The sequence below is a fragment of the Leptospira barantonii genome (assembly GCF_002811925.1).
Classification (GTDB): domain Bacteria; phylum Spirochaetota; class Leptospiria; order Leptospirales; family Leptospiraceae; genus Leptospira; species Leptospira barantonii.
Genome location: NZ_NPDS01000002.1, coordinates 230,687 through 692,059 on the forward strand (window position 1 = coordinate 230,687; position 461,373 = coordinate 692,059).

At 43.5% G+C, this 461,373-nt stretch carries 417 protein-coding genes and 5 pseudogenes (2 of these 422 only partly in view); 287 read left to right on the plus strand and 135 right to left on the minus strand.

Translation table 11 applies throughout. The features are described 5' to 3' along the window. The 5 genes from CH367_RS05800 to CH367_RS05820 form a co-directional block, all read left to right on the plus strand. Positions 1 to 585: the 3' portion of an ATP-dependent helicase gene (locus CH367_RS05800; protein ID WP_100761552.1), read on the plus strand. Its footprint begins 1,440 nt before the window's first position; 585 of the gene's 2,025 nt are visible here — the last part of the coding sequence; its start codon lies off the left edge, out of view; the stop codon is at positions 583 to 585. A 2-nt stretch (positions 586 to 587) separates the two neighbouring features. Next, a complete protein-coding gene (locus tag CH367_RS05805) occupies positions 588 to 1,235 on the plus strand; it encodes a tetratricopeptide repeat protein (protein WP_100761553.1) in 648 nt (215 codons plus the stop codon). Further along, positions 1,139 to 3,463 (plus strand): LIC_12586 family protein, encoded by a 2,325-nt coding sequence (locus CH367_RS05810; RefSeq protein ID WP_244284489.1) that lies wholly within the window; start codon positions 1,139 to 1,141, stop codon positions 3,461 to 3,463. The genes CH367_RS05805 and CH367_RS05810 overlap by 97 nt, the downstream gene beginning before the upstream one ends. Continuing rightward, entirely contained in the window at positions 3,433 to 3,846 is a 414-nt protein-coding gene (locus CH367_RS05815; protein ID WP_100761554.1) for a hypothetical protein, read from the plus strand. The genes CH367_RS05810 and CH367_RS05815 overlap by 31 nt, the downstream gene beginning before the upstream one ends. 119 nt (positions 3,847 to 3,965) lie before the next feature. Continuing rightward, the gene (locus CH367_RS05820) at positions 3,966 to 4,592 is read left to right on the plus strand and encodes a hypothetical protein (RefSeq protein ID WP_100761555.1); all 627 of its coding nucleotides are present in this window, start codon (positions 3,966 to 3,968) and stop codon (positions 4,590 to 4,592) included. Positions 4,593 to 4,650: 58 nt separating this feature from the next. Here CH367_RS05820 and lpxB read toward each other — a convergent pair whose 3' ends face one another. From lpxB to CH367_RS05865, 9 genes are all read right to left on the minus strand, one after another. Continuing rightward, a complete protein-coding gene (gene lpxB, locus CH367_RS05825) occupies positions 4,651 to 5,958 on the minus strand; it encodes a lipid-A-disaccharide synthase (protein ID WP_100761556.1) in 1,308 nt (435 codons plus the stop codon). Next, the gene (locus tag CH367_RS05830) at positions 5,912 to 6,760 is read right to left on the minus strand and encodes an LpxI family protein (protein WP_100761557.1); all 849 of its coding nucleotides are present in this window, start codon (positions 6,758 to 6,760) and stop codon (positions 5,912 to 5,914) included. Before CH367_RS05830 ends, lpxB begins: the two co-directional genes overlap by 47 nt. Before the next feature lie 12 nt (positions 6,761 to 6,772). Then, entirely contained in the window at positions 6,773 to 7,009 is a 237-nt protein-coding gene (locus tag CH367_RS05835; RefSeq protein WP_100761558.1) for an FmdB family zinc ribbon protein, read from the minus strand. A 41-nt stretch (positions 7,010 to 7,050) separates the two neighbouring features. Further along, positions 7,051 to 8,484 (minus strand): SH3 domain-containing protein, encoded by a 1,434-nt coding sequence (locus CH367_RS05840; protein ID WP_100761559.1) that lies wholly within the window; start codon positions 8,482 to 8,484, stop codon positions 7,051 to 7,053. Positions 8,485 to 8,505: 21 nt separating this feature from the next. Next, a complete protein-coding gene (locus CH367_RS05845; RefSeq protein ID WP_100761560.1) occupies positions 8,506 to 10,098 on the minus strand; it encodes a TolC family protein in 1,593 nt (530 codons plus the stop codon). A 44-nt stretch (positions 10,099 to 10,142) separates the two neighbouring features. After that, positions 10,143 to 11,018 carry a succinate--CoA ligase subunit alpha gene (gene sucD, locus CH367_RS05850; protein WP_100761561.1) on the minus strand — a complete coding sequence of 292 codons (876 nt, stop codon included), beginning with the start codon at positions 11,016 to 11,018 and terminating at the stop codon, positions 10,143 to 10,145. Positions 11,019 to 11,030: 12 nt separating this feature from the next. Continuing rightward, positions 11,031 to 12,203, minus strand: a complete 1,173-nt coding sequence (gene sucC, locus CH367_RS05855; protein ID WP_100761562.1) for an ADP-forming succinate--CoA ligase subunit beta — start codon at positions 12,201 to 12,203, stop codon at positions 11,031 to 11,033. 254 nt (positions 12,204 to 12,457) lie between these two features. Then, complete coding sequence (gene ruvA / locus CH367_RS05860; RefSeq protein WP_100761563.1) at positions 12,458 to 13,096, minus strand: Holliday junction branch migration protein RuvA; 639 nt, start codon at positions 13,094 to 13,096, stop codon at positions 12,458 to 12,460. 85 nt (positions 13,097 to 13,181) lie between these two features. After that, entirely contained in the window at positions 13,182 to 14,225 is a 1,044-nt protein-coding gene (locus CH367_RS05865) for an MBL fold metallo-hydrolase (RefSeq protein ID WP_100761564.1), read from the minus strand. Between the two features lie 336 nt (positions 14,226 to 14,561). Between CH367_RS05865 and CH367_RS05875 the strand changes: the two genes are divergently transcribed. The 7 genes from CH367_RS05875 to CH367_RS05905 all read left to right on the plus strand — a co-directional run bounded on the left by CH367_RS05875 (position 14,562) and on the right by CH367_RS05905 (position 19,957). After that, a complete protein-coding gene (locus CH367_RS05875) occupies positions 14,562 to 14,825 on the plus strand; it encodes a hypothetical protein (protein WP_100762064.1) in 264 nt (87 codons plus the stop codon). A 288-nt stretch (positions 14,826 to 15,113) separates the two neighbouring features. Beyond that, positions 15,114 to 16,061, plus strand: a complete 948-nt coding sequence (locus CH367_RS05880) for a fatty acid desaturase family protein (RefSeq protein ID WP_100761566.1) — start codon at positions 15,114 to 15,116, stop codon at positions 16,059 to 16,061. Positions 16,062 to 16,107: 46 nt separating this feature from the next. Beyond that, a complete protein-coding gene (pyrB, locus tag CH367_RS05885; RefSeq protein ID WP_100761567.1) occupies positions 16,108 to 17,034 on the plus strand; it encodes an aspartate carbamoyltransferase in 927 nt (308 codons plus the stop codon). 5 nt (positions 17,035 to 17,039) lie between these two features. Further along, complete coding sequence (locus CH367_RS05890) at positions 17,040 to 17,405, plus strand: DUF2203 domain-containing protein (RefSeq protein ID WP_100761568.1); 366 nt, start codon at positions 17,040 to 17,042, stop codon at positions 17,403 to 17,405. Further along, the gene (locus CH367_RS05895) at positions 17,389 to 18,615 is read left to right on the plus strand and encodes an LL-diaminopimelate aminotransferase (protein ID WP_100761569.1); all 1,227 of its coding nucleotides are present in this window, start codon (positions 17,389 to 17,391) and stop codon (positions 18,613 to 18,615) included. Before CH367_RS05890 ends, CH367_RS05895 begins: the two co-directional genes overlap by 17 nt. A gap of 181 nt (positions 18,616 to 18,796) precedes the next feature. Further along, positions 18,797 to 19,573, plus strand: coding sequence for a helix-turn-helix domain-containing protein (locus tag CH367_RS05900; RefSeq protein ID WP_100761570.1), 777 nt, complete (start codon positions 18,797 to 18,799; stop codon positions 19,571 to 19,573). A gap of 66 nt (positions 19,574 to 19,639) precedes the next feature. Continuing rightward, the gene (locus tag CH367_RS05905) at positions 19,640 to 19,957 is read left to right on the plus strand and encodes an antibiotic biosynthesis monooxygenase family protein (protein ID WP_100761571.1); all 318 of its coding nucleotides are present in this window, start codon (positions 19,640 to 19,642) and stop codon (positions 19,955 to 19,957) included. Positions 19,958 to 19,966: 9 nt separating this feature from the next. Here CH367_RS05905 and CH367_RS05910 read toward each other — a convergent pair whose 3' ends face one another. The 3 genes from CH367_RS05910 to CH367_RS05920 form a co-directional block, all read right to left on the minus strand. After that, positions 19,967 to 22,288, minus strand: coding sequence for a hypothetical protein (locus tag CH367_RS05910; RefSeq protein WP_125226097.1), 2,322 nt, complete (start codon positions 22,286 to 22,288; stop codon positions 19,967 to 19,969). Positions 22,289 to 22,583: 295 nt separating this feature from the next. Beyond that, positions 22,584 to 23,687, minus strand: a complete 1,104-nt coding sequence (locus tag CH367_RS05915) for an LVIVD repeat-containing protein (protein ID WP_100761573.1) — start codon at positions 23,685 to 23,687, stop codon at positions 22,584 to 22,586. A gap of 7 nt (positions 23,688 to 23,694) precedes the next feature. Continuing rightward, positions 23,695 to 27,186, minus strand: coding sequence for a TPR end-of-group domain-containing protein (locus tag CH367_RS05920; protein WP_100761574.1), 3,492 nt, complete (start codon positions 27,184 to 27,186; stop codon positions 23,695 to 23,697). 361 nt (positions 27,187 to 27,547) lie between these two features. On the opposite strand from CH367_RS05920, the gene CH367_RS05930 reads away from it, so the two are divergent. The 5 genes from CH367_RS05930 to CH367_RS05950 all read left to right on the plus strand — a co-directional run bounded on the left by CH367_RS05930 (position 27,548) and on the right by CH367_RS05950 (position 31,594). Beyond that, positions 27,548 to 28,732: a CBS domain-containing protein gene (locus tag CH367_RS05930; RefSeq protein WP_100761576.1), complete on the plus strand. Its 1,185-nt coding sequence runs from the start codon at positions 27,548 to 27,550 to the stop codon at positions 28,730 to 28,732. Between the two features lie 149 nt (positions 28,733 to 28,881). Further along, the gene (gene rho, locus CH367_RS05935) at positions 28,882 to 30,336 is read left to right on the plus strand and encodes a transcription termination factor Rho (protein ID WP_100761577.1); all 1,455 of its coding nucleotides are present in this window, start codon (positions 28,882 to 28,884) and stop codon (positions 30,334 to 30,336) included. 19 nt (positions 30,337 to 30,355) lie between these two features. Continuing rightward, entirely contained in the window at positions 30,356 to 30,559 is a 204-nt protein-coding gene (rpmE, locus tag CH367_RS05940; protein WP_010575426.1) for a 50S ribosomal protein L31, read from the plus strand. Between the two features lie 58 nt (positions 30,560 to 30,617). Further along, on the plus strand, positions 30,618 to 31,409 hold the full coding sequence (locus tag CH367_RS05945) for a pentapeptide repeat-containing protein (RefSeq protein ID WP_100761578.1): 792 nt from the start codon (positions 30,618 to 30,620) through the stop codon (positions 31,407 to 31,409). Beyond that, on the plus strand, positions 31,406 to 31,594 hold the full coding sequence (locus tag CH367_RS05950) for a hypothetical protein (protein WP_100761579.1): 189 nt from the start codon (positions 31,406 to 31,408) through the stop codon (positions 31,592 to 31,594). The genes CH367_RS05945 and CH367_RS05950 overlap by 4 nt, the downstream gene beginning before the upstream one ends. A gap of 8 nt (positions 31,595 to 31,602) precedes the next feature. Here CH367_RS05950 and CH367_RS05955 read toward each other — a convergent pair whose 3' ends face one another. The 3 genes from CH367_RS05955 to ispG all read right to left on the minus strand — a co-directional run bounded on the left by CH367_RS05955 (position 31,603) and on the right by ispG (position 36,931). Then, on the minus strand, positions 31,603 to 32,853 hold the full coding sequence (locus CH367_RS05955; protein WP_100761580.1) for a FecR family protein: 1,251 nt from the start codon (positions 32,851 to 32,853) through the stop codon (positions 31,603 to 31,605). 5 nt (positions 32,854 to 32,858) lie between these two features. After that, on the minus strand, positions 32,859 to 34,658 hold the full coding sequence (locus CH367_RS05960) for an adenylate/guanylate cyclase domain-containing protein (protein WP_100762065.1): 1,800 nt from the start codon (positions 34,656 to 34,658) through the stop codon (positions 32,859 to 32,861). Positions 34,659 to 34,942: 284 nt separating this feature from the next. Further along, the gene (gene ispG / locus CH367_RS05965) at positions 34,943 to 36,931 is read right to left on the minus strand and encodes a (E)-4-hydroxy-3-methylbut-2-enyl-diphosphate synthase (RefSeq protein ID WP_100761581.1); all 1,989 of its coding nucleotides are present in this window, start codon (positions 36,929 to 36,931) and stop codon (positions 34,943 to 34,945) included. Between the two features lie 257 nt (positions 36,932 to 37,188). Here ispG and CH367_RS05975 point away from each other — a divergent pair, with 257 nt between their 5' ends. The 6 genes from CH367_RS05975 (at position 37,189) to mdoH (ending at position 48,129) form a co-directional block, all read left to right on the plus strand. Then, on the plus strand, positions 37,189 to 37,422 hold the full coding sequence (locus tag CH367_RS05975; RefSeq protein ID WP_040913407.1) for a hypothetical protein: 234 nt from the start codon (positions 37,189 to 37,191) through the stop codon (positions 37,420 to 37,422). Positions 37,423 to 37,553: 131 nt separating this feature from the next. Continuing rightward, the gene (locus tag CH367_RS05980) at positions 37,554 to 38,861 is read left to right on the plus strand and encodes a hypothetical protein (RefSeq protein WP_100761583.1); all 1,308 of its coding nucleotides are present in this window, start codon (positions 37,554 to 37,556) and stop codon (positions 38,859 to 38,861) included. A 355-nt stretch (positions 38,862 to 39,216) separates the two neighbouring features. After that, positions 39,217 to 43,716 carry a glutamate synthase large subunit gene (gene gltB / locus CH367_RS05990; protein ID WP_100761584.1) on the plus strand — a complete coding sequence of 1,500 codons (4,500 nt, stop codon included), beginning with the start codon at positions 39,217 to 39,219 and terminating at the stop codon, positions 43,714 to 43,716. Positions 43,717 to 43,941: 225 nt separating this feature from the next. Beyond that, the gene (locus CH367_RS05995) at positions 43,942 to 45,546 is read left to right on the plus strand and encodes an OpgD/OpgG family glucan biosynthesis protein (protein ID WP_100761585.1); all 1,605 of its coding nucleotides are present in this window, start codon (positions 43,942 to 43,944) and stop codon (positions 45,544 to 45,546) included. 1 nt (position 45,547) lies between these two features. Continuing rightward, positions 45,548 to 45,967, plus strand: a complete 420-nt coding sequence (locus CH367_RS06000; protein ID WP_100761586.1) for a hypothetical protein — start codon at positions 45,548 to 45,550, stop codon at positions 45,965 to 45,967. After that, complete coding sequence (gene mdoH, locus CH367_RS06005) at positions 45,964 to 48,129, plus strand: glucans biosynthesis glucosyltransferase MdoH (RefSeq protein WP_100761587.1); 2,166 nt, start codon at positions 45,964 to 45,966, stop codon at positions 48,127 to 48,129. The genes CH367_RS06000 and mdoH overlap by 4 nt, the downstream gene beginning before the upstream one ends. On the opposite strand, the gene CH367_RS06010 is transcribed toward mdoH, so the two are convergent. The 8 genes and pseudogenes from CH367_RS06010 to CH367_RS06040 all read right to left on the minus strand — a co-directional run bounded on the left by CH367_RS06010 (position 48,126) and on the right by CH367_RS06040 (position 56,651). After that, positions 48,126 to 48,686 (minus strand): DUF1564 domain-containing protein, encoded by a 561-nt coding sequence (locus tag CH367_RS06010; protein WP_100761588.1) that lies wholly within the window; start codon positions 48,684 to 48,686, stop codon positions 48,126 to 48,128. The two genes, mdoH and CH367_RS06010, sit on opposite strands and share 4 nt — an antisense overlap. A 127-nt stretch (positions 48,687 to 48,813) precedes the next feature. After that, a complete protein-coding gene (locus CH367_RS06015) occupies positions 48,814 to 49,938 on the minus strand; it encodes a sugar kinase (RefSeq protein ID WP_100761589.1) in 1,125 nt (374 codons plus the stop codon). Next, the gene (locus CH367_RS06020; RefSeq protein WP_100762066.1) at positions 49,935 to 50,807 is read right to left on the minus strand and encodes a TrmH family RNA methyltransferase; all 873 of its coding nucleotides are present in this window, start codon (positions 50,805 to 50,807) and stop codon (positions 49,935 to 49,937) included. The genes CH367_RS06015 and CH367_RS06020 overlap by 4 nt, the downstream gene beginning before the upstream one ends. Beyond that, positions 50,774 to 51,658, minus strand: a complete 885-nt coding sequence (locus CH367_RS06025; RefSeq protein ID WP_100761590.1) for a class I SAM-dependent methyltransferase — start codon at positions 51,656 to 51,658, stop codon at positions 50,774 to 50,776. The genes CH367_RS06020 and CH367_RS06025 overlap by 34 nt, the downstream gene beginning before the upstream one ends. Continuing rightward, positions 51,636 to 52,307, minus strand: a pseudogene (locus CH367_RS21140) (class I SAM-dependent methyltransferase); the annotation flags it as partial. The pseudogene CH367_RS21140 and the gene CH367_RS06025, both read right to left, overlap by 23 nt. A gap of 86 nt (positions 52,308 to 52,393) precedes the next feature. Further along, a pseudogene (locus CH367_RS21145) lies at positions 52,394 to 52,937 on the minus strand (SAM-dependent methyltransferase); the annotation flags it as partial. A 38-nt stretch (positions 52,938 to 52,975) separates the two neighbouring features. Further along, entirely contained in the window at positions 52,976 to 54,265 is a 1,290-nt protein-coding gene (locus CH367_RS06035; protein ID WP_100761591.1) for a citrate synthase, read from the minus strand. 136 nt (positions 54,266 to 54,401) lie between these two features. Further along, positions 54,402 to 56,651, minus strand: coding sequence for a lytic transglycosylase domain-containing protein (locus tag CH367_RS06040; RefSeq protein ID WP_100761592.1), 2,250 nt, complete (start codon positions 56,649 to 56,651; stop codon positions 54,402 to 54,404). 57 nt (positions 56,652 to 56,708) lie between these two features. On the opposite strand from CH367_RS06040, the gene CH367_RS06045 reads away from it, so the two are divergent. The 6 genes from CH367_RS06045 (at position 56,709) to CH367_RS06070 (ending at position 61,513) form a co-directional block, all read left to right on the plus strand. After that, positions 56,709 to 58,040: a tetratricopeptide repeat protein gene (locus CH367_RS06045; RefSeq protein ID WP_100761593.1), complete on the plus strand. Its 1,332-nt coding sequence runs from the start codon at positions 56,709 to 56,711 to the stop codon at positions 58,038 to 58,040. A gap of 114 nt (positions 58,041 to 58,154) precedes the next feature. Next, positions 58,155 to 58,922, plus strand: a complete 768-nt coding sequence (locus CH367_RS06050) for a hypothetical protein (RefSeq protein WP_100761594.1) — start codon at positions 58,155 to 58,157, stop codon at positions 58,920 to 58,922. 131 nt (positions 58,923 to 59,053) lie between these two features. After that, positions 59,054 to 59,497, plus strand: coding sequence for a bactofilin family protein (locus tag CH367_RS06055; protein ID WP_100761595.1), 444 nt, complete (start codon positions 59,054 to 59,056; stop codon positions 59,495 to 59,497). A gap of 70 nt (positions 59,498 to 59,567) precedes the next feature. Next, on the plus strand, positions 59,568 to 60,548 hold the full coding sequence (locus CH367_RS06060; RefSeq protein ID WP_100761596.1) for a PdxA family dehydrogenase: 981 nt from the start codon (positions 59,568 to 59,570) through the stop codon (positions 60,546 to 60,548). Position 60,549: 1 nt separating this feature from the next. Beyond that, complete coding sequence (locus tag CH367_RS06065; RefSeq protein ID WP_100761597.1) at positions 60,550 to 60,993, plus strand: hypothetical protein; 444 nt, start codon at positions 60,550 to 60,552, stop codon at positions 60,991 to 60,993. Between the two features lie 19 nt (positions 60,994 to 61,012). Then, positions 61,013 to 61,513 (plus strand): tetratricopeptide repeat protein, encoded by a 501-nt coding sequence (locus tag CH367_RS06070; RefSeq protein WP_100761598.1) that lies wholly within the window; start codon positions 61,013 to 61,015, stop codon positions 61,511 to 61,513. 25 nt (positions 61,514 to 61,538) lie between these two features. On the opposite strand, the gene CH367_RS06075 is transcribed toward CH367_RS06070, so the two are convergent. Both CH367_RS06075 and CH367_RS06080 read right to left on the minus strand, forming a co-directional pair. After that, positions 61,539 to 61,847, minus strand: a complete 309-nt coding sequence (locus tag CH367_RS06075; RefSeq protein WP_100761599.1) for a helix-turn-helix transcriptional regulator — start codon at positions 61,845 to 61,847, stop codon at positions 61,539 to 61,541. A 224-nt stretch (positions 61,848 to 62,071) separates the two neighbouring features. Beyond that, a complete protein-coding gene (locus CH367_RS06080; RefSeq protein ID WP_100761600.1) occupies positions 62,072 to 63,097 on the minus strand; it encodes an MraY family glycosyltransferase in 1,026 nt (341 codons plus the stop codon). A gap of 94 nt (positions 63,098 to 63,191) precedes the next feature. Here CH367_RS06080 and dapA point away from each other — a divergent pair, with 94 nt between their 5' ends. From dapA to CH367_RS06190, 22 genes are all read left to right on the plus strand, one after another. Further along, positions 63,192 to 64,076 carry a 4-hydroxy-tetrahydrodipicolinate synthase gene (gene dapA / locus CH367_RS06085; protein ID WP_100761601.1) on the plus strand — a complete coding sequence of 295 codons (885 nt, stop codon included), beginning with the start codon at positions 63,192 to 63,194 and terminating at the stop codon, positions 64,074 to 64,076. A gap of 3 nt (positions 64,077 to 64,079) precedes the next feature. Further along, positions 64,080 to 64,889 (plus strand): 4-hydroxy-tetrahydrodipicolinate reductase, encoded by an 810-nt coding sequence (gene dapB / locus CH367_RS06090; RefSeq protein ID WP_100761602.1) that lies wholly within the window; start codon positions 64,080 to 64,082, stop codon positions 64,887 to 64,889. A gap of 16 nt (positions 64,890 to 64,905) precedes the next feature. After that, positions 64,906 to 65,730, plus strand: coding sequence for a diadenylate cyclase CdaA (gene cdaA / locus CH367_RS06095; RefSeq protein WP_100761603.1), 825 nt, complete (start codon positions 64,906 to 64,908; stop codon positions 65,728 to 65,730). Between the two features lie 2 nt (positions 65,731 to 65,732). After that, positions 65,733 to 66,788, plus strand: a complete 1,056-nt coding sequence (locus CH367_RS06100; protein ID WP_100762068.1) for a CdaR family protein — start codon at positions 65,733 to 65,735, stop codon at positions 66,786 to 66,788. After that, positions 66,785 to 67,165 (plus strand): holo-ACP synthase, encoded by a 381-nt coding sequence (acpS, locus tag CH367_RS06105; RefSeq protein WP_100761604.1) that lies wholly within the window; start codon positions 66,785 to 66,787, stop codon positions 67,163 to 67,165. Before CH367_RS06100 ends, acpS begins: the two co-directional genes overlap by 4 nt. A 3-nt stretch (positions 67,166 to 67,168) precedes the next feature. After that, complete coding sequence (locus tag CH367_RS06110; protein WP_100761605.1) at positions 67,169 to 67,390, plus strand: tetratricopeptide repeat protein; 222 nt, start codon at positions 67,169 to 67,171, stop codon at positions 67,388 to 67,390. A gap of 8 nt (positions 67,391 to 67,398) precedes the next feature. After that, entirely contained in the window at positions 67,399 to 67,776 is a 378-nt protein-coding gene (locus CH367_RS06115; RefSeq protein ID WP_100761606.1) for a bactofilin family protein, read from the plus strand. 22 nt (positions 67,777 to 67,798) lie between these two features. Next, the gene (locus CH367_RS06120; protein WP_100761607.1) at positions 67,799 to 68,059 is read left to right on the plus strand and encodes a hypothetical protein; all 261 of its coding nucleotides are present in this window, start codon (positions 67,799 to 67,801) and stop codon (positions 68,057 to 68,059) included. A 4-nt stretch (positions 68,060 to 68,063) separates the two neighbouring features. Next, the gene (gene rpsB / locus CH367_RS06125) at positions 68,064 to 68,954 is read left to right on the plus strand and encodes a 30S ribosomal protein S2 (protein ID WP_100761608.1); all 891 of its coding nucleotides are present in this window, start codon (positions 68,064 to 68,066) and stop codon (positions 68,952 to 68,954) included. A gap of 13 nt (positions 68,955 to 68,967) precedes the next feature. After that, positions 68,968 to 69,564, plus strand: a complete 597-nt coding sequence (gene tsf, locus CH367_RS06130) for a translation elongation factor Ts (protein WP_100761609.1) — start codon at positions 68,968 to 68,970, stop codon at positions 69,562 to 69,564. A 3-nt stretch (positions 69,565 to 69,567) separates the two neighbouring features. Further along, positions 69,568 to 70,314 carry a UMP kinase gene (pyrH, locus tag CH367_RS06135; protein ID WP_100761610.1) on the plus strand — a complete coding sequence of 249 codons (747 nt, stop codon included), beginning with the start codon at positions 69,568 to 69,570 and terminating at the stop codon, positions 70,312 to 70,314. Next, the gene (frr, locus tag CH367_RS06140) at positions 70,304 to 70,858 is read left to right on the plus strand and encodes a ribosome recycling factor (RefSeq protein WP_100761611.1); all 555 of its coding nucleotides are present in this window, start codon (positions 70,304 to 70,306) and stop codon (positions 70,856 to 70,858) included. Before pyrH ends, frr begins: the two co-directional genes overlap by 11 nt. 46 nt (positions 70,859 to 70,904) lie before the next feature. After that, positions 70,905 to 71,585 (plus strand): isoprenyl transferase, encoded by a 681-nt coding sequence (locus tag CH367_RS06145; RefSeq protein ID WP_244284511.1) that lies wholly within the window; start codon positions 70,905 to 70,907, stop codon positions 71,583 to 71,585. Then, positions 71,578 to 72,492: a phosphatidate cytidylyltransferase gene (locus tag CH367_RS06150; RefSeq protein WP_100761613.1), complete on the plus strand. Its 915-nt coding sequence runs from the start codon at positions 71,578 to 71,580 to the stop codon at positions 72,490 to 72,492. The genes CH367_RS06145 and CH367_RS06150 overlap by 8 nt, the downstream gene beginning before the upstream one ends. A 5-nt stretch (positions 72,493 to 72,497) precedes the next feature. Next, positions 72,498 to 73,667, plus strand: coding sequence for a 1-deoxy-D-xylulose-5-phosphate reductoisomerase (gene dxr / locus CH367_RS06155; protein WP_100761614.1), 1,170 nt, complete (start codon positions 72,498 to 72,500; stop codon positions 73,665 to 73,667). After that, positions 73,661 to 75,388 (plus strand): site-2 protease family protein, encoded by a 1,728-nt coding sequence (locus CH367_RS06160; protein WP_100761615.1) that lies wholly within the window; start codon positions 73,661 to 73,663, stop codon positions 75,386 to 75,388. The genes dxr and CH367_RS06160 overlap by 7 nt, the downstream gene beginning before the upstream one ends. A gap of 5 nt (positions 75,389 to 75,393) precedes the next feature. Next, positions 75,394 to 77,127: a proline--tRNA ligase gene (locus tag CH367_RS06165; RefSeq protein WP_100761616.1), complete on the plus strand. Its 1,734-nt coding sequence runs from the start codon at positions 75,394 to 75,396 to the stop codon at positions 77,125 to 77,127. Between the two features lie 2 nt (positions 77,128 to 77,129). Then, positions 77,130 to 78,332 carry a tryptophan synthase subunit beta gene (gene trpB, locus CH367_RS06170; RefSeq protein WP_100761617.1) on the plus strand — a complete coding sequence of 401 codons (1,203 nt, stop codon included), beginning with the start codon at positions 77,130 to 77,132 and terminating at the stop codon, positions 78,330 to 78,332. Continuing rightward, positions 78,329 to 79,123 (plus strand): tryptophan synthase subunit alpha, encoded by a 795-nt coding sequence (gene trpA / locus CH367_RS06175; RefSeq protein WP_100761618.1) that lies wholly within the window; start codon positions 78,329 to 78,331, stop codon positions 79,121 to 79,123. The genes trpB and trpA overlap by 4 nt, the downstream gene beginning before the upstream one ends. 78 nt (positions 79,124 to 79,201) lie before the next feature. Next, positions 79,202 to 81,514, plus strand: a complete 2,313-nt coding sequence (locus CH367_RS06180) for an adenylate/guanylate cyclase domain-containing protein (protein WP_100761619.1) — start codon at positions 79,202 to 79,204, stop codon at positions 81,512 to 81,514. Between the two features lie 30 nt (positions 81,515 to 81,544). Further along, positions 81,545 to 83,449, plus strand: coding sequence for a 1-deoxy-D-xylulose-5-phosphate synthase (gene dxs, locus CH367_RS06185; protein WP_100761620.1), 1,905 nt, complete (start codon positions 81,545 to 81,547; stop codon positions 83,447 to 83,449). A 35-nt stretch (positions 83,450 to 83,484) separates the two neighbouring features. Further along, the gene (locus CH367_RS06190; RefSeq protein WP_010575381.1) at positions 83,485 to 83,961 is read left to right on the plus strand and encodes a tetratricopeptide repeat protein; all 477 of its coding nucleotides are present in this window, start codon (positions 83,485 to 83,487) and stop codon (positions 83,959 to 83,961) included. A 182-nt stretch (positions 83,962 to 84,143) separates the two neighbouring features. Here CH367_RS06190 and CH367_RS06195 read toward each other — a convergent pair whose 3' ends face one another. Then, positions 84,144 to 84,692, minus strand: a complete 549-nt coding sequence (locus tag CH367_RS06195; RefSeq protein WP_100761621.1) for a hypothetical protein — start codon at positions 84,690 to 84,692, stop codon at positions 84,144 to 84,146. Then, entirely contained in the window at positions 84,689 to 85,156 is a 468-nt protein-coding gene (locus CH367_RS06200) for a hypothetical protein (protein WP_100761622.1), read from the minus strand. Before CH367_RS06200 ends, CH367_RS06195 begins: the two co-directional genes overlap by 4 nt. Positions 85,157 to 85,321: 165 nt before the next feature. On the opposite strand from CH367_RS06200, the gene CH367_RS06205 reads away from it, so the two are divergent. Further along, entirely contained in the window at positions 85,322 to 86,008 is a 687-nt protein-coding gene (locus CH367_RS06205; RefSeq protein WP_100761623.1) for a hypothetical protein, read from the plus strand. Positions 86,009 to 86,055: 47 nt separating this feature from the next. Here the strand turns inward: CH367_RS06205 and CH367_RS06210 are convergent, their stop codons facing one another. After that, positions 86,056 to 88,581 carry a cyclic nucleotide-binding domain-containing protein gene (locus CH367_RS06210; protein ID WP_100761624.1) on the minus strand — a complete coding sequence of 842 codons (2,526 nt, stop codon included), beginning with the start codon at positions 88,579 to 88,581 and terminating at the stop codon, positions 86,056 to 86,058. A gap of 179 nt (positions 88,582 to 88,760) precedes the next feature. On the opposite strand from CH367_RS06210, the gene CH367_RS06215 reads away from it, so the two are divergent. Further along, entirely contained in the window at positions 88,761 to 89,930 is a 1,170-nt protein-coding gene (locus tag CH367_RS06215; RefSeq protein WP_100761625.1) for a DUF1343 domain-containing protein, read from the plus strand. A 216-nt stretch (positions 89,931 to 90,146) separates the two neighbouring features. Further along, positions 90,147 to 91,622, plus strand: a complete 1,476-nt coding sequence (locus CH367_RS06220) for a CARDB domain-containing protein (protein WP_100761626.1) — start codon at positions 90,147 to 90,149, stop codon at positions 91,620 to 91,622. Between the two features lie 66 nt (positions 91,623 to 91,688). On the opposite strand, the gene CH367_RS06225 is transcribed toward CH367_RS06220, so the two are convergent. The 4 genes from CH367_RS06225 to CH367_RS06240 all read right to left on the minus strand — a co-directional run bounded on the left by CH367_RS06225 (position 91,689) and on the right by CH367_RS06240 (position 96,051). Then, positions 91,689 to 92,645, minus strand: coding sequence for a hypothetical protein (locus CH367_RS06225; RefSeq protein ID WP_100761627.1), 957 nt, complete (start codon positions 92,643 to 92,645; stop codon positions 91,689 to 91,691). A gap of 169 nt (positions 92,646 to 92,814) precedes the next feature. Then, the gene (locus CH367_RS06230; protein ID WP_100761628.1) at positions 92,815 to 93,423 is read right to left on the minus strand and encodes a hypothetical protein; all 609 of its coding nucleotides are present in this window, start codon (positions 93,421 to 93,423) and stop codon (positions 92,815 to 92,817) included. Between the two features lies 1 nt (position 93,424). Beyond that, positions 93,425 to 94,891 carry a bifunctional ADP-dependent NAD(P)H-hydrate dehydratase/NAD(P)H-hydrate epimerase gene (locus CH367_RS06235; protein WP_100761629.1) on the minus strand — a complete coding sequence of 489 codons (1,467 nt, stop codon included), beginning with the start codon at positions 94,889 to 94,891 and terminating at the stop codon, positions 93,425 to 93,427. After that, complete coding sequence (locus tag CH367_RS06240; protein WP_100762069.1) at positions 94,882 to 96,051, minus strand: LIC_12708 family protein; 1,170 nt, start codon at positions 96,049 to 96,051, stop codon at positions 94,882 to 94,884. Before CH367_RS06240 ends, CH367_RS06235 begins: the two co-directional genes overlap by 10 nt. A 196-nt stretch (positions 96,052 to 96,247) precedes the next feature. On the opposite strand from CH367_RS06240, the gene rimP reads away from it, so the two are divergent. The 8 genes from rimP (at position 96,248) to CH367_RS06280 (ending at position 105,849) form a co-directional block, all read left to right on the plus strand. Next, positions 96,248 to 96,736, plus strand: a complete 489-nt coding sequence (rimP, locus tag CH367_RS06245) for a ribosome maturation factor RimP (protein ID WP_100761630.1) — start codon at positions 96,248 to 96,250, stop codon at positions 96,734 to 96,736. 1 nt (position 96,737) lies between these two features. Continuing rightward, a complete protein-coding gene (gene nusA, locus CH367_RS06250; RefSeq protein WP_100761631.1) occupies positions 96,738 to 98,135 on the plus strand; it encodes a transcription termination factor NusA in 1,398 nt (465 codons plus the stop codon). A 66-nt stretch (positions 98,136 to 98,201) separates the two neighbouring features. After that, a complete protein-coding gene (gene infB / locus CH367_RS06255) occupies positions 98,202 to 100,862 on the plus strand; it encodes a translation initiation factor IF-2 (protein ID WP_100761632.1) in 2,661 nt (886 codons plus the stop codon). A gap of 12 nt (positions 100,863 to 100,874) precedes the next feature. Beyond that, positions 100,875 to 101,228: a 30S ribosome-binding factor RbfA gene (gene rbfA / locus CH367_RS06260; protein ID WP_100761633.1), complete on the plus strand. Its 354-nt coding sequence runs from the start codon at positions 100,875 to 100,877 to the stop codon at positions 101,226 to 101,228. Further along, positions 101,185 to 102,114 carry a tRNA pseudouridine(55) synthase TruB gene (gene truB / locus CH367_RS06265; RefSeq protein WP_100761634.1) on the plus strand — a complete coding sequence of 310 codons (930 nt, stop codon included), beginning with the start codon at positions 101,185 to 101,187 and terminating at the stop codon, positions 102,112 to 102,114. The genes rbfA and truB overlap by 44 nt, the downstream gene beginning before the upstream one ends. A gap of 52 nt (positions 102,115 to 102,166) precedes the next feature. Continuing rightward, entirely contained in the window at positions 102,167 to 102,433 is a 267-nt protein-coding gene (gene rpsO / locus CH367_RS06270; RefSeq protein WP_010575366.1) for a 30S ribosomal protein S15, read from the plus strand. Between the two features lie 11 nt (positions 102,434 to 102,444). Further along, positions 102,445 to 104,544, plus strand: a complete 2,100-nt coding sequence (pnp, locus tag CH367_RS06275; RefSeq protein WP_100761635.1) for a polyribonucleotide nucleotidyltransferase — start codon at positions 102,445 to 102,447, stop codon at positions 104,542 to 104,544. Positions 104,545 to 104,562: 18 nt separating this feature from the next. Beyond that, positions 104,563 to 105,849 carry a M16 family metallopeptidase gene (locus CH367_RS06280; protein ID WP_100761636.1) on the plus strand — a complete coding sequence of 429 codons (1,287 nt, stop codon included), beginning with the start codon at positions 104,563 to 104,565 and terminating at the stop codon, positions 105,847 to 105,849. Positions 105,850 to 105,911: 62 nt separating this feature from the next. Here CH367_RS06280 and CH367_RS06285 read toward each other — a convergent pair whose 3' ends face one another. The 6 genes from CH367_RS06285 to CH367_RS06310 form a co-directional block, all read right to left on the minus strand. Continuing rightward, on the minus strand, positions 105,912 to 106,187 hold the full coding sequence (locus CH367_RS06285; RefSeq protein WP_100761637.1) for a type II toxin-antitoxin system RelE family toxin: 276 nt from the start codon (positions 106,185 to 106,187) through the stop codon (positions 105,912 to 105,914). Beyond that, positions 106,177 to 106,419, minus strand: a complete 243-nt coding sequence (locus CH367_RS06290) for a CopG family transcriptional regulator (RefSeq protein ID WP_100761638.1) — start codon at positions 106,417 to 106,419, stop codon at positions 106,177 to 106,179. Before CH367_RS06290 ends, CH367_RS06285 begins: the two co-directional genes overlap by 11 nt. Positions 106,420 to 106,638: 219 nt before the next feature. Then, positions 106,639 to 107,085 carry an SRPBCC family protein gene (locus tag CH367_RS06295; protein ID WP_100761639.1) on the minus strand — a complete coding sequence of 149 codons (447 nt, stop codon included), beginning with the start codon at positions 107,083 to 107,085 and terminating at the stop codon, positions 106,639 to 106,641. A 266-nt stretch (positions 107,086 to 107,351) separates the two neighbouring features. Continuing rightward, the gene (locus CH367_RS06300; protein WP_100761640.1) at positions 107,352 to 108,584 is read right to left on the minus strand and encodes a nucleotidyl transferase AbiEii/AbiGii toxin family protein; all 1,233 of its coding nucleotides are present in this window, start codon (positions 108,582 to 108,584) and stop codon (positions 107,352 to 107,354) included. Between the two features lie 51 nt (positions 108,585 to 108,635). Next, positions 108,636 to 109,262, minus strand: coding sequence for a hypothetical protein (locus tag CH367_RS06305; protein ID WP_100761641.1), 627 nt, complete (start codon positions 109,260 to 109,262; stop codon positions 108,636 to 108,638). 135 nt (positions 109,263 to 109,397) lie between these two features. Beyond that, complete coding sequence (locus CH367_RS06310; RefSeq protein ID WP_100761642.1) at positions 109,398 to 109,775, minus strand: VOC family protein; 378 nt, start codon at positions 109,773 to 109,775, stop codon at positions 109,398 to 109,400. A gap of 398 nt (positions 109,776 to 110,173) precedes the next feature. On the opposite strand from CH367_RS06310, the gene dut reads away from it, so the two are divergent. The 17 genes from dut (at position 110,174) to CH367_RS06395 (ending at position 128,517) form a co-directional block, all read left to right on the plus strand. Beyond that, positions 110,174 to 110,611: a dUTP diphosphatase gene (gene dut / locus CH367_RS06315; RefSeq protein ID WP_100761643.1), complete on the plus strand. Its 438-nt coding sequence runs from the start codon at positions 110,174 to 110,176 to the stop codon at positions 110,609 to 110,611. Between the two features lie 146 nt (positions 110,612 to 110,757). Then, on the plus strand, positions 110,758 to 111,477 hold the full coding sequence (locus CH367_RS06320; RefSeq protein WP_125226098.1) for a hypothetical protein: 720 nt from the start codon (positions 110,758 to 110,760) through the stop codon (positions 111,475 to 111,477). A gap of 137 nt (positions 111,478 to 111,614) precedes the next feature. Next, positions 111,615 to 112,409, plus strand: coding sequence for an SDR family NAD(P)-dependent oxidoreductase (locus CH367_RS06325; RefSeq protein WP_100762070.1), 795 nt, complete (start codon positions 111,615 to 111,617; stop codon positions 112,407 to 112,409). Position 112,410: 1 nt separating this feature from the next. Further along, positions 112,411 to 113,421, plus strand: a complete 1,011-nt coding sequence (locus CH367_RS06330) for an LLM class flavin-dependent oxidoreductase (protein WP_100761645.1) — start codon at positions 112,411 to 112,413, stop codon at positions 113,419 to 113,421. A 95-nt stretch (positions 113,422 to 113,516) separates the two neighbouring features. After that, complete coding sequence (locus CH367_RS06335; protein WP_100761646.1) at positions 113,517 to 116,282, plus strand: DNA translocase FtsK; 2,766 nt, start codon at positions 113,517 to 113,519, stop codon at positions 116,280 to 116,282. Between the two features lie 122 nt (positions 116,283 to 116,404). Continuing rightward, positions 116,405 to 117,115 (plus strand): LolA family protein, encoded by a 711-nt coding sequence (locus tag CH367_RS06340; RefSeq protein ID WP_244284491.1) that lies wholly within the window; start codon positions 116,405 to 116,407, stop codon positions 117,113 to 117,115. Positions 117,116 to 117,141: 26 nt separating this feature from the next. Further along, a complete protein-coding gene (locus tag CH367_RS06345; RefSeq protein WP_100762072.1) occupies positions 117,142 to 118,257 on the plus strand; it encodes a helix-turn-helix domain-containing protein in 1,116 nt (371 codons plus the stop codon). Between the two features lie 6 nt (positions 118,258 to 118,263). After that, positions 118,264 to 119,583 carry a 30S ribosomal protein S12 methylthiotransferase RimO gene (gene rimO / locus CH367_RS06350; protein WP_100761647.1) on the plus strand — a complete coding sequence of 440 codons (1,320 nt, stop codon included), beginning with the start codon at positions 118,264 to 118,266 and terminating at the stop codon, positions 119,581 to 119,583. Beyond that, complete coding sequence (gene pgsA, locus CH367_RS06355; RefSeq protein WP_100761648.1) at positions 119,580 to 120,311, plus strand: CDP-diacylglycerol--glycerol-3-phosphate 3-phosphatidyltransferase; 732 nt, start codon at positions 119,580 to 119,582, stop codon at positions 120,309 to 120,311. Before rimO ends, pgsA begins: the two co-directional genes overlap by 4 nt. Next, positions 120,301 to 121,311, plus strand: a complete 1,011-nt coding sequence (trpD, locus tag CH367_RS06360; protein ID WP_100761649.1) for an anthranilate phosphoribosyltransferase — start codon at positions 120,301 to 120,303, stop codon at positions 121,309 to 121,311. The genes pgsA and trpD overlap by 11 nt, the downstream gene beginning before the upstream one ends. Before the next feature lie 59 nt (positions 121,312 to 121,370). Further along, the gene (yajC, locus tag CH367_RS06365; protein ID WP_205872857.1) at positions 121,371 to 121,694 is read left to right on the plus strand and encodes a preprotein translocase subunit YajC; all 324 of its coding nucleotides are present in this window, start codon (positions 121,371 to 121,373) and stop codon (positions 121,692 to 121,694) included. Then, entirely contained in the window at positions 121,691 to 122,476 is a 786-nt protein-coding gene (locus CH367_RS06370; RefSeq protein ID WP_100761650.1) for an SRP-less Sec system protein, read from the plus strand. Before yajC ends, CH367_RS06370 begins: the two co-directional genes overlap by 4 nt. A gap of 10 nt (positions 122,477 to 122,486) precedes the next feature. After that, positions 122,487 to 124,415 carry a protein translocase subunit SecD gene (gene secD / locus CH367_RS06375; protein WP_100761651.1) on the plus strand — a complete coding sequence of 643 codons (1,929 nt, stop codon included), beginning with the start codon at positions 122,487 to 122,489 and terminating at the stop codon, positions 124,413 to 124,415. A 5-nt stretch (positions 124,416 to 124,420) separates the two neighbouring features. After that, a complete protein-coding gene (secF, locus tag CH367_RS06380; RefSeq protein WP_100761652.1) occupies positions 124,421 to 125,359 on the plus strand; it encodes a protein translocase subunit SecF in 939 nt (312 codons plus the stop codon). Continuing rightward, positions 125,359 to 126,612, plus strand: coding sequence for a bifunctional diaminohydroxyphosphoribosylaminopyrimidine deaminase/5-amino-6-(5-phosphoribosylamino)uracil reductase RibD (locus tag CH367_RS06385; protein ID WP_100761653.1), 1,254 nt, complete (start codon positions 125,359 to 125,361; stop codon positions 126,610 to 126,612). The genes secF and CH367_RS06385 overlap by 1 nt, the downstream gene beginning before the upstream one ends. Then, positions 126,597 to 127,202 (plus strand): riboflavin synthase, encoded by a 606-nt coding sequence (locus tag CH367_RS06390; protein ID WP_100761654.1) that lies wholly within the window; start codon positions 126,597 to 126,599, stop codon positions 127,200 to 127,202. Before CH367_RS06385 ends, CH367_RS06390 begins: the two co-directional genes overlap by 16 nt. A gap of 109 nt (positions 127,203 to 127,311) precedes the next feature. Next, positions 127,312 to 128,517 carry a bifunctional 3,4-dihydroxy-2-butanone-4-phosphate synthase/GTP cyclohydrolase II gene (locus tag CH367_RS06395; RefSeq protein WP_100761655.1) on the plus strand — a complete coding sequence of 402 codons (1,206 nt, stop codon included), beginning with the start codon at positions 127,312 to 127,314 and terminating at the stop codon, positions 128,515 to 128,517. Between the two features lie 94 nt (positions 128,518 to 128,611). Here CH367_RS06395 and CH367_RS06400 read toward each other — a convergent pair whose 3' ends face one another. Next, positions 128,612 to 129,532 carry a DUF4349 domain-containing protein gene (locus CH367_RS06400; RefSeq protein WP_100761656.1) on the minus strand — a complete coding sequence of 307 codons (921 nt, stop codon included), beginning with the start codon at positions 129,530 to 129,532 and terminating at the stop codon, positions 128,612 to 128,614. Between the two features lie 284 nt (positions 129,533 to 129,816). After that, positions 129,817 to 130,461 carry a pyridoxamine 5'-phosphate oxidase gene (gene pdxH / locus CH367_RS06405; RefSeq protein WP_100761657.1) on the minus strand — a complete coding sequence of 215 codons (645 nt, stop codon included), beginning with the start codon at positions 130,459 to 130,461 and terminating at the stop codon, positions 129,817 to 129,819. A 177-nt stretch (positions 130,462 to 130,638) separates the two neighbouring features. Here pdxH and modB point away from each other — a divergent pair, with 177 nt between their 5' ends. Genes modB through CH367_RS06420 form a run of 3 tightly spaced genes read left to right on the plus strand, consistent with a single transcriptional unit; the run spans position 130,639 to position 132,818 of the window. After that, positions 130,639 to 131,319: a molybdate ABC transporter permease subunit gene (modB, locus tag CH367_RS06410; protein ID WP_100761658.1), complete on the plus strand. Its 681-nt coding sequence runs from the start codon at positions 130,639 to 130,641 to the stop codon at positions 131,317 to 131,319. 27 nt (positions 131,320 to 131,346) lie between these two features. After that, complete coding sequence (gene modA, locus CH367_RS06415; RefSeq protein ID WP_100761659.1) at positions 131,347 to 132,099, plus strand: molybdate ABC transporter substrate-binding protein; 753 nt, start codon at positions 131,347 to 131,349, stop codon at positions 132,097 to 132,099. Continuing rightward, a complete protein-coding gene (locus CH367_RS06420; protein ID WP_100761660.1) occupies positions 132,099 to 132,818 on the plus strand; it encodes an ATP-binding cassette domain-containing protein in 720 nt (239 codons plus the stop codon). The genes modA and CH367_RS06420 overlap by 1 nt, the downstream gene beginning before the upstream one ends. Positions 132,819 to 132,892: 74 nt before the next feature. Here CH367_RS06420 and CH367_RS06425 read toward each other — a convergent pair whose 3' ends face one another. The 6 genes from CH367_RS06425 to CH367_RS06450 all read right to left on the minus strand — a co-directional run bounded on the left by CH367_RS06425 (position 132,893) and on the right by CH367_RS06450 (position 139,768). Continuing rightward, positions 132,893 to 133,963 (minus strand): sulfate/molybdate ABC transporter ATP-binding protein, encoded by a 1,071-nt coding sequence (locus CH367_RS06425; protein WP_100761661.1) that lies wholly within the window; start codon positions 133,961 to 133,963, stop codon positions 132,893 to 132,895. Between the two features lie 2 nt (positions 133,964 to 133,965). Further along, positions 133,966 to 134,805: a sulfate ABC transporter permease subunit CysW gene (gene cysW / locus CH367_RS06430; protein ID WP_100761662.1), complete on the minus strand. Its 840-nt coding sequence runs from the start codon at positions 134,803 to 134,805 to the stop codon at positions 133,966 to 133,968. Then, a complete protein-coding gene (gene cysT / locus CH367_RS06435) occupies positions 134,802 to 135,638 on the minus strand; it encodes a sulfate ABC transporter permease subunit CysT (protein ID WP_100761663.1) in 837 nt (278 codons plus the stop codon). The genes cysW and cysT overlap by 4 nt, the downstream gene beginning before the upstream one ends. 26 nt (positions 135,639 to 135,664) lie before the next feature. Continuing rightward, complete coding sequence (locus CH367_RS06440; protein WP_100761664.1) at positions 135,665 to 136,675, minus strand: sulfate ABC transporter substrate-binding protein; 1,011 nt, start codon at positions 136,673 to 136,675, stop codon at positions 135,665 to 135,667. A 245-nt stretch (positions 136,676 to 136,920) separates the two neighbouring features. Then, positions 136,921 to 137,925 carry a sulfate ABC transporter substrate-binding protein gene (locus CH367_RS06445; RefSeq protein WP_100761665.1) on the minus strand — a complete coding sequence of 335 codons (1,005 nt, stop codon included), beginning with the start codon at positions 137,923 to 137,925 and terminating at the stop codon, positions 136,921 to 136,923. Positions 137,926 to 137,956: 31 nt separating this feature from the next. Next, the gene (locus tag CH367_RS06450) at positions 137,957 to 139,768 is read right to left on the minus strand and encodes an alginate export family protein (protein ID WP_165783249.1); all 1,812 of its coding nucleotides are present in this window, start codon (positions 139,766 to 139,768) and stop codon (positions 137,957 to 137,959) included. 488 nt (positions 139,769 to 140,256) lie between these two features. On the opposite strand from CH367_RS06450, the gene CH367_RS06455 reads away from it, so the two are divergent. The 9 genes from CH367_RS06455 to CH367_RS06495 all read left to right on the plus strand — a co-directional run bounded on the left by CH367_RS06455 (position 140,257) and on the right by CH367_RS06495 (position 149,545). Further along, positions 140,257 to 142,233 (plus strand): PP2C family protein-serine/threonine phosphatase, encoded by a 1,977-nt coding sequence (locus CH367_RS06455; protein WP_165783229.1) that lies wholly within the window; start codon positions 140,257 to 140,259, stop codon positions 142,231 to 142,233. 123 nt (positions 142,234 to 142,356) lie between these two features. Further along, a complete protein-coding gene (locus tag CH367_RS21055; RefSeq protein WP_100761668.1) occupies positions 142,357 to 142,491 on the plus strand; it encodes a hypothetical protein in 135 nt (44 codons plus the stop codon). Positions 142,492 to 142,584: 93 nt separating this feature from the next. Then, a complete protein-coding gene (locus CH367_RS06465) occupies positions 142,585 to 144,933 on the plus strand; it encodes a hypothetical protein (RefSeq protein WP_100761669.1) in 2,349 nt (782 codons plus the stop codon). Then, the gene (locus tag CH367_RS06470; RefSeq protein ID WP_425268801.1) at positions 144,933 to 146,075 is read left to right on the plus strand and encodes a DUF445 family protein; all 1,143 of its coding nucleotides are present in this window, start codon (positions 144,933 to 144,935) and stop codon (positions 146,073 to 146,075) included. Before CH367_RS06465 ends, CH367_RS06470 begins: the two co-directional genes overlap by 1 nt. A 118-nt stretch (positions 146,076 to 146,193) precedes the next feature. Next, positions 146,194 to 146,625 carry an iron chaperone gene (locus CH367_RS06475; protein WP_100761671.1) on the plus strand — a complete coding sequence of 144 codons (432 nt, stop codon included), beginning with the start codon at positions 146,194 to 146,196 and terminating at the stop codon, positions 146,623 to 146,625. After that, complete coding sequence (locus tag CH367_RS06480; protein WP_100761672.1) at positions 146,622 to 147,359, plus strand: DNA alkylation repair protein; 738 nt, start codon at positions 146,622 to 146,624, stop codon at positions 147,357 to 147,359. Before CH367_RS06475 ends, CH367_RS06480 begins: the two co-directional genes overlap by 4 nt. A gap of 55 nt (positions 147,360 to 147,414) precedes the next feature. After that, the gene (locus CH367_RS06485) at positions 147,415 to 148,122 is read left to right on the plus strand and encodes a pirin family protein (protein WP_100761673.1); all 708 of its coding nucleotides are present in this window, start codon (positions 147,415 to 147,417) and stop codon (positions 148,120 to 148,122) included. A 7-nt stretch (positions 148,123 to 148,129) separates the two neighbouring features. Then, complete coding sequence (locus tag CH367_RS06490) at positions 148,130 to 148,459, plus strand: DUF1330 domain-containing protein (RefSeq protein WP_100761674.1); 330 nt, start codon at positions 148,130 to 148,132, stop codon at positions 148,457 to 148,459. 42 nt (positions 148,460 to 148,501) lie between these two features. Further along, positions 148,502 to 149,545, plus strand: a complete 1,044-nt coding sequence (locus tag CH367_RS06495; protein WP_100761675.1) for a sulfite exporter TauE/SafE family protein — start codon at positions 148,502 to 148,504, stop codon at positions 149,543 to 149,545. Between the two features lie 127 nt (positions 149,546 to 149,672). Here CH367_RS06495 and CH367_RS06500 read toward each other — a convergent pair whose 3' ends face one another. Next, positions 149,673 to 150,083, minus strand: a complete 411-nt coding sequence (locus CH367_RS06500) for a hypothetical protein (RefSeq protein ID WP_100761676.1) — start codon at positions 150,081 to 150,083, stop codon at positions 149,673 to 149,675. Between the two features lie 214 nt (positions 150,084 to 150,297). On the opposite strand from CH367_RS06500, the gene CH367_RS06505 reads away from it, so the two are divergent. Continuing rightward, positions 150,298 to 150,696 (plus strand): DUF1761 family protein, encoded by a 399-nt coding sequence (locus tag CH367_RS06505; protein WP_100761677.1) that lies wholly within the window; start codon positions 150,298 to 150,300, stop codon positions 150,694 to 150,696. A gap of 21 nt (positions 150,697 to 150,717) precedes the next feature. Here CH367_RS06505 and CH367_RS06510 read toward each other — a convergent pair whose 3' ends face one another. Further along, the gene (locus CH367_RS06510) at positions 150,718 to 152,280 is read right to left on the minus strand and encodes an FAD-dependent monooxygenase (protein ID WP_100761678.1); all 1,563 of its coding nucleotides are present in this window, start codon (positions 152,278 to 152,280) and stop codon (positions 150,718 to 150,720) included. Positions 152,281 to 152,344: 64 nt separating this feature from the next. Next, positions 152,345 to 153,481 (minus strand): FAD-dependent oxidoreductase, encoded by a 1,137-nt coding sequence (locus tag CH367_RS06515; protein ID WP_100761679.1) that lies wholly within the window; start codon positions 153,479 to 153,481, stop codon positions 152,345 to 152,347. Positions 153,482 to 153,608: 127 nt separating this feature from the next. On the opposite strand from CH367_RS06515, the gene CH367_RS06520 reads away from it, so the two are divergent. Beyond that, positions 153,609 to 154,169 (plus strand): TetR/AcrR family transcriptional regulator, encoded by a 561-nt coding sequence (locus CH367_RS06520; protein ID WP_165783230.1) that lies wholly within the window; start codon positions 153,609 to 153,611, stop codon positions 154,167 to 154,169. A gap of 50 nt (positions 154,170 to 154,219) precedes the next feature. Here the strand turns inward: CH367_RS06520 and CH367_RS06525 are convergent, their stop codons facing one another. Together CH367_RS06525 and CH367_RS06530 are read right to left on the minus strand one after the other, a co-directional pair. Continuing rightward, positions 154,220 to 155,209: a S1C family serine protease gene (locus CH367_RS06525; RefSeq protein WP_100761680.1), complete on the minus strand. Its 990-nt coding sequence runs from the start codon at positions 155,207 to 155,209 to the stop codon at positions 154,220 to 154,222. A gap of 118 nt (positions 155,210 to 155,327) precedes the next feature. Then, complete coding sequence (locus tag CH367_RS06530) at positions 155,328 to 155,747, minus strand: Rrf2 family transcriptional regulator (protein ID WP_100761681.1); 420 nt, start codon at positions 155,745 to 155,747, stop codon at positions 155,328 to 155,330. Between the two features lie 110 nt (positions 155,748 to 155,857). Here CH367_RS06530 and CH367_RS06535 point away from each other — a divergent pair. Continuing rightward, positions 155,858 to 157,184, plus strand: a pseudogene (locus CH367_RS06535) (adenylate/guanylate cyclase domain-containing protein). On the opposite strand, the gene CH367_RS06540 reads toward CH367_RS06535, so the two are convergent. Further along, on the minus strand, positions 157,126 to 157,431 hold the full coding sequence (locus tag CH367_RS06540; protein ID WP_010575318.1) for a putative quinol monooxygenase: 306 nt from the start codon (positions 157,429 to 157,431) through the stop codon (positions 157,126 to 157,128). The pseudogene CH367_RS06535 and the gene CH367_RS06540 overlap by 59 nt on opposite strands. 82 nt (positions 157,432 to 157,513) lie before the next feature. Here CH367_RS06540 and CH367_RS06545 point away from each other — a divergent pair, with 82 nt between their 5' ends. Continuing rightward, positions 157,514 to 158,425, plus strand: a complete 912-nt coding sequence (locus CH367_RS06545; RefSeq protein ID WP_100761682.1) for an NAD(P)H-dependent flavin oxidoreductase — start codon at positions 157,514 to 157,516, stop codon at positions 158,423 to 158,425. Between the two features lie 63 nt (positions 158,426 to 158,488). Next, complete coding sequence (locus CH367_RS06550; RefSeq protein ID WP_100761683.1) at positions 158,489 to 160,351, plus strand: hypothetical protein; 1,863 nt, start codon at positions 158,489 to 158,491, stop codon at positions 160,349 to 160,351. A 145-nt stretch (positions 160,352 to 160,496) separates the two neighbouring features. Here CH367_RS06550 and CH367_RS06555 read toward each other — a convergent pair whose 3' ends face one another. Next, positions 160,497 to 160,766, minus strand: a complete 270-nt coding sequence (locus CH367_RS06555; RefSeq protein WP_100761684.1) for a DUF1145 domain-containing protein — start codon at positions 160,764 to 160,766, stop codon at positions 160,497 to 160,499. A gap of 111 nt (positions 160,767 to 160,877) precedes the next feature. On the opposite strand from CH367_RS06555, the gene CH367_RS06560 reads away from it, so the two are divergent. Both CH367_RS06560 and CH367_RS06565 read left to right on the plus strand, forming a co-directional pair. Continuing rightward, positions 160,878 to 161,834 carry an amidohydrolase family protein gene (locus CH367_RS06560; RefSeq protein ID WP_100761685.1) on the plus strand — a complete coding sequence of 319 codons (957 nt, stop codon included), beginning with the start codon at positions 160,878 to 160,880 and terminating at the stop codon, positions 161,832 to 161,834. Positions 161,835 to 161,941: 107 nt separating this feature from the next. Continuing rightward, the gene (locus CH367_RS06565; RefSeq protein WP_100761686.1) at positions 161,942 to 162,373 is read left to right on the plus strand and encodes an LA_2478/LA_2722/LA_4182 family protein; all 432 of its coding nucleotides are present in this window, start codon (positions 161,942 to 161,944) and stop codon (positions 162,371 to 162,373) included. Between the two features lie 65 nt (positions 162,374 to 162,438). Here the strand turns inward: CH367_RS06565 and CH367_RS06570 are convergent, their stop codons facing one another. The 5 genes from CH367_RS06570 to CH367_RS06590 all read right to left on the minus strand — a co-directional run bounded on the left by CH367_RS06570 (position 162,439) and on the right by CH367_RS06590 (position 168,374). After that, entirely contained in the window at positions 162,439 to 163,017 is a 579-nt protein-coding gene (locus tag CH367_RS06570; protein ID WP_100761687.1) for an MXAN_6521/LA_1396 family lipoprotein, read from the minus strand. Positions 163,018 to 163,023: 6 nt separating this feature from the next. Then, entirely contained in the window at positions 163,024 to 165,963 is a 2,940-nt protein-coding gene (locus CH367_RS06575) for an efflux RND transporter permease subunit (RefSeq protein ID WP_100761688.1), read from the minus strand. Between the two features lie 6 nt (positions 165,964 to 165,969). After that, positions 165,970 to 166,632, minus strand: coding sequence for an ABC transporter substrate-binding protein (locus tag CH367_RS06580; protein ID WP_100761689.1), 663 nt, complete (start codon positions 166,630 to 166,632; stop codon positions 165,970 to 165,972). Between the two features lie 120 nt (positions 166,633 to 166,752). Beyond that, positions 166,753 to 167,715: a hypothetical protein gene (locus CH367_RS06585; RefSeq protein ID WP_100761690.1), complete on the minus strand. Its 963-nt coding sequence runs from the start codon at positions 167,713 to 167,715 to the stop codon at positions 166,753 to 166,755. Positions 167,716 to 167,762: 47 nt separating this feature from the next. Continuing rightward, complete coding sequence (locus tag CH367_RS06590) at positions 167,763 to 168,374, minus strand: TIGR04282 family arsenosugar biosynthesis glycosyltransferase (protein ID WP_100761691.1); 612 nt, start codon at positions 168,372 to 168,374, stop codon at positions 167,763 to 167,765. A gap of 263 nt (positions 168,375 to 168,637) precedes the next feature. Here CH367_RS06590 and CH367_RS06595 point away from each other — a divergent pair, with 263 nt between their 5' ends. From CH367_RS06595 to CH367_RS06610, 3 genes are all read left to right on the plus strand, one after another. Beyond that, positions 168,638 to 168,838 carry an LIC12338 family lipoprotein gene (locus tag CH367_RS06595; protein ID WP_100762074.1) on the plus strand — a complete coding sequence of 67 codons (201 nt, stop codon included), beginning with the start codon at positions 168,638 to 168,640 and terminating at the stop codon, positions 168,836 to 168,838. Positions 168,839 to 168,849: 11 nt separating this feature from the next. Beyond that, the gene (locus CH367_RS06600) at positions 168,850 to 170,028 is read left to right on the plus strand and encodes an LIC_12337 family protein (protein ID WP_100761692.1); all 1,179 of its coding nucleotides are present in this window, start codon (positions 168,850 to 168,852) and stop codon (positions 170,026 to 170,028) included. Between the two features lie 92 nt (positions 170,029 to 170,120). Then, positions 170,121 to 170,861, plus strand: coding sequence for a GNAT family N-acetyltransferase (locus CH367_RS06610; protein ID WP_165783232.1), 741 nt, complete (start codon positions 170,121 to 170,123; stop codon positions 170,859 to 170,861). On the opposite strand, the gene CH367_RS06615 is transcribed toward CH367_RS06610, so the two are convergent. Then, a complete protein-coding gene (locus CH367_RS06615) occupies positions 170,858 to 172,186 on the minus strand; it encodes a sterol desaturase family protein (protein ID WP_100762075.1) in 1,329 nt (442 codons plus the stop codon). The genes CH367_RS06610 and CH367_RS06615 overlap by 4 nt on opposite strands. 251 nt (positions 172,187 to 172,437) lie before the next feature. Continuing rightward, positions 172,438 to 172,944 carry a GNAT family N-acetyltransferase gene (locus CH367_RS06620; protein WP_125226099.1) on the minus strand — a complete coding sequence of 169 codons (507 nt, stop codon included), beginning with the start codon at positions 172,942 to 172,944 and terminating at the stop codon, positions 172,438 to 172,440. A gap of 151 nt (positions 172,945 to 173,095) precedes the next feature. Here CH367_RS06620 and CH367_RS06625 point away from each other — a divergent pair, with 151 nt between their 5' ends. From CH367_RS06625 to CH367_RS06640, 4 genes are all read left to right on the plus strand, one after another. Beyond that, positions 173,096 to 174,157, plus strand: a complete 1,062-nt coding sequence (locus CH367_RS06625; RefSeq protein ID WP_100761695.1) for a saccharopine dehydrogenase family protein — start codon at positions 173,096 to 173,098, stop codon at positions 174,155 to 174,157. A 143-nt stretch (positions 174,158 to 174,300) separates the two neighbouring features. Next, entirely contained in the window at positions 174,301 to 174,900 is a 600-nt protein-coding gene (locus tag CH367_RS06630; protein ID WP_100761696.1) for a class I SAM-dependent DNA methyltransferase, read from the plus strand. A gap of 93 nt (positions 174,901 to 174,993) precedes the next feature. Then, positions 174,994 to 175,371 (plus strand): DUF4345 domain-containing protein, encoded by a 378-nt coding sequence (locus tag CH367_RS06635; protein ID WP_100761697.1) that lies wholly within the window; start codon positions 174,994 to 174,996, stop codon positions 175,369 to 175,371. A gap of 86 nt (positions 175,372 to 175,457) precedes the next feature. Beyond that, the gene (locus tag CH367_RS06640; protein WP_100761698.1) at positions 175,458 to 175,865 is read left to right on the plus strand and encodes an MmcQ/YjbR family DNA-binding protein; all 408 of its coding nucleotides are present in this window, start codon (positions 175,458 to 175,460) and stop codon (positions 175,863 to 175,865) included. Positions 175,866 to 175,894: 29 nt separating this feature from the next. Here the strand turns inward: CH367_RS06640 and CH367_RS06645 are convergent, their stop codons facing one another. From CH367_RS06645 to CH367_RS06660, 4 genes are all read right to left on the minus strand, one after another. Then, complete coding sequence (locus CH367_RS06645) at positions 175,895 to 176,566, minus strand: DUF4349 domain-containing protein (RefSeq protein ID WP_100761699.1); 672 nt, start codon at positions 176,564 to 176,566, stop codon at positions 175,895 to 175,897. 99 nt (positions 176,567 to 176,665) lie between these two features. Then, complete coding sequence (locus CH367_RS06650; RefSeq protein WP_100761700.1) at positions 176,666 to 177,163, minus strand: hypothetical protein; 498 nt, start codon at positions 177,161 to 177,163, stop codon at positions 176,666 to 176,668. A gap of 147 nt (positions 177,164 to 177,310) precedes the next feature. Next, the gene (locus CH367_RS06655) at positions 177,311 to 177,901 is read right to left on the minus strand and encodes a DUF4274 domain-containing protein (RefSeq protein WP_100761701.1); all 591 of its coding nucleotides are present in this window, start codon (positions 177,899 to 177,901) and stop codon (positions 177,311 to 177,313) included. A gap of 287 nt (positions 177,902 to 178,188) precedes the next feature. Continuing rightward, positions 178,189 to 182,451 carry an Ig-like domain-containing protein gene (locus CH367_RS06660; RefSeq protein ID WP_165783233.1) on the minus strand — a complete coding sequence of 1,421 codons (4,263 nt, stop codon included), beginning with the start codon at positions 182,449 to 182,451 and terminating at the stop codon, positions 178,189 to 178,191. A gap of 510 nt (positions 182,452 to 182,961) precedes the next feature. On the opposite strand from CH367_RS06660, the gene omp85 (CH367_RS06665) reads away from it, so the two are divergent. Beyond that, positions 182,962 to 184,413 (plus strand): Omp85 family outer membrane protein, encoded by a 1,452-nt coding sequence (gene omp85 / locus CH367_RS06665; protein ID WP_100761703.1) that lies wholly within the window; start codon positions 182,962 to 182,964, stop codon positions 184,411 to 184,413. 54 nt (positions 184,414 to 184,467) lie between these two features. On the opposite strand, the gene CH367_RS06670 is transcribed toward omp85 (CH367_RS06665), so the two are convergent. Then, a complete protein-coding gene (locus tag CH367_RS06670) occupies positions 184,468 to 185,085 on the minus strand; it encodes a hypothetical protein (RefSeq protein WP_100761704.1) in 618 nt (205 codons plus the stop codon). Positions 185,086 to 185,683: 598 nt separating this feature from the next. Here CH367_RS06670 and CH367_RS06675 point away from each other — a divergent pair. From CH367_RS06675 to CH367_RS06700, 6 genes are all read left to right on the plus strand, one after another. Next, positions 185,684 to 187,114, plus strand: a complete 1,431-nt coding sequence (locus tag CH367_RS06675) for a circularly permuted type 2 ATP-grasp protein (protein WP_100761705.1) — start codon at positions 185,684 to 185,686, stop codon at positions 187,112 to 187,114. A gap of 35 nt (positions 187,115 to 187,149) precedes the next feature. Beyond that, a complete protein-coding gene (locus CH367_RS06680; protein ID WP_100761706.1) occupies positions 187,150 to 188,091 on the plus strand; it encodes an alpha-E domain-containing protein in 942 nt (313 codons plus the stop codon). 44 nt (positions 188,092 to 188,135) lie between these two features. After that, on the plus strand, positions 188,136 to 191,453 hold the full coding sequence (locus tag CH367_RS06685; RefSeq protein WP_100761707.1) for a transglutaminase family protein: 3,318 nt from the start codon (positions 188,136 to 188,138) through the stop codon (positions 191,451 to 191,453). A 30-nt stretch (positions 191,454 to 191,483) separates the two neighbouring features. Continuing rightward, a complete protein-coding gene (locus CH367_RS06690) occupies positions 191,484 to 194,018 on the plus strand; it encodes a circularly permuted type 2 ATP-grasp protein (protein WP_244284492.1) in 2,535 nt (844 codons plus the stop codon). Continuing rightward, complete coding sequence (locus CH367_RS06695) at positions 194,011 to 194,886, plus strand: transglutaminase family protein (protein WP_100761708.1); 876 nt, start codon at positions 194,011 to 194,013, stop codon at positions 194,884 to 194,886. Before CH367_RS06690 ends, CH367_RS06695 begins: the two co-directional genes overlap by 8 nt. Before the next feature lie 248 nt (positions 194,887 to 195,134). Beyond that, positions 195,135 to 195,578, plus strand: coding sequence for a hypothetical protein (locus tag CH367_RS06700; protein ID WP_244284493.1), 444 nt, complete (start codon positions 195,135 to 195,137; stop codon positions 195,576 to 195,578). A gap of 33 nt (positions 195,579 to 195,611) precedes the next feature. Here CH367_RS06700 and CH367_RS06705 read toward each other — a convergent pair whose 3' ends face one another. The 5 genes from CH367_RS06705 to CH367_RS06725 form a co-directional block, all read right to left on the minus strand. Continuing rightward, positions 195,612 to 196,109 carry a GNAT family N-acetyltransferase gene (locus tag CH367_RS06705; protein WP_100762077.1) on the minus strand — a complete coding sequence of 166 codons (498 nt, stop codon included), beginning with the start codon at positions 196,107 to 196,109 and terminating at the stop codon, positions 195,612 to 195,614. 260 nt (positions 196,110 to 196,369) lie between these two features. After that, a complete protein-coding gene (locus CH367_RS06710; protein WP_100761709.1) occupies positions 196,370 to 196,903 on the minus strand; it encodes a DUF2141 domain-containing protein in 534 nt (177 codons plus the stop codon). 249 nt (positions 196,904 to 197,152) lie between these two features. Next, positions 197,153 to 197,551, minus strand: a complete 399-nt coding sequence (locus CH367_RS06715) for a hypothetical protein (RefSeq protein ID WP_100761710.1) — start codon at positions 197,549 to 197,551, stop codon at positions 197,153 to 197,155. An 88-nt stretch (positions 197,552 to 197,639) separates the two neighbouring features. Then, positions 197,640 to 198,257, minus strand: a complete 618-nt coding sequence (locus CH367_RS06720) for an HD domain-containing protein (RefSeq protein WP_100761711.1) — start codon at positions 198,255 to 198,257, stop codon at positions 197,640 to 197,642. A gap of 225 nt (positions 198,258 to 198,482) precedes the next feature. Beyond that, positions 198,483 to 199,877: a glycine--tRNA ligase gene (locus tag CH367_RS06725; protein WP_100761712.1), complete on the minus strand. Its 1,395-nt coding sequence runs from the start codon at positions 199,875 to 199,877 to the stop codon at positions 198,483 to 198,485. 174 nt (positions 199,878 to 200,051) lie between these two features. Here CH367_RS06725 and CH367_RS06730 point away from each other — a divergent pair, with 174 nt between their 5' ends. From CH367_RS06730 to CH367_RS06745, 4 genes are read left to right on the plus strand one after another with little or no spacing between them, the layout of a single operon-like run. Continuing rightward, entirely contained in the window at positions 200,052 to 201,680 is a 1,629-nt protein-coding gene (locus CH367_RS06730; RefSeq protein WP_100761713.1) for an energy transducer TonB family protein, read from the plus strand. Further along, positions 201,677 to 202,447: a PrsW family glutamic-type intramembrane protease gene (locus CH367_RS06735; protein WP_100761714.1), complete on the plus strand. Its 771-nt coding sequence runs from the start codon at positions 201,677 to 201,679 to the stop codon at positions 202,445 to 202,447. Before CH367_RS06730 ends, CH367_RS06735 begins: the two co-directional genes overlap by 4 nt. Continuing rightward, positions 202,444 to 203,346: a 50S ribosomal protein L11 methyltransferase gene (locus CH367_RS06740; RefSeq protein ID WP_100761715.1), complete on the plus strand. Its 903-nt coding sequence runs from the start codon at positions 202,444 to 202,446 to the stop codon at positions 203,344 to 203,346. The genes CH367_RS06735 and CH367_RS06740 overlap by 4 nt, the downstream gene beginning before the upstream one ends. Before the next feature lie 4 nt (positions 203,347 to 203,350). Further along, on the plus strand, positions 203,351 to 204,337 hold the full coding sequence (locus CH367_RS06745; protein WP_100761716.1) for an adenosine kinase: 987 nt from the start codon (positions 203,351 to 203,353) through the stop codon (positions 204,335 to 204,337). A 214-nt stretch (positions 204,338 to 204,551) separates the two neighbouring features. Here CH367_RS06745 and CH367_RS06750 read toward each other — a convergent pair whose 3' ends face one another. From CH367_RS06750 to CH367_RS06765, 4 genes are read right to left on the minus strand one after another with little or no spacing between them, the layout of a single operon-like run. After that, positions 204,552 to 205,841 carry an LIC11270 family surface protein gene (locus CH367_RS06750; protein WP_100761717.1) on the minus strand — a complete coding sequence of 430 codons (1,290 nt, stop codon included), beginning with the start codon at positions 205,839 to 205,841 and terminating at the stop codon, positions 204,552 to 204,554. Next, the gene (locus CH367_RS06755) at positions 205,838 to 206,662 is read right to left on the minus strand and encodes a hypothetical protein (RefSeq protein WP_100761718.1); all 825 of its coding nucleotides are present in this window, start codon (positions 206,660 to 206,662) and stop codon (positions 205,838 to 205,840) included. Before CH367_RS06755 ends, CH367_RS06750 begins: the two co-directional genes overlap by 4 nt. A gap of 1 nt (position 206,663) precedes the next feature. Next, positions 206,664 to 207,551 carry a tRNA pseudouridine(38-40) synthase TruA gene (truA, locus tag CH367_RS06760; RefSeq protein WP_341865103.1) on the minus strand — a complete coding sequence of 296 codons (888 nt, stop codon included), beginning with the start codon at positions 207,549 to 207,551 and terminating at the stop codon, positions 206,664 to 206,666. Continuing rightward, the gene (locus CH367_RS06765) at positions 207,458 to 208,339 is read right to left on the minus strand and encodes a DUF2225 domain-containing protein (protein ID WP_100761720.1); all 882 of its coding nucleotides are present in this window, start codon (positions 208,337 to 208,339) and stop codon (positions 207,458 to 207,460) included. Before CH367_RS06765 ends, truA begins: the two co-directional genes overlap by 94 nt. Before the next feature lie 143 nt (positions 208,340 to 208,482). Between CH367_RS06765 and CH367_RS06770 the strand changes: the two genes are divergently transcribed. From CH367_RS06770 to omp85 (CH367_RS06805), 8 genes and pseudogenes are all read left to right on the plus strand, one after another. Then, positions 208,483 to 209,598, plus strand: a complete 1,116-nt coding sequence (locus CH367_RS06770; RefSeq protein WP_100761721.1) for an LIC11274 family protein — start codon at positions 208,483 to 208,485, stop codon at positions 209,596 to 209,598. Positions 209,599 to 209,710: 112 nt separating this feature from the next. Beyond that, positions 209,711 to 210,508, plus strand: coding sequence for a lysophospholipid acyltransferase family protein (locus CH367_RS06775; protein ID WP_100761722.1), 798 nt, complete (start codon positions 209,711 to 209,713; stop codon positions 210,506 to 210,508). After that, a complete protein-coding gene (locus CH367_RS06780) occupies positions 210,505 to 211,968 on the plus strand; it encodes an acetyl-CoA carboxylase biotin carboxylase subunit (protein WP_100761723.1) in 1,464 nt (487 codons plus the stop codon). The genes CH367_RS06775 and CH367_RS06780 overlap by 4 nt, the downstream gene beginning before the upstream one ends. After that, positions 211,965 to 212,468, plus strand: coding sequence for an acyl-CoA carboxylase biotin carboxyl carrier protein subunit (locus tag CH367_RS06785; RefSeq protein ID WP_100761724.1), 504 nt, complete (start codon positions 211,965 to 211,967; stop codon positions 212,466 to 212,468). Before CH367_RS06780 ends, CH367_RS06785 begins: the two co-directional genes overlap by 4 nt. A 174-nt stretch (positions 212,469 to 212,642) precedes the next feature. Beyond that, positions 212,643 to 213,182 (plus strand): annotated as a pseudogene (locus CH367_RS06790) (M23 family metallopeptidase); the annotation flags it as partial. Between the two features lie 286 nt (positions 213,183 to 213,468). After that, the gene (omp85, locus tag CH367_RS06795) at positions 213,469 to 215,016 is read left to right on the plus strand and encodes an Omp85 family outer membrane protein (RefSeq protein ID WP_100761725.1); all 1,548 of its coding nucleotides are present in this window, start codon (positions 213,469 to 213,471) and stop codon (positions 215,014 to 215,016) included. Positions 215,017 to 215,029: 13 nt separating this feature from the next. Beyond that, positions 215,030 to 215,713, plus strand: a complete 684-nt coding sequence (gene lsa25 / locus CH367_RS06800; protein ID WP_100761726.1) for a surface adhesin Lsa25 — start codon at positions 215,030 to 215,032, stop codon at positions 215,711 to 215,713. 227 nt (positions 215,714 to 215,940) lie between these two features. Next, positions 215,941 to 217,500: an Omp85 family outer membrane protein gene (omp85, locus tag CH367_RS06805; RefSeq protein WP_100761727.1), complete on the plus strand. Its 1,560-nt coding sequence runs from the start codon at positions 215,941 to 215,943 to the stop codon at positions 217,498 to 217,500. A gap of 58 nt (positions 217,501 to 217,558) precedes the next feature. Here omp85 (CH367_RS06805) and nadB read toward each other — a convergent pair whose 3' ends face one another. Together nadB and CH367_RS06815 are read right to left on the minus strand one after the other, a co-directional pair. Beyond that, positions 217,559 to 219,157 (minus strand): L-aspartate oxidase, encoded by a 1,599-nt coding sequence (gene nadB, locus CH367_RS06810; RefSeq protein ID WP_100761728.1) that lies wholly within the window; start codon positions 219,155 to 219,157, stop codon positions 217,559 to 217,561. A 1-nt stretch (position 219,158) separates the two neighbouring features. Beyond that, positions 219,159 to 220,985: a S41 family peptidase gene (locus tag CH367_RS06815; protein ID WP_165783235.1), complete on the minus strand. Its 1,827-nt coding sequence runs from the start codon at positions 220,983 to 220,985 to the stop codon at positions 219,159 to 219,161. Here CH367_RS06815 and CH367_RS06820 point away from each other — a divergent pair. Continuing rightward, a complete protein-coding gene (locus tag CH367_RS06820; RefSeq protein WP_100761730.1) occupies positions 220,927 to 221,958 on the plus strand; it encodes a tetratricopeptide repeat protein in 1,032 nt (343 codons plus the stop codon). The two genes, CH367_RS06815 and CH367_RS06820, sit on opposite strands and share 59 nt — an antisense overlap. Here CH367_RS06820 and CH367_RS06825 read toward each other — a convergent pair. Beyond that, positions 221,930 to 222,682 (minus strand): pyridoxine 5'-phosphate synthase, encoded by a 753-nt coding sequence (locus tag CH367_RS06825; RefSeq protein ID WP_100761731.1) that lies wholly within the window; start codon positions 222,680 to 222,682, stop codon positions 221,930 to 221,932. The two genes, CH367_RS06820 and CH367_RS06825, sit on opposite strands and share 29 nt — an antisense overlap. Before the next feature lie 202 nt (positions 222,683 to 222,884). Between CH367_RS06825 and CH367_RS06830 the strand changes: the two genes are divergently transcribed. The 8 genes from CH367_RS06830 to CH367_RS06865 all read left to right on the plus strand — a co-directional run bounded on the left by CH367_RS06830 (position 222,885) and on the right by CH367_RS06865 (position 229,883). Continuing rightward, positions 222,885 to 223,355 carry a TIGR02300 family protein gene (locus tag CH367_RS06830; RefSeq protein ID WP_100762079.1) on the plus strand — a complete coding sequence of 157 codons (471 nt, stop codon included), beginning with the start codon at positions 222,885 to 222,887 and terminating at the stop codon, positions 223,353 to 223,355. Between the two features lie 8 nt (positions 223,356 to 223,363). Beyond that, positions 223,364 to 224,257 (plus strand): tRNA (adenosine(37)-N6)-dimethylallyltransferase MiaA, encoded by an 894-nt coding sequence (gene miaA, locus CH367_RS06835; protein ID WP_100761732.1) that lies wholly within the window; start codon positions 223,364 to 223,366, stop codon positions 224,255 to 224,257. Positions 224,258 to 224,272: 15 nt separating this feature from the next. Beyond that, positions 224,273 to 224,521 carry an RNA chaperone Hfq gene (hfq, locus tag CH367_RS06840; RefSeq protein ID WP_003009702.1) on the plus strand — a complete coding sequence of 83 codons (249 nt, stop codon included), beginning with the start codon at positions 224,273 to 224,275 and terminating at the stop codon, positions 224,519 to 224,521. Next, complete coding sequence (locus tag CH367_RS06845; RefSeq protein WP_100761733.1) at positions 224,521 to 225,402, plus strand: hypothetical protein; 882 nt, start codon at positions 224,521 to 224,523, stop codon at positions 225,400 to 225,402. Before hfq ends, CH367_RS06845 begins: the two co-directional genes overlap by 1 nt. After that, positions 225,399 to 226,460 (plus strand): mannose-1-phosphate guanylyltransferase, encoded by a 1,062-nt coding sequence (locus tag CH367_RS06850; protein WP_100761734.1) that lies wholly within the window; start codon positions 225,399 to 225,401, stop codon positions 226,458 to 226,460. The genes CH367_RS06845 and CH367_RS06850 overlap by 4 nt, the downstream gene beginning before the upstream one ends. A 228-nt stretch (positions 226,461 to 226,688) precedes the next feature. Further along, on the plus strand, positions 226,689 to 227,426 hold the full coding sequence (locus CH367_RS06855; RefSeq protein ID WP_100761735.1) for a hypothetical protein: 738 nt from the start codon (positions 226,689 to 226,691) through the stop codon (positions 227,424 to 227,426). Between the two features lie 8 nt (positions 227,427 to 227,434). Beyond that, positions 227,435 to 227,899 carry a chemotaxis protein CheW gene (locus tag CH367_RS06860; protein ID WP_100761736.1) on the plus strand — a complete coding sequence of 155 codons (465 nt, stop codon included), beginning with the start codon at positions 227,435 to 227,437 and terminating at the stop codon, positions 227,897 to 227,899. After that, on the plus strand, positions 227,889 to 229,883 hold the full coding sequence (locus CH367_RS06865; RefSeq protein ID WP_100761737.1) for a hypothetical protein: 1,995 nt from the start codon (positions 227,889 to 227,891) through the stop codon (positions 229,881 to 229,883). Before CH367_RS06860 ends, CH367_RS06865 begins: the two co-directional genes overlap by 11 nt. A gap of 62 nt (positions 229,884 to 229,945) precedes the next feature. Here CH367_RS06865 and CH367_RS06870 read toward each other — a convergent pair whose 3' ends face one another. From CH367_RS06870 to CH367_RS06880, 3 genes are all read right to left on the minus strand, one after another. Next, positions 229,946 to 230,461 carry an LIC_12238 family plasminogen-binding lipoprotein gene (locus CH367_RS06870; RefSeq protein ID WP_100761738.1) on the minus strand — a complete coding sequence of 172 codons (516 nt, stop codon included), beginning with the start codon at positions 230,459 to 230,461 and terminating at the stop codon, positions 229,946 to 229,948. Beyond that, positions 230,458 to 230,661 carry a hypothetical protein gene (locus tag CH367_RS06875; RefSeq protein WP_100761739.1) on the minus strand — a complete coding sequence of 68 codons (204 nt, stop codon included), beginning with the start codon at positions 230,659 to 230,661 and terminating at the stop codon, positions 230,458 to 230,460. The genes CH367_RS06870 and CH367_RS06875 overlap by 4 nt, the downstream gene beginning before the upstream one ends. A gap of 62 nt (positions 230,662 to 230,723) precedes the next feature. Continuing rightward, a complete protein-coding gene (locus CH367_RS06880) occupies positions 230,724 to 231,164 on the minus strand; it encodes a CBS domain-containing protein (protein WP_100761740.1) in 441 nt (146 codons plus the stop codon). A gap of 376 nt (positions 231,165 to 231,540) precedes the next feature. Here CH367_RS06880 and CH367_RS06885 point away from each other — a divergent pair, with 376 nt between their 5' ends. The 3 genes from CH367_RS06885 (at position 231,541) to CH367_RS06895 (ending at position 235,397) form a co-directional block, all read left to right on the plus strand. Next, the gene (locus tag CH367_RS06885; protein WP_100761741.1) at positions 231,541 to 233,013 is read left to right on the plus strand and encodes an ATP-binding response regulator; all 1,473 of its coding nucleotides are present in this window, start codon (positions 231,541 to 231,543) and stop codon (positions 233,011 to 233,013) included. Between the two features lie 155 nt (positions 233,014 to 233,168). Continuing rightward, on the plus strand, positions 233,169 to 234,224 hold the full coding sequence (locus CH367_RS06890) for a class I fructose-bisphosphate aldolase (RefSeq protein ID WP_100761742.1): 1,056 nt from the start codon (positions 233,169 to 233,171) through the stop codon (positions 234,222 to 234,224). Between the two features lie 195 nt (positions 234,225 to 234,419). After that, positions 234,420 to 235,397 (plus strand): cysteine synthase A, encoded by a 978-nt coding sequence (locus CH367_RS06895; RefSeq protein ID WP_100762080.1) that lies wholly within the window; start codon positions 234,420 to 234,422, stop codon positions 235,395 to 235,397. Positions 235,398 to 235,501: 104 nt separating this feature from the next. Here CH367_RS06895 and CH367_RS06900 read toward each other — a convergent pair whose 3' ends face one another. Then, a complete protein-coding gene (locus tag CH367_RS06900) occupies positions 235,502 to 236,509 on the minus strand; it encodes an LA_0442/LA_0875 N-terminal domain-containing protein (RefSeq protein WP_100761743.1) in 1,008 nt (335 codons plus the stop codon). Between the two features lie 160 nt (positions 236,510 to 236,669). On the opposite strand from CH367_RS06900, the gene CH367_RS06905 reads away from it, so the two are divergent. Further along, positions 236,670 to 236,942 carry an LIC_11321 family protein gene (locus CH367_RS06905; RefSeq protein ID WP_100762081.1) on the plus strand — a complete coding sequence of 91 codons (273 nt, stop codon included), beginning with the start codon at positions 236,670 to 236,672 and terminating at the stop codon, positions 236,940 to 236,942. Between the two features lie 64 nt (positions 236,943 to 237,006). On the opposite strand, the gene CH367_RS06910 is transcribed toward CH367_RS06905, so the two are convergent. Beyond that, complete coding sequence (locus CH367_RS06910) at positions 237,007 to 238,290, minus strand: sensor histidine kinase (RefSeq protein WP_425268805.1); 1,284 nt, start codon at positions 238,288 to 238,290, stop codon at positions 237,007 to 237,009. 295 nt (positions 238,291 to 238,585) lie between these two features. Between CH367_RS06910 and CH367_RS06915 the strand changes: the two genes are divergently transcribed. From CH367_RS06915 to CH367_RS06930, 4 genes are read left to right on the plus strand one after another with little or no spacing between them, the layout of a single operon-like run. Beyond that, positions 238,586 to 240,607, plus strand: a complete 2,022-nt coding sequence (locus tag CH367_RS06915; RefSeq protein WP_100761744.1) for a right-handed parallel beta-helix repeat-containing protein — start codon at positions 238,586 to 238,588, stop codon at positions 240,605 to 240,607. A gap of 40 nt (positions 240,608 to 240,647) precedes the next feature. Then, positions 240,648 to 240,962 (plus strand): PLDc N-terminal domain-containing protein, encoded by a 315-nt coding sequence (locus tag CH367_RS06920; RefSeq protein WP_100761745.1) that lies wholly within the window; start codon positions 240,648 to 240,650, stop codon positions 240,960 to 240,962. Between the two features lie 6 nt (positions 240,963 to 240,968). Continuing rightward, on the plus strand, positions 240,969 to 241,985 hold the full coding sequence (locus CH367_RS06925; RefSeq protein WP_100761746.1) for a multicopper oxidase domain-containing protein: 1,017 nt from the start codon (positions 240,969 to 240,971) through the stop codon (positions 241,983 to 241,985). 52 nt (positions 241,986 to 242,037) lie between these two features. Further along, complete coding sequence (locus CH367_RS06930; RefSeq protein WP_100761747.1) at positions 242,038 to 242,631, plus strand: SCO family protein; 594 nt, start codon at positions 242,038 to 242,040, stop codon at positions 242,629 to 242,631. Between the two features lie 7 nt (positions 242,632 to 242,638). Here the strand turns inward: CH367_RS06930 and CH367_RS06935 are convergent, their stop codons facing one another. The 3 genes from CH367_RS06935 to CH367_RS06945 all read right to left on the minus strand — a co-directional run bounded on the left by CH367_RS06935 (position 242,639) and on the right by CH367_RS06945 (position 243,977). After that, complete coding sequence (locus tag CH367_RS06935; RefSeq protein ID WP_100761748.1) at positions 242,639 to 243,007, minus strand: DMT family protein; 369 nt, start codon at positions 243,005 to 243,007, stop codon at positions 242,639 to 242,641. A gap of 128 nt (positions 243,008 to 243,135) precedes the next feature. Then, positions 243,136 to 243,540, minus strand: a complete 405-nt coding sequence (locus CH367_RS06940; protein WP_100761749.1) for an Hsp20/alpha crystallin family protein — start codon at positions 243,538 to 243,540, stop codon at positions 243,136 to 243,138. A gap of 20 nt (positions 243,541 to 243,560) precedes the next feature. Then, entirely contained in the window at positions 243,561 to 243,977 is a 417-nt protein-coding gene (locus tag CH367_RS06945; RefSeq protein ID WP_100761750.1) for an Hsp20/alpha crystallin family protein, read from the minus strand. 415 nt (positions 243,978 to 244,392) lie between these two features. Between CH367_RS06945 and CH367_RS06950 the strand changes: the two genes are divergently transcribed. Together CH367_RS06950 and CH367_RS06955 are read left to right on the plus strand one after the other, a co-directional pair. Then, positions 244,393 to 244,980, plus strand: coding sequence for a YdeI/OmpD-associated family protein (locus tag CH367_RS06950; RefSeq protein ID WP_100761751.1), 588 nt, complete (start codon positions 244,393 to 244,395; stop codon positions 244,978 to 244,980). A gap of 142 nt (positions 244,981 to 245,122) precedes the next feature. Next, positions 245,123 to 245,884 carry a hypothetical protein gene (locus CH367_RS06955; protein WP_100761752.1) on the plus strand — a complete coding sequence of 254 codons (762 nt, stop codon included), beginning with the start codon at positions 245,123 to 245,125 and terminating at the stop codon, positions 245,882 to 245,884. 188 nt (positions 245,885 to 246,072) lie between these two features. Here CH367_RS06955 and CH367_RS20795 read toward each other — a convergent pair whose 3' ends face one another. Further along, positions 246,073 to 246,714 carry a hypothetical protein gene (locus CH367_RS20795; protein ID WP_165783236.1) on the minus strand — a complete coding sequence of 214 codons (642 nt, stop codon included), beginning with the start codon at positions 246,712 to 246,714 and terminating at the stop codon, positions 246,073 to 246,075. 792 nt (positions 246,715 to 247,506) lie between these two features. Here CH367_RS20795 and CH367_RS06975 point away from each other — a divergent pair. The 86 genes from CH367_RS06975 (at position 247,507) to CH367_RS07405 (ending at position 336,930) form a co-directional block, all read left to right on the plus strand. Continuing rightward, the gene (locus tag CH367_RS06975) at positions 247,507 to 247,827 is read left to right on the plus strand and encodes a MarR family EPS-associated transcriptional regulator (protein ID WP_100762083.1); all 321 of its coding nucleotides are present in this window, start codon (positions 247,507 to 247,509) and stop codon (positions 247,825 to 247,827) included. 2 nt (positions 247,828 to 247,829) lie between these two features. Beyond that, positions 247,830 to 248,777, plus strand: coding sequence for a GDP-L-fucose synthase (gene fcl, locus CH367_RS06980; protein WP_100761755.1), 948 nt, complete (start codon positions 247,830 to 247,832; stop codon positions 248,775 to 248,777). A 12-nt stretch (positions 248,778 to 248,789) separates the two neighbouring features. Next, a complete protein-coding gene (locus CH367_RS06985; RefSeq protein WP_100761756.1) occupies positions 248,790 to 250,544 on the plus strand; it encodes an ABC transporter ATP-binding protein in 1,755 nt (584 codons plus the stop codon). A 23-nt stretch (positions 250,545 to 250,567) separates the two neighbouring features. Then, positions 250,568 to 251,593, plus strand: coding sequence for a glycosyltransferase family protein (locus tag CH367_RS06990; protein ID WP_100761757.1), 1,026 nt, complete (start codon positions 250,568 to 250,570; stop codon positions 251,591 to 251,593). Further along, on the plus strand, positions 251,594 to 253,333 hold the full coding sequence (locus CH367_RS06995; RefSeq protein ID WP_100761758.1) for a nucleotide sugar dehydrogenase: 1,740 nt from the start codon (positions 251,594 to 251,596) through the stop codon (positions 253,331 to 253,333). It abuts the gene before it with no gap. 24 nt (positions 253,334 to 253,357) lie between these two features. Then, a complete protein-coding gene (locus CH367_RS07000; protein WP_100761759.1) occupies positions 253,358 to 254,326 on the plus strand; it encodes an NAD(P)-dependent oxidoreductase in 969 nt (322 codons plus the stop codon). A gap of 57 nt (positions 254,327 to 254,383) precedes the next feature. Then, positions 254,384 to 255,340, plus strand: a complete 957-nt coding sequence (locus tag CH367_RS07005) for an N-acetylneuraminate synthase family protein (RefSeq protein ID WP_100761760.1) — start codon at positions 254,384 to 254,386, stop codon at positions 255,338 to 255,340. Between the two features lie 26 nt (positions 255,341 to 255,366). Further along, positions 255,367 to 256,062 carry an acylneuraminate cytidylyltransferase family protein gene (locus tag CH367_RS07010; protein WP_165783237.1) on the plus strand — a complete coding sequence of 232 codons (696 nt, stop codon included), beginning with the start codon at positions 255,367 to 255,369 and terminating at the stop codon, positions 256,060 to 256,062. Beyond that, positions 256,059 to 256,832 (plus strand): SDR family oxidoreductase, encoded by a 774-nt coding sequence (locus tag CH367_RS07015; protein ID WP_165783238.1) that lies wholly within the window; start codon positions 256,059 to 256,061, stop codon positions 256,830 to 256,832. The genes CH367_RS07010 and CH367_RS07015 overlap by 4 nt, the downstream gene beginning before the upstream one ends. Positions 256,833 to 256,841: 9 nt before the next feature. Continuing rightward, positions 256,842 to 257,867 (plus strand): aminoglycoside phosphotransferase family protein, encoded by a 1,026-nt coding sequence (locus CH367_RS07020; protein WP_100761763.1) that lies wholly within the window; start codon positions 256,842 to 256,844, stop codon positions 257,865 to 257,867. A 1-nt stretch (position 257,868) separates the two neighbouring features. Continuing rightward, positions 257,869 to 258,624: a fumarylacetoacetate hydrolase family protein gene (locus CH367_RS07025; RefSeq protein WP_100761764.1), complete on the plus strand. Its 756-nt coding sequence runs from the start codon at positions 257,869 to 257,871 to the stop codon at positions 258,622 to 258,624. 12 nt (positions 258,625 to 258,636) lie between these two features. After that, a complete protein-coding gene (locus CH367_RS07030) occupies positions 258,637 to 260,250 on the plus strand; it encodes a phytanoyl-CoA dioxygenase family protein (RefSeq protein ID WP_100761765.1) in 1,614 nt (537 codons plus the stop codon). 8 nt (positions 260,251 to 260,258) lie between these two features. Beyond that, on the plus strand, positions 260,259 to 262,142 hold the full coding sequence (locus tag CH367_RS20965) for a transferase (RefSeq protein WP_244284494.1): 1,884 nt from the start codon (positions 260,259 to 260,261) through the stop codon (positions 262,140 to 262,142). A 138-nt stretch (positions 262,143 to 262,280) separates the two neighbouring features. After that, entirely contained in the window at positions 262,281 to 263,177 is an 897-nt protein-coding gene (locus CH367_RS07040) for a putative 2OG-Fe(II) oxygenase (RefSeq protein ID WP_100761766.1), read from the plus strand. Positions 263,178 to 263,188: 11 nt separating this feature from the next. Then, positions 263,189 to 264,187: an NAD-dependent 4,6-dehydratase LegB gene (locus CH367_RS07045; protein ID WP_100761767.1), complete on the plus strand. Its 999-nt coding sequence runs from the start codon at positions 263,189 to 263,191 to the stop codon at positions 264,185 to 264,187. Continuing rightward, a complete protein-coding gene (locus tag CH367_RS07050) occupies positions 264,187 to 265,368 on the plus strand; it encodes a LegC family aminotransferase (RefSeq protein ID WP_100761768.1) in 1,182 nt (393 codons plus the stop codon). The genes CH367_RS07045 and CH367_RS07050 overlap by 1 nt, the downstream gene beginning before the upstream one ends. Then, the gene (locus tag CH367_RS07055; RefSeq protein WP_100761769.1) at positions 265,369 to 265,989 is read left to right on the plus strand and encodes an acetyltransferase; all 621 of its coding nucleotides are present in this window, start codon (positions 265,369 to 265,371) and stop codon (positions 265,987 to 265,989) included. It begins immediately after the preceding gene. A gap of 3 nt (positions 265,990 to 265,992) precedes the next feature. Further along, positions 265,993 to 266,994: an N-acetylneuraminate synthase gene (gene neuB / locus CH367_RS07060; RefSeq protein ID WP_100761770.1), complete on the plus strand. Its 1,002-nt coding sequence runs from the start codon at positions 265,993 to 265,995 to the stop codon at positions 266,992 to 266,994. After that, a complete protein-coding gene (neuC, locus tag CH367_RS07065; RefSeq protein ID WP_100761771.1) occupies positions 266,991 to 268,151 on the plus strand; it encodes a UDP-N-acetylglucosamine 2-epimerase in 1,161 nt (386 codons plus the stop codon). Before neuB ends, neuC begins: the two co-directional genes overlap by 4 nt. 9 nt (positions 268,152 to 268,160) lie before the next feature. After that, positions 268,161 to 269,207 carry a nucleotidyltransferase family protein gene (locus CH367_RS07070; protein ID WP_100761772.1) on the plus strand — a complete coding sequence of 349 codons (1,047 nt, stop codon included), beginning with the start codon at positions 268,161 to 268,163 and terminating at the stop codon, positions 269,205 to 269,207. A gap of 15 nt (positions 269,208 to 269,222) precedes the next feature. After that, a complete protein-coding gene (locus CH367_RS07075) occupies positions 269,223 to 270,380 on the plus strand; it encodes an N-acetyl sugar amidotransferase (protein WP_100761773.1) in 1,158 nt (385 codons plus the stop codon). Positions 270,381 to 270,392: 12 nt separating this feature from the next. After that, positions 270,393 to 271,163 (plus strand): imidazole glycerol phosphate synthase subunit HisF, encoded by a 771-nt coding sequence (gene hisF, locus CH367_RS07080; RefSeq protein ID WP_100761774.1) that lies wholly within the window; start codon positions 270,393 to 270,395, stop codon positions 271,161 to 271,163. Continuing rightward, positions 271,150 to 271,797, plus strand: a complete 648-nt coding sequence (gene hisH / locus CH367_RS07085; protein WP_100761775.1) for an imidazole glycerol phosphate synthase subunit HisH — start codon at positions 271,150 to 271,152, stop codon at positions 271,795 to 271,797. Before hisF ends, hisH begins: the two co-directional genes overlap by 14 nt. Further along, positions 271,794 to 272,489 (plus strand): acylneuraminate cytidylyltransferase family protein, encoded by a 696-nt coding sequence (locus CH367_RS07090; RefSeq protein ID WP_100761776.1) that lies wholly within the window; start codon positions 271,794 to 271,796, stop codon positions 272,487 to 272,489. Before hisH ends, CH367_RS07090 begins: the two co-directional genes overlap by 4 nt. Positions 272,490 to 272,501: 12 nt before the next feature. Then, positions 272,502 to 273,695 carry an LA_1612 family putative O-antigen biosynthesis protein gene (locus CH367_RS07095; protein WP_100761777.1) on the plus strand — a complete coding sequence of 398 codons (1,194 nt, stop codon included), beginning with the start codon at positions 272,502 to 272,504 and terminating at the stop codon, positions 273,693 to 273,695. Positions 273,696 to 273,746: 51 nt separating this feature from the next. Continuing rightward, positions 273,747 to 274,748 carry a UDP-N-acetylglucosamine 4,6-dehydratase (inverting) gene (pseB, locus tag CH367_RS07100; protein ID WP_010575208.1) on the plus strand — a complete coding sequence of 334 codons (1,002 nt, stop codon included), beginning with the start codon at positions 273,747 to 273,749 and terminating at the stop codon, positions 274,746 to 274,748. A 21-nt stretch (positions 274,749 to 274,769) separates the two neighbouring features. Beyond that, positions 274,770 to 275,480 (plus strand): pseudaminic acid cytidylyltransferase, encoded by a 711-nt coding sequence (gene pseF, locus CH367_RS07105; RefSeq protein ID WP_100761778.1) that lies wholly within the window; start codon positions 274,770 to 274,772, stop codon positions 275,478 to 275,480. Between the two features lie 44 nt (positions 275,481 to 275,524). Next, a complete protein-coding gene (locus CH367_RS07110; protein WP_100761779.1) occupies positions 275,525 to 276,391 on the plus strand; it encodes an SDR family oxidoreductase in 867 nt (288 codons plus the stop codon). A gap of 11 nt (positions 276,392 to 276,402) precedes the next feature. After that, the gene (locus CH367_RS07115; protein ID WP_100761780.1) at positions 276,403 to 277,095 is read left to right on the plus strand and encodes a PIG-L deacetylase family protein; all 693 of its coding nucleotides are present in this window, start codon (positions 276,403 to 276,405) and stop codon (positions 277,093 to 277,095) included. Positions 277,096 to 277,146: 51 nt separating this feature from the next. After that, positions 277,147 to 278,181 (plus strand): N-acetylneuraminate synthase family protein, encoded by a 1,035-nt coding sequence (locus CH367_RS07120; protein WP_100761781.1) that lies wholly within the window; start codon positions 277,147 to 277,149, stop codon positions 278,179 to 278,181. Between the two features lie 17 nt (positions 278,182 to 278,198). Continuing rightward, positions 278,199 to 279,389, plus strand: coding sequence for an ATP-grasp domain-containing protein (locus CH367_RS07125; protein WP_100761782.1), 1,191 nt, complete (start codon positions 278,199 to 278,201; stop codon positions 279,387 to 279,389). A 25-nt stretch (positions 279,390 to 279,414) separates the two neighbouring features. Then, on the plus strand, positions 279,415 to 280,074 hold the full coding sequence (locus CH367_RS07130; RefSeq protein ID WP_100761783.1) for a class I SAM-dependent methyltransferase: 660 nt from the start codon (positions 279,415 to 279,417) through the stop codon (positions 280,072 to 280,074). Continuing rightward, a complete protein-coding gene (locus tag CH367_RS07135) occupies positions 280,071 to 280,868 on the plus strand; it encodes an amidohydrolase family protein (RefSeq protein ID WP_100761784.1) in 798 nt (265 codons plus the stop codon). Before CH367_RS07130 ends, CH367_RS07135 begins: the two co-directional genes overlap by 4 nt. Next, complete coding sequence (locus CH367_RS07140; protein ID WP_100761785.1) at positions 280,865 to 281,899, plus strand: 4-hydroxy-2-oxovalerate aldolase; 1,035 nt, start codon at positions 280,865 to 280,867, stop codon at positions 281,897 to 281,899. The genes CH367_RS07135 and CH367_RS07140 overlap by 4 nt, the downstream gene beginning before the upstream one ends. Before the next feature lie 22 nt (positions 281,900 to 281,921). Next, a complete protein-coding gene (locus CH367_RS07145; protein WP_100761786.1) occupies positions 281,922 to 282,932 on the plus strand; it encodes a glycosyltransferase in 1,011 nt (336 codons plus the stop codon). Positions 282,933 to 282,980: 48 nt separating this feature from the next. Beyond that, the gene (locus CH367_RS07150; protein ID WP_100761787.1) at positions 282,981 to 284,729 is read left to right on the plus strand and encodes an LIC12162 family transferase; all 1,749 of its coding nucleotides are present in this window, start codon (positions 282,981 to 282,983) and stop codon (positions 284,727 to 284,729) included. Between the two features lie 94 nt (positions 284,730 to 284,823). Further along, positions 284,824 to 285,999, plus strand: coding sequence for a glycosyltransferase (locus tag CH367_RS07155; RefSeq protein WP_244284515.1), 1,176 nt, complete (start codon positions 284,824 to 284,826; stop codon positions 285,997 to 285,999). 9 nt (positions 286,000 to 286,008) lie between these two features. Beyond that, a complete protein-coding gene (rfbF, locus tag CH367_RS07160; protein WP_100761789.1) occupies positions 286,009 to 286,776 on the plus strand; it encodes a glucose-1-phosphate cytidylyltransferase in 768 nt (255 codons plus the stop codon). Beyond that, entirely contained in the window at positions 286,776 to 287,867 is a 1,092-nt protein-coding gene (gene rfbG / locus CH367_RS07165) for a CDP-glucose 4,6-dehydratase (protein ID WP_100761790.1), read from the plus strand. The genes rfbF and rfbG overlap by 1 nt, the downstream gene beginning before the upstream one ends. 4 nt (positions 287,868 to 287,871) lie before the next feature. Then, the gene (locus tag CH367_RS07170) at positions 287,872 to 288,324 is read left to right on the plus strand and encodes a dTDP-4-dehydrorhamnose 3,5-epimerase family protein (RefSeq protein WP_100761791.1); all 453 of its coding nucleotides are present in this window, start codon (positions 287,872 to 287,874) and stop codon (positions 288,322 to 288,324) included. Beyond that, on the plus strand, positions 288,321 to 289,268 hold the full coding sequence (locus CH367_RS07175) for an NAD-dependent epimerase/dehydratase family protein (RefSeq protein WP_100761792.1): 948 nt from the start codon (positions 288,321 to 288,323) through the stop codon (positions 289,266 to 289,268). The genes CH367_RS07170 and CH367_RS07175 overlap by 4 nt, the downstream gene beginning before the upstream one ends. A gap of 19 nt (positions 289,269 to 289,287) precedes the next feature. After that, on the plus strand, positions 289,288 to 290,184 hold the full coding sequence (locus CH367_RS07180; protein ID WP_100761793.1) for a glycosyltransferase: 897 nt from the start codon (positions 289,288 to 289,290) through the stop codon (positions 290,182 to 290,184). 28 nt (positions 290,185 to 290,212) lie between these two features. Then, a complete protein-coding gene (locus CH367_RS07185) occupies positions 290,213 to 291,046 on the plus strand; it encodes a class I SAM-dependent methyltransferase (RefSeq protein WP_100761794.1) in 834 nt (277 codons plus the stop codon). An 11-nt stretch (positions 291,047 to 291,057) separates the two neighbouring features. After that, positions 291,058 to 291,918 (plus strand): polysaccharide deacetylase family protein, encoded by an 861-nt coding sequence (locus CH367_RS07190; protein WP_100761795.1) that lies wholly within the window; start codon positions 291,058 to 291,060, stop codon positions 291,916 to 291,918. Beyond that, positions 291,918 to 294,011, plus strand: a complete 2,094-nt coding sequence (locus CH367_RS07195) for a lipid II:glycine glycyltransferase FemX (RefSeq protein WP_100761796.1) — start codon at positions 291,918 to 291,920, stop codon at positions 294,009 to 294,011. The genes CH367_RS07190 and CH367_RS07195 overlap by 1 nt, the downstream gene beginning before the upstream one ends. Positions 294,012 to 294,017: 6 nt before the next feature. Further along, on the plus strand, positions 294,018 to 295,166 hold the full coding sequence (locus CH367_RS07200) for a glycosyltransferase family 4 protein (RefSeq protein WP_100761797.1): 1,149 nt from the start codon (positions 294,018 to 294,020) through the stop codon (positions 295,164 to 295,166). Next, positions 295,163 to 295,996, plus strand: coding sequence for a 2OG-Fe(II) oxygenase (locus CH367_RS07205; RefSeq protein ID WP_100761798.1), 834 nt, complete (start codon positions 295,163 to 295,165; stop codon positions 295,994 to 295,996). Before CH367_RS07200 ends, CH367_RS07205 begins: the two co-directional genes overlap by 4 nt. A gap of 11 nt (positions 295,997 to 296,007) precedes the next feature. Continuing rightward, positions 296,008 to 296,907 (plus strand): dTDP-4-dehydrorhamnose reductase family protein, encoded by a 900-nt coding sequence (locus tag CH367_RS07210; protein ID WP_100761799.1) that lies wholly within the window; start codon positions 296,008 to 296,010, stop codon positions 296,905 to 296,907. Beyond that, positions 296,897 to 297,907: a polysaccharide biosynthesis protein gene (locus CH367_RS07215; protein WP_100761800.1), complete on the plus strand. Its 1,011-nt coding sequence runs from the start codon at positions 296,897 to 296,899 to the stop codon at positions 297,905 to 297,907. The genes CH367_RS07210 and CH367_RS07215 overlap by 11 nt, the downstream gene beginning before the upstream one ends. Further along, complete coding sequence (gene wecB / locus CH367_RS07220) at positions 297,900 to 299,027, plus strand: non-hydrolyzing UDP-N-acetylglucosamine 2-epimerase (protein ID WP_100761801.1); 1,128 nt, start codon at positions 297,900 to 297,902, stop codon at positions 299,025 to 299,027. The genes CH367_RS07215 and wecB overlap by 8 nt, the downstream gene beginning before the upstream one ends. 9 nt (positions 299,028 to 299,036) lie before the next feature. After that, positions 299,037 to 300,224 (plus strand): glycosyltransferase family 4 protein, encoded by a 1,188-nt coding sequence (locus CH367_RS07225; protein WP_100761802.1) that lies wholly within the window; start codon positions 299,037 to 299,039, stop codon positions 300,222 to 300,224. Between the two features lie 45 nt (positions 300,225 to 300,269). After that, the gene (locus CH367_RS07230) at positions 300,270 to 301,547 is read left to right on the plus strand and encodes a sugar transferase (RefSeq protein ID WP_100761803.1); all 1,278 of its coding nucleotides are present in this window, start codon (positions 300,270 to 300,272) and stop codon (positions 301,545 to 301,547) included. A 39-nt stretch (positions 301,548 to 301,586) separates the two neighbouring features. After that, positions 301,587 to 302,885, plus strand: coding sequence for an O-antigen polymerase (locus CH367_RS07235; protein WP_100761804.1), 1,299 nt, complete (start codon positions 301,587 to 301,589; stop codon positions 302,883 to 302,885). A 40-nt stretch (positions 302,886 to 302,925) separates the two neighbouring features. Continuing rightward, the gene (locus tag CH367_RS07240) at positions 302,926 to 304,257 is read left to right on the plus strand and encodes a flippase (protein ID WP_100761805.1); all 1,332 of its coding nucleotides are present in this window, start codon (positions 302,926 to 302,928) and stop codon (positions 304,255 to 304,257) included. A 10-nt stretch (positions 304,258 to 304,267) separates the two neighbouring features. Next, positions 304,268 to 305,440, plus strand: coding sequence for a glycosyltransferase family 4 protein (locus CH367_RS07245; RefSeq protein ID WP_100761806.1), 1,173 nt, complete (start codon positions 304,268 to 304,270; stop codon positions 305,438 to 305,440). Positions 305,441 to 305,450: 10 nt separating this feature from the next. Then, positions 305,451 to 306,392 carry a glycosyl transferase gene (locus CH367_RS07255; protein ID WP_165783239.1) on the plus strand — a complete coding sequence of 314 codons (942 nt, stop codon included), beginning with the start codon at positions 305,451 to 305,453 and terminating at the stop codon, positions 306,390 to 306,392. Positions 306,393 to 306,603: 211 nt separating this feature from the next. Then, positions 306,604 to 307,257 carry a class I SAM-dependent methyltransferase gene (locus CH367_RS07260; RefSeq protein ID WP_244284495.1) on the plus strand — a complete coding sequence of 218 codons (654 nt, stop codon included), beginning with the start codon at positions 306,604 to 306,606 and terminating at the stop codon, positions 307,255 to 307,257. Between the two features lie 46 nt (positions 307,258 to 307,303). Continuing rightward, positions 307,304 to 308,236 (plus strand): glycosyltransferase family 2 protein, encoded by a 933-nt coding sequence (locus CH367_RS07265; RefSeq protein WP_100761810.1) that lies wholly within the window; start codon positions 307,304 to 307,306, stop codon positions 308,234 to 308,236. Positions 308,237 to 308,280: 44 nt separating this feature from the next. Continuing rightward, positions 308,281 to 309,924 (plus strand): hypothetical protein, encoded by a 1,644-nt coding sequence (locus CH367_RS07270; RefSeq protein WP_100761811.1) that lies wholly within the window; start codon positions 308,281 to 308,283, stop codon positions 309,922 to 309,924. 65 nt (positions 309,925 to 309,989) lie between these two features. After that, positions 309,990 to 310,835 carry a glycosyltransferase family 2 protein gene (locus CH367_RS07275; RefSeq protein WP_100761812.1) on the plus strand — a complete coding sequence of 282 codons (846 nt, stop codon included), beginning with the start codon at positions 309,990 to 309,992 and terminating at the stop codon, positions 310,833 to 310,835. A gap of 4 nt (positions 310,836 to 310,839) precedes the next feature. Further along, positions 310,840 to 311,667 carry a hypothetical protein gene (locus CH367_RS07280; RefSeq protein WP_100761813.1) on the plus strand — a complete coding sequence of 276 codons (828 nt, stop codon included), beginning with the start codon at positions 310,840 to 310,842 and terminating at the stop codon, positions 311,665 to 311,667. Between the two features lie 37 nt (positions 311,668 to 311,704). Further along, complete coding sequence (locus tag CH367_RS07285; protein ID WP_100761814.1) at positions 311,705 to 313,486, plus strand: glycosyltransferase; 1,782 nt, start codon at positions 311,705 to 311,707, stop codon at positions 313,484 to 313,486. A 147-nt stretch (positions 313,487 to 313,633) separates the two neighbouring features. Further along, positions 313,634 to 314,194 carry a dTDP-4-dehydrorhamnose 3,5-epimerase gene (rfbC, locus tag CH367_RS07290; protein WP_100761815.1) on the plus strand — a complete coding sequence of 187 codons (561 nt, stop codon included), beginning with the start codon at positions 313,634 to 313,636 and terminating at the stop codon, positions 314,192 to 314,194. Positions 314,195 to 314,205: 11 nt separating this feature from the next. Beyond that, a complete protein-coding gene (gene rfbD, locus CH367_RS07295) occupies positions 314,206 to 315,126 on the plus strand; it encodes a dTDP-4-dehydrorhamnose reductase (protein WP_100761816.1) in 921 nt (306 codons plus the stop codon). Then, entirely contained in the window at positions 315,123 to 316,172 is a 1,050-nt protein-coding gene (rfbB, locus tag CH367_RS07300; protein ID WP_100761817.1) for a dTDP-glucose 4,6-dehydratase, read from the plus strand. Before rfbD ends, rfbB begins: the two co-directional genes overlap by 4 nt. After that, complete coding sequence (gene rfbA, locus CH367_RS07305) at positions 316,173 to 317,057, plus strand: glucose-1-phosphate thymidylyltransferase RfbA (protein ID WP_100761818.1); 885 nt, start codon at positions 316,173 to 316,175, stop codon at positions 317,055 to 317,057. Positions 317,058 to 317,082: 25 nt separating this feature from the next. Then, positions 317,083 to 318,051 carry a glycosyltransferase family 2 protein gene (locus CH367_RS07310; RefSeq protein WP_100761819.1) on the plus strand — a complete coding sequence of 323 codons (969 nt, stop codon included), beginning with the start codon at positions 317,083 to 317,085 and terminating at the stop codon, positions 318,049 to 318,051. A gap of 5 nt (positions 318,052 to 318,056) precedes the next feature. Further along, positions 318,057 to 318,971, plus strand: a complete 915-nt coding sequence (locus CH367_RS07315; protein ID WP_100761820.1) for a glycosyltransferase family 2 protein — start codon at positions 318,057 to 318,059, stop codon at positions 318,969 to 318,971. 43 nt (positions 318,972 to 319,014) lie between these two features. Next, positions 319,015 to 319,863 carry a glycosyltransferase gene (locus tag CH367_RS07320; protein WP_100761821.1) on the plus strand — a complete coding sequence of 283 codons (849 nt, stop codon included), beginning with the start codon at positions 319,015 to 319,017 and terminating at the stop codon, positions 319,861 to 319,863. A 59-nt stretch (positions 319,864 to 319,922) separates the two neighbouring features. Further along, positions 319,923 to 321,314 (plus strand): DASS family sodium-coupled anion symporter, encoded by a 1,392-nt coding sequence (locus CH367_RS07325; protein ID WP_100761822.1) that lies wholly within the window; start codon positions 319,923 to 319,925, stop codon positions 321,312 to 321,314. A 38-nt stretch (positions 321,315 to 321,352) separates the two neighbouring features. Continuing rightward, a complete protein-coding gene (locus tag CH367_RS07330) occupies positions 321,353 to 321,934 on the plus strand; it encodes a YdeI/OmpD-associated family protein (protein ID WP_100761823.1) in 582 nt (193 codons plus the stop codon). Between the two features lie 47 nt (positions 321,935 to 321,981). Next, positions 321,982 to 323,205, plus strand: a complete 1,224-nt coding sequence (locus CH367_RS07335) for a CapA family protein (RefSeq protein WP_244284496.1) — start codon at positions 321,982 to 321,984, stop codon at positions 323,203 to 323,205. 64 nt (positions 323,206 to 323,269) lie between these two features. Beyond that, complete coding sequence (rpsF, locus tag CH367_RS07340) at positions 323,270 to 323,545, plus strand: 30S ribosomal protein S6 (protein ID WP_100761825.1); 276 nt, start codon at positions 323,270 to 323,272, stop codon at positions 323,543 to 323,545. Further along, a complete protein-coding gene (locus CH367_RS07345; protein ID WP_100761826.1) occupies positions 323,538 to 323,978 on the plus strand; it encodes a single-stranded DNA-binding protein in 441 nt (146 codons plus the stop codon). The genes rpsF and CH367_RS07345 overlap by 8 nt, the downstream gene beginning before the upstream one ends. 12 nt (positions 323,979 to 323,990) lie before the next feature. Beyond that, positions 323,991 to 324,302: a 30S ribosomal protein S18 gene (rpsR, locus tag CH367_RS07350; RefSeq protein ID WP_100761827.1), complete on the plus strand. Its 312-nt coding sequence runs from the start codon at positions 323,991 to 323,993 to the stop codon at positions 324,300 to 324,302. 9 nt (positions 324,303 to 324,311) lie between these two features. Continuing rightward, entirely contained in the window at positions 324,312 to 324,761 is a 450-nt protein-coding gene (gene rplI / locus CH367_RS07355; RefSeq protein WP_100761828.1) for a 50S ribosomal protein L9, read from the plus strand. A 17-nt stretch (positions 324,762 to 324,778) separates the two neighbouring features. Next, positions 324,779 to 326,107, plus strand: coding sequence for a replicative DNA helicase (dnaB, locus tag CH367_RS07360; protein ID WP_100761829.1), 1,329 nt, complete (start codon positions 324,779 to 324,781; stop codon positions 326,105 to 326,107). Between the two features lie 41 nt (positions 326,108 to 326,148). Further along, positions 326,149 to 327,954, plus strand: a complete 1,806-nt coding sequence (gene aspS, locus CH367_RS07365; protein ID WP_100761830.1) for an aspartate--tRNA ligase — start codon at positions 326,149 to 326,151, stop codon at positions 327,952 to 327,954. A gap of 109 nt (positions 327,955 to 328,063) precedes the next feature. Next, positions 328,064 to 328,945, plus strand: a complete 882-nt coding sequence (locus CH367_RS07370) for a PhoH family protein (RefSeq protein ID WP_040913369.1) — start codon at positions 328,064 to 328,066, stop codon at positions 328,943 to 328,945. 4 nt (positions 328,946 to 328,949) lie between these two features. Then, positions 328,950 to 331,370 carry an HD family phosphohydrolase gene (locus tag CH367_RS07375; protein ID WP_100761831.1) on the plus strand — a complete coding sequence of 807 codons (2,421 nt, stop codon included), beginning with the start codon at positions 328,950 to 328,952 and terminating at the stop codon, positions 331,368 to 331,370. Between the two features lie 80 nt (positions 331,371 to 331,450). Further along, complete coding sequence (gene ybeY, locus CH367_RS07380; RefSeq protein ID WP_100761832.1) at positions 331,451 to 331,864, plus strand: rRNA maturation RNase YbeY; 414 nt, start codon at positions 331,451 to 331,453, stop codon at positions 331,862 to 331,864. After that, positions 331,837 to 332,619: a DNA repair protein RecO gene (gene recO, locus CH367_RS07385; RefSeq protein ID WP_100761833.1), complete on the plus strand. Its 783-nt coding sequence runs from the start codon at positions 331,837 to 331,839 to the stop codon at positions 332,617 to 332,619. Before ybeY ends, recO begins: the two co-directional genes overlap by 28 nt. Further along, positions 332,603 to 332,848, plus strand: coding sequence for a hypothetical protein (locus CH367_RS07390; RefSeq protein WP_100761834.1), 246 nt, complete (start codon positions 332,603 to 332,605; stop codon positions 332,846 to 332,848). Before recO ends, CH367_RS07390 begins: the two co-directional genes overlap by 17 nt. Further along, entirely contained in the window at positions 332,835 to 334,595 is a 1,761-nt protein-coding gene (gene argS / locus CH367_RS07395; RefSeq protein WP_100761835.1) for an arginine--tRNA ligase, read from the plus strand. Before CH367_RS07390 ends, argS begins: the two co-directional genes overlap by 14 nt. Further along, positions 334,595 to 335,854 carry a nicotinamide-nucleotide amidohydrolase family protein gene (locus CH367_RS07400; RefSeq protein WP_100761836.1) on the plus strand — a complete coding sequence of 420 codons (1,260 nt, stop codon included), beginning with the start codon at positions 334,595 to 334,597 and terminating at the stop codon, positions 335,852 to 335,854. The genes argS and CH367_RS07400 overlap by 1 nt, the downstream gene beginning before the upstream one ends. Beyond that, the gene (locus tag CH367_RS07405; RefSeq protein ID WP_100761837.1) at positions 335,851 to 336,930 is read left to right on the plus strand and encodes a WD40 repeat domain-containing protein; all 1,080 of its coding nucleotides are present in this window, start codon (positions 335,851 to 335,853) and stop codon (positions 336,928 to 336,930) included. Before CH367_RS07400 ends, CH367_RS07405 begins: the two co-directional genes overlap by 4 nt. Before the next feature lie 4 nt (positions 336,931 to 336,934). On the opposite strand, the gene CH367_RS07410 is transcribed toward CH367_RS07405, so the two are convergent. The 11 genes from CH367_RS07410 to lepB all read right to left on the minus strand — a co-directional run bounded on the left by CH367_RS07410 (position 336,935) and on the right by lepB (position 347,606). Beyond that, on the minus strand, positions 336,935 to 337,927 hold the full coding sequence (locus CH367_RS07410) for a response regulator transcription factor (protein WP_100761838.1): 993 nt from the start codon (positions 337,925 to 337,927) through the stop codon (positions 336,935 to 336,937). Further along, positions 337,927 to 339,060: an LIC_12097 family sensor histidine kinase gene (locus CH367_RS07415; RefSeq protein WP_100761839.1), complete on the minus strand. Its 1,134-nt coding sequence runs from the start codon at positions 339,058 to 339,060 to the stop codon at positions 337,927 to 337,929. The genes CH367_RS07410 and CH367_RS07415 overlap by 1 nt, the downstream gene beginning before the upstream one ends. A gap of 6 nt (positions 339,061 to 339,066) precedes the next feature. Beyond that, a complete protein-coding gene (gene lenA / locus CH367_RS07420) occupies positions 339,067 to 339,771 on the minus strand; it encodes an endostatin-like outer membrane lipoprotein LenA (protein ID WP_100761840.1) in 705 nt (234 codons plus the stop codon). 64 nt (positions 339,772 to 339,835) lie between these two features. After that, positions 339,836 to 340,183 carry a preprotein translocase subunit SecG gene (gene secG, locus CH367_RS07425; RefSeq protein ID WP_100761841.1) on the minus strand — a complete coding sequence of 116 codons (348 nt, stop codon included), beginning with the start codon at positions 340,181 to 340,183 and terminating at the stop codon, positions 339,836 to 339,838. 108 nt (positions 340,184 to 340,291) lie between these two features. Next, on the minus strand, positions 340,292 to 341,044 hold the full coding sequence (tpiA, locus tag CH367_RS07430) for a triose-phosphate isomerase (protein ID WP_100761842.1): 753 nt from the start codon (positions 341,042 to 341,044) through the stop codon (positions 340,292 to 340,294). Between the two features lie 163 nt (positions 341,045 to 341,207). Then, entirely contained in the window at positions 341,208 to 342,185 is a 978-nt protein-coding gene (locus CH367_RS07435) for a hypothetical protein (RefSeq protein ID WP_125226100.1), read from the minus strand. A gap of 433 nt (positions 342,186 to 342,618) precedes the next feature. Next, complete coding sequence (locus CH367_RS07440) at positions 342,619 to 343,809, minus strand: phosphoglycerate kinase (RefSeq protein ID WP_100761844.1); 1,191 nt, start codon at positions 343,807 to 343,809, stop codon at positions 342,619 to 342,621. A gap of 3 nt (positions 343,810 to 343,812) precedes the next feature. Beyond that, positions 343,813 to 344,820, minus strand: a complete 1,008-nt coding sequence (gene gap, locus CH367_RS07445; protein WP_100762085.1) for a type I glyceraldehyde-3-phosphate dehydrogenase — start codon at positions 344,818 to 344,820, stop codon at positions 343,813 to 343,815. Positions 344,821 to 344,962: 142 nt separating this feature from the next. Then, positions 344,963 to 345,373: a response regulator gene (locus CH367_RS07450; protein ID WP_100761845.1), complete on the minus strand. Its 411-nt coding sequence runs from the start codon at positions 345,371 to 345,373 to the stop codon at positions 344,963 to 344,965. Further along, complete coding sequence (locus CH367_RS07455; RefSeq protein ID WP_244284517.1) at positions 345,370 to 346,794, minus strand: sensor histidine kinase; 1,425 nt, start codon at positions 346,792 to 346,794, stop codon at positions 345,370 to 345,372. Before CH367_RS07455 ends, CH367_RS07450 begins: the two co-directional genes overlap by 4 nt. 251 nt (positions 346,795 to 347,045) lie before the next feature. Beyond that, positions 347,046 to 347,606 carry a signal peptidase I gene (lepB, locus tag CH367_RS07460; RefSeq protein WP_100761847.1) on the minus strand — a complete coding sequence of 187 codons (561 nt, stop codon included), beginning with the start codon at positions 347,604 to 347,606 and terminating at the stop codon, positions 347,046 to 347,048. Positions 347,607 to 347,718: 112 nt separating this feature from the next. Between lepB and CH367_RS07465 the strand changes: the two genes are divergently transcribed. The 3 genes from CH367_RS07465 to cysK all read left to right on the plus strand — a co-directional run bounded on the left by CH367_RS07465 (position 347,719) and on the right by cysK (position 350,502). After that, positions 347,719 to 348,261, plus strand: coding sequence for a gamma carbonic anhydrase family protein (locus CH367_RS07465; protein WP_100761848.1), 543 nt, complete (start codon positions 347,719 to 347,721; stop codon positions 348,259 to 348,261). 74 nt (positions 348,262 to 348,335) lie between these two features. Then, positions 348,336 to 349,409, plus strand: coding sequence for a hypothetical protein (locus CH367_RS07470; RefSeq protein WP_100761849.1), 1,074 nt, complete (start codon positions 348,336 to 348,338; stop codon positions 349,407 to 349,409). A gap of 163 nt (positions 349,410 to 349,572) precedes the next feature. Then, positions 349,573 to 350,502, plus strand: coding sequence for a cysteine synthase A (gene cysK, locus CH367_RS07475; RefSeq protein ID WP_100761850.1), 930 nt, complete (start codon positions 349,573 to 349,575; stop codon positions 350,500 to 350,502). A gap of 237 nt (positions 350,503 to 350,739) precedes the next feature. Here cysK and CH367_RS07480 read toward each other — a convergent pair whose 3' ends face one another. Continuing rightward, positions 350,740 to 351,282: a DUF1564 domain-containing protein gene (locus CH367_RS07480; RefSeq protein ID WP_100761851.1), complete on the minus strand. Its 543-nt coding sequence runs from the start codon at positions 351,280 to 351,282 to the stop codon at positions 350,740 to 350,742. Positions 351,283 to 351,647: 365 nt separating this feature from the next. Here CH367_RS07480 and CH367_RS07485 point away from each other — a divergent pair, with 365 nt between their 5' ends. Together CH367_RS07485 and topA are read left to right on the plus strand one after the other, a co-directional pair. Further along, a complete protein-coding gene (locus tag CH367_RS07485) occupies positions 351,648 to 352,496 on the plus strand; it encodes an oxygenase MpaB family protein (RefSeq protein WP_100761852.1) in 849 nt (282 codons plus the stop codon). A 13-nt stretch (positions 352,497 to 352,509) separates the two neighbouring features. Next, entirely contained in the window at positions 352,510 to 354,369 is a 1,860-nt protein-coding gene (topA, locus tag CH367_RS07490) for a type I DNA topoisomerase (RefSeq protein WP_100761853.1), read from the plus strand. Between the two features lie 8 nt (positions 354,370 to 354,377). On the opposite strand, the gene CH367_RS21060 is transcribed toward topA, so the two are convergent. Continuing rightward, positions 354,378 to 354,500, minus strand: coding sequence for a hypothetical protein (locus tag CH367_RS21060; protein ID WP_279627428.1), 123 nt, complete (start codon positions 354,498 to 354,500; stop codon positions 354,378 to 354,380). Positions 354,501 to 354,915: 415 nt separating this feature from the next. Here CH367_RS21060 and CH367_RS07500 point away from each other — a divergent pair, with 415 nt between their 5' ends. Beyond that, positions 354,916 to 355,251: an LIC10421/LIC12816 family protein gene (locus CH367_RS07500; RefSeq protein ID WP_100761855.1), complete on the plus strand. Its 336-nt coding sequence runs from the start codon at positions 354,916 to 354,918 to the stop codon at positions 355,249 to 355,251. 123 nt (positions 355,252 to 355,374) lie between these two features. Here the strand turns inward: CH367_RS07500 and CH367_RS07505 are convergent, their stop codons facing one another. Genes CH367_RS07505 through CH367_RS07515 form a run of 3 tightly spaced genes read right to left on the minus strand, consistent with a single transcriptional unit; the run spans position 355,375 to position 358,093 of the window. Next, the gene (locus CH367_RS07505) at positions 355,375 to 355,797 is read right to left on the minus strand and encodes an SRPBCC family protein (RefSeq protein ID WP_100761856.1); all 423 of its coding nucleotides are present in this window, start codon (positions 355,795 to 355,797) and stop codon (positions 355,375 to 355,377) included. A gap of 10 nt (positions 355,798 to 355,807) precedes the next feature. Then, positions 355,808 to 356,605 carry an ABC transporter ATP-binding protein gene (locus CH367_RS07510; protein ID WP_100761857.1) on the minus strand — a complete coding sequence of 266 codons (798 nt, stop codon included), beginning with the start codon at positions 356,603 to 356,605 and terminating at the stop codon, positions 355,808 to 355,810. A 6-nt stretch (positions 356,606 to 356,611) separates the two neighbouring features. Further along, positions 356,612 to 358,093 carry an HDOD domain-containing protein gene (locus CH367_RS07515; protein ID WP_100761858.1) on the minus strand — a complete coding sequence of 494 codons (1,482 nt, stop codon included), beginning with the start codon at positions 358,091 to 358,093 and terminating at the stop codon, positions 356,612 to 356,614. Positions 358,094 to 358,226: 133 nt separating this feature from the next. On the opposite strand from CH367_RS07515, the pseudogene CH367_RS07520 reads away from it, so the two are divergent. Together CH367_RS07520 and CH367_RS07525 are read left to right on the plus strand one after the other, a co-directional pair. After that, a pseudogene (locus CH367_RS07520) lies at positions 358,227 to 358,508 on the plus strand (LIC12077 family protein). Further along, positions 358,492 to 358,773, plus strand: coding sequence for a hypothetical protein (locus tag CH367_RS07525; RefSeq protein ID WP_205872859.1), 282 nt, complete (start codon positions 358,492 to 358,494; stop codon positions 358,771 to 358,773). The pseudogene CH367_RS07520 and the gene CH367_RS07525 overlap by 17 nt, the downstream one beginning before the upstream one ends. A gap of 255 nt (positions 358,774 to 359,028) precedes the next feature. Here the strand turns inward: CH367_RS07525 and CH367_RS07530 are convergent, their stop codons facing one another. The 3 genes from CH367_RS07530 to CH367_RS07540 form a co-directional block, all read right to left on the minus strand. Beyond that, entirely contained in the window at positions 359,029 to 359,877 is an 849-nt protein-coding gene (locus CH367_RS07530) for a hypothetical protein (RefSeq protein ID WP_100761860.1), read from the minus strand. Positions 359,878 to 359,966: 89 nt separating this feature from the next. Then, positions 359,967 to 360,302 (minus strand): aspartate 1-decarboxylase, encoded by a 336-nt coding sequence (gene panD, locus CH367_RS07535; protein WP_100762086.1) that lies wholly within the window; start codon positions 360,300 to 360,302, stop codon positions 359,967 to 359,969. Positions 360,303 to 360,330: 28 nt separating this feature from the next. Beyond that, positions 360,331 to 360,864: a type II toxin-antitoxin system antitoxin SocA domain-containing protein gene (locus CH367_RS07540; RefSeq protein WP_100761861.1), complete on the minus strand. Its 534-nt coding sequence runs from the start codon at positions 360,862 to 360,864 to the stop codon at positions 360,331 to 360,333. Positions 360,865 to 360,881: 17 nt separating this feature from the next. On the opposite strand from CH367_RS07540, the gene lipB reads away from it, so the two are divergent. The 6 genes from lipB to CH367_RS07570 all read left to right on the plus strand — a co-directional run bounded on the left by lipB (position 360,882) and on the right by CH367_RS07570 (position 371,325). Continuing rightward, positions 360,882 to 361,541: a lipoyl(octanoyl) transferase LipB gene (lipB, locus tag CH367_RS07545; RefSeq protein WP_100761862.1), complete on the plus strand. Its 660-nt coding sequence runs from the start codon at positions 360,882 to 360,884 to the stop codon at positions 361,539 to 361,541. A 63-nt stretch (positions 361,542 to 361,604) separates the two neighbouring features. Next, a complete protein-coding gene (locus CH367_RS07550; RefSeq protein WP_100761863.1) occupies positions 361,605 to 362,726 on the plus strand; it encodes an LIC_12071 family protein in 1,122 nt (373 codons plus the stop codon). 9 nt (positions 362,727 to 362,735) lie between these two features. After that, on the plus strand, positions 362,736 to 363,656 hold the full coding sequence (locus CH367_RS07555; protein ID WP_100761864.1) for an STAS domain-containing protein: 921 nt from the start codon (positions 362,736 to 362,738) through the stop codon (positions 363,654 to 363,656). Between the two features lie 3 nt (positions 363,657 to 363,659). Then, positions 363,660 to 365,255: a murein biosynthesis integral membrane protein MurJ gene (gene murJ / locus CH367_RS07560; RefSeq protein WP_100761865.1), complete on the plus strand. Its 1,596-nt coding sequence runs from the start codon at positions 363,660 to 363,662 to the stop codon at positions 365,253 to 365,255. A 10-nt stretch (positions 365,256 to 365,265) separates the two neighbouring features. Continuing rightward, entirely contained in the window at positions 365,266 to 365,487 is a 222-nt protein-coding gene (locus CH367_RS07565; RefSeq protein ID WP_100761866.1) for a DUF167 domain-containing protein, read from the plus strand. 18 nt (positions 365,488 to 365,505) lie between these two features. After that, a complete protein-coding gene (locus CH367_RS07570) occupies positions 365,506 to 371,325 on the plus strand; it encodes an LA_1737 family protein (RefSeq protein ID WP_100761867.1) in 5,820 nt (1,939 codons plus the stop codon). 15 nt (positions 371,326 to 371,340) lie between these two features. Here CH367_RS07570 and amt read toward each other — a convergent pair whose 3' ends face one another. The 4 genes from amt to CH367_RS07590 form a co-directional block, all read right to left on the minus strand. Beyond that, positions 371,341 to 373,473, minus strand: coding sequence for an ammonium transporter (gene amt / locus CH367_RS07575; protein WP_100761868.1), 2,133 nt, complete (start codon positions 373,471 to 373,473; stop codon positions 371,341 to 371,343). 181 nt (positions 373,474 to 373,654) lie between these two features. Continuing rightward, positions 373,655 to 374,320 (minus strand): response regulator, encoded by a 666-nt coding sequence (locus CH367_RS07580; protein ID WP_100761869.1) that lies wholly within the window; start codon positions 374,318 to 374,320, stop codon positions 373,655 to 373,657. 18 nt (positions 374,321 to 374,338) lie between these two features. Beyond that, positions 374,339 to 377,512, minus strand: coding sequence for an ATP-binding protein (locus CH367_RS07585; protein WP_100762087.1), 3,174 nt, complete (start codon positions 377,510 to 377,512; stop codon positions 374,339 to 374,341). Between the two features lie 175 nt (positions 377,513 to 377,687). Further along, a complete protein-coding gene (locus CH367_RS07590) occupies positions 377,688 to 378,134 on the minus strand; it encodes a MarR family winged helix-turn-helix transcriptional regulator (protein WP_100761870.1) in 447 nt (148 codons plus the stop codon). Between the two features lie 120 nt (positions 378,135 to 378,254). Between CH367_RS07590 and CH367_RS07595 the strand changes: the two genes are divergently transcribed. The 3 genes from CH367_RS07595 to CH367_RS07605 all read left to right on the plus strand — a co-directional run bounded on the left by CH367_RS07595 (position 378,255) and on the right by CH367_RS07605 (position 380,120). Then, entirely contained in the window at positions 378,255 to 378,623 is a 369-nt protein-coding gene (locus tag CH367_RS07595; RefSeq protein WP_100761871.1) for a nuclear transport factor 2-like protein, read from the plus strand. Positions 378,624 to 378,726: 103 nt separating this feature from the next. Continuing rightward, positions 378,727 to 379,611, plus strand: coding sequence for a helix-turn-helix domain-containing protein (locus tag CH367_RS07600; protein ID WP_100761872.1), 885 nt, complete (start codon positions 378,727 to 378,729; stop codon positions 379,609 to 379,611). 65 nt (positions 379,612 to 379,676) lie between these two features. Continuing rightward, positions 379,677 to 380,120 (plus strand): DoxX family protein, encoded by a 444-nt coding sequence (locus CH367_RS07605; RefSeq protein ID WP_100761873.1) that lies wholly within the window; start codon positions 379,677 to 379,679, stop codon positions 380,118 to 380,120. Positions 380,121 to 380,168: 48 nt separating this feature from the next. Here CH367_RS07605 and CH367_RS07610 read toward each other — a convergent pair whose 3' ends face one another. Continuing rightward, positions 380,169 to 381,254 carry a helix-turn-helix domain-containing protein gene (locus tag CH367_RS07610; RefSeq protein WP_100761874.1) on the minus strand — a complete coding sequence of 362 codons (1,086 nt, stop codon included), beginning with the start codon at positions 381,252 to 381,254 and terminating at the stop codon, positions 380,169 to 380,171. A 269-nt stretch (positions 381,255 to 381,523) separates the two neighbouring features. Between CH367_RS07610 and CH367_RS07615 the strand changes: the two genes are divergently transcribed. Then, positions 381,524 to 383,836 carry a hypothetical protein gene (locus CH367_RS07615; RefSeq protein WP_425268807.1) on the plus strand — a complete coding sequence of 771 codons (2,313 nt, stop codon included), beginning with the start codon at positions 381,524 to 381,526 and terminating at the stop codon, positions 383,834 to 383,836. A 71-nt stretch (positions 383,837 to 383,907) separates the two neighbouring features. On the opposite strand, the gene CH367_RS07620 is transcribed toward CH367_RS07615, so the two are convergent. From CH367_RS07620 to CH367_RS07630, 3 genes are all read right to left on the minus strand, one after another. Continuing rightward, the gene (locus tag CH367_RS07620) at positions 383,908 to 385,080 is read right to left on the minus strand and encodes an MBL fold metallo-hydrolase (protein ID WP_244284497.1); all 1,173 of its coding nucleotides are present in this window, start codon (positions 385,078 to 385,080) and stop codon (positions 383,908 to 383,910) included. A 93-nt stretch (positions 385,081 to 385,173) separates the two neighbouring features. Continuing rightward, positions 385,174 to 386,190, minus strand: a complete 1,017-nt coding sequence (locus CH367_RS07625) for a patatin-like phospholipase family protein (RefSeq protein WP_100761875.1) — start codon at positions 386,188 to 386,190, stop codon at positions 385,174 to 385,176. After that, complete coding sequence (locus tag CH367_RS07630) at positions 386,187 to 386,957, minus strand: lysophospholipid acyltransferase family protein (RefSeq protein ID WP_100761876.1); 771 nt, start codon at positions 386,955 to 386,957, stop codon at positions 386,187 to 386,189. Before CH367_RS07630 ends, CH367_RS07625 begins: the two co-directional genes overlap by 4 nt. Before the next feature lie 173 nt (positions 386,958 to 387,130). Here CH367_RS07630 and CH367_RS07635 point away from each other — a divergent pair, with 173 nt between their 5' ends. Together CH367_RS07635 and CH367_RS07640 are read left to right on the plus strand one after the other, a co-directional pair. Further along, the gene (locus CH367_RS07635) at positions 387,131 to 389,140 is read left to right on the plus strand and encodes a methyl-accepting chemotaxis protein (RefSeq protein WP_100761877.1); all 2,010 of its coding nucleotides are present in this window, start codon (positions 387,131 to 387,133) and stop codon (positions 389,138 to 389,140) included. 114 nt (positions 389,141 to 389,254) lie between these two features. Beyond that, the gene (locus tag CH367_RS07640) at positions 389,255 to 389,854 is read left to right on the plus strand and encodes a Crp/Fnr family transcriptional regulator (protein WP_100761878.1); all 600 of its coding nucleotides are present in this window, start codon (positions 389,255 to 389,257) and stop codon (positions 389,852 to 389,854) included. Here CH367_RS07640 and CH367_RS07645 read toward each other — a convergent pair. Then, positions 389,851 to 391,458 carry a hybrid sensor histidine kinase/response regulator gene (locus CH367_RS07645; RefSeq protein WP_100761879.1) on the minus strand — a complete coding sequence of 536 codons (1,608 nt, stop codon included), beginning with the start codon at positions 391,456 to 391,458 and terminating at the stop codon, positions 389,851 to 389,853. The genes CH367_RS07640 and CH367_RS07645 overlap by 4 nt on opposite strands. A 180-nt stretch (positions 391,459 to 391,638) precedes the next feature. Here CH367_RS07645 and CH367_RS07650 point away from each other — a divergent pair, with 180 nt between their 5' ends. Beyond that, entirely contained in the window at positions 391,639 to 393,468 is a 1,830-nt protein-coding gene (locus CH367_RS07650) for an RICIN domain-containing protein (protein WP_100761880.1), read from the plus strand. Between the two features lie 167 nt (positions 393,469 to 393,635). Here the strand turns inward: CH367_RS07650 and CH367_RS07655 are convergent, their stop codons facing one another. Then, positions 393,636 to 394,910: an MFS transporter gene (locus CH367_RS07655; protein ID WP_100761881.1), complete on the minus strand. Its 1,275-nt coding sequence runs from the start codon at positions 394,908 to 394,910 to the stop codon at positions 393,636 to 393,638. A 330-nt stretch (positions 394,911 to 395,240) separates the two neighbouring features. On the opposite strand from CH367_RS07655, the gene soxR reads away from it, so the two are divergent. Together soxR and CH367_RS07665 are read left to right on the plus strand one after the other, a co-directional pair. Then, on the plus strand, positions 395,241 to 395,696 hold the full coding sequence (gene soxR / locus CH367_RS07660) for a redox-sensitive transcriptional activator SoxR (protein WP_100761882.1): 456 nt from the start codon (positions 395,241 to 395,243) through the stop codon (positions 395,694 to 395,696). Positions 395,697 to 395,907: 211 nt separating this feature from the next. Further along, positions 395,908 to 397,617: an FG-GAP-like repeat-containing protein gene (locus CH367_RS07665; RefSeq protein ID WP_125226101.1), complete on the plus strand. Its 1,710-nt coding sequence runs from the start codon at positions 395,908 to 395,910 to the stop codon at positions 397,615 to 397,617. 67 nt (positions 397,618 to 397,684) lie between these two features. Here CH367_RS07665 and CH367_RS07670 read toward each other — a convergent pair whose 3' ends face one another. Beyond that, on the minus strand, positions 397,685 to 398,806 hold the full coding sequence (locus CH367_RS07670; protein WP_100761884.1) for an Acg family FMN-binding oxidoreductase: 1,122 nt from the start codon (positions 398,804 to 398,806) through the stop codon (positions 397,685 to 397,687). A gap of 451 nt (positions 398,807 to 399,257) precedes the next feature. On the opposite strand from CH367_RS07670, the gene CH367_RS07675 reads away from it, so the two are divergent. The 3 genes from CH367_RS07675 to CH367_RS07685 all read left to right on the plus strand — a co-directional run bounded on the left by CH367_RS07675 (position 399,258) and on the right by CH367_RS07685 (position 402,022). Beyond that, a complete protein-coding gene (locus CH367_RS07675) occupies positions 399,258 to 400,262 on the plus strand; it encodes a hypothetical protein (RefSeq protein ID WP_100761885.1) in 1,005 nt (334 codons plus the stop codon). A gap of 94 nt (positions 400,263 to 400,356) precedes the next feature. Further along, positions 400,357 to 401,466, plus strand: coding sequence for an SH3 domain-containing protein (locus CH367_RS07680; protein ID WP_244284498.1), 1,110 nt, complete (start codon positions 400,357 to 400,359; stop codon positions 401,464 to 401,466). Positions 401,467 to 401,578: 112 nt separating this feature from the next. Beyond that, entirely contained in the window at positions 401,579 to 402,022 is a 444-nt protein-coding gene (locus CH367_RS07685; RefSeq protein WP_100761886.1) for a hypothetical protein, read from the plus strand. Positions 402,023 to 402,097: 75 nt separating this feature from the next. Here CH367_RS07685 and CH367_RS07690 read toward each other — a convergent pair whose 3' ends face one another. Beyond that, a complete protein-coding gene (locus CH367_RS07690; RefSeq protein WP_165783241.1) occupies positions 402,098 to 403,084 on the minus strand; it encodes a GlxA family transcriptional regulator in 987 nt (328 codons plus the stop codon). 159 nt (positions 403,085 to 403,243) lie between these two features. Between CH367_RS07690 and CH367_RS07695 the strand changes: the two genes are divergently transcribed. Then, positions 403,244 to 403,621: a DUF1304 domain-containing protein gene (locus tag CH367_RS07695; RefSeq protein ID WP_100761888.1), complete on the plus strand. Its 378-nt coding sequence runs from the start codon at positions 403,244 to 403,246 to the stop codon at positions 403,619 to 403,621. A 138-nt stretch (positions 403,622 to 403,759) separates the two neighbouring features. On the opposite strand, the gene CH367_RS07700 is transcribed toward CH367_RS07695, so the two are convergent. The 3 genes from CH367_RS07700 to CH367_RS07710 all read right to left on the minus strand — a co-directional run bounded on the left by CH367_RS07700 (position 403,760) and on the right by CH367_RS07710 (position 405,891). Beyond that, a complete protein-coding gene (locus CH367_RS07700) occupies positions 403,760 to 404,398 on the minus strand; it encodes a hypothetical protein (RefSeq protein WP_100761889.1) in 639 nt (212 codons plus the stop codon). 157 nt (positions 404,399 to 404,555) lie between these two features. Beyond that, positions 404,556 to 405,347, minus strand: a complete 792-nt coding sequence (locus CH367_RS07705; protein ID WP_100761890.1) for a helix-turn-helix domain-containing protein — start codon at positions 405,345 to 405,347, stop codon at positions 404,556 to 404,558. A gap of 73 nt (positions 405,348 to 405,420) precedes the next feature. Then, positions 405,421 to 405,891: a PaaI family thioesterase gene (locus CH367_RS07710; RefSeq protein WP_100761891.1), complete on the minus strand. Its 471-nt coding sequence runs from the start codon at positions 405,889 to 405,891 to the stop codon at positions 405,421 to 405,423. A gap of 189 nt (positions 405,892 to 406,080) precedes the next feature. Between CH367_RS07710 and CH367_RS07715 the strand changes: the two genes are divergently transcribed. Together CH367_RS07715 and CH367_RS07725 are read left to right on the plus strand one after the other, a co-directional pair. After that, positions 406,081 to 406,656: a TetR/AcrR family transcriptional regulator gene (locus CH367_RS07715; RefSeq protein ID WP_100761892.1), complete on the plus strand. Its 576-nt coding sequence runs from the start codon at positions 406,081 to 406,083 to the stop codon at positions 406,654 to 406,656. Between the two features lie 267 nt (positions 406,657 to 406,923). After that, positions 406,924 to 407,772, plus strand: a complete 849-nt coding sequence (locus CH367_RS07725; protein ID WP_100761894.1) for a class I SAM-dependent methyltransferase — start codon at positions 406,924 to 406,926, stop codon at positions 407,770 to 407,772. Positions 407,773 to 407,956: 184 nt separating this feature from the next. On the opposite strand, the gene CH367_RS07730 is transcribed toward CH367_RS07725, so the two are convergent. Then, positions 407,957 to 409,150 (minus strand): YncE family protein, encoded by a 1,194-nt coding sequence (locus tag CH367_RS07730; RefSeq protein WP_244284499.1) that lies wholly within the window; start codon positions 409,148 to 409,150, stop codon positions 407,957 to 407,959. A gap of 220 nt (positions 409,151 to 409,370) precedes the next feature. On the opposite strand from CH367_RS07730, the gene CH367_RS07735 reads away from it, so the two are divergent. Beyond that, a complete protein-coding gene (locus tag CH367_RS07735) occupies positions 409,371 to 410,753 on the plus strand; it encodes a sterol desaturase family protein (protein WP_100761895.1) in 1,383 nt (460 codons plus the stop codon). Positions 410,754 to 410,762: 9 nt separating this feature from the next. Here the strand turns inward: CH367_RS07735 and CH367_RS07740 are convergent, their stop codons facing one another. The 3 genes from CH367_RS07740 to CH367_RS07750 all read right to left on the minus strand — a co-directional run bounded on the left by CH367_RS07740 (position 410,763) and on the right by CH367_RS07750 (position 415,335). Next, entirely contained in the window at positions 410,763 to 413,198 is a 2,436-nt protein-coding gene (locus CH367_RS07740) for a TonB-dependent receptor plug domain-containing protein (RefSeq protein ID WP_425268815.1), read from the minus strand. A 379-nt stretch (positions 413,199 to 413,577) separates the two neighbouring features. Continuing rightward, complete coding sequence (locus CH367_RS07745; RefSeq protein WP_100761897.1) at positions 413,578 to 414,534, minus strand: alpha/beta fold hydrolase; 957 nt, start codon at positions 414,532 to 414,534, stop codon at positions 413,578 to 413,580. A 42-nt stretch (positions 414,535 to 414,576) separates the two neighbouring features. Further along, a complete protein-coding gene (locus tag CH367_RS07750) occupies positions 414,577 to 415,335 on the minus strand; it encodes a DUF1554 domain-containing protein (RefSeq protein ID WP_100761898.1) in 759 nt (252 codons plus the stop codon). 365 nt (positions 415,336 to 415,700) lie between these two features. Here CH367_RS07750 and CH367_RS07755 point away from each other — a divergent pair, with 365 nt between their 5' ends. The 4 genes from CH367_RS07755 to CH367_RS07770 are packed head-to-tail and all read left to right on the plus strand — an operon-like array spanning position 415,701 to position 420,388. After that, the gene (locus CH367_RS07755; RefSeq protein WP_100761899.1) at positions 415,701 to 416,387 is read left to right on the plus strand and encodes a c-type cytochrome; all 687 of its coding nucleotides are present in this window, start codon (positions 415,701 to 415,703) and stop codon (positions 416,385 to 416,387) included. Positions 416,388 to 416,417: 30 nt separating this feature from the next. Next, positions 416,418 to 417,785 (plus strand): cbb3-type cytochrome c oxidase subunit I, encoded by a 1,368-nt coding sequence (locus CH367_RS07760; RefSeq protein WP_100761900.1) that lies wholly within the window; start codon positions 416,418 to 416,420, stop codon positions 417,783 to 417,785. After that, complete coding sequence (locus CH367_RS07765) at positions 417,782 to 418,606, plus strand: CbbQ/NirQ/NorQ/GpvN family protein (protein ID WP_100761901.1); 825 nt, start codon at positions 417,782 to 417,784, stop codon at positions 418,604 to 418,606. The genes CH367_RS07760 and CH367_RS07765 overlap by 4 nt, the downstream gene beginning before the upstream one ends. Before the next feature lie 6 nt (positions 418,607 to 418,612). Then, positions 418,613 to 420,388: a nitric oxide reductase activation protein NorD gene (locus tag CH367_RS07770; protein ID WP_100761902.1), complete on the plus strand. Its 1,776-nt coding sequence runs from the start codon at positions 418,613 to 418,615 to the stop codon at positions 420,386 to 420,388. A 4-nt stretch (positions 420,389 to 420,392) separates the two neighbouring features. On the opposite strand, the gene CH367_RS07775 is transcribed toward CH367_RS07770, so the two are convergent. Together CH367_RS07775 and CH367_RS07780 are read right to left on the minus strand one after the other, a co-directional pair. Continuing rightward, positions 420,393 to 421,574 carry an NnrS family protein gene (locus CH367_RS07775; RefSeq protein WP_100761903.1) on the minus strand — a complete coding sequence of 394 codons (1,182 nt, stop codon included), beginning with the start codon at positions 421,572 to 421,574 and terminating at the stop codon, positions 420,393 to 420,395. Between the two features lie 55 nt (positions 421,575 to 421,629). Further along, positions 421,630 to 422,250: a Crp/Fnr family transcriptional regulator gene (locus tag CH367_RS07780; protein ID WP_100761904.1), complete on the minus strand. Its 621-nt coding sequence runs from the start codon at positions 422,248 to 422,250 to the stop codon at positions 421,630 to 421,632. Positions 422,251 to 422,724: 474 nt separating this feature from the next. Here CH367_RS07780 and CH367_RS07790 point away from each other — a divergent pair, with 474 nt between their 5' ends. The 8 genes from CH367_RS07790 to CH367_RS07820 all read left to right on the plus strand — a co-directional run bounded on the left by CH367_RS07790 (position 422,725) and on the right by CH367_RS07820 (position 429,873). After that, positions 422,725 to 423,840, plus strand: a complete 1,116-nt coding sequence (locus CH367_RS07790) for a transposase (protein WP_244284500.1) — start codon at positions 422,725 to 422,727, stop codon at positions 423,838 to 423,840. Positions 423,841 to 424,171: 331 nt separating this feature from the next. Continuing rightward, complete coding sequence (locus tag CH367_RS20975) at positions 424,172 to 425,587, plus strand: transposase (RefSeq protein WP_244284501.1); 1,416 nt, start codon at positions 424,172 to 424,174, stop codon at positions 425,585 to 425,587. 10 nt (positions 425,588 to 425,597) lie between these two features. Beyond that, positions 425,598 to 425,933, plus strand: a complete 336-nt coding sequence (locus CH367_RS07800) for an HNH endonuclease (protein WP_100761906.1) — start codon at positions 425,598 to 425,600, stop codon at positions 425,931 to 425,933. After that, positions 425,893 to 426,543 (plus strand): hypothetical protein, encoded by a 651-nt coding sequence (locus CH367_RS07805; RefSeq protein WP_100761907.1) that lies wholly within the window; start codon positions 425,893 to 425,895, stop codon positions 426,541 to 426,543. Before CH367_RS07800 ends, CH367_RS07805 begins: the two co-directional genes overlap by 41 nt. Then, entirely contained in the window at positions 426,533 to 427,210 is a 678-nt protein-coding gene (locus CH367_RS07810; RefSeq protein ID WP_100761908.1) for a hypothetical protein, read from the plus strand. The genes CH367_RS07805 and CH367_RS07810 overlap by 11 nt, the downstream gene beginning before the upstream one ends. Next, positions 427,155 to 427,307, plus strand: coding sequence for a GIY-YIG nuclease family protein (locus CH367_RS21150; RefSeq protein WP_125226102.1), 153 nt, complete (start codon positions 427,155 to 427,157; stop codon positions 427,305 to 427,307). Before CH367_RS07810 ends, CH367_RS21150 begins: the two co-directional genes overlap by 56 nt. Before the next feature lie 150 nt (positions 427,308 to 427,457). Then, positions 427,458 to 428,606 carry a phosphoribosyltransferase-like protein gene (locus tag CH367_RS07815; protein ID WP_100762091.1) on the plus strand — a complete coding sequence of 383 codons (1,149 nt, stop codon included), beginning with the start codon at positions 427,458 to 427,460 and terminating at the stop codon, positions 428,604 to 428,606. Between the two features lie 154 nt (positions 428,607 to 428,760). Then, positions 428,761 to 429,873 carry a reverse transcriptase family protein gene (locus CH367_RS07820; protein WP_244284502.1) on the plus strand — a complete coding sequence of 371 codons (1,113 nt, stop codon included), beginning with the start codon at positions 428,761 to 428,763 and terminating at the stop codon, positions 429,871 to 429,873. A 77-nt stretch (positions 429,874 to 429,950) separates the two neighbouring features. Here CH367_RS07820 and CH367_RS07825 read toward each other — a convergent pair whose 3' ends face one another. Beyond that, positions 429,951 to 430,241: a helix-turn-helix transcriptional regulator gene (locus CH367_RS07825; RefSeq protein WP_100761909.1), complete on the minus strand. Its 291-nt coding sequence runs from the start codon at positions 430,239 to 430,241 to the stop codon at positions 429,951 to 429,953. 470 nt (positions 430,242 to 430,711) lie between these two features. On the opposite strand from CH367_RS07825, the gene CH367_RS07835 reads away from it, so the two are divergent. Next, on the plus strand, positions 430,712 to 431,731 hold the full coding sequence (locus CH367_RS07835) for a hypothetical protein (RefSeq protein ID WP_125226103.1): 1,020 nt from the start codon (positions 430,712 to 430,714) through the stop codon (positions 431,729 to 431,731). Positions 431,732 to 431,760: 29 nt separating this feature from the next. Then, a complete protein-coding gene (locus CH367_RS07840) occupies positions 431,761 to 432,732 on the plus strand; it encodes a hypothetical protein (protein ID WP_100761912.1) in 972 nt (323 codons plus the stop codon). A gap of 7 nt (positions 432,733 to 432,739) precedes the next feature. Here the strand turns inward: CH367_RS07840 and CH367_RS07845 are convergent, their stop codons facing one another. Beyond that, positions 432,740 to 433,870: a hypothetical protein gene (locus CH367_RS07845; protein ID WP_100761913.1), complete on the minus strand. Its 1,131-nt coding sequence runs from the start codon at positions 433,868 to 433,870 to the stop codon at positions 432,740 to 432,742. Positions 433,871 to 435,014: 1,144 nt separating this feature from the next. Beyond that, entirely contained in the window at positions 435,015 to 435,365 is a 351-nt protein-coding gene (locus tag CH367_RS07850) for a hypothetical protein (protein ID WP_100761914.1), read from the minus strand. 270 nt (positions 435,366 to 435,635) lie between these two features. Here CH367_RS07850 and CH367_RS07855 point away from each other — a divergent pair, with 270 nt between their 5' ends. After that, a complete protein-coding gene (locus tag CH367_RS07855) occupies positions 435,636 to 437,951 on the plus strand; it encodes a plasmid replication protein, CyRepA1 family (RefSeq protein WP_100761915.1) in 2,316 nt (771 codons plus the stop codon). Positions 437,952 to 438,240: 289 nt separating this feature from the next. Beyond that, positions 438,241 to 440,004, plus strand: a complete 1,764-nt coding sequence (locus tag CH367_RS07865) for a DUF4209 domain-containing protein (RefSeq protein ID WP_100761917.1) — start codon at positions 438,241 to 438,243, stop codon at positions 440,002 to 440,004. A gap of 101 nt (positions 440,005 to 440,105) precedes the next feature. On the opposite strand, the gene CH367_RS07870 is transcribed toward CH367_RS07865, so the two are convergent. Together CH367_RS07870 and CH367_RS07875 are read right to left on the minus strand one after the other, a co-directional pair. Further along, complete coding sequence (locus CH367_RS07870) at positions 440,106 to 440,405, minus strand: hypothetical protein (RefSeq protein ID WP_244284503.1); 300 nt, start codon at positions 440,403 to 440,405, stop codon at positions 440,106 to 440,108. A gap of 136 nt (positions 440,406 to 440,541) precedes the next feature. Continuing rightward, positions 440,542 to 441,204 (minus strand): tyrosine-type recombinase/integrase, encoded by a 663-nt coding sequence (locus tag CH367_RS07875; RefSeq protein ID WP_100761919.1) that lies wholly within the window; start codon positions 441,202 to 441,204, stop codon positions 440,542 to 440,544. Between the two features lie 210 nt (positions 441,205 to 441,414). Between CH367_RS07875 and CH367_RS07880 the strand changes: the two genes are divergently transcribed. From CH367_RS07880 to CH367_RS07900, 5 genes are all read left to right on the plus strand, one after another. Further along, a complete protein-coding gene (locus CH367_RS07880; RefSeq protein WP_100761920.1) occupies positions 441,415 to 443,163 on the plus strand; it encodes a hypothetical protein in 1,749 nt (582 codons plus the stop codon). Positions 443,164 to 443,535: 372 nt separating this feature from the next. Further along, positions 443,536 to 445,851 carry a hypothetical protein gene (locus tag CH367_RS07885; RefSeq protein WP_244284504.1) on the plus strand — a complete coding sequence of 772 codons (2,316 nt, stop codon included), beginning with the start codon at positions 443,536 to 443,538 and terminating at the stop codon, positions 445,849 to 445,851. Between the two features lie 203 nt (positions 445,852 to 446,054). Beyond that, positions 446,055 to 446,543, plus strand: coding sequence for a hypothetical protein (locus CH367_RS07890; RefSeq protein WP_100761921.1), 489 nt, complete (start codon positions 446,055 to 446,057; stop codon positions 446,541 to 446,543). A gap of 175 nt (positions 446,544 to 446,718) precedes the next feature. Next, positions 446,719 to 447,789 (plus strand): hypothetical protein, encoded by a 1,071-nt coding sequence (locus CH367_RS07895; protein WP_100762094.1) that lies wholly within the window; start codon positions 446,719 to 446,721, stop codon positions 447,787 to 447,789. A 41-nt stretch (positions 447,790 to 447,830) separates the two neighbouring features. Continuing rightward, entirely contained in the window at positions 447,831 to 448,316 is a 486-nt protein-coding gene (locus CH367_RS07900) for a hypothetical protein (RefSeq protein WP_100761922.1), read from the plus strand. 162 nt (positions 448,317 to 448,478) lie between these two features. Here the strand turns inward: CH367_RS07900 and CH367_RS07905 are convergent, their stop codons facing one another. Genes CH367_RS07905 through CH367_RS07920 form a run of 4 tightly spaced genes read right to left on the minus strand, consistent with a single transcriptional unit; the run spans position 448,479 to position 452,230 of the window. Next, positions 448,479 to 449,168, minus strand: a complete 690-nt coding sequence (locus CH367_RS07905; RefSeq protein WP_100761923.1) for an SOS response-associated peptidase — start codon at positions 449,166 to 449,168, stop codon at positions 448,479 to 448,481. A gap of 9 nt (positions 449,169 to 449,177) precedes the next feature. Then, complete coding sequence (locus CH367_RS07910; RefSeq protein WP_100761924.1) at positions 449,178 to 451,457, minus strand: DNA polymerase domain-containing protein; 2,280 nt, start codon at positions 451,455 to 451,457, stop codon at positions 449,178 to 449,180. Beyond that, positions 451,438 to 451,701: a DUF8156 family protein gene (locus CH367_RS07915; protein WP_100761925.1), complete on the minus strand. Its 264-nt coding sequence runs from the start codon at positions 451,699 to 451,701 to the stop codon at positions 451,438 to 451,440. Before CH367_RS07915 ends, CH367_RS07910 begins: the two co-directional genes overlap by 20 nt. Continuing rightward, positions 451,664 to 452,230, minus strand: coding sequence for a hypothetical protein (locus CH367_RS07920; protein ID WP_100761926.1), 567 nt, complete (start codon positions 452,228 to 452,230; stop codon positions 451,664 to 451,666). The genes CH367_RS07915 and CH367_RS07920 overlap by 38 nt, the downstream gene beginning before the upstream one ends. 563 nt (positions 452,231 to 452,793) lie before the next feature. On the opposite strand from CH367_RS07920, the gene CH367_RS07930 reads away from it, so the two are divergent. From CH367_RS07930 to CH367_RS07965, 7 genes are all read left to right on the plus strand, one after another. Then, positions 452,794 to 453,015 (plus strand): hypothetical protein, encoded by a 222-nt coding sequence (locus CH367_RS07930; protein ID WP_100761928.1) that lies wholly within the window; start codon positions 452,794 to 452,796, stop codon positions 453,013 to 453,015. Between the two features lie 347 nt (positions 453,016 to 453,362). Then, complete coding sequence (locus tag CH367_RS07935; protein ID WP_100761929.1) at positions 453,363 to 454,238, plus strand: hypothetical protein; 876 nt, start codon at positions 453,363 to 453,365, stop codon at positions 454,236 to 454,238. Continuing rightward, positions 454,235 to 455,548 (plus strand): Kelch repeat-containing protein, encoded by a 1,314-nt coding sequence (locus CH367_RS07940; protein WP_100761930.1) that lies wholly within the window; start codon positions 454,235 to 454,237, stop codon positions 455,546 to 455,548. Before CH367_RS07935 ends, CH367_RS07940 begins: the two co-directional genes overlap by 4 nt. Beyond that, the gene (locus CH367_RS07945) at positions 455,529 to 455,981 is read left to right on the plus strand and encodes a hypothetical protein (protein ID WP_165783242.1); all 453 of its coding nucleotides are present in this window, start codon (positions 455,529 to 455,531) and stop codon (positions 455,979 to 455,981) included. The genes CH367_RS07940 and CH367_RS07945 overlap by 20 nt, the downstream gene beginning before the upstream one ends. 2 nt (positions 455,982 to 455,983) lie before the next feature. After that, positions 455,984 to 458,629 (plus strand): hypothetical protein, encoded by a 2,646-nt coding sequence (locus CH367_RS07950; protein WP_100761932.1) that lies wholly within the window; start codon positions 455,984 to 455,986, stop codon positions 458,627 to 458,629. 15 nt (positions 458,630 to 458,644) lie between these two features. After that, positions 458,645 to 460,141, plus strand: a complete 1,497-nt coding sequence (locus CH367_RS20980; protein ID WP_244284505.1) for a hypothetical protein — start codon at positions 458,645 to 458,647, stop codon at positions 460,139 to 460,141. 963 nt (positions 460,142 to 461,104) lie between these two features. Beyond that, on the plus strand, positions 461,105 to 461,373 hold the beginning of the coding sequence (locus CH367_RS07965) for an SH3 domain-containing protein (RefSeq protein WP_100761934.1). 1,015 nt of this gene lie beyond the right edge of the window; only the first 269 of its 1,284 coding nucleotides appear in the window; the start codon lies at positions 461,105 to 461,107; its stop codon lies beyond the right edge, outside the window.

Here is a 461,373-nt window from a genome sequence, read left to right on the forward strand (position 1 = left end):
GCGTTTCGTGAATTCATCCAAGAGGTCGGAATCGAAAAGGAAATTCTTCTCGAGGAAAAAGAAGAGAAGGTAGCCAAGGCTCGTTCGTTCAATCTTTCCGAGCTCGTAAACATGATGTCTTACTTTGAGGAGAATTACGATTCTCCCGAAAAACCGACGTTATTCGATTTTATCAACCGTCTGAATTTGCTCATGGAGGACGAAACTCCTTCCGAAGATGATAAGGAAGACAATCGGGTCCAGCTCCTCACGATTCATCAATCGAAGGGATTGGAATTCGATTCGGTTTATGTCGCGGGAATGGAAGAGGGGATTCTCCCCAATTCCAGGGTGCTTACGGAAGAATCTTCCGTGGATGAGGAAAGGCGTTTGTTGTATGTGGCTATGACCCGTGCTAGGAAGCATTTATGCTTGACAGGGGCCGCAAATCGACGCAAATTTGGGGAGCAAATGGCTACCCAGGCCTCCCGGTTCCTTACGGAAATCGATTCGGAGACTATGGACTGGGTTTCCAATGATGAGGTTCGACAACAGGAGACAGATGACTTCTTCGCCGAGCTTGAAAAATTGAAAACAGGATCGTAGACATGACTTTTTACAAAAATATATTTACTCTGGTGATAATATTCCTTCTTTCCGCGTGTGCAAGCGGTCAGAAATCCGTTGACTCGGGTCTTTCTCAGGAATCCGCAGTCCGTTCCAAAATTCAAGGAATCGATTCCCAACTTTCCGTTTCCAATTTAGACGAAAAAAAGCGTTCGTCCTTACTCATGGAAAAAGCAAAACTTCTGCTTCAAATCGAATCTTATAAAGAAGCTTCCATCGTTTTAAAAGAAATCCAAAGTTCTAAAGAAGGAAAAGGTCTCGAACACTTAGACCACTACCTCGGAACCGCTTACTTGGGCATCAACGACACCGAAAACGCAATCGTTCATTTTAGAAAATCGGAATCCGTGGATAAAAATTACGAGTCCACAACTCGTAAAAAGATGTATGCAAAAGCCCTCTACCAAGAGGAAAAATACGGACTCGCTCTCGGAATTTTAGGACGCGCATCCAGAGAGAAAGAATTTGAAAAAGACATTCTCTTTTACGAAACCGTAGCCAATAGTTTTATGCGGATCAAGGAATTCAAAAGATGTCAGATGGTTCTGGAAGAGGGACTTCAGAAGTTTCCGGAGAGTCCGGTTCTGAAAGAAATCCAGGAACAACTTTCTCAGGTTCTTCCAAGATAACTCGCCCCATTCTCAAATTCAGTCTATTTCAAAAGGTTCGGCAGAGGTTTCAAACCTTTGCCCCTGTTGATATTCTCCGCTTCCTCGGATCTTTCTTTCTTTTCTTAAAGGAAAACAGAAGAACGAAAATCATTCTCATTTCGTTTGTGATCGTGGTTTCGGTTCACGCGATCGTAGTCGAGTCGGTCGGCTACTACGTTCGAAACTATCTTTTGGATCTGCGCGGCTTAAAGGAACTTTCCAGAAACTTCATCAACAAGGAACTCGGACGCGCGGTGACGCTCGGAGTTGTGGAATACGATTTTCCGAACGCGGTCGTATTCGAAGACTTTCGGATTTCCTCAGAAGAGGATTTCGCTCTCAATCATATTCTTTTCAGAACCAACAAGATCCAGTTTAAACTCGGAGGTTTGTGGAAAGGACAACCTTATATACGCGGGATCGTGGTGAAAGATTCCTCGATCAACATAGATCTTCAGGATCAGATTTCGGGAGAATTGATCGACTACGTCCAAAAGATCAACATTCCGGAAATCCGATTGATGAATACGACGATCACGATTTCCAGAGGCGGCGAAGAAGTATTGAACGCCCTCAAAGGAATCGACATCGTCATCACCAAACGCCCCGAAGGTGTCACCGTCGCCGTGAGCGATTCTCTTTTTCCTTTGCCGTATTCCAGATTTATCCAAGGAACTTTCGAAACCAAGTTCGGCTCGGAAGAATCCAAAAGTATATTCCGTTTTCAGAATGTAAAAGCCGAGAAAATCCGAGGAATTTATTCGCTATTCGGAAAGATGGCCTTGAGCTCCGGAAAAATTTCGGGAGAATATGAGATTCTTCTTAACGGAAAAAACGTTTCCGTAAAAGGAAAGAACGAGTTTACGAACGTTTCCGGAAAAATTCTTCAGGATCTTCCCTTAGGTTTAAAAGTTCCGGATTTGAAGGACGCCGATCTTGTTCACGAGATGGATCTAAAACTCGACGAAACGGGCGAAAAACAGATTCACACTTTTACAAAAGAGGAGAATCTATTTCGTCTAACGTATTCCGCGAATCCGAAAAAACTCGCGAGCTGGGAAGTTTTCGCGGACTGGAAGAATATTCAGGAGTTAAAATCCGTTTTCCAACTTCCCGGGGATCTCGAAATTCTCGAAGGGCAATTAAACCTGAAAGGGAAATGGGACGAATCGGGCAACTACGGCGATTGGATCAAAGGCGGAGTTTCTCTGAGTCTTTTGGGTTTTCATTGGAAGGATCCGTTCTTCGACGTTCAGTTGGATCAGGCGAATCTAAACGTTCTTCCCGGAAATTTGATGGAGTTTACCGCGAAAGGAAATCTTTTTCAAGAACCGATTTCAACGAAGATTACCGGCAAAACCGGCTGGAAAAAATCGGTTCGAGGCAACGGGACTTTTTATTATCCTTTATACAACGATTGGAAATGGGATCTTGAACTCGATCGTATTTCGGTGAAGGACTTTCTTCCGGTTTATCATTCTTGGAAGAATTGGATTCGCACCGATATCAAAACCCGTCAGGAAAAACTGGTTCCGGAAATCCGTTGGACCAGAACTCCATTTTACAAATATCTAATAGAGTATCTTACGTTCACCGTTCACTGGAAGTTGAAATCGTTTCGATTCAAGGATAAGGATCTCGGAAGGGTCACCTTGGACGGAAAAGTGATTCCGTTCTTTTCAAGATTGGATCTAAAAGGGTTTCAAGGGGAGAATCAATTCGTAGAAGCGTTCGCGAATTTTACCTTCGGTCAGGACAATCCGTATATGGATCTGAGACTGAAGGTTACGGAGATGCCTTGGGAAGAAACGGTGAACGGTTTCTGCGGCGCGTTGCTCGTGCCGGAAACGGTGACTTCCGATATTTCGATTCGTTTGTTCGGGGACGACTTTTTAGCGCTCCACAATTCCTTAAACGTTTTGAACAACGTGAGTTTCAATCGTTCCCGTTTTCAGGACAAAAGATCTCTTCCTTTGAATCTCAGAGAACCTTTCGACTTCGGATACGAACAGAATATTCTTCCCACATTATCGTATTACAGAAATATCTTTTGGAAAAACGAAACCGCAGATCTTACCGGTTACGGCGCCGTGGAACCAAATCGGATTCGGATCAGCGCAAACGGAAAGTTGAACGATACCTTTATCGGCAGAAAATTCAGGGAGGAATCCGGAGAATGCAAACTGGAATCAACAGGAGACAGATAGTTTTAGTCGTCGCCGGAGTTCTTCTGACGATTCTGCTCGTTTTCGGAATTTATCTTTATATATTCAAAAAAACTGATATTCCTTTGGGGAAAGACTCACAATCGAGAATCGATTTGATCGGAACCTGGAGGGTTTCTCCTATCGTTCCTTCGATGCAGATTCGGTTTATCAGCGAAAAAGAGGCCATTCTTCTCGAGGAAGACAACGAGACTAAGTTGTATTTGATCGAGGACGGGGACGGTCTTCAACTCAGAAGAAGAGGGGAAGAAACTCCGAGCGGTTATTTTTTATTTCGCGAACTCAAGTCGAATACTTGGCAGGGACTTTGGGGAGACGACCTGGTCGTATTAAAAAGACTTTCTTCGGATAACGGTTCCCGTTAAACGTTATACGCGCTTTCCCGATAATTGGTTTTCACAAAGCCGATCTCAAAAATATTGGCTTCATGAAGTTCGTTCGGCCTTTGATTCTTTTTTTGATTTCTATGTTTGTCCGATGTAATATGGGCGCTTCCCCGGAGGGCGTCGTATTTCACGAGGTATGCGTAAACGAATGTAAGAAATCCGCAAAGAGTTGTTATTCTTCGATTCCGATTTTATATTTAAATAATGCGACATCCGGTTCTTTCTTCGGGGTTAACGCGGACAACGAAACGATCGGTTCCAATGATACGTTTTCAAACGCACAGTTAAAACCTCTTCCCACGATTCAATCGACTTCTTTGACCGCGAATATCAATCCGGCGGGCGAATACGACTTCTTCGTTTATTCTTCGAGTTTAAGTTCTTCGTATAAGATTTCCCTTATTTCCGGCAACGTATCCTGTGATCTGTTTGTAGGTCCGTATCAAGGTTCGAATATGACTGTCAATCCGAGCGGAGGGTTGATATCGAAAGGTTTTTTGAGCGCTTCCGGAATTACGACGAACGTAACCAATACGGAATATCTTTACATACGTTGTACGTCCGCTTCCGCCGGAGAATATAAGATCGGTTTTGAAGATATGACGAACGGGCCCAATTCGAGTTCTACCGCGAAGACATTTACTACGGTGATGCTCGCATCGACCGTAATGTTTTGCAACGATACGAAAAAAAGCTGTCTACAAGGTTGCGAACTCTTTCAGTAAAAAGATAAAAACTTTCGGATTATGATCTGAAAATTCTTCTAAGAAAAGTCCGAGTTTTTTAAGTCGGTTCTCCGATTTTTTCGACGCTCGCGACGCCGGTTCTTTTGTAAATTCCCTTGATCAATTTCGTGATTTCTCTCGAAGCGTGTCTGGAAGAATTCTCGTTGCCTAAGGCTTCCTTGACCTTGCGGATCTCTTCGATCGTTTTCGTTCTATACTTTTTGTTTTCCAAAAGTGCGATCGATTCTTCCACGATATGAGCCGGTGTACATTCCGCTTGAACGATTTCTCTGCAAATTTCCTTACCCGAAAGGATGTTCACAAGACCGATATGAGGGGTTTTGATGAACAAGGAACCGATCACATAGGTCAACATGCTGACTTTGTAAAGTATGATCATCGGTTTTTCGAAGTAGGCGACTTCGAGGGTTGCGGTTCCGGAAGTCACTAAGACAAGATCCGAGGCTTCGATCGCGCGAAGAGAACGGTCGAACAGATATTCGATTTTCAGGTTTACGTATTTCGTTTTAGCAAGTTCGATCTGCTCGAGAATATAAACCTCTTCCTTCTGGTTGATATTCGGCAAAAGAAAACGAACCTTCTTTTTTTCGTTCTCGTAGTGATCGGAAAGTTGTCCTGCTGTCTCCAAAAGATCGTTCAGAATTCTTCGGATTTCACCGCTTCTAGAACCGGGCATCAAAGTGATGACCGAATGAAAATGAGTTTTGTCTTCGGGCTCGGCAATAACCGCTTCCTTACGGATTTTTTCCCGAAGTCGAACCGCAAGAGGATGCCCCACGAATTCGCAGGGGACTCCGTAACGATCGTAAATATCTTTCTCAAACGGAAATAGAACGAGCATCAGATCTATATTGTCTCGGATCGTATAGATTCGATTGAACTTCCAAGCCCAGAGTTGCGGAGAAACATAAAAGATGACGGTGATCCCGAGTTTCTTCAATTCTTTGGCCAGACGAAGATTAAAACCGGGATAGTCGATGAGAATCGCGTGTGTGCAATTCTTTTCGATGGCGACGTCGAGAAGTCTTCCGATCAAAGCCTTTAAGAATCTGTATTTAAAAAGAATCGCTGAAAATCCTATGATGGAAAGTTCTTCCATGGATTCAATCGAAGTAAAACCTTCTTCGATCATTCTTTCCCCGCCGACGCCGAACGTTTCGAGATCGGGAAAGTTTTTCTTGAGTTCTCGTATGAGTTCTCCACCCAAAAGATCGCCCGAATGTTCTCCCGCTAACATGAGAATTTTCGGATCTTCCTTCTTGATCGAAGCGGTAATCGAACGTTTGGATGCGGGTTGATTACCGGATTTTTTGGGTTGTAGAGTTGATTTTCGTAAGGTTGCCACTGCCGATACTCAAGATGTGGATTTTTAATTTTTCTGCAAGGTTAATAAATTCTTTTGGATGTACGATGATCGTTTCACCCGTGCGAAGCGCCAAGATTCCGCAGTTGTTTTCATACATAGTCTTCAAGGTTTCCTCGCCGACGGTGGGAAGATCAAAACGATGATCCTGACCCGGTTTGGAACTTTTACACACGACCGCCTTTCCTTTTTTCGCGTAAGAACCGCCTCGTTTGATCGCGAGATCGGTTCCTTCCACCGCTTCCACGGCAAGAACCGATTTGTCGAGAACCACGACGGTTTGGCCGATATCGAGCGCGGCCATCTTCTCCGCATATTCCATTCCGAACGCGACGTCTTCGAGTTCCTTTTTGGAAAGGGATTTTTTCGTGTATCGTCCTTCGGGAAGAAAGAGGGATTTTAAATACGTCTTTTGGGAAATGATCGTGATCTTTTCCTTTGCGAACTCGTCCGAAACCGTTTTGAAAATCGAGTAATCGTGTTTGTTGATCATTCTCGCCAAAAGACTGATCGCTTTCAGATCGAATTTAAGGTTTTTGAATATGATTTCCTTTTTGACCTTTCCGAGTAGAAGAAGACGATCGATTCCCTGTTGTTTGCACAACTTCATAAGGGCTCCGATCTTGACGATGTGAATCGGAAGATTTCGATTTCCGTAATTTCCGGGTTGGAAATCGGATTCGATGATGGAAAGAAAGATCGGATCTTCGCCAGCCGCGAGAGCCTCTTTCATTCCGATATGAGGTAGTTCTCCCGCTCCGGCGAGAATTCCGAGTCGTCCCAAGTTAAAACCGAATCAGTCCGAAGACGCCGAGGATTTTGCGGATTCGCCCGAACCCGAACCGCTCTTTTTGTAATCGGTCACGTAAAAACCGGTTCCTTTGAAGATGATCCCGGATCCGTTGGAAATCATTCTTTCCACGTCCCCTTGTTTTCCACAAAGATGACAATCTTTGACGGGATCGTCTTTCATCGCGTGAAATATCTCGAACGTTTGTCCGCAGGCTTTACATTTGTAGTCGTATGTCGGCATGGAAATCTCTCTATTAGAATATTCTAATTTACTATCGCTTATTACGGGACGAACTTGAATTGAAAAACGCTCAAACTCGAATCTCCATTCTCTCTCGCCATGGGAAGACAAAGTCTCCAACGAATTCCGGAACTTGAGTCTATCGATTCCAGTGAATCGATTCCCGAAAGAACCCTTTTTTCCGAAACGATCAAACCGCCCTGAAAACCGGAACCGCCGCTTTGTATATTTAGACGAAATCTCTTCTTCGAAAAGTTGTCTCCGGTGATGTATCGATTGCGGTTGATGGAAATACTTTCCTTATCCATTTCGATTTCAAAGGCCTTGCGTAAGTCGCCCGGCGAACCGGCGAATAACGTAAAAACCGGAAGGCTTTCGTCTCCGCCTAAAAATGCGAGATAGAATTCAAGATCGCGAAACGGTTCTTCGACGGAACGGCAAACCAGATCGTATTTATTTTTGGAAGAATGGAGAACGATGCCCGTGTCGCCGTCGAGAGCGATCTTTTCCGTGGGATGGTATTCACCTTGGAACCCGTTCGGAGGCGAAGATTCTTTCCAAGATTCGAAATCCCAAACGGGAGAACGATCCAATGCGCGGAAGGATTCTTCCATGTTTTGGGAGATCGAAAGATCCGAGGAAATATTTTTCAGAAAGCCCGAAAAGATCCAGCCGACGCTTCCGTTTCTCAGATCCAAAACCTGATTCCAGTTTCCGCGTTTGCCCGCGATCGTTTCCGTGCGGGAATCGCGATCGAGAATGAATACGGTTTCTCCGCCCTTAAATTGAAACGCGATCGGATTTTCGGTTCCCGGTCCCGTTCTAACGTTTAGATTCTTTCCTTCGATTTTCGCCTTACCGCCGCTAAACGGAGAATCCTCTCTTCCCGAAAAATATTCGAGCAGTCGAGCCAGTTTTGTTCTTCCGGTTTCGTCCAGTTCTTTCGCGCTTCCCGCGGACAAAGATTTGAGAAGGGCTTGGTTGTATTCGTTGTAAAGCGGAAGAGGGTTGGAAGAAATTAATTTCGTAAGATAACGGGAAAGAATATCCTGAGTTTCGTATTCGGCGCCTAAGGTGAGTTTTTTACAAAGGGCTCTTGTTTTTAAAAAAGAACCGTCCGGTAAAAACGAAAAGAATCTGTCCTCGAACGTGAAGATCGTTCTTCCGCCCACTTCTCGTTTTGAAAATTTAAGCCCGGATTTGTCCGCGAACTTCTGTGCGACTCTTTCTTTCTTTTCGGCGGAGACGGTAAGAAGTTGCGAGTTGTATTCCGCAAGAGACATGGACGCGTAAGAATAATCTTCCAAGTCCGGATCCTTTTTGGAAAGAACCTCTAAAACTACGTCGTCCCAGTTTCCTTTGGAAAAATTCTTATAAACGGAATCGGTTTTGCGCGTTGCAATTTTCCAAACGAGAAAACCGAGAAGAATGGAGGCAAAGAATAGGCCGAGGGCTACAAAAAAACTCTTTCTCAATCGTACCTCGGCCTCTTTCTATCAATCTAAGTTCGGGAGTAGTTTGTCTCGTTCCACTTGAAAGCGTTCGAGCAAGGAATTCTTCGCGAGATAATAACGCAGAAGATCGATGTTGAAGTTCACTTTCGCCTGAGTCAGTCTGAGCTCGTCTTGAACGTGTGTGTCTAACGCGTTCTTTACGGAAACCGCGTCGGCTCTACCTTGACGGAAACTACGAAGAACTCCGTTGTAGTAGCTGTTACTTTCCCTTTCGGTGATGATGTTGTTTTTAAAAATTCTATGGCTTGCTTCAAGAGCTTCGATCCGAGTTTTTACGTCGTCTCTCACTTCGTTTTTCAATTCTTCTTCTCTCAGTGTAGCCTGACGCATTCCGATGTTTGCGTCGCGAACTCCCGCGAAAATTCCTTTGTCCATGATCGGATAGACGAAGTTCATTTGTCCGGTCCATTCTTTATACTTCGCGGTTGTGATTCCGTGGGTTGAATCTACGTAATTCTCCTGAGGAGAAACGATGTTCTGAGCCTGGCTCGCTCCGGTTCCGGAAAGAGTCAGAGTAGGAAGACGATCGTTGTTCGCGTTTTTTAACGCCGCTTCCGCGATGTCTTTTTGTTTCAGAGCGTTTAAAAAGTCGGCTCTGTGTTTATAAGCATATTCTAAATCTTTTGTATATTCCGGTTTTTCAGACAGATCTTCGAGAAGATTGGTTTCTTCGGAAAGAGTGGTTCCGTCCGGAATTTTTAAGGAACGAACGAGTTTACGTTTTGCTTCTTCTTTTTGAACCTGAGCGGTTTCCAATTGGTTTTCCGCTTGGGCAAGAAGTGCGTTCCACTGATTGACTTCGAAACTCTCCGAAAGTCCGAGGCCTTGTTTACGAACGGTAAGATTGCGGATGTTTTTGGTATTCTCTACGAGTTGTTTGTATGTCTTAACGGCTTGGGTTTTAATGGAATAGTCCCAAAAGTCGACAAGAGAATCCACGATTACACCGGAGATTTGTTGAGATACTTGGTTCTTTGCGATCTCTGCTTGGGACTCGAGAATTTTTACTTCGTTTCTTCCCTTATAACCGAAAGAGTTTTTGAGTAAGTCCTGACTGATCGTCGCTCTTACAAATCCCGTATAAAGAGGAGGAATTCCCAATGCCGCAAATCCCGCGGGAGTTGTGGCCGCGTTTTCAAACGCGTTCGAGTCGAATCTTCTCGTTCCGGCTTCCACTTTGAAGTAGGTTCCGGTCGTTTGAAGAGTTTTTTCGATCCCACCCTTGATGGTATCGTCGGAGATCTTCGTTCCTGAGAGGAGGTTCGCTTGGTTAAAAGGAAGAATGGACTGACTCGCTCTTCCGTCCGCTACCAATCTCCAGGAATACTTGGAATCGTTTTTTAGAAAGTTCGTATCGGATTTCGCCAATTCATAACGAAGGTTCTGTAAGCTATAATTACTTTCGAGGGCGCGTTTTACGGTTTCTTCCGTGGAAAGTTTGAGCGTCGTGTTTGTTGTCGCACCTTCCGAGAAAAGTGTCGTAGACAGAAGAAGAACGAAACTTCCTAAAAGTATCCGGGAAATTTCCCGAACTTTCGGAATCCTTGTTTGAGAATTTTTGACTTTATTTTCCATTCCGTGCTCCTTCCGTTTTGGACCCTTGTAAGAATAGACCCTGGTTAACCCAGAGCCTTCTTCATTTTTTCTCCAACTTCGGCGATAGATTGGCAAACTTGAATGCCCGCTTCCTGCATCGCTTTCATTTTGGAGGCCGCAGTTCCTAAACCGCCGCTGATGATCGCACCCGCGTGCCCCATTCTTTTGCCTGGAGGAGCGGTTTGACCAGCGATAAAACCTACCACAGGCTTTTTTACGTAATTCTTGATGTATTCTGCGGCTTCTTCTTCGGAAGTTCCGCCGATTTCACCGATCATTACGATTCCCTTGGTTTCAGGGTCTTCGTTCAACAATTTGATCGCTTCGGTGTGGTTCATTCCTGGAACAGGGTCCCCGCCGATTCCGATACAAGTGGATTGTCCCAGACCTTGTTTCGTGATCTGAGCAACAGACTCGTAAGTTAAGGTTCCGGAACGGGAAACAATTCCAACCGAACCTGGGCTGTGGATAAAACCGGGCATAATTCCGAGTTTTTGTTTTGCGCGAGGAGTGATTACTCCGGGGCAGTTTGGTCCCACAAGTCTGGTTTTGGAGTTTCTAAGGACGCTGTAAACCTTCAACATATCGTGTGTAGGAATTCCTTCCGTGATACAAATCACGAGCGGAAGTTCCGCGAGAATTCCTTCAATGATCGCGTCCGCGGCGAATGCCGGGGGAACGAAAATAACAGCGGCGTTTACGCCTTCGTTCTTTACGGAATCTTGGATCGTGTTGAATACGGGAACCTTATCTTCCCATTTGCTTCCGCCTTTTCCGGGAGTAACTCCGGCTACGACTTTCGTGCCGTAAGCGAGCATTTGTGTCGCGTGAAAAGAACCTTCCTTACCGGTGATTCCTTGAACTACGACTTTTGTATTTTCATCTACTAATACTGCCATGTGTGTTCTCTCTTATTGAATGAGTTTGGCAATGGTGCTTGCCGCTTCACGGAGATCGTCGACTCCGGTAATTTTCAGTCCGCTTTTGTTGAGGACTTCTCTTCCGAGTTCCGAGTTGGTTCCTTGGAGACGAACCACGAGAGGAACCTTAAGATCCACAGCCTTAGCCGCTTCGATGATTCCTTCGGCAACCATATCGCAACGAACGATTCCGCCGAAGATATTTACGAAGATTCCTTTTACGTTCGGATCACCGAGGATGATTTTGAATCCGTTGGTTACGGTGGTCTTGTTCGCTCCACCTCCTACGTCGAGGAAGTTTGCGGGTTCCGCACCGGCGAGTTTTACGATGTCCATAGTCGCCATTGCGAGTCCGGCGCCGTTGACCATACAACCGATGTTTCCGTCTAACTTGACGTAGTTGAGGTTGAACTCGGAAGCTTGAACTTCGAGAGGATCCTCTTCGGTGATGTCTCTGAAAGCCGCGTTGTCCGCGTGACGGTAGAGAGCGTTTTCGTCGAGGTCGATTTTACAGTCGCCCGCGATGATTTCGTTTTGTTTGGTAAGAATCAGAGGGTTGATTTCCAAAAGAGAAGCGTCTTCTTTGATATACGCTTCGTAAATCGCCATCACCAAACTTTGGAAAGATTTGTGGGATTCGGAAGGAAGTCCAAGATCGAAAGCAAGTTGTCTTGCTTGATTTACTTGGAGACCGATTCCGGGATCGATTGCGATTTTCAGGATTTTTTCAGGATGAGTTTCCGCTACTTCTTCGATTTCCATTCCACCTTCTGTGGAAGCCATGATGATGGTTTTGCGAATGGAACGATCGAGTAGAATACTTAGATAATATTCCTTTGCGATATCGATTCCCTGTTCCAGATACACTTTCAGGACTTTCTTTCCTTCAGGTCCGGTTTGGGGAGTGATGAGTTGCATGCCGAGAATTTTGTCTATTGCGGCGGTTGCATCTTCTTTCGTTTTGGTTACTTTTACGCCGCCACCCTTTCCGCGTCCACCTGCGTGGATTTGCGCTTTTACAACTACGACAGAACCACCGGTTTTGGAGGTAACTTCGTCATGGGCTTTGGATCCGTTTTCTTTCTTATCGATTACGACACCAAATGGGACGTTGGCTTTGTGCCTTCTCAGGATTTCTTTTGCCTGATACTCGTGAATTTTCATGAATTAACCTTCATTGAACTTAGTTCAGTGCTTTTAGTAGGAGGTAAAGTTTACTCTAAATTTATAATGTTTTCGGCGGGAACTCTGGTGTCAGTAAAAAATTCAGAGGATTGGCGATTCGGTGCGGAAGTTTTGGGCCCGAATGATTTCAAGGGATTGGGATCGGGGAAACTTGTGGGAACTCCGCGTAAGCAAGTCAGTTCAGTTTAGCCTTTCGAAAAGTAGCCAGGTTTGAAGTAATTTTGTGGGAACTCTTACAAACTCTTTAGAATTTCCCGGATGATCTCGCCCGGATCGGTTTCCGGAGAATTTTTCAAAACCTTATCCACTTCCTTGCTCGCCGTTTTTTCCTCAAAACCCAATTGAACCAAACCGAGAATCGCGATTTCTCGTTTTCTCGAGAAGGCCGCTTCTTCGGGGGTTTGGGAAGAGGTCGGTAGAACGACCGAAAGTTCTTTCGAGGAACCCGATAAGAAGAGTTCCAACTTTTTCAGATTCTGCTTTACCTCGAAGAAAATCTTTTCCGATGTTTTGCCTTTTACTTTGGGAATCTTTTCGAGTTCCTTGGCCTCGCCGGATTGAGCGATTCTATATAAGTCTTCCGCGGAAAAAAAGGAAAGAATTTTGAGCGCCGTCAATTCTCCGATTCCTTGAAGGCCTTTGATGACCTTGAAAAATTCTTTGTCCTGTTCGGTTAAGAATCCGAAAAGCCTCTGACCTCTTTCGCTCATTGCGTGAAAGATATGAAGTTGAACGTCCTTTGCGGAGGGAATACTTTTGAGTTCCAGGTAGGTTTTAAAGGAAATCGTAACCTCGTACGTTACTCCGCCGGTTTCGATATGCGCAAAACCGACTTCCAATTTTTTGAGAATTCCTTTGAGCCCTGAGATCATGGTTCCACACGAGGCTTTCGAAACTTAGAGTAAAGTGAATTTTGTAGGATCTCCCACAGATTTCTAATCGAAGTTCTTCTTTACATCAAAGATCGATGATTTCGCCCATCGTCCAAACTTTAAGAGGAGGTGCGGCTCCGTTTTTTTCGGAATGCAACTTCTTGAGATAAAGAGGAGCCTCCGAAGGAAGATCGTCTCCCAGCGCGAACGTTCCCCAGTGAACCGGCAAAAGAAGAGAAGAACGAAGAATGCCGCTTGCTTCCAAGGCTTCTTTAGGTCCGATATGCGCGGCTTCCATGAACCATCTCGGTTTGAACGCGCCGATCGGAAGAAGGGTCGCCGAAAATCCTTGAGGAAAACGTTTTCCGATTTCGGAGAAATGTTTCGAAAAGCCGGTATCACCACCGAAGTATATTCTAATATTCTCAAATTCGAATGCGTAACTTCCCCAGTGATACTGATTCGTGTCGGTCAGTCCCATTCTACTCCAGTGTTTTGCGGGAAGAAAGTGGATCTTGGTTCCGGCGTATTCGGTAACGTTCCACCATTCTTGGATGACCGAGTTTTCAAAACCTTCGTCCTTTGCGAATTCTCCCATACCGGATGGAAGATGCAGAGTCACTTCCGGAAATAATTTCTGAATTCTTTTGATGGAATCTATATCCAAATGATCCCTGTGGGCGTGGCTGATAACTACGACATCCACACCGGGAAGGTCCTCGGGTTGGATCGGAAGTTCGGTAAGTCGCTTAACAAAAGGTGGAACTCCGGTAAAGATCGGATCGGTAAGAATGTGCATTCTTTTGCCGTGAAAGTTCGCGGCGATCCACACGGTTGCATGTCCGAGCCAGATAATTCTCACCTTACCTTCGGGCGCGAGAAAATCCTCTTTCTTTCTTGGAATCACATCCGGAATTTTTTCCAGGTTTCCTTCTACGGCTGGAGGGTCGCTCGGACCGAAGAGTTTCCAGCGAATGACCGCGAGGAAACCTTTATTCAGTTTATCGTCATCTTCGATATTGTGATATTTGCCGTCCTGAAAGTGAGAAGACCGAACTCTTTCCGGGTCCACTGGAAAACAGGTTTGAAGTAAGATAAGAATGGTGAGGAGTAGAAGAATTTTTTTCATAAGGCAGATTGAAACGTTCGATCCCGAATTTTTCACCAGGTTCCTGAATCCTGGAAAGTTCTGCGAATCTTCTTTTCAAAATCGAAGGGGAGAATCCGGTTTTTTCGTTCTTGCAAGAATTTATTTTTATTTGGTCCGACAAAGTGTCCGAAAGAAAAATACTTGAAATGTAAAATCGGCCCTTCCCCGAACAAGAGCAAGTCTTTGTTCCATAAAACAATGAGTATGTTCCCCGAGCGGACCCGCTTTTTATTTTTCTATTTCTTTTGCGATCGTGAATGTTATCCTCGAATTGATTCGAAAGAAAACATTTCGATTTTGAAAAGGAGAAATTCAGTGAAGCTTTTAACTCTTTGGGGAATTTCAGTTTTAACATTCTTGAGTTTGTTGTCCTGTTCCAACTACGGACTCAACCAAGATCAGGCCAAAAAAGACGACGATAAGAAAAAATGTCAGACCGCGACCGCGGCTTATTTAGCTTGTTCGGCTTCCAATCCCACGATGGGCGCTTGTGATTCGTTGTATCTGGGCGTTCTTGCGGTTTGTAGCAGTGGGGGCTCCAGCGGCGGTGGTGGAGGCGGAGGAGGGGGCGGATATTGATCCTCTCCGTTCTTGATTCCGAAAGGAGAATATTCTAAAAACTGAATGTTGTTATGATAACGCGAACAAACGAAGGTTCTGTTCGCATTCAAGCCCGGGTTTTTGTGGATCGTTTTCATTCTTTCTATTGAAACCCGGGTTGGAATTTTTTGAAATTTCAAACACGGTCGATCCATACTTCGAAACATCGACCCGATCCACGATTCGATCCGTAATTTTCGACCATTTTCAATTGCATGAAATCGCGATCCTTTTCAAAAAGGAAAAAGTCCCTTTTTTAGATTGCAGATGTCTCAGGCTCCTCGTAGAAATCTTCCCGAAAAAACAAACCGAACGATCGCGTTTTTGTTAAGCGTATTCTTTCTTTGTATTTATTTTTGGAAGCCTTTCAATTCTGCGATCTTCGGCTTGTCGTCCGCAATGTTTTGGATCGATTTCATTCTCATCTTAGCTTCCACGATCTTCTCCTATACTCTTTGGGCCTTGATCCACGAATGTGTTCATGGAAACTTTTCCAACTCCCGCGATGAAAGTCATCTTTCGGGAAGAATTCTTTGTATTCTTTTCGGAACTCCGTATCAGGTCGTAAAAACGGCTCATCTCATGCATCATAAATTCAACCGTGCGGAAGGGGAACGAATCGAATACGTCGAAGCCGACGCGGGGCCGATTCTTGTTCAAAAAGTTTTTTACTACGTTCGTCTGTTTTTAGGAACTTACTTTTTGGAAGTTGCGGGCGGTTTTCTTTTGAGTCTTCCGCTTTCTTTTACGACGCGGATCGCCGATCGATACGTTTCCAAGTTTCCGGTTCATAAGGCTTTCTTTAAACAGATTCAAAAAACGGAAATCGTTCGAGAACTCAGGATCGATTCTTTATGGATTCTTCTTTTGTTCGGAACCGCGTTTCATCTTGGCGGTTCTTCCTTTTCGTTTTTGTTATGCGTATTGTTTCTGAGAGGGTTTATCGTTTCTTTCTTGGACCATTCTTATCACTACGGAAAGGAATTGGATAACGTTTATTCTTCCTTCAACCTATCTCTTCCGAAATCTTTTTCCTCGTTGTTCCTCCATTTCAATTATCATCGAGTACATCATCATTTTCCGGGTTGTCCTTGGAATCGTCTTCCGATTCAATTCGAGAATTCCCGGGATTCGATGGATCTTTCTCTTGTGAAACAAGCGTTTCGACAACTGAAAGGCCTTTTGATTCTTCCCGAAAAATCTCGAAACTCCTAACTCAATTTGATTGTCAAACGGGGGTTTTTCTACATTCTGTCGCTTAATGTCCTATAATCATAAGAACGTCCTCGATACGGAACAATTCTCAAAGGCGGATCTCGATTTTCTCATCGGTAAAACGAGAGATATGGAGCGTTTGGTCGAACAGAACAAAGCCTTCGGCATCTTAACGGGAAAACTTTTGGCTTCGTTGTTCTTCGAAGCCTCCACAAGAACGAGACTTTCGTTCGAAGCCGCGATGGAACGTCTCGGCGGACGTGTGATCTCCACCGTGGGTTTTCAATTCTCCTCCATCTCGAAAGGGGAAACGTTGTATGACACCATGAAGATGATCGAAGCCTACGCGGACATCGCGGTGATCCGTCATCCGGTCGAAGGTTCTTCCAGAATCGCCGCGGGTGCGGTTAAAATTCCGGTCATCAACGCGGGAGACGGAGCGGGTCAACATCCGACTCAAGCTATTCTCGATCTTTATACGATCATCTCCGAAAAAGGAACGTTAGACGGCTTGACGGTCGCGTTTATCGGCGATCTCAAATACGGAAGAACGATTCATTCGCTTATCAATTTGCTCAGACACTATAAGGTTAAACTTTATCTGATTTCTCCTCCGGAGTTGTCGTTGCCAGATTCTTATAAGAAGGGTTTGGAAGGTCATTCTCTTACTCTGGAAGAAACCACGGACATCAAGGCCGTTTGGGATTGTGACGTCGCATACGTTACGAGAATCCAAGAGGAAAGATTTCCGGATCATAAAGAATACGAACGACTCAAGGATCTTTTTAAGATCAACAAGGAGTTGATTCTCGCTTCCAAAAAGGAAACCACGATTCTACATCCTCTTCCGCGTGTGAACGAACTTTCCACGGATGTGGACGACCTGCCGAACGCGGCTTACTTCAGACAAGCGAGATACGGGGTCGTGAGTAGAATGGCCTTGCTTTGTCTTTCTTTGGGACAGGATTTCTAATCTTCTTGGAGCGGAAACTCTGGACATACGAAGAGGCTCGTAAAATTCTACCCGTAGTCAGGGAGATTACGGAAGGATATTATTCTTACGTATCGGAGATGACCGTTCAACTTCGGGAAAAAATTTTTCCCGAGAATGAAATGGAAAACAAGGAGGAAGAGGTTCGAAGATCCATCTTCGAATGGTCCTCCAAAATTCAGGAATATGGAATCGAAGTCAAAGGTCTTTGGCTTATAGATTTCGACAACGGTAACGGATATTATTGCTGGCACCTCGGAGAAGAGGATCTTCTTTTCGAACACGGTTACGAAGAAGGTTTTGCCGGAAGAAAATTAATCGATAGGGAAAACGAAGATGGCGAACATCAATGAGAATTATTTAAAATTAAAAGCGGGATATTTGTTCCCCGAAATTTCAAAACGAGTCAAGGCTTACTCCGAAAAAAATCCTTCCGCAAAAATCATTCGTTTGGGAATCGGAGACGTAACTCTTCCGATCGTTCCTTCCGTCGTAAACGCGATGGTCGAAGCTTCCAAAGAAATGGGAACCTCCGGAGGTTTTCACGGTTACGGACCGGAGCAAGGATATTCATTTTTACTAAAGTCGATCGCGGACAACGATTACGGTTCTCTCGGAATCAAAATCGACGAAAGTGAAATTTTCGTTTCCGACGGATCTAAATGCGATTGTGGTAATATTCAAGAAATCTTTTCCACCGATGCGAAGATCGCGGTCGCGGATCCGGTTTATCCGGTTTACGTCGACACGAACGTGATGGCCGGAAGAACCGGTGAAATCGGAGCGGATGGAAGATATTCCAATCTGATTTATATGCCCGCGACAAAGGAGAACGGATTTCAACCCGAGATTCCGAAAGAAAAAGCGGACATCGTTTATCTTTGTTATCCGAACAACCCGACCGGAACCGTAACTACGAAAGAATCCTTAAAGGCTTGGGTGGAATACGCGAAGAAAAACAATTCCATCATTCTTTACGATTCCGCATACGAAGCGTTTATCAGCGAACCCGGCGTTCCTCGTTCCATCTATGAGGTAGAAGGCGCGAAAGAAGTCGCGATCGAATTCCGTTCCTTCTCCAAAACCGCGGGTTTTACAGGATTACGTTGTGCTTATATAGTAATTCCGAAAGAACTCAAAGGCCGCACGCGCGGCGGAGAAGAGGTCAGCATCAATTCTCTTTGGAGCAGAAGACATACTACCAAGTTCAACGGAGTTTCCTACGTGACTCAGAAAGGCGCGGAAGCTTGTTATTCTCCTCAAGGTAAAAAGGAAATTCAAGAATCCATCGCATACTATATGTCGAATGCCGCTAAGATACGCGAGGGTTTGAAAAAAGCCGGTTACGAAGTTTTCGGCGGAGTCAACGCTCCTTATATCTGGTTGAAAACTTCCGACAATCTTTCTTCTTGGGATTTCTTCGACCGATTGTTGGACAAGGCTCAGGTGGTCGGAACTCCGGGCTCCGGGTTCGGACCTGCGGGAGAAGGTTACTTCCGTCTCAGCGCCTTCGGCAAAAAAGAAGATGTGGAAGAAGCGATCGCGAGAATCTCCGCGCTCTAAGTTTAAAACTTAGGGTCGGTAGACCGTCCACATTGTTTGTTGTTGAAAAAGGGGCCTTGCCAGTTGCAAGTCCCCTTTTTTTATGAGAAAGTATGAGTTCCTACATTCTTTGATTTGCAATTCAAAGTAGGAACTCTTACATTTTGTAACTAAGATCGCGACGCGAGCGATCCGTCTAACGATGAACCTTCAAAAATTCCTACCTAAAAATCCTTTCTTACGACAATTCGTAGAATCTTTCATACTATTGGAAACCGAAGAAGGAATGGAGAATCGAATGATTCCCGGGTTTTCATTCATATTATATTTTCGTTATAGAGGAAGAATGGATCGAGTCGATTCGACCGAAAAAAAACCGCTTCCTACGGCCGGAATCACGGGACTTCAAAATTCGCATCGATTGATTTCGTATTCCGCAAAAACTTCCAATCTTCTCGTAACGTTTAAAGAAGCCGGAGCTACCGCATTTCTGAGAGAATCTCTTCACGAATTTTACGGAAAGACGATCGCCTTACGGGATGTTCTTACTCCTTCAAAGATCGAACAAGTCCAAGAACAACTTTACGAATCCAAGAACGACGAGGAACGAATCGAAACGATCGAGAAATTTTTAATCGCCGAATTGGACGAAATCGAAATGGACGCGTCCATTCTGGATTCGATTCGTAAAATTAAAGCGACATCGGGAGAACTCAGAATCAGGGATTTGATCGCCGGGTTGCCGATGAGCACGGATCTTTTTGAGAAAAAATTTCGGCGCATCGTGGGCGCTTCCCCGAAACGTTTTTCGACGATCGTGAGAATGAAACGTTTCATTCAGGACTATTCTCCCGCGAAAAGTTTTACGGAACAAGCGCAGACGTTCGGATATTTCGATCAGTCACATTTTACAAAAGACTTCAAAACGTTTACCGGACTAAATCCAAAGGAATATTTTAAAACTCCCAGACAATGGTAAGAAAATGAATTTTTACAATTTTTTCAAGAACGCTCGGGTTACACTTCTTGAAAATTGGAGATTCAAATGCACACAATTCTCATCGATCAATTTACCGTTCCACAAGAAGCCAGGGAAGAATTCTTAGAAAGGCTGAATATCAACCGAAACTTCATTCATACTCTTTCGGGATTCGTTAAAGATTCCGTATATGAAGCTAAGACCGAAGAAGGAAGATTCAAAGTTGTGACCGTGGCCGTTTGGGAAACCGAAGAAAAATTTCAGAACGCGAAAAGCGCAGTCGCTCTTGAATATAAACAACAAGGTTTCGATATCAATGCGATGATTCAGCGACTCGGGATGACGATCGAACGGGGAATCTACAACGAGATGCAGATTTCCTAAAGTATACGTTTACGGCGCACAGTTTCCGTTGAATTCGATCGCACCGATCGAATAACCGAAGGACCCAAGTGGCACCGGACTTGTAGGCGTCGTATTGTTCGTTCTCGCGTTTCCGAAAAGATCCATCTGATAGAGTTGTCGGATCGGAGGCGCGTAGCCCGGATCGATTCCGCCGTAAACGGAATTACAACGAGAAGACGCGCTCGGTTTAAAAACATCGGTCGCACTCGTCGAGTTGTCAAAGATCGGATTGTGCGAGAAATTCTTTTGAGTCGCGTTCGTCAAAGGAGTGATGCAGTTAAAGGAATTGAGCAATGCGTTCGGCTCCGCGCCACAAAGTTTAAACGGAGTTCCGTTCGCATCTACCTGAGTTCCGCAACCGATCAGATTATTTCCCGCAATGTTCGACGCGGCGCTTATGGAGTTCACGTCGTAATTCATACATTTACTCGTGGTCGCACCGGGATTCGTGATGACCTGATTGTTGATTACGTTTAAATTGAGAGGACTCGAAGTGGATTGATGATGGATTCCATAAGACCGATTCGTTCCGCTTCCCCCGTAAATCGTATTGTTGATAAAGATGAAGTTGGGAGAATTGATCGACAATGCCTGAACCGCAGACGACGAAGCCGCAGTGACCGGAGTTGTCGAAGTAATATGATAAGAATTGAATATATTATTCACCAAACGCAGTGATTGGGTCGTGTTCTCTATGCTGTTGTTGATCATGATCCCGAGAGAAAAATCCAAACCGTCGTTGACGTTCAGGTGAGAACCGCCGCTGATATAGTTGTTCGAGATCACACCTTGGGTTCCTTCTAAGATTCTCATACCGGCTGATAAGGAACTTCCGCTTCCCCCGAGAATGTAGTTCCCCGTTACTACGAAGTTCGGACCTACGTTGGATGCGTAGATCGCCGAACGAACGATGAAAAGACTATAAGCGGAAGTCGTGTCCGTGGAACCTAACAACGTATTGTCGCTCAGAATCAGAGAGAACGCTCCCGTGTTCAAGTTGCTCAACCAAAGCCCAGTCGACCAAGGATTGTTCGAATTCGTTATGACCGTAAAACCTTGGATTAGAATATTTGAATTCATCGTGAACGTGCCGCCTGCGATCGGCGTGCAGGTGCCGAAATCGGACGAGCCGCAACCGCCAAATCCCACGTCGTCGCGGATGATCGACGGAAATGCCGCGATATCTCTCGCTAGGAAGTCGTTTCTAAAACCTCCCAAGAGTTGGAGTTTATCTTTCAAAAGAATTCTCTGACTCATAGAGATCATGGAATACGTCCCTTGTGAAACGAGAACAAAACAAGGAGTCGCAGTCGTACATTGACCGATCGCGTATTGAATTTCACCACAAGCGGTGGCGATCGTACTACAACTTCCCGCGCCCGCGCCTCCTGGCCGAACGTATTTGATCTGGTTCGTGGCCGCAATTCCAAAACGAGCCGGAGACGTTATCTGAAACGGACGATTGGTTCCCGACTCGGTACATCCCGAAAGTTGAACACACTGATCGAGTCCTCCGGGCCAAGTAGTGTTCGGATAAATCGTGACCGTATTGCCCGAATAATTCGGCGCGTTGAGTGCAAGAGCGGATAACGCTAGATTGGAAGAACACGGTCCCGAAGAAGGGGTCGGAGTAGGTGCGGTAAAATTGCAACTCGAAGGAGTAACCGGTTTTGAAAACGTAAACTGAATGGAAGCCCCGTCGTTCACAACGGTTTGGTTGATAGGATTCGAGCTCATCAGACTCAAACAGTTTACGTTCAACGTGACCGGCGCGTTATTGATCGTTCCCGTCGCGGGAGGAGCGGTTTCGATCACGCAGTTGTGTTGAGTCGGGCTCGAAAGAATCGAAACCGCATACGTTCCCGTATCGGGTACTTTACCCGCAAAAGAATAATTTCCGTCCACGGTGATATTCAATGTGTCTACGTTTCCACTCCGAAGCGAAAGGTTTCCGGTCGCGGAGGCCGCGATTCCGAACACATTGAGACTAACGTTGAAAAAACTGGTTCCACAATTGATTTCCACGAGATTCGAACCGAGTCCGACCGTTCCCGTAGGATTCGTAATGACGCAGGTTTGATTCGGAGTGGAGACCGGTTGTAAAACGATCGAAACCGTATAACCGGAAAACTTAGATTTCTTTTTTGGAAATTCAAAATCCCCGTTCCCATCGATCGTAAGATTTTCGGAATCCTGATTGGAAATCGTAAAAGAAGCTCCGCTTGCAAGTCCCTGAACCCGAAGTTTTAAAACCGATGAAGAATTGGCAAAAAAGTAATTTGAAAAAAGTGCGGTGTCTATGATCGACATGCCGTTTGGTTTGGGCACGCAGGCGATCAAGAAGAGCAGACAAGAACTGAAAAGGATTCGGAGAGTTGCGAATTTATAAAAACTGATCATCTATTTATAAAAATAATTATTCTGAAGGTGCAACAAATTGACTGTGAGTTTTTACTCGCTTTTTTCTAAAAAGGATTCAGAAAATAGGTTAAAATGACCACTTTGGAAAAGTGGGAAAGAATAGCGGATTGGCGAAGGGAAGCGGTTCTCGATTTAAGATTTCCCGGATCTCAGTGGAAAAAATCTCCGGGAAATCGATCGATTTTCAGAGAATGTTTTGAAACGGAGAATTCTCCGAAATCCGAAAGGAGACAAAACTTTCTCCATGAGTGGCAAATAAATAATTTCCGCTCTTGTAAGCGCATTGTAAGGAATCCATACAATAAGAATGGTCCATTCTCGGGTCGCGTTCTACAATCTCGGAATCTTCGTCTTCATCCTCGTCATCACTTTCATCCTCGTATCGATCGTGATCGTATTCAGGATCGACTTGTTTCGGATTGCTCGCAACTTCGAAGTATTCTTTTTTGTCGCCAGTTTCGAACTGTTGAAATAAGGGTGTAATCTTATGTTCGGAGCGATCAAAAATCGCATAAGAATAATCGAAACCGAAAAGAACGTTTCCGTTTGAAAGAGAAAAACAAACGTTAGGACTTCTTTCCATTCGAATCGGATCTCCGATCTGTTTTAGATTCTCATCCAAGATTAGAATCGAAGAATATTCTTTTTTGCCCTTTTTGATTTCCCCGTAAACAACCGCTCCCGAGGAAATCGAAAAAACTTTTTTGGAAGGACTGAAGTTGGGGAATTCGATTTTGGAAATAATTTGAACCTTGTCATTGATTAGAGAAATCTCATATAAAAACTTATCGGCGCTGAGCCCGTTGGTAAGAATGAAATGATCCTTAAACGATACTAAACGCTCCACGAAACCCTTTTCTATTTTTTGTTTTTCGCGAGGTTGGATTTCGTTCGGATGATTCAGATCCACGATTCCGACTCCGTCCCAGTTCATAGCGAGAATCGCTTTCCCGTTTACGATCGTCGCATCGTACATATCGTAACCTAATAGAATGTAGGAATCTATCGGTTTCGGATCGGAGACGTTCTCGAGATCGAATGTGTGAAGCGCTCTTTGGCTTTCGGTTGCATACAACGTGTTATTTTGAATCGCAAGACTTCCGATCGCGTTTTGAAACGGAATGGAACGGACTAATTCGGGTTTTTCCGGATTCCTCAGATCGATCACGTGAAGTTCTTTTGCGCTCCCGTAGAGTTGGCAGACAAATGCGTGATCTTTATGGACTATGAATCGATTGGCGCTCGGGAGTTTGAGTCGGCTTAAGAGTGTTAGATGATTGTTTTTCATGAAAATCTCAGTTTAAAGAGTTTATAAAATTCTGATAGACTTCGTTGTTTTTTAACGGGTCAAAATCGGCTTCGGCGGCGATTTTTGCTTTGTTGTAATGACTCGGTTCCAAACTTACGGCGTCCTTGAGATGAAGAACGCTTTGTTCCGGATCTTCGAGTTTTGAATACAAACACGCGGCGTTGAACTTTGCGAGCGCGTAGTATTTTTTGAAGATCGTAGCATACTGTTCATCCAAGGAGCCGCCTAAAATCTTATCCGCAAAATCATCCGCGTGATCTTTTTGATAATCGAAACGACTCCAATCCATAGAAAATAATTTTTCGAAGAGTTCCTTTCCGCGATTTAGATTTCCGTTTTGAATGTGTATCACGCCCAGGTTCGTTGCGATCAAAACGTATTCGGGTTTTCGAACGTCCGCCTTTTTCAGGATTCCATCCAGAATGGACTCGAGTTCGGGAAGACGATTCTCCTTTTGAAACGCCCAATGAATCGAAAAGAAACAATGAAGAACCGCATCGGGTTCGAGTGCTTTTGCGGTTTTTAAAATCACGGAAGAATTTTGTAGATCTTTGAACTTCGCAAAAAGAGTTTTTGCCAGGTCCTTCGATGAGATGTCCCTATAATGTTTGATGAAATAACCGAGATGATCCTGAAACGTGCGGTTCCCGAAAAGTTTTTCCTTAAAAGCGGGGTCTTGAAAAAACAGTTTAGAAAAAGCGAATACGTTTTCCTTTTCCGATTCCCAGTCCAACGATTGAAGAAGTTCCTCGGAAAAATTCGCCGAATTTTTGAGTAATTTGCCTGCGATCGAAAGATTGAGGGAAAAGTTTCCGGGTTTTAAAACGGCGACTAATTCATTTTCGGAAAGAGAATCGATTTTTGCGATCGCTTCGTATTCTTCGATTTGGGATCGTATCCAGAGCTTCTGGGACTCTATTTCAATTTTTGAATATTCATCTTCTAATACGGACGAGAACGGATCCGATTCGAATGAGTTCAGTCTTCCGTCGAATTTTCCGTCCGTGTAAAATTTATGTTCGAAAACTTTTTTGACCTTCTTGTAAAAGCCGTAAAATTTTCCGTTCTCGATCGATTCCCAATTCTGAAAATCGGAGAGAAGATACAAGAAGAACGCTTTTTTTAATACGAAATCGTCCTTCCAAAGAGAGCGGAGAACCGATTTTAACTCTTGAATCGCCGCCTGTAGTCCCTTGGTTTTTTCGATCCAAGAAACTTTCAAAAAGAATAATAGAGGGTTTCCCGAAAGTGTCGTGATGGTTCTATCCAGCAATTCGAGAGTGTTTTGATCGTCCCTTAAATAGGTTTCGATCGGTTTTGCCGCGATCCCGCATCGCAGTGTGAATTTTTGCTCCTCGTTCAATTCTCCCGTTTCGCTTAACAAATTTAAAAGTTCGGTGATTTCCGAAACGGTTTGAAAGAACGTTGCCCGATTTTTTCCGGCGGAGTTCTTTAGTTTTTCATAATAGAAGAATGCGAATTTTCTAAGAGTTTCTCCGGGTTCGTTTTTGAGGGCCTTGAGTAAAAGATAGAAGATACGTTTTCGATCGGATTCTTTTTCGATGTTTTCGTAATATAAGGAAAAGCCGGGATCGCTCGGATATAAAAGATTCTCCCATGTTTGAGCGGAGCCGAGAGAATCCGGAGAGGTTCGTATCGTTTCCTCGAAACGTTTCCATCGATCGGCCGGCGCTTGTTTGGCCCATTTATGATAGAAGTCCTCCATATAAAATTCGTTTCTTTCGTGGAGTTTATGGATCAAAGGATGGATGTCCTCGCATCCGATTTCGTAAAAAATGGGAGCGAGGTTTCGCGTAACGTCTTCGTTAAAATGATCTTTGTTGTATCGTTCCAAAACTTCCGTCAAAGCCGGAGCCGTGACGATCGCCTGATGTCCGAGTTCCATCAATCGATTTTCGAATATAAAATCCCAGGGATCGCCGAACCAAGGAAATTCCTCCGGAAGACAACGAATCAATTCGATCATCTGTTGTAGATATTCTTTCGTGGCGTTTTTTAGAATTGGGTTGATTTTAGAATCCCAATCTCCGGATTCCAAACGGGTTCGAATTTCCATCGCCCTTAATTTGAATCCGGGATGCGAAAGTTCCTGCAGACGATTTAAGGCTTCTTCGAAGGAACCTCTCAGTTCGTCTTTTCGATTTTCGGGAATTCCCAAATACGAATCGGAAAGTGTATATGAAAATTCTTGAATATAGGGGAGGGCCTCCTTATACGAATCTTCGAGAGGTTGGGGAGAATTGAAAAAAATCTCCTTTTGAAAATCGATCGCGGTTTGTAGATGCGGATCCGAGTTCAAAGACGCAAGATCCCAGAAAAATCCGGAAAAATATGAGGACGGAAAAAGCTGAATCTTTTTCCAAAACGCGCCTAAGTCCAGATCGCCCAGTGCCAGATCCGAAACATCGGTAGAAGCCATATCGGAGGCGGTGATTTCTTCCCTTGCATATCCTCTTTGCCAATCGGCCTTTCCGATGACCGTGTCCGTTCTTTGAAGGGATCGTTTTCCACCTTGCAAAAGCAAGGCTTTCCACTCCGGATGAGAATCCACGAGTCTTAAAAGAGTTTGGTATTCTTTTTGATCCGGTTTTTCCAAAAAGGAAAGGCTGAAAAGAAATTCTTCGCTTTGCGGAACCGACTCGCTTGTTTGGGAAGAAGATTCAAAAATTGTAAAGTACGGATTTTCTTTTAAGGAATCCAATTCCAACCTGGGAATCACTTCCAATAAAAAAGGTTTTTTGTAATCGTAACATTCGCTCGAATCGATCAAGATGTAAAACGGAAACGCCTTCGGGATTTTTGCGAAACGTTCGTTTGACAAAAGGGTTTCGAAGATCTTTCGAATCGTCTTTTCGAATAAAAGAAGTTTAATATGAACGTGAAGATCCTTTCCTTTGAGTTTTTCTCCGAGGTAACTAACGTTGTATTTTCTATCGCCGAGATCGTATATAAAATCGTAGGACTCGGAACTTTCTCCTTTCGGATAAGAATCCGCATCCCAGATGAGTTCGTGATTGAGCCCGAAAATTCCGGAGATTTCGCGAGTTTCCAAATCGAAATGAACCGAATCCATAACCGCGGTACAGAATTCGTAGTCGCTCATCTTAAAATGAAATCCGTTGAACGGTCTGAACTTGTGAGAGCGCAGGCTTTCTTCGTTGATGCTGTCTTCCAGATTTTCAAGAATTCGTTCTATACGACTTTCCAAAGGCTCCGAGAAATGAAACGAGTTTATCATTTCTTGAAAATGAGAATATAGGGTTTGTTGTTTTTCGCCGTCTTCGTCGTGAAGAAAATCCGTAGGACTTCCTTTTTTATACTGATTGGGTTCGTTTTTAAAAATGAAGTCGAGAAGGTGCATGGCTCCTTCGAAATCAAAGTTTTGTAATTTTTCGAAATAATGAGAGTAGTATTTCGATGTAGTTTCTTGATTGAAGTCCGTCGGTTTAAAAATCATAAGAGACCGTCTTTGTCGGAAGTGTTCGGTAGGATAACAAAGAACGATTCAAAAGTCTTTTCACTTTTTCATTTTTATTTCTATTGAATTTGAATTCAATAGAAAGTGACCGCTTTGCTATAATAGATTCGTAATCGTTTTACAATTCGATAATTTACTTGGAAACGATTCTCGGGTCGTTTCGGGTCTTTGTCCACTTTGGGTTCCGTTTGAGTCGTAAGGTGTGGGAACTACCACATTCTCCGGAAATCTTTTTCGTGGAACCGGGTTTCCCGCTTCAAAAAAGAGAGGAATTTTCTGACAGACCGGAAAATAAGAGTATTCTGACGCAAATTCGGCAGTTGGAAAAAAACTTTTCTACATGAAAATAGAAGCAATCTACAGATACTTTCTCATCACCCCCGCCACACATTTGCCGGTTGTGAACGAGTCGGGAGATCTTGTAGGTTTATTATCCCGTAAGCAGATTCAGATGGAAATGGCCGATCTAAGTTCATCGGAACGAGAATATTCCGAACTTCCCGAATCTTTTTTAGAAACGGAAATCCCCGAATCATTTTTCCAATACTTTCAACGACAAAAGTCGATTCCCGTTCTTTCCAAAACCGGCGAAAAAAAGGAAGAATGGGATAAGGTCCAAGTAATGGCCGGGCTTGGCAAACTTGTATCCGCGAACCGCCCGACCGAATCGCCCGTCACCGAGGAAAAAAAACAAGAACAGGAGCAGAGTTCCCGCTTTTGGTTCATGGAACTCATCTTACAAAACTTTCCCGACGGACTTCTCGCTACCGACTTGGAAGGAAGTTCGATCTTTTACAACGAAACCTTCGAGCAGGAGATTCTTCCCAAAAAGTATTTTAGGGATTCGATTCTACAAGCGGAACGATTGCTCAAGGAAATGAGTAAGAATCTTCTGGCCGATTATCTAAAATCGAACGAACTTCGGTTGGACGGAAATTCTCCCTTTTCCTTGCAGACATACGTAACCGATCTCGAATGCAACGTAAGAATCATCGTTCTCAAACAAGGTCCGAAGATCGTCGGTTATCTTTATCATTTCGTTTCTCCTCGTTCCGTTTTGGGCCGTCAGGATGAAAGCGGTTTGGAATTTCCGTCGGTGAGCGATGCGTTCTTTCAAAAACTTCCTCTGGAAACCATGCTCAAAGAAGTGGAAAGTTCGTTTATCTTTCATTCGTTAAAGCGAAATCAGGACAATATATCGCATACCGCACTCGAGTTAGGCGTTCCTCGAACCACTCTTCAAAATAGAATCAAGTTTCTGGAACTACAAAGTCGTTATTCTCTTTCCAGGGAGAATCCGATTCCCCGTAAAAAGGCGGGTTCTTTCGTTTCTTCCGACGAGAAGAATGAACCACCGACAAAGTCCGCTTCGGAAACATCCAAGACCTCTAACGTTTCGAAACCTTCTTCCTCGTCCAAAAAACAAGGGAAGAATCCGTCAAAATCCAATTCTTCTCAAAAGAAGAATGTTTCCTCAAAATCGAACGTTTCAAAGGCTTCCGCAAAAAAAAGAAAACCTCGCTGAATAATTTCGTTGACAGCCTTCCTTTAAATCAGTTATCTCATGAGTAGAGCCGATCTTTAACAAGATCTCTTCTCCAACCTGTATTTTCTAAAATAAAATCTCAAAAAGGCGAATCCTTCCCCTTTTTTAAAACTCAAGTAGCTCCTAATATGGCAACAGCAAGACGAGACAATAAGAACAGACACCACCACCAAAATAATAACCACAACCAAAACGATTCCGAAACGACCGATTCTTCCATCGAAGAAGAAGGTTCCGGTCAGGAATCACAGGACTTTGATTCCTCCGAAGGCGGAGATCAAAGAGCCCGCAAACGCAAGAGGGGCGGTTACGATGGTCCCACTCCGGCTCCCATCGATCTCGTAGAACTTAAGAAAAAAGCGATCGCCGATCTGATCGAAGTCGCAAAAGGTCTCGGTGTTGAAAACACCGGCGGTTTAAAAAAACAAAACTTAATCTTCGCCATTCTTCAGGCCCAAGCCGAAAGAGACGGTCAGGTTCACGCGGCCGGCGTCATGGAAAAACTTCCGGATGGTTACGGCTTTTTAAGATCTCCGGACTATAACTACGTTCCGGGTCCGGATGATATTTACGTTTCTCCTTCTCAAATCAAACTCTTCGGTTTAAGAACCGGGGATACGGTGGAAGGTCAAATCCGTCCTCCGAAAGAATCCGAAAGATTCTTTGCGATGCTTCGTGTGGAAACCGTAAACGGTTATACTCCGGATGTTGCGGGCAAACGCGCTCTTTTCGATAACTTAACTCCTCTTTATCCGAATGAAAGACTCAAGATGGAATACGATCCATCCATGCTCGACACGAGAATTTTGGATCTTATGTGTCCGATCGGAAAAGGACAAAGAGCGCTCATCGTTGCTCCTCCGAGAACCGGTAAAACGATTCTCATGCAGAACATCGCAAACGCGATCACTTCCAATCATCCCGAATGTACTTTGATCGTCCTTCTGATCGACGAACGTCCGGAAGAAGTTACCGATATGGCACGCCACGTTCGCGGTGAAGTGGTTTCTTCTACGTTCGATGAACCGGCTCAAAGACACGTTCAAGTCGCAGAGATGGTGATCGAAAAAGCGAAACGTCTCGTGGAACACGGAAAAGACGTCGTTATTCTTTTGGATTCGATCACTCGTTTGGCTCGTGCTTATAACCAGGTGATTCCTACTTCCGGTAAAATTCTTTCCGGTGGGGTGGATTCGAACGCGCTTCACAAACCGAAACGTTTCTTTGGAGCGGCCAGAAATATCGAAGAGGGTGGTTCTTTGACCATCATCGCAACCGCTTTGATCGACACCGGTTCCAAAATGGACGAGGTGATTTTCGAGGAATTCAAAGGAACCGGTAACATGGAAATCCACCTGGATCGGAAACTTTCCGACAAACGGATTTTCCCGGCCATCGACATCAATAAGTCCGGAACTCGTAAGGAAGAACTTTTAATCACTCGAGACGTTCTTCAGAAAGTGTTTGTCCTTCGAAAAGTACTTTCTCCTATGAGCATCACGGAAAGCATGGAATTATTACTGGAAAAAATGCGTCTTTCCAAGACAAACGACGCCTTTTTGGCCAGTATGAATACCCAATAAGCGCTTACAAAGGGAATTTATGAAAACCGGAATTCATCCAAACTATAGAGTAGCAAAAATCAGCTGTGCATCCTGTGGAACCGTATACGATACGAGAACTTCTATCGGAGACATCAACATAGAAATTTGCGCGGCTTGCCACCCATTCTTTACCGGAAAATCCAAACTTGTGGATACGACCGGTCGAGTTGACAAGTTCAAGAAAAAATACAAGATGCAGTGAGAGTTTTCTCTCTCCAATTCTTCTTTATGCCGTCTAAAAACCGGGCAGGGAAAATTTCATGAGTGTAATGGACTTCGCACGGTATAAGCAGATCAACGACGATCGAATCAACTATCGAGAGATGGAGGATGCGACCGTCGTTTCTAATTATAGAAACGTAGGTTGTGGAGACGGCTACCGCATTTATCTCAAAATCGATTCCAGCGATCACGTCACGGACGCAAGTTACACAACAACCGGTTGTGGATTCGGAATCGTCGCACTCGCGATGGCTACCGAATTTGCAAAAGGCAAAACCATCGACGAACTCAAAGTAGTAACTCCCGCCGATCTCGAAAAGATGTTCGAGTTTCCCGAAAGACGTAAGAATTATCCCGAGTCGGCAGTGGCCGCGCTTTTACAAGCAGTCCGCGATTACGAAAGCGGAGAAGGGGTTCCCAAAGAAAAAAGAATCACCGCGGGCAAGGCACTGGAGATTCTCAAAGAAAAAGGTTCCCTCAAAGACGAGGACCTTTCCAGCATCATATTAGAAAAACAGAATTTTGACGGGGTTGATTTCTCCGGGGCCAATCTCGGGCACGCGTTCCTCCAGAATTCTTCCTTTGTGGGCGCGAACTTTTCGGGCGCTAAACTCAGAGGTTCCTTCTTAAACAACGCGGATCTGAGAAACTCCAATTTTAGAGGAGCCGATCTTCGTTGGGCAAAACTTGCCGGCGCTAATATCGAAGGCGCGGATTTTACGGACGCGATCTACGATATCGGAACAAGGCTGGATCAAAAACAAATCCATCTGTTTAGCGTGATGAAAAAAGAAGGAAAAGATCTTTATCTTAACAAAGAGGCCGAATGAAAGCGGGAGATAAGTTAAAGATCATTAAAAGAACGTTTCTTCACAACGGAATTTTTGTTCACACCAATACGATCGTCGAAGTGATTTCTTTCGAGGACGAAAAGTTGGTCGTTCTCTTTCACGACAAAGAAGGTTTCACTCATAACATCGAATCGCTCACGCCGGCCGATGTAGTTCCGGCTTAAGTCGCTTCTTACATTCTTAAGAAGTCTCGTTGTTCCTTATCTTCTCTTTCTCTTCTGCGTTTTTCCTTTTCTTGTCTGATCAATTCTTCAGGCGTCCAGGATCTGGCAGGTTTGTCCTTTTTTAAGTCTTGAGAAGAAGTGTTGCCCGTTTTGGTTTCTTTTTTTTCGGATTCGTTCGGTTTGAATTCGGTTCTATTTTGATTCGAAGTGGAATCGGATTTTTCCTGAATTTTACCCTGTTCGTATTTCTGTTTTTTCAGGTAATCGCCGGGATCATAACCGGTTTTGGAAGTTCCCGAAGTCTTTGAATCTTTTCCGGACTGAGCGTCCACACGATCCAGTTTTAAACCGGACTTGGTATTGAGTCCCGTATTTCCGTTTTTCTCGTTTGGAGTAGTGCCCGAGTTCGAACTCGTGGTGTTGTTTGTATTGGAACCGGTCGTAGATCTGTAATTCGGATTTCCGTTGTCGTACTTTCCATAGTTCGAATCGTTTGCGGAAGAATTCGGATCGGAACCCGCAGTCGAAGATGTGTTGGAAGAACTTGTATTGTTCGAATTCGAACCGGAGGTTGTAGAACTATCCGTAGTAGAACCGTTGTTAGTGGATCCGGTGGAATTATTAGCCGCCGCTTGCAACGATTCTGTAGTTTGAATGCTCGCCGCAACCGGAAATAATTTTTCAAAACCGTCCAAAGATTTGCGAGGCAACATAGGAAACGGATTGCTCGGATCCGCTTTGATCGTTCCGGAAAGAACCGCGTATTCCAGAGTTTTTTGATTCTTCTTTTTTTCTACGTTTACGATTCCTTCCACAAGTTTTAAAACCCCGTCGCCGGAACGGATTCCGAGCGAGGAAGGATTCTCCTTGTCAGTCGGCCTTCTCGTTACCTGCAAGCCGCCTACAGAAATTTCAAGATTGGCGCGGTTGTCCAAGTAATCGATAAAGACCATGGAGTTCTCGGCGATCATGATCTCGGTTCCGTCCAAAAGTCTGAGTTTTACTTGAGAACCTTCGGCGGTTAAAATCGTGTCCCGGTTTTGAATCGAGTTTCCGACCTCGACTTCTTTCCAGACGACTTCCGAATCGTATTTTCTTTGGATCGTATTGGATTTATGAAGAATGGTTCCGATTACTTTTTGCGAACCCTGATATCCGTACTGAGTATAATCGTATATGAATACCGCCGTAAACAACACCACGTTGAATACGAGTATAAACAGGATAGGTCGGTCGCCTGAAAGAAATCGATCTTTCATATCCGTTATTTAGACCCGCCCGGTTTGAATTCCATTCCGATTTGTTTTCGAAGTTCCTTCAGATTTTTTGGACAATTCTTATCCTTTGTATGGCCTAAAACCGCGTAGATGGTTTGCAGGGATTGTTTTCCCTTTACCTTGATGGGTTTTAGTTTTTCCAAATTGAAGATACCTTTTACTTTTTCGTAAGAGTTTCCGGTAATGAGAATATCCGCTCCGAATACTTTTGTCAAAGATTCCACTCTGGAAGCGAGGTTCACGGTATCTCCGATGACCGTGTATTCCAATCTGTCTTCGGAACCGATTTGGCCCGCGATGACTTGTCCGGTATTGATCCCGATTCCGATAAAAATTTTCGGTTTTTTATCGGTTCCTCTTCCTTTGTTGAATTGAAGAAGGCTCTTTCGCATATCGAGCGCGGCGTTGATCGCTTTTTCGGTGTCGAAATCGGTATGTCCCAATTCTCCCCAAACCGCCATGATCGCGTCTCCGATGTATTTGTTGACGCTTCCGCCGTTTGCGTTGATACACTTGACCATCGCGGTAAAGTATTGATTTAAGAATTCTACAACTAGTTCCGGTTCGATCTTTTCGGAGATGGAGGTGAAGTTACGGATGTCCGAAAAGAGAATCACACATTCTCTTTTGTCTCCTCCGAGTTTGACCTCTCCCTTGAGAACCATTTCGGCGATGTCCTTGTTTACGAACTTTCCGAATGCGTCCTTCATCTTGTCTCGATCCGAAAGTCCTTTACCCATTTCCACGAAAGACGCGGTGAGTTTTCCGATTTCGTCTCCGGACTCGGGTTCGAGGGTGAGTTGAAAATTTCCCTGTTCGATTTCTTTCGATGCGTCCACGAGTTTGAGAATCGGTCTGGTCAATCTTCTCGAATAAAAGAATACGAATAGAATGGAAACGTTCACCACGACGAACATCAGATAGATGTTTCTTTTTTGAATGTTATAAACTTCTTCGAAGGCTTTCTTTTCGGACGTGCTCGAGATCACTCCGAGTCCGGCGTATCCGATTCTTCTAAAAGAACCGAGATAGAATTGATTGTCCTTTCCCTTGTAACGGGTTTGTCCGTTGCTGATGGAACTTTCCAATAAATTTTTAACGATCGGATCGTCCGATAGGTTTGTCGGCTGGAGAATCAATTTCGGATCCGAATGTGCGATCAGTTTTCCGTCCTGGCCCACGAGAAAAAATTGAGTGATCCCGGACGTTTTAAAAGAATCTAATATAGAATCCATTCTCACGAGAGAAACCACAACCGCGGAGTTCACCCCGTCTCCGATCACGACGGAAAGATAAAGAACCGGTCTTTGAAAATCGGGTGAAACGTTGAAGACCAATGGTTTTCCGATCTGAGCTTTTTTTTGTCCGTTTAAATATTTACGAACGATTTTGTCCGCGTCTTCCGCGTTGGTTTTGAAATCTTTGAGAGTGGAGTCGCTCGCGATCCGTTTTACTCCGACGTAGTCGGGTCCTTCTTTTCTGAAAATCTTCAGATAAAAAATATCCTCTTCGTTTTGGAGGATATCGTTCGATTCTTCCGTGCCGGCTACGGATCTTGCGAGAAGCAAAGAACGTTTTGTTAAGGATGCGATATCCGAACGCACTTTCTGACTGATCACGTCGGTCAGTTTCAAGTTGTTTTCCTTGATTCTTACCTCGTTGTCCGATTTGAAAAAGTACGTGGCGAGAGCGATGATCACTCCCAGAGAAACGAGAATGATGAACGAAATGATCACCATCAGTTTTTGGCGGATATTCCAGTTGTACAAATTGAGAAATGAATTCATAACGTTTCCGTTCGGCTTGTATCCGATAAAAGAGTCTATGTCATTCTGAATAATCCACAAAACAACACTATTTTGCGGATTCTCTTAAAATGATCGGATTCCGGGGTTCCAGAATCCAGTAAAATAACTATTTATACTTAGGTCTCTACTCTATAAAAATATCGGAAGTGGATTAAAGAACGGAATGGGCCTCGGTGGATTTGATAGGTTGGACTATGAGACGGGAGAAAAGCGAAATTTATTCCCGGGAATGAAATACAATTCCTCGGGAACGTCATTCGTGCTTAAGCGTTCGATTCTTGCCAGAGTCCGTTCTCTTTGATGAGTTCCACGAGTTTTTCGTCCGCGATTTCGCTCGGTACGTTTTTCATCACGATTTCCTTTCCTCGGTAGAGATGCACCTTTCCAGGACCCGCGCCGACGTAACCGAAATCCGCGTCCGCCATTTCCCCCGGTCCGTTTACGATACAACCCATCACGGCGATCTTAACCCCTTTGAGATGTCCCGTTCTGGATTTGATTCTCGCTGTGGTTTCCTGAAGATCGAAAAGGGTTCGTCCGCAGGAAGGACAGGAAATATATTCCGTCTTCGTTAAACGAAGTCTTGTGCCTTGCAAAAGATCGTAAGAAAGTTGAAACGTTTCCTCGATATCTTCGAGCGACGGAGTTTGAATTCGGATCAAGTCCCCGATCCCGTCGATCAGAAGTCCGCCGATTCCGATCGCAGAATCATACAAGGCCTCTTCCTGATTTTGAAAAGATCCGTGAAGAAGAATCGGGAATTCGTAACGGCTCAGAATGGTTGCGAGTTTTCTATAATCGTAAAGTATTTCCCTCGTATCGATGGAGAATAGAACGTTTTTGATTCCACTTTCGGCTAACGTTTCCGGCAGACCCTTAAGGGATTCTATCTTGTCTCCGCTCGTATGAATTTCGCTGTACAACCCCGCGTTTTGTCTTTCCTTCAGATAGGCCAACATCTTTTCGCCGTCTTGGAATTGTAAAAACGGATCGAATACAACTTTCGGAAATCGTTTCAATTCTTTCTGAAGTTTTTCGTTGAGAGAAATGTTCTTCGCGAGAAAAAGTCCGACCGGAATGGACAACGCGTTCGCGGCTTCGGAAATTTCCTCGAGTTGATCTGGTTGGGGAGAATCGACCAGAATACTTTCCGGTTCGATCGACAGGGCTTTTCCGTATTGATAGAGTTTTGCTACGTTCGCAAGAAACGAGTTTGTGTTTTCAAACGGAAGAATCGTTTCGACTCGAACCGGATGACTGTCTCCCGCTTCGAAGTTTCCAATTTTGATTTCGCTACTGTAAAATCTTTCATACGAAAACGGGTTTCTAAATTCGGAATATCCTTTCGCTTTTTCTAAGTCCGGTCTTCTCGAGTTGAACTTGTCCGCGAGAAGTTTCGCAACGGGAACTTCCAACACGGGATCTTCGGTGAGAGAAACTCGGATCGTATTACCGAGTCCGTCCTCCAACAAGGAACCGATTCCGATCGCGGATTTGATTCTTCCGTCTTTTCCGTCTCCCGCTTCGGTAACTCCCAAGTGAAGCGGATAATCCATCTTGAGTTCTCCGAATCTCGCGGCGAGCATCCGATACGCCTGAACCATAACCTGAGGATTCGAGGCTTTCATGCTTACAATAATATCATAATATCCTAAACTTTCCGCGATGGCGATAAACTCGATTGCGGATTCCACCATTCCCTGAGGTGTGTCTCCGTAACGGTTCATGATTCTGTCGGAAAGGGAACCGTGATTGGTTCCGATTCTCATCGCAACTCCAAGTTCCTTACAGCGCAGAACGAGAGGGGAGAATACTTCCGAAATTCTTCCCAGTTCGTCGTCGTATTCCGAGTCCGTATAATCGCGCACCGCGAATTTTTTCTTATCCGCAAAGTTGCCCGGATTGATTCTTACCTTTTCCACATACTCGACCGCTTTCATCGCGACGCTCGGAGTAAAATGAATGTCCGCGACAAGCGGAACCTTACTTCCCGCTTTTTTGAGTTCTTGTCGAATCGAAGGAAGATTGTCCGCGTCCGCTTGAGAGGGAACGGTAAGTCTTACGATTTCACAACCGGCGCGTTCCAGTTCGAGAATTTGTTTTACCGATCCTTGTGTGTCGGTCGTATCGCTGTTGATCATGGACTGGATGACGATCGGATTGTCGCCTCCCACTTTTACGTCCCCGACTTTGACTTCTCTGGTTTTTCTTCTTTTATAACCGAACGGCGTGTGATTGTATCTAAAATTCATTTCGTTCCAGAATTCCGGTCAAAAACCGGGTTCCCTCATTTCTTAAGACAGTTTTGCGGGGATTTATCGCCCCGTCATTCTCGTTTTTCCCGCGATTCCGCGCGTATTTTTCGTCTCGGAGGATTTGATTCCGGGTCCCTCGGCTCCGATAGTACAAACACATCTTTGGAAATAAATTGATTATGGATTTTCCTTCTTTAAAACCCGCCGAGACCTACAAGATTCGGGTTACGGTCGCCATTTACAGGGGCAATATTCTGTCTTATAAGAACGACGTCATCATTCCTTCCGAATACTTTCGCAGGACAGAGGCGAGGGCGCATATTCAGAAAGAAGTTTCGGAACGGCTTTTGCATTCTAACTTTTTTCGTTCTCCAAGACCCGACTACGATCTGGTTCGTTATACGGAAGAGGCGACCTGCAATACCTTTTTGCGTTATCGGATTCTTTCTTTGAAATCGGGCGAGAGTCTGATTAAGGAAAGAATCTAAGTCTTTATCCGGTCCTTTGATTGTTCGAAAATTCTTGAATTCCTGAAAACGAGGCGAAAACTGACCAATCAAACGAACCGGATCGCAAAATTCGTGTTCGTTTCCGCGGACCTAAAGCCGCGATCGATCGTATGTCCGGAAACGATAAGAAAATCATAGAACAGAATTCCCACGGCGAGTTCGAACTCACCGCTTACGGAGAATTTCTCAGTTATTTTCATACCCATATTCAATTGTTCAACGGCTTGATCAGCGGTAAAAAAATTTCTCCCACCGATCAGGAAGCTCTCAAACAGAAATTACGTTCTTATATCGTAAACAATATCCAAAAGACCGAACAATTCTTCGATCATCTTCCTAAGTTTGCTGAATATCTGGGAATGTCCCAGTCCGATCTTTCCTCGTTCATGACGAAGAACTTCATGAACACACACGCGGGGATTAAAAACAAACTCATCGAGCAGGAAAAAACGAACGCCGGAAAACCGAGAAAGAAAAAGTATTCCCGCATTTCGGAAGAGATCGTGGATACGATCGGTACTATAGTCGCTCCGGGAAAACGATTCATCGGTATGGAAGGTTACGTGGTCTTAAGGGACGACGCGACCGGAAAAGATTTGGAACCGTCCCTCTCTTCATTCGGAGAACCTCCTAAGCCTGGAGAAGAAAGCGCGGTTCGCAAACCCGCTCCGCCTCCGGTTCCGTTGAAGAAGGCTCCCGAAAAATTGATTCTTACGGAACTCGTGGAAAAATTCGGTTCCGAGTTTTCGGGTTCTGCACTCGTTCTTCAAAAAGAGGAACTTGAAGAGGACGACGTCGCGAGCAACGTTTCCGTCGGCGGCAACGAAGAATTGTTAACCGAAGTGGAGGATCTTCAGTTCGGTGGATTCGACGAACCTTCTTTTTCGGATGAGGAAGAAGAACCGATCGTTCCTTCCGAACCTCCCGTGATCATTCCGTTTTCCAAATATATGGAAAGTGTAAACCGAGTCAGACAGTTTCAAAAAGACGGACAACCGGACGCATATAAAAAATGGGTGATGACACTTCCACCGGAACTCAGTGCGTTGATGCAACTTCATTCTTACGTGTTGAAGGAAATGAAAAACGAACCCGTGGATTGGAACTCGATCGTGTCTTCGATTTCTTCGAGAATCGGTTTGAAGGATACGAGACTTTGGAAGGTTTTGGATCTGACTCGAACCTTCGCAGAACTCAGGGCCGGATTGGAAAGAGCCTTTGTCGCATCCAAGACCGCGGGACCCGGAATGGAAGAGCTCGTAAAAAAAGCGTGGCCTCATATCTTGAAAATTTTCGAAGAGTATCCGGACACTTCTTTGTTGCGTCAAAAATTGGATCAACTTTTCACTCGCATTCCGGATGCGACTCAGAGGAAAAAACTTTCCGATCTTTTTCTTCCCGTTCTTCAGAAGTTATAAATCAAGTTAGAATTGCTTAAAGATAAGGCAGTTTGTACCCATCTTCGGGAAACTCTCGCTTCTTTTGAAATGATTTCAGTCTAATTAAAGTGATCTAAAATTTTTAGATCTGGAGATGGATTTGAAACTGTGTTATATTCGGAAACGAGAGGGAAGAATGGTCTGAGATTTTTATCATCCGCTTTGTATCGTGGAACGATTCGTATTTCAATCCTATCTTTTAAAAGAATGTTTTCAATTTACGCAACTGTCAATTTACTGGCCGTAGCTGGGGAATTTTGCTGAAATTTCAGCCATAGGCGCGCCCGACGCCCGTTGTTAACCAGGGAATTTGTATCATGAGGGATCTCGGCAAATGAATGATGTAAAAGAACAATTGCAACTTCAAAATTATCTAGAGGAAAACGGTCTTTATGAAAAGTCGTTCGAACATGATAACTGTGGAGTAGGATTTGTTGCTTCCTTTCAGGGAGAGAACAGTCACAGAATCGTATCTATGGGACTCAAGGCAGTCGCTTGCCTTACGCATAGAGGAGCCGTGGACGCAGATATGGTGACCGGAGACGGCGCCGGTATCATGATTCAGATTCCTAAGAAGTTGTTCGCAACTTACATCGAAGAGATGGGTCATAGAAGACCGAACGAAGATTCGATCGGCGTCGGAATGATTTTTCTTCCGAGAGAAGATATCGATAAACAGGACATGTGTCGCAGTCTCGTTGAGTCCGCGCTCATGGAATTCAACTTTAAACTTTATGCATGGAGATACGTTCCCGTAAATCCGGAAGTTCTCGGACCGAAGGCGAATCAATCCAGACCTCAGATCGAACAGGTTCTCATCGGCAAACCGGAAGGAATGTCCAACGAGGACTTCGAAACGAAGTTATTCTTAATACAGAAAAAATTGATGAGAGACGCGGATCGTCTTTCATTGGCGGGAGATCTTTATATCTGTTCTCTTTCTTCGGAAAGAATCGTGTTCAAAGGTCTCTTCAACGGAAATCAAGTTTCCCAGTTTTACGAAGACTTAAACTCGGAAAATATGGTTTCTCCGTATTGTATCTTTCACCAAAGATATTCCACGAACACTTTCCCTTCTTGGGCTTTGGCGCAACCGTTTAGAATTCTCGCGCACAACGGAGAAATCAATACGATCGTCGGAAACAGGATTTGGATGCTTGCGCGCGAGGAAGAACTCGAGTGCAAAAAATGGGGAGAATATCAAAAAGAAATTCATCCGATCATCCGTCCTCACATGAGCGACTCTGCAAGTTTGGATAACGCGATGGAAGCGATCGTTCGTTCCGGAAAGGACGTTCTTCAGGCAAAGGCGATGCTCGTTCCGAACGCTTGGTCCAAAAACCTCACGATGTCGGAAGAGTTGAAAAGCTTTTACGAATATAATAATACTCTTATAGAGCCTTGGGACGGACCTGCCGCTCTCGCGTTTGCGGAAGGCGACTGGATCGGAGGGGCTCTTGATAGAAACGGACTTCGTCCGGCGCGTTATGCGGTCACCGAAGACGGTCTTTTGATCATGGGTTCCGAAGCGGGACTCGTTCAGGTAGACGAGGAAGTCGTAACCAAAAAAGGACGCCTCGGACCCGGCGAAATGATCGGGATCAACTTAAAAGAGAAAAAACTATATCACAACGAAGATATCAATTCTCTTTTCGAAAAGAAATACGATTACAGAGAATGGTCCAAAGAGAACGTTTCGTATCTCAATCAGGATCTGGATTCTTCTATGAACGAGACGATCACCTACAAAGGCGACGATCTCAGAAGAAGACAGGTGTTGTTCGCGTATTCTCCGTTTAAACAAAAATCGGTGATCAAACCGCAGGCGGGTCAGGGTAAGGAAGCGATCAGTTCCATGGGAGACGATACTCCTCTGTCGATTCTGATGCTTTCTCGAATCGGTCTTTACACGTATTTCCGTCAGAGATTCGCGCAGGTAACCAATCCCCCGATCGACTATATCCGTGAAAAAGGTGTGACCTCTCTTTACACTCGTCTTGTCAAAAAGATGAACCTGTTCGGGGACGAAAAACCTCAGAACTGTTTGGTTCTTTCTCATCCATATCTCACCAATCTGGATCTGAAAAGAATCCGCGAGATGGACGGGAAACCTTATAAAATTCTTACGTTAGATGCAACCTTCGAGGCGCATATCGAGGCTGAGGAGAATGTAAACCGCAACTATCTCGAAAAATCTCTCGACGCGCTTCTCGAACAGGCTCTACAAGCGGCTAAGAGCGGAACCAACATTCTCGTTCTTTCCGATAAGAAACTTTCGAAAGAAAGAGCTCCGATCCCGATGGAACTTGCGGTCGCGGCGGTTCACAATCATTTGATCCGCAACAAAACCCGTTCCGCGGTATCTATCCTTGTGGAAACCGGTTCTGCATTCGAAATTCATAATGTGGCTGTGTTGCTCGGTTACGGAGCTTCCGGCGTAAACAGTTATCTGATCTGGGACACGTTATTCGATCTTTGGGAAAAGGGAGAATTCGACGCGGAAGAAAGCGCGGCTCGCCCCGAATTCCACAAGATTTGTGAGAACTACCGTTACGGCGTGGACGACGGACTTTTGAAAATCATGTCCAAGATGGGAATTTCCATTCTTTCCTCGTATGTGGGCGGACAGGTTTTCGAAGCGATCGGTCTTTCCAGAACTCTTGTTTCCAAGTATTTCCCGGGAACGTATTCCAGAATTTCCGGAATCGGAATCGGTGGAATCGAGCAGAACATTCTTAGAAACCACGAACAAGCATTTTACAAAGAACTCAATCCGGACGATTTCGTTTCCGAGAAGGACGATCAACCGCACCGTTGGTCTCCGAGAGTCGTTAAATTCTTACGTAAGGCCGCGGTCGACAACGACTACGAAGCTTTTAAAGAAGCGACAAAAATTCTCAAAGAAAGCGATCCGATCAACATCCGCGACTTGTTCGACTTCGTAGCAAGAAAACCGATCCCGGTCGAAGAGGTGGAAACCGTTACCGAAATTCAAAAACGTTTCCTCACCCCGGGTATGTCTCACGGTGCGCTTTCCATCGAAGCGCATACGGATCTTGCGATCGCCATGAACCGGTTAGGCGCTAAGTCTTCTTCCGGCGAGGGTGGAGAGAATCCTTCCCGTTACGTCGTGAACGAAAAAGGGGATCTCGCGAATTCTTCCATCAAGCAGATCGCTTCGGGAAGATTCGGAGTTACTTCCGAGTATTTGAACTCGGCGACCGAAATCGAAATCAAAATCGCACAAGGCGCAAAACCCGGAGAAGGCGGTCAGCTTCCCGGTAAGAAGAACAACGAGGAGATTGCGACGAATCGTCACACTCCACAGGGAATCGATTTGATTTCTCCTCCGCCTCACCACGATATTTATTCGATCGAGGATTTATCACAGCTCATCTACGACTTGAAGATGGCCAATCACAAGGCGCAAGTTTCGGTGAAGCTTGTTTCCGAAGCCGGAGTGGGAACGATCGCGGCCGGTGTTGCAAAAGCGAACGCGGATGTGATTCTCATTTCCGGTCACGTGGGTGGAACCGGAGCGGCTCCGATCACATCGATCAAGTATGCGGGTTCTCCTTGGGAACTCGGTCTTTCCGAAACACATCAAGTTTTAGTAATGAACGGACTCCGTGATCGTGTGGTTTTAAGAACGGACGGCGGTATCGTATCCGGAAGAGACGTGATCATTGCGGCTTGTCTCGGCGCCGAAGAATACGGCGTGGGAACCGCTTCGCTTGTCGCACTCGGTTGTATCATGGCGAGAAAATGCCACTTGAACAACTGTCCGACGGGAATCGCGACTCAGGATATCAAGTTCCGCGCAAAATACAAAGGATCCCCAGATCAACTCGTGAATCTATTCACTTGCCTCGCATTGGAAGTGAGAGAATATCTCGCGGAACTTGGATTCCGCTCCATCGATGAAATCATCGGAAGAACCGATCTATTGAAACAGATCACACGTTACGAGAAAGATCGTTTGGATTCGCTCGATCTCAATCCGATTCTGGTTCGTCTGCCTTTGTTCTACGATCCTACGAAACAGAAAAAAGACAGATCGATCCGTAAGGAACCGATCGGAGAAGTATTGGACGATCGTATCATCAAGGACGCGGAAAAAGCTCTCGAAGGAAAATCTTCTATGGCTCTTTCTTATCTTGTCCGCAATACGAACCGAACCGTGGGTGCGAAGATCTCCGGTTTGATCGCAAGAAAATACGGATCCAAAGGTCTGCCGGGAAAACTCGAAATCATTCTGGAAGGAACCGCAGGACAATCCTTAGGAGCATGGCTCGTGAAAGGAGTTCAAGTGACTCTGCACGGTGATGCGAACGACTACGTCGGAAAGGGTCTTTGCGGCGGTGTGATCGTGATCAAAAAACATCGTAAGTCCAAACTCAAGGCTTATGAAAACACGATCATCGGAAACACTTGTCTCTACGGCGCGACATCCGGAAAACTTTTCTGTTCCGGAAGAGCGGGAGAACGTTTCGGAGTTCGTAACTCGGGAGCGGAAGCCGTTGTCGGCGGAGCGGGAGATCACTTCCTTGAATACATGACCAGCGGAACCATCGTTTGTCTCGGAAGCGTGGGTAAAAATATGGGCGCGGGAATGACCGGCGGTAGCGCGTATTTCTTCCAAAAGGGATGGGACATTCAACCTCTTCTCAACAAGGAATACGTAAAAACCGTGGACTTGGAAAACGGAGACTACGAGGTCATCAAAAATCTGATCTCCGAACACTCTAAGTTGACCGGTTCCGATTTATCCGAAGGAATCTTAAAGGATTTCGACGGAAACAAGAATTATTTCGTGAAGGTGGTTCCGAAATAATCTCTTCGAAGGAATGAACGAATTCTTTTCTTGGAGGGTCTTACAAGGGTTAGGCGATCCAAGGGAAGAATTTTCGCCCTTTTGATTTTTGAGAAAGAGTCTTCTCATTGAAGAATTTTCTAGGAGACGTCCGGCGCCGCGCGTTTTAACGTTCGATGTCGGCTAACGTAGGGATTGTGGCCGAGTTGCGATGCGCGGCGTCGGCCTTCGATCCGGAAAAATACAATGTTAAGAATACACATAGCCCTCGCTTTTTTTGCCACGATCCTCCTCTTTGCGGTCGCAAACCGACAGCAGAAAAAAGAAACAGAAATCGATTTTAAATTTCCCGATACGGAAGAATCCGTGGTTCTCGATCCAGTATCCGGCGTTCAGATTCCGGTTACGAGATTCTCCTTCGACGATCTAAAAAAAAGGGCCAGAAGTATGGCTCATGGACGTTATGTGAAACCGCAGTTCGTATCGACTCGGTTTTTGCAGGGTTTGAGCTGGGATCAATATAAGAACATCCGCTTTCGCCCCGAGTCTTCGCTTTGGAAAAAAGAAGGAAACCCGTTTCAGATACAGTTCTTTCATCCCGGACATTTGTACAATACGAACGTGACGTTAAACGAAGTCCGCTCCGACTTTTCGAGATCGATTCCTTACGACGAATCCTATTTCGATCTGACGAACTTGAAAGTGCAGGGAGAAATTCCCGCAGATCTGGGCTACTCAGGATTTAAGATTCACTATCCATTGAACACGCCGGAACATACGGACGAGTTCACCGTGTTTCAAGGCGCGAGTTATTATAGAATGGTTTCCAAAAAACAAGTCTACGGTTTGTCCGCGCGCGGGATCGCGATCAATACGGGAATGCCTTATCCCGAGGACTTTCCGGGATTCACACATTTTTGGATCGTTCATCCGGATAAAACGGATTCGACCATTTTCGTCTATGCGCTGTTAGACGGAAAGACCGCGACGGGTGCGTATGAATTTCAAATCTCACCGGGAAAGGTATCTTCCGTGCATGTGAACGCAGAAGTGACTTTGCGAACTAAGGTGGATCGTTTCGGAATCGCTCCATTGACTTCGATGTATTGGTACTCGGAAACGAAAGGAATTCCAGAAGGACAGATATATCCCGAGTCACACGATTCAGACGGGTTGATGATCGAAACTGGAAAAGGGGATTGGGTCTGGAGACCCTTGGACAATCCGAAACGAGTTACGATCCATTCTTTTCAAGACGAGAATCCAAGGGCTTTCGGGTTGATACAAAGAGATCGAAACTTTGCGAGTTATCAGGACAATTCGATGAAGTATCATCTTCGTCCTTCCGCTTGGGTGGAACCGGAAGGAAACTGGGGAAAGGGAAGCGTACAACTTTTACAGATTCCCACGGTCCGCGATTCGGACGATAATATCGGAGCGTTTTGGGTTCCGGCTTCGTTTCCGGCTCCTCTTCAACCGTATGAATTCGCTTACACCATCCGCTGGTTAAACGAAGATCCTTTGCCGGATGAACTCGCAAAAACCGTTTCGACGAGAATCGCGCCCGTGCCCGGAGAATCCGATATGCGAGTTTTTTACGTCGATTTTTCCGGCGAAAAGTTGAAGGCCCTCGACGCGTTTACTTATCTGCAGGCGTCGATCGATACGGGGGAGAATTCAGAATTAACGGATTATAATATTCAAAAAATTGAAGAGACCGGGGTATGGAGACTTACATTCCGAGTCGTTCAAAAGAATAAAAACAAACCGACGGAACTCAAAGCCGTTTTGAAAAAAAATCAGGAAGACCTGAGCGAGATCTGGACGTTCACTCTTGAATCCACGATTTGAATTGAATTCCCGATTTCGGGAACATCGGGAAGAACTTTCCCGGGTTTATACGAAGATAAAATTGTATTGTATCGCGTCCGGGATTTCCGATCCGATCGAATTGCATTCGAGACTCGATGAATTTTTAATTTCCATTGAAAGGGAAATTCTCCCCGTTGTTAAAAAGGAAAAACGTAACTTGGAAAAGGAAGCGATGCGTTTGTTCTTGAGTTCAGGAATTTTGAATTCCGATCCGAAAGATTCTAATACGTCTGCGCTTCCCGCGATAGAGCCATCGAGTATGATTCCGAACCCGGTCGACTTCGGGCCCTTGGGAGAATTAGCGGAGCCCAAGGAAAAACTGGAACCCGTAGCGGTCGTCTTGTCCGTTCTTTTTTGGGGAAGCGTGTATTCATTCTTATTGTACGGGCTGTTGCGGTGAACGTTTTCGAAAAAACGGGGCATTCGATCGATTCGAAAACCGTAAGCTATCGAAGATTGACATTCGGCGGATTGGTTTTCTTTTTCGTAATCATCGGAGTTTTTTTAGAGGTTCAATTCTTATCCTTTCAATCGATCAGTCCTTTTGAATGGGCGACTTTGATTTTGTTCTGTATTTTGTTTCCGATCATCTCGTTCGGAGCGGCCACGGCGCTGATTGGATTTTTCCAAAAGCTCAGGGGAGGCGATCCTCTTCGTATTTCTAGAATATTAGAAAAACAGGATATTCTTGAGAATGAATTCCCGCCCGTGGCCGTGGTCATGCCGATTCATTGCGAGGACGTCGCGAGGATTTTCGCCGGGGTCGAGTTGATGATGGATCAAATCTCCCAAAGCGGTCTCGCGCAAAACACCGATTTTTTTATACTGTCCGATACCTCCGATCCGAATCTTTGGGCCTTGGAGGAAAAGGCGTTCTCGATTCTAAGCCGAAAACCTTCCAACAAGGGTAGAATCTACTACCGCAAACGAAGAGTAAATTTGAATAAGAAGTCCGGTAATATCGCGGACTTCTGCAGAAGATGGGGCAAACGATACAAATACATGATCATCCTGGATGCAGACAGCATCGTCACGGGAGAATGTATGAAAAATTTAATATTTCTAATGGAGAAAGCCCCGAACGCGGGGATCATTCAAACCGTTCCCGAGGTGATCGAGGCTAAGTCGGTCTTTCAAAAACTTTCCGCGTTCGGGGCGTGGGTCGGAAATTCCGTGTTCGGAGCGGGTTCCTATTTTTGGCAATTGCGTTCGGGACCGTTTTGGGGGCACAACGCGATCATTCGATTACAGCCGTTTATGAAATATTGCGGACTCCCGGGATTACCCGGAGAAAGCGCAATCGGCGGAAAGATCTTGAGTCACGATACGATCGAAGCCGCCTTGTTCAGAAAGGCAGGATACGGGGTTTGGTTTGCGACGGATTTAAAGGGATCGTATGAAGAAGCTCCGCCTAACATTCTTGAGGCGCTCAAACGGGACAACCGTTGGTGTCAGGGAAATCTACAGCACTTCTGGTTTTTGTTCGGGGGCAAGTTGCGATTTTCGAGCAGGCTTCAGATTCTTCTCGGAATTTTTTCGTATTTTAGTTCTCCGCTTTGGGCCTTACTTTTGATTTCCTCCTCTCTGACTACGATCGAGGACGTGGACTTTTTTAGATTGGCGCTTTTACCCGAGGATTGGATCGCATTCCGCGACGATCTTTATCTTCCGGTTGCATATACATTACAAGGTTATACTTTACTCATATTGTTTTTACCGAGAATCCTTTCCTTTTTGGAAGTTTCCTTTTTTCGCAGGAAAGAATGGGGATCTTCTTTCCTTTCCTGGATCGTTTCGTTCTTTTTGGAATTTCTACATTCCGTTTTGATTGCGCCGGTATATATGGTTCAATATACGAGATTCATTCTTCTTACATTCTTGAATCGTAAAATAGAATGGGGTCCTCAAAATAGGAATGCGTCTTCCGGGCCGGATTCGAGAGCGTTGGCGCTCACGATTTTGCCTGCTTCGTTTTACGGTTTAGGAATCGGCACTTGGATGTTTGCAACGTATCCGATTCTATTCTTTTGGTTTTTACCTTTGTTGGTCGGTTGGATTTTTGGGTATCCGATCGCATTATTAACTTCTTATTTTCCTAAAAGTAAAAAAGGTTCTTTCGGAGTTCTGTCCAATCCGCCCGAGTTAAGGGAGAATCGTCTCTTGGAAACTTTACGTTCTTTTGAAGTCGAGTATTCTCGGCTCATAGGAAATTCAGAAAATCGAAGGGGGATTTTTCTTTGTATCGTCGATCCTTCCTTGAATGAATTTCATCTTTCCAGGCTGAGAAAGCGAAGATCGGAATCTCCGGTTCGAAAAAATTATCTGAAGAATCTAACCGTCAAACTTAAAAGCGAAGGTCCCTCTTCGTTTAAGAATCAGGAATTGCTGAGAATTCTATGGGATTATGATTGTATGGCCGATTTGCATTCTTGGTTTTGGACCGAGGACGTGAGAGAGCTTTCTTCCTGGTGGAAAAATTCTTTCGCGGATTATAAACGCGGTGTTTTGTTAAGCGAAGCGGATTCGGTTGTTGCTGAGGCTTCAGTTTTCGTCGAAATTTAGGAATCGTACCAATCTCGATAATCCAACATATAGAATGTGTCGTGCGGTTTGCATTGTAATCTCCTTACGATGCTGTTATTTAGAAGATCGAGTTCCAGGATGTATTTGTAGTTCTCGTGAAATGTAGGACCTCCTTCATTCATAACGCGATCGATAGAATTCCCGACTCCCGATGCTTCCAACAACAAAAGATAATTAAAAAGAAAACAACGAGAAACCCCATGCACGTGCGCGAGCGTGCCGAACAAAGCCCAGCTTCCTGTGCTCAGCCGAACGCTAATCTTTTTCATTTTTTCTTTTCCCGGACTTGGCTGATATAAAGTCTTACCGGCCTTAGTTCCCAATCGTTTTGTCGTCGAAAGAAATTTGGAATATCTCCTCAACAACGAAGGAATCTTTTTTGCAAGTCTCCGCCTTTCCAGATCGGAATATCCAAGCAAAGTTTGCTCGGGAACGAGAAGTGTAACAACGTGGCTCTTCCTTTCCTGAAGAAAAGATCGAATCTCATGATTCGAATGTAATAAATAATAAAACGCCCATACAAGGAACGGTTTCAAAGAACGACTGCGCCGAGCGCCGCCGAGGCAGTTTCATAATCTTTTTTCAAAAAAAGAGCGGTTCTAAAATTAAAAAATTCTAAGAAGAGGAAATGCGAAAATATAAAAGCGAGCGAACCGCGGCGGTCTAAACCAACTTCAAAAAAACGGCCACGGCGTGTTTAACGTCTTCTCGGCCATCTTTTTCAAACAAGGGAGAAGGATTTCCTTTCCAAGAATTCGCCGTCCGAATCGAAGAATCAAAACGAAACGAAAACAAATCCTCGTTGGAAATATGAGCGGATGGAATTTCTTCCCTTAAACTGTTATGAAGATACGGAACTTCCGGAAAGTCGCCCCGATCCGTGTAAAGGACGAGAGTTTTCGAATAAACGGCTTCACTCAAAATACCGTAACCCGGTTTTGTAATCACAAAATCGCAGGCGGTCAAAAGATCGGGATAGTGAACATTAGAAAGTTTTAAAATACCGTTTCTTTGTTTTTTGGGAATCTGCATCAGATCGAAATCAGTTCCCGAAAGAACGATCGTATAACGATCCGAATCGAATTCTTCCCAATGAAAGTGAGAGGTTTCCACCCCGTAAGCGCCGAAAGAAAATAGAAGATGAACCTTTTCATCCGAAAAGCCGAAGTGATCTTTCGCGGCCTTTTTACTCAGATGAGGTCTTCGACCGACCAGGCCGATTTGTTTTTGTTCCGCGAGAGAATGCGCGGGACAAGCAAAAGGAAGAATCAACCCGAACGTCGCGTGATAGTATTCTTCGAACAAAGTCCTTGAAGCCTGTTCGAACACGGAAGATTCCTTAATATAACCGGAATAAATGAAATCCCAGGTGAAATTGCCCACAAAAAGGGAAGGGACCTTGATCTTATCCGCGACCATAAACGGAAGAGAGGCCGAATCGGAAATGATCAGATCGGTTTCAAAATCTAGGCAGGATTCAATTTCTGAAATTTGAATATACGATTTTTCTAAATTAAATTTTTCCAGGTTTTCTTCGGTGGCGCGAATATCGATCGACAACGAATCCCTTTGGACCATACCCACGTCCACGACCTTTTTGCGTATGTGGAGACGTTTTACGTTCTTGGAATCGTCTTCACCGAGGGATAGAGTGGATAAGAATTCTTCCCGAACCGTGACAAGATCGACTTCCAAATCGGGAAAACTACGTAGCAGATAAAGAATGATCTCCATCGATCGACTGATATGACCGAATCCGTGACCGCTGACGTAATACGTGATTTTCATTTCTGAATCGAGCCGTGCCCTTGACGAATCACTTCATACATGACGATTCCCGCCGACATAGCGAGATTCAAAGAATCGGCTTCTCCAAACATCGGAAGGGATAGGTATTCGTCGGAATGACTTCTCGCGTAGGGTGAAAGGCCGTATTGTTCCGAGCCAAACACCAACGCGATTTTACCTTTTAGGTCGCCGTCGAAATAAAGTTTTTTAGCCTCCGGTGTTACGGCTAACGTTCTATAATTGTTTTTCTTGAGAATGTCGTAGATAGCGGCGGTTTCCCCGAGATACACGTCGAGAGTGAACAACGCACCGGTGGACGCTCTGATCACGTTCGGATTGAATAGATCCAAACGCGGATCGGCAACGAGAACGGTGTGAAAACCGGCGCCTTCGGAGGTTCGAAGAATCGTTCCCAGGTTTCCCGGTTTTTCCACACCCTCGATCATAAGAATCGGTTTAGAATTTTTGAATGTAGTGGATTCTTTTTGAAAAGTGTCCAAGTCGGTCGCAAAAAATTGTGCGGTCGCTATCAAACCGTCCGGTCGATCCCGATAAGAAATCTTTTCGAAAACTTTTTTCGGAACGCGAATGTTCTTCGCCCCGATGGAACGAATGAGAGAAAATTCGTTCTCTCCCAAAAAACATTCGGGAGAATAAAGCAGATTCTGAAACCGAACCTTGCCGGACTTTTGCGCCCTTAGAATTTCACGATAACCCTCTATAAAAAAAAGTCCCGAGGATTCCCTGTGTTTTTTTTCCTTAAGGTTGGAAATGTTCTTCAACTTCTCGTTCGAGAAGCTGGTGATTTCCAAAAACGCAATGTCCTTTTCCTCGTTCAAAGCGAAAGTCTCTCCGATACATAGATACAGTTCGATCCTGCGGGGTAAAGTCTTCCGCTTTCTTCGGGAATGGAAAGTTCTCCCAAATGAAAACGTCCTTTGTTGCGGATTCTTCCTTCCAAAATTCTTTGCAGAGCCAAAGGGCTGAATCCGGTGGAATGACAGGTCAAAACGATAAAGTCGGGTTTGTTGTCGCAGAGTTGCATCAATAGATCCATCAGTTCCGGAAGATCCTTTTCTATCTTGAAAACTTCTCCGCTGGCTCCTCTTCCGAATGTTGGCGGATCGAGAATAAAACCTCGATAGTCTTTTCCTCGTTTGATTTCGCGTTTTAAAAATTTCAAAACGTCCTCGACCATCCATCGAACTTTCTTGTCCGCGAGTCCCGATGCGGTTGCGTTGTCCCGGGCCCAGTCTACCATTCCTTTGGAGGAATCCAAATGACAAGCGGAGGCTCCGCCGTCCAAAACGGCGAGTGTGGAAATTCCGGAATAGGCGAAAAGATTCAAAACCTCTTCCTCTTTTTTGAGCCCGGAGGAAAGTTTCTGGATTTTTTTCCAATTCTCAAGTTGTTCCGCGAAAATCCCGAGATGGCCGAACGGAGTAAACTTGATTTTAATAGAATATTCTAATATTTGAATATAAAATTCTTCGTCCACTTTTTTGTTCCAAGTCCAGGCGCCTCCACCTTTGTCGGAGCGGACGTATTCTCCATGGACGTTTTTCCAGAGATTCGGTTTTGTGGCGGGCCAAGCGGAAACGGGGGATGGACGTATGATTGTATAAGGTCCGATTTGTTCGAGTTTTCGAAAGTCCCCGGAGTCGATCAATACGTAAGATCCGTCGAGACTCGGGGCTTCAGTTTTTTTTACAGTTTTCATAGATATGTACCTTAAAATAATTTCCTTCGGGAAAATTCTTTCTCACGGGATGATCGGCTTCCGGTTTCAAACTCGTAAAATATTCGAAGGTGATTCCCTTCGTTTTTAGAATATTCTTTGCAAGCGTTTCCAATTCTTCGGAAGCGATTCTTCCCGAACAAGAACAAAGAATGATCGTTCCCGATTCTTTCAACGATTCGAGTGCGTTTGCGAACAGATATGAATAGGATTTGAGTGCGTTCTTTTTGGATTTCGCATCCGGAGTAAGATTCGGCGGATCGATTACGATCAGTCCGAACGTTTTGTCTTTAAGGACCTCTTCCAATTCTTGAAAGAGATTCTTTTGAACGAATCTATGTTTGCATTTTGTTTCGTCTTTTCGAATGCTCAGTACTCTTTGAAAAGAATCGAGAACTTCCTTCGATCCGTCGACGGATAAAACCGAATTTGCGCCGGCCTCATCCATACAAATCGAGGTCAGCCCCGTATGTGAAAATAAATGAAGACAATCTCGGCCGGCGCTCAGCTCCTTTTTTTCCAATAGAAATCTACGAAGATTCCTCAGGTCCAAAAAGATTCCTCCCTTTTGTCCGGGGAGTTCCACGGGAAATCGGATCTTTCCGAGTCGGATCGTCTCTCTGATTTTTACCGCCGAACGGTTCGGTGTGTTCGAAGGGGGCTCCGTCTGCGTTGTATGTTCCGTCCGCTCGCTTCGCTCGCGGCCGCCAGACTGAATTTCCCCTCTCCAAAGCCGCACGCCGCGTAGGCCGTTCGTATCGTTTTCCGCGACCTTATCTTCTCCGGTTTTTTCGGGAGGATCGAACAAAATTCGTTTCGGTTGCGGTTCTTCTAATTTAGAATTTTTGCATATATCATAGAGATTCCATACGAGCCATCTTCCGTATGCGAGCAAGGACGAAGAATAAATTCGGACAACCCAGGTTTGTGAGATTCGATCGACGGTGATACCCGGAAAAAAATCGTTTTCTCCGTGTAGAATTCGATACGCGTTCGTTTCTGCGCGCAAAGCGGCCCTTCGTTTGAGAGCGGAGACCAAATTCTCCCTTATTTTTTCTTTGGAAAAGAAAGGCGCAAGCTGAATCACTCGGATTCGAACAAGGCCCGTGCTCGAATAAATTCCCGTGGCTACGGGTTCGTTTTCTGTCGAGACAAGATTCAACCACTGACCGTTTGAGAACGTCGAAGTTGCGGTGGAAAGATTTCCGCTAAAGATCCAGGGATGTTTACGTTGGATGGAAAGTTCGCTCTTCCGGTTCAGTTGATATCTACGGAACCGGAAGTTTTTTGAGGGAGAGTTCAGGCTTTTTTCTTGGCCTCTTTGTAAGATGTTTCCATCGCGCCTGTGTAGATCTGTCTCGGACGACCGATTTTCATATCGGTGGATTCGATCATTTCTTTCCACTGAGCGATCCAACCCGGAAGACGTCCCATCGCGAACATTACGGTAAACATATTCACCGGAATTCCGAGCGCGCGGTAGATGATACCGGAGTAGAAGTCCACGTTCGGATAAAGTTTTCTTTCCACGAAATAAGGATCGTGAAGAGCCGCTTCTTCGAGTTCTTTAGCGATATCTAATAAAGGATCTTGAACGCCGAGTCTTTTCAACACGCTGTCGCAAGCCTTTTTGATGATCTTCGCGCGAGGATCGAAATTCTTATAAACCCTGTGACCGAATCCGGAAAGACGGAAAGAATCGTTTTTGTCCTTCGCTTTTTCCACGATCTTCTTAACGGGAAGTCCGCTTGCTTGGATTTCTTGGAGCATCTCCAATACTTCTTGGTTCGCTCCACCGTGTCTTGGTCCCCAAAGCGCGCAGATTCCGGCCGAGATCGCGCCGTAAAGGTTCGCCAAAGAAGAACCCACCAAACGCACCGTAGACGTGGAACAGTTTTGTTCGTGATCCGCGTGCAGAATGAGAAGAAGGTTCAGAGCTTTTACGATTTCAGGATCGATCTTATATTCTTCGCTCGGAACGGAGAACATCATATTCATGAAGTTCGAACAATAGTCGAGGCTGTTCAAAGGATGAATCGTAGGTTGTCCGAGTGATTTTTTATACGCGAACGCCGCGATCGTAGGAAACTTCGCGAGAAGACGGATCATGGAGATATGTCTGTGTTCCGCGTTTTCAGGATCGTAAGAATCCTGATAGTAAGTGGAAAGAGAGCCGATCATCGAAGACATGATCGCCATCGGGTGACCGTCTTTCGGAAATCCGTTGTAAAGACGTTTGAGATCCTCGTGGATCAAAGTGTGCATGGTAAGTTCTTCGTTCCAGCGTTTGAGTTCCGCGTCGGAAGGAAGTTTTCCGTAGATCAATAGATAAGCGACTTCGGTGAACGTGGAATTTTCCGCGAGTTGTTCGATCGGAATTCCTCTGTATCTTAATATGCCGAGTTCTCCGTCGAGAAAGGTTACCGAGCTCGTGCAAGCTCCGGTGTTTAAGTATCCGTTGTCCAGGGTTACGTATCCCGTCTGCTGACGGAGTTTTGAAATATCGACTGCTTTTTCGTTTTCGGTGCCTACGATGATCGGGAGTTCGTATTCCTTCCCGTCGATCTTCAGAATTGCTACCTCGGCCATGTTTCTCTCCTAGAGTAGTGTTCGTTGTTTTCGCCGAATTTTAGGATAATCCGACGGCTAAAAAAATTGCGCTTAAAATCGTTTCAGATTCCTATCCTATTCTTTCCGTCAGATAGACAATCCAAAAAATCAAAATTTAAAGATTCTTATACTTCCGCAAGTTCTGATAGTTGTAATAGTTCGAACTTACGATTCTACAATAATCCCTAGGTTCCTTTATGGGGAGTTCTTCCAAGAAATGATTGAAGTCCCCGTGGTAATGATTTCGTTTCCATTTGCGAAGATTTCCCGGTCCACCGTTGTAGGCGATCGAAGCCCACTGAAGATTTCCGTTGGATGCGACTAGATAGCGCAAAAACCGCGCGCCCATTTCGATCGAAACCTCTGGATCAAAAAGAGAATAAGAATCCAGGTTCATTCTTTTGGCGAGTTCTCGTCCGGTGGGACCCATGATCTGCATCAAACCTCTCGCGTTCGAAACCGAGATCGCGTTTTCCTTAAAGAAGGATTCCTGACGCATGATCGCGTAGACGATGTCCTCTTCGATTCCCACGTTTTGAGAAATGGAAGCGACAAGTCCTCTGTGTGGTCTCGGATAAATTCTCCCCGCGAGTTTGGAGGGAAGAAGAATGACGTCGTCGCTGAGTTTTTCTTTTTTCATCAGCGCTCTTGTGTGAAAGACCGTGAGATAGGGAGTTCCGGTTTGTTCACCGAGCGCCGCGAGAATTTCTTCCTTTTCGGTTTCTCCGATTCCTTGTTGAACCTTATATCTCTGCACCAAAGAAAGAGCGTAGGCCATCTCGCCGACTTCCAGATATTCCTTTGCCGATTGCAGATAACGGTTCCCTCGAATTTTAGAATGGGCGCCGTCGATTCTAACGCCCAGTTGAAACGCCGCGGCCTGAGTCGCAAAGTCCAAATCTTTTCCGAGAATCTTTCCCGAAAGTTCGGGAATTCCCGCGGTCAAGGAAAGATATTCGAAAAGGCTGTCCTTGTTCCAAGTCGGATTGGAAGGAAGAGGAAACGCGGAGATCTCGTCTTGAAATTCTTCGCGGATTACGCGCGTATAATAAGAACCCGGAATATGTTTGTAATACGATTTGAGCCAGGTGTTGAGTTCTTCGGTTCTTCCGTTCTTCTTCAAAAAACGAAGATACCAATACACAAGTCTTCCTTTGACCGGAAGATCCGGAATTTTTCGAAGAGCGTCTTTCCAATAAGCGTCTCCTAAAAAGTTTTCGTGGTTTCCGGTGAGAAGATCGATCAGTTCGTCTTGTCGTATTAAATTCGTGGGACTTTTTTCCAAAGAGTCTATTAGATTTCTGAAATATAGATCTTTGTTCCCCTGTTTCTTATAAGCCCTTGCGTAACTGTAAAGAATCTCGTCGTTTTTTTCCGCGTTCGCGTCGTTTAACAAATCGAGGGCCTTTCCGGAAAAACTCTGATTCGTAAGTTCCCTCGACATGGCCGCGGTAAAATCGGGATTGGACTTTGCAAGCCCCGAATTTCTTCTAAAAAAGTTCGGAAGCGCCTCGGGTTCGTACGCGGCTAAAACGCGAGCCGTATTTCGAAAGGCTTCTCCCTTGGAAAAGGAAACCCGTTCCAAATCTCTGGAAGAGATCAGATGTTTTTTTTCGGAAACGTCCAAGTGAGGAAGAAAAAGCGCGGCGCGTTCCGGCGTCAGGGAAGAATAAAACGTATGACCTTTCCAAACCTGAAGGTCTTCGAGAATGAATTTTTTGACCGAGGAAAGAACGGAAGGATCTTCGAGGATCGAATAAAAGATCGATTCCGCTTTTTCGGTGTTCCCCGATTTATAAAGAGATTTCGCATAACGATACAAAATCATCGGGGAGAATATTTCGGCTTGTTCCCGATCCGAAAAACTTTTGGCGAAATCCAGACATTCCTGGATCATTCCCGCTTCGTAATAAATTTTAAAAATTTCGGAGATCGCGTTTTGACTGAGCGGATCGTTTTCCCTCGGAAATTTCTTGAGCAGGCCGATCAATTCTTCCTTGCCGAGAATTTTTCTATGAACCGTTTCCTCATAGAGTTTCCAGAGTGAAAGTCTTGTGATGACCGAGTTTCCGGGCAGGGGAGAATTCAGGATTTCCAAAAGATCCTGACGTCCCGGAGACGAAACCATTCTCCCTTTGAGAAGAGAAACCAGATACGAAAACTTTTTGTCCCGGCTTCCGTCCGGATGTTCCTCGTGATACCGAACCAGGGCGTAGACCTCGGATTCGGTTCCGGGATTGCGATCCCGAAAAATACGATGGATTTTTTGAAGACTGTAGGATTTGATCAGGTATTTGAGATCATCGTTTGCGTAAAGGTTGCCGAAAATGAAGAGGAGTAGGCTGGTTAGGGCGAATTTTTTCATTCGTATTCTTTACTTACCTTTTCGGCCTAAGGACTCAATCGCAAAAAGGAAATTCCAATGCAAATCCTGGAAAAAGAAAAAACGAACGATGTCTGGACCGAGTTTACTCTTTCTTCGCACGCGGAAAAAACTTCCGTGGAAGAGAGGATTCTTCCCGTTCTTTCCAAGAAAAAAAAATCGGAAGGACCCGCTCCCCGCAATCCTGAAATCATCCGTCTTAAATCCAAAATCCTGGAATATTTTTCGGGAGCGTTGAACCAGTTTCATTCTCCCTTTTCCAACATAAGAATCGATCTTCTCGGAGAATTCCGTTTTCATTCCGACGCGACTTCTCCTTTCGAAGAGGAAGGACTTTCCGAACGGGAAAAAAATCTTTTGAAGATTTTTTTCGAGGAACTTTTGGACAAGGCCTTGGAAGAACACCAAGCCGACCCCGAGGTTTTTCAGGTTTTGGAATCCTTTCTTCTGCACGAACAGGAACTCGACGAATATCAGGATCTGACCGGAGTATACGATCAGGATCTTCCGTTTATCGTGGAAGCGAAACAACTCCTCGCGCTTATGGGAAAAATTGAATATTCGGAATTTCTAAAGGACAAGGGAGAATCCCGTTTTCAAAAATACGGAGCGCTTTGGAAGTTCGGCGGCCTAAGCGTCGAAGACCGAGAAACGATTTATGATCTCGTCGTGACCGGACAAGAACCGGGTTTGCTCGGACTCGCTTGGCTTCTTTTTAAACACGAGACAACCGGTTTTAGAACCGTGTTTCCGATCGAAAGAAGAATTCTTACGATGATCGAAAGTCTGAACTCCGACGAAAAAGAATCCTTCTTTAAGGCGTATTCTTCCCGTCACGGTTATCTGGAGAACTACTTCGTATTAAAAAGAATCCGTCCACAGGAATACAGAAAGGCTTGGCTCGAAGGAGAAAAACAAAAGAACGGAAGATCGGTTCTTCTCGGTTCTCTTCAGGAAAATATTCTCGCGGGTCAGGACGAATCCTTAGAGAAACGTTATGCGATCTTGAAACAGAATCATCTTGTTTATACTTTAAGTCCTTTCGAACTTTTGATCCTTTTGAATTCCACCGAATCCTCGAACGTTCAAAAGGAAATCGGAGGAGTGGAAGAACGACTTCCCGATTCTTATCTGACAAGACGAGCACGCGCCGTGCTTCATTTTTTCAAAAAGGATTTCGAGAAATACCTGGAAGCCGCGGAACACTGCGGTCGTTTTCGATATTCTCCGGAGATGCTTTATCTGCAAGGTTTGTCCTTTGTGGAAATGGGCCGGACCGACGAAGGCCTCGGACTTTTGGAAAGTCTTCTGCTGAAGTTTCCTGATTCGGATTATCTCCGTTTGGTTTTGGAACGATATAAGAAGAATTGAAACCGTTGAAACACGAAGGAAACCCGGGAACTTCCCTTGACAGATCTTCGTCGAAAACGGAGAATTGAAGTCGATCGAAGTTTCCTAAAAAATTTAGGATCGTAAGAACAATCCATGGCAATCAGTCACGAACAAATTCTCGAGTTGCAGAAATACCAGAAGATGATCCATCAACTGGAAAAGATCGCAAAGGGATCGAAGAACGACGAACAACGTTATCGAGTTTCTCGGGATTTGGAAAAATACAAAACGAAGATGAAGGACATTTCTCCCGAAGGAATTCCGGACAACCTCGACGTGGCCGCCGAACAGATCAAACGATACAAAGACAATCCGAACGAATCCGGTCGTGTTCTCGCCAAATATCCGGTGATGAAAATTTCGCCGAACTCCAACGATCCCGAGGTCAATCAGATCGGAACCTGGATCAACGTGATGGACCGGGAATATCTTCCCGTATTAAACGAGACCCACGTACGTTTCGACTTCTCCCATACGAACGAAAAAGACGGCGTCGTGAAGTATATGGAGAATATCCGAAGAAACATCAAGGTTCTTACGGAAACCATCGAAGAATTTCACGCCGCCGAAAAACAGGAATTCAGGGAACAGCTCAGCAGAATGAAGAACAAACAAACCCGGATCTTCATCGCAGAAGCCTTCGAGATGTTCCAAAAATTCAACGAATTCTTAAATAAGGTCATCAAAGAGGCGAAGGAAGTCGGAGGTGTGATCATGAACTTGGAAGATTCGATCCGATTCAATCCGAGATTCGAAAGAGCCACCGAACTGGAAGGAAAGAGCATCATGGACGCTCTCAAGGAATTCCAGGAATTCACCGCCGAGGCTCTTGAACGAATCAACGTTCCGAATATTCGCTGATTTCCGAAGCTCTTGTCCTACTTGCGCCAATTTTCAAGACGAGGTCTTGAAAAATCCTTTTCCGTTTGGCGGGATCTGCATATTTAGTGATTTTAACTCCCTCCGAAAGGACATACAGGAAAGACAGGCGCATGGCACTCGTTAAAAATTCATCCGAAGTTACGAACTCCACCATCGGAGAAAATTCCTACTTCAGCGGAAAATTCTTTATCAACGGATCTCTTAAGATCGACGGAAAATTCGAAGGTAAGTCCTTACAAGCGGAACAGCTTTATATCGGCGTTACCGGTAAGGTAAAAACCAACATCACCGCCGCCAGCGTTATCATCGAAGGAATCGTAATCGGAAACATCACAGCAAGAAACAGAGTGATGCTTCTTCCTACTTCTAAAATTCTCGGGGACATCCGCACTCCGGAGTTGATCATCCAGAACGGAGTGATCCTCGAAGGACGTTGTATGATCTCCAACGACCTCAAACATTCCGCAAAAGATCTGATCGATCTCGAGTATTCCAAGGATTCTCTCAGCGTGGAAAAAATCTTCGGTAAACAATCCGGAACCACAAAAGAATAATCGAACTTTTTCTTTTCGGGGAAGAATTCACAAAGATCTTCTCCGAATCGAAAATCAAACTTCCGAAACAGTGAACCGGATCCTGATTACAGAAGGCGACCCTTGTGGAATCGGACCGGAGATCTTCCTCCATTCACTTTCTCTTTTAAAAAAAATCTCCAAAACAAGACCGATCGTTTACTTTCATTCGGGTAAGTTTCCGCTTCCGAAAGAATTCGTTTCGATCCAAACGGCGGGTGCGGTGGATACTGCGGATGCCGCCGAAACATCGTCTCAAATTTTGAAAAAGGGTTTGTTTGCGGTTTCGCATAACGCGCTTACCAAAAAAGAAACCGCTTCTCTGAAGTTCGGCAAACCGTCCGTATTATCCGGCAAGTCCGCCTTGGCTTCTCTTGCGCTCGCGGTGCAGTTTCAAAAAGAAGGGGGAGGGGATCTCATCACTCTTCCGCTCAGTAAGGAATGGGTGATCGCATCGGGGGCTTCTACCTTTCGCGGTCATACCGAATTCTTAGCCGAAGAATACAAAACGAAAACCTTCATGCTCATGTCCGGAAAGGATCTTCAGGTTCTTCCGTTGACGACTCACGTTCCTTTGGTGCGCGTTCCCGAGTTCTTGAAAGAAATCGATCTTGTTTCGCTTGCGGATTCCATTCTTTCCTGTGAGAAGATCGATCGTAAAAAACCGGTCGCATTTTTGGGTCTCAATCCTCACGCGGGAGAAGGGGGCAAGGTCGGAAAGGAAGAAGCCGAAATTCTCGAGCCTATGATCTCGTTTTTAAAAAAGAAGGGTTTGAAAGTGGAAGGTCCCTTGTCCGCCGATTCCATGTTTGGCGATTCCGCGAGAAAAAAATTCGGTCTTCATCTTGCTTGTTATCACGATCAAGGTTTGATTCCTTTTAAAATGTGGGAAGGAAAGAATGGGGTCAATCTGACTCTGGGTCTTCCGTTTATCCGGGTTTCTCCCGATCACGGAACCGCGTTTGATATCGCCGGGAAAGGGCTTGCAGATCCGGCCAGCTTTGTAGAATGTCTGCACCGAGTTGTGAGGTAGTATGCCTGGTCTTTTAGAACAAATCGTATTTCCGATTTTCCTTTTCTGGTTTTGCGGTCTGACCTTGGTTTTGTTCCGTTCGGACTTCGAGTTCGTCTGGAAAATCATTTTTGTTTTCGTTTTTATCTTTTACTTCTTTCAGTATTTTCCGGAGTTAAAGGCCAGTTACGAACGTTTGACTGCGAGTTATCCCGTGGAAATTCTTTCCTGGGTTTACGGAGTCGGTAAGGGTTTTTATTTTTTTCTATGGTTCTTATGGCCCGTGGCCTTGTTTCGGATTTTTTATTCCGCTTCTCCCCAGGTCAGCAAATCTCTTGCGAAGGCGCTTGTGAGTATGACTTTGATCTATTGGGGCGGTTTTATCCTCTACAATAACTTTTCTCCAGAAGTGGACGGTTTTTTAAATACAACCTTTTTGAAATTCTTGAAGTTTTCCACCAAGTAACTCCTGTCTAAAGTGTAGAATGAATCCACTCTATTTACAATCGTTCGGAGAATCGGAAGAAGCTAAGAAACATTTTTTAACCGCCTATGAATATCAAACCAAAGGCAATCTCAAGCTCGCTTCCAAACACTATAGAAAGTCCATCGCGGTTAAACCCACCGCCGAAGCGTGGACGTTCTTGGGTTGGTCCTATTCCCTTGCGGGAAAATTGGATCGTGCTATCGAATTCTGTAAAACCGCGATCGAGACGGATCCTACATTAGGAAATCCTTATAATGACATCGGGGTTTATCTGCTTCAGCAAAAACGATATCAGGACGCTCTTCCTTGGTTCGAGAAGGCGAAATCGGCTCCTCGTTACGAGGTTCCGGTTTATCCTTATTTCAATGCGGCTTCTTGTCTCGAGATTTTAGGTCATATCGAGCTGGCGCGTTTGGAATACGAAAAGGCCATTCAGATCCAGCCGAATTATCCGCCTGCCAATCTCGCCTTGAAGCGGATTTATATTCGTTACAACTGAGAATGTAGGATCTACTACATTCTCCTCAAAGACGATTCTGTTTTTTCTTTCGTTTGCCGCTCGCGGCCTTGAGAGTTTTTGATTTTCGATCCGTGGAATCGGCCTTTTCATCAAACTGAAAATAAAATTCGAAAGGTTTTCCGAAGATTTTAAAAAATCTCCAGAACTCGATTACGTCCAGACGGCGTTCGCCGGATTCGATTTTGGAAATGTAAGATTGCGGTTGGCCTAAAAGTTTCGCGACTTGGATCTGAGTCAGATCGGCGTCCTTTCTTGCCGCGATTAAATTTTTACAGAAAATTTTCGCTTCGGTTGAATAGAGGGATTTATACAAAACGAGATCATTCTACATTCTGAAATAGAATATACCAAAATCGGATATTTTACCGACCAAACAATCTGTATGCTAAGAATTTGAATACTCAATTCTCCGGAAAACAAGGAAGTTTATAGACTGAGGTTGAAATTGAAATCGGAACTTTATAGAATGAAACTCAACGTTCCGGAATGAGTTGCGAGTTGTAATTTGATTTCAGCAAGTCACAAAAATGATCCGATCTAAGAACGAATTTTGACTCGTTTCCAAATCACGAAATACGCCACGACGTAAACTCCCAAACAAATCCAGAACACAACACTTCCCGGAATTCCCGCGGCCCTGTGAAGACCGAAAAAAATCATCGCCGGAAGATTGCCTAACGTGAACGCGATTGAAACCAATCCTTTGCGCGGCGTCTTCACCGCGACGAGCTGATACAAATGTCTTCTGTGCGCTTTCAAAATATTCTCCCGATCCTTTAAACGCAGAAGAATCGTAATCACACCGTCGACAAAAAACACGGGAAGCAAAAAGAAAGCGGAGCTGATTTCGAACTGAACCCAATTCTTTTCATCGACATACAAAAGCGGAAGCACCGCGATCGCATAACCCAAGGGCAAGGATCCGGAATCTCCCATAAACAGATGGGCCTTGGGAAGATTGAAAATCAAAAATCCGAAAAGTCCGGCGCAGATCCAGATGTAAAACGTCGGAAGGTAAGAATGAAACAAAAACGAAAACGCAAATACGCCGAGTAAAAAATGAGAAACGAGATACGTATCGAGTCCGTCCATAAAATTGCAGACGTTTACGACAAACAAAACGTAGACGATCAGAACCGCCGTGGAAAGACCCGGAATTGCGTCGAGTTTGAACCCGAGCAAAGTGAAATTCACCGGAACATACAAAAAGAAAAAAATCAAAAAGACGATTTCTAAAAGCAAACGGATTCCCGCCCCGAGAGAAAGAAGATCGTCCGCGAGACCGATTACGAAAAAGAAAAGAAGACCCGCAAAAAAGAAGATCGTTTTTTCTTCCGCATTCTCGAAACCGCCAAACCAAACAAGGGCGATCGAAAAAACTCCGAGAAAGATCCAGATCCCTCCGGACTTTTTCGTAGTTCCGACGTGCATACTTCGTTCGTTCGAGACGTCGCTGATGCCGAACGTTTCCGACCTGAGATAAATCCAGGACAAAATCGCCGTGATGAAGAACAAAAGAACGGAAAGAATTCCCGGATTCCAGAAATGAGAGATTGGTTCCACTGGCATTCCAGGCTAGACGGAAGTTATCTCCCTGCAATCAGAAATCGAAATGATTTTGATTGCCAAATCCGGCTAAACTCGGGAACCTAACCTTATGTTCCAGGGCGTTTACACAGCAATCATCACACCTTTCAAAAACGGAAAAATCGACTACGACAGTTATTTCAAGCTTCTGGAAAAACAAATCAAGGCCGAGGTCAACGGAGTTGTTCCTTGTGGGACAACGGGAGAATCTCCGACGCTTTCCCATTCCGAACACGCGGAACTGATCCGCGAAACCGTGAAGGCCGTCAAAGGTCGGATTCAAGTTGTGGCGGGAACGGGTTCTAATTCGACAAGAGAAGCGATCGAACTCACGGAAGCCGCGTGTAAGGACGGGGTGGACGGAATTCTTTCCGTGAATCCGTACTACAACAAACCGACTCAAGAAGGACTTTTTCAACATTTCAAAGAAATCGCGGAACATTCTTCCGTGCCCGTGATGCTTTATAACATTCCGGGAAGAACCGGCGTGAATGTTCTTCCCGAAACCGTACTTAGACTCAGCGAAGTAAAACACATTCGTTCGATGAAGGAAGCGACCGGGGATTTGGGTCAGATGTCCAAACTCATTTCACTCGTGGGTCACAAGATGACCGTTCTTTCCGGGGACGACAATTTAACCCTTCCTCTTATGGCCGTCGGTGGAGTGGGGGTTGTGTCGGTGGTTTCCAATTTATTTCCGAAGGCGCTTGTACAACTTGTCAACGCGTTTCATGCAGGTAATCTCGCGGAAGCCAAAAGAATTCATTACGATTTTATCGACATATTTTCGCTCGCGTTTATGGAAACCAATCCGATTCCGATCAAGGCCGCGATGAGTTGGTTCGGACATTGTTCTCCCGAAATTCGTCTTCCGATGACTCCACTTTCGCAGAATGAAACGAGCGCGAAATTTAAAAAGATCCTCGAAGGTCTGATCTCAAAAGGATACGAATAAGAAATGTCGGAACAAAAGTTTCAGATCGCTCTCATCGGAGGATCGGGAAGAATGGGTCGCGCCATCATCACCGTTCTTTCTTCGTCGAATAAATCCTCTCTTTCCTCCGCGGTCGTAAGCGGAGGTTCCGTGTTTCACGGAATGGATTCCGGTTTGCATTCCGGAATCAAACAAAACGGAGTGAACTTTACTTCCGACATAGAATCCGCGATCAAAGGTGCGGATTGTGTCATCGACTTCAGCACACATCAGAACTTGGATTTGACCCTCAAAGCCTGCGTTTCTTTGAAAAAACCGGTGGTCGTAGGAACGACCGGGCTTACCGAACTGCAAAAGGATTCCTTGAAAGTCGCGTCGAAGGAAATCGCGATCGTATATTCTCCAAACATGTCGATCGGCGTGAACTTGTTGTTCAAGTTAACCGAAATCGCGGCCAAGGTTATGGGAGAAATCTCGGACATAGAAATCCAAGACATCCATCATCGTCATAAAAAAGATTCTCCGTCGGGAACCGCCGAGAAGTTAAAGAACATCCTTCTGGAAACGTTAGGCAGAACCGAGAAGAACGTGGTTCACGGACGACACGGAATTCTAAAAGAAAGGGACCCGAAAGAAATCGGAATTCATACTCTGCGTGCGGGAGAAGTGATCGGAGATCATACCGTTTATTTTTTCACTCCCGAAGAAAGAATCGAAATCACACACAAGGCTCAGGACCGCAAAACATTCGCGGTCGGATCGGTGCACGCGGCCGAATTTTTAGTGGGACGTAAACCCGGACTTTACGATATGTTTGCCGTATTAGGATTGTAAGAAAGGGAGAATCGATTTGTTTTTTTTCAAGAACATATCTCTCTTTCCCCTCGGTAAAAACCCTTTTATTATCATCGTAGACGTAATCATCGTCAGCGTTTTAATCTATCAATTTTATACCACGATTCGAAGAACCAGAGGGATTCAACTTTTACTCGGGGTCGCTCTCATCTGGCTTCTCGGGATTTTTGCGAGTTACTTCGAACTCGAACTTCTGGATTGGATCATAGAAAACATCCGCCCGGCGCTCGTGTTCGCGATTATCGTTCTTCTTCAACCGGAACTTAGAAAGATCACGGCGGATCTTTCTCGGATGAAAATCTTTCAGCCCTTTCTTTTGAAACAGATGACCGACTTGGAAGAAATTTCCGAGGCCGTAAAGATCTTGGCGAAAAACAAAACCGGATCGCTCATCGCGATCGTCCGAGAAAACAGCCTGAAAGAAATCATCGATCAATCCGTACAGCTCGACGCGATCATTTCCACGAGTTTGCTTTTGACGATCTTCAAAAAAAATTCGGCGCTCCACGACGGAGCGGTCATCATAGAACAAAACAGAATCGCGTGCGCCGGTGCATTCTTACCCATGACTCAAAACTTGGACGACGCGAGAATGGGCGCAAGACACAGAGCGGCCATAGGAATTTCGGAAGAATCGGATTCGATCGTAATCGTAACCTCCGAGGAAACCGGAGAAATTTCGGTATGTTATGACGGTGAGATCACACATCCCGTAAAACCGATCGAGTTGAAAAACCTCGTAACTACGATCCTTCAGAAAAAAGATACCGGCTCCGAAAAACACAATTCTTCTTCGGAAGAAAAAACGGGTGAACGATGATGTTGAAACGAATTTTCAACAACTGGCAGGCCAAACTCGGATCTTTGATCCTTGCGATCGTATTCTATGTTAATTTACAAAATTCTAAAATACTCGTAAAAGAAATTCACGTTCCCGTGGAATATCCGAAACTCAGCGGTTCTTTGAACGTGTCCAGACTTTCGGACAAAACCGTTCCGGTAAAAGTGGAAGGTGTGCGCGAATACGTGAATTATTATTCTCAGTTTATGAAGGCGCACGTCAACGCGAGCGAACTCAAAGCGGGGGAGAATCTTGTTTCCGTTTATAGAATTTCCGGGGCTCCCGCCGGTTTGCGAATCACCAAACTCAAGGACAAGGTGAAGATCATCGTGGAATCGACTTCGGGAAGAACGCTTCCGATCGACGTTCGATTCACGGGGGATCTTCCGCCTAACTACGTCAAGACGAGCCATTTCGTTTCTCCTTCGGTGCTTCACGTGAGCGGACCTCCTGGAATTTTGGACGATCTCGGAAAAATCAACATTCCTCCGATTTCTCTCAAGGACAAAACGGAATCCTTTACGATCAAACACAAACTGCCCGAATTTCCGGCAACGGTTCGAGTTCGAGACAACGTAAAAGAAGTTACGGTTCGGGTGAACGTATTCGCAAGCGCGTCTAACGCGGGCGAAACTCTTTTACTCGGAATTCCGATCAAATGTCAAAGTTTGGATAAGAATCTCGAAGCGGAATTTTCCGAGCCCGAGGTTTCGGTCAAACTTCAATCCAAAACCCCTCTGAAAAGTATCCAAGTCATCAAAGGACTTTCGGCGAGCGTGGTCTGTTCTCATAAATACGATCCTAAGACAAAAAAGATTCTTCCCGATAACAAACCCGCGTTTGCGAAGATTCGTCTAAACAAGGCGCCTTCTTTGAAAGCGGTGGACATTCTCGGAGTTTTTCCGGATCGGATTTCCATTCTTTATAAGATCAAACCCGATCAGAATAAATCCGGAAGCGGGGAAGAATCGGATACGGGAGACGAGGAGAATACGATCGAACCGGATTCCAATCCGGAACTGATCGAGGAAGAATGAAGATTTCCGTAGGCAACGATATCGTAGAAAATTCAAGAATCCGGGACCTTTTGGAAAAACACGGAGAACGTTTTTTAAAACGGGTTTTTTCCGAATCCGAACGGGAATACTGTTCCAATCGAAAAGATCCGATTCCTCATCTAAGCGGAAGGTTCTGCGTCAAGGAAGCGTTCATCAAGGCGATCGAACCGGGAGACAAGGTCATTCTCGACATGAGGGAAATCGAACTTTTCGGAAAGGAATTCGGAAAAAAAGAATTGGTACTCCATGGAAAATCCAAAGAATTGTTTCTTACCAAAGGTTACAGCGGTTGTTCGGTTTCGATCAGCCACGCTGAGAACTATTCGACCGCAGTCGTGGTGCTTTATAAGGAGTGAACGATGATCTCGGAAACAATGAAACAGACCATTCAGTTTTACAACGAGGGTTTGAGTTTATACAAAGTCAGAAAGTTTACGGAAGCCTTAGAAAAATTTAAAAAGGCCAGCGAGTTGACTCCGGACGACGGGCCGTCCAAAAAATACATCGGCCGATGCCAGGCATTTATCGCAACTCCTCCTCCCGAAGACTGGGACGGAGTTTTTGAAATGAAAACGAAATAAGAGAATCCATGTCCAAAAAACCCGCAACCAGAACCGCTCGTCCCATCACGGAATACGGAGCAATTTCCACCGTTCTCGGAAGAGAAACTTCCTTTTCCGGAATTTTAAACTTCCAAAAGCCCCTTGAAATCTCCGGAGAGTTTCAAGGCGAGATCGAATCCGAAGGATTCCTCCTTGTAAGCGAGGGCGCTAAGGTCCGCGCGAACATCAAAGCCGGCACCGTGATCGTAGGCGGAGAAATTACCGGAAACGTAATCGCGACCCAAAAGCTCGAAATGCTCGCGACCGGAAAGGTAAACGGAAATATCAAAACTTCCAAACTACAAATTGCAGACGGAGTGATCTTTGACGGGAACTGTGAAATGATCCAGCCCAATAAAGATTGACCCACGCTTAAACCAGTAAAAAGTGGTATCTGCTAACCCGAAAAAGCCTACGGACAGGGCTGAGATAGGCAAAATAGCCCTCATTCTGCTCCTTGGTTTTTTCGCAGGAGCCGTGACGGGAGTCATTCTCGATCGCCTAACCGGCGTTTCTTTTTTCTCTTCCTATCTGCTCCAAGAAGCAATCAAATTAGAACTCTACGTAATCAAGGTCGAGATACAATTTACCCCTGCTAGTCTTATGGGACTCGTAGCGACGTTGTATTTCGTACTAAAAAAGGGGTAAAACAATGTCAGTGATTTCAATGAAAAACCTTCTGGAAACCGGAGTACACTTCGGACACCAGACTCGCAAATGGAATCCCAAAATGGCGCCGTATGTTTTTACGGCAAGAAACGGGATTCACATCATCGATCTTCAAAAGACCGTTCAAAAAGCGAAAGAAGCTTACGACGCTCTGAAGAAGCAAACTTCCGACGGAAAGAAAGTTCTCTTTGTCGGAACAAAGAAACAAGCGAGAGGCGCGATCGAAAGAGAAGCGATCCGCTCCAATATGTTCTTTATCAATAACCGTTGGCCGGGTGGTCTTCTTACAAACTGGAACACAGTTAAGAAGAGTATCGCACGTCTGAAAAAACTCGAAGGTATGGAAGCCGATAACAGCTTCGAGAAAGAAGTAAAAACTAAAAAAGAAGTTCTTACCCTGAGAAGAGAGTTGGAAAAACTCCGCAAAACTCTCGGCGGGATCAAGGACATGGCTACCATCCCTGAAATTATGTTTGTGATCGATCCTAAAAAGGAAGAGATCGCAGTGAAAGAAGCCCGCAAACTCGGTCTTACCATCTTCGCAGTGGTTGATACCAACTGTGACCCTGAGCTGATCGATTATCCGATTCCGGGTAACGACGACGCGATCCGCGCGATTTCCCTATTCCTCGAAACCATGTCTAACGCGGTGATCGAAGGAACCGGCGGAGTCGTGGAACAACCAAGATTCAGCGAAGACTTAGATTCCGAAGCTCTGGCTCTGGAATACCAAGGTGAGTATGATGAAAGCGGTAAGTTCATTATGGACGAAGACGCGGACGCTAAAAAAGCCAAAGCCGCGGCAGAAGAAGCCGCTAAAGCGGCGGCAGAGGCTGGCGCCAGCACCACTGTAGAAGTGGATAAAAAAGATTAAGGGATTTTTTGCAATGGCAGTAACCACAGATTTAATCAGAGAACTCAGAGAGAGAACCAGCGCAGGGATGATGGACTGCAAAAAGGCTCTCGAAGAAAACAACGCGGATATCGAAAAGGCGATCACTTGGCTTCGTGAAAAAGGGATCGCTAAAGCCGCTAAAAAAGCGGGAAGAGAAACCAAAGAAGGTAGAGTAGTTTCCTACATTCACGGTAACGGAAAAATCGGAGTTCTTGTCGAACTGAACTCCGAAACCGACTTCGTTTCTAAAAACGAAGACTTCGAAGCTCTTGGAAAAGAAATCTGCATGCAGATCGCGGCGATGAATCCTCTTTATCTCAACGAAGAATCCATTCCTGCGGAAGATCTGGAAAAGGAAAAAGGAATCATGAGAGCTCAGCTGGAAGCGGAAGGCAAGAAAGCGGAGCAAATCGAAAAGATTCTTCCCGGAAAGATCAAGAAATACATTTCCGAGGCTTGTCTCGTAAATCAGTCCTTCTTCAAAGACGATTCCAAAACCATCGACGACCTAGTAAAGGAAGCGATTGCGAAATTCGGTGAGAATATCATTCTCGCTCGTTTCGTCCGCTTTCAGGTGGGTGGACTCTAAGTTTTGGGAACGGAAGCGAAGTATAAGAGAATTCTAATCAAGCTCTCCGGAGAGGCTCTCGCCGGAGAGGGAGAATTCGGGATCGATACCAACAAGGCCCATTCTCTCGCGGAAGAAATTAAAGAAGTTCACGACCTCGGAGTGGAAATCGCTCTTGTGGTCGGGGGCGGAAACATCATTCGCGGAACGAATCTCGCAAAAGCGGGAATCGATCGCGCGACCGCCGACTACATGGGAATGTTGGCGACCATTCAGAACGCTCTCGCTCTTCAAGACGCCTGCGAAAAAAAAGGACTTTATACAAGAGTTCAATCGGCGATCGAAATCAATTCCATCGCGGAAAGTTACATTCGCAGACGCGCCGTTCGTCACCTTGAAAAAAGAAGAATCGTGATCTTTGCCGGAGGAACCGGTAACCCTTATTTCACAACGGATACGACCGCAAGTCTTAGAGCAGTCGAAGTAGGTTGTGACGTGATTCTCAAAGCGACGAAAGTCGACGGGGTTTACACCGCGGATCCTAAAAAAGATACTACGGCTCAACGTTATTCTCAGATTTCATTTATGGAATCCATCAATCGCAGATTGAAGGTTATGGATTCCACCGCTCTCAGTTTGTGTATGGAAAACAACATGTCCATCATCGTTTTCGATATTTTTAAACGCGGGAACCTCAAATACCTGATTACCGGAAACAACATCGGAACCCTGATCTCTAACTCGGAGGACATTCAAATCGATGGCAAGTGAAGAAATCATTTCTGGAATGAAGACCAAGATGGATAAAACCATCGACCTCGTGAAAAAAGATTTCGGGACCATTCGTACCGGAAGAGCGAATCCTTCTCTCGTGGAAGACATTCGAGTCGACTACTACGGAACCTTAACTCCGATCAATCAGCTTGGAAACATCTCCGTTCCCGAGCCGAGAATTCTCGTGATTTCCCCGTACGATAAGGGAGTCATGAAGGATATCGAAAAAGCGATCCAGACTTCCGGTCTCGGCTTACAACCGTCTAACGACGGTGTGGTGATTCGTATCATCATTCCCGAGTTAACCGGTGAACGACGCAAAGAACTTGCAAAAGTCGTAAAGTCCAAGTCCGAAGAGAAAAAAGTCGCGATTCGTAACATCCGCAGAGACGCGATGGAAGATCTTAAAAAACATACCGAAGGTATGTCTAAAGACGAGATTCAAACCGTTCAGGATCAGATTCAAAAAATCACGGATTCTTATGTGGATAAAATTTCCGCTCTGACTGCAGAGAAGGAAAAGGAAATCACTACGATCTAACGTGGGCTTGTTCGAGTCCAATCTCCCCAAACATATCGCCGTCATCATGGACGGCAACGGCAGATGGGCCACCGCCCGAGGAAAATCCAGATCGGAAGGTCATCGGGAAGGTGCCAACGCGATCGATCGTCTGATGGACGCGAGTTTAGAGCTGGGCCTAAAGAATATTTCCTTATACGCGTTCTCGACCGAGAACTGGAAACGACCGATCACCGAAATCCGTTCCATCTTCGGTCTTCTCATCGAATTTATAGAAACCCGTTTGGACACGATTCACGAACGTGGAATCAGAATTCATCATTCCGGTAGCCGAAAAAAATTAACCCGAGGCGTTTTGGACAAGATCGACTTCGCGATCGACAAAACCAAAAAGAACAAAAACCTCACGGTCAACTTTTGTTTGAACTACGGTTCACGGGACGAACTTCTACGGGCGGCTCAGGAGCTGTTTTTGGAAAGAAAACGGTCCAAAGTTTCCTTTGAAAAGCCCGTGAAAGAAAAGGAACTCGAAAAATTTTTATATACGTCCACCCTTCCTCCCGTAGATTTACTGATCAGAACGGCGGGGGAGCAAAGGCTCTCGAACTTTTTATTATGGCAGTCCGCATATGCGGAACTGTATTTTACCGATACTCTCTGGCCGGATTTTGACAAAACATCTCTGGTGGATTCCTTAAAATGGTACGAAACCAGAACCCGAAAATTCGGAGGACTTACGAATGGGTGAAACGTCCAAAAGACTCGCTTCTGCGGCTGTGCTCGTAGTACTTTATCTTTTTATGATATTCTATGCGGGTTATTATTACCTGCAGACTTATTTGATTCTTCTTGTAGGCGGCTACGTCGGAATCAAGGAATTTTACAATCTTGCGGATCGCGGGGACGACGGTAAACCGTTTCGGGGAACGGGAACGTTCTTTATGTTTCTCATTCTCACGTTTTATTATTTCCGTTTTATGGGCGCTCAGAACAAGTTCGAGCCGCCGCTTTTCTTTTTGATGCATATCAAGTATTTCATTCCGCCGTTCGACGCGGTTCCTGCGGCTCTGCTTTTGCTGTTTATCATAACGTTTACTCTGCAGATCACCAGACGCCCGTTAGACGGAGCGATCTTTTCGGTTTCTTCCACGTTTCTCGGAGTGTTTTACACCGCGGTTCCTCTCGGACATCTGATGCTTTTACTCGGAATGGGGCAGGGGATCTACTACATCATTCTCGTTTCCGTGATCACATTCTTAACCGATGCGGGCGCGTATTTCGGAGGAAGATGGTTCGGAAGACATCCGGCCGGTCTTGCGATTTCCCCTAAAAAAACCTGGGAAGGTTACGCGACCGGGATCGTCACCGCGATCGGTTCGGTTTTTATCTTCAACGCGATCTGGGAAAATTTCACACACACGGCTTCGGCGATTTCCGGAGTGGAAGTATTTTTGATTTCGGTTATCATTTCTCTCGTGAGTGTGATCGGCGACTTATTGGAATCCGCTATGAAACGAGACGCAAAGATTAAGGATTCGGGTTCTTTGATTCCGGGTCACGGAGGAATGCTCGATCTCGCGGACGCTCTTTTGATCACCATTCCCGTGTTGTATTATTATCTCCAAATCAAGGGGAATCTTGGATTCCAAGTCTAATCGGTATGACAACCTCCGTCTGTCTTCTGGGTGCGTCGGGTTCCGTAGGAGAATCCACTCTAAAGGTACTGCGCGTCTACCCGGAAGAATTCAGACTTCATTCTTTCAGCGTTCATTCCAATCTTGAAAAAGCGAAAGAGATTCAGAAAGAATTCTCCCCCGACTTTATCTGCGTTAGCGACAACCGCGCGGACAAATCCGTTCTCGGAAACAAAATCGGTAAAACACAAATCCTTTACGGAGAATCTTCCCTATCCGATCTCGTAAAAGAACCCGACGTGCAGATCGTGATCACCGCGATCGTGGGTTCGGTGGGTTTGCGCCCGACCATCGCCGCGATCACCGCCGGAAAAAGATTAGGAATCGCTAATAAAGAAACGTTAGTCACGTCTGGACCTCTCATCAATTCCTTGATTGCAAAACACAACACGAAGGTCGTTCCGGTCGACTCGGAACACAACGCACTCTTTCAACTTCTCGAATCGGTAAACAAAAACGCTCTGGAAAGAATCATTCTCACCGCGTCGGGCGGGTCATTTCGGGACTTACCGATCGAACAGATCGCGTACGTCACAAAGGAACAAGCTCTTCATCATCCTACTTGGAACATGGGTCCGAAGATCACGGTCGATTCCAACGGAATGATCAACAAAGGTTTGGAAGTCATCGAAGCGCATTTTTTGTTCGGTGTTCCGTATGAAAAGATCGGAGTTGTGGTTCATCCGCAAAGTGTGGCGCACGGAATCATAGAACTCAAGGACGGAGCTTCCTTTGTTTACGCTTCTTATCCGGATATGATCTTTCCGATCGCACATTCTCTCTTTCATCCGGAACCTGTCCCGAAATTACTTCGGTCTCATCCTGCAACGGATTGGGGCAAACTCGAATTCAGAGAACCCGATCCTAAACGGTATCCGGGGCTGGGGCTCGCATTCGAAGCGGGAAAAGCGGGCGGAACGGCTCCCTGTATTTTTAACGCGGCCAACGAAGCGGCCGTGGAATTGTTCTTAAAGGACGGAATTCGTTTTGCGGAAATTCCCGATTACATTCGGGCCGCGTTAGACGAAATTCCGATCGAGTTTCCGGATTCTCTCGAGGAATACGAGGAAGTCGATCGAATCGCCCGAGAAACCGTCAGAAAACTGAAAGCAAGGAAGGCAGTATCCGCATGTTAATCATGGTATTAGGCGCCGTATTTATGTTGGCGATTTCTATTTTTATCCACGAGTTGGGTCATCTTCTTTGCGGAATGCTCGTTGGCGTTAAGGCGAGAATTTTTTCGATCGGATACGGAAGAGGGATTTGGAAAAAGAAGGTCGGTGAAACGACCTATCAGATCACGGCGATCCCGGTCGGAGGTTACGTTCTTTTTAAGGGAGACGATTACGGCGGAGAAGTAAAGGGAGAACCGGGCGAACTTCTTTCCACACCACCTCTCAAAAGAATGATCCCCGTTCTCGGCGGACCTCTGTTCAACCTATTTCTAGGTTTTGGAATATTATTAGTTTTGAATTTTCTCGGACACAATCCTCCGGGAAACAGAATCTTCATCGATCCCGCCGATCAGGAATTCTCCGCCGCGTATCAATCGGGGCTTAGAACCGGGGATAGAATTTTAAACATCGACGGAAACAAAACCGAAAAGTTCGAAGACATCGTGACTAACGTAGGTTTGTCCTCCGGAAACGCACTCAAGATCCAAGGCGAACGCGACGGCAAGGCGCTGGAATGGAGCGTAACTCCTCGCATCGTATACAATCCGAAACGTTCTTCCGGAATTCCCACGATCGGCGTGGAACCGTTCGGAGACAGAAGAGTGGTCGCGACGTTCAGTTATACGGAACAGTTTCAACACTGGCTTTCTTCCAAACTCGATAAAACGCATGAAGCGGAGAATTACTACCAAGAACGTCTGAAAAAAGCCGTAGAAGGCAGAGACATTCCCGCGGAAGTTCTTTTGGAAAAAGAAAAGGAAGAAAAGGAAAATCTTCTTCGTTCCCGAGCGCTCAGTTACTTAAACGACGGGGACGTGATTCAAAGCATCAACGGAAAAACGATTTCGACGGTTGGCGAACTTCAGAAAATTCTCGGGGAACACCAAAACCAAAAAGTCAGCATCGTCATCGATCGTAAAACCTATCCTTTGGTCAATCCTTGGTCCACCGAAAACGTGACCGTGGAAGTTCCGGTACTCGGAGCGAATATATTAGAATTTAAGAATTTAAGAGATCAAAAATATCCCGAGCTGAAACTCGAATCGTATCAGTTCGCAAGTTACGATCCCGAACTCGGTCAAAAACTTTTGAACTTGGCCGTGGACGGAAAAACGTTCCCGAGTTTCGAAGAACTTCTCGCTTATATCAAAAACAAAAACGGCGAAACGATCACCGTGGATATGGGAAATCTCAGATTGGAAGCCGAACCGAAAATTCGTCCGATCGGACTTCTCGGATTCAGACCGAACATGAAGTTCAATCCGGAGCCGATGGCGCGCGATCTCGGATTTTTCGAGTCGTTCACCGTTGCGGGAAAGGACGTTTATGAAAACGTGGAAACCACTCTCAAGGGAATCGGTATGTTGTTCTCCGGAATTCTTTCCGTAAAGGACAGCCTTTCCGGACCGGTGGGAATCGTTTCCTACGCGGGAATCAGTTTGGAGATCGGATGGGAAACCTATCTCGAGTTTGTCGCAAGGATCTCGATTGCTCTGATGATAATGAATTTACTTCCCATTCCGATGGCGGACGGTGGACATATCGTATTGTATGCGTATGAAGCGATCACCGGAAGACCACTTCCGGGAAAAGTGATCGAGTCGATCTTTCGAATCGGATTTTTATTCTTACTCGGGCTCGGACTCTACGTCACCTTCAACGATGTAATGCGAATTTTCTAAAACGCATGAAAGCATCGAAATATATTCTTCCCACAGAAAAAGAAAATCCTGCGGACGCGGTAGTCGCGTCCCATCGTCTTATGATCCGCGCGGGACTTGCACGCAAGTCTTCGGCGGGTTTGTATTTTTATCTTCCTCTCGGACTTAAGATTCTTCAAAAGATCAAACAGATCGTTCGCGAAGAAATGAACAACACAGGCGCGCTGGAATTCGATCTTCCGATTTTAACTCCTTCCGAACTTTGGGAACAAAGCGGAAGATGGAACGCGATGGGAAAGGAAATGTTCCGCATCAAGGACAGACACGATCTTTCTTATGCGCTCGGACCCACACACGAAGAATCCTTTAGCTCTCTCGTAAAACCTTTGTTGAAATCATACAAGGATCTTCCGATCAACGTATATCAGATCCAAACCAAATTCCGCGACGAGATTCGTCCTCGTTTCGGTGTGATTCGTTCTAGAGAATTCGTGATGAAGGACGCGTATTCCTTTCATATCGACGAGGCTTCTCTCGACGAAACGTATCAAGCGATGCGAGTCGCTTACAGAAAAATTTTCGATCGTTGCGGATTGAAAACGATTCCGGTCCAAGCGGATTCTGGAAGTATGGGCGGCTCCGCGTCGGAAGAATTTATGGTAGTTTCTCCCATCGGAGAAGAAACATTACTTTTATGTAATTCTTGCGGATACAGCTCGAACAGCGAAAAAACTCCGTTCATATTCAAAAAAGAGAATATAGCTCCGGCCAAACTCGCCGAAAAAAAAGAGATCGCAACTCCCGGTAAGAAGACGATCGCGGAAGTCAGCGCGCTTTTGGGAATCACGGAAGCCGAAACGATCAAAGCGGTCGCGCTGAAATCGGATAAGAAAAAGATTCTCGTCTATTTGCGCGGGGATCTTGAACTCAATCTTCATAAACTACATTCTCTGCTCAGAATCGTGGACTCGGAACCGATGACCGACGCGGAAATCCGCGAACTCGAACTCGTCCCCGGTTTTATCGCACCGATTGCACCGAACGACAAGGTAAAAGTTTTATACGACCGTTCTTTGCAAAAAGATTATCCGTATGTGGTCGGCTCGAACAAAGAAGACTTTCATACACAGGGTTTCGTTCTCGAAAAAGAAATTTCCGGACTTCCCGAATTCGCCGATGTCGCATTAGCAAGAGAAGGGGATCTTTGTCCGAACTGTGGAACTCCTCTCAAAGCCGAAAAAGGAATCGAAGTAGGACATATCTTCAAACTCGGCGAAAAATACACGAAGGCTTTCGGGATTCAGGTTCTGGATCAAAACGGAAAAGCCAGAACTCTTACGATGGGTTGTTACGGAATTGGGGTCAACCGCACGATGGCTACCGTCATCGAACAGTGCAACGAAGATAAAGGAATTTTCTGGCCGATCAGCATCGCACCTTTCGAAGTCACACTCGTGAGCATCACAAAAGGCGAGGAACAGTATTCCAAAGCGGAAGAATTTTATAATGTTCTAAAGAACGAAGGAATCGAAATTTTCTGGGACGACCGCGACGTGGGACCCGGATTCAAACTCAAGGATTCCGAACTGATCGGATTTCCGATCCGAGTTACGATCGGAAAAAAATTCTTCGAAAACGGAGAGATCTCGATCTACAACCGCAAGACCGATAAAGAAGAATCTTTTGCGTTCACCGGATTCGAGGATCTTGTCGCAAGAGTGGAAGCGCTTCGTCAGGAGCTCTTCGGCGAATTGGAGTAGTTATGGGAAAAGAACATCATTTCGGAAAAGAGGGTTACTTCGGAGAATTCGGCGGACGTTATTCTCCCGAAATTCTTCACGACGCGCTCGTGGAACTCGAAGCCACGTATAAAAAACTGAAGAAGAGCAAACACTTCAAAAAAGAACTCGAGTATTATCGCAAAAATTATATCGGAAGGCCTTCTCCGCTTACTCATGCCGAACGTCTTTCCAAGGCTTGGGGCGGCGCGAGAATCTGGCTGAAACGCGAAGACCTCAATCATACCGGAGCGCATAAGATCAATAACACGATCGGTCAGGTGTTGATCGCAAAGGCGATGGGTAAAACAAGAATTATCGCCGAAACCGGAGCGGGACAACACGGGGTTGCAACCGCGACCGTGGGCGCGATGTTCAAAATGGAAACCGTAGTTTATATGGGCGACGAGGATCTTCGTCGTCAGGAACTCAACGCGATCCGCATGAGAATGATGGGCGCGAAAGTAGTCGGAGTTTCCAGCGGAACCGCGACTCTCAAGGACGCGACGAGCGAAGCGATGCGCGACTGGGCATTAAACGTTTCTAATACACATTATATCGTGGGTTCTTCGATCGGACCACATCCGTTTCCAACGATCGTTCGCGATTTTCAATCCGTGATCGGAATTGAATCCAGAAAACAATTCAAAAAAGTAAACGGAAAACTTCCGAACGCGGTCATCGCATGTGTGGGCGGAGGATCGAACGCGATCGGAATGTTTTACGGATTCCTCAAAGATAAAAAAGTAAAACTCTACGGAGTGGAAGCGGGCGGTTATTCTACAAAACCCGGAGAACATTCGGCGACGATCCAATTCGGAAAAACTGGATTCCTACACGGAACCAAAACTCTCGTGATCCAAGACGAGGCCGGTCAGATCGTTCCCGCTCATTCCGTTTCCGCCGGACTTGATTATCCGGGAGTCGGACCGGAACATGCGCACTTTCATAAAAGCGGAAGAGTGACATACGCGAACGTTGACGACGAAGGTGCGTTAGACGCCTTTCTTGAAGTTTGCCGTATAGAAGGAATTATTCCCGCGTTGGAAACATCGCATGCGTTCCGTTATGCGAAGGATCTCGCGAAGACGATGGGAAAAAAAGAAGATATCTTAATCTGTCTTTCCGGAAGAGGGGACAAGGACGTCGCCGAGGTTGCAAGACTTCGCAAAGGAGAATTTGTTTGAGCGCGATCGCTTCCGTATTCTCACAAGAGAAAAGTGCATTCATTCCTTACATCTCTCTCGGTGATCCCGATTATGAATCCTGCGTAGCTTGGGCGGACGCGCTCATTCGAGGCGGCGCCGGAATTTTAGAACTTGGAATTCCGTTCACCGATCCGACCGCGGACGGACCCGTAATTCAAAAGGCGTTCAAACGCGCGCTTGCACATCCGTTTTCCATGAAAAAAATTCTCGAGATCACCGCGGAGATTCACAAGTTGCATCCGCAAACTCCGCTTGTGTATCTGACTTACTTCAATCCCCTCTATTCTATGGGACTTGAAACCTTCGCGGAGATCGCGAAAAATTCCGGCATTCAAGGATTGATCATTCCCGATCTTCCGTATGATACCCCGGAAGCGGAAGAATTCTTCACTCAACTCGAAAAAAGAAAGATCGATTTCATCCATCTTGTAACACCCGCAACGACCGAGGAAAGAATCAAATCTATGAAGTCTCTCGCGTCCGGTTTTATCTACTACGTGACTTCGTACGGAGTTACGGGAGAAAGAACCGCGATCGCAAACGGACTTCAGGAAAGAATCAAACTCGTAAAAAAATTGGTCTCCCTTCCGGTCTGCGCCGGTTTCGGAATTTCTACAGCCGATCAGGCGAAAGAAATTTCCGCATACGCCGACGGTGTGATCATCGGTTCCGCGGTTCAGAGAATCATCGAGGAACACGGCTCCGATCGGGAAACCTGTGTTCAGAAATTATTTTCCTACGCTACGTCCGTGCGTTCTTCCATGAGATAATTTCCGGGCGAACCCGTAAAATATTGACGAAACTCCGACGGATTGGATACTGTTCCCCGATCTAATCCGGAGGAGCGCATGAGCGAAACCAAACTGAAAATCACTCCAATCCATATCGTCTCTTTAATTTTGGGACTATTGGGTATCGTTCTCATTTCCTTTACCGCCTTTTTTCCCAACTTCTCGCTCAACACGGAATTCTTACTGAGCGGATTCGGTTTGCTCGTAGTCAGTTCTTATCCGATCTACAAGTTCATCGAAGCGAACACCGCCGATAAACAGAAGTCGGGAAGCGTCTGGCTCGCGGTCGTAGTTTCGCTTACGATGTTTTTTCTGTATCAGATCTTCACTCCACTTTCCGAGTTGGAAGAATCTTCGGTTTCTTGGAGATTCACACTCTTAAGAGCGGGAGTCAACAAGAGCGAAAAGGAATCCGACGAAGGAACGATCGAATACACTCGTTACAATCCTCCTCCCGGTGCGAGACAGGACATTCAGATCATCGGGATCACCACCACTTCTTTGGAAAAACTTCAGGGAAGATGGCCTCTTCCTTGGAAATATTACGCAAACATCATAGACATTTTCAAAAACACTTCCAACCAGTTGATGTTCGATATTTTCTTCGTGGATTACAAACCCGGACAAACGGAAGAAATGTCCGAGGCTCTTGCAAAAAATCCGCAGGTCATGTTTGACTACCCGATGGAAACGAGTTTGGAATCGAAAAGTTCGATTCTCAATTTGGAAAAAAGAATCGAAGTTCTTAGAAAATTCAAACTGGAAAACGTGGAAGATCCGGGCGACACCGGAAGATCCTGGTTGAAATTTCCTCAGCCTCCGATCGAGCCGGTCGCCGACAAGGCATCCGGATTAGGATTTGCGAATATTAAAAAAGATGAAAGCGGTTTGAACCGACGTATGCCTCTCGTCGCAAAACTTCTGAACGCCGGACCTCTGCGAGAAACGGAATATTATCCTTCCATCGACTTGATCATCGCTTGTAACTATCTCGGAGTGGACGTAAAAAGAGACGTTCACGTTGTGATGGGGAAACACGTTAAGATCAAGAATATCCCGCAAAAAACCCTGACCAACTTCAACCGCAAAACCTTGAAGATGGAAACCAAGGATATCATGAATCGTCCGAACGATACGCGCGAGATCACGATTCCGATCGACGACGACGGACAGATGCAGATCAACTTTCCGGGCGGACTCTATTCTTTCCGCGCTCATGAAATTTTCGAAGCGGCCACCGAATGGAACGAAGAAACCGCGTCCCAGTTCCAGAACACGATCTTTCTAGTGGCGATGTATTACGCGACCGGAGCCGGAGCCGCAAAAGATACGCACTTATCTCCTTTCGGAGACATGTCGGGGATCGAACACCACGCCGCGGCGATCAATACCATTCTCAACCAGGACTTTCTTTTCGAACTTCCGCTTTGGGGAGAATTTTTGATTCTGATCATCGTGGGTATTTTGGCGGGAATCATTCAACCCCGACTCAAAACTTGGCTTGCGTTTATTTTCTTCTTAGCGACCGCGTTTTTGTATTCCGTGATTACGCTCGTAAACTTTTCTGAACTCAACTTGGTGCATTTGTACCCGACCGTGATTCTCGAGCAGTTGTTTATCTTCATCGGACTCATCGGGTTTAGAATCTTAACCGAGGAAGAAAACGTAAAATACATACGAAGCACGTTCTCGAAATTCGTTTCCAAAGACGTCGTGGACGAACTTTTGAAAAATCCGGACAACTTAAACCTCGGCGGTTCCAAACGGGACATCACCATCTTCTTCTCGGATATCCGCGGATTTACTACGATGTCCGAAAAAATGGGACCGGAAGAACTGGTTCAATTCTTGAACCAATACCTTTCCGAGATGACCGAGATCATCATTGAATTTAAGGGAACGATTGATAAATACATGGGCGATGCGATCATGGCATTTTGGGGGGCACCCGTGCCTCTGGAAGATCACGCTTATTATGGATGTGCGGCCGGACTCGCTCAAATGAGAAGACTCGCCACCCTTAAGGAAGAATGGAAGAGCTTGGATCTCCCCCAAATGGATATCGGAATCGGACTCAACTCCGGTCCTGCCGTCGTCGGAAACATGGGGAGTTCCCACAGGATGGATTACACCTGTATGGGAGACACCATCAACCTTGGATCCAGATTGGAAGGAACGAATAAAGAATACGGAACCCATATCATTATCTCCGAGTACACCTACGAAAAGGTAAGGGACAGGGTCGTCGCAAGAGAACTGGACTTGATTAAAGTGAAGGGAAAAACTCAACCCGTTCGCATTTACGAATTATTGGATTTAGTGAACGAGGATGACCTCAAACTTTTAAGAAAACCTTTGCAGGCGAACTAAAGACTTATAAAATTAGAATAGAAAGTTTTCATGCAACAGGAACCAACTCTGCTGGATAACATCCATTATCCGGCCGATCTCAGGAACATACCTTTGGAAAAACTTCCGAAGGTATGCGAAGAGGTTCGAAATTACATCATCGACACTCTTTCGGGAGTGGGCGGACATTTTGCGAGCAATCTGGGAGTGGTAGAACTCACGGTCGCACTTCACTACGTTTTCGATACGCCGAAAGACCGGCTCGTTTGGGACGTGGGTCATCAAACGTATCCTCATAAAATTCTCACCGGAAGAAAGGACAAACTCAAGACCGTCCGAAAGTTCAACGGACTTTCCGGGTTTCCCAAAAGGGAAGAATCTCCGTACGATCTTTACAACACCGGTCACGCGGGAACCTCGATTTCTCAAGCGCTCGGAGAAGCCGCGGCTCGTGATCTCGTAAAAGACGATTACAACGTGGTCGCGATCATCGGGGACGCGTCGATCGCAACAGGTATGGCTCTCGAAGCGATGAACCACGCTGGACATTTGAAGAAGGATATGATCGTTATTTTGAACGATAACTTCATGTCCATTTCCAAGAACGTGGGTTCGATCTCGAATTATCTAAACAACATCATCACATCCCATTTCTACAATCACTGGAAACGTATATTTTATACTTTTCTAAAGTGGTTGCCGATCATCGGACCCGCGACCGAAAGATTTTTCAAACGTGTGGAGAAAGGGTTTAAGGATGTATTGACTCCCGGCGGACTTTTCGAGGATCTCGGATTCGGATATATCGGACCCGAGGATGGACACGACGTGATCCGTCTCGTAAAGATGCTCGAAAAAGTGAAGAAGATGAAAGGACCGATTCTTTTACATCTCATCACTCAAAAGGGAAAAGGATACGATCCTGCGGAAAGAGATCCGATCAAATATCACGGTGTTACTCCGTTTCGAAAAGAAGACGGCGCTATGGACAGCGGAGATTCTTCCAAGATCGCTTACAGTAAGATCGTAGGAAAGATGTTGTCCATTCTCACCGAAAAAAATCCTAAGATCGCGGCGATCACACCCGCGATGATCGAAGGAAGCGGGCTGAAAGAATACGCCGAAAAATTTCCGGAACATCTTTTCGACGTGGGAATCGCGGAACAACATTCGGTTGCGTTTGCGGGCGCGATGACCAACGGTAATATCGTTCCTTATATGTGTATTTATTCCACATTCTTAACTCGAGGAATGGATCAACTCGTGGAAGACGTTTCTTTGATGAATCTTCCCGTAAGATTCGTGATTGATCGCGCGGGTTGTGTGGGACCGGACGGGGAAACTCATCAAGGTTTGTTCGATCTTTCTTATCTTTTAGGACTTCCGAATATGGACGTCTTTGTTCCGTCGAACGGACAGGATATGATCGATTCTTTGCGATGGATGGAAACGTACGATAAGGCTCCGATCGCGATTCGATTTCCGAAGGCGAGCGTGGATATAAAAACCCTGGACTTTTACAAAGAATCTCCGATCAAACCCGGAACGTTTCGTGTTCTCAAAAAAGGAACGGACGTCGCACTTTTGTCGATCGGTTCCATGCTCGACGAAGCGAAGAAGGCTTCCGAAATTCTCGAGGCGAGCGGATTCGGAGTCACACTCATCGATCTAGTTTGGTTGAGACCTCTCGGAGCGGAAGCGCTCAACGAAGAATTGTCTCATGTCAGACATTTTGTAATCCTCGACGAAAGTTATGTCGACGCGGGGGCTTCCGGTTATCTTCTGAATCGGATTTCACCGGAGAATTTGTCGAAATACGTCAAAACGTTCGGGTTTCCTCCCGAGCCGATTCACCACGGAGAAAGAAAGGAAATTTTCCAAGCTTACAAACTGGACGCGCCTTCGATCGCCGAACAGGTAGCGGAAGCTTTGAAAAAAAACTTAATCAAGCCTTGAAGGTTCCAAACCGAAAATCAAAGTAAAAACGGGTTATGGAATTGGAAAACTTTACTCCTTCGGATTTTCTAGAAGCGGCGAAATATTTTTACAAAACGGGCGATTCGGACAGAGCCGAATATCTGTTTAAACTTTCTCTGGAAAACGAAGAAAGCCACGAAGCCTATTTCTTTTTGGGTTTAATGGAAAATCAAAAAGGAAACCCCGAAAAGGGTCTGATGCAATTCTACAAATCCGTGGAAGTCAATCCGAACTACGGAAATCCTTGCAACGAAATCGGAATCATTCTTTTGAGAGCCGGTAAGGAAACCGAAGCCGTTTATTGGCTGAAAAAATCACTTCGTTGCGAACTCAACGACGCGCCTCATATTTCCCTCTACAACCTTGCGACTCTTTATAAAATCTGGAATCGTCCCGAAAGATCGCTTCAATATCTGCATCGTGCGATTTTGATCAAACCGGATTTCGAGGAAGCCAGAAAACTCAAGGAAGAATTGGGATCTGCGATTTGATCGTTGTCGGGATTTTGTAGAAGTTCCGACAAATTTTCCGTAATACAAAACAGCCCCCACCCGAGTTAGGGTGGTGGAGGTGGGCCTTGTGGGAAACGTTCCGGAAATTTCCCTATATCAGAAAAATAACTGAATCACAAGAACAAATTTGGTTCTACGGTTTGTCGGAGCTCCGACAAACATCATTCTTCCTGAACGACCGAGCTAAACTCCGACGGTAGCGGAACTCTCGGGGATTCTCCCGATTCCGGAATCTCGATTTTTTCACCGCGAAAACGAATTTCAGTTCCGTTTTTCGTTTCTTCCAAGTAAGGACTCAGGTCGGAAAGACAATTTCGATCCGGTCTAAACTTTAGTTTTTTATAATGTGTCGTTCTTGCAAAAAGACAACCGTCCTTGTCCAACGCGAAAATCAATTCATGCAAAGAATAAGAGATTTCGGACTCCGAAAGAAAGACTAACGTGTCTTCCGTTTCGTTGCACGAGACGAGATGAATCGGATAACCGTCCAGTTCGAGATATCCGTTCTCTATAAATTCTCCGAAACGATTGTCTATGTAGATTCCGATCTCATCCTCTTTTAGATTTTGGCGAAAGTAGGAGAGAACTTCCTTTTGATCGATTCGATTTCCTCTGAAAATCCAGCGATCCTCGCTATCCACGAATATTTCACTGTTGAATTTGCGGGGAGAATTGGAACCTTGAGCGTCCGCTGAATCGGAATTCTTCATCGCTGATTGTCCTTATAACGATAAGCCACACCTTCGATCACACCCATTTCGTTGTTCACGAATCCGATGGCGACGGTGTTCCCGTCTCCGTTTCCGGATTGAACGAGAGTGGGAGGTACGTTTACGATTCCTCTTCCCGTAAATATAACTCCGTCCATGTGGTTGGAATACAGCTCTTTCTTGAGATCAACAATCAGATATTCGGGGATTCTTCCGTCCGCAAAAGAACGAATTATAATTTTACCATAAGTGCGATAGGGCTTCGGAGGAGAAGAATTTCGGATTTCGATTTCGTTCCAGGAGCTTTTATGAGAAAAACCGAATTCTTCTCTCAAAACGGTTTCCGGAATAAATTCTACGGACTCGCAAGAAAAAAGAGTGGAAAGTAGAATCGGTACCGAAAGAATCTTCGCAATCCGTAAAAAGAAGCGAAATCGGGAAAAAGTTTCCGTTTCCGGATGCATGATTCCATTCAGAAAAATTGGAAATAAGGCGCAAGTGTTTTAATCTTGTTTCTCGTTTATCGAGAAGCGAGTTGTTCAAAATAAAATAGATGTTATGATAAAACGGGATAAGGGAAACCAGTTCGGATTTCGATCATTCGAGTCGTACCGTCCTTAAAACTTCAAATGGAAGACACAGAGTTAGAAAAAAGATCGAGAGAAAACGTATTAAAGATCGGTTATTGTTCTTTGGACGAAATCGAAGAAAAGGTCAAAGCGTTCCGAGTGATGAACCAGAACGCGGCTAAAAAAAGATACATCATTACAAGAGAACCGATATTGGATTCCGTCGGTAAACCGATTCTCGCTAAGGCCGCGGAAATCGACATCTCAGCGGCGAAACTTCTTCGCAGACAGTTTAAAGGCGCTCAGATGTTTAAGACGTTTCAACCCGACGAGGGGATCGTCATCATCTCCGATATGACTTCCGCAGAAGGGGTTTCCTTTACGATGGATATCGTAACTCAGATCATGAACCTCGGAGGCGGGGCTTACGAAGGTTTTATCGATCGTGTGGACAGCTTCGGCGAGTTCATCAATCTTTTGAAAAAGTCATTATTCCCAAAACTGATCATCATCGGTTATATTCCTCAGAGTCAAGTTCAGTCGGAACTGTTGAATTTCGTTCGAGTAAAACGTGTGGATAATTATCTGCGTGCGATCGAACTTTCACACAGTCTTTTTAAGCCGACTCCGTATTTTCCGAAAATCAAACAGGTGGAAATCTCACAACACGATCCGAAGAGTTGGGGACGTTTTGTGGTCGAGATCATCCGAGAATATACCCGACCTTATCTTTTGGAAGAAGTTTAAAGTCTAAGCCGTTTTCGGTTCTGAACCACAACGGCGAAGTTATCCGTTTAAACCTTATAGAATTCTAAGTTGTCACGCAACGGATCGGGAAGACTTCCCAACGCGTTGATGTACTTCTTATAACGGTTTTCCAATTCAGTATATTTACGATTTCTAATATTGATGAATCGGTTGTGAATCTCGGAGAAAGCCGGGGTTTTCGAAACCTTATCTCGGACTTGTTTGCTGAAAGTAATATGTCTGTAGAAAATTCCACGAACGACCTTGTTGAGACGTTGAACCCCGTCCGATTCGTACTTCATCCAAAGCTGATAGTCGTTCGCGAAGATATCCCTGTCGTTCCGAAATCGTTTGAAGTCGCCCGCTAACTTCTCCTTGATTTCGATCGAAAGATCCTTGTTCTTTTTAAAGAACTGAATGTAGTCCGTATAATCCGCAGTAATCGAAGGGTTTCCTACGTTGTTCCATTCCGCACCGAGAATGGACTTGGTAAGTTCCCAACGGAAAGCCGCGAGCGCGTCCGCTACCATCGTTTTGAGATCGCCTTGTGCGAAAATCGGAAGAACGATTCTTCCCGGACTTTCTTTGGAACCGGCGCCCCGATGAACGGAAAGATCTTGCCACATCATCACCTTGGTTCCGATGGAAGGCACAAGAATAAAATCCGGGATCACAGCTTTCTGAATAAATTCTTTTGTAATACCAAGATCGTTGTTATTGTAGATCACTTCTCGATGGAAGATGGAATAGTCGACCGCCAATAGATCGTGCACCACATCCTCGAGAATCTTTTTTGTCACGTAGGACTTATCGATCGCCATCTGGCTATGAAACTTGGTAAGAATCGGAAAGTGAGTCGCTGGACTTCCTGAAGTGAGTCTAACGTTGGCCTCGTAAAGAGAAGCGAATTCGAACTTGAGTCTTGTTTCCGGATTGTCCAGTTCTGGCGGAATGTCGGATTCCTTTTTGATGTTGATGGTTCTATTCTCCATCTTCACCTTTTCGAAAAAGTTCTGTCCCATCTCGTCGAGGGAGGTCGGTATTTCCCTTTTATAAATTCTCTCCAACCACTCCGTTCCGAGCGAAATCGGAATGTCCGAACTGAAAGTCGCCGGATCTTTTTGAGTGTACATAAACGCGATCTGCGAATCGTCGAGCATCGTCTCGTCGAAGAAACCGTATTTCAACATAAGATCCACGGCTTTCGGAACGTTGCGGTTGGACTTCATGTATTTCGAAAAACATTCCTGATACATATCCCAGTAATGTCTGCTCAGAGTTCTACGAACTTTTCTGTTGTCCCCTTCCGGATCGAGAGGGTTTTTCAAACTCTTAACCTTTACCATCAAGGCTGAGAATTCTTTTACCTTCTCGGCTTCCAAACCGGAGAATTGAATGATAACGGAAGCGGAGTTGTCGAGTTCCTTTCGAATCGCGGCCACGTCCACGCCCGCGGCGATCGTGGACGCGGAAGGAGCTTGAACCTTCGGAGCGGTTTCTTCCATCTTTTTCGCAAGAGCGCCCGCTTTCGATTGAAACGCCTGTGCGTTCGGAGAAAGACCGGAAACCGGAACTCCGAAAAGAGTCTGATGCCCGTTTTTATACTTTTCGATCTTAGTCGCAACGGCGCCTAACACGGGCACTACGTATTCCGCGGGAGCGGTTCCGTATCCCGAGGACGTGATATCGAGTATTAGATAGAATTTTTCTACGAGGCTATTCTCTCCCACGAAGAAGATACGAAACGCATCGTCCAAATCGGTAAGACACGTTTTGAGAATACCTGAGATTTGATCCAAGACGTTTGAAAGTTTGGAACAAACGTAAGTAAGCATGGAAGGATCCGCGGTGAATAACGCGTTGAGAATCTTAGGATCCTGCATCACAAGTTTTCGGATAAAGTTGAATTCTCCGTCCTGAAAATCGATTTCTTCCGGATACAATCGAGTGAGTTGGGATTCGTGCTCTTCTTCCAAAAATTGAGGACTTGGTCGGTCGGGAAGAAGACCTCCGTTGTCAAAAAATAATTTCAGATTTTCTCTGCACAAACGCATGACCGGATCGACCACTTCGGCGGAAACTTCCGGGATCGGAGCGCCGGGTTTGATGTCCGGAAACACGTTCGGATTAAATTGATAGTAAAGAATGGAAAGGTTGTCGTTTACCTTTTCGATGTCCGACGCGATTTTACGAATCTGATTGGATTTTTTAAAAAGTTCGGTGATTTCCCGAAGCAAAGTTCTCGCGACCATCAGCCCGAGTGAAACTCGAGACCCCACACTTTTACCGATCGTTTCGCGGTTCATCGCGTATGTGGAAATCACGCAGGCTTCTTCCGCTTGAAGATGGAACGGATATCTTCCGCTCGTAAAAAGCGCAACGGAACCCGGAGTCAAATTGGCTCCGTTCAATTTAAAAAGTTCGAGCTTTCTTCCGCCTGGGGCATCGGTCAAATAACGAACCGTTCCACTGTGAAGCACGTTTAGAGTATTTGCGGGAGAACCTTCCGGAAACAATAAAGTTCCTGCGGGAGCTTGGGCTTGTTGTTGTGGAACTGAGGGATCAAATGCCATAATTAGATTATCGAGGGTTAAATGAAAAAGAAACTATTTCTTATTCATAGAGAAAAGACTTTTTTTAGAGAGGGAATTAAAAAACCGACCTTTGAGGATCACGCGGTTCGAATAAATGCGGAAAAAATAGAATCCCTTCTTTGAGAATTCCGATCGATTCCCGTTAAACTTGACTCCTTATGCCTCTTGAAAACCATACGGGAAGAATGAATAAAATCGAAAAGTTACTCCGCGTTTCCAGGATCGGAATGATCACCAATCAAAGCGCTTTTGGGCCGAACGGAGAATATCATTTTCAAGCCGTTCATAAACGTTATGATCTGAAAAAAATCTTTCTTCCGGAGCACGGACTTTTCGCAGAACTACAGGATCAGGTTTCGGGTTCGAATCTGAAATACAATCTGGATAACGTCGAATTCGTCAATCTCTACGGGGATCACGAATCGAGTTTGGTTCCCGATTCGGTTTCATTGGACGGATTGGACGTAGTCGTCATAGACATAAGGGATGTCGGCGCGCGTTATTATACGTTTCTGACGACCGCTTATTATTTTTTGGAGGAGATCAGTAAGTGGAATTCTTCCGGTAAAAAAGAAATTTCCGTGGTCGTTTTCGATTCTCCAAATCCCGCAGGAAAAAAGATAGAGGGTTCTCCGCTCGGAAAAGAATTCGAATCCTTCGTCGGCGTACGAACGGTTTTACACCGTCACGGATTGACTCCGGGAGAATTACTTTCGTATTATCAAAAAGAATTTTCCTTAAACGTTAAGATCAGAATCGAACGTAAGAATTGGTATAAAAAAAGGGATTCCGAATTTCTTTGGATTCCTCCTTCTCCGAACATTCCGTTTCGTTCGACTTGTTTCGTATATTCGGGTCAATGTCTTTTGGAAGGAACCAATCTTTCGGAAGGAAGAGGAACCACAAGACCTTTTGAAACTTTCGGCGCGCCCTATATCGACGAACAAAACGATAGAATTCGCAAGGCTTTGGAAGAATCTCAAAAGGGAAGTGCGGTTCTGCGGCCTTTGAAGTTCATTCCCACATTTCACAAACACAAGGATACGATCTGCGGCGGTTATCAGATTCTTTTAAAAAAACCGGAGAAGTTTCACAGCCTTTTCTTTTCTCTCAAATTGATTCGTATGTTACGGGAAGAATATCAAAACGGTTTCGAATACAGAGCCGGTGCGTATGAATTCCGATCCGATCGTCCCGCCATAGAATTGCTCGTAGGAGATCGTTTCTTACTGGATTATCTGGACGGAAAACACGAAGATTCCATCGTATTCGATTATTTGAATGAACAAGAACGGGTTTGGAAGAAAAAATGTAAGTCGATCTTGTAAGTTTGAATTACAAATCGATTATGATCGAAACGTTTCTTACATTCTTTTTGCAAAAAAAATCGATTCTAAATCGAACATTGAACCTTTCATCGTGAGTTTTACTTACGTTTAGTAGCTATGTTATAATCTGAATTCTATCCTTTGTCTTCGAAATACAAAATCAGTCGTTTCTTATGTGTTAGAAAAGAAGCCTGAGCATTTTTTTAGGAGACTGTAATGAAAGAATTCTTACATAGGAAGGCAATCAAGACAATCGTTTTGTTTGCATTGTTCCTGTCGTTGTATTGTGAAGGAAAAAAGGGAAGCGACAACTCGGCATTGTTGTTGCTTTTGAATTCAGGGTCGTCGTCCGAAACAACCGGATTGACCAGCGCGGATACTTCCGTAGTCGTACAGGAAACGGAAATTCAATCGTTGGAATCTCCGCAAAATTCCGAAAAAAAAGAAGGAAAAGCGGAATTGATCATTCTCAATCCGTATTTCTCGGTGTGGAAAGACAACCAAGATAAAAACAAATGTATTTCATACTTCTCTTTTACGGTTAAGAATATCGGTAAAGGAATCTTGAATGCGAATTCCACGTTTGAGGCGAACGTGATTTCGCATTATAACGTTAAAGGGACATCGACGAGCGGAGGAGGATCCCGCGGTTTAAATCAGTTAAAACCGGGAGAAACTCAGGACGTGGTTTTCTTTGCAGGTTATCCGATCGGGGACATCGACGATCCACGACACGTTTTGAAAGTATCCACGGAATTTCACGGCGTTCAGGACGGTGCGATCGCAGAGAGTAAGATTTCTCTTTCGTCCTCGAATTGCGCTTTGGAAACGAACGAATCCGGTTCTCCGGACTTGGCGGTTGTTCTGAGCGGAGTCGACGATGTGCTTCCGGGTGAGGACATTTCCTCTAAATTAAAAGTGAAGGTTCTCAACAACGGAAATTCTTCAGCGGAAGGAAGCAATCCGCATAACAAAGGTTATATGGTAGATTTGATTCTTTCCAAGGATTCGATCGTTCCGGAAGGTTATGCGTCTTATTCGAGTAATTTTAAAGAGGACGTTCTGCTTGGCGGCGGAAGAATCAGCAACACTCCGGATCTCGCGGGAGGAACATACGCATTCGTCAGCGAAGGAGCGAATCTGATTCCGAAGGACGTTCCTTTCGGTAATTATTTTCTTTGTGCGAGAATCGATCCCGGTTCGAAAGTCGCAGAGTCGAACGAAACCAACAACACCGTTTGTGTTCCGATTCAAGTGCAGAGTACGGACCAACCAGATCTTATCGTTCCTCGCGCTTCCATTTATCCGAGTGGAATGAAATGTAGGACCGGAAAACCGATGATGTTCATCACCGCTGAAGTAAAGAATATCGGCAAGGTTGCAAGTCCCGAAAAACTAAACGTGGGTCTTTTGAACGCTTTGGATTCTCATGGAGAAATATGGGGTCAGGGCAACGGAGTTTGGGGAAATGGAATCGGTCTTCAATCGATTGAACCCGGGCAAACCATAGAGGTTACGTTTCCGATTTATTATCTCGTCGTCGATCCGATTCACATGGAAGGTAAACACGTTTTTGATTTAAAGGTCAACCGCGGGAATTGGATCCACGAATCGGATCTGAAGAACAACACGTATAAAAAATCCCTTGAGATTACGATTCCGGAAGGTTATTGCAAAGATCATCCGGGTTGATTTCGTTTTTTAGTTTTGAGTTTGAATTTCTCTCCAAGCCGGGTCCGTCAAAACCCGGCTCTTTTTTTATTGAAGTTTTTGAAACGAATTCATTCGATCGCCGATCACTTTTTCGTCCGGGGCAAGCGCAAAATCGCGCGCGCAAATCAATATAAGTTTTTTATCATGATCGATCGTGTAGATACTCGCATAAACATACAATGTGTTTTTTAAGACGTATTCTTCCTTTAGATGTTTGTCAAACCCGCTTTGCCAATAGATCACCGGCGTGTATCCGGAGATTTTTAATTCGTCCAGTTTGTTTTCGAATACGAATAGATTTTCTTTTCCGTAAAATTGTTTTTCAGTAAACGTTAAGGACATGGTTTCGGTTAACGTTTTTGGATATTGATTCAGTTTTAAAGCGAACCGGATTCTATCCAAATCGGGATGATGGTGGATGGTGAATCCCTTCTTTTCTTCTTTTTCAACTTCCCAACGATGATAAAAATCCTTTAGGGCTTCTTCGAAAGATTTAACCGGTCTAAACGATAAAAAGTCGGTTTTATGCGGAAACATCCAATCGGGGGAAAAATACCAAAAGTCATTTTGTTTCACCGGTTGTCTTTCCGAAAGACGAACCATAAACGGCAATAGTGTTTTACTTCTCGCGGTTACATACGAGTCGGTTGTTCCGATTCCGATTTGTGTCCCTCTTTGGACTTCCTGTTCCAATGTTAATCCCGATTCGATCGTTGAAAGATTTCCATAGACCATTTCATACGAGTCCGTCTCGATCCGATCGTTTAAGTAGGATTGTCTCGAAGTTTGTACGGATACGTCGTATTGTCCGTTTTCGTTTTTTTGAATCGATTTGATTCTACCGCTCAGATCGGATACGACGGAAACATTTCTCTCCGTATTCAATCTGAAACCCGGATAGACGATCGTCTCCTTGTTCGTTGTTTGCCTTTGCGCGCTTTGGCAACCGGTAAAAAACAAAACGAAAACGATTAGGCAAATCGACAAATTCTTGAGTCGCATTCAATTTCTCCTGAGAAGAATCGGGGTTAGGTGGATTCTTTCGAATTTGTCTATGGCTTCAATCAGATTTTCCCGTGTTTCTTGGAATATTCCGAGAACTGAATGTTTGGAAACGATTCAGGATTTTAAAAAATCATAGATGAAAATTAAAATTATGAATATTGATTTTTCATAAATTCTCGATCGCCAAAACCTTGCGATCTTCTTTGTGTGAAATTCCAACTTCCAATTTTAAACCGCTTTGAGAAGCGGTTCTTCTAAACATTCTATCCACGAAACCGTCCGGGGACTTCACTCTACAATCCGGAGGAAGGGCGTTGGCCGCCTCGTCGTTCAGTTTGAATCTTGCGAACTCGATCTTGCCGGGATGAAGGGTTCTTTCGGGAACTTCCCATGCGGAATCCAAACAGTTGAGACCTTCTTTAGTATTCAATGAAATTCTAAAGTTCCAATCCGAGTTCGGAAAACGAATCTCTTGCGCGGTCTCTTCGTTTTTTATAAACAGGAACAGGGTCGGAAAACCTTCCTTTCCCTCTCGGCTCGACTTAACGTAAAGAGTCACCGAATCCATTCGCACCTTGGAGGAAGAGGATTGAACGGTGAACGCGCCCGGGTTCATGGTTTTTGCAACCATTCCGATCACGAGCACGACCAATACCAGGTTTAGAATAAAGACCAAACGAACCCTTGAAAATTTACCGCCGCCGGATTGTTTTCTACTTTCCGCTAAAAATTTTTTGAATTCTTCCGGAGAACGGGAATGATAACCGCCGCCCATATCAATCACCACCTTTTGTCAATAGTTTGCGGATTCCCGAGGCCGTTGGAAATCCTTTTGATTTTTTTGCCGCCTGTGTAAGTAAGGAAAGAGAACGTTGAACCGCTTCCGGGATCGTAAAACGTCTGGAAAGAAAGAAGGAAACGATTCCGGCTAAAAGATCCCCGGTCCCCATCACCGCGAGTTTCGGCTCGGGTTGATCCCAGAGAAAAATTTTGCCGTTCGGATCTATTAAAAAAGAGGAATGTCTTTTCCAGAGAATGTACAATTTAAAGTTTTTTGAATATTCTTTTGCGAGTGAAAGTCCGTGATCCACGGATTTTATCTTTGTGTCTAAAAGATTTTCGAGTTCTCCCGTGTGCGGAGTCATCAAAACATTTTCGTGCAGAACTCGATTTTTATAAACGGAAATGGCTCCCGCGTCGATCACACAAAATTTATCCTCGGGTGAGGGAAAAATCGGACATTCTTCCGTTTTTAAACCGGGGCCTAAAAGAAACCCGGACGTCTTTTGTACAAAAGGATTCGAAAGAATTTCGGAGGATTCCGGAATTGCGTTCACCATCAAGGACGGATCTTTTTTTAAAACGTTTCGAACCGTTTTTTCGGACGGGGTCAAAAGAAGGGAAATTCCACCGCCTAACTCGTGAAAGGCGAGCAAAGAAGAAAGCGCCGCGCCAGCCATTCCCTGGGAGCCGCCCACGATTACAAGAGAACCGTTTTTGTATTTGTGAGAATCTTCTTTTCTGATAAGCGTCTTCGAAAGAATCGATTGTGGAATTTTTTTCCAAAGAACCTTGTCCGTGGATTCGATCGGAAATCCGATTCTGTGAAAACTGATTTTGACCTTGCCGGGAAGGAAACGGTTTTTCCATTTTCTCATTCCGATTTCGGCTAACGCGTCCGCTTCGAAAGGCGGTTTTGAATCTTCTTGAAAACCGGATACGACGTCCAGGCTGAGAACGAAAAGTTTCTTAGGATTTTTTTCCTGGCGCAGTTTGATTTCGGAAAGGATTGCATCCAAAGGACTTCGAAGCGGAAAACGAAAGCCAGTTCCGAGCAAAGCGTCGACCAAAAAGATTCTTTCGCTTTCACGATTCCAGTCCGAGTTTAAAAAATTCTCCAACGGAAGAATTTCTCCTCCGACATTCAGAAACGCTTTTTTGTAGGTTGTCGATTCTTCCGACAACGCTCCTTCTTTGAGATAAACAAAAGGACGAATTCCTTCCTGGATCAAAAAGAAGGCGAGGGCAAGTCCGTCCCCTCCGTTGTTGCCGTTGCCGCATAGGATACAAACGCGGTCGTATTTAAGGATTATTTTTCTGTATTTTTGGTAGATTGCATGGGCGGCAAAACCCATGAAGTGGGAACCGGAGATTCCCGAGTTTGAAATCGTTTTTCGATCCAGATCCCCGCTTTCCTGATCGTCAAACAGGGGTTCTGAATATTCGAAAAACGTTATTTCCATTTATGGATTTCCAGATAGCCCGATTTGATTCTCGCGGAATAAATTTCGTCGTTTAGATCCATCCAGGTTTCTCTCCAGAGTCCTCTCGGAGGAAGATAATTTAGACGGATATTGTTTACGTGATTTCCCTCGTCGTCGTGAACCTGAAGACGGATCGAACTTTCCTCTTCGGTTTCCGTTTCCCATATAAAGAAATTATTATCTTTTAATATCCAATACAAGGATTCGGAAGGGTCTTGAATCTCCTTCAGAAGGGTCGCCGACTTGGTTTCGAAATCGTATTTGAAAATCTTACGGGACTTGAATCTCGAATTCTTCTTATCAAAAACGCTGAACGAGGCCACCGCGTATTTTCCTTCCAGATGCGGAAGAATGGTTTCCAATCTCGCTTGGGAAGTTTCTGTATCGGAGATCACTTCCGAAAAGGTGGATGCGCCGATGGATCTTTGTAAAACTCCGTTGTCATAAACGGAAAGTTTCATGTCCCCGTTTTGTTTGTGGAACACGAACAGAAGATCGTCTTCTCCGGTTTCCATTCTTTCTATATAACCGAAAGGAGTGTTTCCGGAAATTCCTTCCACATAGATCGTATTCAAAAGTTTGCCCGCGTCCGAAAAATGGAGAATGGTGGACGGGATCGCTTCTCTGTATTCGGTGTCGAAAGTTCCGCTTTTCTTTAAAAAAATATCTTCCGTCGTCGGATCGACTTTCGGTTGTTCTTCTTTGCCCGCTCTGGATTGAAGATAAATTTCTTCGTCGCCGTTGACCGCAACAAGTCCGATCTTTCCGATCTTTGCCGTGATCAATTTGTATTTATCCCCGACTTTTTCTTTGATACTTCCTAAGATGAATTTCAATTCTCCATCCGTTGAAAAAACTTTTAGAAGGGATTGTTCGAAATCGGGAACATAGATCTTGCTTGAAACGACCGGCAATGTTTGTGGAAGGTTGGTCGGAACTCCGTTCAAGATTTTAGCCTGAACGTCCGCGAGAGTATTGCCTAACTTGATTCTCCCATACAGATAAGAATTGTAGTTATCCACCTTAAAGCGCGTACAACTTAGAATCGAAATGCTGAATAAAACGATTCCAAAGAAAAGAATTCGAGACCGGATCTTTTTACCGGTGTTACTGCTTGAATTTTGATGAAGATTTCTCATGAAAGCCTGATTGGATCTAAGAATGTAACGATACCATTCCAACACATAGATTGGAAAACAAGCAATAATCCGGGGATTTCCAAAGGCGTGGGAATACGGGGGTTTTTTTACTTTACACCGTAGCTAAATTTGAATAGTTTGATTAGGATATCAGGAAAAATTCATTTTTTTTGAGTTTTCTCTCTAAGGCCGGGGTTTGACAGTAAGCAGGGAAGAAATCAGTGTTATTCTGGAAGGCGTCCTGCAATTGCCTGTTAAGCTGTACTCATTAAAGGTCAACCAAAGGCCTAACCACTCGCTGATCGAGATCGTCTTGGACAATCTTGAACATGCGTATGGTTCAGTCAGCCTTCTGGAATGTGAGCATGTTTCCAGAAAACTGAAAGAAGAGTTAGAACGGATCTCACCGGATCTGGATTACACTCTTAAAGTTTCCTCCGCAGGTGCGGAAAGGAAGCTTGACCTTCCGGGAGACCTGGATCGTTTCCGGGGAATACCGGTTCGTCTGATTTTTCTATCCGAAGGATCAGAGAATCCCCAGGAAGGAATTTTTCGGATAGTGGGACGGGAAGGGGATCAGGTGATTCTGGAAAAATTCCAGAAGGGTAAGAAATCTGCCGGAAAAAAGCAGACGACCCTGAACCTCAAGGATATACTGAAAGGGAATCTCTACGTAAGTATTTGATATGGCAGTTAAGAAGACACAATCGGAAGGAAATCTGTTGGAAGCGATCCAACAATTTTGTGCGGACAAATCCCTAGATAGGGAAGCCGTTATGGGAGTCATTCGTGATTCTCTCATAACCGCGTACAAGAAAAAGTCCGGACTGGAAGGTTTGGAAGAATCCGAAGAATCGGAAACATCTTCTTCTCCGGTTACCGTAGAGTTTGCATCCGGTAAAGACAGCGTAGTTATAGCAATAGCAAAAACGGTAGTGGATGGAACCCCATCCTCTGCTCTTGAAATCGGTTTAGAAGATGCTCAAGCGATTGATGCATCCGCTCAGATCGGTTCGGTGGTTTCCTTCCGTGAAAAACCGGTGGAACTTTCAAGAATCATCTCCAGCCAAGCCAAGCAGATGGTCTTTCAAAGACTGAAAGATATGGAGAAGGAACTTCTCTATAACGAGTATAAGGCGAAAGAAGGCGAACTCACACACGGCTATTTCCAAAGATGGAAAAAAGACGCGATGAGCATCGATCTTGGAAAAGTGGAAGGCATCATGCCTCGCCGCGAACAGAATCCCGGTGAAAAATATCACAGCGGGGACAGACTCAAAGCAATCATTCAAAGAGTGGAACTTCGTCCGAGAGAACCGATCCCGGTGATCACCCTCTCCAGAGCTTCCGCAGACTTCGTTCGTAAACTTTTCGAAATGGAAATTCCGGAAATCTACGACGGTCTTGTTGAAATCATAAATGTAGCCAGACAACCTTCCATCAGAACAAAAGTTGTGGTGCGCGCAACCCGCGGAGACATCGATCCTGTGGGCGCTTGCGTAGGTATGAAAGGCGTTCGGATTCAATCCATCGTGAGAGAACTCGGTAACGAGAGAATCGACATCGTGGAAGCTTCCGACGATGCGGCCGAATTTATCGCAAACGCGATTTCACCTGCGAAACCCGTAGAGGTTAAAGTGGATGGATCGGGTAGGGAAGCGATGGTTGTCGTTCCTGACGATCAACTTTCTCTTGCGATCGGAATCAACGGCTCCAACGTAAAACTTGCTTCACAGTTAGCGGGTTACAAAATCGATATTAAAACCGTAGCACAGTACAACGCTGAACTTGCATCTCCGGAAGCGAGGGAAAGACTCGAAAGACTTTTTTACACTCCGACAGAGGAAGCAAAGGTTCAGGTTGAACAAGAAGAAGAGGACGAAGGATTGACTCCTTTGGAAGATCTTCCCGGTCTCTCAGCCCGTATCGTGGGAATTCTGAAGAGCGAAGGAATCAAAGATCTGGAAACCCTGATCGAATACAGCCAAGACGATCTGGCTAAACTGCAAGGAATCGGACATACGACCGCCGGACAGATTCTCAAACTACTCAGAGAATCCATAGAATGGGTGGAGGATAACTGAGAAAACCCGAACGGGTTTTTTCAGAGCCGGGGTTTTTAGTAACTTCGGAAAGTCAGGGTATCAATTATGGAAGATAAAAATAAGACGATCAAGGAAACGCTCCAGGGCGCGGCGGATGCGGGAAAACGCAAGAAGCTGATCATAAAGAAGAAAGGGGACGAAGCTCCGTCTCCTTCTCCCTCTGCATCTCCTAAAAAAGAAGCGGTTGCCGATTCTGCTCCTGCAAAACCGGTTACCCCGTTGCCTCCAAGAGGCGATTCCGGTCAGTCGCCGATCGTCCGTCCAGCTCCTTCCGCACAAAGGGAAGTGAAAAGGGATGAACCACAAAGAAGACCGGATTCCGGTCCAGGTGGTTCTACGAATAGACCTCCGAGAGACAGAGACTCGCAAGGACAAGGTGGAGATTCTTCCTATCCAACCTCTCGTTCTCCTTTTCAAAAAGAAGATTCTAACATTATCGTATCCAGACCGACTCAAAGACCTCAGGGTCAGGGCGGCGGTGGTTACCAAGGAAACCGTGGTCCCGGACAAGGTGGTGGCGGTTACCAAGGAAACCGTGGACCCGGACAAGGCGGCGGTGGTTATCAAGGAAACCGTGGACCTGGACAAGGCGGCGGTGGTTATCAAGGCAATCGCGGACCTGGTCAAGGCGGCGGTGGCTATCAAGGAAATCGTGGACCCGGACAGGGCGGTGGCGGTTACCAAGGAAACCGTGGACCCGGACAGGGTGGTCCCGGTGGAAATCGTTTCGGCGGTGGTCCGGGCGGACGTCCGATGCCGATTACTTCTGCGGAAGTCGAACTTTCTCAAGCGAGAGGTGCGTCCGGTGCGAACAAAAAGAAAGACCACGGAAAGGAAAAAACCACCCCTGATAGAAGGGATTTTTCCGGCGCGGAAAACACGAAATTCTTCAAACAGAGATTTAAAAAGACGAAGGTTGCCGGTGTTTCCGGGATCTCCGTTCCTAAAGAAATTACAATATTAGAAAATGTGCAAGTAGGCGAACTCGCCAAAAAGATGAACCTCAAACCGGGGGACGTCATCGGAAAACTCATGAAGATGGGAATGATGGTGACGATCAACAATATCATCGACGCGGAAACCGCGGGTCTTCTTGCGGACGAATACGGTTGTAAGGTAAAAGTCGTTTCCCTCTATGAAGAAACCATCATCGAAGAGGAAAAGGACAAAGAAGAAGATTATATCACTCGTCCTCCGGTCGTTACCATCATGGGTCACGTCGACCATGGTAAGACGAAACTTCTCGATACGATTCGCAGAAGTTCCGTGATCGACACGGAATCGGGCGGAATCACACAACATATCGGTGCGTATCAGGTAAGAACCGCTCGCGGTTTGGTTACCTTCTTGGATACCCCGGGTCACGAAGCGTTTACTTCGATGAGAGCGCGCGGAGCGAAGGTTACGGATATCGTAATTCTCGTCGTTGCCGCCGATGACGGAGTAATGCCTCAAACGTTAGAAGCGATCAGTCACGCAAAAGCCGCGGAAGTTCCGATCATCGTTGCAATCAACAAGATCGATCTTCCAACCGCGAATCCGGACAAGATCATGCAGGAACTCGCAAACCACGGTCTTCAATCGGAAGAATGGGGCGGGCAGACCATGTATGTGAAGATCTCTGCGCGTGAAAACATTGGAATTGATAAACTTTTAGAAATGATTCTCCTCCAAGCGGAAGTAATGGATCTCAAAGCCAATCCGCAAAGAAGAGCAAAAGGAACGATCATCGAAGCGAAACTCGATCCGGGTCGCGGTTCGGTGGCTACCGTTCTGATTCAAAACGGAACCCTTCGTGTGGGAGATCCTTTCGTTGCGGGAGTTTTCTCCGGTCGTGTAAGAGCGATGTACAACGATCTCGGACAACTGATCGAGGAAGCAGGGCCTGCGTTCCCGGCTCAGGTGACCGGTATCGACGGCGTTCCCGATGCGGGCGCTCCGTTCGACGCGATGGCGGATGAAAAAGAAGCCAGAAATATTTCTCAACACAGAATCGAATTCGAAAGAATCGGTAACGCCGGAGCGGCGGCCGGAACTTCTTCCAAAGTAACCCTTGAGAACATGAATGAGTTCATCAAACAAGGCGCTTTGAAGGAACTCAAGGTCATCATCAAGGCGGACGTTCGCGGTTCTGCGGAAGCGATCAAAGAATCTCTCGAGAAACTTTCCACACCGGAAGTGAAGCTGAACGTGATCCAGTCCGGCGCGGGTGCGATCGTGGACATGGACGTTATGCTCGCTTCTGCTTCGAACGCGCTCATCATCGGTTTCCACGTTCGTGCGAATCCGAAGACGATCTCTCTTGCGGAAAAAGAACAGGTTCAGATCAAGTATTACAATATCATCTATCAAGTCGTGGACGAGATCAAACTCGCGATGGAAGGACTTCTCGAGCCTGAAAAGATCGAAGAGGTTATCGGCGCCGCCGAAATCCGCGAAATCTTCAAAGTATCCAAGGTCGGAAACATCGCCGGTTGTATGGTTACTTCGGGAAGAATTCAGAAATCCGCGAATGTCCGCGTAATCAGCGACGGAGTCACCAAGTTTGACGGGAAACTTAAATCCCTCAAGCGGGTCAAAGACGACGTCAACGATGTGGTCTCCGGTTTCGAATGCGGTATTCAAGTGGACGGATTCAACGATTTCAAAGTCGGCGATATCATCGAAGCTTATAACGTAACCGTAATTAAGCGGAAACTTGAGTAGGAAAACCCGGACGTGAATCCGATCCGAAGAAGAAAAATCGAAGCGGAAGCCGTTCGCACCGTTGCGATGATGATCCTATCGGGAAAGGTTAAGGATCCGAGAGTTCATATGGTCTCCGTACATCGTGCGGAGATATCGGACGACGGAAAGAATATGAGAGTATTCGTAACCGCGATCTGCACGGACAAAAAAAAGTTAAAAGTATTGGCCGGACTCAACAGCGCATCCGGTTTGTTTCAGACCACGTTGTCCGGAAAGTTAGGACTTAGAATCACACCTAGAATGCAATTCCTCTGGGACGAGGAATATATTCAGAGTTTGGATGAATCACTCAGGCTTACACGAAAACCCACAAATCCGGACTGAGTCCGGATTCTTACTGATCCACAAACCGGAAGGAATGACCTCTTCGGACCTTGTGGTAACCGCTCGTAAAAAACTCAGATTCAAAAAGATCGGACATACCGGGACCTTGGATCGGGCCGCAAGCGGACTTATGATTCTTCCCGTGGGAAGTTGCACCAGCTTTTCCAGCGTATTTTTGGAAAAGGAAAAATCCTACGAGGCTTGGGTCAGACCGGGAGAATCCACCGATTCAGGCGATAAAGAAGGGGAGACCTTAGAATCTCTTTCAAAAGAACAAACGGAAACCTGGTTCGCACAACATCAAGAAAAACTAAAGAACTTGTTTCAAGAGGTTCCGACTTGGGATTCTCAGGAAGCTCCGGAGATTTCCGCGCTTAAGGTAAACGGAAGAAGAAGATCGGATCTTTTTCGTGAAGGTGTGGCGCTCGTTCCGGCGGTTCGAAAAATCAAAGTATATCAATATGAATTGGGAGAATTCTCCCCCGAATCCATCTTCTTTAAGATCCGAGTTTCCGCGGGAACGTATATCCGAAAGATCGTGATGGATATTTCCGATCGTGTAGGGTTTCCTCTTCGTCTGGAACGATTGGTTCGTACGAGCATCGGGAAGTTGAATCTCAGTCAGGCGAATTCTTACGAAGATCTTTTGCAGGGAAAGGTTACGATTCATCCTCCCGAGTCGATTTTGGAATTCCCGACCTTGGAAATTCCGGGAACGGAGGTTCGTGCGGTTCTCAATGGCAGAAAGACAAAACTGGAATGGATCCCCGGAACCGAATTTCTTTTGGTTTCACCGGAAGGAGAGATTCTCGCTTGGTGTAAGAAGGAAGAACACGGGATTCACGAGTTAGATTATAAATATTTAAGAGTCTTTCCTAAAAATTAGCTTTAAAGCGGTGTATATCACCTGAAAAATGGTAAAAAGGTATATTCACGATATGATAGCTACTGAACAGAAAAAACAAATTATCAGTAATTTTGCCCGCAAAGCGGGAGACACCGGTTCTACCGAAGTGCAAGTCGCTCTGATTGATGCGAGAATCAAAGAACTCAATGAACATTTCAAGTCCCACAAGAAGGATTTTCATTCTAAGACCGGTCTTTTAAGACTCGTAAGCAAAAGAAAGAAACTTCTGGATTATCTCAAAAGAACCGAACTAGACCGTTATAAAAAGCTGATCGAAACTCTCGGACTTCGTAAGTAAGCGAGTCCGTCATGACACATACAATCTCCGGCCAGTTCGGCCGCGATAATATCGTTTTAGAAACCGGAAACTGGGCGAAACAAGCGCACGGTTCCGTCGTTTATAAATCCGGAAATTTAGTTCTACTTGCTACGGTTTGTGCGGCTGACGACGCGAAAGAGGGACAGGATTTTTTCCCTCTTACTTGCGAATATACCGAGAAACTTTATTCAGTCGGTCGTTTTCCAGGCGGTTACTTCAAAAGAGAAGCGAAACCCCCCGAGCACGAAATTCTAACATCCAGAATCATTGACAGACCGATTCGTCCTTTGTTTCCGGAAGGATACTTCTGCGAAGTTCAACTTCAAGTGCAGGTTCTTTCCGCGGACGGAGACGTTTCCGTTGCGGGTCACGCGTTGAATGCGGCGAGCGCCGCATTAGCAGTTTCTGATATTCCTTTCAACGGTCCGATCGCGGGCGCAAGAATCGGAAGAATCAACGGAGAATTGATCCTCAACCCGACCACAAAAGAAATCGTAAATTCCGATTTGGATCTTGTGGTTGCCGGAACAAAAACTCATATCGTAATGATCGAAGGAGAAGCGAAGGAACTCAGCAATGAGGAAATGCTCGCGGCTCTTCGTTTCGCTCAAAAATACATCGCGGAGTTCGTTACACTTCAGGAAGAATACGCTAAAAAAATCGGCGTGGTCAAAAGAGAAGTAAAACTGAGAGCGCGCGACACGGATCTTCTTGCAAAGGTAAAAGATTACGCGTTCGCAAAATTGACCGCGGCGAATCAAACTCCGGACAAAACTTCCCGCAATAAAGAAATCTCCAACGTAAACAAAGAAGTCGTAGAATACTTCAAACAGACCGTTGAAGAATCCGACAAGATCAAGGATATCAAAGCGTATCTTCACGAATTGGAATATGAAATCGTTCGTGAACAGGTTTTGACTCAGGGAACTCGTTTCGACGGAAGAAAGTTAGACGAAATCCGTCAGATCTCCGTGGAAGTGAATCCTCTTCCGGGTCCTCACGGTTCTTCCGTTTTTACAAGAGGTCAAACCCAGTCATTGGGCGTTGTAACTCTTGGAACGGGTTCGGACAATCAAAGATACGAAACCCTCGAAGGACAAAAAGAAAAGTCCTTTATGCTTCATTATAACTTCCCTGCGTTTTCCGTGGGCGAGGTTCGCAGATCTTCCGGTCCTGGAAGAAGAGAAATCGGTCACGGTAATCTCGCGGAACGTGCGTTAAAACTCGTTCTTCCGAGCGCCGACGAATTTCCTTACGTGATCCGAGTCGTTTCCGAAATTTTAGAATCGAACGGTTCCAGCTCCATGGCTTCCGTTTGTTCCGGTTCTCTCGCGCTGATGGCGGCGGGTGTTCCGATTAAGGGAAGCGTTTCCGGAATCGCGATGGGACTTTTCTCCGATTCATCCGGTAAGTTTGCGGTTCTTTCCGATATCGCGGGTCTCGAAGACCACTTCGGAGATATGGATTGCAAGATCGCCGGAACCAGAAAAGGAATCACCGCTTTCCAAATGGACTTGAAAGTGACCGGAGTGAGTTTCGACGTTCTGGAAAGCGTATTCACTCAGGCTCAAAAAGGAAGATTCCATATTCTTGATATTATGGAGAAACATATCTCCAAGGCGTCCGAGACGTTAGCCGGAACTGCACCGAGAATCATCGTTAGAAATATTCCTAAGGATAGAATCGGCGAGTTGATCGGGCCGGGCGGTAAAAACGTTCGCGGTATCAGCGAACTTACCGGCGCGGAACTTTATATCGAAGACGACGGTAGAGTGACGATTTCCGGTTCGAACCAAGAGTCCGCAGAAAAAGCGGCTAAGATGGTCGACGGATTCTTTACCGAAGTGGAAGTCGGAAAAATCTACGAAGGAAAAGTAAAACGAATCGCCGACTTCGGCGCGTTTGTCGAAATTCTTCCCGGAAAAGAAGGTCTTTGTCACATCTCCAAGATAGACTTCAAACGAGTGAACTCGGTGAAGGACATCGTAAAAGAAGGCGACATCATCCGCGTGAAAGTTTTGAACGTGGATAAGACCGGAAAAATCGACCTTTCCAGAAAAGACGCCCTCGAAGAAGAACAACAGGCATAAGAATTCTCTAATATTCTCTTGGCGCAGGACATTTCACAGTTAGTTCATAGAAAAGTTCTGCCCGGGGGAATCACCGTTCTCTTTCAACAAGCCCCTCACACAGTCAGCGTATCCGCCGGAGTTTTTGTTCGCGTGGGCTCCAGGCATGAAACCGCAAAAAACGCCGGTTACTGCCATTTCCTCGAACACATGCTCTTTAAGGATACAGCCAAACGTTCCGCGAAGGAACAAGCGGAAGATATTGAAAGGGTCGGCGGTTTTACCAACGCCGCTACTTCCAGAGAATACACATACTTTCACGTTACCGTCGCGGGTAAACATATCGGTCTCGGCTTAGAGCTGTTAGCCGAAATGATCTACGAACCTCTGCTCAAACAATCCGATATCGAAAACGAGGCAGGGGTGATTTTGGAAGAATTGCAGGGTTACGAAGATTCTCCAGAGGATTATATCCACGATTTTTATTATCAGAATTTTTTTCCGAAGAATTCTCTCGGACGGGACATCATCGGAACCAGAGAATCCGTCTCCGGTGTAGATCATAAGAAACTATTAGAGTTTTATGATACGTATTATCATACGGAGAATATGTTTCTTTCGATTTCGGGTAACTTCGAACCCGATGAGATTTTTTCGATCGTCGGAAAATACTTCGGCAAACCCAGAAAGAAAAAGAAGGAAGGGAATTCTCTTTCCTTACCCAAAAAGAAATGGGGTTACTTTCCTAAAAAGAAAAAACTCGAACAGGTTTATTTCATCCTAGGCGGGGAAGGGTTTGCGAGAGGCTTTCACAACGCGTCCAAAGCGAGTTTGTTCACTCATATTCTCGGAGGCGGAACTTCTTCGCGTTTGTTCCAGAAGGTTCGGGAAGAGAAAGGGCTTTGTTATCAAATCACGGCTTATCCTTCTTCGTACGCGGACGTCGGAATCAACAGCATCGTTTGTTCGACTTCGAAGGATAAGTTCATTACTTGTATGGAGACTATTTCCGACGAGATCAAATCGATTTTGGATCACGGTATTTCCGAAAAGGAACTTCGGGACGCCCAGTCCAATCACGAAGGAACTCTTTCCATCAGCTACGAACAAACCGAGTCTCGGATGAATACGATCGCGTTGATGGAACTTTACTATGGTAGAAATTATTCTTACGAAGAAAGGGTGAAGGAGATTTATTCGATCGGCTTGGAAGATCTGAATGATTTCGCTCGATCCGTTTTCGGAATTCCTAAGTTTCACCTTTCCGCGTTAGGCAACCTCGGTCCGAAAGAGGAAAAAGCGGTTCAGAGAATTTTCTCTTTGTGACGTGCGTGCAGGTTGCGAGGATGTTTAGATGGGGAGACGAAGTTAGGTGTCCTTACCACATTTTACTTGTAACTATCCTTTCTTTGGTCAAGATCAACAAAAATAACTAATAGCTCATTATCCTTTATTAGATAAAATAATCGATATTTTCCGATTCGATATCGATAAAGTCCATCAAAATCACCTTTAAGTTTCTTAATATTGGGTCCAAAGAATGGATTTTTTTTTAGAATTGGATACACGTAATCTGAGAGTTTCTTTTGAAGCTGAGAAAATTGACGATCTCTTAGTTTACTTTGAAATAACTCCGTTTCCGCTATTTTATATTCAACGGACAACTTTGTATTTTCCCTGACTTGCTTCCTTTATACCTTTCTTTAAGGATGATACTAATTGTTTGTTAGAAAGGATCTCATCCATTTCTTCATCCGAAGCATAAAACTCGTTCGTTAAATATTGAATAGTCGCGTTTTCGACGAAATTCGAAATTGTTCGTCTCTCTCCTTCAGCAGCTTTTTTGAAAATATCGTAAATTGGATCATCAATTCTCAAAGTGATGGTTTTTGACATTGCTTATTTACCTTCATTTTTATTCAAAATACAGCATTATAATTCATTTGTCAAACCGCTTTTGAAACCGAAAACAATCATTCATTTCTATCGTTTTTATTTCGAAAGCATATCTCTTACAAAGTCGAAGTTATGCGCCGTTACCGCCACTGACAGACTCACACGTAGCATGTTACTTAAATCCTTATTCTTGAAATAGATCAGCTCCACCAATATCGGTTAGGAGTGTTCAGCAACTGATTTGATGTCATTGAGGTCCTGCATGATTGCTTTTTTGATCGCGCTCTTGAAGAAGATCAATGGAAGAGCCTTCAATCGCGCAACGAATGTTTGCGGTATGGTCTCATGAATACTGGTCAGTATAACACCGTCTCTGCCGATTGAGATCCGATTTGTAGCCAAAAAGACAAAACCACTATCCTCTGCTCGGGTCGTGTAGGCCTCATTTTCCTTCGCCTCCGTAATCCACTTCGCTACCGTCGCCAGTTCCCCGAAGAGCATGCGTGACTCTCGCCACTTGAGTCCTATCAGTCCGTATGTTGGCCGCTCGACTATTTCGATTCTCTGGATCCCACTAACGATCTCAGCCATATTCTCAATGTTGGTCATTACGGCCCAAACTGCGTTAATAGGGGCGTTAACGGTCACCTGTGCTTTCACGATCATAGTGTTGCTCCTAAGTATTTAAGGGAATATATAAATATAGAACTTAGACTCTCGTTTGAACGTAAGCTACCCGAGATAGGCCAGACCGGTTCAGTTCCGAAGAAAAAATACATAAGGTTCTTACCAACCCGGGACAAATTTACTAGTAACAATATATTTACTAGTAATCACAAATTTTTGGCGGTTTGAATCTAACTACCGAGGGTTGCGTAGCAATTCCGAAACGAAGCGTCAGAGCTGATAGTTAGCTGAAGTAAAATGTATTTCTACTTTCGTCTTCGAGGGCGACGTTTCTTACTAAAAGTAAATCTTCTGCGAGTTCTAGGAAAATATGGTCTTTTTCCAAATTCTCCCGCCTTCGAAAGTTCTATTTCAAATCTTGGAGTGAACGATTTATCAGAGATTTCTATTGAATGAATTTTACTATGAAGAAATATCTTTATCGAAACAGATTTAGATTTTCCTCCGGTTAAATCATACCCATAAAAATATTCCTGTCCAATCCCATCTTGCCTAATTTTATATGTTAAGGAGTATGGCTCAACCTCTCTAACATACCCTTCATAATTAATTATTAAAAGTTTTTGATCGTATCCTGCATCAATAATTTTGTTTCGTTTATCGGGAGGAAAGAAGGCCAAATCACCACGTGAAGAAAAAGTTTCGGGAAATAATTCACGTACAAGTGATTCAAAATTGTGGATAGCAGCATTGAAATCAAATTTCGATATTATCGGGGCGATTACGTAATTATTCCATGCTTCATTTAGCTTTTTTAAGGGTAAAGACAATAAAATATCTCTAACCACTTTAGGATTTCTCGCAAAGATAGTCTTCTGAAGAAAAACCCCAAATATTTCTGCTTTATCTAGAGGTATCGTTGAATTAAAGAAAATTGAGTAAATTAAATCAAATAGATCTGCGATGTGCCGTCTTTGTAAAAGACATTTTATTTTATCAGCCAAACTCTCTTCAAGCTTTAGGCACTTTACCTCTGCAGAACAGGAAGATGAATCTGAATATGGATGAATAAGTGGCCTACTTTGAATCGGAAGAAAAATCCTTTGCATCTCTGCAATATCTAATTTAGCAGAAATGGTTATTCGTCCAGGTTTCCCAAAAAAATCTCTAAAATATAATCTTGCTTCGTAGGCCTCCGAGTTATTAAAAGTTTGTTTATACTCTACTTTATTTCTATTAAGATCAAAATCGATACCCGACTTTTCAGCTATATTTTCGCATATTTGATTCAATTCCTCAATTATAAACTCCGAATTCAAGGGCGTTTGAAATCCAAAGTCCAAATCTTTAGAAAACCGTGCATTGGACAAATACGCTTTTCTATATAAATTTCCTCCCTTTAGAATTAAATAATCTTTTAGACGACTTTCCGAATATATACCATTGAGAATCCAGCCAAATACATAATCTCGTTCCACGTCTGCCGGATTAATATTATATTCTTTAGATTTATCTTTGATTTCGTCTTTTGTAATCATGATATTAAAAGAGTCGCATTTTATTACGCTTAACGAAGCGAGGGGAAGAAGTTAGACGCCGTCAAGCCACTTATCAAATTCTTGTGAAATATTTTCTATTATCGTACTTGCAGATCTTACTTCTGGAAAATCCTTTAATGAAAGGGATTCGGAGATAACAGGAAATTCATCTATAAATTGTAAATCATCATGAACTTCTAATGAAAAGTAATGAAGTAATTCTCTAACACGAGATTCTTCAGTTGTCCAAATCTTTATATATTTAAAAGATTCTACAAGGACTTCGTTTAAGCTATATTCATCATTATGAGCGATGCCAAATGCCAAAAAACCATCATTTAATAATTCAAATCTATATTGTAAAAAAAGGTTTAATAAATGCTTTTTACTAGTATACGGACTTAAATTATATTCTTCATCCTTAAAGCCAATAATCCCATAGCTATCGTCGGGAATTATGATTTCAACAAGGCCAAGAAATACAGACCAAAGTTCATCCGCGTTTACATTTACTTCAATATAAGCTGAGAATTTTTCTTGTTCCGTAGGATTACAAATTTTGTATCCCGGTACAATTTTTGCCCTCTCACGATTCGTATTGATCAATTCGATATCATAACCTTTCGGATATTCCGTTGGATGTGGGGGACGAATTCCAATGGGAAGTATTAATTTCATAATTTCTTTTTGATGCCACCTAACCGCAATTCATGCAACGTTCGTATAAACGCGCATTACATCCACACCGCTGGTTGCGTTGGATGAAAACTCGAACATACGAACAATTTGCACAAACCGCTAATCTGCGTCTAATTAATCTTCTATGATTGCGAAGTAGTTTCCTTCGAAATCGGGAAAGTTAAAAACTTTTTTACCGTCCGGAAAATTCACCATATCTCCCACCGCGATTTTTTCCTCTTTGAGTCTTTTGTAAAGAGCGTCTATGTTTTCGTCCGTGGATAACAGGATGGACGGAGTTCCCAGATTCATGTCCGGATTTGCGATTGCTACGGCGGCCTTGTTTTGCAGAACCAATTTGGTGGAGTTGGGTCTTCCATCGGACAAGATGATCGCGAACGTTTCGCCGTATTCTTCTCTCCCTTCCACCTTATAACCGAAATGGTTTACCCAAAAGTCCGCGATTCTTTTCTGATCGTTTACATAGAGCATCACTTGATTGAATTTGATCATAATGTTTTCACCTTTTTGAATTTGTCTTTATAGCCGCGACTTAGAAAGGTCGCAACGAAAAAATGTTTCGTAAAATTTCAATTTCATTTTTATCCGTTGGTGGCGTTTTGGAGAAGTTCGCCTAAACGCAAAGCAAGCTCAGTGGATGCGTTTTCTCCGTTTATCTGCGAAGTTCGTATAAACGCGGAACGCGCGGACGACTGCTTTCGCACATCCCGCATTTTGTAAACGTGGACTGCTTTGTGAAATTTCCACCACCTGATCTCGCACCACAGGAACCATCTTCTCCGAATTCCAAAGCCTTAAAAAGATTGTTCAAGAAATTCGAACAAAAATGATGGACTCACTTCTTCCTCCGGACCAAAACGAACCGTTTCAAAAAGGAAATCATAACACCCATGAAAATCGCAGTTAAAAAATTAAAACCGAACGCGGAACTTCCTGTTCTCCAAACCAAACATGCCGCAGGATACGACGTTCACGCTTGTTTGGATGAGAATCTTACCTTGGAACCGGGCAAGGTTACGCTTGTTCCCACCGGACTTTCCTTTGCGTTGCCCGAAAAATATCATTTCGAAATCAGACCACGGTCCGGATTTTCGACGAAGAATAAAATTCTCATACCGAATTCTCCGGGAACGATCGATAGCGACTACCGCGGCGAATTGATGATTCCACTTTTAAATTTGGGAGATTCTCCCTTTGTTGTAGAACACGGGATGAGAATCGCACAACTTCTGATACGCGAAACTTGGTACACAGATTGGGAATTGGTTTCCGAATTTACGGATCAAACGGAAAGAGGGGCGGGCGGTTTCGGTTCCACCGGACATTGAGGATCGTTTTAAAAAGAACGAAATTTTTTCCACGTTACGTGTTGTTTTGTTAAACGAATTCGATTCTTCTTTTGCGGAGAATTTTGTATCTCCGAACGAGCGGAATCGGATCTGCAATCGGATTCGAAATGGAGCGGAAAACGTCATTGAAAAAATCGGAAACGTCCGACGATGAATTCGGAATTCGCGAATGGATCAAAACTCTTCAATATCTTTTCGCTTCCGGTTTTTTTTCGGGAATCGTTTGGACGGATCTCGATCTTAAAACGGTCTTTCATCCAAGCTTTTATTATGCGGCGTTTCTATTTCCCGGAATCGCTTTTTGTTTTGTATTTTATCTCATTCTCAAGTGGTTGCCGAAACGAAATTTTCCGTTCGTTCTATTTTGTGTTCTTACCAATCTTTTATTCTTAGTTTCCGTTTCTCTCTATGCGCTTTCAAACTCTTTCGTCGAACATCATTTATACGAAAAAATCGATTCGAGTTTCATAGCGCAAAACATCGTCTTTTTAAAATTTTTTCGATTCTTTCTGATTCTTGCCGCTTCTTCCTTTTTGGAAATCAAAATCATAGAACATACGACCGGGTTCAAATTAGAAATCCGTTATGTATTCTTCATCGCTTTGGTCTCCGGGTTTTTGGCGGTTGCTGTTTTTTTTGAGAATGCGGATTGGGTTCGAAACTTTTTGGATTTTTTCCGCTTAAAGAGCGAGGAGAATTCGGAATTTTACGATTCGAGCGTCATTACAATCCGGTTTGCGTGTTTTGTTTGGACCATCATCCACGGATGTCTCGCGGTCGTTTTGATTTGGGTCGGGGATGAGGAACCCGAGTCGGATTTTTTGCCGGTAAATCCGGATTCTTAAAGAGAATTTACCATTCTTGAATGCGGATTTTTTAAGACCTAGAGCGGACTCTAAGCCGAGAAGATCGATCGTTTTTGATCGTAAGACGTTATTGTTTGAGTCTAACTGAAAAAGATATCGGAGTCATTCAAGAATTCATGGATACACATTTAAAAGGAAAGGTGGCGCTCGTAACCGGTTCGACGGTCGGAATCGGTTTTGAAATCGCAAGACAACTTCTTCAGGAAGGTGCGACGGTTTGGATCAACGGAAGAACGCCGGAAAGGGTGGCGAGTTCCGTAAAACTTCTTCTCAAAGCGGTGCCTAACGCGAAAGTCCACGGGGTCGTCGCGGACTTTGGAAACAAGGAAGAGGTCGACGAGATTCGTTCCAAAATTCCGAACGTGGACATTCTCATCAACAACGTGGGAATTTTCGAACCGAAGGATTTCACCGAAATCCCCGACGAGGATTGGTTTCGATTCTTCGAAGTGAATCTGTTAAGCGGAGTTCGTTTATCCAGATTTTATCTGCCTCAAATGCTCAAACAAAATTGGGGAAGAATTCTTTTTATCTCCAGCGAATCCGGAATTCAAATCCCGGAAGAAATGATCCACTACGGAGTGACGAAGAGCGCGCAGATTTCCTTGGCGAGAGGGCTCGCGGAACTTACAAAGGGGACTAACGTGACCGTGAATTCGGTTCTTCCCGGACCAACTCGTTCGGACGGAGTGGGCGGCTTTCTCGAGAATCTCGCTTCGAACAAAAAAGTTTCCGTGGACGTAATCGAAAAAGAATTTTTCAAAACGGCCCGTCCTACTTCTCTTCTTCAAAGATTTGCGAGCGTCGAAGAAGTTGCAAATCTTGTAACGTATCTTTCCAGTCCTTTGTCTTCGGGAACCAACGGCGCGGCCCTACGAGTGGACGGCGGCGTGGTTAAGTCCGCATTCTAAGATGAAGTTAAGCGTTCTCGATCAATCTCCGATTCGAAAGGGTGGAAGCGCGAGACAGGCGATCTTGGAAACGATCGAACTCGCAAAACTTACGGATCGACTCGGTTATACCCGTTATTGGGTATCAGAACATCATAATATTCAAGGACTTGCAGGTTCCACTCCTGAGGTTTTGATTTCTCATCTCGCCGGCGAAACTCAAACGATCCGAGTTGGAGCCGGAGGAGTGATGCTTCCAAATCACAGTTCTCTCAAAGTGGCCGAGAATTTTAGAATGTTGGAAACTTTGTTTCCGGGGAGAATCGATCTGGGTTTAGGTCGCGCTTCCGGAAGCGATCGGCTCACCGCTTCGATTTTAAATCCGGGCGCTCAGTTTGTTCGAAACGACTTCGGTCAACAACTTCTGGACTTACAGTGTTTTCTAACCGACACGGCCGAGGAAGATTCCATCCAAACAAAGGTCAAAGCGATTCCGAAAGCGGATACGGTTCCCGAACTTTGGATTTTGACGTCGAGCGGGGAAAGCGGTTTGCTTGCGGCTCACTTCGGTCTTGCGCTTTCTTTCGCGCATTTCATCAATCCGTTCGGGGGACCGAACGCGGTGAAGGCTTACAAGGAAAAGTTTCGTCCGTCGGATACTTTGGGTTTTCCTCAGGCGAGCGTCGGAATTTTCGTTCTTTGCGCCGAGTCCGAAAGTAAGGCCGCCGAACTTCAGGTCGTGATGGACCGACAACTTTTGAACATCGGAAAGGGGATCAGCGAGGGAATTCTCCCGTATGAAGAGGTGGCTCGGCATTCTTATTCCGAGTTTGAAAAGGCGGTAATCGCTCAAAATCGGGGGAGAATGGTGGCCGGAACTCCGGACAAGGTTAAGGAAGACATTTTGGCCCTCGGAAACGAGTACGACGTCGACGAGGTGGTCGTAACTACGATCTGCCACGATTTCGAGGATCGACTTTCTTCTTACCAACTTTTGGCCGAAGCGTTCGAACTAAAACCGGTCGGCGTTTAAGAAAATTTGGGTCGGAACCCCGGCCCATTCTTCCCTTCCAAAAAACGGAAATTAAGTCTCTTTTCTTTTCCCGGGCTCATTCCGATACAAATAGCATGGAATCCAAAGACTTAAAACCAGCCTGGAATTTGCAAAACGGGAAGATGATTCTTCCTTATGTCTTACTCTTTGCCGGAATCATTTTGACCCTTTCTTTGGGTTCCTTCGACGCGGGGGAACAGGGAATCCAGCACAACTTTTTCGGAAGGCTCGGATTCTATCTTTCTTACGGAATGTTTTTTATGTTCGGAGCGGCTTCGTTTTTGCCCGGACTTTTTGCGATCGGACTTGGATCTCTCAGGCTCGTGAAGGACGGATTTGAACTTACCAATCGTCTTTTCTCTCTTCCGGTATTCTTATTTTGTTTTACCGTAACGCTTCAAATTACCGGACATGTGTCCACGATTCCTTTCGCCTCTCAAGGCGGATTTATCGGACAACTTCTTTCGAGCGGACTCGAGTTCATCTTCGGTTCCACCGGAAAAACTCTGATTCATCTCGTGTTCTACTTCTACGGGTTAATACTTTTGTTAAACGAATCGCCCCTTCACTTTTTGGGAAGAATTCTCGGAACCGCCGGAGCCAAATACAAGGAAGGTTTTCAATCCGGGTTTGGTAAGAATGGAGAAACCTTAAGTTCTCTCTTTCAATCGGCGGTGGATCGATTTCAAAAAAAGGACGAGGCTCCTCCTTGGTTTTCTTCACTGAGTAGCGGGGATCATTCTCCGGAAGAACTCTATCAACAGATGAGAATTCATAAACGAAATCAAAAGTCGAACCAACCTTCCGCGTTGCAGAACGCGTTGCATTCCACTTTCGGAAAAGAAGGAAGACTTTCCGATCTTCTTTCCAAAGTCGATACGAGTTCGATGGTAAGCCAAGAAAGTTCAAGAATTCGTTTTCAAAATCACGGAGCATTTACCGGAAACTTCGAAGAACAAGGCGCGGTGTTCCGTTTTCAATCGGTTTCTTCCTCTCTTTCCGAAAAGATCCGAGACGAAAAAACGTTTCAGGAAAGTTCGTCGAACTGGGAAATCGTAGACTTTAGAACATCACAATCTTCGAATATTCTTTTCCGCCGCGAAGCCGCGTCGAAGACGGAACCCACGGTTGAAACGGCGACCACGTTAGTCGTTCCTTCTCTTGAGGAAGAATACGACCAAGAAAAATTCGAGGAATCTGCGGATTCGTACGATTCTTCCCCGGAAGAAGAGGACGAAGAAGAAACAAACGCGATCGAAGATGAAGATTCTTCCGTAAACGAAGAGATCATCGACGTTGTTCCTTCCATCGTGAAAACTCAGGATTCTTTACAAACTCATACTACTTCGTTTGTTTCCGAAAAGAAAGAAGCGAAATCGGAACAAACGCTTCCGTTTCCCCCGGTTACGTTGATTCCGGAAGTGAAATCCAAACGTTCCATCTATCACGTTCCTTTGAAGAGTTTAAAAACGACCACGACGAAGATTCAAGATCCGTTGTTTAAGATCGAATCCGATAAGGTCGCTCGTAAGATCGAAGAAATCATTCGTCAATACGGATACGAATCTCAGGTCGTTTCCATGGAAAGAGGACCGATCATCACTCGTTACGAATTGACTCCTCCACCCGGAGTGAAACTCGGAAGAATCACGTCACTCGCGGACGAACTTCGTCTTTATCTAGCGGTAAAAAACATTCGTATCGTCGCACCGATTCCGGGTAAGTCCACGATCGGGATCGAGGTTCCGAACAGTCTTCGTGAAGACGTTTTCTTAGGAGATATTCTTCATCAGAATTTAAGTCTGCGTCCTAAGAAGGATCTTTCGATTCTCATCGGGAAAGATATTTCCGGTAAGTTGGTCAGCATCGATCTCAACAAACTTCCTCATTTGCTCGTTGCGGGAACCACCGGTTCCGGTAAATCGGTTTGTTTGAATTCCATGATTTCCTCTCTTGTGGTTCATCTTTCTCCCGAAGAAGTTCGGTTTATCATGATCGATCCGAAGATGGTGGAACTCACTCTTTACGAAGACATTCCTCATCTTTTGATGCCGGTCATCACGGATCCGAAAAAAGCGACCCGCGCGCTTTCTTGGGCGATTCAAGAGATGGAAGCCCGTTATCATTCCGTTTCCAAACTCAAGTGCCGCGACTTTAAAGCGTATAACGAAAAGGTGGAACAAGGCGCGCACAGAGACGGATATAAAAAGATGCCTTATATCGTTATCTTCATAGACGAGTTGGCGGATCTGATGATGGTTTCGGGAAAGGACTTGGAAGACGGAATCACTCGGATCACTCAAAAATCCAGAGCGGTCGGAATTCATTTGATCATGGCGACTCAACGTCCTTCCGTAGACGTCATCACCGGTTTGATTAAGGCGAACTGCCCTGCGAGAATGGCGTTTCACGTCGCACAGAAAACGGATTCAAAAATCATTCTGGATCAGAACGGAGCGGAATCTCTTTTGGGCAAAGGGGATTTTCTCTACAAATCTCCGACCGCCGCGGACCTGGTACGAATTCAATCTCCCTATGTTTCCGAAGAGGAAATCGAAAAGATCGTAGAAGAGGCCCGCAAATACGGTAAACCTTCCTACGTGGAATTCGATCTGGACGAGGAACCGGATTCTTCCCAAGTGGACGAGGAAGACGAGGAACTTTTCGAACAGGCTTGGGAAATCGTTCGGACCGATCGCAAGGCTTCCGCGAGTTATCTTCAAAGAAGAATGCGGATCGGCTACAACAAGGCCGCGCGTCTTATGGAACTCATGGAAGAGCGGGGCTACGTCAGCGCTCAGATCGGTTCCAAAGGAAGGGAGATTTTAAGAGCCGGCTGAGGTCGGTTTGTCTGAGTTCCGACCGAGCTAGTCAAAACCCGGCTTCCAAAATTTTAGAAAGTGACAAGGTTCCCGAGGCGTCCGATGGTAGTAAAAAAATCCCGGGAGATCCGGTTTTTCTCATGAAAAAAACAATCATTCTCTCTTTTTGTATCTTATTCCTAGCCTTAGAATCTTCTCTCCTGGCTCAACCTTCGCACAACTGGAATTCTCCGTCCGAAGTCGTAAAACAGGTGAAGAAGAAATTCAGCGAACTGAACGCTTACAAGGCCGATTTTCAGGTCCAAACCGTTTCCAATAAGAAGAGCAAGAACATGAGAGGAGTCTGTCTTTACAAAAAAGGCGGAAGAATCCGTTATCAGTTCAGCGATCCTTCCGGAGACGAAATCGTATCCGACGGTAAAACGCTCTATATCTACATCGCCCGTTTGAACGCGGTCGGCAAACAGGATCTTACATTAAATAAATCGAATAAATCCGGTCCGATCTTCTCCAGTTTTACGGACGAGGGTCTTTCGAGAATATTCAGAAAGTATCACTATAAATTCGATTCCATCGAACAACCTCAGGTTTCTCCGAAAGACGGACGCAAGTATTTCGTATTAAATTTGGAACAAAGGGAGAAGGTCGGCGGTTTTGAAACCATGCTTCTCTATGTGGACGCACAATCCTACTTCATCCAAAAAGCGGTCGCGAGCGACGGAAGAGGTAAGGAAACTACAATCGAATTTTTGAATATAGAAACGAATCCCGATTTGGAAGACGGACAATTCAACTTTCACATCAGCGGAAACGCAAAAATCGTAAATAACCCGCTTGTGTCGGAACAATAACTTTGAGTCCCGGAAGGAGCGAAACTTTGAATCAGAAAAGAGTAGGGCAGATTCTCCGCGAGGCGAGAGAAGAAAAAAAACTCAGCGTTAAGGATGTTGCGAAAGAAACCAACATCTCCGTGAAATACATTCTCGCTTTGGAGACGGAAGACTATTCCCAGTTTCCGGGTGAAACCTTCACCATGGGTTTTTTAAAGAATTACGGAAGTTATCTTAAACTGGATACGGGACAACTGATCAATCTTTACAGAGGAGAAAAGATCGAAGAATCCCAAGCGCCTCTCGAAGAACTGACTCGTCCGACCACTTCGTATTATACGAAGATCAACGTGGATAAGAACAAGATATTCACCATCGTTTCGGTTCTTGTCATTCTCATTTCGGCTTATCTTCTCGTGGATCTTTTTATGGGTTCCTCTTCCGGCGATGATAGCGTGGAAGAATCCGGTAAAAAATTGGATATCCCCGAAAACATAGACTTCTTATCCAGATCGATTCCGGACAACAGAAGCGAATCCTTCATTCTCACTCCGGACAAGGGTGTTAGTTTTTCAGTAAGCAATCAACAGTGTAAATTGTTCATCGACTCCGTTGAAAAAGGCGGCGCGTTAAACACGGCGGTTCTTGCGTTCAACGTTTATCCGGAACTTACGGTTTATAAGTTCCGTCTGAGCGAAGGTCAGGAGAAAGTATTGAGTTATACGATCCCCGAAATCTCAAGCCTTAGACGTAACGTAAGAATCATCGCACAAGCCGTAACCGAAAACTCCGCGAAGGTTCTCGTAACGTTGAGCGAAGAGGAACAAAAACAGGAAAACAACAGCGCGACCGATAACACCAAGACGTTAGGCGATGTTCCGATTCAAGTTACGTTGTTCTTCAACAAAGCGAGTTACGCCGAGTTCATCATAGACGGTCAGATGGGATTCAGAGGTCTTGTCCAAGCCGGTGAAACGAGAAGTTTGGAAGCGAAGGATCGTCTTGAGTTGAAAGTGGGAGACGGTTCCGCGGTCGAGATGATCCAAAACGGAAAACCAAAGATCACTCTGGGACGTCCCGGCAAATTGGTTAAGAAGATTTTCGTAAAAACGCAGAACCCTTATGATAGCACACAGTCCATCATCAAGGAGTTGGGAGAATAGAATTTTTTGGAGAAGAAGTTCTACATCACTACACTCGGTTGTCCGAAGAACACGGCGGACTCCATGAGTATGCACCATTCTCTTCTGGAAGAGGGTTTTACACCGGCTTCTCTTCCGGAGGAATCCGACTTTCATTTTATCAATACCTGCACGTTCATCCAATCCGCCACTGAAGAAACGATCCAAACGATTCTCTCCGCGGCTCAGGTCAAAAAACAAAATCATCAAAAGTTAGTCGTCGTTGGATGTTTTGCGGAACGTTATCCGGACAATATCAGCGCCGAAATCCCCGAAGTGGATTTGTTTTTCGGAACGGGAAGATACGCTCAGGCGGGAAAAATCCTCAGGGAAAAATTCCCGGACATCGCTCCTCCCAAACTCGAGTTCAACGATGATATATTAGAAAGATTGAAACTATCTTCCGGAATCGAAAACTATTCCAAACCCTATGCGTATGTGAAGGTTTCGGACGGTTGCAACCGAGGTTGTTCCTTTTGTATCATTCCGTCCTTTCGCGGAAAGTTCAGGGAATCTCCGGTTGAGGATATTATCCGAGACGCGGATCGTGCGATCCGAGCGGGCGCGAAGGAAATCTGTCTTGTTTCTCAGGACACGGTTTACTACGGAAAGGATTCGGAGGTTCTGCTCGATATGGTTCGCAGGGTTTCCGAGATCGATTCTCTGGAAATATTAAGACTTCTTTATCTATATCCGGATAAAAAAACGGAAAAGTTGATTCGACTCATGGGTCAAACGCCGAAGATCGCTCCGTATTTAGAGTCTCCATTGCAACACGTTTCCTCCAAAATTCTAAAGAGTATGAACCGCGCCGGAGAAAGTTCCGCGTTTAAGGATCTATTCTCCCTTGCAAGAGAAGTAAAACCGGGTCTTGAAATCCGCACTTCGTTTATCATCGGTTATCCGGGCGAAGACGCGGACGACGTGGATCAGATTTTGAGATTCATCGAAGAGACAAGACCGGAAAAGGTGAATCTGTTTTCTTATTCTCCGCAGGAAGGAACCAAAGGTGCGGAGTTTAAACAAACGGTTTCCGAAAAGGAAAAATCAAAACGAATCAATCTGATTCGAGACGCACATCTTGCGATCCTCGAAGAAATTCACGAATCTCGGATCGGCAAAACGTATGACGCGATCGTGGATGCGATCGAAGACGGTCAGGCCGTAGTCCGCAGATTGCAAGACGCGCCCGAAATGGACGAGGTCGTTTATGTGGACGATTCTTCCCTGATTCCGGGAACGATCGGAAAGGTGAAGATCGATTCTTTTTACGAATATGATATGAACGGAACCTGGGTTTCCCGATGAACAAATCTATTTTCAATATTCCTAATATTCTTACAATGCTCCGCGTCGCCGCGGTTCCGTTTTTTGTATTCTTTCTTTTTCAGAAAGAACTCGAATTTCATATCGCCGCCTTGGTTCTTTTTATCGCGGCGTCGCTCACCGATCTGATTGACGGTTATCTCGCGAGAAAATGGAATCAGGAAACGGAATTCGGAAAGTTTCTCGATCCTCTGGCGGATAAGATCATCGTTACGGGTTGTTTTATCACGTTTATCTTTTTACAGGAACAGATCGAGTTCTGGATGGTTTGTCTCATCATCGGAAGGGACATGCTCATCACGAGTCTTCGTTATCTTGCGATCCGTCAGGGACAATCGATCCGAACTTCCATGCTCGGAAAGGTGAAGACCGTGTTTCAGATGGGAGCCATCGTTCTCATTCTCGTTTTTTTCGTACTCGTATCCAGCAAGAAAAGAATTCTGATCAACGAAGCCTATGCTTCCGGAAAAGAATCGGGTCTTACGGTGTTCGAGATTGCGACCGGGAACGCGATTTACTTTTTTCAAAACCCGGACAAATACAACGGTATCGGGGATATCATCTTCGGTTTAGGAGCGTTCGTTCCGTACTGGGGAATGTTGATCACCACTGCGATCACCGTAATTTCCGGAATTCGATATTTCGTAACGAACAGCAAGGTTTTAGCGCCTTCTAATATCAAAAGGATGTTTCAGAAACGTGGAGCCTAGAACAGCCATTCTCAAACTGATCGATCGTAAACATCTGAGCACAGAGGAAGCGGAAGCTTTTATGGGCCAGGTGATGCGCGGCGAAGTTTCCGAAATTCTTCTTTCCGCATTCTTAACCGCGATGCGCGCCAACGGAGAATCCGTCGAAGAGGTGTTAGGTTGTACTCTTGCGCTTCGTAAAAACGCCCTCAGACCCAAGACCGTGTTCCCGTTCGATTTGTTGGACACCTGCGGAACCGGAGGAGACGGACAGGGAACGATCAATATCAGTACTCTTTCCGCGATCACTCTCGCGTCTTTGGGGATCAAGGTCGCCAAACACGGAAACAGATCGGTTTCTTCGCATACCGGATCGAGTGATATTCTTACGAGACTCGGTTATAAAACCGAAAAGACCCAGGAAGAAGTGGAATCTCATCTTGTCTCCCAAGGGTTTACGTTTTTATTCGCGCCGATGTGGCATCCATCCATGAAATACGCGGGTCCGGTTCGAAAGGAACTCGGATTGAGAACCGTATTTAACATGATCGGTCCTTTGTCGAATCCGTTCTCCCCTCAGTTTCAAATCATCGGTGTTTACGAACCGGAACTGATGGAGCTGTTCATCAAGGTTCTGCAAGCCTTGGGCCTCAAAAAGGCGATGGTTTGCCATTCTCGGGACGGGCTGGACGAGTTCTCGATCTTTGCGATCACGGATTATTCTTTATTGGAGAATGGGGTCATCAGTCGTCATTCTTTTGATCCTTCTTCGCTAAACCTGCCGACATTAAAGAAGGAAGAGGTTTACGCTTCTTCTTCCGATCACGCCGAGGCATTGGCTCGCAGAGTGTTGAAGGGAGAAGAGATCGCAGGTTCATACGCGGTCGCTTTGAATGCGGGCGCAGGACTTTTCGTCATGGGAAAGGCTTCGAGCATCGAAGAGGGAAGTAAAATCGCCTTGGACGCCATACTTTCGGGAAAAACAAAGAAGTATTTCGAAGATTTAATTTCCAAAGAGTAAACTGGAAAAATACTGGTTAGAATCCTCGATTCAATCTATACAGGGAATAAGAAATGACTTTGAATTCAATCATACTATTACAACTGGCTCAGGCCGCTGGAGAAGGCGATAAGTCTCCTTTTTCAACTCTGCTTCTGATCCCGATCATGCTCGTTATCATGTATTTTCTCGTGATTCGTCCTCAAAGAAGCGAAGAGAAAAAACGCAAAGAGATGATCGACAACCTCAAGAAGGGCGATGAGGTCGTAACGTCTTCCGGAATTCACGGTAAAGTCGTGGAGATCAAGGACAACAACGAAGTTGTGGTTCTGAACATCGCGAAGGATACGAACGTTTCCTTTACCGCAAGCACCGTTGTAAAAAAGAAACAAGCAGACAAATGAAAAAAGCGGCGGTCTCCATTCTAATCTTTTTATTTCTTGGGAATTCGATTCTATTTTCCCAGGACGGGGAAGAAATCGACTTCCTCGAAAAGGTCGCGGAACCGAAAAAGACCGCTAGCAAAAAATCCTCCGGATCCTCTTCGTCTTCTTCCACGAAATCCTCCAAGAAGAAGGAAAAGAAAAAATCCAAAAAGAAAAAGAAGAAGTCTTCCTCCACTTCTCCCTCCAATCCGGAAGGAACCAAAAAGAACGTGGAACCGAACGGCGGAGAAGAATCTTCCAATTCCTCATCGAACAATAATACCCAAAACAATTCGAACAACACGACCGGTTCGAACACTTCCAATTCTTCGAACAACGGAAAACAATCCGCTTCGAAAAACCCGGAAGAACAACAGCTTGCAAGCGCGTCTAACGTGGACACGGGCAATCTTCAGAAACCGTATTGGGTGAACGAAGAAATGAGAATTCGCCCGAACAGCCTTCCGGGTTATACCGCTTCCGCGGAACCCGCGAAAAGCGAGCAGGGACCTTCCTTTCAAAACCGTCTTGCCGACATACTCAAGTTAGGCGAAGACAAGAAGAAAGAAGAGGAAAAAAAGAAGGTTCAAGAAGGACAAAAGTCCGGTTCCTTTTTCGGTTTTCTTTCGGAATATAAAAAACCGATCATCATCGTCGTCTTTATACTATTATTCGCTTTGTACAGACTGAAAGCCGGTAAATCTCGCGGAAGTTCCAGCCGAAGATCCCCGGTGACCATCAATAAAATGAGAAGAGACTAGGAGTTTCACCTTGAAATCTGCGACATGGATTTTCCTGCCGCTCGTTATTATTTTAGCGGCAACGGTTATACTTTACCCCAACTTCGCAACGAGAGAGTTGGAAATTGCGGTAAGAAAAGAATTCGTTCAACTTCCCGAAGAACAGAAAAAAGCGATTCTTACAAAATTCGAAGAACGTTGGAATCACGAATACAAACAATCCGATTGGGCGATTTCTCCGGCGCCGACCTCGCTTAAGGACGAACCTTTCCTTTTAGTAAAAGGTAGATTCATCACTTCCGCGAAGATCAATCAGATCTCCCAGGAAAATCCAGAACTGATTCTCGAGGCGAAGAACAAACTTCGTCCTACGATCGTGGAAGAATGGATCACAAAAGGACGTCCTCTTACGATCAAACTCGGTCTCGACTTACAAGGTGGGATGAGAGTCGCGATGAAAGGGGATTTCGAAGACTACGCTTCCAAACTCCGTGAAAGTTATATTAAAGAAATTGATAATTTAAACAAGACGGTTGCGGATCCTTCCTCGGACGCGAAGGAAAAAAAGAAGGCGAAGGATCGTCTCGAAGAGATCGAAAGTTATTTCGAACTTTCTCCGAGCCGTAAGTTGCTTGAACTCGAGAAGGCGAAACTCATCATCGATAACCGTCTTACGAGCCAAAACCTAACCGAACCTCAGGTGAGAATTCAAAAAGATCAGGATTCGATCGAAGTATCGCTTCCGGGTGTGACCAATTCTTCCCAAATTTTGGAAATCATTCAGAATACCGAAACCGTGGAATACCGTTTGGAAGAATCGGAAAACTCCGCCGGTCAGGGTTTGACGTACGCGGCGATTATCCAACAGGAAGAAAACAAGGTCCTGGAAACCGGCAAACGCGAAGAAACCGATATCGTTAAATATCAGAATATTATAAAACAGAAATTGGGAAAGGCGGAACAGGATCGTTTCCTCCAAACTCTGGAAGATAAATATAAAATTCCAAAAGACAAGTTTAGAGTTTTTGCATATTGGGCGAGAGGGAACAATCAGAATTCCCCGTTGCTTCCGAGAAGATTTATCGTTCTCGAAAAAGCGATCGCTCTCGACGGAAGGGACATGCGCGACGCAAGACCTTCTTTTGAAAACAATTCCTTCGGTTATATCGTATCGTTTACGTTGACGAGTTCCGGCGCCGAAAAATTCTTCGAAATCACTTCTCAAAATAAGGGAAGAAACCTAGCCATCGTTTGGGGTGATAAGGTTGTTTCCGCACCGACCATTCGAGGCGCGATCGCGGGCGGTGTGGCTCAGATCGACGGGTCTTTTGCAAAAGAAGAGGCTGTGGATCTTGCAAACGTAATCAGCGAAGGAGCTCTTCCGATTCCGTTGCGAGTTCTTGAGATGAGATTTATCGGACCAACTCTCGGGATAGAATCCATCGAAGTCGGTATGAAAGCCGTAATGATCGGATTCATTCTCGTGATGTTGTATATGTTGTTCATCTACAGACTTTCCGGAATGGTGGCTAACATAGCCTTATTTGCGAACATCATCATCTTAAGCGCGCTTCTTTCCCTCATGGGATTCACTCTGACCCTTCCCGGATTTGCGGGGATCATCCTGACAGTCGGTATGGCGGTCGATGCGAACGTAATCATCTACGAAAGAATCAAGGAAGAATTGCAAGCCGGCAAATCCGCATCCATTGCGGTGGCGCAGGGTTTTGACAACGCGTTCTGGACGATCATAGACAGTAACGTGACCACGTTGATTTCCGGAATTCTGATGATCCGTCTCGGAAACGGACCGATCAAAGGATTTGCGATCACACTTTGTTGGGGTATCGTCACTTCTCTTTTTACGTCCTTGTTCCTCAGCCGAATGGTGATGGATCTTTTGGTCAATAAGCTGGGAGTTCAAAAACTCCAGATCGGCTTTAAAAAATTGGAGTCTTAATCAAAATGTTTGATTTTATAAAATATAAATACGTTTCCATCGGCGTTTCACTCGCCCTAATTGTATTCGGATTTACTTATACGTTTGTGGTTCACGGAGGATTCGCCAATTCTCTGGACTTCAACGGAGGTCTTAGAACCGTAATCGAATTCGACAAATCCGTGGATCGTAAGAAACTCGAAACCTATTTCACCGAAAACAATATCGAAGCGGTTCTTCTTTTATTGGATAAGGATAAGAATCACTACCAGATCGATATCGGTCTCGGTTCCGTGGACGCGATTCTCGGAAAATACAAACAGAAGAATTCCTTAAAGCCGGAAGACAAGGTCGACGTATCCGGAATCGACGCATTGATTTCCATTTTGATCGCGGACTTCGGAATCGATAAAAGTAAGGTCTTAAGCGCGAACCAAGTGGGTGCGGTTGTGGGAGGAGAACTTTCTTCTACGGGAACCACACTTCTCGGTTTGACGATGGTCATCATTCTCGCTTATATCAGCTTCCGATTTCAATTCAAGTTCGCGTTGGGTGCGATCCTCGCGTTGACTCACGACTTGATTTTGACCGTGGCTTTCATCGGATTTTTTCAGATCAAACCGAGCGTTCCGATCATCGCGGCTTTGTTGACTCTTCTCGGATATTCGATCAACGATACGATCGTCGTTTTCGATAGAATCCGCGAGAACGCGGCCGGAAATCTGAACGAAACGTTCGGACAGACGATCAACTCCGCGATCAATCAAACTCTCGGAAGAACGTTTAACACCTCTTTTGCGACTTTGATTTCGATCATCGCGATCATCATCGGGGGCGCGACGGAACTATTCGATTTCGCTTACGTGCTTACATTCGGGATTATCATAGGAACTTATTCTTCGATCTTTATCGCCGCCCCACTTGTGGACATTTACGATCACGTAATACGGCGGGTTCGAGGCTGATGACTTTCCTCCCGGAAACGTTTCGGGAGGAAATGCGTAAACTTTCCTTCTTATCGACGGGCGAAACTTCCCCCAATCCGCCCGTTTCCTGTCTGATCACGGACATACACAATCGACAAATTTTAGCGTATGGAAAAACCTCTCCGACCGGAGGACCGCACGCAGAGAGAAATGCGTATGATCAATTCGTCAAAAACGGATTGGCTGGAACGGCGCATAACGTGTGGGTTACGTTGGAACCTTGCACACATCACGGAAAAACGCCGCCTTGTATGGACTTGATTCTCGAGCACAAACCGAAAACCTTATACTACGGTTGGAAGGATCCGAATCCGTTGGTGAACGTAAGACAGGGTCTCGAAGAGGCGAAACAAAATGGAATTGCCGTCGTGCAGGATTCCACACTCGCACAAATCGCGTCCGAAAGTTTGTTCGGTTTTGCCTCTCGAATCGAAACCAAAAGACCCGCGATGATTTTGAAAACCGCGGTTTCCCGAGAAGGTTTTTTTGCGGCGGAGGACAAAACACAGATTCAATTGTCCGGATCCTTGTCTTCTCGACTAACATCGATTTTGCGAACAAAATGCGACGCCGTTCTTGTCGGACCGGGAACGTTGTATCACGATCGTCCCGGACTGGATTTTAGACCGGAACCGACTGGAAATTCGGAAGTCACAACATTCTCCGTCGAGGAAGAATCTCCGATCGAAGACGCCGGTTTTTCGGCCCTACTGAAGAATATTCTGAAATACGCAAACGATTCGGAGATCCGGAAAATCCATACGGAAAGGGAAGCCGCTTATCAACCGTATCGTATTTTTATTATATTCGAAGAACGAAATATAACGGAAGAATGGATTTCCAAACAAAAACGGATCAACGAAAAATACGGTTCTAAAAAATGTATTTTTTTGATCGCAAAAGACGCGGTTCTCGATCACGGAACGAAAGAAATTCTTTTGTCCCTGACCGAAAAGGAAATCCGCGCGTTCGAACCGTCCAGACTCGCGGAAGAATGTTTTGAATTCTTTTCCGAACTCGGAATCAATTTGCTTCTTGTCGAGGGGGGAAATCTGCTTTATAAAACATTCTCCCCAAAAATGAAGAAGAACGATCTCATTCTAAAAATTTTATCCACTCGTTCCATAGTCAAAGGTATAGAACCCGCACTCGAAACGAACGCGAAAACATTACAATGGAAAACGAAAGTGGGAGAAGACATTTGGGAGGCGCACGGATGTTTACAGGTTTAGTGGAAACGACCGGAAAAATTCTCGAGATACAGGAAACAAACGAGGGAAGAGGATTTCTCGTCGAAACGAAATGGAATCAACCCGATCTAAAACTGGGCGATTCGATTTCGGTTAACGGATGCTGTCAAACGGTCACCGAATTTACGAACGAAGGAAGCCGCTTTCGGTTTTACGCGAGTTTCAAAACTCTCGAACTTACGAACTTCAATTTTCTCAAAGTGGGCGAGGAAGTGAACTTGGAAAGAAGCGCACTTCCGACAACACGACTTGGGGGACATCTGGTCAGCGGTCACGTGGACGGGACGGGAAAAATTCTCAGCAAGGAAGAAAGGGAGGGAGGAACCGTAATCTGTTATACGGTCCAAAACGATTCTTCCCTTTCCCGATACATCGCCCCGAGAGGGAGTATCACCGTAGACGGGATTTCTCTAACCGTGGTGGATTCGAGACCGAAAGAATTCGACCTGGTTTTGATTCCGGAAACTCTTAAAAAGACCAACGCAAAGTCCTGGAATTCCGACACCATTCTAAACTTAGAAATCGATTTGGTGGCGCGTTATTTGGAACAACTTCTGAAGTCGAAGGAATAGTTAAGATTTCGAACTAATTTTCAGGAAACATGGATTTGATTCTAAAGATTTAAGTTTCTGTAGCCAAATATCAGTCCAATAGAAGAGATGGTAACAATAGAGCAGAGCTATGATCCAACCCATTGAGAATGCAATCGAAGAAATCAAATCCGGAAGAATGATCATTCTTGTGGATTCGGAAGATCGTGAAAACGAGGGAGACCTCGTAGTTGCGGCGGAGTTTGCGGATAAGGAAAAAATCAACTTTATGGCCACTTTCGGCCGAGGTTTGATTTGTATGCCGATGGAAGCCGAGCGTCTCAAAAAGCTCGGCCTCAATCGAATGGTGGACGATTATTCGCTGGGCGACAAACACGGAACCGCGTTCACCGTTTCGGTCGACGCGAAACACGGAACTTCCACCGGGATTTCCGCTCAGGATCGAGCGATCACGGTTCAAGCCCTTTTAGACGAAAAAACGGTGTCGGGAGATTTGATGCGTCCCGGACATTTATTTCCGCTCCAAGCGGTTCCGGGCGGGGTTCTTCGCCGGGCCGGTCATACGGAAGCGGCTGTGGATTTATCCAAACTTTCTAATTTATATCCTGCCGGTGTCATTTGCGAAATCATGAATGACGACGGAACCATGGCCCGTCTTCCCGATTTGGAAAAATTCGCGGAGAAACACGGACTGAATATCTATACGATCGAAGATTTGATTCGTTATAGAAGAGCGAAGGAGAATCTCATTCGTCTCGAAGTGGAATCCAAACTTCCGACCGAATACGGAGACTTTACGATCCGCGCGTATTCCACGATGATCGACGATAAGATTCACGTCGCGTTGATCAAAGGTGAAATCAAAAAAGAGGATACGGTGATGGTTCGCGTTCACAGCGAATGTCTTACCGGAGATATTTTTTCGAGCAATCGATGCGACTGCGGTCCTCAGCTTCATTCCGCTTTGGATATGATTTCCAAGGAAGGAAAGGGAGTTCTTCTTTATATGAGACAGGAAGGAAGAGGAATCGGTCTGATCAATAAATTAAAGGCTTATAATATTCAAGATAAAGGATATGATACCGTGGAAGCCAACGAAAAACTCGGCTTTGCTCCCGATCTTCGGGACTACGGTATCGGAGCTCAGATCTTAAGAGAGATCGGAGTCGGTAAAATGAAAATTCTGACTAACAATCCTCGTAAGATCGTCGGTTTGGACGGTTACGGTTTGGAAGTTGTGGAAAGAATTCCGATCGAAATTCAACCGGGTTCGGATAACCACGGCTATCTCATGACAAAAAAACTCAAACTGGGTCACATACTCGGTTTGGGTTGAGATAATTTTTTTTGTAGTCCGCCGCGTTCATTGATCGAGGCGGAGAATCTTTCAAAAACCTTTGTCGGAGTCGCCGACAAAGGTTTTTTTATTTCTACTTCTTAAACGAAACTTTCAGTTTTTGGAATATTTTGTTTCCATAATACAGAGCGATTCCACCCAAGATCAGGAAAGGCAACCACCAAAGCAGATAGTAGGTGAGCTGAAGGAACGCGTTGAGGATTCCTACTAAGGCGTTTTTATACTGAGGAACCTGGATTCTGTCCGGAGGAGTCGGCAGACTGAAACCTACGGAAATCGTAGCCCAAGCAACCCGGTCCTTGATCTTCCAAGTTTCCTGTTCCGCGAGATCGAGTTCGTCTTCACTGGTGGAAATCGATTCTTCGATCGCCTCCCAGTTTTTCGCACCGGCGCCGATCTGATTGTTTGCGTTGTTTCTTCTTGTGAGTCTGATTTTTTCACGGGTCAGTTTTCTTTTCTGCCAAACCATACCTTCGGTATGATCGATCGTGGAAATGTCTTCGGAAAGAAGAATTCCCAGTTTATCAAGTTCTAATAAAGCCTCATAGAGTTTCGCGGAACGAACGTGGACCTTCGCGCTCATATACGGGGATGCGGAATTGGAAGCGGAACTATTCTCCAGATAACCGTATTTGGAAATAAAATCCAAAAGTTCTTTTCTCGTTTTGATCAGATCGGCGCATTCGTAGGAAAGTTGAATGTTGTATTCAAGAAGTCTTTCGTTGTTTGTCGCAATCGGAGTAAAAACCTTACCGAGTTGATTCTCCGCCTGATCTTGGGACGGCGCCTCTTTAAAATTGTCTTTGTCCGCCGCCGATTTCTTTTCGGCCTCCGGCATAGGCGCACTTTTTGCCAATTGATCGGTCATGCCGGATACGGATCTGGATGCAACCTCACCGGATGCGTCCGATTCCTTAGGCGCTTCGACTTTTTTACCGCAGTTCCAAGCGAATAACAACGAAAAGGCGAGAATGAATGGAATTATCTTTTTCAAAACGAAATCTCCGACGGATTAGTCTTCGTGAAATTCTAACATTTGAATGGACCTGTTTTATCCCGAAAAACGTTCCTTTTGGGCGCAAAGAACGGGGATCCAGCAATGAACGCCCAAAAAAGCGAGAATTTTATCGAAATTGGTCCGACAAACGATCGATCAAAAAGTTATTGCATCCTTGAAACTGATTCTTTCTTCGAACTGAAGATTTTCCAAACTTCGTTTGGAACCATTGGCTGAACGCTTCGCTACCAATGGCTAATTCGCTCTCTATGGATCGCGAATTAGGGAGCAACCCTAAATTTTTCCCAAGAAGAATCGGCTTTCTTTTCGAACACGATTCGATCGTGTAAACGACTCGAACGTCCTTGCCAAAACTCGATACGAACCGGATGAACCGCGTAGCCGCCCCAATGAGTCGGTAACTCCACGTCCTTTCCTTCGAATTCTTTCGAAAGTTTTGCGAAACGTTCCTCTAAAAATTTACGATCGGGAATCTTTTGACTCTGAGGAGAAGCGACCGCGCCGATCTGTGATTCTCTCGGTCTGGAATGAAAATACTCGTCCGATTCTTCCTTGGAAACCTTGGTTACGTTTCCTTCGATTCGAATCTGCCTTTCAAGTTCGGACCAAAAGAAGACAAGACAAGCTTTTGGATTCTCCTCCAATTCCTTGCCCTTTCTGCTTTCGTAATTCGTATAAAAAAGAAAAGAATCGTTCGTGATGCCTTTGAGAAGAACGGTTCTCGCATCCGGGATTCCGTTCTTAGTCGCGGTTGCAAGAGTCATCGCGTTGACTTCGAAAACTTCCGATAAGACCGCTTCTTGAAACCATTTTTGAAAGAATGCGATCGGATCGTTTCCGGCGTCTTCGATGTCCAAAGAGGATAAGGTATAACTGGTTCGAATGTCCGCGATTTTTGAATTCATATTGTTTGATTTCAAAAAACACGGCGCCCTTGAAAGTAAAAGAAGAATTTTAGTTCGCGGTTTTCTTTTTAAAATCCTTTTGTGAATCGAGGAATAGGGGTTTCTTTCATCGAATTAACGTCCGGAGATTTCCTTCTCTTCTTGACCTCGGAATGATTTTTAGATTAATATCCGAGCATGACCGAACTCGATTGGGAGACGATGCGCCATCCGATCCTGCTCACTTTGATCGTGAGCGCGTTTTCCACTTTGATCGCGACCTTGTTCGGAGTGACTGCGGCGTATTTTATTTCCCGTTGGAGATTTTTCGGAAAAGGAATTCTCGATTCCATCCTTACCTTGCCGCTTGTGTTGCCTCCTACGGTTCTTGGATATTATCTTTTGGTGTTATTGGGACGACGCGGAATTTTCGGTTCCTTTCTTTTGGATACGTTTCATTTCAGTTTTTTATTTCATTGGTCCGGCGCGGTGATCGCTTCGGTGATCGTTTCCTTCCCGCTCGTCTACAGATCCTCTCTTACTTCCTTCGAGGATTTGGATTCGGATTACGAGGACACCGCGAGAACATTAGGAAAAGGGAATGTAGAAATTTTTTGGAGGGTGTTATTGCCCTTGTCTTGGAGGGGGATTCTCGCGGGCGCGATGCTTGCGTTCGCAAGAGGGATGGGAGAATTCGGCGCTACGCTGATGATCGCGGGAAATATTCCGAAAAGGACACAAACTCTTTCGCTCGCGATATACGATAGTGTACAATCCGGAAACGATTCGATTGCGTTTTATTTGGTCGTTTTAACATCCGTATTGTCCGTGCTGGTTTTGACGGTTTCGAACGGTATGCTTAAAAAATCGCATTGGTAATTTTAAATATAAGTAAAAGGGAATATTATGAAACGATTTCAAATTACGGTGATTCTGGCTTTGACGTTTTGTCTTTCTCCGATTTTCGGAGAAGAAAAACAACTTTTGGTTTCCGCGGCTTCTAGTTTAACACAGGCCTTCGGCGAGATCGGGAAAGAATTCGAGAAAAAACATTCCATAAAGGTCGTTTTTAACTTTGCGGCGTCCGGAATTCTTCTTCAACAGATTGCAAACGGAGCGCCTGCGGACGTGTTCGCTTCCGCCGATCAAGAAAGTGTGGATAAGGGTTTGGAAAAAAATCTATTCGACGTTTCCACGAGAAAGAATTTCGTGAGAAACGTTTTGGTTTTGGTCGTTCCAGTTGATTCTAAATTGAATCTGAAAAAGATCTCCGATCTGAAAAAGGAAACGGTTCAGAAAATTTCTTTTGGAAATCCGGTTACGGTTCCCGCCGGAAAGTACGCTAAAGAAGTATTGGATAAGGAAGGTTGGGACGAGGCCTTGGAAAAAAAATGGATTCCCGGTGAAAATGTAAGACAGGTTTTGGATTACGTTTCCCGAGGAGAAGTGGACGCGGGCTTCGTCTATAAAACGGATGCGATTCTTTTTAAGGACAAGGTGAAAATCGCGATCTCCGATCTAAAAACAAAGCCGATTCTGTATCCCGCGATCGCAGTCGCGCAGAGCGCGAATTCTTCCGAGGCGAAGTTGTTTTTGGAATTTTTGTCCTCTCCTACTGCGAAGAAAATTTTCGAACAGTATCATTTCGGAAAACCTTAGTGTCCCTTACCGTAAATATTCAAAAAACATTGATCGATCGAAAAAGAAGATTTTTTCTGGATCTCGATTTTAGATCGATCCGCGATTTTTTGTTTATCTACGGTCCTTCCGGTGCGGGAAAAACCTTAACTCTGAAGACGATTTCCGGATTGATCCAACCGGATCACGGAAGAATCGTACTCAGCGACGAAGTTTTTTTCGATTCAGAATATCGAATCGATCTTCCCGCCCAAAAAAGAAAAGTCGGATATCTTCCTCAAAACTATTCGCTCTTTCCTCACCTGACGGTTCGTAAAAATTTGGAATTTCCTCTCAAAGGAACATTTTCATTTCGATTGTCCGAATCCGATCGGGTCCTCGTTGAGGATATATTAGAAATCTTTGAAATAGAAAGCGTCTCGGAAGCGTATCCTAAAAATCTTTCGGGCGGGCAAAAACAGAGAGTCGCTCTGGCGAGAGCCTTGATCCGAAAACCGGAACTTCTACTTCTTGACGAACCCTTTGCGGCTCTGAACTCCGAGTTGAAGGATAAGATGAAGTCGGAATTGAAAAAGATACAAAGACTCTTTCAGGTTCCGGTCGTCGTTGTCTCTCACGATCAAGCGGATCATTCTTACTTTGGAGCGGATTGTCTTTTGATCGAGAACGGTGTTACACAGTCGATTCGAAGAGAAAAAGAAAAAGCGAACAAAACAAAAGATTCTTCCGTAAGAAAATAGCCCGTCTTGTCATTTCTAAAATCGGATCGATGTTTGTTCCGACAAACAAAAATCGAATCGAAATTCTTCTTGAATTAGATCGTATAGTCTTCCACGTAAACTTTCACTTTTCTAAAACGAATGTGAACCGTTTCGCCGGGAAGCAGATTCAGGGATTGAAATTCGGAAGAATTCAATTGTGATTCCAGAATCGCGCCCGTATCCAAACGTTTGAGATCGATCTTCACCGTTCTTCCTGTGGAATGAATATACTGAATTTCGGCGGGAATCGTTTGCGCTTCGATCGGAGTTCTTAGAATTTCAACGTCGTAAGGACGAACATAGCCGACAGCGTTTGCATTTTCAACTTCGGCGTGTTCCGGCGCGTCCACTTTGATTTCACCGAGTTGTGTTTGTCCGCCCTGAACCCTTCCGTGAAAAAGATTCACGTCTCCGAGAAAGTGAAACACGAAAGAATTTTTCGGATGATTGTAAACCTCGTCCGGAGTTCCGACCTGTTCGATCTTTCCGGATTTAAGAATGACTACCTTGTCCGAAACTTCGAGGGCTTCTTCCTGATCGTGAGTTACGAACACGCTCGTGATATGAATTTCGTCGTGAAGTCTTCTGAGCCAATTTCTAAGTTCCTTTCTTACCTTTGCGTCCAAGGCGCCGAAAGGTTCGTCTAACAGCAAAAAACGAGGTTCGATCGCTAGGGCTCTTGCGAGCGCGATCCTTTGTCTCTGTCCGCCGGAAAGTTCGGAAGGATATCGGTTGTGAAAATTCTCGAGTTGAACGAGTTTTAAAAGACTCATCACCTTGTCTCGAATCGCTTCCTTGTTCGGTCTTTCGGATCTTTTTCTCACTTCGAGACCGAACGCGATATTTTCAAAAATCGTCATATGTCTGAAAAGTGCGTAGTGTTGAAAAACGAATCCGACTCCGCGATCCTTTGCGTTTTTCTTTCCGACTTCCTGACCTTCGAAGATCACTTGGCCTTCGTCCGCGTCTTCGAGTCCGGCGATGATTCTTAACAAAGTCGTTTTACCGGAACCGGAAGGACCCAAAAGTGCGACCAATTCTCCCGCGGGAACTTCCAAAGAAAGATTGTCGATGGCGGTGAAACTACCAAAGCGTTTTATAATATTCTTAACTTCTATTGCCATGACTACGCCTCCTCTTGGAGCAATTCTTCTTTTTTGGTGATTTTGATTTTTCTATCCAGGATCTGTTTCGCGATCAGAGTGATTAAGGATAAGAATACGAGTAGGGAAGCCGCGGAAAATGCGGCTACGGAATTATACTCGTTGTATAGAACTTCGATCTGTAACGGAAGAGTGTTCGTTTGTCCGCGGATATGTCCGGATAAAACGGAGACCGCGCCGAATTCTCCCATCGCTCTTGCGTTACAAAGAATGATTCCGTATAACAATCCGTATTTGATTCCTGGCGCCACGATCTTAAAAAATACTTTCAGCGGTGAAGCGCCGAGTAATAGACCCGCTTCTTCCTCTTCGATTCCGGTCGATTCGAGGAGAGGAATCAATTCTCTCGCAACGAAAGGAAGTGTGATGAATACCGTCGCGATGACAAGACCCGGTGTGTTGAATACGATTTTGATATCGGCTTCTTCCAACCAAGGACCGAACCAACCCTGTCTTCCGAAAAGAAGAATGAAGATCAAACCGGAGATCACCGGTGAAACCGAAAACGGAGAATCGATGATCGTTAAAAGCCAGCTCTTACCGGGAAATTCGAAACGTGTGATCGAAAACGCGGATACGATTCCGAAGATCGTATTCAATGGAACCGCGATCGAAACCACAAGAAGAGTCAACTTCAACGCGGATATCGTATCGGGTTCTTGGATTCCTTCCAAATACGCATTCCAACCCTTGGAAAGGGCTTCGTGAAAAACCGTATAAATAGGAAGAAGAAGAATCAGAGCCGTCAGAAAAAAAACGGTTCCGATCAGAATTGATCGTACGAGTAAGGATTCCTGTCTCATCCCTTTCTCCTTGCGGAAACCGTCTGAAGAATATTAATACCTAATAATATACTAAAGGAGATCACGAGCATGATGAACGCGATTCCGGTCGCTTCCTCGTATTGATACTGTTCGAGTTTTGTTACGATCAACAAGGGAAGAATTTCAGTTTTACCCGGAAGGTTTCCCGAAATGAATACGACCGATCCGTATTCTCCGATTCCCCTCGCAAAGGCCATTGCCGCGCCGGTGATCAAAGGGGGTAGGAGTTCCGGAAAAATGATCCTTCTAAAAATCTGCCATCTGTTTGCGCCAAGACAATACGCCGACTCTTCAAGTTCTTTCGGGAATTCTTCCAAAACGGGTTGAACCGTTCTTACCACAAAAGGGAAACCGATAAAAACAAGAGCGATTACGATTCCGATCGGAGTGTATGCGATCTTGATGTCGTAGGGCGCGAATAATTTTCCTATGATTCCGTTTTGAGTGTAGATCGTGGTGAGCGCGATTCCCGCAACCGCAGTGGGAAGTGTGAAAGGAAGATCCACAAGAGAATCGAGCAGAGACTTACCGGGAAAATCGTAACGAACCAGAACCCAAGCGAATAAAAATCCGATCACCAGATTGATGAGCGCGGCGACGGCTCCCGCTCCGAAACTTAAGTAAAGCGCCGCGACGATACGATCGTTGGTAAGAAGTTTCCAAAAACCCTCCCAACCGATTCCCGAACTTTTCAAAAAAAGAGCGCCTAACGGAATGAGTACGATCAAACTTAAGTAAGTCACCGTGACGCCGAGCGTAATTCCGAAGGCGGTTTTTCCGTAGGGTTTGGTTCTAAAATTCAAAGTGGACAAGGTTTTCTCTTTTGATAAACGAATTCTTATTTAGCGGAGATCTGATCGAAGATCGCTCCGTCCGCGAAATGTTTTTCCTGCGCGTTTTTCCAGTTACCCGCTACGTCTCGGATCGTGAATAGTTTCAAATTCTTGAATAAACTTTTATACTTCATTGCGACTTTTATGTCGGTGGGACGATAGAAATTCTTTGCGATCACTTCCTGTCCTTCGGGTGTGTATAAGAACTTAAGATAACTTTCGGATAATTTCAGAGTTTTGTGTTTTTCGGCGTTTTTCGTTACCACCGCTACGGAAGGTTCCGCCAGAATGCTCACCGAAGGAAAAACGATTTCAACCGAAGAATTCGAATCCTTGGAAGTTTCACGAAGCGCCAGGTGAGCCTCGTTCTCCCAGGAGATCAACACGTCTCCGATTCCCCTTTGAACGAATGTCGTCAACGAACCTCTCGCTCCGGAATCCAATACGAGAACATTCGAATATAATTTTTTTATAAAGTCTTTGGCCTTTTCTTCGGATCCGTACTTCGCCTTCGCATAACCCCAAGCCGCGAGATAATTCCAACGCGCGCCTCCGCCGGTTTTCGGATTCGGTGTTACGATTCCGACTCCCGGTTTTACGAGATCGTCCCAGTCTTTGATTCCTTTCGGATTTCCTTTTCGAACCAACAATACGATCGTAGACTTGTAAGGAGAACTTTGATGCGGAAGAAGATTCTCCCAATCGGAGGAAAGAAGTTTCGATTTTTCCGCGATCGCTTCGATATCTTGCGCGAGCGCCAATGTTACGACGTCCGCTTCGAGTCCGTCGATTACCGCTCTTGCTTGTTTGCCGGAACCGCCGTGGGATTGATTGATTACTAAGTCTTCGCCGGTTTGTTTTTTCCAATGTGCGATGAAGAGTTGGTTGATTTGGGTATACAGTTCTCTTGTCGGATCATAAGAAACGTTTAAGAGTTTGGTTTGCGAAAACAGAGAAGCGGAGACCAAGAATAAGGCGATTGCGATGGTATGAATTCGAGTGGATTTGGATTTCATTCGGTTTCTTCCTTTGGATTTTTTACAACAAAGTGAACAGAAATCTAATTTATTAGATAATTTGATCCAATATTTTGAGACTTCGTCTATAAGTAAAGAATTTTGTATGATATTTTGGCTTGGAACCTCGAATTCTTAGCAGGTGTGGGAACTCATACAAGGAAATGTTCCGAGTTTAAAATGAGGAAAAATCGAAAGAAAATTCCGCGTTGGAAGCGGAATTTTCTCCATTCTTTTCCGACGTTTTACTTCACGTAGAGTTGGTCGAAGGATGCACCGTCGGCAAAATGATCTTTTTGCGCCTTATGCCATCCGCCGAAATGTCCGTCCACAGTGATTAGATCCAACTTAGGGAACTTGCTTTCGTGTTTCTTGAGAATCGCAGGATTTCTAGGACGATAACCGTGTTTCGCGATGATCTCTTGAGCCGCGTCGGAGTAGAGCGACTTGAGATACGCCTTTGCGGTTTCAATCGTTCCGTGTTTTTCCGCGTTCTTTTCCACGATCGCAACCGGAGGTTCCGCAAGAATGCTCAAGGAAGGAATTACGACTTCGTATTTGTCCTTACCGAACTCTTCGAGAATGAGAAAGGATTCGTTTTCCCAAGCGATCAGCACGTCTCCGATTCCGTTTTGTGCGAACGTATTGCTCGAACCTCTCGCTCCCGAATCGAGAACAGGAACGTTCTTATATAACGTTTTTATAAAGTCTTGAACCTTGCCCGGATCGTTGTTGAATTTCTTTTGTGCGAAAGCCCAAGCCGCGAGATAATTCCAACGTGCGCCTCCGCTCGTTTTAGGATTCGGAGTGATCACGCTGACTTTGTTTCTTACGAGATCGTCCCAATCCTTGATGTTCTTCGGATTTCCTTTTCTCACAACGAATACAATCGTAGAAGTGTAGGGTGTGCTGTTGTTCGGAAGACTTTTCAACCAATCTCTCGCTATCAATCCTTTGGAAGCGATGATGTCGATATCGTATGCAAGAGCGAGAGTTACGATATCCGCTTCGAGCCCGTCGATTACGGATCTTGCTTGTTTACCGCTACCGCCGTGCGATTGGTTGACTCTTACTTCGTCTCCGGTTTTGGATTTCCAATAACTTGCGAATAGTTTGTTGTATTCCGCGTATAATTCCCGAGTCGGATCGTAGGATACGTTCAGAAGAGTCACGTCTTTTGCGAAAAGCCCTAAGTTGGCGATCGTCAAAAGAAAGACAATCGCAGTGGTTTTAAAAATTTTTGTTTTCATGTTGGTTTCCTAACTTCTAATTTTTTTTGAATTACATCGCGAACTGAACGAAAAGAAAGAAGCTGTAGGACTTATTGTCCAACGTGTATCTGTCGTTTACGTTCGGAGCCCAAGGATTGACTCTTGCGTTTCTAACCGAATCTCCTGCGAGAAGATAAGAACCGCCCGTCCAAATCGAAACGTAGTCCTTGAGGTAGAATTGATAGATCAAGTCGAATTCGTAGAAAAGACGTTTTCCGCCTCTTTCACCAAGTTTGTAACCGCCGAAGGCCGAGCCGGTATTGTTCTCAGTCGTCAAACCGGTGTTAGCCGTTCCTCCCGAAGAATACCAAGCGTCGTTTTCGGAAGCTTTTTGAATATCGTAAGCGACAAAGATGAATCTTCCGTAGTTCGCGGAATTATACATCAAGTGTACGGACTTGGTTCTTGTGTTCGACCAGAATGTCGCATTCACGATACCGTTTCCGGAATCGAAGTAAGGAAATCCTCCCGATCTTGTCGCAAAAGAAGCGTCGTATGTCGCAACCTTGTTGTCCGTTCGATTCGGATCTCCGGAACCGATCGAGTATTGTATACCCACACGAAAACGATCGAAGAAAGTGTAACCCGTCTGGGCGATGAAATACTTCGCGTCGTATTCCACGTTTTCCGTATAAATTCTTTGAGAAGTCGACTTACCGTCCACGGTTTGTTTGAGAGTATCCCAACCTGCGTTCACTCTTTGACCGTTGAAGCCGTATTGCCAAGAACCTTCGAGAGTCCAATCCCAAGATTTCGTTTTCGGCAAACGATTGTTATCCGTTCTGTTTGTTAAACGAAATCCTACCGTGTTTAAATCGTCCCTTTGTCTGGTTCTATCCAAACTAGAAGTGGGGGTCGGGCCTTGTTCCCATTTTTTATCGATATTGAAGTAGTAAAGATCCACAAGGAAGTCTTCGAATTTCAGAGTGTTGTATAAACCGGAAAGATACGTATCGTTTACGGTTCCGCGTTTGACTCCGTTCGCGGTGTTGTTACCGCTACCCGCGTTTGTGTCTTCCGCGATGATGGACGTAAACGCTTCCGAGTTGAAATGTTTGGAATTGTATTTCACTCTCGCGCCGTCGAACGAGTTACCGGTCTGGCCGTCGTTTCTTCCTCCGATGTATCGGTTATCACCGAAACCGAAGATCTGTCTTCCGAGATACACTTCGAAACCTTCCGCAAAATTCTTGAGTTGGATAAAACCTTCCCGAAGATCCGTATTGTTTTTGATACTTACTGAGTTGGTTGCGGTCGGCGCCGAGCTGAGTTCCACACCGGCCGAGTTGGAAAGACCCAAGTAACCGAGTTGTCCGTCCTTTCTGGATTGTTCACCTCCGAAAACACGAACGTCTTGGATCGTAACCTTCGCCGCTACGTAAGGATTCGGATCGATGATAAACGACACTTGCGAATTCTGAGTCGCGAAGTTCTTATCGTCCTGAGTTCGTTTATCGAAATCCGCGTTGTGGCTGTAATCGAAACGGGGACGAACCTGAAAACCCACGCGGAAAATATCGCCGAGCCAAAGACGATCCACTTTACGAACCGCGTCTTGGTGATCCGGAGCGAGAAGCATGGACTTCATAAATTCGCCGGGAAGTTTTCCTTTGTAAGGACTTTTATACGGCTCTTCCTTTGCGAGTTCTTGTTGAATTTCGGGAATCCCTTTTCCGTCGTTTTCTTGTTCTTGGTATTTCACATCGGAAGGGGGATCTAGGTTGAGAATAGGGGCAGACTCAGTCTTTGATTTTTCCTTCTTCACGTCCTGAGGAAATAAGCCGATTGTAAAAGTACAGAGTAAAAGGACTCCTGTTGTTATCTGAGTAATAAAGCTTTTCACCCAAAGCCTCCTTTTAGAAATTTTTTACCAAAAAGGACGTTTTTCTCGTTATAGTCAACTAAAAATTCGTTATATTGGATATAATTCCGGGATTTAGGAGAATATTCTATCTTTTTTATCCAATATTCTGAGAAACAAGAAGCGAATTTTGTCTCTTTGAGGACTTTTTGGGTCCTGCGTAAGGTCGGAACGATTCCACTCGAGAATTGATTTCTTTTTATAAATAGCGAAAGGTCGGAGGACCTCCAGCAAAGGCTCGAGAAATGAAATCAATTCTTTCCTAAAAGATAAAAAGAATTTGAATCGTATTCGATTTCAGAAATGATTCTCTCCCTATGTGTTCTCGGAAAGATCCGATTTCGTTTTTGAAAGTGAGAATTTTCACGCACGTTTTCCGTCGTTTCCTACGTTCTTCTCAAAATCTCTTTTTGATTCTATGCGTTTGTTTCTATCTATCCGCTTGCCAAGTGCAAGAACCGCCGATCGCAAAGGCGGGAATTTTAGAGGCTTCTTCATGGGATTTTTCCAAGAAGGGGAAGTTGACTCTTCGGGGAGAATGGATGTTTCACTGGGGAGCTTGGAAATATCTTTCCTCGGAGAAAGAAGGAGAAAATCTAAAAACCTCCTCCGAGATCGTCTATGTTCCTTCCGCTTGGAACGGAGAAAACAGAAACGGAAAAGGATTCGGAAGTTACACTCTCGACGTCAAACTTCCCGAGAATGTTTCCAAGTTGGGAATGATTCTTCCCGATCAGAGTTCCTCTTACGAACTCTTTTTAAACGGACGTCAGGTTTTGAACTCCGGAAAAATCCAAAGAAAGAAGGACGGAAGCCTCGACGCGGTCGAAGAGGGAGCCAAGCCGTTATTTTTGGAATTCGAACCTTCCGGTTCCGATCTGCAAATCGTATTACAAATCGCGAATGAAGATCTGAGACTCGGAGGTTTTTGGTCTCCGATCGTGATCGGGGAAGTCGAAGCACTTCGTTCCGAATGGAATCGTTCCCTTCGATTGGACGCGTTTTTGGTGGGAGGACTTTTGATCATGTCCTTTCTGCATCTTTCGTTTTACTTCGTAAGAAGAAAGGAAACCCCTTCGCTTTATTTCGGTTTGTTCTGTCTTCTGATGGGTTCGAGAAGTTTGTTTCCCGGAAACCGTTTGATTCTAGAATATACGGACGCAATCAATTATGAGAATATAATCAGAATTGAATATTTGACTTTCTATTTATCGGTTCCCGTCTTTTTGAACTACATTCTTTCCTTATATCCACGCGATCTAAAAAGGGTTTTTGTGGATATTCTCTGGTGGATATCGATCGTCGCTTCCGCGATGGTTATCTTTTTTCCGATGAGAATTTTTACGCATACGATTCCTATCTATTATCTAAACGCGTTTATGGCGGGTAGCCTCGGTCTTTATACGCTCATCCGCGCGGTCCGCAAAAAAAGGGAAGGTTCTCTGATTCTTTTATCTGGATTCGTTTTTATCTATCTCGCGATGATCAACGATCTTTTGTATGTGAGTTACTATTTGGAGACCGGTTATTATTCTTCCCTGGGGACCTTTATCTTTTTGGCGGCTCAGTCGGTTTCGCTTTCGGTGAGAAATTCCAAGAACATGCAAAGACTTTTCGATCTATCCAGAAACTTGGAAAAAAAAGTGGAGGAAAGAACACATCGACTTCGTTTCGCTCTGAGAACGATCGAAGAGGATTTGGACATGGCGGTCAAAATTCAGACGGACTTCTTGGAGGTTCCGGACGATGTCGTATTAAAAAAAGCGGGAATCAGACTCTATTCTTTCTATCAACCGATCTCCAAAGTGGGCGGCGACTTCTATATCGTTCGTCCGGTGGGAGAGAAAAAGCTCAGAATCTTTTTGGCGGACGCAATCGGTCACGGAGTTCAAGCCTCTCTCATGACGATGGTGATTCAAAGCGAATACAATTCGATCTTCGATTCTAAACTTTCACCGGGACAACTGTTGACAAAACTTTCGGGACGTTTCAGCGCTCGAATCGGAGACGTAAGTCCGTTTTTTTCGGGATTGGTTCTCGATTTAGATTTAGAAAATAATAAAATTCTAATATCAAGCGCGGGAAATCCGCCTTGTGTTCTCGATTCGAAAGAGGAAACGGTTTCTTTGGATCTGATCGGACCTTATGCGGGGATGATTCCCGGTTATACATACGAAGAATTGTCCAAGGATTTACCGAATGAATTCAGATTGTTTCTGTTTACGGACGGACTTCCGGATCGATTTATTTTTTCGGAAGAGGAACTCGAGAATTTCTCAATGGAACAATGGCTCAAACAAAGAAGAAGCGGATCGATCGGAAGCGTTTGCAAAGAATTGTTGGATTCGGCCAACGGTCTGAATTTGCCCGATTTTAAAAAAGACGATATTACCTTGCTCGGAATCGAAAGATCGATTTTGGATTAGGGTCGGTTTTTGGATTTATAGAAAAGGCCTATTGAAAAAGATGGCATAGGACGTAAATGCGATTCTATCGATTCGAAACGGATCGATTTGTTTCCATACTTTATAAGTCCGAAGGAGTCCGATATGGCATTCAAAATGGACGGAGCAAAATTCCCAACCTTAGAAGAATTGATCGCGGCCCTCTATCCACTTTACGCGGATAAAATGTCCGAAGCGGATTTTAAAAAATACGTCCAGGAAAACGCGAAAGAAGAATAAACCTCTCGCTTAAATCCCTTGGATCGGAATTGAAAGACGATTCGTATCGTCCGTTTTGCTTGTCAGGAAATCGGCTTTCGTAAGAATCATCCCATGCAAATCATCCAGGGGAAATGGAAAATTCCTCACGCGGCGCGAAAGCCTCTCGTATTTTTCATAGTCTTCTTATTTTTATCGATACAGTTTCGTTTTTTATTTTCGGATCGGGTTCCCGATTCCGTATCCCTTCAGAATCAATTTCTAATCGCGCAGGACTATCAGGTTCTATTTAAGAATTTTCTTTCCTCGGGATACGATCGTTCTTTGCAAGGCGGAAGTCCGACGTTTTACTTTCAGTCTCCGTTTTTCTTTTTTCTAGTTTCCTTTCTTCACACTTTCTTTTTGTTTTTTTTACCGTTTAGCGTTTCATTCAATCTCGGAATTCTGATCGCGCTTTTTTTATTCTCGTACGCGTTTTTGAAATTGGGATTTTTGTTACTCACGGAAACCAATCTCAGTCCGGGCAACGCTCTCTTGACGATGACCGGGCTTATGTTTTATCTTTTGTATCCCGGCGATCGAGTTGTGGGCGCGGGTATTGTCGGAGTTTTTCAAAATTCCATATCGTCCGTACTCGGATTGGGTTTTGCGTTACTCGCGATTTATTATCTGGAAAAGTTTCGTTATACCGGAAAGGTTTCCTCGTTTTTTAAGAATCTGATCACCGGAACTCTCGTGTTTTATACACACTACGAGATGTCTTTGTTTTATGTGATCGCTCTCGGAATTTATTTTCTTTTTTACAAGGACGAGTTCGCGATTCTTGAAATCCTTTTGATCTTTCTTCTGCCGTTTTTATGCGCTTCGCCCGTGTTGTGGAATTACTTTGCGTATGTTTCCTTTCAGCAGAATCCTCCGGTTTCGTTTCCGATCAACGGGCTTTTGTCTCTTTTAGGGGAAGAATTTTCCGGATCCGTCTCGAGACCCGAAAAGGTTTTGGACGTATTTAAACAAATTCTAATAGACCAATATTGGATTCATCTTTTGTTTCCGATTTTGTTTGTGATCGGAATCCGTTTGCTTTTCATCAGAAAATTATTGCCGCCGATTTCAAGATTTCTAATATTCGGAACCTTGTTGTTTTATTGGATGGCGACGGATTCTTCCCTGTCCTTAATTTTGCCTTGGCTTCACGTTAAGTGGTATACAGCTCTCAACGTTTCTCTCGTGTTTTTGACTTTCGCCGCGCTTGTCACCGCGAGATTCTTTTTGAAAAATCTTCCTCCCGGGAAATGGAAACTCTGGACGGGGCTTCTTCTTTTTATCCTGGGAATGTATCGTTTTATCATAACCGTCCCGGGACCTTCCACCGGAATCGAAAGTCTTTCCGCAAATCCTTCGTCCGTATGGAAACAAAAGGAAGAATGGATTCGTACGTTCGAAAAAACCTCTTACGGCGCGCTCATCGCAACGGAAGAACTTGGAGGCGGGGGAGAATCCCAGGATTCTCGTTGGGCTTCCGTTCTCGTTCGACAAGCCGTTAGACGAAACATCGCTCTTCAGAATCGTTTTAAAAATTCCTTTCCTTCTTCCGCCGAGGAAATCATTCAATTGTTTCCGGTGCAGGGTCCGATCTCCGCGCTCAATACAAAGGAAAAAAACTCGGAACAACGACCCGTTCAGGAAAAGGAAAAATTATCGGCGTTGTTTTTTGAACTTTTAGCGGAAAGAGGAGTTTCCTACGTTTTACTCAGATCCGAGACGTTGAACAGACTTGCCGCCTCTTCCCCGGAAACGTTTTTACAGATCGAAAAAAGAGGAGAATGGACATTCTGGAAATTGAATGTTTCCAATCCGTTTTTGGAAGCGCTTTCTCAAAAGCCGATCGCACTTCTTTTGGAAAAAAATTCTCCGCAAAGAAAGTCCGGTTTTCGGATGGAAGAATTATCCGAGTCGATTTTGGATTCTAAATTTCGGTGGAGACATTCTTTGATTCCTTTGTCGAAGGAAGAATATCAATCGGATGAAAAATCTTTTTCAGGCGCTTATGAGGCTACCGAACTCGCTTCCTATTTTCAAAAAAAGGAAAAAGAGGAATTCGAAAAGGAATCCAAGAAAAAACCTTCTTTCAAAAAGGAGAAAGAATCGATTTCGTTCTCATCCGAAATTCATCCTTTGTCTTGGAACGATTCCGAAATCGTCTGGGAACTTTCAAATTCGATCGAACCGAATGAGTGTTCGCCGATTCTCGTTCGTTCCGGTTTTTTTCCTCTTTGGAAATCCGAGTCAGGTGAAAAGATCTACCGAACTTTAGAAGGACAGTTTTATTTTTGTTCCCGGAACGCGAAGAGTAAATTCGTATTTTATGATATTCGATCCTATGTGATCACTCTGATTCAACTTTTGCTTCCTCTTTTATTTTTCGGAGCCACTTTCTTAACCAGAAGGAAATCATCGAATTGATGTTTTTCGCATCCGAGTCGAAACATACCCCATTTCGGAAAAAACAACTTTTTTCGAATTCACTTTTGATCGGGTTTTCGACTGCGATCCTTTCGATTCTATTCTTCGGAAACTCCGAGGACGCGGTCACAAAGATCGTTCTTTCCGCTTTGGAAGGGGGTTTGATCGGAGGGCTTTGCGATTGGTTCGCCGTTTGGAAAACGTATAAGGCGATCGAAGAGGACAGTTCCACTCTTGCTTCCGAAATCGGAAACTGGGTTGCGGGGGATCTTCTCCATCACGAGGTCATTCGTTCCAGAATCAGAACCGTTTTGGAAGATCCGTCCACAAGAGACGACGTTCACGAACTTTTGCTCGAAACATTCGGAAACGAGGACAAAACAAACGAGGTTTTAAATCAACTTTTCTCGAAGGTGGAAGAAGATATCGTTCAATACGTGGTCCACTATCAGTTTAGCGGAACCGATGTCGCATTATTAAAAGAGTTAAACCGACAAAAAGACATTATGGACACGATCAAACTTCTGATCGGCGAATCCATGATCAAGGTTGCTGACACGGAGGAGTTCAAATCTCTTCTTCAGGAAATATTAGGAAAAATGAATTTAGTGGCTCAGGTGGTTCTGAGTTTGGTCGTTGATTTTCCGAAAAAGCTGAAGGAATACGGAAATCACGTCAAAGAAGGTCTTGTGATCGAGTCAAAGGACGAAAAGACCATTGAAAAATTGGTCAACCTTATGGCCGCCTCGACAGAAACGTATATTTCCTCATGGAACGAACTGCATTTGGATCAAAGAGAAAAAGCGGTACGATCCTTGATGGGATTTTTGAAAGTCCAAGCGAGCAGACTTTTGGGAACTCTCATTCAAACTCATCTCAAGGAAATCGGAGAGATTAAAACCTTACAGGAATACGCGCCGCTTCGTTCCGTTTTGGAATTCGTCGAAAAACGAATCGACGAAGGTGTTTCCGGTTATATCGGAAGACAGATCACCACAAGACTTCAAAGTCTCGATCCGAAGGATCTCAGAAAAAACTTAGAATGGAAAACGAGAAACGTTTTGGAAACGATTCGTATCAACGGAAGTATTTTGGGATTTTTTCTGGGAACCGTAACCGGTCTTATCCGGTTCTTTTTTTAATACGAAATAGACTATTTTTCTTGTTCCGATAAACGATCCGCCTTAAACATAGCCTGAATCGAATATTCAAGAATTCTCACCCAAGCAAAGGCTGAGAAGATACCATTCGGAACGTTTTATGGAAAACAAAAAATTAAGTTTTACGAATATAGACGAATACATCCGTTGTTTCCCCGAAGATATACAAACGGTTTTGGAAGAATTGCGTTCCGCGATTCAAAAGGCCGCTCCGAAATCGATAGAAAAAATCAGTTATCAAATGCCCGCGTTTGCGTTGGGTGGAAACCTGGTTTATTTTGCGGCTTATAAAAATCATATCGGATTCTATCCGACATCAAGCGGGATCAGAGCCTTTCTTCCGGAACTGACTTCTTACAAAACCTCGAAAGGAGCGATTCAATTTCCGATCGAAGAACCTCTTCCTCTGAAACTGATTGCAAAAATCGTAAAGTTCCGAGTAAAAGAAAATACGGAAGCTATGGTCGCAAAAAAGAAGAAGACCGTAAAAAAACCTAAAAAAGCCGTAAAAAGAAGGACCACATCCAAATGAAAACCTCTTCGGCAAACGAATTCATCCGCGAACTGAGCGCATTCAAAACAAAAGCCGATCTGGAAAAGAATCTAAAGTTTTTACACAACCCAGGAAAGGACAATCTTTGTCTCGGAGTGCGGATGGGAAAAATTTTCGAAACCGCAAAAACATACAAGGATCTACAATCTTCCGAAATCGTAAAACTGTTACAAAGTGAATATTATGAAATTCGAATGGGCGCCGTGAGTATTCTCGATTTTATCGCTCGGGATAAAAAGACCGATGAAACAAAACGTAAGGAAATTTTCGATCTCTATCTAAAAAATCACGATCGAATCAACAACTGGGATCTAGTGGATCGATCCGCGCCTCATGTAGTCGGGCAATATCTTTTCGATAAATCCAGAAAACCTTTGTATCAATTAGCCAAATCCAAAAAACCGATGGAAAGAAGAACCGCCATCGTAAGCACGCAATACTTTATCAAATACGGGGATTTGGAGGACACTTTCGGAATTGCGGAAATTCTTATCAAAGACCCGGAAGAAACCGTACAAAAGGCGATCGGAAGTTGGATTCGAGAAGCGGGAAAAAAGGACGAAGACAAGTTGTTCGTTTTTTTGGATCAACATTCTCAAAAACTTTCCAGAATCGCTCTCCGAGCCGCGGTCGAAAAGTTGGATCGCAAACATAAAGACTTCTACGTAACAAACTCGAAATCCGAAACAAAACATTCAAAAGATATGAAATAAAATTTAGAACGTCGACCTTGTGTCTTGTTTGCGAGTCTAATGCTTAAGGAGTTTTATGGAAGCTATCTATCACGCACAAGAAACCAGAGGAAAGGCCGATTTCGGTTGGCTTAAGAGCAGACATACCTTTAGTTTCAGTTCTTACTTCGATCCAAGCAGGGTTCAGTTCGGAAAATTAAGGGTGTTAAACGACGATATCGTGATCGGAGGAAAAGGTTTTCCGCCGCATCCTCACGAGAATATGGAAATCGTTTCGATTCCGCTTTCCGGAAGTTTGGAACATCAAGATAGCGAAGGAAATCAATCCGTAATTCAATCGGGAGAAGTGCAGATCATGTCCGCAGGAACCGGGATCGTTCATTCCGAGTTCAACGCTTCACCCACGGATCCGGTCAACTTTTTGCAGATTTGGATTTTACCGGATAAGATCGGTATCAAACCGAGATACGAACAGAAGAAATTCGACGTAGAGGATCGAAAGGGAAAATTTCAAACCGTGGTCTCTCCCGATCAGGGCAACGGCGCGGTTTGGATCAATCAAAACGTGACCTTTTCACTCGCACATGGAACAAAAGATTTAAAAATCGATTATATTCCAAAAAATGAAAGTGGAGGCGTTTATTTTTTCCTAATCTCCGGTTCTGCGGAGATCGCAGGCAAAAAACTTTCGGCGAGGGACGGTTTCGGTGTTCCCGTAAACGGAGACCTTGAAGTGAAATTTTTGGAAGAATGCGAACTTTTGGCGATCGATACTCCTTTGTGATTTGTATATGACAAACAATGTAGATCCCTCACCAAAAGCGTTTGAAATGGTCGTCGGTCTGGAAGTGATCGACGACTTAGTTTACACAAAGTATAGAGCCGCTATGACGCCCTTGCTTACGACGTATGGCGGCGGCTTTCGTTACGACTTTAAGATTCTTGAAGTTTTAAAAAACGAAGACGGCAATCCGATCAATCGGGTTTTTACGATCTACTTTAAGGACAAAAAGAGTAGAGACGCCTTTTTTGCAGATCCGGAATATCTAAAGATTCGAACGGAGTTTTTTCAAACTTCCGTGAAATCCGCTACTTACATCAGCGAATACGAACGATTCTAAAAATTATAATATTCCAATTTTAGAATATAGAATTGATTTTTTATGTTTTTTAGCGAAATTGCGCTCTTCTTTACGGCTTATGCTTCCTTTCTCCTGAGCGCCATTTGCGGAGGCGGGGCCGGTCTGATCTTAATTCCTGTCTTGGGCGCCTTTCTTCCGATTCAATTCGTCCCCGCCGCATTGTCGATCGGCACGTTTACGAGTTCCGCTTCCCGATTGTTCGTTTTCTTTCGAAGAATTCGTTTTGATATCGTTCGATGGTTTTTACCTCCCGCCGTCGGCGCCGTATGGCTCGGTGCGTGGCTGATTCAATACGTCAATCCGTTGTTTATGGAAGCGTTCATCGGAATTTTTTTAATCAGCAATCTTCCGATTCTTTTTAAAAAGGAGAATCCTTCAGAATCGTATGACAAACCGAAGGTGGTTCATCTGGCGATCATCGGATTTTTAGCGGGATTTGTTTCCGGAATCACCGGCGCGGTCGGCTTGTTGTTCAACAAATTCTACTTACGAAGCGGAATGTCGAAAGAGGAGATAGTAGCCACAAGAGCGGCGAATGAAATTTTTCTACATCTGATCAAACTGGTTTTATACGCGTTATTCGGTCTGATCAACGCTAAAGCCATTCTCATCGGGTCTATCGTTGCCTTTGCCGCCTTGGTTTCGACGTTGAGCATGAAAAAAGTTTTAGACTGGATCAACGAAATTCTATTTAGAAAGATCGGCTACTTTGCCATGACGATTTCCGGAGTTCTGCTCTTAACTCAATCGGCGATCGGCTTTGCTTCCTCAAATCGGGCCAACGTTTCCCTTGTGCCCATTCAAAAAGGAACGGAAGCCAAACTCAGTTGGCAACAGGCAAGTTTTAGTTTAGAATTCACATGGGACGAAGGACTGGAAGTCGAACAAGTCATTCCGGTCACAGATCTTTCCCCGGAACGGCAATCAAAACTTCTGAATACCAAGGAGGAATTGAATGCGGAAATCGTCATCATAGAGGCGGTCTACGCGCTCGGTCGAAATTCATACGAAGCCTATTTCTACGGAGGCGGGAAGTTAATTCAAAAAATTGAATTTAAAGAATGATGAATGTTTTAAAATTTTTTCATTTGGAAAAGAATGAATCACATTCTATATTCCTTAAGTATCCGAGATTGACATTCTCATTTTACCCGGATACTTAAGTTTATAAATTTATTTCGAACGGAAACGATCAGCCCCCGCAATAAGCCGGAGGATTGTTTGCGGGATTTCGAACTCTGGAATAACAGTTAGGCCCAGTCCCCCCAGGGCTATTTACGCCTAAAAGATTCCACTGTGTTACGGGGTAGTTTGCCGTTGAAGGCGGACCTGCCGGCCAATCGAATCTGTAATTCCCTTCGCTCATTTTAACGATCAATCCTTTTACTGCGCCTTGAGTGGTTTGCATGCAAGAGATTACGGTGTTGTTGTTGATGATCAGCCAGGCAACGGGATTCGGAGTCGGATCTTGTTGACAGCCGTAGTCTATTACCCAGTTTCCGTTTAAAAGAGTTTGGTTATCTTCCGATGCGATTTTCTCTCCCTTACAGCCGAATACAAAAACCGCAGTAAGCAGGAGTAACAGTAACGTAACTTTTCTCATGAATTATCCTTTAAGAAATAAGTAATTTCCATTTTTTGATGGAAAAAGAATGAATAGTATATTAAAATATAGTCAAATTCTTTTTTATAAAATTATGAAATTCTTTTATTTAAGTTCGAAAATGCGACTTCTAAGGAATTAACCTTGACCCAAACAAGGATTCGATTCAGATACGTTCGTTTCGAGAGCTTCCCATTTTCAAAGGAGAGTTTGTATGAACGAAAGTATTTTAGCTCCCATTGTTTCCGGGATCGCAGGATTTATCTGCGCGTTTGTTTTTAGCGGACCGATCTACTTCGTTCTTTCCAAATACTTGAATTTTCCCAAACAAGAAGCGGTAAAGAATGTAGGATTCAAAGTATTTTTAAATTTTTCGGTCTTTATTTTGACGGCGTTTTCTTTGTGGATCGTACTCGGGAACATAACGATTCTAAACATCCTTCAAGGACAATGGATCGCGTTTGTGATTTGGCTGGGATTTATTTTTACTTCGAGTTCGATCGATGTGATCTGGAAGGATAAATCGATCAAACTTTGGATTTTTGAATCCGTATCTTCTTGTATCACGATTCAAGTTCTTTGTTTTGTCCTACTGTTGCTCTCCGACCGATGAACAGTCAAGAATTTGAATTCTTTACTTTATAATATTCGAATTTCGAACAAACCAATGTGCGATAACTTTTTGAAGTTCGTCGAGATCTGCGTCGTTGTCGCAGGCCCATACGACAATTCCATCGGGACGTATCAGTAGAGAACTCAACGAGAATTTTTCCTTCGCATTGTATGAGATATATTGAATGGAATCATCATACTCGCTCGTCAAAGTTTTCAAGGTCTCATTCCGATCAAAGTCAAGCAGAACACCTTTGCCGTTACGCATAAGCTCACTCATTCTTACGTCGTCTTCAAACTCAAAGTTGGGAACGCTACATCCTAGAAGAGGGTGATCGCCTTCAACGCTATAACGGGTAAAAATTCCCCAGACCCTTCCTGCAAAGTATGTGGCGCCGTCTCGGGTATTCATAAGATCACGAACGATTGTGTTCAACGCACGTGTTTGCGGATCCGGTTTCATAATTTCAACCTGGGCTCGCGACCAATCCAAAACATGCAAGCCGATCGGATGTCGTTCCGTTTGATAAGTATCCAGCAAACCGTTCGGCGCTTTCTTTTGAATCGTTGCCGCGAGTTTCCAACCGAGATTCATCGCATCGCCCAATCCGAGATTCAATCCTTGTCCGCCTAACGGAGAATGGATATGTGCGGCGTCGCCCGCCAAGAAAATTCTTCCTCTGCGATACGTTGTGGCTTGCCTTGCACGATCGGTCCAAGTTGTCGCGGTATGCAAAGCGGTAATCGTAACATCGGTGTCAGAAATACGACGTAGAACTTCTTGCACTTTTTCTAATGTGATTGGTTTCTCCGAACTATGAAATTCTCCCCCGTCGAAATCTTGAATCACTACGTAACCCGGTTGAGATTGAAGATACATTCCTTTGGACGTTATGTTTCGACCGGGTTTTAACTTTTCCGGATCGACAATGTCAACGTGAGTGGAGTAGCCCGTGAACTCGGGCTCCGTGCCGGCGAATTCGAAACCTCCGTTCTTACGAACCGCACTTCGACTTCCGTCACAACCCACGAGCCATCTTCCTCTAAAGGAATGGTTCTCCGATTGAACGAGAACTTCTTCTTCGGTTTGATGAAAGGAAGTCAACGCAAACCCGCGTTTGATTTCCACGCCTAAGACTTCGGCGCTACGCGCGAGAATGGATTCAAGTTCGCTCATTTCGGAAATCAAGCTAGTCGGGGTCGAACTCGGAAGACGATATTTCCACTGCGTAACGTCGATATCACCTTCATGAAACGGAATACCCGCAAAGTGCCCGACTTGACGACGCGCTCCTTGTCCCGAGTTGGAATGCGGATTCTTCAGTCGTTTATGGATTTCAAGTTCATCCAAGAGCCCGCGGCGATCCAACGCTTCGATCGTGGGCGCCGATAAACCCCTTATGCCGAAAGGAATTTGTTTCAATGGAGAATGTGGATTCTCCGTCTTTTCCAAAATGAGAACGGAACATTTCGCCAACGCAAGTTCACAAGCAAGGAAAAGGCCTACGGGTCCCGCGCCGGAAACGATCACATCGTATATGGGATCGTTTTGTCTAGTACCATTCTTTTCTAATATAGATTTCATAATAAATTAACCTCGAGTTTAAAAAATAAATCGGAGGATCGGTGTGTGCGATCCGATCCGTCGACTATACGTTTGCGAAAAAATCGACCATACTTTGCGGAGCGTTGTCTCCATAACACACTTTGAAGATCACTTCCGCGTCGACTGCGGCGGAAGCGCTTCTCGAAAAAAGTTCCGCCTCATAAATTTCGAGTGCGCGCTCTATATCATTTGGATTTGCGGCGATCGCCTTTCCCAGTTCCGCTCCGTCATACATCGCGAGATTGGCCCCTTCACCGGACGGAACCATCAGATGAGCCGCGTCGCCGATCAACGTAACTCCGGGAATACGATCCCATGTATGATCGGACGGAAGAGCGTGAAGGGAACGAGGCACGGGAGAAGTATCGCTTTCCGTAATGAGAGCCGTAAGCTCCGGCGCCCAACCTTCGAATTCTTGAACCACCCTTGACAACGCCGTTTGCTTATCTGAAAAATCGATTTGAGAAATCCAATCCTCCGATTTTTCCAACGCAACATACGCATGAAGAACGCCGTCCGGTTCTCGATGCGCTACAATTCCTTTTCCGGGTGACAACGCGAATAACGCACCGCTACCGACCGCATCCGCGCTTGCCTTGTGACGCAAATCACAATCATACAAATACGTTTCCACAAACATGGTGCCAACATAAGAAGGTTTCGCTTGAGAAAGAATAGGGCGAACCTTGGACCAAGCTCCGTCCGCACCCACAAGAAGATCCGTGGTAATTACGGAGCCGTTTGTAAAGATCACTTCGTGTTTTCCGTCTCCGATCGAGGACACTTCTTTCACTTTGTATCCCCAGAGAACCGCTTCGGCGGGGAGTGAGTCGAGTAGAATCTGACGAAGATCGCCTCGTTTTACCTCGGGGCGTGTGCTCGATCCGTCGTCCGGTTCCTCGAATAAAACGTTTCCATTCCGATCTAAAACCCGAGACGCTTGACCGCCCGCGTGAATGATCTTCGGAAACTTTTCTTCAAACAACCCCGCGGCTTTGAGTGCGAGTTGCCCGTCGTTTTCGTGAATATCGAGCATTCCTCCTTGAGTTCGAGAGTTTGCGGAAGATTCCGCTTCGAACACGGTCGCTTGAATTCCGTGAACGTGAAGAACACGAGCCAGAGTTAATCCTCCTAAACCTCCGCCTATGATTGCAATGGGAATGTGTTTTGTGTGAGTCATAACTTATCTCCTTAAATCGAATTTAAACGAACGAATTTCTTAAAATTATATTGACTAAAATATTTAAGTAAATAAAACTTTTAAGTAAGAATAAATTACAACAAAAAAATTCTGGAAGTAATTAAATTTGGGACTACGAGAAATAAAAAAGAAACAAACCCGTAAGGCGATCTCGGATATGGCGACTCGACTTTTTATCGAAAAGGGATATCACGAGGTCACGACGTCGGAAATCGCCAAACTCGCGAATGTATCCGTGCCGACTTTGTTCAATTATTTTGAAAACAAGGAATCTCTCGTTTTTGACGAGGACGTAGAAAGGGAAGAACGGCTCGTAGAAGCGGTCGTATCGAGAAAAAAAGGAACTTCCATACTCGACTCGCTTCGCGATTTCGGGATGGACAATCCTGCGTTTAACCCAGCAAACCGAAAACTCGTTCGGGATTTTAGAAATCTGATCCGATCCACGCCGGAACTTTCCATCTATGAAAGACAAATTTCAATGAGATACGAAAACTCATTGGCTAAAGTTCTTCAGAAAGAGGCTAAGAAAGAATTAGGAAAGGTAGAAGCTCATGCGATTGCACATTTTATCTTGGATGCTTTTTACAGATCGAGCGATTCTCCCCATCCAAAAGAAACCTTGGATGCACTTTTTAAAATTCTAAAAAGCGGATGGAGCGAATGATTTTAGCGTTCCGCAAATCGTAGATTTCGCGGAACGATTCTTCCTTAAACTCAGATCTCGCCGCTTCGAATCCGAAACGTTCTCAAAGAACCTTCTCTCAAAACACGAATCGGAAGTTCTTTTCGAATCGTGGATTCGTCCAACGCCCTGTGCATATCGTCGATCGAACGGATGACCTGATCGTTCAAAGAAAGAATCATATCACCTTTTCTTAATAGACTTTCCGCCGCCGGAGAGGATTGTTCGATCTCGACCACAAGAACGCCCGAATTCTGATCGAGTTTGTTGAAAATTTTCAGACGATTGGGAACGGTTTGATTCTGACCGGCGATGCCTAGATAACCTCGTTTTACAAAACCGTTCTTCATCAAACGAGTAATCACATACTCCGCGGTTCCCGAACCGACCGCAAAACAAATTCCTTGCGCGGAAGGAATGATCGCGGTGTTGATTCCGATCAATTGACCTCTTGAGTTCACCAAGGGTCCGCCCGAGTTACCGGGGTTCAACGCCGCATCGGTTTGAATCACGTCTTCGATCAATCGTCCCGAACGGGAACGTAAACTTCTTCCCAAGGCGCTCACCACACCCGCGGTCACGGTGGATTCATAACCCAAAGGATTTCCGATCGCGATCGCAAGCTGACCGACCTTAACGGAAGAAGGATTCGAAAAATTCAAATAAGGAAATTGATCGCTCGTTACTTTCAAAACCGCGATGTCCGTCATCGGATCTTCTCCGATTTTCATCGCCTTTAGATTTCTTCCGTCTTGAAACTCTGCGTTGATCTCGGTTGCATTCTCCACAACGTGTTGATTGGTTACGATAAAACCGTCCGGCGAAATTAAAAAACCGGAACCCGCGCCGCCCATACGATTGCCGCCGACTTTCAGATGAACCACGGCCGGACTCACGGTTTCGACTACGTTCGTTACCGCCTTCGAATACGCATCCATCAAATGATCTTCGTTTTCCGAAGAGGGTCTTCCTTGTTTTTGTGTGTTGGATTCCATAGAATCCGACTGAACCCATTGAATCATAAAACCTCCGGTAGCAATTAGACCGAGCGAATTTTATTTGTATCCAACAAAGTTACAAAATAAAAAGAATTTGGAAAGAATTTTCGAAGTGAAAAAGAAACGCGTCGGTTTAAACAGATTATCGTTTTGAGAAGGTAAGAATTTCGCGAGTGATCGAATCCAGATTAGTGGAACCGAGTTCGTCTTCCAAAACTCTCTGCGCCTTTTCATAAACCTTAGAAAGAATCGGTTGGATCGAATGACCGCAGATACATTTCTTATTCGGGGTTTTGGAATGCATCTGAAAGATCTTTTCGTCGATCGCTTCGTAGATTTCTTTGAGATTGATTTCGGAAGGATCCTTTGCGAGCACGTAACCGCCGTTCGGTCCCATCTGATTGCGGACGATTCCCTGGCTTTTCAAAAGCGAAAGAATTTTACGAATCACAACTGGATTCGTGTTCACACTTTCCGCGAGTTCTTCGGAAGTTCTGGTTTTGCCTTCACCCAAAGAAAGTAAGGAAAGAATGTGAATCGCAACGGTAAATCGACTCGTCATATCTGTAAAGCGTCCGGTTACAGAATACCGAAGATGAGAATCCGTGTCAAGTCAAAGCTTGTTCCCAAAAGATACTTGCCTTCGATTCTTTAAAAAGGAAGAATACCCCGATGTTTCAGAGTTTTATCCTTCGTTTTTTGGACCCGACCTTGGAAAAAGAATTCAGGTCCTTTCTTCGGGATCATATCGCCGGCTTCGTAAGAATCGGAGCGGTGTCCGCGGTCTTCGGTTATATCGCGGTCTTTGTTCTTTTTTACGATATTCTTCTGATTCGGGATCGTAGGGTTCTTTGGATTTTGGAAGGAAGTGCGGTCTTCGGTTTCGGTTTATTTTTTTCCACGTTAAAACGATTTCGATCCGCGATGGTTCCGGTTTCGATTTTCAGCAATACGATGGCTGGCCTGGTTGCGGTTTACGTAGGGTTCGTATTCATTCGAGAACAACACGCGATTCTTCTTACCATTCTGATCATCATCGCATATTACGCTTTTCTGGTGTTGAGAATCCGAACTCTTCCGGCGTTTCTCGCGACCTGTTCGTATCTGGCCGCGTATCAATACATGCTTTTATCGGACGAATCGCTCGATTCCCAGAACAAAATGATTTACAGTTTCTTAATATGGTTTTCCGAGTTTTTCGCCGTGATCGCGGGTTATACTCTGGAACTCACGACTCGAAAGTTATTTCTTCAGGCAAAGACGATCGATACGCAGACCAAAGACTTGGAAAAGGAGAAGGAAAAATCGGATCATCTCTTGAGGAACATTCTTCCCGACGAAATCGCAAATCGTCTGAAGAACGAAAATTCTCAGATATCCGAATATTTTTCGGAATGTTCGATTCTGTTCGCGGACATCGTAGGTTTTACCCTTCTTGCCGCGCGAAAAAGTCCGGACGAACTCGCGGGTCTTTTGGATCGATTCTTTTCCAGATTGGACGAACTCGCCGAACACAGGGGAGTGGAAAAGATCAAAACCATCGGAGACGCTTATATGGCCGCCGCGGGAATCCCGGTTCCCTGCGAGGATCATATCCAAAGAATCGGAAATCTCGCTCTGGATATATTAAAAGAAGTGAATACGAACGAGGAACTCATTCGCGAAAATTTGAATATTCGAATCGGAATTCATTCGGGTCCGGTGGTCGCCGGAGTGATCGGAAGAAAAAAATTCATCTACGATCTTTGGGGCGATTCGGTGAATCTCGCGTCTCGTATGGAATCGCACGGAATTCCGGGCAAGATACACGTAACGGAAGAATTCTTTCTTGCGGCTTCTCCACTCTTTCAATTGGAAAAAAGAGGGGAGGTCGATATCAAAGGAAAGGGAATCGTATCTACTTATTTCTTAGCGGGTTGATCCGATTTCTAAGAGGTCGATCAACCGAGAAGATCGATGTGAACCGGAAGATATTGAATCGATGTGCTTCCTTGACTGAACCATTCGGGAACCGCTCTTCTCCAGGAAATAAATTGTGGAGTCTCGAGATGTTTTTTTCTCGCGGCTTCGCTTTTATACACTTCCATAAATACGAATCTTCCCGGATCTCCGTCGCCTTGAAGAACGTCGAGTCTTAGAACGCCGTCTTCGGTATCGAGAGATTCTTTCGCCATTTCGTGGCTGATCTTTTTGAAATCTTCGATTCTTTCTTCCAGAACTTTATAAGAGGACATGATCACGATCATAAGTTCAGAATTTCCGAACGGTTTCGTTTTGGGAAGAAAAATCCTCCTTGCTTAAAACGTCGATATTTAAAGAATTCCCAGAATGAAAATGAATACTCGAATTACGGAAATGCTCGGAATCGATCTGCCGATCATCGGGGCTCCTATGTTTTTAGTCTCGTATCCGGATCTGGTCGTGGCCGTTTCGGAAGCGGGCGGGATCGGTTGTTTTCCTTCTCTCAATTATCGTTCTCCGGAACAACTCAAAGACGGTCTTCAGGAAATTCGTTCCAAAACGAAGAAACCGATCGGTGTGAATTTAATTCTTCATAAGGCGCATAACCCCAATTGGTCCAAGCAGTTGGAAGTCGTTTTAGACGCAAAGGTGGAACTTCTCATCACGAGTTTGGGAAGTCCTCGTACCGTTGTCAGCGAAGCGAAGAGTGTCGGCTCTAAAGTTTTCTGCGACGTAACCACGTTGAAACATGCGAACATCGTAGCAAAAGCGGGTGCGGACGCGTTGATCGCGGTCGCTCAAGGTGCGGGTGGTCACGCGGGAAACACTTCTCCGTTCAGTCTTTTTCCTTATCTCAAAAAAGAAACCGATTTGCCGATCGTCGCGGCGGGCGCAATTTCGAGCGGAGCGCAGATGGTCGCCTCATTCGCGTTAGGCGCCGATGCGGTTTATGTGGGAACCAGATTGATCGCGACTCCCGAGGCGATGGCTTCGGAAGGTTATAAGCAGATGTTGATCGATTCCGGACCGGAAGAGATCGTGTATACGGAAAAGATTTCTGGCATTCCCGCCAACTGGTTGAAGAAGTCCGTGGAAAAAGCGGGGGATCTTTCGCACAGCGGCGAATCCCAAAATCTGGATCAGGAATACAAACGTTGGAAGGACATTTGGTCCGCGGGTCACGGCGTGGCCCAGATCGACGGTTTGGTTCCGGCTAAGGAAGTTGTTCTCGGAATGGCGCAAGAATATCGGGATATCATCGATCGATTGCCTCGTTGATTGAAGGCCCGTTCCGAGTTTGAAAGAATATTATAAAGTTTTAATTTTTGGGACGGGTTGCCGATGGTTTTGAAAGATAAAATTTCCGGGATTCTCGATCGAAATAAGATCGCGCCCGGCGTTATAGCCGGGTTGATTACCGTTTTGGTTTTTAAAATCGTCCTCGGTTTTTTTCCCGAGAATTTTTATCTGGATCGTGACGACGGAATCATCACTCTAAGTCACGCAAAGAATTTAACGGACTTCGGTTTTATCGGAGTCAATCCGAGCGGTGAACGAGTGGAGGGTTTTTCTTCCCCGCTTCAGTTTTTGATCTTTTCGGTTCTTTCTTCGGTTTATCCGTTTCATTATTCCGTATTCTTTGCGATTCAATGGTGGATCACTACATTCTTATTCGGCTTCGTGATCTTTTCTATTTTCGAAGAGTTTTACGAAAAGGACAAAATCCGCAGTCTCGGTTTGGTTCTTTGCGCTTCCGCATTACTTTCCGTTTCGTTTACCTTTCTCGCATGGCACGCTTCCGGAATGGAGAATTCCTGGGTTCACCTTTTGTATTTAAGTTATGCGCTCATTCTGTTTAAGATATTAAACGGAAATTCGATTGCGATGGTGCCCGCGGCCCTGATTCTTTTTGCGGCGATGATCGTGAGAATCGAAAGCGTATATCATCTTTTTCTAATCAGTTTTGTTTTTCTTTTTCTCGCGTATAAAAAGGGGATTCATTGGAAAGAAACTCTTCCGCTTTGGATCGCCGGTGTCCTTTGGGCCTTATTTTTTATCGGAAGAATTTTATACTTCGGGAATTTATTCCCGAATACTTCCACCGCTCAGGAAGTTTCACTTTCCGAAAATCTAAACAATCTGATCCGTTTGAACCCGGCGCTTTTGAAAAACTGGGAGATCTTTCGGTTCGGTTTTAAACAGAACCTGGTTTTACTTTTGCCCGTATCTTTGGCGCTTCTGTTCTTAAAAAGAATTTCTTCCAAGGAAGTTTTGTTAACCATCCTGGCGAGTGCGTTAGCGCTTCCCGGACTTTTGCACGCGTTCGTTTTGGGAAATTATCGATTGGATCCCGCAAGACCGATGACCTGGCTTGCCTGTGTGGGAACGGTTTTGTTTTTGATTCGGGTCTCCGCGTTGACCGAAAAAAGAAAAATTTGGATTCTTCCGATCGTGCTTTTGGCGGGTTTTGTATCGTATAAGAATTATAAATTCAAGTCGTATGATCTTTGTTGTAGTTCCGGGATTTTCGAACAAAGAAGATTAGAAATCCTGAATATTTCCCAAAAGGAAGAAATTATTCGCCCGCTCGTGGCCATTGCGGACTTGGGCGCAGTCAGCTTTTATAAGGAATTTAACATTCTCGATTTGGGTTATCTCGGAAACCGTTTTCTTGCGAAGAACAAAAAGAATTCTTCAGCGGTTCAATCGTATTTGGAACTGAATCGACCGGACGTTCTGGAGGTCCATTTTCCTTGGAGTTGCGAATATTCTAAAGTTTTAAATCATATCGATTTTGAGAGGAATTATCGTCTCGTTTTGGATTCCTCGGAAAAACCTCCGATTGAGATTTGTCCGGAAGGCGGGAAGGTGGTCACCGGAACCTTTCTTTATCGGGGAATGGATCGGGAAACTAAGTCCGAGGACCGAGAAGTATATTCTAGTTTCTTAAAGGATCCTTCTTTGAAAGTCCTAAAGAGCGAGTTGAAGGTATGTGATCTTTCTCCGTTTCGATGTCGTTCTCGGTTTCGAAACATATATCGTTTTTTACCCGAGTTGAAAAAGAATATTCAAAATTCGGAATGGAACGAGGCGGCTCAAATTCTTTCCAATCCGCACTTGAGGGATTATCTGGAAGTTCTTTGGAGATACGGTTCTCCGAGCGAAACACTTGTGGAAGAAGTTTTGAAGGTTACGTTACCGTAAAGAATGGAAGAGTTGTGATCCACAATCGGTGATTTCTGATCCGTTTCGTTTTGTTAAGCGAAGTCCCGATTTACGAGATTCTTTCCGATTCTCCCCGGTCTCCGAAAATCGGAAACCGAGGAATCCATCGAAACGTTAAGCGTCGTTATGCCTGTTTATTTCTGAGCGGAATCATGTGAAAGACTCCGAAGACGAGAATCTGAAGGGAATCCAAAACCGGATTGTTCGACTTGTGTTTGAAGGTTAACCAGAAGTAGGCGATCTCGACGAGATGTACTACGAAGGTCCCGAATCCTACGGTTTTGATTAAGAAGTCGAGCGGTTCCCCCATTTGGATAAAACCGAAAACGTCGGCCCCGACTACGATCCAAAAGAATACGGTTCCGATTTTGACGGCTTGCAGAAGTGGATTCATTAGCTGATTGTTCCTAAAAAAATTTCCGTTATTGAAACTCCTTTATCCGATCAGTCAAGGAAAAAAGAGACAATGGATTGACTCCGTTCGTGAAAGGGCGAATCTGAATGAATGTTGCCTTGTTGTCATCATATTCTTTCCTCGAATCGAAACGCCGGGCCTTCTCCATTTCCATGGAAGAATCCCGAGAATCTTCCGCCGTTACGCGACGACGAATCTCCAGCGCATCTTCCTCTTTTGGAAAAATACGGACTTCCGTTTATCATAGACATCCACACCCATTTTTTTCCCGAGTATGTGATGAAACGAATTTGGAAATGGTTCGACGGCGTCAATTGGGAGATCGCGTATCGTGAAACCGAAGCGCAGAGATTGGAAACGTTAAAGAAGAATCGGATCTTTCACTTCACCACTTTGAATTACGCGCATAAGGAGAACATGGCCGAAGGTCTGAATCGTTGGGTTTTCGAAAATCACTCAAGCACAAACGGGGTCGTTCTTTTCGGTACATTCTTCCCTGAAAAAGGTTGTTACGAATACACGAAACGAGCCGTGGAAGAATACGGATTTCGGGGTTTTAAACTTCATTGCGAAGTGGGGCGTTTGGATCTGACTCGATCCGAACTTTCGGAAACATTTTCGTATCTTGAAAAAAAGGAAATCCCTCTCGTGATCCATTCCGGCGACGCGCCGCTTCCAGGACCGTATACGAATATTAGATATTTCAAATCCTTTATTGAACGTTATCCGAAACTGAAGGTAGTAGTCGCGCACATGGGCGCGTCCGAGGTCTGGGAATACGTCGAACTTCTGAAAATTTATCCCGAACTGCGTCTGGATACGACTATGGTCTTCGTTGATTTTTTGGCGACCGGGGAACATACGGATCCGTATCTCGAAATTTTGGAAACTTTTCCGGATCGGGTTCATTTCGGTTCCGATTTTCCCAACATTCCCTATGCGCTGAGTCATCCGATATGCAATTTGTTGAATTCTTCCCTAAGCAAAGAAATCAAACGAAAGGTCTTTCTGGAAAACAGCGCGAAACTTTTGGGGATCTCGATTTAAAACGAACTGGAGTTTCGTTTTAATGCGGGGGAGAATTCGGACGTTCGATCCCTCGAATGCGTTCGGAAAAAACTTGCCAATGAGAGTTCGGTCTTTATCCTTTCTATATGCGCGGCATTTTTACGGTAAGTTTCGGACTGATTTTCGCAGGGCTCTTTGCGGCCGATTGCGGAAAGAAGAATCCCGTGTCGCAATCCGCCTCCGCAGAGGTCTATAAAAAGGTCGCCGAAACGTATTGTTCGCAGATGAGTCGTTGTAAGGAACCTTATATCGCTTCTCTCGAAGGCAAACTCAGAAAGGAAGCCGCGCTGACTTATCCGGACAACGCTCAGTGTTACAGCGACTTCAATTACGATTACGATAAGTCCGAGCCGATCGTATTGAAAAAACTGAGCAACAATCTGAAACTGGACGCCGAGCTCTGTATCAAAAGTGTGGAGCGGGCCGATTGCGGTTCCATCGTTACGTATCAGATTCCGGAATGTGTGGAATACAATACGTTCCTCGAAACCTTATCCTCTCCTTCTTCCTCTAAGTAAGAATTTTATCGATTCGGCTTCGTTCGGGCGCGCCGCGTTAGACGCGCTTGGTCGTTTGTCCTGGGTTATCTCGCTTCTACTTCGATCTTTTCGTCTTTTTCCTCTTCGGTTAAGACCGGGCTGTCCAGTTTATCCAAAAGGGATTGTAGCAAAAAGAAATACGCGTTCACCTTTCCGGAGATTTCCTTTCCGTAGAGTTGCGTATACGTATTGATAAGAGATTGGTTTTCTTCGGTGTTTTTGGAATAGGAATTTTCGGCCAATCCTTCCCAGAGTGTTTCCCCTTTGCCGCAATGGATCACCTTCGCAAGCGCGCTCAAAGAAACCTTATCGGCTGTTTCCTTTTCTCGAATCTTGAGTTGAAAGATTCCTTGAACCTTTTTATCCGATCCGCCGCAGGTCCCGTTTCCGGAGCGATACGGGTATATGATGAATTCCTTATGATGGGAAAGATAGTTTTCAGCGATCTTTGCGGCCAACTTCTTTTCGGCGACGCCCGCTTCACTTTCTGTAGGAACGGAAACCGCGAGTCTTTTGAAGGAACTCAATTCCTTTTCCCAGACCGGTCCCGCTTTTACGTATTTTACCGTGCAGTTCGTCACCGCAAAAATCAGAGAGATGAGTATAAAAGAATATCGTAACATTCTAAATTATCCTTTTTTCTTTTTAGCCGGAGCTTTTTTTGCGGAAGCCGTTTTTTTCTTGGCGGCTTTCTTTTTGGCGGTTGCGGATCGTGCGCCGGTTTCGTTTTGTGAATAGGAATCCGAACTTCCGATTCCTTCGGAAGAATCCGAGTCTTCCTCGCTGAAACCGATCGGTTTGGATTCGCTTTCTTCTTCCTTTCTAGAACGATATACGATTTCCAATACCGCAGGAACCAACGTAAGTGCGATGATCAACGAAGAAGCGATCCCGATGCTCGCGACAACTCCGATGGATTTGAGCCCTTTCTGATCGGCGATCAAAAGAGAACTCCATCCTACAAGAGTGGTTAACGTGGACGCGATGATCGCGGGGCCGACCATAGACATGGCGCGAACCACGTCGTGATCTTCCCTAAAACGATAGTAGATATAGATTCCGTTTTGGATTCCGTAACCTACGATCACGGGGAAGACAAGAACGTTCATAAAGTTCAATTGGATCTTAAACGCGGCCATGATTCCGAGCGTCACGAAAATTCCGAGAACGAGCGGGATCAAAGAGATGAGCGCCGGAACGATTCCTCTGAAGAATAGGATCAACACGATGACCACAAGGACCAATGTGATGAGAAACGCCGCCACACCTTCTCTTTGAACGATCTTGATGAGGTTCGCAAAAAGAATCAAACTTCCCGCGGTATTCGAAACGTATTTATGGGATCTCGCTTGTTCCAAATTCGAGAAAGGTCTTGTCTTTAAGATAAACGAGACGGTTCCTTCCAAAAGTCCGAGATCCTTGAATCGGGAAGCGGGATATGTGTTCAACGCGTTTACGATCAGGCGTTCTTCGTTTTGAGTCCACTTGTCCTTGACCTGATCAATGGAGACGTTCCCGTTCGAATCGTAAAGAAGTGTGTTGAGAACCCTTCTGGATAGTTTAGGATAATGTAATTCTCCCACGGCGTCGAAAAACTTCAGAAGTTTTTGTCCGTGCCAAAGTGCGACCTTCGGATAGATAAAAACTAAATGTCCTTTTTCTTTGGAGCCTTTTACTTCCTTAAACTGAGAACTGAAATATATGGGAACTTCGGGAAGTCCGTATTCCTTTACGCTCAGATATTTTTTGACGACCGGAAGATACTTTCTTTGTTCCGGTTTTAAGAAACCCGCTTTGACCGGTTTCATATCCGTTTGCAATTGTTTTAATATTTTTAAGTTGGCTCTTTGTTGCCCTTTCGGTGGAACGAAGTTCCAAAGAGAAACCACTTGATCCACGGAACCCGCGATCTCGTCGGGCACGGGCGTCATGTAATCGAACACGGCTTCGGATTCTTCCAAGGTATCCACAACGATCACCTGAGGATCGGAACTGATATCGAATCGATCTCCGATCTCGTCGTAGAGGTTGACCGAATCCAGATTGTCGACCATCAGATCTCGGCCGTTGTAATTGAATCGGATTCCGGGACTGAAACTGAAAAAGGAAATTACGACCACGATCGCAAGGACGATTAACGTCAATAGACCCGGTTTTTTATAAAATCGATAGAGAAGGGGAGAAGTCGTTTGTTCTTTTGCGGATAACAAAAACTTGCTCTTGAGAGAAGGGAACAAACGGAACAAAAGAGTGATCTGAAGCGCGGTCACTCCATACATAGAAACCGCGATGATCAAAATTCCGTAGGTCGCGATGATACCGAATTCGCTAAATCCTCTGAATTCGGAGAACGCGAGAACCACGAACGCCGACGTTGTGGTTAACGCGGAGATAAACGAAGCGATTCCAGTATGATAGATCGTATCCTTGATGGAACGAAGCATGTCTTGTTTGCGGGTGAATTCTTCCCTGAAACGATATAAGAACTGAATTCCGTAGTCGATCCCGAGTCCCATCAGAATGGACGCGATGATACTCGTGACGGAGTTGAGTTGTCCGATCACGATCGTCGTCAACCCGAAGGAGAATAAAATTCCCGAAAGAAGAGATACGAGAAGGATCACGATAAAAAGAGGATTTCTAAAAAAGAAAAGAAGAAGAACCGCGATTCCGATAAAGGATGCGATCGCGATCGGTTTAAGAGCCGCCATCAAGGTTTCGTAGTCGTCCAAGTGAAGGCGATACGTTCCCGTATAACCGACTTGAATTCCTTTTTTGTCGAGAGCGAGTTCCGCGACGACTTCCTTGATTCTCTTATCGAGAGCGATGTTGAATTCTATGTTTGTAAAGGAACCCGCGGGTTTGATCAAAAAGATCAACATTCCCTTGTCCGGTGAAATATTATATTCGTCGAATATATCTCTTTTTGCAAGTTTCTGATATTTGGCGAGAATATCGTTGAAGTCGGGATTGTATTCTTCGTTGTTCAGTTTGATGAAGAATGGGTTGGCTCTTTCCACTTCTTCGTCGATCTTTCTTTTGACCCGTTTGCGGACTTCGGTTAAGTCCTCGGTTTTTAAAAAGAGAGGAAGACGGTCCTGTAAAAAGGAAACGTTGTAACGATAGGAAATGTATTGAACGTATTCCTTTTCTTTCAGAAGTCTTTCGTTTAAGACGTCCGAAGCCTTTTTGATCGCATTCTCCCTTTCCTTATAGTAAGAAACGTTTTTCTGTTTTACCTTTTCGGCTTCTTTCAGTTCGTTTTCTGCGATCTCCGGTTGTCCGTTTTTCTTCGCGGCAAACGCCTTAACGAGATGGTCCGTCATTCCCTTTTCGTCTTTGAACTTAATGCTGAGAATGTAGAATCCGTTACCGCCGATCATCTCGATCACTTTCTGCGTCTTGATGACGGAAGGGTTATCCTTCGGAAGAAGATCGAGGTTGTTGCTGTTCACCGTAAGTTTGGAGGCTTGCCATAAGGAAAGAAGAAGAAATACGGCGAGCACGCTACAGGAACGGATCGGGTTTAGGAGAATCGAGTCTGTAAGTCTGGAAAGAAGCTGTCTCATTCTGGTTTAATTCTTTGCTTCTTTTTTGATCAAAGCGATGGTTTGTTTGATTCCGTTCTTTTTGATGGAAGGTTCCACCGATTTAACTCGGTTTGTTTCGGAAGCGTATTTCCCTTCACTTAAGAAATCCGTAATATACCAAGCTCCGTCGATTTTCATCAGAATCCAAGAGAACGTGATTCTTTCGGAACCGCTCCAGATGATGGAGGAAGCGAGAGTTGCGTTATCTCCCTTGATCACCGGTTTTTCGTAATTGATGTCGATCTTATCGAAGTATTTATGAGCGATCGGAAAACTGCGGTGAACGATGAACTCGGAAATCGCTTCCTCGAATTCTTTTCGATCAGCGTCGGCGATCTTACCGGAAGACTTTAAGAGTTGGTTCGTGAACTGCTTAACGTGGATGAGAGCGATCGCTTTGTCGTTCTTTTTATATCGGATAAAACCGATCAGCTTTTTCACCGTGGAAGAGATCTGTTCTTCCGCCGAAGGAGCCTCTTCGCTTGGAGCGGGAGTTTCCGATGCGGGAGGAGTGGGGCTTTCGTTTTGCGTTTGCGCGAACAGAAAGGACGGAGATACGAGGGATAAAAGAAAAAGAATGGAAATTATTTTTTTCACAACATGGTACCTGTTGTTTTGTAGTTTGTGTAGATCCGAAAACCGAATCATAAGAGATTCGGTCGGAACTCCATACAGCTTTCTTAATCTGTAGGGGGAAGTCAACGGAATAAAATCCCGACTTGTCCGTGCTTTTGGATCTTTCTATAAAAGGGTATGCGAAATAAAATTCTACTTTTTTAAGTCCTCGTAATCCGGAAGAAATACTTTTAGGTCTCCTTTTGAATTGAGATTCAAGTTTCCGAAAGAAAGTTGGACCAAAAGATTTTTCATGTGAAAGTCGAGCAGATCGGAAGGGTCTTGATCGATCAAAAGAAGACTCGTGTTTTTCAGAGAGACAGAACCGACTTGGATTTCTCCGCCGGAAATCCGAATCTGATTCGAATTTCCGGGCTGAAACGTAAGATTCGGAAAGGAAGAATTTTTCTTCGTATCGAATTTCACTAAAATTCGATCGGACAAAAGTTGGATCTCTGCGATCGTTCCTTGAATTCTGGGCGGAGGTAAAAGAAGAAAGGATTGGATATGAAAACTTTTATCGACGATTTGTAAACCTCTTCCATCCGGAATCGGAAGAAGTTCCTTAAGACCCACTCCCAAACTCGACAAAAGATCTCCCGCACCGGGGATTCCCGCGGCGTTCATCGTTTCGGATCGTAAGATCAGTTGAGAACTGTTCGGAACGAGTTCGAGATCGCAGATCATTTCCACGTCGACCCAAAAGAGCAACTTGTATTCACCCAAAATTCGGATCTTTCGTTTGCCGTCTTTTTCGATCGTGGATAGTTTCAAATTTCGTAATGGAAAGTTCGGAAAAGACTTTATGTTTTCGTTAAATAGATATTCGAGAACGGAGATTTCGAACTCGGTATCTCCCCGAAAAAGATCGAGATGAAACGAAGTGGGATCGTTGAAGTTTACGGGAGAATTTTTTTTGTTCGAAGAAGCGATCACGGTCAGATGTTTGACCGTAAAGTAGATCTTATCCTCAAGCCTGAACTTTACGTTTTTGAGTTTGAGATACGCGCCCGGTTCGTCCGAAAACGGTTTTTCGGGAATCGATTCGGAAAGGATCGAACCCCCCAGAAAAAGAAAAATTAAAAAAAGAATCGGCAGGTTCCGAAAAAATCGCATGGACGTATTCTCAACAATCCGTTTGAAATGAAAACCTTTTATTGAGCTTAAAGATTAATCTTGCCCGAACGAAGATACGGATCCAAATCGCTCGCCTCGTCCACGTCGTTCAGTTTGGGAAGAACCCAAACGTTTTTTCTAGATAGTTGCAATTTTTCTAATGTGATTCCGAATACACGATCGGTGCTCCAAGGAATCTCCTTAAAAATTTCCGGGAAATGCGTTTTAGCTCCTAAGAGATAATAACCGCCGTCCACCGCAGGACCTAAAACCGCGTCGGATTGATCGAGAGCGGAAAACGCTTCTCGAATGTGTTTGGCTTCAAGATCGGGACAATCGCTTCCGATGATGACCGCTTTTTCCGCACCGGCCGCGAACGTTTCCAAGAACGCGTTGGACATTTTGGAACCGAGGTCCTCTCCGACTTGAAGATGAGCGCTGTATCGCTCTCCCCATTTGGAAGAAACAAATTCCGGAATGGAATCAAAATATAACCTGAGGGGCAAATCCAAAGCATTGACTTGTTTTTGGGTCAACTCGACGAGTTGTTCGTAAACAGCCAAGGCCGCTTCGTTGCCTAATGTTTGAGCAAGTCTTGTTTTCACTTGTCCCACGACCGGGTTTCTTAAAAAAAGAATGAGGGCTTCTTTGGAATTCATCTTACTTGATTTTAACTCTGATAAAAAGAAACGCTCTCGAAGAATCGTCGATTAGAATCCTGGTTGACCACAGTTTTCATTCGGATATCTTTATTAAGAACCAGTCTTTTAAAGAAGGGTATCTTACTTCGATCCGCATTTCCGTAAACGAAATTTCGGTTTTTTAGGAACGTTGTAAATAGGTAAATTCTTAAGGATTGAAAAAAGCGATTCATGAGAATGTTGAAACTAGTATAGACCTCGTTGTGCGAGGGAGGATGTTTATGAAAATTTTTCGTAATTTTCTTTCTGCGGGATTGCTCGCGGTCGTCGTCTTCGGTGTTTTGTTTACCGGAGCTTGTAAGAAAAAAGAAAACAACGACGATAAGAACAATGCGATTCTTCTTTTGTTGGCGACTCAGCCCTATGTGGAGCAGAGTAAGACCGGATTTTTTATCATCGTTCCCAAAGGAATCGCTCAGTGAGGAAACTTAGAATGAAAAAATCATGGGTTTTAATTCTTGTTGCCGTTCTTGTTTTTCTCGGAGCCGGTCTTAGTTTTCGTTCGGATCGAGTCGCATTTTTTGTAAGAGAAGATTCTCCCAAACCGTTTCCGGTTCGTCTCGAACTCATTCAACCTCTCAAAGCGAACGCGGACAGTTGGGGTTTTGTGCGTCAGTCCGCTACATGGGCGAGAGGAAATTCTCTCTTTATGGACGATCTGATCTTTGCGATCCGTAAAGCGTTTCCGCTTGGAACGACGGCAAACATCACTCTTTCCAATCAACTTTTCAACGGACAATCTTATACTCTACGATTGAAACTCAATTCCGGAAATGTTTCGTATCAACCTTCGACGCTGAGCACGGCGGCTTCTTATACGAACTTTTTCGAACTTCGTTCCACATCCGATAACGGAGCGGCTCTTCAATTTTTCTTCGACGATGATCCGAGAGACGTTGCGGGCGACGGCGCCGTCCTTTTATATCAATTGAGCAGACTCGATCCGACTCGTTGGTCCGGCGCGACCGCGATCATCGAAAGTTACGTTAGACAACCCGTTGTCACCGGATTTGCAAATCAAGGTTTGATTCAGACGTATTCTTGGAAAGGTCCTCTCGGTTCCGATGCGCTCGGACAGGATGTGGATACGGGAAGGGTGATTCTCGAAGAGATGGACAATCGTACCGTATTCTGTTTTAAATCCGTTGTGAGCTTTAACGGAACCACGGATCTCGTGACGATCAACGCGGGAACAACCGCTCTCGGTTATTCACATAACAACGGACTTTGTCCCGGAGCCGGAAGAGAATATTATAAACTTGCGTATAGCCAAAAGCTCGACGGAAGTTTGAACGTAACCGCAAAGGGCGGATTGGAACAAACCGCGATCACATCGGGCCAAGCGATCACTTGTAATAGCACCGTAAATCAGTTTGTGAATTTCACGCCTACGTATGGACTTTTTAACTTCAACGGATTCATCGCGGAAGGGGTTGCATCGAGTGCGATTCCTGCAGACTTCATTCAGTCTTCCCGCGTGGATTCATTGTATGATCGAGTCGGGACCGTGGGAAAATCCGCGGCGACTACAACCCCGGCGGGTTCAAGCTGGGACACGTTGACAAAAGCGTATGTCGACGCGATTACGATCAATTTCGCAACCGTTCCTTAAGACGGAGATGGATTTGATGTTCGAAAGCCTCCGGGAATCCGGGGGCTTTTTTTTGCTTTCAACATTTTTCGGGGATCGGTTTTAATCGAAGAATGGAGTTTCGAACCATTACTTTTCAAGAATCCTTACGCTCCGGTTTTTCCGAGTCGGCTTTCGAACTCGACGTGTGGCCGACCTTTCTCAATCAAGATTCGATCGGAAACGAATATTACACTTTTATTGTAAAAGAATTTTCGAATTTACACTGTCTCGCGGTTACTAAGGACAACGAGGTCGCGGGAACGGGAAAAATTGTACCTTTTTACTGGGACGGAACTTGGGAAGGATTACCGAAAGGTTGGGACGAGGCCATTCTCAAAAGCGTACAAGACTGGAAAACAAAAACGATCTGCAACGCGGCGAGCGCGTGGTCTATAGAAATCAAAAAAGAATTTAGAGGAACCGGGTTGTCCCATTCCATTCTTTCCGAATTGAAGAAAAACGCGATGTCTCTTAACATTTCCAATTTGTTCGCCTGCGTTCGACCGAACCAAAAGGAAAATTTCCCGTTTGCAAGTATGGAAGAATATTTGGAACGGAAAAGACCGGACGGTTTTTCGGAGGATCCTTGGGTTCGGGTTCACGAAAAGGCCGGAGGCAAAAGAATTCGAATCGAAGAACGGTCGATGTATGTGAGCGGAAGCGTGGAAGAATGGGAAACTTGGACTCGGATGAAATTCCCGGAATCGGGATCGTTTGCGATTCCGGGAGGTTTGGCCCCGGTCGGAATCGACCGGGAAAAAAACTTAGGAGAGTATGTGGAACCGAACGTCTGGTTCCAACATAAGATTTAAGCGGTTCTTCTGAGAATGTCCTGAACCGGATCGATTTCCTGAGAAGAAGCGAAGTAACTTCTGTAAGACAAAAACCAAACCGAAGAGATTGCGCCCAGAGCAAGAGTGCCTAACGTGATGTTTGCTTCTCCCGAAAGTGCATAAGCTCCCGCAACGAGAATCGCCATACGGATCGGTTCCGCAAAAAGCGCCCAACGTTTTCTTTCCAAAATTCCGCCTAACGTCAAAAGGGAGACCAACGTAACGATACTGATCACTCCGATGTTGAACCAAGGAAGCGAATTTACCTTTACGAGCATTCCGAACGCAAGCGCAACGGAAAGGATAAACCAAACCAGAGAGTAAAGGCTAAGACCTTTCGGAAGATCTATATCATATTTTTTGAATGTTTTTGCGGAAACCTCGGGAATCGGATATTGGCCTCCGAGTTCGGTCGGTCTCCAGCCCGGCATCGCAAAGAAAACTTTGATCTTATCGGACCAACGAGGACAGCGCCAAGCGAGTTCGACCATTTCCCACCAATAGTGAAGATTCGCCCAAATCGGATTGAAACTTTGAAGAGGTTTAACGGTTCCGTAAACCGGTTCTTCGGATTCAGGTTCGAAGGTTCCGAACCATTTGTCGAATACGATCAAGGTTCCACCGTGATTCTTATCGATGTATTTCGGATTGATTCCGTGGTGAACCCTATGGTGAGAAGGTGTATTGAAGATCGCTTCGAACCAACGAGGAAATTTATCGATCGCTTTTGTGTGAATCCAGAATTGATAGATGAGATTGAGTTGTCCGTTTAAGATCATCACGATCGGAGAAAAACCGATCAGCGCCAATGGAAGATAAAAAACCCAGGTAAAAATACCGTGAAAGCTCGCTTGTCTGAGAGCTACGGTGAGATTGTATTCTTCGCTTTGGTGGTGAACAACGTGTCCCGCCCAAAGAAAGTTAACCTCGTGACTCAAACGGTGATTCCAGTAATAAGCCAAATCATAACCGATGAAACAAAGAACCCAAACTCCTACGACAAGGATCCAGGCCCAACTCAAAGAACTGAGTCCCAGGGTTCCGGCGGGAACAGCGGAAAGCGCTTCACCCGGCCAGGACGGAAGATCGAAAATTCTAAAATTTTGATAGATGTAGATGTAAGCGGCCAGAGTAACCGTTTTCGAAAAAACTCCCACAACCTGACTCGCGGTTCCCGCGGAGAGATCGTTGATCGAATCGTTGAGTCGATAGAGTTTACGTTTGTGATACGCGGAAAATCCCATTTCCAAAAAGATCAGCAAAAAGAAGAACGGAATTGCGATCGTGACAAGATTGATTTCCATAAAGCCGCCCAAATAAGTTCTAACTTTAGTTTATTCTTCCAATTCTCCCGTGGTCAATTCAAAAACAAAAAACAGTGTTCGTGAAAGACTTTTTCCATTACGAACGTTATGAAAAATCCACTAATCCTAAAGTGGGATGTCGCATTACAAATCGATATCCTTCGTCCTTAAGGGAGAATTGGAATCCTTATGAATGGATGTTCATTCCGAGAATGTGGACGTAGGTTCCCAAAAGAACAAGACGAAGGAGCTCAAGCGCGGTTTCGCAATTTTGAATAGATCCATTGATCCAAAAAAACTCCATTCTTAAAAACGGCTTCCTTGTTTGTGCCGTCCAATACGAATCCGTTTTTTTCCAATGCCCTCGCGGAAGCCGGCCGGTTTGAAAACACTTCCGCGTAAATCCGATGAAGACCGTGTTCTGTATATGCAATATTTATAATAGACTGGATTGCTTGAGTGACGATTCCGCGGTTCCAGAATTCTTCCCCGATCCAATAACCGATTTCTCCGTTAAAACGATAAACGTCCTCTTTGAAAAGTAAGGTGATGATTCCGATCGCATTCCCTTCGAAAAGAATCGCGTATGTTCTGGATCTCGAATCCCTCAAACAAGCGCGGATATAATCGAGAGCGTCCTGGAGCTGATACGGAAACGGAAAACTTCCTCTCAAACCCGCGAATACGTTTTCGGAGTTCGCATGAATTGCAAGAGACGGGGCGTGCGATTCTCGGATGGGTTCCAGTTTGAGATTCATTGGATTTAAGGGACGATTCAAAGAGAGAACATCGAAAAAATTAAAACGAAAAGATTTCGAAGTCAATTCTCTTCGCGAATCGAAGCTCCTTCGTTTTGAAATTTCCGTCAAAACTTGACTTATTCTTCCCTTCGGGAAATATCTGGTCTTTATGGCGGCTAAGAAAAAGAACTGGCTTCTTTACGGAGCAAACGGTTACACCGGAGAACTGATCGCGAGAAAGGCAGTGGAACGGGGACAAAAGCCCGTTCTCGCTGGAAGATCGGAAGCGAAGATTCGTCCTCTGGCCGAAGAACTCGGTTTGCCGTTTCGGATTTTTTCTCTGGAGAATCCCGAGGAAGTTCGCAATCAAATCGCCGATTGTTTTTTGGTTTTACACTGTGCCGGTCCTTTTATCGAAACTGCCGTTCCAATGGCCAATGCTTGTATAGAATCCGGAACTCATTATTTGGATATCACCGGAGAGATTCCGGTTTACGAAAAACTTCATTCTTTATCATCCAAAGCACTTGCAAAAAAAGTAATGCTTCTTCCGGGAGTTGGATTCGATATCGTTCCCACGGATTGTCTTGCGGTGATGCTCAAGGAAAAACTTCCCAAGGCGCATTTTTTGGAACTCGGCTTTTCCGGTTTTACGGATATTTCCAGGGGGACCTTGAAGAGCGCGCTCGCTCAACTTCCATACGGAAGTAAGGTGAGAAGAAACGGCAAGATTGAATCGATTCCTCAGCTCAGTCTCAAAAAGATCGTGGAGATCAGCGGAAGTTACGCCGAATTTTTCGCGATTCCTTGGGGAGACGTTTTTACCGCATTTATTTCAACAGAAATTCCGAATATTACGGTTTACTCATCTTTACCGGCTTCTCAAGCGAAGATTTTGAGATTGCTCCAACCGACTACCGTGTTTTTAAAAAGTTCCCTGATTCTAAAAGGAATGCAAAAGCTCGTGGAGTTGGCGGTGAGCGGACCCGACGGAGAAAAACGCAAACAAGGTTCTGTTCTTCTTTGGGGAGAGGCTTGGACCGAAGCGAGTTCGAAAAAGGTTTCGATCCGTATGCGTTGTGCAGAAGGTTATGAATTTACGATGGAGTCCGCGCTCGCGGCCGTTTCTAAAGTAGAGAAGGGCAAGTTTCAAGCGGGTTTTACGACTCCCGGAAAAGTCTTCGGTTCCAAATTCGTATTAGAAATCCCTGGTACTAAAATTTTGTCTTAATCTTTTGCGCTTTGCGTCTTGTGTTTGGATTTCATGAAAGTTGTTTTGCCGTTTTCGAAGCGCTAAGAAGTGACGAACGATTTTACGATTCGCGTCGAACCTGGCGGAATTGCCGAGGTCTCATTTCGAATTCGTAGAACACAATGGAAAACAACATTTTCAATCAACTTGCCAATCAATACGACACGAATGAAAGAAAAGAATTAGCGAGAATCATCGTGGATGCGATACGACCGGAGCTGGTTGACTGTAAGAACAAAACTCTTTTGGATTACGGATGTGGAACCGGTTTGGTTGGATTGGAATTTTGTTCCCAAGTGGATCGATTGTTTTTGATGGATTCTTCCGCGTCGATGTTGGAAGTGGTGCAGGAAAAAATCGTTCAGAGCAAAATCGAAAATGCAGAAATTGTATATGATGATTTTATAAAGTCATCATCGAACGTTCGAGCGGATTTTATCATCGCTTCTTTGGTTCTTCTGCATGTTCCCGATGTAAGTCGATTGCTACGCGGTTTTTATAAGGCTCTAAATCCAAACGGAAAATTGATCATCGTCGATTTTGATAAGAATGAATCCGTTTCTCATCCGAATGTTCACAGCGGTTTTACTCGGGATGATATCGAATCTTTACTAAACGATTCCGGTTTTCACGCAGTCAAAATCAAAACGTTTTATCACGGCAAAAGAATTTTTATGAACCAAGATGCTTCCTTATTTATCTGCACGTGTTCCGTTTGTTGACTGACGCGTGTTTTTACGAAATTCGCATTTCGCATTGACACACTTCGCTTTAAATAAAAAATCATCGAATTCTAAAATAGAACGGATCTTAATATGCCACTTAGCACTCGTGTCGTTCAAATTTGTTTATTCCTGTTCGCGTTCATCGCGATGATCGGCGGAACCTTACAAATGATTCTCGGTCAACCGACTACAACCCCGCGTCTTGATAATGTTCATAGATTTTTGGCAGGGATTTATTTTTCAATGGGGTTGATTTGTTTTTGGGCGGGTTATACCGTTCGAATCCAAAAGACGCTCGTATATCTGATCGGACTCGGGGTATGGATCGCCGCGATCGGAAGACTGGTTTCGATTTCTATCGTCGGCCTTCCCGAACCTGCACAACTTTGGCTTGGATATCTTGTTCCGGAGTTGTTAGTTCCTCCGATTTTGATTTTTTCACAATGGAAAAGGAAGGATTTGGATTAAGAGAGAATTCTCCCTTGCAATGGATCGGAATCGAAGTTATTATTGGAAGTATATTATAGATTTCTTTTTTACGAAGAATGAATACAATGAACGAGTCCTTGAACGTTCCTGAAAAAATTTTATCCAAACTTAGACTTGTTTGTCTCGATCTTCCCGAGGTATATGAGGAGCAAGCCTGGGTGGGAACGAGATGGTGCGTAAAAAAGAAAAACTTTTCTCATGTTTTGATGATCCATCAGGGTTGGCCCCCAGCTTATTCAAAAGCCGCCGGAACGGACGGACCGGCTTGTGTTCTTACCTTTCGATTTTCTGCGGCAAAATTGGAAGCTCCCAGATTTTACCGTTCTCCATTCTTTAAACCCGCTTGGTGGCCCAACATTGCGGGTCTTGTGATCCAAGAGAATGTCGATTGGGACGAAGTAGGAGAACTTCTTTTTCAAAGTTATTGCGAAGTGGCCCCGAAAGCCTTGGTCCGACTCGTCGAGGGCCGATGAAGGTTTTAGGAAGAATCGAATCTACTCGTTCAATCCCAGACGAATAGCCATCCGATCACCTTGTAGACTCCGTAAAAAATCCAGCCGAGAGGTCCTAACATTTTTTTAGGTTTCAGGTTTATATAAACCGTGGAATATTTGGTCTGCATTTCGGAAGAACGTTTGCTTCCTTCCAATCTTTCTATTTCCACGTTGACTCTTTCCAATTCTCTTTCGATCGCCAAAAGATCCTGAACGTTATGCGCCTTGTCTATAAGGGCCTGATATTTCGTCTTAATTCTTTTGAAACTTTCCAGCTTGATGAGATTGTCTTTGTAGAAATCCGTGATATCCAAGCCGGTAACGTCTTCGCTTTCGACGTCTCCGATTTGTCTAAGAGCCATCAGAAACTTTTCGAGATTTTCGGAAGGGACTCTTACGATCGAAACCGTGGAACTGTCTCTTGTTACGAATCCTTTCCATTCTTTCGTGAGCGATTTGATTTTTTTTCGGACTTCGTCAATGTCCTTAACCGAGATATCCAGATTTGCGGTAAATGATATCATTCTATCTTCGGTAGAAGAGGTAGTCGATTCGCTTCCACCTTCACCGGTCGTTCTCGCCATCTGAACTTTTTCACGAGAAGAACAACCTGCAAAGAATAACAGAATTAGTAAGAATGGAACTGGTATTGTCGTTTTGATTAAGGTCCAAGATTTCATAATCGTCTTCCTTGTTTTTTGAGCAAAAGAATATAAGATTCTATCCCGCTTTTTTGGCGAAGCGGTCATCGGAATTCTTAATAAAACTACAACGATTCATCAAGATTTTTTTGATTCTGAAGACTTACTTTCCATAAATCGATGCAACGCATCGACAAACAGAGCCGAATCTCCTTGGACCGCGGAGAGATCGATCAAAAAGAAAACCACGGAGTTGACCCGAGACTTTAGAAAAATATAATTCTTTTTGAAGATCAGGTCCAAAACGTCCTCTCTTTGAAGACGTAGTTCTCCCTTTTCGTCGAAAATTTGAATCGTATCGTTTGAAATTCGGATTTTTCCGTCCATGGCCTTGAACTGCATTCTTTTTAAGAAAATATAAGGTCTCAAAATATAATAGATTCCGATGAACCCGAAAAAGAAGGTGAACACGGTTTTCATATATGCGTCCGTGCCGATCCAAAATTCGATCCCGGCAAAAACGAGCAATAACGGCCCCAAAAGTTTTCTTTGAAACCAGAGAAAGGGGCGATTGTAATAACCGAATAGATAATTCTTTTTTTGTTTATTCGCGCTGAGAGAATATAAAAATTCCATAATTTACTCCGAATCGTCGATCCAAAGAAGTTTTAAATTCTTGGACCTAATGGAGTAACGAATCTACGACAAAATTTTTTCACTCTTTCCGGGCGGAGTCACGGATCGAACCGATGAATGGGATCGATCCGATCCGATCCGATTTCTTCAAACGAGAGTGGTTTCCGAAAAATTGATTTTTCTTTCCTCGCTTTCGTATTTTTGGAAAAAGGCACGGAATTCTTCCGTGGAATAAACCTCTTCAAAGAATGAAAATTGAGGAAACGGTTTGCCGATATTGGCCTTTTTAAGGAGTTCCGGAATTTGCCATTTTCCTTCATCCGTTTTCTGAAAGAAAAAATCGTTGGTTTCGTCGTTTGCCGGATCGTATTGAATGTTTTCGGATTGGAATTCTTTGGAAAGAATTCTCCGTTCCAGGTCTTTCAGAAAAATAAAATTCTCCCTTACGTTTTCCCCTTCGAGCTCCGCTTCTTTTTCGTTTTGGAATTGAGTATAAAAGAAAGGACACATTTTCCAATAGACTGCGAGCGCAGTCCCAAGATCGCATAACGGACTTTCTGCGACCCAACGGACGAACTTCATGCCGCCGTCCCAATCGTATTCAAGTAAAGCATAATGGAGTTCCAGAGAATTTTTCAATTCCTCAAAGCTCTTTCTTTGAATCGGACCAAACGCAGAACTGGAAAAGTAAGCTTCGATAAACGCAAGTCTCTCGACTGGGAAGGGAAGATTTTTCATCAGACACTCCTTTCTGGTTGAACCGGATCCTTTCAGAAACCGTCATTTTGAAGAAGATTTTCGCAAAAGAATTCTATTTTTCAACTCAGTTGATAATATGGGAAAGGAAATCGTAAATTTAAGACCGAGCTTCTTGCCGATTTCATCGACACATTATTTATAAAATTAGAATATTCTGATTTTATAATATAATTTTCTAAAGACAAATTCGAAAAACGATCGAACGCATTCTTGTGAAATTTGGAATTCTTCCCAAAGCAAGAAACGCGCTCGATCCGACCGCTCTCTCAGTAGAGAGCGGCTCCGAAATATCCCATTGCAGGAGGAACCATGTTACCAATGATCGTAGTATTCGACAGGGCCGGGTTGTTTGTGGTCAATCCCGTCGAAGAAGAATGGAAGATATAGCTCTTTCCATTGAATCCGTTGTAACCCCAGGAACCCACGTAGAGATCCGCATATCCGTCCCCATTTACATCCCCGGTTCCCAATCCCCAGCCGTATAATTCACTCAAAGGGCCTGTCATTGTCAAAGTTGCCGTTGTTTCGCTTACAAATCCGGATGCAATGTTCATATGAACATACACTAAACCGTTGACAGCGGGGGGGCCTGCAGGTGGGACCGCAGTTACGATGATATCCGCATTTCCGTTATTGTCCAAATCCCGAAGTTTTACGAAATATCCATAGTTGTTATTTGCGGTGCTTCCGTTAATCATGAGGATTGCTCCTCCCACGGTGGAGGCCGTGATTCCAGCCGCAGTTGCAGAAGAACTATAGGTAAGAACTCTTCCTCTGGAAGTATTTTGACCCGGCATTCCTACCGCGATGTCCGCGTGTCCATCTCCACTGATATCGCCGCACGCAACAGCATATCCGAATTTATCTCCGGCAACTCCCGTTCCAGTTGCTGGTGCAGGGTTCTGAATCGTCGTAGCCGGTGCGGCTCCGATTCCGGTGCTACTTCCATGATACACGTAAACGGCTCCTCTTTGACCACTATACCCATACGAACCGATTACGATATCTTCATACGTATCTCCACCGGTATTGTTGATCTGTCCGGAAGCCAAGGCGGAACCAAATAAGTCGTTGGACGCGGTTCCTTGGCGCATTGCGGAAGCCGTGGTTGTATCGAAGTCCACAATTCCTGCGTTCCCGGCCGAGTTGAAAACATAAACTTTTCCTCTGGAAGTGCTCGCACCGGGGGCGCCCACGACTAACTCGCTGTATCCGTCTCCGTTTGTATCTGCGCCTAACACTGCGGCGCCGAACTGTTCGTTTGCCGCGGCTCCTACAATCATCGTGGAAGCAAAGGTGGACCAAGAAATGGTAACACCGGCGCTTCCAGAAGAATTAAATACATAAGCTCTTCCTGTTGAACCGCCGTATAAGGGAGCCCCAACCAATACGTCGGCGTATCCGTCTCCGTTCACATCCGCTAAGGCCACGCTCTTTCCGAAGTTTGAAGTCGAAGGTCCGATGATATAACGGTTAGCCGCGGGTGCGCTTGTGGCCGTAATTCCAGCCGTTCCTGAAGAATGGAAAATATAAACCATATTCTCATTCTCCGCACCTATGACCGTATCGACGTATCCGTCACCGTTGATATCTTTATTGGTTCCTTGACGGAATGTCACCGTGGTGATCGCGGAATAATTGTTAGCCCCGTCTCTACTTTTAACGCTGATGGTATGTTGAGATCCGATTCTCCATTGACTTGCGCCGGAAGGAGTTTTATAAGACCAGTTCGTCGTTCCTGAAACCGTGAAATAAGCGCCTGCGTCTATGGAAATTTCCACACCGGCTACGGAGTTGCCGTCGGCGGCGGTTCCGAGGATCATTCCACTTTCAAGGACGGTTTTATTCTTCAGGTTTTGGATCGTCACCGTTGGTGCGGTTACGTCTAACGCGGCCCCCGTCCAAAAGGACCAAGTGAATGGACTGGCCGGATTTCCGGCAAGGTCCTTAGCCCCGGCCGTGATACTCGCCATATAATTCGTTCCGGGGTTTAAGTTCGGACTCGGAGTAAATGTAGCCGTGGTTCCGCTACAACTTACCGTCCCAGGCGCTCCTCCCAACGTAAACGTCGCCGTCGTCAGCGTTGTACAGTCCATTGTCTCACTAAAAGCAACCGTGATCGTTGCGTTAGGCGCTACACCGGTTTGTCCCGGATTCGGATATTCCATAGAAACGGAAGGCGCTATAACATCCGGTGTAGCGCCGGTCGTAAAGGTCCAAGTATATGGAGCGGCTAAAGAATTTCCCGCGCTATCCTTGATCGCAGTGGTGAGAGTCGCGGTATAAGTGGTTCCGTAACCTAAATTGAAGAATGGAGTAAACGTCGCCGTTGTACCGGAACAACCCACGGTTCCGGCGATCGCACCGCCGCCGGCTAAGGTCACGCTCGTAGTTGTGATCGTCGCACAGTTCAAAGACTCGCTAAACGCGATGCTGAGAATGCTATTCACCGGAACGTTTGTCGCGCCGACGGTAGGACTTACAAAAGAAACGGTTGGTGGAGTTGTATCCGGAGCGACTCCCGTTGTAAAACTCCAGGAATAAAGTGCAGGTATGGAATTACCCGCAAGATCTTTTGCGGCAGTCGTAATGTTTGCCGTATAGGTTGTGTTATAAGCCAAGGTCGCGCCCGGTGTAAACGTTGCAGAGGTTCCCGAACAAGTTACGGTTCCTGCAACGGCTGCACCTCCGGTTAAAGTAAAACTTGCGTTGGTGATCGTCGCGCAGTTCATCGTCTCGCTAAAGACTACGCTCACACTTGAATTTACACCGACTCCCAAAAGAGAATTTGCAGGAGTTACTAAAGAAACGATCGGAGCAGTTGTATCCGGGGCCGCTCCTGTGGAAAAGCTCCAAGAGAAAGGAACCGCAAGAGGATTTCCTGCGAGATCGGTAACGGTTGTTGCGATCGTTGCCGTGTATGCGGTTCCGTATGCTAAAGAAGAACTCGGAGTGAACGTTGCACTTGTACCCGAGCAACCTACGGTTCCCGGAATCGCACTTCCATCGCTCAAGACAATACTTGTAGAAGTCACGGTTGCACAACTGACTACTTCGCTAAACGAAATGCTTAAAGAACCGTTGATCGCAAATCCTGTGAATCCATTTGCGGGACTTACAAAAGAAACGGTAGGAGCAGTCGTATCCGGTGCATTCCCGGTCGTGAAAGTCCAAGTGTAGATCGCCGCAACCGAATTTGTGGCAAGGTCCTTCGCACCGGTCGTAATCTTTGCAGTGTATGTCGTGTTGTATGCCAATGCTACGCTCGGAGAAAACGTAGCTGAAGTTCCCGCACAGCTCACGGTTCCGGGAATTGCGGCCCCGCCGGTTAAGGTGAAACTTGCGGTGGTCAGAGTTGCGCAGGCCATAGGCTCGCTGAAAACGGCGCTTACACTTGTATTCACTCCAACATTGATCGTTCCATTCGCGGGACTAACAAGCGAAACGGTAGGAGGAGTAACGTCCGGACCGGCCCCTGTCGTAAAACTCCAAATAAACGGAGCCGAAAGATAATTCGATGCAAGATCTTTTACGAGCGTTGTTATCGTAGCGGTATAAGTCGTTCCATAATTCAAAGGAGCGGCTGGAGTAAACGTCGCCGAAGTTCCGGAGCAGGTTACCGTTCCAACTACGCCGGTGCCTCCGTTATCCAAAGTTACGGTTCCGGAGGTAATGGAAGCGCAAGTCATCGCTTCGTCAAAAGTGAAACTGATGGAACCGTTGATGGAGAATCCGGTAGAGCCGTTGATCGGGCTGATAAAAGAAACGTTTGGAGGTGTTATGTCTGGCGCCGTGCCTGTTGTAAAATTCCAAGCGTATAAAGCCGCAACGGAATTTCCGGCAAGATCTTTCGCGCCGGTTGAGATCTTTGCAGTATAAGTCGTATTTTGCGCTAATGCGCCGGCCGGTGTGAAGGTTGCCGCCGTGCCCGCACAACTTACGGTTCCCGGAACCGCGGCTCCATTGTCCAAGGTAAAAGTAGCGGCATTCAATGTTGTACAATTTACGTTTTCGCTAAATGCAACACTCACGGAAGAATTGTTCGGAACGGAAGGACTTCCGTTGTTTGGCGTTGTTAAAGAAACGGCGGGAGCGATCAGATCCAAAGTGGCCGCGGTCGTAAAGCTCCAAGTAAAATTATCAGTCAATGCGGTGCCGCTTGCCGATTTGATTTCTTTTGCAATTGTAGCCGTATAAATTGTGGAAGCGGAAAGGGGAGAATTCGGTGTTAAGACCGCGGTCGTGTCCGTGATTGCCAAACTAGAAGGAATTAATGTTCCTCCTTGCATCAGATAAAATGTGGAGGCGTTCACGGAAGAAGTATCGATCGAACCGCTGAAAGTGACTTGGATCGCTGTGTTGAGTGGAATTCCACTTACGCCCGAACCCGGCGTGATTTGCGAAACCGAAAAGACATTCGCTTTATTGCTGAGATCCAAGTATGCAAGGAATGGAAGTGAGGTCTTGCCGCCGTTTACGCAACCTGTGTTCACCGCGATGAGTAGAATTGTTAAAATAATTTTTATCATTGTGTGCATACGGAATCCTCCAACGAAAGCCACTTTTTTGTTTTGTGACGGACAATCATCGGTAAGAATAGCACGAACCCTACCTATTTATCTCTTTACGTTATAATCTGACAGGCAATTGCAAGTTTGATAAGAACGAATCGACCCCTGTTGTTGAAAATCAACAAGAACCCTTAATACCATTGGTTTACTTAGAAAATAGAATGATATGTCCAAGTACGTAATTTCGTTTGCGCGGAATTTTTAAAGAATCAGAAAAAATTCATCGAAGAATCTTAATCATTTTATAATAGGAATGGTCGTTAGGTGGATCTTTAGAAAAACGAATTCAAAAAAATCGAAAATGAAAGCTATTGAATTCTTATTTTTATGAATCGAGAATCATACGATGAATTGAACTGTCTTACGTTTTGGCGGTGAAAATGTAATTTGCGCTTTGTTCCCAAGCGAGAATAAGCCTATACAAATCCGAGTGTTTTCGCCATTTGGAATGGGGAAGCCTCGATCATCATGCGGAATACGTTTAAAATTTGGATCCAAATCGGGTTGTTGATTTGGATCGGAAATTTCTTTCCAATTTGGGGAGAAGGGCTCCAAAATCTCCCCGATGCTCGGATTCCTTTAGATGAGGGAAAACGACTGGAACCGGGAGAACTCGCAGAAAAGAAGGAAGGTTGGTATATGACGGCCGTCCCTCTTTTGAGTTCGGATCCGGTGAGAGGACAAGGCGGTGGAATCAGGGCCAGTCTATTCTTTAACGGAAAAAAAACGGATTTATATTACGAATACGAACCGTATCGAAGTAAACTCACGGTTCAGCTTTTTCAAACCAATCAAGGTGTGAAAAATCATTTCATACAGTTCGATTCTCCCTATATCTTAAATACCGCGTTTCGATTTAAGAGCAGTCTCGGTTTGGATTACAATCCGAATTCTCAATATTTCGGAATTGGAGAATCTTCCCTTCAGTCTCTTTCGTATCGTCCTCGAAATCTTCCCGGAGTCGGGCAGGTTGGAAATGCGAATTTCGACGCGTACGAAGCGTCTCAATCGTACATTCGACCTTCAAGGGCCGCGTCCGAAATCACTCCGACCGTAAGCGATCAAGGATACAATCAGTATCTATTCAATTCAACGACCTTGTTCAACAGCATCGATTATACGTTTTGGAAGGCGTTCAAATGGGTGGTCGCGAATGAAATTTCGAAGAACATCATCGGTCATTCGGACGGTGTTTGGAATCCTTCCAAAGATCCGTATTTAGCGGGAAGTATTTGGGAAACCTCGGTTCCAAACGGAGAATCAAAACTTACCGAAGACTACAAGGCCGGGAAAATCAAAGGTTATCACGGCGGAGAAATCATTTATCTTCGCGCGGGAATCGCTTACGATACGAGGGATTTCGAACCCGACCCGGATCGAGGTGTATTAGTAGAATTGAATGTAGCAAACGTTTCGAAACGCACCGGTTCCGATTTTAATTACAATAAGATTTTCTTTCAGACGAAATACTTTTATAAACTTTTTCCGAGCGTTTTCGAAGAATTGGTTTTTGCAACGAGAGGGGCGATGGCATATACTTCTTCGGGATCACCTTTCTCCGAAGTTCGATATATGTGGAGTTTGGACGGGCCTATGACCGGGATCGGTGGGTTGCAAACGATGCGAGGTTATCGTCAGGATCGTTTTGTCGCGCCTATGGTCGGTTTCGGAAGTATGGAACTTCGCTGGAGATTCGCTACATTCAAAATCGGTGATGAACTTTTTACGTTGAGTCTGGTGCCCTTTTACGATATCGGTCGGGTTTGGGATTCCGAGAAAAGGATCAACTTACAAGGATACAAACATTCTTGGGGAAGCGGTCTTAGAATCATTTGGAATCAAGCGACCGTGATCCTGATCGATTTTGCGAAGTCTCGGGAAGATACGCAGATGTTCGTTGATTTCAGCCACGCGTTCTGATGAACGAAGTGAAGAATCCCGTTTTTGAAAAAACGGGATTCGAGCGAGCTGATATTATTTTTTCTTAGGTTTTGCCTTAGAAAAATATCCTTGGTGGTATGCTTCCGCAAACGTAGAAGTGATCAACGCATCTTGCGTTTCTCTAACGGTAGATGGGAAGTAGTAAAAAGGCATTCCGAAAATTAAGAGGAGTTGTTGCCAAAGAACGATTTTTTCTTCCTTAAATACGGAACCGATCTTCGTTCCCTTGCCGTCGTAAACCGTCATGGTCATTTTGAAATGATCGCTTGCGGTGCTTGGAAAAATGTATAAAGTCAATCCGGTAAGAACCGCTAACGCTTGGTTCGCTTCTCCATTGTCTTCTAACGCGATGTCCAATACGTAGTCAGTTGCGAATTCGTTGTTTGAGATTTCGGAAAAAAGACCTATGTTTTTTGCTTTTCCGACGATCGCATTCGTCCAGTTGTTTTGAAAAGCAACGTTTATCGGTGCGTTATTTCCGTTTGCAACGATTTTAAAGCTGGTCTTCAAAAACACTATCGGCTTTGCAGTTACCGTTGCGGGGTCCACCGGATTCGGTTTTTGTAATAGATCGGAAGTGTAGGCGATACAGTTCATAAATGAGCCGATCGCTAAAGCGAACAAAATTTTTGAAACGTTATTTGTATTCATGTTTCCCTTGGTAATTATTTGATTTATGCGATCCTGTGGAAACCTTTAAATTCAGAAACAACTTTTCAAAAAAATGGATTTGTTTTAATCAGTTCGTATTAAATTTTAAAACGTTAATTAGATTTTAATGTATAACAATTCTCTAATTGAATTTCGTTTCAGAATTTGAATGATCGTTCTAATGATGTTACCTTTTAGCTCCGAGTATTTATAATCAAATGATTTCAGTTCTTAAGTGATCCTTAAGCTACCTTCCTGCGTTCGGTATGTTTTTCGTTCTGATAAATAAAATCGAGCCTTTAGCTTAAGCAAAACAACGCTCGACTTTGAGTTTCTAAAACATCGTCGAACCTTTTTTCAATCCCTTCCTTTGTCGGCCCAATTTCCCACCTTTTCGAAAATCAAAATTCTCCAGGGATCTCCAAAAGTCTGATTTTCGGGCAAAAGACGCTACTTTTCTCAGAAAAAATTTAATAATTAAATCAAAATGTTTAATAAATTAGCATATATTTTTTAGTTATTTAAAAATTAAACAGATTAAATAAAAACTGCTTGCAAAATGGGCTTTAATTTAGGAATTTCTAATTGAGGTATGAATATGCTTCTGAATAACTACGAGACGGAATCTTTTTACGACGAGATGTTTTCTCCCGAGGGCGGGATCCGACAAAGTTACGATTTTCTAAAATCAAGAATCGAGACGATGGACGACCGGGAGTTGGTTCGCAGAAAGTCGAGCGCGGAAAAGGCCCTTCTTTCGCTCGGCATAACGTTCAACGTTTATGGAGACGAAGAGGAAGAAGAAAGAATTATGCCTTTCGATATCATTCCTCGGATCATCACATCTCACGAGTGGAGAAAGTTGGAAGAGGGGTTGAAACAAAGAACCCGCGCCTTGAATCTTTTTATCAACGATATCTATCACGATGAAAAGATCATCAAAGACGGAATCGTTCCGGCCGAGTATGTCTATTCTTCCCCGGGTTATTTAAAAGAATGTAAAGGAATCAATCCTCCTCAAGGAACTTGGATTCATATTTCGGGAACCGATCTTGTGCGCAACGGAGACGGAACCGTTCACGTTTTGGAGGACAATCTTAGATGCCCTTCCGGCGTTTCTTATGTATTAGAAAATCGTGAAGTGATGAAGAAGACATTCCCCGAACTTTTTTCGAGCCTTAACGTACGTCCTACTTATGATTATCCGATCCGACTTCGGGGGATGCTCGAATTCATGAGCGGAAAGTCCAATCCTTCCATTGCGGTTTTGACCCCCGGTATCTACAATTCGGCTTATTACGAACATTCTTTCTTGGCCCAGAAGATGGGAGTTCCTCTCGTGGAAGGAAGCGACCTCGTCGTGAAGGACGACAAGGTTTATATGAGAACCACAAGAGGTTTGAAAGTTGTCGACGTGATCTATAGAAGGATCGACGATTCTTTTCTCGATCCACTCGTGTTCAACAAGGATTCTCTCTTGGGTGTTCCCGGCATTTTCGAAGCGTATAAAAAAGGAAACGTCGCTCTTGTAAACGCTCCCGGTGCGGGTGTCGCGGACGATAAGGTATTATACACGTTCGTTCCCGCGATGATAAAATACTATCTCGGTGAAGAAGCGATCATTCCTAACGTGCCTACTTATCTTTGTTCCGATGATAAGGATCGTGAATACGTTAAGGAGAATATCTCCAAGCTCGTCGTAAAGGCGGCTAACGGAGCGGGCGGTTACGGTATGCTCATCGGTTCCCGTTCGAGTAAGAAGGAACAAAAAGAATTTTGCGAACTCATTGACAAAAGCCCCAGAAACTATATCGCACAACCGGTCCTCAGTCTTTCCAGAGTTCCCACTCTGATCGAGGACAAGTTGGAAGGACGACACGTGGATCTGAGACCTTTCATTCTTTATGGTGAAGACATCTATGTCATGCCGGGCGGTTTGACTCGTGTCGCTTTGAGAAAAGGTTCTCTCGTGGTCAATTCTTCCCAAGGCGGCGGATCAAAAGATACCTGGGTTATGGGCGAAGGCTAAAAAGATACTCACACTTTAGAACGAAAGAGGTTGCTATGCTGAGCAGAGTGGCTGAGTCCGTATACTGGATGAATCGGTATATGGAGAGGGCGGAGAATTATTCCCGCTTCATCGACGTTAATTTTCAATTATCCTTGGACTTGAACGAAGACGTGAATCGTCAGTGGACGCCTCTCGTATTTACGACGGGTGATCACGAACTTTTTCAGAAAAAATATTCGGAACCTTCTAAGGAGAACGTGATTCACTTCATGACCTTCGATACGGAGAATCCGAATTCGATCCTGAATTGTTTGATCCGTTCGAGAGAGAATGCAAGAACCATTCGTGAAAACATCTCCACTCCGATGTGGGAAGTTATGAACGAATTCTATCTTACGTTTAAAACCAAAAAACATTTCACGGATACGGATCTTTCCGTGTTGAGCGAATTCTTTAAGTCGATTCGAAATCAATGTCTTTTGTTTTACGGTTGTCAGGAAGCGACGATCGCAAGGGACGAGGTTTGGTATTTCGCTCAACTCGGTAGATACTTGGAACGCGCGGATAAAACCGCGAGAATTCTCGACATGAAATATTTCATTCTTCTTCCCTCACACGACGTAGGTTCCAATCTCGATTTGATCCAATGGCTTTCTCTTTTGAAATCCACAAGCGCACATGAGATGTTCAATCGTATCTATCAAAAGATCACTCCGAAAAACATCGCGGAGTTTTTGATTCTAGACAGACAATTCCCGAGAGCGGTTCGTTTTTCTCTCCGAAAAATTTTCGAAAGTTTGAAACTTTTGAGCGGCACCGATCCGGACGAATATTCCTGCGAAGCCGAGAAGAGAGTGGGAGTTTTGTTATCCGAACTCAGTTACACTTCCGTGGACGAGATTTTCAGTTCGGGGATGCACGAGTATTTGGATAAACTTCAACTGCAGATCAACGGGATTCACGACCGGATCGACGAACGTTATTTTCGATTTTAACGATTTGTTTTTTAGGAACGGAAAACTTAGGCGGAAATTTTTTTATGACCATTCGAGTCGCTCTCACTCACGAAACCGTTTATCGGTATGATCGAAACATCACTCTTTCTCCCCACGTGATTCGGCTTCGTCCGGCTCCTCACTGTAAGACGAATATCGTTTCTTATTCCTTAAAGGTGGAACCGGAGAATCAGTTTCTAAACTGGCAACAGGATCCGTTCGGCAACTTTCAGGCGAGGCTCGTGTTTCCGGAAAAGACGGATCGTTTGAGCGTTCTCGTGGATCTTGTAGCGGATATGAAGGTAATCAATCCTTTCGATTTTTTCGTGGAAGCTTACGCCGAGAATTTTCCTTTCGAATATGAGGAAATTCTAAAATACGAATTGGCTCCGTATCTGGTTCCTTCCGAAAACGGAAAGTTGTTGGATTCCTATGTGAAATCACTGCGCGCCGACGGTTTTGCAAAGCCGCAACGAATCATAGACTTTATCGTAGTTTTAAATCAGAAACTTTCGAACGATATCGGTTACATCATCCGGATGGAACCGGGGGTTCAGACCTGCGAAGAATCCTTACAGAAACGAACCGGGTCTTGCAGAGATTCTTCCTTTTTACTCGTTCAAATTTTGCGTCGTTTCGGTTTAGCGGCTCGGTTTGTTTCCGGTTATTTGATTCAACTCAAGGCGGATCAAAAACCGCTCGAGGGTCCGAAGGGTCCCGAAAAAGATTTCACCGATCTCCACGCTTGGGCCGAGGTGTTTCTTCCCGGCGCGGGTTGGGTGGGAATGGATCCTACTTCCGGACTTCTTACCGGAGAAGGTCATATACCGTTAGCCGCAACACCGGAGCCGATGAGCGCGGCGCCTATCTTCGGTTATGCGGACCCCGCGAAAACCGAGTTCGAGTTTCGAATGGAAGTGGAAAGAATCCAAGAAAGTCCTCGGGTCACCCTTCCGTATTCGGAAACAAGATGGAACGATATCGTAAGAAGGGGTAAGGCGCTTGATCATAAGATCAAAGACTTGGGTTTGTCTCTTTCGATCGGGGGAGAACCCACTTTCATCTCGGACACGGATCGTCAAAGTCCGGAATGGAATCACGAGGCGCTCGGCGAGGACAAATTCGAACTTTCAAAAAGTTTAATGTATAAGTTGAAGAACGAATTTACTTCCGGTTCTTTTCTGCAATTCTCGCAAGGAAAATGGTATCCCGGAGAACCTCTTCCCCGTTGGAGTATCGGTTGTCTTTGGAGAAAGGACGGGGTGGATCTTTGGAAAGATTCTTCTCTTTTGACGGACAGTCCGCAGTCCGCGGAGGTTCGGTCTTCCACAGAGAAGTTGGATCCGCATAAAGCTTCGGAAACGCTTGCATGTGCGATTTGCAGAAGTCTCGGCATCGATCTTTCGTATATGGTTCCGATGTATGAGGACAATCTTTATTATCTTTGGAAAGAGGGGAATCTTCCCTTTGAGATGGAGAAAAAACTTTCCACAGCCTTTGACACTCTGGAACGTCAGCGCCTTTTGAAACTTCTGGACAAAGGTTTTAAAAAGGAAGTAGCATTCGGTATTCCGGTATATTATAATTATGTAAAGAAAGAATGGGAAAGTTCGGTTTGGCATTTTAAAAGGGAAAAACTTTTTTTGATTCCGGGCGATTCTCCGGCGGGTTTTAGAATTCCGTTTTCATCGATCAGCGATCGTTTCAGAGAGGCTCCTTACTTCACTTCGATCGAAAAAAAAGAAGCCCTTCCTTCGAGAAAAACTTTGGACGAAAAAATTCGTAAAAGAATCGATTCTCCCTCGAAGACCTTCGGTGAAAAAGAACTTCCGATTCAATCCACGATCGTAGTCGAGGTTCGGGACGGAATTCTGCACGTATTTCTTCCGCCGGTTCCTTCCGCGGAAGTTTGGGTTGAGTTGATCGCAAGCGTAGAACAAGCGGTTCTCGCTTCGGGGCTCAAGGTTCGGATCGAAGGATACGAATCCGGGATGGACGAACGAATCGGACAATTCAAGATTACTCCCGATCCGGGTGTGATCGAAGTCAATCTGCACCCGTCCACTTCCTTTGCAGAGTTGGAAAACAAAACGAGAATTCTGTATGAAAAGGCGATCGAAACAAAACTCAGCACCGAAAAGTTTCAGATAGACGGAAGAGCTTCCGGAACGGGCGGAGGAAATCACATCACGTTAGGCGCTCTTGTTGCGGAAGAAAGTCCTTTTTTAAAACGACCGGATCTATTAAGAAGTTTTGCGACGTATTGGCAACACCATCCTTCCTTGTCTTATCTTTTTTCGGGGCTTTTTATCGGAACCACTTCCCAATCTCCTCGTATGGACGAAGGAAGGGAAGAATCTTTGTATGAATTCGAAATCGCCTGCAGTCAAGTCGATCATTTGGAAAGTGTTCCGCCTTGGCTTGTGGACCGTCTTTTTCGAAATCTTCTCGTGGACATCACGGGCAACACACATCGTTCCGAAATCTCCATCGATAAACTCTATTCACCCGCCGGATCGACCGGACGTTTGGGGCTCGTGGAATTCAGGGCTTTCGAGATGCCTCCTCATTACAAGATGAGTGTTCTGCAACAAATGTTCGTCTTATCCTTATTGTGCAGATTTTGGGAAGAACCTTACAGGCATCCTCCGATCCGAAGAGGAACGGAACTTCACGACAAATACCTTCTTCCTTTCTACGTTTGGGAGGATTTTAAGGACGTGCTGAAGGATTTGAATTCCAACGGTTATCCTTTTTACGAGGAAGACTTTATTCCATTTTTTGAATTTAGATTTCCTGAATATGGTCACGTTCTAAAGGATCAGATCCGTCTCGAGTTGAGAATGGCCTTGGAACCTTGGGACGTTCTCGGAGAAGAAGCGAACTCGTTCGGAACTTCTCGTGCGGTCGATTCCGCATTGGAAAGAATTCAAGTAAAAGTCGAAGGATGGACGCAGGGAAGATACGTTCTTTCCTGCAACGGCTACGAGGTTCCTTTGCGGTCGACGGGAAAAAACGGAGAAGCGGTCGCCGGTGTTCGTTATAAGGCTTGGTCGCCCGTTTTTACGTTACATCCGAATCTTCCGATCACGAATCCTCTCGTTTTCGATCTTTGGGATTCTTGGAGTGGAAGATCGATCGGCGGTTGTAAGTATTACGTTTCTCATCCCGGGGGAAGATCGTATGATACGTTCCCGGTGAATTCGTTCGAAGCGGAGAGCCGAAGAATCAATCGATTTATCGATCAAGGTCATACGGCCGGATCGACGACCGCTCCGAAGAGTTTGTCGCATCCCCATTCTCCGTTTACCTTAGATCTGCGTTTGGCGCCGGGGCCCGGTTGGAAAAAAAAGTCTCCGTAAAGAATCGCCAAAATCTACGGACATTGAATCATGGTTCAGAATTTTATGGTCAACCCATCCAACGCCAGATTGAACTTGCGGGAAGGATACAGTCCGATTCCGTCCGTTTACGACGAGCTCTACGACGGAGAGGGTAAACTCAGGCCCAAATACGAATTTTTAATCAATTCCCTCGAATCGTTAAGCGAAGAGGAATTAAACCGAAGAAAGAGGGACTCTCTTCGTATCCTTCAGGAAAACGGTGTGACATACAACGTGTACGAGGAACCGGGCGCGGTGGAGCGGCTTTGGTCCTTGGATCTTTTTCCCGTTTTGATGGAAAGCAAAGAATGGGAGGAAGTGGAACGCGGTCTCATTCAAAGAGCGGAACTTCTCGACGCGATCTTTAAGGACGTTTACGGTCCGAGAAAACTTCTGTATGATAAAAAAATTCCTCCCGAAATTCTTTTCAGTTCTCTCGATTTTTTAAGACAGTGCAACGGATTCGGTCATTCCACGATCAACGAGCTTTGTTTTATGGCGTCCGATCTTGCGAGACAAGAAGACGGAAGTTTCGTAGTAATCGGAGATCGAATTCAAGCTCCGAGCGGTTCGGGTTATTCGCTGGAGAATCGAATCGTTCTTTCGAGAATTTTTCCTTCCATCTATCGAGATTCTCAAGTGCATCGTGTTGCCTTGTATTTTCGTTCTTTAAGAAAGGCTCTTCAATCCCAATCCAAGATTCAAGACCGTGAACCGGTCATCGTTCTTTTAACGCCGGGCGCGGGAAACGAAACTTACTTCGAACACGCATATCTCGCCGGTTATCTCGGTTTTACTTTGGCTCAAGCCGAAGACTTAACGGTGAGAAATAATTTCGTATTCATCAAAACGGTGGAAGGTCTTCAACAAGTAGACGTGATCTTTCGAAGAGTCGTCGATTCTTATATGGATCCTCTCGAACTTAAAGGGGATTCTCTTTTGGGTGTACCAGGAATTTTGAATGTGATTCGGGAAGGAAACGTAAGGGTCGCCAATCCGGTCGGCTCCGGTTTTCTGGAGAATCGTGCGATTCATCCTTTCCTTTCCTCCCTTTGCAGATATTATCTTTCCGAAGATCTGATTTTGCCTAACGTAAGAACTTTGTGGATGGGAAATCCGGAATCCATGAAAGAAGTTTTTGATCGGCCCGATCGTTTCGTTTTTAAAAGAGCGGTTCGAGATCCGTTGGAACCGGGTGTTTTTCTTTCGTCCTTGCCGAAGAACGAAATCGAAGAGATCCGAAAAAAAACGATTCTTCATCCTGAAAGATACGTGGCTCAGGAAATCGTAAACGGTTCCACTTGTCCGGTTCTTTCGGGAGGTCGTTTGATCCAAGGCCGTTCGGTATTTCGAGCGTTTACCACACTTTCCGAAAACGGTTATATGACGATGCCGGGCGGTTTGGTTCGAGTTACCGAAAACGTGGAAGACCTGATCGTAACAAATCAAACCGGAGCGATTTCGAAAGACCTTTGGGTTCTCGCTTCCGAAGAGAAAAAGGATCTCACACTTCTTCCCGGTAAAACGGAAAGAATGCAGATCAAACGTTCGGGCGCGAGTATTCCGAGTCGGGTCGCGGACAATATGTTCTGGATGGGACGTTATGCGGAACGTTCGGAGAACCAAGCGAGATTGTTACGCGAAGTGATCCTGAAGATGATTCACATGGAAGAATCGTACGAAAAGGAACAGGTTCAACTTCTTCTTCAAACGGTGACTCATGTGACCGCGACGTATCCCGGATTTTTACAACTCAATCTGGACGATCCTTTACGCGGAGCCAAAGAGCAGATGTTCGCTCAGGTTTTTTCTCACGATGTCGCGGGGAGCATTCAGTCGGATCTGAATTCTTTCGTACGGTCTTCGAAATCGGTTCGGGATCGATTGTCGGAGGATATGAGATATATTCTTTCCACGATCGAAACCGAAAACACGGGAAAACTTCAGTCTTACGATGAAGTATTAGAATATTTGATTCTTCTAATAACCAGACTTGCCTCTCTTTCCGGTTTGGGAATCGAAAGTATGTCCCGGGAAACCGGCTGGTATTTTATGAATATGGGTAAAAGAATCGAACGTGCGTCTTATACGATTCGCCTCGTCACTTCGGTTTTGAATCTTTCCACTCTCTATAACAAAAGTATGTTCGAAGTTTTGTTGAACATCAACGATATTAAGATCACGTATAGAAGACGATACAGATATAGAATCGAGGCCGAGTCCGTTTTGGATATTCTTCTGTTCGACGAAACGAACCCTAGGTCCTTGGCGTATCAACTTCGTAAGATGAGCGATTACGTTTCTTATCTTCCTCATTCCGAAAAGGAAGAGGCGACCGCGGAGGAAAGAATCGTCTCCGAAGTAAGAAATCGTTTTATCCAAGAAGACGCAAAAAGACTTTTCGAATACGTCAATCCTTCCTTGAGCATCGTTCGTTGGTTGAACGATATCAACTATCAAATCGCTTCCTTGTCGGAATCGATCGGCTCCCGATATTTCCGGTATGTCGAAGAACAGATTCAACTCGGAGATTACAATGGCTGAATATACGGTGAAACACGTTACGCGATACAGCTATCAGGAAGAGGTTTCGCATTGTCACAATCTTGCGCATATGTGTCCCGTAACGAATCGTCATCAGGATTGTAGCGATCTTAAACTGCGTGTTCTACCCGGTCCTTCCGTTTCCGGTTATCGAAAAGATTATTTCGGCAATTTGGTTTATTCTTTTTCGGTGGAAGATTCTCATCAGTCCTTGGAGATCGTTTCGGAAAGTAAGGTGACGACCCACCCGGTGGACTATGGAGATTTGAATCATTCTCCCAAGGTTTCCGAAATTCCGGTTCTTCTGAAATCCTCTCATTCCAAAGAGGATTTGGAAGCCTTGGAATATGTTGCCGATTCCGCTTTTGTGAGCACGGGTTCATTGTTCGAGAATTTCGCTTTGGAAATGTTGGACACGCAAAAACCGCTTTTACAGGCTGTCTCCGATTATACTTTAAAATTCTTTAATACGTTTGAGTTTAAATCCGGAGCGACCACGATCCACACTCCACCGGCACAGGTTTTAAAAAACAAGAAGGGTGTTTGTCAGGATTTCACTCATCTTTCGATCGCGGCTTTGAGAAGTCTGGGAATCCCTTGCAGATACGTTTCCGGTTATATCGAAACCTTTCCTCCTCCGGGTCAGAAAAAACTGCAGGGTTCGGACGCGTCTCACGCTTGGTTTTCGGTTTATTCTCCCGGAATCGGTTGGGTGGATTACGATCCTACAAACGGTAAAATGTTAAGCGAAGAATATATTTTCACCTCGGTCGGTCGAGACTTTGCGGACGTATCTCCACTCAAAGGAATTTTGTTCGGCGGCGGCAAACATAAACTCAAGGTGGAAGTGGACGTGATTCGGGGATAGGCGGGTTCGCGAAATAAGGTATGAAACAGGAGAAAGTTAAGATGAATCGATGGGTGTTTTTATTTATTGTAATATTCAGTTTTTATTGTACTTCAGTCCCTAAGAATCAAACCTAAAACCAAGGTCAGGCGGCCGACCCTGAAGAGAACGCAAGAAGGATCATTCAATCCGTTTTTGCCGAAGAGGACCCGCCGATTCGCAATGTCCGTTTAAATCCGAAAACTCTGGAGAATATAAACGATATTCTTATGGTGAAAATCCCGGCCTCATTCAGTAAGAATGTGACCACTCATGTGAAGGATAAATATCAGATTTACAGTTATAACGGTCATTGCGGCGGTCAGGATCCTTGTTTGTCGATGTTGATTATGGTTGCGTTGATTCCGGAGAAACTCCATTCGTTTGAAAAATTGGTAAAGGATTCTTATTCGAACGATTTCGGTCAGGGACCGCCGAAGGTAATGGACGGTTGGATGGAATTGGATCAAAGCGGCGCTTCGAAAAAAGTCATTCTTTACGGAGCCGGAAAGTTCATCGGAACCTCGATCGTGGGAATTTATTACAGCCCTAAGCATAAAATGAACGTTCAGGTAAGATCCGTAATCAGTTATGTGGAACCATTCTCGGATGACGATTGGAGAAGAATTCTAACTCACAATCTAATCTTTTATTCCAGCATCGTTTTGTTGTGAGATTCAAATCGTATTTAAGAATATTCTAAAATTCTAAACTAATTTTCGAAAACGAACGTAGAAGGAGTCGTAACCCATCGCCTTCCAAAAGGAAACCGCGTTTTCGTTTTCGGCGATCGCTCTGAGTTCCACACTTTTGAAATCCTGATCTTTCGCCCATGTTTCGCAGGCAAGAACGAGAGGTTTCATGTAGCCGGCTTTTTGTTTTCCTCGTTTGGTGACTGCGAGGTCGATAAAGAGGGTTTTTTGTTCTTCCAGATACGGCTTATCTTCCGTTCTTGCGATTAGAATCGAAACGAGTTCTTCTCCCAAAAAACCGCCGAGCAAAAGAACCTTTCCGGTTCCCCTCAGTTTCAGATAAACGTCCATCATCTTCGTTCCGGCTCGAGGACGAATCTTAAAAACTCCGTCCAACTCGAGAGAATTGAGCATACGAAAGAATTGATTGATGAGTTCGATCGCGGCTTCCCTGTGCTCGGGGAGAAGGTTGGCGATTTGAAATTGTCCCGAATTGGTTTTGGCTTTTGGCATTCTTATTTTAAACGGAAGTCGTCCGATTTGAAATTTGCTGTGGAACGATTTCGTAAAAATCTGCGGAGTTCGTAGATTTGCATCCAATTTTTTGCGGATATTTGGATGACGGAGATTGTTCTTGAACAAGATCTTTCTTTCCGTTCGATCGGTTATGGGAGCGGAAGGAAACTTAGGAATCGATCGATTCCTAAGAAAATCATGGTGATTTTTAAGAATGAAATAGCGACTTCGTAAAATCGAAGGATAGCTCGAACACATTAGAGATAGTTGATCTTTATCTCGATCGTTTTTCCGGTTGCGGTAAATTTAAACTTAGCGTCGTCGTATTTTGGCGGCCCCATAAAACCTTTGACGTTGTTCGATACTCCGACTCCTTCTTTCGGCATACCGACCAAATTCGTATCAAGCTCGTTATTTGTGTTTTCATCGTGAGCGACTGCGACCGCGTATTCTCCCGGAGGCAATGAAAATACGATCGTTGTAGCGCCATTGTTGATTTTGACTCGTTCGCTTCGCAACGCTTTGGAATGTTTTTTAGGGAACCCTTCGCTTTGATCGTAGACGCTGATCAAAACTTGACCTTGATTGTTGTGAAGCCCGGTGATTTGTACGGTTAGTGGAGCGGCGCCGGCGGGCGTTTGTGCGAGAATCGGCCGTGTTTGAAAGTGGAATGTCGAATAAATAAATAATAAAAATAGAATATTCAAAATCCGTTTTGAATATTTTTGTTTTGAATTTTCGATTATAGGTCCCCCGGTAGAAAGCGTTGAGTTCGTTTTGTGCAATGTCATATTGATTTTATCTTCCTTTGGTTGTTAAGAAGGGAATTCTCGGGAATCGATTTTTTTGTCTGAATCTTATCCTGAAATTTTCTTTCTCTTTTTTTGCGAGTCAATTCGTTTTTGCAATCGAATCAATCGCAGTAATTTTTGGGGACGTTTTAGGAGGTTGATAGTTTTGTATGCAAACTATGTAGAATCGGAATTTCGAAAAGGATAAACTCTTTTACAAGTTTTGAAGAAGGTTTTTTACAGGAAGAATCATTCTTTTGCGAGAAGCATACAAAGAATTGCTAATATAGCCGTGACCGGTGTGAAGACGATTCTTTCCAAGTCGTTTTGAGAAAGGATATTTCCGATCGTATTGAGTGAAAACAACGCGGCCATGATCCATAAAATCACCGTGATCGCTTTTTGAGGGAGAATTGTTTTTGTGTTTCCCGTTTTCATCAATGCGATCCAGATAAAAAAAGAATTCAAAACGATCGATAAAGATTCGAAAACATACATTTCCTCAAGATTTGTTAAACGACCGCCCCATACGATCGTGTAGGGAATGATCTGCGTTAGCACTAAAAGATGAAAGATCGTAATGGCTACAAAGATAAAAATGAAACAATATCCCGCGGTCCGTTTTATATTTATATTACTGAATTGCATTGTTAGATCCGTTGATTCTCTTTGGATGCGATATGGATTTTACTTTGCAAGTAGAATCGGAGGCAGATTCGTTTTTTTGCATGTCCGATTAAATTTCTTTCAATTCTCGGGTTAAATTTTCTCTGGCCGAAATTTCGAAACGTTCGAAAAAGAATTTCGTTTTGTAAATTCTTTCCAAATTGAGAAAGTAATTCAGAACTTTTTTCCGGCCTTGGGAATAATCCTTGTCCGAATAAATCGAATATTCCATTCTTATGTTTTTATAATATTTCGAATAGACGTTCCAGCTTTGTCCCAAAATTGACAAATCTGCATCTGTAAATAAATTCGTATCGTGATCTTCGCTTTGGGAATGACCTTTGGTCGAAAGAATCTGTGATTTGCAGGATAGAATTCGTTTTTCCGGAAATCCGATTTCACGAAGCCTTTTTTCGGCGAGGTCTGCGCTTTGTTCTTCGTTGTCGCTCCGGGATACGTCGTAAATGACGTCGTGGTAATACATGGTAAAGAGGACACAATCCCGGTCGGTTGTGAAATTTTTTATTTCTAAAAGCAGAGAAGCGAGAGCTTCGAGATGCGAAATATTATGATAATGATGGTGTGGTTCGGAGTAACGGGTATCGATTTCCTTCCAATGAGTCTCGATCAAATCGGAGTCGGAGGAATATCGGGAAGCCGTTTCAATGAATGTTTGTTTGAGGTTCAAGTTGTAGGAGCTCCGACAGTCTTATCGTGAAAGTGGCGAGCCCCACCCGTGTAGGGTGGAGGTGGAGAGGTGGCGGGAAAGAAAATCACGGCAAATCTTCCATATCAGAAAAATCAAAATTGAACAAGAAGAAAAATAATTTCAAAATTTGTAGGAACTCCGACAAATCCCGCCGCGACTCGACAAAACCCGCGCGTTCAAACGCGGATTCTTCCTTGTTTCTTCTTACAGTCTTTCGAACAACCAGGTTCTCAGTTGTTTTACCGGAATCCTTTCCTGATTCATGCTGTCTCTTTCCCGAACGGTAACCGTATCGTCCTTTAGAGTATCATAATCTACTGTTATACAAAACGGGGTTCCGATTTCATCCTGTCTGCGATAACGTTTTCCGATCGCACCGCCGTCGTCGTATTCTATGTTTCCGAGTTTGGCGAGGTCGGCAAAGATCTCTCTCGATTTTTCGGGAAGACCGTCCTTCTTCATCAAAGGGAACACGGCCGCCTTTACGGGAGCGATCTTCGGAGAAAAACGAAGAACGGTTCTTGTTTCACCGTCCGGAAGTTTTTCCTCTTCATACGCATCCGCAACGACCGCAAGAAATAGGCGGTTTACACCTAACGCGGGTTCGACGACAAACGGAACGTATTTTTGATTGTTGACCTGGTCTTGGTATTTCAGGTCTTCACCGGAAAATTTCTGGTGTTGATTCAAGTCGTAATCGGTTCTCGAAGCGATGCCCCACAATTCTCCCCAACCGAAGTTGTATTTGAATTCTATGTCCGAGGTTCCTTCGCTGTAAAAAGACAATTCTTCCTTTTCGTGTTCTCTGACTCGAAGGTTTTCTTTTTTAATTCCCACCTGTTCCGTGAGCCACTTCATACAATAGTCGACCCAATGAGAGAACCATTCTTTCTGGGTTCCGGGTTCGCAGAAGAATTCCATTTCCATCTGTTCGAATTCTCTCGTGCGGAAAACGAACTGACGCGCCATGATTTCGTTACGGAAAGATTTTCCGATCTGAGCGATTCCGAACGGAATCTTTCTTCTCGTGGTGGAGACAACGTTTTTGAAATTTAGAAAAATTCCCTGAGCGGTTTCCGGTCTGAGATAAATATCCAGTGCGTCTTCCGCGCTCGCACCGTGCGAGGTTTTAAACATGAGATTGAAGTCGCGCGCTTCGGTGAATGTTCCACGTTGACCGCAGTTCGGGCAGGCGAAATTACTTTCTTTGATGACCAGGTTCATCTTTTCGAGAGTTAAACCCGTGGCAAAACCTTCTCCCTTTTGATCCTCGAGGAACTTGTCCGCGCGGATTCGGGTCTTACAGTTTTTGCAATCGATCAAAGGATCGGTGAAGTTGGAAACGTGACCGGACGCTTCCCAGACTTTCGGGTTGAGGAGGATGGAGGAATCCAGACCCACCACGTCTTCCCGAAGATGGACGAAAAATTTCCACCAGAGTTGTTTTAGATTTTGGAGAAGTTCGACCCCGTAAGGACCGTAGTCGAAGGTATTGGAGAGCCCTCCGTAAATTTCAGAACCGGGGTAGACAAACCCTCTGCGTTTACAGACGGATACAATTTCCTTCAGAGAGGAATCGAGACTTTCTTTCTTTTCCATGAGTCCAGAATTCTGTCCCGGATTCGGGAATAAAGTATTTTAATTCTTCGCATCGAAGGATTTCTTGTTTGCCTACGCCCCTTGTTCGGGTCAAATGGTTGATTGAAATCCGTTTTGCAACGTCCAAGGAGACCTTGCCTGAAAAAGAAACTAGTCATCTTCGGCGTTAATTTCTTGTCCTGGAGTTCTCCCTTTTTGGGGTTGGGAATCTTTTTTCCCCTCGGCGTACTCTTCGCCTTTCCGAAAGACAAGGAAATCCGTTCCGCCGCTTTCGGTTCGCTTTTGTTTCAGATTTTTTGCTGGAGCATTCTTTATCCTCTCGAAGTATCCGCGATTCTTTTCCCGATCGTAGAAGCATTCGTCCGCGCACTTGTTATGGATTTGGGAGAATGGTTGATCGGCTTTTATGTGGCGATCGGGCTTTTGATTCTCGTCGGGCATTCCTTCTCCATTAAAAAAGAAAGAAAACGTCTTTTAAAAACGAGACCCGGTTCCACCGCGACCTTGCCCGAAGAAAAGATAGAAAGGATTCATTACAAAATTCTGGTTCTTCTCGTTGCGGGTTATCTGACATCGAGACTCGTCTTTCAAGATCCGTATCGATTGGAATACGGACAGCTCGGAATTTTAGAGGACAGTTTTTTGTATTTCTTCTCGGTTTTGATCGCGGGGGATACGCTCTTAAGCAGAGGAAAACAATTCTTCCTTTTCAGAAGACCTTGGAAACTTTTCGAAAAGCAAGCCCGAGTTTCGCGTTATGCCGGATTTAAGGGAGAATGGGGTAAAAGAAAACAAAAGTATTCCAAACTCAGAGATTGGATTTTTCCGGGATGGGGGCATATCTACCTCGGGAATCTTTGGAAGGGATTCGCGATTTTGTTTTTATATCTCCTTCTTTTGCTTTTTTTGGCGACCTCGTTTTTCTCCTGGCTCGAACCCGCGGACGGAATCCGTTTTCTCATGTCGATGGGACTCAAACCGGGAATCGCGGATAAAAAATTCTTCGCGGTCACATCGAGTATCGTTCCGATTTCGGTTTTTCTTTTTAGCATCGCCGGAATTCATCTACTCTCCAAGTTTCTTTTGAACAGAACCTTCCGAGCCGAACCGGAAGATTCCACACCGAGAAGCACATTCATCAGTAATTTATCATATAGTATTTTACTACACTTGATTCTTCTTTCCTTGATTCTGATCATCCCGGTCACTCTTCAGAGAAAAAAAGAACAGAAAGAAAAAGAAAGACAACGTACACATTTCACTCCTGAGAATTTGGAATTCTATTTTATCGATCCCAATCTTCCGAACGAAGTGGAAGGTCTGAACGGGGGAGTTGTTTCGGGAACCGAAACTCCGACTCAAAAAGAAGGGGATAAGATCCCGGATGATAAACCCGCGGAAGAAGGAAGAGTCAAAGGAGAAGTCAAACAGGTTCGTGGAAAAAAATTACCGTCCACGTATTCGAATTACATCTCCGCAAAGATGAGAGGCCCCGAATCCTTTATGGAATATTGGAGAAGGGCGCCCCGCAATTATTCTTCCGTGGTCGCTTATACGGTTACACCCGATGGAGAAGTTGTGGATGTGGATCTTGTCGAGGCTTCGGGTTATCCCGAACAGGATCAGATGACCTTGGAACTCATAGAAAGTCTTTCTCCTTTGATGCCACCGCCGGGAACGAAAGGTTACGTTCGAGTGACCGAACTTTTTTGGAACGGAAGTATCGATCCCGAAGCGATGCCCACACCTCTTCAGAAAGAGCTCGTTACGATGTATGACGGACGTTATATGGAGGAGTTATGAGTTTCGACGTCGCGCTCCTCGGATTTTTATCCATTCTTCCTTGGGGATTTTTTTTGATTCTTCTTTTTCCGGGAAAGAATACCCAGCAAAGAATCTTCCTGATTTTACTCGCGCTTTTCTTGGGATATCTTTCAACCGAGATCGTTTTAAAATTGCATCCGATCTTTTGGCCGGATGTAAAACTCGCGGCGCCCAAACGAAGCGGACATATTCTCACGCAAACCGCGCATATCGCGTTCATTCAAGCGGGGATGATGGAAGAATTCTGCAAAGGAATTTTAATCTTAACGGCCGGACTTTTGTTCGCGTTTGATTGGAAGACATACAAGTTCAAAAAAGAAATGGTTTTGATCGGCGGATTCGTCGCTTTAGGATTTGCGGGAATCGAAAACGCGAATTATATTTTTTCCGCAAAGGAAGAAGATCGAATCGCGATGTTCGTGGGAAGAACGATCCGATCCTCGAACGCGCACTTTCTGATCAATCTATGTTTTGCGTTGGCCTTTGTAAAATCCAATCATAAGGACACAAGGGATAGACCTCTGTTCTTGTTTCTCGCTTTTTTACTCGCGGTTTCTCAACACGGACTTTTCAATTTTTTCGTATTACCTCAATCCAGATTCGGCGGTTGGCTTTCAACGGCTCTCTTCGTGGGAATCTGGGTTTGGATCGTAAGGGACTTCCGGACTTTCATTCAAGAGGATGAAATCGTAAGTGACACTCCGATCAACGCGGAAATCTTGGATGAGACCCGAGAAACGACTTGAGATACAGAGAAATCATTCTAAACCTACCCAAAGAAATCGCGGAAGACTTCACTTCGTTTTTGGACGAAGTCGGAGTCGCGGGATATTACGAAATTCTGTTTGACCGCGAGGTTCCTCGCGCGCCTCACGAAGAGATCATCTCGGACGATACGAAGTTCCGAGTGTATCTCGCCGAAGACGACAAAGAAAACGAAACTAAAATTCATATTTTTCTCAAGGTCAACGCGGGAGAATCCTTCTTCCTTGAATCGAGATGGATCGAAACCAAAGAATACGAAGAGGCCTATAAAGAATTTTATAAACCGTTCGTAGTCGGTTCGTATCGGGTCATTCCCACTTGGGAAAAAGATACTGCTGTCAGCACGACCCCCGAAGGAATTCTTCCCTTGCTCATCAATCCCGGACTTGCGTTCGGAACCGGACATCACGAGACCACTCGTCTTGTTTTGGGAAGAATGGGAAGCCTCGGTCTTTCCGGTAAACGGATCGCCGACGTGGGAACCGGTTCCGGAATTTTGAGCGTGGCCGCGGCGAAGTCGAACGCGGCCTTGATCCTCGCGGTGGACGTGGATCCGAACAGCGTACGATCCGCGACCTTCAACCGGGACGACAACGAAATTTCGTCTAACGTTTTGGTCGTGGACGAGGGCGGCTTCGATCACCCGGACGTTCAAGGAAAAGAATGGGATCTTTTGATCGCCAATATCACATTCGCAGTATTAAAAGCGAATATTCAAAAAATTGCATCCGTAAAAACCGATCATTTCCTATTCAGCGGGGTCATCACCGAAAGAAAGGAAGAATTTTTGGAACTTCTCAAGACGGAAGTCGGCGGAGAAGGGGTTTTCTTCCAAGAGGATACCGGCTGGGAATTGATCGAATGGAAAAGAAAAGGATAATTCAATGAAACACTACGACGTATTCGGAGTCGGCAACGCACTCGTGGATATTTTAGTTCCGACGGAAGACGTATTCATCAAACGTCTCGGCTTCGATAAGGGAATCATGACCTTGGTCGATTCCGAAAAACAAGCGGGAGTTTTAGTCGCGCTTGAAGGAAGTAAACAAGAACTTCGTTCCGGCGGAAGCGCGGCCAATACGATGATCGCTCTCGCCAATTCCGGCGGAACCGGAACTTATACCGGAAAAGTCTCCAAGGATACTTACGGAGAATTTTACAAACAGGATATGGAAAACGCGGGGATTCTTTTCGAAGTCGCTCCCGAAGATCAAGGCCATACCGGAACCTGTGTCGTATTAACGACTCCGGACGCGGAAAGAACCATGCTCACGCACTTGGGAATTTCCATCACATTACAAAAATCTGATGTGGATCTTTCCAAACTCAAGGCATCTAGCATTTCCTACATCGAAGGTTATCTCTGGGACGGACAGGGAACCAAAGAAGCTTCCCTTTTGACGATGGAAGAATCCAAAAAGAACGGGGTCAAAGTCGCTTACACTTACAGCGATCCTTTCTGCGTGAACCGTTCCCGCGAGGACTTTGTTCGCTTAACAAAAGACTACTTTGATATCGTTTTCTGCAACGCGGAAGAAGCCAAAGCCCTTTCTCAAAAAGAGGATAAGCTCGAAGCGTTGAAGTTCATCGCCGGTTTGTCCCCTCTCGTATTTATGACCGATTCGGCAAACGGCGCTTACTTTGCGGAGAATGGGACGATTTCGCACGTGGATGGATTCCCCGTAAAACCGATCGACACGACCGGTGCCGGAGACTGTTTTGCGGCGGGTGTTCTTTACGGACTTACGCACGGTTTCAGTTTGGAAAAATCCACTCGTTGGGGAAACTACGTCGCGTCTAGAATCGTACAAGAAATCGGTCCGAGACTCGGAATCAAACTGATGGGACGTCAGGAAGAGATTCTGAAGTAAGAGTTAAGAGAAAGACTTTGTCGGAGTTCCGACAAAGCCGAACGCGAAAATTCTACTTTACAAAAGTTGAATTTTCTGCTAGAGAAAAATTCGTCGAAGTTTTCCCACAAGCCAAGAGCTCAGCGCCTCGCTCTCTATGGATCGCTCGTCATCACCTCCTCCCTAACTCGGGTGGGGGCGGTTTTTGTTTTTGTCGGAATTCCGACAAAAACGCTCAAGGACAACTTAGATTGACTTGAACTTCGGAACGAGGTGCGTTATCCGGAACCGTAAAGGTGGTTTCTCTGACGACCGTTTCCGGATAACCGTCCACTCTCGCCAAATCTCCCAAACAACGAAGTCTGTATTCTCCAGGATGAATGTATTTCATCTTTGTCGCTCCGCCTTGAACGGGAGAAGCCATCAAAGGAAGTTTATTACTCATATCGAGTTCCACGGAACGATAAACTCCGTAGTAGTGTGTAGTCGAAGCGGTTCCACCTAACACAGTCAAGCTGGACGCGATTTCGGGGCGGATGATTCTCGAGCGAATCAAAAGACCGCCGCCCATATCGGATTCTCCGTTGTGATTGCTGTCACTTTTCCAATCGCTTACGCCGACTAACGTTCTTACCCCGCCCAAACTGGAAACGTAAGAATGAACCATTAGGTTTTCCTTCAGGTTGATTCTCACTTCCAAAATATAAGGATCGAATCCGGGATAAACGATCATGTCCTCGTCTCCGCTATCCGCGGTATAAAGCGCTGGGAACACAAGAGGAGGGAAGATCGTTTTTGTAGTCGCGTCCGCTCCGGGTTTATAACTCAAACGAGGAACGATATTGATTCCCGGAACTCTATAGTTGTCGAACAAGGTAAGATTGGAAAACGTAAGCCCCGGCTCGGTCGCCCAAGCGGTAACCAAGTTTCTAAGATACAAACCCGTATAATAAAATTGAACGGGACCGTTTCCGAAAGAACCCCAGTCCGTTGCCGAAGTCGGATCGTTCGAAGGATAGACGACACCTTCTCCGTTGAAGAATTGAATCGCCTTTAATTCTCCGTCGTTCAAACGACAAGAATTCGAATTCGTAGTATAAGGAATCGTACAAAAAACCTGACGGTTCGGAGCGATCTCATCCCAGAATTTTTTTGTGTCCTTTACGTTTTTGATCAAACTGAGATTGTAAAGACCCTGTTCATACTTCGTGGACATACGAATTTCTCCGATGTCAATGAAGATCGGAAGATTCTGCGCAAGAGGCATTCCGGTTAAATCGGGGATCGGATCCAGACCGTCCCCCGCGTTGTCCTGATAAATTTGTCCGGTTCCACCGGAATACGCTTCGAAACCGATCGGGTTATCCGTCGCAAAGGTTCCCTTTACGATGAGAAGCATTCTTTGGTTGAAAAGAGTACTGATAACCGGATCGCTCGAACCTCTTCCGTGCCAATCTCCGACCCGGCAAAAGAATATTAGAAAACTTGAAAGTAGAATTACGAATGGAAAATACGATCTTTTCATAGAAACACGCTCACCATCAGGCCGAATTGAAAGAATTCCGTATCCACGACCCGATAGTAATTCGGGTTGCTCAATCTGGAATCGCTGTAAGGACTCGCATAGTAGTATTTCGATTCTTCGGGAGCGTCCAATTGCGATTCGTAAATCTTATTGTAATCGATTCTGATCCCGATTCTGATTTTTTTTCCGGCGACAAAACTCGTTTCCAATCCTATCAGCATCATCGGATCCCAACGAGAAGTGTTGGATGGTCTTGCGACTACGAACGCTTCGCCGCCGCCCGCGCGAAGAATGAACGAAATCGGAAGATCGATCGGAATCTTGTAACCCAACGCGAGATAAACCGGAATCGTAGTCAACGCGCGTTCCGTCGCGGAAAGATAGTTTGCGTAATACGCTCCCATCTCGAGATAAAAAATCCAAGGCCAAGGAATTCTAAAAAAGAATCCACCACCCAAGGTAGTATCCAAATATTTCTGAGTTTCGGTTCCGGGCCAAGGATTGGAAGCCCCGAGCCAAACTCCGATCTCCGACTTTCGATTGTCGTGAATGCCTTCCGCCTTTTCGTCCTCTTCTTCAGCCGCGGCCTCCGCTTCCTCTTCTTCCTTGGAAACAACGCCGCTGGATGGAAGACTTCCTGTTTGAGTCGAAAGTCTTGGGATAAAATCGGTAAAGAATTTATTTTTACCGAGGTTCGGTTGATAACCGCCTAAAAGTTCGAAAACTCCCGGTTTTACGGGAGTTGCGGATAAAATTCCGGGAAACATCGTAAGCAATACGAGGATCGAAGGTTTTGCGGAAATGCGGAAACGGGAGAACATCTTATTTTAGAAAGTCCCGATCGGAATACATGGAATCGATTCCCGAATTGGAATCGTAATAGGCTCTGATGAAATAAAGTCCGTGAGGAGGAAGAGTGATACCCGCGATCGTTCTGTCTTTTGAAGAAAGTATGTCCAACACGTTCGTGTTTTGTCGTTTGCCGTTTGCGATTTCCAGAAGGGTACCCGTAAGAATCCGAATCATATTGTGAAGAAAGCCGTTCGCTCGGATTCTTACTTTCAGGAGACCGTCAAATTCGGCGCTTCGTTCCAGTCCCGTATCCAAAATCGTCCGAACCGTGGAACGACCAATCATGGAAGCGGCCTTCGCCAAACTGCGAAAATCGTGTTCTCCTTTTAATAATTCAAGTTCGGTTTCCAAGCGCGGAACGTCAATCTTATGTTGATACCAGAAGGCCCGATTTTTCCAAGTGGGTCTGGGATACTTCGTGTTGATGATTAGATATTCGTATTCTCTCGAACGACACGAAAAACGAGAATCGAAATTCTCATCCACTTCGGCGATGCTGAGAACGGACAAACCTGAATCGGTGAGCGCATTCATACTCAAAAGAAATCTGCTGAAATTTTGTACAGTCTTCGAGGTCTTGAAGTTTACGATCATTCCACGAGCGTGAACTCCAGTGTCCGTTCGACCGGCTCCTGTGACGGCGATTTCTTCATTGAGGAGAATTTTCGCGGCCTTTTCGAGACTCTCCTGAACGCTGGGAAGATCTGTTTGAATTTGAAAACCGTTGAAACAAAGTCCGTCGTATTCGACGAGGAGGGCGTAGTTTATTTTTCCCCTCCCATTTCCTCGATGAGCTTGTTGTATTCGTCGTAGAGTTCTTTTGCCATGTCGATGATTACGGAAGGTTTCGACTTGGATCCTTTTCCGGAACCGTAAAGTCTGGAAAGGGTTCTTTTGGCTCGAACTAAAAGATTGAGTTTCGCCGCAGGATCGGTCGCGAGTTGATCCTTGAACTTCATCGTAAGATATGCGGAAAGATAAATGACTCCGTCAAAGGCCCAGTTCTTATCCGTGTCCGGACCCAAAAGATAAGAAGCCTGATCCACCGGTTCCGATCCGCTCTGCATAATTTCCATCGTGTCGGTGTACCAACCCGCGGCTTTTTGATAGAGAAGATCCCGAACCTTATCGAATCCCAGACTTGGGAAGTCGTTGTTTAGGTCGTCGAAATACCAGGCTCCCCGAACGGCGCAGACCGCCTTTTTCGGAGTGGGGGCCACGGTGACTTTTCGATTTTGATAACATTCTATGGTGAGCAGATAAGAAGCCGCTCCGAGAACCAGATTCCGTTCTTGATAAAAATCCAGGGGCCCGAGAATCTTTTCCAAATTGGAACGTCTCGTATCGGATTGGGAACGGATCTTTTCGTTTTCCTCCGCGTCTAACGTGGACCAATCCTTGGTAAAAGAGGAATAAAGACAACGAGGACAGACGCTGATGACATAATCATTGGGACTCACACGACCGAACTTCTTATTCTTCTCGTAAAGTCTTCTGAGTTCGATGGTCAGTTTTCCGGCGATCAGACGGCCGCCGCCCTGAAACATGTTTTCCTTTTGATGAACCTCGTGGCAGATCGGACATACCGTATCTTCCTTTGCTCGGAACGAGATCTTTTTTCCTTGTGCAAGAGCGCTGGCTGTCATAGTCTTATCTGTGAAAAACCCGAAAAAAACAGGAACGGGCTGTCAATTCGAACACCATTCTAACCGATAGAGTAGGAAGAAAAGCACTAATTTCCTGTTGCGTCCGGCCTTGAATCCGGAAAAACTTTGGAAAAGGTTAACCGATGAAACGACTGATTCTCATATTAATTGCCATCTCCATTCTTCCCGTTTCCGTATTCGGGGAAGCGGTCTCCAGTAAGGCCTATAAAAAAAGGGTGGAGCTACTCGTATATCTCCGAGCGATCGAGCCGATTGTTCGGAACTACAAAGGTGAAGTTCCGGGCGGACAGAATCAGCAAAACACGGGTGGAACCGCTCCGGCTAACAACCAGCAAGGCGGAACTCCCGAGCAAGACGGAGACAGAATTAAAAAATACAAGGAACTCAAACGTCTCTATCAAGAAGGACTTCAATACTACTTCGAAAACAATCACGTAAACGCATACAGAAGATTCTTAGAAGCACAACTCGGAACCGAAATGCTTCTCGAAGAACTTTCCCAGTATTACGTGGAAAGATCGGATGAGATTTTAAAAGCCGCGATCGAGAAAAAAAATCCGAACAACCCGGAAGACAGAAACCTCGTAGATATCGCGATCGAGTGGAGTAAAAATTCATTCGTGGTAAAGGATATGACCGCGGATCGCGAAGCTCCTCTCACAAGAAGAATGTACAACCCGAGAGATTTCCATTACGTAACCAATAAATACGCGATCGAAAAGAATATGGAAACCGGTTATAAATTTCTGGGACTCGCTAAAGAAGCGCGTAACAACGCTCTGAAGATCGAAAAACATCTCGAGAAACATCAGAAACTTCAACCGAGCCATAGAAAACATAGAATCGAACATTACATCGCCGCGATTCAACTTTGCAGAGACGCAAGAGCGAACGCGATCAATATCTTTAAATTGAAGTATCCATACGATAACTACTTCCTTTACAGAAGCGACGCGAAAACCGAAGCGATCAAGGACGACGAAGGAAAAGCGGGACCGTCCGAGCCGGTTGTATTGCAAGGAGTCACTTACGACTTTACGCAGAACCCGACCTTGGAACTCGATCATAGACTCAGCCCCGTATTCGACAGAAGAATTCCGGAAGAATACCGCAGAGACGCTGTGGACGTTTTGGAAAAAATCTACGACGACGAAGTTAAAAACAGACTTTTCCTAAAATGGGATCCTGAAAAACGCAAACAGTTGATCGGCGATAAAGCGCCGGGAAGCAACAAATAATCTCCATCGAACTTCTGAATCCTGTTCGGTAAAAAAAGCCCGCGTTTCGCGGGCTTTTTCTTTATGAAAACTAGCTTTTCTAAAAACGGATTCCTTTGGAAGATAGCTTCCGATGAACCCATTGAAATTTATGGAAAGTCGATTGGGCCGCTTTCCGAAATCGTATCGTAAGCTCGTTCTCAAAACGTATTTAATCACGCTCCCGCTCGTATTCAGTTTTGCATTTCCCAGTTTGGTTGCGGGTTTGTTTTTCGCATTGATCGGAAATCAAAAAAGAAAGAACGCCGCTTTTCTAAAAGGCTCCGCAGTTTGGGGAAACGCGATTCGTTGGATGTCCGGAACCCGTTTTTTCAGAATCGGAGAATTTCAAATTCCTACCAAAGGTCATATGATCTTTGTGAATCACGTAAACGAACTCGACTTTCCTTACGATTGTCTTGTGATCAACAAACCTTATCTTGCGAATCAAGTGATCAAAAAAACGCTGATCGCGTATTGGTGGATGAAGGCGATGGGTTCGCAGGTTTTCGAATCCTCGAAGGCCGCAACGATCGCGGTGTCCGTAAGAAATCTAATCAAGGGACTCAGCGACGCTTCGTTTATCGTTTATCCGGAAGGTCATAATTCTTACAGCGAAGAGATCCAACCTATGCAAAAGGGGATGATCAAACTCGCTTGGGAAAATAAAATTCCGGTCGTTGTAGTTCTCAAATCCGGACTTACCGGTTATCAAACCTTGGAAAAGGGATTTGTGGTCGCTTACAAACAGATCGGAACCTACGACCCTACAAAATATTCCACTTGGGAAGAATTTAAGGACTTTATCCACGAAACGATGGAACGCGAAAAGAAGGCATTGGACGCAAGTCTTTCTTCCGAAGCGCGAAAGGAATCGGTGTTAGCCTCTTGATCTCTAAACTTTTGATTGCGAATCGCGGAGAAATCGCGGTTCGTGTGATCCGCACTTGTAAAAAACTGGGAATCAAAACCGTGGCCGTGTATTCGGACGCGGACAAGGATTCTCCCCATGTAAAACTCGCGGACGAGTCCGTGTATGTCGGAGAACCAAGCCCCGGTTCTTCTTATTTAAATATTCCTAATATTCTCGACGCCATCCGTAAAACGAAAGCGGACGCGGTTCATCCGGGTTACGGATTTTTGTCCGAAAAAACCGAGTTCGCAAAAGCATTAGAAAAAGAGAATGTTCTTTTTCTCGGACCGAGCCCCGAGTCCATGGAACTGATGGGCGACAAGATCAATTCTCGGATTAAGATGGAAGCCGCCGGAGTTCCGGTCGTTCCGGGTTACAACGGACAAAATCAGGATCCTATCATTCTCCAGAAAGAAGCGGAACGCATCGGATATCCTCTGATGATCAAGGCGACCGCGGGAGGAGGCGGAAAAGGAATGAAACGGGTTTATAAACCCGACGAGTTTCTTTCATCCCTCGAATCCGCACAACGAGAAGCGTTGAAAGCGTTCGGAGACGGAACCGTATTCGTAGAAAAGTATATAGAAACTCCTCGTCATATCGAGGTGCAGGTTTTCGGAGACAAACACGGAAACGTTATGCACCTTTTCGAAAGGGAATGTTCGATTCAAAGAAGACACCAAAAGGTGATCGAAGAATCTCCGGCTCCGAATCTTCCGTCTTCGCTTCGGGATGAAATCTGTCAGGTCGCGGTCAAAGCGGCTCAGTCGATCCAATACGTGGGCGCCGGAACCGTGGAATTCATTCTTGGAAAGGACGGAAAGTTTTACTTTCTCGAAATGAACACAAGACTTCAAGTCGAGCATCCGGTAACCGAATACATCACCGGACAAGACTTAGTCGAATGGCAGATTCGCGTTGCGGAAGGGAAAAAACTTTCCGATCTTACCGGAGGAAAGGCGATTACGCAGAACGGTCACGCGATCGAAGCTCGTATCTACGCCGAAGATCCCGAAAATAATTTTTTACCGTCCACCGGTATATTAGAATATATTGAATTTCCGGATCGTGATTTTTTAAGAGTGGATACCGGAGTCGAAACCGGCTCCGAGATCACTGTCTACTACGATCCTATGATCGCAAAAATGATCTCTTGGGGAAAAACCAGGGAAGAATGTGCGACCCGTCTTCGAGAATCCATCGATTCCACGGTGATCTTCGGACCGGTTACGAACACGTTTTACTTATCCGGAATTCTTTCCCATGAAGAGTTTAAGAAAGGACTGACACACACGCATTTTCTGGAAGAACAAACGATCGCATTTACGCCCGAGAGGGAAGTGCAAGCCGATGCGTTCTCCTTTGCGGCCGCGGCTCTTTCCGAAAAGAAAAAATCCCAGGGAATCTGGGAAGCCGTTGGACAGGGAGGTTTCTGGTGATCGAAGAAAATTTTCGTTTTAGACATAGGGAAGAGGAAATCCCCGTTCGAGTTAGGACCAGTTCTCCCGGCGATATGTCCGTATCGATTACGTTAGGCGAAACCGTTTACGACTTTCGGATCTCCAGAAATTTTCAGAGCGAAGGCAACGGACTTTTTTCGGGTCCGGGAAATCACTGGAGAATTCTCCGTAAAGGAAATCAGATCTTTATCCACTACAAGGGTTGGAACACAAAGATCCTTCTTTCCAACCGAGAGATTCATCTCGAAGAAGGAAGCGGCGGTTTGATCAAAAGTCCGATGCCGGGTAAGGTGATTCGAGTTTTAGTCGCTCCCGGAGCTTCCGTCAAAAAGGGAACCGTTCTTGCGATCGTGGAAGCGATGAAGATGGAGAACAACATTCTTTCCCCGGGCGAAGGAACTGTGGATGAGGTTCTGACGAAAGAAGGGAATATGGTTTCTCAAGACGACGTCATTCTGAAGTTGAATCTGGGTAAGTGATCGAACTTCGATTGTTCGTTCGTGAGAATGGATTTGAATCTAAACCGGAAGTCCGCAATTTTTGTTACGATTCTATTCTGCATTCTTCTTTTTGCAAATTGCGAAAAGACATTGAACACTTGGAACGATCTCGATCCAAACTTTCTTTCGGAATTACAAGCCGAGGAAACAAGTTCTTCCCAAGACGAACTCGACTTGGAAGAAACGAAAAAATTCTTCCTTGAACATCCCGAGTATCTTTCCGACGGATTCGACTTTCCCGTTGGAAAACCAAACGCAAAGGGCTATATAGACAAACAACCTTTTGGAAAGAATTTTCATCTCGGCGAAGATTGGAACGCGTCCGGACGCAACGACTACGGCGATCCGGTGTATTCGGTTTCTCATGGAATCGTGAAGTTCGCGGGAAAAGAAGGACCGGGTTGGGGAAACGTAATCATCATCACACATCGACTTCCGAGCGGCAAGTGGATCAATTCCTTATACGCGCATCTTTCCAAAATGAACGTAGCTTCGGGTGATAAGATCCGCAGAGGAAATAAAATCGGAAGAATAGGAGACGCAGACGGACGTTACGGACCTCATCTTCACTTTGAACTGAGGGATGATTATTTTCTTCCCACAGGTCCGGGATATGATCGAAATCCGAAAGGATATCTCAATCCGAAAGAATTCATACGAGCCAATCGAAAATTAAGAAAACGTTCTTTTTAGAACGGGATAAAATTCTATCTATCATTTGAAACGTGGCGTTCCTTTCGGTAAACGCGCGTTCGCCTTGGAAACATCTTATTTCAGCGGAAAACAAATCGAAATCCGATTGAAATCGCTCCGTCATAATCGGCGTTCCTTCTTTCCAAGTTATTATACCAATTGTTATGAATAACTGGAATTCGACCCTAGTTTTCCTAACGTATTTCCCAATTCTTGGAAAAATCCTATTGACAGTATGCCGCCAAACCGTTTCCGTTTTGTTCTGAAATATAGAAACAGGAAATCCATGAAGAATTTTCTAAAAATCGTAAGTATTGCAACCTGTCTACTCGCTCTCACCTTAACTACGGGGACAGTGTATGCGCAGGACAAAGAGGACTGTTCCAAGTTGGCGTTTGTCGATTATAGCAATCGAAAGCCAAGAACGGATCTACCGTTTGAAATCTCCGAAATGAGACGTTTGAGACCCGAAGACATCTGTAAAAAGAAAGAAGGTTGGTTCCCGACAGGGCTTCCTCTTTTGAACTCCGACCCAAACGTGGGTGTGGGTTACGGTGTGCGGGTGTTCCTCATCAACAACGGAAAAAAGTCTGATCCGTTTTTTGAATACGCTCCTTATCGTTTTCGGATGTTCGCTCAGTATTTTAATACCACAAAAAACAGACAGTATCAGGACGTCAGCTTCGACGCACCTTATCTCTTCGACACGAAGTGGAGATTGCGCGGGGATTTGATCTATGATACAAACCCGAACACGTTGTATTACGGGATCGGCGAGAAATCTCTTGAAACTCTTTCTTATCAGGAAAGAAACCAGCCCGGCGGAGAAGTCGTAAGAAACGCGACCTATCACAATCGCGAACAGAACATTTATTTCACAAGACCCGGTGGTCCCGGAGACCCCGTTGAATTTCAAGGGAATAATTATTCGGGATTTCCTACAAACGACGCGTTTCGCGTAACGGATCGGATGTACAACCGATACGATATCCGTTCTCCACAGGCGAACCTCAGCGGCGAGCATATCTTTTTCGGCGGTTTGGTTCGGATGGTTGCGGGACTTCGTGTTTCGCAGAACATAGTAAAGACGTTTGACGGTCAGTTCGTAAAAAGTACGGATCCTTTGACGGACGGAACTCCGTTCAGCAATACCGGATTGGCTCCTGCAGGAAAGACGAAAGTGACCGAGGATGCGCAAGCGGGAAGAATCATCGGTGCCAACGGAGGAAACGTAAACTCCGTCCGTTTCGGTTTGGTATTGGATACCCGAGACTTGGAGCCGGATCCGAACCGAGGGGTTTTCTTAGAAGCTACATATGAAAAGGTCGCGAAGTCATTGGGTTCCGACTTTCAATATTCGAAATATTTCACACAGATGAAAGTATTCTATAGTCCGTTTCCGAAAACATTTGATAAACTGGTAATCGCAGGCCGAGGCGCGTTCGGGATGACCGACGGGGACGCTCCGTTCTTCGAATACAGAAACCTTTGGTCCACGGAAGGTGGGATCACCGGTCTCGGGGGTTTAAGAACCTTACGCGGTTACAAACAGGATCGTTTTGCCGGTAAGGCGATGGGATGGGGGAACGTAGAAGTTCGTTGGAAGTTTTTCGATTTTACGGTCGCAGGACAACACTTCGCATTAAACCTCGTTCCGTTTATGGATTTCGGTCGGGTTTGGGACGATGAGCATAACGTGGGACTCAAAGATTATAAATATTCCCGAGGTTTGGGATTTAGAATCGCTTGGAACCAAAGTACGATCCTTATGTTGGATTACGCGGTTTCCAAAGAAGACAAACAGATATTTATGAACTTTAACCACATTTTCTGAGGAAATTGAAATCATGAAAAAATATAAGAATATTCTAATACTCAGTATCGCGCTTTCTCTCTTCGCAAACTGCGAGGAAAAGCCGGACGATACGACTCTGGGCTTTATCAACGAAGATTCCAAGGTTCTTCTTGCGGGAATGATTTTTTTCAGCCCGTATGTGGCCGATCCCGCTTCCGGAACGATTTCGAATAACGTAACGGGACTTATGTGGAAGATTTGTTCTCAAGGACAGGTTTTGAGAATCGGTCAGAACGGAACATACGATTGCGAAGGTGTGAACAACACTTCCACCGTGATCGGAAGATACGGAGCCACTTTGCTTCAGTATTGTTCATTGAACTTAAACGATTGTAATACGATCGCTTTGCCTCCGGTATTGGTGGGACAAACTCCCGGTTTTACGGGAACGAGCGAGGCTTATACTTCCTGCGCCGCGGATCGTACTGCTGGTCGTTCGGATTGGAGAGTTCCTAGTTTTACAGAGTTAAAGGCTTTGACCGGTTCTGGAAGTTTGAACGCGCTTCTATTAAAGTTTCCGAATACCGTGGAAGACTATTACTGGTCTTCTTGGGCGAAGGAAGGGGCGGTGGATACCGCACGCGCCGTAAACTTCGGAGCCACACATTTCGGGGACGATACAACTTTTGCAAAAACGAGCCGTTACTTCGTTCGTTGTGTGAGAAATCTCCCGTAACAAAGTCGCCCTAAGCGGACTTTCATTTCCAAAAACAAAAAAGACCGCCTGATCGACTATGGGCGGTTTTGATTCGCGCTTCTCCTTTGAACATCGAGAATGTGCGGAATCGGATCTTCAAAAGAGTTGGGTGAACATCGATCGAATCGCAAATGTGAGCAAAATCTCATATTCGATTTGACAGCTAAAGTAGATTGGTTAGAAGTTTGTAATCGTTTGGTGCCGCTATGATGAAAAATAAAACCCTTTTTGCTAATACGAAGTCCCTCCTTTTATCCTCACTTTCTATCTTAATTCTTCTCGGCGCGTCGTTCTTTTTTTCTTCCGAGCTCGTAGCTCAGGAGAATTTTACAGGTTGTGATAAACCCGAAGCGAGAAAGGATCTTCCGTTTCCGATCGATCGCGTAAAGCAGATGTGTAAGAAGGATTTGGATAACAAAAAAGAAGGTTGGTATCCTACCGGTCTTCCTTTGATCAATTCCGATCCGAACGAAGGGATCGGTTACGGGGTTCGTGTTTACGGTTACAACAACGGTAAAAAGACCGATCCTCTTTTCGAATACACTCCGTATCGACTTCGTTTTTTCGCGCAGTATTTTAATACGACAAAGAATGCACAGTATCATCAGTTGAGTTTGGACATGCCTTATGTGGCCAACACTCAGTGGAGACTTCGTGCGGATGCGTTGATGACGATCACGCCGACTACCTTGTATTTTGGAGTGGGAGAATCGACGTTAAAACCCCTCACGTATCAGGAAAGAAATCAACCCGGTGGTCCGCAAGTCACCAACGCGCAATACGGTTCTCAAGAATCCACGTTTATGTATCAAAGACCCGGAGGTCCGGGCGATCCGATCGAACTCGGTGGAAGAATTTATTCGGGAGTTCCGGCGGGTCCCGCGTTCAACGTGACGGATCGTATGTACAACCGTTATACGATCCAAACTCCTCAGTTGAACTTCAGCACGGAAAGATCCTTCTTTCACGGAACCGTGAGAGTTGTGACCGGCTTCCGACTTTCGAATAACATCGTACAGGCGAATGACGGTAAGTTCGTGAAATCGATAGACCCGATCTTTGACGGAACCCCTCTCAGCAATTCGGGCGAGGTTCCGAATGCGAAAACGAGACTGACGGAAGACGCTGAGGCCGGAAAGATTCTCGGATACCACGGCGGTTTCGTGAATACCGCTAAGGTCGGTTTGGTCTATGATACTCGCGACTTCGAACCGGATCCGAACTCCGGGGTTTTCTTGGAAGCCACTTACGAGAAGGCCGCAAAAACGATCGGTTCCAACTTTAACTTTCAGAAATACTTCGGCCATGCTAAATTCTTTTACAGTCCGTTCCCGAAGACGTTTGAAAAGTTAGTCCTTGCTTCTCGCTTCGGTTTCGGAGTTTCGGAAGGGGACGTTCCATTTTTTGAATATAGAAATCTTTGGGGAACCGAAAGCACAGTTTCCGGTCTCGGGGGCTTACGAACTCTGCGCGGTTACAAACAGGATCGTTTTGTGGGACGCGCGATGGGTTTTGGAACCGTGGAAGTTCGTTGGAAATTTTATGACTTCTCCGTTGGGGGAGAATACTTCGCGTTGAACCTGGTTCCGTTTTGGGATTTCGGTCGTGTGTGGAACGACGAACACAAAGCCGGTTTACAGGATTACAAATATTCCCAAGGTTTAGGACTTAGAATCGCGTGGAATCAGGCGACGATCATCATGATCGACTACGCGGTTTCCAGAGAGGACAAACAGTTATTCGTAAACTTCAGTCACGTATTCTAAAATTAAAATATTCTAGAATTTTAAAGTGTTTCTGTAAAAAATACGCGTCTTTGAAATTTTAAAGAGGGACCTTGTCGTTTCGAATTTCCGTATCGATCCGGGAAGGATTTCTGTTTTCCTCATAATCCGTTGAAAAATGAAGTCCTCTACTTTCTTTACGGGACAAAGCCGAACGAATGATGAGTTCCGCGACGATCACGAGGTTTCTCAGTTCGATCAAAGGATTTGTGATCACGGTCCGATTGTAGTAGTCCTTTACCTCGTCGTAAATCAAATCCATTCTTCTTTTGGCTCTTTCAAGACGAAGATTGGAACGAACGATTCCCACGTAATTGCTCATCGTACTTTTGATTTCGTTTAAGTCGTGCGAGATCAAAACCCATTCTTCCGTGTTGACCATTCCTTCCTTATTCCAAGAAGGAATTGCGTCGTGCGCTTTCGTGAAGTCCGGTTTTTCTTTCGCGATTCTTTTTGCGATTCGATTCGAGAACACAAGACATTCCAAAAGGCTGTTGGACGCGAGACGGTTTCCTCCGTGAACTCCGGTGCAAGCGGTTTCACCCGCGGTCGATAAGTTCGCGATCGTGGTTCTTCCTTCCAAATCGGAAGCGACCCCGCCGCAAAGAAAGTGAGCCACGGGAACGACCGGAATCCGATCGGTTGTGATATCGATTCCGAGTTCCTTGCACTTCTCATAGATGGACGGGAAAGAATCTTTGATTTGATCGGAAGGAAGATGAGTGATGTCGAGATATACGTGCGCTTCTCCTCTTTTTTTCATCTCGGAGTCGATGGCCCTTGCCACCACGTCTCGAGGCGCCAGATCGGCCATGGCGTGATACCGTTTCATAAACGGTTCACCGTCTTTGTTCAAAAGAACGGCGCCCTTACCGCGTACCGCTTCCGAGATTAAAAAAGAATCTCCGTCCTCGTGATACAATGCGGTAGGATGGAATTGATAGAATTCCATATTCTTAATCAAGGCTCCGGCTCTATACGCCGATGCGACCCCGTCACCGGTCGCGATTTTCGGATTGGTTGTATGAGAATAAACCTGACCGGATCCTCCGGTTGCGAGGATCGTTTCCTTGGCGAGAATCGGAAAGACTTCTCCGGTATGATTGGAAAGAACGTAGGCGCCGTAACAGACGAGCCCTTTCTGTTTGAGATGATGCGGAGTGATGAGGTCGACTAAAGTATGATATTCTAATATTTGAATGTTCGGATTTTGTTTGACCACTCCCAGAAGGGTTTTTTCGATTTCGCGTCCGGTTCTATCGTGTGCGTGTACGATTCGATTCTTCCCGTGACCGCCTTCCCGGGAAAGATCGAACTTGCCCGAAGGTTCGAGATTGAACGGAACCCCGTAGTTCAGAAGTTCTTTGACGAGAGGAGGGCCTTCTTCCACGAGAACCTGAACGGCCGCTGGATCGCAGAGCCAGGCTCCGGCCTCGAGAGTGTCCTTTACGTGATCTTCGAGTTTATCACCTTCCGCAAAGACGGAAGCGATTCCGCCTTGCGCGTAGTTTGTGTTGGATTCGTAGTCCGATTTTTTTGTGACGATGAGAACGGAGCCGTAGGGAGCCAGTTTCAGGGCCGCAAAGAGGCCCGTGATTCCGCTCCCTAAGACTAAAAAGTCCGTTTGAATGCGGGGCATACTATTTCTTTTTAGATGGGTTGTTGATCAAAGCCTCGATATAATCCAAGGAACGAATCAGTTGATAGTCCGGTTTGATCGGATCGTTTTTATGTGTCGCAATGAACTCGGACGCCTTTCCGTTTTTCTGAACCCAGGACTCGAGTTTCTTCACGTCGAAGGAACTTCTTTCTTCGGCCGCGGCCGGAAGTTCGGAAAGGTGATTCCACATATTCTCCTCGCGGAAACGGAACGGAAAACTTCCGTCTTCTTCGGAGGAAATATCGATGTCCGGTTTAACTCCCACAACTTGAATCGTGTTTCCAGATGGAGAATAATAACGCGCTTGTGTGAGTTTGATCAGATAGTCGTTCCCCAAAGGCATCAGTTTCTGAACCGTAGCTTTTCCGAAGGTTCTTTCCCCGAGAATCAATCCTCTTCCGTGGTGTTTGATCGCGCTCGCTACGATTTCGGAGGCGGACGCGGACTTCGCGTTGATTAAAACGGCTAACGGTAAATTGGTGATGTCCTTATTCTTCGCATACGCGTCTTCGGGACTGCGGTTCGGGCTTTTTGTGGAAACGATCAAACCCTTTTCGATAAACATATCGGCGATGTCGATCGCAAGATCCAGATAACCGCCCGCGTTGCTTCTAAGATCCAGAATCACGGCCTTGAGTTTGGTTCCTTTGGTCTGCGCTTCTTTTTCGAGTTCCTTGTATTTGTCCAAGAGTTCGCGGTCCACCGAAGGTCCGTCTTCCGACTTCACGAAACCGGTGAGTTTGATATAGCCGATATGTTCGTGACCTTCGATCAGTTTACTGCTTAGGTTTTTAATTTCGATCGTATCGCGAACGACTTCGATGTTCAGAGTTCCCGGAACTCCTTTTCTCTGGATGGTAAGAGCGACCTTGGAACCTTTTTTTCCTTTGATCTTTTCCACGACCTTATCCAGAAGAATTCCTTTGATCGACTTTCCGTCGACTGCGAGAATCACGTCACCGGAACGAATTCCGGCGTTGACCGCAGGTCTTCCTTCGAGAGGATTTTCAACGACAACTTCTCGGTTGCCGCCGCCCGAAAGAATCGCACCGATTCCCTCGAAACTTCCGTCTTGGATTTTCGCCATGGATTCTTCCCAAGCGGATCTTAAGAAAACGTTACTGTGTGGATCGAGAGAAGAAAGATAACCGTTCGCCGCGGCGAGCATAACGTCGTTCATCGTAAACGGTTCTTTGGACTTTTCTTCCGATTCTCCAAAAGGATCTTTCAGAGGAGAATCCTTATACTTTTCCAGATTGGTTTCGATATACGCGAGAATCCGGTCGAAATCTTTTTTGCTGAACCCGGTTTGTTCCCATTTGGAAGAAAGAACGTTCTTACGAACCTTTTCCCGTTCCACGATTTTTTTGACCTCGTCGTCGTTGACCTTGGCTTTGTTCGCGTCTTCCTTTAACTTGCGATCTCTGATTTTTTCGACTTCGGTATAATCCGGATCGAACAGAACGAAAGAATCGTCCGTGGAAATTTTGAAAGTTTTACCGGGGAAGATTTCGTCCTTCTCCTCGTATTTCTCTCTTTCCTTGAAATAACTTTCGGGATAGAGATAAATGGAATGAGGAAGGGATAAAAGGGCGTAGATTGCGGCTTCTCGGTAGGCGCGGTTTTTATCGATGTTTTTATCGATGTAATACCGGGACACAGTGCCGACCACGTTATCGAAATCCTTAAGAGTAAAGTCCGCCTTGACCGGAGATTTGCCGGATGTAGGCTCGCAGTATAGGATAAAAATGGTCAAAAGAGTGGAAAGTAACAACGAAAGAGCGGCAGATCCTTTTTTCAAACTCATGTCCCTCGGATTTCAGGAAATTTTCGGTTCATTCTCTATTCAAATCTCAAAGTGTCAATCTCTTTGGAGCGGAAGTTTCGTCTCGATTCTCTTGATTTTTGTTTTCTCATGTTCCACGGTTTCCATGCCCGGCTCGGGAAGATTCGCGCTCGAGATGATTCAAGAACAGGCCATTTTGGAATTTTACGGAACGCCCGACGAAAGAGAATCCGCGATCAAACTCTTACGATCCAGTTGCCGATCCTTACATCCAGAACGCGCCTTGTCCTGTTACAATCTTTCCGTACTTTTGTCCTCGTCCAAAAATTATCCCGAAGCCCTCGAATACGCTCTTCGAGCGAGAAAGGCCGATCCGAGCGATACCTTGTATCGGGATCAGGTTTTCCAAGTCGCTTATTATTTGGAACTGGAACAAGGTGAAACCCTTTCCTCGGACGAAGTGGAAAAAAGATATTTCCGAGCGATCAAAAACTGCAAGGCCGGAAAAAGAAACGAAACCCTCGCGGATCTGATCGTTCTCGCGGACTTAAAGGAGATCGGAAGAGAATCTTTGAAAAAAGGAATTTTCTCCGAATGTGTGGGAGAATCCGAATCCCTCGTCCACGTAAAACCGAACGAGATCAACTATACAAAAGAATATTATAAATTTCTGGAGAATTCGCATCCCTACAAAGAAGTCTGGGACGTAACCGGAGTCGTGCGAAAACAAACTTTGGAAAAGATGCAAACCCCGAACCAGGAAGTCACAAAGGCTTGGAAAGAATTCAGACAATCCGTACGATCCAAAAATAAACCGCAAGCCGCGGAACATCTCAAGAAATTCAAACAAAGTCTGGAAACGATTTCACAAAAAAGTCAGCACGCGAAAAATCTCGCGGTTCATCTCAAAAAAGCGGCGTATTATCTGATCCAAGGAGATCCGAACTTCGAAGGATTTCGTCATCTCACGAAAGAGCTTGAAGATAATCCTTAACGCTTCGATCGATTCCGAATTCCAAGGCTCTGGAAATCAATCGATGACCGATCGAAACTTCCTGAAGACCGGGGAGTTTGGAAAAAATTCTTAGGTTCAAATGATCCAAGTCGTGACCGGCGTTGATTTCCATTTTTTGGTTGAGAATTTCTTGAGCCGCGGGAACGAATTGGTTTTCAAAACATTCTTTTCCGGAAGAAGGAGAACGATCGAATTCTTCGGCGAAAGGACCGGTATAAAATTCAACACGATCCGCCCCGGATCGAGCCGCGAGTTTTAGATTTTCAAGATCGGTTTCGACGAAGAGAGAAACTCGGATTTTTTCCTTTTTTAGAATTTTAGAATATTCTTGAAGAACATCCATGTCGTTTTCGAAATCGAATCCGTGATCGGAAGTGATTTCACCCGGAGTCACGGGAACCAAGGTAGCTTGATTCGGTTTTGTTTTTAAAACCAAATCCAAAAAACGGGGGGAGGGTTCCCCTTCGATATTGTATTCGATTTTTGTTTGATTCTTTTTGTTATAAGAATCGATGAATTCTTTCAACGCAAACACGTCGTCTTTGCGGATATGTCTTTCGTCTTCTCTAGGATGAACCGTGATTCCCTGAGCTCCCGCTCGCAGAACGAGATCGGCAAAATACAAAAGATCCGGAATATTCCCGCCTCTTGAATTTCTGAGGGTTGCGATTTTATTGATGTTTACGCTCAGTTTGATTTTCAAAGATTTCGCTCCGATGGGTTCTTTTTCTAAGAAGAAAATTTTGGGCTTTTCTGGGAATCCGAAAAAAAACGGAAAATCCTAGGATTCTTTCCTTGCAATTTTTTTGAAAATCGGTTAGGGTTTGCGCCCGTCATATCCGACGGAGATTAAAATTTATTTCTGCTTGAACGTCAATACCTCTCGCAGAGCATGGTCAATTCCGATGGCAACTGGTAAAAAGACTACATCCAAAAAAACTGCCTCGGCCGCGGCTAAGAAAAAGGCGACGGCGAAAAAAGCTGCGCCTAAAAAAGCGAACGCTTCGGCAAAGAAGAAAGAAGAAATCATCAAGAAGGCTCTTTCGAGTCCTTCCGCAAAGTCCACGGGAGTAAAAAAAACTTCCGGCTCCAAGGGTGTGGCCCTGAATCCTCTTGGAAAAAAATGGACCTGCCATACCTGCTCGACTAAATTTTACGACCTCAACAAAGAAGAAAAAATCTGTCCTAAATGCGGGGCGGATCAAAACAAACGTCCCGTTACGCGCACTCGAACCGTTCGCCCAAGGGTCGTGGAAGAAGAGGAAGTAATCGAAGACGATAACATGGCCGAAGACGAGGATATGGAATTCACCGAAGAACCTCTGGAAGAGGCTTTGGAAGAAGATGATGACGCGGATGAACAAGCGGAAGAGTAATCTCTTCCTTGGCTCATCCGATTTTGATTCTCGCCGCTCCGACAGGAGCGGGTAAAACCTCCCTCATCACGGAACTCGATCCTACACGATTCGAGATTCTTTCCTTCGACTCCAGACAAATCTACAAAGAGATGCCGATCGGAACCGCCGCTCCCACAAAGGAGCAACAGGAAATGATTCCTCACCATCTCGTCGAAATTCTTTCTCCCTCTGAAAACGTAGACGCCGGTCTTTACAATCGACTCGCCGGGGATGCGCTTCGAGACGTTTTAAATCGAAATAAAATTCCAGTGTTTACCGCCGGGACCGGTTTTTATCTCAAAGCCTTTTTATTCGGAATGTTTCCGGTTCCGAATATCGAAGATTCCATTCGTGAAAAAGTTCTTTCCATGAGTATGGAGGAAAAACGGATTCTTTTAAAGGAATTGGATCCGGATTCTTTGGAAAAAATATTTCCGGGAGACGATTACAGACTCGGTCGAGCCTTGGAAGTCAATTTGATGGGAGAAAAATGGTCCCGCTTGAAGATCGATCCGAAAACTTCCGCCGTTCACAATTACAATCTGGAGATTCGTGCGGGAGTTTTTTTAGATCTGGATCGTAAAGTTCTTTATGAAAGAATCAATGGACGAGCCAAACAGATGATCGAGCTCGGAATGGCCGAAGAGGCTTGGACGATCCGAGAACGATACGGAGAAACTTGTCCCGGTCTCAAATCCTTAGGCTATAATTTTGCACTTGAAAATAAAAAAGGAAACTCCAATCTAGAGAGATTCCTTGAGGATTTAAGCCAGTCTCATAGGAATTATGCCAAACGGCAGGTCACTTGGTTTCGTAAGGAGACTTACTTGCAACCGATGGATCGGTCCGAGGCGCTGGAACGTATCAAACACATAAAGTAACGGAAACAAAAAAAGATGTCTGCTAAAAACAATATACAGGACCAACTCTTAAACACTGCCCGTAAGGATAAATTGGATCTTACGATTTATCTTTTGAACGGGGTTCCTTTGAAAGGTAAGGTAGTAAGTTTCGATAATTTCACGATTGTGCTTGAGCAGGAAAATAAACAAAGTCTCGTTTATAAACACGCGATCTCTACGATCATTCCCGCCAAGATCATCAAACTTTATACCGAGGAAACCAAAGACGCAGCGCAAGGATAATGCGATTTTGGACTAAGTTATTCTGGATTCTGATTCCGGGATCGTTCGCGGCTCTTCTTTATTTTTGCGTTCACCCTCTCAAAGAGGGAGAGTCACTTCTTGTCATCGACGGTTCCGAAGAAATATTGGAATACACTTCCGGGCCGGGTTACGTTTTCGAATGGAAAACGATCCTTCCTTGGAAGTATTCCGTGTCGCGTTTTCAGATCGGCTCCAGGGTTTCCGTCGCGAACTTAAACGTGGATCTTTCTTCCGGAATGTTTCCGGAAAATTCTCCGGAAGGAAAGATCAAAGTCAGACTCGAAGTCAGATATTCTCTGGAAGCGAACAAGGTTCCCGAGTTGTTGGAAGCGTCGGGCGTTCGCCAGGAACAGATCGACTCGTATATTAGTAAAATATTGTATTCCATTCTTCGCAAGAAGACCGAAGAATTTATAACGAACCCGAATACGTTAAAATCCAATCTGGATTCCTATCTTAGAACGAACTTCTCCTCGGAAATTCTCGCGGACGAAAAGACGTTCAAAACCTTGAATCTAAGAATTCTCGATCTGCAGGTTCCGGAACCCGCGTTGATCACGGGCGTTTATAGAAATCAAACCCTTCTTTTACAAAGAAAAACGGATATTGTGGCCGCGCTTGGAAGGGCGGAAGCGCATAAGATCGAAGACGACGCAAAAACGTCCGCACTTCTCAAACGTTTGGAAAGAACAAAGGACTTCGTGACCAAAAATCCGGACATGAAGGAATTCCTTTTGTATGAGAGTTTATCGGACAACGTGGAAGTGGTTCTGCTTCCATCTGAAATGATACTGGGAGAAATCCCAACTTCCAAAAAGAAAAAAAACGGAAACGTTAAGAGACCCAAAGAGGTAGAATGAAACAGGATAAACCGGTAGTACTCATTATGGCGGGCGGCAAGGGAGAACGTTTTTGGCCCCGTTCCAGAGTATCCACACCGAAACAACTTCAGAAAGTATATTCCAATAAAACGCTTCTGAAAGAAACCTTGGAACGCGCGCTCACGATCACGTCGATCGATCGCATTTATATCGGAACCAATGCGAGTTTGAAAAAATCCATTCTCGCTCAGGAAAAGAATTTTCCGGAAAAGAATTTCATCATAGAACCGGAAGGAAAAAACACAGCGCCCATCATCGCGCTTGCTTCTCTTTACTTTCGGGAAACATACGGAGATCCGATTCAGGTTGTGTTGTCCGCGGATGCGTGGATCAATCCCGTGAAGGAATTCACGAAGACGATTTCAAAAGCGCTGGAACAAGCGGAGAATCATCTTGTACTTCTCGGGATCAAACCGAATCGTCCCGAGGTCGGTTACGGTTATATCGAAGCCGGAAAGTCGACTGACGGCTGTTTTGCGGTAAAATCCTTTTACGAAAAACCGGACGTAAAGACCGCATTGAAGTATATCAAGAAAAAGAATTTCTACTGGAATCCCGGAATCTTTCTTTGGAAGACTTCCACAATATTAGAAGAATTTAAAGCGTATTCTCCGAAGATTCTCGGTCCTCTCGAAGAAAGATTTCCTTTTAAAAAAGCGGGAGAATTATCCGCGGCGTTTAAGATCATTCCTTCCGATCCGGTGGATATCGCGATCATGGAAAAAAGTTCTCGGATCAGAATGGTGGAAGCGAGTTTCGGTTGGGACGACGTGGGTTCTTGGACCTCTCTCGAAAGGGTAATGCCCGGCGACACGAACGGAAACAGACATATGGGAAAGACGATTCTATTTCACAAATCGTCCGGCAACATCACTCAGACGAGAAAAGAATTCACGGCGGTTCTTGGTGTGAACGATTTGATTGTTGTCGAAGAGGAAGACGTTCTATTTATCAGTACGAAATCGGGAGTAGGCGATATCAAAAACCTAGTCGCGGAACTTCGTAAAAATAAAACTTTACAAAAGTACACGGAATAGTTTTCTGACAGGAAGGAAATCTAAGGAGTTCTGAATGCCTTCAGGTAAGAAAAGAAAGCGCAGAAAGATCGCTACTCATAAAAGAAAGAAAAAGAGAAGAGCGAACAGACATAAGAAGAAAAAGTAATCCGTAGATCCTCCTTCCTTCTCCGGGCGTTCGTCCCGGAATCAAGCTAGAGACATCATAGGACTGTTAAGCCCATTTCCGAATCGACCGATACAATCGGTATGGGCTCATTTCAGGATTATTCCATTTTTCGCAGGTGGTGGAAAAAAGAAACACCTCCTGCGAGAGGTTATACAAAATCTTATTCCGCCACAACCCCATCCGGAGATATTCTCCAGGCGGATCTCAACTTTCACGAAAAAAAAGTACGTCTGACTCTCGAGATCGCGGGAGAAAACGGAAAGATCTATATCGCAACCGTCAAGGACGGCGAAGTGATCCAGGAAAAGGATCTTTCGAGCGGGAGAATGGTTCCCATCTACGCGAAACTCGCTCCGTTTCAGGAAGTATTCTCCTGTTTGCCGGACCCGGATCTTTTAAACACACTAGGCGGCCTTTACGGAATTTCCAAACAACCCCTCGGGCACGTCGAAGAAAGAGCGCCGAGACCTTGGGAAACTTCCAGTCGTTACGATCATATCTTCGGAATCAATCGCGAGAAAACTTTCTGGCAAAGATTATTCTCTCGAAACCGGGAATACAAAGAACCTTGGATCGTTCGAGTTAAGGAAAGATTTTGGAGCGAATTTCAGGATCTGATTCTCGGAGCCTGTTCCGCGATCGGAATTTATTACGCATACGTCGATTTCTATCTACTCGGATTTTCGCTCGCCGTTTTCGGTTTGCTTTTTGGCGGTTTAGACTGGATGCTGAGAAAAAGAAATCCGCTCTTTGTAAAAGTCCTTCTCTTTATGAGTCTTGGATCTTACTTTTACTACGTCGGATATACCCGGTATTGAGGTAAATCATGTCATCCGAAATCGACCACCAATACATTCTTTTCAGCCTGGGAGACGAGGAATACGCGATTCCGATTTCTCTCGTGGACGAGATCATCAAGATCAGTAATTTAATCCGAATTCCCAAAGCAAAAACTTATTTTGCGGGAATCATGGATATCCGGGGTAAGGTGGTCAAGATGGTGGATCTTGCCGTCAAACTCACCGTTCCAAGGGACGGGGAAGTGGAATACGATCGTGCGATCGTAGTTAAGGTCAACGGACAATCCGTTGGAATCATCGTGGACAAGGTGGCTAACGTGGTTTTGTTTCCGCCCGAATCCATCAATCCTCCTCCGCCTTCCGTCAAAGGAATTTCGGGAAGATACATCACCGGAATCGGAAAGAAGGACGATCGATTTATCATCATCATAGACGTGGAAAAGATTTTGGGATCGGAAGAATTGGCCGAACTAGGAAGCAATGTCGGATGAAAAAAGAAATTTCCGAAATCGAACCGATCGAAACGTTTCCGGTTCATTCGGATTCATCGCGAGCAGATTCGGCTTTTTAAATTCTTTTCTCCAAAACGTTTTCGGAATTCTTTTTTTCGTATGCCTCGCGTTTGTCGGGGCATTTTCTATTTATGCGGACGAGCAGGATCGAAGATACGATTCCAAAAATTTATACGATCCTCCTTCGGTAAAAATCACCGAACAGAACTTAAACGATCTGAAACAATCCCTCCAAGATCCGTCCAAGGATTCGATCTCCGAAATCCAAAAGGTGCTCGGTCAGTATTATTCTCAGTTTATCGATTCGCGAAGAATCGAAGAGGAAAAAAGACTCGGTAAGATTTTCGACGAGAAGACGAACCGAAACACGATCCGCCTTTTGATTCTCGGGATGTTTTCAAAACTCACACCTTCCGGTATGATGAGGGATTCTCCGATCTTGTTCGATCTCCACATGCTTCTTTCCAAGGAATACGATAAGAAAAAACAAAACGCGAAGGCAGTAGAATCCGCGTTAGCCGCCATTCGTTACCGCGACTTCTCCCATTCGGAAGAGGAATTTTTGGACGAAAGAAGGCTCGTCGAAATTTTCGATCCTTCCGAAAAACAGGCGGCCCTTTCCCACAAACGTTCTCTGGAGAATTTGGAGAAATCGAAAAAGGATCTGAAGGATTCCAAGGACTTCTTTCATCTTTTCGAAGCGAATCTGGTTCGAGGAAGAGAAACGAAGATCACAGAACGCAATCCGAACGGAGGAACGTCGGAAAGAACGTTAAACGCAAGCGAACTTCCTTCGTTTAAGGAAAGGATTTCCCAATCGGAAAACGATCTGAAGAACAAGGAAAAGGAATACAACGATTCCAAATCGGGTTCGTATGAAAACTTCCGAAAGAAAAAATCCAAAGAAGACGCCGAAGTCGTTTATTATTTGGCGAATCTCGTAAAACAAGCGGAAAACGAGAACAAGGAAAGACTGAAAGTTGTGAACAACTTGGGGATCGCCGGAACCGGGATCTTTGTTCTTTTCGATTATAAACGTAATACCGATTTTTATGCGACTGCAGGGCTTTGGGAATTGGCGAGCAAACTCGATCCTACGATGAAAGAACCGGTTTTGGATCTTGCCAAGGAACTCAAGTCTTCGGGCAAAAAGGCAAAGGCGATCGACTTTTATAAAAAGTATTTGGATCTTGCGCGCGCCGAAAAAACGGAAGAATCAAAACTCTCCGAGGTTTATTTCTCGATCGCGTCCCTTTATACCGAACTGAAGCAGAACGTTTTGGCTTCTTCGTTTTACGAACTCTATTACAAAGCCGAGGCCGATCCGAAAAAGAAAATTCCGTTTACATACGAACTCGGTTCCTTTTTTGAAAATCGAACCGGCGACTTGGAACGCGCGTCCTTGTATTACGGGATTTGGTTAAAGGAAAAACCGAATCCTGAAAATTCGAATCTTCCGTTCGCCGAAGTATGCGAATTGAATCGTCAGGAATTTCTCGCAGAGTTCGGAACCTCTAAGTTGTACGCCTATCATAGGAAACCGAAAGAGGAAAAATTCAGTTTAAACTCCGCTATCAAATCCTATGAAAGACTTCGTGAAATTTATAAAACCGAAGAAATCAAAAATGCGGCTCTCAAAAAAGAAACGCTCGCGATCAAAAGAAATCTTTTGGAAAGAACGGACGATTCCATCATGGCCCAGTACCGGATCAAGGATTTGGATCTTCAGGAATCCACGAGCCGTCTCGGAGTTGTGAGAACCAAATTGAATTCCACACCGGTGACTCTTGCGATGAAAAAGTTATCGGTTCTTTTGGAGGAGGAAAAGGATTTTCTTTCCGCGAGAAAAATCTACGAGGACATCGTTAAGATCGGAAACCCGATCGAAATCAATCTTTCTTTGAAAAACATAGATCGGATCAACAAGATTCTCGAAGACGGGATCAAACGAGAACCTCTTTAATTTAGGATTGTTGAATATTCTAAAGTTCGAATCGACGGGTTTCGTTTCGGAGAAGTATTGTGTTACTTCATCGCTTTTTCGATGTCGTCGTCCGACGGGGAAGAGGAAGAATCCTCCCTATACGGAGTTTCTGCGGAACGAACCAAAAACTCGACCTCGTCGATCACATCCCCTTCGTAAGCCACTTTCAAAAGATATTTTCCGGGGCTCAAACCTTGGAAGGAACCTTCGATCGTTTTCGAAACGGGGTTCGGTCTTTTTCTAAGAACGTCCATCTCGTTGTATCCGAGTTGAAAGCGGCTCAAACTCACGTAGGTTTCCGCGGTCTCGGGAACGGATCTGGAAAATCGATAGATATAACGGATGGTTTTGTCGTCCGGAAAAATCAGATTCTCCCTTGTAACCGTATATTCTCCGACGGTCATGATCTTCTTTTCAAGGACATTGAACTTGTCTTCGTCGAGCAGGGCCCAACCGAATTCTCCGGTAGGTTTAAAACATGCAATGGCGGAAACGAATAACAGCGCAAAGGCGAGAAGGCGGAGAAACGAAGAAGTCCGCAAAATGTTTGATCTCATTTTTCTCCCAAGGAAGCGGAATCAATCACGCGGCCCTTACCGGAAATATCTTTTTCCCGAGGCGGATGCTGATCTGTGGGAGGAACGTTCGTATAAAAAGTTTTCCACTGTGGTCCGGGACGTTCGGAAGGGTTCGTAAAAAATCGGGAAAGAAAACGATACACCAGATAGGTCATCAGTATAAAAAGAATCAGTTTCATAATTCGGTCTGTTTCTAATTTGACCCCGGTTTGGTTTCCTGCAATCGGAAAAAACGGATCTTTTAGATAAATCCGTTCTCGTTGTACATGTATTGTTTGAGATTTTTATTCTCTTCTTCTGTTTTTTCGATCTTCGCTTTGACCGCGTCCCCGATGGAAATGATTCCGATCAAAATTCCTTCTTCCAGGATGGGCATGTGACGGATTCTTTTTTTGAGCATCGTGGCGAGAAGTTCGTCCACATCACCCTCCGGAGTCATCGTAGTCAAAGAGGTCGACATCACTTCCGAGACCGATTTTTTGAAAAAGTCCAGACCCAATTCCGCCGAAAGATGGAGAACGTCCCTTTCGGTAAAAATTCCTTTGAGTTTACCGTCGGTTAGAATCATCACCGAGCCGATATCGTATTTGGTCATAAACTTGACCGCATCCATTACCGAGGTCTCGGGTTCCACCGAAAGAAGTTTTCGGTCTTTTTTTGCCAGGATCTGTTTAATATACATTACCGTCTCCGTTCGGTTTGGATTGAGCCAAGAATGAGGGAAACCCTCTCAAGAGATATGATTTGCAATGTATCCCATGTTCTAAGAATGTCCAGGAAATTTGTAATTTTCATACGCCGGTCGAAACGGAAAATTCCGTCCAATCAAGAGTTCGGGCGTCCCGCGTTTTTTAAGCCCGTATCGGGAATTTTTTGAAAACGGGCTCGGCCAAAAGGTTCGGGCCTAATCGATTTCGATTCAATGATTTTTCAACGTACGCGTGTAATATCTTTCGAATTCTGGCGTTTCGGGTTAGAATTCTTGCATTGAAATCGAAAAATGGTTTTCAATTCACGTATACTTTTACATTTTTTTCGCCAAGGTCGAGCAATTCAGAATGAACCCCTCCGAAAATAATTCCAGTCCTTCGATCCTGATCGTGGACGACGAATGGCTGATTGCGTTCAACCTTCAGGTTTCTCTTCAGAAATTGGGTTATAGAATTTCGGGAACCGCAAGAACAGCGGATGAGGCCCTGGAAGTCGCGGAACGAACCAAACCGGATTTGATTCTCATGGACATTCGGATCGAGGGAGAACTCGACGGGATCCAAGCCGCGGAAAGAATCCAAAAGAAAATGGACGTCCCCGTTATCTTTATGACCGCATTTGCTGACGAAGAAACGTTCAACCGAGCCGTCGATAAGGCTTCGATGTTCGGTTATATCTCCAAACCCTTTCAACCCCAAGCACTTAAGAATTCGATCGAGATCGCGCTCAAACAACAACAACGTTTCGGCAAAGCAAGGGAAGAAGGAAAAGAATTCAGAGACGTCATTCAAAACATAGGCGAAGGTGCGGTTTCCTTGGATCGGGAAGGAAAAATCTTATTTATGAACCGGACCGCGGAGGCCTTAACGGGTTGGTTTCTCTCCGACGTACAAGGGGAGAATGGAGAAAAGGTTCTCAGTCTTTCTACCGACGCGGGAGAAAACATCAAAACCGGAATCGGAAAACCCGATCATCTGAAATACATTCCTTCCTTACTCACTCGTAAAAACGGAAGCAGGATTCAAGTTGCGTTTCGGGTTTCTCCGATTCGCGACGAGGACGGAACGATCGCGGGTTCCATCATCACCTTGTCCGAACTTTCATCACTTTCCGTTTCCGAGAAAGAAATTTCCGAAATGGAAAAAGTAATTCAATCCGAAAGAAGATTGGATTCCATTCAAAAACTCGCGGCGGGTCTTGCGCACGAGATCAACAATCCTTTGATGGGAATCATCAACTACGGACATATCATTCGCAATCATAAGGGCGGAGACGCGGACACGAAAAACTACGCGCGTCTCGTCATCGAACAAGGGGAAAGAATCGCGGCGATCATCCGCAACCTCGTTTTGTTTTCCAGAAAAGATCCCGAACAACCGATTCAAACAAACATAAAACAACTCGTGGGTTCCGTGGAAGATATGATCACGGAAATGTTAAAGTCTCAAGAGATTCAACTGGAAAAAAACGTTCCGGAAGACCTCGAGGTTTCGATTCGACCAAATCAGATCCGCGAAGTACTTTATAACATTCTGTATTACTATTCCGAAAATCAGAAAAAAGGGCGCATTCATTTGAAAGCCGCATTGGATGTGGGCGATATTCCCATACTCAAGATTTTGGTTTCCGGAAAACTGGGAATCGAACTCAATCTGAGCGAGGAAAGTAGATTCGAACCTTTCGAAAACTTTCGTTCGAACGACGCTCGAATCGGTATGGGGCTCTCGGTTTGTTACGGGATTCTCCAGGCGAACCGGGGCCAGCTACTTCTCAAAAAATCGAACTCGGGCTGGGACTTCATCGTTCAAATTCCTGTTTGAGTGAGAATTTAGATTCTCCCTTGCATAAAAACACGCGCATCAGGGGACTCAATTTAACCGATTTGGTTCGCATTTTGCGACTGAAAATCGATGGAAAAACCAGGTGCAGTGAAAAAACCTGTATTCAACATTCAAATCGAGCAAGGAACTAAGGAATGATCGATAAAATTAAAGCCGCCCTGGGTGCAGAAGCGGATTCTCTTTTAAACCATACTTGTAAAACGATTCCAAAAGAATCTTTAAGCCTTCCCGGCACAAACTACGTAGACGATATTCTTTCCAAAAGCGATCGAAACAATTCGGTTCTTAGAAACTATCAGGCGATCTTGAACACGGGTAGACTCGCCGGAACCGGTTTTACTTCCATTCTTCCTGTCGATCAGGGAATCGAACACAGCGCGGGCGCTTCTTTCGCGAAAAACCCGGCTTACTTCGATCCTGAAAACATCGTAAAACTCGCCATCGAAGGCGGTTGTAACGCGGTCGCTTCCACTCTCGGCGTGTTGGGACTTGTTTCCAGAAAATACGCGCACAAGATTCCTTTCATCGTAAAGATCAACCACAACGAACTTCTTTCTTATCCGAACAAGTTCGACCAAATCCTTTTTGCAAACGTGGAACAAGCGTTTGATATGGGTGCGGCCGCGGTCGGAGCTACGATCTATTTCGGTTCGGAAGAATCTTCCCGTCAAATTCAGGAAATTTCGGAAGCGTTCCACAGAGCGCACGAACTCGGACTCGTAACCATTCTTTGGGCTTACTTAAGAAACGACGGTTTCAAACCGGACAAGATCGACTATCACTTAGCGACCGACTTAACCGGACAAGCGAACCACTTAGGCGCGACCATCCAAGCCGACATCGTGAAACAAAAACTTCCCGAAGTTTTTGCGGGCGGATTTAAGGATTTGAAATTCGGTAAAAAAGACGATAGAATGTATACCGCTCTTTCCGCCGATAACCCGATCGACATGGCTCGTTATCAAGTGGCGAACTGCTACATGGGTAAAATCGGTCTGATCAATTCCGGAGGAGCTTCCGGAGAAAACGATTTAGGCGACGCTGTAAAAGCCGCGGTTGTAAACAAAAGAGCGGGCGGTATGGGACTCATTTCGGGAAGAAAGGCGTTCCAAAAACCGATGAAGGACGGAGTTGCTCTTTTGAACGCGATTCAGGACGTTTATCTTTCCAAAGACGTAACGATCGCTTAAGAAGAATCCTTACAGATTCAAAAAATAGAATATTCCGTTCGGATCGTATTCCAAAACGAGAATATAAACAAAATACTCCGCGTTTTTCGCGGAGTATTTTGTTTAATACAAATCAAACAAAACGCTTTTTACGAAAACGTTTTGTTTCAGGGTAAATCGGAGATTAGAGCATTCTACACAAAAAAAGAAGGCGCTATGAACGTTAAAAAAGATTTTTCGAGCGCGGTCGGTAACACGCCGCTCATTCTGCTTCGCAGTTTCAGCGAAGAAACCGGTTGTAATATCTACGGAAAGGCGGAGTTCTTAAACCCCGGCGGTTCCGTAAAAGATAGGGCCGCGCTTTACATCGTGGAAGACGCGGAAAAAAAAGGACTTCTGAAGCCCGGAGGAACCGTCGTCGAAGGTACGGCAGGGAACACGGGAATCGGTCTGACCCATATCTGCAACTCTAAGGGATATAAAACTCTCATCATCATTCCGGACACGCAGTCTCAGGAAAAAATCGATCTGCTTCGAACGCTCGGTGCGGAAGTAAGAACGGTTCCTGCGGTTCCTTACAAGGATCCGAACAACTACGTAAAGGTTTCGGGAAGAATCGCGGAAGAACTGGAGAACGCTGTATGGGCCAATCAGTTCGATAACCTCGCAAACCGAGAAGCGCATTACAAAACCACCGGTCCCGAAATCTGGGAACAAACCGAGGGAAAGATCGACGCTTGGATCACTTCACTCGGAACGGGTGGAACGTATGCCGGAGTTTCCCTGTTCTTAAAGGAAAAAAATCCTAAGATCAAAACCGTGGTCGCCGATCCGTTCGGTTCTGGAATTTATAATTTCGTAAAGAAGGGAGAGGTCGTTGCGGAAGGAAGTTCTTTTACCGAAGGAATCGGTAACGGAAGAATCACCGAGAACATGAAGGACGCTCCTATGGACGACGCGATTCGGATCGGAGACGAAGAATGTCTGAAAGTCGTTTATCAACTTCTTTCCAAGGACGGATTGTTTCTCGGAGGTTCCACGGGAATCAACGTGGCCGCCGCGGTCCAACTCGCAAAACAACTCGGTCCCGGTCATACCGTCGTAACCGTGTTGTGCGATTCGGGTGCGCGTTACCAATCCCGGATCTTCAACAAGGAGTGGTTGGCTTCCAAGGGATTCAAAGTTCCCGAATAAGAAGAAAGAGTTCGAGTTCAAAGGCCCAGACCAAAAAGAAAACCGGTCGAGTTCCGTGGAACGATCGACCGGTTTTTTATTTTCGAAAATTCTATTTTTCTAAATTAGAAAAACAAAGAATACATCAACTGACCGCCCACGTCCACACTTCTGGCTCCGCCGGCGATTTCCTTAGCAACCATCGGATTTCCTCGAATTCCAAAACCCTCGGAAACGGTTTCACCCGTAGGAGTTTGGATCACGTTGTTCTGCGCCCATGTTTTTCCGGTAAAGTAAGAATGTGTCAACTGGATCAGATAGATTCCGATCGCAATTCCGGCCGCGGCGTGTTTTGCGTGTTTGTAACTCGATTCGTCCGAACGGATGGAATTTAAAGAATTCAAGTTTTTGAATGTATTGATTTGATTGTATTGATCCAAAACCCCCGTCGGAAGGCTGGAAGTGGGAATCAAGCCCGTAGTGAATTGAGTTTCCAGAATCTTTTCGATCTTTTTGTTATAAGCGCTGGCTCTGTCCTTTTCGGCCGCGTCCAAACCCACATACGAAATCAAGGAAACGAAGAATAGGGTGGAATAGGTCGAACTCCAACCTTCCTGTTTCATAAAACTGTGACCCCAACCCGGAAGAATCGCGGATTTCCAAACCGGTTCCCAAGGATTTCTTTTCGCGGAGATATAACGTTCCCAGTCTCCGTCCCGTTCCTCTAAATATTTTTCCATCAAGGCCAGACGTTTTTGAACGATCTTGTAGCTGTTCTCTTTGATCATTTGTTCGAGATAGATCGTATCGAGTTGTTCTTCCTTATCGCTTTTTTTGCCTTCCTTGTTCAGTTTCTTTTTTTCCGCTTCGAGAATTTTGGCGATCTCCTGTTCGTCCCGGATTTCCTTAAAAATGATCTTGAGAATTTTAGATTTTGCTAATCTTTCGCGTTTCCCTTCCTTGATGACCGTGACCGTTTCCGGGTCTTGGTCGATTACCGTGGCGTAGGAGCGATCTCCGGATTTAAAAAGAATGGTTTCTCCGAAAACCGAATCGGCAAAAAGGAGGACGAAGAATAAGAAAAGAATTTTCGAAAAGACAAACGTCCTTTGAACCTGGGCAAAAAATTTCATAAGAATAAAGTTCCTGTAAATTAAAACTAATCTTTCAGTATTAGGAAAGAAATTATAATTGCAATTTAATTTACCGAGGAAACCCGATTTTATTTGCGTAAAATCCGCGTTTCAAAAAAGAATAAGAAGAAGTCCGTCGATTTGTGAAGGTTTGTAAATGATGAAGAGAAGATTCGAACTCAAAAGTCTCGTTCTGGTTTTAGCGATTTTGATTCTTTGCGGAACTCTGTTCGCTAAGGAAACGGGAAAAAAAGAATCGGAAAGAGGTATGGAAACTTCCACGAAACCGCCTGTACAAGGTTGTTGCAGAATTAAAATGGCGGGCGGCGGTTACGACTATTTCGTAAGTTCCGAAGAGGAATGCGCCGGGCACAAGCAGTTTCATTCTTTTATGAAAGAAAGAACCCTTTGTTTCGAATCCTTTCCCGAATAAAATCGACAAAGGTCAAAAACGAAAAAATTCAGTTTAGAATATTCTAAAAACGGAATATTCTTTCTTATGGAAAAAAGCGGATTCTCACCCGAAACCCGTTTTCTTTTTCCACTTCCAATTCTCCCCTGAGTTGCATACAGAGCGCTTCGATGAGGCTGAGTCCTATGGAGCCGCTTTCATCCGGTTCCTTGTTCGGAGTTCCGTAGCCGATTCCGTCGTCTCCCACTTCCAATATCAAATATCCCGTTGCGGATTTTTGAAAGATTGTCGTGATCTTTCCCTTTCTGTTTTCGGGGAACGCGTGTTTGAAGGAATTGGAAAGAAGTTCGTTTACGATCAGGCCGCAGGGAATCGCCTTTTCCATCGGAAGAAAGATCTCTTCTATATTACAATCCGATTGTATTCTTCCGTCGCTCGGACCGTAGGAAACGAATAGATGATTTACGAGAGAATTTAGATAATCCTTTGCGTGAATGATTTTGTAAGAATTCTTATGAAACAAATAATCCTGAACCATCGCCATGGATTGAATCCGATTCATCGCGGACGAGATCGCCTTTTTTGCGGGTTCGGATTTCGTTTTTTCCTGTTCGAGGGTCATCATCGCGAGAATGAGTTGGATATTGTTTTTAACCCTGTGTTGAATTTCCCGAAAAAGAGTTTCCTTGTCGTTTAACGATTCGGTCAGTTGTGCTTCCGTGGTTCTACGAATCGAAACCTCGGTTTGAAGTTCTCGATTCGTTTTTCTTTGCAGAAGAATGAGTTGTTTTTGTTTTCGAATTCCTTCCGCAAGTCCTCTCAAAATCGAGATCACCGAAAAGGTAAGAATTCCGCAGAGAAACGTGAAGTTCGCGCCTACGACTAAAATTTGAAATCCGCTTTCTCCGCCGATCCATATCTTATAGTGCGCGAGAAATACTCCGCCGAACACGCAGACGGAAGCGATCACCCAACCCCAAAGTGCGAGAGTAGGGCTTAGAAAGATTCCGCAAAAAACGGGAATCAAAAAGAACCAAAGAATTCCCGCGCCTCCTAAACCGATCTTCGTATAAAGAAGACAACCCATGATGAACACGAGAGCCAATAAAAAGTAGGATTTGGTTATGTAATAGCGACTGGGAAGTAGGAGTAAAAACCAAATGAGGAGAACGGCGAGCGTATCGATGATTACAACTTCACCGAGTCCTTGGGTCCAGGCCAAATAAACGCTGGGAATATAAATCAAGAAACCGAAACAAGAGGCGATGATCAAAAGAACCTGGATGATATTGCGTTTCCAGGCATTTGGATGGGTAGAATTCGGCGAAGGGACTTTGAACAGATCTCTGATTTGGGAAACTAGGGCCATACTGGTTCCTTTCAATCCCTAAACAATCGATTCTTTTTGCCTAAAAGATAACAAACGTTCGAACTCGATTCCGGAAAAATCTCTCTCATTGAATTTTTGTCTTGAGTTTTTTTAAATATGTGAGCAAATGCTCATTATTCTGAAGAAGAGAGATACGGAGCCATTTATAGATTGATAAGGATTGTTTTTACCTTGCAACCTTTTCGAATCCAAACACAAATGAGCATTCCATTTCCCATCCAACCTCAGATAAGTATACAATAAAATTCCGGAAAACCCGGGGGTTCAATCAAAAATGAAAAAACCAGGTTTCGAAATCAAAAAAGTTCCCTATCTACTCGCTCTTTTACTGGTCGGAGCTACGTTAGGGGTTCTCATTTCCGCTTGCTCCGGGGAAAAGAAGGACGAAATCGAAGGCTTCGCTCACGTCTTGATGATCGATAATTCTTTTTCTCCTCCTGTGCAGAAAATTCCCGTCGGTGGAATCGTCGAGTTTGTCAATTCGGGGAACAACCCGCATAACGCAGTCGCCGTGGATAAAAATTGGTCCACCGAAAAATCCTTCGGGAATATCGTTATGCCCCGCGGTTCTAAAACCAAGGTGACCTTTCCGAAAGAGGGAGTTTTTCCTTACTTCTGTTCCTTTCATGCGACTCCCGACGGTAAAAGCGGAATGGTCGGAGACGTTGTCGTAGGAAACGTTCCTTACAATCCGGCCGCAAAAGCGGGAAAATCCTGGAAGAATGTTTCGCAATTTTCGGGAACCACTCGTAAGGTTCCTTCCCAATATCCAACGATTCAGAACGCGGTGGACGCGGCGAATCCGGGAGATTTGGTTCTCATCAGCGAAGGTGTTTACTTGGAAGAAGTCACCGTTACGACTCCTTCGATTACGATTCGCGGTGTGGATCGTAACAAGGTGATCATCGACGGTCAGTTTCAAAGAGGAAACGGTATCATGGTAGTCGCGGCCGACGGGGTCGTGATCGAAAACATGACCGCAAGAAACGCTACGTTAAACGGCTTTTATTGGACCGGTGTAAAAGGTTTCCGAGGTTCTTATTTAACCGCGCACAACAACGGGGATTACGGAGTTTACGCGTTCGATTCCATGAACGGTGTGATCGAACATACATACGCTTCCGGTTCTCCTGACTCGGGAATTTACATCGGTCAGTGTTATCCTTGTAAGGCGATTCTTTACGACGTAGTTTCGGAACACAACGCACTCGGTTATTCCGGAACAAACTCCGGAGGAGAATTGTATCTCATCAGTTCCGTCTGGAAGAACAATATCGTAGGTCTTGCGCCGAACACTCTCGACAGAGAACTTCTCCCTCCCGAAAGAGAAACCACGATCATCGGAAACTTAGTCTACAACAACAATAACCCGAAGGCTCCGATCGCGGCTTTGGAATATCCTTCTTTTGGAAACGGAATTCTCATCGCGGGCGGTCTTTCGAACATCATCCGCAAGAACGTCGTGGTCGATCACGAAAACAACGGAATCGTAATTCTCCCCAACTTGGACGAGAAGTTTTGGATTTCGCATAACAACGTGGTTCAAGACAACATAGTCTACAACTCGGGCAGAGCGGACATCGCTCTCGTAGGTCCGATGAGTACTGGAAATTGTTTTTCCGGCAACGAATACAGAACCGAACTTCCGGCCTTTCTTGAAAAGTGGAACGGATGTAATTCCTTTATCAGACTTCCTATGGGCGGGGATCTTTCTATGATGCTCGGCGCCTTGGGTTTGATGGTTCAGGCTTCGGGCGGAAGATTCCCTTCCGGTAATTATAAGGAACAACCGATCCCAGGTCCTCAGTTGAATATGCCGAACGGAAGTGGCGCTCCGGTAAGACCTGCGTTAACCGCTTTCGAAGACTTCAACCTGGACGTGAACAAGATTCATCTTCCGAAAGAAGCGGAAGAAGTTATGAAATCGGTTCCGAGAAAACCCGCGCCTACTACGGGTGCGATCACTCTCGTAAAACCGAGAAGTCTTTTCCCGTTCTTCTATCACTGGTTGGGATTCTTACTTCCTTTCGCGATTTATATCTGCTGGACTTCGATGTCCTTGTTCGATCTGAAAGACAGAACGGACTTGGAACAGAATCAAAAACTTTCCTGGATCTTGGCGATCACTTTGGTTCCTATCTTAAGTCCCGCGATTTATCTTCTCGGAGGAAAAAGCACTTACCCGAATTGGTTTAAAAGAACCTTGGTTTGGGGAGGTCTCATCGCATTCTTCCTGTTATTGGCCTACACCGGAATCTCTTTGATGAACGGCGTCGGAACCAAAACAATCAGTTAAGAAGTTTAGAATATTCAGAAATTATCATAGGAGTAACAATATGGAACAAACTGTCATCGGCGGCCCCGGATTCTTCGCTTTACTTTTCAACTTTTACGGATACTACTTTCCGTTCATTCTTTACACCCTTCTTGCGCCTTTGGCGCTCGCGGATCTCGTAAAAAGAGCGGACGTGGATTCCAAAACGGGTTCTATTTGGACGGGAGCGATTCTTTTGGTTCCGATCGTAGGAGCGGGAGCATATCTCGTTGCGGGCGGATCCAAGGTTCCTTCTTGGTTGAAGAACGCACTCGTTTACGGCGGAGTGGGGTTTTTGGCGCTGATTATCATCATCACATCGGTCGCTAAATTCTAAAAAAAAGTGAACCGCAAACAGTTTCTCAAATGGCTTGGAATCGGCGGCGCGGGAATCGCCGCCGGTGCAGGAATCAGTTCGATCGGAGACGGGGATGGAAGCGGAGGTTTGCTCTGTAAGGTCCGTCCCGGAATCGTGGGCGTAAACAAAGAAGCTACGATTCCCGGAAATCCGGGAAACAATTCTTATGGGAGTATGGTTCATCCTCCCTTTCAAACCGATCCCGCGTTGTTGAATCGTATGGAACTGAAGAACTTAGCAGTTTCTTCGGGTCCGATTTTAAAACAACATTTGAGCATCGTAGAAATGCCTTTGACCGTTGCGCACAACACGGTCGTTAAGGCTTGGACTTTTAACGGAATCGTTCCGGGTCCTGTCGTTCGAGCAAAGCTCGGACAGAAGATGGAGATCACTCTTCGAAACGATTCCGAACATCCTCATTCGATTCACTTTCACGGAAGTCACGATCCGAACGAAGACGGTTGGGAACCGATCGTCACTGGCGGGGAAAAAACTTATAAACTAACCGCGGGTCCGATCGGATTTCATCCGTATCATTGTCACGTTCCTCCTTTGGCGAGTCATATGGCGAAAGGATTGTATGGCGGTTTGATCGTGGATCCTCCGGGTGGTCGTCCGCCCGCACACGAGTTTATGCTGATTCTTTCCGGGTGGGATTTGGGAGACAAAGGGAAGAATGATATCTTCTCTTGGAACGGTATGGCCGGTTTTTACGATCGTTATCCGATCAAGGTTCCGGTGGGTCAGAAGGTTCGTCTTTATATCGCGAACATGTGCGAGTATGAACCGGTCGCTTCCTTTCACTTACACGCTCAGACTTTCGACGTGTTTCGAACCGGAACGAGGTTGGTTCCGGACGATCACACGGACGTCGTGACGCTTGGACAAACCGAAAGGGTAATCGTGGAATTCACGCTTCCGAAACGGGGAAGATATATGTTTCATCCGCATCAGACAAAGATGGCGGAGAATGGGGCGATGGGTTGGATCGTCGCGGTGTAATCCGGTGACGTCTAACGTGTTTGAGTTGGATCGGAATCGTTAGGAGAAAGTTTTGAAGGAAAGAATTCTTTTTATAGGCGTTTTGTTTCTCGGAATCGGGCTTGGCTTTTTCGGTTGGAAAGAATGGAGAACGAAGTCCTCCGTTCAAGAACCGGTCTTCGTTGAAGAATGGTCCTCCACAACTTTGAAAAACACGGAGAACTTAGAAATCCCTCTCAGCAGAATTCCGGGAAAACTCAAACTCGTCTATTTCGGATTTTCTCATTGTCCCGATATGTGTCCTCGTGCCTTGCTCGATATGTCCGCTACGGTTCGCGAACTCGGAAACGACGGTAAGAATTTGACTCCGGTGTTTATCAGCGTGGACCCGGAACGGGATTCTCCGGAACTACTTGCAAAATATGTAAAGCAGTTTGCGGGGCAGGGACTGATCGCTTTGACGGGCGAGAAGGCGAAGTTGGATTCTCTTCAATCCGCGTTCGGCGCCGTTTCCAAAAAAGTCAGCGCTCCACAATTGGAAGGCGGTTATACGGTGGATCATACCGTTTTTCTTTACGTTCTGGACGATCAGAGTAGAATTCTCGCCACGTTCCCGGGAGGAACGGACGGAAAAACTCTCGCCAAAGATATTAGAAAATTCTTATAGAGTCGTTTTACGGATTCGACGAGGCGGAACTAACCCCGCTCTTATCGTAAAACGCGAACCCTACCGCGGCTAAGATCAAAAGAAAACTCACCGCGTGATTCCATTTTATTTTTTCCTTTAGAACCAAAGACGCGAACAGAATGAAAACGCTGATCGTGATGATCTCCTGAAGAATTTTGAGTTGAAACGCGCTGTAACCTTCTTCACCGTAACCGATCCGATTTGCGGGAACCATAAGTACGTATTCGAAGAGGGCGATTCCCCAGCTTAAAAAAATCGTAAGGGGAAGACTCCAGCCGTGAAAATACTTCAAGTGACCGTACCAAGCGAAGGTCATAAAAAAATTGGAGCAAAGAAGAAGGACAAAGGTTTTCATAAGTGAATGGGAGCCCGTTCGCTTATGGAGCGCAATCCTGATTTCAAAAAAAAAGCCCCGGAGTTCCGGGGTTTGAATGTAGGGTTTTAGACTTCAGGTAGTATAACGTCCACCGAAGGATGGAACGATTACTCGGAACGAACTTCTATTTTTTTCGTGTGAGGTTTTCTCTTGGGAAGAATCAGATTCAAAACCCCATTCTTGTAAACCGCGGAGATTTGATCCTCTTCGACCGATTCGGTTAGAGTAAAGGATCTCTTGTATTCGCCGGTCCTGTATTCCGAATATCTCAGTTCACCGGAAATATCTTTCTCGGAGGTTTTGCCCGAGATGGTCAGTTGATCCTTTTCGATCTGAACTTGAACGTCCTTTTCCTCCACGCCAGGAAGATCCGCGTAGAGATAGATATTCGTTTCGTCCGAATAAACGTCCACTCTTGGCGTAAGGATTCTCGTTCTTTCCTTTTTTACTTCCTGAGAATTTTGATTCTCCTCGGTTGTGTGATTTTCTTTGTTCAATACTGCGTTTGTCATCGTGATTCTCCTAATCGTTGTTATTTGGTCTGAACTTGGATCTTACGCGGTTTAACACTTTCCCGGATCGGGAGCGTAAGAACCAAAACTCCGTTTCTAAATTCTGCGGTGGTTTTCTCGGAATCCACTTCCGCAGGAAGTTCCAAGGTTCTGCGAAACTTTCCGTGATATCTTTCCACACGATTTGTGTTGTAAGAGTCCTGCGGTTTGTTTACCGGGGCTTCGCCTTCGAGTCTAAGTTGGTTGCCGCTCACGGTAATCTCCAAAGAATTCGTGTCGATTCCGGGAACCAAAGCGGTGATCGTAATGGCGTCCGTTCCCTTGTGGATATTCAGAGTCGGATAGGCGCTTCCACCGTTTGCGGGAAATTGATCCCATAGGCTCGAAAACCGGTTTTGTAGTTTATGAAAGTCTTCAAAGATTCTAAATTCGTTCATATTTTTATTTTACCTCTATTAGCAATCTGGATATTAGAGTGCTAAAATGTTTAAAAAGTTCCATTCTTTTATAAAAAATTTAGCACTCTTTTTGATCTTGTGCCAGTGAGGAGAATGGACCTGAAAAGCCCCGTTCCGAGCCTGAATCCGGGTTTGTAGCTAAGGTTCGGAATTTGTAGTCACGGACTGAGGAAACGGACGCTTACGGATTTTTTGGCGAAGCGGGGGAAGAGGGGCGGATTCTTAAAAAATAAATGACAAGTTTTAATATATAATTTTTATAATATGCCACGGTCGGACGCCGGTTTATACGATGTCGCATTATCAAACCCGAAAACGTTTGAACGCGGGTTAGACGATCGAAGACGTCCGTTTCAATTTTTACGAACGAATACAATTCAAATCAGAGAGATACATGGCTCAAAAAAATCCGAAAGTCGATACATACATAAACAAAGACAAAAACTGGCAGAAAGAATTGATAAAAATGAGGGAGATCGTTCTCGGTTGTAAACTCGAAGAGGATCTGAAATGGGGAGTTCCTTGTTACACGTTTCAGGAAAACAACGTGGTTCTCATTCATGTTTTTAAGGAATACTGCGCTTATTTATTTTTTAAGGGCGCGTTGTTGAAAGATCCGCAAGGCATTCTTGTTCAGCAGACGAAGAACGTTCAGTCGGCTCGGCAGATTCGTTTTACCGATGTGAAAGAAATTACGAAGATGAAATCGGTTATAAAAGCATACATTCAAGAAGCAATAGCGGTGGAAAAATCCGGTTTGAAAGTGACTCTTAAAAAAACGGAAGAATTCAAAATGCCGGATGAATTCAAAAACAAATTGAAAGAGATTCCCGAATTGAAAACCGCCTTCGAGGCACTGACCCCGGGAAGACAAAGGGCTTATCTTCTTCACTTCGCGGCTCCGAAACAATCCAAAACTCGCGAATCCAGAATCGAAAAATCGATGCAACAAATCTTCAAAGGTAAGGGATTGAACGACTGATGTTCTTTGGAATAGAACGGATTTATCGAAACTTGTGTTAAGTCGTTTTTAAGAACTTCGGTTTCGTCTAACTTTAATTTGCGAAAATTCTAAGAGCGATTTGGTTGTATAAAATGATCTCCTCGATTCGATTCAAACTCTTATGAAAGATTCAAAACCCGCGTATCAAAATCTAAAACCCACCATTCGGGATTGGGTTCTCGTCGGAATCGGCCTCGCGTTCGTCGTTATGGGAATCGTGATTCTTCCCAAAAATCCAAAGGTAGGAATTGTGACTCTTACGTTCTTCGGTCTTTGCGCCGGAGTTGCGATTCGAACCGTGATTCGTAAGAGAAAGGAAAGTAAGTTTCAAGGTCTTTCCGTTCATGTGATCGGAGGAGTTGAGATCCGACCTTCTCGGTTGAGAATTCTGATCCTGTCCGTTTCGTTGGTTATCGTCGGGGCCGTTCTTCTTATTTTCGGAAACGAATATCCGCTCGTCTTTCGCGTCTTGGCGGGTTTGATTTGTGGAATCGGAATCGTGTTGATGGTCCTGGTCGCTTTTCGAAAAATACCGGTCGGCTTCATTCGATTCGACTACGAAGGATTTACGATCGGAAGAAAACGATGGAACGTTACACTTCCTTGGGACGAGATCGCTCTGGTTCGTCCCGGCGATTTCAACGGAAATTCCGCCTTGTATCTTTGGGTAAAATCCTACGAAAGAATCCGAACCGAGCCGAAAGAATTTCATTCCTTGGCGGTGGCGGAAATCCTCTCCAGCGAAAGTTGGGTCGGTTCGCATTTTATGATCTTAACGGAGAATTACAATCTTCATTCTCCTATGGTCGCCGAGGCGTTGGAACGTTACGTTTCCGAGCCCGAGGTCCGAGAAGAATTGAAAAATCGTAAGATTCTTTCCTAATATTCCAAGAACGTTAAGAAGAATTTTCTTTTCTGGAGAATCGTGTGATTTTTGAGAAGAGAAAAGAGAAAAGATCGAGAGAGGCGATCGGTGGGATGAGAAACACCCTGAGGTTTTTGCGTTTGAAAACACGACCTCAAGGTGTTTATTAGAAGAACGAAAAAGTTTAAACGTTGTTAGACGTCTTCTTATCTCTTTTTCGTTTTTTTCTTGGCAGTTTTCTTTTTAGCCGTCTTCTTCTTGGCTGTTTTTTTAGGAGCTTTTTTCTTCGCTACCTTCTTCTTAGCCACTTTCTTTTTCGCGGTCTTTTTCTTTTTAGGCGCGGATTTCTTCTTGGCGACTTTTTTCTTTGCCGCTTTCTTTTTTGCAGCCTTTTTCTTAGCGGCTTTCTTTACGGCCGCTTTTTTCTTCGCCGCCACTCTTTCAACAACCGCCTTATCACCTTCGTTCGAACGGAAGAAGGATTTTTCAAAGTCACGATTCTTAAACGAAACCAAGGCACGACCGATCAGTTCGTCGATATCGGAAGTTTCCATTCCTTCGTTCGCGGATTCGATGAAGTCATAAGAAAGATGAGCGAGTCCGCAACGCAGATAACTCGTGAGTTTATCCTGAGAAGCTCCTTGGCGGGCGAGACCGTGAAGCCATTCTCTGAGAATCTTATCTCCGAGTTCGAAGTTCGCTTCGGGTTGAGCGGATCTACCGGTCTTACGAAACTCTTCGTTGAGTTTTTGGTGAACGAGTGAATAATCATCTTCGAAAGCTTTATCGAGAATACCGTCTTCGATAAGCCTTGCGTCCAGTTTTTGGACAATAGAGGAATCGGCCATAGTGTTTAGAATCTCCTGAAATTACGGGGCAGAAATTGGATATAGTTTGTTCGAAGAATTCTTTCTGCAAGAAAAAACTGAAACGAGGTTTAAAATGATCTCCTAACTTAGAATGAATGCTCTAACGATGAAAGTCGGATTTATGAATTAAGAGGTTTGTTATATAGAATGAAAGTGATCGGACCTTGGTTCGATTGGATTCTCGGGTGCGCGTTGTAATTTTTCAAAAGGTTTCGTTCTGCTTTTCGAGTTCTGCTCTCAGGTAAGAATATCTTGATATTACAAAATAGATCCAGGTTCCATCGTCTTCTTGTGTACCTTGTTTAGTACCTAAGCGACTTTGTTTTTGAAGAAGGAATCGTTTGGTTGCTTGAGAAGTGTTGCAGATTGTTTGGAATGGTTTGAGGTGATGCTTATTTTTCAAACCCAGAAGAATCGATAGGGTTGTTCGTTCTCTGTGTCGCGCCCCTCTGAACTTTTTCAAAACTTGTATTTGATTTCCCGAGTTTGAAATTCTTTGCTTCCGAGAAATCATCGTTTCCAAATTGGATTCTCCGTGCCTGGAAAGAATTCTTCCTAAAAAAGAATCGATTCAAAACCGCTTGGAAATAAGGAATTTCATGGGTTTTTGTCTGTTCAAGAGTTGAACAAATTTTCTTGACAGAAGCCCTTTGCGGTCTTTTTATGAGTCAAGATTTTCCAATTCTGGGATTGACCCGGCGAAGCTATGCCAAAAGTTTCCGTTCGATTCCGTTTTTCTCGAATCTCCTCCTTCTTTTTTTTGGTGTTCCCATGGATGACGCGTTAAGACACAAACTTCTGAGAATCTTGGAAGAAAATCCCGAAGTCAATCAGAGAGAAATCTCCGAAATCTTAGGGATTAGCTTGGGGAAAGTGAACTATTGTCTCAAGGCTTTGATGGACAAGGGTTGGATCAAGGCCAAGAACTTTAAGAACAGCAAGAACAAACTCGCGTACGCTTACTTTTTAACTCCGATGGGCATCGAAGAGAAGGCGATCATTACGGTTCGTTATTTAAAAGTGAAGATGCAGGAATACGAACAGATTCGAAAAGAGATCGAAGAGTTGAAGAAGGAAGTCGGGGAAGAATAGCGATGGATAAAAATTCCAAAATCTACATCGCGGGTCACAGAGGTCTCGTAGGTTCCGCGATTGAACGCGTCTTAAAAAAAGAAGGTTACGAGAACATCATCGGTAAGTCGCATTCCGAGTTGGATCTTACGGAACAATCGAAGGTCAACGAATTCTTCGAGAAGGAAAAACCGGACTACGTTTTTCTCGCGGCCGCAAAGGTCGGAGGGATTCACGCGAACAACACATATCCCGCCGAATTCATTTTTTCAAATCTGCAAATTCAGAATAATATCATAGACGCTTGTTATCGTTTTCAAGTTAAGAAATTGGTCTTCTTGGGTTCTTCCTGCATTTATCCGAAGTTCGCGCAACAACCTATGGACGAGGGTCAACTTCTCGACGGAAAACTCGAGCCGACGAACGAACCTTATGCGGTCGCAAAGATCGCGGGCATCGTTATGTGTCAGAGTTACAATCGTCAATATGGTACGAATTTCATTTCCGTGATGCCTACCAATCTTTACGGACCCGGAGACAATTATCATCCGGAGAATTCCCACGTACTTCCCGCGTTGATCCGCCGATTTTACGAGGCGAAAAAACAAAATCTTCCCGAGGTCGTCGTTTGGGGAACCGGCAAACCCTTAAGAGAATTCTTATATTCGGACGACATGGCTCGCGCCTGCGTCTTTTTGATGAAGAATTACGACGCGACCGGCGACGCAAAAGGCGGAGAACACGTGAACGTAGGAAGCGGCATCGAGGTGAGCATCCGAGAACTTGCGGAAACGGTTAAGGATGTAGTGGGCTATCAAGGTCTTTTGACCTTTGATCTTACGAAGCCGGACGGGACTCCTCGTAAACTTTTGGACGTTTCCAAACTTCACAAGATGGGTTGGAAACATCAGGTGGAACTGAGGGAAGGAATTCGATCCGCGTTCGAGGATTTTGTTTCTCAGGTAAAATAGAATTAGGATTTTATGTTAAACCGTTTATTAATACGTCTTTGGGGACATCTTACCCCGAGAAGAAAAAAGGAATTTCTATTCCTCATCTTTTTGATTTTTTTATCTTCTATTAGCGAAATTTTTGCGATCGGGTCCATCCTTCCTTTTATCACTGTGATCACAAAACCCGAGATATTATTTCAGCAGTCTTGGCTGAAAGAATATCTTTTTCAATTGGGTTATTCGGATCCGAAGACGATCATTCTTCCTTTTACCTTACTTTTTGTGGGCGCGGTGATCGTTTCAGGAATCACACGTTTGTATCTGTTGTGGTTTAGTACGAAGTTTTCCTTCGAAACGGGAAACGATCTGAGCATTAACATTTACAATCGAACCTTGTATCAACCGTATCAAGTGCATATTTCCAGAAACAGTAGCGAGGTTGTTTCCGGAATTCTCATCAAAGCGAAAAGAATGATCGGCACGGTGATTCTTCCCGTAATCCATATCATTACTACGATCCTGATGGCGATCGTGATCTTCGCGTTTCTGGTTCAGTTGGATCCGTTGATCGTAGGTGTGGGTCTTTTTTGTTTCGGCGGTTTATATTCTCTGATGGCATTGTTCGCTAGGAAACGATTGTTGGCGAACGGACATGTGGAAGCGGAAGAACACGCGAGAGTTCTGAAACACTTGCAGGAAGGAATCGGAGGAGTTCGAGAAATTCTTCTGGACGGAAATCAAAAATTTTATACGGAGCTTTTTCGGGAATCGGATCAAAAGTTAAGAATCGCTTCTGCGGTTACGACTTTTACGGGCGCGAGTCCGAGATATATGTTCGAGACATTGGCGTTGACGATCGTCGCTTTTCTTTCCTATCAAGCGAGTTTAAATTCCGGCGGAATCGAATCTTCTTTGCCTCTACTCGGTTCGATCGTACTCGGAGTTCAAAGACTGATGCCGATCGTTCAACAAGGTTTTCAAAGTTGGACAAGTCTTCGTTCTTCCATTCCGATCATCAACGACGTTCTTGCCCTGTTGGATCAACCGCTTCCCGCGTATTCTTATCTACCTAAGGCCGAACCGATTTCTTTTCGCGAAAAGATTTCGATCCAAGATCTGAGTTTTCAATACGTTACATCTTCTACGATCAACTTGGAACACGTCGCTCTTGAGATCAAAAAGGGCGAACGGGTAGGAATCATCGGTGAGACCGGTAGCGGAAAGAGTACGTTGATCGACGTTTTGATGGGATTGCTGGTTCCGAGTCAAGGCGCTATATTTGTGGACGGGGTTCGAATCGATTCGGACAATCTTCGTTCTTGGCAATCTTGTATCGCAAACGTTCCACAATCGATTTATATTTCCGATACTACGATCGCGGAAAACATCGCTTTCGGTATAAATTCCGATGAGATCGATATGGAAAAAGTCAAACAAGCCGCAAAGAATGCGCAGATTTCAGAATATATAGAATCCTTACCGAAAGGTTATCTTGCAAATGCGGGAGAGAAGGGTGTAAGGCTTTCCGGCGGTCAGAGACAACGATTGGGAATTGCCCGCGCCTTATACAAGGAAGCCTCGGTTATATTTTTCGACGAGGCTACGAGCGCTTTGGATTCGGAAACCGAAAAAGCTGTAATCGATTCGATTCAAGCATTGAGCAAGGATCTTACGATCATTATGATCGCTCATAGGTTGAGCACGATTCAGAATTGTGATAAAGTAATCGAATTGAAAAACGGGAAAATTCACAGAGTAGGTTCTTATCAGGATATTTTTGTTTAGAGCTTTCGTTTAATACGATTCCGATGCGGGACTTTCTATTCATAGCTTGTAACAACGGCTTCGGTCATATCAAACGGGTCGGTTCCGTAATTGAAAAGCTCCATCTGTTATCGGATAACCCGAAGATCGTCGTCGTTACCGGAAACGCTCAAAAAGAATATTTAGTCAAAGGCGATTTCATAAAAAGATACGGACTCCAAGTGATTACGGAGCCGTTTGAGTCGATCGGTTCTCCGAATGAAAATTATGAGAATGCGTTTCGATGGACGGAACGTCTTCCTAAAGAAATATTAGAAGAACGTAAGATTATCTCCGACAACTATCCCGCAATTTTAAATCAAACAAAGGCTACTCTGATGGGATCTTTTCTTTGGTCCGACGTATTTGCGCAGAGTAAAAACGGCATAGATATCTCGCTTGTCTCAAAGGAAACGGAACTTTTAAAACTCAAAAAACCTAAAATGATCTGCAATCGTTATTTTCATATGCCTAGTCTGGAGTGGATGACGATACCGGTTAAACTTCCTTTCTTTTGCGACGAATTTTCCGAAAGAAACAAGGGATTTGGCGAACGAAACTCCGTCCTGCTTTCCTTGGGAGCCGGAAGCGCGGATCGAACTCGTGTTGCTTCTTTGATCGAAAGACTCGCGGATCAGAAAATAACGGTTTATCTTGACGATGTGTTGTTTCGGAATTTCGGTAAAACGTTAGAAAATCCGTATATTCGATCTTTTAAATTTACTCCCGAGGCGTTTTCGTCTCTGAGATTGGTCGTTGGTCGACCGGGAATCGGACTGATTACCGACTGTGTGCAGTTCGGCATTCCGATGGTTACGATAGAATCGAACGGAAATTCGGAAATAGAACACAACGCGGAAACGGTTTCGAAATTGGGCATCGGTTACTCTTCGAAAAGTTTAGACGATGCGTTGGAATTCGGATCAAAGACGTACTTCGAAAAGACGATCTGGGATCGTTTTCAGGAAAGTATTCTTTCTATAGAAATGAACGGTCATCTAAGAGCCGCAGAATATCTTTTGGAGAATTGATTGAATATTCATAAATTAATCTGTGATACGAAAACTTCCCTGATGGAAGTTTACAATATATTTAACGAAGCGGCCTTGGAGAATCTTCCGGTAGGAATCGCATTGGTCGTCGACGAAAATAAAAAGTTGATCGGTACGATTTCCGACGGAGATATTCGCAAGGCGATCGTAAAACATCGTCATTTGGATTTGAAAGCCTCCGATATGATGGAGCCGAATCCGATTTATTTCGAGTCTGATCTTTCGATCAATCAGATCATTCAAAAACTCCCGAACGAACTTTTAAAAAGAAATCGCAAGAGCAAAAAATTTCTGAGTAAGATCGTTCTTGTCGATTCGAATCGTGTTCCCGTTCGTGTGATCGAGTATCATCAACTCTGGGAGCAAAAAGTCGCGACACATAGACATCTTGTCGTTATCGGATTAGGCTATGTCGGTTTAACGCTCGCGGCTACCTTGGCCGACGCGGGATTCAACGTAACCGGAGTGGAGATCGATCCGGCCCGGATTAAATCCTTAAACGAAGGTAATTCATACATTCACGAAGTCGGTTTGGAAGAATTGATTCGAGAAGTCATCAATAAGAATTTTTTTGTAAGCGATAAGATTCCCGCAAACGGGGACGTTTTTATCATCACGGTCGGAACGCCGATCAAGAAGGGAACGAAAGAACCGGATCTGAGTTACATTTACGACGCCTGCGAAAAAGTCGGACACAGTATTCGTCGCGGCAGTTTGGTGATTCTTCGTTCAACGATACCGGTCGGAGTCAGTCGGACTATCGTTTTGAAAAAGATCGAACAAATCAGCGGCTTAAAGTGCGGTGTGGATTTTCATCTTGCGTTTGCTCCGGAAAGAACCGCCGAAGGTCGCGCGCTAAAAGAATTACGGAGTCTTCCTCAGATTATAGGCGGGTTCGACAGCGATTCGGTGGAAGCGACCGCGGCGATCTTTAGAGATCTTACGAATACGATTATCCGCGTGGAATCTTTGGAAGCGGCGGAAATGGTAAAGCTGATCAACAACACTTATCGAGATTATATTTTCGCTTATTCAAATCAAATCGCCCAGATTGCGGGAAGTTACAACTTAGACGTGGAACGTTTGATAAGCGCGGCTAACGAAGGATATCCACGCGACAGAGTTCCTTATCCGAGTCCCGGGGTGGGAGGTCCTTGTCTGACCAAGGATTCTTTTATATTCGCTTCCTTGTCCGATCAGTTGAAATTCGATCCCTCCGTTTTCGTGAATTCTCGAAAGATCAACGAGAGTATGCACCCTTATTTGGTAAGTCAGGTTCTCGGCGCGCTTGAAAAGGCCGGAAAGACATTCAAAGAATCTAAATTACTAATTTGTGGTCTTGCTTTTAAGGGAGAACCCGAAACCGGAGACATACGGGATTCTTCCGCGCTTGCCGTCGCAAAATTTCTGAAGGAATCCGTGGGGCAAGTTTTGGTTTTTGATCCGGTCGCGAACGATTCCGATATTCGCAGTGAAGGTTTTGAAGTCGTAAAAATTCCCGAGGGATTTAACGGAATCGATTGTGTGTTGTTTCTAAACAATCATAAATCCTTCGAGAAAATTCAAGTTTTCGATATGATTCGCAGAATGAACGAGAATCCTATCATATACGACGCGTGGAGATTGTTTTATAGCGAGGATATCGTGAGTTCGAAAAAAGGCGCGACCTACCTAACGTTGAGTATGGAACGCAGAAGAAACGAGAGCGAAGGCGTATAAACTTCTTTCGATTTCTTGACTCAGATGAATCCGAAATTAAAAATACTGGTTCTTGAAAGTTGGAATTATCCGACGTTCAGTCTTGAAGAACTGCGTAAATACGGCGAAGTTTTTTTAGATAAAAACGATAACTCGAACAAAACGGATTTGATTCTTAAGCTTGAACCCGACGCGGTCTTTATCGGACTCGGAATCGAGTTGAACGCGCGCGACTTGGAAAAATTCAAAAATCTCAGAACGATCATTACTCCCACAACGGGTTTGAATCATATCGATCTAAAAGCCTGCGAGACGAACGGTATTCGAGTCCTCAGTTTAAAAGGTGAGGTCGACTTCTTAAGTTCGATTACAAGTACGGCGGAACACGCTTGGCTTTTGATTCTTTCTCTATTCAAAGATTATAAAAAACTCATAAACAATGTCCGTAACGACAAATGGAATCGTTCCGAAATCGATACCTTTGAACTAAGCGGAAAAACGATCGGAATCATAGGCTACGGAAGATTGGGAAAAATAGTAAGAGAATACGCTCGTGCGTTTCGGATGCGTTGTCTTATCTATGACGCCGATTCCATGCAACTTTCTCAACTACCCGTTGAAGAAAAAGTCGAACTGGAGTTTCTCTTAAAAAATTCCGATACGATCAGCTTGATGGCGAGTTATTCTCCCGAAAACGTTCGGATGATCGGGGAGAATGAATTTAACCTCATGAAGCCGAACGTTTTTTTCGTAAATACTTCGAGAGGGGAGCTTGTGGACGAATCCGCTTTGCTTCGTTCTTTGAAGTCCGGAAAAATTGCGGGAGCCGCGTTGGATGTTCTCGATAACGATTCCTCTTGGAACGAGAAAACTCCTTCCGATAATCCATTGATCGAATATTCCAAAAATAACCACAATTTAGCGATTACTTCTCATGTCGGCGGTAATTCTAAAGAAGCCTTGCTCAAGACCCGCGAGTTCGTGGTTCAGAAATTTATAGAATCTATAACATAAATTAGGCGGAGAGTCGAAGCGATTGCGCCGTTCTCCGTAAGAAACCGAAGGTAAAAAATGACAAACGCAGATATCATTGCAGAGTGTTGCCAAAATCACAACGGCGATCGTGAAATTCTGAAAAGCATGATCCATGAAGCCGCGAAAACCGGCGCGAATTATTGTAAAATTCAAGCGATCCGTTCCAAAGAACTGACTCATCGAGAGAGATTCGATCTTGGGATTACCGAAAACGGAATCACTAAAACGATCAAACGTCCTTTCGAACCCGAACAAGAGCGACTGAAAAAATTGGATTTGAATCTGGAAACGGAACAATGGTTCGTCGACGAATGTTTGAGAGCCGGAATCTCTCCGATGACGACCGTTTTTACAAGAGATAGCGTTACCGACGTTAAGGACATGGGGTTTCAAGCGGTGAAAATCGCAAGTTACGATTGTTCTTCATATCCGTTACTCAGGGACGTAAAGAAGGTCTGGAAGAAAATTTACGTTTCCACCGGCGCGACCAGGGACGCAGAGATCGAATACGCGAATGAAATTTTAGAAGGAAGCGATTATACCTTTCTTCATTGTGTAACCATTTATCCGACTCCGATCAAGGATTTGAACTTAAGAAGAATGAATTATCTGAGACGATTTACGAGTCGTGTCGGATTTTCCGATCATACGAAGATCGCGGATACCGGTTTGACCGCTTCGAAGATCGCACTCGCGTTAGGCGCGGATTGTATTGAACGACATTTTACCGTGCTTGGTCCGACTGAAACAAAGGACGGTCCGGTATCGGTGAATCCGAAAGAATTAACGGAGCTGGTTGAATTTTCAAAATTGCCCAAGTTCGAAAGAATGGAAAGAATCAAAAAAGAATTTCCGGATTGGGAAATCAGTTTAGGAGCTCAATTCCGCGCTCTTACTCATGAAGAATTGTTGAATCGAGATTATTACAGAGGTCGATTCGCTTCCTTCCGAGACGGCGCTCCGGTTTATAACTGGGAAGACGTGATTCTTTAATTAAGGCGAATAAGGGGAAAGTCGTTTTGAAAGTATTAGGTGTGATTGTTGCTCGGGGAGGATCGAAAGGGGTTCCCGGTAAAAACTTAAAGCCGCTGGATGGAATTCCTTTGATTCGTTATAGCATTGATGCGGCTAAAAACGCAAAAAATCTTACGAACTTCATCGTGTCCACGGACAGCGACGACATCGCTGAGTTCGCGAAAAAATCCGGAGCGAACGTTCCCTTTGTTAGACCGGCAGATTTGGCGAACGACGTAATCAGTCCGATGTATGCCGTACTTCATGCAAAAAAGTTTATGGAGTCTCAAGGCGAACAATATGACGCAATTCTAATGCTTCAACCGACCGCACCTTTTCGTAAAAGCGAGGACATTGACGGAGCGATTTCACTGCTTGAATCCAGCAAAGCGGACAGCGTCATCAGCGTGGTCGACGTCGGCGCCTATCATCCGGCGCGTATGAAGTATTTGGAAGGGGATCGTTTGATCGATCCTCCGTTTTGCGAAGCGTATGAAAATCAAAGACGCCAAGAATTGAAACCTATGTATATTCGGAACGGCGCGATTTATCTCACCAAAAGCGAGATATTGCAAGGCGAATCGTTTAAGGGAAAAGATTGTCGCGCGTGGGTGATGTCTTGGCAGAGATCCGTTAACATAGATACGGAAGAGGATTTTCTCTACGCGGAATGGTTGTCAACCAGAGGATTGATCGTTTGAAACGTACTGCATTAGTAATTGGAGCGAGCGAGGGGATCGGTTACGCATGTGCGAAGTCCCTTCTTGAAGATGGAAATCGTGTTTGTATCGTTTCTCGGAGCGAACAAAAATTGGATAACGCCAAACGCACGTTAAGCGAACGGTTTCCGAACGATATTCTCTCCTTTGTAAGCGATATCGGCGAACCCAAAGCCATTCATGAAATCAATAAATTCGTGAATACAACCTGGGGAAACGTGGATATTTTAGTAAACAGTAACGGCGGTCCGAAGGCCGGAAAACTAACGACTTTGTCCGATGAGGATTGGTTACAGGGTTTCAATACGTTTGCGATGCCGGTCATTCGAGCGATTCGAGAATTCAGCGCCGATATGATCAAAAATAAATGGGGAAGAGTTGTGACGATCGGATCCATTGCGGCCAAAGAACCGATCGAAAATTTGGATTTATCCAATTTTATACGATCCGGTTTTTTAGGATTACACAAAAGCGTCTCAAGAGATTTAGCAAAACATAATATTAACGTTCACATGGTTCAACCGGGTTCCATTCTGACTTCCCGAACCAAACAACGGATCACTCAAAGAGCGACGGAACTCGGCATCAGTTTTGAAGAATCCGAAAGGATCAGCCTCAGTAAAATTCCCAAGGGAAAAATAGGAGACGCCGAGGAAGTCGGTAAGCTGGTTCGATTTTTATGTTCCGAACAAGCGGACTATCTTACCGGAACCTCCATCAACGTCGACGGCGGAATGAGTCTTTCCATTTAAACGCCTTCTATGAAGCTGGAAAACCGCGATCTAATTCCACTTCTAAGTCGGGAATACGGACATTTAGGAAATATAATCTCGGTCGAACCTCTTCAGTTTTCCTTTCACGTAAACAATCAGCTTTTTCTCATCCGGACCGAGGATCGGAAATATATATTAAAGTTCAATCAAGCGTTGAACGATTTCTACGGAATCGAAGACGCAACCGTCAAACTCGAGGCGATCGGAAGATCGACCGGGGTTTTACGAAAAAGCGGAATGAATGTAGAGGAAACGATCCCTTCCATCAACGGAAACTACGTGAGTCTTTTGAATCAAGGCTCGTTACGTTTGTTTCATTTTATCGAAGGTAGGGAATACTCCGTTACGGAAGACAAAGCCGATCTCGAACGATTGATTTCGTTTTCTAAACTGTTGCATTCTTTTCCGGTTTCCAAACTGGAATCCGAAATTCCTAATATTAGAATATACTTAACCGCTCCGTATTCTTTGGAAGAAACGCATAAGAATAAAAGGTTCATTCAAGAAAAGCTCGAAGAAGAAAAAGGCGAACAGTGGCGGGACGTTCAGGAAAACTTTGAGACGGTTTTCGAGGAAGTAGAACGTTTGATTCTCTGGAACGAAAGCCATGAAAAAAGAATCACACACGTTGATCTTCATCCTCGAAATGTGATTATCGGATTTGATTCCGTTTTGTCCGCTATCGATTTGGATTACTTAAGAATAGGAAACCCGTTTGTATGTTTGGGTTTGACCTTTACAAGAACTACCTTTTTCGGAAAATCGGAGAGACTCGCAAAGGATTTGGAGAATAATCTCGGTTTTTTCGAATCCATATACGGTGCCGATTCGAAGCCGGACTTTGCGAAAAATCTTCTTTACGGTGCGCTTTATATCGAAGCCGAAAAGATATTCAGAAATCTTTATAGATATTATAAAACCGGAATGTATCGCAATTTTGCGGAAGACGTTTCAAAATTTCATTATCAGATCTTCGACATAGTTAGATCTATCATAAAAAGTAAGGGTTATTGATTTGAAATCATTGATAGGGCGAGTAAGTTTAAACGGGGAATCCGTTTTTGTATCACCGGATCTCTCCAATCCGGAAAAATTCGAACGTCTTATCGGAGATTACGAGAAAGGTTTTCAGAAAACCGGGGATTTTTTATTATCTAAGGACGTTCGTTTTCAGATTCCGTTCGAAGCGGGAAAGTTGATCGGAATCGGAAAGAATTATCCATCGGCCGATGAACCCGAAGAGAAACACATTTCGTTTTTCTTAATGGCGAGTAACGCACCATTGCCGCACTTGGAACCTCTTGTGCTTTCCAAAAGAATCGGTTCTCTGATACCCGAAGGCGAGGTTGCCGTCGTCATCGGTAAAAAACTGAAGAATGCGAGCGTTGAAGAAGCGAAAGCTTCCATCTTAGGTTATACGATTTGCAACGATTTTTCAGCGCGGGATACCACGCCTCCTGAATCCAATGCCGCGATTCGCAAATCCTCCGATGGGTTGTTGCCCATGGGTCCGTTTATTCTATTGGAGAATGGACTTCGCGAGTTCGACATTCGAACTTATTGCGACGGAAACTTAGTGCAACAGGGTAATACGAGACAGATGATTCATAAAATGCCGGATTTGATTTCTTATATATCCGATTTTATGACGCTCCATCCTTTCGACGTTATTTCGACGGGAACTCCCGGTCCTAAACTGAAAGTCGAAAGGGGAACGACGGTCAAGGTCGAAGTGGAAGATATCGGTTATCTCGAGAATAAAATCGTTTAACGGAAATTTTATATGAAAGAAATGTTGTTAACAAAAGAAGAAATCGCATCTTTCGAAACGAACGGATATCTAGTATTAAAACCCGGTCGTGTATTCTCAACGGATCAGGTTCGAAAATTAAAGGAAGAATGCGATACTTATTTTCCTTCCTTTCAATCCAAGATCGATCCGAAGAATCCCCCCAAGTTCAAAACGGGGTTGAGCGGTAACGCAAGAAATTACATTTTCGAAAGTTCGGACATATCCGATTTCAAAAAGAATTATCTATTCGCAAAACGTTCGACCGTGATCGCTCCGAAGTATTCTCAGAATTTCGTCGATGCGCTTGAAAACGAAAGTTTGCTTTCGGTAAACGGACAGTTGTTGGGAAGTGAAAAGTTGAGTCTTCATAATTCCGCGATTGCATGTGTTTATCCTGGAACGCTCGGAGAACCGGGAAACTTTCACGCGGACACATCCGGCTTCTCGGATCATCCACTTCGTGCGATTCAATCCGGCGATTTTATGATTAACTCTTTCGTCTATCTGGTGGATGTGGACGAGGAAAATGCGCCGATTCGTCTTTTGCCGAAATCACATAAGAGATATCTTGAATTGAATCGACGTGTTGCGCCTAACTTTAGGTCGACCGAACATCAGAACAATATCGGTCAGTTCAACTTCTATGACGAGTTTGTTCCCGAAGATTTCGATCAGCCGATTCGTGTTACCGGCGGTGCGGGAACGGTGGTGTTGATCGCCGGAGATTTGTTGCATTCAGCGACGGCTAACGTTTCATCCGATAAGATCCGATATACTCTTGCGATTTGGTATTCAACTCGGAATAATCCGAATTTTTACAAAGACTATTCCGTATACGCTCCTTATTGTCAGGACTTTATCGATAAGTTCAAAGACAAGGAAATACCGTATCATACGTATTATGCACATTCGATCGGTTTCGGATTTAAACTCAAAAAATTCTTAAAGAAATATTTTTACGGAGTTTTCGGAAAACTTTCCCGAAAAATTAAATCCGTTCTTTCGAAAAAGCCGAAAAACTTTTTAATCGCTTTAGGACCTTGGAAGTTAAATCAAACCTCCGATCCCAATTCGAACCAGGCGCTTTTTTTAAATCATCTCGGATTCGGAAACGAAGAGGGCGAGGGAAAGTTAAAAGAATTCTTACAAAATCATAAGAGTATCAAGAGCGTTTTTCTCGTTGCGCCCAACGCGGAGCAATTCGTAAGAAAATATTTTCAAAAGGATTATCCTTTCTTTTCGAAACTTCCGTTTAAACAATACTTCTTCGACGAAAGTTGGTGCCGCTATATTCTTCGTTACTTTTCAGCGATGATCAGTTCGTATGCGACCGAAAAAGAATGCAAAGAAGTAATGAACGAGTCGCCGGAACAATTCTATAAAAATCTTGAAACCTTAGAAAGAAAACTTTTGGATCGAAAGATCAACTTAACCGAATTGGAATCAGATATTCCGAAATCACGATGGACCAAAACAAGTTTGTCGGCGATCGCTGAAAAGTCGGGGCTGAAAATTTCGGAAATAACGGAGCAGGAGAGAAACCAGGTTTCTCAAAATCTCGGTGGCGAAGTCGGCTCTTGGTTGATCCTAAAATTCGAAGTTTGAAATAGTCGATGGATTTATCCACTCAAGTCGAGATAAGCGAGAATCGGGTCTTGCAACAAAATCAGAAATTCATTCGTGCGGAAGCGGTTTCGGAAAACGAAATCGGACTTCATTCTTTCGAAGGTAGACGCGGCGTAATCATACCGAAAGAAACGATAGAACGATTTTCGAAAATCTGTTCGGAATCTTGCAATCATCTGATTGATGAAATCGTAGAGAGACTGCATTCGGAGGTTGGGGATTCAGTTCCGAGAAACGCATTGGCCGTTCTGGTAAGAAGGGCGATCTTTCCTTTGACTCATTTCTACTGGAATCAGGTGATGAGATTACAAAGCTCTTTTCTCTCCGAAAAGGCGGAATCCATCTCCGTGTATTCGTTCGAAAATCGAACCGAGAAGGATATTCAAACTCCGGAAGAATTTGAAAGGCTGATTACTGCAGAACCGGAATTTAACGAATTTTTTATATTCTATTTATCTAAAATTTGGGATTTACATTCTACTTCGAATACGGAAGCGACGTTAGTAAGTCTCAATCTTCATAGTAAAATTGCACCGAAGAATAATTTGTTCGCCTTGGGCAAAGGCGTTAAACTCGGTAATAGATTCATCGGTTTAATGGAAAGGATTTTCAAAAGATTCTATCCGTTTTCTAAATTTCCGGTGCTTACGTTCGCAAATTCGGAAACGGCCCTAAGATTGAGAGGGATGTATCTATTCTCTTTCCGATTGATGACGCCGAAATGGTCCTTGTCAGCCGTTGATAAGGATCAAAACTTAAGAGAACGGATCTTCGATCTATCAAAGGACTCGGCTTCTCTTTTGTCCGATTTTTTTATCGAAATGGGCTTGAATGAAAAACGTTTTCTCAAGGCTGATGAGTTATTTAGAAAATTTTTAATTACTTATTTTCCGGTCCAATTCTTGGAAAGACTTACCGAAAATTACGCCGCTTCTTCCGATTGTTTTTTCAAGAATGATCGTAAGGCGATTCTTTCTTCCGGAGACGGAGATACTTTTTCTACGTATGCGATCGCCTATGCGAAAGCGAACGGATTTAAGATCATCAAAGCACAGCACGGCGGTCATTACGGATATTATAAGGACAATCGTCCCGCTTTGGATATAGAGTTGCCCGCAACGGACGTATTTTTGACCTGGGGTTGGACTCGCATGCATGAGGGATCTCAGTTGAATCACATTCAATGTATTCCTATGCCTTCTCCTTGGCTCTCGGAACGTAAGAAATATTGGAAACAATATAGGATCGGCGAGCCGAAGACATACGATCTTCTTTGGATGCCGCAGATGATGAAACGTTTTGTGGGCGCGCCTCAAGGAGCTTCGAGCATCCGCAGAGACGTCATCGAAGAATTTTCGAATTCTATGTTGGAGTTGGCCGAATCCATTCGTGAAAAAAAACTGAAGGCATTTGTAAAACCGTACAACACTCTCACCGTTGCATTGATGGAACAAACCTATCGAAAGCTCCGGGAAATAGGCGACGAGTATATTACGGTTTCCTATACTTATGACAAGGGATTGACGATCGACTTGATTCAAGATTGTTCGATCGTCCTTTGGGATCAACCCGGAACCGGTTTTCTCGAGTGTTTGTCCGGTGGAATTCCCACTCTGGTTTTTTGGAATCGACTTTATTGCGAAGAAGAAGAGTGGACGAGAGTTGATTTTGAAATTCTCGAAAGAAACGGAATCGTCCATCGTTCCATCGATACGTTGACGGAAGAAGCGGTTTTACTTTTAAAAGATCCAGTCGCCTGGATGGAGAATTCGGAGCGCAAACAAGCGATCGATTCTTTTCGAAAAAAATACGCGCTCACCAGCGAGGACTGGAGTGCGGATTGGAAAGTGTATCTCAAATCACTTAAGTAAGTTTTTGTTTATTAGAAAAATTTCATCCATCCGTTTGTGATTGCTTTCGTTAATGCCGGACCTCTTTCTGGAACGATTCGGAAGAACGCGTCCAAATAAATTCGATTCTCCGAAAATCAAGAATTGAAGAAGTCTTTTATGCAAGAGAATAGAGTTGTAAATAACATCAAGGTGGATGGGTTTTCAGTCGGAAGTTCCAGGATTTTATCCGAAGAAAAACACAAAGAATTGGAACAGATCGTAGATCGTTTGTTCGAGAGTTCGTCTGCGCAAAAGGATTACTCGTCCAATGCACCCGTTTTGTTATCGTTAGTCGGTGTTGATGCTCGTTTGGATTCCTTATTGGAAGAGATTTTAACAAACGAATCGATCAGGGAAACGCTGAAAGGGATCGTCGGAGACGACTATAAGATTTGGGAAATCAGCGCTCGCTATTCTTTACCCGGTGATAACGGATTGGGTCTCCATCAAGACGCATGGGGGCAAATGAATCTTGCGTTTGCTCTTAACGATCAGAAAAGCGGGGAAGGATCAACGGCGTTTCTAAAAGGATCGCATCTGTTGCCTCGATGGTCGAATTATATTTCTTGGCAAAGACCGAAGATTGCGAATTTATTTACTGTTCCTTTGATTTTGAGAAATAGCGATTATGCTTTTTTCATCAATAGAACATGGCATTCTCGGCGGAAAAATCGCGGGGGTGAGGTAAAGAAGATTCTTCTTTTCGGTTTTTTCCCGAACGGTGGAACGTATAAACCCCTCTATCAAGACAGCGTAAAGAATATCAATCCGTCCTGCAAGGAATTGATTCGAAGAATCGATACGACGGACGGTGCGAAAAAACTGAATTCGACCCATGTACAAGTTTTAGCTCCAACTCAACCGGCGTTCGCGCCGTATTCGACTCGGATCGAGGAAGGTTTGCATTTCAATCTTCGAACTCCTTGGATCTATCTTCAGATTCTTTTGTTGGAATCGATTTTTCGACCGATTCGAATCCTTTTCGGAATTTATAAATTTATCTTTAAACACTGACTCAAAGAACTATGAAAAAAATCTTAGTAACCGGCGCGGACGGTTTTATCGGTTCGCATCTGACGGAAACCCTGGTAAGACAGGGCTACGACGTAAAAGCATTCGTACTTTATAATTCTTTTAACTCTTGGGGTTGGTTGGATTCGTGTGGATCCGACGTAAAGGGTAAGTTCGAAGTTTTTTCCGGCGACGTTCGAGATCCGAATGGAGTCCGTGCGGCTATGAAAGGATGTGATTCCGTTTTACACTTGGCCGCTTTGATCGCGATTCCGTATTCGTATCATTCTCCGGATACGTATGTCGATACGAACGTAAAAGGGACGTTGAACGTGGTTCAAGCCGCGAAGGATTTGGACGTTTCCAAAGTGATTCATACTTCGACAAGCGAAGTTTACGGAACCGCACGTTTCGTTCCGATTACGGAAGAACATCCTTTGCAAGGGCAGTCGCCGTATTCCGCGAGTAAGATCGGAGCCGATCAGATCGCGATGTCTTTTTATTCTTCCTTCGGCACTCCGGTTTCGGTGATTCGTCCTTTCAATACATACGGACCAAGACAATCCGCAAGAGCCGTAATCCCGACGATCATTACGCAGATCGCAAAGGGAAAGGAAAAAATAAAGTTAGGCGCCATTCATCCCACCCGCGATTTTAATTTCGTAAAAGATACCGTTTCCGGTTTTATCGCCGCGCTGAAGTCCGAGTCATCCATAGGACAGGTCATCAATCTCGGAAGTAATTATGAAATTTCGGTCGGTGACACCGTGAAAACGATCGCCGAAGTGATGAAGGCGAAGGTTGAAATCGAATCCGACGATCAAAGATTGAGACCCGAAAAAAGCGAAGTAGAGAGATTGTGGGCTTCCAATGAAAAAGCAAAAGAACTTTTAAATTGGGAACCTTCTTACGGAGGCCTGGACGGTTTTCGCAAAGGTTTGGCGGAAACCGTAGAATGGTTTTTAGATCCGAAAAATCTCGTTCAATATAAAACAGATATTTATAATATTTAATGTCTTCCGATTTTACACAGTTATCGGATCGAATCGTGAAAGCGATTCGAAACGTAGTAGGGAATTCTTCCGTTGTACTCCACGAACCGACCTTTTCGGGAAACGAATGGCGGTATGTGAAGGAATGTATCGATACGAGTTTTGTTTCTTCCGTCGGCAAGTTCGTGGATCGTTTCGAATCCGAGTTGGCGGATTTTACCGGAGCTAAACACGCGGTTGCGGTGGTCAACGGCACTGCGGCTCTTCATATCGCTTTAAAACTTGCCGGAGTAAAACAGAACGACGAAGTATTGATTCCTTCTCTTACGTTTATAGCGACCGCAAACGGAGTCTCCTATTGCGGAGCGATTCCTCATTTCGTGGAAAGCGAAGAAACAACCTTGGGTATGGATCCGAAAGCCGTACGAGAATATCTTTCTTCGATCACCGAAATGAGAAACGGTCAGTGTGTGAATCTTTCCACAGGCAGAGTCATTCGTGCTATGGTTCCGATGCACACTTTCGGACATCCGGTGGATCTCGAAGGAATTCTTTCGGTTGGACGCGACTTTCACATCGAAGTCATCGAGGACGCTGCGGAATCGTTAGGCAGTTATTATCAAGGTCGTCATACCGGAACTCTTGGACTTTTAGGAACTCTTAGCTTTAACGGAAATAAAACCATAACAACGGGCGGGGGCGGAGCGATTCTTACCAATGATTCGGAAATCGCAAAGAGGGCGAAACACATAACGACCACCGCAAAAATTCCACATCGTTGGGAATACGTGCACGATGAGATCGGCTACAATTATAGAATGCCGAATATCAACGCGGCTTTGGGATGCGCTCAACTCGAACAAATGCCCGGATTTCTAAAAGTAAAGAAGGACCTTTTTCAAAAGTATAAAGAATCTTTCAGTTCCATTTCGGAAGTATCTATTTTCGAGGAACCGAAAGGTTCTCAAAGCAATTACTGGCTTCAAACTTTGGTTTTATCTGAGAATGTTTCAGGCGCTCGAGATGAAATTCTTACCACAACGAACGACAACGGTGTGATGACTCGACCTTGTTGGAGATTGCTTCATACGTTAAAACCTTTTGCGGATTGCCCGAGAATGGAACTTCCAACCGCTCTTTCGTTGGAAGAACGATTGATCAACATTCCGAGCGGATCCGGTTTGTTAACTTCGAAATCATAAATGAAAAAACCAATCATTCTGATCGGAGCGGGCGGGCATGCTCGATCTTGTATCGACGTGATCGAATCCGAGGGGAAGTATTCCATTGTCGGTTTGATCGGCTCGGAACAGGAATTGGGAACCGAAATTCTCGGTTACAAGGTAATCGGAACCGATCAAGATTTAGAAAAATTGCATAAAGATTGCGGAAGTGCGATCGTTACCGTAGGACATATCAAAAATTCGGAGCCGAGAATTCGGATTTTTCGACGTTTGAAAGAGATCGGTTTCGAATTGCCCGTAATCGTTTCACCGATCGCGTATGTTTCGAAACATTCTAAGATTGGAAACGGTTGTATCATCATGCATCATACAATCGTAAATTCAAACGTCGAAATCGGAGACAACTGCATCATCAATTCCAAAGTTCTTTTGGAACACGACGTTAAGATCGGAAATCACTGTCATATCTCCACGGGCGCGATTTTAAACGGAGAGGTTTCGGTGGGGGACTCTTCGTTCATCGGAAGCGGTTCCGTGGTTCGGGAAACGATTTCGATCGGCGCAAACAGTTTGGTCGCTATGGGAAGTAGGGTGATTTCGGATCTTCCCGAATTTTCAAAGTATAAAATAAAACTCTAAATTATGAAAACCTTAATTATCGCCGAAGCGGGTGTGAATCATAACGGGGATATCAACCTTGCTCTGAAGTTGATCGACGCGGCTTCCGATGCGGGTGCGGACGTAGTGAAGTTTCAAACTTTCGAGGCGAAAAGATTGGCCACTAAATCCGCAAAAAAAGCGGATTATCAATCGGCCACGACAGGCTCAGAAGAGTCCCAATTCGAAATGTTAAAAAAACTCGAATTGTCGAAAAAAGATCATGAAATTCTAATACAACGTTGTAACGAAAAAAAAATCGAATTTTTCTCCACCGCATTCGATCTGCAAAGTCTCAGCTTTTTGGAAGGACTGAACTTAAGCAGATACAAAATTCCTTCGGGTGAAATCACCAATCTTCCCTATATCCGAAAAATCGGAGCGTCCGGAAGGCCGATCATTCTTTCTTCCGGAATGTCTACGTTGGCGGAAATCGAATCGGCAATTTTTGTTTTGGAAAAAGCGGGAACAAAACGCGAGAACATAACCGTATTACATTGTAACACGGAGTATCCGACGCCATTCTCGGACGTGAATCTTTTAGCGATGAGATCCATTGCGGATTCTTTCAAGGTAAAAGTGGGGTATTCCGATCATACATCCGGAATCGAAGTTTCGATCGCCGCGGTTGCGTTAGGCGCATCCGTAATCGAAAAACATTTTACCCTAGATCGTACGTTGCCCGGACCGGATCATAAAGCGAGCCTCGAGCCGGAAGAATTGAAAACAATGATACGATCGATTCGTAATATAGAACAGTCTTTAGGCGACGGAATCAAAAGACCGAGCCAAAGCGAATCGAAAAATATTTCGATCGCGCGCAAGTCTCTCGTTGCGGCTCAGCCGATTCGTTCGGGAGAAATTTTTTCTTACGAAAATCTTACTACAAAAAGACCGGGAAACGGAATTTCTCCAATGCGTCTGGATGAAATCGTCGGTTTAAAAGCTCATAGAGATTTCACCGAGGACGAATTGATCGATCTATGAGAAGAAAGATCTGCGTCGTTACCGGAACCAGAGCCGAATACGGTTTGCTCCGTTTGTTGATCCGAAAAATTCAGGATTCAAGCAAGCTCGAATTACAAATCGTAGCTACGGGAATGCATCTTTCTCCCGAGTTCGGTTTAACGTATCGGGAGATCGAGGCGGACGGTTTTAAGATCGATAAAAAAGTGGAGATGCTTTTGAGTTCGGACACCGCAACTTCCGTTTCCAAATCGATCGGAATGGGAACGATCGGCTTTGCGGACGTTTGGGAAGATTTAAAACCGGATCTGATCGTCGTTTTGGGCGATCGATTCGAAATATTCTCGGCTGTGTCCGCGGCGATGATCGCGAAAATTCCAGTCGTTCACATTCACGGCGGAGAAACCACGGAAGGCGCTTTCGACGAATCGATCCGTCATAGCATCACAAAGATGTCTCATATTCACTTTACCGCCGCCGAAGAATATAAGAAAAGAGTAATGCAATTGGGCGAGAACCCGGAACGAGTTTTTAACGTAGGCGGTCTCGGCGTGGATAGCATTCGAAGTTTGGATCTGATGAATCAAACCGATTTGGAAACTTCGATGGGTTTTAAATTCGGAACGAAAAATCTATTAGTGACGTTTCATCCCGAGACCTTGGATGCGAAGTCTCCCAAGGAACAGTTCGACGAATTGTTAAAGGCTCTGGATCGAGTGCCGGATATTTCGATCATATTCACTCTTCCGAACGCGGACACGGGGAGCCGGGAAATCATTCAATCGATTCATAATTTTGTAGGGACGCGTAAAAACTCGATCGCGTTTACTTCCTTAGGTCAAAGACGTTATTTTTCTTGTATTCGATTTATCGACGGAGTGATCGGAAATTCTTCCAGCGGTCTTTTGGAAGTCCCCACGTTTCAAAAAGGAACCGTGAATATCGGAGGAAGACAAAAGGGTCGATTGAAAGCGGAAAGTGTGATCGATTGTGAACCGGAAGAATCCTCAATCCTACGCGCCATAGAGAAACTTTATTCAAAAGAATTTCAAAACGGTATATCGACCGTTAAAAATCCATACGGAGAAGGGAACGCAACTTCCAAGATTATGGACGTCTTAGAAAATATTTCCTTGGATCAAATTCTAAAAAAGAAATTCTTCGATCTTTCCTTCTAAACGAAAATTATGACCACTACTTGGCACAACGCTTTATTACCTCTTACTTCTTCGATTCAGGATGTGATTCGAAACTTGGACGAGTCCGCTTTGCAGATCGCTTTGATCGTTTCCGAAAACAATCAATTGATCGGAACTATAACGGACGGAGATATTCGACGCGGTTTACTGCGTGGATTGGATTTAAACAGTCCTATCGAATCGATTCTATTCCGCGAATCTCTTGTGGTCACACCTCAAATGAGCAAAGACATGGTGATCCAGTTGATGCAGGCGAATAAGATTCATCAACTTCCGATTGTGGACGATCGACGCAGTGTGGTCGGGCTTTATCTTTGGGACGAGATATTGGCTCCTTCTCAAAGACCGAATACGTTCGTGATCATGGCCGGAGGAAAGGGAACACGACTCATGCCTCACACGGAAAATTGTCCCAAACCGCTTCTTCCCGTTGCGGGTAAGCCGATGCTCGAACACATCATCAGCAGGGCGAAGTCGGAAGGGTTTCATAAATTCTCCATCGCGATTCATTATCTCGGACACATGATCGAAGAATACTTCGGGGACGGAAGTCGGTTCGACGTTAACATAGAATATATAAAAGAAGAGGAAGCCCTTGGGACCGCGGGCGCGTTGAGTCTTATTACGAAACTCCCCTCGGAACCGTTTCTGGTGACGAATGGAGACGTGATGACGGATATACGTTACGGAGAACTTTTGGACTTCCACGTTAGACACGGTGCAAGCGCGACCATGGCCGTTCGTCTGCACGAATGGCAACATCCGTTCGGAGTCGTAAGAACAAAGGGCGTGGATATCGTAGCGTTCGAGGAAAAACCGGTTTATAGAAGTCATGTAAACGCGGGAATCTACGCTTTGAATCCGGACGCGTTATCCTCATTGGAACCCAAAACACATTGTGATATGCCGACTCTTTTTTCCAGACTGAATAGCGAAGGAAATAGAACGATCGTATATCCGATGCACGAGCCTTGGATCGACGTAGGAAGGCCGGATGATCTCGAAAAAGTAAATTCAATAGAAGCAGATATGTAAGGATAGATAGTATCGATGGAAAAACGAAATTTAATAAAGTTATACAACCTTCCCGAAAAGGTAGTCTTTTGTAAAAAATGCACCGTGTCGAACCAAAGACCGAGAATCACTTTCGACGAACACGGAGTTTGTTCCGCTTGTAACTTCGCCGAATTTAAAAAGACTCAAATCGACTGGAAACAAAGAGAACAGGAACTCGTCGAACTTTGTAAAAAATACAAAAAGAACAACGGAGAATACGACGTTATCGTACCTTGTAGCGGCGGAAAGGACGGCGGGTTCGTCGCTCATCAGCTGAAGTACAAATACGGAATGAATCCTCTGACCGTAACCTGGGCGCCTTTGAAAGCGACCGAAATCGGAAGAAAGAATTTGGACAGTTTTATCGGTTCCGGATTCGATAACGTTCTCGGAACACCGAACGGAAAAGTGACGAGAAAACTTACGAACCTCGCCTTTACCTATTTAGGAGATCCGTTTCAACCGTTTATCTACGGTCAGACGAACTATCCGATGCACATGGCGATCAAACATAACGTTTCTCTAATTATGTATGGGGAGAATGGAGAAGTCGAATACGGCGGCGATATGAAGAACGCCTTTAAACCGAATCGGGAAATACAGGATCACGATAAACATTATTTCTCCGGACTTCCTCCCGAGTTTTGGAAAGACCACGGCGTGAGCGAACAGGACTTAAGACCGTTCATGGCGCCCGCATACGAGGACATTCTTAAGAATAAAACCGAAATTCATTTTTTGGGTTATTATAAATTTTGGGATCCTCAGGAGAATTTTTATTACTGCCAAGAGAATACAGGCTTCACGCCGAACTCCGAAAGATCCGAAGGAACTTATTCTAAATACGCAAGTTTAGACGATCGAATCGACGGCTTTCACTATTATTTGGGTTATATCAAATTCGGAATCGGAAGAACGACTTCGGACACGGCTCATGAAATCAGGGATCATAAGATCACTCGAGAAGAGGGAGCGGCCTTGGTAAAACGATACGACGGCGAATTCCCGAAAAAACACTACCAAGAGTTTTTAGAATATTGTTCCATCACCGACGAAGAATTCACCGCAGTCGTGGACAGTTGGAGATCCGATCATATTTGGGAAAACAAATCCGGAGAATGGAACTTAAGACACAAGGTTTGGGAAAGTTAAGATTCGTTCATCATGAGAAAAATTCGACTCATAGCAAGACTGGATATCAAGGGTCCAAACCTAATCAAGGGCGTGCACCTGGAAGGATTGAGAGTCATCGGTTCTCCGGCGGAATACGCTCATAAGTATTACCACCAAGGGGCCGACGAATTAATTTACATCGACTGCGTCGCGAGTTTATACGGAAGAAATAATCTAAGCGAGATCGTGGAAGATTCCGTAAAGGATATATTCGTACCTCTTACGGTCGGCGGAGGAATCCGATCCGTTGAAGACGCCACTCGTTTGCTTCGGAGCGGAGCCGATAAGGTTGCGATCAATACCGCCGCGGTTTCCAATCCGAATCTGATTTCTGAGATATCGAGAAAATTCGGAAGTCAGTGTATGGTTTTATCCGTACAAGCAAAGCAAATCGCTGATAAAAAATGGGAAGTGTATACGGACAACGGAAGAGAAAGAACGGGTCTCGACGTGATTGAATGGGTGCAAAAAGCCGTGGAGCTTGGCGCCGGTGAAATTTTATTAACCTCCATAGATCGTGAAGGAACCCGAAAGGGTTTTGATACGGATCTAGTCCACTCGGTAACGAAAGTAGTTTCGGTGCCCGTAATCGCAAGTGGTGGAATGGGAACTCCCGAACATCTGATCGACGTGGTAAAAAACGGAGAAGCGGATGCGGTCGCGATGGCCGACATTCTTCATTACGATCGATCGACGATCGGAGACATTCGTAAGACTGCGGAATCTTCCGGCATCGAGGTGAGACACTATGTCCTCTCGTAAAGTTTTGATAATCGACTACGGAGTCGGAAACCTTCTTAGCGTAAAACGCGGTTTCGAATATTGCGAAGCCGAAGTGGAAATTTCATCCGATCCCGAGGCCATACAAAAGGCCCCTCACGTCGTACTTCCCGGAGTCGGCGCCTTCGCAAACGCGATGGTCGCATTGAAAGAACGTTCTCTCATAGAAGTCATACAAGAGATCGCGCATAGAGGAACTCCTTTGATGGCCATTTGTCTCGGAATGCAGATGCTTATGGACGAAAGCGAAGAGTTCGGAGTTACGGCCGGGTTGGGATTGATTCCCGGAAGAGTGGTTCCGATCCCGGCCCTTACAAAGGAAGGATCTTCACATAAGATTCCGCATATCGGTTGGAACGAATTGAAAAAACCGATCGAAACGGTGGAATGGAATAACACAATATTAGAAAATTCTCATGAAGGAGATTCGGTTTATTTCGTCCATTCGTTCATGGCGAAACCGGTCGATCCGAATCACCGAATCGCGGATTGTATCTACGGAGGACATTCGATCGCCGCGGTCATCGGATACAACAACGTAGTAGGTTGTCAATTTCACCCCGAGAAAAGCGGCGAAGTCGGTTTGAACCTTTTAAAACGGTTTTTGAAATTTTGAAATTATTGACCGTGATTCCCGCTCGAGGAGGATCCAAACGTTTACCCGGAAAGAATATAAAGATTCTCGGAGATAAACCTTTGATCGCTTGGAGCATCGAAGTAGCGAAAGAAATTCCCGAGATATGCGATATCTTGGTTTCTACGGATGATCCGGAAATCGCGGAAGTCGCAAAGAAGTGCGGAGCCTCGGTTCCATGGTTAAGACCTGCTGAGTTAGCGACCGATACTTCCACTTCCATCGACGTGGTTTTACACGCGTTACATTGGTATGAGAAAGAAAGACAGAAAGTAGACGGTGTGATCTTGCTTCAACCGACTTCTCCGTTTCGCAAAAAAGAATCCGTCGAAAAAGGAATCGATCTCTTTCTAAAAAACGAAGGAAAAAAAACGGTCCTCGGCGTAAGTCCCGCAGATCCGCATCCTATGTGGTGTTTGAAATTGGAAAACGGGATTCTCAAACCGTTTCAAGAAGGAGGCGGTTTGCATTTGAGATCACAGGACTTACCTCCTGCGTATTCCGTAAACGGATCCTTTTATCTAACGCCCAAAGATCATCTGATCGAAAAAAAGAATTTTTACACGGACGATATTCTTCCTCTGATCTCCGAAATGCCGGCGGAGAACGTGGACATCGATACCGAATCGGATTGGATCGAGGCGGAAAACTTTTTAAGGACTCAAGCAAAGTAGGAAATTCTAATATTGCTTTTTAAGATCGTAAACAAAATCCGAAGTCTATTCCTATTCTTTCTTAAGTCAGAGAAAGAATGGAGATTGCCGAAAAAAAGCGACTTATTGTTTTACGATTTCGTCGGGTACGAGGCTTTTGAAAGTTATATCCGAATGTATGATCCCACCGTCTTATACATTCGAGGTGAAAAATTCAACGTTCCCGTATTCCTTTCGGCGCTTTTAAAGGGAAGGCCGGGTTTACAAGGTTATATAGACGAGTTCATTCGTTCCGTAAAACCGAAGTTGATTCTGACATATATCGATAATAATCCGAAGTTTTACGAATTGAAGGAAGCGCATCCGGCAATCGTCACCATGTTCGTGCAAAACGGTTTTCGAGGCGAGATCGGAGACATTTTCGGTTATCTAACGCCGAAAGAGACGTATAACGTCGATTATATGCTGACGTTGGGCGCCGATATCGGGGAAAAATATTCCCAATATATCAAAGGAAAATCGATTTCGATCGGTTCTTTTAAGAACAATAAGATTCCGAAAGGAAAATCGATCGATTCTTCGAAAATCGATTCCATTCTTTTTATTTCTCAATACATCAAACGACCGCAAAATGAAACCGAACCGTTTTACGTGGAAGCGGACGGATCGGTGTATTACTGGGAACAATTCTACGAGACCGAATTGCTCTTGTTACCTTTTCTCAAAACGTATTGTTTGGAAAAGGGGCTATCCATCAAAGTTTGCGGTAGAACTAAAAAGAACGATCCGGACGAATTCGATTTTTATAAAAATTATTTCGAAGGATTGGATTGGACCATGACACCGCACGAGTCCTTTCGTTCGAGTTACGAGTTGATCGATTCCGCTCCGATTACCGTTTTTGTCGATTCGACCTTAGGGTATGAGGCTTTGGCCAGAGGAAAAAGATCGGTGGGGATTACTTCGCGTTGTCGTTCGTTGAAAAACGAATCCTATAGATTCGGATGGCCGGGCAAGTTGTCCGATAACGGTCCTTTTTGGACCAACGATCTGAATCTCAAGTCCGTTCGACGAGCTCTGGATCATGTGATCGAAATTTCGGAGAATTCCTGGCAAGAAGAACTGAAAGAATCCGGATTCGCCAGAACGGTCGATTTTGATCCGGATAATTCTCGCTTTAGGGAATTGCTTTCTGGAATATTAGTAAAAAACAATAATCTAAATTAGTAATTTTTAAGATAATACGTTAATTGGAATCTAAATTTTTGGAATATACGAATGAGTAAAAGTAAGTCGATTTTAATCACAGGTGGAACCGGTTCGTTCGGTAAAGAGTTTACGAAAAGGATTCTCGCCGATTATCCCGATGTTAAAAGATTGGTGATTTATTCGAGGGATGAACTGAAACAATACGAAATGTCTCAGGAATTTCCGGAAAGTAAATATCCTCAGATTCGTTATTTTATCGGGGATATTCGTGATCGCGAGAGAATCACAAGAGCTCTGGAAGGAATCGACACGGTGATTCACGCCGCGGCTTTAAAACAAGTGCCCGCCGCGGAATACAATCCTTTCGAAGCGATTAAAACGAATATCATCGGCGGACAAAACCTGATAGAAGCCTGTATCGACCGAGGAGTGAAGAAGGTAGTGGCTCTTTCGACCGATAAGGCCGCGGCGCCCGTGAACTTATACGGAGCTACAAAACTCGCTTCGGATAAACTTTTCGTTGCGGCGAATAACTTCAAAGGTTCTCACGATATAAAATTCTCGGTGGTTCGTTACGGAAACGTGATGGGGAGCAGGGGCTCGGTGATTCCATTCTTTTTAAATAAGAAAAAGGAAGGAGTTCTTCCGATCACGGACGAAAGAATGACCCGATTCAACATCACTTTAAAAGAAGGGGTCGATCTCGTTTTATTCGCATTGGAGAATATGTGGGGCGGCGAGATCTACGTGCCGAAAATTCCTAGCTACAGAATTTTAGACGTTGCGGCGGCCGTTGCGCCCGAGTGTAAAACGGAGATCGTAGGTATTCGTCCCGGTGAAAAGATTCATGAAGAGATGATTACCGAAACCGACGCGCTCAGCACGATCGAGTTCGATAAGTATTTCGTAATATTGCCTTCTTTTAAACCGACTTGGTCGATCGACGAATTTAAAAAATTCTTCAAAGGCGACTATTGTAAACAAGGGTTCCGTTACAATAGCGGTGAAAATACCGAGTGGTTGACCGTAGAGGAATTGAAACAATTGATCAAGGACTATGTAGTCGTTTAAGAATCTTTGAGCGATACGGATATGAAAAAACTTTGTATCATTACGGCCCGAGGCGGTTCGAAGCGGATTCCACGTAAGAATATTAAGAATTTTTACGGAAGACCGATCATTTCTTATCCGATCGAACTCGCGCTTAAGTCGAACCTTTTCGACGAGGTTATGGTTTCCACGGACGATCGGGAAATTGCGGAAATTTCCAAAAGTTATTCCGCGAAGATTCCATTCTTTAGAAGCGAGAAAAATTCGAACGATACCGCGGGCACGGATGCGGTTTTGTTCGAAGTCATCGAAGAATATAAGAAATTGGGAATGAACTTCGATTATGCGTGTTGTATTTATCCCACTTCTCCTTTGCTCACTCAAAAGAAATTGGAAGAAGCTTGGGATTTGTTGCGCGCAAAGGATTTGGATACGGTTTTTTCCATGATCAAATATAGTTCTCCGATACAAAGGTCGTTACGTTTGAACGACGAGGGATTGGTTTCCATGTTTCATCCCGAGAATTTAACGAAACGATCTCAGGAGTTGGAATCGGCCTATTATGACGCGGGTCAATTCTACTTTTTTAATATTCAAAGATTCTTAGATAAGGGAAAACTTTGGACCGATCGTAGCTCCGCGATTCTTTTAGACGATATGGAAGCGCAGGACATAGACAACGAAGAAGATTGGAATCTTGCCGAGTTTAAGTATCAGGTTAGAATGCAGTCGATCGATTCTCCTAACCTCTGAATTTTAAGTTTCGTTTTTTATAATATTATTTCGATCCAAAGCCGATGTCCCAAAAGACCATTTTAATCACCGGTTCCGAAGGTTTACTCGGATCCTCCTTAGTTCCGTTCCTAAAAAATCTAAATCACAACGTGATCCGTCACAGTAGGAGCGGTAGCACCGAAGCGATCGGAGACCTTGTGGATAAGAAGATCGTTTGGAAGGTATTGGACGATCATACTCCGGACTTCATCATAAATCTTGCGGCCGCGACGAACGTGGACGAGTGCGAGAGGAAACCGAATTACGCGTATTTATTAAACGTAAGAATTTTGGAAAACATAGTTTCCTGGATTCAGTCGAAACAATCGAAAACACATTTGATTCATGTTTCAACTGATCAGGTTTACGACGGTAAAGGACCACATCTCGAAGAGAACGTCGAGTTGACCAATTATTATAGCTTTTCCAAATATACGGGAGAACTAGTCGCGAACGCCGTTTCGAGTACGGTTCTACGAACTAATTTTTTCGGTTATAGTAAGAATGATATCAGACGTAGTTTTAGCGATTGGATCATCGAATCGGTCGACGCGGATAAGGAGATTACGGTATTCGAAGATATTCGTTTTAGTCCCTTGTCTCTTTCCACACTTGTTGAAATGATTCATAAGGTACTCTTGAATCCTAAAAAAGGAATTTATAATTTAGGTTCCAGCGACGGCATCAGTAAGGCCGACTTCGCTTATAAACTCGCCGACATTCTGAATAAATCGAAGGAAAAAATCAGAAAGGGATCCATCTTCGATCTCAATCTAAAAGCGTATCGACCTCGCGATATGACTATGAACGTTTCGAAGTTTGAAAGTGATTTCGACATTCGTCTTCCGAAAGTGGAAGATGAAATATTGACTCTTTTACAAAAAGGATAATCGTTTTCACAATGAGAAAAATACTGATTATAGCGGCGCATCCCGACGACGATATTCTCGGCTGTGGCGCTTTTATCTATACACACGGAAACGATTGCGAATTTAGAATCGTGTTTATAGCGGAAGGCAGTACGTGCCGATTCGCATCCGATGAGATCCGATCCCCGGAAGCTTTAAAACAAATCGAAATCAGAACCGCTTCCGCTAAAAAAAGTCTCGAGGTTCTCGGGGTAAACGATTATAAATTTTACGATCTTCCTTGCGGAAGATTGGATCAAGTTCCGATTATCGATATCAATAAAATCATAGAAAACGAGATTAAAACCTTCAAACCGGAAACGGTGATGATCCATTCCGAAACCGACGTGAACAACGATCATCGTATCGTTGCTCGTTCCCTTGCGATGGCGGCTCGTCCGGTTTGGTCCGATTGCGACGTGAATATACTTTCATTCGAAGTGCTTTCCACAACCGAATGGAATCTTACGGATCCGTTTGTTCCGAATTTATTCGAGGAGATCTCGGAGGAATGTTTAAAGAAAAAGTGGGAAGCATTAGAATGTTATTATACCGAAATCAAGGAATTTCCATATCCGCGATCCTATACCGGTTTGGAAACTCTCGCAAGATATAGAGGAATGCAATCCGGTTTCAAATTGGCGGAAGCTTTCAAAATCATTCGATGGAAAAATAAGTTTCAATAATTCTCGGATTCGTTCGAGAGATTCAAAACAATTCATCTGCAGGGTAAACGTTTGAGCAAAGAAATCAAAATAGGAAAACGAACGATCGGAAAAGGACATCCTACGTACGTAATCGCGGAAATCGGAACGAATCACAATCAGGATTTGAATCTTGCTTTGGATATGATTTCCATGGTTAAGGAAACTGGAGCCGACGCCGCTAAGTTTCAGTCGATTCAATTTTCGGAATTGTATGTGGAGAGTCTGGAAACAAAAGATTTCCGCGAATGGTTTCGACAAATCGAACTCGAAGAATCCTGGTATGAAGCCCTTGCGAAACGATGTGCCGACGAAGGGATCGACTTCTTATCCTCGCCGACGTATGCACCCGCAGTCGATCTTCTCGAAAAAGTAAACGTTCCCGCGTATAAATTGGCTTCTCCACAAGTACAAGCGAATTTGAAAGTTGTGGAACGCGCGGCGCAAACGATGAAACCGTTGATTCTTTCCGTGGGTTACTGCGAATACGGAGACATACAAAGAGCCGTAAATCGTTGCAAATCGGTCGGCAACGATTCTTTGATTCTGCTTCATTGTAATTCCAAATACCCGGTCAAAGCGGAAGAATCCAATTTATCGTTCATACAAACGTTAGCCGCAATGACGAACGAGTTAACGGGTTACTCGGATCATTCTATGGGAACTCATATGAGCGTCGCCGCAGTGAGCTTAGGAGCTTGTATCATAGAGAAACACGTAACGACGGATCGAAATCAGAAAGGGCCCGATCATCCGTTTGCGATGACCTTTGCGGAATTTAAGGACATGACCGAACAGATACGAGAAGTGCAAGCGGGACTTGGAACCGGCGCTCGTCTTCATCTACTTCCCGAAGAATGGGAAAGCAGAAGGAAAGTGGAACTGAAGGCCGTTTCTCGCAAAACGATCCAAGCCGGTGAAACTTTATCGGATGAGAATATGATCTTCTTTCGTTCCGCTCAAAAAGGCGTTTCCATCGATCAGGTCGAGCTATTGAAGAATACTAAATCGAAACAAAACATTGAGAGCGGTCAGCTCATTCAATGGAAGATGCTTGAGCATTTATAAAAGAGGGAGAATTAAACGTGAAAAAATTGATGATCATCGGCGCAACTTGGGAGCAACTTCCTCTCATTCAAACCGCTAAAAGCAAAGGTTATTACGTAGTTGCCACCGATTCGAACCCGGAAGCGATCGGATTACCATACGCGGATGCTACGGAGAATTTAGATCCAAGAGATTTGGGCAAGGCTTTGGCGATTGCGAAAAAACACCAAGTGCAGGGAGCCGTTGCGGACGAATGCGATTATTCTCATTACGCGGCAACCTACGTAAACGAGACCTTGGGCTTTCCGACGGATGGAATTGCGGCCGCACAATTTACGACGAATAAAAGATGGATGAGAGAAAGATGCAGAGAACATCATATTCTTCAGCCTCGTTTTGTAGCTTGTAGAACTTTGGAAGAAGTGGACGCCGCCGCGGAATTGATCGGACTTCCCGTAATCGTTAAACCGACGGATAACAGAGGTAGTTTCGGAGTTCACAAAGTGGAGAAGAAAGAAGATCTGAAAGCGGCTTATCTTGATTCTTTACTGAACGCACATTCTCGAGAAGTTCTCGTCGAAGCGTTTATCGAAGGAATTCATTTAACCGTGGACGGTTGTATGGATCAAAACGGAGAACATCATAATTTAGCGATCGCTTCCAAAAAAGTAACACCCGGCGACAAACCCATCATTACGGAGGTTCTTTATCCCGCGGCGATTTCTCCGGAATCAATCGATCATGTTTTAAAAACGAATTCGGCCGTAATCGAAGCCCTTCAAATTAAAAAAGGAGCGACACATTCGGAATACGTTTTAGACGATAAGGGACGTTGTTTCTTATTGGAAACCGCGACTCGAGGGGGAGGGGTTCTTACTTCCGCAAAAATCATACCCGAAGTGAGTAACGTAAACATTTCGGAATTGCTGATCGCGAACGCGATGAACGAAAAATATTCCGTAAATCTTTCCTTCAACAGAAAGGCCGCGATCTTGACCTTTTTTATTTTCTCTCCCGGAAAAGTAAAATCGATCGAAGGATTGGATAAGGTAAGCGCGATGCCCGAAGTCTTACACATTCAACTTTCCATAAAACCGGGAGACACGTTATCGCCGATGCAATCGGGAGCGGATAGGCACGGTTTTGCGATCATCACCGCCGAGGACGTTCCGTCTTTGCAGAAAATGCGCGAAACGATTTTTAATTCGATTAAAATTCAATACGAGTAATCGTTTAGAGGACGGCAATTCAGCGATGAATTTGGATGAATTAAACAACGTAGATAAAAAATTAATCGAAAGATATTCCACACGATATCAAAAATTCGGTCAAGACCCTCGAACCCTCGGTTGGGATAATAAAACGAATCAGGAGATTCGTTTTAAGAATGCGGTTCGCGGTGTGGATATTTCCGGAAAAAAAATACTGGATATCGGTTGCGGTTTCGCCGATTTCAATCAATTCTTACTGAATGACTCCGGAGGAAAAAACTTCGAATACTCCGGTGCGGATATAAATCCGGATCTCATCGGCGAATGTAAAACTCGATTTCCGAAAAGTAATTTCGAGATCGTGAACATCCTAAGCGAACCCGGTCGAATCCAAGAAAATTCCTACGATGTTGTATCCATGTTCGGAGTTTTAAACTTTAAGTTTGCGGAAATTCAAAATTTAGATTTTGCTAAAGGTATGATCGAACAGGCTTTCCGTTACGCTAAAGAAGTTTTGGTCGTGGACATGCTCAGTCAGGTTTTTGATGCGAAGTATCCGCCGGATGATTTCGTTTATTATTACGATCCTGCGGAGATGTTAAAATTCGCCCTCACGCTCACTCCGCATGTCAGCCTGATTCAGGATTATATTTCGATTCCGCAAAGAGAGTTTGTTTTACAATTAAGGAAAAGTCCAATATGATTATCGATATGTTCATTCACCCCATCGTCAAACCGAGCGAAGCGGACCTATTCAATATAGATCCGAATAGCGTCTCGGTTGTCGGCGATCATTTAGCGAACGCATTTAAGAAGAATGATATCTCGCATGGAGTGATTTGTTTTTTCGATATTAAATTCTTAAAGAACGAAACACATTTGAATGCGTTTCGCCAATCGAGAAACGATAACTTATTTTCTTATTCTTATTTGATCGACTTTAGAGATCCGGAGTGGTTGATGTCTTTGACCTTAGCCGCGAAAGAAGGTTTTAAATCGATCACCTTCCATTCTTACCTGCAGGAAATCAAAGAATCCGATTTCGATAAGATCCAAAAGATTTGTATCGAAGCGGAAAAATTAGGTCTTTATATCAACGTTTGTTCCGCGTTCGGCAGTAAGAAGATCTATAAGTATTACAGTCTTCCCTTGGCGGTTCATATTTTAGACGCGGTTTCTTGTCCGGTGTTGCTTGTTCACGCGGGTGGCGGAAAGTTAATCGAAGCGTTACAGATCGCCGAAATGTATCCAAACGCGTATTTAGAAACTTCGTTTTCGGTTACGTTTTGGAAGAATAGTAGCGTAGAAATGGACTTGGCTTACGGTATTCGAAAATACGGAGCGGATCGTTTTATGTTCGGTTCCGATTTTCCGTTCGTATCCTTGGAGACGGCGATCGAAGATCACAATCTATTCTTTAAGAAATTCGGCTTCGGTCAAACCGAGATCGATCAGGTGATGTTTCAGACTTCTAAGAAAGTATTAAACTTAAAATGATAAAAGAATTTATAAATAATTTTCAGCACCCGATCCTACTCGACTGCACGATTCGAGACGGCGGCTACGCAATCAATTTCCAATTCTCGGCGCGGGACACGAGAAATATCTGTTCCAACCTGGATAAGGCCGGCATTCGTTTGATCGAAGTCGGGCATGGACTCGGACTTGGAGCCTCCAATCCTTCCAACGGAATCGCGTTTGAAACGGACGAGGATTATATATCCACGGCTAAGTCGGTTACTAAAAATTCTTTTATAGGCGCTTTTTTTATTCCGGGAGTGGGGAAGAAGGAAGATATAAAAAGAGCGAAAGACGCCGGTCTGGATTTTATCCGAATCGGGAAGGACGTCACCGATTTAGAAGCGACCAAAAGTTTTATAGAATATTCCCAAGAGTTGGGACTACACGTAAGTTTAAACATGATGAAATCATACGCCGTTAATTCATCGGAACTTGCGAAAATTATAAAGAATCTTCAAGGTTGGGGCGTTGACGCGATTTGTTTAGTCGATTCGGCCGGATGTATGTTGCCAGAACAAATCAGCGAATACGTTTCGGTTATCAGAGATAACTCCGAAGCGCCCGTCGGATTTCACGGTCATAACAACTTAGGAATGGCGAATGCGAATTCTCTTGCCGCATTAAAAAGTGGGGCGAAATTCGTGGACGGCACGTTACGCGGAATGGGAAGAAGCGCCGGCAACGCACAGACGGAAGCGATGGCGTTTATCTTTCAGGAATACGGTTTTGATACGAACCTCGATCCGTTTCTACTATTGGAGATGTCCGAAACCATCATAGAACCTTTGATGTTGTATCCCCAAGGTTTAAGTTCTATGGATATCGTCATAGGAATTTCAAAGTTTCATTCGGGACATCTTCCTCGTTTCAAACGCATTCTCAAAAGATACGATGTGGATTTGCGTAAGTTGATTATCGGCGTATCGAAGGTAAATTGTATCAATCCGAGCGACGAGCTGATCGAGTCGGTTGCTAAGGATTTAGCAAGAATCGACGAGTTTAGTTGAACGAGAATGGACGCCTAAAAGAATGAATCTTACTAAAAATAAAAAAGCGGTCTTTTTCACGGAAACCGGAGAAGGAATCGGATACGGACATTTGATTCGTTGCGAGGCCCTTCGTAATTCATTCGAAAGTCATGGTCTCGAAACCGATATTACGATGTTTGTTCGGGATTGGCCCGAATTCAAATATGAACGTTCTACGTTTCAGAATTGGATGGATATGAACGTTCCGATTCCATCCGGAGATATCGCCGTTGTCGATTCTTACATATCGAATTCGGACGCTTTGAAAAGAATTTCGGAAAATTTTTCTTACACAGCGGTTATCGATGATTTCAACCGAATTCACTATCCATTTGATTTAATCGTAAATCCGAATGTTCACGGTTCCGAGATTCAATACGACGGGCAGACCGCGCGGATAATTTCAGGAAATCGTTATACGATTCTGAGACCTCAATTTAAGGAAAGACGAAACGATTTTATAGTCAGAGATACGATCCAGAAAGTGATTATAACGAGCGGCGGAAGCGATTATAGACATTTAATTCCGAAATTTTCGACGTTTGTTGGTCGATATCCGGATATCGAGTTCATCGCTTTGGCGGGAATCGACGAATATGCGGATGAGTTGAATCGTAAATATCAAATTCCTAATTTGAAGATTCTGAAAAAATTGGACGCTCAGTCCATGATCGATCTGTTATGTACTTCCGACCTCGTTATAACCGCCGCGGGACAAACCATGAACGAACTCGCTTTTCTCGGCATTCCGTTTATCGCGATCTGTATCGACTACGATCAGGTGAATAATATAAAATCCTTCTTTGAAAGAGGTTGTGTCCGAGAAATTCTCAACTGGGACGATCCATCCCTTTTGGAAAAAGTTTCCAAATCGATCGATGTATTAAAGCCGAAGTCGGAAAGAGCGAAATTATACCAAATAGGGCAGTCGCTCATCGATGGAAAAGGGGCCGATAATCTTGCGGCTCAAATTCTGGAATTTTCTTCGGAAGCGACTTCAAATGTCGGATAACGTTCCCCGCTAAGATACATTACTTTTTTCCTTTTTTATTTTCAAACATTGAAGCGATATCTCGTAACTACGGCCGACGAACGAACCTGGAAGAAGGACGTTCCTATCTTATTCTTAGGAGAATGGTGTAGACGTTACGACAGGAAACACGTTTGGAACGGTTTGGATTACGAGGTCGCCCTTCCTTACGGAGTCGATCCAAAAGTTAAAAGGAATGATTTCGATTATTTAGAAAGTTTAAGATTGGTTTTCTTAAACGAAATTACGGAAGCTCTGAATCGACTTCACTCCGTTTCGTATTCGACCCGTTATTGGAATCTTGTATTAGGTCATTGGATTTTAAGATACCTTCGCGTATTTTACAACAGATATAAGACGATCGAACAGGTTCTCGATCGTTATGAGATTTCCGGAACCACTCAGTTGAAATTCGACGAGTATGATTTAGCGCCAAACGATTCGAATTCTTTGGTTGCGAATTCGAATCTGGATTTTTGGAATCACGTTATTTGCATCGAGTTACTTAAATTTTTTGACTTTGAAAATTTCGAGAATGTGCATGAAGCGGTTCGTATCAAAACCCTCTCGGTCGCTCCTAATTCGAAGCCTACTTGGAAGAAAATCGTATTATTCTTTTTGAATTCTATTTTACCGAGTTTATCAAGAAAATCAGATGCTTTTTTAATAAACACATATTTACCCTTTCAATACGAATTGAGTCTACAGATTCGATTGGCGCAGATCCCGCAGCTATGGAGAAGTCCAGATTTGCCGGAATGGGGGATTAACGGGAATCTCAGACAGTCGTTCCAACTTCCCAATTCGGAAGGACGAAGTTTTGAAACCTTTGCTTGGAAAATGTTACCGAAGGCTATGCCTCTTTGTTTTATTGAAGGTTTTCCGGAGATACTCGAAAATTCAAAAAGTTTAAAATGGCCTAAAAAACCTCGTTTTATATTTACTTCCAATAATTTTGATACGGACGAAAACTTTAAGGTTTGGGCGGCAGGGAAGACTCTCCAGGGGATCCCATACATTGTTGGTCAACATGGCAATAATTATGGGACGATGCACGGAATTCAAAATTCACCGGAATTGGTAAATACTGATTCTTTTGTAACTTGGGGTTGGAGTCGCACTGAGAAACATATTCCTGGGTTTGTTTTTACTAAGTGCAATGAGAAACTGGGAGAGTATGATTCGAATGGAGGACTTTTGTTAATCGAGTTTCCTCCGGCAATGCGTCTTGGTCCCGAAGATAGTTGGTTTGATTTTACGAAATATTTTGAAGAGCAATTGGTTTTTTATAAAAGTTTGCCGGATGAAATCCGAAATCAGACGATAGTCAGGCTTCACAATTCTTTTAAACGTTTCGATTGGTTTGACGAGGAGCGGTGGAAAGATTTTGATTCAAACGTTAAGATCGATTCGAGCCGTTTAAAGTTAAAAGAACTAATACTAAAATCAAGACTTGTAGTGCATTCTTATGATTCCACTGGAATCCTGGAAACATTAAGTCTTAACATTCCCACACTCTGCTTTTGGAGAAATGAATTTACGCATTTAGTTGAAGAGGCGATTCCTTTTTATCAAAATTTGAAACGAGTTCGGATTTTTCATTCTTCACCTCAAGAAGCAACGCAGTTTATAGCTATGAATTGGGCTTCAATTGACGATTGGTGGTACAGTGAAGACGTTCAGTCGGTCCGGCGGTCTTTCTGCGAAAAATATGCGATGAGATCTAAACATCCGATCTCGACGTTGAAAAAAATTCTCCTAGATGTTTCGAAAAATTGATTTCGCTTAGTGCAGACTTCCGCAGTTAGAATTACCTAAATACTCGATGAACGTTCTTTTCTTTTCAGACGAATACATAAAATCAACAAAAGGAATGTATCGGGTTTGGAGTTGCCAGGCCCTTGAGTCCAGTGTCCATAATCGTGTAACGATATTATTGAATCGAGAACACTGGGCTTTTCAGGAAACGAAGGATCTGTTTAGAGGGAATGAGGCCGTAAAGATAGAGAGACTCGATGTTCGACTTCCGGAAGAATGGGTCAACAATGGTTTAGAACCGTTTTCATCCAATCTAATCGGAAAAATCGTACGGAAATTTATTTATAACTTAATAACGTTTCTATCAAGTCCGTTTTTCTTGTTCATCCTTGTTCTCAAACTTCGAAGGATAAATCCGGATGTTCTCTACTGCCATAGCGGTGGATGGCCCGGAGGAAAGCTCAGCCGACTTTTAATGATCGCATCCAAATTGTTGAATATTAAAAATCGAATTTTGGTGCTTCATAACTTTCCCGCAATACAAGGCAAGGTCTTAAAATTTCTATATTCTTTCCCGAGGTTCATTCAGGCGAAGATGATGGAATTCTCCGCAACCGATATCGTTGCAGTTTCCGAAGCGTTGAAAGATGTTTTGGAAGCCGAGGTTTTTGAAAGAAAACTCAAGATGATTTACAACGGCCTTCCCGTGGATCTTACTTTGGATCAACCCAAGGAAGTAAGTCTTTTAAATTGGAAGCCGAAAGAACAAAGGGTAGTCGGTTTCATCGGTTCTTTGACACCGCCTAAGGCTCCGCATACTTTGGTGGAAGCTTTCGAGTTCGTAACCGCAAAATGTGAGCTCGCTCTTTTGGGTCCCGGAGATCCCACTTATATCGGTTATTTAAAGCAGATCTCGTCGACTTATAAAAACCCGGTCAGCTTTTTAGGCTTTCATAACGATGTGAATCAGTTTTTAAAACAAGTGGATTTATTGGTCGTACCTTCTTCTCATTTTGAAAGTTTCGGAATGGTGATCCTGGAAAGTATGAGAATGAAGAAACCCGTGATCTGTACCGACTTCGGCGGCATGAAAGAAGTTGTTGCGAACGGAAAAACGGGAATGGTTGTTCCTGCTAAAAATATAAAAGCGATGGGGAGCGCGATCGATTACTTGCTTAAGAACCCGAAAATAAGTAAAGAGATGGGTCTTGCCGGTTATAAACGCTTTCTCGAAGAATTTACTTCTTCAAAAATGAATTCTGAATACGAAAAACTTTGTACAATTGTTTAAGGAAATTGAATGAAAACTGTATTACTTTGCGGTGGTTTGGGAACTCGTCTGAGTGAAGAGACGACTGTAAAACCCAAACCAATGGTGGAAATCGCCGGAAAGCCGATTCTTTGGCATATAATGAAAATTTACGAACACTACGGTTTCGGAGATTTTATATTAGCTTTAGGTTATAAAGGTGAGGTGATTAAGGATTATTTTTTAAACTATCACGCAAGAATGAGCGATCTTACCGTTAGCTTGAAATCCGGAGGAGTGGAATACTCGAATCCGACCGCGGAAGATTGGAAAGTTCAGTTGATCGACACCGGAGCTCTCACGATGACTGGCGGAAGATTGTTGCGCCTAAAGGATCATTTAAAGGAAACCTTTATGGTAACGTATGGAGACGGGGTTTCCAACGTGGACATTCAAAAACTTTTAAGTTTTCATAAGTCTCATGGAAAACTTGCGACCGTAACGGCAGTTAGACCTCCGGTTCGATTCGGAGAATTATCGATATCGGGCAATCAAGTCATACGATTTCAAGAAAAACCGCAAGCGGAAGAGGGATGGATCAACGGCGGGTTTTTCGTCTTCGAACCTGAAGTTCTGAATTATATAGCCGATGATACGGTTATGTTGGAAAGAGTTCCTTTGGAAGCGCTCGCTCAAGCCGGTGAGTTGATGGCTTTTCATCATCACGGTTATTGGCAATGTATGGATACTCTTAGAGATAAACAAACGCTGGAAGAGTTGTGGCAACACAATAAAGCTCCTTGGAAATTGAGCCATTGATGTTTCAGAATATATATAAGAATAAAAGAGTTTTTATAACCGGACATACCGGATTTAAAGGATCCTGGTTGGCCGTATGGTTGCATTCCTTAGGTGCGGAAGTCGCCGGATTTTCTTTGGACATTCCTACGTCTCCGAATCATTTTGAACTGCTCGATCTCGGTAAAAAGATCAAGGATTATCGCGGAGATATCCGAGATCGAAAAGTATTATCGGATGCGATAGACGATTTTAAACCGCAGATCATATTTCACATGGCCGCTCAAGCTCTTGTAAGAAAATCGTATCAAGATCCGACTTCAACCTTCGAAACGAACGTAATGGGAATGGTAAATCTGCTCGATATCGTTCGAACCAGAGATTGGGTGGAGGTTGCCGTTTTAATTACAAGCGACAAGGCTTATCGAAACGACGAATGGTGTTGGGGATATCGTGAAACGGACGCGTTAGGCGGTCATGATCCTTACAGCGGTTCGAAAAGTTGCGCTGATTTGGTCGCACATTCTTTCTATCATTCTTATTTTAAAGAATCGAAAACGAGGATTGCGATTACACGTGCGGGTAACGTAATCGGAGGCGGGGATTGGGCCGCGGATCGAATCGTTCCGGATTGTATTCGCGCCTGGTCCTCCAAGGAATCGGTCTCGATTCGAAGTCCGTTGGCAACACGTCCTTGGCAACATGTCTTGGAACCTCTGAGCGGCTATTTATTGTTAGGCGCTAAATTGTACGAAGGTCAAAAGGATCTAATCGGCGAAGCGTTTAATTTCGGTCCCGATGCGAACGTAAATCAGACCGTTTCGGAATTGTTGGATGCCATGGTGGAAAGATGGCCGGGAATGAAATGGGGTGTTCCGGAAGGATATGAAGGTGGTGGAAAAGAAGCCAACCTACTTAAACTTTCGTGCGATAAAGTTTTGTTCCATCTTAAATGGCAGGCCGTCTTGGGTTTTTCGGAAACGGTGGACTTTACGGTGAACTGGTATCGAAACTGGTTGGAAAAAAAAGAAAACGTCTACGACTTCACTCTTTCGCAAATCAATTTTTATTGCGAACTCGCATCTAAAAAGAATTACGTCTGGATTCGTTAAGTTTATGGAATCTTTTTTAGAAGGTGTTATCGTAACCTCGCTCAAAGAAATCTTCGATCCGAAAGGATCGGTCTTACACATGATCCGCGTCGACGATCCCGAATATAAAGGATTCGGAGAATGTTATTTTTCGGAAGTAAGTCCGGGTGCGATTAAGGCTTGGAAATTACATACGAAACAAACGCAGAATTTTACGGTTCCGGTCGGGAAGATAAAATTAGTTCTTTTTGACGATCGCGAGAATTCCAGTACGAAAGGAAAGATTCAGGAAATTATTTTAGGAAGACCGGGACATTACCAAAGAGTAAAGATACCGCCTAAAATTTGGTACGGCTTTACATGTGTCTCCGAAGAAAAAGCTATGATCGCGAATTTTACGGACATACCTCACGATCCGAATGAATCCGAACGATTACCGGAATCGGATCCTCTTGTTCCGTTTACTTGGAGTTCATGACTCGAAAAAAAATATTGATCACGGGCGCTTCCGGGCTTTTGGGAGGAAGAATCGCAAAGTATTTCGGAGAGCTGGACGAGTTTGAAATCAATTTAGCGACTTCCAAGAAGATAGAATTCCCCGATTCGATTCGATTTGGAAAATTCGTTTCCATCGATTGGAATTCTGGAACCTCTTTAGAAGACGCTTGTGACGGTGTCGAATTTATCGTTCATTGTGCCGGCATGAATGCTCAGGATGCGACTCGAGATCCGCAAGCGGCGATCGAATTTAACGGGCGAGCAACCGGACGTTTGTTGGATGCGGCAATCCGGAAAAAGTCTTCTAAGTTCGTTTACTTTTCGACGGCTCATGTTTATGGAAGTCCGTTAGAAGGCGACATCTCGGAAGATTCTCCCTTAACAAATCCTCATCCTTATGCGATGAGTAACTTAGAAGGGGAGAAGGAAGTAAACGATCGAACCGCTTCCGGAAAAATTTCGGGGTTTAACATCCGTTTGTCGAACGCTTTCGGTGCTCCGGCAGATCCGAACGTAAATTGTTGGACCCTTCTCGTAAACGATCTATGTAGGCAAGCGGTAACGACGGGGAGAATGGTATTGAAAACGACCGGTCTGCAAAGAAGGGATTTTATTCCGATCACGGATGTTTGTAACGCCGTATATCATATTTTTAGAATACAATCAAACTTGAATCCGGTTACGTATAATCTGGGCGGAAATAAGTCTATGACCGTATGGGAAATGGCGAATCTGGTTCGAGAAAGATGCGGTATAATTCTCGGCTTTTTGCCGATATTGGAAAGAGTGGAACCCGGTGAAAACGAAACATCCGCAGATTTTAATTACGACACCGCAAAACTTCGTTCCACCGGATTTCTGCATTCGAATTCTTTCGAATCCGAAATCGACGATCTTATAAAATTTTGTAAACAATCCTTTTAGAATTGAAACTTTAACATTCATGACTCCGCTTATTTCCGTCGTTATTCCCACTTACAATCACGCGCATTTTTTGAAATTATCGCTGGCTTCGGTCATCAATCAAAGTTACTCGAACTGGGAAGCGATCGTTATCGACAATCATTCGGACGACGATACGGATAAGGTGGTTGCCTCCTTTCAGGATTCACGAATTCGCTTAACAAAAATAAGAAACAACGGAGTGATATCCGCGTCTCGGAATAAGGGAATCCAGGAAGCAAAAGGCGACTGGATTTCTTTTTTGGATTCGGATGACCTTTGGTTTTCGGACAAACTGAAGCGAGTTGTCGAAGAGATCGTAAAATCGGAAAACACGATCGACGTAATTTGCAATGACGAGTATATGGTTCGCCCCGGCGTCGAAGAAAAGTCTAGGTTGGTATACGGGCCGTATGAGGACGACTTCTACCGCAAAATGTTATTTTATGGAAATCGACTTTCCACCTCGGCGACCACGATCAAAAGAAAATTCTTAACCGAGAACGCGTTGCTTTTCAGTGAAAATCGTGAATTCGTAACCGTCGAGGATTACGATATGTGGTTGCGTTTAGCGAACGCAAAGGCGAAGTTTCTTTTCATCCCGGAAACATTAGGCGAATATACGATTCACGGTTCCAATCAGTCCGCTTCTTTGGACAGACATTTGAGTCATCTTGAAAATCTAATTCGTCATCACGTCTTTTATATTCAGAATTTCGATTTGAATAAGGAGCGTCTTTGGAAAAAATTTAGAGCGAGATTGACTTTTGATAAGGCGGTTGTGTATCTGCGCGAACGCGGATTTCTTTCCGCATTTCTTCTGATATGCAAATCCTTTGCGATATCGCCTATCGTGTTTTTTTCCCTCGTCTTCGCCAAATTCAATCGTAAATTCTAAATATCATCGACGTGTATACCTGCGTAAAATGGAAAACATATTAAAAAAACTCAATCTATCCAAGGACGGAATTTATTCCGCCGAAATTCCTTCCTCCGAACAGCAAATCGAATTGAAGATGAGAAGCGAGGTCGCTTCGAAAGAATATTCGGATTACTTCGAAGTCATTTCAAAGAATCATTCGATACCGGTTATGGATCGAGAGGTGAAGAATTTCTTGAAGAAGATTCAACCGAACGGAATCATTTTGGATATCGGCGGCTGTTGGGGATGGCATTGGAGAAACGTTCCGATCGATCGACCCGATGTGAAGGTAATCGTCGTCGATTTCTTACGCGAAAACCTAAATCATGCGAAGAAATTTTTGGGTGATACGATCGGAAAGCAGGTTTTTCTTCTTCACGCGGATGCGACTTCCTTACCGTTTCAAGATCTGATCTTTGACGGAGTTTGGACCGTTCAAACGTTTCAGCATATTCCCGATTTTAAGAAGGCATGTAGCGAGGCCTTTCGTGTTTTAAAAAAAGAGGGAACCTTCATCAATTATTCTTTAAACCTAACTCCATTGAACCGAATTCTTTACTCGTTGCTCGGAAAGAAATTTCATACGGAAGGAAAGTTAGAGGGCAGTTTCTTATTGAATAAAGCCAACAAAGCCCAGAAGAAAATACTTACGGATCTTTACGGAGAGGGAAACGTAAAAGAAGGATATTCAGAATGTCTTTTTCATCCGGATCTTCGACTGACTTTCAGCGGAAGGAAGAATAGCTTCTGGGGAATTTTAGATTATTACTATTCTAAACTTCCCGGTTTGAACGCCTTTTCAGCCAGACAGAAAAGTTTTACTGCAGTCAAAAAATAAGTTTAGAACGAATGTCATTTCTTCATAACGTTTTAGCGTCTTTTCATTTACCCTTAAAGATATATAATTCGATAGGGAAATTCCTGAGGGTCAAAAAGAATTCGGAACTTAGAGTTTTACTATATCATGATATAGCATTGGAGGATCGTTCCCGTTTTCGATCACAACTGGAAAAGATCTCCGAGACCTGGCAATTCGTATCACCGCAGGTTTTCGAAGAAATGATCCGTGGGGAACGCGAAATTATCGGAAGAAACGTTTTGCTGACCTTTGACGACGGTTATTTATCGAATAGAGTCGTAGCGGAAGAAATCCTCGGGCCGATGAAGATTCAGGCGTTATTCTTTATCATTTCCGATTTCGTAGACGTTCAAAACGACGAGCAAAGAAAACAATTCATTTCGAAAAATATATATCCGGACTTTACGCCCGCACAGGTACCCGAGCACTGGATTCCGATGCCTTGGAAGGATCTTCATTTTTTATTGAAGCAAGGACATTCGATCGGAAGTCATACAAGAACACATGCTAGACTTTCTAAAATCGATTCCTCCGAACGTTTAGAGGATGAGATTCTTTCTTCCAAAAAAAAATTAGAACGCGAACTCGGGATTCAACTGAAACATTTCGCCTATACGTTCGGCGACTTGGGAAGTTTTAGTAAGCAGGCTTTGACGATCGCGAAGGAAAACTACGAATTCGTACATACCGGTTTGAGGGGCGATAATGGAACGTCACCGAGTTGGGCGATTCGAAGAGAGGCTTTTTCGACTTCGGATTCGGACTCTTTGATGGGCGCTATCATGGAAGGTGGGGCCGATCTTCTTTATAAGAGCAAACTTCGAATTTATGAATCTTGGGGTTCGTTTTAATGTTCGTATTCGCTCCTCTGCCGAGCTGGAAAAATCTACTTTCAATATTCTTTTTTCGTAATGTAGATCGCGTATTTTTATCCAAAACTTGGACCGAACCTTCGAACGTTTCTCTATGGTTTTCAAAATCGGCTTGGTCTTTATTCTCCATAGCGACTTGGAAAAAATTTCATTCCGATCCGAATCAAGAAATTACTTTTTGGTTTCCGGAGTACTTCTGCAATTCTTCCCTGTTTTTGCTTAGGGAACAAGGAGTTAAGTTCGTCTTTTATCCCATAAAGGAGAATCGAGAACCGGATTACGCCGTCTGTAAAGAGTTAGCCACAAAACATCCGTTAGACGCCTTTGTTTTAGTTCATTATTTCGGTAAACCCAACGATGCGAATCGCGCTTTCGAGTTTTGTAAAACGAAGAATGCAGTTTTGATCGAAGACGCGGCCCATGTGTTAAAACCGGTAAAGGGGATCGGAGAGAAGGGAGATTTCGTATTATACAGTCCTCATAAACATCTTCCCATTCCCGATGGCGCCGTCTTGATCGTGCGTAACTCGGGACCGTCCAATGTCGTTTGGGAAAAAAGGGACGAAGATCAAGTAAAAAAGTCGGCACAAGAATTCTATCGTGCGAACGGCAACACTCGATTCTTTCTTCTAAAGTGGACGTTAAAACGTTTGCTTCAAAAGCTCGGATTTCGAAGCCGTATAGATCCTCACTCCGATTTTTTGAACGACGTTTCTACGGAGATCGTTTCATTTCCGTTTCTCTCTTCTTTATCCGGTAAAATGTTAAGCGACATCGTTTTGCGATTGGGCGCCGTCGCTAAAAAGAAAATTAGGCTTCGAGAAATTTGGAATGCGATTCTTTCGGATCGATTCGGATTGAACGTGAATCCGGAATCCCTGGATAGGAATTGGACTCCCTATTTAGCGGAGTATAGTTTCGACCGGACGGAAGACGCCGAGTCGGCGTTTCGAGCTTTGTTACAAGACGGGATTCCGGTTTCTACATGGCCGGATCTTCCACCTGAAGTTTTAAAAAATAACGAGAACGGGATCGCTAACGGACAAAGAAGAACCCGATTATTCGTATCGATTCATCAATCTTTGTCCGAAAGTAAAATTGCGAATTTATTTTACGGTGAAAAAGATTCTTTGCCAATCGTTTCCGAAGAATTGAACGCGGAGAGTTGGAACGAAGAATTGAATCGGATCGAACACACGAATCTTTTGCAATCTTGGGAATACGGCGAAGCCAAAAGAATCGGAGAGGGATGGAAGGCAAAACGAATTCTTCTGAGATCGAACGGAAAAAAAATAGGTTTGGTTCAGATTCTTTTCAAAAGATATCTTAAAATTTTTAACGTTTTTCGAATCAATAGAGGACCGCTTTTTTATCAGGACGTAAGTGAACGGGAAAAAGAAGCATCGCTTCTTTTTTTATCCGAGTATGCGTCCATCAAAAGAGGATCCGTTTTGTTTTTTAATCCCGAATTGAATTTAAACGGAAGAAGTTTGATTTCGATTTATAGAAACGGTTTTGTTAAGCGAAATCAAGTTTCTTGGTCTTCTTCTTATGTGGATCTTTCTTTGGATCAGGAAAGTTTAAGAAAGATCCTGGACGGGAAATGGAGAAACATGTTGAATGCGGCGGAGAGAAACGAACTCAGTCTGGAAGTAAGCGTTTCGCAGGATGATTTCCGATGGATGTTGGAAAAATATTCCGAACTTATGCAAACGAAGGATTTCTCCGGTATCGCGGTTTCTTTTCTTCAGAAGATGCGCGATTGTTCATCGGATGTTGAAAAACCTCTTCTCCTGGTCGCTTCTCATAGCGGCCGTAGAATCGCTTGTGTCTGTCTAACCTTGTCCAATCGCACCGCTATGTATCTTGTGGGATGGAATGGAGAAGAAGGAAGAAGATTGAAAGCGAATCAATTTCTTCTTTGGAACGCAATCGTAGAGTTGAAAGATCGAGGTTATCGTTGGTTCGATTTGGGCGGTATTGACGAAGAAAACACTTCGACTGTCGCGGAGTTTAAATTGGGAATCAACGGCGCTCGATACGAATTGGCGGGAGAATTTCTCGCTTTCTAGGATAGAATGATTTTAGGAATAGACGCTTCTAATATTCGCGGCGGAGGCGGGGTTACACATCTCGTCGAACTTTTAAATGCCGCGAAACCGAATCGATATGGCTTCGAAAAAGTAATCGTTTGGGGCGGGACCGCAACCTTGGATAAAATCCGAGAACAGTCTTGGCTGATAAAAAAATACGAACCTTTATTGGATAAGTCCCTTCTTCATCGGATCTTTTGGAATCGATTCGTTTTAAACAGAAGATTGAAAGAAACGAAAGCGAATATTTTTTTCGCACCCGGAGGGACTTATTCGGGAAATTTTAGACCGTTCGTTACGATGAGTCAGAATTTACTGCCGTTTGAATGGGATGAAATCAAAAGATACGGTTTTTCGAAAAGATCCTTACGTTTGATCGCTTTGTTTTTCACTCAGTCGATTACATTCAAAAAAGCGAATGGAGTAATTTTTCTCACACGATTTGCCAGAGACGTGGTGATGAGAAAAATACGACTATCGATCGAACGAACCGCGGTCGTAAATCACGGCATCAACAAGAAATTCTTTCAAAAACCGAAAACACAACATGAGATTTCATCGTATTCGATTAAAAAACCGTTTCGAATTTTGTATGTTTCATTCATCGGTGAATACAAACACCAGTGGAATGTAGTGAAGGCAGTCGGTCTTTTAAAAAGAAAAAAATATCCCATCGTTTTGGATTTGATCGGAACACCTGACGAAGAAGGCCCGCTTTTACGTTTGAAACAAGCAATTGCGGAAGAAGATCCCGAAGGAAAATTCGTAAATTACTTTAGTTCGATTTCCTATTCCGAAATAGAAAGAAAATATATGGAAGCGGATCTTTTTACTTTCGCTTCGTCCTGCGAAACGTTCGGACAAATCGTTACCGAAGCGATGGCCGCCGGAATGCCGATCGTTTGTTCGAATCGTTCCGCAATGCCGGAAATATTAAAAGATGCGGGCGGATACTTTGATCCGTTAGACGTTAACTCAATTTCGAATGCTCTACAAGCAATGATAGATTCTAAAAAAGATAGAAGCAAAGTTTCTAAATTAGCATTCGAATCCGCAAAGAATTTTTCTTGGGATAAAGCCGCGGATGAAACATTCGCTTTTCTTAAAAACGTAGAAGGTAAATACCAAAGATGACCCTAACAACGCCGAGTAGAAAGGAATTATCCTCCTATATCCACTCAAAACTTAAATCGAATTTATCGGGTTTAAAAGCCAACTTTCAAAATTCGGTACACGAAGTGGGAGTTCGTTATTGTTACTTAGACGATTTACTTCCGAATGAAATCGCGAATATGATTTATTCCGTGTTTCCGAAAAAAGACGAAATGAGATTGATGGATAGTTTTCGGGAAAGAAAATACACATCGAAAGATTTCAATCGATTCAATCCGCTTTTGGAAGACATTACTTTTGCGATTCAGGATGATGCGGTAATTCGCGTAGTGGAGGAGATTACGGGAATTCAAAAACAAAAGCCTGATCCGTCTCTTTATGCGGGAGGTTTGAGTCTGATGAATCGCGGAAATTTTTTGAATCCGCATATCGATAATTCGCATGAGATGACTCGTACTTTTTATAGAACTTTAAATCTTCTTTATTACGTAAGTCCTCAGTGGTCGTTGGAAAACGGCGGAAATTTGGAGTTATGGGATCAAAAAGTTCGGAATCGAGTCACTATTGAAAGTAAATTCAATCGATTGGTCATCATGGAAACGAATCCTTGGTCTTGGCATTCCGTAAGTCCGATCGTAGCGGACGGAAATAGAAACTGCGTATCTAACTATTATTTTTCGGAAGAATCGCCGATAGGAAGGGATTACTTTAACGTGACAAGTTATAGTGCGAGACCTGAAGAACCGTTTAAAAGAATTGTTTCAAACGTCGATAACAAGCTGAGAAGTTTATTAAGATTTTTGAAACGAGACGGTTTCGGGAAAAAAGATTTTTATCAAAATAAGAAATGAAGTAAAAGTCAGTGAAACCATCTCATAAAGTTCTTATCCTTGGCGCATCCGGGATGCTCGGAAGCGCGTTATATAAAATATTCTCCGATAAATTCGATTTCGAAGTTTTCGGAACGATTCGTAGCCAGGAATACTTAAAGTTTTTCACAGAATCGGAAAGAAAGAATCTCTTCACGAATTTCGACGTAACGAATCAGGATGATTTAACTCGTGTCTTCAATGAATTAAAGCCCGATGTCGTAATCAATTGTGTCGGAATCATAAAACAACAAAAGGTCGCCGACGATCCTTTAACGATTTTACCGATCAATTCCTTATTACCTCATCGTTTGTCGAATTTGTGCAAATTGATAAACGCAAGGTTGATTCTGATCAGCACTGATTGTGTTTTTAACGGTAAAAAAGGAATGTATAAAGAATCCGATATTCCGAACGCGGAGGATCTTTACGGCAAGTCGAAAGAGATCGGGGAAGTGATCCATGAATCTCATGTGTTTACGATCAGGACCTCGATTATCGGACACGAGTTGAATTCCACATATTCTTTGGTGAATTGGTTTTTATCTCAGAAGGAAAAAGTAAAAGGTTTTAGAAAGGCGATCTTTTCCGGGTTTCCATCCTCGGAAATTGCGGAGATCATCGGAACGAAAATAATACCGAATCCCGCGTTAAGCGGACTTTATCACGTCTCGGCGGAACCGATTTCAAAATACGATTTGCTTTCTTTGGTTCGAAAAGTCTACGCTAAAGACATTCAAATTTTTGAAAGTGATGATGTAATCATAGATCGCTCTTTGGATTCGCAGAAATTTCGGCAGGAAGTCGATTTTCGACCAAAACAATGGGAATCCTTAATTCAAGAAATGAAAGATTATAACGAAAAATACCTGGATCCAAATCATGTTTCATAACAAAGTTTTAATGATTACCGGCGGTACCGGTTCCTTCGGGCATACGGTGCTTAAACGATTTCTCGATACAGACGTTCGGGAAATTAGGGTTTTTAGCCGAGATGAAAAAAAGCAAGAGGATATGCGGATCGCATTGTCCAATGATAAGGTTAAATTCTATATCGGCGACGTTCGGGATTACGATAGTATTTATCAAGCTACCATCGGGGTGGATTATATCTTTCATGCCGCGGCGCTAAAGCAGGTTCCGTCCTGCGAGTTTTATCCGATGGAAGCGATTAAGACGAACGTTCTCGGGACCGAAAACGTTATCAACGCTTCGATCGCACATAACGTTAAAAAATTGGTGGTGTTGAGCACCGATAAGGCCGTATATCCGATCAACGCGATGGGAATGTCTAAGGCGATGGCCGAGAAGTTGCTGGTTGCAAAGTCCAGGTTTTTATCAAATGAAAACACAATATTGTGCGCGACTCGTTACGGCAACGTAATGGCTTCTCGCGGATCGGTCATACCGCTTTTCGTGGAACAACTTAAATCCAACGAACAGATTACGATTACGGATCCGAGTATGACTCGCTTCCTGATGTCCTTGGAGGATTCCTTGGACTTAGTTTTGCACGCTTTCGAGAATGCACGTCAAGGTGATATATTCGTTCAGAAAGCCCCGGCGTCTACGATCCACGACTTGGCAAAGGCGCTCAAAGAATTGTTTAATAAAAACAATCCGATTAAAATTATCGGTACTCGGCACGGAGAAAAACTTTACGAATCTCTCGTATCCAGGGAAGAAATCGCCAAAGCGGAAGATATGGGAAGGTATTTTAGAATTCCCGCGGATAATCGGGATTTGAATTATAAAAAGTATTTCGTGGAAGGGGAAGTGAACGTTTCCGAATTTGGGGATTATACTTCGCATAATACCGATCGACTATCGGTGCCTCAAGTTAAGGAACTTCTTCTCAAACTCGATTACATTCGGGAGCAGTTGAATGCTTAAGGTGATGACCATCGTTGGCACGAGACCCGAGTTGATCAAGATGAGTCGGGTCATCGCCGAGTTGGATCGGAACTTCAAACATATACTCGTACATTCCGGACAGAATTACGATTACGAACTCAATCAAGTTTTTTTCGAGGACTTGGAAATTAGAAAGCCGGATCATTTCTTGAACGTTGCCGGAGAATCCGCGAGCGCGACGATCGCTCAGGTTCTTTTAAAGGCCGACGAGGTATTCGAAAAAGAAAAACCGGACGCGCTTCTTTTATACGGAGATACGAACACGTGTTTGGCGGTGATTTCCGCCAAACGAAGAAAAATTCCGATCTTTCATATGGAGGCCGGAAATCGATGTTTCGATCAACGTGTTCCCGAAGAATTGAATCGTAAAGTTGTGGATCATCTCAGCGATATAAACATGGTTTTAACGGAGCACGCGAGACGATATCTTTTGGACGAAGGGATTAAACCCGAAACCATCATCAAAACCGGTTCACACATGGACGAGGTCCTTGAATATTATAAGAATAAGATCGATCAATCCGATATTTTGAGTAAACTCAAACTGGAAAAGAATCGGTTCTTTATCGTAAGTTCGCATCGGGAAGAAAACGTGGACACCCGCGAGAATCTTCAAAATCTATTAGAATCTTTGAATGCGATTTGCGAGGAATATGGATTGCCGGTGATCGTATCCACGCACCCGAGAACCAGAAAACGACTCGAGGACTTTCATGAAATCGAAATGAATCCTCTGATTACGTTTTTGAAACCGTTTGGATTTTTGGATTACGTGAAATTACAAAAAGAGGCTCTCTGCATATTATCCGATAGCGGAACGATCACGGAAGAAGCTTCCTTGCTCGATCTTCCCGCGATCACGATTCGAAACGCGCACGAAAGACCGGAAGGGATGGATGTCGGTACGTTGATCATGAGCGGACTTTCGAAAGAACGCGTTCTTGATTCCGTAAAGATCATCGTAAAACAACGAGAAGCTGGAGTTTACAAGAATCGAGTTGTAGACGATTATTCAGTCGGGCAGGTTTCGAAGAAGATCGTCAACATCGTTCAGAGTTATACGGACTATATCAACCGGACCGTCTGGCATAAAAGTTAAAATTTTAAAATGAGAATTTGTATCGTCGTAGACGATTATATGCCGCACAGTACGAAAATTGCGGCGAAGATGATGCACGATCTTGCGAAGGGTTTTCTTACTCTGGGTCATAAAGTTGTCGTTGTCACACCCGGTCCGGAGCTGAACAAACCGTATGAGATCACGGATCTGGACGGGGTAAGAATTTACAGATTCCGTTCCGGACAAATCAAAAATGTTTCCAAGATAAAAAGAGCGATCAATGAAAGTCTTCTTTCTTGGAGAGCTTGGAGATCTCTTCGAAAGATATTCAACGAAGAATCGAATGAGTTGATCCTATATTATTCTCCGAGCATCTTTTGGGGGCCCTTGATAAGTAAACTCAAGAAATTGTGGAAGGCGCGAAGTTATCTCGTTCTCCGTGATTTTTTTCCTCAATGGGCGATCGACAACGGATTGCTTGGTAAGAATTCTATTATAACCAAATACTTTCGATTTTTTGAAAGTCTTAATTATCATTCTGCGGATCGAATCGGAATTCAATCACCCAAAAATTTAGAATGGTTTCAAACTCAATTTGCTCGAAAAAAAGGAACGGAAGTCCTTTACAATTGGGCGGAGAATTCTTCAAATAATTCGAAAACGAACTTTAAAACGTATCGATCGACACTCGGTCTTGATGGAAAGGTCGTTTTCTTTTACGGCGGAAACATCGGTCACGCTCAAGACATGAGCAATATTGTACGATTGGCCGAGAATCTAAAAGAATACCCGAAGGCTCACTTTTTACTGATCGGAAACGGAGACGAAGTGGAACTCGTTCGCGACGGAGTTCAACGAAAGTCGCTTAACAATCTTACCTTGTTGGACCCGGTATCTCAGGATGAATTCAAAAGAATATTAGCCGAATTTGATATAGGATTATTTTCTCTTCATAAAAATCATCAAACCCACAATTTTCCCGGTAAGGTCTTGGGTTATATGGTTGAAGGAATGCCGATTCTGGGATGTGTGAATCCAGGTAACGACTTGAAGGACGTTATAGAAAACGCGAAAGCGGGTTTTGTTTCTGTTTCGGGGGAAGACTCTTTGCTGAAAGAGAACGCAATCCGATTGATGGACGAGTCGTTACGGAATTCGATGGGTTTGAACGCGAAGAAACTTTTAAAAGATCGATTTTCGATCTCGTCCGCGATGTCGCAGATTCTCAGTGTTTAAGAATTGAATTTGAAGTCGTTTTAAATTATTTTCGAAATTATGAATATGCAGTACGAATCGCATTTCTCAAAGATCTATAAGAAGATTTTCTTAAGTCTATTCTTTCAGCTTTTGATCGGATGGCTTTTGGTGATCTCGTCCATCTTTGTGACCTTGGGTTTGGTCGTAGGATGGAATCTCGAAATTCTTCTTTATGAGAATAACTTCAATACGATTGTCGCAACGATTTTCTCCTTTACGTTTTCGGTCTTTTCTCTTCGGAAAATTTTTAAATTTCCGGTCGCTCAGTCCTCTGCGTATATCGTTCCGATCGTAACTTTATCGTTCGCAATCACGATTTCCTTTTTCTTTTTCAATAGAAAACCGTATAGCAGTCAGGTTTTAACCTCTGCCTATCTGACCACTTTGGTTTGGTGTTTTTCAGGTTATTTTATCGGTCATCGGTATAGAATATTAAAAATCGCTTATATTCCGCTTGGTTCAGCTAGAGAAATGGAGAATACCCACGGGGCTGAATTTTATCCTTTGTCTAAACCTTCGTTGGATGGAAATCAATACAACGCGGTTGTAGCCGACTTTACTTCGGAAGAATTGAGCGCGGACTATGAAAAATTCTTAGCAAAATGTACTCTGTCAGGAATTCCCGTGTATCACACGAAACAGATCAAGGAAGCCCTGACCGGTCGAGTAAAAGTGAATCACCTTTCCGAAAACGAATTCGGATCCTTGTTGCCTTCTCAATTTTACGGTTTTCTAAAGCGTTGTATCGATTTCGTGGCTTCTTTGATTCTAATTCCGTTTGTTTCTCCTTTGTTGATTCTTACAGCAGTGTTGATTCGATTGGAAAGTAAAGGTTCGGCGGTATTCTTTCAAAGAAGAATGGGGTATCGCGGTCAGACGTTTACGATGTATAAATTCAGAAGTATGTATACGGATCAAAGAGGGCAGGGATTTACCGAAGGGCCGAGCGATCCTCGTATCACTCGAATCGGAAAGATCATTCGTAAGTATAGGATCGACGAACTGCCTCAACTTTTTAACGTGCTTTTCGGCTCGATGAGTTTTATCGGTCCGAGACCCGAGTCATACGAACTTTCGCAATGGTATGAGAACGAAGTTCCGTTTTTCAGTTACAGACATATCGTTCGTCCGGGGATTACGGGCTGGGCTCAAGTGGAGCAGGGTTATGCGGCGGAAGTGGACGGAATGAACGTCAAGTTAGAATACGATTTTTATTATATTAAGAATTTTTCATTTTGGTTGGATATGCTGATCACATTTAAGACGATTAAGACCATCTTAACCGGTTTCGGTGCGCGTTGAAAGAGTGTTTGGATTAAAATTAGAATAAGGTATTCACTTATGTCGATTGTAATATTCGTTTTTGCAGTTTTGAATCTTCTATTTTCTTACTTATTTCTTAAGAAGACAAGCTGGGTTTTATTGCTGATCCAAGCGTATTGGTTTTTTTGGATGTTTCTTTCATCCTTTTCGTTGACCGGGTTGTTTATTCCGTCCGATTTTACGTATTATCTCTACATCGGTCTTTTGTCTTCGGTCACAATCGGCGCAGGACTTTATAGCCTTCTTACAATAAAAGATAAGAAGATTCGTTTGAGGCCTGATACTTTTTTTGAACTTTCAATCCAAGACAAAGAAAAATATTTCTTTTACGGCATCCTGATTTTTATCTTTCCGATCGTTTTATTTTTCCTTTCAAAATCGATTTATATGAATCTTCAACCCGACGCACCGTCTCCGGCGTATTTTAGAGCGGCCGCCTACGGGGTATATGGCGAGTCGATTTTATTCGGCAAAAACAAATACTTATACTACTATTCGTTGGCGGTCTTGCCGATGATTTTGTCGTCATTATTCTTGGGAGCCGCATTTTTTTTGAGGCTAAAGAGAATCCGCACGTTGATTTTAGGCTCAGCCTTGGTGGCAATGGACGCGGTTATGATGTTGGGGAGATTCGGATTTTATTATATTCTAATTATCATGATCCTAATTCTCTTGATTAAACTTTTTAGAAATTGGAGAGAATTGTTTCAATCGATCACCTTCGGTAAAATCGCGATCATAGTCGGAATTTTTGTTTTGATTACACTCGTCGGAATGATGAGAGATTCCTCTCGTAAATACAATCTTAAAGAAGCCGTCGATTCTTACGTGATCGATTATCATACGGAATCTTTTTCGATGTTCGATCATGAATTGAAAGATCAAAATTCGATGCTCCATGAAAGAACTTACGGGCGCGCTTCTCTAGGTGGTTTGGAGCGAGGTTTTTCCTTTATGCTTGGTTTGTTTCGACTTCCATTTCAAATTCAAGTGCAAAGCGATCTGATCGGCGGATATTTGCATAAGAATCGATTGTTGGGTTATACGGCGGACGGAAGGCCGAAAGAATACAACGCATTCGGTTCCGTTTTATTCAGTCTTTATAAAGACGGTGGAATCTTTTTCTCAGTTCTGATGGGAATCGTTTTCGGATTTTTTGTCGCTCTATCTTCAAAAGCCATCATCTCTTTGAATCCGTATCGACTCTCGATTCTTTCTTGTTTGCTATTTATCGGGATTTTCGGAATTTTTCAACCCGTGTTAGGGGGACCGATTCTCTTAACGACTCTCTTTACTAGTGCTTTTTGGCGTTTGTAATTTGTTGTTTTAACGGATCGTCTTCGAATCAACGAATCGAATGTTACAAAACCTTTATAAACGTTATCCGAACCTCGAGAAGATTCTTCACAACGGCGGTTGGCTTTTTTTCGATAAGATTTTTCGAATGGGCGCGGGGATGCTCCTGGGTGTTTGGATCGCTCGTTATCTTGGTCCGGATACCTATGGAAAGCTGAATTACGTAATCGCTTACATAGCGTTAGTCGGCAGTTTTACGAATTTAGGTTTAGACGGGATAGCCGTTCGTGAATTGATTAAGGAAAAGAATGTTCGGGATGAGGTCGTTTCCACTTCCTTCATTCTTCAATTTTTTGCAGGCCTTGTAGCCTATGTAATCAGTATCATTCTTATCTTCTATTTAAGACCAAATGAAGCCGATATCTTCTGGATGGTTTGTTTGGTCGGATTCACTTTGAGCTTTCGAGCGATCGGTGTTGTTAAGTATTGGTATGAGGCTCAGGTTCTATCGAAATATTTCGTTTGGTTGGAGAGCGTTTTATTCGTTATCTTCTCGGGAATCCGGGTTTTCCTGATCGTAAAAGGTTTCGACGTATTCGCGTTTGTTTGGGTAGGTTTGGTCGAGTCCATTCTCGTTTTAATCGGTTATTATTTTCTTTATAAATTCCACAACGGCACATTATCCATTCGTCATACAAATTGGAAACGTGCGGTCTCCCTTTTGCGCGATAGCTGGATGCTCTTGTTATCGGGGCTTGCTATTATCGTATATATGAGAATTGATCAAATTATGATCGGTCAAATGCTGGGAGACGAGGCGGTCGGAGTTTACACTGCGGCGGTAAAGATCAGCGAAGTTTGGTATTTTATACCGATGGCCATCGCTTCTTCCCTTTTTCCATCGATTCTCAAGGCGAAAGAATTCGATCAGAAATTATACTTAGAAAGATTGCGTCTTCTTCATTCATTTATGCTAATGATCGCGTTGCTGATCGCGATTCCGATGACGTTCCTCTCGGCTCCGATTATAAATATTCTTTTCGGAAATAAATTTTCCGAAGCAGGAATCGTTTTGGCGATTCACATTTGGGCCGGTGTGTTCGTATTCTTGGGTGTTGCGAGCAGTCGATACTATCTTACCGAAAATTTACAAAAGGTCGAACTTTATAAAAGTATCGTGGGCTGTATTACGAATATCGTATTGAATTATTTTTTCATTCCGATCTACGGAGTGAAAGGAGCCGCAATCGCTACCGTGATTTCTCAATTCTTTGCGAGTGTTTTGTTCAATCTGTTTCTAAAAAGAACTCGGGAAATATTTTTCATACAACTTCAATCCGTTCTGTTGTGGTCCATGTTTCGTCAGATGAATCGATTTCGAAAGTCGGTATAAATTTCTTTTCATGAAAATCCTTTACGATCATCAGATCTTTACCCTACAGAGATTCGGCGGGATTTCCCGCTACTTCTACGAGATTATGAGAGGACTGAAAAAGAATTTTGCAGTCGATGTGAAACATTCGGTTTTATATTCTTCGAACGAGTATCTTCAGGATCGAGATCTCTTTCCTTTGGAAAAAGAATATTCTTATCAGGATTGGTATCCATCGATTCGATTTCGAGGAATGTATCGTGTTTTTCGTTTGTTACAATGGTTCGGTTTAATTCCGTATCCGAAGAGAGAAATGGCTCGTTTGATTTCGAAGGAAATTGCGAACGAGGACTTCGATATTTTTCATCCCACGTATTATTCTCCGTATTTTTTGAAGGATTTATCGAACAGAAAAAAACCTTACGTATTGACCGTACACGATATGATCCATGAAAAATTCCCCGATTATTTTTCAGATGCTCGGGAAGTGATTGAAAACAAAAAGACCGCAATCGAAAACGCAGATTCAATCGTGGCAATTTCACTGAATACGAAGTCGGACTTATTAAAGTATTATAATATTCCTGAATCTAAGATTAAGGTTATTTACCATGGGACTTCTTTTGCAAGTGATTCATTGAGCGAAAAAACATCGGAATCAAATAAGAAAGATTATATTCTCTTTACGGGGAATCGTTCGTATTATAAGAATTTTTCTTTTTTCCTGAAAAGTGTACGGGCTATCTTTCAGGAATTTCCCCGACTTCAATTGTACTGTGTTGGTGGCGGGGCCTTCAATCGTGAAGAACTTCAATTGATCCAGGAGTTCGGTTTACTAAAGCGAGTCGAACAGTTTCGATTTGAGAACGACGAGGAGTTAGCCGCGTATTACAAAAACGCTTTGTTGTTTGTTTTTCCATCGAGATACGAAGGATTCGGAATTCCTCTTTTAGAGGCGTTTAGTTGTGGATGTCCCGTCGCTTGTAGCAACACATCGAGTTTTCCGGAGGTCGCGGGCGAAGCCGCCTTTTATTTCGATCCGGATCAGTCCGAATCGATTTATACAACTCTTAGAACCGCTCTTTTGGAACCGGAACAACGCAAAGAGAAGATTCAAAAAGGAAAAATTCAGCTTTCTAAGTTTTCTTGGGAAAAAACGACGAAAGAAACTTACGAACTGTATGAGAGTATTATAAAAAATTAAATTAAGATTCATGAAAGTTCCAGTATTAGTAATCGCCTTTAACCGTCCCGAGTTCACTTCCCTCGTTTTTGAAACCATTCGAAAGTATAAGCCTAAAAAACTGTATGTAGCCGCAAATGCGCCTCGAAAAGAACGCGATGGCGAAGCCTTGAAGTGTAAAGAGGTTCGCAACATAGTAAAAAGCGTAGATTGGGATTGTGAAGTCCATACACTTTTTCGTAAAGATCATTTGAGATTAAAGTTGTCCGTAAGCGGTGCCATAGATTGGTTTTTCAAAAACGAAGAAAAGGGAATTATTCTCGAAGATGATATCATCGCCGAACCGAGCTTTTTTACTTTTTGTGAAGAACTCTTAGAACGTTATAAAGATGATGAAAGAATCGGAATGATCAGCGGGGATAACTTCGGGTTCGGGCATAGAAGGGACGAGAGTAGTTATTATTTTTCACGTTATTCTCATATTTGGGGATGGGCTTCTTGGAGAAGGGCATGGAAGGGTTATGACGTTCACATGACGGACTATGCAGAATTCTTAAGGAGTGAATTTCTTTCGGATCTTTTTTCAGAAGCCGTTGAGTATAATTTTTGGAAATCGAATTTCGATATGGTCGCATTCGATGATTTTGAGACTTGGGATTTTCAATGGGTTTATCACAATTTTAAAAATGGAAGATTGAATATCATGCCTTCCGTGAACCTAATTCGAAATATAGGCTTCGGCGATTCCGCCGCTCATACTAAGGAAGCGAATCAATACTCGAATATGAAAACGGAACCGATGCACTTTCCGTTGGTTCATCCCAAATATCTAATTCGAGATTGTAAAAGCGATCTAATGTCTCAACGAACCTTTTTTCCTCCGAGTGATAAGAATATAATCCGTATTCTGCGTTTGTTCAATCCGATTCGGATTTTAAATAAGATCAGAGGTCACTTGCTTGGAGCTAAATAAAAATTTTATCGGATGTAGGCTTTGCGGTTCTACTGCAAAAGTAGAATTTCAAACTAAAATAATGAATCGTTATGACGTTTCCTACTTTAGATGTGAAAATTGTCAATTGATTCAATCGGAACAACCTTTTTGGTTACAAGAGGCTTATGAAAAGGCGATTTCGGTACTCGATACGGGAATCTTTCTTAGGAATAACGATAACGTTAAAAAATTGACCGTATTGTTAACCGAAATACAGAATCAAATTACAAAAACTGAAACTACTTCGTCCTTTTTCAATAAACTCTTTGTTAAAAATTTGCCGTTTCGCGGTAAGCTCTTGGATTTTGGCGGAGGTCACGGTATTCTTGTTCGGATGCTACGAGATATCGGCTTCGACTGCTACTGGTATGACAAATATGCTAAGAATGATTTCGCCACCGGGTTCGAAGCGGATACGAGCGATAAACATGACGTTGTCTTAGCATTTGAATTGTTTGAACATTTCGAAAATCCGAAAGAAAACATTGAAGAGATTTTAAAACTGAGCGAACCTAAAATACTCATATTTTCAACTTTGTTGTACGGTGACCGGACCCCGGCAAAGGATTGGTGGTATTATGCGTTCGAGGCAGGACAACACATTGCATTCTACAATTCAAATACGATTCAAAGTATGAAATTGCAAAACGGATATACCGCGTTTTCAGTTTTACAAGATTTACATTTGTTAGTGCGCAATGATGTGAATCTGGATCAAAGCAAATTGATTCGTTCTCTTCGAAACTTAGAAAGGAGTTTTTCCAAAGTTAAGAATTTGTACAATTCGAAAACTTTAGAAGATCATTCTTTTTTAAAAAATACGATTCCATCAACTTCCAAATAAAACGAAGTCTGATTTATAGATTATAAGTATTCATTCGGATTCTCCAATGGCAAAGAAAAAAAAGAAAATAGACATAGTCGTACCTTCTTTCAATGAAGCAGGGAACGTAGAAGTATTGTTCAACCGATTAAAAAACGTTATACCGAATGCTTACGAGTATCGAGTTATCTTTGTCGATGACGGTAGTGTCGATGGTACTCTTGAGGCCGTCGAATCATTAACGCACAAACATTCGCAGGTCAAATACATCTCGTTTTCCAAAAATTTCGGACATCAGATCGCTCTCAAAGCAGGCTTGGATCATTCCGACGCCGATTGTACGATTTCTTTAGACGCCGATCTTCAACATCCGCCTGAATTGATTCCCGCTTTGATCGAACGTTGGGAGGCGGGTGACAAGATCGTTTATACAAAAAGAATCGATAACGAAAACGTAGGATTTTTTAAAAAGACAACGGCGAAATTATTTTACAAACTTCTAAACGGTTTGTCCGGTTTGGATATAGATCAGGGCGCCGCTGATTTCAGATTGTTGGATCGAAAGGTCGTAGATGTTCTGAAAAATTTTCAAGAGAGAAACTTATTCATCCGTGGAATGGTAACAGGAATCGGTTTCAAAAAAAGTTATATAGAATACCAGCCCGATAAGAGACAGTGGGGCAAAAGCAAATACAATCTAAAAAGAATGTTCTTGTTTGCTTTGGACGGAATCACTTCCTTTAGCGTAAAACCTTTACATATCGCCACGATCGTAGGAATCATTTCTTCCTTGTTCTCAGGGCTTTACGCAATCTATGCGATTACCATGTTTTTTACTTCTGAAAAAACGGTTTCCGGTTGGACTTCCGTACTTGTGAGCGTGCTTTTTATGGGCGGCGTTCAGTTGATCGTGCTTGGTATTCTCGGTGAATATATCGGCAAGATGTTTCTGCAAACGAAAAGCAGGCCGAACTATATCGTAAAGGATTCTAATCTTTAAAACATTCTAAAATTCTTAAGCATTCATTAGGAATAATCTACACTATGATTCAATCTATTCAATCCTTCTCAGACCCGACTCAATTTCTTATTTTAAGCGTTTTTCTGATATTTTTGCTCGTTGAAAAAAAAATCACATGGAATCCAAAAGTTCAACTTGGAACAGCCTTGACCGTTTCTTTGATCGTTTCCGTTTATTGTTTCGGACCGAATTTAAAAGCTAAGTTTTGGTTGATCGACGATCACGAGGTTGTTTACTTTCTGAAATCCAAAACTCAGGGTTCTAACCTATTTGATTTTTTTAATATTCTTTTGACGCAGACCGAAGTAGGTAACTTCGGGGAAAGTCCAAGATACAGAATCTCATATTACTTTTTGAGAATTTTAGAATCGCTCGTATTTAAGGAAAATTCCTTTCTTTGGTATTTTACTTTATTTTGTATTTCGACTTTCTTCGTTTTTTCAATGCTTCATTTTCTTTTTAAACACTTCTCGGTTGCTGTATCGATTCTTTTTACGTTCTTCGTTTTTTCATTTCGCTATTGGTCCGATATATTTTCTCGCTTGGGCGCGGGAGAAACTTATGCCGTACTCGGAGTCGCTTTGATTCTACTGGGCCTTGCATATTACAGATACAAAGAGGAGAATGCCGATTGGATATTCGTAATCGTATCGTTCGGAGTTGCGATTTGTTGCGGATCCAAGGAGAACTTTCTTCCCTTATTTTTACTTCCTTTGTCTTTGTTGATCTTGGAATGGAAACGAAAAACGTTTTTTCGATCTATAGTTTTAATCTTGCCGATTCTTCTTTCGATCTTTACCGTTATTTCCCTTTATTTATTCTTTAAAAAGAACCAGGTCGATATATACGGAAACAGTACGCGAATTTCCGATCGAGTTTTGGCTTTGTTCGGGAAGCTGAACGGAGACTTTGTTATCGGCCTTTTGATACTTGCGGGGTTTGTTGCAGTTTTAAGTATATTAGAATCTTTTAAAACTAAGAAGTTTAAAATCACGAAGGCGATTTTGTTGCCGATCGTTTTGTTCGGAATTTTGCTTTTGAACATCGTTTTTTACAACGGAAACTGGCCTACGAATTCGCGTTACGATTTCCCCGGTATTATAACATACCAAGTAGGGCTTTTGGTTTTGATCGTTTTAGCTTTAGAAATACTGCTTCGATATTTTGAAATCGATTTAAAACATCGTGCGATCGTTACGAATATCGCATTGATTTTCTTTCTTTCTTCCTTGGTTTCAGCGAAAGGAATCACGGATCTTCAGCGTGATGCCCGTGCTAACATGAAACGAACGCAAGCGTTTTCATCCTTTCTTACGAATTTGATTTCCGATTCCACGGATAAAACGATTGTGTTATACGTGCATCAAGCCTTTGATTTTGAGCCGGCGGATTCTATGACTCGATATTTGAATTACTACGAAGATAAAAACGAGAGAATGATTTTAGTCTCGCCGGCAAAGGCGGAGTCGGATTTTAAAAACGGCTTATTGGATTATTTGAGAAAAATTTCGAAAGAAGGTTCCGAGGAACGAAAAATTCTTCCTTACAATCCCAAATCGTTGGCCGGTCGCTCTTGTTTGATTTTGTATTTTCCTCCCGCTTCCTTGGAAGATGTTCCGAATATTCCCGAATGTAAGGAATTGCGCAAAGAAACCGTTCCGTTCTAATCGCGCTTTTGATTCAATAAAACATCGTACCTTTGAACTTTAGTATATTAAGATAATCTCAAACCATGACAAAAAAAAAGACGCCGAAAATTTCCATCATCACCATCAACTACAATGATCATTCCGGACTCGAAAAAACGATTCAATCCGTTAGAGGTCAGAGTTTTGAAAACTTCGAACATATCATTATTGATGCGGGTTCCAAAGACGGTAGCGTCGATGTGATCAAAAAATACAAGGACGGAATTTCGCATTGGGTAAGCGAAAAAGACAAGGGTATCTATGACGGGCAGAATAAAGGAATCAAAGCCGCAAAGGGAGAATACTGTCTTTTTCTGAACTCGGGGGATTTTCTCGCGAATTCGAACGTACTTTCGGACGTGTTTTCAAAGAATGATATCGATGCGGATTTTATCTACGGAGATATGTTGATAGAATCCGAGAATGGAAAGGTTGCTTACGGCAAAAGTCCGAAGGAACTGGATCTTTATTTTTTATCCTATGAAGTTTTATGGCATTGCGCTACGTTCATTAGAAGATCATTATTTACTAAATTTGGAATCTACGATCTTTCCTACAAAATCGCGGCCGACGTCGATTTTTTTCTAAAAGCGATCGGAGTGGGCGGGGCGAGTTGGAAATATGTCGGAAAGCCGATCAGTCAATTCAATACGTTCGGTTTTGGATCAAATCCGAAAAATCAAGTGCTCTTGGAAGCGGAACGAAAGAGGATGAGAGAGGAACATCTGTCGCATTCCACGGTAATCCATCTTGAGAAATTTTTTAAAATGAGAAAGGACTATATCATATTCGGTTATTTTTATTTTCCGCAAATTCTTAATTTCTTTCGCAGTATAAGTATTCTTAAAAAACTGAACGGCATCTTCTTTAGATTTGCAAATCGGAAGTAGAACTTTGAAGATTTTAGTTTTTATCAATCATTTCTACGGAAAGAATCCATACTTTGTCGGTCGCTCTTCTCAGATCTCCGAGAAGAATGAAGACGAACGCAAGAAAAAAGCGGAACGTAGGCTCGCCCATATAAAGGCGACGGTGGATTCCCTCAATACCTTGGGTAAAAAAGTGGAAATTAAATTCTGCGGATACCAGGGAAAATCTTTGGTGAAGCTGGACTTCGATTTCGAAAAAGAAATCGATAAACCGACGGATATCATGTACGCGAGTCTTTCTAAAATGGGAGAATTTGCGAATCGTTACGATTATTTTATCAACATAGAAGACGATATTCTTTTATCAAAGGAAACATTCGATCGAATCGTTTCCTTTGATAAGAATTCGAATATCAACGAAATTCTGCATCCGAATCGAATGGAATTGGATGATCATGGCAATTTATTTTGTATCGATTTAAAATGTGTCCCGGGTTGGACATATACTCAAAGAGAATTCGGTGGTAAGGTTTTTAGACAAGCGGTCAATCCTCATTCCGGTCTCGCGATTTTTAGCAAAGAAAAATTGAAATATGCCCTGAAGAATTCAGACTTAAAATCGAAGACAATTGTTCTTTCCAAGGGGATGGAATCCGCATACGCGAGCGTTCATTCCTCTTTTATCTTATGGAGGGCTTACGACGATATCGGCTTTCATTCCGTTTTTCATCAGGATAAATGGGTTCAACCAAAGAAAGATCTTCTTACCTCGATTACTTGGAGAGATTTCGTTCCTTTGATCGTATTGAAATTGCTTAAATATATGTTTCTAACATTTCAACGGAAAGAATAGTTTTCCCCGTAAAAATTAATACCGTAGTAAATTCATTTTGAAACTCATCACACTTCGAATTCTTTTTAAGAAAATTTTTTATTTATTCAGGCAATATCAATACTTCTTCTTTTTATATGCAAAAAGAAGTAAGTTTCAAAAAACTGAATCTTCCTTTAAGCCGCTGATCAGCGTGATCGTTCCCGTTTACAATACCCGGATCGATCATTTGCAAGAGATGGTCATGTCCGTTGAAAAACAGACTTATGCTCATTGGGAATTGATACTTCTGGATGACGCGTCACCCAAGTCGGCGCCCGGAGAATTCTTAAGAAAATTAGAAAAGAAAAATCCGAAAATTCGTTATTCTCGCTCCGAAAAAAACGGAGGCATCAGTATTGCGACTAGTAAGGCCTTGGAATACGCGAAAGGCGAGTATGTCGCTTTTTTGGATCATGACGATCAATTGATGGATAATGCGCTTGGGATCATCGTCGATTCCTTACAAGGCGAGGAATCGAGCCGACCGGAGTTTCTTTATTCCGATGAAATCTACCAATCCAAGACTCGGGGAGTTTTCTCCTTATCAACGAAGCCCGATTTTTCCATCGAGAAATTAATTTCGCACAATTATATCTGTCACTTAGTCGTTGTTTCAAAAAATCTAATACAGAAAATGGGCGGATATCGGGAAGGTTATGACGGAAGTCAGGATCATGAGTTCGCTTTGCGAGCCTGTAGACATACGAATCGAATCCGAAGATTGCCTTTCTATTTATACGAATGGAGGCTTCACCAAGAAAGTTTTTCCAGAACCAAGGCGGCAATCTGTGAAAATAGTTCCAAGAAAGCTATCCGCGAATTTTATGCGGATCGAGCGGAAGATGTAAAAGAAATCGTTTCCGGTCATTATCCGTTCACATATCATCCCGTTCGAAAACTCCATCCGGTTTCTTCGGTTTCGATCGTGGTTTTTGATTCGGAAGGTATATTAAAGAATGATTGTAAAGAAATCTTTGATTTAGTTTCCCTTACTCCCGAGGTAAAATTGGAGATTGTTTTAAGCGCGAGCCGGAACCAGAATCTGGATTACGCAAAAATACGAAACGAAATCCAAACTCGGTTCGCGGAAAGAGTCAATCTTCAAGTCGTTGAAACAAAGAATTTTAACGTTTCTGCAAAAGAAATCAATTCGATCGTAACAAAGACGAACGGTTCTTATCTTTTCTTTTGGAATCCGCTGTTTATGCCTAAGGATAAGAGCTGGCTTTACGAACTCCTGCAACATGGGCAATCAAAGGGAGTGGGTGCAGTAACGCCGATCGTTTTGAACCAAAGGGGTGAACTGATTTATTCTTCCTTGTTGCTCGGTAAAAAAGGATTTATCGGAGTTGCAGGAAATGGACTCAAACTTGCCGAAGCTAAAATTTGGTCCGGAGAATTTTTGGAAAAAAACGTTTCGGCTATCTCGCGAAATTTATTTTTGATCTCTCGAGACACTTGGAACTCTTTAAACGGACTGAACGAATCTTATCAGCAAAATTATTGGGACGTAGATCTATGTTTACGGATTCTTCAAAAGGGATTTCGAATCGTGAGCAATCCTTTTGCGGATTTCACTTCGTCTCGACCTCCGAAAAAATCTTTTCAGGAGTTTGATCCCGCTTCTAAAGTGGGTGCGGCGGATCGTCGACTTTTGATCCGGGAATGGGGCAAGGCTCTATATGAGGATCGATTCTATTCTCCTCATAGCGATTTAGTCGGTTGCGATATGCAACCAAAGAATCTTCTGCATCCCTTGCTCGATGCGTTTTACCGTTGGAGATGGGATCTCGATTGATTTCTTACGATTCCAATTTGGTAAGTCATAGGCGTTGAAAGGATCGAAAATTTTTTGATCGCGGCATTCCCCAAGAGTGATTTTGTGGTTATCTTAGGATTCGATTCGAGTCCGATACGTTTTAATAAAAAGTTGAAGTAGAGATTCATGCAGTTTAAACGATTTCCGATCGACGGTCCCGTGCTTATCGAGCCGAAAGTGTACGGCGACGAACGAGGTTTCTTTTTCGAGTCCTATAAAAAATCCGCATTCGCACAGGAAAATATCCCCACGGATTTTTTCCAAGACAACCATTCACGATCCGCAAAGGGAGTACTTCGAGGAATGCACATGCAACTTCCTCCGTATGAACAAGGTAAACTCGTTCGAGTTGTCAAAGGAAGAGTGATCGACGTAGTCATCGATATTCGAGTTGGGTCTCCGAATTTTGGAAAATGGATTTCGGTCGAATTATCGGAAGAAAATAAGAACATCTTTTGGGTTCCTCCAGGATTCGCGCACGGTTTCATAACTCTGGAAGACAAAACAGATTTCTTATATAAGGTAACGAGCGAATACAATCCGAAGAACGAAGTAGGCATTCGTTGGGACGATCCGGCTCTTGATATTCCTTGGAAAACATGGTTGCCGGACGCGAAGTTTGTCGTTTCCCAAAGAGACGGTGAAACTCCCTTTCTGAAAGATTTTAAAAGTCCTTTCGTATATTAGTATATTTCAATATGATTTATTATACCGGAAAAAACGGCCAAGTCGGCTGGGAATTATCGAAACGTTTTGCTTCTGCAGGAATCGAAGCGATCGGATTCGGCAGGGAAGAATGGCCCCTCGATGACTTGAATACCGTCGAAAAGATTCTCGAGAAAAACCCGAAAGTATTGGTTCACTGCGGAGCTTATACGGCGGTCGATAAAGCGGAATCCGATTCTGAAAATGCGTATAAGATCAATTCCTTAGCGGTTCAAAAAATAGCCGAAGAATGTTTCAAAAGAAAAATTCATCTGATCTATGTTTCAACCGATTTCGTGTTCGACGCGAATTCCGAGACGATCGGAGATACTCTTCGTTTTTGGAAAACGGATTCTTCTCTTTCTCCGAAAGGTGTTTACGGAACATCGAAAGCGGAAGGGGAAGAATGGATTCGAAAAACTTTTTCCGGTTCCCCCGGTGCAAACATAGTGCGTACGAGTTGGGTCTATTCAGCGCACGGAAATAATTTTCCGAAAACCATTCTTCGGTTATTGGGCGATCCGAATCGACCCGAGTTGAAGGTGATCGAAGATCAGTTGGGGCGACCGACTTGGGCTGGAAGACTTGCGGATTTTATAATATTCTTAATTGATGGCGTCTTAAAGGGAGAATCCTTTTCGCAGACGCTTCATTTTTCGAATTCGGGCATCGCGAGTTGGTACGACTTTGCAGTCGCGGTCCGCGACATTTCAAATTCTTCCTCGACGATTAAAAACGTAAAACCGATTCTTCCGATTCCTACCGAAGAATATCCGACTCCGGCACCGAGACCGAGATATTCCGTTTTGGATTTGGGGGAAACTCGGAAACTTTTCGGATCGATTCCCCATTGGAAAGAGGACTTGATTCTCTGTCTGAACGAACTCGTCGAAACCTCTGGAATAAAATTATGAAAAAAATCTTAGTCACGGGAGGAGCCGGTTTTATTGGTTCCAACTTCGTACATCTTTTGTTAAACGACACCAAAGAATACCACGTAATCGTTTTGGATAAACTCACGTATGCGGGAAATCTGAAGAGCCTCAACGTTTGGAAAAACGATCCTCGTTTTACATTCATAAAAGCTGATATTGCTGATAAGGACGAGGTATTTTCCGTATTCAAGGATCATAAGATCGATTACGTGGCTCATTTTGCCGCCGAAAGTCACGTGGATCGTTCCATCTCCGGTCCGGAAGAATTCATAAGAACGAACGTCCTCGGAACTTTTTATCTTTTGGACGCGGCCCGTTTGCAATGGAAGGATTCTTTTGAAGGAAAGAAATTTCTTCACGTTTCCACGGACGAGGTTTTTGGAACGTTAGGCGATACCGGGTTCTTCACCGAGGAAACTCCTTATGCGCCGAATTCTCCATACTCGGCTTCCAAGGCGGGTTCGGATCATATCGTCAGATCCTATTATCACACGTATCACATGCCGGTCATAACTACGAACTGTTCGAATAATTACGGACCTTATCATTTTCCGGAGAAGCTGATTCCGCTTATGATTCTAAACTGTCTTCACGGTAAACCATTGCCGGTTTACGGGGACGGAAAGAATATTAGGGATTGGTTATATGTTAAGGATCATTGCGAGGCTTTAAAAACCGCGTTGTTCGACGGCGCTCCGGGTGAAACCTACAATATAGGAACCCGAAACGAAAAAAGAAACATAGACATCGTCCATGCGATCTGTTCCATCATGGACGAGTTGCATCCGTCCGGAGCTCCCCATTCTAAACTGATCCAGTACGTAAAGGACAGACCAGGACACGATTTCAGATATGCGATCGATCCGAGCAAGATCGAAAAGGAATTGGGATGGAAACCGAAGTCCGATTTCAAAACGGCGATCCGTGAAACGATCCGTTGGTATTTGGATAACGAATCCTGGTGGAAGGAAATTCTCTCCGGTCAATACAAAGAATATTATGAAAGTCAATATGAGAAACGTTGAATGAAATCAAGAAAAGGAATCATACTCGCCGGGGGTTCCGGCACGAGACTTTACCCGGTTACCCATGTCATTTCCAAACAACTTCTTCCGGTATATGATAAACCTATGATATACTATCCGCTGACGACTCTTATGTTGGCGGGTATTCGAGAAATTTTGGTGATCTCGACTCCACAAGCGACTCCTATGTATAAGGAACTTTTGGGAAACGGGAAACAATGGGGAATCGAGATCGAATACGCGGTGCAACCCGATCCAGGCGGATTGGCTCAAGCCTATTTGATCGGTGAGAATTTCGTAAAAGGTCATCCATCCGTTTTGATTTTAGGGGATAATATTTACTTCGGTCACGATCTTTCCGCGTTGTTGGAAGGCGCTTCCGAAAAAGTTTCGGGCTCCACCGTGTTCGCTTATCCGGTTCACGATCCGGAAAGATACGGAGTGGTGGAATTCGATTCTTCAAGACGTGCGATATCCATCGAAGAAAAACCCGTTAAACCGAAATCGAATTACGCGGTGACCGGTTTATATTTTTATGATGAAGAAGTCGTTCAAATCGCGAAGTCCATTCAACCTTCTCCCCGGGGAGAATTGGAAATTACGGACGTCAACAAGGTCTATTTAGAACGAGGAACCTTAAACGTTCAAGTGATGGGCCGAGGTTACGCGTGGCTTGATACCGGAACTCACGAATCTCTTTTAGAGGCTTCCGTCTTTATCGAGACGATCGAAAAAAGACAAGGCCTTAAGGTCGCTTGTCCCGAGGAGATTGCGTTTCGAAAAGGATTTATCACTTCGACTCAATTGGAAGAACTCATCGCGCCCTTGAAGAAAAACGGATACGGACAATATTTGATCAAGGTGCTTCACGAAAAGATCTATTGAGATTGAAGTCGATCGATTCTCCTTCATGCAAAGCTATAATATCATAACCGTAACATACAATTCCGCGCGATACGTTTCGGCTTTGAACGAATCGATGAAGCTTCCTCAGAATTGGAATTGGGTGATATGGGACAACGATTCCAAGGACGAAACTCCGAATTTATTAAAGCGAATTGCGGATAACGAACGTAGGATCGTTTATCTCAATCGAAAAAATCTTGGATTTGCGGAAGGGAACAACGAAGCCGTAAAGATCGCTCCGAAAGCGGATTGGATTTTGTTGATCAATCCGGACTCTCGTTTGGATTCCGACTTTTTTAAAGAATGTGAATCTGTTCTTTCTTCCAAAGGAAAGGATTACTCCGTGTTTTCCTTTTTGATGTTAAAGGAGAATGACGACGCGGTTGTCGACGGGGCGGGGGACATCTATCACGTTTCCGGTGCGGCATGGAGAAGAGGTTATAAACAAATTCTTTCCGAAGAATACCTGAAAGAAGCGGAAATTTTCTCGGCTTGCGGAGGTGCGATGGCGATCCGTACATCCGTGTTCGAAAGTCTGGGCGGATTCGATTCCGATTTCTTTTGTTATATGGAAGACGTGGATCTGAGTTTTCGCGCAAGACTCGCGGGTGAAAAAGTTTTATTCACTCCGAATATAAAAGTCTACCATCACGGTTTTGGTTCGACCAAAGAAAGAAGTTCCTTTTCCCTTTATTACGGACTTCGAAACGCGTTAGTCGTCTATTGGAAGAATATGCCCTTTTTTTACGGGCTGAAATATTTATTTCATCATCTTCTTTTTTTCGGAACGAGTGTTCTCTATCATTCCGTATTTACGAGTCCGAAAATTCTGATCGTCCCCTTCGGTTTTTTAAAGATGTTGCCCGGGCTTGTTTTAAAACGTTTTAGAATGAACCGATCGAAAACGATTTCCTTCTCGAGTCTCGTTGCGTTGATGAACCAAGATTTGTTCTCTCCTTTTCGAAAAAAATAAGATTTATGTCCGAGCGTTTTTCTCCGTTAGCCGTCATTGTAACTTTTAATCCCGATTTTTCCAACACTCTCCGCAATATCCAAAATCTAAATTCGAACGAGGTCTCCGTTTTAATCGTGGACAATCATTCTTCGAATCTTCAGGAAATCAAATCCCACAAACAAAAACAAAATTTCCTTTTGGAAAACGATCGAAATCAAGGTTTGGGCTTCGCACTCAACAGAGGAATCGAATATGCAAAAGAAAATCGATATTCTCACGTTTGGCTTTTCGATCAGGACAGTTTTTTGGAATCGGAATCCATTCGGATCTTTTTGGATGCGGTTCAAAAACACGAAACCGATTCAAATGTTCAATCCAAGGTAGCTTCGTTCGGCCCAAACATATTCGATAAGGTTAAAGATCGCAACATCTACGGTCTTCCTGAGAATGCGACCGGTTTGTCGGACGCGAAATTTTTGATCACCTCCGGAAGTTTCTGCTCCTTGAAAGTATTAAACGAAGTCGGTTGGATTCGTTCGGATTTTTTCATTGATTACTTGGATTACGAATGGTGTTTTCGCGCCAACGATAAGGGTTATGTTCATAAGATCGTAACGGACTCGAAGATGTCTCATTCGATCGGAAACGAATCCAGAAACATATTAGGACTTTTTAAAATAGCGATTCATTCTCCGTTTCGCTGGTATTTTCTTTTTAGAAACGGGATTTCGATGTGCCGCTTGCCCCATGTTCCGGGGAGGTTCAAATTGGAAGTGATTCTGAAATCCGGTTTTCGATTTTCGATTCTTCCATTCTTTTCCAAATCCGTATTCGGAACCTACGCGCACATACTCCACGGGATCTGGGACGGTCTCACTCAAAAAGAATCCTCGTTTTATCGACGTCTTATCGGTTCGCCCGAAAACGGGAATGTCTGAATCGATTTCGGAACCCGCGTAAACTTTTATAAGGAATCGCCTCTTGAAGCTTGGTATCACAGTTTCGATCGTACTCTACAAACCGAATCTTGTCGTTTTTCGAGAGTCCATCGAATCGCTTTTGGACTCAGTCGCTTATCAAATTAAGAATTCCTCATATACCTGCAAATATAAGATCGATATAGTCGACAATTCTCCGTTAAACGACGGAAACGTTTCGAAAATGTTGGACGAGTTTTCCAAAAAAGCCCAACTGAAAAAGAAAGTAGAGTTTCGTTATATTCATCTTCCTGAAAATCCGGGCTATGGGGCCGCGAACAACCGCTCGATTCTGGAATCGACGTCCGATTTTCATCTTGTGCTGAACCCCGACATCAAAATGATTCCTCAAACCTTGGAGTTATGCGTTCGTTATCTAAAGGAACGTTCCGATTGCGACGCGGTGGTTCCTTCCGTTCTGGATTGGGACGCGGACGCGAAGGATGTAACTCGTATGCAATTTTTGATCAAATCGTATCCGACCGTTTTTGTTTTGTTCTTACGTTCTTTTGCTCCCGCGTTTTTTAAAAAGTTTTTTCAAAAGAATTTAAACGCTTACGATTTGATGGAAAGAGATTGGAGCAAAACGCAAGAATCCGTTCCGTTGGTAAGCGGATGTTTTATTTTCGCCAAAACGGATTCCTTACAAAGAATCGGAGGTTTCGACGAAAATTTCTTTTTGTATTTCGAGGACTTCGATCTTTCCATGCGTTTGAATCGGAAGGATTATTTTCCGAAGGTGAAAATCTTTCATAAGGGCGGGAACTCCTCCAAGAAAGGATTTTTACATGTAAGGCTTTTCGTAACGTCCGCATTTCGTTTTTTTATGAAATTCGGCTGGAAATTGTATTAAGTTTTTTAAATTTAGAAAATTCTACTTTGCGAATGCGAAATTAAACGGAAATCGAAACGATGCGTAATTTGATCTTGATTTTATGGGTTTCTCTTTTTATCGGAGTTCTATTTTTTCTTCAGATCCATTTTGCGACTCCTGCGGGCGTTGCGATCATGATTTGTATTTTCGCGTTCGCGGGAATTTTTTGGGTTACCGAGCCGATCCCCGGTTATGCGACTTCGATTCTGGTGATCTTTTTCGAGATTCTATTCTTTGCAAACCCGATGGGAATCAAAGAGCTTTCTTTTACAACGGGCAAAAATCCGGCTCCTTCCGTTTTTCTATCCTCTTTTGCGGATTCATCCATCGTTCTGTTTTTGGGCGGTTTCGTATTAGCAAAAGCCTGCGTTAAAACGGGACTCGATCGTTTTCTCGCAAACAGAATCATTCGTAAGTTCGGCGTTAAAAGTCATCAGGTGCTTCTCGGTTTTATGTTTACCACCGGATTTATTTCGATGTGGATGAGCAATACCGCGACGACTTCGATGATGATCGCGTTATCTTTTCCTTTGTTTCAAATTCTTCCCGAAAAAGAACCGTTCCGCAAAGCTCTTCTTTTGGGAATTCCTTTCGCGGCCAACATCGGAGGAGTGGGGACTCCGATCGGTTCTCCGCCGAACATCATTGCGATGGGAATCTTAAAACAACAAGGAGTTCAAGTTTCGTTCGGAACTTGGATGCTTTTTGCGGTTCCTCTTGTTGTCGTATTGATATTTTTTGCCTGGTTTCTTCTTTTGAAGTTGTTTCCCGAGAATGGCTCTTTGGATCTTATCGTTGAATTTCAGGAACCGGAAGGTGGAACCAAGTCTTTTGCGTTTCGGACTACCTCTGTGATTTTTTTAGGAACGGTCGCTCTTTGGTTTACCGAAAATCTGCACGGAATTCCGGCCGGGGTGATCGCACTTTTGCCTTTGATTCTTTTTCCCGCGTTCGGAATCTTAAATGAAAAGGACATCAATTCTTTGGAATGGTCCGTTCTACTTTTGATCGCCGGCGGGATCGCGATCGGTATCGGTCTTCAACAAAGCGGTATGAGCGTTTGGTTTTCGGATGTTCTAAAACCTATTACGAAACCTGAATATGCGGTAAGCGTGTTGTTCTTGCTCTGTATTCTGGCGCTTCTGCTGAGTACGTTTATGTCGAACACGGCGGCTACCAACCTTCTGGTTCCCTTTGCGTTTCCACTTTCCGCCATCATTCTTCCCGGATCGGAAGCGTATCTTCTGGAAATCTGTCTCGGGATCGCGCTTTCCGCTTCCTTGGCGATGTCTTTGCCGGTGAGTACACCTCCCAACGCGATCGCCTACGCGGTAGGCGGGTTTGAAATCAAGGACATGATTCGTGCGGGACTACCCGTGGGAATTTTCGGTCTTGTGTTGACCCTAGTCGCTTACTTTACGTTTTTATAATTTTCTTTCGGTTCTTGTTTTCCGATTAGGCGTATTTCATGGAAGAATTTTTAAACGAAGTCCCGATTCTTTTTTTCAAAGATACGAAAGAATGGACCGCTTGGCTTAAGAAAAATCATAAATCGGATTCTCCGATCTGGATGAAACTTTCCAAAAAAGAATCCGGAGTAGTTTCGATTTCGTATGCCGAGGCTTTGGAAGTCGCGCTTTGTTACGGTTGGATCGACAGCCAAAAACAAAAATACGACGAAACTTTTTGGCTTCAAAGATTCTCCGTTCGAGGACCGAAGAGCATCTGGTCCAAGATCAATCGCGAGAAAGCGATAGAACTCATCGCGTCGAAACGAATGCAAACCGCCGGACTCAAGGCGATCGAATCCGCAAAATCGGACGGACGTTGGGACAACGCGTATGCTTCCCCGAGTAAAATGGAAGTTCCGAAAGAGTTTCAAAAACTTTTGAAACAAAACCCGAGCGCATTGAAATTTTTCGAATCATTAAATTCCGCGAACCGTTACGCGATTCTATTCCGAATTCATAATGCAAAGAAGGAAGAAACGAAAGTAAAACGTATGAAGGAATTTTTGGAAATGCTCAAGAAGAAGGAAACGCTTCACTGAAAGGTTCTTAAAATTCCCGAAAAAATATCTTTCCAACGTCGAACGAGATGGATACATTACCCACAGTGTCCTTTCGCAGTTTCAAATTTTTTATAGCGTATTCTTTCGCGTTCTTATTTCTTTCCTGCCTTCCCGAATTCCTTAAAAATTCCACATCGGAAAACTCCGAGACCGATTCTCCATCGGCTCTCACAATCCTTCAAGACAAGATAGACGCGGTTCTTCACCCCGAACACAATCACGATCCCGAGCTTCTCAAGATTCTAGCGGGCGGGGACGTCATGTTCAACTGGGGAATCCGCGACACGATTCAAAAACACGGCGAGATCGCTCCCGTGGAAGGTCTGAAATCGCTTTTCGGCGAAGTGGACTTTCGAATGGTCAATCTGGAAACTCCGGTTGTCGCTTCCAAAACGGAAGAATCCAAAAAAGCGTATATCTTCACCGCTCACGAGAAGGACTTGGATTCGCTTAAGTTTTTGGGCGTGGACATGGTGTTTCTCGGAAACAATCATTCCTTCGATCACGGCCCGAACGGGATGGTCGAGACCCTTAACATATTAAAAAAAAATAATATTCTAAACGTGGGCGCCGGGAAAAAACTCCCCGACGTTCTCGATCCTCTTCAGCTCAGTTTAAAAGGTTCCGATCTTAGAATCCATTCCGTCACCGCGATCGCGGAACAAGCACACTACGCGACTCCTTTGAAATCGGGGGTGGCTCCTTTTTTACTTCCTTCTCTTCAAGCATCCTTTTTTGAAAGACGTCCTCCGATGCGTCGAGGTGTTCCTTATTCTCCTCCGGTTCGTATCGTTTCCTTGCATTGGGGAGTGGAATATTCTCCGTTTCCTACGCCCGATCAGAGAAAGATCGCGCGCGCCTTGATCGATTCCGGGGTGAAGATCGTGATCGGTCATCATCCTCATATTCCGCAGGGAATCGAATTGTATCGGGGAGGGGTGATTCTCTATTCTTTGGGGAATTTGATTTTCGGAAGTAGGAACTCCTACCTCAATCACAATCTAATCGCGATTCTTCACATCCGAAAGAACGTTCTGGAAACCGTAGAGCTCGTCCCGATTTTCGGGAAATTTCAAAAAGAGGACCACAAAATCCGACCCGTTCAAGGCAAGGAAGCGAAGGAGTTCCTACACGAGATCGCGGTTTTATCCTCGGAGTTAGGAACCAAACTTAGAGTCGAGGAAGAAAGGGCCTTTCTCGATCTTCCGACAAATTCCACCTTGACCCCTGCCTCTAAACGCAAAAGATAGGCATATTATCGGTTCTTCTGCTCGTCGCATACCGCAGGCGGGCTACAACCATAGGGGAAACTTTTTGAGAAACTACGAACTCACCACCATCACACGTGTGAGCGCGCGGGAATCTGCAAAGTCCGAAATTCAGGATACTTTGAAGAAATTTTCCGTGAGCGTCACCTCCGACGAAGACTGGGGCCAAAGAAAACTCTGGCACCCGATCAAACACGAAGAGCAGGGAATCTTCCACCACTACAAGTGTAGCGCCGATCCAGGTGCCATTGAAAAAGTGGAAAAGGAATTCTTAATCAACCAGAGCATTTTACGTTCCATGGTTGTGCGCCTCGATGGCTAATGATATCAACAGAGTGACTCTGGTCGGCCGCTTAACGCGGGACCCCGAGTTCAAATCGATCAATGGGACTTCTCTCGTTAACTTCTCCTTGGCCAACGGCCGGACCTATGTGTCTAACGGAGAAAAGAGGGAAGAATCTCATTTCTTCGATTGTGAAGTTTGGGGAAAACCGGCTGATATCATTCAACAATACTGCAAAAAAGGAAAGCAGATTGCCATTGAAGGAAGACTGAAGCAGGACACTTGGGAAACTCCAGAAGGTAAGAAAGCTTCTCGTATCCGTATCGTTGTTGAAAACTTTCAACTTCTCGGATCCAGAGACGACGGTTCTTCCTCTCCAAGAGAATCCTCTTCTTCCGGAGGAAATTCGTATCCATCCTCTCCGGAATACTACAGCCCTGCACCGGATGGTGACGACGACATACCGTTTTAATGAGGTACACTTATGAGTGAAAACGAAATCAAAGAAGAACGTTCCGAAAGACCGGAACAGAGCGAAGCTTCTTCCGAAATGGAAGGAAAGCCGCAAAGAAAACAGAATAAATACAAGAAGAAAGTCTGCCGTTTTACTGCGGATCCAGAACTTGCGAAACAAATCAATTACAAGAACATCGAGCTTTTGGAAAGATTCATCACTAACCGCGGTAAAATCATTCCAAGAAGAATTACGGGAACCAGCGCTCGTTATCAAAGAGTTCTCGCTCGTGAAATCCGCAAAGCAAGAAGCATCGGTCTTCTTCCTTACAAGGTGAACTGAGGTACGAACATGAGAGTGATCTTACAAAAAGACGTTATCAATCTCGGCGACGCGGGAGATCTTAGAGAAGTAACCGACGGTTACGCAAGAAATTTCCTGTTCCCGAAAAGACTCGCGGTTCGCGCAAACGACGGAAACACAAAAGCCGCTCTTCACCAAAAGAAACTTGGCGAACTGAAAAGAGAAAAACGCAAGAAGGCGATGGAAGGTGTTTCAGCAAGTCTCAACGGTAAAGAATATGATGTTCTCGTTAAAACCGGCGGCGGAGACAAACTTTTCGGAGCCGTTACTCCTATGGACGTAGCTTCTATTCTTAAAAAGAACGGAATCGAACTCGATAAAAGAAAAATCGAGATCGCTGAGCCTATCCGCAATCTGGGATCTTACAAGATCAAAATTCGTCTTGCAGACGGAATCCAGCCTGTGATTACGCTCAACGTTAAAAAAGAAGAAGAATAATTCTTCTTTAGGGGACCATGCAGTCCGACTCCTTATACGAACCGGAATCCGAAAGAGCCTTTTTAGGATTCCTGCTTCTTAAGGGGGCGGACAATCTCATAGATGTTCCCATCGATCCCGAAGACTTTTATGTGGATCTCCACAGAAGAGTCTATAAGGCGATCGCCGACCTTGTGGACAAACGGATCACGATCGATCCCGTTTCCGTCCTGAACTTTCTCAAGGAAAATTCCCTTCTTAAAGACGAAGAAAAAGAATTCAATTATATCTATTCTCTTTATAGAGACACCGTAGTCACACAACCTCTTGCGTACTACGCGACTCGGATCAAACGTTTTTCGGAAAGAAGAATGTATGCGAAGATCCTCCAAGATTCCTTGGAGTTGATCCGCAAAGAACCGGGCGACAACGAATCCGTATTCAACACGGTAGAAAAAAATCTCACCGAAATTTCACGAAGTATAGACGCAAAAGGTCTGCTTCCGGTTTCCTCGGACAAGGTAGCTCTTTCCGATTACATCATGGAGATCATGAAGAATCGGGGACAGATCACCGGTCTTCGTACGAACTTCACCAAACTCGACGAAGCGACCTCCGGTTTGAAGGAGCACGAGTTGATGATTCTCGCGGCCCGTCCCGGTAACGGTAAGACTACGTTCGCACTCAACATCGCGTCTAACGTGGCGCTCATTTACAACCAACCGGTTGTCATCTTCTCGCTCGAGATGAGCCGGATAGAACTTCTTCTCAAGATGGTCTGCGCCGATTCTCAAGTGGAATCGATGAAACTCAAAAAATCCGAACTCACTCGTTCCGACGCTCCCAAACTTTTGGAATCCATCGTTCGTGTGACCTCGGCTCCGATCTACATTGACGACTCGGGTGGTTTGACGATCGACGACTTTAAGGGACGGGTTCGTAAACTTCTCACTACCGAAAAAATCGGACTGATCGTCGTGGATTACTTACAGCTCATGAGCGATCCGAAGAACAAGGAAGGCGGTCGTCAACAAGAGGTCGCTTCGATTTCCCGTTCCCTCAAACAGATGGCGAAGGAAGCGAAATGTCCGATCATCGCTCTTTCTCAGATGTCTCGGGCGGTGGAACAAAGATCCAAGGATCAAAAACCTCAGCTTTCCGACCTTCGGGAATCGGGTGCGATCGAGCAGGATGCCGACATCGTCTCGTTCATCTATCGAGAGGAGAAGGTAAAAGCCGAAGAAGAGATCAGTCCGGAGATGAGAGGAAAGGCCGAGATCATCATCGCAAAAAACCGTTCCGGTCCTATCGGTTCTTTTCATCTTGCCTTTAGGCCCGAGCTTAGCAGATTTGATAATATAGATTAATTTACGGACCGCGTGAAGGTCTCAATAGGAAACGGAAATCATTGAAACAGTGGATTCAGGAAAGTTATAAACAGCGCTCTTGGGCCGGAGAATTAAACGAATCCCAAGAAGGTAAAAAGATCGTTCTTTACGGTTGGTCGTTTCGTTTTAGAGATCAGGGTGGTGTGATTTTTATCGATCTTCGCGATAGAACCGGAATCATTCAGGTTGTCGCACGCAAGGAACTTCTCGGAGATTCTTTTACGCTTGCCGAGAAGGTTCGTTCCGAATACGTTCTCGCGGTCACTGGAACTCTCAAAAAACGCGACGCCGAATCCATCAACCCGAGAATGCAAACCGGAACCATCGAAGTGGTTCTGGATCAATTAGAAATTTTGAATGCGGCTAAAACCCCTCCGTTCTCCTTGGACGAGTTCGACGACGTTTCCGAAGAACTCAGATTGAAATACCGTTATCTGGATTTCAGAAGAGAAGAACTGAAGAATCGGATGATCAAAAGACACGAATTCATATTCGCAATTCGTAATTATCTCAACAAACGTAAGTTCGTCGAAATCGAAACTCCGATCCTGAACAAATCCACTCCGGAAGGTGCGAGAGACTTTTTGGTTCCTTCCCGTTTGAATCCGAACGAGTTTTATGCGCTTCCACAATCTCCTCAGATCTTCAAACAGATTTTGATGGTGGGTGGAATGGAACGATATTTCCAAATCGTAAAATGTTTTCGAGACGAGGACTTACGCGCGGACAGACAACCCGAGTTCACTCAGCTCGATATGGAATTTTCATTCGTAAGCCAAGAGGAAATTCTCGCGGAGATCGAGGGACTCGTCGCGTCGATCTATAAAGAAGTTTTTAACATTCAATTGACCGTTCCTTTTCCGAGAATGACTTATAAAACCGCTATGGAAGAATACGGTTCGGATAAACCGGATCTTCGTTTCGGTATGAAACTAGTGGACGTTTCCGAAATCGTAAAAGACTGCGACTTCAACGTATTCTCGGGCGCCGTGAAAAGCGGCGGAACCGTAAAGGTGGTTTGTGTTCCGGGCGGCTCCGTCATCTCCAGAAAAGAGATCGAAGATTATACGGCTTGGCTGAATCGCGACTACAAAGCAAAGGGCCTTGCTTATATGAAACACGGGGCTCAAGGTCTCGAATCCACGATCACAAAACGTTTTAAACAAGAAGAACTCGACGCGATCTCCAAAGCATGTAATTCGAAAGAAGGGGACATGTTGTTCTTCGGCGCGGACGAAAAGGAAATCGTCAATCACTCGTTAGGCGCTCTTCGTTTGAAACTTTCGGAACGTTTTGAAACTCCGAAGGAAGGGGAGAATAACATCACTTGGATCGTGGACTTTCCTATGTTCGAGTGGAACAAGGACCACAAACGTTGGGACGCGTTGCATCACCCGTTCACTTCACCGTCCGACGATAGCATTCCGTATTTTGAATCTATGGAAACCCTGCAGAAGAACGCGGGCAACGCGACCGCCAAAGCGTACGACCTCGTTATGAACGGAGTCGAAATCGGCGGAGGTTCCATTAGAATTCATTCCCGAGACATTCAGAATCAAGTGTTTAAGGTTCTCGGTATCGAAGAGGAAGAAGCGAAGGAAAAATTCGGATTCTTATTGGAAGCCCTCGAATACGGAGCTCCACCTCACGGAGGTTTGGCGTTCGGTATCGACCGTATGCTGATGCTCCTCACCGGAGGAAAATCGATCCGAGACGTGATCGCTTTCCCGAAAACTCAAAAGGGTCTTTGTCTCATGAGCGAATGTCCTTCTCCCGTTGAAGAAAAACAGCTTCAAGAGTTGAAGATCAAACTGGTAAAGGTATAAACTTATTTCCACGCGCAAAGAACAGTTCAACTTCGAGAATCAGGATCTTTATCGTAAGATCTGCGGGATCAACGACGACGGTGTGAAAATTCTCGAGAAACAACTCGAGATGGACATCATCCCGAGGGGAAACGGTTTTCAGATCGAGGGCGAATCCGCGAAAGTGGATTTCGCTTTGGATTTTTTTAAAAAACTCGAAGCGAACTATCGCGAAAGACCGGACAGGGACTTTACAGATTCATTCGATTTTGCTTATATTCTAAAAGACGCAGGTAAGGAGCTTCGCAAAAAAAAGGTATGGGAAACCGAAACCGATCGGGCCATGCCTTGGAAACCGAGCGAAAAAATTCTCACCACATACCGAGGAAAACATATCTATCCTCGTACTCGTAATCAGGAAACGTATTTCCATTCTTTTCAAGACAACTTGATCACGTTCGCGCTTGGTCCTGCGGGAACCGGTAAAACGTTTTTATCCGTAGCGACCGCATGTAGATTTTTACAGGCGGGAACGATCGACAAGATCATTCTTACAAGACCGGCCGTCGAAGCGGGGGAGAATCTCGGATTTTTACCGGGTGATCTCAACCAAAAGGTGGACCCTTATTTACGTCCCGTTTACGACGCTCTCAACGAATGTATCGGGCCTGAAAAAACCCAAGAATACATCGCACTTACGAAGATCGAAATCGCTCCAGTCGCGTTTATGCGCGGACGAACTCTTTCGAATGCCTTTATTATATTGGACGAGGCGCAGAACTGCACTCTCGCCCAACTCAAAATGATTATGACTCGTTTGGGAAGATCTTCCCGTATGTGTATTTCGGGCGACTCGACTCAGATCGACTTGGATCACGGTCGTTCTGGACTCGAAAAAGTGGTGACTTTATTCAAAAACACGGATCAAATCGGAATGGTGTTTTTTGGGAAAGAAGATATTACCAGACATCCGCTCGTTGAAGTAATCGTTCGTAAATTCGAGGAGTTGTAATCGTATGCCCAGTCCGGGAGAACAAGTCGAATCCGCTATGGCATGGATTACGGACACGCTGACCCGGGTCCGTCCGATTTTGTTCGTCCGAAGATTCCAAGTTCTTCTTGTAGTCATCACTCTGTTGATGGTGACTTGGATGCTCGCCATTCCTTTTTTCGGTCAGGATAAAATGGATCTTTCACCGGACGGGTTGTATTCGGAAGGAAAGACCGCTCCCGAAAAGATCGTTTCCGCAAAAGAAATCGTCTACGAAGACGAGGACAAAACCAAGGCCAAAAAACTCGCCGCTTATCAATCCGCTCCTTTCGTTTTTGATCGAGACTACGCCGCATTACAGGATCAAATCAACAAAGCCATTCAAGAGGATATGGAGAATTTTCGTTCCTTTAAGCCTAGCGCCGAAGGTCGAGCTTATCCCGAACTTCTAAATGTCGTACCTCGTTGGAAAAACAGATCCAAGGAAGAGATCGAACTTCTATACAAAACGCCGGGCAAGGGAAAACTCAAGGATATCGTTCAACAATATTCTAATTTAGTATTTTCTTCTTTTTGCATATTGCGGGACGTCCCTCCGGATTTCACCGCGGTAAAAACCTCGGGTGCAAGAGTTCGAAATCAGGGAATCAAGGAACAGACTTCGAATCTCGAAGGCGGTTATATCATTCCGAGATCGCATCTGTATCGAGATCCGGATACTGTGAGTATTCTCAATCGGATGGCTCAGGAAAAACTTTCCAGAATGGATCCGGCAGTGCTTCCTATCGTTCAGAAAATTTCACTGAGTTATATCTATTCCAATCCTTCCTGTTCTTACAACACCGAAGAAACCTTAGCCGCAAAACAGTTCGCCGCCGATCGCGCCGAACCGCTCAATTCCAGGGTTCTCGCCGGCGAAGTGATCGTTAAGTCGGGAGAAATTATAACCCCGGAAATATTCAAAAAACTGCAAATAGTCAACACGTATGCGACTCGGGCGAACATCGCTTCGATCGTTTCGATTCTTCTGATTCAAACGGTTTTTGTCGTTATCATCTATATCTTTTTGAAAAAATACAATCCGAAACGATTGAACGATGTTTCAAGTAACGTGATCGTATTCTCTTTGATCTGGTTTTTGGTTTTAAGTTGTACGATCGCCTCGAGAATCTTCTTCAACTTCGAAACCAAATACGACACGATCTTTTACTTCGCGTTGTTCGTTCCCGTGGGTATGGTCTGTCTTATCATTAGCTTTATCTACGACGAACAACTTTCGATCGCGATCGGATTCTATCTTTCCTTCTTCGTGTTTATGGCTTCGCATTACAATCCGACTTCGTTTATGCTCGGGTTCGTTTCCTGTATCGTTTCCGCGAGTTACGGAAGGAATCTCAAAAAACGGATCGACTTCATCAAGGCGGGGCTTTATATCGCGGGCGTTCAGATCATCATCGCTTCGAGCGGTTATCTTTTCGATTCGAGAAACTACTGGGTTGCGATTCCAAGCGGTTCTTGGATCAAGGATTTGATCGAGTCGAACATATTCAAATTGTATGTTCTTTGTTTGATCAACGGATTCGCTTGTTCGACCGCGGCGCAGTTCTTACTTCCGATCTACGAATATCTTTTCAACGTTCCAACCCGTTTTAAACTGATGGAACTCGCCGATACGGGACACCCTTTGTTGCAGGATCTTTTGACAAAGGCCCCTTCGACGTATACACATACGTTTTTGGTTGCGGCGCTTTCCGAACGCGCCTGTCAAAATCTCGGTCTGGATTGGCTTTTGACTCGGGTCGGAGTTTACTTTCACGATATCGGTAAAATTCCAAACGCCGGTTTTTTTGTGGAGAATCAACACTTGATTCCCAAAAAGGAAAACATCGATAAGAACAATCCGGCTCTTGCGGCGAAGATCGTCATCGATCACGTGTTAGACGGAATCGAGATGGCGAAGAAGGCGAGACTTCCGAGAGAGGTGATCGATTTCATTCCGGAACACCACGGAACTTCCACGATGGCTTTTTTCTATCACAAGGCCTTATCCGAACTTTCTCCCACACAAAAGAAGAAACTAAAAAAACAGGACTTCCAATATCCGGGACCGAAGCCGCAGAGAAAAGAAACCGCGATCGTGATGATCGCAGATTCTCTGGAAGCGGCTTCCCGTTCTTTGGAAGAGATCACAACGGAGACTTTGGACAATCTCATTACGAAGATCATCGGAATCAAACTCGCGGAAAATCAATTGGATGAATGCGGGCTGACACTCGGTGATTTGGAAATCGTAAAAGCCTCCTTTAAGGAAGTTTTGTTGTCCAGTTTACATTCCAGACCGAAGTATCCGAGTATGGAAGCCACAAAAGCATTAGAAAAAAAGAATGCGATGGGTTCGCCGAACGGTCATAAGAATCAGAAATCCGCAACGGGGAAAGGAAACTGATCGCCGATACCGTTTCCATTTCGAACGACTATGGAATTATTTCCTGGTGGAACGAAACGGAAGTCGTCGAAAACTGCAAAATTCTTTTCCGTCGTGAACTATCCGATTCTCCCTGCGATCTAAGTCTGCTTTTGATAAGCGACATCGATATGAAAGAGATCAATCTTCTGAGACGAAACAAGGATAAGACCACGGACGTTCTTTCCTTTCCACTCGAGTTCGATTCCGCTCCTCTTGTCGCCGTTTTGAACGAAAGAATCAAAAAAAATTCCAAATCCTTACCTCCGATTGCGTTAGGCGAAATTGTTATCTCGGTGGACACGCTCAAAAAACAAGCCGTTGAAATCGGACATTCCGAAAAGGACGAGTTTTATCGTTTGTTGGTTCACGGATTTTTACATCTTCTCGGATACGATCACGAACGAGGGGAAGAGGAAGAAAGAATCATGAAGTTAAAGGAAGACGAATGTCTGGAAGCGCTTCAGGATCTCTAAAAAAAGCCAAGGGAATCGTTTTGGAATCGAGGACGATCCAAGACGGGGACGCGATCATACGACTTCTTCCCGAAGAAGGTCAGGTGGAGAATTTTCGGATTCGAGGAATTCGAAAAAGCAAAACAAGACCCATCGCCTCAGTCGAACCCGGATCTCTTTCCAGCGTGGATTATTACAACTCCAAGAACAAAGAGACGCATAACGTGAAGGAGATTTCGCTTCTGAATCGATACGATAAAGCGAAGTCCGGTTACTTCGGAATGGTTCTCGTTTCTTATCTCGTCGAACTTGCGTCCTCCTTTACGCCGGACGGAGCGGAACATCCCGGAGAATTCCGTCTTTTATCCGGTGCGCTTGAAGAGCTTGAGGAGAACGGCCCCGGCGCCTTGATTCTTCCCTTTTTTAAACTGCGTCTTCTCGTATCGGGAGGATTTTTATCCAAGGAACTTCTTTGTCATTCCTGCGGAACCGAACTCAAGGAGATGACGAGCGTAATGCTTCAAGCTTCGCCGTTCGAACTCGTATGCGGAAATTGTCTTCATACCGATCAGAACGATCTCGGACTCGTTCAATGGATTCAGACATTTTTAATGCTTCGATTTCGGGATTTGAAGGAAAGAAAAATATCCGTTGAAACTCTTCTGGACTTGGACAGAATTTGCAATCGAATGCTCGAACCCATTCTTAGAAAAAAATTGAAATCGTCCGTCACTCTCTATGAAGCCCTGGGGGAAAATCTTGGAAAACTTTCTTAAATCGATTCTATTTCTATTCTATTTTTGCATTCTTCTTTTTCTCGTAATCCTGGACATTCGCTGGGATCAAAAAACTCCCGTATCGATCCCGGTGCACGCGGAAAGAGAGGAAAGGGGAAAACGATCAGTACTTGTTTCCATGATGGATCTGAAAAAAATGGTATTTCAGGAATTGGAAAAAAGCTGGGAGAACTCCCGGAAGAAAAACGTATTCTATGAAAGAAAATGAAACTCTAAAACAAATCGTATTAAAAGCGCTCGAAGAGGGGGTTCGGGAACTTTCCGCTTCCATCCCCGATGTCGATCCGAGCGCGTTCAAAATCAAAATAGAATATTCGCGAGATGAAAAATTCGGGGATTATTCCACTTCATTCGCATTAGAAAACTCTAAAATTCTTAAGAAGAATCCGGTTCAAGTCTCCGGCGATCTCGTCGAGATTCTCAAAAAAAGAAACGATCTTTTTGAAACGGTGGACTTTACTCCTCCCGGTTTCGTGAACTTCCGAATCACACCTTTGTTTCTTCTCAAATTCATCGAATCCTCGATTCTTTCCGGAAATTATTTTCCAAAAGCGAACGATCCGCTTAAAATCAATCTTGAATTCGTTTCCGCAAATCCTACGGGACCGCTGAACATCGTTTCGGCGAGAGCCGCGGCGAACGGGGATGCGATGGCCTCTCTTTTGAAGGCGATCGGTCATAAGGTCGATAAGGAATTTTACATCAACGATTACGGGAATCAGGTATTTTTACTCGGGGTTTCCACCTTGGTCCGAATCCGCGAAATCAAGGGAGAATCTTCGTCCCTTCAGGAAGCGGACGATTCCACTCCGATCGAAACGATCTTGGAGAAAAATATTCTACCCGCAGAAGGATATCGCGGAGAATACATTAAGGATATTGCAAGCGCTCTCTTAAAGGATTCCGAAAAATCACCGAAGATCGAATCCCTTCTAAAGGAAAAGAAATACAGAGAACTCGCGGAACTTTGTTCCGGTTGGACCGTGGAAAACAATCTGATCTGGCAAAGAAAGGATCTGGATGCGTTCGGTGTTGAGTTCGACAATTATTTCAGCGAATGCACGTTACACGATTCGAACAAGGTTTTGGCGGTGATGAAGGACCTCGAGAAGTCGGGTCAGATCTTCGAAGAAGACGGAAAGAAAGTATTTCGTTCCACCGAATACGGAGACGATAAGGACCGTGTGGTCGTAAGGGACGACGGAAGACCTACGTATCTTCTCGCCGATATCGCGTATCATAAGAATAAAATCGAAAGGGGATACGATCGTATCTTCGATATCTGGGGACCGGATCACCACGGATATATCGCGAGACTTGCGGGCGCCGTTCAATCCATCGGATACAAAAAGGAAAACTTCAAGGTCATCATCGCACAACAAGTGAATCTTCTCGAATCGGGACAAAAGGTGAAGATGAGCAAACGCGCCGGTTCCTTTCAGACGATGAGCGATCTGATAGGATTTTTGGGAAAACACGGACGGGACGTGGGTCGTTATTTCTTCGTTATGCGGTCGTTGGACGCTCCTCTGGATTTCGATCTGGATCTCGCAAAAGACGAATCCGATAAGAATCCGGTTTTTTATCTGCAATACGCGCACGCAAGAATCTGTTCGATCTTTCGCGAGGTCGGAAACGAAACTTCCAAGGACGCCGCGACTACATTAGAAATGTCTGATGAACGAAAACGTCTTCTTTTCTGGATCGCAAGATTTCCGGAGGAGATTTTCGACGCGGCCAACGCGATGGAACCGCATCGTGTAACGAATTATCTCCAGAGTTTCGCAAAAACGTTTACCGGATTTTATCTCGGAAAAAACAATCGATTGAAGGATGCCACACCCGAAGTTCGTTTGGGTCTCGCGAGAATCTGTCTCGCGGCTAAGAACGTTCTTTCGGAAGGACTTTCGCTCATCGGAGTTTCCGCTCCCGAAAGAATGGAAAAGGAAGCCTAATGTCGACCGCACCGAAAATTATCGTTCTGTCCACCGGATCGGAACTGACTTCCGGAAGAAGTCAGGACACGAATTCATCCTGGATCGCAAACGAACTTTTCGGGTTGGGATTTTCCGTTTCTAAGTTCGTGGTTTTACCGGACGACCCGATTGTTCTTCAAGAGGAAATATCGAAACTCGCAAACGAATCGACGAAGGAACAACCGATTCTTCTTGTGATGACGGGCGGGCTCGGTCCTACGGAAGACGATTATACGTTGGAAGTCGCGTGTAAACTCAAAGGTGTTTCCGCCGTCGAGAGCACGGTCGCCAAACAACGATTAGAGGCTTTTTACAGACTGCGCGGAAGAAACTTTCAGGAAGCGATGCAAACCGCGATCCGTCAGGTTTCGGTTCCGGAAGGTTCTATCATTCTGGGCAACAACGTCGGGATCGCACCCGGTTTTGTCATCACGTTAGGCGAAAACGCGAACCTATGTTGTATGCCCGGAGTTCCGGGAGAAATGACGGAGATGTTCCGCGACGAACTTTCGCCTTGGATCTCCAAAACTTTTTCCGCGACGGAACTACATTCCGGATTTCGTTTTGTTTGGTGGATGAGCGAATCCCTGTTTCAGAAAGAATTTATTTCAAAGGAAGAATCGGTCACGAGCGGAAAAGTAGTATGGGGTGTGGCCGCAAAACGCGGATACATTCGAGTGAGTTTTCAATCCTCCGATCGTTCCTTGGTGGATTCTCTTTTGCAAAAGATCGATCAAGTCTACGGAGCCAAATCGACCCCGGACGTATTCGAAGAACTTCCGAAAATTCTAATCGATAAAAAACTCACCGTCGGAACGGCCGAAAGTTGTACGGGCGGATTGATCGCAAAAACGTTGACCGATAGAGCGGGATCCTCCTCTTATTTTTACGGAAGTGTGATTTCTTACGATAACAGCGTCAAGGCCTGTTTGCTCGGAGTCAAACAAGGCACGTTAGACGAGTTTGGCGCGGTCAGTAAGGAAACCGCAAAGGAAATGGCGGAGGGTGCGCTTTCCGTTTTGAAAACGGATCTAATAGTAAGTGTTACCGGAATCGCCGGACCGGGCGGAGGCACACCGCAAAAGAAAGTAGGTCTGGTTTATTTCGGGGTCGCTCGCAAAAACGGGGAAACGGAAATTCACGAACACTACTTTCCGTTTCCAAGGGCATCGTTTCGAGAATACGCGGCGTTCACGGGAATTTATCTTTTATACAATCTTCTTAAGGACAAAAAATGAAACTCTTAACCGTGGCCGGATTCGGCGTTTTGTTTACGATATTATTCTTTTATACATTAGGAAATCCTTATAAAACCGCGAGTGGGATCCAAAAGGTCTGGGCGTTTTCAAAACCGGCACACGCGGGGATGGCGGACGATTCGAGGTTCGCATGGAACCCGGACGAGAATTTAAACGGATACAAATTCGAAAATTCGTATTATACGATCCAAAGTTCCGCGGGAATTCCCCTCGAAGATACGAGAAGAATCGAATATCCGTTCAACACAAAGGGTTATCTCGAATACAAAAAGATAGGCGCCGAGGTGAATTTTTATTCTCCCTCGAACGAGATCCTTTGGACGAAAGAGTTTCGAAGTTATCCTAGAATTTCTCCTTCGGGCAACGTGGTTCTTTTGATCGCGGGGGATCACAATCAGGTGATTCTTTCAGATATCAACGGAAACGGAACGGGGGCCGGAAAACTCGACGGACGTTTTTTGACCGACTATGCGTTTGCGAGCGATTCCAAAATCACGGGAGTCCTTTTTTCTGGAGGAGAATTGTTTGTCCTCGATCCCAAAGGTGCAATCCAAATCAAAAAGGATCTTGGTTCGGAAAAGAATCCGGTTTTTGCGAAGAGCGTTTCCGTTTCTCCGGACGGTTCCAAAACCGCGGTCCACCTTTTGAACGGAAACAAGGATAAAATTCTCGTCTTGGGTGCGAAGGGAGAAGAGGTTACGTCCTACGATCTCGATACGATTTATCCTCATAAACTTTATTTGGCGGTTTCCAATACGGGAGAGGTTTTGATCTCCGCGCCGGATAAGTTGATCTTTTACGATTCATCCGGGAAAACGTCCTTGAACGTTAAGCGAAATTCCGGGAACGGGGTTTATCAAACCGCTTTTCACAACGGGGATTGGTTTGCGGCCGAAGCGAATCAGGAAATTTTATTCATAGACGATTCGGGTAAAATTCTCAAAAAAGAAAGAATCAAAGGTTCCGATTTACCGGCTCGATTCTTTCCTTCGGGCAAAAAGGGTTCCGTCGTTTTGGAAACGGGTAAGGAACTATTCTTATACCGCAATCTTTGATTTTTTAAACTTCGTAGATCGAAAGGGACTTATAACTTTTGTTTCCCTGTTTGTCGAGCAGGGCGATGATCTCGGTTCTTTTTTCCTTTTCGATGTTGAAGATCAACTGGTCCGAAATTTCTCTGCAGATATAAAGACCTCTACCGTGAGAATCCGCAAGCCCCGGAGGAAAACCGGTGGTTTCATCCACGGTGATATGACGATCCAAACGTTTTAGAATTTCCTTTTTATCCAATGAACCGAAATGATCCCGGATCACGATGATAAACGTGTTCTCCGCGATTCCGTAACCGATTTCGAAAAAATCGGATTCGGCAAGTTGAATATTCTCCAGAGGAATGACTAAGTCTCGGGACGGAAGTTCGTATTGATATTTGTAATTTCCTTTTGAATCGCGCGGAGCGCGGATCATCGCGTTGGAAGTAAGTTCCTCTAGGATCTGATTGATCGCGTTAGGCGCTCCTTTTTCGACGAGAAACTTGGCGATTCGATTGCAGAGAAAGTTTCTCTGTTCGTCCGAATAAATTCTTTTGTAGACGATGCTGTCCGGTTGGGGAACCGAAAAGTCCTTATCTTCAGCGCCCGATTCCTGGATCGTAAATTCAGGTCCGAAATATTTTTCAACGCCGAAGATATCTTTCGTCAATAACTTGTGAACCATCACCGAAATCAAGGTGATGTCCAAAAAGGAATACTTGGGAATGATATTCCAGATCCCGTGTTTATACGCGAAGTTGATGTAGTCGTTGATGTTATACGCGGTCATCAGAGTGTAAAGGACCTGAGGGAATTCGTGTTGGATCGTTTTGATCAGATCCAATCCCGTTTTGCCCGGCATCCGAATATCCGTGATGACGAGATGAATCTCCTCGCTCTTTAAAACTCGAATGGCCTCGTCGTAGTTTTCCGCGTCGAAGATATTGTACTTGCCTGTGAGTAAATCTTTGATCGCTTCCCGAATCGAATGTATGTCTTCAACGATTAGAATATTGTACATTAGGAAGAATACCCGTGGTTTTGTGTAAAGGGTAGGGAAACTCTGAATCTTGTTTTTCTTTCGAAGGATTTAACCGACAATTCTCCGCTGTGCTCACGAACGATGGAGTGACAGATGGAAAGACCGAGCCCGGTTCCGATTCCGGTTTTATTCTTCGTAAAGAAAGGGGAGAATATCTTATCGATCAGATTGTCCGGAATTCCTCCGGCGTTGTCTTCCACGATGATATGCACCATGTTTCTTGTTTTACGAACTTCCACGCGGATCTTTCCTTCTCCATAGTCGAAGGCTTGCAAAGAATTCTTAAATAGATTGATAAAAAGACGTTCCATCTTTACCGGATTGAACTGAAATGTAGTTCCCGGTTCGCAGAGAATTTCCCAGGTGATGTTTTTGGAAAGAACGGGATAAACCCAAATCACGTTTTCTTTCGCCTTTTGGATCGTTTCGTAGATGTCCGCGGCGGTTGTTACAAGGCGGTCCGGTTTTGCAAAACTGATGATGTCCGAAACGATCATCGCCGCGCGCGTTAGATCCTCTTTCATCATATCCAAACGTTTGCGGAAAAATTCCGGATCTATGGAAGTGAGATTGTTCAAAAGACTTTGAAGGGTTAAGCTCATTCCGGTAAGAGGGTTGTTGAGTTCGTGAGCCACTCCGGAAATAAAAATCCCCAGAGAAGCAAGGTTGCGAATTCGAAGATTCTCCTCTTCCTTTTCTTTGATCCGAGTGATATTACTTACCTTTTCCAAAACGGAACCGATGATCCCGTCCTTCTCGATCGGATAAAAATCCAGGTAAAGCGTTTCCTTTTGACCCTTCACGGAATGAAAGATCTCCCGGTTCACATCGGAGCGGGGATATTCGAAGTATTGATTGAAATTTTCTTCTCCGTTCTGCATGTCCTTCATCGGACAATACGGACATACGTCTCCACGGTTGTAGAGAACCTCGTAACATTTCTTCCCTATAATGGAGGAAAAGGACGGTTGACCGGAAAATTCGAGCGTGGATCGATTTACTCTCCGGATACGAAAACCCGGATCGATCAATACTAACGGCTCGGTAATCCCATCCAAGATGGATTGTAGTTCACCGGCTCTTTCTAAGAGATTTTCCTGCAACGAGGACATGAAGATTCAATATTGTAGAGAATCTTTAAAAGTTTGCAGTAACTTTTTTTTATTTTTTGCGGATTCCTGGCTCTGCATTTCCTGAAGTCTCATGAGCTGAATCAGAAAATCCTCCAGAAGTTTTAAGTAAAATTCTTGCTTAAAGTTGGATCTCTCTCGGTTGATTCCTTCGTCTGGGAGAAGCTGAATCGGATAACGAACTTCCTTTCCGTTGCGATCGGCTTGCAGAAGAATGTCGTCCACGTTCTGATCGAGAGGGGTTTCGTCCGTCAATCGGATCAGAGTAGTATCGGAACCGTCGGAATTCTCAGCTTTTACCTCGGTGATTACCTTGGAAAGAGTGGTTCCCGTAAACTCGAGCGTTATCGATTTGCTCTCGGCCTTTTCGATTCCGTTCTTTCCTTCCTGGATGGAATGTTTCACCACTTTGATTCCCTTTCGATTCGGATAAGTCCCGAGGAATGTAACGTACGTTCCGTTGGGAACCGAATCCATCTTTTCCAACTTCAAAAGTTCACGAGCGATTCCGAGATCTTCATACACTCTGAGAATTCTTCGGTTTAAAATGGACGCGGTGTCGGACGCTTTATTCTTATGAGCGTCGTCTTCCTTATTCTGTGCGGAAAGAGAAGTATGTAAAAATACGAATATTAGAAGAGTAAAAAGAATCGAGAGGGTTCGTCGGGAAGTTGCGCGCGTCGTCGGTTTCATCTTCGAGGAAGAATTTTCTTTTGTCGAAAATTCTTCCCTAAATCGAGTGAGTTCCGAGCGCCGATTAAGGATTGGTTGTCGGAGCAGGGGTTGCTGGAGCGGGAGTCGTAGTAGGTGTTGTAGTTTCACTTTTAGTCTCCTCGGGAGCCGGGCTTAATACGGGAGTCGTTTCCGGCATCAGCTTATCTTCTTTTTTTGCGAACAAAAAGGAAAGAATCAAAGAAAGAATGATGAATAGAATCGCCGTTACTCGAGTGGCCTTGGTCAGAACGTCCGCAGTGGAAGAACCGAAAACGGATTGGCTGGAGCCTCCTCCTAAAAGTCCTCCGCCCTTGCCGGTCTGAATCATAACGAGCAGTACCAGAAAGAGAGAAACAAAAACAAAAAGGGTTAGAATGACTCCGTTTAACATATCAGTTCCTGAAAAAAAATTGAATCCTTTGCCAGATTATGAAGTCTTCAAGGGGTGACAATTAAAATACTCTTCCCAGGGACGTTCGGATCGGGGTTTCAGCCGGTTTTAGAAAAGTCCCGCGTAGGAATCGATCTTCTGGCTCGCGCCTCCGACAAGTCCTCCGTCAATGTCCTTTTCCTTTAAGAGATCCTTAATATTGTCCGGTTTGACCGAACCTCCGTAAAGAATCGAAAGAGATTCCGCGACTGTGGAAGCTCCCACAAAAAGTCCCGCGACTTCCTTGCGGATAAACGCGTGCACTTCTTGAGCCTGCGCGGGGGTTGCAACCTTTCCGGTTCCGATCGCCCAGACGGGTTCGTATGCAAGAATCAAATTGGAGAATGAATTGCTTTCGATTCCTTTGAGACCTTCTCGGATTTGAGAACCGATGACCTCGAAGGTTCTGCCGGATTCTCTTTCGGCGAGAGTTTCTCCCACACAATACAGCGCGGTGAATCCGTTCTTCAAAAGAAAACGAACCTTCTCATTGCAGAAGGAACTGGATTCTCCCAAGAACTGTCTTCTTTCGGAGTGCCCGATCATCACGACCTTAACGCCGATCTCTTTCAGTTGGTCCGGGGAGGTTTCTCCGGTGAAAGCGGCAAGTCCTGAATGATAACAATTCTGCGCGCCCACGATCACTCCGGTTCCTTCTAAAAGTTTAGCTACGCTCGCCAAATGAAGAGTGGAAGGAAACACCATAGAAATTCTTTCTTTGGCTACGGATGGGATTTTGTCTTTGATCGATTGCGCCAGGGAAACGGCTTCCTTTTCGGAGAGATTCATTTTCCAATTTCCGGCGATCACTGTCTTGCGCATACTTCCTCGTTTATGGATAATTTCTGGTAAAGTTGGGAAGAGTTTGTACGAAAGCGCATTGGCTTCAAGGACTTTTTACGGGAAGGTTTGAGGCTACGTCGAAGAGAAACGTTATTTTTGAAACACTGAGGCTCCGGCTCCGTTGCTCCGTCGGAGGGGGACGCTATTTCTGAAAGGAAGTGAACTGAGTAAAAATCTTTTGTGAAATTGAAGTATCCATAAAGATCGCACTGTCGATTTGATATTTTCCGGATTGAGCTTGGTTCGGAATATGGGGGAAGGTGACGTTGGTTTCCAAAAACCAAAATTCTTTGCTCTGCGCTTTTGCGGAAATCGCGGTGGTTTCCAAACATTCCATCGCGAAAATTCCGTAATAGTTTCCGCCTTCGTCGAAGTAATACAGATCGGAATAAAAATAAGCGAAATCGTTTTGAGCGGCGACGCTTTGGATTTCCTCCGTGAATTTTTGAACCGCCTTTACGTTGCAACGGTTTTTGTTATCGACCACGGCACAGTTTTCGGTCAACGAAGAAGACGCGCTTTTTGTTCCGGAAAAATTCGCACGGAATTTCCATTGGACCGAAGGGATTTCACTACCGTCGCTCGCACGTTTAAAACCGGATGCGTTTGCGGAATACGGAAAGAGCAGACTGAATTCTCCCGGATCCTGCGATTCGAATTTTGCGGTTCTCGCGTTTGGAAACGAAACGGTTCCCGGAATCGAATTTCCTTGTTTCAAAATTTCTAATGTTCCGTTCGGATTTACGTCTTGTGAGAATCGAACTTCCAAAACCAATTTGGTGGTGGGGAGAATTTTCTGAACACGAATGTTTCCCGTTCCAAAGTTGTCTCCGATATAAGTGCAGGCTCCGTTGAACGATTTGGTTCCCAGGTCCGTCCAATCCAAGGAGAATGTCGCCGCATTTGTGGGAGAAACGGAAACGATCCCGTTTGGAAGAACGACGTCCGGAATTTCCGGGATTGGCGGTTGCGAAGAAGACGCTCCTTTTCTTCCGAAAAAATTCGATGCAACTCCGATCAATCCCAATGCGGTTTCGTCGTTTGATTCCGATTTTTGCGGATTGCAATCGGATATAAAAATCAAAAGTATAAGAATGAAAATGAACGTTGAATTTTTCATAAGAGATATCCTCTTCAAGCGTCGAACTCCGAAACGATCGGTCGCAAATCGATTTGAAAGGAACGACCGAAGTTCGATCCGCTTGAATCCAAGAACGATTTCGGAAATAAAATCTTTCAATTGAATTTCGGATTCTCGCCTAATTTACGTTCACTTGTGGGATGCGTAGATTTGAGTTTGTGGGCGGTGATGATGCGATTTGCACTTCGGAAATCTGATTTCGATATGAATTTAGAATATTCAATAATTCTAATTTATAAAACCGAATTGTATTTCTAAAAATAAAATTTGAAAAAGAGGGATTGGGTAGCTATTGCGCGTCCGCTGGGACGGCACACTTAAAAAGAAAAAACCGAACCCATCCTTTCGGATCGGATTCGGTTTTTATTCCGAAGCTGGGAGCTATAACAGCTTTTTAGAATGTTATTCTTTTTTAATCTTCGGCTTTTTTGAGAAGCGCTTCCACACCCGGAAGTTTTCTTCCTTCCATAAACTCGAGAGAAGCTCCTCCACCTGTGGAGATATGAGTGATCTTATCCGCAACGCCCGCCTTGTTGATCGCCGCGATGGAATCTCCCCCGCCAACGACCGTTTTAGCCTTGGACTTAGCGATCGCCTTTGCGATTGCCATCGTTCCGCCTGCGAATTTATCCATTTCAAAAACGCCCATCGGTCCGTTCCAAAGAATCGTTCCCGCGTTTTTGATGATCTTCTCGTAATTGGAAACGGTTTTGGAACCGATGTCCATTCCCATCCAACCTTCTAAGATTCCCATCTTGTCCACGGACTTTGTCTTCGCTTTTTCGCTAAACTGATCCGCGATGATATGATCCACCGGAAGTTGAAGATCGACCCCTGCAACACCCGCCTTTTCAATCAACTGGAAGGCCTGTACTTCGAATTCTTTTTCCACGAGAGAATTTCCGACCGGAATCGCTCTGGACTTCAGAAACGTATAAGCCATTCCTCCTCCGATCAAAAGATGATTCACCTTGTCGAAGAGATTGTTGAGAACCTTGATCTTAGAAGAAACCTTAGATCCGCCGATGATCGCAACAAACGGACGAGCCGGTTTTGAAAGAAGCGCGGAAAGTTCCACGATCTCTTTGTGCATCAAAAGTCCCGCGTAAGCAGGGAGAAGATGTGCGATTCCTTCCGTGGAAGAGTGCGCTCTGTGAGCGGCGCCGAATGCGTCGTTTACATAAACGTCCGCAAGAGCCGCGAGTTTTTTGGAAAAACCGGCTTCGTTCTCTTCCTCTTCCTTATGAAAACGAACGTTTTCGATCACGAGGATCTCTCCGTTTTTGAGTTCTTTGGAAAGTTTAACCGCTTCGTCGCCGATCACGGTTTTGGAAAAAAGAACGTTTGCCTGAACGAGTCCCTTGAAAACTTCCACGACCGGAGCCATGGAGAATTCAGGATTCACTTGTCCTTTCGGTCTTCCCAGGTGACTCGCGATGATCACTCTCGCCCCTTTTTTGAGAAGGAGCTCGATGGTCGGAAGAGTCTTTTCGATTCTGGTTTTGTCGGTGACCTTTCCGTTCTCAATCGGAACGTTAAAGTCCACTCTCAGGAAAACACGTTTTCCGGAAAGGTCGACGTTTTCGAGTCTAGGTAAATCCATGAATTAACCTTTCTTCGCCATGTAGCGAACGAGATCGAGAACTCGATTCGAGTAACCCATCTCGTTGTCATACCAGGAAACGAGTTTGAAGAATCTGGAATTGAGTTCGATACAAGCATCCATATCGAAGATGGAAGATAGAGTAGAACTTACGAAGTCGTTGGAAACTACCATGTCTTCGGTATAACCGAGAATTCCTTTCATGGAACCTTCGGAAGCTTCTTTCATCTTTGCGGAAATTTCTTTGAGAGAAGTTTCTTTCGTGGTTCTTACGGTTAAGTCCACAACCGAAACGTCGGGAGTCGGAACTCTAAAAGACATACCGGTCAATTTTCCGTTTACTTCCGGAATACAAAGTCCGACCGCTTTTGCCGCTCCGGTCGCCGCAGGAATGATGTTCTGCATAGCTCCTCTTCCTCCGCGGAAATCCTTTTTAGAAGGTCCGTCAACGGTAGGTTGAGTCGCGGTAGTCGCGTGAATTGTGGTCATCAGACCTTCTTCGATTCCGAAGTTGTCAAGGACCACTTTTGTGATCGGTGCGAGGCAGTTTGTAGTGCAAGACGCGTTTGATACGATGTGATCGGTTGCGGAGTTGTATTTCTCGTTGTTGACTCCCATTACGAAAGTAGGGATGTCCTTATCTTTTGCAGGAGCGGAGATCACCACTTTTTTCGCTCCGGCCTTGATGTGTTTTTCCGCACCGACTCTGTCCGTAAAAAGTCCTGTGGATTCGATTACGTAGTCCACTTTCAGATCTTTCCATGGAAGTTTTTCAGGGTCTCTTTCGGAAACGCAAAGGATTTTTTTTCCGTCTACGATGAGTTCTTTATCGGTATGTTCTACGGTTCCTTGGAATCTTCCGTGTGTGGAGTCGTATTTGAGGAGGTAGGCCAGGTTATCAGGAGTAACTAAATCATTGATTGCGACAAATTCCAGATTGGGGTCTTTGATTCCTGCACGGAAAACGAGTCTTCCGATTCTTCCAAATCCGTTGATGGCTATTCTGGTCATTTTCTTCCCTTTGTTGTTAAGATTTATCAAGATCTCCCGTTTGGAACGAACGCTCCAGAGGAGAATTTTTTAAGATTTGATTACAGTATTTTCACGGAACATTCTCTTGAAAATCCGTTTTTTGGGGAGAATTCGAACCGAATTAGGAAAAATGCCTTTGAAGGATTTCGTCGAGCATCGCGTTTGTGAGCGGTTTTGTTTTGAAATCCGACGGAGAACCGAAACCGCCGAACTTACTTTTGTCGTCCGGATTTTCGGAAGTGGTCAACATAACGACGATCATCTGGGCTTGAAGTTCCCGATCGAGCTGTTTGTATTCTTCCAAAAATTCCCAGCCGTTCATTCCGGGCATGTTGATGTCTAAAAAAATCAGATCGGGATGAGGACTCGGATTGTCCGCCTTGTTTTTTAAATAATCCAAGGCTTCTTGAGCGGATTGTTTGGCGATTACGGTTTCCGCGTAATTCCCTTTTCGAATCACTCTTTCATGAAAGAAGTTATCGTCCTTGTTGTCGTCTATGAGAAGGATACATTTTAATCTTGGATTTGTCATAAGTTGATCGTATTCGGAATATTGAAATAGAACGTACTTCCATTTTGCGGAGAAGATTCCACCCAGATCCGACCCCCGTGTAATTCTACGATTTTTTTGCAATGAGCCAAGCCGATTCCGTGGCCTTCGTATTCTTCCTTGATATGAAGTCTTTGAAAGATAAAAAAGATTCTATCCAGATGTTTGGAATCGATTCCGATTCCGTTGTCGTGAACCGAAAAGATCCAGAAGTTTTCTTCTCGTTTGCAACGAATTTCGATTTCCGGTTGAACTCCCGTCTTTGAAAACTTGATCGCGTTTGAAATCAAATTCTGAAACAGCTGTCTGAGTTCGATTTCATACACGTTGAGATTCGGAAGGTTGTCCGATTTGATCTTCGCGCCCGATTGAACGATCGCATTCTCCAGATCTGAAAAAACTTCCGAAAGAATTTGGTTTAAATCGGTGAAGTTTAGTTTTTGATCTCTTCCGATTCTCGCATACATAAGAAGAGCCTTAACAAGAACGCTCATTCTTTTGGTGGCTTGATCGATCGTTTTGAGATGTCTGGTCGCGTCTTCGTTGAAATCCTTTCCGTGATCCTCTTCCAAAATTTGAACGTAGTTTGACACGGTTCGAAGCGGTTCTTGTAAATCGTGGGAAGCTAAGAATGCGAACTGTTCCAGTTCCTTGTTTTTTACTTCGAGTTCGTTTTTGCGGATGAGAATTCCTTCCTGATTTTTTCTTTCCGTGATGTCTATGATCGACGCGAGAACCATCGGACCTTCGTCCGTGTCGATCGGATTCAAACCGATTTCGACTTGAACCTCGCTTCCGTTTTTTCTGCGCGCGAACAATTCTCTTCCGGCGCCCATCGATCGTACGGAAGGATTTTGGAAGAATTCGTTTCTTCGATCCGGATGATCGTGGCGGAAACGTTCCGGCAAAAGAATTTCCAATTTGACTCCGATCAATTCTTCCCTTTCGTATCCGAAAAGTTTTTCGGTTTGTTCGTTTACGAGTGAGATCGTTCCTTCCCAATTTACGAGAACCATCGCGTTCGGAGCGGATTCGACCACGAGTCTGAATCTTTGTTCCGCTTTTTTACGTTCGGTGATGTCGATGATCGAAGCGAGGACTAACGTTCCGTCAGCGGTTACGACCGGATTCAATCCGATTTCAACGGGGAATTCGATTCCGTTTTTTTTTAAACCGTAAAGATCTCTTCCCGCTCCCATCGGACGAACTTTCGGAGAATCAAAAAAAGAATTTCGAAATGTGGGATGATTTTTGCGATAACGAAAAGGAAGAAGTTCTTCCACGAGTTGTCCGATCAATTCGGTTCGATCGTATCCGAAAAGTTTTTCGGCTTCTTTGTTGATATAAACAATTTTTCCGTCCCGATTGAGCAATACGATCGCGTTCGGAACGGATTCCACCATCAATTGAAATGTAAGTTCGGAATGTTTCATCGTTACGGGAATCGGATCAAGGTATCACGCGGAAAAGGTCGTGTCAAATCGTAAAATCGAACATTTGAATATTCGAATTTTCTACAATAGATGTGCGCACGCCGAAGCGTCGCGAAAACGAACAGCACGGAAAAATACGAGTCTAAAAACGGAATGGAAAAAAATTATAAACTAAAACGGCTCGGTTAAAAGTTCGTTCGAGTTCGGAAGGCGTCGAAGAATCAGAGGGCTTTTCCGAGAATATTCTCGATCGGAATCGGACCGAAATCTCTGGAATCGGAACAGGAATCGCGGTTATCGCAAAGAAGAAAGTAATCCCTGTCTTTTAAAATCAAAGGTTCCGAGTTGTCTCTTCCCGAAAAACTCGCGGGAAATGGGCCACGTTTGTCTTCGAACTGAAGTTGAAATCCTTGGCCTGAACCGGAAACGTCTTCCGGGTTGTTGTTGCGAAAAAGAATTTTATTCTTCATTTGAACGGTGTCACCGGGTTTGCCGGAGATTCTTGAAAAAACGACCTTCCCGTGTTGAGTCGGATGTTTCACCAAAACCAAATCGCCTAAGTAGAGATTGGATCGGTCGACAAAACGGGAGAAATAAATTCTTTTTCCGGAGGAATAGGCCGGTGACATCTCGTTCGTTTCCAACGTAAACGGAAAAATCAAAAAGAATCGTATAAGAAAAGCGAAGAACGCTCCGATCAAAAGTCCGATTCCGATCTGTTTGAGAAGGGACTTGATCCTTTCTCTTTTTTCTTTTTCCTGGTTGGACGAACTTCTGCTCATGCGTGCATTCTTTTCTCCGCAAGTATTGGGTCAAAAGAAAATCTTTTTTTTAGACTTGTTTTGAAGACTCCGAAAGAAAGATCTGGAAGAAGATAGAAAGAGGGAAGGACCGATGAAATCAAATTACCAAATTCTCGAATACATGGGAAAAAAACCGCAGATCCACGAATCCGTTTTTTTGGCTCCGGGTTCGCAGGTCGTCGGAGACGTAGTGATCGGGAAAAATTCTTCCATCTGGTTTCAAACCTTGGTTCGAGGAGACGTGAACTACATTCGGATTGGGGAGAATGTAAACATTCAGGATCTTACGGTCATTCACGTCGCGCGTGACGTATATCCGGTCGAGATCGGGAATAACGTGTCGATCGGTCACCGCGCGACGATTCACGGATGTAAGCTCAAGGACAACTCCTTTGTGGGAATGTGCGCGACTTTGATGGACGACGTGGAAGTCGGGGAGTTCGCGTTTATCGGCGCTGGCGCTCTTGTGACTCCCGGAAAAAAAATTCCTCCCGGAGTTCTTGTGATGGGTTCGCCCGGAAAAATCGTGCGGGATATCACCGATAAGGAACGGGAAATCATCACTCGTACCACCGGAAATTATATCAAATACAAAGAGAACTACTTGCAGGATCCGTTTTATTCCAGAAGTTGAATGAATGGAAGAATGGTAGACGGAACCCTTGTTTTGAACATTAAAGATCTTTCCTATACACAAAGGAATTGAATATGAGTAAAGAATCATCGCTTCCGGGCGTATACATTCGGGGAACCGGCGTAATCGGCTGGCCCTTGGCTTCTTTGTTGTTATTGCTTCGAGGAAAACTCGAAACGTTTCAGGTTTACATAGAACCGTATCGGTTGAAAAAATCGGAGATTCCCGCGATTCTTTCCCTTGTGGAAAAAGGGGGACTCGTAGTGGATACGGGGGACAACGGAGTCCGGGATTTTTTTCCGGAGTTTGTTTCAAAGAAGGAAGCGCTCGAAAATTCCGTTGTTCTTTGCGATTGTTCTCCGCCCGGAGTCGCCGATTCGAGAATCGAAGAATATAAAACTTCTGAATATTCTAAAATACGAATGTTTATCGCTCAAGGAAGCGAGCACAAATTCGGTCCTCAGTTTATGTATCCGGATGCTCGCGATTTTCTGGAGAATGATCTTCCTAAGTTTTTGCACGTTTCCACTTGTAACACGCATACTCTCGCCGGATCTCTTCGTATTCTTACCGAGGAATCACCGAAAGATTTGGAATCGATCTTGGAGGAAGCCGACTTTCTCGTGATTCGAAGGGACGCGGACATGGCAAAGGACGATCCGCACGTGACCGGTCCCTTGCTTGTTAAACCCGAAGCGGAATGGGGGACACATCACAGCCGATTGTTAAACGAATTGTATTCTCAGATAAAGGTTCGGTTGCCCGTTACTTCTTCGTCGGTTACGATCAATTCTCCTTATATGCATTTGGTTCGATTTCGTTTTCGTTTGAAGAAGGCGATCAAAAAGGAAACGGTTCTGAAAAGAATTCAAAACGATCCGTATCTTTCCACGACCGATTTGATTTCGACGAACTCGATCTTCTCATCGGGAAGGGATCGAGGTCTTTACGGAAGAATCTTTTCACACGCGGTGATTCCTCTCGGTTCTTTGGAAATTTTCGAAAAGGAAATTCGAGGTTATGCGGCGACGCCCGGTGATTCAAACGTTCAGGTTTCAACGATCTACGCGGTCTTTCGCGCACTCGGCCTTGAGTTCGGGCCGGTTGCAGAATCCTTTCTACAGAGTGTCGTTTTGCAGGAAATTTAGGAAATTTTTAGAGAATTCTAAACCGCCCAAAAGTGCGTCCTGCTGTAAAAAGAATCCGTTGGAAAGGATTTTTTTTCTTGAATCCATTTGTTATATTGAAATAAATGTCTAATATAACAACATCTAAACTCAAAGAACCCTTGTAATAGGTAGGAAAACAGAAATGAAAGCTAAGAGTATTTTAGAAACGATCGGGAACACTCCCCATGTAAAAATCAATCGCTTGTACAACACAAAGAGCGAGGTCTACGTAAAATTAGAAAGATCGAACCCAGGTGGATCCATTAAGGATCGTATCGCTCTTTCTATGATCGAAGACGCGGAGAAATCCGGAAAACTGACGAAAGACAGCATTATCGTAGAACCAACTTCCGGTAATACCGGAATCGGTCTTGCGCTCGTCGCGGCCGTTAAGGGATACAAACTTCTCTTAGTAATGCCTGAGTCTATGAGTATTGAAAGAAGAAGAATCATGGCGGCTTACGGAGCGGAATTCGAACTCACTCCGAGAGAAAAGGGAATGCCGGGTGCGATTGAAAAGGCAAAACAAATCGTAGCGGAAAATCCAAAAGCATGGATGCCACAACAGTTCGAAAACGAAGCAAACATTAAAGTTCACGTTGAAACCACTGCGCAAGAAATTGCAAAAGATTTTCCGGACGGACTCGATTACGTAATCACTGGAGTAGGAACTGGAGGACATATCACCGGTGTTGCTCAAGTTTTGAAGAAGAAGTTTCCAAATTTGAAAGTATTTGCAGTTGAGCCTGAGGCTTCTCCAGTGATCTCCGGCGGAAAGCCTGGACCACACCCGATCCAAGGGATTGGAGCAGGTTTTATTCCTAAGAACCTTCACACGGATCTTTTGGACGGAACAATTCAAGTGAGCAAAGACGAAGCGTTTGAATATGCGCAAAGAGCGGCTAAAGAAGAAGGTCTTTTTATCGGGGTTTCTTCCGGCGCGTCTCTCGCGGCTGTTGCGAAAAAGTTATCTGAGATTCCGGAAGGATCGAAAGTATTAACTTTTTCTTATGATACTGGAGAAAGATATCTTTCTATCGAAGGACTTTTCCCGGTTCCTGCAAACGCATAAGAGAATTTTTTTTTGATCTAAATTTTCTCCACTGGAACCCTGGAGCGGTTAAGCCGCTCCAGGGTTTTTTATTAGATTTGTGATTTTGAATTTAACCTTTCTTTTCCTTTCATAACGTTGAGTCGAAAGCTCGTTCTGACTCAAAACATGGATCGATTGGAATCGCCTTTTTGAAACGATCTTGTTTGTGGTATTCGTTCGTGAGTTTTTAAGAAAAGTTTCGTTTGATCGTTGGTCTCAATGGTCGGGAAACCAATCTCTGTAATCTAAAGTGAGAAATAACGAATCGGGTTCGCATCGAAGTCTTCGGACCACCTTGTTATTTAAAAGATCGAGGTCGAGGATATAGCCGTACTTACTGTGAAAGGTGGGAACTCCCGCATTCAAAGTGTCCACTATAGAGTTTCCGACCCCTAGATCCTCCAACCATAAAAGATAATTAAAAAGATAACAACGAGAAACCCCGTGCGCTTGGGCCAAGGCGCCAAAAAGAGTCCAGCTACCGGTACTCAAACGAACATTCACCCGTCTCATTTTTGTTTGGCCGGAACTCGGCTGATACAAAGTCTTTCCCGCTTTAGTGCCCAAACGTTCCAATGCTGAAAGATATTTACCGTATGTTCTCAACATTTCGGGAATTTTCTTCGGAAGCCTGCGCACTTCTTTTTCACTAAACCGAATCCATGTTTTTTCCGGAATCAACAAGGTCACGGTTTCGAGACAATTTTCTTGCAACCGAGAAGAAATCACACGATCGGAATTTAACAATAAGAATCCCATATCTTAAACGGTTCTCGAAAGTTTTCGAACAAATCGGTTTTCGAAACCGAAAGAGTTAAAAAATTCTTAAAATAGAATTTAATTTCTCACATTCACAAGAGACAAAGGCATGCTAAAACAAACAAAAAACAAACAAAACCGAATCCACGAAGAACGCAAAACAAACGAATCGGAAAATGACTTGGACAAAGAAAGGCAACACGGAACAAAACCGACAAAACCATAAATAAACAAATGTTCACAAAAGTGCAACCATACAAGAAATGATAAAATCAAACAAGCCCCAACTATTCAAAAGTTTGATGTCCTATTAATAAAATCGAATAGTCCTTGCCTCAAAATTTCGAATCTGAAAATTTCGGTCTATGTGGAACAAAAATGCGATCTTAAATCGAATACAAAAATTAAACCCCGAGAAGGACTATCACCAGATTTCCTTTTTATCCGGGAGCTACGACTTTCCCAGAGACATTGAAATTTCATTAGCATTAGCATTCTTTAAAACGTTTGCGATCCCTTCCATCGCCAAAATTTTAGATAAAACCAAACAGTTCGAAAATTACGGACAAAAACGATATGATGATACCGCGATCCTTCTTGCGGAATTTTTAGAAAACGGAACCGATTCGCCCAACGGAAAAGAAGCGATCCGAAGACTCAATCAGATCCATAAAGATTACGAAATCGCAAATTCCGATTTCCTATATACTCTCAGCACCTTCGTCTACGAACCGGTTCGATGGAATCTTCGTTTCGGATGGAGAAGGGGAAGCCAAAAGGAAAAACTCGCGAACTACTACATGTGGAGAAACGTTGGAAAGCTCATGAACATCAAGGATCTTCCGAACGACTACGATTCTTTCGAAACTTGGAATCGTAAGTTCGAGGTCGAGAATTTCAAACGAACACCCGAAAGCGAACGACTGGGACAAGCGACTCTTCATATTCTTGCAGGAAGAATTCCGAACATACCCGGTGCGCGCACTCTCATCTATCACGCGCTCTTCAGTTTGATGGAAGCTCCTCTCAGAGACGCGATGGGATTTCCGAATCCGAACCGAACGATTGAAATTCTCACCTTAATCGTTTTTAAAACACGAGCGCTCATCTTGAAAACGATTTGGCCGGCACGAACCAAACCTTATCTCGTGACAAAACGGAAAAACCCAACCTACAAAAGCGGATATTTGATTGAAAACCTGGGCCCGAACTAAACCCTAAAGATCGGTGTCCTTTCTTTTAATCGTCGAATCTCCTTCCAAAGCGAAAACCATAAGCGGTTATTTAGGCAAAGAATTTAGAATTCTCGCGACCCTCGGGCACGTAGCCGATCTTCCCAAAACGACCTTGGGTTTGGATCTCAAAAACGATTTCGAACCGGAATACGTCGTATTGCCGGGAAAGAAAAAAGTTCTTTCCGAAATCGTAAAAGCCGCTAAAGAATCCGAAAAAATTTTCCTGGCTACCGATCCGGATCGGGAGGGAGAATTCATCAGCGCCTATCTTCGCGATAGAATCAAAAAGAAATCCAACGTATATCGGATACGTTTCACGGAAATCACACGCGATGTGATTTTGGAAACATTAAAGAATCCTGATGCGATTCGCGAATCCCTCGTAGACGCTCAAAAAACACGGAGAATCGGGGATCGATTGATCGGATATTTCGTCAGTCCCGTTCTCTGGAAAGAAATCGGGCCGGGACTTTCGGCGGGAAGGGTGCAATCCGTAGCGCTCAAATGGATTTGCGATCGGGAAGAGGAGATTTGCAACTTTCATGCGGAAGTATATTATAATATTCTACTTCATATAAAAGATAAAAATGGAATCGAAGGACTCTTTCAAAGAAACGGAGAACGCATTTTTTCCGAACAAAAAGCAAAAGACATTTTAGAAAACGTTCAAAAACAAAAAATACTTAAGATCAGCGACAAAAAAGAATCCTTCGGGAAGAATTCTCCACCACCTCCGTTTCAAACCGCGAGCCTGCAGCAGGAAGCGTTTCGAAGATATCAATTCTCCTCTAAAAAAACGATGAGCCTGGCGCAGAGATTGTATGAAGGAGTGGATCACGGAAACGGAAAAAGAGAAGGGCTGATCACTTATATGAGAACGGATTCCGCTCGTATGAGCGCGGACTTTATCGATAAGGCCCGGTCCTGGATTCTATCGAACCTCGGTGAACGATTTTCAAACGGACCGGGCCCCGGCTCGATTCGAAAAAAGAAAAAAACGACTCAAAAAATCCAAGATGCACACGAAGCGGTTCGTATCACCGATCCATTCTTAACGCCCAATGAGGCCAAAAGATTCTTAACAAAGGAAGAAGGACTTTTATACGAACTGATCTGGAAACGAACGATCGCATCCATTCTACCGCCGGAAGAATTCTTAAAAATCGAATATTCGATCGGGATCGACGGAGAAATCTTCGGACTCGAAACGAAAAAGACTTTGTTCGAAGGTTTCAAAATATTAAACGAAGTGGACTCGAAACCGATTCCCGTTTGGGAAAAGGGAGAATCCGTTTCTTTGGAAAACTCCGAGCTCGAAAAGAAACAAACAGAACCGCCTTCTCGTTATACGGAAGGATCGTTAGTTGCAAAGCTCGAAAAAGAAGGAATCGGCCGACCTTCCACGTATGCGACCGTTTCGGAAACGCTTCTCAAACGGAAATACGTCGATCAGGAAAAGAAATTCTTTCTTCCGCTTCCTTTGGGTGAGAAGGTCAATTTCTTTCTGCAAACGAGCTTTGGAGATCTTTTTCGGGAAAAATTCACGGCGGAACTCGAGTCGGATCTGGATCGAATCGAAAAAAACGAGGCGGATAGTCTTTCCATATTAAACCGACTTTGGTCGGATTTGCAGATTCGAATTCAAAACAGCAAATCTTCCGCCGTAGTATTTCGTAAAGAATGGGCCGTTACGAGACAAAAGAAGAAAGAAACCGGTTGGGGAACCTGCCCATTGTGTAGGGAAGGAACGCTCCAAAAGAAAAGAACCTCCAAAAAGAAGGAGTTTTATCAGTGCAGTCGCTTTCCAGATTGTGAATATGTCAGCTATGAACTCGGGAACGCTTCCTCCTAAAGCATCTTTTACGTTCCTTGCTTACTTCCTAAGCTAAGAACCCACAAAAGACCTGCCTTCACTTTCGGCATAAATCTCTTTACGACCTTTCTACGTTTTAAATTTCGAACGATTCCGTGTAGTGCGGGCATCTGCGAAAACCTTCCTCATTTCCATTTGATTTTTTAAACGATCGTTTGTATAATTCTTAGATAGGATGCGCTTTCGAGGATCGAAATCGATTTTGTTTTTAAGCAACAAGCCGATGAAAAACGAAATCCCTTTTTAAGTTCCGCACGGATTGCCCTTTTTTTAAAGAACAAAAACGTATGCGTTTCGTTTTTAGGAAGAAATAAATTCAAAAAATAGAATATTCTAAAAACATGGAATTCAAAACGAGTTCGCATTAATTTTTTATCTCTATTTTAAAAAATTTATTTATTTTTTATTTAGCAGGCGTCGTATAGGTTATAGAGAAACAAAAAGTTTCTTAGCCGTTCCTCAAAGAAGTTTTTCTCTGATCCTCGGCATTAAGCAAAAACAAACAAAAAAATCGAGGTTTCAATCATGAACACTAACAAAATGATTTCTGTAGTTTCCCTTTTAGGCTTTCTGGCAGCAAGTTCCGTTTTCGCGGTCTCCGAAGATGTCGAAGATCAGCTCTTGGAAAAAGCAATCGTAGAAAGTGCAGTGACAAAAGAACAAAAAACCGCAGTGGGTAATTATTTGAGAGCGGTTGCTCATCAAAAAGCTCATAGAGCGGAAGAATTGAGAGAACTTGCAAGCAGATCTACCGGCGGTAAATTTCTCGCAAGCAACGCTCAATCTCAAAAATACATCAAACAAGCTCAAAGCTTAGAAAAAGAAAACGCAAGATACCAAGCGATTCTTCAAAGCTTCTAATTTTCAAGTTTGATTTTTATGACTTGCGAAAAGGCGCCCTGCGGGCGCCTTTTTTGTTGATAAACAAATCCCCACAACACAACCAATCGCTCTGCAAAAAAGAAAACATTCGATCGTGAGTCGTTACGATTCAGTGCCGAATTTACTTTCGAGTAAGATCTTTAACTTGCCCAAATCCTTTTTGACCCAAGCCGCATCCTCTTCAAATTTTTCAGAAGTCATATCCGCAACTTTGAACAAAGAAAAAATGATCTCGCTTCCTTCTCCGTTGGGAATGATTCGTAGAGGATTTGCGATCTTCGTTCCGTCCGTTAGGATCACTGTGTGATCTAAGATTCCGTATTCATTCTCGGGCGTAAAGATCGCTTTGAGAGTTCCTTGAGGAGCTTCGATGATCCATTCTCCCTTGGAACCGGGACGTATGGATTTGCAAAGTCCCGAAGCCCATTCGGGAAAGTTGGTCGGCTCGGAAAGAAATCGATATGCGGTTTTGCAAGCAACTCCGATCGATACACTGATGTGTTTGGTTTCTAAGACGGTTTTCATCGTCGCCTCTTTAGAAAGATTTTCTTTGCGGAATGACGGACCAGGTTCCGTTGATTCTATTTACCTGTAAGGATAGATCGTAAAGATTTTGGAGGTGATTCGGGGTAAAACATTCTTCGATCGGACCGGTGTGAATGACCTTGCCTTCTTTGAGAAGAACGGCCTTCGTATAAAACTCGGGAATCTCTTCGGGTCTATGCGTGATGTAAAGCGAAGTGAAATTTCTTTTGGAATGATATTCCTTTAAAAATCCTAAAAAGTCCTCTCTCGCGCTTAGATCCAGGGAAGAACAGGGTTCGTCCAAGATCAAAAGATCGGGTTCGCTCACAAGACTTCGCAGGAATAGGATCTTCTTTTTTTCTCCGGATGAAAGAGTGGAATAGAGTTGATCCTTTTTGGCGATCAAGTTCGCTTCTTTAAGAATTTGTAATGTCTTGGATTCTTCCTCGGGGCTCGGATCGCGGTAATATCCGATCGTATGAAAGAGTCCCGTTAATACGACATCCAATACGGTGAGTTTTCTTTGGAGGGAATTCTCCTGCTGAGAAGCGTCCAAAATTCCGATTCGTTTGCGCAGATCTTGAATCGCCGTTTCTCCGTATGTTTCGTGAAACAGACGAATGGTTCCCGAAGTCGCCCAGATCATCCCGTAGATCAGGTTTACGATCGTACTTTTTCCGGCCCCGTTTCTTCCTAATAGAACGCAGTGTTCGTTTTCCGAAATTTCGAAACTGACCCGATCTAGAATTATCTTTCCGGCGGGCTTATAACTGATTTCCTCGACGGACAATAAGGAATCTTTATTCAATAGAATTCAATTCTCCATTCTCGCGATGTCATACAACTTTCGGAGCTTCTCGCAGGTTTCCTCGAACGTCTTTTTATCGGCGAGATCGTATTTTCGAAGTATGGTTTCGTCTATCGTGAAAAAAGAGGCTTTCTTGTCGATACAATCCATCATCATGTTCGCGAGATATACGAGTTCCACTAAATCGTGGTAAACGCTTCCCACCGCCATAAACGGTCTGTGATGAAATTCGATCATTTGAACGAGATCGGGAGGAAAGTCCCATTTTTTTGCAAGAAGCGCGCCTAACGTAGGATGGGAGATTCCGATGGAAATCTCCTCCAAAATCGTGGAACTTCCGAAGTCGCGGTCCTTTTGATAATTGGTGAGTTTGATGAATAACTTTTGATCCAAGGAAAGGAGAATGAATTTTCCAAGATCGTGTAGTAAAGCGCCGGCCGCGGCGATATCCGCAACCCTCGTCATGCCGCCTCGGCCGGCGATATGACGAATAAAAAAACTGCACATATTCGAATGATTCCAAACCTCTTGCAGTTTCGCATAACGTCCATCCATGATCTTGCGAACGCCGGAAACGTAGAGAAGGTTCCTTACGTTCTTGAGTCCAACTACCTTTACCGCCTGAACGATCGTGTTGACCTTGTTTCTACTCGCGAAACCCGCCGAATTCGAAAGTTTCAATAAGTCCACGCTGAGCGCGGGGTTTTTTTCGATTTCGTTCGCGATGATTCCCAGATCCGAATCCGGATTGTTGCACAAGGAGATGATTCGAGTCAAAGTGTTCGGAAGCGGGGGAAGACCTTCTATCTCTACTAAAATTCTTTCCTTGAGTTTTGTGGTGATATCGATCGGAACGATCTGTTGAGGAACGACTAACGTGGCCCTCGTCAACTTTCCGTCTGTGTCCACCTTGAACTTGTCCGAACCGATTCCCGAGTTTTTCAAAAGAAGTTGAATGAGAACCAAACCGAGACCCGCGCTTTCCTGAGAATCGGAAATGTCCATAAACGCGTCGGAAAGATCGTTGTATTTTTTGGCGGACTCGATTCTTTTTTTGATCCGATCGAGTTCCTGAGGTAAAAGGGCCGCGTCGTTCTCGACGAGAATCGCGAGACTGTTGTTGACCATCTTCGCGCGGAAATGAATCTGAAAACTGCTGTTGAGAAGAATCTCCCTTTGATCGTCCCAGTGATGAGTGATTTCCTGTTGGAAGGTCCGCATTCCCTTCGTGTAATGATCGGCGTTGTGAATGTCCAAATTCTTTTTCAGAAAGAAAATCCGTTTCGCGTTCGCCTTGTTCGCGTTCATTAGAATTTCCTTAAGAATGGTGGAAATCACCTCCGTCAAAAAAAGGCGGTCTATTTTCCCGAGAATATTAAGCAATAAATTATAGAGTTGTTGATGGTCTTCCTCGGATACGAATTTGAATTCGAGATCGATGTCTTTTCCGTTGAGAAGAGTCTCTGTCAGTTCGGGTATGTTTAGCATTTTGAGCGGCCTTTTCGGAGACATTTTCCCGGGTTTCCCAAATAAATCCAGTCTTTCCGAAAAACGGTTCCGCGGTTTGTCCGGGGGAGTTGGTATTCTTACAAATGGAATCGTTTGAATGTTGGAGGATACAATGGTTTTGGTAAGAGAAACTGAGAATGAAATCGATCGACAATTGCGTTATTTTTTAGAGGAGAAATTGGAAGGAATCCTGGATGAGGCCCGCAAAGTAAAAAAACGGCGCCAGGAGGTGCTTCACGGCAAAAAGGCCGAGAAAGGGGTCGAGGAGGGCGCTCAAACGGGGGATTCCGAAGAGGATGATCAATTGACTCTTTGGGAAGATCTGAGATGAGCCTGAATCTCAAACAATGCGAACATAATAAAAAAGATGGACAGTCCTGGAAGCAATTCTTAGGATTGAACCAATGGACAATAGCTTCTTTTCAGAAAGCGAAAACGGCCAAGGCTTCCCGGTAAAACGGGACATTCTCGATATCATGGATTCATATCGGTATATGAATTCTTCCTATTTCTTTGATTTTCTTTCCGACGGACGCTGGGATCACGGTACCGGCTGGATTGAAAAGAATATGAGCGGAACCGATTGGTCAACCCGCTATGTTCCGGAGAGTATAGAGCGTTATAAGAAACAGACAAAACGTTCTAGAAAATCTCTTTAAAGAAATATAGATCCTCGAAACGGTTTATGTTCTTGGTTTTCAAGGACGGTGAGCGTTTTATCTTCTGTTCTTTTTTGTTTTTCATCCTTAGATTCTTACTCACCTTCTTTTTATCTCAAAAATCTTCAGTGCCTTTTCTTTTCAGTTTAGAATCTAATCTCTTATCACTCGTACATAAAAAAAGGCGGAGTGATCCGCCTTTTTTGATACCGCCCGCGTAACGCGTCGATCATCGATTCGATCCAAGAATTCTTCTTAGTTGAGGAGTTTGATGGTTCCTACGTCCATGAATCTTCTATAAACCAGTTTGTTTTTCTCTTTCAATGGATTGAAGATCAAAACCACAACCTTGTTGTAAGTCAAATAACCCGGTCTGTATTCGGTGTAGTGATGAGACATGAGAGTTGTCTTATACTTCGCGCTATAGATCGTGTAGGTGTGTTTGTTCAAAGAATCGTGTGATTGTTTTTTCTTTTCGTCTTCGGTTTGATCCACGAAGTTGCTCAAAAGAACCTGATCTTTTTTAGGACCTTGTTCTCCGAAAATCGTAAACTCAAGCGCGTTCTCAGGATGATTCGTAAGATACGTAATGGTTTCGGTCAACGCAGGAATGGACATCTTTACCATTTCTCCGCGTGCAATACGATCGTCGTAATCCTTCTTCGCTTTGTTGTATCTTTCCTCACCCCAAACCGCTTTGGATTCGAGTTTTTGAGGCATCAGATTTTGGAAGTTGATGATAAGAGTGCTATTCTCAGAGTCGTATCCTCTCCATTTTGGAAAAGGAACCAGATCTCTTTTTTCTTGGTTCACCGCGCTCGTCTCGTTCACCGCTAAAATGTAAACGGAGAATTTTGCCGGATCGAAATCACGGTTTTCCATTTCCACCATTACATCCAGAAACTCTCCCTTACCGTTGTCCGAATGTCTGCGGAAGAAGGAAATGTTCTTAACCGAAAGACGCTCGTCGTAATAGGATAGGGGATAGTAGTCTGTTCCGCCGTCCTTTTTACTCGGATCGGGTTTTTCTGCGTTCTGGCTAAAGGTCGTTTGACCAACGAAAAGAAGTAGCAGGCAAACAGAGATTCTTAAAAAAGATTTCATAGTTATTCTGGTCCGATGGAATTCTTACTAATTTATATCGGTCTTTGAAAGCCGGAAATTAGTTCGTGAAAGTCGTTTTTTGGTAAAAATTACCGTTTTCGGTTATTTTCGTCAACGTGAACTACTTTTGGGGAGTAGTTTGTAGGAAGATCTTTTTCTTCCACTTGCGCGTAGGTGATGATGATCACTTTGTCGCCTTTCATCCCGAGTCTTGCGGCCGCGCCGTTTAGACAGATTTCTCCGGAACCGCGTTTTCCTTCGATGATGTAGGTTTCGAAACGGGCGCCGTTGTTTACGTTGACCACGGAAACTTTCTCATACACGCGCATTCCTGCCGCGTCCACAAGATCCATATCCACGGTCAGACTGCCTTCGTAGTTTAGATCCGCGTCCGTGACCGTAGCCCGGTGGATTTTACCTTTCATTACGGTTATCTGCATCTTAGGGGTCCCGTTACTCGCTAAATAGTACCTTAAAAATTTTACCGGAGATATTTAAAAGCGTTTTCCTCTTAAAAAAGTGAATTTTGGTATTCAAGGTATCCATACTGAACGGAATCTCTGCGAAAAGCGGCGAAATGATGTAATTTTCGTAGAGATTCGGGTATACGCGATTCTCATCGTAAACCGCACTTTTGAAATTTTCCAAGATCTTACGGATGATTCTTTTTTCCTGTCGGTTGAGGTCGATCGCTTCTTCTCCCCGTTCTCCCATCCAAACGATTTGAAATCCTGAGATTCCCTTTTCGGTCAGTCTGGGTTTGATATCTATTAGACCGTTTTTTCTCAAATGAAGCAACGCCCCCTGAAAATCTAAAGCGCAGGGAGAATCTTCCAAGTGAATATACGTTTGGTTTGTGATGAGTTTCGCATTCTTCTGAAAATAAACCCCGTCCGCGTAGTAGATGAGTTTGGAAAGGGACAAACGGTCTCTTCCGTTGGGGGACTTCTGAAGGATAAAAGAGATGACTTCTAAGAGTTTTTCCATATAAAGAACTTGTGAGAATGATCGAACCGAAAGGAGAATTTCCTTACCTCAGTTATTTGGAACTGCAGGAAAAACTGCGGTCGTCCAGGAGAGAATGCATTCTATTTTTGGAACACGCTCCCACAATCACCGGCGGAATCAATTATAATCTAGAGAATCTACTTCTGGGGAAGGAATTTCTGGAATCTCAGGGAATTCAGCTTCATTTTATCCAAAGGGGTGGGGACTTTACGGCGCACGAACCGGGTCAGCTTGTGGTTTATCCTCATGTGGATTTGAAAAAGAGAGAACTTTCGATCCGTTTTTATCTGGAGAATCTATTACGCTCCGTGATCGACGCGGCTCGCGAAACCTGGGATCTGCGTTTGGTGGAAGATTCTCAGGCGCCCGGTTTGTATCTAAAATCCGATCCTTCCCAAAAGATCTGTTCGATCGGTGTGAACTTTAAGTCCTTTTTTACGAGTCACGGAATCGCTTTTAACCTGAACAACGACTTTAGAGCGTTTCGAAGTATCAATCCCTGCGGAAGAAATTGGATGGATATGACAAGCGTGGAAAAGTTGGGCCTGGACGCGGGACCGGAAAAGAGGAACGAATTTATTTCCAATCTTAAAAAGAATCTGAATTCTTTTCTAAATTCTCCAAAAGTCCTCCTTTCTCACGGAAAAGTGAGTTAGAATCCGTTTTTATCCTCAAGAGAAATCCTCGGTTCTACCGATTTGTTAGGTAGAGGTCTCAGAGTGAAGATTTTCAAAAGTATATTCTATTTTCTTTTACTGCTGATCGTTTGCGAATCGATCGCTCTCGGAGCCGTGGCTTGGTCCTTTTTGGAATCTTCCCTGGCTTCGTTCGACCTTTTAAAAATCGGCTCGGACAATCGAGCACGAGATACGTTAGGCACTCTTTCTAAGGCGGCAGAGAATTCGGGAAGCGACGCTTCCTATGAGGATATGAACTTCGTTTTTTCCAGAATGACGAAAATTTCCGACAAGGATAACGACGGTTATACGATTAAGGAAATCTTTTTGACGAGCGAAGCCGGGATCGTTCTCGCGCATTCCAATCCTGCCTATCTTCAGGAAACTTTGAAAAAAAGAAAACCAGAGGCTTTGTATCAGGACGCTCTTTATACGAGAGCCTTTCGTCTTCGTAAATGGCAGATCAGCATTCCGGTTCTTTTAGGACAAAAGAAAGAAGTTCTTTCCAAAAGTATTTTCTTTTCCAAGTTCGAAAGTTTTTTCCCGGAAATCAGCGAGCCGGAAATTCTTCTTTCAGCCGCGGTTTATCATCCCGTAAAATTGGAAAGAGTAGCGGCGATCCACATGATCTATGATCGCGGAAATTTTCGTAATTTCGTTCTGAAACAGACGGAGCTACTGGAATGGCTTTTGCGCAATTATTCCTTAATCGCTCTCGGTGCGGCCCTATTTTTGGAATTCGTCTATCTCCTTTTGACCTTGGGTAATTCGACAAAGGAAACGGTTCCGGACTACGGTTCCAGACCTCTCGTGGAAAAAATTTCTCATCCAAGCGCGACTAACGTTCCGGTTCTCACAAAACAATCCAGTCCCTTGGACTCCGTTGCGTTTCCGGGTAGTTTGGGAAATTCTCCCCAAACAATTCCGTCGGTTGCGGATAACGTGTCCCCTCATGCGGTTCCCGTTTTGACCGCTTCGGTCGTTTCTGAACCGGTTTCGTCGGCGCAGGTAACCGTTTCACAAAACGTAGTAGGGACAACCGCACCGTCATCCGTCGCGGCTCCGACACATTCGAACGCGCATCCGGGAGCTTCGGCTTCGAACGTTACGCCGGCGATCGTTTCTTCTCAGGAAGAAATTTTGGACGCGATCTACTTAGGATAAGATACAGAAGTGGAAATCAGATCCAGACTTTCGGGAAATATTTTCAAGCTCAAGTTGAAGGGACGATTGGACTCGGCGAGCGCGGAGGACTTTTATTCTTATCTAAAATCGAAATGGGATGAGGGAGTTCGTAAATTTCTTTTTTCCTGCGAGGAACTGGAATACATCGAGTCCGAAGGAATTTCCGTTCTTGCAAGATTCGAAAACTTTCTAAAAAACAGAGGCGCGTCTTCCGCCTATTGTGCGTTCAACGAAGAATGTAAATCGCTTTTGAGCTTCTTGGGCTTCGGTAAATCCATCGCATTTTTTGAAGACTCGGGTCGTGCGGAAGAATATCTTTCTTTGATTAAAATTCAGGATCAAAGAGATTCTTCGGCGGCTTCCAATCCGATCTCCAAGATCAAAAGAAATTCTCCGGTTCAATTTTATTCTTCCGGCTCCGCAAGCGAAAAGGTCGCGGGTTCGGGCGGTTCTCATTCCATTTACATTCCGGAAATCAAAACCGTTCCCGAGTTCGGGATCGAAGAAAACGAAATCGTGTCCGGTTCGGAATCTCGATTTCCGAAAACGGAACAAACCTTGTCAACCCCCGGTCTTTCCAGTCAGTCTCAAAGATTGCGCGCATTCTTAAACGAAGGAAAAGAAGAGGAAGAATCTGCGTCTTCCAAAGGCGGCTCGAACGCGGCTGAAACCTCTTCTTCCGTTGAGGACTCAGATTCTCATTCTCAGGAATACTCCGCAAAGAAGAACCTGGACAAGGCAATTCTCGCTGAAAAAAATTTCCCAAAACGGATGATTTACTGCGGGGCTTGTTCTTCCCGAATCCGCGTTTCCAAACCGGGGAGATATCAATGTCCGAACTGTCAGATTCAGTTTGACCTAAATGCCATGGGCGGAGTTCGATACCTAGAAAAACTTCTAGGACCATGATCGTTGTCTAACGCCGCATCGAGAAGCATCGCGCTTTCCTTTTATACGTTTCTTTCCAGAATTCTGGGTCTTATCCGAGATCATTTTATGGCGGTTTCCTTCGGAACCGGAATGGTCGCGTCCGCTTTTTCGGTTGCGTATCGTCTTCCGAATATGTTCCGCAATCTTCTCGCTGAAGGAACTCTTTCGCAATCCTTTATGCCTCTCTACGCCGAATCGGGTAAGATCGGAGAAGAAGAAGCCAGGGTAATGAGCGGAGCGGTTCTATCTTTTTTGTTCTTTATACTATCGCTTCTCGTCGGAATCGTGTTTTTGTTTTCGCCTTTGTTTCTTCCGTTTCTCGTGGGTGGAACGAAAGAATATTCTAATTTAGTAATAGAGCTTACGTATATTCTGTTTTTCTTAATCGTCACCGCGAGTCTTTCGGCGATTTTTATGGCGATTTCCAATTCGAAGAATCGATTTTTTGTTCCTTCTCTTTCTCCTATCATTTTGAATCTGAGTTATCTGTTCGTGTTCTTTTTTCTTTTTCCGTTTGTGGAAGATCTTCACGATCGAGTGATCGTTCTTTGTTCCGCGATCGTGATCGGAGGTTTTTTACAATTCGCGGTTCAGGCTTGGTATGTTTGGAAAAAGAAGGATATGCCTTCCATCAACTTGAATTGGAAACACCCGGCGATCAAAAAAATCTTTAAGCTGATGTTGCCCGCCGCGCTCGGAGGAGGGTTTTATCAACTCAGTCTTCTTGTGGATATTTTTTTGGCGAACTGGGTGCAGAACCACAACCCGGGACTCGGAGCGGTTGTCAGTTTGGATTATTCGCAAAGGCTTGTTCAGTTGCCGACCGGGATCATCGGAGTCGCACTTGCGACCACCATTCTTCCCGCACTTTTACAATCTTTGAAAAAAGAAGAATGGTCCGCGGTAGGCCAGGAACTTTCAGGCGCGCTTGAGTTCGCATTATTTTTAACAGTTCCCGCGGCGATCGGCATGGTTCTGTTAGCCGGACCGATTTTGGATTCGATTTATTTCGGTGGGAAATGGGATCACATCGCGACTCATACGGCTACGTTGCCACTCGTGTTTTATTCTTTGGCGATTCCATTTTTCAGCATCAATAAGATATTGATCTCTTCATATTACGCGTTTCAGGATACGAAAACTCCTTTGAGAATTCAGTCCGTTTCGTTTACGATCAACATCCTTCTGAATCTTTCTCTGGTTTGGTTTTTGAAACATTCGGCGATCGCTCTTTCGTCCGCGATTTCCGCAATGATCACTTTTTTTCTTTTGGGAACCCTTTTGAAAAAACACAAGGTCCAATTCCCCTGGCCCGAACTTTTGAAAAAAATTTCCAAAATGACGGTGCCCTTTTTATTGCTTGGAAGTTATCTCTTCTTCCATCAAATTTTCTTATATTCGCCGATTCTAAACTTCTTGGAATCGGAAGGGATTTCCTACGCACAAGCCTCGAGAATCAATCTGAGCGTAGTAATTCTTCCCTCGATCCTGATTTTTTTCGTTTCCAGTCTTATTTTTAAGGTCGACGGGATATATCTTTTGATTGGGAAATTCAGAAAAAAACATAGGATCGGTTGACCGAAACCGTATGAAGTTTACGGTTCTCGTTAAACCGAACTCGAAAAAAGTTTTTTTCCGAAAGGAAGAGGACGGTTCGATCACGCTTGCCGTTCGCGAACCGGCGCTCGAAGGAAAGGCGAATGAGGCGGTGATCGAGGCTTTTTCGGAAGCGATGAATCTTCCGAAACGAAAGATCCGGATTCTTTCGGGAGAAAAGGGAAAACGAAAAACCGTCGAGGTCGATCTTTAAAACCCGGACCGAACCCATATGCGAAATCGAATACTACTCATCATTCTACTTTGTTTACCCGGAATTCTTTTCTCACAAACCAAAACACAAACCGAAGATCCTTTTGACGAACTTGTAAAAGAGAAAAAGGAAATTTTCGGAAGCGAAAAGGAAGAGAAATATCCCGTTCGACTTTTGATCTACGATTGGGAAAAGTGGGAAGGACATTCCGCTTGGCATCTTTTCTGGTTTATTCGAAAAACCGATTATCCCAAATTTAAGCAATTTAGAATATTCCCACTTTATAATTCTATCGAGGCGAAGTCCGGCAAGGCGAGTTTGGACTATCTGTTCCCGATCGCAGGATATCGAAAGGTGGAATCGGAAGGTCTTCTTGAAAAAACTTTTTTATCACCTCTTTATTACAACAACACGATCGAACCAGTCGGAGGCGGAGCGGGTTACAGGGAATCGGCCACCTTTTTCTGGTTAGGTTATAATTTCAGTTCCTCCGGTCCGGGTTTTGAAAAGAATTTCACGATGGTTCCCGGATTTTTTCCGTTGTTTACGAGAAAGACCGAAACGTTAAATGGAAATCCGTCCAGTCATATGTTTTTTCTTCCCTTGTTGTTTTTCACAAAGGAATCTTCGGAAGAATCCAAAACGACTCTCGCTTTGTTTCATTGGGGAAGGGATCAGGAAAAGAAATTCTTTCATTTTTTTCCTCTGCTTCATTATACGAATTATAAAACCAAGGAAGACTACTCGTTTACTTTTTTTCCTTTGTATCATCAATCCAAGTCGAATCTGGCTTCTAAGAAATTTGCGATCTATTCGCCGTTGTGGTTTCAAGAAGAGGAGAAGACTTCCGATTCTTATTCCGAGTATACGTTTTTGCCGTTTCCTCTTCTTTATCGATCAAAGGAGATTTCACCTCGGGAAGAATCGAGCACGTTTTTACTCGCACCCTTGGCCCTGTATTTTAAAGACGTTGGGGAGAATGTACAATTTCGGAATTTTCTTTTGTTCCAGTGGGGAAAGGAAAGGGAACTTCGATTTTTTAGATTCTTACCTTTGATGTATTGGTCCAAGACCAAGGATCAAACGGACAGTCAGTTTACTTTTTTTCCGTTCGTCTTTTACAAACAGAATTCTCACTTAACTTTCTTTCCGATCTTGTATTATAAAAAGGATTCCTATTTTACATTTTTTCCTTTCTATCATCAATCGTATGAAGGCGACAATTTTACGCAGTATATGCTTCCTTTTGTTTATCGCAGGACCGGGAAGGAAGATTCAGAAACTTTAATATTGAATACGTATTGGAGCCGTTCCAAGGACGAACTGACTTCTTTTAACTTTGCTCCGTTCTGGTTTTATAAGAAAAACGAATACAAACATTTGTTTCCGCTTTATTTTTCTTGGGAAGAATCGAAGGAGAATTCCACGTTTGCTGGGCCGCTGTATTATCGATCCGTTACTCCGAATTCTTCCACGAACTATCTTATCAACACATACCTTCGTTACGATCGGGGAGAATTGTCCGCGTTTACCTTCTTCCCTCTTTTTTATTATAAAAAGAATTCTTACGGGCACGTGTTTCCGGTTTATTTTTCCTGGATGGACGACGACCAATCCGTCAACCGCGCAGGCCCGTTGTTTTATCAGTATCGATCCAAGGATGTAACTCAGGATTATTATATTAATACGTATTACAAACGCGAACGAGAAAAGGGGTTAACGGAGCTTGTCAGCTTTCCTCTTTTGTTTTATAAGATGGATTCGCATTTCGCTCTTCTTCCGTTTTATTATCATTCGATCGACCGAGACGATTTTACTCAGTATTACTTTTTGCCGATTCCGATTTACAGACATATTCGAAAAATGGAATCCGAAACTTTGGTTTTAAACGCGTATTGGACCAGAGACTCAAAGGGAGAATATCTTTCGTCGACTTTGTTTCCGTTTTACTTTCATAAAAAGAATTCTTATCTGAATATTCCGCTTTTGTTATACTTTCAGTCGGAAACGGAAACGACCAGCCGAAAGATCGCTCCTTTGTTCTATTCGTATTCGGCGCCGAACGAGGACGAATACTTTCTTTTGGGTTATCACAGTTATAGTTCGGATCGGACTTCGTTTAAACGATTGTATCCGTTTTACTATTCTTCCCAGGAAAAAGACGGTTCGTCGTTTTTGGGATTGGGCGGTTTGTTTTATCGTTGGAAGGATCCGGCTGGGGAGACCACAACTCGAACCTTTTTACCTCTGAATTACTTTCGAAAAAATGAATATAATATCTGGTTTCCGTTCTACTTTCGTTTCGGCGGAGAAGATAATAACCATGTTTCTTTCAGTCCTTTACACTTTAGACTTAGATCTCCGAACGTGGATCGGGATTGGATTGTTCTTTATTATTCCTCCGAGAATCGAGAGGAGAAAACGAGCTCTCGTTTTGTGGCTCCTTTGTATTTCGAATGGAAAAATCCGGAGTCGAGAGGGGATATCTTTCTTCCCGCTTACTTAAAGTATTACGAAAAGAACAAAAACCTCGAATTATACTTCGGAGGAATTTCAGTTTCTCAAACCGGAGGGAAGTTCGACGCTTCCTTGAAGTCGAGCGCATCCGGAAAAGAATTCTATGTGGATTTGGATTATTCCTTTCTATACAATATCTTCAGCGTTTCTTTAAGGAAAGAATTATCGAATCCTCTTACTTTTTTCTATGAGGAAAAAAAGGAAGAACCGGGTCTCGTTCCTCAAGCGGATCAAACTCCTAAGATTACCGGCAATAAAAAAGGTCTTCGTCTCGCGGTGGTTGCGGAAGATTCGGCGCCGACTCCTCCTAAGGATGGTTCCAATTTCGCATCGTATAAAAAACTCGCGAGAGAGAATTCAAGAAATTATTTCGGTTGGGAAGCGTTATTCGGAATCGCGAGTTATCAATCGGGCGACGACAAAAGTCACTTTCGGATTCTTCCCTTAGGTTGGTTTACTTGGGGAAAAAACAACAAGGATCGTATCTTCGCGTTTCCGCTTCCCTTGCCCACATTTTGGGGGACGGTCGGAGACGAATCGTATCGGGTTATTTTTCCGTTGTTTGCGGAGCAGAGAAAGGGAGAGGATTTTACAAGAGCCTTCGGTATCTTTCTTTTTGTGTTGGAACAGGAAAAGGATAGAAGGGAATATTCGATTCTTTGGCCTTTGATACGTTATGCGAAATCTAAAGACGAAATCGCGTATCGGTTTTTCCCGTTTTTTACGCATAAGGAAAGCGCGGATCGTTTGGAAACGAAGAGTATCTTTTATTATCGTTCCCGCGAAAAGACGGGAGCCTACGAATCTTCTTCCTTTCACGGAATTCTATTTCCGTTTTATCAAGCTTCCGAAGAGATTTATACGAAGAACGATAACGTTTCCGGCGGCGGATACGGTTTGTTTTTCCCGTTCTATTATCGAAATTACGAGGATCGTTTTACGGGAGGGAATCGGGTCTTTAAGGAAAGAAATCTATACACTCCTTTGTTTTTGTATTCTTCCCTGGAAGATTCCGCGTTGAAAACGAAAGAATCCTTCGTTTTAAGTCCGTTCTATTTTGCATCGAGTTCGGAAAAGGTAATATTAGAAAAACCGTATGTGTCCGATCTGAATCTGATTTTGCCGATCCCGTTGGTCGTTTGGGGACAGGATGGAGAAGAGAAATACAACTTCATTTCCGGTCTTTATAGGGCGAATTCTCCCGAACGTTCCACTTGGAATTTCCTTCTTTTGTTCGGTTCGACGAATACTAAAAAGGATCAAAAAGAAGAAATCGTATCCAGCTATGTGTTTCCATTCTATTTCGGAACGACCGTCACGGAAGGGGAAGTCGTAAAATACAAATCGAAAACGGTTCCTATTTTGTATTCAAGCGAGGAAACTCCCGAGTATTCACAGAGCCGTTACGCGCTCTTTTTCAGTCGTAAATCGAGCCCGAGCCTCGGTTATTCGAAATGGGTTCTACCTCCGTTTTTTTATTACGAAGAAGAACGAAATACTTACGGTCAGGTGGAAACTTCGATCTTCACCCCGCTTCGGTTTCAAAAAAGTGTTTCACCGGGTCAATCCAAGTTGAAAACTTCTTCGGATAAAAAATTCTACCCGATTCCTTTGTTCGCTACGTATGAATCGGTTACGGACAAGGGAATGATTCGAGAAACGAGCGGTTGGGACTGGCTTTTTCTCGCCAATTCGGAAACTAGAAAAACTCCGAGCATTCAGAAAACTGAATATGATTTAAAAATTCTTTTGGGGGGAATTTTCGGATATTCTTCTCAGATCGATCCGGAAAGAGAATCCGTATCCTGGAATCTTTCCTTGTTCTATTTTAGAAAGTCGATCGTAGAAAAGGGAGTTAAAACGTATTCTTCCAATTTCGTTCCTATCGTTCATTCGAGCGAAAAAACTCCGGAGTCCGAGGACGTAACTTGGTTCTTGGTTATAGGAAACAAATCGGATCAAAAGACCGGATACAAACGAAAAATGTTTCTTCCCGTTTATTACGAAAAGGAAGAGAGCGTTCGCAAAGGTTATGTGGATTCCACTTCGTTTTATTTTCTTTTTTATCAGTGGAAGTCCGTTCAAGAAGGTAAGGACGGTAACTCTTATGCGGAACGTTTTTATCCGATTCTTCCGGTTCCGCTTCTTTATACGTTTGAAAATCATATTCGGGAAGATAAGGTTCGTAAAGACGTTTGGGGTTTTGATTGGCTCTTTTTGGCGAATTACAAAAATACGAAGTATCTTCACTCCGGAACCGAGTCCGTATCGTTTAAGGCTTTGTTGTCCTTGTTCGGTTACGAAAGAAACGGAACCTCGGGAGAACAGGAACTCAGTTCTTATCTCTTTCCTCTTTTCTTTTACAAAAGCGGGGAGCATAAGGAATACGATTCGTATCGATGGTTTGTTCCGATCGTTGCGTATCGGAGTTTCAACGAAAAACAGGGAAAAATTTCCTCGAACACGAATCTTTTCGGAATTCTTATGAATTACAAACGGGACGACGAGGCGGGGACGAAAAGTTTCTTTCTCTTTCCTTCGATCTACTATTCGAACGATTCCGCAAACAAGGAAAAAACGTTCTTCGTTCTACCGTTCCTTTATTCCTCTTTTTCAGGCGAGGATCAATATTCATTTTTCTTAATGGGTTACTATCAGGGTAGAAATCTTTCGTCCAATCGTTATAACTTTTTGTATCTGTTCGATTTGGAATCCTCTCTTACGGAACAAAAAAAGGAACTTACACTTTTCTTGGGAGCGTTTAACGGAGAATTTCAAAAGGACAAAACGCGTTGGGGAGTTTTCGGCGGAATTCTTGTGGGTTATCAATCCACTCCGCAGATGGTCGACTGGAACGTCCTTTGGATTCGTTATTTGAATTCTCCTCAGGAAAAAATCCAAAACTTTTTGCCCGTTTACAGATACAGCGAAAATCGAGAAGGGTATTCCTTTCTTGCGCCGCCGATTCTCACCTATCATGAAAAGGATGTCGAGGGTAGTTTGACGTTAGGCGGTCTTGGTCTTCTTTATTACAAAAACCGCTCCGAAGTTTCCAAGGAAGAATCTACCAAAATTCTCGGAGGTATTCTATTCTTCTCCGAAAAGAAAGCGGCCAGAGGATATCAGAATTACGGTATGCTCGGTATGCCTTTGATCGGAGGTCTGCTCTGGAATTACGAATACGAAGAGGATACCGGTTTCGAAAAAACTTCCGTTTTGAAATTCGTATTCAGTCGCACGACCTACAAAGGAAAAACCTGGAACAGTTATTTCGGGATTTCAAGCCGATTGTTCGAAGACGGGGACAAGGAAAACAAGTAAGAATTCTTTCGGCTTCTAAACGCCTTTCCAGTTGATTCCGATGACTGAGATGTCGTCCTGTTTGGAAACACCGGAGAGAAATTTTTCCTGTTCGCTTAACAAAGAGTCGATTCCGTCTCGGATGGATTGAGTGTTTAAGGAATGGATTAGATTTTCGACGCGTTCTTCACCGAATTCTTCCTTGTCGATGTTCCATTGTTCCACAAGACCGTCCGTAAAAAGTACGAGCTTTGAATTCGGAGTGATCTTTACGTCTTTGGATGTGTACTGAGTTTTTGAAATGGCTCCTACGATTCTTCCCGTTTTTTCGAGCTTTTGAATTCCTTCTTCTCCTATGAGGTATTGCGGAATATGTCCGGCGGACGCATAACGCACATTGCCCGAATTCGTATCGATGTCCAAAACGATACAGGTGAAGAATTGATTCAAGTTTTTGAATGTATGGAGAAACTCGTTGTTGAGATGGTATAAAATTTCGGTAACGCTGTAGATTCCTCGTTTTAAGGATTCGTAAATCGCCTTGATCGCCATCGTGATTAAAGCGGCTTGAACTCCGTGTCCGGTCGCATCCGCGAGAAACACCCTAGTCAAACCCGGTTTTAATTCCATGATGTCGAAGAAGTCGCCGCCGACCTCGCTCAGTGGCAGATAACGCACGATAACCTCGAGTTCTCCCAACGTTCTGTCCTTATGCGAGATGATTCCCGATTGGATTTTTTTTGCGGTGGAAAGGTCGCTTTGAATGAGGTTTAGGTTGTCCTCCAATTCTTTTGCGAGAACTTCCTTTTCTCGTATGTTCAATCTGATTTTGCTTAATACGGAATTGTATCTTTCGGCGATTTGTCCGACTTCCGTGAAAGGTTCTATCGATAGGTCCTTGCTCAAATCACCGGTTCTTTTTTGATATTCCATCTCGAGGAAAAGATCGATCAATTCGGTCGTGGCCCTGTGTTCGGTATAGTTGAGCCCCTTGTATTCGTTTTGTTCGGAAACACGAAATGGAAAAAATTTGTTGATGACGCTTAGGATGATATAGCTGAGTCCGAAGGCGAGCGCACCGCAGGATGCGATTCCGATCAACTGAACTTGAATCTGATCCAAACGCCCAAGACCCGTTCCGAGTATTTCCAGATTTCCAAAAATTCCCACGGCAAGAGTTCCCCAAATCCCGGCCGCTAAGTGAACCGGAATCGCACCCACCGCGTCGTCGATTTTGATTCGATCCAAAAAGGATCTGGTTTCGAACATTAGAATTCCTGCAACTAATCCGATGACGACGGAATCGATCGAACTTACCGCGTGACAAGACGCTGTGATAGCGACGAGACCGGCAAGAGCTCCGTTTAAGGGAAGAGTGGCTTCCGCATATTGAAGGCGGATCCAACCGTAGATCAGGGAAGACGCCATTCCGCTTACCGCGGCGAACATCGTATTTACGATGATCTTCGGAACCGCCGCTGTGAACGCTAACGTGCTCCCTCCGTTGAAGCCGATCCATCCCAACCAAAGAATCAGGGTTCCGAGCATCGCCAAAGGAAGATTGTGTCCCGTGATGTTTCGGATCGATCCGTCTTCTCCGTATCTTCCGGATCGGTTCCCTAAGATTTTCATCGCCGCGAGACCGACCCAACCGCCTACGCTATGAACGACCGTTGAACCCGCAAAGTCGATAAAGCCCAATCTTCCGAGCCAACCCGTTGAAACTTCCCATTGGGTTAAGTCCTTGCCCCAAACCCAATGACCGAAGATCGGATAGATAAACGCGGAGATAACGGCGGTGACGACGATGTATGCGCCGAACTTCATTCTTTCCGCGACCGCTCCCGAAACGATCGTCGCGGCTGTTCCACAAAACATCAGTTGAAACAAAAAGAATACGGCTACGTTCGGATCCTGAGTTGAAAATTCAGGGAAGAATGTATCGATTCCGAAAAATCCGTTCGCACTTTTACCGAACATCAAACCGAAACCGACTGCATAAAAAATCAAAGTCGCGATTCCGAAGTCCGTGATGTTTTTGATGGCGACGTTAATCGAGTTTTTGGTTCTTGTTAAACCGGATTCGAGACAAAGAAAGCCCGCTTGCATAAAGAACACAAGTCCCGAAGAAAGAATGATCCAGAGTATGTCGAAATTCGTTTTGGGCATCTACGTCTTTTCTTATTAGGACGAGAAAAGTTTGCAAGAATCATTTTATGAAATTCGAATTTGTAATCGAAGCGGAATAAAAATCAAGTCGAAGGATACGTTATGCTATGTTTACAAATGAGGCATTCTGATTTATACGGAATCAGAAGCGTCATTTTAAAGGCTTATGATCGATGTCCGATTAATTTTCTCCGATTCCCGAGCCGGATAAGGGAAGAAGGCCGAAATCGCTGGCCTTTTTTACGAGCTCGGCTCTGTTGTGAACATTCAATTTTTTGTATATATTCTTTACATGATGTTGGATCGTGTATTTGCTCACTCCGAGAAACTCCGCGACTCGATTGATGGTTTTTCCCATAACCATGTGGTCTAAGATCTGCTTTTCCTTATTCGTAAGTTTGATCCCGTCTCCGACTTTCTTGAGTTTGAAGTTGTTCAATACTCGGAACGCGATGGTAGGCGTGATGATTGCGCCTCCTCGAAGCACCGTATCTATTACCTCGATAATGTCTTTGAGTTCCGATTTGAGAATATAACCGATCGCCCCGTATCGAAGTGAATTGTAGATGAGTTCGTCCGAGTTCATATTGCTCAACATGATCTTGCTGATCGAAGGATCTCTTTCCGAAAGTTTCGCGGCGAGATCGACTCCGTTCATTCCCGGAAGCATGATGTCTAAAAATACGAGGTCCAATGAACTTCCTTTCGGATCCTTCCAGAAAGATTCGGCGGATTCCCAATGAAGAATTTCCTCCACATCCGGAACCGATTCCAAAACTTTTAGGATTTGGTTTTTATAGTTTTCGTCGTTTTCTACAATTCCGATTTTGATGTTTTTTGTTTTCATAAGAATTTCCTCTATTGTTTACACCGCTAAAAAGCGGTTCGTCTTTATTTTCAATCGAATCGAATATACGTTTTCCAAAAGGGAGATTTCCATCTTTCCTTCTAGTTTTGCGGTTCTTTGGATCAGGTTCTCGGTGCCTCTGCCCGTGCGGTTGTTGGAAAGAGTGTAGTCCGATTCCGATTTCATCTCCATTAGAATTTCATGATTTATTAAAGAAAATTTCCAGTTCGAAATTCCTTTTCCATATTTGAGGTCGTTGGTGGTGACCTCGTTGATGATTCCGAAAAATTCCATCAGAGCATTTTCATCCCGATGCGATTCGAAAAGTTGAATCAGCGCCTCTTCGCTTTGAAAGTCTATTTCTCTTCCCGCGTCCGAATATCTTCTGAGAAGAACGAGATTCACACCGGTGATGAAATTTTCGGAAACGAGGTTTAAGTCTTCGATTTTAAGCATTTGTTCTCGAAGCATTCCGATCGACTGATTGACCGTTCCGTGAATTTTTTCGATCAGATTCTGATCCGGCTTGATCTTGCCGCTGAGCAATTCTTCGGATAAGAATTTCAGATCGATGAGTTTTGCTCCTAAGTGATCGTGAAGGTCGATGTTGATTTTCTGTCTGACCTTGTGGATCGCTTCTCTTTTATCGTTTTCGTGTTCGATTCGATTCTTATGACCCTGAACAAGATCGAGAAGGTTGTTGATGCGACTCATAAGTTGTTCGAAGTCGAACGGTTTCACGAGATAATCGTTCGCACCCGAGTTGAGCGCGGAGATAAGATCGGCGTCCCTGTTCTTTGCCGATAACATAAGAATCGGAAGTTCGAGAGCGCCGAAACGGGTTCTGATTTCTCGGGCCACTTCCAAGCCGGACATACGAGGCATCATCACGTCTAAGATCACCGCTTTGAAATCGGAATCCGTTTTGAGAATTTCCAGAGCCTCGTTTCCGCTTTTTACGAGAACCGATTCCATATTTCCAAGGGAAAGGTAGTTGCGAATCACTTCTAAGTTCACCGGCTCGTCGTCGACCGCGAGTATTCTAATTTTAGAATTTTGTTTGATCGTTTCAGCCGAATTCGTTTTGTTCGAAACGTGTACGTTGCCGTTCGTCTCGGAACGACTTTTGGAAATTGTTAAGCGACTTTGTCGTTTTGTTTTCGGGTTCGTATTTGTGTCGGAGATATTCTTAACTTCTTTGGAAAGTGGGATCGTAAAGTAAAAACGAGAACCTTTGTGAACGGAAGATTCCACGTTGATTTCCCCGCCGTGTAAGGAGACGAGGGCTCGGCTGATCGTAAGACCGAGTCCGGTTCCACCGGCCACGCTCAAATCACCGCCGTGAAGTCTTTCAAAGAATTCGAATATTCGTTCTTGCTGATCTTCCGGAATTCCTATGCCGGTGTCGGTTACGCTGATTTCAGCGTAACGATCGTCTAAAACTTTCGCACTGACTCGAACGCTTCCCGTTTCCGTAAACTTGATCGCATTTCCGATTAAATTCTGGAGAATCTGCTGAAGTCTGTCCTCGTCCGCCAGAAGAGGAGGGAAGTTGTTATCGATTTCGTTTAACAAAACGAGTTTGGACGAATCCACGTTTACACGATTGAGTTCCAGGGTGAAGTCGGCGGCTTGTTTGATGTCGACGGGAATTCTTCTTAGATTGAGATCGCTGTGTTTGAGTTTTGAAAAGTCCTGGATATCGTTCACCAAATTGGCAAGACGCTGACCGCTGGAAACGATCATCCTGAGTTGACTTTCGATAAAGGAAGAAAGTTCTCCTCCGGCTCCGCGTTTTAAAGAATCCGCGATGCCTATGATTCCCTGAAGGGGAGTTCTTAACTCGTGGGAAGTTGTTGCAAGAAATTCGTCCTTGAGTTTATCCAAAGAAATCAATCGATCGTTCGACTTTTGAAGATCGGTGGAAAGTTTTTGAGAAAGGTGATACGAAGTCGCGAACTGTTTCGAAATGATAAACGCCTGAGCGATGAAGAAGATGGAGATTCCATACGAGATAAAGTAGCTGGTGTTGATGACCATATTCGCATAAAGAAGATCGTTCGCGATGATCAAAGACAAAAGAAGACAGATTATAAGACCGATCCACGCGCCGATGCGTCGGTTTGAAATCGCTCGGATCAAAACATAAACGATATAAATACATTCCGCAAAAACTAAAAAACTGAATACAGGAAGCGTCTTTGAATAAAACGCTAACTCGGTTGCTAAAACGATTAAAGACAAAGCGGAAAAACCGAACACGAACGCATACGCGGCCTTCTTATCAAACTCCTTTGGAAACATGGAACGAATGAACAACGCAAGAATCGAACCTCCCATATAAACCGAAAGAATTTCCAAACGATAACTGAGATCGAAATCGAAATTGGGCAACAGAGTAAAAAGTAAACGTTCTCCCGTAAGAACGATTCGTACGATCGCTACGATTCCGATCAGCGCGAAAAAAAAATGTGATCGTTCCCTTCTCAAAAGGGAGAATAGACTGAAGTGATACAGAACGCCGATAAACAATCCCCCCGTGATGAAAAGATCCAGCCAGATCGTTCTTTCTCTGAGAGTGGTAAGTTCCGAATGTTTTCCGATCCAGACCTTGGCCCAAACTCCTCCTTTGGAATGTGCGAAGTTGGAAACTTCGATCACAACCTCGTTTGATTTTTCCAAACGAATCGGCGCGCTTACGGCGGGACGATATAAAGGTTTGCTTTCTTCTTTGGTTCTTCCCACGATTCCGCTGGATAAAACTTTTTGATCGTTTACGTAAATGTTATACGCGGTCGATGCTTCGAGCATCTTGATCGCGATGTCCGATTGAGGTTCGTCCAAAAGAATTCTCATCTTGTATTTCGCATAACCGAAACTCGGATAACCGTTTCCGTTTTCGTCTTGAGGATAATTGTTCCAAGCGTCCGGAACATACGCGTATTGATCCTGTAATTTTTCGCGTACGGGGGAAACATCCGAGTATAACTGATTCCATACGAAGATCCAGTCGCCGTCCAAACTCAAAGGCCCTTTTAAATCGAAGTTCCATTTGGATCTTAGATCCAAAACGCCTTGAACGACTTTGGGAGGTTTTTCGATCTGGAAAATTTGGCCGCAGGAAGGAAGCGTAAGAGATAAGAGAAGAACGAATCCGAAAACGATCCAGATTGTATTCCTTTCTCTTAGCATATAAGAATGTCTTAAATTAGGAATGGAATAAAGGAAACAATTTTCTCTCTTTCGGGCTAAATCCGCACGTCGCATTAAAATTCGGGCTACTCGTTCGAGTGATCGAAACGAATTCCCCGCGATCGATACCCACCGTGAATTGAATCGTTTCCGTTAAACGGAAGTCGACGGAAGTTTACGATTTTGTTTCATTCAACTTTCTGAAAATTCTTAGAAGTTCGTTCGTTTCTTTGAGAGTCAGTTTGGACGTGTAGTGTTCGATGATTCCATTTCCGTAGATCGGCCAAGCTTCTCGAAGAGCCTGCGTTCCGGAAGCGGTGATTTCCACGATGAATTCCCTTGCGTCCTCTTCGCTTCTTTCCCTTTTTAAAAAACCTTCCGCGACGAGTTTATCCACAGATCGGGTCAACGCGCTTTTGCTGAGAATGATTTCACGGGCTATATCGGACATCCTGGATCGTTTTTTCGGTTTCATATAAACCGAATAGAGAACGTCGTACCAAGTCAGGGAAATCGCGTTCGATTTTGCGAGATCCGACTCGATTTTTGCGGATGCGGCGGTATAAAACTTCAAACCGGCCGCCCAGGCATCGATCGATTCTTTCGTAATTTTTTCCTTCATTTACAGCAAAGTGAAATTTTTTAGTTGCAAATGCAATCAATAATTCGTATCTTATAATAGTTGCAGTTGCAACTAATTCGAAACCGACCTCGGGTTCGAATTCAAAAAGGAGTAAGAAGAATGACCACAAAACAAAACATCGAGAAAAATGTTCACAGATTGAACGAGATGATTCTTTCCGGAGACGTGATTCCGGCTTTCGAAGAATTCTATCATCCTCTCGTCGTGATGCAGGAAAACACGATGGCGCCTACCGTAGGGTTCGACGCGAATCTTTCCCGCGAAAAGGATTTCGTTTCCAAGGTGAAATGGAACCGCGCGGAGGTTTTGAGCACGATCGTAGACGGGGAACGTGATAGAAGCGTCGTTGAATGGGAACTAGACTACGTTCATAAGGACTGGGGGCATATTAAGGCTACTCAAGCCAGCGTTCAAACCTGGAAAGACGGTAAGATCATCCACGAAAGATTTTACTACACCGTCGGCTGACTCGATTGCGCGGGATGAGAGGAGATGTCTTCTTATCCCGTTTCGTTTTAAACCGACCGATCCGGCTTGCATTTTTCCATCTTTGTTATCTCTTGGAAGTCGAATGTCCAAAACAGAAATCAAACCGCCCGTGTTCGATCTTGCGGAATCGCTTCCCGCAAAAAAAGATCCTTTGTTTTATGTGGGGCGTTTGGAAGATCTTCCGCCTTCGTTTCGGGAATACGATAGTTCTCATAGACATACATACTTCGCGCTTTTTTTCTTTCGGGAAGGAAAGGGAACGCATACGATCGACTTTAAAGAAGTTCCGATCGACTCGAACTCTCTATTCTTTTTGAAACCGGGTCAGGTTCATTCTTGGAAATTTCAAAAACCGGTTCGTGGATACGCTCTGAAGATCGCTCCGGAATTTTATTCGGAACTTGGAGAAACGATGAACGCTCTGAGAGAATTTCCTTTTTTCTCCTTCGAAAACGATCTGCCGAAAATCACAGTCGAAGATCCGCAAAGATTGATTTCGGATTTTCAAAGATTGGCGGAAGAACACGGAAGCGCTTCCGATCCTAAGATGTTGTTCGCCTTGATTCAGGTGATTCTTCATCAGGTCAAAAAGGAATACGAGAACTCATTCAGAATTTTGGGAACTAACAAAAACTCTTCGGTCGTAGTTTCGTTTCAGGGATTGCTCGAAGAACATTTTTTGAAAGAACGCAATACGAACTTCTATTCCAGAAGACTCGGGATCGCTCCGAATACTCTCAATCGGATCTGTCACGATTCTCTCGGTAAGTCGGTCAAATCCGTGATTCACGAACGGGTGACACTCGAAATCAAACGTCTTCTTCTACATTCGAATTTGAATATTACACAAATATCATACGAATTGGGTTTTGATGACATCGCTTATTTCAGTCGCTACTTTAAACTTAGGTCCGGATTTTCACCCGAGAGGTTTCGGGAATCGAGGACGAAAAACACAACAAAATAGAGAATCCGTCCATTTACATTTCGGTTTAAATTTCTTATAGTTCGTTCAACTAATAGGAGATTTGAATGATCGATAAATTCTTTCAAACGGAAACGAGCTGGATTCTTACCTCGATAAGAATTGCGTTAGGCGTCGTTATGCTTCCTCACGGGGCTCAAAAATTGTTGGGCTGGTTCGGAGGTTTCGGCTTCAGCGCGACGATGGGATTTTTTAATTCTCAGGGTGTTCCTTCTCTTTTCGCCTTTCTTGTGATCGTCGCGGAGTTCTTCGGCGCGCTCGGACTGATCTTCGGATTCTGCACGAAACTTTCCGCGTTGGGAATCGGTTTGACTATGTTCGGCGCCGCGATCTTCGTTCGGGAACACGGCTTCTTTATGAACTGGTTCGGGACACAAGGAGGAGAAGGTTTCGAATACCATATTCTCGCGATCGCTATGTCAGTCGCACTTTTGATCGGAGGAGGCGGAGCATTCTCCCTGGATGCTTTGATCGCAGACAAGCTTAAATAACGTTCATTTCCATGTCGTTTGGATCCCGGGATTTCTCGGGATCTTTTTTTATACGATTTCTTTTTTTCTGGATTGGCTCGGAGTTTTTCCGGTGATCTTTCGAAACGAATCGTTAAACGAAGACTTGGAATTGAATCCCACGAAATAACAGATCGAAAGAATGTCCTGTTCGGGATTTTCATTCAACAACGAGACCGCTTCTTCGATTCTGTATCGATTGACGTATCCGTAAAAGCCGGTTTGAAGACGATCGTTTAGGAATTCCGTCAATTGATAGGGTTTGACTCCGAGATCGTCCGAAAGAGCGGTTAACGTCAGTTCCGGATCTCTGTAGAGTTTTTTGTCCCGCATCAATTCTTCGATTCTGAGTTCGAGTAAGGAAAGGTCGAGTCCGATCAACAGAGATTTTTCGTATTTTCGTTTGCGGACTTCCTTGGTCAAAGGCGCGAAAAAGTCAGGATAACGCGCGGGCGCCAAAAATAAAAGAACTACGATCCAAGCCACAAGCAACGCGCCGATCGAAAATAGAAAGTCCATTCCTCCCATAAACCCGAATACGAGACAGTACATGGCGATCATCGTGATCGTCGCCAAAATAAAAATGAATCGGATCTGAGTTCGAATTTCGGGAATTTCGAATACGCTCAAAAGCATTCCGTATCTCGCAAAAAAATATGCGGTCGTCGTGGCCGTCGTAATTAGAAACGAAATCGCAAGAAAATGTCCGTATCGAATCTCCCTAAATTCTTTCAAATCGAGGATTACATCCGCCGATGGTCGCGTAAAAAACAGGATCTCCAGTATCAAGAATACAAAGGGAAGAATGAAGTGAATTCGAATGTCCTTGTTTAGATTTTGATTCGGATATAGCAGGGAATGAGTATAAAGCAACGTAAGAGGGCCGATCATGGAGAACGAAGTCAATAACAGAAAAATGGAATGCGGATATTTTTGATCCACTTCTCCGATCACGTTCGACGATGTGAACAGGATGATTCCGAGCGAGGAAAACAAAAGAGCCAGTAAACGGTTTTCCCTTTGGCTGGAAACGGTCAGTAATTTTTGAAACGCGACCAGGAACGCAAGTCCGCTTCCGAAATAAAGGACCTCGCGTATGATCTCGTCAATCCACATGAGGCAAGACGCTAAGAGAATTTTACGTCTTGTCAAGTTTTACCGTACAATCGTTATAAAAGAATTCGAAAAAAATAGATTCTCGTTTTAAAAAATAACTCATTCCTCGATTATATCTAAATTACATTTCGCTTATTTATTTTTTTAAGAAGTTCGATTTACGAAACTCGGACGTCCGAATTCCGTCTTGCAGACGACCCTTTCTTCAACCTCGGTTATTCTTCTTTTGTCTCCATGACGAGACGAATGAAGAGAAGAGGTGTTTCCCAATGCAAATGCGAATTTTCGATGCTGGAAAAAAATATCTAAAAATCTTTTTGATAGCGACTACGGCTTTGGTTGCCGGTTGTCCCGCGGGAATTTTTACGAAATTTCCCAATCAGGAGGAAGTTTGTAAGTTCGATCCCGTGCGCGAATCGGTTCGCGCCTTGTCTGCGGCTTCCTTTCCCGAGCCGGTTCTTGAATCCCTTTCGATCAACGGAAGTTTGTCTTGGCAAAATCTTCCGAACAGTCCGATTCCGATTCCACCTCCGGTCCTAAGTCCGGGACAAACCGTTACGTTACGCGGAACAGGCTTCGGTTCGGGACCCGATATAGATTTCTCCAAAATTATGATCGGCAATACGAGGGTTTTGGAAACGGATCTGAGAATGTTCGAACAAAGACTGGATCTGATCAAACAGGTGAACTTCGAGGTGAAAGATATGCACGATCAGTGGGGAAAGTATATTCTCAGCTGGAGCGATACGGAAATCAACTTTAAGGTTCCCGAACACGTAAGCGGAGGTCCTTTGATCGTTCAGATTCAAAAAAGATCCGGTTACAATCTTTCTCTGTTAAAACCGACCGAGGCGCATAACGTGATCGACGCACAAACAAAACGGATCACGGACGAATCCTTCAAACACAAATGCGACGTCGTATCCGTGTTGAGCGAAGCGAAGGCGACAAAACCTCTCGCGGTCACCGTAAACAATCCCGGCTTTAACAATCTATTCTCCCTCGGAGAAAAAATATTCTGGTCTTACGATTTCAACATCGGTCTTGCACACGCGATTCGAAATTTGGATTGGAACAAAATCTTCGGTTATCAAGCGACGGATCCGATCACTGGTTACGTAGCCGATCCCGAACTTTTATTCGGCGCGTATCGAGCGAATTCCGGAGAGGTTCCATCCGCGGCGACGGATAACGTGTACTTCGATCCTTATCCGCAACCGACTCCGATTCCGGGTTACTTAGGTGGCGATCAATTGACAAAAGGAAATACGAGAAGTAGCGGCTGGGCGGGTTATCGTTATAAGGAGGCGTCTCATCCATACACGGGTAAGGGAGAATGGATCGGTTTTAACTGCGCTTCTTGTCACGGTTACAAGATCAGTTTTGAATCGGCTCCGGGTACCGTTGTGACCAAGGTGATTCCCGGTCTTCCGAATCCGGTTTGGTCGATGAGATGGTCCGTGCTCGGCGATATGAAAGGGATCAAAGAATCCGAACCGGGTCCGAGTTTCGACGCTTCTTCCAAGGACATCGATAAAACCGCGCTGATCTATCACATGCCACAAGGTGCCGGTGAACATACGCTTGTTCGTATCAAAGGAGAAGGAAGCGAAACGGACAACGATTATCAATTTTCTCCGATCGCGATTCCGAACGTAACCAACTACATGGGCGTTAGACGCTCATTGTCGCATACGGAATCCTATGTGGGTTTCGAAGGTTCTTATATCCATTCGGAAGAACCCGACGGCGCGACCGGTTCGATGAAGGCTCACGAACTTCAGGCTTTGACCGCGTATATGACCAAACTCGACCTATACGATAAACCTCTCAGACAGGTAGGAATCTATCGCTGGTTGAAATCGAAAGGTAAACTTGTTTCTCAAATCGGTTTTAATCCGGGAGAAGGAAGTTTTGTGCAAACCGGTTGGGAATCCTTTCCCGGCGTGGCCGAAGCGATTAACAGGGGTAAGGCGACGTATCAGAGGGATTGTGGTTCCTGTCACAACGATAAGGTGGGGCTGAATTCCAACGAGAAGATGTTCAAGCTGAACGAGGTGGGAAGATTTTTCGCTCCTACGGTTTATCAAAAGGAGCAACAATCGATCCGCGCGAACTTTTTGCGGGACATGTATTGGGTTCAACACAGAGGATTGTTAAGCGACGGACACGTTCGAAATATAGAGGACTTGGTTCATCCGGATCGTTGTACCGAAGGTTCTTCTCTTTACAACGTGTATTACACCCTCCATTCTTCCGTACAACCTCCGTTAGGCGGTCCGGACTTTCCTCAGCCTTATCCGGTTTACAACCGAAAAGGCGACGTGTTTAGGGTGGTCAAATCTCCGAATACGGACGTGGGTCAAAAACGGAATCGATTTATCGAAAGACACAAGTATTTCGTAAGTCTTCCGAACGATCCGAATTGGTATTACTGGGATTATCAGAAGATGAGAAGGGAATACGGTCCCGAGGAAATGGGAACCGCCCAACCGATCGGAATGCCCGCGGCTCCGCACCCTTGGTGTTCGAGAAGCGCTTCCGAGGTGGACGATCTAGTGGAGTATATTCTCACTCTCTAATTTAGAAAAACGTTTTGTTCGGGCCGGTTTAGATTTCCGGTCCGACGAAACGTATATTCCAAATTTTGAATTTATTCCGTTTGTGTGGAAACGATCGGATTTTCCTTCGCGGTTTTCCAAGGAAGATCGGGCCACCAACGGGAAAATTCTTTTTTGATTTCCGGTTCGAAGCTCTGACCGGGTTTCGGAGTGGCTACGGCGATGTTCAATTCTTTGGCTTTGACCAAAACGCGTTCGATCGGTTCCGTCCAAGAATGTGAAGCGAGTTCGAACAACGCCCAGTGAACGGGCAACATCGTTTTTCCGTTTACCATCTTATGAGCGATCACGGCTTGTTCCGGACCGATATGCCAATCCGGCCAGGCCTGATTGTATTGACCGGTTTCGATCATCGTAAGATCGAACGGACCGTATTTGTTTCCGATCTCCTTCATCGCCGGAAATAAACCCGTGTCTCCCGAATAATAAACTCGATGTTTGTCTCCCAGAAGAGCGTAACCCGCCCAAAGATGTTCGTCCTTATCAAAAAGAAAACGGCCCGATGCGTGTCTTGCGGGAATACATACGATCTTTAAGTTTCCGATCTTGGTTTCTTCCCACCAATCCAACTCTCGAATTTTAGAACTCGAAATTCCCCAATCGATCAGATGACTCGCGACCCCGAGAGGAACCACGAACGTAACTCCCTTTTCGTTTAACATAAGAGCCGTTTGGCGATCGAGATGGTCGTAGTGATTGTGCGAGATCACAACCGCGTCGATTTTCGGAAGATCCTGAAAGGAAAGAGGAGCGTCATACCAACGTTTCGGACCCGCCCAGCTAACGGGAGAAGTACGATCGGACCAGATCGGATCGGTAAGAACCTTTGTCCCGTCGATTTCCACGAGAGTGGAGGAATGTCCGAACCAGGTGACGCGTAATCCGCTTTCCGGTTCGCTTAACAAAACGGAGACGTCCGTCTTTTCGTAGTCGATCGGATTTTTAGGACTTACGTGTTCGTCTTTCAAAAACATCGAAACAAGACTGCTACCGATGTCGTTTATCAATGGCTGAGGATTTACGAATTTTCCGTCCTTCCAATTCCGGGAAGCGCGGATTCTTTCCTCTCTCTCGTTCGAAACGTTCAAACTGATACAGGTAAGAATATTGAACGCGATCGAAAGGGTGAAAAATACGAAAGCAATCGATCGGATCGATCGAAGAATGGCGAGAAGTTTCGGCGGAAGCTGTTTGTTCTTTTTCAAGGTGATCCCTGGAAGTCTATATAATTTCGACCGGAGTTTTTTCTTTGAAGAGAAGGAAATGCGGTCTATGAATAGACCGCGGTAAGGAGGAATTTATTTTGATTTTTTTTTCTTCGGGCTCGTTTTCTTTTTGGAAGCCGCAAGTTGGATCGGCCGTTTGCGAACCGCGGATCCGTTTCCATTGGAGGATGATACGGACTTCTTTCCGTTCTTACCCTTGTTAAAAAGTTTTAATAGAAGTTTGCCGATTTCCTCTCCTTTGCTGATCCCCATGTCCACCGTTTCCTTCAACTTAGAACCGTTCGTAGTCACGAGGGTTACGGGTAAAGAATCATCGGGTGAAATCGTATGAATTCTCACACCCTTCGGAGGTTTTAATGCGACTTCGCGGGCCACGTTAAAATGATGATGATGCCAACGGTTCATGAGCTTGGCCATTCTCCAGTCCTTCGGAAAGGAAAGAAGACTGGTCAGCATACTGAACGGAGGAGAAACCCTTTCCACCGGAGAATTTAATACGACAGTGATGTCCGTATAACCGGCTTCGATCAGATCTTCGAGTGGAAGCGGATTCAAAACCGCCGCGTCCGAATACAATCTTCCGTCCACTCTGTGTTTGCCTCGTGTAGCGATCGGAAGAGAAGTGGCCGCTTTCAAAAGATCGAATATATTCGAAGAGGTCGCGCGTACATATTCGATCGTTCTTGTTTGAAGGTTGCTGACCGCAACTCGAAACTCGGGCAATCCGAACTTCTCGAAATTCTCCGCAGGAAGAGGATACTTTTGTCCGAACAGATCGTCCACGAGATATTCCTGATCCAAAAAGGTCTTTCCTTGAAACGGATGAAAGGGAGAAATCAGTTTTCTTCCCGCGAGTTCGAAATACCAAATCGCCAAGGTCTTCAGACTTTTTTCAGGTTCCGGTTTCGGCATCGTAACGTAATACGCCGCGGAACACGCACCCGAAGAAACCGCGACTACCAGATCGAAATGTTTCGGAGATACGAGAGTATGCAAAGAATGTAATGCACCTCCCGCAAAGGCTCCTTTCATACCGCCGCCCTCCACGAGAAGGGCGCGTTTGCTTCCTTTTGCTTCGGGGATTCTCATGCGATGGTTTCTACCGCCGAGTTGTCGGATTCTTCAAAACTTTCTAATTTAGATTTTTTGAATTCGAACGGATAGGTCATGTTGGTGAGACTTGCAATTTCGTGCATACGTTCGTGTAAGAATTCTTCCGGATCCTGATTCGGATTTAGGTATTTTAATTCCCCGATTCGAATCGAAAGTTTGGTTCTGCGCAAAAATCCGCCGGGTCTGTAGTCGAGTCCCAAACACAAAACGGGAAGAGGCGCTTCCGGTTTGCCCACGATAAAACGAAACGCACCCGGTCTTCCTTTTCCCATCTTGTAAGGAACCGTGGTTTGTTCCGGGAAGATCACGAGCATATTACCGTTGTATAATACTTTTCTTGCGAACATAAGATCGCGTTTGCTTTTGCGGGGTTCGAGTCTGTTGAGAGGAATTCCTCCGCATTTTAAAAAGAAGTCGAAGAACATGGGAGCCGCCATGGTATCCTTCATGATCGCCCAGATATCCCAACGCGCTTTGTATAAACCCTTTGCGAGTCCGACGGGAATATCGTCGTTTCGTTGGTGTTTGACCAACACAAGAACCGGTCCTTCTTTCGGAACGTTTTCGATTCCGGTTAAGTCCGTTTTGTAAAGAAGACTTCCGTAGATTCTTCCGAACCAGCGGAGAATTTTTCGAATTCTCAGGGAACTTCCCGGATGAACTCCGGGCTCCGCGTCGGGTGCGGAGTATTTTTTATCCTGTCTTTTTTGGTTTTCGGTTGTGCGGGCTTTTTTAGAATTCATACGGTTTGTTTGAGCCAGAATAAAGAATCCGGTTGCAAAAAAAAGGAATTCTTAGGCGCGATTCTAGGAATTTGCGTCTCGTTTTCGTTACAAAAGAAATTAACAATTGTTAATGTCGATCGGCTTCCTCCGTAGCGTCTTACTTTCAAGATCGTTTTAAGGAGACGGCTTGTATGACTAAGAGCAGTCTGAAATTCACTTTGATTTTTTGGAGTCTCGGAATCCTCGTTGCGTTGACGGTTTTGGTGGCGGGAACCGCTTACTTTCTCGGCAGTCAAAAGGTGACCGAACACTATCAGGACCAGATGAAGACGGTGGTTAAGATCGTCGCATTCGACTTCGACAGTTCCTTACAAGCGCACGCGAATCTTGCGGAAACGATCGCACACGATCCGAGAACGATTCAATCGATTCGAACCGGAAAACCGATCGCGAGCGACTTCTACAAAGAAGTATTAAAACGATACGGCTCTTATGAAAACGTTTTTGTGTATCCTTCTTCGGAAGGGGCGACGGTCGTCGCGGAAGCGCTCGACGGCAAGACGATCGGTTACGGAAAAACTCCCGAACAAAGAGAGGATCTCTCCGGTTTTTTAAAATCCGTTCATAATGAAAAAGTTTCCATGAGTAAGGCGAAAAAATCTCCGATTACGGGGAGCACCGTGGTCGTTCTTTCCACCGCGGTAAAGGATGGGGAGAATGTAATCGGGGTTCTTTGTATCGCCTTGTCCTTGGACAGCATCTCCGATCAACTCGTGACGAACGCGCGTCTGGGTAAGGAAGGTTACGTCGCTGTCATCGAACAAGAAGGAAGTATCATCGCTCATAAAAACAAATCGTTGATTTTGAATATGGAAATTTCAAAACAAAACTTCGGAAAAGAACTTCTGACCTTGGAAAACGGAAAGATGATTCAGTTTTTCTTTTCGGGACAAACTCGTTTTGCAACGGTGCAAAGATTGGATCGTTGGAAGTTGATCGTCGCGGCGATCCAACCCACGAACGAAATCTCGGATTCGTTAAACGAACTCATTCTGGGAATCGTTTTGATTTCCGTTTTGATCGCTTCTTTTTCGGGAAGTTTTCTATATCGATTGGTGAACAAACGTCTGAAACCTTTGGAGTCCGCGAGCCTGGTTCTGAAAGAGATGTCAGACGGAAATCTTACGAATAAAATCGAAACCTCTTATCGAGACGAGATCGGGGGGATGAGTATGGATATGAACTCCTTTATCGAAACACTTTCAGGTTCGATCAGAAACGTACAAAAGATCGCGACCGATCTTTCGGATTCCTCCCATCAACTCAGTTCCTCTTCCCAATCCTTCGCGGGAGTAGCACAAGCCACAGCCGCGACTTCCGAGGAAATGTCGGCCACCACGGAGGAAATGGCCGCGGGTATGGAACAGATTACGGAAAGAATCGCAAAACAATTTTATAATATTCAAATATTCCATTCTAAGATTAAGGAACTTTCGAGCGGGGCGAGAAAGATCGGTTCCGAAATTCAAAACACGGTTCAAAGAAACGAGGCGATCACTGTGGACGCGAAAAAAGGGGAAGAATCCCTCGCTTCTATGCAACTTCGGTTGAACGCCGTTTTGAAATCCTCCGAGGAAATGTCCGGAATCATCACGCTCGTAAACGAAATCTCGGATCAGACAAGACTTCTCGCCTTAAACGCCGCGATCGAAGCCGCTCGGGCCGGAAGCGCGGGAAAAGGCTTTGCCGTGGTTGCGGAAGAGGTTTCCAAACTTTCGGACAAAACCGCGTCGTCGATCCAATCGATTTCTCAAATATTAGGAAAGAATAAATCGGAATTGGATCAGGGAGTGGAAGCCTTACAAACTTCCGTGGATACGATTCATAAGATCATACGAACCGTGGATTCCGTCTCCGAAGGAATGCAGGATCTTTTAAAAATCACCGAGTCCCAAGAATTGTTAAACGAAGACGTGGATCGTCAATCGGATACGATCGGAGCGGAAGCCGAATCCGTAAAACTCGCCATCGAAGAACAAAAAAGGGCCGTACGAGAAATCGCCGAAGTCGTATCCCAATGGAACGAACAAGCGATCGGAACCGCAACCAGCTCCGAGGATGTATCCTCCACTTCCGTTCAGTTGTCCGCAAACGCGGAAAGACTGAAGAAAATCGCGGGTCAGTTTAAAATCAAAGTCTAAAACGAACGTTCACGGTCCGCTCGATTTTAAGGAAAGAATCGAATGGATCGTGGATAAGGGTTGCATTTTTGTGAAATCATTTATCATACGCGAAGCTCTTCGAGTTTTTTGCGTATGTACAGCGATCTTCCCTTTATTGAAAATTTAAAACGAAGAATACCGGGTCTGGAAAAGAATTGGTCGAGATACAAGACCATGCTTCGGGAACGAAAGATTCCTCCTAAAACCGTTTTGATCCGAAGGGGCGAAGACAATAAATCCATCTTTATCGTTCGAAAGGGATGTCTTCGAATTTGGTTCGACGACGACGGAAAGGACATCACCATCGCGTTCTTTTTTGAAAACCGGGTGATCGGTTCCCTTCACAGTTATAGGGGAACCACGGCCTCAAGTCAGTTCTTATTGGAAAGTGTGGAACCCACCGAGTTGTATGAGATCAGCGGAGAGGACGCGGCCACATTGTATCGTGAAAACGACGAGTTCAAAGAATATCTTTTGGAATACACCCTGGAACGTTTCGATACCTATATGAGACTTTTCTTATCTAGGATTCGGGAGAGTCCCGAAAGAAGATATTTGAATCTGATCAAGGAACAACCCGATATCATCAGCAGAGTTCCTCAGCACTATATCGCATCGTATCTGGGAATCACTCCCGTATCCTTGAGCAGAATCCGAAACCGGGTCTGGAAGGAACACAAGGGTAGAATTTAGATCGGTTGCAGATCCTGAAGAATCTGACGGATCGTTTTGAAATCGTAAGGCTTTTGAATCACACGATACAAACCCAAGGGTTCCATGGCGTCCTTACACTGAGGGTCCATATAACCGCTCGCAAGGATCAAAGGAATCTCCGCATAAGTCGAACGAATTCTTTTTAAGACCTCAAGACCGTTTCGTTTGGGAAGATTGAGATCGCAGATAACGATCTGGATTCGATCCTTGTGTTTTTCAAAAAGCTCCAGGGCGATCTCGCCGTCTTCCGCCGCGATCACCTCGTATCCGATTCTTGTCAGATAATTGGTCAGAGGTTCCCGGATCATCTGTTCGTCTTCCACGAGAAGGATCGTTTTTTGTGTGGGAGTTTTAACATTCAAATTTTGGAATGGAGTAGAAAACTCGGAACGGGCCGATCTTTCGAGAGGAATATACACGCTGAACTTGGAACCTCGGTTGGGTTCGCTTTCCACCCGAATCGCTCCTCCGTGGTTTTCTACGATTCCATAGACCAATGATAAACCGAGCCCGGTTCCTTTACCGAGCCCTTTGGTCGTAAAGAACGGATCGAAAATTTTTCCTTTAGTTTCCTCGTCCATACCGATCCCCGTATCGGAAATCTCTAAGAGCGCGTAACGTTGACTTTTGGATTTGTCCGATTGCATCGGAACCTGAGAAGGATCGACTTCCTTTAAGCGGATAAAAAGTTCGCCGCCGTTTGGCATCGCGTCCTTTGCGTTTAAGATCAAGTTGACAAAAATCTGATGGATCTGAGTGTAATCGGCTCTGATTTTGAGCGTTTCATCCTGAAGATCCGTAAGAATTCGAATCGATTTAGGAAACGTGGATCTCGCGATGTTCACCGCTTCCAAAATCAGATCGTTGAAGGGAAGGGTTTGAAAAACGGATTCCGTTTTTCTCGCGAGAGTCAACAATTGTTTGACCAAGGTCGCTCCCCGTTCCGCGGTTTTTTGAATGATCTGAACCGATTGAAGAATTTTTTGAGAATCGTTCGGATTCAATTCTATGAGAGAAGCGAATCCCATGATGACCGTAAGAATATTATTAAAATCGTGTGCGACCCCGCCCGCAAGGGAACCGATGGATTCCATTCTCTGGGAATGTGCGAGTTGTTTTTCGAGTTCGTGTTGTTTGGTGACGTCTCTTGCCACGCCCACGATACGATCGAGTTTTCCTTCTCCGTTAAAAACTCGAAACGATTGGATGCGAATCCATTTAACCGTTCCGTCCGTATGAACGATTCGAAAACGTTCGTTAAAATCTTCCGAACGGTGTTTCCAATTTTGATCGAGGACGTTGACGAGAAGATGAAGGTCTTCCGGATGAACCGCGTCGAGCCAAGAATCCGGATTCTCATAAAGACTTTGTAGAGAACGTTTCCAGATTCTTTCGTAAGCGGAGCTGACGTAAACGAGTCGGTTGGTTTTGACTTCCTTCATCCAGAAAACCTCGTCGATCGTTTCGGCGAGAAGTTTGAATCGTTCCAGAGTTTCCTTCAATTCTTCCTTAGAAAGTTCTTCCCTTGGAGATTCGGTCGAGGCTTCGTTTTCATCGCAGGGAGTATCCAAACAATCGTGCATCTTCTTTACCTTACCTTTCGGCTGAGAATCCGTTTATCTGTAAACTAGGACGGATTGCGAAGATTCCCCGTTATTAACCTTTGTTAATTCGTTCCAAAATAAGTGAGAATTAAGTCCCGCGTGTTATCAAGGACGCTCGGGAGTTTTACAAAAAACTAATAAATAAAAAGAGGATTTCAGATGAAGAGAAATATCACCGGGAGTCTAAGCGCTTTGGTGTTGGCGTGTATTCTATCGACGACGTTCGTTTTCTGCAATGGGAAGAATGGAAACGATTCTTCTCAAGAGTTCGCGTCGCTTTCCACGTTGTTGTCGATCGGAAACGTTTCGAACGTTTTTAATTCGGGAAAGGGTCCGAACGCGGGAACGGACAATTCGAGAACCTACTTTCATACGGAAAGTTATCCGCCTCATTGGCTTCAGTGGACGACCGACGGATCACCCGCGATCCAAAGCGGAAGTTCTTTCTTAACGCAGGGTTTGCGATGCGACGGACGTTATTGCGACAACGTAAATTTATTAAACGTAGAATCCGGTTTTACGCAAACGAACAGTTGGTGGACGGATTCTTTTTCGGAAGAAAGTCCGAACGAAAGAATCTGCGCGAACAACGGTTTTGTCACGGGCATTCAGTGTTCGGGAAGTTATTGCGACAACATATCGCTTCGATGTTCTCAACTCAACAACGGTGGAACCAGAACGAATTGTTATTGGACTTCTCCCATCTCCGAAGAAAGCGGAGGAAAATTCGTAGCTCCGGAATCCATGTATATTTCGGGTGCGAGATGTAGCGGACGTTATTGCGACAACAAAGAATTGTATCTTTGTCAAGCCGACGCGGGCGGACCGACGTTTGATACGGATTCTTTGGCGCATCAGTTCGCTCCACGTTTGAGATTCGATCAGGAATTCGGAACGGGTTCGGGAGATCAGAGCAAATGTTTTCCGAGCGACGCCGGAACTTACTATCAACAAAGACAACTCGGAGTCGATCCGATCGCGCTCTGTAATAAGAATTATTCTACGATTCAGAACAATCAGATTCCCATCTACTATATGGCGAGCCAAGTGGGAACGAATTCCGTTCTCATACGTTATTGGTTTTTTTATTCGTGGCAGAGCACTTGTTTCTTAAGCGCGGGTTCCCATTCCGCGGATTGGGAATCGGTTGCGGTTCTTGTTGTGGGCGGTCAGTTGAAACGAGTCGCGTTCTATCAACACGGAGGTTGGTATGTGAAAGAACTCGGAAGTTTTGAAACAACCGGCAATCATCCGATCGCTTATGTGGGTAAGAACGCTCACGGAAGTTTTCATGATTCCGGCGGATCGGGCGGTTGTTTGTATTTCGAGGATTTTAGAAATACCGGAAGCAACGACTATCATATGGATACTTGGAACAATCTTACTCTTTTACAAAGAGGAAGTTCTTTTCCCGATTGGATGAACTGCACCGGCTCTTCTTGTTTCGACGGGATCGGACATCCGATCGAACAAACGGGAAGTTTGCCTTCTATGGGAGGTTGTGGAAAGGACGGTTGTTCCAAATCTTCTTTAGGGGAGAATATGCCCTTTCTGAACGATCCGATCGGTTCCGATTTTTCCGCGATCGCCGCAAAACACAGCGGAAGAGTTCTCGACGTTCCCGGTGCGAGCACGGCGGATAACGTGAACTTGGATCAATATACGAACTGGGGAGTGGACAACGAGAAGTGGATGTTCGAATCTACGGGCGACGGATATTATAAAATTTCGGCGAAACACAGCGGAAAGTGTATGGATGTAAAAGGAGCTTCTACTTCTTCGGGAACAAACGTTGTGCAGTATTCTTGCGGAAGCGGTTCCAATCAAAGATTTCAACTGCTTCCTTATGGAGACGGCTACTTCTCGATACAAGCCAAACACAGTTCTCAGTGTTTGGACATCGCCGGAGGAGCGTTGGGTGACGGAGGTCTTTTGATCCAGTGGCCTTGCGCTTGGACCGATAACGAGAAGTTTCGGTTTTCAAGATAAGATAAAATAAAGATAAGAATGGATCGGTCGGTCGATCCATCGAATCAGGAAAGGATAGATCGAGTTGGATCAAAATGAAATGAAAAAGCCCGGGCTTTCTTTTACAAAAGCTCGGGCCTTCCATTCTTAGAGAAATTTAAAACGAACAAAACTCGAAAACGAAAAACTCAGTTTTCGATCAATACTTCCTGAGGCGCAGTAGTTACGTCCGTGTTCGGTTTTATTGCGGAAGAATTCTTACTCAGAACTTGAATGTGAACTCGATACATCATCACGATCGTAGCGATGATCGCAATCGCAACCACGTATCCTAAATTCTCATAACCCAATAAACGTCCTGTGGTCGTTTGAACCACGACCAAACCGGCGCAATACGCCGCGATTCCACCGGAGATTTGTTGAAGAGAGGAGCTGATCGCCATATAAGCTCCTCTGTCCGGAAGATCGGGAAGCGCAGAGGTCAACGCGTTAGCCGAAATCATTCTACCCGTAATCGGAATAAAAAGACTACAGTTGATGAGGATCACGAGCCAGAGCGGTGATTTTTCCATTCTCGTATAATAAAGAATGATCGCGATCGCGACAACGGAAGCGGTCGCAAACACGTTGTATTTCCCCGCGGAATCCGCGAGTTTTCCAAGAACCGGACCGGCTCCGATGCTCACGATACCGGTAATCATATAGATCAACGGAAGGTCTTCCAGGGTGAGTCCGAGGTTATGAACCGTAAACGCGCTTCCGAAAGGCATCAGCATAAAACCGCCCGTCGCCAAAAGCATCGTTGCTAAAAATCCGGGAAGATAATTCGGATTGGTCGCGGTTTTAACAAGATGTTTGATCGCGTTCTTTTGTCCCGCGGTTTTTAAATGTGCGGTGATCGGTCTGACTCTGACGAAGGCCACGATTCCGACTAACGCGCTTATGCCCGCGATCAACCAAAAAGGAGCCTGCCATCCCCAACGATTGGAGATGAATACGCTCAGAGGAAGACCGAATACCTGACTGGCCGCGAACGCGGTCATCACGAATCCCATAACTCTTCCTCTGACTTCCAAAGCGAAAAGATCCGCGATGATCGCGAAACTTACGGAAGCGATCACACCGCCGAACAGTCCGGTTACGATCCTTGCGGCGAGAAGATATTTGTACGTAGTGGCCAATCCGCAGAACGCGGTTCCGAGTACGAAACCGCCGTAAAAGAATAGTAGAATATTCTTTCGATCGAATTTATCCGCAAAACCAGCGGCTAAAATTCCGGAAGCGCCCGCGCTGAATGCGTAAGCAGAGACGACCAAACCGAAGTCCAAGGTGCTTATCTTCAGATTCTCCATAACTTGAACTCCCAAGGGAGAAAGAATCATAAAGTCGAGCACGACCGTAAACTGTATAAACGCAAGAAGGGCGATGATAAATTTCTGATAGTTGCTGAATGTGGGTTTCATAACGTGTTCCCGTGTAAATTCGTATTAAAAAACCGGCGAGTTGTTCTTTCTTTATGATCCCCGTCGGTTTTTCCGGTCGGAATGTTCCTTCCGTCTTCCATATTTGAATCTTCGTTTTCTAATGTCATGCGTCTTTTCCTCTAAGTCAAAACTTGGATAAGAACAATATACAAGTTCAAGTGCACTTGAAGTAAATAGCCCGGCTCGATTTTTTTCGTTAAAATCGAAAAAAAGTTGAGGAATCAAAAAGTAAAAAGAACTTCAAGTTTGATTAAACTTTAAATTGAATTTTCAAAAATTACAAAAAGATAAAATATCTCGGGGAGGGTTATGGATAAGGAAGAACTTTTGACGATCGGCCAGGTTTCCAAAAGGAGCGGAGTCGCTTCCTCGGCTTTGCGATTTTACGAGGAAAGGGGATTGATCTTTTCTCAAAGATCGGGATCGGGTCATCGTTTGTATCCGCGCTACGTTTTACGAAGGATCGCCTTTATCGTGTTCGCCCAAAAGGTGGGATTGTCTCTGGAAGAAATCGCGGTCGAAGTCGCGAAACTTCCCGAGGATTACACTCCGAACGGACAAGACTGGTCGAAACTTTCCCGCACTTGGAGTAGCAGGATCGACGAAAGAATCGCGGAACTTGAAAGACTGAAAAACGGTTTGTCCGTTTGTATCGGATGTGGTTGTCTTTCCCTTGCCCGTTGTAAACTCGCAAACCCGGGAGATCGTTTGGGCCGATACGGTTCCGGACCTTTGCGTTGGATGGGGAACCAAGGAAAAAAATAGAATCACTCGTTTGTGTAGTTCCCCTCGTTCGAATCCGAAACGTCGTATTAAACATTCCATCGGAAACAAAATATTCTTGTCTTTGTCATTCCTTTGAATCAATGATCCCTTTGAGTCCTCGCTCAAAGATTTGAAATCTGTGTTATTCAGAAATTTATTTACAAAGATTCACGGCCTCGTTGGATTTCGCATTAATTTACGTCGTCGTTTCGTGCGGGCTTTAAACCGCATTCTTACCGTTTGTTTTGTTTGTTTTCTTTTCACTCGGTGTGTAAAACCAGTCTACAACCCCGAGATCGCTTTTTCCAAGGCTTGGTGGGAAACTGAAATTCTCGAGTGTATCATATCCGGAAGATGTTTGGACAGCACGCCACCCTTACTTACGGTCACCAATCTCCCGTCCGCTCACGTAGGAATTTTAGAATCCGGTTTTATCGTTGGAACCGCGAGCGACGATTTCTTATTAGCACAGGTGCTCGTGAGTTTGGACGGAGGTGTTTATCAACCCGCACAAGGAGCGCAGGCTTGGCGTTTTCTCGTTCCTTCTTCTTGGAAGTCGGGAAGTCTGCATACGGTCAGCGTAAAGAGCGTGGACTTTTCGGGAAATTCTTCCTCGATTCTCAACTTCTCGATTCGCAAAGGGAAGAATAAGGATATCAACGGGGACGGAATTGCAGACGTTGCGATCACTTCTTCTTTTTTCAGCACGACTAAGAACGGCGAAATTTCGGTCTTCTACGGAATCGGACGTGGAGGTTACAATCCTACCAATCGAACCATGGCGCAGACGACGATTACGGGAAGCGCTTCCAGTTCGTTCGGTTACGTTCTTTCTTTGGGAGATGTGAATGCGGACGGTTATTCCGACTTGGTCGCGGGAGCTTCGTACGAGTACGGAGGAAACGTAGGAAAGGTCCATGTGTTTTACAGTAAGGGACAAAATGGAATCGTCGCCGCGACGGATACGAGCGCGGATGTGATTCTTACCAACGCCGCGGCGGATCAGCTCGGATACGCGTTATCTTTGGGGGACGTGAACGGAGACGGAATTACGGATATCGCCGCAAGCGGTTATATCGGATCGGGAACCGTACGAATTTATGCGGGAAGCGCTTCCGGCGTAAACACAACTCCGATCACTTCCATCACCGGTCCCGGAAGTAACTTCGGGTCCGCTCTTGAATTGGGAGATTTGAACGGAGACGGTTTCTGCGATCTGATCGTGGACGCGAACACATACAGCGGAGGCGCGGGAAGAATTTATATCTTTCACAGCACCGGTCCCGCGGGAATCACCACGACGAACACCGCGTCCGGTGTCGCATTAACACTTACGGGAGAAGCCGCGAGCAATAACTTCGGAATGAGTCTGCAATCGAACGACATCAATCGCGACGGTTTCGAAGATCTTGCCGTGGGCGCTCCGGGATATTTGGGGAATCAGGGCGCGGCCTATGTTTTTTACGGATCGCCGACCGGAATCACCGCCGCAACTCCTACGAGCGCGACTCCGAAACTGACCGGGAGTACCACGGAAAACTTCGGCGGCTTTTTAGCGTTAGGCGACGTCAACGGAGACGGTTATCTGGATTTTCTTTCGAGTTCCTTGTCGTTTGCCGGGAGTATGGGAAAAGCATCCGTCTATCATTTTTCGGGAGCCGTAATTTCCGGAACGCCGAGTACGGTGATTTTAGGAGAGGTCGCGGGAGACGTGTATGGAATCGCGGGTTTTTCCGATCTGAACGGAGACGGTTTTGCCGATTTGATCTCCGCCGCTCAATCCAATACCGCGGGTGCGGGAAAAGGTTATATTCATTTGAGTCCCGGTGGAACCGGGATCACGGCTTCCACACCGACTGCGGGCAACTTCATCATCACTTCTTCCGGGAACGCCGCATTCGGTTCGATGCTTGCTCGATAACCGCTAACGTTAAATTGTTAACTCTAAACTTAAGCTGTGGAATCCGTTATGTAGAATTCTCTTCGTATTAAAGAAGAATATCTTGCAGACTTCTTCGAGGAGAATATGGCATAGAATTCGAATAACCAAAACGCGCCACGAGTTGCGGAACATTCTTTCCAACGTTCAGATGGGTCTGCAGTTGTGTGCGAATCGAAGGCACTTCGATCGGTTGATTGAAAAAGGCGCACTTGATATTTTTAGAAGTGGCGGCTAAGGCCCATCGTTCAAAGGATCTTCCCGTTTCGATCCAATCGTTTCGATCGTCTTTCTCCGAAACGAAGACGACAAATCCGGAAGAACTGCGTGCGAGTTTCGCGTCGGCTTCCGCTTGTGTAGGTCCGGAAAGCACAAGGGAGAATAGAATGTTTCCCACCCAAGTTGGAATCGAAGGTCCGCCGTTGCACAAAGTCAAAAGCCCGTCTCCTTTTCGAAGTGCCTCGTTTTCGTTAAAACGCATCCACTGTTTGAGCTCGACCACATAACCTTCCTCCGCGATTTGAAGTTGATCTCCTTCGCGAATCCATTCCACCAAAGGTTTCATACGATTTTGATCCGTAAAAAGAACGGTTTTCACTTTTGCATGTTTCGAATCCGACTCCAATCGTTTCCAATCTTCGGACGGAACCGCTTTGCCGTCGTATTCGTTTCGGGTGGATTGTCTTTTGGGAATCGCAAGAAACAAAGGATCGTTTGAGATCGGCTTCGATTTTGAAAGTTTAATTCGAATACATTCCTTGGGTTCGTCTTTGGGAAAGGATTCGATTTGGGATTCGAATCCCAAAGCCTTTGTCGCAACGACCAAATTTTCGAGAGCGCATCCGACGCTTATGTACAGTTCCCGATCTTCCGGATCTACGAACGGAAGTCTTCTGGAAAGATCCGGATAAATACGAATCGTGTTTTCCTCCATGGAGAATTTCCACGGCTGAGAATTATGACTCGAAGGAGCAAGGATGGCATAACGTATGAGTTCCAATTTCGGGTCCGTCCAAACGTTCGAAGCCTGAGGTCTCCGGATGCGAGAAGATTCTTCCCCGTAATCGAGACCGGAACAATCATACGCGGAACCGAGCGCGGCGCTCGCGCCTAAAAGGGTCAATGCCTTAAGGAATTCCTTTCGGGTTTTGAGATTCTGCATTCTTTTCATGGAATTGTCCTTATCGGTGGCTGGAACCGATACAAAGAAGTTTCGAAAGTTTCCGCATCCGTCGCGGTGTAAATCCCCTTCGTTTTAAACAAAAAATCCTTCATGGTTTTGAGTCTTGGACAAGCGAAAAACGGATCCGAATTTCTCCATTCTTTACGGATCTATAATATAAAAGATCGGGCGGCTTGAAAGTTGGATCTTTTGTCGCCGTCGAGGACGAACGGAAAACGCGTCGAATCAAGACCGATTTCTATTTTTAATAACGAAAGTTTAAAAATAAGAATCTAAGGAATCGCCGTTTCGAAGCGGATTTTCTTTTAAAATATCTAACTTATAAGGTAGTTTTAGCGATTCGAGAAAGAAATAAAAAATTGATTGAACCTTCCTCGTTTTTGAAACATTCTGCGCCGACCGTTTCAGATTCAAAAAGAGTGGGGAGAATATTATAAAAATGAAATATTTAAAAACGAAGATGCGGATCGCCGTGTTCTTTTTTCTTTTAGGCGCGGTTCCTTGTCTGAACGCGCAAGGTTTAAACGTTCAAAGCCTGGTCGGCGGTGCGGATTATCCGGTTGAAAACGCGGATTATTTTTTGGAAGACGTAGGTACCGCGACGATCGGCAGTAGCCAAAACGGATGTCATTCTCAGGGTATCAAATTCGACGGAAATTATTTCTATTCTTCTTGTATGGATACGAACGGAAACAATACCGCGTATCTTTTTGTTCACGACAAATACGGAAGATTGATCCGTAAGTTCAATGCGGGTTCGTCTTACGATCATCCGAGTGGAATTTTCTATTACAACGGATGGGCTTACGTTGGATTTACGAGCAACGGAATCGATATGAAATCGCAGTTGTATCGATTCAACGGAGCGGGAACGGTTCAGAATCTAGGATTTTTCGATCATTCCGTAGGTTTTGTGGGGCAGTCGATTCCGTATCCGAACAACCAAAGTTTTTCCGCGAAAACTCGTTTTTATTCTTACGATCAATACTACGAAAGACAGTGTAATTATACGGACGGAACCTGTTCGAGTTTTCTCGACGTGACCACCGGAAACAATATCAACAGCGCGGGAAAGGACGGGGTTCAGGACTGCGACGTATATTACAAAAATGGAGGATGGTATAAGGCTTGTATTTTATTCTCCGCAAATCCGAACGTGATCCGGGTCTGGAAAGGAAATCAAACAAAACTCGGACCAGATAACGCGTTGACCACATATACGATGACGTATCAACCCGGACATTCGGGAGGACTTTCCTTTTATACGGACCCGAATGGGAAGAAGTGGATCGTAACCAGTCCTCCTCCGGAAACGAATCGAAGATACTGTCAGGGTTGTTCCTTAGTGGGAGGAAACAATTGCGCCTGCACGGATAAGAACAATCGTCAAAGAGTGAGATTTTATTCCTTCGATCGTTTCTTGTGGCCATCGGGTCCGAATTAATATTCAGCATTTTGCAACTGATTTTCCGGTGACTCGTCGTTTCGATGGGTTGCCGGTTTTTTTATTTTTGAGAACGAAAAATCGTCTTTGATAATTGCTTGAAGCGGATCCGAGTTTATACGAATCTCGTTTCAAAAATTCCAAGGCCGTAAGAATTCTCATGAAACGACTTTTTTATCTCTTCCTTTTTCTTTTTATCTTCTCGAATTCATTCAACGCGGAATCCCAAGAACGTTATGCGAAAGTGAATGCAAACGGCGGTTTGTATCTCAGGGACGGGGCAGGTCAAAAGAATTCTTCGGTTCGATTGCTTCCCGACGGGATTCGAGTCAAGATCATCCGTAGATCCGAAAAGGCCGAAACCTTAAACGGCAAAAAGGGAAACTGGGTCGAAGTGGAAGGACTTTATAAAAAGGGATGGGTGTTTGACGCGTATCTCGAAAACGTTTCCAACACCGATTCTCTGGTCGTTTATCAAAAATATCTGGATTCCTTAAAGGGAGGAGAACTTTCTTCCTTACAAAAAGCGGAGAATCAATTTATTTCTAAGTTTCCGCCGAATTCTCCGGATGCGGAAAACGCGTTTCGGGTTTATAACGAATTCGTTGTAATACAAAGTTCGGAGATCCATTCCAAACTTCAGGAAAAACTTCAAAACGATTACGGAAAGTGGACCGATTCCGCGCTCGTACAAGAACTCAATTCTCACGGGTTGACCGTGGAATACTGCGAAGGGGATTCGGCGTTGATCGAATACTACGATCATTCTCTGGTCGTATTAAAAAATCATACGTTTCCTTTGAAGGAAACGATCCGCTTGTTGAGCAAGGTCGGTTATCCGTATACTTGCGACGCAGGGATCGGAATTTCTTGGGAAGAAATGAGAAAGCGCATCGCAAAGATCGAAACGTTTTTAAAGGAATTTAAAACCGTTCCTGAAAAACCGATGATCGAAGGTCTTTTGAAAGAATATTTCGGCTTTTACGTGAACGGTCTCGACAATACTCCCGTTTGCGAATGTAGGGAAGAAACCTGCGTTCTTTCCAACGAGGCTCGAAAAAGTTTTAAGAATTTTTTAAACGAGAACAAAACCTCGGTTTATTTTTCCTTTGTCGAGAAATTGAATTCTATGTATTCCAAAAATCAATTTCGTTGCAACGAAGAAATCCGTAAGTTCGGGTATTCTTTTTTTGAAAAGAATTAGATCGAAAAAAAATTCCAAAAGATTTTCTTTGATGGATTTCGACGAATTTTTATGATTGAATCTTGGATGATTTATCAAGGAAAAAACTAAATCCATCCAAGGTTTAAATTCAATGAAAACAAAGAATATTTTAAAAACGCTGTTACTCTTAGTATGCGCTTTTGTGCTTACCGCTATGGTTTCTTTTTGTGCCGGGATCGGCGGGGACCAAGTAGCCGGAGACGATGACTTTAAGGATAGATTTGAAACCGCGCTCAGAGGAAAACTTCTTTCCTGCAATATCTTGGATCCGGTCGCGAGCAACGCGGTTATTCTTTTTTGGAAGGATTCTACGAATCCGAAAGGACCGCTTTCGTTTTTAGAACCGAGTTCGTATTATACGCAGAGGGATATCGATTTTTGTGTGAAGTCCATTTCCGCAACTCCTTGCGGAGCCAATGTTCAAGAATTCACGTCGAACCAAACATTGACCATTCTGATGTACTGTCGTCCGAAGGCGGCTTGTCTTTTGGACAAAACTCACATGGGCCACGGGGAGTGGTGTGTCGGTAAGTAATTTTTACATTCAAAAAACATAAACAAAGAAAGCGGTACGAAAGTTCCGCTTTTTTGTTTTAGATTCTTCGTATCGTTACGATCTTTTTTCGCCCAACTTCGAATGAACCGAAAATTTCTTTCTGTGTTCGAGCGGTGTGCTCCCGGCGTATCTTTTGAAAAGAAGTCGAAAGAACCCCACGTTTTCGTAACCGACCGCGTAGCTGATTTCTTCCACAGAATCGTCGCCTTCTTCCAGTCTTCTTTTGGCATATTCCACACGGAGTCTTTGTAAATACGTGGACGGAGGATCCCCCGTGGCGTTTTTGAATCTTCTTTTAAAACTTCTGGAACTGAGTCCCACACGTTGAGCGACATCGTCCATAGAAAGAGAGGATGAAAAATCCTTTTCCAAAATCGATTGTGCCGCGGCCACGGATTCGTCTCCGTGATGTTTCTGAACGGAGAACATCATAAAAGGTGTTTGAGAAATCCGATCCGTATCCAAAAGAAAATGTTTCGCACATTGTAACGCGATTTCTCTTCCTAAAAATTGTTCGAGAATATGAAGACCCAAATCGTAAAACGCGTTGCTTCCACCCGAAGTAAGAAATTGTCCGTTGTCGATTACGAGCTTATCGATGTCCAAGCTGATCGACGGAAACATACGGCGGAATAGGGGAGCGAACATCCAATGTGTGGTCGCCGATTTTTTATGAAGCAAACCCGTGGCCGCTAAAACGAAAGCGCCCGAACAAACGCTCGCGATTCTCGTTCCTTGAGAAGCGACTTCCTTCAACCATTCTATTTCTAAGGAGAATCTTCTCTTAACGTTTTTCACGTTAGGCCCGATTGCGGGAACGATGACCACATCGGCTTCGGAACATCTTCCGACCAAGTCGGGAACGATCTGAACCTTTCCGTGTAAGGCAACCGGCTCGGATTGTAAGGCCAAGGTTCTCACCCTGCAAAGACCGGATCGACGACGAGTGTTCAAATCCAAGCCCGCAACTTCAAAGAATTCGCATAAACCCGTAATGACCGAGGCGGGCGCGCCGGGGAGCAAAAGAATTACGACTTCCATGGCACAAGATTCGCAACGGATGACTGTTTCGCAATAAAAAATGCGATTGAGCCAAATTTTGGATGGCTGAATCACATCGGAAAATGGCGTACTTCGTTCTTTACAAAATGAGCGGAACCTTGTATGATTCCGGGACAATTTGTTTAGGAGAAATAACTCATGATTTTAACAGCCAGGATTATCGCTGGTATCGTCGGCCTTCTTCACGTTTGGATCTTTTTGATGGAAAGCGTGCTTTGGATGCGCCCGAGAATTTATAAGCGGTTCGGAGTTCCCGATTCCAAAACTGCGGAACAAATGAAAACGGTGTTTCTCAATCAAGGATTCTATAATTTATTTCTTGCGATCGGAGCGATCTACGGAGCCATCTTCTTCGATCTTCATCCCGGATATGCTCCTGCGGTTTTAGTATTCGCTTGTCTTTCCGTTTTTGGCGCGGGAACTGTTTTGTTCGTTTCCAAACCGGCAATGGCGCGTGCGGCTTTCATCCAAGGATTACCTCCTTTGATCGCCGTGATTTTGTATTTTCTAAGTTAGAATGGAAATCGGAAGCCTCGTCGTTTTCAACGTGGGGCTTTCTGATTTATTTTTTCGAGTCTCTGCTTGTCGCCGAACGTATACAAACGAATTCAATTTCCATAATGTCTTTTTCATGGAAGGAATCGTTTTAACTTTTTAAAAACGATCGTGTGCTTCTGCCAACGCGTAAGCCCTTCCATCCTGCCAGAGAAATTCCAAAACGGAAGCTAAAACCGGCGAATTCCAAACGGTTTGGAGATTGATTTTGATTTTAATTTTCGGATTAACCTCCGAATACAAATGTAGATTCCCATCCTCGGAATATTTCCGTAAATCCTTCCAATCCACGAAATATTCTTCGTTCTTCTTAAACCATCGAACCATGATGAACCGAACCCCTTTCGGAGTGACTTCCACGTTCGGAATTTTATAGGATCTGCCGTTTTCCAAATTGCCCAAAGCTTCCTCGGTCAGTCTTTTGGTGACGTTTTCCCAAAGGGAATCGATGATCGAAAAGTAGAGATCCTCCACCTTTTTGTTGATTACGAAAGGGCGGACCGAAACGAATTCGATTTTAATCAGTCCCTCGTTTTTATCCTTTAAAAAAATGGAATACGTTCGATTGGCTTTGATCCCGTTGATATAAAGCTGAACGATCCCGTAACGGATTTCCTTTACGTCGTGGCAACGAAGTTCAACTCCTCCGTAAGAAATCGCTCTTGAATCGATTCGAAGCCTTTTTGGAAACGGAAGAAAAATGCTGTGTTTAATTTTAAAATCGATCTCTTGGTTCATCGCAGAATATGGAAACCGATAAAATCGAATCGGTCAAGTTTTTGTCAGAAGTCGCATAAAAACCGGTACAAACACCCGAAATTTTGCAAGGAAAATCAAAGATAAAGCAATGAACCATAAGGAAAAGTTCGTATTTACAAATGTTCAGATCACCTTTTCAGAGTTTGGCGAGAATTTTTTCAAGCTGTTCGTTTTCGAAATACCAATCGATCGAATCTCCTTTTCCGAAAACGGAAGAGGGTGAGATTCCAAAAATTTCCCGAAACGCATTCGTAAAGTGAGATTGATCGTAAAAACCCGCGCTCAAAGCCGCGTCTGCGAGAGAAGCGCCTTGTTTGTGTGCGATCACCGCCGATTTGACTCGATACCATTTTCGAAACGCGCGCAACGGAAGTCCGACCGCATTCTTAAATTCGTGTTGGAGCCAAGAAGAGGACATTCCGATTTCATCGGCGAGTTCTTCCACGTTCACCGTTTCTTCCGGATATTCGATCAGTCTTCGTAAGATCAGAACGAGTCGATCGTCCTCGAAAAAATTTCGATCCGAAGTAGAACGATGGAATGGAAAAGAACGGTTTAGAATTTCCGAATATTGTTCCGGTCTTGAGTTTAGAATTTCGACACAGGTGGAAATCAATTCGGGAGCCCAAGACGGATTTTCGGAAAGACGTTCGGGACCCGCTTCCTCGGAAAGAATGATTCCGATTTCGCTTCCCGGATCGGCGAATAAGATGCCCACGTTTCCGGAAAGAATCGTTTCATGATTTAAGATTCCGTCGAATACAAAGGAACGCGCGCTCTTCCACTGCGCATCTCCCTTGATTCTTTTCTGAATGTCGGAATCCAACCCGACTACCGCCGCCGAGGTTACGGTAGAATGAAACGCGAGGTCGGGTAACTTACCTACGAATAAAACGGCTCCTCGAAGTACGCAGATTACGTTCCGCATTCGCTTATCGTAGTCTACGACACAATCGAAGCAATAGAAATCCGTATCGTCTCGGCGAATTCGAATCGACGAATCAACGGGGTTCTGCGATCGCGTATTTGTATTTTGCCTGCGCGGTTCTTTTGTTTTCTTCGTTGAAGAAGTCGCAGACGTATTCTAAAATTTTTCCGTTCTTCTGAACGAGTCTCGCTTTGGCGCGGACCGTTTCCATACGGATCGGTCGGAGATAACGGATCGACGCGTCCATCGTAAACGTTCTTTCTTTTTCATTCTCCACGTGAAAGAAAGCCATGATGGAAGTGAGAGTATCTCCCACGCTGAAAAAACATCCGCCGTGCATAAATCCGTGAAGAGCGCGATTGCTTTGCGCATACGGAATATCCGCTTCGGAAAGTTCGGCGGAAACGTTCTGCACTTTCATATTGGTGGCGCCCGGAAAACACTGATCGATCAAGTTCTGCGCCTGTTCTAGGAGCGTGCAGTTTTCCTTCAGAGTAAAAATATCCACCGGGACATTATGATATAATAATTCGGCTACGTTCATGTACGTTCCTCTTTGTGCGTTTCATTTCCAAAAAAGAATAACACGGATGATTTTTTGCGTCTTGGAAAAACGTGCAGAAGCAAAGTAGTTCGTCCAAAATAGGGTTGACACGGCACAAAAATTCGACCTTGGTCTTTGTGGTAGTCGACTTTTTACATCGATTCTTACGTTGAGGCAAGTCAGAGAAATATGCAAGAAACAGGTTTACGGGATACGATCGTAAGCGAATCCGGAGAACTATTCATCCAACGCGGCTACAACGGCGTTTCTATAAAACAAATTGCCGAGGCTTCCCGTTGTACGACTGCGGCGCTTTACTATTATTTTCCGGACGGAAAAGAATCGATTCTCAAGGACGTTCTCCGTTCTCATTTACCGGACCCGGAACAAATTCTCCTCGTGGGACTTTCCGCAAATTCTCTCAAAGAATTATTTACCGGAGTGGCCTTAAAAGTATGCGGTCACGATTCCGATATCGTCAAAAAAGAACGTTGGCTTTTGGCGGAATTTCCGAACTTCACCGAATCGGATCGGCAGGTCATTCACGAGAAGATGAGAGCGATTCATACCTCCCTTGAAAAAGAAGTGAGTCGATTCGTAACCGATCGGGAAACCTCGAAGACGCTTTCCTGGATCTTTATGAGCGCCAGTTTCGGATACGGTCAACTCTTCGGAAGTCTTCAGGTCAAAAAGGTTGCCGATCTTCCCACGCAAGAATTCTCCGAAAAAATAGGCGCCATTCTTTCCTCTTTCATCGATTCCTAATTCCGAACTCTTCCAACCAAGTTTAGGTTCTTTTGGTTTTTGTTTTGAGTGAAGAAATTTATTATTGACTTACTGATTAGTAAGTAAGCCTTCTGGTACTTAGGGATTGGATTTGCACCGGTCCGGTCCAAAAAACCGGGTTCCCGATGAGAATTTTCGGAATTTGGTTTGTTTTTACTTACTGATCGATCAGTAATCATGTTGAATCGAACCAAAGTCAGTGAGAACGGGCAATTTTGCCAAAGAATTAGAGGTTAGAAGTTTCCCATGGAACAGAATCTTTTAGAAATACGGGAACAACAAAAGGAATCCTGGAATCGGTTTTCTCAGGGTTGGAAGAAATGGGATGATTTGTTTATGGATTTTCTCCAGCCGATGGGGGATGGGATCATTCATGCGCTGGATTTAGAGGATACGGATACAGTCTTGGATGTGGCCGCCGGGACGGGAGAACCGGGTTTGACGATCGCCACTCGTTTGAATGCGGGCAAGGTGGTCATCACCGATCTTGCGGAAGATATGTTGGAGATCGCTCGGGAAAGTGCGATCAAACGTGGAATCTCGAATATCGAAACCCATGTATGCGACGTTTGCGAACTTCCTTTCGAAGACGCGACGTTCGATGCGGTCAGTTGCCGCTTCGGTTTTATGTTTTTTCCGGATATGAAATTGGCCGCGAGTGAAATGGTCCGAGTTTTGAAACCGGGAGGAAGAATCGCCGCATCCGTTTGGAATGTAGCCGAAAAGAATTTTTGGATTACAGCGATTTTAGGCGCGATTCAAAAAAATATTTCCCTGCCTGTTCCTATACCCGGCTCTCCGGGAATGTTTCGTTGTTCCAATGCGAACGTGATCTCGGATCTTTTCAAAGACGCGGGTCTGGAATATATCTTAGTCAAAGAAACGTCTGGAAAGTTGAAATGTAAAAACGCGGAAACATATTGGAACGTGATGACCGAAGTCGCGGCTCCCATCGTTTCCGCGCTGAACAACGCGGATCAGAATTTAAGGGAAAAGATAAAAGCGGAAGTTTTTGAAACGCTTCACGAACGATACGTTCCCGATCGGATCGAAATCGAATCGAGCGCTTGGATCATCTCGGGAAGAAAGGCTTGAGCCGGGAGCTATGAGATTTTATGAAAATAAATTTTAACTTGTTCAATATTCTTTGTTACGGTTTTCTTTTATATATAATCTTCTTACATATTTTAGCATATTATTCTATTCTATTTTATGTTCAGAATAACGCAATCCATTGGCAGGCATATCGGTTTTGAGTTCGGTTTCTATTTTAGAATTCTCAGGGATTGACCGCTACGTGAGAAGGACCTGCCTGGGTCGCAAAACTTGAGTTTGCAAGAGTTCCATTGAGATACGCGCCGGTCGTCGCGTTGTAATACGTGACCGTCTGCGAGGAAGAGTTGGCTACATACGCTAAGTTTGCGATAGCGTTAACCGCAACCGCGTAAGGTCTTGTGCCGGTCGGAAAGCTCGAGTTGGCAAGAGTTCCGTTGAGATAAACGCCGGTTGTCGCGTTGTGAAGGGTTAAAGTCTCCGAGGTCTGGTTCGCCGAATACAAAATATTTGATGTGGGATTGACCGCGAGCGAAACCGGTCCGGTTCCCACGGGTAAACTCGAATTGGCAAGGGTTCCGTTGAGAAACGCTCCCGTGGTCGCGTTGTAGATCGTAACCGAATCGGACGCGTTGTTGCCCACATACAAAAGATTGGCGGTAGTATTCAACGCCATAGAAGTTGGTCCCGATTGAGTCGGAAAGCTGGAAGTTACGGAAGCCGTGGTCGCATTGTAATACGTCACGTTGTCCAAATCGAAATTGGATATATACATCTTATTTGCGACGGGATCGACCGTCAAACCTTGCGGAGTGATTCCCGCGGTCGGAAAGCTTGAGTTTGCAAGAGTTCCGTTCATATACGCTCCGGTTGTCGCGTTGTAATACGTGACCGTTCCCGAGTTCGCGTTCGAAACATAGATCAGGTTCGCATCCGGATTGACTCCGATAAATAACGGACCGTTTCCCGTGGAAAAGCTCGAGTTCGCGAGAGTTCCGTTGATATACGCACCCGTTTTCGCATTAAAATAAGTGATCGAGTTTCCCGTTTGTGCAGTAACATAGATGATGTTCGCTTTCGGATTGACCGCGATAAAATCCGGACCTGTCTGCGTCGCAAACGTGGAATTGGCGAGGGTTCCGTTGAGATAAGCGCCGGTTTTTGCGTTGTAGATCGTGATACTATTCGAGTTGTAGTTGGCTATATACAAAAGATTCGGCGTCGGCGTTGAAGATCCGTTCTGAATCGCACTCTGCGTCAATAGACCCAACGCAAGAGGAATGGAAGAATTTTCATTCCCCGATTTCGAATCCGAAGCAAGGTAGGTAAGAGCGGGCCAGATCGTACATGAGACAAGGAAGAGCGGAAGGAATAAAAAAAACAGGACATATCTGCGATCAATTTTGAAAGTCTGGATCATAGATTTCGATTTAGAATGAAGCGAGTTTGCGTCCATAGAATTCCAAATTTAAGGAATGAATGATACATAGAAGGGAATGGACCGTCTTTGCAGAGTTTTTTCAAAAGAAGTCCGAGAGAGTAGATTCGATGAACCCTTATTTACTAAAAAGAATTTGGATTGTTCTTTTTTTAGAGTTAGGAACAATCTATGAGTAACATCGGTTAGATGGTTTGTTAAGATGGATTTGAACTTAGTCGTTCTTTTTATTCCTTGTTTGTTCGTTTTGATCGTCGTGGAAGTTTTGTATTCCTTGTATCGGGGGATTCCGGCGTATCGATGGAACGATTCTCTGAACAATTTAGCGACTGGAATTTCCAATCAGATCTTTATCGTGCTCTTTCATACGATCACCATCGCGGGTTATCTTTGGATTTATCATCACTGGAGAATCTTCGATCTTCCCGCTTGGCCCGGCGAACCTTTGTGGTGGATGCCGACTCGCGATCTCTTCGGGATTTCTTCGAAGTACATGTCGTTTATCATCGTCGCATTGACGTGGATCGTTTGTCTTTTTGTCTACGAGTTCGCGTATTACTGGAATCATCGATTCAGTCACGAGATCAACTTTCTTTGGGCCGGGCATATCGTTCATCATCAAAGCGAGGAATACAATCTCGGAGTCGCTTTTCGTCAGGCGAGTTTCCGAGGTTTGTTCACTTGGGTATTTTATCTTCCGCTTGCTTGGATCGGATTTCCTCCCGTGGTGATGATCTTCAACGCGCAGTTCAGTCTGATCTATCAATTTTTGATTCATACAAAATTCGTTTCAAAGATGCCTCATTGGTTCGAATCGATCTTCAATACACCTTCTCATCATAGGGTGCATCACGGAAGAAATCCCCGTTATATCGATAAAAACTACGGAGGAATGTTTATCTTCTTCGACAAATGGTTCGGTACTTTCGAGCCCGAAACGGAAACTCCGGTTTATGGAATTCCGACACCGCTCAAAAGTTTTAATCCTCTATGGGCGAATTTTCATTATTGGTGGGAGATGATTCAATCCGCGAAAAAATTTTCGAATTGGAAGGAGAGGGTGAACGTATTTTTTGCGTCTCCGGGATCGACAAACGAAACGAAGGCGGATGACGGAGATACGTTTCGAAGGGAGAAGGATGTTTACCATGAGAAAGATAAATTAGGAATATTCGAAAAATTTGATATTTCTTTGTCCCGTGGGATTTTGTTCTACGTTTTGTTTTGGTCTTTTGCGGCGATTTTGATTTCCTTTTTAGCTCTTTGGAATGTCGGGCGTATCCCCGAAACGATTCTCCACAACGTGTTTTTTGCGAGCGTTCTTACCTTTGTTTGTGTTGGGGGAATTTGCGATCGTAAAAAATGGGTTTTGTTCTTGGAACCCATTCGTTTGTTGTATCTGTGTTTAACCTTTTTTCAGTGGTTCGGCGTGAGCAATCCGAGTTTTGTTCTGCTCGGTTTTCATCTTATTTCTTTCGTTTGGTTTTTCATATTCTATCGAAAATCTGCCGATCCGCGACAAACCGGAGCCGATTTTGAAAAAAGAAAATCGGAAACACGGATCGAAGAATCGGCGGCCCTTTGACAAAGAAGTTCAGAACTGAATTTGAATCCCGAAATTAAAAAAGGGAATTCTATGTTTGTATACGTCGAGTCCGTTTTGATTAATATACGTCGTCGTCGGATTGAAGTTGGGAATGTAGGGTAGTCCCGGCGAGAACAGATTGTTTGAAACCGCGATTCTATTTGAAGTGACGTTGATGACTTCGAGGTATAAATCCATTTTCCCCCAACTGGTGGAAATGAATTTATCAAATCGAAGATCGAGTTGATTGTAAGAAGGAAGCCTCGCGGATCGAAGTTGATCGGAATAGATAGGATCGTTAAACGAAATCGAACCCGACCCGAGTGGAACCCTTTTTTGTTCCGACCCGATGATCGGAGTATATGCATAATTCGTTAAGTATGTAAATCTGGCGCCGATCTGAAAAGAATTTTTGTATTTCCAGCCTCCTACGATGCTGAGAATATGAGTTCTATCCAAATCATACAATTCTTCCTTGGAATTTTTCCGTAAAATTTCCAGACTTCCGTTCGAATATAAGTTCGTATAATATCCTTTCGAATCGTCTTGATACACCAAACGATTGTTTGCGCTTAGTTCCTGATGGATTCTTGCTTCCGTATCGTTTAGAACCGGCTGGTTTCTGTTTCTTTTGGTCACCGAGTTTGTATAAGCAATCCAACCGTAAAAACCCGTATCCTCCGGAATTTCTTTTTTTAATAAGACTTCGTAACCTTTGGACCAACCGGACATGGAGTTCGAATACTTGGCGTTTTGCGGAACGAGTTGTGTATTTCCGTTTTCGATGGCGGAGACGACGTTATTGAGGTTTGCCGTGGAAGAATTGTATAAAAAATTGTCCTGGATGATCATGTTGTCGAAGGTATTCTTATATCCTTCCAGTTTGAACGTAAAATCTCCCAGAAATTTCTGCTCTATTCCTATATTAGAATGTACTGATGTTTCCACTTTTAGATTCGGGTTCCCGATTTTTTTAGAATACTGACTGATATCGGATGGAGCCTGTGAATATTCTCCCGTTCCTCCGAAGAAAACCGTTTTTGTGGATTCGAATTCTTTTGCCAAGTTTAGTCTGGGGTTCGTTTTCCATTCTTTGGATAAATCGTAGTAATCCCTTCTAACTCCGAGCGTCACGGAGTATCCGAGATGATCGAACTTCAGCTCGGAAAAGTAACCGAGTTCCCGTTTCACCATTCTATCCCCGTCGAGAATTGCGGACGTATTCGGATCCGAAAGTATGAACTCGGTAAGTCTTAGAAGGTCAGGTTTGGGATTGAGATACGTGATTCTACCTTTTAAATCGGCAACGGTTTCCCTGTATTGACCGCCCGCATTGACCTTTAGGATCTTTTTAAAAAGATAAAGTTCCAGAGAATCTTCGAAATAACGCAGATCGGAAGTATAATCATTTCCTAATGTATTTACTTTTACAAAACCACCGCCTCCGGAAAGAACGGCGCCGAAATCGGATACGTTCAAACTGAAAGTGCTGTTTTGAACCCTTTCATGAAAATAGTTTCTGGCGAGATGAATCGTATTCTTTACGTTTTCAAAAGGTTTCCAAGTGTATTTGAGACCGTCCGTTCTAAAGTTGCGGTCCACGATAAGGCCGTCGGTCATACTTTCGATGTCGCTTCGATTCGCGTCCCGCTTCGCATTGCTTGCATACGGATATCTAAAGTCTTTTGTTCCGAAAGAAGAGATCGTGATCGAATTTTTTTCGTCTATGTCCCAGTTGATCCGGCCTTGGTAGTCGCTGTAATCGGAAATAAAGGTTTGATTCGGAACCAGATCGTGGATCTGTCCGAGAACGAGGTTCGGATAGTATTTTCTTCCCGAAACGTTTACGCTTAAGTTTTTTGTTATATTCTTATATAGATAAGAATCAACTAAAAACGTATTCACGTTCGTGATCATCGTATCTTCCCTTTTTTTAAAAGCTTCGATCGCGATGACTCCTCCGGTTCCGAAACCGTAGCGGGCGGAATACGCGCCCGAATAAACTTCCAAAGATCGGATGGCGTCGTTGTTGATGACCGACGAAAGTCCGTCCGCGTGAAACGGATAGGTAAGAGGCAGACCGTCATAATAGAATTGATTGGCTCTTGTGCCCGCGCCTCTCATGACTAAAAATCCCCTTTGACTGTTTGAAATGTCCGGGCTTTTTGCTCCGGTGGGAAGCGATTGATTGGTCAGATTCAAATGGGTCGCCATAGCCGCTTGAGCGCTTGAATTATTAAAATTTTGGAATATAGGGGACACGCCTGGTACGTTTAAAACGGCTTTTAAAGAATCTCCAAACGTTCCGGGCATACGTTTGATTTCTTCGGGTTTCAATCGAATCCCGTTGATATCGTCCCTTTCTCCGATCACTTGTATTTCCGAAGAGGATTTTCGTTTGTTCAGTTCGTCGTTCGCTGAATCGGATTTCGTTTGAGCATAAATCAGGACATTGGGAATACAAAAAAAGATCGCGTTTGCGAGAAGAATTCTTCGATTGATATAATTGAAATTGAATGTCTTTTTCATAAAAGAATAAAGTTGAACGTAGTCTCCATATTTTGATGTCCAACGAATGAAAAGGTTTATGAAAGAACAAGTGAAATATAGAATATAGACTGGTCAGTCTATATTGTGAAAAGTTTTACGGTGTGAAATAGCTCAATCGCCGCTATCTAAGAAGAAAATAAAAATAAAGCGAACGTTATGCGCTATTGATTTATAGTACGATAAAGTTTTGGGGAATTCGTTAGGAAAAGGCGCGAAAACTACGATTGAGAATGATAAAAAATTAGTTTCTAAGTTCGGATAGAGTTAAGATCGATCAACGGATAAAATCCAGAACCGCGTTTAACGTTTCTTTCGGATCTTCTTCTTGGGGAATATGGCCTAGATTTTCAAAGACGATGAGCTTGCTTCCTTGAATGTCTTTGTGGAATTTTTCTGCGTTGATCGGAGGTTGTAGTTTGTCTTTTTTTCCCCAGAGAATCAGCGTAGGAAGGCGTAATTCGCCAATACGATTTTCGAATATTCCGGATTCTGAAACTAATTTTTGCTGAAACTGAGCCAAAGCTTTTCGATTGCCCGATCTCAGAGCAAGGGAAAAGAAACGATCCACTTTTTCCTCTGTGACTTTCGAAGGATCTCCGTATGTATTCTTCACGCTCGATTCCACCAATTTTCTCGGAAGAATGTTCTGGAGAAGGTTGCTCAGGATTGGGATTCTTGCGATTCGAAACGCGATCGGAACGGAAACCGATTCCGTTTTATATCCGCCCGAATCCAAAAGAATCAATTTTTGAAAACGTTCCGGTTGTTCGAGAACCGTACGCCAAGCCACGTTACCTCCGAAAGAATTCCCAACGAGAATCGCACGTTTGATTTGAAGTTGATCGAGCAATGCGATTAGAAATTCCGTATAACGTTTCATGGAATAATCTTGATCGGGAGCAGGGCCCGTTAAGCCGAAGCCCGGTAAATCAAAACGGATCACTCTCCGAGAGGATTTGAGTTCGGTCGTCCAGGCGTCCCATGTGTGAAGCGATGAACCGCCTCCGTGAATCAAAACGATCGGTGTTGGATCGGATTTAGGACCTTCGTCTCTGAGATGAACATTCAGTTCCTTGAATGTGATGAAAGTGGAAGGAGGGGACGCCCATCGTTCTTTCAAATCATCGACGGATCGATCCGATTCCCAAGTGAGAACGATGAAAAGGAAGAATACGGATAACAAGGAAATCAGAATTCCGAAACTGATCTGTTTGATTCTTCGAAAGAGCATACCGTTTTACCCTTTGTTTAAAAGTTATTTCAGTTCTAACGTCTACTGTCGAACACAATAAAGTCCATGTGTCGTATTGCAAGAGGTCGCGGAATTATAACCGCGATCGATGAAGAAAGAGGAAAGTTGATTCGGTTCTCCGATGGAACCGTAAGTGGTCCCTAAGGCCGTGCTCGTCCAATTGAAACAAGTTCTAAGTTCTCCCGGCAACCATACGCCTACGGAACCCGGAGTATCATTTCGGATTCCCGTAAACGTATACGTTCCTGCCGGTCTTGTTCCGTCCACGATGATCGAATTGGTCGCGGAACCGTTATACATCGCCTGAGAATCCGTCGTGAATACGATCGCGCTGTCGTTGGGGTTCAATGTGCTTTTTTTGATATTGAGATATCTTGTGTTCGGATATAGAACCCAATTGTGAGATAAGTCGCGAACCCCCGATTCGTCCATAAGCAATGCTTTATATTCGCTCGGTGCACCGAAAGAAGAAGGTAGGGCCGCCGCCGCGTTTTGACAAAGTGTGTCGGCTCCGGCAATTCCTCCCATGTTTCCGTTCGTAAGAACGCCGCCTATATTATACAGTTCGAATATATAACAGGGGCCTTTTGTGGTGCTACAGTTCGGAGCGGTTCCGGATTGAGACGAGGAGGAATTTGTAAAACGCGAAGGTTCGATTATGGCGATCAGAGGATTTTTAAGCGCGTCGATCGAAACTCGCTCCGCTTCGTTACACGAAAACGTCAACAATAGGAATGCGGAAATGCTTACGGAAATTCGAATCGATTCTTTCTGTATCATTTTATTTCACTCTCATTTATCAAAACAAACTCGAAAATGATAATTCCGCAAGAAAGGCGATTTTTAGGAATTCGGAAACAGGAAACGGAATGAACGCTACTGATTGTGGAATGAAAGTTCGGGTCGATTGTTCGGGTCGGATTTTTGATTCTACTCAGTTGGACATTGAGAATGAACTGGTTAAATTCTTATAGAATAGATTTCGCAATTCAGATTCTTATCACTCAAGTAACCAATTTCCTTTTAAATCCTATTCCGCTTTTTAAAAAGCACGAAAAGTTGATATAGATCAATGACAGAAGAATAAATTCAAGTATCATTCCGCCTGCAGATTTCATAATATACTTAGGAAAAAGGAATGAAACATGCTCAGTAAGTTTCAGGCAAAGTTGTTCTTTCTACTCGGAACGTTTTTGTTTTCCGTCGTATTCTTATTTCTTACGTTCGATTCCATGAGATACGTGTATTCGCACGAATCGAATCGAAACTTAACGCCGAGCGTCCTTTCGGGAAAAGAAATCTGGGAAAAGAACAATTGTATGGGTTGTCATACGATCTTGGGTGAAGGTGCTTATTACGCTCCTGAACTTACCAAGGTTTATGAAAGAAGGGGACCCGAGTGGATCCGCGTCTTTTTGAAAGATCCGGAAGCGATGTACCCCGGTGAAAGAAAGATGGTGAAATACAATTTCACGGAAAAGCAGATCGAAGACGTGATCGCATTCTTAAAATGGAACGGCGAGTTGGATCTGAAAGGATTTCCGCCGAAGCCCGAGTTCAAACAAGAAACGAAAACCGTCAACGTACAATCCGCTAACGTCGCGCCTCCCGAAAAATTCAAACAAATCTGTACTGCGTGTCATGCAGTGGGTGGTTCCGGTGGAAACGTAGGTCCGGCCTTGGATGCGGTCGGGAATAAATACGACACAACCTATTTGGAGAATTGGCTCAAAGATCCGCAAAAGATCAAACCGGGAACCGCGATGCCGAAACTGCCTTTGAGCGACTCGGAAATCAAGGATCTAACGAAGTATTTATCCCAATTAAAATAGAATCAAAAAGGATTCATAAGTGGAGCGATCATGAAATATAAATCTCAGAAAGTAGCCTACTGGTTTTTTGCGACTTGTATGCTACTGTTGTCCTTACAATTAGTTTACGGATTTGTAATGTCTTTCGCGAGAATGGGGTTCGACGGATTGCACGATTGGATTCCGTTTAACGCGGCGAGGGCAACTCATACGAACCTTTTAGTCGTCTGGCTTCTCACGGGTTTTATGGGAGCGGCTCATTATATCATACCGGAAGAATCCGGCAGGGAACTCTATTCTGAAAAACTGGCGTATGCTCAGTTGATTTCACTCATCGTGGTCGGAGTCGTGTCGATCGTCGGATTCCATTTTAATATCTGGGAAGGACGAAAGTTTTTGGAGATACCGAGGCCACTGGACTATCTCGTTGTCGTGAACGTTCTTACCTTTCTTTTTAACATAGGAATGACCGTTTGGAAAGGAACCAAAAGTTCTACGACGGGACTTGTATTGTATTTCGGTTTATTCTCGGCCGCGCTTTTGTATTTGCCCGGTATGATTGAATTCAACAGTCAGACCGTAGATTCTTACTTTCGTTGGTGGGTCGTTCATCTTTGGGTGGAAGGAGTTTGGGAACTCATCATGGGCGGTATTCTTTCCTTTCTTCTCATCAAACTGACGGGAGTCGATCGGGAAGTGATCGAGAAGTGGCTCTACGTAATCGTCGGTCTTACGTTCTTGTCCGGAATTTTAGGAACGGGACATCACTACTATTTCATCGGAGTTCCGGAATATTGGAAATGGGTGGGCGGATTTTTTTCCATGCTTGAACCTCTTGCGTTTCTTGCGATGGCGATGTTCGCGATTTCCATGTATCGAAAAAGCGGAAGAAATCATCCGAACTCGATCTCGCTTTTTTGGACGATCGGAAGCGCAGTGATGTCCTTCGTAGGAGCGGGGTTCCTCGGGTTCGCACATACCCTGCCTCAAGTGAATCTTTATACACACGGAACCTTGATCACGGCGATGCACGGACATCTCGCGTTCTGGGGAGCGTATGCGATGATCGTTCTTGCGATCATAACCTATGCGATGCCGCTTATGACTGGAAGAAAACTCTGGAACAATCCGATGGGTCTTTATGCGTTCTGGGCGTCTAACATCGGTATGTTGGGAATGACCGGAGCCTTTGCGGTTGCGGGAATCGCTCAGGTTTATCTGGAACGTAAATTCGGAATGGACTTTCTAATGGTTCAAAAAGAAATCGAGGTTCACTTTCTCGGACTTACGTTAGCCGCAATCGTATTCACTTCGGGGATCATCGCGTTTATCATAAACTTTATACGTTTCGGTCGACCTACGGACGAGGCGTTGAACGCGGAGGATGTCACGGGTAATATCGTATTGAATTTGAAATGAAGAATTCTTCCTCACATACAGAAGAACGAAACGAAAGTTTTGCGCCGATCGATTTGCCTTTTTACAAAGAGACCGGGCACGAGGTCTCGACGTTTGAGCACGCTCATAAAAATAAGTTGCCGCTCTTACTGAAAGGACCCACCGGTTCGGGAAAGTCGCGTTTTGTGGAATACATGGCGGCTAAACTAAACTTGCCGTTGTTGATCGTTTCTTGTCATGAAGAAACTTCCGCGGTAGATCTGTTGGGTCGCTATCTCATTCAGGGAACCGAAACCGTATGGCAAGACGGACCCTTGACTCGAAGCGTGAGAATGGGTGCGATTCTTTACATAGACGAGATCGCGGAAGCAAGACCCGATACGATCGTAGCCATTCATCCTCTTACCGATTACAGAAGGGAAATTTATCTGGATCGAAAAAACGAAACGCTAAAAGCTCCCGATTCTTTTATGCTCGTAGCTTCTTACAATCCGGGTTATCAGAAAGGTTGGAAAGAATTGAAGCCTTCGACGAGACAAAGGTTTGTCGCTTTACAATTCGATTATCCGAAGTCGGATGCGGAAGAAGTTATCTTAAAGGGGGAAACCGGAATCTCATCGGAAGTCTCGGGAAAGTTGGTTCGACTCGGACAAAAGATAAGAAATCTTACCGAACTTGGACTGACCGAATCCTGTTCGACTCGTTTGCTCGTAGACGCGGCCAAGATGATCGCGGGCGGACTTCCACCTCGTTTATCCTGCGAAGTTGCGATCGTACAACCGTTGTCAGACGATCAGGACATCGTGAACGCCTTGAAAGATCTGGTCGCATTATCCTTGTGACTTCTCATGAGTTGGGAAGAATTTACCTTCAAACATCTCTATCGATTCGTTCGGAATCGAATCGAAGCAAGGGACGATTCTAAATCAAGGGAGAATTCCGTTTTTCTTTCCGAAATCAAGGATCGGCTTTCGATTCTTGCAAAGGCTCTCACCGGAACCAACATAGAAATTCTCACCGCGGAAAAAGAAGGTGGATACCAAAGGGATCGGTTTTTTCTTCCAGAGGTTTACTCTCACGCGCCGGATAAAAACAAAAATTTAGAATATTATATTTTTAGAATTTTATATCTGACCGAACAGAAACGTTTGAATCTCAACTGGGAAGACGGGGTCGATCCGGGCAGAAGTCTGTCTTTGCAAAAGGCGAAGGAAACCTACGGCTTGGTTTTGAAAAACATATCGAAGCAGTATCCGGATTCCGCCGAACTCGTAAACTCGGTGATCGAAATAGAAATTGAATTTCAAAAAAAGAATATTCGGTCTTCGGAATATGAGGAAAATCTCTCCTTGTTGCACGGGTTGTGGATGTCCGGACCGAAAGAAATTCTTTATCAAAGAGATTCTACGAGTCCAAACGAATATCTTAATCAAAAGGATTCGATCCAAACGGAAGTGGAAGGAGTCGCTCGGGAAAAAATCAATCCGATCCAGGTGGATCAAAAATCAAAGGAAGACTACACATTACAACATCATTTCGAAAAAGTGGATACGATCGAAGAATTCAACGGGAATTGGAGGGACTTTGACGGCTCCGATGAACTGGAAGAACAAAAAGAAGCCCTTCAAGAATTGGATCTGCGAAACACCGTCCGCTCCGACGAGCCCACACATTCGATCTATAAAACAGAATTTTCCTTCGGCTCTGTGCTTCCGGAAACAAAAGATTCTCGTTCCGAAGAAGAGTCGATTCCTTACGACGAATGGGACTTCGGCAAAAAAAAATACAGAAAAGGATATTGTAAGGTTTTTCCAAAGGAAATCGTTTCGGAAGATTCAACTTTTTATTCCAAGGTCGTATCGAAATACCGATCCGTTTTGAACATTCTTCGTTCTAGGTTCAATCGATTTGTCAACGAAAGATCGATCGTCAAACGACAGTTAGAGGGGGAAGAATTGGACCTGGATTCGATCGTTGACTATTTTACCGATATTCTATCCGATCGAAGTCCGTCCGAAAGGATCTATCTTTCCAAAAGAAAAACGTTTCGCGAAGTTTCGATTTTGGTTTTGACGGATACGAGTTTGTCAACGGATTCTTTTACGGACAACGAACGGATTTTGGACGTGGAAAAAATCTCATTAGCGCTATTCGGTCAGCTTTGTTCCGAATTCGGAGATCGGTTTCAGATGGATTGTTTTTCTTCGAGAACAAGAAACCACTGCGATTACGTTACGATCAAAAAATTTGACGACGTTTGGGAGAAGGCGAGAAATAAAATCGGAACCGTTCAAGCGAGCGGCTACACGAGAATCGGTCCCGCGATCCGACACGCGCTGAGCCAAATCGAAAAGGAAAAAAGTTCCAAACGATGGATTCTCCTTTTATCGGACGGAAAACCGAACGACTACGATCGATACGAAGGACGATACGGAATCGAAGACGTAAAACAGGCGATTCGAGAATGCGAAAAACGGAATATAGGTTTTTACGCGCTCGCGATCGACAAACAGGCCAAACAATATCTTCCTTCTATGTTGGGGCATAGTTCGTATCGGATTCTTCCGAATCCTTCTTACCTTCCGGATGCTCTCGCCGATTTTTATATGAAACTTTTGAGATAAATTTTTAAGTACGGTGAGAATCGGCCCTCGGTCCTATTAAAATATTCGAATACTTGAATGTAATTATCGAAAACGCGACGATCCATAAAATGCCGGAGACTGCATACCCCATCTGAGCACAGTCCAAAAACGGAAATACAACTCTTACAATGGTCGCAAACGTTATACAATAATAACCGAATACGACCGCTAAGGATGCTCGAATCGGACGTCCAGTATGCCCCAAAGAAACCCTTGTGATCATTCCATAAATAAAACCTCCGATCGCGCCGACCGTCAAAAGATGAAACGCGGAAGAAATCGGAAAAAATCCAAAATGAGAAAGACCGTAAGCCAGAAAACTAAGATTCATCCAAAGATAAGACAGAAATAAAATCCACAAAATCGGTGTTCGGCGAGACTTCCAAGGTTCCCATAGAAACCAACGAACCATTTGTAAAAACGAAAAACATACAGCCAAGATTCCGGTCGCTATGCTCAGAATGGGAAACCAAGGAAGAATCGATTCGATTCCGATAAAAAGAAACGCGCCGTAAAGACTGAACGATTCGATGGATTGAACCCTCCGAGGTTGTGCGCCCGCAACGGCGACGGATGTAAAGAAGGGAAGAATTCTCCCCGCGATAATCACGAGAAAAATGGAGACTAAAAAGACGGAGATATGAATCCAGTGTAGAACAAGTGCGGGTGATATCAAATTCAAAATCGATCCGATGGCGAGAGTATGATACAATAAAAAGAGCGCGTAACTGATCGCGATGACTCGGTTGTGTTCTTGTCCTTTTTTCGTCAAAGCGGGGACGAGAAGATACAAAACAACGATGTCGCATAACAAATCTGCCACGAATGCGGTGCGCGATACCAAATCGACGTCGATCCAAGACATTCTTCCCAAAAACCAAAGAGAAAACAAAACGATTAAGGATCGTTCCCGAATTAAAATCGTCTTGGTCCAGTTTTGCGCCGCGGTGAACAAAAAACCGAGTATAGCCGCGCGCGCGAAGCCGAATACCATTTCATAAGAATGGAATGCGATCGGACTTGCGAAAGCGGGAGGTTTGATTTGAGAGAAAAGAATCAGAACCCAAAACAGAACCGAGAATAAAGCGTGCAAAGACGCTCCGAGAAAGAAGGGACGAAACGCGTTGGCCCACAAATGCGTTTTAAGACTTAAAATAAAATTCATAAATCGATCCTATACACGATCCTTTTCTTTTTTCCTTGATCTGTATCAAAAAGTCTTAAAGAAATTGTTTCAGCTCTTCCTTGTTGAGGATTTTAATTTGTCCTCTTTCCGTATCGATGATCCGCTTTTCTTTGAGTTGTTTGAGAATTCTGGAAAACGTTTCCGCCCGCAAAACCAACATCGACGCGATTTGACCGTGACTCAGAACGGGAAATTCGGGTGGAAGATGATATAGAAAATGCGCAACCCTTTGCAAAGAATCCATCGTCAATCCTCGATTGATGGTCATATTCAAGGTTTGTAATTTTTGAAATAGGGACTGAACGAGCAGTCGATTCAGTGCGATGTTATTTTTGATTTCGTCTTTGAATGAGGAAAACGGAAGACGAATCACCGTTGAATCCTCAATGAATCTTCCGGACGCCGGATATGGAATTCCCGAAAGAATCGCGAGCTCGGCAATGAGACCAATCGGTGTGAAGAAATTCATCGTAATCTCGTTCGAATTTCCGCCATACTTAAAGATCTGAATTCTTCCCTCGGTCAGTAGATCCAACGAATCGGGAATATCTCCCTCGTGAAAAAGAAATTCTCCTTTTTTGTAACGTTCCGTTTTTCCTTTGGAAAAGACGGAAAGAATTTCTCGGTCATCGATCGTTTCAAAAATATCCAACACGTTCTTTGATTCTCTTTTCTTCGAGGTTGTTCCGTTCGAAGATTGACGGGAACATGGTTAGAATCCCATTTGTGATTTTACAGTATCATCTTTTTTGAAGTCGAACTCGATGACATTTGTCAATGAGAGGATGTGGGGGAATGTCAGGTTGGAACCTTAGTTCATACGATTGCTATCTGAGGCCGGAGAACTCGACGCTCTATCTAAACGAATTCTCGTTTCTCAAAAACGCCAGAGTTCTCGGCCATGATATTATATCAGAGAATCATGGTCTGTTGGGGAAAAGTTCGAGTAATTCCCTAACGATTCTCTCACTCCAATCCACACAAATCGCATTTAACGAGTGAATCTGATCTTCCAGTAAATACAAAATATTACACAAAGTTGACCGAAACATTCTTAGATACGTTTTACCCGAAACACTGTCCTAACTGCAATATCCAACTTCGTAAAAAGATCAGTACGAGAGAGTATTTGATTCGTTGTGAGATCTGCCATTATCAATCTTCAAGACTTGCATATACTCCGCTTCATCATTTCAAACTTCCGCTGTGGATCTTCGGTTACGTTTTCGAAGAAGCATATTTGCGAAGTCCTAAGGTTTTAACTGCTTCAGAGATTAAAAGAAAGACTGGAGTATCGTACAAGACAGCATTGTTATTGAAACGCCGTATTCAACTCTTTGCAAGTGAACAAAAGGAATCCTTCCGTGATTTAATCTACGAAAAGTTAGCGAGTTCGTTTCAAGAATTCCGCCTCCCAGTTGCAAATGAAAATGGTAAGACTAACGTTTCAGAAAAGAAATCTGCTCAACCAAGAACACCGGCAAAACTTTTGAAAAAGGCTTTAAAAGGAAAAGAGCAAGTAAACGCAGATACACTTGTATTGTTCTCCGCCTCCCAGAGAGCGAATAAAGGCCGTAAACGGCACAAACACGGCGGTTGTACGGCTTCTATCTACATGAGTGAGAAACTTGGCGGTAAACAGATCGGAACGTTAGTGCATACGATTGCTACGAGTGAAGGAGCTTTAATCTTAGATTCAGTCCCGGATCAAAAGATGAATACATTAGGTCCGTTATTCTTAAAGAACATTCCGAAAACAGCTCCTATATTCACAGACAGTGCGTATACGTGGTTAAGTGGCGTTTACAAAAATCACCGGATGGTGAATCACTCAGCGAAGTCAAAAGATTCGCGTTACAGATGGGCAAGGAACAGATGGAGTAGAGACGGAGTTCATATCCAATACGCGGAAGGAAACCACAGAGTCATTAAACAAGCATTCTCCGAATACGGATATATTAGACCTGAATATTCCCAACTGTATCTAAATGAGTATTGTTTCTTCAAGAACTTGAAAGCGTTTGGAATTGAGAAGCTCGTTGAGCGAAACAGGTTAAGGAACGAAGAAAGTAAGAAGGGGATTGAAGTAGCCGAGGTCGCGAAAATCGAGAAAATGCAAAATCCAACCGGCGAAAGTTTGCTTTTTGCTGTGAAAGCAAACTTTCATCCCGATGTGCGGAAAATCAACAAGAAATCCCTAACGATTCTCTCTATCCAATCCACACAAATCACCTTTAACACCTGACTCTTCTATCCCGATCAACACGGAATACTACTCAGAACTCACTGATTACTTCTTAGATACCTTCTACCCTAAATACTGTCCTGACTGTGACATACAACTTCGGAAGCGAGTAAGCACAAGAGAGTATTTGATTCGCTGTGAAGTCTGCCATCATCAAGCATCCAGGCTTTCCTTCACTCCCTTGCATCACTTTAAACTACCGCTCTGGACATTTGGATATGTATTGAATGAAGCTTACCTCAGAAGTCCGAAAGTCCTAACTGCTTCAGAGATTCAAAGAAAAGTAGGGGTGTCTTACAAGACTGCCTTACTGTTAAAGAGAAGAGTTCAGTTGTTCGCAACCGAACAACGCGACATATTCAGAAATCTAATATTCCAAAAGCTGAATCAACAGTTTCAAAATTTTCAACTTCCAGAAGCTCCGGACTTAAGCTCAAAAGCTTACCTGGAGGACTCACTTAAGAGAAAGAATAAGAGTTTTAATCATGTGACTACTCCAGGTAAGGCGATGAAGAAAGCTTTAAAGGGTAAGACACAAGTTAACGCCGATACCTTAGTGCTGTTCTCAGCCTCTCAGAGAGCCAACAAAGGCCGCAGAAGGCACAAACACGGCGGTTCTACAGCGTCCATTTATATGAGCGACAAACTCGGTGGCAAGCAAATTGGCACGTTAGTTCAGACAATTGCGACGAGTGATGGAGCGTTAATTCTGGATTCAATTCCTGATCAGAAGATGAATACTCTCGGTCCGCTCTTCCTCAAAAACCTTCCGCATTCAACTCCAGTGTTTACTGACAGTGCTTATACGTGGCTCGGATCAGTTTATGAGAACCATCGAATGGTAAATCACTCAGCGCGATCTAAGGACTCACGATATCAGTGGGCGAGGAATCGATGGAGTAAAGATGGAGTTCACATTCAGTATGCTGAAGGGAATCACAGAGTGATTAAACAGGCTTTCTCCGAGTACGGATATGTTCGACCTGAATATTCTCAGCTATATCTCAATGAATTTTGTTTCTTCAAGAACTTAAAAGCCTTTGGTGCTGAAGAGCTTGTGAGTGCGGTGAAGAAAGAGAGAGGAATTGAGGCTGGAGAGAGTAGTGGCTTGAGTGCTTCATCACCTTCATCTACTCCTGTTCAGGATGTCAAAGTAGGCCGCAAGTCAGTCCTCCAGAGTCCTTCTCTTGCTTCAGAAGCGAAAGAGAAGACTCGGAAGAATGTGCGGATTATACAGAAGAAATATTCCCCGGTTTTAGAGCAAAAAGACTGGTTAAAGCAAAAACTCTCTGCTCATAAATACAAACCCCTCACTATTGCTCAAAGAAAGGTGAAAGAAAATTATCTCAATGATAATTTTGAAATTACTTACAGAGATAAATTACAAAAGAAGCGGTTTTCTAAACTTTTAAATGAAATAAGAATCAATGACGTATTCTGGAAGAGCAAATCCACTAAGTATTTCAAAAAGAAATTTGAGCGAAAATATAATAACTACGCTTTTCTAATTTGGAATTCAATGAGTCAGGGAAATTGGTTAGATCTGAATTCATTACTTAAAACAATCAATATCCCTCGAATTGCGGCGTATCGCGTTGTTCGAAAATGGCAAAGAGTAGGTATCATTTCAATGACTGATAATCCTTCTCCGAATACCTGGGAGAAAACAAGAAAGATAAGAATCAAGAAGTCGATTCAAGATCTGCCTAATCTATTGTATTCAAAAGAATTTAAGATAAAAGTATAAAGAGGATAGAATGAAAAGTAAAAAAGAAAATATCGAGTTTGAAGAATCCGAAGTGTTCCGTTTCAAGATGGAACATTTTAAAAGTCTTCTAAAGAAACAGAATAAGAAATGTTATGTGACTGGTAGAAATTTAACCGCCGGAAATGTGAATGGAGCGCATATTCTTCCTATTATGAAAGGCGGTGAACATGAATTTGAAAACCTATGTTTAGTGATAGAGGAGCTGAAGCAATTAAAAAGGTATAAGACAATGGATGATGTTGTTTCTTACGCAGTGGACATCATAAATACTTGGGGAAAGAAATATGGATATTCCATTAAAAAAAATAGGAAAAGAATTTCCTAATCGAATCATCTGTAGTAAAATCGCGAATTTTCATAACTTCGTTTTTAGGCAAAATTCATATATTCAAACTTTAAAAAATGACTGCTTCCGTTCTAAGGCAGACGCGGTAGCGAATATTCAGAAAGAATTTATAACATTCATAATTAACCAAAAAAGAAGAAAAGGCACGGGCCGAAAAAAGGATGATTTAGGGAGAATTGATTCAATAGCTGTTGAAATTGAATTATTCAAATTCGCGGATAGGTATTTTAATAAGTGGAAAGAGAAAGAGGGGACTATAGAAAAGGAATTCAATTCTTTAGTGTCCGGAAAAACTTCTTCAGATTACGATGAATTTCAGCAAGTTTCTTCGTTAGTAACTACGGATTTGGAATCCTTTGAAAAATTAAATAAGAGATTCAAGAAAAATCAGACTACTTATTGGTATCAAGCTATTAAAAGAGTTAATCGTAACCTTGAGGTTGCAAAGACGGATAGTGATGAAATTGATTCAGAATGGGAAAGAAGTTGGGTGAGGATCAATCGAGAATATTTTAATAAACAATCTGTAAGTTGGAATTTAACTTTAAAAATGATTTTAAGGTATTTTGGAAAGATAAATGCAAAATAGTAGAATGAATAAAGAGAGAAAATTAAAATTGAGTCGTTCGGATTTATTCGAGATATTAGATAGTATTGAAGAATTAGAGAAAGAAGAATTATTTAATGCGATGCGTAAATTTAGAATGCCTGCTTATGATCAGTCAATTGCTATTGAATATTATGCAAAAACAGGAAAGAATATTGTATTAGAATGGTTTACACTAAAGAAATTAATTTATTTAGTCCGAATCAATTTTGTCGGTGGAGAATTTAATATTGAGAATGGGCTAATAGATGAATTTGATGTATTTGTAACTAAGGAAGAAATGGTTACATTTGAAAAGTTAATCAATGGGGAGAGTGATTGGGATTTTGATAGTTTTCTTACCAATCTTGAAATATCTAAAGTAAAGTGTAGTTTAGTCTATGATACTCTTGTAAGTTTAAGTGGCCCGGATCGCAATAAAACTATAAATAAAATATATAGAACGAACGCAGAGCGTAGGCGAGCTAATAATACCGATCCAGAACTCACTGCCGAGGGATTCATTTATATAGTGTTTGATGCTAAACATTATAAAATTGGAGTGACAAAAGACCTTGAGTCAGGATTTCAAAGTCTTAAAACTTCAACGTCAAATGATCTATTCAAGCAAAATAAAAGGTTACCGGCTTTTAGAAAAGAAAATTCATAAAGAATATTCTGGAAAAAGAATAGTAAGAGAATGGTTCGATCTTGCTGAAATTGATTTGATTGCTATAAAGTCTATGATAGAAAATGCCAAAATCTAAATGAGTAAAAATCCTTAAGTTAATTTATTATTTTTCTCGTCGAGAAAATAAAAAATTATATTAGTATAATTTTTTCTGAAGAATGGATGGGGTTATATTGAAAAAAGTAGTAAATAGAATCAGTTATTAAAAGGATTGAAGTTAAAGGCAATGAATGAATATTTAAATCAGTTCCCGGACTTCTATAGAAAGATCGTATATAAATTTCTGTGTCAGGTTGAATTTATTTCAAATATTGAGTTTGAAGAAGAGCTGACTAATTTAGTATTAGATAACCTGATTAAAATAAATGGAAAAATAGCATTCTTTCCAATTTCAAAGGGACCTGAAAACAATCGCGACAAAGTAAGATATTCGAGTGGAGAAAAAATAGGTTATATACTGACTAATTTAGAAAGATTATTTCCAGACAAAATAAAGGTTTCTCCAAGTATATTAGAAATGAGAACGCAAAGATATAAATCAATCGTTTTTGTCGATGATGTAATTGCATCTGGCGAGAGCATAATAAAATATGCTCGTAATAAAATAAACAAATCTATAAAATCCTGGAGTTCATTAGGATACGTTAATCTTTATCTGCTTTCTGTAGTTGGATATCCAAACGGAATTAATAGGATTTTAGAAAATACAAATTTATTTAAATCTGAAAATATTTATTGTTCGAGAATTGCATTAAATAAGTCCAAAATTTACAATTCTGAATTAACTTATACTGCCAATAAATTTGGTCGATTGACAAATCGATCAAATTTAAGCATTGGGTTTATGGAATCTAAAGGATATCATATTTTCGAACATGGTTGCCCTAATAATATTCCCTCTATGCTTTGGGCAAAAGGTAATAAAAATAATTTTAAACCATTGTTTAAAAATAGAGGAATTCCATTGAATTTACGGTATCTATTTAAGAAAGAATTTCAGATACAGCAATCTATTGAGAACATATTCGATTTAAATCAGCCGAAGCTTGCTCTTAGATTGATAACTGCAATTGAGAATAAATTTTTGAAACATATTGAAAAAGAAATTTTAATTGTACTTTCAATTTCTTCAATAGGAGTTTCCGAGGGAAATGCGTCTCAATATTTTACTAATCAAAGGAGATTGATATACCTAATAAAGTTATTGAAAAAGCAATGTGTATTAAATTCAGACTTTACTATAACAAAATATGGAAGGCAAATTTTAAAGAAGTATAAGAATTTTCAGGTAAACAATGAAATCGCTGGCGAACAGCAATACATTGAAGATATATATTTACCTGATATATTTGAAGGGGTTCCCATTCGTGTTTAGAGAACAATGGACAGTGATCCATTGGCAATTAGCGGTTTTTAGTAATTATCGCACTGAAATTGCCTCCGTTGGAAAGTCGACAACAAACGCTCGCTATTGCTCGCAGGTCTTGCAGCTCGCGTTTGTCATCAATCTCTTCGAGATGATAAAGTAAATGTTGAATGGGGGCCCCTTCAAATATATTAAAGAATCTCTTATTAAATCGAATTCTATTTTATATAAAATTAAAATTTCAATTTATGTAAGAAAGTTATCTTCCAAAAATTTACCAATTCTCTTTAACTTGAAACACCTATGTAATATTATAAATGTTTCATATGTAAAATCCAAAGATATCGTAAGCCGAAAATACTATGCGTATAAACATTTTACAATTAAAAAGCGTTCTGGAGGAGTGCGGCATATTCATATCCCTAAAGATGAGTTGCGGCTTATTCAAAAATGGGTTCATAATAATATTTTGCTTAAAAATAGTTATGACGATAGTGCATTTGCTTATATAAGCGGACGAAATATTAAAATGCATGCAGAGCGACATTGTATGGCAAGGTGGGTTTTAAAAATAGATTTAGAAAATTTTTTCGAAAATACCACTGAGCGCAAAGTGTTTCATATCTTTAAAAAAATGGGATATTCAAATATAATGTCTTTTGATTTAGCAAGATTAACGACGATTCCAGTAAACATTAAAGCAAAAGAAAAATTGAAAAAGTGGAAAAATAAATCGTCTATAAATAAGTCAGATCGTATTTTAGGTTCGCTACCTCAGGGTGCTCCATCATCCCCATTACTTTCAAATTTATGTTTTGCTGATTTAGATAGAGAAATATTTAGTATAGCAAATTCCGCTGAATTCGTTTATACAAGATATTCTGATGATCTTATATTTTCGACTTTTGAAGGAGATAGAATGAAAGTTTTAAACTTATTAAAAGATGTACGTAAATTACTTTCAATAGGTGGATATAGAATTAATAATAAAAAAGTCAAGATATTGAGTCCTGGAGCGCGAAAAATAATAACCGGATTGAATATCAATCAAGGCTTTCCTAAAGTTAATAAAAGTTATATTATGGAAGTTAAAAAACACCTTTATTATTGTTTAAAATTTGGACCGCTTTCGCACTGTGAAAAAATTAATTTTAGAAATATTGTCTCGTTTAAAGCTTTCTTAAAAGGCAGGATTAACTATATAAAATTGATAGATCCGGTAGTAGGATTAAAGCTTTCTCAAAAATTTGAACTAATTCATTGGCCAATAATTTAATTGTACAAAAAGTTATCTGTCTTCAGCATTTTCTTTGAAATGGGGTGACAAATTTTCATAATCGATTGCATCTCAAATTAAGTGTTTTTCTTACTTTTAAATAAAGATTTCTTACGCGGCCTTTTTCTGGCTGGTTGAATCGAAACTTTCTCTAAGTTGAATAACTCTCTGGGATCAATTTTTAATTTTTTCGAAATCTTGTAAATAGTTCGTAAATTGATGCTGGAGCGTCCGCTTTCAATATTCTGAATAGTCCGATAGGGAATACCGTCATCACCAGTATCTAAATCCTCCTGTGAAAGTTCTCTTTCAAGTCTTAATTCCTTTAATCTAAGACCAACTTTGCGTCTGAAGGTTGTAAAATCCACATAATGGATTCTAAATCAATTTGACATAGATAACACACTATATAAAGTGATATAAAATATAACACTTAAAAAGGTGCGTTAAAATGAGTTATATAACAAGATTCCTATTAAAGAAAAATCTTCAAAGACTATTGATATTTTTAATTTTCCTAATTTCCGTCCCAGTTCTTTCCTTTCCCCGTATCGGAAACCTTTCTGGAAGGGTTCTCTACATTTCAGTATATAACGGTCAGGAAAGGCTCGTTACAAGAACACAACTGAATCCTGGTGAACGCGTAGAATTGGGTGCCTGCGATCAATTCATTGTCTTTGGCGATACCAACCCTCCAACTAATTTAGCTAAATTCTCTTCGTGCGATCGCGAGATCGTTATCGATCAAGATCTTAAAGGACAAAGAGTGAATTGAACCTGAGCGCCTCATTCGATTTTGATGAGGTTTCCTTTTTCTAATTCCTTAATGAAAACTATTATGAATTCAAAATATTTCCAAACCTGTAAACGAATCGAAGCCCTTATCTTCCTTCTTTCATTCTCTCTCATCTCCTGTCTCGGCTACAGAGAGGATCGAGTCGCCATTCAAAAGAATCAGATCGGAACCGCATCCGAGATCGTACAATTAGTAATCTCTCCTCCCGATGCTACTGGTAACTTTTTAGAATTCTCAATCAATCGAATGGAAGAGATAAAGTATGAAACGAAAGTTAAAGTGACAACTTCTCTTCTGAGAAATAAAAATGGAACCCTTTGTGATAAATTTACGAACTCTGGAGAAGAGGAAAAATGCGTTAGCTACTACGCCTCGTTAGGTTTAGGAACTTTTGTTACCGCTGGTCTTTGGATTCCGATCGCTTTGGTTTTTGATTGGATTCCCGCAATTTTTAGAACAGGAGATTCGATTGTAACAGAAGAATCAACTGAGAAGAAATCAAGCGTTCAATGTAATATCAAGAACAGTGAAGCAGTATTTGAATATGGAATCGGCGGTTGGGACAAGACTCGAAAAGTTCAAATTAACAACTGTGTCGCTAAAGTCCCATTAAACGACGAGTTTAATTCAAATTATTCTATGTCATACCGTGTTTCGATTACTGGAGCTTCCTACGCGAGTTCCTCGCTCAATTATTCAACTGATGGAGGCGCATTTGGTGTAATTGAGAGTAAACGTTTTTTAGCAATCCAGAAGAATGCTGATCGAATTCTTGAAAGAGAAGATCGAATAAACCAGTTAACGCAAGAAGTGGAAAGTAAGAAAGAAAAAAGGCAATGTCTATCCTTTATGGGTAATATTTCAATTTACTCACCTATAAGAAATTATCCTAAAGATTATGCGATACCTGTTGCTTCCAGCTGTCAAATCACCTGTCTGAAAATGAAAGAGAGATTATTTAGTTCGGATAATACTGGAAGAGTAGTTATAGATTGTACTGAAAGATGCAGACAATGTTGGGATGTGTTAGGCTGGGAAAAGTCCGGACGGTTCCAATTATAAATTTCAAATAAAAATAATAGGATACACTTATGTTCAATAGCTATCTCACCCATGTGAAAACCGGATCTGTTTTTTATAAAAAAACTGTAATTCTCGCACTCATCGGAATCGCGTTTCTTTTTCTCGGAAACGTTTTCGTAAGAATCATAGCAACCGAGAATCTGTTTGTTCCTTTGTTTCTTCTTGGATTCTTAATATCGGTGATTGCACTTGCGTTGCTGATCGTCTCGGCAATTCTTCGGCATGGACCGATAACGCTTTACATAGTATCGATCCTTATTCTCCTGATCTCGCTTTTTCCTCAGATGATCGATTCTAACTTCTATAGTGTTCACTACGATGAGAATCCAGTGACGGTGAGTGATTCTTTGAAAATCGCCGGTGAGATCTATACTGAAGGAGATGTCTTGGTCAACGGGAAGTCTGTTGAAAGAGCCGGAGTGAAATGGAGTATCGACTTTCCATTGGCTTTAGGAGAAAATTCGATTAAAGTTGTTCTGAAACGTCCGAGCAGTTACGAGAAATTCAGTAAAGAATTTAAGATAGAGCGCGTGACCCTGGAAGAATTGGCAAAGCGAAGGGAAAAAGAGAGATTAAACAAAATCGCTCAGGAGAAGAAAGCCGCTGAGGATGCGAAAGAAGCAGAGATACAGAAACAAGTCAGTATAAAGGAAGCCGATAAAGAAGCATTGGCCGATAGTTGTGATCGAAATCCAGAGAAAGCGGTTAAGATTGAAAATTTTAACTGGATTAAAGACGAATATAACTTAACTTACTTCAACGCTTTGGTTTATAACCCGTGTTCGATTCCTCTGAAGGATTTCAAATTTCACATCGAATACTTTGCACCAAGCGGGACGAGCGTGGATAACGGTTGGGAGACTGTTTACAAAAAAGTTGATCCAGGAAAACGGATGTGGATGAAGTTTTCCAATTCATTATGGAACTCGCAGGCTTCATCAGTCCAACTTGAAATTTCATCGGTTGATAAATACAAGTAATCTCAAGTCAATTAAGACGGTCTCTCGGATTGCAGAGGCCGTCTATTAAATCTCTTATAAATCCATCACCGTGCTTTATACATCCTTCGATTGCTAAACCTATAATCAAAAGCTCTTTAGCTTGGTTTCGGATACGATAATTCCGACTTTTAGATGAGCCGCTCCTTTTCGACGGTTTTACAATTTCATCGAAATTTTCGATTAAAAATTGTTCAAAATATTTGCCTTTGTGTGCATCAATAAGCTTTAGAGAAAGATTAGCTTTGTTCTCAGAATTCCTTTTTTTTGAATGATATTTTTTAATCTCATCTTTCAGATTATCGGTTTGCGGAATGAAGGAGAAATTTATCAGGTGCTTGAACATTTTCTTGCTCTGCGAAATAAAATACGAATCAGCATCGAAGTTTTCGAGATGAAAAAGATAGGCAAGATCATCATTTTTGAAATTAGGATTAAATGATTTAAAGAGCTTTTTTGCTTTCCTCGTCTTAAAAGCTCTAAATTCCACGCGCAATATATTTTCGATCGATTTTATATTCATTTGTTCGCTTTTGTCGTAAATGCATGCTTCAGTTTCTTTATTCTTATAATAAATAGTATTTTTATTTTCTGTTCCGCTTTTTAAAAAATTCAGAGCTCTGAACAATTCAAAATATTCATCATAATCAATTTTGAGAATTAAATTTCGAAAAGTATCGACTCTTGATGTCTTTACATCTTTCCAATTAGTTATTCTGAATCCTAATTTTTCGAATTTCCTATCGAGAATTTTAATTAATTTTTCGTAATAAATCGGAGTATTCGAACTGAGATTTATCCCATGCAATATGCTGGAGACAGAAAATTGAATAGTGTAATAATAACAGGCGGTATCGAATCTCCTTTTAATAATTCGCAAATCATCTTTAGCAAGTATTAGAGCTCGACTTTTCCTATCGTATCTAAAATTAAAAATATAAGGATTTATGATTTGTAAGTTAGTTTCGAGTATTAAAAGCTGAATCGTATCAATTCCGGTATAAGTATCAATATCGCTAAAGACAGGAATGTTTGATTCTGAATCCTTTATAAGTGATAATCGGCTACTAATTTCATCCGAAAAGATATTCGCGCCATAAAGTTCTGATATAATTTCCATTTCCTACTCTCTCCATTTGTAATGGTTATGTAGTTATTCTATCCACGGAAGATGCTGAATGTTCGAAAAAGTAAAAGAATGCGCTGGTTTTTTTACGCGTTAGATGTTTTTGAATATTCTTGAAATGGATTCGAGAAAAATTTCTTTAACTTAGAACAGAGAAATTCGTTAGAGTGTAGTAACTCGGAATAACTTGCTCTGTATTCTCTTAGGATGCACGCAGAGACGCATATGGAACCAAGCTAATGTTCTCCATTATTTATGCGAAAAGATTCTCAGTTTTAATTTTATGAGTTAATTTGAGTGTGGTGAGTATTTAAGAGTAAAGTTTTTGATGTTGTCTAATTTGCTTTAACTAAGGATATAATAAATGACTTCGATTTTCTAATTCACTCTTTTTTCTACTCGGAATCGCTTCGGCACTGATTCCGATAACAATAGTGCACTTCTTCACTTTTTCTAACAAAGATATTCTATTATCTAACCTCAAATCCTTTCAACATCCTTTACTGAAAAAAAATTTCTTTATTATTCTATAAAAAAATGTTTCTTTGAAGGCTCTCTTACTTTCTTTGAACTTCTAAATTGTTGTTAAATCTGTAGGAACCATTCTTTTATGGTTCTTGTCTGAACAATTTTATCTGATCTTTACAGAGCTTATAGTATAAAAGAATCATACTCCTATTCTCTTTTAATCTTCTTTCCTTACGAGAAGTGTTTATCTAAGTTCTTATCTTATTAATGGTTTGCTGAACTATTAACTTTTACCTTTGACTGTTATTCATTCTGAACTTTCTTAAGGCTCTTTAAAATATATTCACAGAAAGATTTCCTATATTTAGAAGTGAAATTGAGTTAGAAAGAAAGATGGATGAACAAGAGTGTAACGAGCGAAACTATTATGCTGTTAAAAAGCTGTTTGGAACTCCTAATTCTGATTTAGAACTTCGTTATTGGAATAAAGAATGAACAGATACTTTTATAGAGAAATATGTTTCCGAGCTAATTGAGAAGATCAAAAATGAAGATCAACTGTAAATCCTGGTTATTGAACAAGTCTTTCAGTCTGACGTTGATTCTCGTTAAAATATGAGCTACTGATCTAAGATTCTTTGATTTAAGACAAATAGCTCTTCCGCCGATCTTAATTTAGAATATTGACTCCAAATACTTCTCTAAATACTATTTCAGCCTTATATCCGCATATCCGTATCCATCCTTTTTTCCTTGCATTGTGTATAAATTTTCTTATTTCTTCTATTCGCGATTTCAACGCTTCCGCAATACTTTGAACTTCAGTGAAGTCTATTTCGTTTAGTTCCAATCGATCTAACTCGACTAAAATGACATATATTTGCTTTGGGTCTAAGAAATCCTTTACGGCTATTGGATGATTTGTCTTCAGCTTTGGATATAATATTAGTCCACTATTTGTTTCGTTTAAATGAATCTCATATTCCTCAGGTGTTCCGGGGTTCACAGTTTTTATAATCATTTTAATATCCTATTGGCGGTCGATATTTGCCGCCGGTGTTATGCATTATTAGTTATTATTTGAAATTTAAAAGCTCGTTCGTAGTTGTCATTGTAAGAAGATTGATAGTTGCAATGCATTAATTAAGTAATGCTTGGATAATAATGGTAGTATAAATGTGACAATAAATTGAACATTAAGTCACTAAGTAATGTAATATTATAAAAAACTAACTATAGTTAAATAATTTTCTCAGGTTTTAATACTTCAAAAGCAGATAACCAATAGGAGATGAATATTATAAAAAATCAATTTGGTATTGAGTATCCTAACGAGCAAAAAGAGATAATCAAACACGCTTTAAACTATTTTCCTCCTTTCATGTCGGAGCATGAAGAGAGCAGGGAGCTTTATTCATTTATTATTAACACAATTTACTTTCACTTCGATGAAGACGTGGTTAAGGAATTACTTTGGCCTTATCTACAAGACCAATTCCCGGATACTTTTGAGAGTTTAGCAATTCCTGAATACTGGGTTGATATAAATTCATTATATCTTGAGGCTGAAAAGCACGGATGGAGTCTTCAGGAGTATTTCAATCATAGAAACTATGAAAATGGCAGATTGAATGGACCTAAAGAGCTTCCGGTTCCAGATTCCGCAAATGTGGTCATGGATAATAGATATTTGGATTTAAATATAGGCGAATTATACTTTTCTAAAGATGCAATTATCCATTCCGCTCATGGAACGGGGAAAACTGAGTTTATCATTAACTTATTACATTCGAATCAATTTATTTACATTACTCATAGAGAGCAACTTGCTAAAGAAGTTGTGTTTAGGCTAAGGAATGCGCGAGTTAACGTTCTGTTTTATAATGATCTTTCCGATTTTGAGTTAAGAAACGTTGATGAAAACATAGTCATTTGTATAAATTCAATTTTCAAGCTCGATCTGAATCGCTATAAGAATCGAATGATTGTAATTGATGAATTCGATCAATTTGTTAACCACATTCACGGTGAAACTTGCGAAAAGAGGCAAACGCTTATATTTGCAAGTTTTCAGTATTTAATTTCGAATTCGAAAGAGCGAAAATTTCTCTCTGCTGATTTTCCCCCAATTGCTTTGAGTTTTATTCGGAACGTTCTGAAAATACGAAAGTTGGTTTATATCTTTAATAAACACCTTCCAAATCAAGACAGAGATTTGTTCCTTTACGATAAAGAAAATTTAATCATTTCACATCTTGTTAATGCGCTGGAAAAGGGCGAAAAAGTATCTGTAGCCAGTTTTTCGAAAGAAAAAGTCAAAAATCTCGTGGCGTGGTTAAGCAATAGGTTCGGCGAAAACAAACGAATAATTTATTTTGATAGAGAATCGATAAGCGAAGAAGAACAATCTTCATTACTTCAAAACAAATTTCTTTTTGAAGAATATGATGCAGTATTGTATTCTCCTGTTCTGTCGAGTGGAGTTGATTTTAACTTACCGTTCTCGAAATTCAACTACCTCTTAGTGAATTCGAAAATAGAGATGGATCACATCGAAGCGATTCAGATGGCTCATAGATTCCGCCAATTTGATGAACTTCATTTGTTTTGTGCCGATAAGTTATTTAAAAATGATATAGATGATTTTTTCACTGAAGGTAATGTTTATTCAGAATACTTTAGAGTTGGATTGCGCGATTATATGCGGAATCATAAAATCTATAATGAGTTGTATAGCAGTAAAAACATTACAAAGAAACCGGTCGGGACTTTATCATTCATAATTAACTCTTTTCTTTTGAACGGTTATAAAAAAAGAATCCTATCGAATTTTTACTTCAATTTGGTTGTTGGATTGGTAAGTCGTGGATACCGTGTAAAATTTATAGATAAATTGAATTATGAAAATATTCCTTTAGTTAAATTCTATGTTCCAAATAAGAAAACAACGGTTAACAAGGTCTATGAATCATTCACTGCTACGTTATCATTCGAGCGTATCTTAAGTGGGACACAGATTTCTGATGTAGAGTTTCGAGCAATTAAACGGAAGGAACCTTCAAGTATAGAAGAAATGGAGTCCCTTGCCATATACGAGATTAAGAGTGTATTAGCTTTTGATGAAAATAATGCAGAGAGTCATGATGATCTGAATTTCTATTGCAGATCGAAAATGACTGTCGAAGCTTTCAAGGAATGCCTTTTGAATTTTGGTTTGTTGATGAGCGATTTAAACAATTTGAAAAACATTGATTTGATACTGAATTCTCAAATGGAATCCGATCAAATTTCCTCCAGCATAAAAAGGGCAAGGCTTTACAAGGAAATATGGAAATTGATACCATCGGAAAATTTTGCCGCTGAAAATCTCGAGGGTATAGTTGAGTTTATCTCTGCGAATGAAGTCGAAATATCGGAGATTATTTTTAAAATTACTGATATCTACAAAAAAGAGCCGGTTCGGTTTGTAAGTAGATTCTGTAGGATAATCGGGATTAAACTCAATAGCAAGCAAGTGACTGTGAAGAAGAATAATGTTTATTGGATTGTAACTGAAAATTTCTTTTACTACGAAAGAATCTTAATACGAAAGGGTTGGGTTCTTTAGGAAGAAACGGTATTGAATTATAATATATTCTTTAAAAGTTTATTAGAATGTCTAAATATTATTCAAGTAATATTCATTTGAAGGCTTGTCCAAATTGCAACCACTGGTTTGGAATCGATACTAAAAAGCGATTTGATGGCGTTAATCGAGGGTGGCTTTTTCGGATCGTCTGTAAATCTTGTAAATTACAGACCGAAGAGTTTAATATTTTAGAAGAAGCTAAGTTGGCTTGGAATATTATGAATTCTAATAGTTAGTTATAAAAGATAAAGTTTATAGAGAATCCGTTTTGCACATAATTAAAATTTTATCCGTAAATCTTGAGAATTTATCATTCGAATTAGAAATATGTAGTGAAGAATTAAATATTTCGAATCGAAAGAAAGCGGAGGCATTAGAAAAATTAGCGTTGGAGCATGAAACCAGTCTGAAAGTAGGTAATTTTGAATTCATTCATTTTGTGGCAGTGATTTTCAATTTTCGGATGAATTTAGAAAATATAGAAAATCCCTTTGTGAACTCTGACCCGATTCGCGAAATGGAAAACCTTTCAATACTATTCAAAATAGAAGAATTTATATTTGATTTAGAACTATTATCAAGAATTCAAGATTTTAAATGGATTTTTAAAAAGGATTACCAAGCCGCTAAAAGAGCGATCGACACTTATTGTAAAATATTCTTTGAAGTAGAAACGACCTGGGACTCCATTGACTTACTAAAAAGAGCATTAACGATTGCTTCGAAGCTAAAGGATTTAGAAAAGGTAAACGAAATTTGCGATAAACTTTTCACAGTTATTGAAATTGATAAGACCGCTGAAGAATCCTTTAAGCAATGGAATTTGTTATCGTTATACTGCGAATTTCAAAGAGAAATTCCTAATAAGTTTTTTCAATTGGTTAAAGAAAAAGCTTTTTTAAGTGCTAAGGAAAAGGCGCATGATCGCGAACAACGCTATTATGAGTTACTCGCGCGTGGGGCGAAAAAAAGTAATTTAGAAAAATTGGTCCGCACGTCCGCGCTCTTAAAAGCGAGATCATTAAAGCGGTCCGCAGTTCAAGTGATTAAAGCCAGAAAATCAAATTTAATCGCCGCAAAATTTATTAGAGACGCGATTGATTCATTAAATCAATTTAAAGTTAATGAAAGTATTAGAGATTCTTACTATAATCGGTTAATGCGATATCAAGAAGTAGGCATATCCAATGAATTTGTAACTTTCACGCACAGTGTTGATGCAACGGATTCAGTAGCCGCAATTAGACAAAAAGTTGGTCATTCTGATCGCTTGATAGCTATTCAAGCATTTACTGAACTATATGATCCTCCTTCGAAAATTATCGCTTTAAAAGAGATAAAACGTCGCAAAGATAGGACAGTATTTTCGAATTTATTTGGAAGAGTATCTTTTGATGGCCGTTCGAAAATTACAGCTTCAGGGGAATCTTTTTATGGAAGAAGAAACGATACTAATAATGAATTTGAAGCTGATCTCATAGAATTTTACTCTTTTAATCAAAGGTATTACGGTGCAAATGTAATTCCTCTTGCAATTTTTGAAATGAATACTTTGAATTATTACGATAGCGAATTTTTAAGTTCTATTGTGGAGAAATCTCCGATTATTTTTGAAGATCAGAAAGAACTGGCTATTTCTGCATTGTATTATGGAATGAATTCGGAACTCCATAAATTTGCTTACATAGGAGTTCCTTTATTTGAAAATATTTTAAGAAATCTTTTAAGACTGGCTGGTGTTTCGGTCGTTCATCAGGAATCTGGCACTAATATTCAAAAGGAATACAATTTAGACTCAATATTAAATCACCAAAAAATGAAAAATTATTTTTTCGAATCGGAGATTCTTGACTTTAAAGCTCTGCTTGTAGATCCGAATGGGGCTCAATTAAGGCACAACGTTGCACATGGTTTACATGGTGATAATCTACGAAGAAACCCGATTGTATATTATTTTTATTTTTTGTTTATTAAAGTTCTGTTAAGATTTGAAACTAAAAAAAATGAATTCAGCGAAGATTATGTTATTTGAATACATTAGAAAGACTTATTTAGTTCGGAAATTCAAATATGTTGTTACAGAATATAATGAGTGATAGTTTTAGTTAAGAATTAAGATTTTTGTAAATATCATCAATATCCGAATTCCTCATGCGTTAGCGAAAGAATGATTATTGGTTCGCCGGATAAACCGAGGTGGCTTTTTATCTTGAGTTCTTTAGTTAAGGTCTTCCCTCTAAAGTCATAACAAACTTTGAATTTCTGGGTTGCCGGTTCTATGAACTCAGTTTTTCCGAATAGACTCTTCGTAAGGATTTCACCGATGATCTCATGATAATTAAAATTCGGATCTTTAGTATAGTTTACCGAGATGATGAAGTCCAAAAGATCACAGGTTATCATGACTGGATACCTGTAAATTATCTGAGCCATCTCATGATAGATGCAATCGTTTAAGTCGAATAATGTTCCATCATCGAGCGCCTCTTCGAGCGAGTATAAAATTGTATTGTTTGAATTCTCAGTTTGATCCATAGGTTAATAATATATTTTACAAAAGAAAATCTCTTTAATCCCACGTTTTCAAGAATTCCGAGCCATCGAAGTAAGGTAGAGTGTAGAATTTACTCGTTGTGATAGGTGAAGAATGTCCAAGAACCTTCTGAGCCGCAATCGAACCAGCTTCTTGTAATAACCGAATTCCAACAGTGTGTCTGAAAGCGTGACAGTGAACATTTCTACCCTGGCATGTTTTTACATTCCAGGAAGAGACAATGAACTGCAATCCGCGCTTTGAAAGAGGAGATCTTTGAGTTTGATTTCGTTTAGGTAAAGAATGAAAAAAGGAATCAGATTCGATCTGGAATTTTGAATGGTAGTCTCTGATTTTCTCGATTAAATACTTCGGTAAAACAGCGAAGCTACTATTCCCTCCTTTCTTCCTATACTTAAGCAATGTCTCGCTCGATGGACCCTCAAGTAGGTCTGAGAATTTACTACTGACGATTTCTTTAGCTCGAAGACCAGTGATCGACATGAAGAGGAAGAGCGCGCGGTTACGATAATTTTCTTCTGTTGTTGGATTCGAGAACCTATTGAGAAGATTCTGCATAGTTTCATTGGTTAGCCCTTTAGCGAATCCAATAGGCTCCATTGCTGGTTTCTTAGAGTTCTTATCTCCTTTTCTTGTAAAAGTTTCAAACTGGATTATTTTGGCGGTGTTACTTGGCATTATTGTTCCCCCATTTCGAAGTACTAAACAAATGATAAGTACATTGAAATGGGGTCAAGTAAAATATTCTTGAAAGTACAACAGTAAATTTTAATATACCAATTGTTTTATAGATAGATTTCAGATGGATAAGATGCAATTAGTTTTGAAAGTTATCCGCTCGAAACAAGAAATAAAGATAGATTTTAAATTTGCTTATTATAGGGAATAATGACTTCATTTAACCAAAAAGAATTTTTCTTTCTCACTACTTGTTACACTAATAAAGTTAATGAAACGATTGTATTTAAGTATTTTGTTCTTAAATACATTTTGGATTATGTAAATAAATCAGAAAAAAATTTTAAAATTCAAAATAATATAAAAAAGAAATATGGAATCTATATACCTTTAACTTTACTTGATAAGGTATTAACAAGTTTATCTCAGGAATTTATCGCCTTAGAATTTTCAGAGGATATATTAACTTGTAAGAATGATACTTTTGCTTTGAGTCATGAACTTGGAAAGTTTACTGCTGAATATGATAGTGTAGTAGGGACTGTAATAAAATCTTTTAACGAATATTTATTTAACAATGGTGTTGATCGTTGCACTTTTGACCAATTTACGGAAGCTCTTGATTCAATAAATGATCTTATACTTGACAGCGAGAATAATAAAGAAAAGAGGAACTCTCTTCCAAAAAGAGAAAAGCTATTATTAGAATTTATTTCTTATGCGTATCAAGTTGATCCGGCAAGTGAATTAGTTAAATGCTTAAACAAACTCCTGTATACTGTTCTCGTTTATCTTTACTTTACTGCTATTAATTATAGAAATTCAAAAATTGAAAACAAAAGCTATATCATCGATACTAATATATTAACTTATTATTTAGGAATAAATGGAAAATCCAGGCAGCAATATGTCCATGAGTTATTTGAGTATATAAATAAATTCAATTGTTCTTTGGTGATTTCAATTGAAACTATTAACGAGTTATCAAATTTATTAATTAAAGAAAGAAATGATGAGATAAAGTATTTTAAAAATGCAAACGCACAGCTAACCTACAACTTGATGCATTACGGCAAGGCAACAATATCTAATTTACTAAAAGAATTTAAAGTAATAATTGATGAATCAAGTAAGTTGGACAATCATGGAAAATTTTCTGAATGGGATAAGCTGCTATTTAGTTTAGATCGTTATAAAACGGACAAAAGGCATGATAGAAGTTTTTATGAAGAATCAATAGATCACGATATTAATTTATTATATTTAGGAGAAGTATTCAAGAAAGTTAATTCTTTTTATGATTTTCGGTACCCTGTTATTACTGCAGATTTTCATTTTCAGTCTTGGTACAAGCGAGAATTGAAATCAAAATTTGATTCTGAACTTTCTGGTGTCGTGTCATTAGATAAAATTACACTTCTAATGTGGATCGAAGGTGAGGGATTCAAAGATACGAGATTTATTGCGCACTCTTGGGGTTACGTGGTTGAGAGTATTCCTTATTTTAAAATGGAAAGCGCGAATAGTGTATTTAGACTTTTTGAAGAAAATATTGCTTCGGAAAACGCCGGCTTGCCACCAGAAGATTGGCGATCGGCTATTTTAATTATTGAGGATCATTTTAAAAATGAAAAAGAAACTTTTCGAGCTTCGAGAGAAAGCGTTATAGAAGCTATAAAGATTTTTAAGGATAGCCTTTATAAAGAAGAACGAGAAAAGAATCGAGCACTGGAAGAAAGAATAGAAAAATTAGAATCTGTAATTAAAGGTAAAGAGAAATCCAAAGAAGATATTAATATTGAATTGATTAATTCTAAAATTGATAATTTAAAAATACTTCAAGAAACAAAGCCCGCTATAGAATTTAAAACAGAATTTGAAAAAGCGCCTTTTAAATTTATTATCAAATATCTTTCGGAAAGATTTTGGTTTCTACAGTTTTTAAAATATTTGGTTTAGTTGGTTTTTTTATTATGAAAAGTATTAAATTTTGTGGAATGTCTTCGTATTCCGGGAATCTAAGTAAATTACGATAATTAGATCCTCTCATTATCTCAATACTCTTCTTTTACTTTTTCAAGATGGTATGAATTCGGGAATATTCATATTTTAAAAAGAATGAGAAAATGTTAAGGGAAGGTTCAAACAATTTTAATTATAAATCCTTTCAACTGCGCAAATCTTCCGCAATCGTGCAGTTGAATTGTGAATCGAAAGAATCTAATCTATTCTGTTTATAATATTAAAATGAACAATTGTTATTTCAAAAATAATTATAGTAAAATTGGAAAGTTAATCTGATCAATAGTTATAGGAAAAATCGGAAGAATAATGGTGAGAAGAAAGAGTAGCAGAAGGAAAGGAGGAATAAAAAAAAATACGAATGAAAAATTTGAATTTCTAAAAAGTAAAATTCAACCTCCAATTATTCAAACATTAGATAATCCTTTAGTAAATCTTACAATAGATGAGAAAAAAGAGTTCTTTTCAAAGTTGAGTACCCAAAATAAAATACTCTTAGAACAAACTTTGTTCGAGCTTACCGAAATTTTAAAGGAATTCAGTCCTGAAATTATTCTTTCCTTCTTTTCGGCTTATTCACTTAGCATTGGAGTAAACGATAACGGCGTCGAAACCGTTGACGAAACAAGAGAAATTGAGCAACCACATATAGAAATTCTACAAGCCCTTGCTTTAATGCTACCAAAGGACATGTGGGGAAAAGAACCTTTACCACCTCACAATTTACAAATAGTCCACGATAAAATAAAAGATTTACTTATTACTTTTTCGTATTCACGAATGAATCCCGAAGTTTTTGATTTGGAGGAAAAAGAGAAGGGGATCGTAATGTTTCAAGAATTCATCCGGAATCATACAAGTAATATCCGAAATTGGGGATATTTTAGTCAGGTAAAAGTAATACTATTAGAGTTATACGGTGAATTTGATAACCTTCTCAAGGAGAAGGTAGGGTTTTCACCTTCCGAAGTAATTAATGTCTTTTCAAGTATGATAGCACAGACTGAAAAGTTAATGACCCAGCATTCAAATCGTTTGAAAGATATGTATAAATCTTCGAATCGTTCCGAAATGATTCGAAGATTTAATTTGTTCAGAGGTGCAAATGCGAACGAAGAAAATAAGCTTAATCAAGTAATATCGAAGTTGTCTCTAAATCGAGAAGCTTTATTTAATTTGATTTTAAGTTATGAAAATCAAAATCTCCCGGAAATATTTTCATTTTCATTAGAAGAAATTTCGGACTGTTGCGGAATACATTCTAAAGTTATAGAACAGATCTTTGATTATTTCTCATACGAACCGGGAGATTTGGAAGAAAGCAATCCTGAGTTTTTTTTCTTGGATAACCCAATTTGGAAGAAACCCATTATTAAGATTAATGATGCGTATTTCTGTCCGATACCTATTTTATTTTTTAGTAATTCCTTTACAATTTTAGATTCCTTAATTGAAAAATATTTTAAAGATGCATTGCATGTAAGAAGGTCAGTTTATTTAGAACAAAAAATAGAAGCTATAGTTAAGAAACGTTTTCCGGATATATCGACGGTTGCAAAGGTTAACTGGTTTGAAAAAGATACTCAATACGAAACAGATTTAATTACTTTTATTGATGTATATGCAATAATTATTGAAGCTAAATCTCATAGAATTAGTTCAGCTGCATTAAGAGGCGCACCCGATAGAATAAAGAGGCATATAAAGGAAATAATAATTTCCCCTGGAATTCAATCTAAACGACTTGAAGAGCGACTTCAGTATTTAATAGAAAATCCTAATGTTGATGATGAGCTTAGACAAAAACTTCCAGTTGATCTAAAAAATATAAATAAGATACTTCGTATTTCAGTTTCGCTGGAAGATTTTGCAACCTTACAATCTAATATTGGAAATTTGAAAGCGACTGAATGGATGCCATCATCCATTGAACTTTGTCCAACTCTTAATTTAGCTGATTTCGAAACTGTATTCGATTTTCTTGATCATCCAGTTCATATTATTCATTATTTCGAACGAAGGACTGAACTTTTATTAGATGAAAAAGTTAATATAACTGGCGATGAATTAGATTACTTAGGTTTTTATTCTGGAACTCTTTTTAGTTATGGTTATATTAACGAAGATAGTAAGGATAATTTAAATATAACGATGATGTCGAGTCCTATCGATCACTATTATTCTTCAAAGGATGCCGGTATAGATGTTCCTAAACCTGGGCCGCAAATATGTGAAATATTCAAAAATATTTTGATAAAGTTAGAAGAAAGATCAACGCCTGGTTGGACTGTTCTTGGGGTCGCTTTGAGTCGATATTCTCCAACTGATCAAGAAAAGATTACTAACTTTATCACTCATATGAAATTGAAAATATCAAATAACTGGGATGCTGAGGATTTACAGAATTTTTTAATTTTCGCTCCCCCTTATGGATCAGAATATGGTTTAGCTTTTGTTTTGTATAGTGATTCAACTATTCACAGAAAATATGAGTTTATTGAATCAGCGGAATCGCAAGTATTTAACAACTCTTATGCAAAATACGCATTAATTATAGCTAAGAATATCGATGATAATGAAAGTCCTTATAATTATATTGCTGTTGGTCGTAAGATTGATGACTAAGTTCAATTTACTATTTATAATCTAAAGATTATTTCGGATTGTTAGTCTTAAATTAATAAAACATTGTAAAAAATTTAAACTGAAGCTAACGTTTAAAAAAGCGAATGTATTCTCTTAGGATGATCGTGCAGTTGAAAACAGATTTTGCCGAAAATAAACAAATGTTACTAAGTAATAGTTAGAGTATATATAATTGAGCTTGTATGACACTTGAAGAATCTCGCAAAATGCTGGAGCAAAAACGTGCTGATTTATTTGATTCGGCAAAAAAGTTCATGGAAGAGAGGAATGAGAGTCCCATTGAAAGTACTTATGAGCTTTTTATTATTACAATCTTCAAGCGGGCTCGTGCGTTACTTAGCGGCTTCATTCTCCTGCATGAAACGAACAATTATCAATGTGCGGCTCCATTAATTCGACTACAACTGGATAGCTTGCTCAGATCCGTAGCGCTTTTCAAAGCGCAGGATGCCGATCAATTTTTAGAAACCTTCTTTGTTGGGGGAAAAATCCGTAATCTGAAACTCCATAATGGTAAGAAAATGACCGATGCAGAACTGATTAAAGAATTAGAGGTTTTATATCCGGCGGGCAAAAGCTTTTACGGAATGCTATCAAGTTACGTTCATTTATCAAATTCACATCTTTTCTCTGCAATTAAGTTCTTTTCTGATAAAGAAAATTCAAAATAAATTCCTATTTCAATTTCACTTGATGAGACAGACGAGATTCTTGATCAGCAAGTTTGGATAGAATCGAGCAAGCAATTCTTTATCATTACGGAATTACTCGTTGCTGTCTTGGAGCATATCGAAACAGCTTACATTATCCCTGAGCGTAAAAACAAAAAATACAACGTCTAACTTCATGCAAACGTTCTTCAGCATTAAGTATTATATACTCAATGATGAGATTCAAAAGTTAATCGTTGATTATAACTTAAAATTAAATGAGAATGATTTATCAGAAATATTCTTCTTTGTTAATGAGTTTTCAGAGAATTTAGACAGCGAACATCCAATTTCTCGACATATTAATGCAAATGGAACACATGATATACTTAATTTATTTCTCCATGGCTTAGTGATAAAAAGTTGTAAAGAATCAATTGGTTTAGATCGCGAAATAGAAGGAAAACTTCGATCAAAGGAGAAGTTCTATTCAATTTTTAATGAGCTTTTGATCTCTTATTACTTTATACGAAATAACAAGTCTGTTAGATTATTACCAACAGGAGTAAACAAGACTCCTGATATGCAGGTGATCTATGATGATTCAAGGAAAATAACTTTAGAAATCAAAACACTTGGAATAAGTAGTGCGAATAAAAATAAAAGAGTGCTTTCTGATTTATTATCGCAGGTCATTTCGAGGTTTGCCTTAAAAAATAAAATTTCAGATATTAGATTTTTACCTTCCGATCGTATGGATGAAATTGTCGATGGAAAAGTAATTGAAGATATTGTTGCAAAATACGATTTATATTGTGATTGGCTATATGAATTACTAAATAGGCGAATTAGAAAAGATAAATTATTTATTAAAATTCCGCTGATAGGGCGCGTAGATTATTTTTTGTCAAAAGAAATCGATGCAGGAATGAATGGTCAAATTATTGGTTTTTCGAGAAAATCTGAAAGCGATTTCGTAAAAATTATTAAGAATGGTATTCAAGAAGCAGTAACCCAATTATCTAACTATGAATCTCCAAATTGCATAATTTTCTGCGATAATATTCCTCACCCTCAATTAGTTCGTTCAATTCCATCGAATTTACAGAAAAAAATCGAAGGTCTCTGTTTTATTACATTTATATTTGATCGATATCCGAAAATTATCGTAAAATATTTTCCTTTTAAGAGAAAGGAATCAACAAAGTATTTAAGAAAGTTTTTTGCAGATTTACAGTCGTTCAATGAAAGACTCTTCTTACATTAAATTTACTTGTAGTTCGTATGCTCTTCTCTACGGTGTCTTCGATGGATTCAATTGCAAAAATATCAGCTGTGTATGCCAAATTGCTTAATGGCATTGATTGGCAAGATCCGCTCTTGTGCAAAGGATTGCGGGAGGGGCGAAATAAGTTTCTCTCAAATGCTTGGTTGAGTCTGTTCCCAGATCCTAACAAATATCATAATACCCACTTTGCAAGTGTTGAAGCTCATCGACAATTAAAAGGCAAAAAATACTCCGGTCTCGTTTTTGAACACGTAGTACCAAAACATTACTTTCAATCGCGCCTCGAATGTGAAGCCGAAGAGGCCGCTAAAAATGGTAAGTCGATTTCAATAGCTCGAATTGAAAAAATACTCCGCAAAAATTGGATTCTCGCAACAGTTACAAAAGATGAAGACAAAAAACTGCTTAAGCTTCCCGTTGATTGGGATTTGGATGAGAAAAATAAATTTATACGTTACGCTAATTTAAAACTTGAAGTGAATAGCTTTTTCAAAGAACCATTATGAATTACTACAAAGGATTATTGAATTCGAATTCGATTCACTTAGAAGTTAATAAGGTTGCTTGTTAGTTAGAATTTTGGGATCAATTACTTATTTAGATACCTATTTCATTGATCGGGTTAGCTTGATTTATTTTTGGATTGTATTTATATTTGCTTTGTCATCTTAAAATAGTTTTAAATTGTCGTCTCTTTTTTCCTTTTTATTTATTCTTAAAATATCTTTATTCATATTTTGAACTTCATGAACAAATTGTATTTCATTTCCCTCGGCATGATAAATAATTTTCTCTGGATCTTTTGAAGAATCATCAAGCCAAGACTCAAAATCTTTTTTCAGTATCAATCCTGGTTGTCGGTGGTGAATTTGTGCGACATGCTTGTTTGCTGGCATCGTAACTATTACGAATCCAATTTTTTGCATTCCATCATCGTCTTTAAATGGGACGTTTAAACCGGCGAACGAAAAGATCTCCTCGTTTTCTAAACTCATTCGAAATCGGTTATTTGGTTTTGGAATTGTTTCACTCCATTCCCAATATTCGGTAGCTGGAATTATGCACCGATTCGACTCTAACGCATTTGCCCATTTCCAATAGGATTTTATCTTTTCGATTGTCGCATTAATTATTGGTTTCTTTAGAATTTTTCCATTTACTTCAACGTTTTTCAATCCCCAGTGTGTATGAATCAAAGAGCGATTTCCGTTTAAATTTTGAATAACAGGCTCCACCCGTGTCGGGAAAACTTCTTTCTCTTCCCGGAATTCTCGTCGGATTTGATCAGTTTCATATCTTAGATTATAGTATTCTATGACCTGAGACGCTGAGGCGTTTAGCGAATATCTACCACACATAATAAATTATTAACTAACAAGTTTAAAAGGTAAAAGCAATTGTTTTTGTCTGAGAGCTTTAAAATATTCGCGCGGTTGTAGGTGTTCAGTGACTTCTTCTAAGGCTTGAATTAACAAATCTCTGTAAAATTCGATGTGAATTTTTGGTCGAACTGTGACTTTTACAGCAATTTCTTCAGGAAGGTATTCTCGTTTTTGTTTCCAGCCTTGAACTACCAGATACTTGATTTTTTCCCCGGGTTCTATCTTGATTCCTTGAGCATTTAACGAGTTTAACGACTGAGATGAAGAATTCTTCGCAACGTATTCTTCGGAGCTTTTCGAAATCGTCCTTTTCATTAAGAGATCTCCTATTTCGATTTTACCATCGAGGAGTGCCTTCACATATTGAAAATACAAGGAGTCTAAGAATGGTCGTTTTTCATAAAGCTCGTTCTTCGTTGAACACGATTGCATCGTTTCTAACAGTTCGGTTTGAAATCGTTTGATGAATGTAGGCATATCCTTTCGCCGAACGAATATGCCTCTTACTTTCAGTTCACCTTGCAAGAATTTTCCGAGGTATCGATTTACAACTCCAATTTGGTGATCGTTTTTTGAAGCTGGGAACATTAGCCATTCATAGATACCTTCAATTTTTAGCTGTATTTTCGTTTTTTCGGTAATCGCCGCGCAAAGTAAAAGAAGTTCCTCGCGTGTGAAAGGAGCTGAATCCAGTTTTGAAATAAACAGAGAATCAGTAATGGCATGGAGAAAAGTATATCCGAGATCTTCTGTGACTTCCTTAGCAATCAGCAATACCTCTCGTCCGATTGCTGTAACGGATTCGTGGCTCTCTAATCTTCCGAATTTAGCATTGCGGTATCCGAGATAACCGAAAGAAGTTACGAGCATCCATTTTAAGGCGTTTTGTCTTGCGTCGTAAATCGCTGATCGTTCGGATTTAAGCTCGATCTGGTCTTTGTAATACTTACGACGTTTGAGAATATCCTCTAAAGCCTCAGAAACGACTCCTCGACGACGAGTACAACAATGATACGTCGTTCCTGGAATGTAGGTTTTAGTTTCATCGTCTTCGCAACAGCTACAGTTCACAGTTTCAGGACTAATATTGTAGGAACTCATGATCGAAGGATACATTTGAGCGAAATCTAACTGTGCAACGTTTTCTAAAAGAGATCCGCTGCTTAAATCGGGGAGTGTAACGAGTCCTCCTTTATCGACTCGGATGAGTTCATAGACTGTTTTCGATCTTTCCAGAGACGATTTTTGCCAAGGGACAAGATAATTCTTTTTCAGTGCGACCGCCATTTCGATATTCGTCAATGCGGTGCCGGTGGAGGCGCGTGCCATCCGTTGAATAGGAATTCTGCTTAATCGTGCGAGTTCGAATATACCGAGAAGATAGGATTCTTTGAACACGAAGGAATTACAACTATCGATGTGGAGTCTTCCAAATAAAGGATAGTTAGGAGCACGGTAGATAACTTGTCCATAGGACTCAAAGGAGGTTCCTTTCGTCTGAATTTTGCGTGTTATTCTTCCAGGATCTCGGTCCAGCAGGAGTTTAAAATGATGTTGCTGACCTAAAGAGAATAAGAACGGCATGATGGCCTGATCGCCAAATGCGCTTACAATAATGTCTGGATCGAATTCTTTGAGGATCTCGTTAATTCTGCGAAGAAGATCTACTGCGTTAGGAAAAAAGAGTTCCTCATGGAATCCGTCATCGGTGGAAATGACGAGTGGATTTGCTTGTGAATAACCGATACGATGGTTGAGTTTAAAATAGAGATCCATTGTTCGCAGTTTAGGAATTTCATAGTCGGCATCTTGTAAATCACTGAGCGGCTTAATCGAAGTTAGTCTCTGACCTTCATACGTGACTTGGACTCTTGCGAACGGATAAAGCTTCTTTGCATACATGTAAGCGGTTGTAAGCTCAATATCCGAATGATAGATATCAAGCTTTTCATAAAACGCATGTAATCGGTGATAGATTCTTCGTAATACTGAAGGAACCGAGAGTGATATTTCAAGGACCGACACTGGCTTATTTGAATAGAATCCTAATTTATTCAGTTGTTTCGGAGGTCGCAGAAGCGCGCGTAGTCCGATTAAGCGAGCGATGAAATTATTCTGATATCTCTCGTTTCCATGAATATAGAAGGTGGGGTAGAAAACGTCATGAAAGGATCGGAGTTCACTTTCACCTTTGATCCAAAGTGTGATGTTTCCTTCTAAATCATAGAGATCGATTAAGAATCCTTCAAAGCTGTTTTCCTTCATACTTTTCCAGTCTTTTCTTTAAATCGTTCAATTCATCACGCAATACTACGATATTAGAAAGAAGAATAGTTTCGATCGAATAGGGATTCGAAGCCATTACACCTGCCGCCAGATGACTTTTTGCGATTCGCATAATATCATCGAATGCTTCTTGATGTTTTCTCGGTAGTGCGCGTCGAAAGTCTTTGAAGCGTTCTGTCGCTCCATCAATCTCGCGTGAATAAGGTGTTACTGTCCGTCCCATCGTTTGGCACCTCCTGAGCCGCGATTTCTTTTACAGTGGAACCGATTGATCTGCTAAGTTTTTGCAAATACGTTTGATAGATCGGATCGGATTTTTGGATTGATTCAGATATTAGAAATCGAAACCCGTTTTCTTTTAGCCGAACGAACTTCTCAACTAAGCGATCGAGCAGAGTGATTCTCTCATCCTTTTTTACGTCTCCGTCGAAAAACTGTTTTGAGGGAGCTAAAAATATAAAGAGTCGTTCTTTTAGTGGCTCTGGATCTTCGGAATCCAGGAGAGAATTCATAAAATCTAAAAGTTGATACGGTGTAAAAGCTCGTTGAATTTGAATTTGATGCAGCACGAAGGTTTCAAAGCCCTTTGTGGCTTCGGCGACACTGTACGCCTTGAAACGGATTGCGCAGTCAACTACTTGGATTTCATAGCCTTCCCTGCAAAGAGCTACTAATAGCGAATGAGAAAAGCTATTTGATCCTTTTCCGAGGAGGAGATTCTTTTCCAACCCAACAACATTTGTATTTTCCATAAAGATGCATGATATCCGAGATAGTTAAAAATACAAACATTTAGTTGCTAAATATACAATAAGTATAATTTTTTATAAAATGATATGTTCCGAAAATGTGGAAAAACCAAGAAATCATTAGTACAAAATTGGAATAAGACATAATGGAAAATCTGCAAAAATTCAAGTTAGAAAATGAAGAATAATATATGCGAGCAATGCCGAAGATCATATTAAGAAAATTTAATGCTTTTATTAATACTAATAAAGAATTCGATTCAGAAATCGAATTAAAGGAGCTGTAAGTGTATTTCTTGCGATCTTATAAAAACCAGAGTGTTCAGCATATTTTTTCTTTGGAAAACTATGATGGATATAGTCTTTGTAAAGAATTAAGGCATCCAGACAATGAATTGCAAGTTGCAGTAGAATTCGAAGATATGGAAGAGCTGATTCAATTTTATCCTAAAGAAATTGAAAAGAAACCAGTCTGCGCTCGGTGCGCGATTATTCTGAATTCAACTTTAATAGAATCACTCTAATTCCAGACTACAAAATACCAAGTCGAAGAACTATTACATCGAATGAATCCATTGGCGGCATTTGACCACGAAGAAGAAGTCCTGATTCTATTACTTGGTAAAATTCAAGGAACCATTGAACAGAAAAATCGAAGCATTGCTGAATCTGGACTGGGTTTACGATCACAGAAGCTCTATGAAGGCTACGATCAACTTCATCGTGCATCGTCAAATATGGAAGCCCTGAAGAGAGCTTTGTTTTTTGAACTTGATTATATTCGTTAAACTAAATTTACAAATGAATAAGTTGCAAATGAAGATATAAACATTCTATAATGTGTTTTGTTTTTAAATTTCCGTATGATTAATGTTTAAAATTATTTTTTGATTATCAATTTATATTTTAGCACCTAACAATTCTTCAAAAAGTTCCCACTCATTAATTTTTTTCCAGAATAAACCGCATTAGATAAGTAACCAATTACTTGAAGTTTCATTTCGCTTAACGTTTCTTTTTAAAAAGTTTTTTACGAAAATACAAATAAAATTGTCTTCGAGGGATAGGTTAAATTTGATGCCACTGAGACACACTTTTGCCTAGAGGGGCCGGAGTTGGGGTATCTTGGGCAGAAATGTATAAAATTTTGGTAATTGCACTGTTTTTTCTCGGTTCGGTCATTTGGGCAGAAGAAATCCGGGTTGGAGATGAAGTATTTTTCGGAGTAATTATTTCTCAGACTTCCGAAGAGGTTATATTCCTTTGGAAAGGTCAGAAGTATTCATTTCCCCGGGAATCCGTAGAATCGATTAAAAGCGACTCTAAAGATGTGGATCGATCTTTTGCGGTAATTTCCGCTTCCGTGCAGGGAGGGACATTGATCCGTGGGTATATCGTTGAAAACAAAAACGATATTATCGTGATTCAAACCGATTTGGGCTTAATCAGGTTATCCCAAAGTAAAATTTTAAAACTCGAAGGGATTAGAGACCCCGACTTTTCTCCAAATCCAAAGTACCTTATAAGTAATCGTGCGAAATTAAATTATTTAACGATTAGTATCGGTCCCGCTGCCTTTCTCAGTTCAAATCAATCACTGCAACGCAACTTTGGATTTTTAAGAATCCAGTTTGATCCGGGGATTCTTAATTTTGATCGATACGGTAAATTTGGTCTTACTCTTGAGGGACTTTCTTCACAAAATAAAAAAGGGGAGGGAGTTCAATTTGACGCTTACTTAGCCCACCTTTCATATTCTTACTATTTTCGAGAAGGAAGACAATTGCAACCGTTCGCGCGGCTGAGAGCTGGTGGAGGTGTATTATTGCTTAAAGACACGGAAGAATCCATTTCTCCATACGTCTATAGCGGTTCTCTAACACTCGGAATCCGTGCGATGATTACGGATCAATTTTATTTCGATACAGGTTATTCTGTTGGAAGCATATCTGGAAGAACTAAGGGAGTCGCATATCAAGAAGTTTCCTTAGGAACGGGGATTCGATTATGAAAATTCGAATCATGCTCTTTACAATTGTTTTTAATTTAATACAATGTGTCGCAAATCCTATCGAAGAAAACCAAAAGAATAATGAATCCAAAGCGATTTGGTTTCGAATGGCAGAGCGAAATGGAGACACTGCCCGAATCGAGTGGCTTTGCAGTGAAGAATCGAAATCGAGAATATTACTCCTTGGAAAAACCTTTGGCCTGATTGAAGTTCCATTCAAATCTAAATTTCATACTGTAACTCTGACTTCGGTAAGCACTGGGGATAAGTTTCTTGTAAGCTGTGGTGGGAATTCAGACTACACGAAAAATTCTCTAATTGGGACTATCGAAGAGCCAGCACAGAAAATCGTTTACCATATCGGAGGATTTGGAGATCAATTATCTCCGATTGCACAGGTAGATGCTTTTATTCCATCTCAAAATACTTGGATTGCGAATATTACTTCTGTACCAACCCCTCGACACTCTTCGGTAGTTTTAAGTCATCTTGGAAAAATTATCGTTTTTGGCGGTAGATCAGTAACCACGACAACAAGTATCGTAGAATCATACGATCCAAGGTCAAACCAATGGACGAGACTTACAGATATGCCCGTGCCGCTTCAAGGTCATACTGGCGTTTCATTGAACGGTTATGTTTTCCTATTCGGAGGATCTACGACGCCTGATATGACCACAGGGACTCTCCCTCCATTTTCGATTTATCGATTTGATCCTTCGATCGGATTGGGTTCTTGGACAACGATTACAATCGCTACACCGCTCTTGGATAGAATAAATGCGTCCTCTTGTGTTTTAGGTGGAAGCATTTTACTTTCAGGCGGAAGGAATCCAGCGAATGGAACTATGTCTGTAACTCAAGACAGTTATAGTGCAGGATTAAATACGACAACGTTAAGAGATGAAGCTGATTTATTGATCGGTCGATTTGGACAAGGAGTCGCTTGTTCAGACGATTTCAAACTCAATCCAAAGCGGTCTCTTGCTATTTTTATTGGAGGCTCTTCGCAAACTGATTTATTGCAACCTCCTAACGCAATCAATCCTTTGTCCTCCGTTGAAATATTCGATCCAGTACCGAATACAATAGCGGCAGGACCAACACTTCCGGTAGCCATATATGCTCCCGGGACCTATTATGATTCGAGTCAGGACTTGGTGTATGTGACTGGTGGTGCGGTTAACGTAAATGTTCCTTCTTCAGACATTTATGTTTTAAAAAATCCGGGTGGCGCAGGTTCGTCTTGGAGCAAATTGAATTCAACGATGCCTGTTAGAAGATTCGGTCATGGGGTTGCTGCATACTGATATGAAAACTCAGAATTTTATTTTTCTTTTTATTTCCCTCATTTCAGCACACATATTATACGCGGACGTTATCGATTGGACTTCGAATGAATCCGAAATTCAACCAAAGAAATATTCGAAATATTTAAAGTATGAACAAAATGGTGACTCTCAAAATGAGAAAAAGGTCTATCGTTCTGCGCTTAAAGATTACCAAAAAGCAGATGCAGGTTATTTAATCAATGACGACCTAAAAGATAAAATCACAGAACTCAAAAAAAAGAAGATCAATAGAAAGTTCCCGTCAGATCCGATGATTTCCTCTCCTTCAGAAGACACAACCGAAGAGAATCAGGAAAAGCCGATACCAGACATTTGGATAATGTCTGCGGCTGTTCTTGTCTCTACTTGGTTTTTGTTTCTGAAATTAATTTCTAAAATCAAGGTTAGATAGTGATGATTAAAAAGGTATTATTAGGACTAATTGTTTTCTTTGTCGTATCCGGTTGCGGTTCCCAAGGGAAATCAGGAGCTGATTTTAAGAATTTAGCAATGTTGGGTTCTTTCGATCGGCAAAGTGGTGTAGTTCAGTCGGGTTCCGATAACGAAACAAACGGCACGCCCTTAGATTTTATCGATGGAATCGGCGGAAATAATGGCGGCATTATCAAACCACAACAAGGAAAGGCGTTGTTCCGATTAAAATTATCTTCCGACGAAGAGCAACCTTTCAATGCTCCACAAGGTATAAAAACCGAATTGAGGCTGAATCAAGTTGGAAATCGTATTTCTATGATCGGACTCGGAACGGTAAGCGACGTTCAGTGGATTCAATTATTCATTAGCGAAATCAATGTCGTATCGAGTAATAAAAATAATTCTAAAAAGATTCAAACTCCGAAACCTGTTTATATTCGTGTGGCGGACGGACGAGTATTTGGAATGCCATTTATTGGACTTCGAGCGGGCGATTATACAAGTCTAAAAGTGGATTTCAAATCACAGGGTTATATCAATATCAATAATAGAATCTATAATATAGATATTGATTCACCTTCCATAGTTTCAAATACACCTTTCACTGTTCGAAATGGGAGAATTATTAACCTTCGCTTTTATGATAGTCCTACAGGCGGAGCGGTAGTATTACCAAATCCGAAAAACATAGCTTTTGAAGTTAAGTTTAACAAAACCAACGTTGACAATAGAAACGTTCGACTTTCTTTAAATGGATTTCAGGTTTCGCAAACAGAAACGGACGTTTTGAAAAGTGGAACTATAAAAATCAATTCAGTAAAAATCGTTTATACAAACGGTACTACTATTCCGGTAAATTCTTCGACTTCTTCTTTTGAACTCTCTTCCTTAACTAACGGAGATGTAGCATTAGTTTCATCAAAGAGCGTGAATTCAGGAAGCATCAAAGAAATTCAGGTATTGCTGTCTTCGGATGCAATCGCAAATTACGGTTATGAAAGTATTGTTAATAATAGTATCACTGATCTTAATCGGATTTCAATTCCGGTTTCGTCCAATTTAGTCGGCGATAAAATATACGAATATTATTTAGAAATCTCACCGTTAGACTCATTCGTTTCGAGTTCGGATTACAGACCTGTTTTTCGACATTTTGGAGGAGCTGAATTCGAACCGGATATCTATAATCGAATTTCAGAAATCGCAGGTCGCGAGATGAACCTCGCACTGAAAAAAAGCGCACAAGTAGTTATTGGAAGAGAAGACCTTCAAAATACAACGATTGCTTATGTTGGATCAGGTATTCACCAACTTGTGACAATCGGTAGAATTGCTGTTCAGAAATCGATACTAAATCCTAAAAGTCTGGCTTCGATCAATTACCTTTCACCCGGAGGGTCAGTTGGAAGTCTTACTGTAGAAAGTTATGGAATGCCAAAGTTTGAACCTGGCATTGATTTTATTTATTTTTTGAACCAGAATGATTCTCAAGCAGAATCTTTCTTAGCTCACGGAGTTTTCTCCAAGATTCCTTTAATAAATCGAACGGACTCGCCCGCGTATGATAAGAAATTATCACGGAATACGCTTCAATTACGACCTGTTTCCGGACAGTACGATTTTGCCAAGAGTTACAAGAAAGAATGGATTGGCGGAGTTAACAATGTTTTAGGAAATTTTGATGCAAGTCGATCTGGAGCGAATCTTTCAACCGAGTATTACGACAAACCTATCGATTTACTTGTGAACTCGGATGTTTCTGATTGTTCGAAGGCCGATATTTCCGATCTTGCATTATCTGGGAATGTTATTTACCTTTTGAAAGAACCCGATTGGATTTGTACTTCTAAAACTTGTTCGTATCGTTGGCAATGCGGAACAGATGAAAATTCGATAGTTCGATCTGATATATTTATTTCAGAGAATTATAATATTCTTCAGGACAACGAAGTTCCAGTTTCTAAAGCTGTTTACAATTTAACTGGAGTGGGGGAGTGCATTTTAGGTTCGACAGGTTGTAGCTCTTCTACTTTTGATCCGAATAGTGTAACGACACCATTCTTGGATCTAAACAAAAAAACTGAGCTTAGAAACTTTCAAGTTAACTTGTTAAGGAGTAGATACGGTTCTCCATTAATTGTTGATCAAAACGCTATCAGTAAAGCCCAAGAGTTTAAAGATAAAGCTTCTTCTTATTGTAATCCTTCTCCGTGCGTTTATCCCGAACAAGAAACGGATATTCGCTTTAAGCCTCAAGCCGAGGAAACTCAGTATTATAACGATTATCTCGTTTACCTTGAATCGGAAGGAATTGCGGGATCGGAAAAATATTTCCAATTTACAAAGGAAATGCAAGAAATCTACAAACGAATTACGAAAAATGTTGGGGCTAAAGCCGAGATTTATATGATTCAAGCAATTGAAAATACGAATTCAAAGTTATCTTCGATGCCTTCGGAATATATTCGCGAAAATACAAAACTTCTCTTCTATCAGATTCAAAAAAGAAAAGAAGTGTTAGAAGGATCTTCTGAAGAATTGGATACGCGCTTTCGAGAGTTTTTGGAATCGGAAACAAAAGTTTTGATTCAAATCCGAAGAGAACACCTGAAAAAATTAAATTAAAAATTGAAGGAAACAATGAAATCATATTTAAAAATTCTTTTTATTACTGTTTGCTTGTTGCCTGTTACCATATTAAATGCAACACCACCTTTTTTTCCTCCAAACGCGTTCTTCGAAATGTTTTCAACCTCTCCCCATTTTAATTTAGAAGGAAACAATACTATTAGGTTTCCAATTCATTGTACCGGATACCTTGCGAATGGCGGAGCTTCATTTACATTATTTGGTGATAGCCGACTTTATTTTTTTACAGGTACGTCTGGATTTGGTGGAACCCTCGGAGGGCCTCAAGAACAAAGGGCAAATAATATAATTGATGCAAGACTTCAAGCAGACAATGATTTAACGGATTTCGTATTAGATAGGGATGAAAATAATCCAGTTAATAAAGGCGGAAAAGTATATCAGCAGAGTTATCCAGGTAAAACCGCAAAAGAAATGGTTGGTTTATTGAAGTATTGTAATGAAATAAATTATCTTACAACTTGGCGATCGATTGGACCAACTTTTATCCATGCTGGTGGAAACGATATAATTGGGGGAATGCGACAGCTTTTTAAATTGGAAGGTCAGGCCAAATTGTATATGTGGCTTATTGCTTTGGTTACGAACCCATTCGGCTTCATTTCGGATCTAATCAATGGAAGAACGAATAATTATACTGAGCTTTGGTGGGTTTGGCAGTCAGAATTGCTTGTTGAAGACTCAGTATTGTCTACTTCAACGTTAACATATCAAGTAGTTCGCGATAACGGAAGGCCCGTTGTCGTGAGTATTCCTGCTATTGCTTGGGCTACCGATGGGTTGCTCGAACAACCTGATCAAATACTTGATGGGAAACGCATGTTGAGGATGGCTTATATATTTACGGCATTTGCTGGAAGATTGGCCGCGAAATTGGGTCAGGATTTTGGAATCTACATGTTAGGTGATAATCCATTAATTTCGATTGAAGATTCTTTTCCTCTTTCTTTTGATCCTGCAAATTACAATTTAGCGTCGTTCGATGCGGTTCATTTCTCCGTAATTGGACAAAAACGTTGGGGATCTCACATCGCTAAAGTTATGGCGATAAAAAATATTCTTTCAATGAATGAAGCGATTCGTGGAACATTAGAAATCGGAAAGCGAATTGATGCTAAAGCGATCGCGAATGGCGTTGATCAATTTGAAGCTTTTTCGATAGAGCCTACAATGATTGGAACTACGGGAGCATATAAGGAATTTGTGCGTTATGTGGCTTGGCCTTTCTTTCCTTATCTTGTTAGAGTGTATGCACGAAATAACGGGGATGCTTATTGGGTTCCTGATAAATTTTTGAATTTATATCAATCTGTAGGGGAAACAAACTCGTCTTTAGGATATCCAACATCTGATCCATACTGGCACGGTCCGTTTATGTTGGATATGCGCCAGAACTTTGAGAACGGTTGTATGAATATTGGTCTTGCAAATTCTCCATTGTCTTATCCACAAATTTATTCTCAAGAGGTATGTGATGCGAATCCATAATGTTAAACTTATTGTTCTATTTCTTTCAATTGGTTTTTGCTTAGTGTGTAAACCTAAAAGTGATAGCGGAATCGATTCTAATCTTTGGCCATTGATTCAAAATTCGATTGACAATCAACAGAAATGTCAGTTGCCGAATGCTGTTATGAATTCAAGCAGTGTGAATTGTTTTCAGCAATCTTCTGTTTCAATCTTATACAACTTAAATACATCCAGTTTAATTCCAGTTGGTACGACTACTATTTCGGCCGGAGCTAAATTACAGTGCAAATGTCCTTCAGGGAGCATTAATTCAAACGTTTGGTATATAGAGTCAGATTCTACGAAGCAACCAGTTTTAATTAAAACTGTTCCCGCAAGTTATTATCCTAATGACCCGAAAATATTAGAAGGTTATAATGTTGGAGATACTATCTATTGCGGATTGAATACGACTTTGTGTTCTATAAGTGATTATATTTATCAGAAAATTAGAATCGTACCTTGATGTAGTTCTGGCGAGTTGAATTTTAGAATATTTTTTGTGCTTTTAAATTAACTGTACTATTTTTGAATTCGCTTTCTTTTATACTCGCTTCGGTCGATACTGTCCTTAAAGTTTCGCAAAATGAGAACCTGAGAAAGCCAGTTCGCTTTATATTTCCTGCATTCTGTCTCGGGATTGATTTAAGAGAATTGCATTCGATGGATCCTCGTTTTTTTCGATAAGACGACCTTTTGAGCATTTCATTTTTTCTTTTCTTCTAAGGTCGGCGTCATAAAGCATGGTGCTTTATACCATCCTCATATATATTATATAAGCGATGGTAAAACTGTTTACTCCCATCGCAATTAGACCTTGATGAATTTCGGTCCTCTGCTATCTGTATGAGAGACCGCATCGTTTGTGAAAATCCTTTGTGGTTTTTATCGTTTTAAGATTTGAAAATATTTTTAATATTTTACTTGGAGATTGGATTCCGTATGAAGCTTAAGTTTGCAGTAAGAATTTTTCTGAACATGGCCGTTGTGCTTTTTTTCGTAATTGATTGTAGAAGTTTTCAAGGTTCAGGTTATACCTATAGCGCGAATTCTGCGGTTTATTCCAAGCCGGATACGAAGAGCCCGATTGTGTTTGAACTTAAGGGGAATTCGAATTTTGTCATTCTGGAACAAGTTCTCAATCAAGAAAGCCCCGGTGTTAGTAATTGGTATAAAATTAAAAAGGAAGGGCAGGTCGGATATTTAGAAGA

What these genes read in the sequence shown, in the direction of transcription:
- CH367_RS07930 (WP_100761928.1), top strand. Translation starts at nt 452,794, where the DNA reads ATGAATCCATTGGCGGCATTTGACCACGAAGAAGAAGTCCTGATTCTA.
- CH367_RS07630 (WP_100761876.1), bottom strand. Translation starts at nt 386,957, where the DNA reads ATGAATTCTAAAAAAGCCCGCACAACCGAAAACCAAAAAAGACAGGAT.
- CH367_RS06230 (WP_100761628.1), bottom strand. Translation starts at nt 93,423, where the DNA reads ATGGGCGGCGGTTATCATTCCCGTTCTCCGGAAGAATTCAAAAAATTT.
- CH367_RS06585 (WP_100761690.1), bottom strand. Translation starts at nt 167,715, where the DNA reads ATGCGATTTTTTCGGAACCTGCCGATTCTTTTTTTAATTTTTCTTTTT.
- CH367_RS07040 (WP_100761766.1), top strand. Translation starts at nt 262,281, where the DNA reads ATGCAAGAGAATAGAGTTGTAAATAACATCAAGGTGGATGGGTTTTCA.
- CH367_RS20795 (WP_165783236.1), bottom strand. Translation starts at nt 246,714, where the DNA reads ATGGCCGATTCCTCTATTGTCCAAAAACTGGACGCAAGGCTTATCGAA.
- nusA (WP_100761631.1), top strand. Translation starts at nt 96,738, where the DNA reads ATGGCAGTTAAGAAGACACAATCGGAAGGAAATCTGTTGGAAGCGATC.
- CH367_RS06215 (WP_100761625.1), top strand. Translation starts at nt 88,761, where the DNA reads ATGCCTCTTGAAAACCATACGGGAAGAATGAATAAAATCGAAAAGTTA.
- CH367_RS07810 (WP_100761908.1), top strand. Translation starts at nt 426,533, where the DNA reads ATGCAAAATAGTAGAATGAATAAAGAGAGAAAATTAAAATTGAGTCGT.
- CH367_RS07195 (WP_100761796.1), top strand. Translation starts at nt 291,918, where the DNA reads ATGTTCGTATTCGCTCCTCTGCCGAGCTGGAAAAATCTACTTTCAATA.
- CH367_RS07910 (WP_100761924.1), bottom strand. Translation starts at nt 451,457, where the DNA reads ATGAAGGAAAACAGCTTTGAAGGATTCTTAATCGATCTCTATGATTTA.
- CH367_RS06950 (WP_100761751.1), top strand. Translation starts at nt 244,393, where the DNA reads ATGGCTCAAAAAAATCCGAAAGTCGATACATACATAAACAAAGACAAA.
- CH367_RS06895 (WP_100762080.1), top strand. Translation starts at nt 234,420, where the DNA reads ATGAACGTTAAAAAAGATTTTTCGAGCGCGGTCGGTAACACGCCGCTC.
- CH367_RS07920 (WP_100761926.1), bottom strand. Translation starts at nt 452,230, where the DNA reads ATGGAAAATACAAATGTTGTTGGGTTGGAAAAGAATCTCCTCCTCGGA.
- CH367_RS05930 (WP_100761576.1), top strand. Translation starts at nt 27,548, where the DNA reads ATGAAAATAGAAGCAATCTACAGATACTTTCTCATCACCCCCGCCACA.
- CH367_RS06310 (WP_100761642.1), bottom strand. Translation starts at nt 109,775, where the DNA reads ATGATCAAATTCAATCAAGTGATGCTCTATGTAAACGATCAGAAAAGA.
- CH367_RS07270 (WP_100761811.1), top strand. Translation starts at nt 308,281, where the DNA reads ATGATTCAATCTATTCAATCCTTCTCAGACCCGACTCAATTTCTTATT.
- CH367_RS06680 (WP_100761706.1), top strand. Translation starts at nt 187,150, where the DNA reads ATGCTGAGCAGAGTGGCTGAGTCCGTATACTGGATGAATCGGTATATG.
- CH367_RS06905 (WP_100762081.1), top strand. Translation starts at nt 236,670, where the DNA reads ATGAAGAGAAGATTCGAACTCAAAAGTCTCGTTCTGGTTTTAGCGATT.
- rfbB (WP_100761817.1), top strand. Translation starts at nt 315,123, where the DNA reads ATGAAAAAAATCTTAGTCACGGGAGGAGCCGGTTTTATTGGTTCCAAC.
- rho (WP_100761577.1), top strand. Translation starts at nt 28,882, where the DNA reads ATGGCAACAGCAAGACGAGACAATAAGAACAGACACCACCACCAAAAT.
- CH367_RS06820 (WP_100761730.1), top strand. Translation starts at nt 220,927, where the DNA reads ATGGTCAAAAGAGTGGAAAGTAACAACGAAAGAGCGGCAGATCCTTTT.
- CH367_RS06915 (WP_100761744.1), top strand. Translation starts at nt 238,586, where the DNA reads ATGAAAAAACCAGGTTTCGAAATCAAAAAAGTTCCCTATCTACTCGCT.
- CH367_RS06855 (WP_100761735.1), top strand. Translation starts at nt 226,689, where the DNA reads ATGGGCTCATTTCAGGATTATTCCATTTTTCGCAGGTGGTGGAAAAAA.
- CH367_RS06595 (WP_100762074.1), top strand. Translation starts at nt 168,638, where the DNA reads ATGAAAATTTTTCGTAATTTTCTTTCTGCGGGATTGCTCGCGGTCGTC.
- CH367_RS06575 (WP_100761688.1), bottom strand. Translation starts at nt 165,963, where the DNA reads ATGAGACAGCTTCTTTCCAGACTTACAGACTCGATTCTCCTAAACCCG.
- CH367_RS05820 (WP_100761555.1), top strand. Translation starts at nt 3,966, where the DNA reads ATGGGCGCTTCCCCGGAGGGCGTCGTATTTCACGAGGTATGCGTAAAC.
- CH367_RS07370 (WP_040913369.1), top strand. Translation starts at nt 328,064, where the DNA reads ATGGACATCATCCCGAGGGGAAACGGTTTTCAGATCGAGGGCGAATCC.
- CH367_RS07695 (WP_100761888.1), top strand. Translation starts at nt 403,244, where the DNA reads ATGATTTTAACAGCCAGGATTATCGCTGGTATCGTCGGCCTTCTTCAC.
- CH367_RS06210 (WP_100761624.1), bottom strand. Translation starts at nt 88,581, where the DNA reads ATGGCATTTGATCCCTCAGTTCCACAACAACAAGCCCAAGCTCCCGCA.
- CH367_RS07450 (WP_100761845.1), bottom strand. Translation starts at nt 345,373, where the DNA reads ATGACAAATCCAAGATTAAAATGTATCCTTCTCATAGACGACAACAAG.
- CH367_RS07455 (WP_244284517.1), bottom strand. Translation starts at nt 346,794, where the DNA reads ATGGTGGAATCCGTTCCGAACGCGATCGTATTGCTCAATCGGGACGGA.
- rplI (WP_100761828.1), top strand. Translation starts at nt 324,312, where the DNA reads ATGAGAGTGATCTTACAAAAAGACGTTATCAATCTCGGCGACGCGGGA.
- omp85 (WP_100761725.1), top strand. Translation starts at nt 213,469, where the DNA reads ATGAAGAATTTTCTAAAAATCGTAAGTATTGCAACCTGTCTACTCGCT.
- CH367_RS06195 (WP_100761621.1), bottom strand. Translation starts at nt 84,692, where the DNA reads ATGAAGAATTCCGATTCAGCGGACGCTCAAGGTTCCAATTCTCCCCGC.
- CH367_RS06495 (WP_100761675.1), top strand. Translation starts at nt 148,502, where the DNA reads ATGTTTTTTAGCGAAATTGCGCTCTTCTTTACGGCTTATGCTTCCTTT.
- CH367_RS07875 (WP_100761919.1), bottom strand. Translation starts at nt 441,204, where the DNA reads ATGCCAAGTAACACCGCCAAAATAATCCAGTTTGAAACTTTTACAAGA.
- CH367_RS07275 (WP_100761812.1), top strand. Translation starts at nt 309,990, where the DNA reads ATGACAAAAAAAAAGACGCCGAAAATTTCCATCATCACCATCAACTAC.
- CH367_RS07710 (WP_100761891.1), bottom strand. Translation starts at nt 405,891, where the DNA reads ATGAACGTAGCCGAATTATTATATCATAATGTCCCGGTGGATATTTTT.
- CH367_RS07190 (WP_100761795.1), top strand. Translation starts at nt 291,058, where the DNA reads ATGTCATTTCTTCATAACGTTTTAGCGTCTTTTCATTTACCCTTAAAG.
- CH367_RS07885 (WP_244284504.1), top strand. Translation starts at nt 443,536, where the DNA reads ATGGTGAGAAGAAAGAGTAGCAGAAGGAAAGGAGGAATAAAAAAAAAT.
- panD (WP_100762086.1), bottom strand. Translation starts at nt 360,302, where the DNA reads ATGAAAGGTAAAATCCACCGGGCTACGGTCACGGACGCGGATCTAAAC.
- CH367_RS06735 (WP_100761714.1), top strand. Translation starts at nt 201,677, where the DNA reads ATGAGTTTCGACGTCGCGCTCCTCGGATTTTTATCCATTCTTCCTTGG.
- CH367_RS07140 (WP_100761785.1), top strand. Translation starts at nt 280,865, where the DNA reads ATGATAAAAGAATTTATAAATAATTTTCAGCACCCGATCCTACTCGAC.
- CH367_RS05835 (WP_100761558.1), bottom strand. Translation starts at nt 7,009, where the DNA reads ATGCCGACATACGACTACAAATGTAAAGCCTGCGGACAAACGTTCGAG.
- CH367_RS07715 (WP_100761892.1), top strand. Translation starts at nt 406,081, where the DNA reads ATGCAAGAAACAGGTTTACGGGATACGATCGTAAGCGAATCCGGAGAA.
- cysW (WP_100761662.1), bottom strand. Translation starts at nt 134,805, where the DNA reads ATGAGACAGGAATCCTTACTCGTACGATCAATTCTGATCGGAACCGTT.
- CH367_RS06775 (WP_100761722.1), top strand. Translation starts at nt 209,711, where the DNA reads ATGAACCCATTGAAATTTATGGAAAGTCGATTGGGCCGCTTTCCGAAA.
- lsa25 (WP_100761726.1), top strand. Translation starts at nt 215,030, where the DNA reads ATGAAAAAATATAAGAATATTCTAATACTCAGTATCGCGCTTTCTCTC.
- neuC (WP_100761771.1), top strand. Translation starts at nt 266,991, where the DNA reads ATGAGAAGAAAGATCTGCGTCGTTACCGGAACCAGAGCCGAATACGGT.
- truB (WP_100761634.1), top strand. Translation starts at nt 101,185, where the DNA reads ATGAATCACTCAGGCTTACACGAAAACCCACAAATCCGGACTGAGTCC.
- CH367_RS07110 (WP_100761779.1), top strand. Translation starts at nt 275,525, where the DNA reads ATGTCCCAAAAGACCATTTTAATCACCGGTTCCGAAGGTTTACTCGGA.
- CH367_RS06700 (WP_244284493.1), top strand. Translation starts at nt 195,135, where the DNA reads ATGGTGAAAATCCCGGCCTCATTCAGTAAGAATGTGACCACTCATGTG.
- CH367_RS06910 (WP_425268805.1), bottom strand. Translation starts at nt 238,290, where the DNA reads ATGGCCCTAGTTTCCCAAATCAGAGATCTGTTCAAAGTCCCTTCGCCG.
- CH367_RS07940 (WP_100761930.1), top strand. Translation starts at nt 454,235, where the DNA reads ATGAAAATTCGAATCATGCTCTTTACAATTGTTTTTAATTTAATACAA.
- CH367_RS07745 (WP_100761897.1), bottom strand. Translation starts at nt 414,534, where the DNA reads ATGCTCTTTCGAAGAATCAAACAGATCAGTTTCGGAATTCTGATTTCC.
- dapA (WP_100761601.1), top strand. Translation starts at nt 63,192, where the DNA reads ATGTTCCAGGGCGTTTACACAGCAATCATCACACCTTTCAAAAACGGA.
- dnaB (WP_100761829.1), top strand. Translation starts at nt 324,779, where the DNA reads ATGCAGTCCGACTCCTTATACGAACCGGAATCCGAAAGAGCCTTTTTA.
- CH367_RS07000 (WP_100761759.1), top strand. Translation starts at nt 253,358, where the DNA reads ATGAATCCGAAATTAAAAATACTGGTTCTTGAAAGTTGGAATTATCCG.
- CH367_RS07895 (WP_100762094.1), top strand. Translation starts at nt 446,719, where the DNA reads ATGCAAACGTTCTTCAGCATTAAGTATTATATACTCAATGATGAGATT.
- sucD (WP_100761561.1), bottom strand. Translation starts at nt 11,018, where the DNA reads ATGGCAGTATTAGTAGATGAAAATACAAAAGTCGTAGTTCAAGGAATC.
- CH367_RS07480 (WP_100761851.1), bottom strand. Translation starts at nt 351,282, where the DNA reads ATGGGATTCTTATTGTTAAATTCCGATCGTGTGATTTCTTCTCGGTTG.
- fcl (WP_100761755.1), top strand. Translation starts at nt 247,830, where the DNA reads ATGGATAAAAATTCCAAAATCTACATCGCGGGTCACAGAGGTCTCGTA.
- CH367_RS06555 (WP_100761684.1), bottom strand. Translation starts at nt 160,766, where the DNA reads ATGAATCCACTTCTGCAAGCCGTCAAAATCGGAACCGTATTCTTTTGG.
- CH367_RS07915 (WP_100761925.1), bottom strand. Translation starts at nt 451,701, where the DNA reads ATGGGACGGACAGTAACACCTTATTCACGCGAGATTGATGGAGCGACA.
- CH367_RS06160 (WP_100761615.1), top strand. Translation starts at nt 73,661, where the DNA reads ATGTTAATCATGGTATTAGGCGCCGTATTTATGTTGGCGATTTCTATT.
- CH367_RS05980 (WP_100761583.1), top strand. Translation starts at nt 37,554, where the DNA reads ATGTCCGGAAACGATAAGAAAATCATAGAACAGAATTCCCACGGCGAG.
- CH367_RS06990 (WP_100761757.1), top strand. Translation starts at nt 250,568, where the DNA reads ATGCGGGACTTTCTATTCATAGCTTGTAACAACGGCTTCGGTCATATC.
- omp85 (WP_100761703.1), top strand. Translation starts at nt 182,962, where the DNA reads ATGCGGAATACGTTTAAAATTTGGATCCAAATCGGGTTGTTGATTTGG.
- CH367_RS06610 (WP_165783232.1), top strand. Translation starts at nt 170,121, where the DNA reads ATGGAGTTTCGAACCATTACTTTTCAAGAATCCTTACGCTCCGGTTTT.
- CH367_RS06850 (WP_100761734.1), top strand. Translation starts at nt 225,399, where the DNA reads ATGAAACAGGATAAACCGGTAGTACTCATTATGGCGGGCGGCAAGGGA.
- CH367_RS07530 (WP_100761860.1), bottom strand. Translation starts at nt 359,877, where the DNA reads ATGAAATCTTTTTTAAGAATCTCTGTTTGCCTGCTACTTCTTTTCGTT.
- rpsO (WP_010575366.1), top strand. Translation starts at nt 102,167, where the DNA reads ATGATAGCTACTGAACAGAAAAAACAAATTATCAGTAATTTTGCCCGC.
- CH367_RS06150 (WP_100761613.1), top strand. Translation starts at nt 71,578, where the DNA reads ATGGGTGAAACGTCCAAAAGACTCGCTTCTGCGGCTGTGCTCGTAGTA.
- CH367_RS07345 (WP_100761826.1), top strand. Translation starts at nt 323,538, where the DNA reads ATGGCTAATGATATCAACAGAGTGACTCTGGTCGGCCGCTTAACGCGG.
- CH367_RS06615 (WP_100762075.1), bottom strand. Translation starts at nt 172,186, where the DNA reads ATGGAAATCAATCTTGTCACGATCGCAATTCCGTTCTTCTTTTTGCTG.
- CH367_RS07050 (WP_100761768.1), top strand. Translation starts at nt 264,187, where the DNA reads ATGTCTTCCGATTTTACACAGTTATCGGATCGAATCGTGAAAGCGATT.
- CH367_RS07735 (WP_100761895.1), top strand. Translation starts at nt 409,371, where the DNA reads ATGGATTTGAACTTAGTCGTTCTTTTTATTCCTTGTTTGTTCGTTTTG.
- CH367_RS06600 (WP_100761692.1), top strand. Translation starts at nt 168,850, where the DNA reads ATGAAAAAATCATGGGTTTTAATTCTTGTTGCCGTTCTTGTTTTTCTC.
- CH367_RS06685 (WP_100761707.1), top strand. Translation starts at nt 188,136, where the DNA reads ATGACCATTCGAGTCGCTCTCACTCACGAAACCGTTTATCGGTATGAT.
- CH367_RS07470 (WP_100761849.1), top strand. Translation starts at nt 348,336, where the DNA reads ATGAGTAAAGAATCATCGCTTCCGGGCGTATACATTCGGGGAACCGGC.
- CH367_RS06190 (WP_010575381.1), top strand. Translation starts at nt 83,485, where the DNA reads ATGGAATTGGAAAACTTTACTCCTTCGGATTTTCTAGAAGCGGCGAAA.
- CH367_RS07755 (WP_100761899.1), top strand. Translation starts at nt 415,701, where the DNA reads ATGCTCAGTAAGTTTCAGGCAAAGTTGTTCTTTCTACTCGGAACGTTT.
- CH367_RS07135 (WP_100761784.1), top strand. Translation starts at nt 280,071, where the DNA reads ATGATTATCGATATGTTCATTCACCCCATCGTCAAACCGAGCGAAGCG.
- CH367_RS06110 (WP_100761605.1), top strand. Translation starts at nt 67,169, where the DNA reads ATGATCTCGGAAACAATGAAACAGACCATTCAGTTTTACAACGAGGGT.
- CH367_RS06815 (WP_165783235.1), bottom strand. Translation starts at nt 220,985, where the DNA reads ATGAGTTTGAAAAAAGGATCTGCCGCTCTTTCGTTGTTACTTTCCACT.
- CH367_RS06745 (WP_100761716.1), top strand. Translation starts at nt 203,351, where the DNA reads ATGAAACACTACGACGTATTCGGAGTCGGCAACGCACTCGTGGATATT.
- CH367_RS06525 (WP_100761680.1), bottom strand. Translation starts at nt 155,209, where the DNA reads ATGATTCAATGGGTTCAGTCGGATTCTATGGAATCCAACACACAAAAA.
- CH367_RS21150 (WP_125226102.1), top strand. Translation starts at nt 427,155, where the DNA reads ATGATCTATTCAAGCAAAATAAAAGGTTACCGGCTTTTAGAAAAGAAA.
- CH367_RS06955 (WP_100761752.1), top strand. Translation starts at nt 245,123, where the DNA reads ATGAAAGATTCAAAACCCGCGTATCAAAATCTAAAACCCACCATTCGG.
- CH367_RS07185 (WP_100761794.1), top strand. Translation starts at nt 290,213, where the DNA reads ATGGAAAACATATTAAAAAAACTCAATCTATCCAAGGACGGAATTTAT.
- CH367_RS06540 (WP_010575318.1), bottom strand. Translation starts at nt 157,431, where the DNA reads ATGATCGTGATCATGTCCTCTTATAAAGTTCTGGAAGAAAGAATCGAA.
- CH367_RS06395 (WP_100761655.1), top strand. Translation starts at nt 127,312, where the DNA reads ATGATCCAACCCATTGAGAATGCAATCGAAGAAATCAAATCCGGAAGA.
- hisF (WP_100761774.1), top strand. Translation starts at nt 270,393, where the DNA reads ATGAGAAAAATTCGACTCATAGCAAGACTGGATATCAAGGGTCCAAAC.
- CH367_RS06695 (WP_100761708.1), top strand. Translation starts at nt 194,011, where the DNA reads ATGGCTGAATATACGGTGAAACACGTTACGCGATACAGCTATCAGGAA.
- CH367_RS05905 (WP_100761571.1), top strand. Translation starts at nt 19,640, where the DNA reads ATGCACACAATTCTCATCGATCAATTTACCGTTCCACAAGAAGCCAGG.
- argS (WP_100761835.1), top strand. Translation starts at nt 332,835, where the DNA reads ATGAAAGAAAATGAAACTCTAAAACAAATCGTATTAAAAGCGCTCGAA.
- CH367_RS05960 (WP_100762065.1), bottom strand. Translation starts at nt 34,658, where the DNA reads ATGAATTCATTTCTCAATTTGTACAACTGGAATATCCGCCAAAAACTG.
- CH367_RS06940 (WP_100761749.1), bottom strand. Translation starts at nt 243,540, where the DNA reads ATGACAAACGCAGTATTGAACAAAGAAAATCACACAACCGAGGAGAAT.
- CH367_RS07905 (WP_100761923.1), bottom strand. Translation starts at nt 449,168, where the DNA reads ATGTGTGGTAGATATTCGCTAAACGCCTCAGCGTCTCAGGTCATAGAA.
- CH367_RS07640 (WP_100761878.1), top strand. Translation starts at nt 389,255, where the DNA reads ATGTACAGCGATCTTCCCTTTATTGAAAATTTAAAACGAAGAATACCG.
- CH367_RS07570 (WP_100761867.1), top strand. Translation starts at nt 365,506, where the DNA reads ATGCGAAATCGAATACTACTCATCATTCTACTTTGTTTACCCGGAATT.
- CH367_RS07170 (WP_100761791.1), top strand. Translation starts at nt 287,872, where the DNA reads ATGGAATCTTTTTTAGAAGGTGTTATCGTAACCTCGCTCAAAGAAATC.
- CH367_RS06655 (WP_100761701.1), bottom strand. Translation starts at nt 177,901, where the DNA reads ATGAAAAATCTTCCCTTCCCAGTCGAGAGACTTGCGTTTATCGAAGCT.
- CH367_RS06240 (WP_100762069.1), bottom strand. Translation starts at nt 96,051, where the DNA reads ATGAGAAATCTTCATCAAAATTCAAGCAGTAACACCGGTAAAAAGATC.
- dapB (WP_100761602.1), top strand. Translation starts at nt 64,080, where the DNA reads ATGTCGGAACAAAAGTTTCAGATCGCTCTCATCGGAGGATCGGGAAGA.
- CH367_RS07070 (WP_100761772.1), top strand. Translation starts at nt 268,161, where the DNA reads ATGACCACTACTTGGCACAACGCTTTATTACCTCTTACTTCTTCGATT.
- CH367_RS07750 (WP_100761898.1), bottom strand. Translation starts at nt 415,335, where the DNA reads ATGATACAGAAAGAATCGATTCGAATTTCCGTAAGCATTTCCGCATTC.
- gltB (WP_100761584.1), top strand. Translation starts at nt 39,217, where the DNA reads ATGAATGATGTAAAAGAACAATTGCAACTTCAAAATTATCTAGAGGAA.
- CH367_RS07200 (WP_100761797.1), top strand. Translation starts at nt 294,018, where the DNA reads ATGATTTTAGGAATAGACGCTTCTAATATTCGCGGCGGAGGCGGGGTT.
- CH367_RS07850 (WP_100761914.1), bottom strand. Translation starts at nt 435,365, where the DNA reads ATGATTATAAAAACTGTGAACCCCGGAACACCTGAGGAATATGAGATT.
- CH367_RS05845 (WP_100761560.1), bottom strand. Translation starts at nt 10,098, where the DNA reads ATGGAAAATAAAGTCAAAAATTCTCAAACAAGGATTCCGAAAGTTCGG.
- CH367_RS06545 (WP_100761682.1), top strand. Translation starts at nt 157,514, where the DNA reads ATGAAAATGAATACTCGAATTACGGAAATGCTCGGAATCGATCTGCCG.
- CH367_RS06025 (WP_100761590.1), bottom strand. Translation starts at nt 51,658, where the DNA reads ATGAAAACTGTAAAAAAAACTGAAGCCCCGAGTCTCGACGGATCTTAC.
- CH367_RS07855 (WP_100761915.1), top strand. Translation starts at nt 435,636, where the DNA reads ATGAATATTATAAAAAATCAATTTGGTATTGAGTATCCTAACGAGCAA.
- rfbD (WP_100761816.1), top strand. Translation starts at nt 314,206, where the DNA reads ATGATTTATTATACCGGAAAAAACGGCCAAGTCGGCTGGGAATTATCG.
- CH367_RS06710 (WP_100761709.1), bottom strand. Translation starts at nt 196,903, where the DNA reads ATGACATTGCACAAAACGAACTCAACGCTTTCTACCGGGGGACCTATA.
- secG (WP_100761841.1), bottom strand. Translation starts at nt 340,183, where the DNA reads ATGTTAAACGGAGTCATTCTAACCCTTTTTGTTTTTGTTTCTCTCTTT.
- infB (WP_100761632.1), top strand. Translation starts at nt 98,202, where the DNA reads ATGGAAGATAAAAATAAGACGATCAAGGAAACGCTCCAGGGCGCGGCG.
- tpiA (WP_100761842.1), bottom strand. Translation starts at nt 341,044, where the DNA reads ATGCGCAAGACAGTGATCGCCGGAAATTGGAAAATGAATCTCTCCGAA.
- CH367_RS07130 (WP_100761783.1), top strand. Translation starts at nt 279,415, where the DNA reads ATGAATTTGGATGAATTAAACAACGTAGATAAAAAATTAATCGAAAGA.
- CH367_RS05900 (WP_100761570.1), top strand. Translation starts at nt 18,797, where the DNA reads ATGAACCTTCAAAAATTCCTACCTAAAAATCCTTTCTTACGACAATTC.
- CH367_RS05810 (WP_244284489.1), top strand. Translation starts at nt 1,139, where the DNA reads ATGTCAGATGGTTCTGGAAGAGGGACTTCAGAAGTTTCCGGAGAGTCC.
- CH367_RS07325 (WP_100761822.1), top strand. Translation starts at nt 319,923, where the DNA reads ATGCGTAATTTGATCTTGATTTTATGGGTTTCTCTTTTTATCGGAGTT.
- CH367_RS05865 (WP_100761564.1), bottom strand. Translation starts at nt 14,225, where the DNA reads ATGAAAAAAATTCTTCTACTCCTCACCATTCTTATCTTACTTCAAACC.
- CH367_RS06875 (WP_100761739.1), bottom strand. Translation starts at nt 230,661, where the DNA reads ATGAAACTGATTCTTTTTATACTGATGACCTATCTGGTGTATCGTTTT.
- CH367_RS06290 (WP_100761638.1), bottom strand. Translation starts at nt 106,419, where the DNA reads ATGTCAAAAACCATCACTTTGAGAATTGATGATCCAATTTACGATATT.
- CH367_RS05915 (WP_100761573.1), bottom strand. Translation starts at nt 23,687, where the DNA reads ATGAAAAACAATCATCTAACACTCTTAAGCCGACTCAAACTCCCGAGC.
- CH367_RS05920 (WP_100761574.1), bottom strand. Translation starts at nt 27,186, where the DNA reads ATGATTTTTAAACCGACGGACTTCAATCAAGAAACTACATCGAAATAC.
- CH367_RS07675 (WP_100761885.1), top strand. Translation starts at nt 399,258, where the DNA reads ATGAAATATTTAAAAACGAAGATGCGGATCGCCGTGTTCTTTTTTCTT.
- CH367_RS06560 (WP_100761685.1), top strand. Translation starts at nt 160,878, where the DNA reads ATGTTGCCTTGTTGTCATCATATTCTTTCCTCGAATCGAAACGCCGGG.
- CH367_RS06865 (WP_100761737.1), top strand. Translation starts at nt 227,889, where the DNA reads ATGTCGGATGAAAAAAGAAATTTCCGAAATCGAACCGATCGAAACGTT.
- CH367_RS06050 (WP_100761594.1), top strand. Translation starts at nt 58,155, where the DNA reads ATGGCAATCAGTCACGAACAAATTCTCGAGTTGCAGAAATACCAGAAG.
- lenA (WP_100761840.1), bottom strand. Translation starts at nt 339,771, where the DNA reads ATGAAACCGACGACGCGCGCAACTTCCCGACGAACCCTCTCGATTCTT.
- CH367_RS06200 (WP_100761622.1), bottom strand. Translation starts at nt 85,156, where the DNA reads ATGCATCCGGAAACGGAAACTTTTTCCCGATTTCGCTTCTTTTTACGG.
- CH367_RS07045 (WP_100761767.1), top strand. Translation starts at nt 263,189, where the DNA reads ATGAAAAAAATCTTAGTAACCGGCGCGGACGGTTTTATCGGTTCGCAT.
- ruvA (WP_100761563.1), bottom strand. Translation starts at nt 13,096, where the DNA reads ATGATCTCAGGGCTCAAAGGAATTCTCAAAAAATTGGAAGTCGGTTTT.
- CH367_RS06330 (WP_100761645.1), top strand. Translation starts at nt 112,411, where the DNA reads ATGAAGTTAAGCGTTCTCGATCAATCTCCGATTCGAAAGGGTGGAAGC.
- CH367_RS07870 (WP_244284503.1), bottom strand. Translation starts at nt 440,405, where the DNA reads ATGGCTCAGATAATTTACAGGTATCCAGTCATGATAACCTGTGATCTT.
- ispG (WP_100761581.1), bottom strand. Translation starts at nt 36,931, where the DNA reads ATGAATTTTAGATACAATCACACGCCGTTCGGTTATAAAAGAAGAAAA.
- CH367_RS07005 (WP_100761760.1), top strand. Translation starts at nt 254,384, where the DNA reads ATGACAAACGCAGATATCATTGCAGAGTGTTGCCAAAATCACAACGGC.
- CH367_RS07805 (WP_100761907.1), top strand. Translation starts at nt 425,893, where the DNA reads ATGGATATTCCATTAAAAAAAATAGGAAAAGAATTTCCTAATCGAATC.
- CH367_RS07115 (WP_100761780.1), top strand. Translation starts at nt 276,403, where the DNA reads ATGAGAAAAATACTGATTATAGCGGCGCATCCCGACGACGATATTCTC.
- CH367_RS07180 (WP_100761793.1), top strand. Translation starts at nt 289,288, where the DNA reads ATGACTCCGCTTATTTCCGTCGTTATTCCCACTTACAATCACGCGCAT.
- rfbC (WP_100761815.1), top strand. Translation starts at nt 313,634, where the DNA reads ATGCAGTTTAAACGATTTCCGATCGACGGTCCCGTGCTTATCGAGCCG.
- CH367_RS06500 (WP_100761676.1), bottom strand. Translation starts at nt 150,083, where the DNA reads ATGAGAAAAGTTACGTTACTGTTACTCCTGCTTACTGCGGTTTTTGTA.
- CH367_RS07595 (WP_100761871.1), top strand. Translation starts at nt 378,255, where the DNA reads ATGACCACAAAACAAAACATCGAGAAAAATGTTCACAGATTGAACGAG.
- CH367_RS07145 (WP_100761786.1), top strand. Translation starts at nt 281,922, where the DNA reads ATGAATCTTACTAAAAATAAAAAAGCGGTCTTTTTCACGGAAACCGGA.
- CH367_RS06880 (WP_100761740.1), bottom strand. Translation starts at nt 231,164, where the DNA reads ATGTATATTAAACAGATCCTGGCAAAAAAAGACCGAAAACTTCTTTCG.
- CH367_RS05955 (WP_100761580.1), bottom strand. Translation starts at nt 32,853, where the DNA reads ATGAAAGATCGATTTCTTTCAGGCGACCGACCTATCCTGTTTATACTC.
- CH367_RS06985 (WP_100761756.1), top strand. Translation starts at nt 248,790, where the DNA reads ATGTTAAACCGTTTATTAATACGTCTTTGGGGACATCTTACCCCGAGA.
- dxr (WP_100761614.1), top strand. Translation starts at nt 72,498, where the DNA reads ATGACAACCTCCGTCTGTCTTCTGGGTGCGTCGGGTTCCGTAGGAGAA.
- CH367_RS07815 (WP_100762091.1), top strand. Translation starts at nt 427,458, where the DNA reads ATGAATGAATATTTAAATCAGTTCCCGGACTTCTATAGAAAGATCGTA.
- CH367_RS06340 (WP_244284491.1), top strand. Translation starts at nt 116,405, where the DNA reads ATGAAAAAAACAATCATTCTCTCTTTTTGTATCTTATTCCTAGCCTTA.
- CH367_RS07585 (WP_100762087.1), bottom strand. Translation starts at nt 377,512, where the DNA reads ATGCTAAGAGAAAGGAATACAATCTGGATCGTTTTCGGATTCGTTCTT.
- CH367_RS06305 (WP_100761641.1), bottom strand. Translation starts at nt 109,262, where the DNA reads ATGAAATTAATACTTCCCATTGGAATTCGTCCCCCACATCCAACGGAA.
- CH367_RS06510 (WP_100761678.1), bottom strand. Translation starts at nt 152,280, where the DNA reads ATGAAATCTATATTAGAAAAGAATGGTACTAGACAAAACGATCCCATA.
- CH367_RS06225 (WP_100761627.1), bottom strand. Translation starts at nt 92,645, where the DNA reads ATGCGACTCAAGAATTTGTCGATTTGCCTAATCGTTTTCGTTTTGTTT.
- pyrB (WP_100761567.1), top strand. Translation starts at nt 16,108, where the DNA reads ATGTCCTATAATCATAAGAACGTCCTCGATACGGAACAATTCTCAAAG.
- hfq (WP_003009702.1), top strand. Translation starts at nt 224,273, where the DNA reads ATGTCTGCTAAAAACAATATACAGGACCAACTCTTAAACACTGCCCGT.
- rpsB (WP_100761608.1), top strand. Translation starts at nt 68,064, where the DNA reads ATGTCAGTGATTTCAATGAAAAACCTTCTGGAAACCGGAGTACACTTC.
- recO (WP_100761833.1), top strand. Translation starts at nt 331,837, where the DNA reads ATGTCTGGAAGCGCTTCAGGATCTCTAAAAAAAGCCAAGGGAATCGTT.
- CH367_RS06890 (WP_100761742.1), top strand. Translation starts at nt 233,169, where the DNA reads ATGATCGATAAAATTAAAGCCGCCCTGGGTGCAGAAGCGGATTCTCTT.
- CH367_RS05950 (WP_100761579.1), top strand. Translation starts at nt 31,406, where the DNA reads ATGAAAGCGGGAGATAAGTTAAAGATCATTAAAAGAACGTTTCTTCAC.
- CH367_RS07315 (WP_100761820.1), top strand. Translation starts at nt 318,057, where the DNA reads ATGTCCGAGCGTTTTTCTCCGTTAGCCGTCATTGTAACTTTTAATCCC.
- frr (WP_100761611.1), top strand. Translation starts at nt 70,304, where the DNA reads ATGGCAAGTGAAGAAATCATTTCTGGAATGAAGACCAAGATGGATAAA.
- CH367_RS07175 (WP_100761792.1), top strand. Translation starts at nt 288,321, where the DNA reads ATGACTCGAAAAAAAATATTGATCACGGGCGCTTCCGGGCTTTTGGGA.
- CH367_RS06625 (WP_100761695.1), top strand. Translation starts at nt 173,096, where the DNA reads ATGGCGGCTAAGAAAAAGAACTGGCTTCTTTACGGAGCAAACGGTTAC.
- CH367_RS06045 (WP_100761593.1), top strand. Translation starts at nt 56,709, where the DNA reads ATGCAAATCCTGGAAAAAGAAAAAACGAACGATGTCTGGACCGAGTTT.
- CH367_RS21055 (WP_100761668.1), top strand. Translation starts at nt 142,357, where the DNA reads ATGGCATTCAAAATGGACGGAGCAAAATTCCCAACCTTAGAAGAATTG.
- CH367_RS07775 (WP_100761903.1), bottom strand. Translation starts at nt 421,574, where the DNA reads ATGAATTTTATTTTAAGTCTTAAAACGCATTTGTGGGCCAACGCGTTT.
- rpmE (WP_010575426.1), top strand. Translation starts at nt 30,356, where the DNA reads ATGAAAACCGGAATTCATCCAAACTATAGAGTAGCAAAAATCAGCTGT.
- CH367_RS06015 (WP_100761589.1), bottom strand. Translation starts at nt 49,938, where the DNA reads ATGAAAATCACGTATTACGTCAGCGGTCACGGATTCGGTCATATCAGT.
- pseF (WP_100761778.1), top strand. Translation starts at nt 274,770, where the DNA reads ATGAAAAAACTTTGTATCATTACGGCCCGAGGCGGTTCGAAGCGGATT.
- CH367_RS06505 (WP_100761677.1), top strand. Translation starts at nt 150,298, where the DNA reads ATGAACGAAAGTATTTTAGCTCCCATTGTTTCCGGGATCGCAGGATTT.
- CH367_RS06475 (WP_100761671.1), top strand. Translation starts at nt 146,194, where the DNA reads ATGGAAAACAAAAAATTAAGTTTTACGAATATAGACGAATACATCCGT.
- CH367_RS07485 (WP_100761852.1), top strand. Translation starts at nt 351,648, where the DNA reads ATGTGGAACAAAAATGCGATCTTAAATCGAATACAAAAATTAAACCCC.
- CH367_RS06750 (WP_100761717.1), bottom strand. Translation starts at nt 205,841, where the DNA reads ATGAAAAGATCGTATTTTCCATTCGTAATTCTACTTTCAAGTTTTCTA.
- CH367_RS20980 (WP_244284505.1), top strand. Translation starts at nt 458,645, where the DNA reads ATGAAATCATATTTAAAAATTCTTTTTATTACTGTTTGCTTGTTGCCT.
- CH367_RS06755 (WP_100761718.1), bottom strand. Translation starts at nt 206,662, where the DNA reads ATGTTCTCCCGTTTCCGCATTTCCGCAAAACCTTCGATCCTCGTATTG.
- CH367_RS07705 (WP_100761890.1), bottom strand. Translation starts at nt 405,347, where the DNA reads ATGCGGAACGTAATCTGCGTACTTCGAGGAGCCGTTTTATTCGTAGGT.
- CH367_RS07505 (WP_100761856.1), bottom strand. Translation starts at nt 355,797, where the DNA reads ATGAAAACCGTCTTAGAAACCAAACACATCAGTGTATCGATCGGAGTT.
- CH367_RS06145 (WP_244284511.1), top strand. Translation starts at nt 70,905, where the DNA reads ATGGACGGCAACGGCAGATGGGCCACCGCCCGAGGAAAATCCAGATCG.
- CH367_RS07725 (WP_100761894.1), top strand. Translation starts at nt 406,924, where the DNA reads ATGGAACAGAATCTTTTAGAAATACGGGAACAACAAAAGGAATCCTGG.
- CH367_RS06530 (WP_100761681.1), bottom strand. Translation starts at nt 155,747, where the DNA reads ATGACGAGTCGATTTACCGTTGCGATTCACATTCTTTCCTTACTTTCT.
- CH367_RS20965 (WP_244284494.1), top strand. Translation starts at nt 260,259, where the DNA reads ATGGATTTATCCACTCAAGTCGAGATAAGCGAGAATCGGGTCTTGCAA.
- CH367_RS06725 (WP_100761712.1), bottom strand. Translation starts at nt 199,877, where the DNA reads ATGGAAAAGAAAGAAAGTCTCGATTCCTCTCTGAAGGAAATTGTATCC.
- hisH (WP_100761775.1), top strand. Translation starts at nt 271,150, where the DNA reads ATGTCCTCTCGTAAAGTTTTGATAATCGACTACGGAGTCGGAAACCTT.
- CH367_RS07405 (WP_100761837.1), top strand. Translation starts at nt 335,851, where the DNA reads ATGAAACTCTTAACCGTGGCCGGATTCGGCGTTTTGTTTACGATATTA.
- CH367_RS05880 (WP_100761566.1), top strand. Translation starts at nt 15,114, where the DNA reads ATGTCTCAGGCTCCTCGTAGAAATCTTCCCGAAAAAACAAACCGAACG.
- CH367_RS05995 (WP_100761585.1), top strand. Translation starts at nt 43,942, where the DNA reads ATGTTAAGAATACACATAGCCCTCGCTTTTTTTGCCACGATCCTCCTC.
- CH367_RS07605 (WP_100761873.1), top strand. Translation starts at nt 379,677, where the DNA reads ATGATCGATAAATTCTTTCAAACGGAAACGAGCTGGATTCTTACCTCG.
- CH367_RS07245 (WP_100761806.1), top strand. Translation starts at nt 304,268, where the DNA reads ATGAAAATCCTTTACGATCATCAGATCTTTACCCTACAGAGATTCGGC.
- CH367_RS07635 (WP_100761877.1), top strand. Translation starts at nt 387,131, where the DNA reads ATGACTAAGAGCAGTCTGAAATTCACTTTGATTTTTTGGAGTCTCGGA.
- CH367_RS07240 (WP_100761805.1), top strand. Translation starts at nt 302,926, where the DNA reads ATGTTACAAAACCTTTATAAACGTTATCCGAACCTCGAGAAGATTCTT.
- CH367_RS05945 (WP_100761578.1), top strand. Translation starts at nt 30,618, where the DNA reads ATGAGTGTAATGGACTTCGCACGGTATAAGCAGATCAACGACGATCGA.
- omp85 (WP_100761727.1), top strand. Translation starts at nt 215,941, where the DNA reads ATGATGAAAAATAAAACCCTTTTTGCTAATACGAAGTCCCTCCTTTTA.
- CH367_RS06300 (WP_100761640.1), bottom strand. Translation starts at nt 108,584, where the DNA reads ATGATTACAAAAGACGAAATCAAAGATAAATCTAAAGAATATAATATT.
- dut (WP_100761643.1), top strand. Translation starts at nt 110,174, where the DNA reads ATGAAAATCGCAGTTAAAAAATTAAAACCGAACGCGGAACTTCCTGTT.
- cysK (WP_100761850.1), top strand. Translation starts at nt 349,573, where the DNA reads ATGAAAGCTAAGAGTATTTTAGAAACGATCGGGAACACTCCCCATGTA.
- pnp (WP_100761635.1), top strand. Translation starts at nt 102,445, where the DNA reads ATGACACATACAATCTCCGGCCAGTTCGGCCGCGATAATATCGTTTTA.
- CH367_RS07945 (WP_165783242.1), top strand. Translation starts at nt 455,529, where the DNA reads ATGGGGTTGCTGCATACTGATATGAAAACTCAGAATTTTATTTTTCTT.
- rpsR (WP_100761827.1), top strand. Translation starts at nt 323,991, where the DNA reads ATGAGTGAAAACGAAATCAAAGAAGAACGTTCCGAAAGACCGGAACAG.
- CH367_RS06115 (WP_100761606.1), top strand. Translation starts at nt 67,399, where the DNA reads ATGTCCAAAAAACCCGCAACCAGAACCGCTCGTCCCATCACGGAATAC.
- CH367_RS07500 (WP_100761855.1), top strand. Translation starts at nt 354,916, where the DNA reads ATGAACACTAACAAAATGATTTCTGTAGTTTCCCTTTTAGGCTTTCTG.
- CH367_RS07020 (WP_100761763.1), top strand. Translation starts at nt 256,842, where the DNA reads ATGAAGCTGGAAAACCGCGATCTAATTCCACTTCTAAGTCGGGAATAC.
- CH367_RS07225 (WP_100761802.1), top strand. Translation starts at nt 299,037, where the DNA reads ATGAGAATTTGTATCGTCGTAGACGATTATATGCCGCACAGTACGAAA.
- CH367_RS07835 (WP_125226103.1), top strand. Translation starts at nt 430,712, where the DNA reads ATGAATTCAAAATATTTCCAAACCTGTAAACGAATCGAAGCCCTTATC.
- CH367_RS05805 (WP_100761553.1), top strand. Translation starts at nt 588, where the DNA reads ATGACTTTTTACAAAAATATATTTACTCTGGTGATAATATTCCTTCTT.
- CH367_RS07075 (WP_100761773.1), top strand. Translation starts at nt 269,223, where the DNA reads ATGGAAAAACGAAATTTAATAAAGTTATACAACCTTCCCGAAAAGGTA.
- modB (WP_100761658.1), top strand. Translation starts at nt 130,639, where the DNA reads ATGACCGAACTCGATTGGGAGACGATGCGCCATCCGATCCTGCTCACT.
- CH367_RS06570 (WP_100761687.1), bottom strand. Translation starts at nt 163,017, where the DNA reads ATGTTACGATATTCTTTTATACTCATCTCTCTGATTTTTGCGGTGACG.
- CH367_RS06860 (WP_100761736.1), top strand. Translation starts at nt 227,435, where the DNA reads ATGTCATCCGAAATCGACCACCAATACATTCTTTTCAGCCTGGGAGAC.
- CH367_RS06650 (WP_100761700.1), bottom strand. Translation starts at nt 177,163, where the DNA reads ATGGAATTTTTATATTCTCTCAGCGCGAATAAACAAAAAAAGAATTAT.
- CH367_RS06550 (WP_100761683.1), top strand. Translation starts at nt 158,489, where the DNA reads ATGGTTTTGAAAGATAAAATTTCCGGGATTCTCGATCGAAATAAGATC.
- CH367_RS06580 (WP_100761689.1), bottom strand. Translation starts at nt 166,632, where the DNA reads ATGATTCGGTTTTCGGATCTACACAAACTACAAAACAACAGGTACCAT.
- CH367_RS06935 (WP_100761748.1), bottom strand. Translation starts at nt 243,007, where the DNA reads ATGAAAACCTTTGTCCTTCTTCTTTGCTCCAATTTTTTTATGACCTTC.
- CH367_RS07880 (WP_100761920.1), top strand. Translation starts at nt 441,415, where the DNA reads ATGACTTCATTTAACCAAAAAGAATTTTTCTTTCTCACTACTTGTTAC.
- pseB (WP_010575208.1), top strand. Translation starts at nt 273,747, where the DNA reads ATGAGTAAAAGTAAGTCGATTTTAATCACAGGTGGAACCGGTTCGTTC.
- modA (WP_100761659.1), top strand. Translation starts at nt 131,347, where the DNA reads ATGAAACGATTTCAAATTACGGTGATTCTGGCTTTGACGTTTTGTCTT.
- CH367_RS06295 (WP_100761639.1), bottom strand. Translation starts at nt 107,085, where the DNA reads ATGATCGTGAAAGCACAGGTGACCGTTAACGCCCCTATTAACGCAGTT.
- CH367_RS07540 (WP_100761861.1), bottom strand. Translation starts at nt 360,864, where the DNA reads ATGGAAAAACTCTTAGAAGTCATCTCTTTTATCCTTCAGAAGTCCCCC.
- CH367_RS06640 (WP_100761698.1), top strand. Translation starts at nt 175,458, where the DNA reads ATGAACGAGTCCTTGAACGTTCCTGAAAAAATTTTATCCAAACTTAGA.
- acpS (WP_100761604.1), top strand. Translation starts at nt 66,785, where the DNA reads ATGAAGATTTCCGTAGGCAACGATATCGTAGAAAATTCAAGAATCCGG.
- CH367_RS06515 (WP_100761679.1), bottom strand. Translation starts at nt 153,481, where the DNA reads ATGACTCACACAAAACACATTCCCATTGCAATCATAGGCGGAGGTTTA.
- CH367_RS06445 (WP_100761665.1), bottom strand. Translation starts at nt 137,925, where the DNA reads ATGAAAACAAAAATTTTTAAAACCACTGCGATTGTCTTTCTTTTGACG.
- trpB (WP_100761617.1), top strand. Translation starts at nt 77,130, where the DNA reads ATGGGAAAAGAACATCATTTCGGAAAAGAGGGTTACTTCGGAGAATTC.
- CH367_RS07565 (WP_100761866.1), top strand. Translation starts at nt 365,266, where the DNA reads ATGAAGTTTACGGTTCTCGTTAAACCGAACTCGAAAAAAGTTTTTTTC.
- CH367_RS06690 (WP_244284492.1), top strand. Translation starts at nt 191,484, where the DNA reads ATGGTTCAGAATTTTATGGTCAACCCATCCAACGCCAGATTGAACTTG.
- CH367_RS06705 (WP_100762077.1), bottom strand. Translation starts at nt 196,109, where the DNA reads ATGCCAAAAGCCAAAACCAATTCGGGACAATTTCAAATCGCCAACCTT.
- dxs (WP_100761620.1), top strand. Translation starts at nt 81,545, where the DNA reads ATGCAACAGGAACCAACTCTGCTGGATAACATCCATTATCCGGCCGAT.
- CH367_RS07700 (WP_100761889.1), bottom strand. Translation starts at nt 404,398, where the DNA reads ATGAACCAAGAGATCGATTTTAAAATTAAACACAGCATTTTTCTTCCG.
- CH367_RS06900 (WP_100761743.1), bottom strand. Translation starts at nt 236,509, where the DNA reads ATGAAATTTTTTGCCCAGGTTCAAAGGACGTTTGTCTTTTCGAAAATT.
- CH367_RS07375 (WP_100761831.1), top strand. Translation starts at nt 328,950, where the DNA reads ATGCCCAGTCCGGGAGAACAAGTCGAATCCGCTATGGCATGGATTACG.
- CH367_RS06370 (WP_100761650.1), top strand. Translation starts at nt 121,691, where the DNA reads ATGAAAAAAGCGGCGGTCTCCATTCTAATCTTTTTATTTCTTGGGAAT.
- CH367_RS06675 (WP_100761705.1), top strand. Translation starts at nt 185,684, where the DNA reads ATGCTTCTGAATAACTACGAGACGGAATCTTTTTACGACGAGATGTTT.
- CH367_RS06565 (WP_100761686.1), top strand. Translation starts at nt 161,942, where the DNA reads ATGCGCGGCATTTTTACGGTAAGTTTCGGACTGATTTTCGCAGGGCTC.
- CH367_RS06205 (WP_100761623.1), top strand. Translation starts at nt 85,322, where the DNA reads ATGGAAGACACAGAGTTAGAAAAAAGATCGAGAGAAAACGTATTAAAG.
- CH367_RS07055 (WP_100761769.1), top strand. Translation starts at nt 265,369, where the DNA reads ATGAAAAAACCAATCATTCTGATCGGAGCGGGCGGGCATGCTCGATCT.
- CH367_RS06220 (WP_100761626.1), top strand. Translation starts at nt 90,147, where the DNA reads ATGAAAGAATTCTTACATAGGAAGGCAATCAAGACAATCGTTTTGTTT.
- CH367_RS07205 (WP_100761798.1), top strand. Translation starts at nt 295,163, where the DNA reads ATGACCCTAACAACGCCGAGTAGAAAGGAATTATCCTCCTATATCCAC.
- CH367_RS06975 (WP_100762083.1), top strand. Translation starts at nt 247,507, where the DNA reads ATGGATGACGCGTTAAGACACAAACTTCTGAGAATCTTGGAAGAAAAT.
- CH367_RS07650 (WP_100761880.1), top strand. Translation starts at nt 391,639, where the DNA reads ATGAAGAGAAATATCACCGGGAGTCTAAGCGCTTTGGTGTTGGCGTGT.
- CH367_RS05815 (WP_100761554.1), top strand. Translation starts at nt 3,433, where the DNA reads ATGCAAACTGGAATCAACAGGAGACAGATAGTTTTAGTCGTCGCCGGA.
- CH367_RS07730 (WP_244284499.1), bottom strand. Translation starts at nt 409,150, where the DNA reads ATGATCCAGACTTTCAAAATTGATCGCAGATATGTCCTGTTTTTTTTA.
- CH367_RS06620 (WP_125226099.1), bottom strand. Translation starts at nt 172,944, where the DNA reads ATGAATCTCAAACTGGAACCCATCCGAGAATCGCACGCCCCGTCTCTT.
- CH367_RS06335 (WP_100761646.1), top strand. Translation starts at nt 113,517, where the DNA reads ATGGAATCCAAAGACTTAAAACCAGCCTGGAATTTGCAAAACGGGAAG.
- CH367_RS06390 (WP_100761654.1), top strand. Translation starts at nt 126,597, where the DNA reads ATGTTTACAGGTTTAGTGGAAACGACCGGAAAAATTCTCGAGATACAG.
- CH367_RS05910 (WP_125226097.1), bottom strand. Translation starts at nt 22,288, where the DNA reads ATGTCGATCATAGACACCGCACTTTTTTCAAATTACTTTTTTGCCAAT.
- rfbA (WP_100761818.1), top strand. Translation starts at nt 316,173, where the DNA reads ATGAAATCAAGAAAAGGAATCATACTCGCCGGGGGTTCCGGCACGAGA.
- CH367_RS07580 (WP_100761869.1), bottom strand. Translation starts at nt 374,320, where the DNA reads ATGAAAACAAAAAACATCAAAATCGGAATTGTAGAAAACGACGAAAAC.
- CH367_RS07330 (WP_100761823.1), top strand. Translation starts at nt 321,353, where the DNA reads ATGGAAGAATTTTTAAACGAAGTCCCGATTCTTTTTTTCAAAGATACG.
- CH367_RS06180 (WP_100761619.1), top strand. Translation starts at nt 79,202, where the DNA reads ATGAGCGAAACCAAACTGAAAATCACTCCAATCCATATCGTCTCTTTA.
- CH367_RS06325 (WP_100762070.1), top strand. Translation starts at nt 111,615, where the DNA reads ATGGATACACATTTAAAAGGAAAGGTGGCGCTCGTAACCGGTTCGACG.
- secF (WP_100761652.1), top strand. Translation starts at nt 124,421, where the DNA reads ATGTTTGATTTTATAAAATATAAATACGTTTCCATCGGCGTTTCACTC.
- amt (WP_100761868.1), bottom strand. Translation starts at nt 373,473, where the DNA reads ATGCCCAAAACGAATTTCGACATACTCTGGATCATTCTTTCTTCGGGA.
- CH367_RS06715 (WP_100761710.1), bottom strand. Translation starts at nt 197,551, where the DNA reads ATGCAATTCAGTAATATAAATATAAAACGGACCGCGGGATATTGTTTC.
- CH367_RS07840 (WP_100761912.1), top strand. Translation starts at nt 431,761, where the DNA reads ATGTTCAATAGCTATCTCACCCATGTGAAAACCGGATCTGTTTTTTAT.
- CH367_RS06635 (WP_100761697.1), top strand. Translation starts at nt 174,994, where the DNA reads ATGCCACTTAGCACTCGTGTCGTTCAAATTTGTTTATTCCTGTTCGCG.
- CH367_RS07670 (WP_100761884.1), bottom strand. Translation starts at nt 398,806, where the DNA reads ATGAAAAGAATGCAGAATCTCAAAACCCGAAAGGAATTCCTTAAGGCA.
- CH367_RS06385 (WP_100761653.1), top strand. Translation starts at nt 125,359, where the DNA reads ATGACTTTCCTCCCGGAAACGTTTCGGGAGGAAATGCGTAAACTTTCC.
- CH367_RS07615 (WP_425268807.1), top strand. Translation starts at nt 381,524, where the DNA reads ATGCAAATGCGAATTTTCGATGCTGGAAAAAAATATCTAAAAATCTTT.
- lepB (WP_100761847.1), bottom strand. Translation starts at nt 347,606, where the DNA reads ATGAGCAGAAGTTCGTCCAACCAGGAAAAAGAAAAAAGAGAAAGGATC.
- CH367_RS06765 (WP_100761720.1), bottom strand. Translation starts at nt 208,339, where the DNA reads ATGACAGCCAGCGCTCTTGCACAAGGAAAAAAGATCTCGTTCCGAGCA.
- CH367_RS06920 (WP_100761745.1), top strand. Translation starts at nt 240,648, where the DNA reads ATGGAACAAACTGTCATCGGCGGCCCCGGATTCTTCGCTTTACTTTTC.
- sucC (WP_100761562.1), bottom strand. Translation starts at nt 12,203, where the DNA reads ATGAAAATTCACGAGTATCAGGCAAAAGAAATCCTGAGAAGGCACAAA.
- tsf (WP_100761609.1), top strand. Translation starts at nt 68,968, where the DNA reads ATGGCAGTAACCACAGATTTAATCAGAGAACTCAGAGAGAGAACCAGC.
- lipB (WP_100761862.1), top strand. Translation starts at nt 360,882, where the DNA reads ATGATCGAACCGAAAGGAGAATTTCCTTACCTCAGTTATTTGGAACTG.
- CH367_RS07845 (WP_100761913.1), bottom strand. Translation starts at nt 433,870, where the DNA reads ATGGAAATTATATCAGAACTTTATGGCGCGAATATCTTTTCGGATGAA.
- CH367_RS07950 (WP_100761932.1), top strand. Translation starts at nt 455,984, where the DNA reads ATGATTAAAAAGGTATTATTAGGACTAATTGTTTTCTTTGTCGTATCC.
- CH367_RS07685 (WP_100761886.1), top strand. Translation starts at nt 401,579, where the DNA reads ATGAAAACAAAGAATATTTTAAAAACGCTGTTACTCTTAGTATGCGCT.
- CH367_RS07590 (WP_100761870.1), bottom strand. Translation starts at nt 378,134, where the DNA reads ATGAAGGAAAAAATTACGAAAGAATCGATCGATGCCTGGGCGGCCGGT.
- CH367_RS07770 (WP_100761902.1), top strand. Translation starts at nt 418,613, where the DNA reads ATGAGTTGGGAAGAATTTACCTTCAAACATCTCTATCGATTCGTTCGG.
- CH367_RS07265 (WP_100761810.1), top strand. Translation starts at nt 307,304, where the DNA reads ATGGCAAAGAAAAAAAAGAAAATAGACATAGTCGTACCTTCTTTCAAT.
- CH367_RS06945 (WP_100761750.1), bottom strand. Translation starts at nt 243,977, where the DNA reads ATGAACGAATTTAGAATCTTTGAAGACTTTCATAAACTACAAAACCGG.
- CH367_RS06035 (WP_100761591.1), bottom strand. Translation starts at nt 54,265, where the DNA reads ATGGCCGAGGTAGCAATTCTGAAGATCGACGGGAAGGAATACGAACTC.
- CH367_RS21060 (WP_279627428.1), bottom strand. Translation starts at nt 354,500, where the DNA reads ATGCCCGCACTACACGGAATCGTTCGAAATTTAAAACGTAGAAAGGTC.
- CH367_RS07230 (WP_100761803.1), top strand. Translation starts at nt 300,270, where the DNA reads ATGCAGTACGAATCGCATTTCTCAAAGATCTATAAGAAGATTTTCTTA.
- CH367_RS06630 (WP_100761696.1), top strand. Translation starts at nt 174,301, where the DNA reads ATGGAAAACAACATTTTCAATCAACTTGCCAATCAATACGACACGAAT.
- CH367_RS06845 (WP_100761733.1), top strand. Translation starts at nt 224,521, where the DNA reads ATGCGATTTTGGACTAAGTTATTCTGGATTCTGATTCCGGGATCGTTC.
- CH367_RS07435 (WP_125226100.1), bottom strand. Translation starts at nt 342,185, where the DNA reads ATGAAAAATTCAACGTTCATTTTCATTCTTATACTTTTGATTTTTATA.
- pgsA (WP_100761648.1), top strand. Translation starts at nt 119,580, where the DNA reads ATGAACAAATCTATTTTCAATATTCCTAATATTCTTACAATGCTCCGC.
- CH367_RS06480 (WP_100761672.1), top strand. Translation starts at nt 146,622, where the DNA reads ATGAAAACCTCTTCGGCAAACGAATTCATCCGCGAACTGAGCGCATTC.
- CH367_RS07515 (WP_100761858.1), bottom strand. Translation starts at nt 358,093, where the DNA reads ATGCTAAACATACCCGAACTGACAGAGACTCTTCTCAACGGAAAAGAC.
- CH367_RS06070 (WP_100761598.1), top strand. Translation starts at nt 61,013, where the DNA reads ATGAATCCACTCTATTTACAATCGTTCGGAGAATCGGAAGAAGCTAAG.
- CH367_RS07800 (WP_100761906.1), top strand. Translation starts at nt 425,598, where the DNA reads ATGAAAAGTAAAAAAGAAAATATCGAGTTTGAAGAATCCGAAGTGTTC.
- CH367_RS06065 (WP_100761597.1), top strand. Translation starts at nt 60,550, where the DNA reads ATGCCTGGTCTTTTAGAACAAATCGTATTTCCGATTTTCCTTTTCTGG.
- CH367_RS07030 (WP_100761765.1), top strand. Translation starts at nt 258,637, where the DNA reads ATGAAAGAAATGTTGTTAACAAAAGAAGAAATCGCATCTTTCGAAACG.
- CH367_RS06885 (WP_100761741.1), top strand. Translation starts at nt 231,541, where the DNA reads ATGAACCCCTCCGAAAATAATTCCAGTCCTTCGATCCTGATCGTGGAC.
- CH367_RS07155 (WP_244284515.1), top strand. Translation starts at nt 284,824, where the DNA reads ATGTATCGGGTTTGGAGTTGCCAGGCCCTTGAGTCCAGTGTCCATAAT.
- CH367_RS06465 (WP_100761669.1), top strand. Translation starts at nt 142,585, where the DNA reads ATGCAAATCATCCAGGGGAAATGGAAAATTCCTCACGCGGCGCGAAAG.
- CH367_RS06235 (WP_100761629.1), bottom strand. Translation starts at nt 94,891, where the DNA reads ATGGAAATAACGTTTTTCGAATATTCAGAACCCCTGTTTGACGATCAG.
- CH367_RS07655 (WP_100761881.1), bottom strand. Translation starts at nt 394,910, where the DNA reads ATGAAACCCACATTCAGCAACTATCAGAAATTTATCATCGCCCTTCTT.
- CH367_RS07900 (WP_100761922.1), top strand. Translation starts at nt 447,831, where the DNA reads ATGGATTCAATTGCAAAAATATCAGCTGTGTATGCCAAATTGCTTAAT.
- CH367_RS07935 (WP_100761929.1), top strand. Translation starts at nt 453,363, where the DNA reads ATGTATAAAATTTTGGTAATTGCACTGTTTTTTCTCGGTTCGGTCATT.
- CH367_RS07310 (WP_100761819.1), top strand. Translation starts at nt 317,083, where the DNA reads ATGCAAAGCTATAATATCATAACCGTAACATACAATTCCGCGCGATAC.
- soxR (WP_100761882.1), top strand. Translation starts at nt 395,241, where the DNA reads ATGGATAAGGAAGAACTTTTGACGATCGGCCAGGTTTCCAAAAGGAGC.
- CH367_RS07625 (WP_100761875.1), bottom strand. Translation starts at nt 386,190, where the DNA reads ATGAGAATCCCCGAAGCAAAAGGAAGCAAACGCGCCCTTCTCGTGGAG.
- CH367_RS07645 (WP_100761879.1), bottom strand. Translation starts at nt 391,458, where the DNA reads ATGCACGATTGTTTGGATACTCCCTGCGATGAAAACGAAGCCTCGACC.
- CH367_RS06440 (WP_100761664.1), bottom strand. Translation starts at nt 136,675, where the DNA reads ATGAAATCCAAATCCACTCGAATTCATACCATCGCAATCGCCTTATTC.
- pdxH (WP_100761657.1), bottom strand. Translation starts at nt 130,461, where the DNA reads ATGAATTCAAAAATCGCGGACATTCGAACCAGTTATACCTTATCCTCT.
- gap (WP_100762085.1), bottom strand. Translation starts at nt 344,820, where the DNA reads ATGACCAGAATAGCCATCAACGGATTTGGAAGAATCGGAAGACTCGTT.
- CH367_RS06770 (WP_100761721.1), top strand. Translation starts at nt 208,483, where the DNA reads ATGAAACGACTGATTCTCATATTAATTGCCATCTCCATTCTTCCCGTT.
- CH367_RS07600 (WP_100761872.1), top strand. Translation starts at nt 378,727, where the DNA reads ATGTCCAAAACAGAAATCAAACCGCCCGTGTTCGATCTTGCGGAATCG.
- wecB (WP_100761801.1), top strand. Translation starts at nt 297,900, where the DNA reads ATGCTTAAGGTGATGACCATCGTTGGCACGAGACCCGAGTTGATCAAG.
- CH367_RS07760 (WP_100761900.1), top strand. Translation starts at nt 416,418, where the DNA reads ATGAAATATAAATCTCAGAAAGTAGCCTACTGGTTTTTTGCGACTTGT.
- nadB (WP_100761728.1), bottom strand. Translation starts at nt 219,157, where the DNA reads ATGCCCCGCATTCAAACGGACTTTTTAGTCTTAGGGAGCGGAATCACG.
- rfbG (WP_100761790.1), top strand. Translation starts at nt 286,776, where the DNA reads ATGTTTCAGAATATATATAAGAATAAAAGAGTTTTTATAACCGGACAT.
- CH367_RS06470 (WP_425268801.1), top strand. Translation starts at nt 144,933, where the DNA reads ATGTTTTTCGCATCCGAGTCGAAACATACCCCATTTCGGAAAAAACAA.
- CH367_RS06040 (WP_100761592.1), bottom strand. Translation starts at nt 56,651, where the DNA reads ATGAAAAAATTCGCCCTAACCAGCCTACTCCTCTTCATTTTCGGCAAC.
- CH367_RS06830 (WP_100762079.1), top strand. Translation starts at nt 222,885, where the DNA reads ATGGCAACTGGTAAAAAGACTACATCCAAAAAAACTGCCTCGGCCGCG.
- CH367_RS06490 (WP_100761674.1), top strand. Translation starts at nt 148,130, where the DNA reads ATGACAAACAATGTAGATCCCTCACCAAAAGCGTTTGAAATGGTCGTC.
- CH367_RS06645 (WP_100761699.1), bottom strand. Translation starts at nt 176,566, where the DNA reads ATGAAATCTTGGACCTTAATCAAAACGACAATACCAGTTCCATTCTTA.
- CH367_RS07610 (WP_100761874.1), bottom strand. Translation starts at nt 381,254, where the DNA reads ATGTGGATTGACGAGATCATACGCGAGGTCCTTTATTTCGGAAGCGGA.
- CH367_RS07440 (WP_100761844.1), bottom strand. Translation starts at nt 343,809, where the DNA reads ATGGATTTACCTAGACTCGAAAACGTCGACCTTTCCGGAAAACGTGTT.
- CH367_RS07235 (WP_100761804.1), top strand. Translation starts at nt 301,587, where the DNA reads ATGTCGATTGTAATATTCGTTTTTGCAGTTTTGAATCTTCTATTTTCT.
- CH367_RS06670 (WP_100761704.1), bottom strand. Translation starts at nt 185,085, where the DNA reads ATGAATACAAATAACGTTTCAAAAATTTTGTTCGCTTTAGCGATCGGC.
- CH367_RS07765 (WP_100761901.1), top strand. Translation starts at nt 417,782, where the DNA reads ATGAAGAATTCTTCCTCACATACAGAAGAACGAAACGAAAGTTTTGCG.
- CH367_RS06165 (WP_100761616.1), top strand. Translation starts at nt 75,394, where the DNA reads ATGAAAGCATCGAAATATATTCTTCCCACAGAAAAAGAAAATCCTGCG.
- CH367_RS06485 (WP_100761673.1), top strand. Translation starts at nt 147,415, where the DNA reads ATGGAAGCTATCTATCACGCACAAGAAACCAGAGGAAAGGCCGATTTC.
- neuB (WP_100761770.1), top strand. Translation starts at nt 265,993, where the DNA reads ATGAAAACCTTAATTATCGCCGAAGCGGGTGTGAATCATAACGGGGAT.
- CH367_RS06590 (WP_100761691.1), bottom strand. Translation starts at nt 168,374, where the DNA reads ATGAATTCCAAAGAAGCCCTCATTCTTTTTTTAAGAAACCCGGTCGTG.
- CH367_RS07465 (WP_100761848.1), top strand. Translation starts at nt 347,719, where the DNA reads ATGAAATCAAATTACCAAATTCTCGAATACATGGGAAAAAAACCGCAG.
- CH367_RS06055 (WP_100761595.1), top strand. Translation starts at nt 59,054, where the DNA reads ATGGCACTCGTTAAAAATTCATCCGAAGTTACGAACTCCACCATCGGA.
- CH367_RS05895 (WP_100761569.1), top strand. Translation starts at nt 17,389, where the DNA reads ATGGCGAACATCAATGAGAATTATTTAAAATTAAAAGCGGGATATTTG.
- CH367_RS06425 (WP_100761661.1), bottom strand. Translation starts at nt 133,963, where the DNA reads ATGGCAATAGAAGTTAAGAATATTATAAAACGCTTTGGTAGTTTCACC.
- CH367_RS07255 (WP_165783239.1), top strand. Translation starts at nt 305,451, where the DNA reads ATGAAAGTTCCAGTATTAGTAATCGCCTTTAACCGTCCCGAGTTCACT.
- CH367_RS07410 (WP_100761838.1), bottom strand. Translation starts at nt 337,927, where the DNA reads ATGTACAATATTCTAATCGTTGAAGACATACATTCGATTCGGGAAGCG.
- CH367_RS07690 (WP_165783241.1), bottom strand. Translation starts at nt 403,084, where the DNA reads ATGGAAGTCGTAATTCTTTTGCTCCCCGGCGCGCCCGCCTCGGTCATT.
- CH367_RS07400 (WP_100761836.1), top strand. Translation starts at nt 334,595, where the DNA reads ATGTCGACCGCACCGAAAATTATCGTTCTGTCCACCGGATCGGAACTG.
- CH367_RS07820 (WP_244284502.1), top strand. Translation starts at nt 428,761, where the DNA reads ATGTTGAATGGGGGCCCCTTCAAATATATTAAAGAATCTCTTATTAAA.
- CH367_RS06660 (WP_165783233.1), bottom strand. Translation starts at nt 182,451, where the DNA reads ATGATAAAAATTATTTTAACAATTCTACTCATCGCGGTGAACACAGGT.
- CH367_RS07890 (WP_100761921.1), top strand. Translation starts at nt 446,055, where the DNA reads ATGACACTTGAAGAATCTCGCAAAATGCTGGAGCAAAAACGTGCTGAT.
- rfbF (WP_100761789.1), top strand. Translation starts at nt 286,009, where the DNA reads ATGAAAACTGTATTACTTTGCGGTGGTTTGGGAACTCGTCTGAGTGAA.
- CH367_RS07335 (WP_244284496.1), top strand. Translation starts at nt 321,982, where the DNA reads ATGGATACATTACCCACAGTGTCCTTTCGCAGTTTCAAATTTTTTATA.
- CH367_RS07415 (WP_100761839.1), bottom strand. Translation starts at nt 339,060, where the DNA reads ATGTCCTCGTTGCAGGAAAATCTCTTAGAAAGAGCCGGTGAACTACAA.
- CH367_RS06870 (WP_100761738.1), bottom strand. Translation starts at nt 230,461, where the DNA reads ATGAGATCAAACATTTTGCGGACTTCTTCGTTTCTCCGCCTTCTCGCC.
- CH367_RS07215 (WP_100761800.1), top strand. Translation starts at nt 296,897, where the DNA reads ATGTTTCATAACAAAGTTTTAATGATTACCGGCGGTACCGGTTCCTTC.